The organism is Enterobacter sp. 18A13 (assembly GCF_007035975.1).
Taxonomy (GTDB): Bacteria; Pseudomonadota; Gammaproteobacteria; order Enterobacterales; family Enterobacteriaceae; genus Enterobacter; species Enterobacter vonholyi.
The window spans coordinates 1,377,166-1,832,085 of sequence record NZ_AP019634.1 but is presented as its reverse complement, the minus strand read 5'-3'; the positions used below and the strand labels follow the sequence as shown (position 1 = coordinate 1,832,085).

The 454,920-nt window shown below is 55.9% G+C and carries 446 protein-coding genes, 9 tRNA genes, 1 other RNA gene, 1 pseudogene and 2 riboswitches (1 of these 459 only partly in view); of the genes and pseudogenes, 203 read left to right on the top strand and 254 right to left on the bottom strand.

From position 1 onward, the window contains the following. The 7 genes from FOY93_RS09000 to FOY93_RS08970 all read right to left on the bottom strand — a co-directional run. Positions 1–43, bottom strand: partial view of a phage portal protein gene (locus FOY93_RS09000; RefSeq protein WP_137464218.1) — the start only. It extends 1,232 nt beyond the left edge of the window; the window shows 43 of its 1,275 coding nt (coding positions 1–43); the start codon lies at positions 41–43; the stop codon falls past the left edge of the window. After that, a complete protein-coding gene (locus tag FOY93_RS08995) occupies positions 43–1,557 on the bottom strand; it encodes a terminase large subunit (RefSeq protein WP_143344973.1) in 1,515 nt (504 codons plus the stop codon). The genes FOY93_RS09000 and FOY93_RS08995 overlap by 1 nt, the downstream gene beginning before the upstream one ends. Positions 1,558–1,563: 6 nt before the next feature. After that, positions 1,564–2,049, bottom strand: a complete 486-nt coding sequence (locus tag FOY93_RS08990) for a terminase (RefSeq protein ID WP_143344972.1) — start codon at positions 2,047–2,049, stop codon at positions 1,564–1,566. Between the two features lie 179 nt (positions 2,050–2,228). Further along, positions 2,229–2,432 carry a hypothetical protein gene (locus FOY93_RS08985; RefSeq protein WP_047362834.1) on the bottom strand — a complete coding sequence of 68 codons (204 nt, stop codon included), beginning with the start codon at positions 2,430–2,432 and terminating at the stop codon, positions 2,229–2,231. Then, positions 2,432–2,773: an HNH endonuclease signature motif containing protein gene (locus FOY93_RS08980; protein WP_143344971.1), complete on the bottom strand. Its 342-nt coding sequence runs from the start codon at positions 2,771–2,773 to the stop codon at positions 2,432–2,434. Before FOY93_RS08980 ends, FOY93_RS08985 begins: the two co-directional genes overlap by 1 nt. Then, positions 2,770–3,360 carry a hypothetical protein gene (locus FOY93_RS08975; protein WP_143344970.1) on the bottom strand — a complete coding sequence of 197 codons (591 nt, stop codon included), beginning with the start codon at positions 3,358–3,360 and terminating at the stop codon, positions 2,770–2,772. Before FOY93_RS08975 ends, FOY93_RS08980 begins: the two co-directional genes overlap by 4 nt. After that, a complete protein-coding gene (locus FOY93_RS08970) occupies positions 3,342–4,799 on the bottom strand; it encodes a glycosyltransferase family 2 protein (protein WP_143344969.1) in 1,458 nt (485 codons plus the stop codon). Before FOY93_RS08970 ends, FOY93_RS08975 begins: the two co-directional genes overlap by 19 nt. Before the next feature lie 139 nt (positions 4,800–4,938). Between FOY93_RS08970 and FOY93_RS08965 the strand changes: the two genes are divergently transcribed. Then, a complete protein-coding gene (locus FOY93_RS08965) occupies positions 4,939–5,202 on the top strand; it encodes a hypothetical protein (RefSeq protein WP_143344968.1) in 264 nt (87 codons plus the stop codon). Between the two features lie 338 nt (positions 5,203–5,540). Here the strand turns inward: FOY93_RS08965 and FOY93_RS08955 are convergent, their stop codons facing one another. From FOY93_RS08955 to FOY93_RS08940, 4 genes are read right to left on the bottom strand one after another with little or no spacing between them, the layout of a single operon-like run. Further along, positions 5,541–5,810, bottom strand: a complete 270-nt coding sequence (locus FOY93_RS08955; RefSeq protein ID WP_143344966.1) for a hypothetical protein — start codon at positions 5,808–5,810, stop codon at positions 5,541–5,543. A gap of 7 nt (positions 5,811–5,817) precedes the next feature. Next, positions 5,818–6,444: a glycoside hydrolase family 19 protein gene (locus FOY93_RS08950; protein ID WP_143344965.1), complete on the bottom strand. Its 627-nt coding sequence runs from the start codon at positions 6,442–6,444 to the stop codon at positions 5,818–5,820. Further along, positions 6,444–6,725 carry a phage holin family protein gene (locus tag FOY93_RS08945; protein WP_028019551.1) on the bottom strand — a complete coding sequence of 94 codons (282 nt, stop codon included), beginning with the start codon at positions 6,723–6,725 and terminating at the stop codon, positions 6,444–6,446. Before FOY93_RS08945 ends, FOY93_RS08950 begins: the two co-directional genes overlap by 1 nt. Beyond that, entirely contained in the window at positions 6,712–7,107 is a 396-nt protein-coding gene (locus tag FOY93_RS08940; RefSeq protein ID WP_022648767.1) for a phage holin family protein, read from the bottom strand. The genes FOY93_RS08945 and FOY93_RS08940 overlap by 14 nt, the downstream gene beginning before the upstream one ends. A 249-nt stretch (positions 7,108–7,356) precedes the next feature. Here FOY93_RS08940 and FOY93_RS08935 point away from each other — a divergent pair, with 249 nt between their 5' ends. Then, on the top strand, positions 7,357–8,298 hold the full coding sequence (locus tag FOY93_RS08935; protein WP_232057380.1) for a DUF6731 family protein: 942 nt from the start codon (positions 7,357–7,359) through the stop codon (positions 8,296–8,298). A 21-nt stretch (positions 8,299–8,319) separates the two neighbouring features. Continuing rightward, the gene (locus tag FOY93_RS08930) at positions 8,320–8,745 is read left to right on the top strand and encodes a hypothetical protein (RefSeq protein ID WP_172621895.1); all 426 of its coding nucleotides are present in this window, start codon (positions 8,320–8,322) and stop codon (positions 8,743–8,745) included. 23 nt (positions 8,746–8,768) lie between these two features. Here the strand turns inward: FOY93_RS08930 and FOY93_RS08925 are convergent, their stop codons facing one another. The 11 genes from FOY93_RS08925 to FOY93_RS08875 all read right to left on the bottom strand — a co-directional run bounded on the left by FOY93_RS08925 (position 8,769) and on the right by FOY93_RS08875 (position 14,297). Continuing rightward, positions 8,769–9,131 carry an antiterminator Q family protein gene (locus FOY93_RS08925; protein WP_143344963.1) on the bottom strand — a complete coding sequence of 121 codons (363 nt, stop codon included), beginning with the start codon at positions 9,129–9,131 and terminating at the stop codon, positions 8,769–8,771. 14 nt (positions 9,132–9,145) lie between these two features. Next, positions 9,146–10,135, bottom strand: coding sequence for a DUF968 domain-containing protein (locus tag FOY93_RS08920; RefSeq protein WP_143344962.1), 990 nt, complete (start codon positions 10,133–10,135; stop codon positions 9,146–9,148). Continuing rightward, complete coding sequence (locus FOY93_RS08915; RefSeq protein WP_143344961.1) at positions 10,132–10,521, bottom strand: RusA family crossover junction endodeoxyribonuclease; 390 nt, start codon at positions 10,519–10,521, stop codon at positions 10,132–10,134. The genes FOY93_RS08920 and FOY93_RS08915 overlap by 4 nt, the downstream gene beginning before the upstream one ends. Continuing rightward, entirely contained in the window at positions 10,518–10,838 is a 321-nt protein-coding gene (locus FOY93_RS08910; RefSeq protein WP_143344960.1) for a LexA family protein, read from the bottom strand. Before FOY93_RS08910 ends, FOY93_RS08915 begins: the two co-directional genes overlap by 4 nt. Further along, positions 10,835–11,083, bottom strand: a complete 249-nt coding sequence (locus FOY93_RS08905; protein ID WP_143344959.1) for a hypothetical protein — start codon at positions 11,081–11,083, stop codon at positions 10,835–10,837. Before FOY93_RS08905 ends, FOY93_RS08910 begins: the two co-directional genes overlap by 4 nt. Next, a complete protein-coding gene (locus FOY93_RS08900; protein WP_143344958.1) occupies positions 11,080–11,739 on the bottom strand; it encodes an MT-A70 family methyltransferase in 660 nt (219 codons plus the stop codon). Before FOY93_RS08900 ends, FOY93_RS08905 begins: the two co-directional genes overlap by 4 nt. Then, a complete protein-coding gene (locus FOY93_RS08895; RefSeq protein ID WP_143344957.1) occupies positions 11,739–12,233 on the bottom strand; it encodes a hypothetical protein in 495 nt (164 codons plus the stop codon). The genes FOY93_RS08900 and FOY93_RS08895 overlap by 1 nt, the downstream gene beginning before the upstream one ends. Further along, entirely contained in the window at positions 12,230–13,156 is a 927-nt protein-coding gene (locus FOY93_RS08890; protein ID WP_143344956.1) for a conserved phage C-terminal domain-containing protein, read from the bottom strand. The genes FOY93_RS08895 and FOY93_RS08890 overlap by 4 nt, the downstream gene beginning before the upstream one ends. Then, a complete protein-coding gene (locus tag FOY93_RS08885) occupies positions 13,113–13,325 on the bottom strand; it encodes a DUF4222 domain-containing protein (protein ID WP_071993458.1) in 213 nt (70 codons plus the stop codon). The genes FOY93_RS08890 and FOY93_RS08885 overlap by 44 nt, the downstream gene beginning before the upstream one ends. A gap of 241 nt (positions 13,326–13,566) precedes the next feature. Next, positions 13,567–14,037, bottom strand: a complete 471-nt coding sequence (locus FOY93_RS08880) for a YmfL family putative regulatory protein (protein ID WP_143344955.1) — start codon at positions 14,035–14,037, stop codon at positions 13,567–13,569. 41 nt (positions 14,038–14,078) lie between these two features. Then, positions 14,079–14,297, bottom strand: coding sequence for a Cro/CI family transcriptional regulator (locus FOY93_RS08875; protein ID WP_023305900.1), 219 nt, complete (start codon positions 14,295–14,297; stop codon positions 14,079–14,081). Between the two features lie 98 nt (positions 14,298–14,395). Between FOY93_RS08875 and FOY93_RS08870 the strand changes: the two genes are divergently transcribed. From FOY93_RS08870 to FOY93_RS08825, 9 genes are all read left to right on the top strand, one after another. Further along, positions 14,396–15,115, top strand: a complete 720-nt coding sequence (locus tag FOY93_RS08870) for a LexA family protein (RefSeq protein ID WP_143344954.1) — start codon at positions 14,396–14,398, stop codon at positions 15,113–15,115. 764 nt (positions 15,116–15,879) lie between these two features. Next, on the top strand, positions 15,880–16,239 hold the full coding sequence (locus FOY93_RS08865) for a hypothetical protein (RefSeq protein ID WP_172621912.1): 360 nt from the start codon (positions 15,880–15,882) through the stop codon (positions 16,237–16,239). Then, entirely contained in the window at positions 16,239–17,261 is a 1,023-nt protein-coding gene (locus FOY93_RS08860) for a chromosome partitioning protein ParB (RefSeq protein WP_172621911.1), read from the top strand. The genes FOY93_RS08865 and FOY93_RS08860 overlap by 1 nt, the downstream gene beginning before the upstream one ends. After that, on the top strand, positions 17,248–17,721 hold the full coding sequence (locus FOY93_RS08855; RefSeq protein ID WP_197737689.1) for a hypothetical protein: 474 nt from the start codon (positions 17,248–17,250) through the stop codon (positions 17,719–17,721). The genes FOY93_RS08860 and FOY93_RS08855 overlap by 14 nt, the downstream gene beginning before the upstream one ends. Beyond that, positions 17,718–18,062, top strand: coding sequence for a hypothetical protein (locus tag FOY93_RS08850; RefSeq protein ID WP_143344951.1), 345 nt, complete (start codon positions 17,718–17,720; stop codon positions 18,060–18,062). The genes FOY93_RS08855 and FOY93_RS08850 overlap by 4 nt, the downstream gene beginning before the upstream one ends. Beyond that, positions 18,055–18,360, top strand: coding sequence for an ASCH domain-containing protein (locus FOY93_RS08845; RefSeq protein ID WP_046091666.1), 306 nt, complete (start codon positions 18,055–18,057; stop codon positions 18,358–18,360). The genes FOY93_RS08850 and FOY93_RS08845 overlap by 8 nt, the downstream gene beginning before the upstream one ends. A gap of 291 nt (positions 18,361–18,651) precedes the next feature. Then, entirely contained in the window at positions 18,652–18,915 is a 264-nt protein-coding gene (locus FOY93_RS08835) for an excisionase (protein ID WP_008500733.1), read from the top strand. Continuing rightward, positions 18,890–20,032, top strand: a complete 1,143-nt coding sequence (locus FOY93_RS08830) for a phage integrase Arm DNA-binding domain-containing protein (RefSeq protein WP_143344949.1) — start codon at positions 18,890–18,892, stop codon at positions 20,030–20,032. The genes FOY93_RS08835 and FOY93_RS08830 overlap by 26 nt, the downstream gene beginning before the upstream one ends. A gap of 262 nt (positions 20,033–20,294) precedes the next feature. Further along, a complete protein-coding gene (locus FOY93_RS08825; RefSeq protein ID WP_133294189.1) occupies positions 20,295–20,795 on the top strand; it encodes a YbaK/prolyl-tRNA synthetase associated domain-containing protein in 501 nt (166 codons plus the stop codon). Between the two features lie 20 nt (positions 20,796–20,815). Here the strand turns inward: FOY93_RS08825 and yoaI are convergent, their stop codons facing one another. Next, on the bottom strand, positions 20,816–20,920 hold the full coding sequence (yoaI, locus tag FOY93_RS08820; RefSeq protein WP_010430055.1) for a small membrane protein YoaI: 105 nt from the start codon (positions 20,918–20,920) through the stop codon (positions 20,816–20,818). Between the two features lie 144 nt (positions 20,921–21,064). Here yoaI and FOY93_RS08815 point away from each other — a divergent pair, with 144 nt between their 5' ends. Beyond that, positions 21,065–21,511: a DUF441 domain-containing protein gene (locus tag FOY93_RS08815; protein WP_024908579.1), complete on the top strand. Its 447-nt coding sequence runs from the start codon at positions 21,065–21,067 to the stop codon at positions 21,509–21,511. Here FOY93_RS08815 and FOY93_RS08810 read toward each other — a convergent pair. Then, the gene (locus FOY93_RS08810; RefSeq protein WP_143344948.1) at positions 21,495–22,286 is read right to left on the bottom strand and encodes an AraC family transcriptional regulator; all 792 of its coding nucleotides are present in this window, start codon (positions 22,284–22,286) and stop codon (positions 21,495–21,497) included. The genes FOY93_RS08815 and FOY93_RS08810 overlap by 17 nt on opposite strands. 99 nt (positions 22,287–22,385) lie before the next feature. Between FOY93_RS08810 and FOY93_RS08805 the strand changes: the two genes are divergently transcribed. After that, positions 22,386–23,573: a CynX/NimT family MFS transporter gene (locus tag FOY93_RS08805; RefSeq protein WP_143344947.1), complete on the top strand. Its 1,188-nt coding sequence runs from the start codon at positions 22,386–22,388 to the stop codon at positions 23,571–23,573. Between the two features lie 31 nt (positions 23,574–23,604). Here FOY93_RS08805 and FOY93_RS08800 read toward each other — a convergent pair whose 3' ends face one another. Beyond that, positions 23,605–24,312: a CTP synthase C-terminal region-related (seleno)protein gene (locus FOY93_RS08800; protein ID WP_133294187.1), complete on the bottom strand. Its 708-nt coding sequence runs from the start codon at positions 24,310–24,312 to the stop codon at positions 23,605–23,607. Between the two features lie 101 nt (positions 24,313–24,413). Between FOY93_RS08800 and FOY93_RS08795 the strand changes: the two genes are divergently transcribed. Beyond that, positions 24,414–24,758 (top strand): DUF488 domain-containing protein, encoded by a 345-nt coding sequence (locus FOY93_RS08795; RefSeq protein WP_133294186.1) that lies wholly within the window; start codon positions 24,414–24,416, stop codon positions 24,756–24,758. Here FOY93_RS08795 and FOY93_RS08790 read toward each other — a convergent pair whose 3' ends face one another. Together FOY93_RS08790 and FOY93_RS08785 are read right to left on the bottom strand one after the other, a co-directional pair. Further along, entirely contained in the window at positions 24,759–25,064 is a 306-nt protein-coding gene (locus tag FOY93_RS08790) for a nuclear transport factor 2 family protein (RefSeq protein WP_045401563.1), read from the bottom strand. Positions 25,065–25,144: 80 nt separating this feature from the next. After that, entirely contained in the window at positions 25,145–25,399 is a 255-nt protein-coding gene (locus FOY93_RS08785) for a putative hemolysin (RefSeq protein ID WP_143344946.1), read from the bottom strand. Positions 25,400–25,708: 309 nt separating this feature from the next. On the opposite strand from FOY93_RS08785, the gene FOY93_RS08780 reads away from it, so the two are divergent. After that, positions 25,709–26,737, top strand: a complete 1,029-nt coding sequence (locus tag FOY93_RS08780) for a sensor domain-containing diguanylate cyclase (RefSeq protein ID WP_143345715.1) — start codon at positions 25,709–25,711, stop codon at positions 26,735–26,737. A 45-nt stretch (positions 26,738–26,782) separates the two neighbouring features. Further along, complete coding sequence (locus FOY93_RS08775; RefSeq protein ID WP_029739841.1) at positions 26,783–26,881, top strand: YoaK family small membrane protein; 99 nt, start codon at positions 26,783–26,785, stop codon at positions 26,879–26,881. A gap of 131 nt (positions 26,882–27,012) precedes the next feature. On the opposite strand, the gene FOY93_RS08770 is transcribed toward FOY93_RS08775, so the two are convergent. From FOY93_RS08770 to FOY93_RS08760, 3 genes are all read right to left on the bottom strand, one after another. Next, the gene (locus tag FOY93_RS08770; RefSeq protein WP_008500746.1) at positions 27,013–27,261 is read right to left on the bottom strand and encodes a GlsB/YeaQ/YmgE family stress response membrane protein; all 249 of its coding nucleotides are present in this window, start codon (positions 27,259–27,261) and stop codon (positions 27,013–27,015) included. Between the two features lie 285 nt (positions 27,262–27,546). Next, complete coding sequence (locus tag FOY93_RS08765; RefSeq protein WP_442876334.1) at positions 27,547–29,031, bottom strand: sensor domain-containing diguanylate cyclase; 1,485 nt, start codon at positions 29,029–29,031, stop codon at positions 27,547–27,549. Positions 29,032–29,144: 113 nt separating this feature from the next. Continuing rightward, positions 29,145–30,665 carry an EAL domain-containing protein gene (locus tag FOY93_RS08760; RefSeq protein WP_143344945.1) on the bottom strand — a complete coding sequence of 507 codons (1,521 nt, stop codon included), beginning with the start codon at positions 30,663–30,665 and terminating at the stop codon, positions 29,145–29,147. Positions 30,666–30,900: 235 nt separating this feature from the next. On the opposite strand from FOY93_RS08760, the gene FOY93_RS08755 reads away from it, so the two are divergent. Further along, positions 30,901–32,400, top strand: a complete 1,500-nt coding sequence (locus FOY93_RS08755; RefSeq protein WP_143344944.1) for an EAL domain-containing protein — start codon at positions 30,901–30,903, stop codon at positions 32,398–32,400. Positions 32,401–32,688: 288 nt separating this feature from the next. On the opposite strand, the gene FOY93_RS08750 is transcribed toward FOY93_RS08755, so the two are convergent. The 3 genes from FOY93_RS08750 to icd all read right to left on the bottom strand — a co-directional run bounded on the left by FOY93_RS08750 (position 32,689) and on the right by icd (position 34,684). Continuing rightward, positions 32,689–32,934, bottom strand: coding sequence for a DUF2543 family protein (locus FOY93_RS08750; RefSeq protein ID WP_111965567.1), 246 nt, complete (start codon positions 32,932–32,934; stop codon positions 32,689–32,691). A 74-nt stretch (positions 32,935–33,008) separates the two neighbouring features. Then, positions 33,009–33,356, bottom strand: coding sequence for a DUF1304 domain-containing protein (locus tag FOY93_RS08745; RefSeq protein ID WP_133294182.1), 348 nt, complete (start codon positions 33,354–33,356; stop codon positions 33,009–33,011). A 77-nt stretch (positions 33,357–33,433) separates the two neighbouring features. Continuing rightward, the gene (icd, locus tag FOY93_RS08740) at positions 33,434–34,684 is read right to left on the bottom strand and encodes an NADP-dependent isocitrate dehydrogenase (protein WP_023292761.1); all 1,251 of its coding nucleotides are present in this window, start codon (positions 34,682–34,684) and stop codon (positions 33,434–33,436) included. 117 nt (positions 34,685–34,801) lie between these two features. On the opposite strand from icd, the gene rluE reads away from it, so the two are divergent. The 8 genes from rluE (at position 34,802) to FOY93_RS08700 (ending at position 42,611) form a co-directional block, all read left to right on the top strand. Beyond that, positions 34,802–35,455, top strand: a complete 654-nt coding sequence (gene rluE / locus FOY93_RS08735) for a 23S rRNA pseudouridine(2457) synthase RluE (protein ID WP_143344943.1) — start codon at positions 34,802–34,804, stop codon at positions 35,453–35,455. A gap of 9 nt (positions 35,456–35,464) precedes the next feature. After that, positions 35,465–35,938 (top strand): NUDIX hydrolase, encoded by a 474-nt coding sequence (locus tag FOY93_RS08730; RefSeq protein WP_133295416.1) that lies wholly within the window; start codon positions 35,465–35,467, stop codon positions 35,936–35,938. 40 nt (positions 35,939–35,978) lie between these two features. Further along, on the top strand, positions 35,979–37,091 hold the full coding sequence (mnmA, locus tag FOY93_RS08725) for a tRNA 2-thiouridine(34) synthase MnmA (protein WP_021241033.1): 1,113 nt from the start codon (positions 35,979–35,981) through the stop codon (positions 37,089–37,091). Positions 37,092–37,118: 27 nt separating this feature from the next. Further along, positions 37,119–37,748, top strand: a complete 630-nt coding sequence (gene hflD, locus FOY93_RS08720) for a high frequency lysogenization protein HflD (protein ID WP_013097081.1) — start codon at positions 37,119–37,121, stop codon at positions 37,746–37,748. Positions 37,749–37,767: 19 nt separating this feature from the next. Continuing rightward, complete coding sequence (purB, locus tag FOY93_RS08715) at positions 37,768–39,138, top strand: adenylosuccinate lyase (RefSeq protein ID WP_008500757.1); 1,371 nt, start codon at positions 37,768–37,770, stop codon at positions 39,136–39,138. A 123-nt stretch (positions 39,139–39,261) separates the two neighbouring features. After that, positions 39,262–39,933 (top strand): two-component system response regulator PhoP, encoded by a 672-nt coding sequence (phoP, locus tag FOY93_RS08710; RefSeq protein ID WP_024908594.1) that lies wholly within the window; start codon positions 39,262–39,264, stop codon positions 39,931–39,933. Continuing rightward, entirely contained in the window at positions 39,934–41,397 is a 1,464-nt protein-coding gene (gene phoQ / locus FOY93_RS08705) for a two-component system sensor histidine kinase PhoQ (protein ID WP_133294180.1), read from the top strand. Positions 41,398–41,489: 92 nt separating this feature from the next. Next, positions 41,490–42,611, top strand: a complete 1,122-nt coding sequence (locus FOY93_RS08700) for a ribosomal protein uL16 3-hydroxylase (RefSeq protein ID WP_111965561.1) — start codon at positions 41,490–41,492, stop codon at positions 42,609–42,611. Positions 42,612–42,652: 41 nt separating this feature from the next. Here the strand turns inward: FOY93_RS08700 and pepT are convergent, their stop codons facing one another. Continuing rightward, positions 42,653–43,876 (bottom strand): peptidase T, encoded by a 1,224-nt coding sequence (gene pepT, locus FOY93_RS08695; protein WP_133294179.1) that lies wholly within the window; start codon positions 43,874–43,876, stop codon positions 42,653–42,655. Between the two features lie 237 nt (positions 43,877–44,113). Between pepT and potA the strand changes: the two genes are divergently transcribed. The 4 genes from potA to potD are packed head-to-tail and all read left to right on the top strand — an operon-like array spanning position 44,114 to position 47,916. After that, positions 44,114–45,256 (top strand): spermidine/putrescine ABC transporter ATP-binding protein PotA, encoded by a 1,143-nt coding sequence (potA, locus tag FOY93_RS08690; RefSeq protein WP_172621931.1) that lies wholly within the window; start codon positions 44,114–44,116, stop codon positions 45,254–45,256. Then, a complete protein-coding gene (gene potB, locus FOY93_RS08685; protein ID WP_143344941.1) occupies positions 45,240–46,097 on the top strand; it encodes a spermidine/putrescine ABC transporter permease PotB in 858 nt (285 codons plus the stop codon). The genes potA and potB overlap by 17 nt, the downstream gene beginning before the upstream one ends. Beyond that, positions 46,094–46,885: a spermidine/putrescine ABC transporter permease PotC gene (potC, locus tag FOY93_RS08680; RefSeq protein ID WP_033145228.1), complete on the top strand. Its 792-nt coding sequence runs from the start codon at positions 46,094–46,096 to the stop codon at positions 46,883–46,885. Before potB ends, potC begins: the two co-directional genes overlap by 4 nt. Beyond that, a complete protein-coding gene (gene potD / locus FOY93_RS08675; RefSeq protein WP_143344940.1) occupies positions 46,882–47,916 on the top strand; it encodes a spermidine/putrescine ABC transporter substrate-binding protein PotD in 1,035 nt (344 codons plus the stop codon). The genes potC and potD overlap by 4 nt, the downstream gene beginning before the upstream one ends. A gap of 46 nt (positions 47,917–47,962) precedes the next feature. Here the strand turns inward: potD and FOY93_RS08670 are convergent, their stop codons facing one another. Then, positions 47,963–49,192, bottom strand: a complete 1,230-nt coding sequence (locus FOY93_RS08670; protein ID WP_115874747.1) for an EAL and HDOD domain-containing protein — start codon at positions 49,190–49,192, stop codon at positions 47,963–47,965. Between the two features lie 237 nt (positions 49,193–49,429). Here FOY93_RS08670 and FOY93_RS08665 point away from each other — a divergent pair, with 237 nt between their 5' ends. After that, positions 49,430–51,361 carry a methyl-accepting chemotaxis protein gene (locus tag FOY93_RS08665; RefSeq protein WP_115874746.1) on the top strand — a complete coding sequence of 644 codons (1,932 nt, stop codon included), beginning with the start codon at positions 49,430–49,432 and terminating at the stop codon, positions 51,359–51,361. Positions 51,362–51,406: 45 nt separating this feature from the next. Here FOY93_RS08665 and cobB read toward each other — a convergent pair whose 3' ends face one another. The 5 genes from cobB to lolC are packed head-to-tail and all read right to left on the bottom strand — an operon-like array spanning position 51,407 to position 56,345. Then, positions 51,407–52,228, bottom strand: a complete 822-nt coding sequence (gene cobB / locus FOY93_RS08660; protein ID WP_021240739.1) for a Sir2 family NAD+-dependent deacetylase — start codon at positions 52,226–52,228, stop codon at positions 51,407–51,409. Positions 52,229–52,242: 14 nt separating this feature from the next. Beyond that, complete coding sequence (nagK, locus tag FOY93_RS08655) at positions 52,243–53,154, bottom strand: N-acetylglucosamine kinase (RefSeq protein WP_143344939.1); 912 nt, start codon at positions 53,152–53,154, stop codon at positions 52,243–52,245. A 53-nt stretch (positions 53,155–53,207) separates the two neighbouring features. Next, positions 53,208–54,452, bottom strand: coding sequence for a lipoprotein-releasing ABC transporter permease subunit LolE (gene lolE / locus FOY93_RS08650; protein WP_111965554.1), 1,245 nt, complete (start codon positions 54,450–54,452; stop codon positions 53,208–53,210). Next, positions 54,452–55,153: a lipoprotein-releasing ABC transporter ATP-binding protein LolD gene (gene lolD / locus FOY93_RS08645; RefSeq protein ID WP_008500772.1), complete on the bottom strand. Its 702-nt coding sequence runs from the start codon at positions 55,151–55,153 to the stop codon at positions 54,452–54,454. The genes lolE and lolD overlap by 1 nt, the downstream gene beginning before the upstream one ends. After that, positions 55,146–56,345 carry a lipoprotein-releasing ABC transporter permease subunit LolC gene (gene lolC / locus FOY93_RS08640; RefSeq protein WP_024908607.1) on the bottom strand — a complete coding sequence of 400 codons (1,200 nt, stop codon included), beginning with the start codon at positions 56,343–56,345 and terminating at the stop codon, positions 55,146–55,148. Before lolC ends, lolD begins: the two co-directional genes overlap by 8 nt. A gap of 256 nt (positions 56,346–56,601) precedes the next feature. Between lolC and FOY93_RS08635 the strand changes: the two genes are divergently transcribed. From FOY93_RS08635 to ldtC, 3 genes are all read left to right on the top strand, one after another. Beyond that, entirely contained in the window at positions 56,602–57,675 is a 1,074-nt protein-coding gene (locus tag FOY93_RS08635) for an acyltransferase family protein (RefSeq protein ID WP_143344938.1), read from the top strand. Positions 57,676–57,824: 149 nt separating this feature from the next. Continuing rightward, positions 57,825–61,271, top strand: a complete 3,447-nt coding sequence (gene mfd / locus FOY93_RS08630) for a transcription-repair coupling factor (RefSeq protein WP_111965551.1) — start codon at positions 57,825–57,827, stop codon at positions 61,269–61,271. Between the two features lie 146 nt (positions 61,272–61,417). Then, positions 61,418–62,383 (top strand): L,D-transpeptidase LdtC, encoded by a 966-nt coding sequence (gene ldtC, locus FOY93_RS08625; RefSeq protein WP_111965550.1) that lies wholly within the window; start codon positions 61,418–61,420, stop codon positions 62,381–62,383. Positions 62,384–62,458: 75 nt separating this feature from the next. Here ldtC and bhsA read toward each other — a convergent pair whose 3' ends face one another. Next, the gene (bhsA, locus tag FOY93_RS08620) at positions 62,459–62,716 is read right to left on the bottom strand and encodes a multiple stress resistance protein BhsA (protein WP_023616599.1); all 258 of its coding nucleotides are present in this window, start codon (positions 62,714–62,716) and stop codon (positions 62,459–62,461) included. Between the two features lie 244 nt (positions 62,717–62,960). Between bhsA and FOY93_RS08615 the strand changes: the two genes are divergently transcribed. Beyond that, positions 62,961–63,596 (top strand): TetR/AcrR family transcriptional regulator, encoded by a 636-nt coding sequence (locus FOY93_RS08615; protein ID WP_024909039.1) that lies wholly within the window; start codon positions 62,961–62,963, stop codon positions 63,594–63,596. 59 nt (positions 63,597–63,655) lie between these two features. Here FOY93_RS08615 and FOY93_RS08610 read toward each other — a convergent pair whose 3' ends face one another. The 22 genes from FOY93_RS08610 to yceD form a co-directional block, all read right to left on the bottom strand. Then, on the bottom strand, positions 63,656–64,195 hold the full coding sequence (locus FOY93_RS08610; protein WP_008500779.1) for a glycine zipper 2TM domain-containing protein: 540 nt from the start codon (positions 64,193–64,195) through the stop codon (positions 63,656–63,658). Between the two features lie 193 nt (positions 64,196–64,388). After that, positions 64,389–65,693, bottom strand: coding sequence for an NAD(P)/FAD-dependent oxidoreductase (locus FOY93_RS08605; RefSeq protein ID WP_008500780.1), 1,305 nt, complete (start codon positions 65,691–65,693; stop codon positions 64,389–64,391). Positions 65,694–65,931: 238 nt separating this feature from the next. Continuing rightward, positions 65,932–66,474 (bottom strand): alpha/beta hydrolase YcfP, encoded by a 543-nt coding sequence (gene ycfP / locus FOY93_RS08600; protein WP_008500781.1) that lies wholly within the window; start codon positions 66,472–66,474, stop codon positions 65,932–65,934. A gap of 34 nt (positions 66,475–66,508) precedes the next feature. Then, positions 66,509–67,534, bottom strand: coding sequence for a beta-N-acetylhexosaminidase (gene nagZ, locus FOY93_RS08595; protein WP_143345713.1), 1,026 nt, complete (start codon positions 67,532–67,534; stop codon positions 66,509–66,511). Positions 67,535–67,545: 11 nt separating this feature from the next. Continuing rightward, positions 67,546–68,370: a thiamine kinase gene (gene thiK, locus FOY93_RS08590; RefSeq protein ID WP_143344937.1), complete on the bottom strand. Its 825-nt coding sequence runs from the start codon at positions 68,368–68,370 to the stop codon at positions 67,546–67,548. Continuing rightward, positions 68,351–68,995 carry a penicillin-binding protein activator LpoB gene (gene lpoB, locus FOY93_RS08585; RefSeq protein WP_197737691.1) on the bottom strand — a complete coding sequence of 215 codons (645 nt, stop codon included), beginning with the start codon at positions 68,993–68,995 and terminating at the stop codon, positions 68,351–68,353. Before lpoB ends, thiK begins: the two co-directional genes overlap by 20 nt. Positions 68,996–69,008: 13 nt before the next feature. Beyond that, positions 69,009–69,383, bottom strand: coding sequence for a YcfL family putative periplasmic lipoprotein (locus FOY93_RS08580; protein ID WP_111965547.1), 375 nt, complete (start codon positions 69,381–69,383; stop codon positions 69,009–69,011). 1 nt (position 69,384) lies between these two features. Next, positions 69,385–69,744, bottom strand: coding sequence for a purine nucleoside phosphoramidase (gene hinT / locus FOY93_RS08575; RefSeq protein WP_014069796.1), 360 nt, complete (start codon positions 69,742–69,744; stop codon positions 69,385–69,387). Between the two features lie 247 nt (positions 69,745–69,991). Then, complete coding sequence (ptsG, locus tag FOY93_RS08570; protein WP_023311158.1) at positions 69,992–71,425, bottom strand: PTS glucose transporter subunit IIBC; 1,434 nt, start codon at positions 71,423–71,425, stop codon at positions 69,992–69,994. Between the two features lie 297 nt (positions 71,426–71,722). Continuing rightward, the gene (locus tag FOY93_RS08565; protein ID WP_133294169.1) at positions 71,723–72,517 is read right to left on the bottom strand and encodes a metal-dependent hydrolase; all 795 of its coding nucleotides are present in this window, start codon (positions 72,515–72,517) and stop codon (positions 71,723–71,725) included. 10 nt (positions 72,518–72,527) lie between these two features. After that, complete coding sequence (gene holB / locus FOY93_RS08560) at positions 72,528–73,532, bottom strand: DNA polymerase III subunit delta' (protein ID WP_133294168.1); 1,005 nt, start codon at positions 73,530–73,532, stop codon at positions 72,528–72,530. Continuing rightward, the gene (gene tmk / locus FOY93_RS08555; protein ID WP_133294167.1) at positions 73,529–74,170 is read right to left on the bottom strand and encodes a dTMP kinase; all 642 of its coding nucleotides are present in this window, start codon (positions 74,168–74,170) and stop codon (positions 73,529–73,531) included. The genes holB and tmk overlap by 4 nt, the downstream gene beginning before the upstream one ends. Beyond that, positions 74,160–75,182, bottom strand: a complete 1,023-nt coding sequence (gene yceG / locus FOY93_RS08550; RefSeq protein ID WP_143344936.1) for a cell division protein YceG — start codon at positions 75,180–75,182, stop codon at positions 74,160–74,162. Before yceG ends, tmk begins: the two co-directional genes overlap by 11 nt. A 2-nt stretch (positions 75,183–75,184) precedes the next feature. Continuing rightward, positions 75,185–75,994, bottom strand: coding sequence for an aminodeoxychorismate lyase (pabC, locus tag FOY93_RS08545; protein WP_143344935.1), 810 nt, complete (start codon positions 75,992–75,994; stop codon positions 75,185–75,187). A gap of 120 nt (positions 75,995–76,114) precedes the next feature. Then, positions 76,115–77,356 (bottom strand): beta-ketoacyl-ACP synthase II, encoded by a 1,242-nt coding sequence (gene fabF / locus FOY93_RS08540; protein WP_032639670.1) that lies wholly within the window; start codon positions 77,354–77,356, stop codon positions 76,115–76,117. 91 nt (positions 77,357–77,447) lie between these two features. Then, entirely contained in the window at positions 77,448–77,684 is a 237-nt protein-coding gene (acpP, locus tag FOY93_RS08535) for an acyl carrier protein (RefSeq protein ID WP_003857954.1), read from the bottom strand. Positions 77,685–77,837: 153 nt separating this feature from the next. Then, positions 77,838–78,572: a 3-oxoacyl-ACP reductase FabG gene (gene fabG / locus FOY93_RS08530; RefSeq protein WP_008500795.1), complete on the bottom strand. Its 735-nt coding sequence runs from the start codon at positions 78,570–78,572 to the stop codon at positions 77,838–77,840. A 12-nt stretch (positions 78,573–78,584) separates the two neighbouring features. Then, positions 78,585–79,514, bottom strand: a complete 930-nt coding sequence (gene fabD / locus FOY93_RS08525) for an ACP S-malonyltransferase (protein ID WP_111965541.1) — start codon at positions 79,512–79,514, stop codon at positions 78,585–78,587. A 15-nt stretch (positions 79,515–79,529) separates the two neighbouring features. After that, positions 79,530–80,483 carry a beta-ketoacyl-ACP synthase III gene (locus FOY93_RS08520; RefSeq protein WP_115874729.1) on the bottom strand — a complete coding sequence of 318 codons (954 nt, stop codon included), beginning with the start codon at positions 80,481–80,483 and terminating at the stop codon, positions 79,530–79,532. A 6-nt stretch (positions 80,484–80,489) separates the two neighbouring features. Further along, a complete protein-coding gene (gene plsX / locus FOY93_RS08515) occupies positions 80,490–81,524 on the bottom strand; it encodes a phosphate acyltransferase PlsX (protein WP_060568787.1) in 1,035 nt (344 codons plus the stop codon). Between the two features lie 80 nt (positions 81,525–81,604). Beyond that, positions 81,605–81,778 (bottom strand): 50S ribosomal protein L32, encoded by a 174-nt coding sequence (gene rpmF, locus FOY93_RS08510; protein ID WP_003857964.1) that lies wholly within the window; start codon positions 81,776–81,778, stop codon positions 81,605–81,607. 16 nt (positions 81,779–81,794) lie between these two features. After that, positions 81,795–82,316 carry a 23S rRNA accumulation protein YceD gene (gene yceD / locus FOY93_RS08505; RefSeq protein WP_014883375.1) on the bottom strand — a complete coding sequence of 174 codons (522 nt, stop codon included), beginning with the start codon at positions 82,314–82,316 and terminating at the stop codon, positions 81,795–81,797. Between the two features lie 140 nt (positions 82,317–82,456). Between yceD and FOY93_RS08500 the strand changes: the two genes are divergently transcribed. Beyond that, positions 82,457–83,041: a Maf family protein gene (locus tag FOY93_RS08500; RefSeq protein ID WP_115874728.1), complete on the top strand. Its 585-nt coding sequence runs from the start codon at positions 82,457–82,459 to the stop codon at positions 83,039–83,041. Between the two features lie 65 nt (positions 83,042–83,106). Here FOY93_RS08500 and rluC read toward each other — a convergent pair whose 3' ends face one another. Continuing rightward, the gene (gene rluC, locus FOY93_RS08495) at positions 83,107–84,054 is read right to left on the bottom strand and encodes a 23S rRNA pseudouridine(955/2504/2580) synthase RluC (RefSeq protein ID WP_021240761.1); all 948 of its coding nucleotides are present in this window, start codon (positions 84,052–84,054) and stop codon (positions 83,107–83,109) included. Positions 84,055–84,626: 572 nt separating this feature from the next. Between rluC and rne the strand changes: the two genes are divergently transcribed. Further along, positions 84,627–87,746, top strand: coding sequence for a ribonuclease E (rne, locus tag FOY93_RS08490; protein WP_133294164.1), 3,120 nt, complete (start codon positions 84,627–84,629; stop codon positions 87,744–87,746). Between the two features lie 48 nt (positions 87,747–87,794). Here rne and FOY93_RS08485 read toward each other — a convergent pair whose 3' ends face one another. Beyond that, the gene (locus FOY93_RS08485; protein ID WP_143344934.1) at positions 87,795–88,733 is read right to left on the bottom strand and encodes a LysR family transcriptional regulator; all 939 of its coding nucleotides are present in this window, start codon (positions 88,731–88,733) and stop codon (positions 87,795–87,797) included. Between the two features lie 109 nt (positions 88,734–88,842). On the opposite strand from FOY93_RS08485, the gene FOY93_RS08480 reads away from it, so the two are divergent. Further along, on the top strand, positions 88,843–90,057 hold the full coding sequence (locus FOY93_RS08480; RefSeq protein WP_115874725.1) for an MFS transporter: 1,215 nt from the start codon (positions 88,843–88,845) through the stop codon (positions 90,055–90,057). A 75-nt stretch (positions 90,058–90,132) separates the two neighbouring features. Here FOY93_RS08480 and flgL read toward each other — a convergent pair whose 3' ends face one another. The 11 genes from flgL to flgB form a co-directional block, all read right to left on the bottom strand. Further along, the gene (gene flgL / locus FOY93_RS08475) at positions 90,133–91,086 is read right to left on the bottom strand and encodes a flagellar hook-associated protein FlgL (protein WP_136194682.1); all 954 of its coding nucleotides are present in this window, start codon (positions 91,084–91,086) and stop codon (positions 90,133–90,135) included. 14 nt (positions 91,087–91,100) lie between these two features. Continuing rightward, positions 91,101–92,741, bottom strand: a complete 1,641-nt coding sequence (gene flgK / locus FOY93_RS08470) for a flagellar hook-associated protein FlgK (RefSeq protein ID WP_143344933.1) — start codon at positions 92,739–92,741, stop codon at positions 91,101–91,103. Positions 92,742–92,816: 75 nt separating this feature from the next. Beyond that, the gene (gene flgJ, locus FOY93_RS08465; RefSeq protein WP_023311141.1) at positions 92,817–93,770 is read right to left on the bottom strand and encodes a flagellar assembly peptidoglycan hydrolase FlgJ; all 954 of its coding nucleotides are present in this window, start codon (positions 93,768–93,770) and stop codon (positions 92,817–92,819) included. Further along, positions 93,770–94,867 (bottom strand): flagellar basal body P-ring protein FlgI, encoded by a 1,098-nt coding sequence (locus FOY93_RS08460; protein ID WP_029740346.1) that lies wholly within the window; start codon positions 94,865–94,867, stop codon positions 93,770–93,772. Before FOY93_RS08460 ends, flgJ begins: the two co-directional genes overlap by 1 nt. 12 nt (positions 94,868–94,879) lie before the next feature. Further along, positions 94,880–95,578, bottom strand: a complete 699-nt coding sequence (flgH, locus tag FOY93_RS08455; RefSeq protein WP_023311139.1) for a flagellar basal body L-ring protein FlgH — start codon at positions 95,576–95,578, stop codon at positions 94,880–94,882. A gap of 57 nt (positions 95,579–95,635) precedes the next feature. Next, complete coding sequence (gene flgG / locus FOY93_RS08450) at positions 95,636–96,418, bottom strand: flagellar basal-body rod protein FlgG (RefSeq protein ID WP_008500810.1); 783 nt, start codon at positions 96,416–96,418, stop codon at positions 95,636–95,638. 11 nt (positions 96,419–96,429) lie between these two features. After that, positions 96,430–97,185 carry a flagellar basal body rod protein FlgF gene (locus tag FOY93_RS08445; protein ID WP_033145205.1) on the bottom strand — a complete coding sequence of 252 codons (756 nt, stop codon included), beginning with the start codon at positions 97,183–97,185 and terminating at the stop codon, positions 96,430–96,432. Between the two features lie 20 nt (positions 97,186–97,205). Then, the gene (gene flgE / locus FOY93_RS08440; protein ID WP_111965534.1) at positions 97,206–98,456 is read right to left on the bottom strand and encodes a flagellar hook protein FlgE; all 1,251 of its coding nucleotides are present in this window, start codon (positions 98,454–98,456) and stop codon (positions 97,206–97,208) included. 26 nt (positions 98,457–98,482) lie between these two features. Further along, positions 98,483–99,193 carry a flagellar hook assembly protein FlgD gene (gene flgD / locus FOY93_RS08435; RefSeq protein WP_111965533.1) on the bottom strand — a complete coding sequence of 237 codons (711 nt, stop codon included), beginning with the start codon at positions 99,191–99,193 and terminating at the stop codon, positions 98,483–98,485. A gap of 11 nt (positions 99,194–99,204) precedes the next feature. Further along, entirely contained in the window at positions 99,205–99,609 is a 405-nt protein-coding gene (flgC, locus tag FOY93_RS08430) for a flagellar basal body rod protein FlgC (RefSeq protein ID WP_008500814.1), read from the bottom strand. A 3-nt stretch (positions 99,610–99,612) separates the two neighbouring features. After that, on the bottom strand, positions 99,613–100,029 hold the full coding sequence (gene flgB / locus FOY93_RS08425; RefSeq protein WP_023311135.1) for a flagellar basal body rod protein FlgB: 417 nt from the start codon (positions 100,027–100,029) through the stop codon (positions 99,613–99,615). Positions 100,030–100,186: 157 nt separating this feature from the next. Here flgB and flgA point away from each other — a divergent pair, with 157 nt between their 5' ends. The 3 genes from flgA to flgN all read left to right on the top strand — a co-directional run bounded on the left by flgA (position 100,187) and on the right by flgN (position 101,663). Then, the gene (gene flgA / locus FOY93_RS08420) at positions 100,187–100,846 is read left to right on the top strand and encodes a flagellar basal body P-ring formation chaperone FlgA (RefSeq protein WP_143344932.1); all 660 of its coding nucleotides are present in this window, start codon (positions 100,187–100,189) and stop codon (positions 100,844–100,846) included. Between the two features lie 93 nt (positions 100,847–100,939). After that, positions 100,940–101,233 carry a flagellar biosynthesis anti-sigma factor FlgM gene (flgM, locus tag FOY93_RS08415; RefSeq protein ID WP_023311133.1) on the top strand — a complete coding sequence of 98 codons (294 nt, stop codon included), beginning with the start codon at positions 100,940–100,942 and terminating at the stop codon, positions 101,231–101,233. A gap of 4 nt (positions 101,234–101,237) precedes the next feature. Beyond that, complete coding sequence (flgN, locus tag FOY93_RS08410) at positions 101,238–101,663, top strand: flagella biosynthesis chaperone FlgN (protein ID WP_008500818.1); 426 nt, start codon at positions 101,238–101,240, stop codon at positions 101,661–101,663. Positions 101,664–101,722: 59 nt separating this feature from the next. Here the strand turns inward: flgN and murJ are convergent, their stop codons facing one another. The 4 genes from murJ to rimJ all read right to left on the bottom strand — a co-directional run bounded on the left by murJ (position 101,723) and on the right by rimJ (position 105,558). Further along, a complete protein-coding gene (gene murJ, locus FOY93_RS08405; RefSeq protein WP_023311131.1) occupies positions 101,723–103,258 on the bottom strand; it encodes a murein biosynthesis integral membrane protein MurJ in 1,536 nt (511 codons plus the stop codon). A 129-nt stretch (positions 103,259–103,387) separates the two neighbouring features. Further along, on the bottom strand, positions 103,388–104,311 hold the full coding sequence (locus FOY93_RS08400; RefSeq protein WP_143344931.1) for a Gfo/Idh/MocA family protein: 924 nt from the start codon (positions 104,309–104,311) through the stop codon (positions 103,388–103,390). A 2-nt stretch (positions 104,312–104,313) separates the two neighbouring features. Continuing rightward, the gene (locus FOY93_RS08395; RefSeq protein ID WP_111965528.1) at positions 104,314–104,964 is read right to left on the bottom strand and encodes a YceH family protein; all 651 of its coding nucleotides are present in this window, start codon (positions 104,962–104,964) and stop codon (positions 104,314–104,316) included. 9 nt (positions 104,965–104,973) lie between these two features. Further along, a complete protein-coding gene (gene rimJ, locus FOY93_RS08390) occupies positions 104,974–105,558 on the bottom strand; it encodes a ribosomal protein S5-alanine N-acetyltransferase (RefSeq protein ID WP_008500822.1) in 585 nt (194 codons plus the stop codon). Between the two features lie 236 nt (positions 105,559–105,794). On the opposite strand from rimJ, the gene mdtH reads away from it, so the two are divergent. From mdtH to FOY93_RS08345, 9 genes are all read left to right on the top strand, one after another. Beyond that, positions 105,795–107,003 (top strand): multidrug efflux MFS transporter MdtH, encoded by a 1,209-nt coding sequence (gene mdtH, locus FOY93_RS08385; protein ID WP_136194677.1) that lies wholly within the window; start codon positions 105,795–105,797, stop codon positions 107,001–107,003. A gap of 123 nt (positions 107,004–107,126) precedes the next feature. After that, positions 107,127–107,687 (top strand): lipoprotein, encoded by a 561-nt coding sequence (locus FOY93_RS08380; RefSeq protein WP_127730376.1) that lies wholly within the window; start codon positions 107,127–107,129, stop codon positions 107,685–107,687. Between the two features lie 127 nt (positions 107,688–107,814). Then, on the top strand, positions 107,815–108,861 hold the full coding sequence (gene pyrC / locus FOY93_RS08375) for a dihydroorotase (protein ID WP_143344930.1): 1,047 nt from the start codon (positions 107,815–107,817) through the stop codon (positions 108,859–108,861). Positions 108,862–108,935: 74 nt separating this feature from the next. Further along, the gene (dinI, locus tag FOY93_RS08370) at positions 108,936–109,181 is read left to right on the top strand and encodes a DNA damage-inducible protein I (RefSeq protein WP_008500826.1); all 246 of its coding nucleotides are present in this window, start codon (positions 108,936–108,938) and stop codon (positions 109,179–109,181) included. Between the two features lie 273 nt (positions 109,182–109,454). Continuing rightward, positions 109,455–109,709: a biofilm formation regulator BssS gene (gene bssS, locus FOY93_RS08365; RefSeq protein ID WP_008500827.1), complete on the top strand. Its 255-nt coding sequence runs from the start codon at positions 109,455–109,457 to the stop codon at positions 109,707–109,709. A 116-nt stretch (positions 109,710–109,825) separates the two neighbouring features. Next, entirely contained in the window at positions 109,826–110,944 is a 1,119-nt protein-coding gene (gene solA, locus FOY93_RS08360) for an N-methyl-L-tryptophan oxidase (protein WP_143344929.1), read from the top strand. Positions 110,945–111,004: 60 nt separating this feature from the next. Next, positions 111,005–111,118 carry a YceO family protein gene (locus FOY93_RS08355; protein WP_032639612.1) on the top strand — a complete coding sequence of 38 codons (114 nt, stop codon included), beginning with the start codon at positions 111,005–111,007 and terminating at the stop codon, positions 111,116–111,118. Positions 111,119–111,326: 208 nt separating this feature from the next. After that, positions 111,327–111,893: a cytochrome b gene (locus FOY93_RS08350; protein WP_111965848.1), complete on the top strand. Its 567-nt coding sequence runs from the start codon at positions 111,327–111,329 to the stop codon at positions 111,891–111,893. Between the two features lies 1 nt (position 111,894). Next, entirely contained in the window at positions 111,895–112,473 is a 579-nt protein-coding gene (locus tag FOY93_RS08345; RefSeq protein ID WP_133294157.1) for a YceI family protein, read from the top strand. Between the two features lie 41 nt (positions 112,474–112,514). On the opposite strand, the gene trhO is transcribed toward FOY93_RS08345, so the two are convergent. Continuing rightward, entirely contained in the window at positions 112,515–113,564 is a 1,050-nt protein-coding gene (gene trhO, locus FOY93_RS08340; protein ID WP_111965842.1) for an oxygen-dependent tRNA uridine(34) hydroxylase TrhO, read from the bottom strand. A 221-nt stretch (positions 113,565–113,785) separates the two neighbouring features. On the opposite strand from trhO, the gene FOY93_RS08335 reads away from it, so the two are divergent. The 3 genes from FOY93_RS08335 to FOY93_RS08325 all read left to right on the top strand — a co-directional run bounded on the left by FOY93_RS08335 (position 113,786) and on the right by FOY93_RS08325 (position 116,542). After that, positions 113,786–114,712 carry a Kdo(2)-lipid IV(A) acyltransferase gene (locus FOY93_RS08335; RefSeq protein ID WP_143344928.1) on the top strand — a complete coding sequence of 309 codons (927 nt, stop codon included), beginning with the start codon at positions 113,786–113,788 and terminating at the stop codon, positions 114,710–114,712. A 140-nt stretch (positions 114,713–114,852) separates the two neighbouring features. Continuing rightward, positions 114,853–116,070: a multidrug efflux MFS transporter MdtG gene (mdtG, locus tag FOY93_RS08330; RefSeq protein WP_115874715.1), complete on the top strand. Its 1,218-nt coding sequence runs from the start codon at positions 114,853–114,855 to the stop codon at positions 116,068–116,070. Positions 116,071–116,167: 97 nt separating this feature from the next. Beyond that, on the top strand, positions 116,168–116,542 hold the full coding sequence (locus tag FOY93_RS08325) for a MysB family protein (protein ID WP_115874714.1): 375 nt from the start codon (positions 116,168–116,170) through the stop codon (positions 116,540–116,542). A 6-nt stretch (positions 116,543–116,548) separates the two neighbouring features. Here the strand turns inward: FOY93_RS08325 and FOY93_RS08320 are convergent, their stop codons facing one another. From FOY93_RS08320 to mdoG, 3 genes are all read right to left on the bottom strand, one after another. Next, positions 116,549–116,776 (bottom strand): YceK/YidQ family lipoprotein, encoded by a 228-nt coding sequence (locus tag FOY93_RS08320; protein WP_143344927.1) that lies wholly within the window; start codon positions 116,774–116,776, stop codon positions 116,549–116,551. 84 nt (positions 116,777–116,860) lie between these two features. Then, a complete protein-coding gene (gene mdoH / locus FOY93_RS08315) occupies positions 116,861–119,389 on the bottom strand; it encodes a glucans biosynthesis glucosyltransferase MdoH (protein ID WP_115874713.1) in 2,529 nt (842 codons plus the stop codon). Next, positions 119,382–120,935, bottom strand: a complete 1,554-nt coding sequence (gene mdoG, locus FOY93_RS08310; RefSeq protein WP_111966168.1) for a glucans biosynthesis protein MdoG — start codon at positions 120,933–120,935, stop codon at positions 119,382–119,384. Before mdoG ends, mdoH begins: the two co-directional genes overlap by 8 nt. A gap of 254 nt (positions 120,936–121,189) precedes the next feature. On the opposite strand from mdoG, the gene mdoC reads away from it, so the two are divergent. Next, positions 121,190–122,329, top strand: coding sequence for a glucans biosynthesis protein MdoC (mdoC, locus tag FOY93_RS08305; RefSeq protein ID WP_133294155.1), 1,140 nt, complete (start codon positions 121,190–121,192; stop codon positions 122,327–122,329). Between the two features lie 33 nt (positions 122,330–122,362). Here mdoC and ymdB read toward each other — a convergent pair whose 3' ends face one another. The 5 genes from ymdB to csgB form a co-directional block, all read right to left on the bottom strand. Continuing rightward, a complete protein-coding gene (gene ymdB / locus FOY93_RS08300) occupies positions 122,363–122,905 on the bottom strand; it encodes an O-acetyl-ADP-ribose deacetylase (protein ID WP_133294154.1) in 543 nt (180 codons plus the stop codon). Positions 122,906–123,012: 107 nt separating this feature from the next. Beyond that, complete coding sequence (locus FOY93_RS08295) at positions 123,013–123,333, bottom strand: YmdA family protein (protein WP_047742227.1); 321 nt, start codon at positions 123,331–123,333, stop codon at positions 123,013–123,015. A 164-nt stretch (positions 123,334–123,497) separates the two neighbouring features. Then, positions 123,498–123,830: a curli assembly chaperone CsgC gene (csgC, locus tag FOY93_RS08290; RefSeq protein ID WP_133294153.1), complete on the bottom strand. Its 333-nt coding sequence runs from the start codon at positions 123,828–123,830 to the stop codon at positions 123,498–123,500. A 61-nt stretch (positions 123,831–123,891) separates the two neighbouring features. Then, a complete protein-coding gene (csgA, locus tag FOY93_RS08285; RefSeq protein WP_008500842.1) occupies positions 123,892–124,344 on the bottom strand; it encodes a curli major subunit CsgA in 453 nt (150 codons plus the stop codon). A 41-nt stretch (positions 124,345–124,385) separates the two neighbouring features. Continuing rightward, a complete protein-coding gene (gene csgB / locus FOY93_RS08280; RefSeq protein ID WP_111966173.1) occupies positions 124,386–124,841 on the bottom strand; it encodes a curli minor subunit CsgB in 456 nt (151 codons plus the stop codon). Between the two features lie 764 nt (positions 124,842–125,605). Between csgB and csgD the strand changes: the two genes are divergently transcribed. The 4 genes from csgD to csgG are packed head-to-tail and all read left to right on the top strand — an operon-like array spanning position 125,606 to position 127,947. Further along, positions 125,606–126,256, top strand: coding sequence for a biofilm master transcriptional regulator CsgD (gene csgD / locus FOY93_RS08275; RefSeq protein ID WP_021240790.1), 651 nt, complete (start codon positions 125,606–125,608; stop codon positions 126,254–126,256). Between the two features lie 4 nt (positions 126,257–126,260). After that, positions 126,261–126,650: a curli production assembly/transport protein CsgE gene (csgE, locus tag FOY93_RS08270; RefSeq protein WP_008500845.1), complete on the top strand. Its 390-nt coding sequence runs from the start codon at positions 126,261–126,263 to the stop codon at positions 126,648–126,650. Between the two features lie 23 nt (positions 126,651–126,673). Further along, positions 126,674–127,087, top strand: a complete 414-nt coding sequence (csgF, locus tag FOY93_RS08265) for a curli production assembly/transport protein CsgF (RefSeq protein ID WP_023311106.1) — start codon at positions 126,674–126,676, stop codon at positions 127,085–127,087. Positions 127,088–127,113: 26 nt separating this feature from the next. Further along, positions 127,114–127,947, top strand: a complete 834-nt coding sequence (gene csgG / locus FOY93_RS08260; RefSeq protein WP_021240792.1) for a curli production assembly/transport protein CsgG — start codon at positions 127,114–127,116, stop codon at positions 127,945–127,947. Positions 127,948–127,990: 43 nt separating this feature from the next. Here the strand turns inward: csgG and FOY93_RS08255 are convergent, their stop codons facing one another. From FOY93_RS08255 to ghrA, 4 genes are all read right to left on the bottom strand, one after another. Then, positions 127,991–128,473: a DUF1097 domain-containing protein gene (locus tag FOY93_RS08255; protein ID WP_127730361.1), complete on the bottom strand. Its 483-nt coding sequence runs from the start codon at positions 128,471–128,473 to the stop codon at positions 127,991–127,993. Between the two features lie 96 nt (positions 128,474–128,569). Further along, positions 128,570–129,124, bottom strand: coding sequence for a TorD/DmsD family molecular chaperone (locus FOY93_RS08250; protein WP_033145180.1), 555 nt, complete (start codon positions 129,122–129,124; stop codon positions 128,570–128,572). A 21-nt stretch (positions 129,125–129,145) separates the two neighbouring features. After that, the gene (locus FOY93_RS08245; protein WP_143344926.1) at positions 129,146–129,883 is read right to left on the bottom strand and encodes a phosphatase; all 738 of its coding nucleotides are present in this window, start codon (positions 129,881–129,883) and stop codon (positions 129,146–129,148) included. Between the two features lie 84 nt (positions 129,884–129,967). After that, the gene (gene ghrA, locus FOY93_RS08240; protein ID WP_143344925.1) at positions 129,968–130,906 is read right to left on the bottom strand and encodes a glyoxylate/hydroxypyruvate reductase GhrA; all 939 of its coding nucleotides are present in this window, start codon (positions 130,904–130,906) and stop codon (positions 129,968–129,970) included. A gap of 232 nt (positions 130,907–131,138) precedes the next feature. Between ghrA and FOY93_RS08235 the strand changes: the two genes are divergently transcribed. Next, positions 131,139–131,226, top strand: a tRNA-Ser gene (locus tag FOY93_RS08235). 134 nt (positions 131,227–131,360) lie between these two features. Here FOY93_RS08235 and FOY93_RS08230 read toward each other — a convergent pair. Further along, positions 131,361–132,266, bottom strand: coding sequence for a LysR family transcriptional regulator (locus FOY93_RS08230; RefSeq protein ID WP_136194671.1), 906 nt, complete (start codon positions 132,264–132,266; stop codon positions 131,361–131,363). Between the two features lie 109 nt (positions 132,267–132,375). On the opposite strand from FOY93_RS08230, the gene FOY93_RS08225 reads away from it, so the two are divergent. From FOY93_RS08225 to FOY93_RS08215, 3 genes are all read left to right on the top strand, one after another. Next, complete coding sequence (locus FOY93_RS08225) at positions 132,376–133,236, top strand: pirin family protein (protein WP_143344924.1); 861 nt, start codon at positions 132,376–132,378, stop codon at positions 133,234–133,236. Positions 133,237–133,464: 228 nt separating this feature from the next. Next, a tRNA-Ser gene (locus tag FOY93_RS08220) sits at positions 133,465–133,552 on the top strand. A 45-nt stretch (positions 133,553–133,597) separates the two neighbouring features. Further along, positions 133,598–133,732: non-coding RNA, RtT sRNA (locus FOY93_RS08215), on the top strand. 191 nt (positions 133,733–133,923) lie between these two features. On the opposite strand, the gene phoH is transcribed toward FOY93_RS08215, so the two are convergent. The 4 genes from phoH to efeU form a co-directional block, all read right to left on the bottom strand. Next, a complete protein-coding gene (gene phoH, locus FOY93_RS08210) occupies positions 133,924–134,712 on the bottom strand; it encodes a phosphate starvation-inducible protein PhoH (RefSeq protein WP_024908976.1) in 789 nt (262 codons plus the stop codon). Positions 134,713–135,212: 500 nt separating this feature from the next. Further along, positions 135,213–136,496: an iron uptake transporter deferrochelatase/peroxidase subunit gene (gene efeB, locus FOY93_RS08205; protein ID WP_143344922.1), complete on the bottom strand. Its 1,284-nt coding sequence runs from the start codon at positions 136,494–136,496 to the stop codon at positions 135,213–135,215. A gap of 5 nt (positions 136,497–136,501) precedes the next feature. Continuing rightward, on the bottom strand, positions 136,502–137,629 hold the full coding sequence (gene efeO / locus FOY93_RS08200) for an iron uptake system protein EfeO (protein WP_111964488.1): 1,128 nt from the start codon (positions 137,627–137,629) through the stop codon (positions 136,502–136,504). A 41-nt stretch (positions 137,630–137,670) separates the two neighbouring features. Next, the gene (efeU, locus tag FOY93_RS08195) at positions 137,671–138,504 is read right to left on the bottom strand and encodes an iron uptake transporter permease EfeU (protein ID WP_111964489.1); all 834 of its coding nucleotides are present in this window, start codon (positions 138,502–138,504) and stop codon (positions 137,671–137,673) included. A 251-nt stretch (positions 138,505–138,755) separates the two neighbouring features. On the opposite strand from efeU, the gene FOY93_RS08185 reads away from it, so the two are divergent. Continuing rightward, positions 138,756–139,940: a NupC/NupG family nucleoside CNT transporter gene (locus FOY93_RS08185; RefSeq protein ID WP_127730349.1), complete on the top strand. Its 1,185-nt coding sequence runs from the start codon at positions 138,756–138,758 to the stop codon at positions 139,938–139,940. 73 nt (positions 139,941–140,013) lie between these two features. Here FOY93_RS08185 and FOY93_RS08180 read toward each other — a convergent pair whose 3' ends face one another. Together FOY93_RS08180 and putP are read right to left on the bottom strand one after the other, a co-directional pair. Beyond that, entirely contained in the window at positions 140,014–140,433 is a 420-nt protein-coding gene (locus FOY93_RS08180; protein ID WP_143344921.1) for a DUF3574 domain-containing protein, read from the bottom strand. Positions 140,434–140,550: 117 nt separating this feature from the next. Continuing rightward, positions 140,551–142,059 carry a sodium/proline symporter PutP gene (gene putP / locus FOY93_RS08175; protein ID WP_111964491.1) on the bottom strand — a complete coding sequence of 503 codons (1,509 nt, stop codon included), beginning with the start codon at positions 142,057–142,059 and terminating at the stop codon, positions 140,551–140,553. A 423-nt stretch (positions 142,060–142,482) separates the two neighbouring features. Here putP and putA point away from each other — a divergent pair, with 423 nt between their 5' ends. Together putA and FOY93_RS08165 are read left to right on the top strand one after the other, a co-directional pair. Next, positions 142,483–146,445, top strand: a complete 3,963-nt coding sequence (gene putA, locus FOY93_RS08170) for a trifunctional transcriptional regulator/proline dehydrogenase/L-glutamate gamma-semialdehyde dehydrogenase (RefSeq protein WP_143344920.1) — start codon at positions 142,483–142,485, stop codon at positions 146,443–146,445. Between the two features lie 51 nt (positions 146,446–146,496). Next, positions 146,497–146,892, top strand: a complete 396-nt coding sequence (locus tag FOY93_RS08165; protein WP_143344919.1) for a lysozyme inhibitor LprI family protein — start codon at positions 146,497–146,499, stop codon at positions 146,890–146,892. Here FOY93_RS08165 and rutR read toward each other — a convergent pair. Then, positions 146,889–147,527, bottom strand: a complete 639-nt coding sequence (rutR, locus tag FOY93_RS08160; RefSeq protein ID WP_008499819.1) for an HTH-type transcriptional regulator RutR — start codon at positions 147,525–147,527, stop codon at positions 146,889–146,891. The genes FOY93_RS08165 and rutR overlap by 4 nt on opposite strands. A gap of 245 nt (positions 147,528–147,772) precedes the next feature. Here rutR and rutA point away from each other — a divergent pair, with 245 nt between their 5' ends. From rutA to rutG, 7 genes are read left to right on the top strand one after another with little or no spacing between them, the layout of a single operon-like run. Beyond that, positions 147,773–148,864, top strand: coding sequence for a pyrimidine utilization protein A (gene rutA, locus FOY93_RS08155; protein ID WP_136194664.1), 1,092 nt, complete (start codon positions 147,773–147,775; stop codon positions 148,862–148,864). Further along, positions 148,864–149,553, top strand: a complete 690-nt coding sequence (gene rutB, locus FOY93_RS08150) for a pyrimidine utilization protein B (protein ID WP_133294144.1) — start codon at positions 148,864–148,866, stop codon at positions 149,551–149,553. Before rutA ends, rutB begins: the two co-directional genes overlap by 1 nt. Before the next feature lie 11 nt (positions 149,554–149,564). After that, on the top strand, positions 149,565–149,951 hold the full coding sequence (gene rutC / locus FOY93_RS08145; protein ID WP_010429508.1) for a pyrimidine utilization protein C: 387 nt from the start codon (positions 149,565–149,567) through the stop codon (positions 149,949–149,951). A 7-nt stretch (positions 149,952–149,958) separates the two neighbouring features. Further along, a complete protein-coding gene (rutD, locus tag FOY93_RS08140; RefSeq protein ID WP_143344918.1) occupies positions 149,959–150,759 on the top strand; it encodes a pyrimidine utilization protein D in 801 nt (266 codons plus the stop codon). 9 nt (positions 150,760–150,768) lie between these two features. Further along, a complete protein-coding gene (locus FOY93_RS08135; RefSeq protein ID WP_111964497.1) occupies positions 150,769–151,359 on the top strand; it encodes a malonic semialdehyde reductase in 591 nt (196 codons plus the stop codon). Between the two features lie 9 nt (positions 151,360–151,368). Continuing rightward, entirely contained in the window at positions 151,369–151,863 is a 495-nt protein-coding gene (gene rutF, locus FOY93_RS08130; RefSeq protein ID WP_143345712.1) for an NADH-dependent FMN reductase RutF, read from the top strand. A 21-nt stretch (positions 151,864–151,884) separates the two neighbouring features. Then, the gene (rutG, locus tag FOY93_RS08125) at positions 151,885–153,207 is read left to right on the top strand and encodes a pyrimidine utilization transport protein G (protein WP_136194663.1); all 1,323 of its coding nucleotides are present in this window, start codon (positions 151,885–151,887) and stop codon (positions 153,205–153,207) included. On the opposite strand, the gene FOY93_RS08120 is transcribed toward rutG, so the two are convergent. Further along, a complete protein-coding gene (locus FOY93_RS08120) occupies positions 153,195–154,118 on the bottom strand; it encodes a DMT family transporter (protein WP_136194662.1) in 924 nt (307 codons plus the stop codon). The genes rutG and FOY93_RS08120 overlap by 13 nt on opposite strands. 117 nt (positions 154,119–154,235) lie before the next feature. After that, on the bottom strand, positions 154,236–154,406 hold the full coding sequence (locus tag FOY93_RS08115; RefSeq protein ID WP_023311077.1) for a con-10 family general stress protein: 171 nt from the start codon (positions 154,404–154,406) through the stop codon (positions 154,236–154,238). 391 nt (positions 154,407–154,797) lie between these two features. Here FOY93_RS08115 and wrbA point away from each other — a divergent pair, with 391 nt between their 5' ends. After that, positions 154,798–155,394: an NAD(P)H:quinone oxidoreductase gene (gene wrbA / locus FOY93_RS08110; RefSeq protein ID WP_023311076.1), complete on the top strand. Its 597-nt coding sequence runs from the start codon at positions 154,798–154,800 to the stop codon at positions 155,392–155,394. A 20-nt stretch (positions 155,395–155,414) separates the two neighbouring features. Further along, positions 155,415–155,642 (top strand): YccJ family protein, encoded by a 228-nt coding sequence (locus FOY93_RS08105; protein WP_008499832.1) that lies wholly within the window; start codon positions 155,415–155,417, stop codon positions 155,640–155,642. Between the two features lie 33 nt (positions 155,643–155,675). Here FOY93_RS08105 and agp read toward each other — a convergent pair whose 3' ends face one another. After that, on the bottom strand, positions 155,676–156,917 hold the full coding sequence (agp, locus tag FOY93_RS08100) for a bifunctional glucose-1-phosphatase/inositol phosphatase (RefSeq protein WP_127730335.1): 1,242 nt from the start codon (positions 156,915–156,917) through the stop codon (positions 155,676–155,678). 152 nt (positions 156,918–157,069) lie between these two features. Here agp and FOY93_RS08095 point away from each other — a divergent pair, with 152 nt between their 5' ends. Next, positions 157,070–157,513: a winged helix-turn-helix transcriptional regulator gene (locus tag FOY93_RS08095; RefSeq protein WP_143344917.1), complete on the top strand. Its 444-nt coding sequence runs from the start codon at positions 157,070–157,072 to the stop codon at positions 157,511–157,513. A gap of 125 nt (positions 157,514–157,638) precedes the next feature. Beyond that, positions 157,639–158,433, top strand: a complete 795-nt coding sequence (locus tag FOY93_RS08090) for an SDR family NAD(P)-dependent oxidoreductase (RefSeq protein WP_133294139.1) — start codon at positions 157,639–157,641, stop codon at positions 158,431–158,433. Position 158,434: 1 nt separating this feature from the next. Here the strand turns inward: FOY93_RS08090 and FOY93_RS08085 are convergent, their stop codons facing one another. Then, the gene (locus FOY93_RS08085; RefSeq protein ID WP_023335206.1) at positions 158,435–158,794 is read right to left on the bottom strand and encodes a winged helix-turn-helix transcriptional regulator; all 360 of its coding nucleotides are present in this window, start codon (positions 158,792–158,794) and stop codon (positions 158,435–158,437) included. 100 nt (positions 158,795–158,894) lie between these two features. Between FOY93_RS08085 and FOY93_RS08080 the strand changes: the two genes are divergently transcribed. After that, entirely contained in the window at positions 158,895–159,644 is a 750-nt protein-coding gene (locus FOY93_RS08080) for an SDR family oxidoreductase (protein ID WP_111964504.1), read from the top strand. A gap of 1 nt (position 159,645) precedes the next feature. Here the strand turns inward: FOY93_RS08080 and FOY93_RS08075 are convergent, their stop codons facing one another. Beyond that, complete coding sequence (locus FOY93_RS08075; RefSeq protein WP_133294137.1) at positions 159,646–160,149, bottom strand: DedA family protein; 504 nt, start codon at positions 160,147–160,149, stop codon at positions 159,646–159,648. Positions 160,150–160,307: 158 nt separating this feature from the next. Continuing rightward, positions 160,308–160,477: riboswitch (M-box (ykoK) riboswitch) on the top strand. Between the two features lie 60 nt (positions 160,478–160,537). Here FOY93_RS08075 and FOY93_RS08070 point away from each other — a divergent pair. Beyond that, positions 160,538–161,539, top strand: coding sequence for a magnesium transporter (locus tag FOY93_RS08070; protein ID WP_133294136.1), 1,002 nt, complete (start codon positions 160,538–160,540; stop codon positions 161,537–161,539). Here the strand turns inward: FOY93_RS08070 and hpxK are convergent. The 7 genes from hpxK to hpxU all read right to left on the bottom strand — a co-directional run bounded on the left by hpxK (position 161,505) and on the right by hpxU (position 167,876). Continuing rightward, on the bottom strand, positions 161,505–162,767 hold the full coding sequence (gene hpxK, locus FOY93_RS08065) for an allantoate amidohydrolase (RefSeq protein WP_133294135.1): 1,263 nt from the start codon (positions 162,765–162,767) through the stop codon (positions 161,505–161,507). The genes FOY93_RS08070 and hpxK overlap by 35 nt on opposite strands. After that, positions 162,764–164,005, bottom strand: a complete 1,242-nt coding sequence (locus FOY93_RS08060) for a pyridoxal-phosphate-dependent aminotransferase family protein (protein ID WP_143344916.1) — start codon at positions 164,003–164,005, stop codon at positions 162,764–162,766. Before FOY93_RS08060 ends, hpxK begins: the two co-directional genes overlap by 4 nt. A 13-nt stretch (positions 164,006–164,018) precedes the next feature. Continuing rightward, complete coding sequence (locus tag FOY93_RS08055) at positions 164,019–164,756, bottom strand: amino acid ABC transporter ATP-binding protein (RefSeq protein WP_008499843.1); 738 nt, start codon at positions 164,754–164,756, stop codon at positions 164,019–164,021. After that, positions 164,737–165,393 carry an amino acid ABC transporter permease gene (locus FOY93_RS08050; protein ID WP_164850651.1) on the bottom strand — a complete coding sequence of 219 codons (657 nt, stop codon included), beginning with the start codon at positions 165,391–165,393 and terminating at the stop codon, positions 164,737–164,739. Before FOY93_RS08050 ends, FOY93_RS08055 begins: the two co-directional genes overlap by 20 nt. Next, positions 165,393–166,058: an amino acid ABC transporter permease gene (locus tag FOY93_RS08045; RefSeq protein ID WP_111964571.1), complete on the bottom strand. Its 666-nt coding sequence runs from the start codon at positions 166,056–166,058 to the stop codon at positions 165,393–165,395. The genes FOY93_RS08050 and FOY93_RS08045 overlap by 1 nt, the downstream gene beginning before the upstream one ends. Before the next feature lie 4 nt (positions 166,059–166,062). Next, positions 166,063–166,845 (bottom strand): transporter substrate-binding domain-containing protein, encoded by a 783-nt coding sequence (locus FOY93_RS08040; RefSeq protein WP_023311064.1) that lies wholly within the window; start codon positions 166,843–166,845, stop codon positions 166,063–166,065. Positions 166,846–167,036: 191 nt separating this feature from the next. Next, a complete protein-coding gene (gene hpxU / locus FOY93_RS08035; RefSeq protein WP_143344915.1) occupies positions 167,037–167,876 on the bottom strand; it encodes a MurR/RpiR family transcriptional regulator HpxU in 840 nt (279 codons plus the stop codon). A 142-nt stretch (positions 167,877–168,018) separates the two neighbouring features. Between hpxU and hpxW the strand changes: the two genes are divergently transcribed. From hpxW to hpxZ, 4 genes are read left to right on the top strand one after another with little or no spacing between them, the layout of a single operon-like run. After that, positions 168,019–169,602 (top strand): oxamate amidohydrolase, encoded by a 1,584-nt coding sequence (gene hpxW / locus FOY93_RS08030; protein WP_143344914.1) that lies wholly within the window; start codon positions 168,019–168,021, stop codon positions 169,600–169,602. An 11-nt stretch (positions 169,603–169,613) separates the two neighbouring features. Next, complete coding sequence (gene hpxX / locus FOY93_RS08025) at positions 169,614–169,802, top strand: oxalurate catabolism protein HpxX (RefSeq protein ID WP_045334723.1); 189 nt, start codon at positions 169,614–169,616, stop codon at positions 169,800–169,802. Beyond that, positions 169,799–171,196: an AtzE family amidohydrolase gene (locus FOY93_RS08020; RefSeq protein WP_143344913.1), complete on the top strand. Its 1,398-nt coding sequence runs from the start codon at positions 169,799–169,801 to the stop codon at positions 171,194–171,196. Before hpxX ends, FOY93_RS08020 begins: the two co-directional genes overlap by 4 nt. Next, positions 171,193–171,579 carry an oxalurate catabolism protein HpxZ gene (gene hpxZ / locus FOY93_RS08015; protein WP_133294131.1) on the top strand — a complete coding sequence of 129 codons (387 nt, stop codon included), beginning with the start codon at positions 171,193–171,195 and terminating at the stop codon, positions 171,577–171,579. Before FOY93_RS08020 ends, hpxZ begins: the two co-directional genes overlap by 4 nt. Before the next feature lie 48 nt (positions 171,580–171,627). Here the strand turns inward: hpxZ and puuE are convergent, their stop codons facing one another. The 3 genes and pseudogenes from puuE to FOY93_RS08000 form a co-directional block, all read right to left on the bottom strand. Then, positions 171,628–172,527: an allantoinase PuuE gene (puuE, locus tag FOY93_RS08010; RefSeq protein WP_232057393.1), complete on the bottom strand. Its 900-nt coding sequence runs from the start codon at positions 172,525–172,527 to the stop codon at positions 171,628–171,630. Then, positions 172,445–173,316 (bottom strand): annotated as a pseudogene (gene hpxA / locus FOY93_RS08005) (allantoin racemase). Before hpxA ends, puuE begins: the two are co-directional and overlap by 83 nt. Then, the gene (locus tag FOY93_RS08000; RefSeq protein ID WP_143344911.1) at positions 173,316–174,032 is read right to left on the bottom strand and encodes a GntR family transcriptional regulator; all 717 of its coding nucleotides are present in this window, start codon (positions 174,030–174,032) and stop codon (positions 173,316–173,318) included. The pseudogene hpxA and the gene FOY93_RS08000 overlap by 1 nt, the downstream one beginning before the upstream one ends. 144 nt (positions 174,033–174,176) lie before the next feature. On the opposite strand from FOY93_RS08000, the gene FOY93_RS07995 reads away from it, so the two are divergent. Both FOY93_RS07995 and guaD read left to right on the top strand, forming a co-directional pair. Further along, the gene (locus tag FOY93_RS07995; RefSeq protein ID WP_143344910.1) at positions 174,177–175,673 is read left to right on the top strand and encodes an NCS1 family nucleobase:cation symporter-1; all 1,497 of its coding nucleotides are present in this window, start codon (positions 174,177–174,179) and stop codon (positions 175,671–175,673) included. Between the two features lie 100 nt (positions 175,674–175,773). After that, a complete protein-coding gene (gene guaD, locus FOY93_RS07990) occupies positions 175,774–177,093 on the top strand; it encodes a guanine deaminase (protein ID WP_133294127.1) in 1,320 nt (439 codons plus the stop codon). Here the strand turns inward: guaD and uraH are convergent. Together uraH and uraD are read right to left on the bottom strand one after the other, a co-directional pair. After that, on the bottom strand, positions 177,073–177,396 hold the full coding sequence (uraH, locus tag FOY93_RS07985; RefSeq protein ID WP_133294126.1) for a hydroxyisourate hydrolase: 324 nt from the start codon (positions 177,394–177,396) through the stop codon (positions 177,073–177,075). The genes guaD and uraH overlap by 21 nt on opposite strands. Then, on the bottom strand, positions 177,393–177,893 hold the full coding sequence (uraD, locus tag FOY93_RS07980; RefSeq protein WP_143344909.1) for a 2-oxo-4-hydroxy-4-carboxy-5-ureidoimidazoline decarboxylase: 501 nt from the start codon (positions 177,891–177,893) through the stop codon (positions 177,393–177,395). The genes uraH and uraD overlap by 4 nt, the downstream gene beginning before the upstream one ends. 239 nt (positions 177,894–178,132) lie before the next feature. Here uraD and hpxO point away from each other — a divergent pair, with 239 nt between their 5' ends. From hpxO to FOY93_RS07965, 3 genes are read left to right on the top strand one after another with little or no spacing between them, the layout of a single operon-like run. After that, the gene (gene hpxO, locus FOY93_RS07975; RefSeq protein WP_143344908.1) at positions 178,133–179,287 is read left to right on the top strand and encodes an FAD-dependent urate hydroxylase HpxO; all 1,155 of its coding nucleotides are present in this window, start codon (positions 178,133–178,135) and stop codon (positions 179,285–179,287) included. 14 nt (positions 179,288–179,301) lie between these two features. Beyond that, positions 179,302–180,339, top strand: coding sequence for a molybdenum cofactor-independent xanthine hydroxylase subunit HpxD (gene hpxD / locus FOY93_RS07970; RefSeq protein WP_143344907.1), 1,038 nt, complete (start codon positions 179,302–179,304; stop codon positions 180,337–180,339). An 11-nt stretch (positions 180,340–180,350) separates the two neighbouring features. After that, positions 180,351–181,286, top strand: coding sequence for a PDR/VanB family oxidoreductase (locus FOY93_RS07965; protein WP_143344906.1), 936 nt, complete (start codon positions 180,351–180,353; stop codon positions 181,284–181,286). A gap of 44 nt (positions 181,287–181,330) precedes the next feature. Here the strand turns inward: FOY93_RS07965 and FOY93_RS07960 are convergent. Next, a tRNA-Ser gene (locus FOY93_RS07960) sits at positions 181,331–181,418 on the bottom strand. A 277-nt stretch (positions 181,419–181,695) separates the two neighbouring features. Between FOY93_RS07960 and FOY93_RS07955 the strand changes: the two genes are divergently transcribed. The 6 genes from FOY93_RS07955 to FOY93_RS07935 all read left to right on the top strand — a co-directional run bounded on the left by FOY93_RS07955 (position 181,696) and on the right by FOY93_RS07935 (position 186,834). Beyond that, complete coding sequence (locus tag FOY93_RS07955; RefSeq protein WP_143345711.1) at positions 181,696–182,832, top strand: D-alanyl-lipoteichoic acid biosynthesis protein DltD; 1,137 nt, start codon at positions 181,696–181,698, stop codon at positions 182,830–182,832. Further along, positions 182,829–182,951, top strand: coding sequence for a hypothetical protein (locus FOY93_RS23905; protein ID WP_256371422.1), 123 nt, complete (start codon positions 182,829–182,831; stop codon positions 182,949–182,951). Before FOY93_RS07955 ends, FOY93_RS23905 begins: the two co-directional genes overlap by 4 nt. Before the next feature lie 9 nt (positions 182,952–182,960). Then, positions 182,961–184,079, top strand: coding sequence for an MBOAT family O-acyltransferase (locus FOY93_RS07950; protein ID WP_115874669.1), 1,119 nt, complete (start codon positions 182,961–182,963; stop codon positions 184,077–184,079). Next, a complete protein-coding gene (locus tag FOY93_RS07945; RefSeq protein WP_111964523.1) occupies positions 184,076–185,509 on the top strand; it encodes an AMP-binding protein in 1,434 nt (477 codons plus the stop codon). Before FOY93_RS07950 ends, FOY93_RS07945 begins: the two co-directional genes overlap by 4 nt. Positions 185,510–185,526: 17 nt before the next feature. Next, the gene (locus FOY93_RS07940) at positions 185,527–185,745 is read left to right on the top strand and encodes an acyl carrier protein (protein WP_008499867.1); all 219 of its coding nucleotides are present in this window, start codon (positions 185,527–185,529) and stop codon (positions 185,743–185,745) included. 252 nt (positions 185,746–185,997) lie between these two features. Further along, entirely contained in the window at positions 185,998–186,834 is an 837-nt protein-coding gene (locus FOY93_RS07935) for an alpha/beta fold hydrolase (protein ID WP_115874666.1), read from the top strand. Between the two features lie 106 nt (positions 186,835–186,940). Here FOY93_RS07935 and FOY93_RS07930 read toward each other — a convergent pair whose 3' ends face one another. From FOY93_RS07930 to FOY93_RS07920, 3 genes are all read right to left on the bottom strand, one after another. After that, positions 186,941–187,198: a YjhX family toxin gene (locus FOY93_RS07930; RefSeq protein WP_063453335.1), complete on the bottom strand. Its 258-nt coding sequence runs from the start codon at positions 187,196–187,198 to the stop codon at positions 186,941–186,943. Positions 187,199–187,489: 291 nt separating this feature from the next. Next, positions 187,490–187,577: transfer RNA gene (locus FOY93_RS07925), tRNA-Ser, on the bottom strand. Between the two features lie 144 nt (positions 187,578–187,721). Further along, complete coding sequence (locus FOY93_RS07920; RefSeq protein ID WP_133294121.1) at positions 187,722–189,350, bottom strand: ABC transporter substrate-binding protein; 1,629 nt, start codon at positions 189,348–189,350, stop codon at positions 187,722–187,724. A gap of 270 nt (positions 189,351–189,620) precedes the next feature. Between FOY93_RS07920 and yccA the strand changes: the two genes are divergently transcribed. Beyond that, on the top strand, positions 189,621–190,280 hold the full coding sequence (yccA, locus tag FOY93_RS07910) for an FtsH protease modulator YccA (protein WP_047174510.1): 660 nt from the start codon (positions 189,621–189,623) through the stop codon (positions 190,278–190,280). 87 nt (positions 190,281–190,367) lie between these two features. Continuing rightward, positions 190,368–190,697, top strand: coding sequence for a sulfurtransferase TusE (gene tusE, locus FOY93_RS07905; RefSeq protein WP_032658335.1), 330 nt, complete (start codon positions 190,368–190,370; stop codon positions 190,695–190,697). Here tusE and yccX read toward each other — a convergent pair. Genes yccX through FOY93_RS07890 form a run of 3 tightly spaced genes read right to left on the bottom strand, consistent with a single transcriptional unit; the run spans position 190,694 to position 192,343 of the window. Further along, positions 190,694–190,975, bottom strand: a complete 282-nt coding sequence (gene yccX / locus FOY93_RS07900) for an acylphosphatase (protein ID WP_029739909.1) — start codon at positions 190,973–190,975, stop codon at positions 190,694–190,696. The genes tusE and yccX overlap by 4 nt on opposite strands. An 11-nt stretch (positions 190,976–190,986) precedes the next feature. After that, positions 190,987–191,775 carry an AraC family transcriptional regulator gene (locus FOY93_RS07895; protein WP_133294120.1) on the bottom strand — a complete coding sequence of 263 codons (789 nt, stop codon included), beginning with the start codon at positions 191,773–191,775 and terminating at the stop codon, positions 190,987–190,989. A gap of 10 nt (positions 191,776–191,785) precedes the next feature. Next, positions 191,786–192,343, bottom strand: a complete 558-nt coding sequence (locus FOY93_RS07890; protein WP_143344905.1) for a kinase inhibitor — start codon at positions 192,341–192,343, stop codon at positions 191,786–191,788. Between the two features lie 173 nt (positions 192,344–192,516). Here FOY93_RS07890 and rlmI point away from each other — a divergent pair, with 173 nt between their 5' ends. After that, positions 192,517–193,707, top strand: a complete 1,191-nt coding sequence (rlmI, locus tag FOY93_RS07885; RefSeq protein WP_096150520.1) for a 23S rRNA (cytosine(1962)-C(5))-methyltransferase RlmI — start codon at positions 192,517–192,519, stop codon at positions 193,705–193,707. Positions 193,708–193,767: 60 nt separating this feature from the next. Beyond that, on the top strand, positions 193,768–194,085 hold the full coding sequence (gene hspQ / locus FOY93_RS07880; RefSeq protein WP_013097248.1) for a heat shock protein HspQ: 318 nt from the start codon (positions 193,768–193,770) through the stop codon (positions 194,083–194,085). 37 nt (positions 194,086–194,122) lie between these two features. Here hspQ and FOY93_RS07875 read toward each other — a convergent pair whose 3' ends face one another. Then, positions 194,123–194,536 carry a CoA-binding protein gene (locus FOY93_RS07875; RefSeq protein WP_008499920.1) on the bottom strand — a complete coding sequence of 138 codons (414 nt, stop codon included), beginning with the start codon at positions 194,534–194,536 and terminating at the stop codon, positions 194,123–194,125. A 173-nt stretch (positions 194,537–194,709) separates the two neighbouring features. Between FOY93_RS07875 and csgI the strand changes: the two genes are divergently transcribed. Both csgI and mgsA read left to right on the top strand, forming a co-directional pair. After that, positions 194,710–195,372: a curli synthesis inhibitor gene (gene csgI / locus FOY93_RS07870; protein WP_111964538.1), complete on the top strand. Its 663-nt coding sequence runs from the start codon at positions 194,710–194,712 to the stop codon at positions 195,370–195,372. Positions 195,373–195,452: 80 nt separating this feature from the next. Then, positions 195,453–195,911 (top strand): methylglyoxal synthase, encoded by a 459-nt coding sequence (gene mgsA, locus FOY93_RS07865; RefSeq protein WP_045330803.1) that lies wholly within the window; start codon positions 195,453–195,455, stop codon positions 195,909–195,911. A 60-nt stretch (positions 195,912–195,971) separates the two neighbouring features. Here mgsA and helD read toward each other — a convergent pair whose 3' ends face one another. Continuing rightward, positions 195,972–198,026 (bottom strand): DNA helicase IV, encoded by a 2,055-nt coding sequence (gene helD, locus FOY93_RS07860; protein ID WP_143344904.1) that lies wholly within the window; start codon positions 198,024–198,026, stop codon positions 195,972–195,974. Between the two features lie 123 nt (positions 198,027–198,149). Between helD and FOY93_RS07855 the strand changes: the two genes are divergently transcribed. Further along, complete coding sequence (locus tag FOY93_RS07855) at positions 198,150–198,596, top strand: YccF domain-containing protein (protein ID WP_111964540.1); 447 nt, start codon at positions 198,150–198,152, stop codon at positions 198,594–198,596. Between the two features lie 19 nt (positions 198,597–198,615). Beyond that, positions 198,616–200,778 (top strand): YccS family putative transporter, encoded by a 2,163-nt coding sequence (gene yccS, locus FOY93_RS07850; RefSeq protein WP_143344903.1) that lies wholly within the window; start codon positions 198,616–198,618, stop codon positions 200,776–200,778. Here the strand turns inward: yccS and FOY93_RS07845 are convergent. Beyond that, positions 200,735–201,361, bottom strand: coding sequence for a TfoX/Sxy family DNA transformation protein (locus FOY93_RS07845; RefSeq protein WP_127730297.1), 627 nt, complete (start codon positions 201,359–201,361; stop codon positions 200,735–200,737). The genes yccS and FOY93_RS07845 overlap by 44 nt on opposite strands. 217 nt (positions 201,362–201,578) lie before the next feature. Here FOY93_RS07845 and sulA point away from each other — a divergent pair, with 217 nt between their 5' ends. Then, a complete protein-coding gene (sulA, locus tag FOY93_RS07840) occupies positions 201,579–202,088 on the top strand; it encodes an SOS-induced cell division inhibitor SulA (protein WP_111964573.1) in 510 nt (169 codons plus the stop codon). A 354-nt stretch (positions 202,089–202,442) separates the two neighbouring features. Next, entirely contained in the window at positions 202,443–203,498 is a 1,056-nt protein-coding gene (gene ompA, locus FOY93_RS07835; RefSeq protein WP_023311028.1) for a porin OmpA, read from the top strand. A gap of 65 nt (positions 203,499–203,563) precedes the next feature. On the opposite strand, the gene matP is transcribed toward ompA, so the two are convergent. Continuing rightward, positions 203,564–204,016 (bottom strand): macrodomain Ter protein MatP, encoded by a 453-nt coding sequence (matP, locus tag FOY93_RS07830; protein ID WP_008499929.1) that lies wholly within the window; start codon positions 204,014–204,016, stop codon positions 203,564–203,566. A 186-nt stretch (positions 204,017–204,202) separates the two neighbouring features. Between matP and FOY93_RS07825 the strand changes: the two genes are divergently transcribed. Next, entirely contained in the window at positions 204,203–205,963 is a 1,761-nt protein-coding gene (locus FOY93_RS07825) for an AAA family ATPase (protein WP_143344902.1), read from the top strand. Positions 205,964–206,031: 68 nt separating this feature from the next. Beyond that, a complete protein-coding gene (gene fabA, locus FOY93_RS07820) occupies positions 206,032–206,550 on the top strand; it encodes a 3-hydroxyacyl-[acyl-carrier-protein] dehydratase FabA (protein WP_136194633.1) in 519 nt (172 codons plus the stop codon). A 70-nt stretch (positions 206,551–206,620) separates the two neighbouring features. On the opposite strand, the gene rmf is transcribed toward fabA, so the two are convergent. From rmf to rlmKL, 6 genes are all read right to left on the bottom strand, one after another. Then, positions 206,621–206,788 (bottom strand): ribosome modulation factor, encoded by a 168-nt coding sequence (gene rmf / locus FOY93_RS07815; RefSeq protein ID WP_013097261.1) that lies wholly within the window; start codon positions 206,786–206,788, stop codon positions 206,621–206,623. A 255-nt stretch (positions 206,789–207,043) separates the two neighbouring features. Then, the gene (gene pqiC / locus FOY93_RS07810) at positions 207,044–207,610 is read right to left on the bottom strand and encodes a membrane integrity-associated transporter subunit PqiC (protein ID WP_143344901.1); all 567 of its coding nucleotides are present in this window, start codon (positions 207,608–207,610) and stop codon (positions 207,044–207,046) included. Continuing rightward, entirely contained in the window at positions 207,607–209,247 is a 1,641-nt protein-coding gene (pqiB, locus tag FOY93_RS07805; RefSeq protein ID WP_136194632.1) for an intermembrane transport protein PqiB, read from the bottom strand. The genes pqiC and pqiB overlap by 4 nt, the downstream gene beginning before the upstream one ends. A gap of 4 nt (positions 209,248–209,251) precedes the next feature. Next, positions 209,252–210,505, bottom strand: coding sequence for a membrane integrity-associated transporter subunit PqiA (gene pqiA / locus FOY93_RS07800; RefSeq protein WP_023335152.1), 1,254 nt, complete (start codon positions 210,503–210,505; stop codon positions 209,252–209,254). 13 nt (positions 210,506–210,518) lie between these two features. Beyond that, the gene (locus FOY93_RS07795; protein ID WP_127730291.1) at positions 210,519–212,426 is read right to left on the bottom strand and encodes an ABC transporter ATP-binding protein; all 1,908 of its coding nucleotides are present in this window, start codon (positions 212,424–212,426) and stop codon (positions 210,519–210,521) included. 12 nt (positions 212,427–212,438) lie between these two features. Next, complete coding sequence (rlmKL, locus tag FOY93_RS07790) at positions 212,439–214,547, bottom strand: bifunctional 23S rRNA (guanine(2069)-N(7))-methyltransferase RlmK/23S rRNA (guanine(2445)-N(2))-methyltransferase RlmL (RefSeq protein ID WP_143344900.1); 2,109 nt, start codon at positions 214,545–214,547, stop codon at positions 212,439–212,441. 98 nt (positions 214,548–214,645) lie between these two features. Here rlmKL and FOY93_RS07785 point away from each other — a divergent pair, with 98 nt between their 5' ends. Then, positions 214,646–215,755 carry a YcbX family protein gene (locus tag FOY93_RS07785; RefSeq protein WP_143344899.1) on the top strand — a complete coding sequence of 370 codons (1,110 nt, stop codon included), beginning with the start codon at positions 214,646–214,648 and terminating at the stop codon, positions 215,753–215,755. On the opposite strand, the gene zapC is transcribed toward FOY93_RS07785, so the two are convergent. Further along, a complete protein-coding gene (zapC, locus tag FOY93_RS07780; RefSeq protein ID WP_136194630.1) occupies positions 215,752–216,294 on the bottom strand; it encodes a cell division protein ZapC in 543 nt (180 codons plus the stop codon). The genes FOY93_RS07785 and zapC overlap by 4 nt on opposite strands. 165 nt (positions 216,295–216,459) lie before the next feature. After that, positions 216,460–217,470 carry a quinone-dependent dihydroorotate dehydrogenase gene (pyrD, locus tag FOY93_RS07775; RefSeq protein ID WP_143344898.1) on the bottom strand — a complete coding sequence of 337 codons (1,011 nt, stop codon included), beginning with the start codon at positions 217,468–217,470 and terminating at the stop codon, positions 216,460–216,462. 248 nt (positions 217,471–217,718) lie between these two features. Between pyrD and ssuE the strand changes: the two genes are divergently transcribed. Genes ssuE through ssuB form a run of 5 tightly spaced genes read left to right on the top strand, consistent with a single transcriptional unit; the run spans position 217,719 to position 221,959 of the window. Continuing rightward, positions 217,719–218,294, top strand: a complete 576-nt coding sequence (gene ssuE, locus FOY93_RS07770) for an NADPH-dependent FMN reductase (RefSeq protein WP_008499940.1) — start codon at positions 217,719–217,721, stop codon at positions 218,292–218,294. Beyond that, entirely contained in the window at positions 218,287–219,249 is a 963-nt protein-coding gene (locus FOY93_RS07765) for a sulfonate ABC transporter substrate-binding protein (protein ID WP_136194627.1), read from the top strand. Before ssuE ends, FOY93_RS07765 begins: the two co-directional genes overlap by 8 nt. Continuing rightward, positions 219,246–220,391, top strand: a complete 1,146-nt coding sequence (gene ssuD / locus FOY93_RS07760) for an FMNH2-dependent alkanesulfonate monooxygenase (RefSeq protein WP_133294109.1) — start codon at positions 219,246–219,248, stop codon at positions 220,389–220,391. Before FOY93_RS07765 ends, ssuD begins: the two co-directional genes overlap by 4 nt. 9 nt (positions 220,392–220,400) lie before the next feature. After that, positions 220,401–221,192 carry an aliphatic sulfonate ABC transporter permease SsuC gene (gene ssuC / locus FOY93_RS07755; RefSeq protein WP_115874645.1) on the top strand — a complete coding sequence of 264 codons (792 nt, stop codon included), beginning with the start codon at positions 220,401–220,403 and terminating at the stop codon, positions 221,190–221,192. Then, positions 221,189–221,959 carry an aliphatic sulfonates ABC transporter ATP-binding protein gene (ssuB, locus tag FOY93_RS07750; RefSeq protein WP_143344897.1) on the top strand — a complete coding sequence of 257 codons (771 nt, stop codon included), beginning with the start codon at positions 221,189–221,191 and terminating at the stop codon, positions 221,957–221,959. The genes ssuC and ssuB overlap by 4 nt, the downstream gene beginning before the upstream one ends. Positions 221,960–222,008: 49 nt before the next feature. Here the strand turns inward: ssuB and pepN are convergent, their stop codons facing one another. Continuing rightward, positions 222,009–224,621: an aminopeptidase N gene (gene pepN / locus FOY93_RS07745; RefSeq protein WP_143344896.1), complete on the bottom strand. Its 2,613-nt coding sequence runs from the start codon at positions 224,619–224,621 to the stop codon at positions 222,009–222,011. A gap of 254 nt (positions 224,622–224,875) precedes the next feature. On the opposite strand from pepN, the gene pncB reads away from it, so the two are divergent. The 4 genes from pncB to aspC all read left to right on the top strand — a co-directional run bounded on the left by pncB (position 224,876) and on the right by aspC (position 230,729). After that, positions 224,876–226,078 carry a nicotinate phosphoribosyltransferase gene (gene pncB / locus FOY93_RS07740; RefSeq protein ID WP_143344895.1) on the top strand — a complete coding sequence of 401 codons (1,203 nt, stop codon included), beginning with the start codon at positions 224,876–224,878 and terminating at the stop codon, positions 226,076–226,078. 165 nt (positions 226,079–226,243) lie between these two features. Beyond that, a complete protein-coding gene (gene asnS / locus FOY93_RS07735) occupies positions 226,244–227,644 on the top strand; it encodes an asparagine--tRNA ligase (RefSeq protein WP_111964555.1) in 1,401 nt (466 codons plus the stop codon). Between the two features lie 606 nt (positions 227,645–228,250). Further along, entirely contained in the window at positions 228,251–229,354 is a 1,104-nt protein-coding gene (locus FOY93_RS07730; protein ID WP_047651295.1) for a porin, read from the top strand. A 184-nt stretch (positions 229,355–229,538) separates the two neighbouring features. Then, positions 229,539–230,729, top strand: coding sequence for an aspartate transaminase (gene aspC / locus FOY93_RS07725; protein WP_143344894.1), 1,191 nt, complete (start codon positions 229,539–229,541; stop codon positions 230,727–230,729). A 48-nt stretch (positions 230,730–230,777) separates the two neighbouring features. Here the strand turns inward: aspC and FOY93_RS07720 are convergent, their stop codons facing one another. The 7 genes from FOY93_RS07720 to cmoM all read right to left on the bottom strand — a co-directional run bounded on the left by FOY93_RS07720 (position 230,778) and on the right by cmoM (position 241,416). Next, on the bottom strand, positions 230,778–231,425 hold the full coding sequence (locus FOY93_RS07720; RefSeq protein ID WP_008499950.1) for an MBL fold metallo-hydrolase: 648 nt from the start codon (positions 231,423–231,425) through the stop codon (positions 230,778–230,780). 20 nt (positions 231,426–231,445) lie between these two features. Further along, positions 231,446–231,997: a peptidoglycan L,D-endopeptidase MepK gene (mepK, locus tag FOY93_RS07715; protein ID WP_032639289.1), complete on the bottom strand. Its 552-nt coding sequence runs from the start codon at positions 231,995–231,997 to the stop codon at positions 231,446–231,448. A 174-nt stretch (positions 231,998–232,171) separates the two neighbouring features. After that, the gene (ldtD, locus tag FOY93_RS07710; protein ID WP_143344893.1) at positions 232,172–233,995 is read right to left on the bottom strand and encodes a L,D-transpeptidase; all 1,824 of its coding nucleotides are present in this window, start codon (positions 233,993–233,995) and stop codon (positions 232,172–232,174) included. A gap of 179 nt (positions 233,996–234,174) precedes the next feature. Next, positions 234,175–238,626 (bottom strand): chromosome partition protein MukB, encoded by a 4,452-nt coding sequence (gene mukB / locus FOY93_RS07705; protein ID WP_133294105.1) that lies wholly within the window; start codon positions 238,624–238,626, stop codon positions 234,175–234,177. Next, positions 238,626–239,330 (bottom strand): chromosome partition protein MukE, encoded by a 705-nt coding sequence (gene mukE, locus FOY93_RS07700; RefSeq protein WP_008499954.1) that lies wholly within the window; start codon positions 239,328–239,330, stop codon positions 238,626–238,628. The genes mukB and mukE overlap by 1 nt, the downstream gene beginning before the upstream one ends. Beyond that, positions 239,311–240,633 (bottom strand): chromosome partition protein MukF, encoded by a 1,323-nt coding sequence (gene mukF, locus FOY93_RS07695; RefSeq protein WP_041910621.1) that lies wholly within the window; start codon positions 240,631–240,633, stop codon positions 239,311–239,313. The genes mukE and mukF overlap by 20 nt, the downstream gene beginning before the upstream one ends. A 3-nt stretch (positions 240,634–240,636) precedes the next feature. Further along, positions 240,637–241,416, bottom strand: a complete 780-nt coding sequence (gene cmoM / locus FOY93_RS07690) for a tRNA uridine 5-oxyacetic acid(34) methyltransferase CmoM (protein ID WP_023311004.1) — start codon at positions 241,414–241,416, stop codon at positions 240,637–240,639. Positions 241,417–241,540: 124 nt separating this feature from the next. Here cmoM and elyC point away from each other — a divergent pair, with 124 nt between their 5' ends. Next, complete coding sequence (gene elyC / locus FOY93_RS07685) at positions 241,541–242,320, top strand: envelope biogenesis factor ElyC (RefSeq protein WP_063408037.1); 780 nt, start codon at positions 241,541–241,543, stop codon at positions 242,318–242,320. Here elyC and FOY93_RS07680 read toward each other — a convergent pair. The 13 genes from FOY93_RS07680 to FOY93_RS07620 all read right to left on the bottom strand — a co-directional run bounded on the left by FOY93_RS07680 (position 242,297) and on the right by FOY93_RS07620 (position 257,224). After that, positions 242,297–243,190: a YcbJ family phosphotransferase gene (locus FOY93_RS07680; RefSeq protein WP_111964561.1), complete on the bottom strand. Its 894-nt coding sequence runs from the start codon at positions 243,188–243,190 to the stop codon at positions 242,297–242,299. The genes elyC and FOY93_RS07680 overlap by 24 nt on opposite strands. A gap of 142 nt (positions 243,191–243,332) precedes the next feature. Next, positions 243,333–244,079: a 3-deoxy-manno-octulosonate cytidylyltransferase gene (gene kdsB, locus FOY93_RS07675; protein ID WP_136194625.1), complete on the bottom strand. Its 747-nt coding sequence runs from the start codon at positions 244,077–244,079 to the stop codon at positions 243,333–243,335. Further along, positions 244,076–244,258: a protein YcaR gene (gene ycaR / locus FOY93_RS07670; RefSeq protein ID WP_006174474.1), complete on the bottom strand. Its 183-nt coding sequence runs from the start codon at positions 244,256–244,258 to the stop codon at positions 244,076–244,078. The genes kdsB and ycaR overlap by 4 nt, the downstream gene beginning before the upstream one ends. A gap of 45 nt (positions 244,259–244,303) precedes the next feature. Continuing rightward, positions 244,304–245,533 (bottom strand): winged helix-turn-helix domain-containing protein, encoded by a 1,230-nt coding sequence (locus FOY93_RS07665; RefSeq protein WP_136194624.1) that lies wholly within the window; start codon positions 245,531–245,533, stop codon positions 244,304–244,306. 44 nt (positions 245,534–245,577) lie between these two features. Continuing rightward, positions 245,578–246,555: a tetraacyldisaccharide 4'-kinase gene (gene lpxK / locus FOY93_RS07660; protein WP_143344892.1), complete on the bottom strand. Its 978-nt coding sequence runs from the start codon at positions 246,553–246,555 to the stop codon at positions 245,578–245,580. After that, a complete protein-coding gene (gene msbA / locus FOY93_RS07655) occupies positions 246,552–248,300 on the bottom strand; it encodes a lipid A ABC transporter ATP-binding protein/permease MsbA (RefSeq protein WP_111964565.1) in 1,749 nt (582 codons plus the stop codon). Before msbA ends, lpxK begins: the two co-directional genes overlap by 4 nt. Positions 248,301–248,336: 36 nt before the next feature. Continuing rightward, positions 248,337–250,601 (bottom strand): ComEC family protein, encoded by a 2,265-nt coding sequence (locus FOY93_RS07650; protein WP_143344891.1) that lies wholly within the window; start codon positions 250,599–250,601, stop codon positions 248,337–248,339. Between the two features lie 214 nt (positions 250,602–250,815). After that, positions 250,816–251,103, bottom strand: coding sequence for an integration host factor subunit beta (ihfB, locus tag FOY93_RS07645; protein WP_008499965.1), 288 nt, complete (start codon positions 251,101–251,103; stop codon positions 250,816–250,818). 170 nt (positions 251,104–251,273) lie between these two features. Continuing rightward, positions 251,274–252,947: a 30S ribosomal protein S1 gene (gene rpsA, locus FOY93_RS07640; protein WP_008499966.1), complete on the bottom strand. Its 1,674-nt coding sequence runs from the start codon at positions 252,945–252,947 to the stop codon at positions 251,274–251,276. A gap of 111 nt (positions 252,948–253,058) precedes the next feature. After that, positions 253,059–253,742: a (d)CMP kinase gene (cmk, locus tag FOY93_RS07635; RefSeq protein WP_024907794.1), complete on the bottom strand. Its 684-nt coding sequence runs from the start codon at positions 253,740–253,742 to the stop codon at positions 253,059–253,061. 185 nt (positions 253,743–253,927) lie between these two features. Continuing rightward, complete coding sequence (aroA, locus tag FOY93_RS07630; protein WP_127730265.1) at positions 253,928–255,211, bottom strand: 3-phosphoshikimate 1-carboxyvinyltransferase; 1,284 nt, start codon at positions 255,209–255,211, stop codon at positions 253,928–253,930. A 69-nt stretch (positions 255,212–255,280) separates the two neighbouring features. Continuing rightward, positions 255,281–256,369 carry a 3-phosphoserine/phosphohydroxythreonine transaminase gene (gene serC / locus FOY93_RS07625; RefSeq protein WP_143344890.1) on the bottom strand — a complete coding sequence of 363 codons (1,089 nt, stop codon included), beginning with the start codon at positions 256,367–256,369 and terminating at the stop codon, positions 255,281–255,283. 162 nt (positions 256,370–256,531) lie between these two features. Next, positions 256,532–257,224 carry a DUF421 domain-containing protein gene (locus FOY93_RS07620; RefSeq protein WP_111964569.1) on the bottom strand — a complete coding sequence of 231 codons (693 nt, stop codon included), beginning with the start codon at positions 257,222–257,224 and terminating at the stop codon, positions 256,532–256,534. A 127-nt stretch (positions 257,225–257,351) separates the two neighbouring features. Here FOY93_RS07620 and ycaO point away from each other — a divergent pair, with 127 nt between their 5' ends. The 4 genes from ycaO (at position 257,352) to pflA (ending at position 263,654) form a co-directional block, all read left to right on the top strand. Further along, the gene (gene ycaO, locus FOY93_RS07615; RefSeq protein WP_172621909.1) at positions 257,352–259,112 is read left to right on the top strand and encodes a 30S ribosomal protein S12 methylthiotransferase accessory factor YcaO; all 1,761 of its coding nucleotides are present in this window, start codon (positions 257,352–257,354) and stop codon (positions 259,110–259,112) included. A gap of 406 nt (positions 259,113–259,518) precedes the next feature. Then, on the top strand, positions 259,519–260,376 hold the full coding sequence (gene focA / locus FOY93_RS07610; RefSeq protein ID WP_008499974.1) for a formate transporter FocA: 858 nt from the start codon (positions 259,519–259,521) through the stop codon (positions 260,374–260,376). A gap of 51 nt (positions 260,377–260,427) precedes the next feature. Continuing rightward, positions 260,428–262,710, top strand: coding sequence for a formate C-acetyltransferase (gene pflB / locus FOY93_RS07605; RefSeq protein ID WP_023310992.1), 2,283 nt, complete (start codon positions 260,428–260,430; stop codon positions 262,708–262,710). Between the two features lie 203 nt (positions 262,711–262,913). Beyond that, the gene (pflA, locus tag FOY93_RS07600) at positions 262,914–263,654 is read left to right on the top strand and encodes a pyruvate formate lyase 1-activating protein (RefSeq protein WP_045630022.1); all 741 of its coding nucleotides are present in this window, start codon (positions 262,914–262,916) and stop codon (positions 263,652–263,654) included. A 36-nt stretch (positions 263,655–263,690) separates the two neighbouring features. Here the strand turns inward: pflA and FOY93_RS07595 are convergent, their stop codons facing one another. The 10 genes from FOY93_RS07595 to lrp form a co-directional block, all read right to left on the bottom strand. Beyond that, on the bottom strand, positions 263,691–264,221 hold the full coding sequence (locus FOY93_RS07595) for an anti-virulence regulator CigR family protein (protein ID WP_111963925.1): 531 nt from the start codon (positions 264,219–264,221) through the stop codon (positions 263,691–263,693). A gap of 123 nt (positions 264,222–264,344) precedes the next feature. Further along, positions 264,345–265,493: an MFS transporter gene (locus tag FOY93_RS07590; protein ID WP_111963924.1), complete on the bottom strand. Its 1,149-nt coding sequence runs from the start codon at positions 265,491–265,493 to the stop codon at positions 264,345–264,347. Between the two features lie 276 nt (positions 265,494–265,769). Further along, entirely contained in the window at positions 265,770–266,633 is an 864-nt protein-coding gene (locus FOY93_RS07585) for a dimethyl sulfoxide reductase anchor subunit family protein (protein WP_111963923.1), read from the bottom strand. A gap of 1 nt (position 266,634) precedes the next feature. Next, positions 266,635–267,252, bottom strand: a complete 618-nt coding sequence (locus FOY93_RS07580) for a DMSO/selenate family reductase complex B subunit (RefSeq protein WP_021240882.1) — start codon at positions 267,250–267,252, stop codon at positions 266,635–266,637. Positions 267,253–267,262: 10 nt separating this feature from the next. Continuing rightward, positions 267,263–269,707 (bottom strand): dimethylsulfoxide reductase subunit A, encoded by a 2,445-nt coding sequence (dmsA, locus tag FOY93_RS07575; RefSeq protein WP_143344888.1) that lies wholly within the window; start codon positions 269,705–269,707, stop codon positions 267,263–267,265. Between the two features lie 210 nt (positions 269,708–269,917). Further along, positions 269,918–271,210: a serine--tRNA ligase gene (serS, locus tag FOY93_RS07570; RefSeq protein ID WP_008499983.1), complete on the bottom strand. Its 1,293-nt coding sequence runs from the start codon at positions 271,208–271,210 to the stop codon at positions 269,918–269,920. 92 nt (positions 271,211–271,302) lie between these two features. Beyond that, positions 271,303–272,646, bottom strand: a complete 1,344-nt coding sequence (rarA, locus tag FOY93_RS07565; RefSeq protein ID WP_111963921.1) for a replication-associated recombination protein RarA — start codon at positions 272,644–272,646, stop codon at positions 271,303–271,305. Positions 272,647–272,655: 9 nt separating this feature from the next. Then, complete coding sequence (gene lolA, locus FOY93_RS07560) at positions 272,656–273,270, bottom strand: outer membrane lipoprotein periplasmic chaperone LolA (protein WP_021240884.1); 615 nt, start codon at positions 273,268–273,270, stop codon at positions 272,656–272,658. A 128-nt stretch (positions 273,271–273,398) separates the two neighbouring features. Further along, positions 273,399–277,130, bottom strand: coding sequence for a DNA translocase FtsK (ftsK, locus tag FOY93_RS07555; protein ID WP_143344887.1), 3,732 nt, complete (start codon positions 277,128–277,130; stop codon positions 273,399–273,401). A 135-nt stretch (positions 277,131–277,265) separates the two neighbouring features. Further along, on the bottom strand, positions 277,266–277,760 hold the full coding sequence (gene lrp / locus FOY93_RS07550) for a leucine-responsive transcriptional regulator Lrp (RefSeq protein WP_000228469.1): 495 nt from the start codon (positions 277,758–277,760) through the stop codon (positions 277,266–277,268). Between the two features lie 544 nt (positions 277,761–278,304). Here lrp and trxB point away from each other — a divergent pair. From trxB to infA, 5 genes are all read left to right on the top strand, one after another. Continuing rightward, positions 278,305–279,273, top strand: coding sequence for a thioredoxin-disulfide reductase (trxB, locus tag FOY93_RS07545; RefSeq protein ID WP_032638969.1), 969 nt, complete (start codon positions 278,305–278,307; stop codon positions 279,271–279,273). Between the two features lie 114 nt (positions 279,274–279,387). Beyond that, entirely contained in the window at positions 279,388–281,154 is a 1,767-nt protein-coding gene (gene cydD / locus FOY93_RS07540) for a heme ABC transporter permease/ATP-binding protein CydD (protein WP_143344886.1), read from the top strand. Then, positions 281,154–282,875, top strand: a complete 1,722-nt coding sequence (gene cydC / locus FOY93_RS07535) for a heme ABC transporter ATP-binding protein/permease CydC (protein ID WP_143344885.1) — start codon at positions 281,154–281,156, stop codon at positions 282,873–282,875. Before cydD ends, cydC begins: the two co-directional genes overlap by 1 nt. Positions 282,876–282,920: 45 nt before the next feature. Then, on the top strand, positions 282,921–283,625 hold the full coding sequence (gene aat / locus FOY93_RS07530) for a leucyl/phenylalanyl-tRNA--protein transferase (RefSeq protein WP_143344884.1): 705 nt from the start codon (positions 282,921–282,923) through the stop codon (positions 283,623–283,625). 284 nt (positions 283,626–283,909) lie between these two features. Beyond that, entirely contained in the window at positions 283,910–284,128 is a 219-nt protein-coding gene (gene infA / locus FOY93_RS07525; protein ID WP_002211347.1) for a translation initiation factor IF-1, read from the top strand. Positions 284,129–284,323: 195 nt separating this feature from the next. Here the strand turns inward: infA and FOY93_RS07520 are convergent, their stop codons facing one another. Together FOY93_RS07520 and FOY93_RS07515 are read right to left on the bottom strand one after the other, a co-directional pair. Further along, entirely contained in the window at positions 284,324–285,850 is a 1,527-nt protein-coding gene (locus FOY93_RS07520) for an aryl-sulfate sulfotransferase (RefSeq protein WP_143344883.1), read from the bottom strand. A 22-nt stretch (positions 285,851–285,872) separates the two neighbouring features. Beyond that, positions 285,873–287,426, bottom strand: coding sequence for a bifunctional metallophosphatase/5'-nucleotidase (locus tag FOY93_RS07515; RefSeq protein WP_143344882.1), 1,554 nt, complete (start codon positions 287,424–287,426; stop codon positions 285,873–285,875). A gap of 92 nt (positions 287,427–287,518) precedes the next feature. Between FOY93_RS07515 and FOY93_RS07510 the strand changes: the two genes are divergently transcribed. Further along, positions 287,519–288,811: a hypothetical protein gene (locus FOY93_RS07510; RefSeq protein ID WP_133294086.1), complete on the top strand. Its 1,293-nt coding sequence runs from the start codon at positions 287,519–287,521 to the stop codon at positions 288,809–288,811. Between the two features lie 302 nt (positions 288,812–289,113). Here the strand turns inward: FOY93_RS07510 and clpA are convergent, their stop codons facing one another. Then, positions 289,114–291,393 (bottom strand): ATP-dependent Clp protease ATP-binding subunit ClpA, encoded by a 2,280-nt coding sequence (gene clpA / locus FOY93_RS07505; protein ID WP_014831269.1) that lies wholly within the window; start codon positions 291,391–291,393, stop codon positions 289,114–289,116. Between the two features lie 27 nt (positions 291,394–291,420). Then, positions 291,421–291,741 carry an ATP-dependent Clp protease adapter ClpS gene (gene clpS / locus FOY93_RS07500; RefSeq protein WP_006174393.1) on the bottom strand — a complete coding sequence of 107 codons (321 nt, stop codon included), beginning with the start codon at positions 291,739–291,741 and terminating at the stop codon, positions 291,421–291,423. A gap of 267 nt (positions 291,742–292,008) precedes the next feature. Here clpS and cspD point away from each other — a divergent pair, with 267 nt between their 5' ends. After that, positions 292,009–292,230 (top strand): cold shock-like protein CspD, encoded by a 222-nt coding sequence (gene cspD / locus FOY93_RS07495; protein ID WP_008499993.1) that lies wholly within the window; start codon positions 292,009–292,011, stop codon positions 292,228–292,230. Positions 292,231–292,300: 70 nt separating this feature from the next. Here the strand turns inward: cspD and macB are convergent, their stop codons facing one another. Together macB and macA are read right to left on the bottom strand one after the other, a co-directional pair. After that, positions 292,301–294,241, bottom strand: a complete 1,941-nt coding sequence (gene macB, locus FOY93_RS07490; protein ID WP_133294085.1) for a macrolide ABC transporter ATP-binding protein/permease MacB — start codon at positions 294,239–294,241, stop codon at positions 292,301–292,303. Further along, a complete protein-coding gene (gene macA, locus FOY93_RS07485) occupies positions 294,238–295,353 on the bottom strand; it encodes a macrolide transporter subunit MacA (RefSeq protein WP_127730241.1) in 1,116 nt (371 codons plus the stop codon). Before macA ends, macB begins: the two co-directional genes overlap by 4 nt. 159 nt (positions 295,354–295,512) lie before the next feature. On the opposite strand from macA, the gene FOY93_RS07480 reads away from it, so the two are divergent. Beyond that, positions 295,513–296,469 carry a VirK/YbjX family protein gene (locus FOY93_RS07480; RefSeq protein ID WP_111963909.1) on the top strand — a complete coding sequence of 319 codons (957 nt, stop codon included), beginning with the start codon at positions 295,513–295,515 and terminating at the stop codon, positions 296,467–296,469. Here FOY93_RS07480 and FOY93_RS07475 read toward each other — a convergent pair. Then, on the bottom strand, positions 296,466–298,124 hold the full coding sequence (locus FOY93_RS07475; RefSeq protein ID WP_115874620.1) for an ATP-dependent endonuclease: 1,659 nt from the start codon (positions 298,122–298,124) through the stop codon (positions 296,466–296,468). The genes FOY93_RS07480 and FOY93_RS07475 overlap by 4 nt on opposite strands. A gap of 289 nt (positions 298,125–298,413) precedes the next feature. Between FOY93_RS07475 and aqpZ the strand changes: the two genes are divergently transcribed. The 4 genes from aqpZ to hcr all read left to right on the top strand — a co-directional run bounded on the left by aqpZ (position 298,414) and on the right by hcr (position 302,955). Continuing rightward, positions 298,414–299,109, top strand: a complete 696-nt coding sequence (aqpZ, locus tag FOY93_RS07470) for an aquaporin Z (protein ID WP_133294083.1) — start codon at positions 298,414–298,416, stop codon at positions 299,107–299,109. Positions 299,110–299,279: 170 nt separating this feature from the next. Further along, the gene (locus tag FOY93_RS07465) at positions 299,280–300,179 is read left to right on the top strand and encodes a LysO family transporter (protein ID WP_111963907.1); all 900 of its coding nucleotides are present in this window, start codon (positions 299,280–299,282) and stop codon (positions 300,177–300,179) included. A 144-nt stretch (positions 300,180–300,323) separates the two neighbouring features. Continuing rightward, positions 300,324–301,976, top strand: coding sequence for a hydroxylamine reductase (gene hcp, locus FOY93_RS07460; RefSeq protein ID WP_033145071.1), 1,653 nt, complete (start codon positions 300,324–300,326; stop codon positions 301,974–301,976). A 10-nt stretch (positions 301,977–301,986) separates the two neighbouring features. Next, the gene (gene hcr / locus FOY93_RS07455; protein ID WP_133294081.1) at positions 301,987–302,955 is read left to right on the top strand and encodes an NADH oxidoreductase; all 969 of its coding nucleotides are present in this window, start codon (positions 301,987–301,989) and stop codon (positions 302,953–302,955) included. Between the two features lie 88 nt (positions 302,956–303,043). Here hcr and FOY93_RS07450 read toward each other — a convergent pair whose 3' ends face one another. Beyond that, complete coding sequence (locus FOY93_RS07450) at positions 303,044–303,478, bottom strand: DoxX family protein (RefSeq protein WP_115874615.1); 435 nt, start codon at positions 303,476–303,478, stop codon at positions 303,044–303,046. Positions 303,479–303,629: 151 nt separating this feature from the next. Between FOY93_RS07450 and poxB the strand changes: the two genes are divergently transcribed. From poxB to FOY93_RS07430, 4 genes are all read left to right on the top strand, one after another. Next, positions 303,630–305,348 (top strand): ubiquinone-dependent pyruvate dehydrogenase, encoded by a 1,719-nt coding sequence (gene poxB, locus FOY93_RS07445; RefSeq protein WP_126302814.1) that lies wholly within the window; start codon positions 303,630–303,632, stop codon positions 305,346–305,348. 38 nt (positions 305,349–305,386) lie between these two features. Next, positions 305,387–306,388: a low-specificity L-threonine aldolase gene (gene ltaE, locus FOY93_RS07440; RefSeq protein ID WP_143344881.1), complete on the top strand. Its 1,002-nt coding sequence runs from the start codon at positions 305,387–305,389 to the stop codon at positions 306,386–306,388. A 10-nt stretch (positions 306,389–306,398) separates the two neighbouring features. Continuing rightward, entirely contained in the window at positions 306,399–307,835 is a 1,437-nt protein-coding gene (locus FOY93_RS07435; protein ID WP_143344880.1) for an SDR family oxidoreductase, read from the top strand. Positions 307,836–307,927: 92 nt separating this feature from the next. Further along, on the top strand, positions 307,928–308,941 hold the full coding sequence (locus FOY93_RS07430; protein ID WP_143344879.1) for a 3-beta-hydroxysteroid dehydrogenase: 1,014 nt from the start codon (positions 307,928–307,930) through the stop codon (positions 308,939–308,941). A gap of 228 nt (positions 308,942–309,169) precedes the next feature. Here FOY93_RS07430 and FOY93_RS07425 read toward each other — a convergent pair whose 3' ends face one another. Together FOY93_RS07425 and FOY93_RS07420 are read right to left on the bottom strand one after the other, a co-directional pair. Further along, positions 309,170–310,000, bottom strand: a complete 831-nt coding sequence (locus FOY93_RS07425; protein ID WP_143344878.1) for an N-acetylmuramoyl-L-alanine amidase — start codon at positions 309,998–310,000, stop codon at positions 309,170–309,172. Continuing rightward, on the bottom strand, positions 309,997–310,320 hold the full coding sequence (locus FOY93_RS07420; protein ID WP_008500028.1) for a heavy metal-binding domain-containing protein: 324 nt from the start codon (positions 310,318–310,320) through the stop codon (positions 309,997–309,999). Before FOY93_RS07420 ends, FOY93_RS07425 begins: the two co-directional genes overlap by 4 nt. Positions 310,321–310,417: 97 nt before the next feature. On the opposite strand from FOY93_RS07420, the gene FOY93_RS07415 reads away from it, so the two are divergent. From FOY93_RS07415 to artJ, 6 genes are all read left to right on the top strand, one after another. Then, complete coding sequence (locus tag FOY93_RS07415) at positions 310,418–310,936, top strand: lipoprotein (RefSeq protein ID WP_059445567.1); 519 nt, start codon at positions 310,418–310,420, stop codon at positions 310,934–310,936. Positions 310,937–311,162: 226 nt separating this feature from the next. Beyond that, positions 311,163–311,891, top strand: a complete 729-nt coding sequence (artP, locus tag FOY93_RS07410; RefSeq protein ID WP_023310942.1) for an arginine ABC transporter ATP-binding protein ArtP — start codon at positions 311,163–311,165, stop codon at positions 311,889–311,891. Between the two features lie 19 nt (positions 311,892–311,910). Next, a complete protein-coding gene (gene artI, locus FOY93_RS07405; RefSeq protein WP_044596922.1) occupies positions 311,911–312,642 on the top strand; it encodes an arginine ABC transporter substrate-binding protein ArtI in 732 nt (243 codons plus the stop codon). Positions 312,643–312,648: 6 nt separating this feature from the next. Then, positions 312,649–313,365: an arginine ABC transporter permease ArtQ gene (gene artQ, locus FOY93_RS07400; RefSeq protein WP_025756069.1), complete on the top strand. Its 717-nt coding sequence runs from the start codon at positions 312,649–312,651 to the stop codon at positions 313,363–313,365. Continuing rightward, positions 313,365–314,033, top strand: a complete 669-nt coding sequence (artM, locus tag FOY93_RS07395; RefSeq protein WP_023310940.1) for an arginine ABC transporter permease ArtM — start codon at positions 313,365–313,367, stop codon at positions 314,031–314,033. Before artQ ends, artM begins: the two co-directional genes overlap by 1 nt. Before the next feature lie 173 nt (positions 314,034–314,206). Then, on the top strand, positions 314,207–314,938 hold the full coding sequence (gene artJ, locus FOY93_RS07390; RefSeq protein WP_021240923.1) for an arginine ABC transporter substrate-binding protein ArtJ: 732 nt from the start codon (positions 314,207–314,209) through the stop codon (positions 314,936–314,938). An 80-nt stretch (positions 314,939–315,018) separates the two neighbouring features. Here artJ and FOY93_RS07385 read toward each other — a convergent pair whose 3' ends face one another. The 11 genes from FOY93_RS07385 to nfsA form a co-directional block, all read right to left on the bottom strand. Continuing rightward, a complete protein-coding gene (locus FOY93_RS07385) occupies positions 315,019–316,488 on the bottom strand; it encodes a sensor histidine kinase (RefSeq protein ID WP_143344877.1) in 1,470 nt (489 codons plus the stop codon). Next, the gene (locus tag FOY93_RS07380; RefSeq protein WP_115874592.1) at positions 316,472–317,179 is read right to left on the bottom strand and encodes a response regulator transcription factor; all 708 of its coding nucleotides are present in this window, start codon (positions 317,177–317,179) and stop codon (positions 316,472–316,474) included. The genes FOY93_RS07385 and FOY93_RS07380 overlap by 17 nt, the downstream gene beginning before the upstream one ends. A gap of 72 nt (positions 317,180–317,251) precedes the next feature. Beyond that, complete coding sequence (gene rlmC / locus FOY93_RS07375; protein WP_136194592.1) at positions 317,252–318,379, bottom strand: 23S rRNA (uracil(747)-C(5))-methyltransferase RlmC; 1,128 nt, start codon at positions 318,377–318,379, stop codon at positions 317,252–317,254. A gap of 40 nt (positions 318,380–318,419) precedes the next feature. Beyond that, a complete protein-coding gene (locus FOY93_RS07370; RefSeq protein ID WP_024907853.1) occupies positions 318,420–318,893 on the bottom strand; it encodes a YbjO family protein in 474 nt (157 codons plus the stop codon). A 65-nt stretch (positions 318,894–318,958) separates the two neighbouring features. Then, the gene (gene potI / locus FOY93_RS07365) at positions 318,959–319,804 is read right to left on the bottom strand and encodes a putrescine ABC transporter permease PotI (RefSeq protein WP_100122374.1); all 846 of its coding nucleotides are present in this window, start codon (positions 319,802–319,804) and stop codon (positions 318,959–318,961) included. After that, positions 319,801–320,754: a putrescine ABC transporter permease PotH gene (gene potH / locus FOY93_RS07360; RefSeq protein WP_133294074.1), complete on the bottom strand. Its 954-nt coding sequence runs from the start codon at positions 320,752–320,754 to the stop codon at positions 319,801–319,803. The genes potI and potH overlap by 4 nt, the downstream gene beginning before the upstream one ends. 10 nt (positions 320,755–320,764) lie before the next feature. Then, the gene (potG, locus tag FOY93_RS07355) at positions 320,765–321,898 is read right to left on the bottom strand and encodes a putrescine ABC transporter ATP-binding subunit PotG (protein WP_024907855.1); all 1,134 of its coding nucleotides are present in this window, start codon (positions 321,896–321,898) and stop codon (positions 320,765–320,767) included. A 98-nt stretch (positions 321,899–321,996) separates the two neighbouring features. Continuing rightward, entirely contained in the window at positions 321,997–323,109 is a 1,113-nt protein-coding gene (potF, locus tag FOY93_RS07350) for a spermidine/putrescine ABC transporter substrate-binding protein PotF (RefSeq protein WP_143344876.1), read from the bottom strand. Positions 323,110–323,460: 351 nt separating this feature from the next. Next, positions 323,461–323,937: a YbjN domain-containing protein gene (locus FOY93_RS07345; protein ID WP_014169308.1), complete on the bottom strand. Its 477-nt coding sequence runs from the start codon at positions 323,935–323,937 to the stop codon at positions 323,461–323,463. Positions 323,938–324,000: 63 nt separating this feature from the next. Next, positions 324,001–324,903: a 30S ribosomal protein S6--L-glutamate ligase gene (gene rimK / locus FOY93_RS07340; protein ID WP_111963877.1), complete on the bottom strand. Its 903-nt coding sequence runs from the start codon at positions 324,901–324,903 to the stop codon at positions 324,001–324,003. 69 nt (positions 324,904–324,972) lie between these two features. Further along, entirely contained in the window at positions 324,973–325,695 is a 723-nt protein-coding gene (gene nfsA / locus FOY93_RS07335) for a nitroreductase NfsA (RefSeq protein ID WP_111963876.1), read from the bottom strand. 184 nt (positions 325,696–325,879) lie between these two features. On the opposite strand from nfsA, the gene FOY93_RS07330 reads away from it, so the two are divergent. Beyond that, the gene (locus tag FOY93_RS07330; RefSeq protein WP_006809455.1) at positions 325,880–326,149 is read left to right on the top strand and encodes a GrxA family glutaredoxin; all 270 of its coding nucleotides are present in this window, start codon (positions 325,880–325,882) and stop codon (positions 326,147–326,149) included. Positions 326,150–326,179: 30 nt separating this feature from the next. Here FOY93_RS07330 and FOY93_RS07325 read toward each other — a convergent pair whose 3' ends face one another. Further along, on the bottom strand, positions 326,180–326,554 hold the full coding sequence (locus tag FOY93_RS07325) for an inner membrane protein YbjM (protein ID WP_111963875.1): 375 nt from the start codon (positions 326,552–326,554) through the stop codon (positions 326,180–326,182). Positions 326,555–326,827: 273 nt separating this feature from the next. On the opposite strand from FOY93_RS07325, the gene FOY93_RS07320 reads away from it, so the two are divergent. The 4 genes from FOY93_RS07320 to arsC all read left to right on the top strand — a co-directional run bounded on the left by FOY93_RS07320 (position 326,828) and on the right by arsC (position 330,860). After that, positions 326,828–328,513, top strand: coding sequence for an aspartate:alanine antiporter (locus FOY93_RS07320; protein WP_111963874.1), 1,686 nt, complete (start codon positions 326,828–326,830; stop codon positions 328,511–328,513). Between the two features lie 252 nt (positions 328,514–328,765). Further along, positions 328,766–329,086 carry a metalloregulator ArsR/SmtB family transcription factor gene (locus FOY93_RS07315; RefSeq protein WP_111963873.1) on the top strand — a complete coding sequence of 107 codons (321 nt, stop codon included), beginning with the start codon at positions 328,766–328,768 and terminating at the stop codon, positions 329,084–329,086. Positions 329,087–329,126: 40 nt separating this feature from the next. Continuing rightward, the gene (locus FOY93_RS07310; protein WP_143344875.1) at positions 329,127–330,416 is read left to right on the top strand and encodes an arsenic transporter; all 1,290 of its coding nucleotides are present in this window, start codon (positions 329,127–329,129) and stop codon (positions 330,414–330,416) included. A 12-nt stretch (positions 330,417–330,428) separates the two neighbouring features. Continuing rightward, positions 330,429–330,860, top strand: coding sequence for a glutaredoxin-dependent arsenate reductase (arsC, locus tag FOY93_RS07305; RefSeq protein ID WP_143344874.1), 432 nt, complete (start codon positions 330,429–330,431; stop codon positions 330,858–330,860). Between the two features lie 21 nt (positions 330,861–330,881). Here arsC and FOY93_RS07300 read toward each other — a convergent pair whose 3' ends face one another. Beyond that, entirely contained in the window at positions 330,882–331,433 is a 552-nt protein-coding gene (locus FOY93_RS07300; RefSeq protein ID WP_111963929.1) for a TetR/AcrR family transcriptional regulator, read from the bottom strand. Positions 331,434–331,514: 81 nt separating this feature from the next. On the opposite strand from FOY93_RS07300, the gene FOY93_RS07295 reads away from it, so the two are divergent. Both FOY93_RS07295 and FOY93_RS07290 read left to right on the top strand, forming a co-directional pair. Beyond that, the gene (locus tag FOY93_RS07295; RefSeq protein WP_143344873.1) at positions 331,515–332,729 is read left to right on the top strand and encodes an MFS transporter; all 1,215 of its coding nucleotides are present in this window, start codon (positions 331,515–331,517) and stop codon (positions 332,727–332,729) included. Beyond that, on the top strand, positions 332,719–333,531 hold the full coding sequence (locus FOY93_RS07290) for a Cof-type HAD-IIB family hydrolase (protein WP_127730186.1): 813 nt from the start codon (positions 332,719–332,721) through the stop codon (positions 333,529–333,531). The genes FOY93_RS07295 and FOY93_RS07290 overlap by 11 nt, the downstream gene beginning before the upstream one ends. Positions 333,532–333,590: 59 nt before the next feature. Here the strand turns inward: FOY93_RS07290 and FOY93_RS07285 are convergent, their stop codons facing one another. Then, positions 333,591–334,823: an MFS transporter gene (locus tag FOY93_RS07285; RefSeq protein ID WP_021240942.1), complete on the bottom strand. Its 1,233-nt coding sequence runs from the start codon at positions 334,821–334,823 to the stop codon at positions 333,591–333,593. 168 nt (positions 334,824–334,991) lie between these two features. On the opposite strand from FOY93_RS07285, the gene FOY93_RS07280 reads away from it, so the two are divergent. The 3 genes from FOY93_RS07280 (at position 334,992) to deoR (ending at position 337,162) form a co-directional block, all read left to right on the top strand. Further along, the gene (locus FOY93_RS07280; protein ID WP_143344872.1) at positions 334,992–335,720 is read left to right on the top strand and encodes a phosphatase PAP2 family protein; all 729 of its coding nucleotides are present in this window, start codon (positions 334,992–334,994) and stop codon (positions 335,718–335,720) included. A 7-nt stretch (positions 335,721–335,727) separates the two neighbouring features. Next, positions 335,728–336,336 carry an undecaprenyl-diphosphate phosphatase gene (gene ybjG, locus FOY93_RS07275; protein ID WP_143344871.1) on the top strand — a complete coding sequence of 203 codons (609 nt, stop codon included), beginning with the start codon at positions 335,728–335,730 and terminating at the stop codon, positions 336,334–336,336. 67 nt (positions 336,337–336,403) lie between these two features. After that, complete coding sequence (deoR, locus tag FOY93_RS07270) at positions 336,404–337,162, top strand: DNA-binding transcriptional repressor DeoR (protein ID WP_008503427.1); 759 nt, start codon at positions 336,404–336,406, stop codon at positions 337,160–337,162. 66 nt (positions 337,163–337,228) lie between these two features. Here the strand turns inward: deoR and dacC are convergent, their stop codons facing one another. Next, positions 337,229–338,434 (bottom strand): serine-type D-Ala-D-Ala carboxypeptidase, encoded by a 1,206-nt coding sequence (gene dacC, locus FOY93_RS07265; protein ID WP_143344870.1) that lies wholly within the window; start codon positions 338,432–338,434, stop codon positions 337,229–337,231. Positions 338,435–338,674: 240 nt separating this feature from the next. Between dacC and FOY93_RS07260 the strand changes: the two genes are divergently transcribed. Then, the gene (locus FOY93_RS07260) at positions 338,675–339,301 is read left to right on the top strand and encodes a glutathione S-transferase family protein (RefSeq protein WP_111963865.1); all 627 of its coding nucleotides are present in this window, start codon (positions 338,675–338,677) and stop codon (positions 339,299–339,301) included. Here the strand turns inward: FOY93_RS07260 and FOY93_RS07255 are convergent, their stop codons facing one another. Both FOY93_RS07255 and bssR read right to left on the bottom strand, forming a co-directional pair. Further along, positions 339,302–340,420: a PQQ-dependent sugar dehydrogenase gene (locus tag FOY93_RS07255; protein ID WP_143344869.1), complete on the bottom strand. Its 1,119-nt coding sequence runs from the start codon at positions 340,418–340,420 to the stop codon at positions 339,302–339,304. 106 nt (positions 340,421–340,526) lie between these two features. Beyond that, a complete protein-coding gene (bssR, locus tag FOY93_RS07250) occupies positions 340,527–340,910 on the bottom strand; it encodes a biofilm formation regulator BssR (protein ID WP_111963863.1) in 384 nt (127 codons plus the stop codon). A gap of 216 nt (positions 340,911–341,126) precedes the next feature. On the opposite strand from bssR, the gene rimO reads away from it, so the two are divergent. Next, positions 341,127–342,452 (top strand): 30S ribosomal protein S12 methylthiotransferase RimO, encoded by a 1,326-nt coding sequence (rimO, locus tag FOY93_RS07245; protein ID WP_143344868.1) that lies wholly within the window; start codon positions 341,127–341,129, stop codon positions 342,450–342,452. Positions 342,453–342,515: 63 nt separating this feature from the next. On the opposite strand, the gene gsiD is transcribed toward rimO, so the two are convergent. The 5 genes from gsiD to iaaA are packed head-to-tail and all read right to left on the bottom strand — an operon-like array spanning position 342,516 to position 348,738. After that, entirely contained in the window at positions 342,516–343,427 is a 912-nt protein-coding gene (gene gsiD, locus FOY93_RS07240; RefSeq protein ID WP_115874579.1) for a glutathione ABC transporter permease GsiD, read from the bottom strand. Between the two features lies 1 nt (position 343,428). After that, positions 343,429–344,349 carry a glutathione ABC transporter permease GsiC gene (gene gsiC, locus FOY93_RS07235; protein WP_111963862.1) on the bottom strand — a complete coding sequence of 307 codons (921 nt, stop codon included), beginning with the start codon at positions 344,347–344,349 and terminating at the stop codon, positions 343,429–343,431. A 5-nt stretch (positions 344,350–344,354) separates the two neighbouring features. Continuing rightward, positions 344,355–345,893 (bottom strand): glutathione ABC transporter substrate-binding protein GsiB, encoded by a 1,539-nt coding sequence (gsiB, locus tag FOY93_RS07230; protein ID WP_143344867.1) that lies wholly within the window; start codon positions 345,891–345,893, stop codon positions 344,355–344,357. Positions 345,894–345,916: 23 nt separating this feature from the next. Further along, positions 345,917–347,788, bottom strand: a complete 1,872-nt coding sequence (gene gsiA, locus FOY93_RS07225) for a glutathione ABC transporter ATP-binding protein GsiA (RefSeq protein ID WP_115874576.1) — start codon at positions 347,786–347,788, stop codon at positions 345,917–345,919. Between the two features lie 11 nt (positions 347,789–347,799). Continuing rightward, the gene (gene iaaA, locus FOY93_RS07220; RefSeq protein WP_115876043.1) at positions 347,800–348,738 is read right to left on the bottom strand and encodes a beta-aspartyl-peptidase; all 939 of its coding nucleotides are present in this window, start codon (positions 348,736–348,738) and stop codon (positions 347,800–347,802) included. A 187-nt stretch (positions 348,739–348,925) separates the two neighbouring features. Between iaaA and moeA the strand changes: the two genes are divergently transcribed. Continuing rightward, entirely contained in the window at positions 348,926–350,158 is a 1,233-nt protein-coding gene (gene moeA / locus FOY93_RS07215; protein ID WP_143344866.1) for a molybdopterin molybdotransferase MoeA, read from the top strand. A 1-nt stretch (position 350,159) separates the two neighbouring features. Then, the gene (moeB, locus tag FOY93_RS07210; RefSeq protein ID WP_143344865.1) at positions 350,160–350,912 is read left to right on the top strand and encodes a molybdopterin-synthase adenylyltransferase MoeB; all 753 of its coding nucleotides are present in this window, start codon (positions 350,160–350,162) and stop codon (positions 350,910–350,912) included. An 89-nt stretch (positions 350,913–351,001) separates the two neighbouring features. On the opposite strand, the gene fsa is transcribed toward moeB, so the two are convergent. Then, a complete protein-coding gene (gene fsa / locus FOY93_RS07205; protein ID WP_143344864.1) occupies positions 351,002–351,664 on the bottom strand; it encodes a fructose-6-phosphate aldolase in 663 nt (220 codons plus the stop codon). 128 nt (positions 351,665–351,792) lie between these two features. On the opposite strand from fsa, the gene FOY93_RS07200 reads away from it, so the two are divergent. The 4 genes from FOY93_RS07200 to FOY93_RS07185 all read left to right on the top strand — a co-directional run bounded on the left by FOY93_RS07200 (position 351,793) and on the right by FOY93_RS07185 (position 357,545). Next, a complete protein-coding gene (locus FOY93_RS07200) occupies positions 351,793–352,692 on the top strand; it encodes a glycyl-radical enzyme activating protein (RefSeq protein WP_143344863.1) in 900 nt (299 codons plus the stop codon). 4 nt (positions 352,693–352,696) lie between these two features. Next, entirely contained in the window at positions 352,697–355,129 is a 2,433-nt protein-coding gene (locus FOY93_RS07195) for a formate C-acetyltransferase/glycerol dehydratase family glycyl radical enzyme (RefSeq protein ID WP_143344862.1), read from the top strand. 193 nt (positions 355,130–355,322) lie between these two features. Further along, the gene (locus tag FOY93_RS07190) at positions 355,323–356,138 is read left to right on the top strand and encodes a Cof-type HAD-IIB family hydrolase (RefSeq protein WP_143344861.1); all 816 of its coding nucleotides are present in this window, start codon (positions 355,323–355,325) and stop codon (positions 356,136–356,138) included. 150 nt (positions 356,139–356,288) lie between these two features. Further along, positions 356,289–357,545: a DUF1479 domain-containing protein gene (locus tag FOY93_RS07185; RefSeq protein WP_143344860.1), complete on the top strand. Its 1,257-nt coding sequence runs from the start codon at positions 356,289–356,291 to the stop codon at positions 357,543–357,545. Here the strand turns inward: FOY93_RS07185 and FOY93_RS07180 are convergent. Further along, positions 357,542–358,615, bottom strand: coding sequence for a LacI family DNA-binding transcriptional regulator (locus FOY93_RS07180; RefSeq protein ID WP_143344859.1), 1,074 nt, complete (start codon positions 358,613–358,615; stop codon positions 357,542–357,544). The genes FOY93_RS07185 and FOY93_RS07180 overlap by 4 nt on opposite strands. A 288-nt stretch (positions 358,616–358,903) precedes the next feature. Here FOY93_RS07180 and FOY93_RS07175 point away from each other — a divergent pair, with 288 nt between their 5' ends. After that, positions 358,904–360,205 carry an MFS transporter gene (locus FOY93_RS07175; RefSeq protein WP_143344858.1) on the top strand — a complete coding sequence of 434 codons (1,302 nt, stop codon included), beginning with the start codon at positions 358,904–358,906 and terminating at the stop codon, positions 360,203–360,205. Between the two features lie 17 nt (positions 360,206–360,222). Further along, positions 360,223–362,586, top strand: coding sequence for a glycoside hydrolase family 31 protein (locus FOY93_RS07170; RefSeq protein WP_143344857.1), 2,364 nt, complete (start codon positions 360,223–360,225; stop codon positions 362,584–362,586). An 83-nt stretch (positions 362,587–362,669) separates the two neighbouring features. Here FOY93_RS07170 and FOY93_RS07165 read toward each other — a convergent pair whose 3' ends face one another. Continuing rightward, on the bottom strand, positions 362,670–364,265 hold the full coding sequence (locus FOY93_RS07165; protein WP_008501187.1) for an ABC-F family ATPase: 1,596 nt from the start codon (positions 364,263–364,265) through the stop codon (positions 362,670–362,672). A gap of 222 nt (positions 364,266–364,487) precedes the next feature. On the opposite strand from FOY93_RS07165, the gene ldtB reads away from it, so the two are divergent. After that, complete coding sequence (ldtB, locus tag FOY93_RS07160) at positions 364,488–365,408, top strand: L,D-transpeptidase (protein ID WP_023335026.1); 921 nt, start codon at positions 364,488–364,490, stop codon at positions 365,406–365,408. A gap of 42 nt (positions 365,409–365,450) precedes the next feature. Here ldtB and FOY93_RS07155 read toward each other — a convergent pair whose 3' ends face one another. The 3 genes from FOY93_RS07155 to FOY93_RS07145 are packed head-to-tail and all read right to left on the bottom strand — an operon-like array spanning position 365,451 to position 368,933. Continuing rightward, complete coding sequence (locus FOY93_RS07155) at positions 365,451–366,167, bottom strand: GntR family transcriptional regulator (RefSeq protein WP_115874566.1); 717 nt, start codon at positions 366,165–366,167, stop codon at positions 365,451–365,453. A gap of 15 nt (positions 366,168–366,182) precedes the next feature. Next, the gene (locus tag FOY93_RS07150) at positions 366,183–367,505 is read right to left on the bottom strand and encodes a PTS sugar transporter subunit IIC (RefSeq protein ID WP_133294051.1); all 1,323 of its coding nucleotides are present in this window, start codon (positions 367,503–367,505) and stop codon (positions 366,183–366,185) included. 51 nt (positions 367,506–367,556) lie between these two features. Continuing rightward, the gene (locus FOY93_RS07145; RefSeq protein ID WP_133294050.1) at positions 367,557–368,933 is read right to left on the bottom strand and encodes a glycoside hydrolase family 1 protein; all 1,377 of its coding nucleotides are present in this window, start codon (positions 368,931–368,933) and stop codon (positions 367,557–367,559) included. A gap of 298 nt (positions 368,934–369,231) precedes the next feature. Here FOY93_RS07145 and FOY93_RS07140 point away from each other — a divergent pair, with 298 nt between their 5' ends. Beyond that, entirely contained in the window at positions 369,232–370,335 is a 1,104-nt protein-coding gene (locus FOY93_RS07140; protein ID WP_111963927.1) for a M14 family metallopeptidase, read from the top strand. A gap of 113 nt (positions 370,336–370,448) precedes the next feature. Here FOY93_RS07140 and FOY93_RS07135 read toward each other — a convergent pair whose 3' ends face one another. The 6 genes from FOY93_RS07135 to mntR form a co-directional block, all read right to left on the bottom strand. Next, on the bottom strand, positions 370,449–371,489 hold the full coding sequence (locus FOY93_RS07135; RefSeq protein ID WP_133294049.1) for an aldo/keto reductase: 1,041 nt from the start codon (positions 371,487–371,489) through the stop codon (positions 370,449–370,451). A 107-nt stretch (positions 371,490–371,596) separates the two neighbouring features. Beyond that, positions 371,597–373,120, bottom strand: coding sequence for an efflux transporter outer membrane subunit (locus FOY93_RS07130; protein WP_136195382.1), 1,524 nt, complete (start codon positions 373,118–373,120; stop codon positions 371,597–371,599). After that, positions 373,120–374,691, bottom strand: coding sequence for a DHA2 family efflux MFS transporter permease subunit (locus tag FOY93_RS07125; RefSeq protein ID WP_133294047.1), 1,572 nt, complete (start codon positions 374,689–374,691; stop codon positions 373,120–373,122). The genes FOY93_RS07130 and FOY93_RS07125 overlap by 1 nt, the downstream gene beginning before the upstream one ends. Next, on the bottom strand, positions 374,688–375,782 hold the full coding sequence (locus tag FOY93_RS07120; RefSeq protein ID WP_047742414.1) for an HlyD family secretion protein: 1,095 nt from the start codon (positions 375,780–375,782) through the stop codon (positions 374,688–374,690). The genes FOY93_RS07125 and FOY93_RS07120 overlap by 4 nt, the downstream gene beginning before the upstream one ends. A 101-nt stretch (positions 375,783–375,883) precedes the next feature. Then, positions 375,884–376,993: an anion transporter gene (locus FOY93_RS07115; protein WP_111963844.1), complete on the bottom strand. Its 1,110-nt coding sequence runs from the start codon at positions 376,991–376,993 to the stop codon at positions 375,884–375,886. Continuing rightward, a complete protein-coding gene (gene mntR, locus FOY93_RS07110; RefSeq protein ID WP_023310887.1) occupies positions 376,990–377,463 on the bottom strand; it encodes a manganese-binding transcriptional regulator MntR in 474 nt (157 codons plus the stop codon). The genes FOY93_RS07115 and mntR overlap by 4 nt, the downstream gene beginning before the upstream one ends. Before the next feature lie 183 nt (positions 377,464–377,646). On the opposite strand from mntR, the gene mntS reads away from it, so the two are divergent. Next, on the top strand, positions 377,647–377,775 hold the full coding sequence (mntS, locus tag FOY93_RS07105) for a manganase accumulation protein MntS (RefSeq protein ID WP_136195380.1): 129 nt from the start codon (positions 377,647–377,649) through the stop codon (positions 377,773–377,775). 283 nt (positions 377,776–378,058) lie between these two features. Next, on the top strand, positions 378,059–379,642 hold the full coding sequence (locus FOY93_RS07100; RefSeq protein ID WP_133294045.1) for a phosphoethanolamine transferase: 1,584 nt from the start codon (positions 378,059–378,061) through the stop codon (positions 379,640–379,642). A 94-nt stretch (positions 379,643–379,736) separates the two neighbouring features. Here the strand turns inward: FOY93_RS07100 and ompX are convergent, their stop codons facing one another. Further along, entirely contained in the window at positions 379,737–380,255 is a 519-nt protein-coding gene (gene ompX, locus FOY93_RS07095) for an outer membrane protein OmpX (RefSeq protein ID WP_023310884.1), read from the bottom strand. A gap of 354 nt (positions 380,256–380,609) precedes the next feature. On the opposite strand from ompX, the gene rhtA reads away from it, so the two are divergent. The 6 genes from rhtA (at position 380,610) to ybiO (ending at position 387,208) form a co-directional block, all read left to right on the top strand. Beyond that, a complete protein-coding gene (rhtA, locus tag FOY93_RS07090; protein ID WP_133294044.1) occupies positions 380,610–381,497 on the top strand; it encodes a threonine/homoserine exporter RhtA in 888 nt (295 codons plus the stop codon). A 299-nt stretch (positions 381,498–381,796) separates the two neighbouring features. Continuing rightward, positions 381,797–382,300 (top strand): DNA starvation/stationary phase protection protein Dps, encoded by a 504-nt coding sequence (gene dps, locus FOY93_RS07085; RefSeq protein ID WP_063408106.1) that lies wholly within the window; start codon positions 381,797–381,799, stop codon positions 382,298–382,300. A gap of 362 nt (positions 382,301–382,662) precedes the next feature. After that, on the top strand, positions 382,663–383,406 hold the full coding sequence (gene glnH / locus FOY93_RS07075) for a glutamine ABC transporter substrate-binding protein GlnH (protein ID WP_133294043.1): 744 nt from the start codon (positions 382,663–382,665) through the stop codon (positions 383,404–383,406). Between the two features lie 84 nt (positions 383,407–383,490). Then, complete coding sequence (glnP, locus tag FOY93_RS07070; RefSeq protein ID WP_014169254.1) at positions 383,491–384,150, top strand: glutamine ABC transporter permease GlnP; 660 nt, start codon at positions 383,491–383,493, stop codon at positions 384,148–384,150. Further along, entirely contained in the window at positions 384,147–384,869 is a 723-nt protein-coding gene (glnQ, locus tag FOY93_RS07065) for a glutamine ABC transporter ATP-binding protein GlnQ (protein WP_028012446.1), read from the top strand. Before glnP ends, glnQ begins: the two co-directional genes overlap by 4 nt. Before the next feature lie 125 nt (positions 384,870–384,994). Beyond that, positions 384,995–387,208: a mechanosensitive channel protein gene (ybiO, locus tag FOY93_RS07060; protein ID WP_143344856.1), complete on the top strand. Its 2,214-nt coding sequence runs from the start codon at positions 384,995–384,997 to the stop codon at positions 387,206–387,208. Between the two features lie 48 nt (positions 387,209–387,256). Here the strand turns inward: ybiO and rlmF are convergent, their stop codons facing one another. Continuing rightward, positions 387,257–388,168, bottom strand: coding sequence for a 23S rRNA (adenine(1618)-N(6))-methyltransferase RlmF (gene rlmF / locus FOY93_RS07055; RefSeq protein WP_172621908.1), 912 nt, complete (start codon positions 388,166–388,168; stop codon positions 387,257–387,259). Between the two features lie 243 nt (positions 388,169–388,411). Between rlmF and mcbA the strand changes: the two genes are divergently transcribed. The 3 genes from mcbA (at position 388,412) to ybiJ (ending at position 389,613) form a co-directional block, all read left to right on the top strand. Then, the gene (gene mcbA, locus FOY93_RS07045; RefSeq protein WP_111963837.1) at positions 388,412–388,678 is read left to right on the top strand and encodes a DUF1471 family periplasmic protein McbA; all 267 of its coding nucleotides are present in this window, start codon (positions 388,412–388,414) and stop codon (positions 388,676–388,678) included. A 122-nt stretch (positions 388,679–388,800) separates the two neighbouring features. After that, positions 388,801–389,067 carry a DksA/TraR family C4-type zinc finger protein gene (locus tag FOY93_RS07040; RefSeq protein WP_115874557.1) on the top strand — a complete coding sequence of 89 codons (267 nt, stop codon included), beginning with the start codon at positions 388,801–388,803 and terminating at the stop codon, positions 389,065–389,067. Positions 389,068–389,352: 285 nt separating this feature from the next. Further along, positions 389,353–389,613 (top strand): DUF1471 family protein YbiJ, encoded by a 261-nt coding sequence (ybiJ, locus tag FOY93_RS07035; protein WP_013097471.1) that lies wholly within the window; start codon positions 389,353–389,355, stop codon positions 389,611–389,613. A 116-nt stretch (positions 389,614–389,729) separates the two neighbouring features. Here ybiJ and ybiB read toward each other — a convergent pair whose 3' ends face one another. Next, positions 389,730–390,692 carry a DNA-binding protein YbiB gene (gene ybiB, locus FOY93_RS07030; RefSeq protein ID WP_143344854.1) on the bottom strand — a complete coding sequence of 321 codons (963 nt, stop codon included), beginning with the start codon at positions 390,690–390,692 and terminating at the stop codon, positions 389,730–389,732. 266 nt (positions 390,693–390,958) lie between these two features. On the opposite strand from ybiB, the gene FOY93_RS07025 reads away from it, so the two are divergent. From FOY93_RS07025 to FOY93_RS07005, 5 genes are all read left to right on the top strand, one after another. Next, positions 390,959–391,495, top strand: coding sequence for a fimbrial protein (locus tag FOY93_RS07025; RefSeq protein ID WP_143344853.1), 537 nt, complete (start codon positions 390,959–390,961; stop codon positions 391,493–391,495). Between the two features lie 68 nt (positions 391,496–391,563). After that, the gene (locus tag FOY93_RS07020) at positions 391,564–392,238 is read left to right on the top strand and encodes a fimbrial biogenesis chaperone (RefSeq protein ID WP_111963833.1); all 675 of its coding nucleotides are present in this window, start codon (positions 391,564–391,566) and stop codon (positions 392,236–392,238) included. Between the two features lie 23 nt (positions 392,239–392,261). Then, positions 392,262–394,805: a fimbria/pilus outer membrane usher protein gene (locus FOY93_RS07015; RefSeq protein ID WP_143344852.1), complete on the top strand. Its 2,544-nt coding sequence runs from the start codon at positions 392,262–392,264 to the stop codon at positions 394,803–394,805. A gap of 20 nt (positions 394,806–394,825) precedes the next feature. Beyond that, positions 394,826–395,818, top strand: a complete 993-nt coding sequence (locus FOY93_RS07010) for a fimbrial protein (protein WP_143345709.1) — start codon at positions 394,826–394,828, stop codon at positions 395,816–395,818. After that, positions 395,815–396,318 carry a fimbrial protein gene (locus FOY93_RS07005; protein WP_133294035.1) on the top strand — a complete coding sequence of 168 codons (504 nt, stop codon included), beginning with the start codon at positions 395,815–395,817 and terminating at the stop codon, positions 396,316–396,318. The genes FOY93_RS07010 and FOY93_RS07005 overlap by 4 nt, the downstream gene beginning before the upstream one ends. Here FOY93_RS07005 and dinG read toward each other — a convergent pair. After that, positions 396,305–398,482 carry an ATP-dependent DNA helicase DinG gene (gene dinG, locus FOY93_RS07000; protein ID WP_143344851.1) on the bottom strand — a complete coding sequence of 726 codons (2,178 nt, stop codon included), beginning with the start codon at positions 398,480–398,482 and terminating at the stop codon, positions 396,305–396,307. The genes FOY93_RS07005 and dinG overlap by 14 nt on opposite strands. Before the next feature lie 97 nt (positions 398,483–398,579). Beyond that, positions 398,580–399,959, bottom strand: a complete 1,380-nt coding sequence (gene rhlE / locus FOY93_RS06995; RefSeq protein ID WP_133294033.1) for an ATP-dependent RNA helicase RhlE — start codon at positions 399,957–399,959, stop codon at positions 398,580–398,582. 205 nt (positions 399,960–400,164) lie between these two features. Between rhlE and cecR the strand changes: the two genes are divergently transcribed. Genes cecR through FOY93_RS06970 form a run of 5 tightly spaced genes read left to right on the top strand, consistent with a single transcriptional unit; the run spans position 400,165 to position 405,805 of the window. Beyond that, on the top strand, positions 400,165–400,842 hold the full coding sequence (gene cecR, locus FOY93_RS06990) for a transcriptional regulator CecR (protein WP_133294032.1): 678 nt from the start codon (positions 400,165–400,167) through the stop codon (positions 400,840–400,842). Beyond that, complete coding sequence (gene hlyD / locus FOY93_RS06985; protein ID WP_143344850.1) at positions 400,839–401,834, top strand: secretion protein HlyD; 996 nt, start codon at positions 400,839–400,841, stop codon at positions 401,832–401,834. Before cecR ends, hlyD begins: the two co-directional genes overlap by 4 nt. Next, complete coding sequence (locus FOY93_RS06980; protein ID WP_143344849.1) at positions 401,827–403,566, top strand: ATP-binding cassette domain-containing protein; 1,740 nt, start codon at positions 401,827–401,829, stop codon at positions 403,564–403,566. The genes hlyD and FOY93_RS06980 overlap by 8 nt, the downstream gene beginning before the upstream one ends. Next, a complete protein-coding gene (locus FOY93_RS06975) occupies positions 403,556–404,689 on the top strand; it encodes an ABC transporter permease (RefSeq protein WP_133294029.1) in 1,134 nt (377 codons plus the stop codon). The genes FOY93_RS06980 and FOY93_RS06975 overlap by 11 nt, the downstream gene beginning before the upstream one ends. 9 nt (positions 404,690–404,698) lie before the next feature. Next, a complete protein-coding gene (locus tag FOY93_RS06970; RefSeq protein WP_133294028.1) occupies positions 404,699–405,805 on the top strand; it encodes an ABC transporter permease in 1,107 nt (368 codons plus the stop codon). Here FOY93_RS06970 and FOY93_RS06965 read toward each other — a convergent pair. Further along, a complete protein-coding gene (locus FOY93_RS06965; protein WP_023334980.1) occupies positions 405,767–406,177 on the bottom strand; it encodes a YbhQ family protein in 411 nt (136 codons plus the stop codon). The two genes, FOY93_RS06970 and FOY93_RS06965, sit on opposite strands and share 39 nt — an antisense overlap. A 133-nt stretch (positions 406,178–406,310) precedes the next feature. Here FOY93_RS06965 and FOY93_RS06960 point away from each other — a divergent pair, with 133 nt between their 5' ends. Genes FOY93_RS06960 through FOY93_RS06950 form a run of 3 tightly spaced genes read left to right on the top strand, consistent with a single transcriptional unit; the run spans position 406,311 to position 409,269 of the window. Continuing rightward, positions 406,311–407,072 carry an endonuclease/exonuclease/phosphatase family protein gene (locus tag FOY93_RS06960; protein ID WP_115874543.1) on the top strand — a complete coding sequence of 254 codons (762 nt, stop codon included), beginning with the start codon at positions 406,311–406,313 and terminating at the stop codon, positions 407,070–407,072. Continuing rightward, complete coding sequence (gene clsB, locus FOY93_RS06955; RefSeq protein WP_111963823.1) at positions 407,069–408,307, top strand: cardiolipin synthase ClsB; 1,239 nt, start codon at positions 407,069–407,071, stop codon at positions 408,305–408,307. The genes FOY93_RS06960 and clsB overlap by 4 nt, the downstream gene beginning before the upstream one ends. After that, positions 408,307–409,269, top strand: a complete 963-nt coding sequence (locus FOY93_RS06950) for a lysylphosphatidylglycerol synthase domain-containing protein (protein ID WP_136195374.1) — start codon at positions 408,307–408,309, stop codon at positions 409,267–409,269. Before clsB ends, FOY93_RS06950 begins: the two co-directional genes overlap by 1 nt. A 105-nt stretch (positions 409,270–409,374) precedes the next feature. On the opposite strand, the gene FOY93_RS06945 is transcribed toward FOY93_RS06950, so the two are convergent. From FOY93_RS06945 to moaA, 6 genes are all read right to left on the bottom strand, one after another. Continuing rightward, positions 409,375–410,082 (bottom strand): Bax inhibitor-1/YccA family protein, encoded by a 708-nt coding sequence (locus tag FOY93_RS06945; protein ID WP_069719576.1) that lies wholly within the window; start codon positions 410,080–410,082, stop codon positions 409,375–409,377. A gap of 64 nt (positions 410,083–410,146) precedes the next feature. Beyond that, complete coding sequence (moaE, locus tag FOY93_RS06940; protein ID WP_133294026.1) at positions 410,147–410,599, bottom strand: molybdopterin synthase catalytic subunit MoaE; 453 nt, start codon at positions 410,597–410,599, stop codon at positions 410,147–410,149. Between the two features lies 1 nt (position 410,600). Further along, positions 410,601–410,846, bottom strand: a complete 246-nt coding sequence (gene moaD / locus FOY93_RS06935; protein WP_111963820.1) for a molybdopterin synthase sulfur carrier subunit — start codon at positions 410,844–410,846, stop codon at positions 410,601–410,603. Continuing rightward, entirely contained in the window at positions 410,839–411,324 is a 486-nt protein-coding gene (gene moaC, locus FOY93_RS06930; RefSeq protein ID WP_111963819.1) for a cyclic pyranopterin monophosphate synthase MoaC, read from the bottom strand. The genes moaD and moaC overlap by 8 nt, the downstream gene beginning before the upstream one ends. A 3-nt stretch (positions 411,325–411,327) precedes the next feature. Beyond that, positions 411,328–411,840, bottom strand: a complete 513-nt coding sequence (moaB, locus tag FOY93_RS06925) for a molybdenum cofactor biosynthesis protein B (RefSeq protein WP_115874539.1) — start codon at positions 411,838–411,840, stop codon at positions 411,328–411,330. 24 nt (positions 411,841–411,864) lie between these two features. Then, entirely contained in the window at positions 411,865–412,854 is a 990-nt protein-coding gene (gene moaA, locus FOY93_RS06920) for a GTP 3',8-cyclase MoaA (protein ID WP_133294025.1), read from the bottom strand. Then, positions 412,842–412,975, bottom strand: a riboswitch (molybdenum cofactor riboswitch). (Overlaps the previous gene by 13 nt.) A gap of 225 nt (positions 412,976–413,200) precedes the next feature. Between moaA and yvcK the strand changes: the two genes are divergently transcribed. Continuing rightward, positions 413,201–414,109 carry a uridine diphosphate-N-acetylglucosamine-binding protein YvcK gene (gene yvcK / locus FOY93_RS06915; RefSeq protein WP_127730109.1) on the top strand — a complete coding sequence of 303 codons (909 nt, stop codon included), beginning with the start codon at positions 413,201–413,203 and terminating at the stop codon, positions 414,107–414,109. Between the two features lie 41 nt (positions 414,110–414,150). Here yvcK and uvrB read toward each other — a convergent pair whose 3' ends face one another. Then, the gene (gene uvrB, locus FOY93_RS06910) at positions 414,151–416,166 is read right to left on the bottom strand and encodes an excinuclease ABC subunit UvrB (protein ID WP_008501138.1); all 2,016 of its coding nucleotides are present in this window, start codon (positions 416,164–416,166) and stop codon (positions 414,151–414,153) included. Positions 416,167–416,918: 752 nt separating this feature from the next. On the opposite strand from uvrB, the gene FOY93_RS06905 reads away from it, so the two are divergent. Continuing rightward, positions 416,919–417,641 carry an ABC transporter ATP-binding protein gene (locus tag FOY93_RS06905; protein WP_143344848.1) on the top strand — a complete coding sequence of 241 codons (723 nt, stop codon included), beginning with the start codon at positions 416,919–416,921 and terminating at the stop codon, positions 417,639–417,641. Here FOY93_RS06905 and bioD read toward each other — a convergent pair. Genes bioD through bioB form a run of 4 tightly spaced genes read right to left on the bottom strand, consistent with a single transcriptional unit; the run spans position 417,604 to position 421,231 of the window. Continuing rightward, the gene (gene bioD, locus FOY93_RS06900) at positions 417,604–418,305 is read right to left on the bottom strand and encodes a dethiobiotin synthase (RefSeq protein WP_143344847.1); all 702 of its coding nucleotides are present in this window, start codon (positions 418,303–418,305) and stop codon (positions 417,604–417,606) included. The two genes, FOY93_RS06905 and bioD, sit on opposite strands and share 38 nt — an antisense overlap. Next, positions 418,298–419,053 (bottom strand): malonyl-ACP O-methyltransferase BioC, encoded by a 756-nt coding sequence (gene bioC, locus FOY93_RS06895; RefSeq protein ID WP_133294022.1) that lies wholly within the window; start codon positions 419,051–419,053, stop codon positions 418,298–418,300. The genes bioD and bioC overlap by 8 nt, the downstream gene beginning before the upstream one ends. Further along, positions 419,037–420,194, bottom strand: a complete 1,158-nt coding sequence (gene bioF, locus FOY93_RS06890) for an 8-amino-7-oxononanoate synthase (protein WP_133294021.1) — start codon at positions 420,192–420,194, stop codon at positions 419,037–419,039. The genes bioC and bioF overlap by 17 nt, the downstream gene beginning before the upstream one ends. After that, on the bottom strand, positions 420,191–421,231 hold the full coding sequence (bioB, locus tag FOY93_RS06885) for a biotin synthase BioB (RefSeq protein ID WP_133294020.1): 1,041 nt from the start codon (positions 421,229–421,231) through the stop codon (positions 420,191–420,193). Before bioB ends, bioF begins: the two co-directional genes overlap by 4 nt. A gap of 86 nt (positions 421,232–421,317) precedes the next feature. On the opposite strand from bioB, the gene bioA reads away from it, so the two are divergent. Both bioA and FOY93_RS06875 read left to right on the top strand, forming a co-directional pair. Then, a complete protein-coding gene (gene bioA / locus FOY93_RS06880) occupies positions 421,318–422,607 on the top strand; it encodes an adenosylmethionine--8-amino-7-oxononanoate transaminase (RefSeq protein ID WP_411800864.1) in 1,290 nt (429 codons plus the stop codon). 48 nt (positions 422,608–422,655) lie between these two features. After that, on the top strand, positions 422,656–423,132 hold the full coding sequence (locus tag FOY93_RS06875; protein WP_032674406.1) for a kinase inhibitor: 477 nt from the start codon (positions 422,656–422,658) through the stop codon (positions 423,130–423,132). An 85-nt stretch (positions 423,133–423,217) separates the two neighbouring features. On the opposite strand, the gene hutH is transcribed toward FOY93_RS06875, so the two are convergent. From hutH to hutI, 5 genes are all read right to left on the bottom strand, one after another. Next, complete coding sequence (hutH, locus tag FOY93_RS06870; protein WP_136195370.1) at positions 423,218–424,738, bottom strand: histidine ammonia-lyase; 1,521 nt, start codon at positions 424,736–424,738, stop codon at positions 423,218–423,220. After that, positions 424,738–426,423, bottom strand: a complete 1,686-nt coding sequence (gene hutU, locus FOY93_RS06865) for a urocanate hydratase (protein WP_136195369.1) — start codon at positions 426,421–426,423, stop codon at positions 424,738–424,740. The genes hutH and hutU overlap by 1 nt, the downstream gene beginning before the upstream one ends. Before the next feature lie 127 nt (positions 426,424–426,550). Further along, the gene (locus tag FOY93_RS06860; RefSeq protein ID WP_104949081.1) at positions 426,551–427,285 is read right to left on the bottom strand and encodes a histidine utilization repressor; all 735 of its coding nucleotides are present in this window, start codon (positions 427,283–427,285) and stop codon (positions 426,551–426,553) included. A gap of 19 nt (positions 427,286–427,304) precedes the next feature. Next, the gene (gene hutG, locus FOY93_RS06855) at positions 427,305–428,243 is read right to left on the bottom strand and encodes a formimidoylglutamase (protein WP_143344846.1); all 939 of its coding nucleotides are present in this window, start codon (positions 428,241–428,243) and stop codon (positions 427,305–427,307) included. After that, positions 428,240–429,463 (bottom strand): imidazolonepropionase, encoded by a 1,224-nt coding sequence (gene hutI, locus FOY93_RS06850; RefSeq protein ID WP_143344845.1) that lies wholly within the window; start codon positions 429,461–429,463, stop codon positions 428,240–428,242. Before hutI ends, hutG begins: the two co-directional genes overlap by 4 nt. A 224-nt stretch (positions 429,464–429,687) precedes the next feature. Between hutI and FOY93_RS06845 the strand changes: the two genes are divergently transcribed. Beyond that, positions 429,688–430,971: a putative acyl-CoA thioester hydrolase gene (locus FOY93_RS06845; protein WP_143344844.1), complete on the top strand. Its 1,284-nt coding sequence runs from the start codon at positions 429,688–429,690 to the stop codon at positions 430,969–430,971. An 87-nt stretch (positions 430,972–431,058) separates the two neighbouring features. Here FOY93_RS06845 and pgl read toward each other — a convergent pair whose 3' ends face one another. Then, complete coding sequence (gene pgl / locus FOY93_RS06840; RefSeq protein ID WP_045909472.1) at positions 431,059–432,054, bottom strand: 6-phosphogluconolactonase; 996 nt, start codon at positions 432,052–432,054, stop codon at positions 431,059–431,061. Between the two features lie 140 nt (positions 432,055–432,194). On the opposite strand from pgl, the gene FOY93_RS06835 reads away from it, so the two are divergent. Next, positions 432,195–433,013, top strand: coding sequence for a pyridoxal phosphatase (locus FOY93_RS06835; protein WP_127730091.1), 819 nt, complete (start codon positions 432,195–432,197; stop codon positions 433,011–433,013). On the opposite strand, the gene modC is transcribed toward FOY93_RS06835, so the two are convergent. The 4 genes from modC to FOY93_RS06815 all read right to left on the bottom strand — a co-directional run bounded on the left by modC (position 433,014) and on the right by FOY93_RS06815 (position 435,865). Then, positions 433,014–434,072 carry a molybdenum ABC transporter ATP-binding protein ModC gene (gene modC / locus FOY93_RS06830; protein WP_032661184.1) on the bottom strand — a complete coding sequence of 353 codons (1,059 nt, stop codon included), beginning with the start codon at positions 434,070–434,072 and terminating at the stop codon, positions 433,014–433,016. A 2-nt stretch (positions 434,073–434,074) separates the two neighbouring features. Continuing rightward, positions 434,075–434,764: a molybdate ABC transporter permease subunit gene (gene modB, locus FOY93_RS06825; protein WP_032641645.1), complete on the bottom strand. Its 690-nt coding sequence runs from the start codon at positions 434,762–434,764 to the stop codon at positions 434,075–434,077. Further along, positions 434,764–435,537, bottom strand: a complete 774-nt coding sequence (gene modA / locus FOY93_RS06820) for a molybdate ABC transporter substrate-binding protein (protein ID WP_133294013.1) — start codon at positions 435,535–435,537, stop codon at positions 434,764–434,766. Before modA ends, modB begins: the two co-directional genes overlap by 1 nt. Positions 435,538–435,715: 178 nt before the next feature. After that, positions 435,716–435,865, bottom strand: a complete 150-nt coding sequence (locus FOY93_RS06815) for an AcrZ family multidrug efflux pump-associated protein (RefSeq protein WP_008501118.1) — start codon at positions 435,863–435,865, stop codon at positions 435,716–435,718. Between the two features lie 127 nt (positions 435,866–435,992). On the opposite strand from FOY93_RS06815, the gene modE reads away from it, so the two are divergent. From modE to gpmA, 7 genes are all read left to right on the top strand, one after another. Continuing rightward, a complete protein-coding gene (modE, locus tag FOY93_RS06810; RefSeq protein ID WP_136195365.1) occupies positions 435,993–436,781 on the top strand; it encodes a molybdenum-dependent transcriptional regulator in 789 nt (262 codons plus the stop codon). Between the two features lie 67 nt (positions 436,782–436,848). Then, on the top strand, positions 436,849–438,321 hold the full coding sequence (gene modF / locus FOY93_RS06805; protein ID WP_136195364.1) for a molybdate ABC transporter ATP-binding protein ModF: 1,473 nt from the start codon (positions 436,849–436,851) through the stop codon (positions 438,319–438,321). A 201-nt stretch (positions 438,322–438,522) separates the two neighbouring features. Beyond that, positions 438,523–439,539, top strand: a complete 1,017-nt coding sequence (gene galE / locus FOY93_RS06800; RefSeq protein ID WP_048026980.1) for a UDP-glucose 4-epimerase GalE — start codon at positions 438,523–438,525, stop codon at positions 439,537–439,539. Positions 439,540–439,548: 9 nt separating this feature from the next. Then, the gene (galT, locus tag FOY93_RS06795) at positions 439,549–440,595 is read left to right on the top strand and encodes a galactose-1-phosphate uridylyltransferase (protein WP_111963799.1); all 1,047 of its coding nucleotides are present in this window, start codon (positions 439,549–439,551) and stop codon (positions 440,593–440,595) included. 3 nt (positions 440,596–440,598) lie between these two features. Continuing rightward, positions 440,599–441,747, top strand: coding sequence for a galactokinase (gene galK / locus FOY93_RS06790; protein ID WP_136195363.1), 1,149 nt, complete (start codon positions 440,599–440,601; stop codon positions 441,745–441,747). After that, positions 441,741–442,781, top strand: coding sequence for a galactose-1-epimerase (gene galM / locus FOY93_RS06785; RefSeq protein WP_143344843.1), 1,041 nt, complete (start codon positions 441,741–441,743; stop codon positions 442,779–442,781). The genes galK and galM overlap by 7 nt, the downstream gene beginning before the upstream one ends. A gap of 206 nt (positions 442,782–442,987) precedes the next feature. Then, complete coding sequence (gene gpmA, locus FOY93_RS06780) at positions 442,988–443,740, top strand: 2,3-diphosphoglycerate-dependent phosphoglycerate mutase (RefSeq protein WP_023310804.1); 753 nt, start codon at positions 442,988–442,990, stop codon at positions 443,738–443,740. Positions 443,741–443,801: 61 nt separating this feature from the next. Here the strand turns inward: gpmA and aroG are convergent, their stop codons facing one another. Next, positions 443,802–444,854: a 3-deoxy-7-phosphoheptulonate synthase AroG gene (gene aroG / locus FOY93_RS06775; protein ID WP_008501110.1), complete on the bottom strand. Its 1,053-nt coding sequence runs from the start codon at positions 444,852–444,854 to the stop codon at positions 443,802–443,804. 304 nt (positions 444,855–445,158) lie between these two features. Between aroG and FOY93_RS06770 the strand changes: the two genes are divergently transcribed. Next, on the top strand, positions 445,159–445,539 hold the full coding sequence (locus tag FOY93_RS06770) for a protein YbgS (protein WP_133295411.1): 381 nt from the start codon (positions 445,159–445,161) through the stop codon (positions 445,537–445,539). 106 nt (positions 445,540–445,645) lie between these two features. Beyond that, positions 445,646–446,584 carry a CDF family zinc transporter ZitB gene (zitB, locus tag FOY93_RS06765; RefSeq protein ID WP_143344842.1) on the top strand — a complete coding sequence of 313 codons (939 nt, stop codon included), beginning with the start codon at positions 445,646–445,648 and terminating at the stop codon, positions 446,582–446,584. Here the strand turns inward: zitB and pnuC are convergent. The 14 genes from pnuC to ybgC all read right to left on the bottom strand — a co-directional run bounded on the left by pnuC (position 446,581) and on the right by ybgC (position 454,911). Next, positions 446,581–447,300 carry a nicotinamide riboside transporter PnuC gene (gene pnuC / locus FOY93_RS06760; RefSeq protein WP_127730077.1) on the bottom strand — a complete coding sequence of 240 codons (720 nt, stop codon included), beginning with the start codon at positions 447,298–447,300 and terminating at the stop codon, positions 446,581–446,583. The two genes, zitB and pnuC, sit on opposite strands and share 4 nt — an antisense overlap. A gap of 22 nt (positions 447,301–447,322) precedes the next feature. Continuing rightward, positions 447,323–448,366: a quinolinate synthase NadA gene (gene nadA, locus FOY93_RS06755; RefSeq protein WP_008501105.1), complete on the bottom strand. Its 1,044-nt coding sequence runs from the start codon at positions 448,364–448,366 to the stop codon at positions 447,323–447,325. 191 nt (positions 448,367–448,557) lie between these two features. Beyond that, positions 448,558–448,633 (bottom strand) — tRNA-Lys (locus tag FOY93_RS06750). Positions 448,634–448,664: 31 nt separating this feature from the next. Continuing rightward, positions 448,665–448,740, bottom strand: a tRNA-Lys gene (locus FOY93_RS06745). A 41-nt stretch (positions 448,741–448,781) separates the two neighbouring features. Further along, positions 448,782–448,857: transfer RNA gene (locus tag FOY93_RS06740), tRNA-Lys, on the bottom strand. Between the two features lie 3 nt (positions 448,858–448,860). Further along, positions 448,861–448,936, bottom strand: a tRNA-Val gene (locus tag FOY93_RS06735). A 127-nt stretch (positions 448,937–449,063) separates the two neighbouring features. Further along, positions 449,064–449,139, bottom strand: a tRNA-Lys gene (locus tag FOY93_RS06730). Between the two features lie 161 nt (positions 449,140–449,300). Further along, on the bottom strand, positions 449,301–450,095 hold the full coding sequence (gene cpoB / locus FOY93_RS06725; RefSeq protein ID WP_143344841.1) for a cell division protein CpoB: 795 nt from the start codon (positions 450,093–450,095) through the stop codon (positions 449,301–449,303). Between the two features lie 9 nt (positions 450,096–450,104). Then, positions 450,105–450,626, bottom strand: a complete 522-nt coding sequence (pal, locus tag FOY93_RS06720; RefSeq protein WP_003858578.1) for a peptidoglycan-associated lipoprotein Pal — start codon at positions 450,624–450,626, stop codon at positions 450,105–450,107. Between the two features lie 35 nt (positions 450,627–450,661). After that, positions 450,662–451,954: a Tol-Pal system beta propeller repeat protein TolB gene (gene tolB / locus FOY93_RS06715; protein ID WP_008501103.1), complete on the bottom strand. Its 1,293-nt coding sequence runs from the start codon at positions 451,952–451,954 to the stop codon at positions 450,662–450,664. Positions 451,955–452,088: 134 nt separating this feature from the next. Then, positions 452,089–453,357 carry a cell envelope integrity protein TolA gene (gene tolA, locus FOY93_RS06710; protein ID WP_111964367.1) on the bottom strand — a complete coding sequence of 423 codons (1,269 nt, stop codon included), beginning with the start codon at positions 453,355–453,357 and terminating at the stop codon, positions 452,089–452,091. A 28-nt stretch (positions 453,358–453,385) separates the two neighbouring features. Beyond that, entirely contained in the window at positions 453,386–453,814 is a 429-nt protein-coding gene (gene tolR, locus FOY93_RS06705; protein WP_003858589.1) for a colicin uptake protein TolR, read from the bottom strand. Between the two features lie 3 nt (positions 453,815–453,817). Beyond that, positions 453,818–454,510, bottom strand: coding sequence for a Tol-Pal system protein TolQ (tolQ, locus tag FOY93_RS06700; protein WP_008501101.1), 693 nt, complete (start codon positions 454,508–454,510; stop codon positions 453,818–453,820). Next, entirely contained in the window at positions 454,507–454,911 is a 405-nt protein-coding gene (gene ybgC / locus FOY93_RS06695; protein ID WP_003858593.1) for a tol-pal system-associated acyl-CoA thioesterase, read from the bottom strand. The genes tolQ and ybgC overlap by 4 nt, the downstream gene beginning before the upstream one ends. Positions 454,912–454,920: the final 9 nt, after the last annotated feature.

Below are 454,920 nucleotides of genomic sequence, written 5' to 3'. Positions count from 1 at the left end.
CGTTATTGGTTCGCAGGTCAATCGTGTATTTAGGTTCTTCCATCACATGCTCAGCGGTCGGAAAATGAAATCGTCGAAGTCACCACCCTGTTCGGTAACTTCCCCATTAGCAGCACCAACGGACATTGTCATTGCGACCATGCCATCAATACGGCCCGTTGCTTTGGATTTATCCAGCTTACGGTTGCCAGCAGCATCTTTTACGATCACCGCGTTCCAGGCACACATGGTTAACACCGGGTGCATACCATGCCTCACGCGCCCGTTAAGCATCAGTGACTCAAGGGTGTCTACAGCCGGGCCCATATCCTTAAAGCCCTGTCCGAACTCGACCAGCGGAAGGCTCAGACCGATGTCGTCAGCTTCTTTCCTGAACTGGTCAATGCGCCATCGGTCGAAGGCCATTGAGGTAAGATCGAAATCACCGATTATTTCAGCGATATCGGCAACCACGAATGAGTAATCGACCGATGCGCCGGGTGTGGTACGCAAAAGCCCCTCTCTGGCCCATACGTCATATGGCGCGCGGTCTGTTTTGGACCGTGCCTCCAGCGTTTTTTGAGGCGTCCAGAAGAACGGGAAGATATCCCAGATGCCATCCTCTGCTTCACCGGCGATAACCAGCGCCGTTAAGTCATTCCTGGCTGACAGATCCAGCCCCGCGTACCACTTCCTCGGCGTATTAACCGGCATGCCACCGCACAACTCCCACACGCTGCGGGAGATAAACGGTGATACGGTGGAAACGCGCTGGTTCAGGTTGAGGTTGCGGAATGTGTTCTCGAAGCTCGGCATTCGCGAGGCCATTTCTGCCTGGCGCGCCATGTCTTTTTCGGAACGGAAGGTTCCGAGCGCCGGGTTCGCGGCAAGCCAGGATTCCCGCTTACCGATATCAGCGTCTTTTGGCGCTTCGTAAACGTGGCAGACAATGTGCGGATCTTTCGATTTGACCGCATCATCAATCCAGATGCTCAACAGGTCGGCATCGTTCGCCGCCTGGGTGCTGATAACGATAAGAAGCGGATTCTCATGCGCACCCTGGGCTGTAGTAATCGCGTCGATAAAATCATCCTGCGGCCCCCTTACCTGTCCGGTTTCGTCCAGAATCGCCAGAATCGGGGAAAGGCCGTGTGTGGTTTTACCCTCAGCAGATAGCGCCTTGTATTCGACATTACACGGCAACCCTATTAGCTTTTTGCCACTGGGAATTATATGCACTAACACCTGCAGGTCCGGGTTCAGGTTCACCATCTTCACCGCGAGGTTGAAAACGATGGATGCCTGCTCGCGACTAAGAGCGCCACTTACGATCTGGGTATTCTGTACCGCCTCTGGCCCCACCAGATGCGCCAGCAGGATACCGGCTATCAGCCCTGTCTTTCCGTTTTTGCGCGCGATGCTCAGTATCGCTTTATCGGTTCCGACTGGATTGTCGTAAACCGCCAGGATGAATTCTTTCTGGAAGGGATCAAGCCTCATAGGCTTACCCAGAAGCTTGCCTTCCGGCACGATGCAATAGCGCTCAATGAACGCTATTACACGCTCACCTCGCGTCATAGTCTTTTATCCGTGCTTGGGAAAGGCGATCAGGTTGTCGTCCTGGCCCTGATGCTCGTTTTTCGTGTTTCGTGCATCACGATCATTCTGATTGCGTTTCTTCTGGTCGCGGCTTTCACCGTTGGTTGCGTGGGAATGGATCTGCAGGTCACGGCGCTGAGCCAGGATAGTTCGCTGCAAATCAGGAATTTGTTTGCGGAGGTTTTTAATCAGCCCCTCATTTCTCGCTTCACCGCGCGCGCGTTCTTCTTTACGCAAATCTCTGCGTAAAACGGTTAGATAGAGCTGGTTATTTGCCAGTTCTACAGCGGCCAGAAGGTCGGCTGGCGTCCAGCTGTCCAGAGCTTTCGATCTGATATTGTCATGCCAGAATGGTTCGGCTTTTTTTTCCAAACCTGCATGGGACGGAGGATCGATGGTGTCCACTGCTGCATTTTTCATGGCCTGAACCGCTGCTGCCGAACTGTCAGAACGGGTTCGTTTATCTGCCATATGTCAACACCTTAAAACTAAAAAAATCGGGTTAGCGTTAAAATCAAACTTTGGCGGCGGTCATTTGGGGCAAAGGTTTTGAAGATTTGATCCCCCCCTGCCCTGATGCGATTCATTCTCACTTGATATCATTGCATTTGAAATGATTTCACATGATAGGTAATCGACTTGCCGCCGCGCTATGCCGAATGTTTGTCTACCTGTTCGAGTTTCTGAGTGCCTTTCCCACGCCCGGAGACAACATGCCCTGAGACAGTCACTGTCGGCACCTCCTGCCCTACAGCGTGCGAGAACTGAATGGATGTCACGTTCTTCATCTCCACGCCATCAATCGCCAGCTGAACAAACTTACCGTCTCGGTATTCAATGATGAGGTCTTTCATTACGTGCTCCAGTGAGACGCAGGATCGAGCGGGTAGCCGTTGGTATCACAGCCTATTACCGCGCCGCTCTTCTCCATTCTCTGTTTCGTTGAGTCATGATGCGCTTTGCACAGAGGCTGCCAGTTCTCTTTACTCCAGAACAGGAGCTGTGCTTTCGATATGGCCAGCGGGTTACCTGACTTAAGCGCATCTTTGAGTTTGTGGGGCTCGATATGGTCAACCACCGTTGCTGGGGTAATTCGCCCCTGCTGCTCGCACATCACACATAGTGGGTGCTGCTGCAGGAAACGCAGACGGGCCTTATCCCATCGGCTGCCATATACGCGGGGATCTTTGTTCATGCCAGTCTCCATGCGCGGCGGCGTTCCGTCCTCGGCTCGTTGTCAGGGTGACGCTCAACCGTCGGGAGGTCAGCGTGATCCACCAGCGAGTAACACGGATAAATCACCCGGCCACCGAATGCCTCACCGACGGCGTAATCAGCTGCCAGCGTTTTGTTCCATGTGCTGAGCATGCGCGCCAAACTTCCCCGAGGAGGGCTATAACATACGCCGTGAATCAGCTTGCTTAATACGATGTGGTCACCACAGACGCGATCCGCATCCACCAGCATTCCGGCAATCTCTTTCTGACACTGCGGCGGTCGGCCGGTACCGAGATAAAAGCTCAGCATGTCGTCAGGGAAGCGCACCAGCCATTCAGTTACCTTATCGGTGAAGCCCTGCACAGGAAGCGCGTCGTCTTCCAACACCACTACCCGGCAAGGTTGCTCAGCAGCCCATTCGATAGCGCGACGATGATTCCAGTTCGCGCCGCGGTTACCGTCATCAATAAGCAGATGGGCATCCAGCAGCGCGACAAGTCGTTGCGCATGACCTATGCGAGAGTGATGGCCAACCACAACAAACTTCACTTGTGTTTCCACCATGCGGCCTCCTTACCGATACCATCAGTTTTGAAAACGGTATGTACCAGAGGGCCGGTGACCAGCCTGTCAGCGAATGACTGCGCGACAATACCGAACGCCAGCATGTCACCCACCGCGGCGCCAGCCTGCTCTTTCTTCCAGAAGCGATAACTCTCGATCCGGTAATAAAGACGGATGATGCCGTGAGCGAACGCCATTACATCAGCGCGGGTGCCACCCAGCAGACCAGCGTTAAGCATCACATCGTTGCGGTGCGCTTCAATGAATTCCTGATAGATGCGCTCAGGATGATTCTGCTTTGCCCAGGTGTCGGCGTAGGTCTTCGGTTCAGAACCGACGTAAACATTCCCGGGTTGCATCTCTTCCCACGGTGTGTGGAGCATTTCTACATCTGTACCATCAGTACACCAGACGAACCGGTATTCAGGGTGATCTCGCAGGTGCTGCCAGATGTGCAGCCAGCGCCGGAAGTAGACATTCATCTTCACGTCAGGAACGCGATACAGCTCAACGTCTGCAGGTGCCGTCTGCAGCTCATCCACCAGCGCGATACGGCCACAATTCCGAAGTGATGAGGCCCATTTAGCCAGCATGTCAGGTGCGGCCGCCATTTTCGTACCGCGCTGCGGGTCTGGTTGGCTGGTAAGTAGCGTTGTTATTACCACGTCGCGCTGAGATCGATACTCGGCATAGCCTGTATATCCTGAATCCCGGCGCTGCCCGTAAATCACAGCGTTCTTTTTATCGAGCGCTTCACGTTCAGGCCTCGGTATGCTGCGCGCACCCTCTTCGTACTCGTCCATTGAGTGAATCAGCTTTTCAGAGCCAACCACATCAGCAAACGCCCAGGACGTTAAGCCAGCGTTATAAATCCGAAGCGCCAGATCAGGATGCTCATACATGCCCCGGCCATACACCGGATCGAACCCGCCAACCTTCTCTATAGCGCTGTGGTGGTAGTACAACATCACGCCACGCTGCCCGGTGTAAGCAATATGCTTATCATCCCGGTACAGAACGGTCATATCGTTAATCTTTCGCGGACCAGCCAGATCAAGAAACTGATAAGCCAGGTGCGGCTCGGGTGATTCTATGTAGGGAAGATGCCAGTTATCGGCGATAGGCCAGGCATCATCATCCCACAGGAAAAGATGCTCACACCCGGCATCCATCAGGACTGACAGGCTGGCGTTCTTCGAAGCAACAATGCCGAGTGATGTTTCATGGCGAAGCAGCTGCACGCCGTGAGGAACTACCGCTGCAGGCTTTGAACCGTCATCGACAACCACCACCAGCGCACCCGCGGGAAGATGATTCATGTGCTGTTCGAGCGCTCGTTTCAGAACGTCAGCCCGCTGGTGTGTCGTTATTGCAATGCCAATCTGCGATGAAGTTGCGCAGGCGGGTGCATACGGGACACCGTCTATTGTGACCTGCATATTTTATCCTTTTGTTCACAAGCTTTAAATCAGATGAACTAATCAAAATCAATTAAAATGAATTTCTGCTATTGCATTTATTTAATAAACCCCAATATCTAATAACCCACAAATAGTGGGTAACTCAATGGGATACATTATGAAAATAGAAACACAAAAATTAAAAATTATTTTAAATGCATTAGCTGATGTCTATCCGTACTACCTTGAACCTGAGAAATTCTTAGCGGTCGGAGATGACGTTGGTGGAGAAGCTGAATATGATGGTCATCTCCTTTATTTGGCAGAAAAAGGGCTAATTATTACAGATATGGAATGGGACATTGATGAAAAAGCGTATCGATTAACAGCGGGAAAAACGCGTATCTCCAGCAATGGTCTTGACTATCTCGCAGGTAAGTAATCTCCATGGCGGGCTTAAACGCTCGCCTTATGAAGCCCACCAGCAGGTGGGCTTTGAATGACTAACGCTCGGTTTCACTTCGGCCAACTGATAAAAAACATAAACCCGATGAAAGCGAATAGCAGTCCAGAAGCTCCGGCAATAACGATCAGAGCCCAAACAAGAATTGTTCCGATGGTTGCGATCACTTGGACCTCACTTCTTTTGGTTGCTGGCAGTTCGCCTGCCACGCTTTGTTATGCGCCAGGATGTCTTTCTTCGTCTGGCGGTCCATAACATCGATGTCGTGATCCGTTCCGTATATGGGTTTAACCCAGTCGCAAGCCGTGTCCACTACCTCAACCTTTACGGGTCCAGTTTGTGCGCAGCTCACGATCAACATCGTCGCCAGGCATATGGTTAACAGTCTGCTGTACATTACTGGCCTCTTTCGTTGCTTCTACCCGGCGTTCGGCTACTGCTTCAGTGGCTGCGGCCTTTTCTTCGGTGCGCTGCTGGTCTGCTTTCGCTTCCGCTTTGCTGGTGCCGCGTGAATGACCAATGCCAAAAGCACCAGCGATAGCCGCCATTATCAGTGCAGCAATACCGATAATCGTTTCTAAACCCATATCAACCTCACACCAGTACTGTTTTGGCCTGACCGAAGCGAGCGCGACGATCTTCAAGTCCATTCGTGCCGCCGTTGATAATCTTCGTCACCTGCATCAGATCGCCGGAATACTTCAGGCATCCCTTAGTGGCGAAGAACCACGCCGCGCTTCTGGCTGCATAAACATCTTCGGCCAATAGCTCAGGCTGCTTAACCAGATCAACCCTCAGGCCGTTACCGCAGTCACGGTAGTTGTTGAGGCCAGTAATCTGGATAAGCCCTCGTCCACGGTATAACCAGCCGTCGCCGGGAGCGTTGTTCCCCATGCGTTTGCTGTATACCAGGTTAGCAATGGCGCGCTGGCGCTCAAGCGGTAATGTCCGCTCTTCAGGACGGCGGCCAAGCGTGTTTGCCTGGTCTGCTGTGAGACGTCCGGCACGAATGAAATTAGCCAGTGCCGCAATCCGATAGTTAAAACTCTCCACCATCAGCGTGAAGCCAGCTGACTCATGCCCTGCCTGAGCAATGAACATCGCCTGGTCTACCGGTTTGGTTATGTCGAACTCTTTCATCGCATCACTGACTGGCTGAAACCAGCGCGCAGCTAACTCGGCGCTTAACCCAGCCGCCTTATGAAATTGTGATTGGTTCATTAGTGCCTCAGTGCATCAACCAGGCGCGCTACATTTCCCCGAGCCCATAGAACGGCAGCGCATATCAGGACGTTCACCAGTACCACGAACCAGTGTGATTCATGGTACAGGCCGAACAGGTAACGGAAAGGAACGCTGGCGTATACCAGCACCGTGAAATAAGCCATCAGCGATATCAGAGGGCGATGTCTCGCCCCGCCGCGCTGGTAGAACATCAGAGCAAGGACGATCACCCCACAGATGAGGGCATTCACCATCGCACTCGGATCACTTGTTACCATTGCTGGCCCCTCCACCACGTAAACGTGAGAGAATTCCAAACAGGCTACCCAAATCCTGACTGTTGACGAACGTCAGCAGCTTAATAGCAATAGCGGCGACGATTACCGCGCCTAGCGCATCAAGTGGCCTGTCGCTATACCCCGTCCATTTGGAGAAGTAAGAGCCAAGCAGTGGAGCGCCGATAACGCCGAAGATGAATGAGGTGATGAAGTAGCCCACCAGCTTAAGGCGGCTGATATTAACCGCCGTAGCGACGTAGAACACCGCACCAGCGAATGCGCCAAACACCACTCCGTAATCTATGCCGGTTGCCAGGCCGAACATGCTGGCCCCCATCAGACCACCAGCCGCTACCGTAGTGCCAGAAACAGGATCGGACATTTAGCCCCCTCTTATTGCCGTGGGTCCTCTCAGAACGAGGGGAAACAAAAAAGGCCGCCCGTAGGCAGCCCTTAAATGCTTTAAGCCTCTACAAAGTGAGGCTTAGATATCGTTTTAAGTCCGTGGCGTAGAAACCACTCTTAACATGCTACATAATAAAATGCGGACCGCGCAAAAGTTTTTTGGTAAATTAATGGTCCACAGCATAATAAAGTTCAGTTGTTAACTATTAGATTTCTAAGGAATGTTATGACGAGTGCAGTTGCCGTAAAAAAACCAAAAAAACTACGTATTGGCTTCTATACAAGCAGTTCTGGAACCATTCGAAGCGATTCTGTTGCCAAAGCTGCGATCGATAGCCTTTACAGCACTTGCGTTAATGTAACTAATAATCATTTCGATACTATTTATAAAAATAAAAAATTAAAAATCGCATTCATAAATAAAGACACAAATGCCAAATATTATTTTGGATATATGTCTTGTTCAAGAGAAGAGTACCTACTTCCTTATATAGGAGATGAGCACTGGAAAGAACACAACATTCCATTGGATGATAAAAAATACATTGTCGAGCGTACTTATTTTTTATACTACTATGAAAGCGACATTTTGGTCCTTACGCAAAACCATCTTGGTCCAAAGGAATCGGATCTTGCATACCTTCTATATAGTCAAAGCGGACAGCCAGCAAACAACTTTTCTTTTCAGGCCATTTGGAAGCAAGAAAGTATCAAAGAACTTCTCGAAACAGGAAGTACACTAAGAAGCTGCGATCTTATTCTTGCTGCTCCACGAAATTTTGACGCAACTAGTTATAATTTAGAAAGTTCTTTTTCGAAAGAACTCTTACATATGATGGTTGGTCTAGGTGGTACACATTTAAAAATCAATCTTAGAGGAAGAGCCTCTGGAAGAGTTAAAGTCAAAGGATATCTTTCTGATGTGGTAAAAGATGGTATTAAAGAATTATTGGAAAAAATACCAGGCATTGTCAAAAAAGCAGCAGTAACACAGCCAAAAAACACAGCCGAGCAGAGTCTTCTTGAGCAGGTGCTCATATCGGAAAAAAACATCTATACCGTTAACGGCTATGGCACAGATAGCGATGTGCTCCAAGCGATGATTTCTGCTAAGATTGATAATAAAGGATATCTTATCCAGTATGACATAAGCACTAAGAAGGTATAGTTTATGCTATTGAGATATATAGTGAATATAATAGGTAGCATTTTTGTGACATACTTTTTAATGAAGTATGTTCCTCAAATGCAACATAATGACATCCTTACATCAGCAGGGGTTATCTCTACTGTGTCGGGAATATTATTTGGTTTTGTGCTAGCCACCATTTCTATTTTCAGTGCAGCTAGCGCTAATTCAAATGGTGTATTGAAGGCTCTAAAAAACAACAATATACTTCAAGGTATAATAACGAATTTATTAGCTGCTGGAGCGACTTTAATTACAGCGTGCTTGATTTCACTTGTAGCAATGTTTGCCAGCGAACAATTAATATTTAATGAGAAAAAAATAGAGTTCATACTCATAATTCAATCACTATCATTATTGGCAGTGGCAATTATAATGTTTGGATTTACTTGGCGTAAGATTAATTTGATTTTACCATATATTTAAAAGGGCTTCCGTGCCCTTTTTTCTCAATCCATATCTAACCGTACGTCTATCATAGACAAACAACCATCTATGAACCCCTCTGCCATCTGTATCTCAATGCGTATCAATTTCTCGTCCTTCTTTCGCGATTTAGCTATTTTTCGCTTTGAGATGCCATACAAATAATGTGCAACCAAGAGCGAATGCTCATACGGTTTACGTTTTTGAAGCCGAGCTAAACACCCCTCGATAATTAGGGCATCGTCATCAGTACATGACAGGCGGGATTTGCTTGTTGAGGGAAGAAGTCCTTTGAAACCAGCGGCTATTGATGAGTAATCAACACCGGAACTATCACTCGCAGCCCAACCCCCCCAACGCTCTAAAACCATCTGAATGTCACGCATGTTTTCTCCACTATTCATACCAGTACGCCGATTTCAAGCGCACGATCTAAAAACCGAAACAACAGTACCAATTGGTCGCCGTATTTCGCTTCAAATGCCACAGGATCAGCGTGCAACTCATCGTGATGCGCTCTGCACAGCGGTATCACAAACAGGTCGTGCGCTTTGGTACCCATTCCACCCTGCCCGTGGCCTATCAGGTGGTGGGGGTCGTCTGCTGGGTTATTGCAGCAACTGCACTGCTGCGACTTCACCCAGCGGGTGTACTTATCATTCTCCCAGCGGCGGCGCTTTGGCCTCAGCATGAAAGATTCCGGTGATTCAGGATCGACCTTCACCGTGACTATCTTCTTAACTTTCTCCTGGAGGATTTCAGTAGCCGGTAATGACGGCACAATGTCGCTTTCCCGCATCACTGAGCTGTGAGATTCAGGCTTAATCCTGAGTGCCTGGTTAGCCAGTGGTTCAGGAATAAGGTCAGCCAGATCGTTACGTACCATCCACCAGCAGAACTCCGGAAGCGTCAGGGTGTGGTCAGCACTGAAACCCAGCATAATATTCACCCTTTCGAGCAGCCATTTTACCAGGTTCTGCATGGCAATTCCTGCCAGTCTTTCAGTGGTTTGTTCACGCAACTGGTTATCGCAGCCCCAGCAAAGGCGAATGCTTCCAGGTGCGTGCCGCATTACAGTAAAGTCCTTTGAATGCCAGTCATTATGGGGCCACTGACATTCGAATTTACGCTCCAGCCAGGCATCAAGACTGCTAAGCCCACCAGCACGCTGAATAACCCGCTCGTTCAGGAAAAGCTCCTTCATACTGACATCATCTATCAGTGGCTGGTGGGCTTCAGGAATCAGGCCAGATGGCAGGTGCTGGATTGCTTCGGAAGGCGTTTCAATCACTACCCTTCCGCGACGAAACAGCCACAGCAGCTCGTTTCCTGGGCGGAACAGCACAACTCCCGACATTGGTGCTACTTCAGGTGTCAGTATTGCTCTCACCTTATTACTCCTACGGCTGGTTGATGTTTAGTGATCGATATTTCAACCCTGCCACCCGGAACTTTAGGGCCCCACTCCACCAGCATTCGCTGTACCTGGCTGTCATCCTCCCAGATGCCAGCATGTGTAAGCGCGTCAAATAGAGCCTTGTTGTAATTGTCGATGTCCCGGCAGCGTGCATCTGGCGGAAAGAGAAGGATCTCCACCGCTGCTGGCGATGATGATGGTTTTGGAAGGCAACGCAGCTGCTCAATAATCGCTGCGCATGCCGCACTCTGATATGCCCTGCCTTTCTCACTGATAAGATGGCGGCCTTTTAACGGTCCCTTGTTAGGGGCTCGCCAGTAGGTATTTACGCTCGGCGGGAACGGGAGCACCAGTTTCATACAGTCACTCCCTGCTTTTTCAGCCATTCAACAGCGTTAACTCTTGCCTTGTCTCCACCGGATAACAGTCCTTTAATGATCGCTACCGGATCAGCATCCAATTCTGTTTTGACGACGGTAATGCCCCTGGCAACGCCAGGAGCAATGGAGATGTAACCTTTTTTCTTTAGCGCCTTCACATGCTCAGCAGCAGCGTTCTGCGATGAGCAACCAATCAGTTCAGCAAGCTCTATCAACGTTGGAGGGAAGCCAATCTTTTCAATGTGAACCTTGATAGCTTCATACACTTCACTTTGACGCGGCGTTAATTCGATCATGACTCCTCCCCAATTCGGCCTTTGTAGCGACCAAAGCGACCGTTAAGCCGCCCGATGATGCTGTAGAACATCATAAGGCTCACCCCCATAGGCTTAACCTTCTCGTGATATTCCTTCAGGATCGGCGTTGCTATTGAGTTCCACCCTGCTGAGGGGTTCTCTGTGATGGCTTTCTTAAGCGCGGTGCTGCATTGACGAGCAACATCACGAACCGCGTTATCCTGCTCGGTTGATAGCTTCTTCATGCTGCATGCTCCCGGTTATTTGCCACCGGAACAGCAACGCCGGGAATCAATTCAACTGCAGCTGACTCAGCCTGATTACCCCAGTGGTCCCAGCCAGGCGCACCACAGCGGCTGAAGAGTTCAATGCGCGGAACGTCACCGTAAAGCTTCTCCAGCCTGAAACGGGCCTCTGCTGGTTTCTGGCTGTGCTCACCAAGCGGGCTGTAGATAACCTGTTTGATGCTGGCGCACTGGCGTTCAAGTCCATTCCCCCTGGTTGCGATCAGCATGTCTTCGGTATTGGCTCGGGTGTAGTTTCCGCCGTTCATGCGGGTTTGCTCGTTAAGCAGCTCGAGGAAGTCGTAAAAGTCCTCTACTCCACCAGCCTGAAGAGCTTTGTTGATGTGCTGCTCTGCCAGCGTGTTGAACTTAACCCAGGTGAAGCCCTTCATCGTGCGGACCTTGAAGCCCCATGCTTCAGCCAGTTCAATCGCTTCTTTGGTGTGCGTGCCGGTGAACCACATAGCCAGAACAGCATCATCGGCAGCCAGGTCCCAGACCGGAAGACGCTTCATGTCGATAAGCTTCATCGTACCGTAGTGATTATTAGCCGCGCCGTTGCTGACGGTGTTGCCGTATTCCCAGGCTGGGTCAGCGTAAATCAGAGAGTATTTCATCAGACGTTCCTCGCTCGGCCAGCCAGACACCAGCCATCACCGGTGGTTTTAACCCTCGGCGCCATGCTCAGGCAGCGCTTACGCTCTTTGAGAATTTTGGCTCGCATGGTTTCGTTCTTTGAGCGATTGAATGCCTCCATCAGAACGGTCGCAGCACGCAGATAAAGTCCCTTGTCAGATAACTCTTTAGCCTTGTCCATCATCGCATTGACAGCTTGGTTTGGTGCTGTTTCCTGTTTTGGCTCAGGGATTACTTTAGCTTTTTCGATCGGCGTACGTGGGATGATCGGCCCAATAGGTCCTGTCGGAGCTTTTGCGTAGTAACGGAAGTTAGGACGCACACCTTTGCGCTCAGCGCGGTTAAGCATGACCAGGCGGCATACCGCACGCTGAACGCTATGCAACTCGTAATCAGGTAGCGCAGCGGCAATCTGCTTGTTCGTCAGTCCAGGGTTATTGGCAACGAACAGCTGGATTGTTTTGAGAAAGCTCATGAGTTCGCTCCTCTGAAACCGTTGGGGACTTTGCTGTAATCAGTGTTCTGGAAGCTGGAACGGAAAACACCATCTTCTCGGGCCCACTCTCCGTTGATGCGAGGTGGACGCCCAGCTTTGGCCCAGCTGTTAGCCGATTTCAGGTAGCCAGGAAACTTTGTTGGCTGGAAAAGAGTCTGTGGGCGAAGGTAAGCCGACATCGTGAGGTCTTCGCTCCACTTGGCGTTGCAGTAATCCACCACCAGCGATAACTCTTCAACGGTGTAACCTTCCACGATTCGGGCACGAATGTTTTGCAGGGAGGTTGTTGAAACCTGATAACGCGAACTTGTCACCTGGTTCAGATGGGTTAAAACCTGTTTAGCCTGATCGGTGATCAACACATCACCGTCTGGTTGCGGCGCAACCGGACAAATAGGGTTTTTAATATCTGTAGTATTCTCTGTTGTATTCTCTGTAAGAACATCAGTGCAATTTGACCTGATGAGAGCGGTTCGTTTTGACCCGTTGGAGCGTTCCACTTTGACCTCTTCCATCGGTTCATTTTGACATGATGGAAGAGTGCATTTTGAACTCTTCGATTTGGTCACTTTGACCTCATCTAAAAGCGGGCTTTCGTAGTTGATCGTGTAATAGTTCGTCATGTCGCGCTGAGACTTGTTCAGTTGCTCAACTTTGAGCACGCCGAGGTTCTTCAGGCGGGTGAATGTGCGCTTCAGCGTAGACTCAGACCAGAACGGGAACTGCTCAAGCCACTGCTCGTTGGTGTTGTAAATCCAGCGCACGCCGTCACGCTCCAGTCCGGAGGTGGTTTCTTTAAGCCAGTAGTTAACCTGCTGCAACGCAATAGCCTCGTTAAGGCCAATGCTGTATGCAAGGTCAGGGTTTATCACTATCGGCCGGGATGGCATCAACAGGCTCATGGTCGTCCTTTAACTCTGTAAATTTACGCTGGAATTGCTCAAGAGGGCTGAAGCACTCATGATCGTACCCTTCGCGAAGGTATATAACGCGTCGAGTCTGTGGCTCCCACCTGATGACACGGACCGGGACGCCGTAGTGGTCTTTGAATCGCCGGTTAACTTCAGCCATTCCTCACGCCCCTTCTCATTCATCTGAGCAAAAGCCTCTACCATCGCGTTCTCAGGCTGGTAGTTGTTCTCACCAGGCTGGTCGTTTAATCTCTCCACATAGCCGAACGGGGAGTCTTTTCCCACCAGTGGAAGGCATCTGAATTGCTTCGCTGGTCTTAATCGGTTTAAACTGTTCATGCGTTAGTTTCTCCACTGAATACGACACGCCAAGACGCCAGGGGCCTGCACGCCCGCTGGCGTCACTTTTTTGGGGATTTATTCCGGCTAAACAGCGCGACAATCGCGCGGATTTCTTCTTCACGCGCAGCCAGGTGACGGCGGTGATGTTCGTGAATCTCTTCAGCTTCATGCGGCTCAATCACTCCATCTTCCAGGGCTTTCTGGATAATCTGATCAACCTGTCCGCGTGCTGCTGCAGTTCTCATAGCGCGGGTAAACAGGTCTACGCGATCGAGGTCTTCCAGCTGCGGAACGTCCACCAGCAGAGCGCCGCGACGTTGCGCGAAGTAATCAGCCAGGAGAGACGTGTTTGAAATGTCTTCCATCGCCTCCAGCTCGTTCACTTCAAAGAAGCGGCAACCGTTCTTCTCGTACAGGTTGTTGTTGAACTGCGTTACTGACATGCCAAGAGCACCGGCCATAGCCTCACGGCCACCGGGGTACGATTTGCACATCGCTTTAACTACTTCTTTCAGGCTTGGCTCTACCATGTTGTTTTTCCTTTGGTAGTTACGTAATGCTGAATGCTGGGTTACGGTGTTACTGCAACGTCAGGATCAGCAGGTTTGTTTTTGTTAGGGAATGGTCGTACTTCCTCGGCTTCAATTTTCCCGTCTTCGTTAACCAGGATATTTACCCGGCGATTACGCTTGAGGGCTTTACTGATGGCGCTTTGGTATACCCCAAGAGCCTCAGCTGTTTTGGCCTGACCGTTTTCCAAAACATATTCAGAGAGCGGAATAATCTTCATTGGTTTTCCTCGTGGTTTGCACATAAGGAGTATCACTGTTAGTGATAAATAAGTCAACACTAGCGGTGATTGGTGATTATGCCGTGCGGTGATAAATTATGAGAATGAAAAAGAAACCATTGACCGCCGAACAAATTGCCGACGCCAGCAGGCTGAAAGCTATCTTTGAGTCCAAGAAAAAAGCGCTGGGGCTCTCACAGGAGACTTTGGCTGAACAAATGGGTATGGGGCAAAGTGGTGTCGCTCAGTTACTGAATGGCACCAACGCTATCAACGCTACTCATGCTGCACAGTTCGCTAAAATTCTCGGGGTAAAAGTCGATGATTTCAGTCCATCCCTTGCAGCTGAGATATCAGCTATGTTTGAGGCGATTGCTAACGGAAGAAATCAATCCTCTGTGTATGAGTACCCGCTATTAACCGAAGTGCAAGCGGGATCATTTTGCCCAGTTAATTCATACACAGAACGCGATGCGAAGGAGTGGGTTTCAACCACTGTTAAAGCCAGCGATTCTGCATTTTGGCTTGAGGTATCAGGCCATTCAATGACTGCTCCTCCAGGAGTAAAGCCGAGCTTTCCTGAGGGAATGCTCATACTCATAGATCCAGAACAAGACGTTGAGCCCGGTGATTTCTGTGTTGCTGGTATATTCAACGATTCAGAGGTCACTTTTAAAAAATTTGTTCGTGAAGACGGGAAACCCTGGCTCGAACCTCTAAACCCTAGCCCTCGCTATCAGGCCATTGAATGTAATGAGAATTGCAGGATAATAGGCAAAGTTGTTAAGGCCCAATGGCCTGAAACTATCTTCGAATAAGGAGCCAATCGGCTCTTTTTTTTTGCATCTTTTTTCACCTTACTAATCATCAAGTTAACACTAGGCGTGATATTTTTATCACTACAGGTGTTGACCATTTAATCACTATTGGTGATACTCATTGTGCGCCGGGGTGATGATGTTTAAGACCATCGGTAGGTTAGCGGTACGGTATATGGCACATGTGCCGCAGCGGTCCGGGGATTCCTTAGGCAGTATCCCGATCCAGCGGGTAGCCGGAATGTGCAAGCCAGTTGTGTACGACAGCCAGAGACGTTTCACCAGCGTGGCGATCAGGTGACAGCCCAGACGATATCTGAGTGGCTTAAAAAACAGATGGGAGCCGGTGGAATCCCGGCACACAACATGAAAGCGCATTCCATCAACTATCGGTTGTGGATGACAGGTAAGTAAACGAACGGAGTGCGCTCCCAGTTGTGTAAACCGTAGTCGCTGTACCAGATGCTGTGTGTAGTCTTGGCGGTCGGCAGTTTGAATCCCTTAATGTCGACCGCCCCTTTTCACAATTGAAAGCGCGTTCAGCCGGTTACTTGAGAGGCCTCAGTCGTTAAATCAACCTCAGGGGAACGCGCTCCCAATTGTGGAGAAGCTAACTGGCGGTGGCAGCCGCCCGTTTCACTAAGTGCCCTGGTTGGGTGCTTACTAAAACGAAACCCCTTTATTTTTTGTCGCCATCTGGCGAGGGATTCGTGCAACCAAAAATCAGCGCTGTGCAGAGCGCTTATAATACGGAGAAACTATCCATGACGAACACACAGAACGTCGCCGAGTTACAACCACGTATGACCCGCGAGCAACTGGTAGATGCAGCTCGTACCGCAGCAAAGTTCCTACCTGTTGCGTCAGCTCAGCTGATGAACGAACTGGCTACACGCCTGGACTATACCAGCGTCGCGCTGTGTGAAGCGATGGCGCAACGTAAGGAACTGGCTGAGCAGAACGCCACCCTTCGTGAAGATGTTGCCAGTTGGGCCAAAGAGTGCGACCGCATCGAAGAGCGCCACACCAAAACGCCTACCAACATGCACCTGCTGGAAGCTCAGCGAGAACTCCGTGAGCTGCCTCGTGTCGTCATTTCCCTGAATAACGAGGTTTCTCTCTGATGGCTAACTCATTCAAGCAAATGACCAAGGCAGGTGTGATTAAGCGCACCGACACCGGGATGTTCATCGCTCTTTCCGATATCCATGTTCGTGAAGGTTTCAACAAGCGTGAAGACGATGATCGCACCCGCCAGGCTGATGATGACCTGTTCAACTATCTGATGAACGGCGGATCAGTTCCACCGCTGGAAGTTATCGCCCGTGATGAAGGTGGTGTGTGGGTTGTGGAAGGTCACCGTCGCCGTCGTTGCTACGCGCGCTGTGCTGAAGCTGGCAAGCCAGTAGACCGCATCCACATCATGCCGTTCAACGGTAACGATGTGCAGCGCCTGGCGCGCATCATGACCAGTAACAACCAGCTGCCGCTCTCCGATATGGAACAGGCAGCTGTTATTCAGGAGCTTCATAACGCTTTCAACCAGACCACCAGCGAGATCGCAAAACTGGTCAATAAGTCAGTGGCCACGGTAGAGAAGTTGCTGCTCCTGAGCAAGGCGAACCATGACGTTCAGCAGGAAGTTAAATCCGGTGCGGTGTCAGTCGATGTCGCGGTTGATCGCGTTATGGAGTATGGCGAACAGGCCGGAAAAGTTCTTCAGCACGATAAGGCTGTAGCGGCTGCCCAGGGGAAAACGAAAGTTACCCGCAGTTCTATCGCTCCGGAACTCAGCGTAAAGAACGCGCGCCGTTTCGTTGAGCTTATGGCACAGGCAACCATCAGTGATGAGGGTGTATTCACTCTTGAAGGCGCTGCCCTTGCTGAAGCGCTGGCCATTATGGACGAGCACAAAGCGATTGCGGAAGCGCGTGAAACATACCGCCTTTCACAGCCAGTGCCTGAAACAGAGGTAGTAGGCAAAACGCTCTACGTGAAACTGGAAGGCATTGAGATCGGTACCGCTCAAATCTATCGCGGCAAAAACGTCATCCTAAATGGGATCGTCACCAGCCAGTCAAAAGCTGTGGCCCACTTCGTTAAACAACACAAACTGCAGCAGGAAAATAATCATGACAGCCAATAAACCAATGACCGGCGAACAGCTGGATGAACTTATGACTGTTGCAGTCAACATGCAGCGCGATGCTGAGACCGATTGTAACCGCCCTTCCGCTATGTTCGCTTATGCAGTTCAGGTTGCTGTTCTGGAACTGCGTAAGGTTCGCAATGATGCTTCTGCGCTGGCTGCGGAGAATGCGGGGCTGAAGCAGTTCCCTGACCAAATTGTTGGCTTCATCGGAAAGCTGGGCTCAAGCGAAATTGGTAGCGAAACGAAAGAAAAAATTGAGGCCGCAGCGAAGAAAATCAAAACCCCGGCCACCGACGCTTTCCTAGCTGAAGTACGTGCTCAGGGCGCGGAAATGTTTGCTGCCTATTGCGGTGAAGAAAACTCGGTATTTGTTGAGGCTAAGGCTTATTACCGTTCTCTGCCGGATGCCGCCTATGAGTTCGCCGCCCAGCTTCGCAAAGGAGTACAGTCATGAGCAAATCACTTAATTCTCGTTGCATTCGTCGCTGGGAAGTTGAGTTTAAGGGCGTCTGCGATTCAAAGTTAAGTCCATGGTGGCGCAAGCGTGACCTGCGCGGTTATATCCGCGATGCTGCGCTGACAACCGCTGACTGCATGGTTCAGAGCATGGCCGAAAGAAATGCCAGGGTTGATTTTTGTGGTGTCGATAACGGATGGTCTCCGGAGTTCTCTGCCTGGTATGGCGAACGTCGCGAACAATACCTCAAAGAGGCGCGAGACTACCTCAACGAAGAAGCCAGCAACGATGAAATCGACGAAGAGATTCAGAACGAGCTGGAGGCCTGGAATGACTAACCTGCAGTTAGCTGTTAACGGTGAATACTTCGACCAGATGAAGTCTGGTGAGAAAACCGAAGAGTATCGCCTGGTAAATCCATACTGGTGCCGAAGGCTCTCACATGGCCATAACCAGCAATTACCTCGACGCTTCGACCGCCTGATTATCACCCGAGGCTATCCTAAGCGCGACGACGAGAGCAAACGCATCGACGTTCCGTATGCTGGTTACGAAGTGAAGATGATAACTCATCCGCACTTCGGGCCCGACCCGGTTAAGGTCTTTGCTATCAAGATCAATATCGATGGCCAGTAAACTCAAACATCGGCGCATGCGCCGCCTTAAAGCAGACGTGGCCTGGTGGCGAGAGGAGGCAGAGGATTGCCGCTCCCGTCTGCTGGAACTGACCGGAGAAATCGACAGGCTCAAAAAGCTGGTTATCCGCGTGCCGATGCCGGTCCTAATGCCAAAGGAGATGGTCCACCAGCTCTATTACACCGAAACAAAAAGATGTCGTACCTGCAATGATGGGCTCCGAGGTGGTTGCTCAACTTGCATTTTCTATAAGAGATAGCCGGGTGCAGCCGGTTAAGTGGAGATCAACGTATGGGGCAGTTAGTAACACTTCATGAGTGGGCGTCGGGTCCTAATGGCTTCAAATATCCATTAAGCAACTCAGCACTGAACAAAATAGCCAAGACCAAGCAAACTTTCCCACCAGCTTTAAAGCAAGGTCGCCGCTGGGTTATAGATGAGGACGCTCGTTTTATTGGCATGGTAAGCAATGTTGATATTTCATCATCATTATCAGACAAGGCTCGCCAGTTAGTGGAGAAAGCAATAAATGGCAGCTCGCCCCAGAAAGCATAACGTTAAAATACCTAACCTGTATTGCAAGTTGGATAAACGTACATCAAAAATCTACTGGCAATATCGCCACCCTGTCACTGGAACATTTGTTGGTTTTGGAACAGATGAAGAGGCAGCCAAAGCTGCTGCTACGGAGTTAAATCGGATAACATCTGAGCAGGAAACACGCCAATCCTTCGCTCTTATCGATATGGCCATTAAGAAGACAGATAAGAAAGAGAAAGGAATTCGAGTCGCAGACTGGATAAAAAGGTACGTAGATATTCAGATGGAAAGGATGCGTGACGGAGAAATAAAAAAACCGACCGTAAAATCCAGGAGGTTATGTGCTCAAGTTCTGGCTGACAGAGCTCCTAACGTTCGCCTAAAAGATGTTGACACGAAGTTAATCGCAAAAATTATTGATGAATATAAGTCTGAAGGTAAACATCGAATGGGTCAGCTGATTAGGAGCGTGCTTAACGACGTATTTAAAGAGGCTCAACATGCTGGTGAGGTTGAGCCCGGCTACAATCCTGCTTTAGCAGTTAAAAATCCGATAGCAAAGGTCAAGCGAAGCAGGCTCAGTATCGAACAATGGAAGCTAATCTATGAAAGTGCGGGAACATTGCCACCATGCGCTCAGAATTCCATGCTATTGGCTTTGGTGACGGGTCAACGTATTGGCGACATAGTGGCGATGAAGTTTAGCGATATATGGGATAATCATCTTCATATAACCCAAAGTAAAACAGGAATGAAGTTAGCTATTCCTTTAAATTTACGGTGTGATGCTATTGGCATGACGCTTGCAGAAGTAATAAGTAAGTGTCGAGACAGAGTTGTGAGCCCGTATCTGATACACCACGTGAAACATCATGCTTACGGTAAAGCTGGTTCTCACGTTCCTGAAAAAACAATATCTAAGTATTTCAAAGAAGCGAGAGATAAAGCAAATATTGACTGGCCAAAGGATTGTATTGCCCTGCCCCCATTTCATGAGCAGCGTTCGCTTTCATCTAGAATCTATAAAGCACAGGGTATTGATGTCAAAACTTTGCTTGGGCATAAAACTGAAGCGATGAGCACAATGTACGGAGATGATCGTGGTCTGGAGTGGAACAAACTTGTGATTTAGCGAGATAGATAACTTTTAGAAAGTGCCAAATGATAAGCTGGCGTTATATGAGTTTTGGGGATTTGTTTTGGGGATGATTTGGGGAAGAAAAATTAACCTTATATAACAATAAAATAAAAATCATCGAATTGTTCCACAAACAGTCTGCTACCAGCAACGCATAACCCAACAGCCAGCGAGCCCGCTGGCTGTTTTCTTTCGACCCCGCTCATCCCGTGCTAATGTAGAATGCTGCATACTGGATTATCACCGGGAAATCGTTATGACTGACGACGTTATTGAGGCAGGAACCCACCAGCAACTGATTACCTTACTCACCGAGCAGGGCGCGCGGTTTCGCGTCATGGAGCACGAGGCTGTCGGGAAATGTGAAGCGGTAAGTGAAATTCGCGGGACCGACCTGCGGCAAGGCGCAAAAGCCCTGGTCTGCAAGGTGAAGGGAAACGGCGTAAAAAAACACGTTCTGGCGATCCTCGCCGCCGATCTGCAGGCTGACCTGAGCCAGCTTGCCAGCCATTTTGGCGGGCTAAAAGCCTCCCTCGCCAGCCCGGCGGAAGTCGATGCTCTGACCGCCTGCGTTTTCGGCGCAATCCCGCCCTTTAGCTTCCATCCTGATTTGGCGCTGGTTGCCGACCCGCTGCTGTTCGAGCGCTTTGACGAAATCGCGTTTAACGCCGGCCTGCTGGAGAAATCCGTGATTATGGATACCCAGGATTACCTGCGCATCGCCCGTCCTGAGCTCGTCACCTTCCATAAAGCGTAACTGCGATGGCTGACGCCCTGTCAGCCTTTTCGTTCCAGAAACAGCACGGAGGCGACGAGAATAACGGCAATAGCGAAAAACGATGAGGAGATAATCAGCGTTTCAACAAACATGTGATCGTTCATGATGGCGACCCTTTTGCGATATCTGCTTTCGTTTTAATCCGCGTAAATGACAAGGTTATGACAACGACAAAATCTTTTTAAAACTGTTCTCTGCCGCGTTTGCGCTTACAGTAAACAGAACAATTTTTCTGGCAAGGATTCCCTATGTTTGACCCTACTCTGCTCATACTTCTGGCACTGGCCGCGCTCGGCTTTGTCAGCCATAACACCACCGTCGCCATCTCGATTCTGGTGCTGATCATTGTGCGCGTGACCCCGTTAAATACCTTTTTCCCGTGGATAGAAAAACAAGGCCTCACCATCGGGATTATCATCTTAACCATTGGGGTGATGGCGCCGATTGCCAGCGGCACCCTTCCCGCATCAACCCTGCTGCACTCGTTTGTAAACTGGAAATCGCTGGTGGCGATCGCGGTGGGGATTTTTGTTTCGTGGCTGGGGGGACGCGGCGTTACGCTGATGAGCAGCCAGCCCTCGCTGGTGGCGGGTCTGCTGGTGGGCACCGTGCTGGGCGTGGCGCTCTTTCGTGGCGTACCGGTCGGCCCGCTCATTGCGGCAGGCCTTGTCTCTCTGTTTATCGGGAAGTCGTAGTCAGGCTGGCCATATAACGCGCTGGCGTCTGGCCCAGTCCCTTTCTGAACATGGTGATAAACGCGGTGGTAGAGTCATAGCCCAGTGACTGGGCCACCTGCTGTACCGATTTCCCGACGATCAGGTGCTGTAATGCCACAATCAGCTGCAGCTGGTGACGCCAGCGGCGAAAGCTTAAACCGGTCTCTTTCACCACCAGCCGCGCCAGGCTGCGTTCGCTCATGGCGAAGTGGCTCGCCCACTGCGCCAGCGTCTGCCAGGCGGCAGGCTCTTCCGCCATCTTCTCGCTCATCAGCCGAATTTTAGGATGGGGCGAGACGGGCAGCTGCAGATGCTCCTGCCGCTGGAGCGGCAGCTCGTCAAACAGAACGTCCACCAGACGCGAGGTGGCCGCGAGCTGCAGCTGTTCACGAGATTTTTCCGCGAGCGATAAAATCAGCTCCCGCACCAGGGGGGAGATTTTCAGGGTACAGCAGCGCTCGGGCAGGCTGACGGCCCCCGGCTCAATAAACAAAAAGCAGAGCTGCGCGCCCGGCGTGGCCCTGTTGCTGTGCGGCATCTGGCCGGGGATCCAGACGGCATACTGAGGTGGAACCATCAGCATCGCATTTTCCACTTCACAGGTGATTGCGCCGCCGAGGGCAAGAATCAGCTGCCCCTTACGGTGATGATGCCGGGGAATATACTGTTCCTCCGCCACTACCTGAATGCGAAATGCGACGGCCGCATCGTACTGGCTATCAGGATCGTAGCCTTCCAGTCCCAGACCAATCATCAGTTTGTCCGATATTAGCGATAAACTGTCATTTTAGCCTGATTTCAACCGCTGATAAAATGGGTATTGTGTGCGCTCGCTTGAACGTATGAGACCATAATGACTACTGCTATTCGCACCTCAGGAAAACACGGCGCGCTGTTGATTGCAGGCATCCTGATGATTGCCACTACGCTTCGCGTCACCTTTACCGGCGCAGCGCCGCTGCTCGATACAATTCGTCTTGATTATGGCTTAAGTACGGCGCAAACCGGTCTGCTGACCACCCTGCCCCTGCTGGCTTTCGCCCTCGTCTCGCCGCTCGCCGCGGGCGTTGCCCGGCGTATCGGCATGGAGCGCAGCCTGTTTATCGCCCTGCTGCTGATTTGCGTCGGGATTGCCGTTCGCTCCCTGCCTTCCGCCGCTTTGCTTTTCACCGGAACGGCGATCGTCGGCTGCGGTATTGCGCTCGGGAACGTGCTGTTACCCGGATTAATTAAGCGTGATTTTCCCGGCCAGGTGGCGAAGCTCACCGGCGCCTATTCCCTGACGATGGGCGTCTCGGCGGCGTTCGGTTCGGCAATGATCGTTCCCCTGGCACAGGGTAGCGCCGGCTGGCATGGCGCGCTGCTGATGCTGATGGCGTTTCCGCTGGTCGCGCTGCTGCTCTGGCTGCCCCAGTGGCGTCAGAAACACGTCGCAACGGTAACAGCCGCAGGCGCGCTGCATAACCGCGCGATCTGGCGCTCGGCCCTCGCCTGGCAGGTCACGCTCTTTTTGGGGATAAACTCGCTGATTTACTACGTCATCATCGGCTGGCTGCCGGCGATACTGCTGAGCCACGGCTACAGCGAAGCGCAGGCTGGCTCGGTGCACGGTCTGTTGCAGCTGGCTACGGCCGTGCCGGGACTCGCCGTTCCGCTGATCCTCCACCGTCTGAAAGACCAGCGGGCGATCGCAGGCGCGGTGGCGCTGATGTGCGCGATAAGCGCGGCGGGATTATGGTTTATGCCGGGTATGGCGGTGATGTGGACGCTGGTGTTTGGCTTTGGCACAGGGGCAACGATGATCCTCGGCCTGACGTTCATCGGTCTGCGCGCCAGTTCTGCACACCAGGCGGCGGCGTTGTCCGGCATGGCGCAGTCGATTGGCTATCTGCTCGCCGCCTGCGGTCCCCCGCTGATGGGGAAAATTCACGATAGCGCGGGAAACTGGCAAATCCCGCTTCTGGGCTGCGCCCTGGCCGCCGTGATAATGGCCCTCTGCGGCATCTTAGCCGGGCGAGACCGGGAGATCGCGCCCCGTTAAACAGTGTGGCAGACCCTCGGGTCTGCCTTTTTTACCCGCGAGCGGCACGCAGCATCGCCTGCACCAGCACGACCGGACGCCCTTCGAGCGCGGCACGCTCGTGCTGGAATAAGGTAATCACGAAGAACGGGTGCGTAACCAGCTCCGCGGCGCGAATTTCCCCCTGATCGTCCCAGCCCGTAACATGCATATCACCGCTTTCCAGCGCCTGTGCAAACGCCGGCGACACACCATAGTTACAGTGATACCCCTCTTCAATTTCCGGCTTGCCGTATGCTTTGGCGATCAGCGTATTTTTGCGCAGTTCAATCGCATCGGTTTTTTCCACCAGCGAGCAGGTCAGCGGCGCAATCACCATGGTGCCTTCGGTATCCGTCTCAGCGTGTGCCGCATCGGCCCAGCCCAGCACGTTTCGGGCATACTCAATCAGCGCATGCTGGAATCCGCCGCAGGTGCCCAGGAACGGGATGCTGTTTTCACGGGCGTAGCGCGCGGCAATAAAAGCGGCCTCGGTGTTTTTGTAGGGGCTGGCAGGAACCAGCCAGATGGCATCGTAGCCCACCAGATCTTCAGGGCTAGTCAGCTCCGTGGTGGCCAGCCAGTCGTAATCGGCGGTGAGGTCAAGGACTGCGGCGGCGTCGTCAATGGCCAACGGGATCGCCTGATGCGCAATAACATTGGGATTGTAATCGCCAACCAGCGCAATGCGCAGCGTCGTTTTAACCGGGAGGTGTTCCATGAAAGGTTCCTTATGCCAGAGTATTATCAGATAACATAAGGAACCTCAGACTACCGATCTTTTGCAGTTATCACAATACCTTAAATTGGGAGGGTGGAATCATGATTCAGTGCAAACGCGTTTACGAACAGGCAGGTCCGGACGACGGCTATCGGGTGCTGGTGGACAAGCTCTGGCCTCGCGGGCTTAAAAAAACGGACCTCGTCTATGATGAATGGTGTAAAGCGCTCACGCCCTCGAATGAACTACGCAAGGCCTTTCATAGCGAAACCATTGATTTCACCGCCTTCAGTCAGGCCTATCGGGAAGAGCTTGCGAAACATGCTGACGAGGGAGTGCGTCTGGCGACGCTGGCGCGCAGGCAGACCGTCACCCTGCTCTTTGCTGCCAAAAACGCGGAGCAAAATCACGCCCTGATCTTAGCCGACTGGCTGCGTCATCTGTGATCAGCCGATCGTCAGTTCATCCAGAATTTGCGGCGCTTCATCCGGGGTGAGCGGCATCAGATGTTCGGCGCGTACAAACGCAAAGCCGTGCTGGTTGTCAAAGGCGTAGACATCACCCGTCACCAGCCAAAGCGCGCGATCTGCGGTGGCCGGTAATTGCGTCATCACGCCGTTGACCGGGTTAACAAAACGCAGGCCAGGCTGGCAGAGGCCAAATAGCTCAACAGATTTACCAATATTGCGACGGCCTGACGCCGTGCGGGCACCCACGATCATCGCCATGCTGCCCGGTTTTAGCTGAAACATACTTCTCTCGCGGAAACGAATGCCAGAAACTGGCTAAGATTAATCCTAAAGAAAAGTGTATCGCAGGCGGTATCCGTCTGTCACCTGGTGGGTTGCGGACGATCGCGACGATAGAGCGTCCATTCATCGATCACTTCCCCGCCCGGTAATTTGCACTCGGTGCGAACGCCCTGCGGGCTTTGAACCGGGATCTGTTCCCCGCCTTTCTCCAGGCAGTAGACGGAGGCCGGGTTCGCCATACCAATAGCGTGCGGCGGTTTTGGCGCATCGGGTGGCGTGGGTTTTGCGGTACAGGCGGTCAGGGGAAGCGCCAGCGCCAGAAGCAGAAATCTCATCTCATTGATCCTTTTGACGTCATTACACCCTAAGGGTAACGGGTCATCGCCGCGTTCTCCATGATTTCTCCATTTTAACTGCACTTTTCAGCACTATAGTGTGGCATGTTCTCGATTTGACCAGAGAACATCATTCCGTAATCAAGATGTCTTTGCCCCGGTCTCAACAACGGGGCTTTTTTTCTCGCCTGCTCCCCGCTTCCTGCATATATTAAATTTTCTGTATTCATGTTTTACTATGCCTGAAGCTTAAAAACTCAGCATAACATGCAGATGCAGACGTCTTCTGCCTGGGAGTCATTCTACGTCATGTCGGATCTTATCCTCGCTCGCGTTTCAGAAACCCTTGCCACCGAGCAGTCCCTTGAAAGCCTCGTTCGCCAGCTGCTGGAGATGCTGGAGATTGTCACCGACATGGAGTCGACCTACCTGACGAAGGTCGATATCGAGGCGCGGCTGCAGCACATCCTCTACGCCCGCAACAGCAAGCAGATGACGATCCCGGAGGGTCTGAGCGTCCCATGGGACGAGACGCTGTGCAAGCGTGCGCTGGACAGTGACACGTTATTCAGCAATGACGTACCCGAACGTTGGCCCGAGTGTGAAGCCGCAAAAGCGCTTGGCATTACGACCTACATGAGTATACCTGTCCATCTTGCGGATGGTTCACTCTACGGTACGCTCTGCGCCACCAGCACGGCCAGAAAGCCGCTTAGCGAGCGCGGGGAACAGGTTCTGAAGCTCTTCGCCGGGCTGATCGCCCAGTCCATTCAGAAAGAGTCGCTGGTAACCCAGCTTCGCGAAGCCAATGCGGCCCTCATCGCGCACTCCTACACGGATGCCCTTACCGGTTTACCCAACCGTCGCGCCATTTTTGAAGATCTGACCACGCTGTTTTCTCTGGCCCGGCACCTTAAGCGTAACGCCATCATCGCGTTCATCGATCTGAATGATTTCAAACTGATTAACGATCGTTACGGCCATGAGGCTGGCGACCAGTTCCTGATAGAAGTGGGCAAGCGTTTGACGGAAGAGAAACAGGAGGACGATATTATCGGCCGACTGGGCGGTGATGAATTTCTGGTCGCATCGCTGAGCCAGCTCCACGAGGACGGAGATAACGCGCAGGTTACGCTGCTCAAAACGCGCCTCAGCGCCTGTATCGCAGGCGAATACTGGCTGGGCAGCGTTCATATTATTTATCCGGGCGCCAGCCTCGGCGTTATCGAAGTGGACCCTGCCGCAACCGATCCTGACAGCGCATTACGCGGCGCGGATGTCGCGATGTATCAGGATAAGAAAGGAAAAAGCAAAACACGCTTTCTCACTATGGATTAACCCCGTACACTCTACGGCGTTACAAAAACCGAAACAGGTGATGATATGAGAATAGGGATCCTCTTCCCGGTCGTTATTTTTATAACGGCGGTGATTTTTTTAGCGTGGTTTTTTGTCGGTGGTTACGCGGCGCCTGGGGCATAAATGAGAAAAACGACCCTCATTATGCTGATCGTTGCCATCGCGGCGTTTGCCGGCACCCAGCTTGGCTGGTGGTAAACGCCAATACGTAAAAAGGCCGCCATCTGGCAGCCTTTTTTCAACGCTTTTAAGCCTTAGCTTTTGATTTTTCTGTAGATAAACAGAACAACCAGCGCACCAATCACCGCGACGGCGAAACTGCCGAAGTTAAAGCCATCGACTTTGCCAAAACCGAACAGCGTACTGATCCAGCCGCCGACTACTGCGCCGACAATACCCAGTATTACGGTGACGATAAACCCACCGCCATCTTTGCCCGGCATGATCCACTTCGCCAGAATACCCGCAATAAGCCCAAAGATAATCCAGGATAAAATTCCCATAACTTTCCTCTCTGTATGGTTTTTGTCATTAAATCAACGACACAAAAAAGAATAGCACAGGATTTCAGAAAGGAAATTTGTGATAGGCGTCACAATGAGAGAGTGAGTGATTATTCATCAACAAAAAGAGCGTGCCACATAAACTGTGGGGTTGCATCTTTTGTTGAGAAAGATTATCTTTCTCAACACTGAATAGTTGAGCGAAATACTCAGGTATTCAGTACGACATTGCTCACATTGCTTCCAGTTTTTCTTGCCCACTCCTGAGTGGGCTTTTTTTTCTGCTCATACCCCAACAAACGCGTAACGGTTACGTCCTGCGCGCTTTGCCTGATAGAGCGCCTGGTCAGCGGCAATAATGATATTTTGCTGGCTGCCAGCGATGTCGACAGCACGTGCGGTAGAAATCCCGACGCTGACCGTTACCCGTCCGAAGGGGCTAAAAGCATGCGCAATTTGCAGGGAAAAGACATTGCGAATAATCGTCTGCGCCAGTCGGAGCGCATCCTGAATATCCGTATCCGGCAATATCAGCGCAAACTCTTCTCCGCCGTATCGCGCCACAATCTGATTATCACGCGTAAGGCTCTCCCTGAGGCTGTTTCCGAGGATTGCCAGACACCGGTCCCCTTCCGGATGACCATAGTTATCGTTGTATTTTTTGAAGTAATCCACGTCCACGATCAGTATCGAAATCGGTGCGTCATGCTCAGCACACATAGTGATTTCCGAGAGGATTTTTTCATCAAAGAAGCGGCGGTTGTACAGCCCGGTCAACGCATCTTCTGAGGCAATAATCTTCAGCGCTTTGTTATCCCTTGTTTTTCGGGACAGGTCGGAATACAGGAAGTATGACGCCACGATGAGGATCGCCGTGAACACGAAAATGAGCACCGCCAGCTGAATGGCCTGTTTGCGCCAGGGTGCAAGTGCTTCATCAATGCTAACGGCCACGGTGGTGACCAGTCCGTAGCGTCTGTTTTTCTCGTAGGCATAAATGCGCTCGATTTTATCAAACCGGGAGATGGAGCTGGCTATCCCCGAATTTTGTACCTTGAGATATTTCCTGAATAGCGGTGAATCAGAAACAATCGTGCCGATATAAGTATTTTTAAAGGGATAACGGACCAGCAGCACGCCTGATTGCGTCGTTAAGCCGATGACGCCCGAGTGACCGATATTAATCTGCCCGTAGAGTGCCAGAAAATTTTCGATACCCAGCGTCACCACCACCACTCCGTTAAATGCCCCGCTCTCGGTTTCAAGGCGTCGACTGATGGTGATAACCCATTTGCCATTGGTTCTGCTTACCACCGGCTCCCCAATAAAAATCTGCTGAGTTTTATTTTCTTTGTGATAGATAAAAAACTCTCTGTCCGAGCCTTTGCGTGACCCGGTAAAACTTTCATGCAGTGCGGTGAAGATATCGCCCTGAGCGTTGTAAACAACCACATTATTAATCTGGGTAAGAAGGTTATCCTGATTATTGATCATGTGCTGAATATTGGTCGCCTGCTGCGGGGTCATACCATAAATTTCGATTATGTCGGAAACGGTAGTAATTAACATCTCACTCTGGCGCATGATCCCCTCGGTGTAGACATCAAGGGTATGGCTCAGGTTAGCAACGCTGGTATTAATTTGCTGGATTGACTGCTGTCTGGACGTGGCTATTTGGACGGCGAGCGACAGCGAGAGGATCAATGAAACAATGATGACGGTAATGGTTGTTGTGTAAAAAGTATTTTTCACATGCACGAGCTTTTCCACCTTATCACGCCTGACATCCCTGGCTGACAACTCTTGTCACTGTAACAAAGCTCGGGATAAGAGGAAAATGAATTGCACTTAAGCAGACAACGGAAGCTTGCCTTTATTTTGATTTACAAACTTACGATCTCCCTGGGTTTAGATAAAATGACTTTAATAAAATCGATATAGGAGACGGGCTTACCAAAATAATATCCCTGTAACAGGGTTATCTCATTACGGTTGAGATACTCCAGTTGCTCTTTTGTTTCTACTCCTTCAGCTACAATGCGCAATGAGAGTTTTTTCGCCAGATCAATGACGCAGTCCAGCAGGATCGTTGAGTCCTTTTCCTCTGAAACCCGGTTCACAAAGCTTTTATCAATTTTAATATAATCAATGGCAAGCGCATTAAGGCATGACAGCCCGGAATAACCCGTACCAAAATCATCAAGGGCAATAACAAAACCGGCGTTATGCAGCATGTTGAGGTTTTCCACCAGGTGAGGATTATCGATCAGCGGTTCACGCTCGGTCACCTCGAGAACCAGTTTGACCTCTTTACCCTGAAACCCCTTCCCGAAGACGCGACAGTCCCCGATAAAGGAAGGTGCATTAATGTGTCTGGCGCTGATGTTCACCCCGATATGAAACCCGTCCGGTAGCTTAGGCAACAGTGGTTTAAGCTGTGCGACCACTTTCGCCATCAACCCTTTGGTTAACGGGATAATTAAACCGCTACGTTCGGCAATCGGAATAAAGACATCCGGCGGGATAAAGCCTGACTTTGGATGTTTCCATCTCGCCAGGACCTCAACGCCGTACAACCCGCCGGTATCCCCGTTCACGATCGGCTGATAATAAGGCTCGATCTCCCCCTGCAAAATGGCTTTGCGCAAATCGTCTTCGAATGAGGTGCTTTTCCCCTTGTAACGGCGGATCAAAATGCCCACCGCCACGGATAATGCAAGAATAAGCAGTGTCAGGCTCCATCCCTGCTGCAGTAGCCGCGTCAGGCTAAAAAAGGCAGGAGGCTGCCAGGCCAGGCTAAAGGGGAACTGCGAAGATGTCGTAAGTGACCCCGCCCACGAGGCCGCTTTCCAGCCGGTCACATCACCGCTGCGGGTAAACATTCTTTCGCCGACAACCAGTCCCAGGCCAACGCTATTTGATGCGCTCGTAATGGCATCCTGCAAATGCGCGTCGCTGATGCTGACCATGACGCGCCCTCCCGCAACGGGCATCTGAAAGACAAGCACCGGCATGCCGTTCACCAGCCGATTGCCGGGTAGCAGCATCAACTTTTCGGCAGGTAAGGTCTCAGGGTGAATAATCAATACGCCATTCCCGGGAAGGGAAGTACAGATGATTCTGCCCTGCTGCTGGATCATGATGGCGCGCAGATGCGGTTTTAGCGCGGCTTCCGTCCCCAACGCCAGCTGTCCGCGACTGGTACACCCCTGCTCCGCAACGCGCTTCGCCGTGCTGGCCGCACTGACTGCTTCAGCCAGAATACTTTCTATTTTTTGGGTGCTTGCCGTCGCGGCATGACTATTACTCAGCTTCGCCATCTGCCATAGCTGCCAGTTAATAATCAGAATGCCGCTCAGAAAAAGAAACAGGGCACTCATAATAGGGATCATCACGTTGCGCATGATGTTTTCCTTAATAGAAAAAACAAGCATGGATGTACTAGAAGAAAAGCCTGTGCTAATCCGGCGTTGCTTATGACAATGAAAATAGCTTAGCTGAGAATTGTCTTAAAAAACTGATGCTTTCGTATGAGTTCACCTGCCTGAATTTGCTCACATGACGTGACTATCAGGCTTGTTCCTTGCCCAGGCTGTGTTAAGCTTTGTGAAATCAGGGAGCGGACTGGATATCTGGAAAATGAAAAAGCGCATTGCCGTTGCTATCGTTTCAACGCTTCTGGTCTTCCTGTCTCTTTATGCCGTCAATGCTGTCATCACAGGACAGCAGAAGAGCAAACAGCTCGAAATATCCCGAACCCTTTTACATTATTCAGAAGACCTGTCCCAAAACGTTGCGCTGGGCCTAAAAAGCATAACGACGCAGGGATGTGATAAAGCCAGCCTTGATAACTACAGACAAATCAAGCTTAATAATCTTTATTTTGGCGATATTGGTTTTATCGAAAAGGGAAAAATAGTCTGTACCGCTTTTTGGGGGAAACTCGCAACGCCCGTTGCACTTCCTGCAGAACTGCATAAAACGCCGAGAGGCTTTCTCCTGGCCCAGTTTTCGCGAAAAGACTTTTTCACGGGCAACGCGGCAATTTATAACAATATTATTATCTTCACCTCCCGCTATGCTTACGATAAATTCAGCCCGGTTACCGCAAGTTATTCGCTAAGTGCTACCACGAAAGACTTCGGCAGAGTCTTTTTTTCGGCCGCTCCGGAGCTAAATCAGCAGAGCTGGCTGCATTCGACGTTGTTTACCCTGACCCTGACGCAGTGCAGCGCCTTCTGGGACCTGTGCGTCATCGTGAAGCATCATGACGCTGGGCTGGCCTCGTTACCTCCGTTTATCTTTGCGCTTCTTGCGGTCATTCTCTGTTTGATCTGGATCGCGATTACGTTGTTTATCTTCCGAATCTATGAAGATCGTTTTTCTCTGGAACGCACGCTGATCAAAGCCGTCATCACGAATACCATCTGCGTTAACTATCAGCCCATTATCCGCATTCACGATAAAAAAATCGTGGGTGTTGAAGTTCTGTCGAGATGGCGCGATCAAAAGCACGGGGACGTCTCTCCGGAGCTGTTTATTCCATTAATTAAGAAGATTGGTCTGTATAAAAAATATTATAGTAATATTATCGAAAAATCCCTTTCCGAAATTGCCCCACTGGCGATAAAACACCAGCTGATAGTCTCAATCAACGTTGGGCGGAAGGAAATTGAAGATGGACAGTTCATTACCATTTTGCGTCGTGCGTGTTTTGCCAATCACCTACCCCTTTCCCTGATGAAGGTCGAGCTCTCTGAGAAAGCCGTTTCAACGGCAGATATCCTCGAGGGATTCTGTCGGGAGCTCAAATCGCTCGGCGTTAAAATATCAATAGATGATTTTGGCGTGCAAAACTCGAACCTCGCCCGCCTGTCGCTGCTTGAATATGATGAAATCAAAATTGATAAGTCGCTGGTGGACGGCATCAGCGAGCATTATAAGCAAAACATCTTCGCTATCTTCAGCGATGCTCTTGCAAGATTGAATAAAACGCTTGTATTCGAGGGCGTGGAAAATGAAATTCAATATCGCTTTATTGCGGACAGATATCCCGATGCCCTGATCCAGGGATGGTATTTTTCAAAAGCACTCACCCGCAGCGAACTGGCGAAGCAACTCACCGGCGTCACACCGTAATCCAAAACTGGCGTGCCCGTTTTTTCCAGTCGGGCATTTCAATTTTTTACGCAAAAACATATAGTCGTCACAATCAGACGGTAGATTACCCTGAAGCACACTCATATTTTGGTTAAAAACGTGAAATTATCCTTACTATTCCCAGTGGTACTCTTTTGCCTGACCGTTATTTTCGCGCTGTTTATCGACGCCCCCGCTTCGCATATTCTGCGGAAAAAGTGCATGTGGTCCGATAGCGTGATGCTTAGCTGTATCGCAAAGCATCAGCATAACGGTTTTTGAAGCAGGCTATTCATTTCCCCACTGATTGAGGAAGTTCGCAATATCATCAATGCGCCCCGCACGGATCCCGGCCTCAGCGGCCATCTCCTGCTGGGCTTCCTCGCTAATCTCCTCGTTATTCGATAAACGGGTAAGCAGCAGCTGGAAATAATGTGCCAGCGCGTCGAGCTCTGACTCAGCGACGGACTCTGCGGCTTCCGTCGCGTACTCATCGGCAATGTCATAATATTTCAGTGGGATATCGTTGTTCATAACTGTCTCGTCGCTAACCTGTAAGGGTGAAGCCATCAGTATATCGGACGCCTTATCTCAACCAAAGCATTGCTTCAGATGAGCAACGCAAGCAGCGCCGCGAGAGCGGGTACGGCCTGTACATACAAAATTTTCCGGCTGGCGGTGGCTGCGCCAAAGAGCCCGGCGATCAGCACGCAGGCCAGGAAGAAGATGGCCACCTGAATACCCTTTTCGCCGAGCCAGAGGCTCCAGAGCAGACCTGCCGCCAGAAAACCGTTATACAGCCCCTGATTCGCGGCCAGTACGCGGGTATCGCGCGCAAAATCAGGACGCAGATTAAAGGCCTTGTGCCCTGTTTTGGTATTCCACAGGAACATTTCCAGCACAAGAATGTAGAGATGGATGAGTGCAACGACAGCGATAAGAAGAGTAGCTAGCATCGTGTTGTCTCCCGCAGGCAGAGGCAAAAAAAACGGGAACCCTCAGGCCCCCGCTCTTGTTTAACCCAGAATCTGGATTACATGTTCGCGATAATCGCGTCGCCAAACTCTGAGCATTTCAGCAGCTTAGCGCCTTCCATCAGACGTTCGAAATCGTAAGTTACGGTTTTCGCGTTGATCGCGCCTTCCATACCTTTAACGATCAGGTCTGCGGCTTCGAACCATTCCATATGACGCAGCATCATCTCTGCAGACAGGATGATAGAGCCTGGGTTCACTTTGTCCTGACCCGCGTATTTTGGTGCAGTACCGTGTGTCGCTTCGAACAGGGCGCATTCATCACCGATGTTCGCGCCAGGGGCGATACCGATACCGCCAACCTGCGCTGCCAGGGCGTCAGAAATGTAGTCACCGTTCAGGTTCATACAGGCAATCACGTCGTATTCTGCAGGACGCAGCAGGATCTGCTGCAGGAACGCATCGGCGATCACATCTTTAATGACGATCTCTTTGCCGGTGTTCGGGTTCTTGATCTTCTGCCATGGGCCGCCGTCGATCAGCTCACCGCCGAACTCTTCTTTCGCCAACTGGTAGCCCCAGTCTTTGAACGCGCCTTCGGTGAACTTCATGATGTTGCCTTTGTGAACCAGGGTCACAGAGTCCCGGTCGTTGGTGATAGCGTATTCAATCGCCGCACGCACCAGACGCTTGGTCCCTTCTTCGGAACATGGCTTGATGCCGATACCACAATGCTCAGGGAAGCGAATTTTCTTCACGCCCATCTCTTCGCGCAGGAATTTAATCACTTTTTCTGCGTCAGCAGAGTCCGCTTTCCATTCGATACCCGCGTAGATGTCTTCTGAGTTTTCGCGGAAGATAACCATATCGGTCAGTTCAGGGTGCTTAACCGGGCTTGGGGTGCCCTGATAGTAACGAACCGGACGCAGACACACGTACAGGTCCAGCTCCTGACGCAGTGCCACGTTCAGGGAACGGATACCGCCGCCAACTGGCGTCGTCAGTGGGCCTTTAATAGCAACGCGGTAGTCGCGGATCAGGTCCAGCGTTTCTGCTGGCAGCCAGACGTCCTGGCCATAAACTTGAGTAGATTTCTCACCGGTGTAAATTTCCATCCAGGAAATTTTACGCTCGCCTTTGTAGGCTTTCTCAACAGCGGCATCAACCACTTTCAGCATCGCCGGGGTAACGTCTACACCGATTCCGTCACCTTCAATGAACGGGATAATCGGATTGTGAGGAACGTTAATCTTGCCGTTTTGCAGGGTGATCTTTTTACCTTCCGCCGGAACAACTACTTTGCTTTCCATTAACCTCTCCTTCGAGCGCTTCTGGTTGTTACTGATCTTATGTTAATAAATTGTAATGAGCCCTTCGATAGTACCTGATTGTCCTGCGCCATGAAAGGTCTTCGTTATTAGGCTATAATGCGGCAATTGATAACGCCTGAAAATACCATGAAGAAAACTTCTTTTACAAAACACCGGGTTGAGCGATTCAGCTCACGACAAGCCGCCAGAAGACCGCAAGAAAACCAGCCAAAGCGGGTTATTTTGTTCAATAAACCCTACGATGTTTTGCCGCAGTTTACCGATGAAGCCGGGCGCAGCACGCTGAAGGATTTTATTCCCGTTCATGGCGTCTACGCAGCCGGGCGTCTGGACCGCGACAGCGAAGGCCTGCTGGTCTTAACCAACGACGGCGCGCTGCAGGCGAGGCTCACGCAGCCGGGCAAACGCACCGGCAAAATTTACTTCGTCCAGGTCGAAGGCGAGCCGGACGAACAAACGCTGGAAAAATTGCGCAAAGGCGTCACGCTGAACGACGGCCCAACCCTGCCCGCAGGTATTGAACGCGTGAATGAACCGGAGTGGCTGTGGCCGCGCAATCCGCCGATTCGTGAACGCAAATCCATCCCGACAAGCTGGCTCAAAATCACCCTTTATGAAGGCCGCAACCGTCAGGTTCGCCGCATGACCGCACATGTCGGCTTCCCTACCCTGCGTCTGATTCGCTACGCCATGGGCAGCTACACCCTGGATACGCTGGCAAACGGCGAATGGCGCGACGCTGCCCCTTAAGGAGAAATGATGTTTAAACCTCATGTTACGGTTGCCTGCGTGGTCCACGCCCGGGGTAAATTCCTGGTTGTCGAAGAGAGCATTAACGGCAAAGCGCTGTGGAACCAGCCTGCCGGACACCTTGAAGCCAATGAAACCCTGCTGGAGGCAGCAAAACGCGAGCTGTGGGAAGAGACAGGCATTCACGCTGAACCCCAGCACTTCATCCGTATGCACCAGTGGATTGCGCCCGACAGCACCCCGTTCCTGCGCTTTTTATTCGCCGTTGAGCTTAGCGAAACGTGCGCCACTGAGCCGCAGGATGACGATATAGACCGCTGTCTGTGGGTCACCGCCGACGAGATCCTGAACGCGCCAAACCTGCGCTCCCCGCTGGTTGCGGAAAGCATTCGCTGCTGGCAGTCAAGCGCACGCCTGCCGCTGGATGTCATCGGCGCATTTAACTGGCCGTTTACAGAGGGTGCCAATGGTGGGGGGGCGTGATAGAATACGCCGCCTTGAAGTTCAATGTCGTGAGTATTCCATGTCAGATAACAGCCAGAAAAAAGTGATCGTCGGCATGTCCGGCGGTGTCGATTCCTCCGTTTCCGCCTACCTGTTACAGCAACAGGGCTATAAGGTGGAGGGCCTGTTCATGAAGAACTGGGAGGAAGATGATGGCGAGGAATACTGCACTGCCGCAGCGGATCTTGCCGACGCGCAGGCCGTATGCGATAAGCTCGGCATTGAACTGCACACCGTTAACTTTGCTGCAGAATATTGGGACAACGTTTTTGAACTGTTCCTGGAAGAGTACAAAGCGGGCCGCACGCCGAACCCGGATATTCTGTGCAACAAAGAGATCAAATTTAAGGCCTTCCTGGAATTCGCCGCGGAAGATTTGGGCGCTGACTACATCGCGACCGGCCACTATGTGCGTCGTGCAGACGTGAATGGTAAAAGCCAGCTGCTGCGCGGTCTGGACGGCAACAAAGATCAAAGCTATTTCCTCTATACGCTGAGCCACGAGCAGATCGCCCAGAGCCTGTTCCCGGTCGGCGAGCTGGAAAAGCCGCAGGTGCGTAAAATCGCCGAAGAGCTGGACCTGATCACCGCGAAGAAAAAAGACTCTACCGGCATCTGCTTCATTGGCGAGCGTAAATTCCGCGATTTCCTGGGGCGCTACCTGCCCGCACAGCCGGGTAAGATCGTCACCGTCGACGGTGAAGAGATTGGCCAGCATCAGGGGCTGATGTACCACACGCTCGGCCAGCGTAAAGGCCTGGGTATCGGCGGAACGAAAGAAGGTAGCGAAGATCCGTGGTACGTAGTCGACAAAGATGTCGAAAACAATATTCTGGTTGTTGCTCAGGGTCACGACCATCCGCGTCTGATGTCCGTTGGCCTGATCGCGCAACAGCTGCACTGGGTCGATCGTGAGCCGCTGAAAGGCACGCTGCGCTGCACGGTGAAAACACGCTACCGTCAGACCGATATTCCTTGCACCGTTACCGCGCTCGATGACGATCGCATTGACGTGCGCTTCGACGAGCCGGTTGCCGCCGTCACCCCAGGTCAGTCTGCTGTCTTCTACAGCGGTGAGATCTGCCTGGGCGGCGGGATCATTGAACAGCGCCTGCCGCTGCCTGCTGTTTAATACGATTTCACACATAAAGGAGACCGTGTGGCGAAGAACTATTATGACATCACCCTGGCGCTGGCGGGAATTTGCCAGTCAGCCCGTCTGGTGCAACAGCTCGCGCATCAGGGTCATTGCGACGCTGATGCCCTGCACGTTTCACTGAACAGCGTTATCGATCTTAACCCCGGCTCGACCCTGGGTGTGTTCGGCGGCAGTGAAACCAATCTTCGTCTCGGTCTTGAAACCCTGCTTGGCGTGCTTAACGCCAGCAGCCGTCAGGGATTAAACGCAGAGCTGACCCGCTACACGTTGAGCCTGATGGTGCTGGAGCGTAAGCTGAGCGCAGCAAAAGGCGCGCTTAATACCCTGGGCGATCGCATTGCCGGGTTACAGCGTCAGCTCGACCATTTTGATCTGCAGTCCGAAACGCTGCTCAGCGCGATGGCCGGCATTTATGTTGACGTCATCAGCCCGCTGGGCCCGCGTATTCAGGTCACCGGGTCTCCTGCCGTGCTGCAAAGCCCGCAGGTACAGGCAAAAGTGCGCGCGTCCCTGCTGGCAGGTATCCGCGCTGCAGTGCTGTGGCACCAGGTCGGTGGTGGCCGCCTGCAGTTAATGTTTTCTCGTAATCGCCTGACCACTCAGGCAAAACAAATTCTTGCTCATTGTTAACCTCCCGGAGTTGCGAATTATGGAATTATCCTCACTGACCGCCGTATCCCCTGTCGATGGACGCTACGGCGATAAAGTCAGCGCGCTGCGCGGGATCTTCAGCGAATATGGTTTGCTGAAGTTCCGTGTTCAGGTTGAAGTACGCTGGCTGCAAAAGCTGGCCGCCCAGGCAGCAATCAAGGAAGTTCCTGCTTTTGACGAAAAGGCAAACGATTACCTTGATAAAATCGTTGCTGAGTTTAGCGAACAAGACGCCGCGCGCATTAAAACCATTGAACGCACTACCAACCACGACGTGAAGGCGGTTGAGTACTTCCTGAAAGAGAAAGTGGAAAGCGTTCCTGCGCTGCACGCCGTGTCTGAGTTCATCCACTTCGCCTGTACCTCTGAAGACATCAACAACCTGTCCCATGCGCTTATGCTCTCCACCGCGCGCAAAGAGGTGGTGCTGCCTTACTGGCGTAAAATCATCGACGCGGTGAAAGCGCTGTCCGTGGAATACCGCGACATTCCGCTGCTCTCCCGTACCCACGGCCAGCCAGCCACCCCGTCCACGATGGGTAAAGAGATGGCCAACGTAGCGTATCGTATGGAACGCCAGTATCGTCAGTTGGAACAGGTTGAAATCCTCGGCAAAATCAACGGCGCGGTCGGTAACTATAACGCCCACATCGCCGCTTATCCGGAAGTGGACTGGCACCAGTTCAGCGAAGAGTTCGTGACCTCTCTGGGCATTCAGTGGAACCCGTACACCACCCAGATTGAGCCGCACGACTATATCGCCGAACTGTTTGACTGCATCGCGCGCTTCAACACCATCCTGATCGACTTCGATCGTGACGTGTGGGGCTACATCGCCCTGAACCACTTCAAGCAGAAAACCATCGCCGGTGAAATCGGCTCTTCCACCATGCCGCACAAAGTAAACCCTATCGACTTCGAAAACTCAGAAGGCAACCTGGGCCTGGCGAACGCCGTGCTGCAGCATATGGCGAGCAAACTGCCGGTATCCCGCTGGCAGCGCGACCTGACCGACTCCACCGTACTGCGTAACCTGGGCGTGGGTATTGGCTATGCGCTGATCGCGTATCAGTCCACCCTGAAAGGCGTGAGCAAGCTGGAAGTGAACCGTGACCGTCTGCTGGACGAGCTGGATCACAACTGGGAAGTTCTGGCGGAGCCAATCCAGACCGTGATGCGCCGTTACGGTATCGAAAAACCGTATGAGAAGCTGAAAGAGCTGACCCGCGGCAAACGCGTTGACGCCGAAGGCATGAAGCAGTTTATCGACGGTCTGGCGCTGCCGGAAGAAGAGAAAACGCGCCTGAAGGCGATGACCCCTGCGAACTACATTGGCCGCGCCATCACCATGGTTGACGAGCTAAAGTAACGCCCCTCTCCCCCTTTTCGCCCGAAAAGGGGGATGCTTTTCCCCGGTTTACTCAATGTTTATCCCCAAAACAACATAATCAGCGTTAAACTATTCATACCAATTATTTAGGGAGAAGAGATGATGCGCGTACTGGTTGTTGAGGATAACGCATTGCTACGTCATCACCTGAAGGTTCAGCTTCAGGAGATGGGACATCAGGTGGACGATGCTGAAGACGCAAAAGAAGCCGATTATTATCTCAATGAACACCTGCCGGATATCGCCATTGTCGATTTAGGGCTGCCTGACGAAGACGGTCTGTCGTTGATTCGCCGCTGGCGCAGCCATGATGTCTCCCTACCGGTTCTGGTTCTGACCGCCCGTGAAGGCTGGCAGGATAAGGTCGAAGTGCTGAGCGCGGGTGCGGATGATTACGTCACCAAGCCGTTTCATATTGAAGAGGTGGCGGCGCGCATGCAGGCGCTGTTACGCCGCAACAGCGGTCTGGCGTCTCAGGTTATCTCCATCCCGCCTTTCCAGGTCGATCTCTCCCGCCGGGAATTATCCATCAATGATGAAGTGATCAAGCTCACCGCCTTCGAATACACCATTATGGAAACGCTGATCCGTAACAACGGCAAAGTGGTAAGCAAAGATTCCTTAATGCTCCAGCTTTACCCTGATGCTGAACTGCGCGAGAGCCATACCATTGACGTGCTGATGGGCCGTTTGCGCAAGAAAATTCAGGCGCAGTATCCGCAGGATGTGATCACCACCGTCCGTGGTCAGGGCTACCTGTTCGAATTACGCTAAATGAGAGTGATTTTGCGCCACATTCTGCCCCTCTCGCTGCGGGTTCGTTTCTTACTGGCAACGGCCGCCGTCGTGCTGGTGCTGTCACTCTCCTACGGCATGGTCGCCCTGGTGGGCTATAGCGTCAGCTTTGATAAAACCACCTTTCGGCTGCTGCGTGGCGAAAGCAATCTTTTTTATACCCTGGCGAAGTGGGAAAACAATCAAATCACCGTCGAAATGCCGGAAAACCTCAACCAGCAGAGTCCAACGCTGGCCCTGATTTATGACGAAAAGGGCAAGCTACTGTGGGCGCAGCGTGACATCCCATGGCTGGTCAAAAGCATTCGTCCGGACTGGCTCAGAACCAACGGGTTTCATGAAATTGAAGCCGATCTCAACACCACCAGCTCGCTGATCCGTGAAGATCGCTCCCTGCAGCAAAAGCTGAACGAGATCCGCGCCGACAATGCCGAAACGGAGATGACGCACTCCGTCGCGATTAACCTCTATCCGGCGACGCTAAACATGCCGCAGCTGACCATTGTGGTGATCGACACCATTCCGGTCGAGCTGAAGCGTTCTTATATGGTCTGGAGCTGGTTCATCTATGTTCTGGCTGCGAATCTCCTGCTGGTGATCCCGCTGCTGTGGGTGGCGGCATGGTGGAGCTTGCGCCCCATTGAATCACTGGCGAAAGAGGTTCGCGAGCTGGAGGAACATCATCGCGAGAAGCTGAACCCGGAAACCACGCGCGAGCTCACCAGCCTAGTGCGAAACCTCAACCGCCTGCTGAAAAGCGAACGCGAACGCTATGATAAATACCGTACGACGCTTACCGACCTGACCCACAGCCTGAAAACCCCGCTCGCGGTCATGCAAAGTACCCTCCGTTCAATGCGCAGTTCGAAGCTGAGCGTCGACGATGCTGAGCCGGTGATGCTGGAACAGATCAGCCGTATTTCACAGCAAATTGGCTATTACCTGCATCGCGCCAGCATGCGTTCCGGCAGCGCGCTGCTGAGCCGCGAGCTGCACCCGGTTGCCCCGCTTCTGGATAACCTCACGTCCGCCCTCAACAAGGTGTATCAGCGTAAAGGGGTGAATATCAGCCTCGATATCTCGCCAGAGATAAGCTTTGTGGGTGAAAAAAATGACTTCATGGAAGTGATGGGTAACCTGCTGGATAACGCCTGCAAATACTGCCTGGAGTTCGTGGAAGTATCTGCGCGCCAGACGGAAACCGAGCTGCATATTATCGTTGAGGATGATGGTCCGGGGATCCCGCGCAATAAGCGTGACGTGGTGTTCGATCGCGGTCAGCGCGCCGATACGCTACGTCCTGGCCAGGGCGTAGGATTAGCCGTCGCGCGCGAGATTGTCGACCAGTACGACGGGAAAATCGAAACCAGCGAGAGCCTGCTGGGCGGCGCCAGAATGGAGGTCATTTTTGGTCGCCAGCAGCCCACATTGAGCGATAGTTAACCCGTTATGTGAAAAATGCGAGGATCTCGCAGCCGGGGGGCTGAGCTTCCGTTATAATCCGAGTCAGTAAGAGCCTGCGGAATAAAAAAATTATGGATTATCACTTAACGCTTAACTGGCCCGAGTTTATTGAACGTTACTGGCAAAAACGCCCGGTGGTTCTGAAACGCGGATTCAGCAATTTTGTCGACCCTATCTCGCCTGACGAGCTGGCAGGTCTGGCCATGGAAAACGAAGTCGACAGCCGTCTGGTCAGCCACCAGGACGGGAAATGGCAGGTTAGCCACGGTCCTTTCGAAAGCTACGATCACCTCGGTGAAAACAACTGGTCGCTGCTGGTGCAGGCGGTCAACCACTGGCACGAGCCGACTGCCGCCTTAATGCGTCCGTTCCGCGCCCTGCCCGACTGGCGCATGGACGATCTGATGATCTCCTTCTCCGTGCCTGGCGGCGGCGTGGGTCCGCATCTGGACCAGTACGACGTATTCATCATTCAGGGTACGGGCCGCCGCCGCTGGCGCGTGGGCGAAAAAGTGCCGATGAAGCAGCACTGCCCGCATCCGGACCTGCTGCAGGTTGATCCGTTTGAAGGGATTATCGACGAAGAGCTGGAGCCGGGCGATATTCTCTACATTCCGCCTGGATTCCCTCACGAGGGTTACTCCCTGGAAAACTCCCTCAACTACTCCGTGGGGTTCCGCGCGCCAAGCGGCCGCGAGATGATCAGCGGATTTGCCGACTACGTTCTGCAACGCGAGCTGGGCAGCTATCGTTACAGCGACCCCGATGTGCCTGCACGCGAGCATCCGGCCGATATCCTGCCCGCAGAGCTGGATAAGCTGCGCGGCATGATGCTGGATTTGATCAACGAACCGGAACATTTCCGTCAGTGGTTTGGCGAGTTTATCAGCCAGTCTCGTCATGAGCTGGACGTTGCGCCACCGGAGCCGCCTTATCAGGCTGACGAGATTTATGATGCGCTCCAGCAGGGCGACAAGCTGGTACGTCTGGGCGGGTTGCGCGTGCTGCGCATTGGCGAGGAGGTATTCGTCAACGGCGAGAAGCTGGACTCTCCGCACCGTCCAGCGCTCGAATCCATTGCCAGCCATCTGGTGCTGACTGCCGATACCTTTGGCGATGCGCTGGAAGACCCGTCTTTCCTCGCGATGCTTGCCGCGCTGGTTAACAGCGGGTACTGGTTCTTTGAGGACTGAGTCGCCTTAATGCCCGGTGGCGCTTCGCCACCGGGCTTTTCTTACCGCTTAGCGGTCAACTCCGCTATCCGCACTATCACCTTCACCGCTTTTTCCATTCCTTCCAGCGTCACAAACTCATGCTTGCCATGGTAGTTGTAGCCACCGGTAAACAGGTTCGGGCACGGTAGCCCCATGAATGACAGCTGAGAGCCGTCGGTGCCGCCACGAATCGGTTTTAATGTCGGTTCAATATCGCAGTCGCGCATCGCCTGCTGGGCGATATCGAGAATATGCGGATGCGCCATCACCTTCTCGCGCATATTGTAATAGCTGTCTTCGATGATGAGCTCAATGTAGCAATCGGGATGCAGGCCCTTACCCACCTTCTTGGCGATCTCCATCATCTTACGCTTGCGTGCCTCAAAGGCTTTACGGTCGAAATCGCGGATGATGTAGTGCATCTGCGCGCTGTCCACGGTGCCTTTGATGCTGGTCAGGTGATAGAAACCTTCATACCCCTCGGTCTGTTCGGGGCTCTCTTCCGCCGGGACTTCCGCATGAATTCGCGACGCCAGCGACAGCGCGTTCACCATGACGCCTTTCGCCGAACCGGGATGAACGTTGTTGCCGACAATTTTGATCGTGACGGACGCGGCATTGAAGTTTTCATATTCCAGCTCACCGACGCCGCCACCGTCGACGGTGTAGGCCCACTGGGCGTTAAAGGCGTCCACGTCGAAGTGCTTCGCGCCCTTGCCGACCTCTTCATCCGGCGTAAAGGCCACGCGGATGTCGCCGTGCGGAATATCTTTGCCCTTCAGCACCGCCAGCGCCGTCATGATTTCCGCGATCCCCGCTTTGTCATCCGCCCCCAGCAGGGTTTTCCCGTCGGTGGTGATCAGCGTCTGGCCCAGCAGCTGATGCAGCACCGGGAACATCACGGGCGAGAGCACTTCGTCGCCAATGCCCAGCGCAATGTCGCCGCCGCGGTAATTTTCCACAATCTGCGGGTTCACATTTTTACCGCTAAAATCAGGAGAGGTGTCGACATGGGAGATAAAGCCAATCGCCGGAATGTCACCCGGGACATTCGCCGGCAGCGTTCCCATCACAGTGCCTTTCTCGCTTAACGTGACGTTGACAAGCCCCATGGCGTCAAGCTGCTCTTTCAGCAGGTTTAATAGCTTCCACTGGCCTTCGGTGCTCGGCACCTGGCGAACACCCGGCTTAGATTGGGTATCCAGCGAAACGTACTGTAAAAAACGCTCAAGTAATTTATCCATGCAGTCACCCTCACTTTTTGTGACAACATTATCAATAAGCATCAAAACGCAAATATTGCGTCAGGTCACTTTTATCCCGCAAACGAGAATATTTTCCGTTTATATCGTTATGCGTTAGTAAATGTAGCTTATGAATCAGTGACAAGGATTGGCGATTACCGGGGATTGCCGTAGAATGTCCGCCCTCATTACGAGTCACCAAGGTGGTTACACACAAACCCCGCTTCAGTCTGCTGCCTGAGGCGTCTATATGGGACAGCGCAAAAATTGAATACACAAACCCGTTCACCGCTGGTGAAACTGGAACGAATTCGTAAAAGTTTTGATGGCAAAGACGTTATTTCCGACCTCACTCTCACCATCAATGACGGTGAGTTTCTGACGCTGCTTGGCCCCTCCGGCTGCGGCAAAACAACCGTACTGCGCCTTATCGCCGGGCTGGAAAGCGTCGATAACGGCCATATCCATCTAGAGAACCAGGACATTACCCGGGTTCCTGCCGAAGATCGCCACGTTAATACCGTCTTTCAGAGCTATGCCCTGTTCCCGCACATGACCGTTTTTGAAAACGTGGCGTTTGGCCTGCGGATGCAAAAAACCCCGGCGCATGAGATCGAACCGCGCGTCACCGACGCCCTGCGCATGGTACAGCTTGAGACGTTTGCCCAGCGTAAACCCCATCAGCTTTCCGGTGGCCAGCAGCAGCGCGTGGCCATCGCCCGCGCCGTGGTTAACAAGCCGCGTCTGCTCCTGCTGGATGAATCCCTCTCCGCGCTGGATTACAAGCTGCGCAAGCAGATGCAGAACGAGCTCAAAGCCCTGCAGCGCAAGCTCGGCATTACCTTTGTCTTCGTCACCCACGATCAGGAAGAAGCCCTGACCATGTCAGACCGCATCGTGGTGATGCGCGACGGCAAAATCGAGCAGGACGGCACGCCGCGCGAAATCTACGAAGAGCCGAAGAACCTGTTTGTCGCCAGCTTCATTGGCGAGATCAATATCTTTGACGCCACGGTGATTGATCGTCTGGACGACCAGCGCGTGCTCGCCAGCGTCGAAGGACGCGAATGCAATATCACGGTGAATTTCCCCGTCGAGAAGGGACAAAAGCTCAACGTTCTGCTGCGCCCGGAAGATCTGCGCGTCGATGAAATCCACGGCAATACCGAGGCCGAAGGGTTAATCGGCTATATCCGCGAGCGCAACTACAAAGGGATGACCCTGGAGTCTGTCGTCGAGCTGGAGAACGGTAAAATGGTGATGGTCAGCGAGTTCTTTAACGAGGACGACCCTGACTTCGACCACTCGCTCGACCAGAAAATGGTTGTCAACTGGGTAGAAAGCTGGGAGGTTGTGCTGGCTGATGAAGAACACAAGTAAGTTCCAGAATGTGGTGATTGCCACGATCGTCGGTTGGCTTGTGTTGTTTGTCTTTTTACCCAACCTGATGATCATCGCCACCAGCTTCCTGACCCGCGACGACGCAAACTTCGTTTCGCTGGTCTTTACGCTGGATAACTACGCGCGCCTGCTCGATCCGCTCTATTTTGACGTGCTGCTGCACTCGCTCAATATGGCGCTAATTGCCACCGTTGCCTGCCTGGTGCTCGGGTATCCCTTCGCATGGTTCCTCGCGGGCCTGCCGCAAAAGGTGCGGCCCCTGCTGCTGTTTTTACTGATTGTTCCATTCTGGACCAACTCGTTAATCCGCATCTACGGGCTGAAAATCTTCCTCAGCACCAAAGGCTACCTCAATGAGTTTCTACTGTGGCTGGGGGTGATTGATACGCCGATCCGCATCATGTTTACCCCGAGCGCGGTCATTATCGGCCTGGTCTATATCCTGCTGCCGTTTATGGTGATGCCGCTCTACTCCAGCATAGAGAAGCTGGATAAACCGCTGCTGGAAGCGGCAAGAGATCTGGGTGCCAACAAGCTCCAGACCTTTACCCGCATTATCATCCCGTTGACCATGCCCGGCATTATCGCGGGCTGTTTGCTGGTAATGCTTCCGGCCATGGGTCTGTTCTACGTTTCTGACCTGATGGGTGGCGCGAAAAACCTGCTGATTGGGAATGTGATCAAGAGTCAGTTCCTGAACATTCGTGACTGGCCGTTCGGGTCCGCCACCAGCATCACGCTGACGGTGGTGATGGGTCTGATGCTGCTGGTCTACTGGCGCGCTTCACGGCTGCTGAACAAGAAGGTGGAACTCGAATGATCGGTCGACTGCTTCGCGGCGGTTTTATGACCGCCATTTACGCTTACCTGTATATCCCGATCGTTATTTTGATCGTGAACTCGTTTAACAGCTCACGCTTCGGGATTAACTGGCAGGGCTTTACCACCAGCTGGTACAGCCTGCTGATGAACAACGACAGCCTGCTGCAGGCCGCTCAGCACTCGCTGACGATGGCGATCTTCTCCGCCACCTTTGCCACGCTAATTGGTTCTCTGACCGCCGTGGCGCTCTACCGCTACCGCTTTCGCGGTAAACCGTTCGTCAGCGGCATGCTGTTTGTGGTGATGATGTCGCCGGATATCGTGATGGCGATTTCGCTGCTGGTGCTGTTTATGCTGCTGGGCGTACAGCTTGGCTTCTGGTCGCTGCTGTTTTCCCATATCACCTTCTGCCTGCCGTTTGTGGTGGTGACCGTCTTTGCGCGCCTGAAAGGGTTCGACGTGCGCATGCTAGAGGCGGCGAAAGATCTGGGCGCCAGCGAGATGACAATCCTGCGCAAAATCATCCTGCCGCTGGCGATGCCCGCCGTGGCGGCCGGATGGCTGCTGAGCTTTACCCTGTCGATGGATGACGTGGTGGTCTCCTCCTTCGTGACCGGGCCGAGCTATGAAATTCTGCCGTTGAAAATCTATTCGATGGTGAAAGTCGGCGTTTCACCCGAGGTGAACGCGCTGGCGACCATTCTGCTGGTATTTTCGCTGGTTCTGGTGATCGCCAGCCAGGTTATTGCTCGTGATAAAACAAAATCTCAGGGGACAATGAAATGAAAAAAATGCTCGCCGCTGCGGCGCTGGTGCTCGGCATGGGTGCCGCGCACGCTGATGACAGCAAAACGCTCTACTTCTACAACTGGACCGAGTACGTGCCGCCGGGCCTGCTGGAACAGTTCACAAAGGAGACGGGCATCAAGGTGATCTACTCGACCTACGAGTCGAATGAAACCATGTACGCCAAGCTGAAAACTTACAAAGATGGCGCGTACGATCTGGTGGTTCCTTCCACCTACTTTGTCGACAAAATGCGCAAAGAGGGCATGATCCAGAAGATCGACAAAACGAAGCTTACCCATTTTTCAAACCTCGATCCTGAGATGCTCAACAAGCCGTTCGACCCGAATAACGACTACTCCATTCCGTATATCTGGGGGGCAACCGCGATTGGCGTTAACAGCGAGGCCGTCGATCCGAAATCGGTGACAAGCTGGGCCGATCTGTGGAAACCGGAATACAAGGGCAGCCTGCTGTTGACCGACGACGCACGCGAAGTGTTCCAGGTGGCACTGCGCAAGCTGGGCTACTCGGGCAATACGACGGATCCTAAAGAGATTGAAGCGGCGTATGCCGAGCTGAAAAAGCTGATGCCTAACGTGGCGGCATTCAACTCTGATAACCCGGCAAACCCGTATATGGAAGGCGAAGTGAATCTGGGGATGGTCTGGAACGGCTCCGCGTATGTTGCCCGTCAGGCCGGTACGCCGCTTGAGGTGGTCTGGCCGAAAGAAGGTGGGATTTTCTGGATGGACAGCCTGTCTATTCCGGCCAATGCGAAAAACGTTGAAGGGGCGCATAAGCTGATTAACTTCCTGCTGCGCCCGGACGTGGCGAAACAGGTTGCCGAGACGATTGGCTACCCGACGCCAAACCTCGCCGCACGCAAGCTGCTGAAGCCTGACGTGGCTAACGATAAATCGCTCTATCCGGATGTCGAAACCATCAGCAAAGGCGAATGGCAGAACGATGTCGGCGACGCCAGCCGCCTCTACGAAGAGTATTACCAGAAGTTAAAAGCGGGCCGGTAACGGTATCGCGTTCTTCCTCACGCCGCCTGTACGGCGTGAGGAAGGATTAACTGACCGCATTCTCTCCTGCCCAGATCGTCGCCTTTCGCATCGCCTCAACCACTTCTTCATCCGACAGCCCCAGCCTCTGACGTACTCTGGTCGCTTCGTCCCACTGCTGCTGTTCATAGTAACGGCAAAGGTTAATCATATCGGCTAACCGTCCTTCCTGATGACAAAGCGCGTTGCTCACGCTCTGCGGGACCGCAATTTGCTTCATCAACTCTGCCATCGGCAGCTCAAGGAGGGTATCCAGAAGAGAAAACAGGCCGCACATGAACGCATTTTCAGCCAGAATCGGTTCGTTCATCGTCTCTGCGATCAGCTCGCAGAACTTGCCGCGCATCATGCTCAGCGGATAAAGCTCGCTGACGGTATCATTGCCCGCACTGGCGAGGACCACGACGGCAACAAACCGTCGGAGCTGATTTTCGCCAAGATACCTGAGCACCTCGCTCAGGGTTAACTTGCTGAAATTACAGGCGCCGACATGCTTAAACGCCGTATGCTTCATATAGCGCATGATTTTATAAGAGAGCGTGAGATCGGTTTTTATCAACGACTCGATAATTCGAAAATCAGGCTTATTGCGTCCGACCTCCATTTGCAGTCGAAAAATCGCCAGCTGATTTTGCGACAGCCGTTTATATTTAATGACCTCCGGGCGGCAGAAAAAATAGCCCTGAAAAAGGGAAAACCCTTCGTCCCTGTATTGGTTGAATTCCTCTTTAGTCTCAATTTTTTCAGCGAGATATTTAATATGACCGGTCAGATGTTTACGCGTTTTCAGATACTGTTTAATTTGCGCTAAGGTGTAATTTCTGACGTCAAATTTCAGTATTGAAATATAGGGTAAAAAAGCATCCCATTCTGGTGCAAGGGTGAAATCATCAAGCGCAAACTGATAACCATGCGCATTCATCTCCCTGACGGCCTGCAGCAGTTCCGCTCCCGGCACAGCATCTTCAAGGATCTCAATGACCACGCTCTCTTTATCCAGCGCTTCTCCACTGCGGTCTATGACCATTCGCGAAGGGAAATTAATAAACGACGTATGAGCCCCGGCGATGCGCTGGGACGGCACGCATAAAAACTGATCGGATATCATTCTGGAGGTGGCATATTCCGCCGACACATCCGGAAAACGGTTTGTCATCCCGTCTCTGAAGAGCAGCTCATAGGCCACCGTCTTCATCTCAGGGTTAAAAATGGGTTGTCGCGCAATAAATCCGTACATATCCCATCCTCCTTTACCACTTAATATTTATTAGCATCCTCTTTCTACACGATGATAACGAGCATTATCGAGCGCTATTTTGATTGAATGCACAAAATAAAAGCATCCACACTAATTAACGGGATTAAATATTCTGGAATTTAAATTAAATATATCCGGCGCTCTACAGAAAGAGGATGAAATATCCGATAAGTACTGTGTGCCTGCCCGACATGCACAACATTACGGGAGATGAGAATGAAAGACGCCATGGTCCGAAAACAAAAAATAAGAGTCAAGACGTTGATGCTATTGTCCATTTTCCTCACCGTGACGGTGGGCTTTACGGCAACGATCGGGTTTATGATGTGGCAGTGGATGGCGCAGCAGGAGGTGCTGGCCAAAAAACATATCCGCCAGATAGCCGAGGTACAGGCTTTACAGGTCAGCAAACAGCTGGATTCCGCCCTGACTGCCGCCCGGGATATGGGCAACAGCGCCCTGGCACTGCGCGAGGCGGGCGTATCCGACCGCCAGAGCCTGAACCAGCTGCTTATCCACTACCTCTCGGCTCACCCACAGTTTCTCTCCATGTCGATGGCCTTTGAGCCCAACGCGTTCGACGATAAAGATGCCGCCTTTGCCGGTCAGAGCGGTGAAGATCCTGCCGGACGCTACGCCCGCTACGTCGACCGCGATGCCACCGGCAAACCGGCATTACACCTGCTGACTGACATCGAAACACCCGGCAGTGGTGATTATTATTTGCTGCCGAAACAGCGGCATAAAGATGTGATCATCGAGCCCTATATTTACCCCTACAACGGCGTGGACGTGATGCTCACCTCGATTGCCGCACCCATCATGCGTGACGGACAGTTTCTGGGTTCGGTCACCTCTGACTTCTCCCTCGCCACGCTGCAGTCCACGATCGGCGCGATTAAACCGTGGAACGGCACAGGCTACGCCCTGCTCCTCTCAGCGGGTAATAACGTGGTGTCCAGCCCGGACAAACAGGCGGCAGGCAAGCCATACGCGGGTCAGATTGCCGGTCATGACGTCACCCGGGTAAACGATCCGCTGCTGATGGAAGAGGTGTTCATCACCTGGCAGGACATCGCCGTCGGTAACAGCCAGACGCCGTGGAAGCTGGCCATTATTACTCCGGTTAGCGAAGTGATGGCCGAAGCGCGGGCATTTTTACTGAAAGCCATCATCATGATGATGTTAAGCATCGTTGCGGTCAGCCTGGTGATGGCCCAGATCTTTACCCGCAAGGTTGACCGTCCGGTTGGAGGGGAACCTTCGGAGGCCGCCGGGATCGCCCTGGCCGTTGCCCGGGGAGAGCTGAACAACACCATCCCGGTTCGTTCCGGGGATACCCACAGCATTTTTTATGCCCTGCACACCATGCAGACGCAGCTCAAGCGCATCGTCGACAACATCAGCGAAGCCAGCCACTCCGTGCACGGCGGCACCAGCGAAATTTCGGCGGGCAACCTTGACCTCGCCTCACGTACCGAAGAACAGGCGGCGGCGATTGTTGAAACAGCAGCCAGCATGGAAGAGATTTCGGTCACGGTTAAAAATAATGCCGACAACGCCCACAAGGCGACCACGCTGACCGATCGCGCCGCGAGCCTCGCCGGGCATGGCGAAACGCTGGTAAACGACGTGGTGATGGTGATCGGAGAGATTGACGAGAGCGCGCGTAAGATCGGTGAGATTAACAGCATCGTCGACGGCATCGCCTTCCAGACCAATATCCTGGCGCTGAATGCGGCCGTTGAAGCGGCGCGCGCGGGCGAACAGGGGCGCGGTTTCGCAGTGGTCGCAGGTGAAGTGCGCAACCTGGCCCAGCGAAGCGCTAACGCGGCTAAAGAAATTTCCCAGCTGATTGCCGAGTCCTCAGGCCGCGTCAGCAAAGGCGTTGAGCTGGTCAATGAAACCGGCGTAATGATGAAACAGGTGATTGAGGCGGTGTCGCACGTACATCTGGTCATCAACGACATTGTCCAGGCGCTGGACGAGCAGAACCGCGGGATAAGCCAGGTCAGTACCGCCGTTAACCAGATGGACAGCACCACCCAGCAGAACGCCTCTCTGGTTCAGCAGATCTCCGCTGCGGCGCTCTCGCTGGACGAGCAGGCTAAATCGCTGGAGAAGACGCTGGCGTTCTTTCATTCTTAAATAAAAAGGCACCCGCTGGGCGGGTGCCTTTTCAGGCGATTGCCGTTACAGCCCTTTCAGCAGCTTATCGACAAACTCCGGGACGACCGTGCTTGCCAGGCCATAGTGTTTCTCTTCAAACTCGCTGCCCACCTGGCTTGGCTCAAGGTTGAGCTCTACCGTATGCGCACCGTGCAGTCGCGCTTCGTGGACAAACCCTGCCGCAGGGTAAACGTGGCCGGATGTTCCTATGGCGATAAACACGTCTGCCATCGCCAGCGCGCTGTAGATCTCATCCATTCCCAGCGGCATTTCGCCAAACCAGACCACGTGAGGACGCAGGCGCGACGGGAACTGACAGCAGTGGCACTTATCCTCTGGCAGCACGTCCTCTTTCCAGTCCAGCACCTGACCGCTCCAGGCGCAGCGAACCTTGAGCAGCTCGCCGTGCATGTGGATGATGTTCTTGTTACCGGCCCGTTCGTGGAGGTTGTCGATATTCTGCGTCACCAGCAGAAAACGATCGCCCAGCGCCTCTTCCAGCTTCGCCAGCGCCAGATGCGCCGCATTCGGCGCGACGTCAGGCTGCTGAAGCTGACGACGGCGTGCGTTGTAAAACGCCTGCACGAGATCCGGGTCGCGGGCAAAGCCTTCCGGCGTGGCGACATCCTCCACGCGGTGCTCTTCCCACAGTCCGTCCGCCGCGCGGAAGGTTCGAATTCCTGACTCGGCCGAGATCCCCGCTCCGGTCAGCACCACCACTCTGGGTTTATCCATCGCTTCTGGCATCATTCTGTCTCTGAAAAAGATCCGCTGGCGCAAGCGCTCACGCAAGCGGCGTTTGTTTTTGCGAAAACGGCTGAGTCGACCCTGGCGACGCGACAGCATAGAAACCTCGTAAACTAATCGGTGAGATGAAGGAATGCGGCTCCGCGCATGCCTCCTGCGTCCCCGTGTCGCGCGCATTCAATACGCGGCACGCGGGCAACCGGCAATAAATGTCGGGGCAAACGCCCGGACAACCGTTCCGTAATCGCGGTAAAGTTTGAAAGCCCTCCCCCGATCACCAGCAGGTCCGGGTCGACGATGGTGAGAATATTTCCCAGACACACCGCCAGCAGATCCAGATAGCGCTCGACGTGCTCACGCGCCTGCGCATCCCCTTGCTCCCACAGGGTAATGATTTGAGGGGCCTCAAGTTTCTGATGATAGAAGTGTTCGTAAAGCCATGCAAACCCGCGGCCTGACAGGTAGTTCTCAATACAGCCGTGCTGCCCACAGCCGCAGCGTGTCAGCGGGAAATCACGCCCCACCACTTCCAGCGCGTCCACCGGCAGGCGGATATGGCCATACTCGCCGGTAATGTAGCTGCGGCCGGTGATGGGCTTACCGTTGATGACGATTCCTCCGCCGACGCCGGTACCGAGGATCAGCCCCATCACCAGAGAATATTGACGGAATTCATCATCCCAGGCTTCAGAGAGCGCGAAGCAGTTGGCATCGTTGTCTAAACGCACGTCGCGTTCAAGGAGCACGGAGAGATCGGCGCGCAGCGGTTTACCGCTAGCGGCAGGCACGTTGGCCGCATACAGCGTGCCGTCGTCGGTTTCGGGCATGCCCGGAATACCAATGCCGACGCTGCCTTTGACCCCAAAGCGTTCATCCGCCTGAGCCACCAGCGCGGCAATGGCGGTTAAAAATTCGTCATAACTTTCGCGCGGCGTGGGAACGCGGGTTTCCCACTGCAGTTTGAGGTTTTTATCAAACACGCCGAGCGCAATCTTGGTGCCGCCAATATCAAATCCGTAATACATAACGCATTCCTCTTTTAACCTGGCGGCCCGAAAGCCGCTAGATCATGACGTAATTACTGGCCACTTAATACCCTCGCCGGATCAATTCGGCTTGCGCGACGCGCCGGATACCAGCTTGCCAGCAGACTCAGTAAAAGTGCTGTAAGCAGCACATAAAAAACATCCAGCCAGTGCAGTTCAGACGGCAGGAAGTCAATAAAATAGATGTCACCCGACAGGAACTGGTGGCCAATAAGCTTTTCAATCCCGTTGATAATCGGCGTCAGCTGCAGGGAAACCACCACGCCAATCACTACGCCGCACAGGCTGCCAAACAGCCCTGCCAGCAAACCGTACCAGACGAAGATGGCGCGAATAAGACCGTCTTTCGCCCCCAGCGTACGCAGCACGGCGATGTCGCCGCTCTTGTCCTTGACCGCCATCACCAGCGTCGAAACGATATTAAAGCACGCCACGCCAATCACCAGCACCATCGCCAGATACATGATGGCGCGGATCATCTGGATATCACGGTACATATACCCGTAAGTACCGATCCAGCTTTTGATGTAGACATAGTTATTGGTCACGCTGCCCGCGTCACGCACCAGTTTGTTGGCGTTAAAGACGTCGTTCACCTTGATGGCAATGCCCGTCACGCTGTCGCCCATGTCGAGATACTGCCGCGCATCCTCCATCGGCACCATCGCAAAGCTGTGGTCAAGCTGACCGCTCAGCTGAAGAATACCGGTAACGTGCAGGCGCACGCGTTTTGGCTGCTGCAGTTTGTGGTCGGTGCTGGCGTTCGGGATCATGATTGACACCCAGTCGCCCTGCTTCACCTTCAGAGCATCGGCAACGCCTTTACCCATGATGATCTGCTGCTCGCCAGCCTTAAAGTTGGCCCACGCGCCGTTCTGCACATAGTTTGGCAGCGCGCTGAGACGCGCTTCCTGCGCCGGGTTCACCCCTTTCACCTGAATGGCGCGCAGGTTTACCCCGCTTTCCACCAGCCCGGTAAAGTTAATGTAGGGCGCGGCCGCGGCGATGCCCGGCACTTTTTCAACTTTGGCGAGCGCATCGCTCCAGTTCGTCCACGGCTGGTTAACCGGCTCGATCTCCCCGTGCGGCACCACCGCCAGAATGCGGTTATTCAGCTCACGCTCGAAGCCGTTCATGGCGCTTAAGCCCACAATCAGCACCGCCACACCCAGCGCAATACCGATGGTCGAGATAACGGAGATCAGCGACACCATGCCGCCGCGACGGCGGCCGCGGCTAAAACGTAAACCGATGAGTAACGATAACGGTGACGCCATTACTCTGCTCCCATCAGGGTCAGTTCCGCGTTCAGATGGCCGTCGCGCATCTCAAGCTGACGTCCCATGCGTTTTGCCAGCTGCAGATCGTGGGTTACGACCAGAAACGCGGTGCCCTGCGAGGCGTTCAGCTCGCCCAGAAGCTGGAAAATACTGTCCGCATTACGGGCGTCCAGGTTCCCGGTGGGCTCATCCGCCAGTACCAGACGCGGGTTGTTGACCAGCGCACGGGCAATCGCCACGCGCTGGCGCTCGCCGCCGGAGAGCTCCGACGGACGGTGGTTACCGCGATGACCCAGCCCTACCGCCTTCAGCATGTCGCTGGCGCGAGCGTTAATCTCTGCCGGTTTCTTTTTGCCAATCAGCAGCGGCATCGCGACGTTTTCCAGCGCCGTGAAGTCCGGCAGCAGATGGTGGAACTGGTAGATAAAGCCCAGCTCGCGGTTGCGCAGCTCGGCCTTCGCCGCCGAGGACATTTTGCTCATCGGCTGGCCGGAGAAAATCACGTCGCCGTTGGTTGGCGTATCCAGCCCGCCCAGCAGATGCAGCAACGTACTTTTGCCCGAGCCGGAGCTGCCGACAATCGCCATCATCTCGCCTTCGCCCACGCTGAAGCTCACATTGTGCAGCACGTCGGTTTGCACAGTGCCTTCCTGATAGCGTTTGGACAGGTTGTCGCATTGCAACAGGATCTTATTCATAACGTAAAGCCTCAGCGGGTTGAGTGGCGGCGGCGCGCCAGGAAGGATAAAGCGTAGAAAGCAGCGCAATGGCCATCGCGGCCAGCGCAATACCGACCACCTGCAGCGGCTCGATAGCCACCGGCAGCGCCGCGCCGTCGAGCAGGGCGCCGATGATCGGCATTAAGTTATTAAGCTGACTGGCAAGCAGCGCACCCAGCACCGCCCCGAGCAGCGCGCCGATGATACCGGCGCTGGCGCCCTGCACCATAAACACCGCCATGATCTGGCGCGGCGTGAGCCCCTGGGTTTGCAGGATAGCAACCTCGCCCTGCTTCTCCATCACCATCAGACCCAGCGAGGTGATGATGTTAAATGCCGCCACGGCGACGATCAGGCTCAGCAGCAGCCCCATCATGTTTTTCTCCATCCGCACAGCCTGGAACAGCTCGCCTTTACGCTCGCGCCAGTCCTGCCATTTGGTGCCGTCCGGCAGTTTTTGCTGGCTGAGAGTATCGACCTTCAGCGGCGCGTCGAGCCACAGGCGCCAGCCGGTGATATTTCCTGCCGGGTAGCGCATCAGGCGTGACGCGTCCTGAATGTTAACCAGCATCTGGTAGCCATCGACTTCGCTGTTGGCGGCAAAGGTACCAATCACGTTGAACAGGCGCTGGCTTGGCAGGCGCCCCATCGGCGTAAACTGGCTGGCAGAAGGGACCATTACGCGCAGCTGATCGCCACGGTTAACGCCAAGCTGTCCGGCAAGCTGCTCGCCCAGAATCACGTTATATTTCCCGGCTTCCAGGTCGGTCTGCTTCACGTTAACGAGATACGGCGTCAGCGGATCGTTTTGCGCCGGGTCGATACCCAGCATCACGCCGACCGCCACGCTGCGGGCGCTTTGCAGCACCACGTCGCCGGTGGTCAACGGCGCTACGCGCGTGACGCCCTGTAACTTCGCCGCGCTTTCCGGCAGCTGCTGCGGGTTAACCGAGCCGTTAGTGGATGAGAGTACGGCCTGCGGCATCAGCCCCAGGATGTTGTTTTGCAGCTCGCGCTCAAAGCCATTCATGACGGAAAGCACCGTCACCAGAGCCATCACGCCAAGCGTAATGCCAATAGTCGATAGCCAGGAGACAAAGCGACCGAAGCGGTCCGCGGCGCGCCCACGCATGTAGCGTAAGCCTATGAAGAGTGCGACAGGTTGATACATGAAGTCCGTCTGTTTGCTGATAGCAGACCCACGAGTATATAAGCGAATCCGTTAAGCGTAAATGACTGAAACCGTAAGCTTTGGTAATCATTTTTCCAAAAAACTCAGATAAATCAGGATACTAATATCTGAAACCGCTCCTCGCAACCTCCACCTTTTCCGAAAAACCTCCTGATACAGACTGTTACCCATTACAGCACGGTTTCGTTTAACAACAATTGCTCGTTCGTCTATGGCAATAAGGTAGTTGCGAACAATGAAGCAAAAAGCATTATGGATTAACCAGATAAAAGGGCTGTGTATCTGCCTGGTGGTTATCTATCATTCGGTTATCACGTTTTATCCGCATCTGATCGGGCTGCAACACCCGCTCTCCGGCCTTCTCGCCAAATGCTGGGTCTATTTTAATCTCTATCTTGCCCCCTTCCGTATGCCGGTCTTTTTCTTTATCTCCGGCTATCTGATCCGTCGTTATATTGACGAAGTGGACTGGCGAACCAGTCTCGACAAGCGAATCTGGAGCATTGTCTGGGTGCTGGCGCTGTGGGGGATTCTGCAATGGCAGGCGCTGACCCACCTGAATGCCTGGCTGGCGCCCGATCGCGAGCTTGGCACCTCGTCGAACGCGGCCTACGCCGACTCGCTCTCGGGATTTGTGCAAGGCATGCTCACTGCCAGTACCAGCCTGTGGTATCTGTATGCCCTGGTCGTGTACTTCACGCTGTGTAAACTGCTGAGCCGCTGGAAGCTGCCGATGCTGGGACTGCTGGCGCTGGCAAGCATCGCGATCAACTTCCTGCCGCTACCGTGGTGGGGAATGAACAGCGTGGTCCGCAACATGATCTACTACAGCCTCGGGGCGTGGTATGGCGCGACGCTGATGGCGTGGATGAAAAGCGTCAGCCTGCGCCGCCTCTGGCTGGCAACCGTCGCTTTCGCCGCCGTCTCCGTGGTGCTGTGGTTTGCTAACGTTCCGCTGCTGCTCTCATTGCTGTCGATTGTGCTGATTATGAAGCTATTCTACAGCTTTGAGCAGCGCTATGCCGTTCACCCTGACAACCTGTTGAACGTGATTGGCTCCAATACCATTGCGATTTATACCACCCACCGCATCTTAATTGAGGCCTTCAGCCTGTTCCTGATTGGCGAGATGAATGCCGCTTACTGGCCGGTCTGGGCTGAACTCACCTTAATTCTGGTCTACCCGTTTGCCAGCCTGCTGATCTGTACCCTGGCCGGGCTCGGGGTGCGTAAAATTTCCACCGCGCTGTTTGGCGACGTTTTCTTCTCTCCTCCGTCTACGCTGACCCTGTCCCCCTCAACGCGTTAATGCCCTCTCCGCCCCCGTTTCGGGGGCGTTTAGCCCTGCCGTGCGGTTGCGATTTGCTTATGCAAAACGATCGAGGATAATAAAGACATTGCGTATCAGTGATATGCCCCAATACTGTTGGTATATCCATAAGAGACTCTGACATAGCCATGCCTGAACACTATCGTTATTCCTTGCCTGTCAAAGCGGGCGACCAGCGCCAGCTGGGTGAACTCACGGGCGCGGCGTGCGCCACGCTGGTGGCGGAAATCGCCGAGCGTCATCAAGGGCCGGTGATCCTGGTTGCCCCGGATATGCAAAACGCCCTGCGCCTGCACGATGAAATTCGCCAGTTCACCGATAATCTGGTGTTCAGCCTGGCCGACTGGGAAACGCTGCCGTACGACAGCTTCTCTCCGCACCAGGAGATCATCTCCTCGCGCCTGTCGACGCTCTACCAGCTTCCGACCATGCAGCGCGGCGTGCTGATTGTACCGGTGAACACCCTGATGCAGCGCGTCTGTCCGCACAGCTACCTGCACGGCCACGCGCTGGTGATGAAAAAAGGCCAGCGCCTGTCCCGTGATGCCCTGCGGGCGCAGCTTGACGGGGCCGGCTATCGCCACGTCGATCAGGTCATGGAACATGGGGAATACGCGACCCGCGGCGCGCTGCTCGACCTTTACCCGATGGGCAGCGACCAGCCGTATCGTCTGGACTTCTTTGATGATGAAATCGACAGCCTGCGCGTCTTTGACGCCGACACGCAGCGCACGCTGGAGGAAGTGGAGTCCATCAATTTACTGCCCGCGCATGAGTTCCCCACGGACAAAACCGCTATCGAACTGTTCCGCAGCCAGTGGCGCGATAGGTTCGAGGTGAAGCGCGACGCGGAACATATTTATCAGCAGGTCAGCAAAGGCACGCTGCCTGCCGGGATCGAATACTGGCAGCCGCTATTCTTTAACGAGCCGCTGCCTGCCCTGTTCAGCTACTTCCCAGCGAATACGCTGATTGTTAACACCGGCGATATCGACGCCAGCGCCAGCCGCTTTGAAAGCGAAACCCGCGCCCGCTTTGAAAACCGGGGCGTTGACCCGATGCGTCCGCTGCTGCCGCCGGAAGCGCTGTGGCTGCGTACCGACGAGCTCAACGCCGAGCTGAAGCGCTGGCCGCGCATGCAGCTGAAAACCGATTCGCTTGCCGACAAGGCCGCCAACACCAACCTCGCCTTCCGGACGCTGCCGGACCTGGCCGTCCAGGCGCAGCAGAAATCCCCGCTGGATAATCTGCGCAAGTTCCTGGAGTCCTTTACCGGCCCGGTGGTGTTCTCCGTTGAGAGTGAAGGCCGCCGCGAAGCTTTGGGTGAGCTGCTGGGACGCATTAAGGTGGCGCCGAAGCGCATCCTGCGCCTGAGCGAAGCGACCGGAAACGGCCGTTACCTGATGATTGGCGCCGCCGAGCACGGTTTTATCGACACGCTCAACAACCTGGCGCTGATTTGCGAAAGCGACCTGCTGGGCGAGCGCGTCGCGCGCCGCCGTCAGGACAGCCGTCGAACCATCAACCCGGACACGCTGATCCGTAACCTGGCCGAGCTGCATCCGGGCCAGCCGATTGTTCACCTGGAGCATGGCGTTGGACGCTATCAGGGGATGACCACGCTGGAAGCGGGCGGTATTAAAGGTGAATACCTGATGCTCACCTACGCGAACGACGCCAAACTGTATGTTCCGGTGTCGTCCCTGCATCTGATCAGCCGCTACGCGGGCGGTGCCGAAGAGAACGCGCCGCTGCATAAGCTGGGCGGCGACGCCTGGGCGCGCGCGCGCCAGAAGGCCGCGGAAAAAGTGCGCGACGTGGCCGCCGAGCTGCTGGATATCTACGCCCAGCGCGCGGCCAAAGAGGGATTCGCCTTTAAGCATGATAAGGAACAGTATCAGCTGTTCTGCGACAGCTTCCCGTTTGAAACCACGCCGGATCAGGCTCAGGCTATTAACGCCGTGCTGAGCGATATGTGCCAGCCGCTGGCAATGGACCGTTTAGTGTGCGGCGACGTCGGCTTCGGTAAAACCGAAGTGGCGATGCGCGCCGCCTTCCTTGCGGTGGAAAACAACAAGCAGGTGGCGGTGCTGGTGCCGACCACCCTGCTCGCTCAGCAGCACTTCGACAACTTCCGCGACCGCTTCGCCAACTGGCCGGTACGCATCGAGATGCTGTCGCGTTTTCGCAGCACCAAAGAACAGACGCAGATCCTCGAACAGGCAAGCGAAGGCAAAATCGATATTCTGATCGGCACCCACAAGCTGCTGCAAAGCGACGTGAAGTGGAAAGATCTGGGGCTGCTGATCGTCGACGAAGAGCACCGCTTCGGGGTGCGCCATAAAGAGCGCATCAAAGCGATGCGCGCCGACGTCGACATCCTGACCCTGACCGCAACGCCGATCCCGAGAACCCTGAACATGGCGATGAGCGGCATGCGCGATCTGTCGATTATTGCCACGCCGCCGGCGCGCCGTCTGGCGGTAAAAACCTTCGTCCGCGAGTACGATAATCTGGTGGTGCGTGAGGCAATACTGCGTGAAGTCCTGCGCGGGGGTCAGGTCTATTACCTGTACAACGACGTGGAAAACATCCAGAAAGCGGCCGACAGGCTGGCGGAGCTGGTGCCGGAAGCGCGCATTGCTATCGGTCACGGGCAGATGCGCGAGCGCGAGCTGGAACGGGTGATGAACGACTTCCACCACCAGCGCTTTAACGTGCTGGTGTGCACCACTATCATCGAAACGGGGATCGACATTCCGACGGCGAACACCATCATTATTGAACGCGCGGATCACTTTGGTCTGGCGCAGCTTCACCAGCTGCGCGGCCGCGTCGGGCGTTCGCACCATCAGGCTTACGCCTGGCTGCTGACGCCGCATCCGAAAGCGATGACCACCGACGCGCAAAAGCGTCTGGAAGCCATCGCCTCGCTGGAAGACCTCGGCGCAGGCTTCGCGCTGGCCACGCACGATCTCGAGATCCGCGGCGCCGGCGAGCTGCTGGGTGAGGACCAGAGCGGCTCCATGGAGACCATCGGCTTCTCGCTCTATATGGAGCTGCTTGAGAACGCGGTTGATGCCCTGAAGGCCGGTCGCGAGCCGTCGCTGGAAGATCTCACCAGCCAGCAGACCGAGGTCGAGTTGCGTATGCCTTCCCTGCTGCCGGACGATTTCATTCCGGACGTGAATACCCGACTGTCGTTCTACAAGCGCATCGCCAGTGCGAAGACGGAAAACGAGCTGGAAGAGATTAAGGTTGAGCTGATCGACCGCTTTGGTCTGCTGCCCGATGCGGCGCGAAATCTGCTGGATATCGCGCGCCTGCGCCAGCAGGCGCAGAAGCTGGGCATTCGTAAGCTCGAAGGCAACGAAAAAGGCGGCGTGATTGAGTTCGCGGAGAAGAACCACGTCAACCCGATGTGGCTGATCGGCCTGCTGCAAAAACAGCCGCAGCATTTCCGTCTGGATGGCCCAACGCGTCTGAAATTTACCCAGGAGCTGACGGAGCGCAAAACCCGCATGGACTGGGTGCGTAACTTTATGCGCCAGCTGGAAGAGAACGCGATCGCCTGACCTCCCTTCCCCCGTTAGCCCAGCGCTAACGGGGGACAATTTACAAACTCTTTGCACTTCACCCGATCTTCCCGACACACCCATTCGCCATAATTATCGTAACGCCTTATAAAACAATAACCTTATCATTTGCATGGATTATGGTGATGATGACCTCTTCGCGTTTTACTCGCTGGTTAACCCTGATTGCGCTGGCAGCCACCGTCGCGGTGGCGCTTCCCGCTCGCGCAAATACCTGGCCCCTCCCTCCGCCCGGCAGCAAGGTGGTGGGGGAAAACCGCTTTCATGTGGTTGAAAATAATGGCGGTTCGCTGGAAGCCATTGCCAAAAAATATAATGTCGGTTTTCTGGCTCTGCTGCAGGCGAACCCCGGCGTCGACCCGTACGTCCCACGCGCGGGCAGCGTATTGACAATCCCGTTACAGACTATCCTTCCGGACGCCCCGCGCGAGGGGATCGTGATAAACCTGGCGGAGCTACGCCTGTACTATTATCCGCCGGGTAAAAATGAGGTGACCGTCTACCCGATTGGTATTGGTCAGCTGGGCGGCGACACCCTGACGCCGACGATGGTCACCACCGTCTCGGATAAACGCGCGAATCCAACCTGGACCCCGACGGCCAATATTCGTGCCCGTTATAAAGCTCAGGGCATCGATCTTCCGGCCGTGGTGCCAGCAGGCCCGGATAACCCGATGGGTCACCACGCAATCCGTCTGGCGGCCTACGGCGGCGTTTACCTGCTGCACGGAACGAATGCGGACTTTGGCATCGGCATGCGCGTCAGCTCCGGCTGCATTCGTCTGCGCGATGACGATATCAAAACGCTGTTTAACGTCGTTACGCCGGGTACCAAAGTGAATATTATCAATACGCCGATTAAGGTTTCTGAGGAGCCGGGCGGCGTGCGGCTGGTTGAAATTCATCAGCCGCTATCGAAAAACATTGGCGACGATCCGCAGACGCTGCCCATTAACCTGAATGCCGCGATGGTAAGCTTCAAAACGAATGCGAATACCAACAGCGAGGTGATGGAGCGCGCAATGGAGGCCCGCTCAGGCATGCCGACCGATGTCACCCGGCATCACGATGTTGCCCAGCAGTCGATGTAAATCAGAAATAAAAAAACGCCCTGCTCAGCAGGGCGTTTTCTATTGCAGTGGCATAAATGAGGGTTTATGCCCGGCTTATTTGTAGATGACGGCGGTGCCGTGCAGGGTGTTAGGACCGGTCACAGAGGTGATGCGGTAAGATTTTGCGCCCATCTCTTGCGCTTTTTGCGCCAGCTGATCTTCCAGGGAACCCAGGTTAGTCCCGGCAGAGGCAGAGATCGTCCCGACTTTATGCTGGTCAGCAGGGGTGGATTGCACCTGTACAGCAGCAAAGCTTGCGAAAGAGAGTGAACTCAGAACAGCGGCAGCGATGAGGGTTTTTACGTTTTTCATGATGTTTACCTTTAGCAGATGAATTTGGAGGTCGTTAATCATTTAGTTAACGATCGATAGGTAAATCATAAATGTGATCCATATCACGCGTCAACATAATTTTATAATGACCATTAACTTAATTTTAAAGTCGTTATTTTTCATACTCATATGATTAATTTATTTTTAAGCATTCAGCGCTGGTGGTGACTTGCGTTTATTTTTATAATGGTCATTCAACAAACCAACAGAGGACCAACGGCACATGACAACCGACGTCACGAGTTGTGCGAAGAAAAGCCGTGGCCGACCAAAAGTGTTTGACAGGGATGCAGCGCTTGATAAGGCCATGACTCTCTTCTGGCAACATGGGTATGAAGCAACCTCGCTTTCCGATCTGGTAGAAGCTACCGGAGCAAAAGCGCCGACGCTGTATGCCGAATTTACCAATAAAGAGGGGCTGTTCAGGGCGGTGCTGGACAGATACATTTCGCGATTTGCGGCGAAACACGAAGCCCAGCTGTTTTGTGAAGAGAAAAGCGTCGAACAGGCGCTTCGGGATTATTTCACCGCCGTCGCGACCTGCTTCACCAGTAAAGAGACGCCTGCGGGCTGCTTTATGATTAATACCTCTGCCACCCTGGCGGCGTCCTCTAAAGAGATTGCCAATACGGTGAAATCGCGGCATGCCATGCAGGAGGAGACGCTTAGCGCATTTCTGGCTCAGCGCCAGCAGCGCGGTGAAATCCCTGCCCAGTGCAACCCACAGCTGCTGGCGCAATACCTGAGCTGTATTTTGCAGGGGATGTCGATCAGCGCCCGTGAAGGGGCTACGCTGGAAAAACTGCAGAATATAAGCGAAACCACGCTGCGGCTGTGGCCTGAGCTACTGAAAATCTGAAGCAAAAAAAAGCTCCTCAGCCTGAGCGCATGAGGAGCTAAATTCAGAGAACATCTTTTTTACACTTTGTTATTCAGAACCAGCTGGCCATTTCCATCCAGTGGAATTTGCGTGCCCGGGTCTTTATCCATGCGGATTTTGCCCTGCTGATCGCCAATTTTGTACGTCACGTCATAGCCCAGCATTTTTTCCGACTTGTCATAGACGGTTTTGCAGCGCTGCTGAGTCGTGGTGTAGGTATCGTTATCCTGCATCGCGCCCTGAACCTGGTTACCGGCATAGCCGCCACCCAGCGCGCCGACCACGGTCGCCACATCTTTACCCCGGCCGCCGCCGAACTGGTGACCAATCACGCCACCCGCTACCGCGCCCAGAACAGAACCGGCGATACGGTTTTCATCCTGCACCGGACGACGATGCGTCACGGAGACGTTACGGCACTCCTGACGAGGCGTTTTTACCGTTTCTTTAATCGGTGTAGCAGAAACCACCTGCGCATACTGCGGGCCGCGATCTAATACGTTGAGACTGGCAACGGCAGCCACACCTAACGCAGCCGCGACGCCAATCCCTATACCCGCCAACATTGATTTATTCACGGGACTTCCTCCTTTGTTGCTATTGGTAACAATTTTGCAATGGAGGCACGGCTTCGCCAATCAGATAAAGGATCAAAAAAGGGGCGTTCAGAGGAGATATATTGTATTTAGGAGAACTCTTAAGCACTCAATCTGTGATCTACAGCATGAAATGCTAAAAACTCCCTCCGGAGAGCCCGGAGGGAGTGAAAGATTAGTGCAGCTTCAAGCGCGGACGGATCACGCGGTTGATTCTGCCGACCAGCATCATCAGCCCGGTTTTGAAATAGCCGTGCAGCGCAATCTGGTGCATACGGTAGAGGGAGATATACACGAAGCGGGCAATGCGCCCTTCTACCATCATCGAGCCGCGCATCAGGTTACCCATCAGGCTGCCGACGGTAGAGAAGTTTGACAGAGACACCAGAGAACCATGGTCTTTGTAGACATAGGCTTTCATTGGCTTGCCTTTGTACTGCGCCAGAATGTTGTGCAGGACCAGGCTTGCCATCTGGTGAGCGGCCTGCGCGCGCGGCGGCACAAATCCACCTTCAGGACGCGCGCAGGAGGCGCAGTCACCGATAGCAAAGATTTCAGGGTCACGCGTGGTTTGCAGCGTCGGCTCCGTCACCAGCTGATTGATGCGGTTGGTTTCCAGGCCGCCGATATCTTTCATAAAGTCAGGCGCTTTGATGCCGGCCGCCCAGACCATCAGATCCGCTTTGATATACTCGCCGTCTTTGGTGTGCAGGCCGCCTTCGTCGGCGCTGGTCACCATGGTCTGCGTCAACACCCGCACGCCCAGCTTGGTGAGTTCATTGTGCGCCGCACCGGAAATACGCGGAGGCAGCGCGGGCAGAATGCGTTCACCGGCTTCGACCAGCGTGACGTTCAGCGCTTCATTCGTTAATCCTTTATAACCGTAGCTGTGCAGCTGCTTCACCGCATTGTGCAGCTCCGCAGACAGCTCAACGCCCGTCGCACCGCCGCCGACAATGGCGATATTCACCTTACCGTTCGCACCCATATTGCTGGTGTACTTCAGGAACAGGTTCAGCATTTCCTGATGGAAACGACGCGCCTGGTGCGGGTTATCGAGGAAGATACAGTGTTCTTTCACGCCCGGCGTGTTGAAGTCGTTAGAGGTACTGCCCAGCGCCATGACCAGCGTGTCATACGGCAGTTTGCGCTCAGGAACCAGCAGCTCCCCTTTTTCATCGCGCAGCTCTGCCAGGGTGATGGTTTTGCTTTCACGGTTGATGTCAACCACCGAGCCCAGCTGGAACTGGAAATGGTGGTTGCGCGCGTGCGCCAGATAGCTGAGCGCGTCCACGCCCTCGTCCAGAGAGCCGGTCGCCACTTCGTGCAGCAGCGGTTTCCACAGGTGGCTGTGGTTACGATCCACGAGCGTGATTTTGGCTTTTTTACCGCGACCCAGCTTCTTACCCAACTGTGTCGCCAGCTCCAGCCCGCCAGCACCACCGCCTACAATCACTATCTTTTTCAATGGCGTAGTCAACGTGACCCCCTCAAATTATTAACCAATTGTTAATTAAAAGTTATAAAAATAACCCTTAATTAACAACAGGTTACAGCACTGAAACCATTCAGGTGCATTGAGAATACCACGTCAGGCGCATTGGTCATACCAAAATTGATATGCATCAAGTTTTGATGGCTTAAAAGTAGACAATTTTGGTCAAAAAGAAAGCCCGGCACGCTTTCACGGCCGGGCTTCGACGCCTGCAGGTAAGGAATTAACCCAGCGTTTTAAATGCTTTGATACGCTGCAGGTGCGGGGAGATGTTTTTGAACTTGTGGGTCTGTTCTTCGTCCCAGACAATTTCGTAATAATGATGCAGCAGCTCTGCCGCCCGGTGGCTGTTGAGCGCCTCATCGTTACGCGACAGGATCACCAGACAGCGGTCACGGTTTTTCTCACGAAAATTACTCACGCACTTGGTTGCAATATCGACATACTCTTCCGGGCGGTCAATTTTGCCTTCCATGTTCTCGTTCGGGAACAGGTTAGGATTGAATACCACCTGACGGATGTCGCACAGGAAGCCAATGCGCTCCGCCCAGTAGCCGCCCAGCCCCACGCCGCAGATCAACGGGCGATCGTCGACGTTGAGCTGCAACATCTTGTCCACCTCTTTGAGCAGATGCTGCATATCGTGCTTCGGATGGCGCGTGCTGTAGCTGATCAACCGTACATCCGGATCGATAAACTGCAGCTGCAGCACCTTCTCATGATTACCAGGGCTGTTTGAGTCAAAACCGTGTAAATAGATGATCATCGTCTTCTCACCACGCTACGCCTTCCGGGAGGGTTTACAGGCTGGCTTTATGTGCCTGCCAGCGCTCATTCAGGTCTTCAAGCCGGGCGTTGACCGTCTTCCAGCGCGCCGAATCCATCAGCTCCTGACGGCTAAATGAACCTTTATGATACAATTGTGTAACACGCTCAGCTTTGATCGGCGACAGGTTATCCAGCACGCTAACGGCACCTTTACGATTATTGCAGACCAGGATCATATCGCAACCTGCATCCAGCGACGCCTGACCACGTTCAGCGTAGCTGCCCATAATCGCCGCCCCTTCCATCGATAAATCGTCAGAGAAGATCACGCCATTGAAGCCCAGTTCCTGACGCAAAACGGTTTTCAGCCAGTGCGGAGAGCCGCTGGCAGGACGCGGGTCAACGTCGCTATAAATCACGTGCGCAGGCATGATGGCATCAAGCTTGTTGTCGGTGATAAGCGACCTGAACACCGACATATCTTTGGCGCGGATCTCCGCTTCCGGGCGCGGATCGCGCGGGGTCTCTTTATGCGAGTCCGCCGTGACCGCCCCGTGGCCCGGGAAGTGTTTCCCGGTGGTTTTCATCCCGGCATCGTGCATTCCGTCGATGAACCAGGTCGCCATGGCAAGCGCAATGCGCGGATCGTCATGGTACGAGCGCTCGCCAATGGCGGCACTGATATGCCCCACGTCCAGAACCGGGGCAAAACTGATGTCGATATCCATGGCAATCATTTCGCTAGCCATCAGCCAGCCGGCCTCCTGCGCCAGTTTCCCGCCCTCTTCCGTGCCGAGCAGCGCGGCAAAAGACTGGGCTGCCGGCAGGCGGGTAAACCCTTCGCGAAAACGCTGCACGCGTCCGCCTTCCTGATCGACGGCCACAACCAGATGGTTGCGCGACGCGGCGCGGATCTGACGCACCAGCTCACGCAGCTGCGCCGGATCGTGATAGTTGCGGGTAAACAGGATAAGCCCCCCCACCAGCGGATGCGCCAGAATTTCACGCTCCTCCGCATCCAGCTCAAACCCTTCTACATCCAACATGACTGGACCCACATCCACCTCTCTTATCCTTTAGTTTGTAACTGACGCCAGGCATCGTCTGCCAGCGCAATAAATTGTTTGTCTCTGGACTGCCGATAGCGGATTTCAAACCAGCCAGCCATTAACATGACGACCCAGGGCCGCCAGCGTTTGACCTGACGCTTCAGCGCGTCGGCGTTAATGTGTGCCACCTGGGCGTAATCCATGATGAGCATTTGCCGCGCGGCTTCACTCTCCGTCCAGACGGCCGCCAGCTCCAGCGCCACATCGCCATCTCCGGCATATTCCCAGTCGATAAGCCTGATGCCCGCTGACGTATGCACAATATTTCCGGCATGAACATCCATGTGCAGCGGCGAGAGCCGTATCGGCTGCGGCTCGCCCGTTTTATGCAGCCGCTTGAGATGCGCCAGCCACATTGGGGTGCGCCTGTCAGGCAGGGCCTGCTGCCAGTAGTGTTCAAGCAGCGGGAATAACGTAATTCGCCATCCCAGACGTGGCTGCTGGTGCAGATGATACAGCATCGCCGTGAGCACAGGCGTGTCCGGCAGCGCGCTTTTAACATCACCTTCCAGATAGTCGACGGCCATCCAGCCCTGTCTGAAAAAACGAGGGGCAGGCACGAGATCTGACGGTAGACGCCTCAGGGCGCGAAACTGACGACGGAAATGGGAGGCAGGCGCATCGGGGTCATGGTTTTGCCGCAAGACCAGACGTTGTTCGCCCTGCGCTATAATGCAACTCGCGCCGCCAAGCCCGGAATGGGCCTGCGGCGCGATAAGGCGGTACTGAGGAAAATAGCGCGTCAGAATCTCTTCACGCGTGCTGTCATTGTTGCGTAACCGCACCTTTACCTGACCAGATAATTTCGCCTGTCTGAACCAGCATCAGCTGCATCTGCAGGGCTGGTGTATTCACGTTACCGGTGGCGTTAGAGTAAAGCACATACTGTGCGCCAACGTTACGGGCAATACCGATCGCCTTGCTGCGGGTACCGAGGCTATCCTGCGGCGAAAGGCCCAGCTGCTGTTTGGCTACCGCGAGCTGTTGAGCTGAGACCAGCGTAAACTTACCGTTGTTTGCCAGGGCATTGCGCAGAGTTTCCGTCGCTTCACCCGCATTCAGCGAACCGTTGGTACGGTTGTTCACGCTATCAACCAGCAACACGCTACCTGCCGTCACGCCCTGTGCCTGCAGCATTTTGCCGACCATGGGCTGCATTGCGCCGTTCCAGTCGTAATGACGCACGCGCGGCGTGGGTTGTGACGTCTGGTCCGGATGTTCAATCGGGCCTGGCTGTGACGGAATAGACGGCACAGACGGCACGGTTGGCTGCTGCTGCGTTGGCGGCGTCGGCTGTTCAGTGCCCGGTTTCGCCTCTTCCACAGGCGCTGGCTGTTCAGTTCGGGTCACACACCCTGCCAGGAACAGAGCGAAAGCTGTCACGAGCGCATAGCGGCTCAAATTTTTAATCAAGGTTCACCCCTCAGAGATAAAGATAAAGTCTCACCTTATGTGCACCCAGATAGTTGGCGCTGCCATAGAGCGTTACCGACGACCTGGCCGGAATGGTGACGCTGCGAGGCGCCTCCAGCGGATGCATTTCAAGACCTCTTACGTCATACCAGAAAAAACGGTAGTGGACCGTCACGGGCTCATGTCTTTCATTAAAGAGCGTAGAGGAGGCAGATGAGTTGATTTCACTGATAGTCAACGCGGGCTGTTGCGCCGTGATGCCCGCGGCAAGCACGGAGGATTCCATGACCAGCGTCTGTTCATCATTCACGGGGATCGCCGGGCGCGAGCTGCACCCCACAATCATCATCGTCATTATCAGCGCTGCAATACGCCCTTTAAGCATGTCAAAGACCTTTATGTGCCAGCATCGGTCCCAGAGGACGACCACCCAGCAGATGCATGTGAATATGATAAACTTCCTGGCCACCGTGACGGTTGCAGTTCATGATCAGACGATAACCGTCTTGTGCAATGCCTTCCTGTTCAGCGATTTTCGCGGCCACCGTCAGCATACGACCTAACGCCACTTCATGCTCGGTTTTTACGTCGTTTACAGTCGGAATCAGAATATTGGGAATAATAAGGATGTGCGTCGGGGCCTGAGGGGAAATGTCCCGGAAAGCCGTCACTAGTTCATCCTGATAGACGATATCCGACGGAATTTCGCGGCGGATAATTTTACTGAAAATCGTTTCTTCAGCCATGACCTTTTCCTTTTTTGTTTAATCTGGCGCAATGCGTCCGCTGTAAACACACTCCCGGGATCGGTGTGTGACACAATGCAAGAGTATGAGCGAGTTTCTCCTGTCCTTTCAACCTCCTCCCTCGATTTCTTTCCTGAATGTTCATCAGCTGACTGAAGAGTGACCGCTCTTGTGCCTCAGTGGCGTTTTTTAAGACACAAATAAAAAAGGCAGCCATTCGGCTGCCTTAGTCTCCCCAGGTCACAACTTAGTTGCTGCGGATGTACTCATCCATTTCGGTTTTCAGGTTATCGGATTTGGTACCGAAGATTGCCTGTACACCAGAACCTGCAACAACTACGCCCGCTGCGCCCAGTTTTTTCAGACCCGGCTGGTCTACTTTCGCTACGTCGGCAACGCTCACACGCAGACGAGTGATGCACGCGTCCAGGTTAGTGATGTTCTCTTTACCGCCGAACGCTGCGACCAGTGCCGGAGCCATTTCGCTGGTAGCGCCAGCTTTGCTGTCTTCTGTCGCATCTTCACGACCCGGAGTTTTCAGGTCCAGTGCTTTAATCAGCACGCGGAAGATGGTGTAGTAAACAACGGCATAGCACGCACCCACGATAGGGAACAGCCACAGTTTGCTGCTGTTACCGGACAGAACGATGAAGTCGATCAGGCCGTGAGAGAAGGACGTACCGTCACGCATACCCAGCAGGATACAGATTGGGAACGCCAGGCCCGCCAGAATCGCGTGGATAACGTACAGGATCGGCGCAACGAACATGAAGGAGAACTCGATCGGCTCGGTGATACCGGTCAGGAACGAGGTCAGCGCTGCGGAGATCATAATACCGCCCACTTTTGCACGGTTCTCTGGCTTAGCAGAGTGCCAGATAGCAATCGCCGCTGCTGGCAGACCGTACATTTTGAACAGGAAGCCACCAGACAGTTTACCTGCAGTTGGGTCGCCCGCCATGTAACGTGGGATATCGCCGTGGAATACCTGGCCTGCCGCGTTGGTGAATTCACCAATCTGCATCTGGAAAGGAACGTTCCAGATGTGGTGCAGACCGAATGGCACCAGACAACGCTCGATGAAGCCGTAGATACCAAACGCCACAACCGGGTTCTGGTAAGCAGCCCACTGAGAGAAGGTCTGGATAGCAGAGCCGATTGGTGGCCAGATGAAGGACAGGATCACGCCAGTGAAAATCGCTGCCAGACCAGAAATGATCGGAACGAAACGCTTGCCCGCAAAGAAGCCCAGATACTCAGGCAGCTTGATGCGATAGAAGCGGTTAAACATATACGCTGCAATCGCACCGGAGATGATACCGCCCAGAACACCGGTGTCTGCCAGGTGTTTCGCGGCGATCTCTTCTGCCGGTAAATGCAGAACCAGCGGCGCAACAACAGCCATGGTTTTCACCATGATGCCGTAGGCAACCACTGCAGCCAGCGCAGAAACGCCGTCGTTATTGGTGAAGCCCAGAGCCACACCGATCGCGAAGATCAGTGGCATGTTAGCAAAGACAGAACCGCCTGCTTCGGCCATCACGTGGGACACTACGGCTGGCAGCCAGCTGAAGTTAGCAGAACCGACACCCAGCAGGATACCTGCGATAGGCAGTACGGATACTGGCAGCATCAGCGATTTACCGACCTTTTGCAGGTTAGCAAATGCATTCTTAAACATAATTGAGAGTGCTCCTGAGTATTTGTGCTTTTTTTACGCTTTCACGCATTGGCCCGGGGGGAGTACCGTGCCGTGGACAGGACATCTAAGCGCCCTTTATTTATTACACAGAGTAAAATAATTCCCTCTGAGTTTGTTTGACGGCTATCACGTTTCAGCTTAAGGCGGTCGAAAAACTTTCAGTTATTTACAAAAAGCATGTCCGGATGTGTCTAAAAACACCCTCACCGCCCCAAATGAGGCGGTGAACTTTACTCGCTTTACTTATTAATTACGAGCCTAAAAAAAACAGGCGTATCAGACAGATTGCAGGCGGGCGGGGTCAATATGGAACAGCGCGGAGAAGTTTTCCGTCGTCACGCGGGCCAGCTCATCGATACTGACGCCCTTCAGAACGGCCATGTACTCAGCCACATCTCTGGTCATTGCGGGCTGGTTCTCTTTACCGCGATGCGGTACCGGTGCCAGGTACGGAGAATCTGTCTCCACCAGAATGCGATCGAGCGGAACATAACGTGCAGCATCACGCAGCTGCTCAGCGTTACGGAACGTCACGATCCCCGAAAACGAGATATAAAAGCCTAAATCAAGCAGCTTACCCGCCGTTTCTCTGTCTTCTGTGAAACAGTGTAGTACGCCACCGCAATCCGTCACGTTTTCTTCCCGGAGGATCGCCAGCGTATCCGCACGTGCATCGCGGGTGTGGACGATAACCGGCTTATTCAGTTCACGGCCAATGCGAATATGGTTGCGGAAGGACTCCTGCTGGCGAGATTTGGTTTCCGGCGTGTAAAAATAGTCCAGCCCGGTTTCGCCCATCGCCACCACGCCCTCTTCTGCTGCCAGGCGGCGAAGATCCTCAACGTCGTAGGCCTCGTCCTGATTCAGCGGGTGCACGCCGCAGGAGAACACCACGTTATCGCGAACGCCCACCAGCTCACGCATGGAGCGATAGCCCGGCAGCGTCGTCGCCACCGCAAGGCAAAATTTCACATCGCGGGCAGCGGCTTTTGCCAGCACGTCATCCACGTTTTCATGCAGGGATTGATAATCCAGGCCATCAAGATGGCAGTGTGAGTCGACTAAAAACATAATGTCTCTCTCAGAGATGGGAAACAGGCGGTGTGACGCCGGGTTGCAGGTAATGTTCGATACGCAGTAACTGGTCGGTCAGTAAAAGCTCGCGATTAAGCCCCGTTACGGTTAAAAGCTGTTCACGGCTTTGGCAAATTTCATGAAGCATAGCGTGAAGAACCGTCCCTGAGAGGCGGTTCGCCAGCGTATTCACAAGCGGCCACGCATCCGGGTTGGTCAAAAGCGTTGCCCCTTGCTGGATTTTGAGCGCATCCAGCAGCAAGGAGGCCAGCCAGTGCAGCCGATCAACGGCCCGATCGCTGTTAAGCGCAGGCAGTAAACTTAGCCAGTCGTGGTTATTCAGTGCCGTTTCGATGGCACGGCAGAGCGTTTCTCGCTCTGACCAGACGTCAGGCTGCAGTAATGCCAGCGCCGCCGCAGGCGCGCCGCTGCTCAGGCGCAAGGCGGACAGCGCGCTCTCAGGTGACGTTGTCACCTCTCGTTCCAGCCAGCTCAGCGCCCACGATTCCTGAGGAACCGCAAGGTGATGAAGACGACAGCGGCTACGCAGCGTCGCCAGTAATCGTCCCGGATCGCGGCACGAGAGGAAAAACCACGTTTTCACCGGTGGCTCTTCCAGGGTTTTCAGCAGGGCATTAGCGGCCGCCTCGGTCAGCTGCGTGGCGTCTTTAAGCCAGACCACTTTAGCGCCGCCCAGCCGCGCGTGTTCATACAATTTTTCACTGACTTCCCGCACGGCATCGATACCCAGCGCGCTTTTACCCTTCTCAGGCTCAAGGGTGTAGTAGTCAGGATGTGTACCCGCCTGCATCAGCTGGCAGCCGCGGCATTTGCCGCAGCTCTTATGCCCTTCCGGCTGCTGGCACATCAGAAAACGGGTGATGGCATAAATCAACGCGTCATCGCCCATTCCCGGCAATGCCTGAATCAGTAACGCATGATGCCCCCGCCCCGCCTGATAGCTGCCGATCAGCTGTTCAAAGTGCGGGCGCAACCATGGATACCATTTCATGCCTGCTGCTCCTGCACCCACTGCGTCACGGTTTGCTGAATGTCACGCGTGACGTCGTCCAGGGATTGCGTCGCATCGATGGTACAAATTGAGCTGTCCTGTGCGGCCAGTTCAAGATAGCGCGCACGGGTGCGGTTAAAGAAATCAAACGACTCTTGTTCTATGCGGTCCAGCTCGCCGCGCGCGCGGGCACGCTTGAGGCCCACTTCCGGGGTTACATCCAGATAGAGCGTCAGGTCGGGGCGAAAATCTCCCAGTACGGCATTACGCAGCGTTGCCAGCATGGTCTGGTCGATGCCGCGTCCGCCGCCCTGATACGCCTGAGTCGACAGATCGTGACGGTCACCGATCACCCACTTACCCTCGGCCAGGGCGGGTTTGATCACCGTCTCAACCAGCTGCACGCGCGCCGCGTAGAACATCAGCACTTCGGCTTTGTCAGTGATAACTTCGTCGCCGACGGATTTAATATCCAGCACCAGGCTGCGCAGCTTTTCAGCCAGCTGCGTGCCGCCCGGCTCACGGGTAAACACCATGTCCGCCACGCCAAGTGATTTGAGCGTATCCACTACCACGTTGCGGGCAGTGGTTTTACCCGCCCCTTCAAGTCCCTCAATGACAATGTATTTACTGCGCATTTTTTTCCTTAAGTGCCTTCAGATAGTCCTGAACAGAGCGGTTGTGGCTGGCAAGGTTGGTGTTAAAGGTGTGCCCCCCTTTTCCATCAGCCACAAAATAGAGATACGGTGTTTTAGCCGGATGCGCGGCTGCTTTTAGCGACGCCTCGCTCGGCGTGGCAATCGGGCCTGGCGGTAAACCGCTAATCACGTAGGTATTATACGCCGTTGGCGTCTCCAGATCTTTTCGTGAGATCTTGCCGGCGTAGCTCTCGCCCATGCCGTAGATAACGGTAGGATCGGTTTGCAGACGCATGCCGATACGCAGACGGTTGATAAACACCGACGCCACCCGATCGCGCTCGGCGGCAACGGCGGTCTCTTTCTCAATGATCGAGGCCATGGTTACGAACTGGTTCTGATCGCTGTAAGGCAATCCTTCCATTCGCCCCTGCCAGGCGGCATCCACTGCGGCGACCATTTTTTTGTGCGCCCGCTTAAGGATGGCCACATCGGTCGTGCCTGCCGTGTACATCCAGGTGTCTGGCCAGAACCAGCCTTCCACCCATTCCGGATGCTCAAGCTTCAGCGCTTCTGCTACCGTCTGATAGCTATCGTCTTTTAACGTATGTTTGATATACGGCGCATCGCGCAGCTGTTTAAGGTAATCGCTCAGGCGCATCCCTTCCACAAACCGCAGAGGGAACTGGGCTTCTTTGCCGCTTTCGAGCAGCTGCAGCATCTCTCTGACGGTCATTCCAGGCGTAAAGCGATAGGTCCCGGCTTTGAAATGTGACAGCTCAGGCTCCACGCGCAATAACCACGGGAAGACCCGTGGACGATTAATAATCTTGTCGCCATAGAGCTGTTCCCCAAGCGCCTGACGGCCGGTTCCCGCTTTCAGGGTAAAGATCGTTTCGTCTTTAACCAGGATCTTGCTGTCAGCCAGCTGGCGAACTTTCCATACGCCTGCTCCGCCAGCGATGCCCAGCGCGACGATGAGGATAAGGACAAAGCGCAACATTTTTTTCATGACTATCTGATTTGCTCACATATCGGGGCTAAAAACTGAAACAGCTCGCGCGAGGACCAGCGTTGTTGGCCATACGCACGGACGGGTACAACAGGCATCAGCGCGTTGCAGATGATGACTTCATCTGCGGCCTTTAGCGCGGTTTCTCCTGCACTAACTTCGACAACGCGAAAGCCAGAGCGTGCCAGCTGTTCCAGACAAAACTGACGCATTAACCCATTTACGCCAGCGTGTTCCAGCGACGGAGTGAACACCTCTCCTCCCTGCCGCCAGAGTAAATTAGCCGCACAGCATTCCGTAATGAACCCTTCGCTGTCAAGAACCAGCGCCTCATCGGCGTCCGTCTGTTCAAGATGAGTACGAATGAGCACCTGCTCCAGGCGATTGAGATGCTTAAGCCCGGCCAGCATCGGGTTTCGTCCCAGTCGCACCGGGCTCAGCGTCAGCGTGACGCCGTCTTCTCGCCAGCGAGAGTAATGCGCGGGATAAGCAGATACGGAGAGGATTCGCGTTGGGTTGAGACATGATGCAGCGCTATACCCCCGGCCACCACTGCCGCGGCTGATGATAACCTTGAGTACGCCGCTGTGCTTCTTTGACGCGAGCTGGCACATTTCCTGACGCAGCATGTCCCAGTGCGTAAAAGGGATCATTAGCTTTTCACAGCCATGCTGCAGGCGTCGAATATGCGCCTCCAGCAGGCAGACATCGCCATCCAGAATGCGCGCCGTCGTAAAGCAACCATCACCGAACTGTATCGCCCTGTCGCTGGCAGGCAGCGTGTCCTGCTCAAGGCCATTGATTAAAAACATGGTGGCTCCTTATGCGTGGGCGTTTAGTCTGGCAGGATGTCATGCAGCCGACAAGAAGATTAGCCTTAATAAAAAAGGCCCGGCAAGCGGACCTTTTTAAAAGCTATCGGGAGGTCAGGATCAGATCTTTTTGAAGATCAGAGAACCGTTGGTGCCGCCGAAGCCGAAGGAGTTACACAGGGTGTACTCCATACCGCTAACCTGACGCGCTTCGTGAGGAACGAAGTCCAGATCGCAACCTTCATCCGGGTTATCCAGGTTGATGGTTGGCGGAACAGCCTGATCGCGCAGCGCAAGGATGGAGTAGATTGACTCTACTGCACCCGCCGCGCCCAGCAGGTGACCGGTCATGGACTTCGTGGAGCTCACCAGTACGCGGCTGGCAGACTCGCCGAAGATAGATTTAACCGCCTGAGCTTCAGCTTTATCGCCTGCAGGAGTAGACGTGCCGTGCGCGTTAACATAGCCAATCTGAGCCGGGGTAATACCCGCATCACGGATTGCGTTTTCCATCGCCAGCGCAGCACCTGCACCGTTCTCCGGAGGAGACGTCATGTGGTACGCATCGCTGCTCATACCAAAGCCAACGACTTCAGCATAAATTTTCGCACCGCGTTTTTTCGCGTGTTCGTACTCTTCCAGTACGATCATGCCCGCCCCGTCGCCCAGCACGAAGCCGTCACGGTCTTTATCCCACGGACGGCTTGCCGCCTGCGGGTTATCATTACGGGTAGACAGCGCACGGGCTGCGCCGAAACCGCCAACACCCAGCGGGGTACTGGCTTTTTCAGCACCGCCGGCAACCATAGCATCTGCATCGCCGTACGCAATAATGCGCGCGGCCTGGCCGATGTTATGTACGCCAGACGTACAGGCGGTCGCGATAGAAATGCTTGGCCCACGCAGGCCGAACATGATGGTCAGGTGACCCGCCACCATATTAACAATCGTGGACGGAACGAAGAACGGGCTGATCTTACGCGGGCCGCCATTCATCAGAGATGTATGGTTTTCCTCGATCAGGCCAAGACCGCCAATCCCGGAGCCGATAGCGGCGCCGATACGGGTTGCGTTCTCTTCCGTAATCTCAAGGCCAGAATCCTGCATGGCCTGAACGCCAGCGACAATTCCATATTGAATGAAGGCATCCATCTTGCGCTGTTCTTTGCGCGAGATGATCTCTTCACAGTTAAAATCCTTTACTAAGCCAGCAAATTTCGTTGCATAGGCGCTAGTATCGAAATGGTCGATTAGGCTGATGCCGCTCTGACCGGCAAGGAGAGCTTTCCAGGTGGACTCTACGGTATTGCCGACAGGAGACAACATGCCAAGTCCGGTCACAACTACACGACGCTTAGACACGTTTGTCCTCCAGGGAGGGATAAAAAAAGAGATTCGTGGGACTAAAAAAGATAAAACTCAGGCGGTCGAATGACCGCCTGGAGATGTTCACTTACGCCTGGTGACCGTTGATGTAATCAATGGCAGCCTGAACGGTGGTGATCTTCTCAGCTTCTTCGTCCGGAATCTCAGTATCAAACTCTTCTTCCAGAGCCATTACCAGCTCAACGGTGTCAAGAGAATCTGCGCCCAGGTCTTCAACGAAGGAAGCGGAGTTCACAACTTCTTCCTGCTTAACGCCCAGCTGTTCGCCGATAATTTTCTTAACGCGTTCTTCGATAGTGCTCATACTCTTAAATTTCCTATCAAAACTCGCTTTCGCGATGGTTTTCGTAGTGTATAAAATGTTGAAAAATTTGCAACTAAATCCCGGCAGTTCTTACCACGATTTTACGTTATTTTGAGGCCTTTTACCCAAATAACGCAAATTTTTTTATCGTGGTTAAACCATATACATCCCGCCGTTGACGTGGAGGGTCTCACCAGTGATGTAACCCGCTTCGTCAGAGGCTAAAAATGCAACCGCACTGGCGATTTCTTTAGGGTCGCCAAGACGACCCGCCGGAACTGCCGCCAGCGTACCCGCACGCTGCTCATCAGTCAGCGCACGCGTCATGTCCGTTTCAATAAAGCCCGGAGCAACAACGTTTACCGTAATACCGCGGGACGCAACTTCACGCGCCAGCGACTTACTGAAACCAATCAGACCTGCTTTCGCCGCAGCGTAGTTAGCCTGACCAGCATTTCCCATGGTACCTACCACAGAACCGACAGTGATAATACGACCATGACGCTTTTTCATCATAGCGCGCATTACCGCTTTTGACAGACGGAATACAGATGACAGGTTGGTTTCGATGATATCGTTCCACTCGTCGTCTTTCATTCGCATTAACAGGTTATCGCGAGTGATCCCGGCATTGTTTACCAGAATATCCACTTCGCCAAACTCTGCGCGAATATTTTCCAGAACAGATTCGATAGATGCAGGTTCAGTCACATTCAGTACCAGACCTTTACCGTTTGCACCCAGATACTCGCTGATGGCCTGAGCGCCATTCTCGCTGGTTGCTGTACCAATCACCTTCGCGCCGCGCGCAACCAGTGTTTCAGCAATTGCACGCCCGATACCGCGGCTTGCGCCAGTGACCAGGGCGATTTTTCCTTCAAAACTCATGGTATTCCTCTTTTATTGCGAGAGTGCCGCTGACATCGCTTCCGGCTCGTTAATCGCCGAGGCTGTCAGGGTGTCAACAATACGTTTTGTCAGACCGGTGAGGACTTTACCTGGGCCGACTTCATACAGATGCTCAACGCCCTGTGCGGCCATAAACTCAACGGTTTTGGTCCACTGTACCGGGCTATAGAGCTGGCGAACCAGCGCGTCACGGATAGCTTCCGGCGCGGTTTCGCATTTCACATCGACGTTGTTCACGACAGAAATCGTCGGTGCGTTAAAGGTAATTTTTTCCAGCTCAACCGCCAGCTTCTCGGCAGCAGGCTTCATCAGCGCGCAGTGAGACGGCACGCTGACAGGCAGCGGCAGCGCACGCTTAGCGCCCGCTGCTTTACAGGCCGCACCGGCACGTTCAACCGCTTCTTTATGACCTGCGATAACCACCTGACCGGGCGAGTTGAAGTTCACCGGCGAGACAACCTGGCCTTCAGCAGATTCTTCACACGCTTTTGCAATTGCAGCATCATCCAGACCGATAATGGCAGACATGCCGCCCGTGCCTTCCGGCACCGCTTCCTGCATGAATTTACCACGCAGTTCCACCAGACGTACCGCGTCAGCAAACGCGATCACGCCGGCGCACACCAGCGCAGAGTATTCACCCAGGCTATGGCCTGCGAGCAGCGCTGGCGCTTTACCGCCCTGCTGCTGCCAGACGCGCCACAGCGCAACAGATGCGGTCAGCAGCGCTGGCTGGGTCTGCCAGGTTTTGTTCAGCTCTTCGGCCGGCCCCTGCTGGGTCAGTGCCCATAAATCATAACCCAGTGCATCAGAAGCTTCACGGAAAGTCTCTTCAATGACCGGATAGTTTGCTGCCATTTCAGACAACATCCCAACGGTTTGAGAGCCCTGGCCCGGGAACACAAAAGCAAATTGCGTCATTTTTTATTCCTTATCCTAGAAACGAACCAGCGCGGAACCCCAGGTGAACCCGCCACCGAAGGCTTCAAGCAAGACCAGCTGGCCCCGTTTGATTCGTCCATCGCGTACCGCTTCATCAAATGCGCACGGTACCGACGCCGCAGAAGTGTTGCCGTGACGATCCAGGGTCACAACAACGTTATCCATCGACATGCCCAGCTTTTTCGCGGTCGCGCTGATGATGCGCAGGTTCGCCTGATGCGGCACCAGCCAGTCGAGCGAGGAACGCTCAAGGTTATTCGCTTCCAGCGTTTCATCAACGATGTGTGCCAGCTCAGTCACCGCCACCTTGAACACCTCGTTCCCTGCCATGGTCAGGTAAATCGAGTTGTCCGGATTAACGCGATCGGCGTTAGGCAGAGTCAACAGCTCGCCGTAGCTGCCATCAGCATGCAGATGCGTAGAGATGATACCCGGCTCTTCGGACTGCCCCAGCAGCACCGCGCCTGCGCCATCACCAAAAATAATGATCGTTCCGCGATCGGTTGGATCGCAGGTGCGCGCCAGCACGTCAGCACCGATCACCAGCGCATATTTAACGGCACCGGATTTCACGTACTGATCGGCAACGCTCAGCGCATAGGTGAAGCCTGCGCACGCTGCAGCGACGTCAAACGCCGGACAGCCTTTAATGCCGAGCATGTTTTGCACCTGGCACGCTGCACTTGGGAATGCATGCGTGGCAGACGTCGTGGCGACCACGATCAAACCAATCTGTTCTTTATCAATGCCCGCCATTTCGATAGCACGCTGTGCGGCTTCGTAACCCATGGTCGACACGGTTTCGTCTGGCGCGGCAATACGACGTTCACGGATACCTGTGCGCGTGACAATCCACTCGTCAGACGTATCTACCATTTTTTCCAGATCGGCGTTGGTACGCACTTGTTTTGGCAGGTAGCTGCCGGTACCTAAAATCTTCGTATACATGTACGCTCAGTCACTTTTAGCTAATACAGATTCCAGGCGAGCGGCAATCCGTTGAGGGACTTGTCGCTGCACCGCCTGCACTGCCTGTTCAATCGCGACAGCAAATGCTCGCTGATTGGCGGCGCCATGACTCTTAATCACGATGCCGCGCAATCCTAACAGACAGGCGCCATTATACTGGTCGGGGTTGAGGTGACTGAATCGCCGCGTCAGGCTCTTTTGTAGCCAACGCTTCAATAAAATGAGCCACCAGGCGCTTTTTTTGCCTTCTCCCTGAGATTTCAGCAGAGAAAGAAACATGCGCACGACCCCTTCCATGGTCTTCAACGTGACGTTTCCGGTGAAGCCATCGCACACCAGAACATCCGTTTTCCCCGTCAACAACTCATTGGCTTCGAGATAACCAATATAGTTGATGGAGGGAACCTGTTTGAGCAATTCAGCCGCTTCGCGAATGCTGTCCAGGCCTTTGGTCTCTTCTTCACCAATGTTCAGTAACGCAACACGGGGAGTGTTGATCCCGACAACTTCTTCTGCCAGCACCGATCCCATCACGGCAAACTGTGCCAGCATAGTACTATCACAGTCGACGTTAGCGCCTAAATCGAGCACCACCGTCTTGCCCTTCTGCTGATGCGGTAATACCGTCACCAGCGCCGGGCGCTCAATACCTTCAATAGGTTTGAGCAGTAATTTCGACAGCCCCATCAGCGCGCCGGTATTCCCCGCGCTAACGCAAGCCTGGGCTCGCCCTTCTTTCACCAACTCCAGCGCTATCCGCATAGAGCTGCCACGACTATTGCGAATAGCCTGCGAGGGTCGGGCATCACTGGCAATAACTGACTGCGCAGGAATAATCTGCAGACGCGAACGTTGTTCAAAGTCAGCTTTTGCGAGTAATGGCGTGATTGCGTCGGGATTGCCGACTAAAAGAAGTGTGAGTTGCGAATTAGAATTCAGTGCCTGCAATGCTGCAGGCACTGTCACGGAAGGGCCAAAATCTCCCCCCATGACATCTAACGCCAGGGTTAGACGTGTCAAGGTATCGTCGCAGCCTGGTTCGGTAAATTCCCCGTTTACACGGGGAAATCCTCACTAAGCCTAATCACGCTTGCGCGTGATTACTTAGTGATAACCTTGCGGCCGCGGTAGAAACCGTCAGCGGTGATGTGGTGACGCAGGTGTTTCTCACCAGAAGTCTTGTCTACAGACAGGCTGGTAACTGCGGTCAGCGCGTCATGGGAACGACGCATGCCACGTTTGGAACGGGTTGGTTTATTCTGTTGTACGGCCATGGACCTTACTCCTCAATTACTTACGCTTTAAGCTGGCTAATACGGCAAATGGGTTTGGTTTTTGCGCTTCATCAGGCAGTTCCCCAAAGACCATGTCCGCCTCGGACACTTCACAGTGTTCAGAATCATGCACCGGAACTACTGGCAAGGTGAGGATGATTTCATCTTCAACCAGAGCCAGAAGATCGATTTCACCGAATTCGTTAACCTCAATCGGCTCATACGCTTCCGGGAGTGCTTCAGCCTGTTCGTCAGAACGGACCGGACTGAAACAATACGTTGTGTGAACATGCTGTACAAACGGTTTCCCGCAACGCTGACACTCGAGCGTTACCGTTACCTTCGCATCACCGGTTAAAACGGCGAGACGCTGGTTGTCGATAGCGAACGACATGGAGCATTCTACATCACTGTCCACACTGACTACGGATTCGGCAATACGCTCAGCCTGATCGGAAGTATAGATACCTTCATAATCGAGGCGTTTTTGAGCCGTACGAACCGGATCAAGAGTCAGGGGTAATTTTACCTTTTGCATAGGGCGCGCATATTAACTTTGTAACGTCATAGAGTCAAAGAAAAAGGCAACCAGAGCTGCCTTTTGCCAATTATTCGCACACATTGCGGCCTGTAGTTTAAAATGGCTGGCATCGATACGCTATATCTGGTGATAAAAATATGCCAAATCTCGTCCTTGCTTCCACGTCTCCCTATCGCCGAATGCTGCTGGAAAAGCTCGGGATCCCGTTTGAATGCGCCGCGCCAGAGGTTGATGAGACGCCACAGCCGGGTGAATCACCGCGTCATCTGGTGACGCGTCTCGCTAAAGAGAAAGCGCAGTCGCTGGCAGCACGTTATCCCGCACATTTGATTATAGGCTCCGATCAGGTTTGCGTACTGGACGGCGAAATCACCGGCAAGCCCCATACGGAGGAGAACGCCTGCCAGCAGCTTCTGCGTGCACGAGGCAGTATCGTGACCTTTTATACCGGCCTGGCGCTTTACAACTCCGCTTCCGGTCATCTGCAAACTGAATGCGAACCGTTCGACGTGCACTTCCGCCATCTCAGCGAGCAGGAGATTATGGATTATGTGCGCCGTGAGCGACCGCTGAACTGCGCGGGGAGCTTTAAAAGTGAAGGATTGGGGATTGCACTTTTCGACAAGCTGGACGGTCGGGATCCCAACACCCTGGTGGGGTTACCGCTAATTGCCCTGTGTCAGATGTTAAGACGAGAAGAGTGTAATCCGCTGACGATGTGACTGGGACGTTGCGGCCTGATGCCCTCACCCGCCCCTCTCCCACAGGGAGAGGGAGGAAGGCAAAATCAGCCGCGCAAAACCTTAAGACAGCGTTTCAGCTGCTCATCCAGCGGCGCTTCAATACGGATCACTTCACCGGTATTCGGATGGGTAAACTTCAGCGCTGCCGCATGCAGGAACAGACGCGACAGCCCCGTTCCCGCCAGCTGCTTATCAAACTCGCGGTCGCCATAGCGGTCATCAAACGCGATGGGATGCCCTGCAAACTGCGTATGCACGCGGATCTGGTGGGTGCGACCAGTGACCGGACTGCAGCGCACCAGCGTGGCAAACTCATAGCGCTCTTCAACCTTAAAGCGCGTCTCAGACGGTTTCCCTTCCTGGCTCACGCGGACAATACGCTCACCGCTTTGCAGAATATTTTTCAGCAGCGGCGCCTGCACCACTTTAACATGGGACTGCCACTGGCCGCGCACCAGCGCCAGATAGTCTTTCTGCATCCCTTTTTCACGCAGCTGTTCATGCAGAGAACGCAGCGCGGAACGCTTTTTCGCCACCAGCAGAACGCCAGAGGTGTCGCGGTCAAGACGATGCACCAGTTCAAGGAAGCGCGCTTCCGGGCGCAGGGCTCGCAGCCCTTCAATCACCCCGAAGCTCAGACCGCTACCGCCATGAACAGCCGTCCCTGACGGTTTGTTCAGCACCAGAATGTGGTCGTCTTCATAAAGGATCACATCACTCAGGGCCGCCACTTTCTGTAGCTTCGGTGATACGGTCTCTTCTTCACGCTCTGCCACGCGCACCGGTGGAATACGCACTTCGTCACCGGCTTCGAGTTTGTACTCGGGCTTCACGCGTTTTTTGTTAACCCGCACCTCGCCCTTACGCAGAATGCGGTAAATCATGCTCTTTGGCACCCCTTTTAGCTGGGTGCGCAAAAAGTTATCGATACGCTGCCCCGCTTCATCTTCGGCGATGGCAACCATTTTTACGGCTGGAGTCTCTGTTTTCATGGTTGGCGATTCTAAATATCGCCAGCCATTAGCGCCACTCATTTTTCTATGCTTATATTTACTTTTATCCGGCCTGCTACCCGTTTCGCGCAACCGATTTGGTGGTTATTAAACCAATCGCCATTCTGAAGTGAAGAAACTGTGAGTAACCGGGTGATAATTGGTAAAAGTCATCTTGCTATAACCCGGCGAGCAGTGGAATAATGAGGCTGTTTTCCGTGTTAAATCCTGGTTAAGTAAGGATGTTGACGGAATGACCAATTTTGTCTGACCGATCATCCACGCAGCAATGGCGTAAGACGTATTGATCTTTCAGGCAGTTAGCGGGCTGCGGGTTGCAGTACTTCCCGGTATAAGGATTGTTCTCTGGAGAGTTCTACCCAGGCAATTCCCCTGATAATTGCGCTGTGTTTCCGTATGAAATACAGGCAACCGACACTCTGCGCCTCTTAAGCGAGCGACAACCGTGAGGTTGGCGACGTGAACAGACACGAGGCCATCGGTTCATACCCCGGAAAGCGTCACCTTGCCCGCAGCTTTGTCGTCAATGTAAGAATAACGAGTAAGTTACGATGAAAAGAATGTTAATCAACGCAACTCAGCAAGAAGAGTTGCGTGTCGCCCTTGTGGATGGGCAGCGCCTGTACGATCTGGATATCGAAAGTCCTGGACACGAACAGAAAAAAGCGAACATTTACAAAGGTAAAATCACCCGCATTGAACCAAGCCTTGAAGCTGCATTTGTCGATTACGGTGCTGAGCGTCATGGTTTCCTCCCTCTGAAAGAAATTGCCCGCGAATATTTCCCTGCAAACTACAACGCCCATGGCCGCCCAAACATCAAAGATGTGCTGCGTGAAGGTCAGGAAGTTATCGTTCAGATTGATAAAGAAGAGCGCGGCAACAAAGGTGCCGCACTAACAACCTTTATCAGCCTGGCAGGGAGCTATCTGGTTCTGATGCCAAACAACCCGCGTGCGGGTGGCATCTCTCGCCGTATCGAAGGTGATGACCGTACCGAGCTGAAAGAAGCGCTGGCAAGCCTCGAGCTGCCTGATGGCATGGGGCTTATCGTGCGTACCGCAGGCGTTGGCAAATCCGCCGAAGCGCTGCAGTGGGACCTGAGCTTCCGTCTGAAGCACTGGGAAGCCATCCAGAAAGCAGCGGAAAGCCGCCCTGCTCCGTTCCTGATCCACCAGGAAAGCAACGTTATCGTGCGTGCCTTCCGTGACTACCTGCGTCAGGACATCGGTGAGATTCTGATCGATAACCCGAAAGTGCTTGAGCTGGCGCGCCAGCACATTGCCGCGCTGGGTCGTCCGGATTTCACCAGCAAAATTAAACTGTACACCGGCGAAATCCCGCTGTTCAGCCACTATCAGATCGAATCCCAGATTGAGTCCGCCTTCCAGCGCGAAGTACGTCTGCCATCCGGCGGTTCTATCGTTATCGATACCACTGAAGCGCTGACCGCTATCGACATCAACTCCGCGCGTGCAACTCGCGGTGGCGATATCGAAGAGACTGCTTTCAACACTAACCTCGAAGCCGCTGATGAAATCGCCCGCCAGCTCCGCCTGCGCGACCTGGGTGGTCTGATTGTTATCGACTTCATCGACATGACCCCTGTTCGCCACCAGCGTGCGGTTGAAAACCGTCTGCGCGAAGCGGTGCGTCAGGACAGAGCGCGTATTCAGATTAGCCATATCTCACGCTTTGGCCTGCTGGAGATGTCCCGTCAGCGTCTGAGCCCGTCGCTGGGTGAGTCCAGCCATCACGTCTGCCCACGCTGCTCCGGCACCGGTACCGTGCGTGATAACGAATCGCTGTCCCTCTCGATTCTGCGTCTGATTGAAGAAGAAGCGCTGAAAGAGAATACCAAAGAGGTTCACGCGATTGTCCCTGTGCCAATTGCCTCTTACCTGCTGAACGAAAAACGTGCTGCGGTCAGTGCCATTGAAGCGCGTCAGGGTGGCGTTCGCTGCATCATCGTGCCAAACGATCAGATGGAAACCCCGCACTATCACGTGCTGCGTGTCCGTAAAGGCGAAGAGACGTCAACGCTCAGCTACCTGCTGCCGAAGCTGCACGAAGAAGAGATGGCCCTGCCTTCAGATGAAGAGCCAGCCGAGCGCAAGCTGCCTGAGCAGCCTGCGTTAGCGACCTTCATTATGCCTGAAGCACCGCCTGAAGCAGCCCTGGAAAAACCGGCGGCCAAACCTGCGGCGCAGAAACCTGAAGCAACGGCAGCGAAAGCCCAGCCGGCGCAGCCTGGTCTGCTGAGCCGCTTCTTCGGCGCGCTTAAGAAGATGTTTGCCGGTGAGGAAGTTCAGCCAGAGCAGCCGAAAGAAGAGCCAAAAGCGGCCAAGCCTGAGCGTCAGCAGGACCGCCGTAAGCGTCAGAACAACCGCCGCGACCGTAACGACCGTAGCGAGCGCAATGACCGCAGCGAGCGTCGTGACAACCGTGATAACCGCTCTGAGAATAACGAAGGCCGTGAGCAACGCGAAGACAACCGTCGCAACCGTCGCGAGAAACAACAGCAGAATGTTGAAGATCGTGAAATTCGCCAGCAGGCGGGCGATGAGTCTGAGAAGAGCAAACAGCGTGACGACCAGCAGCCGCGCCGTGAACGCAACCGTCGCCGTAACGACGAGAAGCGTCAGGCACAGCAGGAAGTCAAAAACCTGAACCGCGAAGAGCCTGTTGAACAGCAGGACGGCGAGCAGGAAGAACGTACTCAGGTCATGCCGCGTCGTAAGCAGCGCCAGCTTGCTCAGAAAGTTCGTTTCGCCTCCGAAGCAACCGAAGAGTCAGCAATTGTCCCGGTTGAAACCCGCGAGAGCGCAGCCGGTACTCAGCTTGCAAAAGTTGACCTGCCAGCGGTCGTTGATAACAACGTTGAGCAGGATGATAACGGTGAAAACCGTGATAACGCCGGCATGCCGCGCCGTTCACGTCGTTCCCCACGTCATCTGCGCGTCAGCGGCCAGCGCCGTCGTCGCTATCGTGACGAGCGTTACCCAACTCAGTCGCCAATGCCGCTGACCATTGCCTGTGCTTCACCAGAAATGGCCTCCGGCAAAGTCTGGATCCGCTACCCGGTAGCGCGTCCGGAGCAGGTTGTTGAAGAACAGCCAGTAACCGAAGAGGTTATTGCACCTGCGGCAGCGGTAGAAGAGGTCGTGACTGAAGCGGCAACCGTGGTAGAACCTCAGGTTGTTGAAACTGCAGCCCCTCAGGCAGCTGAAGTCGAAACCACGCATCCGGAAGTGATTGCCGCGCCGGTTGATGCCGCACCGCAGCTTATTGCTGAAGAAGATGTCGTGGTGGCTGAGGAAATCGCTGAAGAAGCTGAACCTGTAGCCGCAGTGGAAGACACCGCTGAAGCCATCGTCGAAACGACCGCTGAAGAAATCGTTCAGGACGTTGAGATTGAGGTTGAACCGGTTGTTGAAGAACCGAAAGCGCCTGAAGTGAAACCTGAGCCGGTTGTTTCTGCGCCAGCCGCTGCCCACGTGGCGACAGCACCAATGACGCGCGCTCCGGCGCCGGATTACGTGCCTGAAGCACCGCGTCACAGCGACTGGGTTCGCCCGGCATTCAGCTTCGAAGGTAAAGGCGCAGCCGGTGGCCACAGTGCAACGCATCAGGCGACTGCACCGGCAACGCGTCCACAGTCTGTCGAATAACGACAAACAACGCTGAAAGTAAAAAGCCGACCTGAGGGTCGGCTTTTTTTATGGCTGCTGCACGGGCTTCCTCATCCCGGTCACCTCCGGCATGACCTGCCGCATCAACTCCAGAAAACGCCGCAAGCGTGCCGGATAATAACGGGACCAGGGATAAACCAGATGCACCGGTAACGCCGCTGGCTGCCACTCCGGCAGCAAATGCACCAGCCGCCCTTCCTGAATATCGTCCTGTACCGTCCAGCTGGAAACCACCGCCACGCCAAGCCCGGTGAGTGCAGTGTTACGTGCGACATACAGGCTGTCGGTGCTTAGCCGTGGCGTAATAGCAATCCGCGCGGTGGCGGGCGAAGCATCGTGAAATAGCTCCACGTGGCGCTGGTAGAAAGAGCTGATGGCTATCCAGGGAAACTGCTGCAAATCCTCCGGCGTGGTAACCGCTGGAAAACGGGCCAGCAGTGCCGGAGAAGCGACCACCGAGCGCGGCACTTCCGCCAGCAGCACGGATACGGTCGCCGGATCGACCTCCACGCCTACCCGAATAGCACAGTCCAGGTTGTCACCGAGGAAATCCGCCGACCTGTCGTTGAGCATCCACTCAATCGAAAGCTGCGGATAGCGTTGCAAAAATTCGGTTACGGGTTTAAGAAGCTGATCCTGACCAAACGCGTGGGGAGCTCGCACCCGCAGCACGCCTACCGGCTCATCTTCCGTCTGCCCCACCTCATCTTCCAGCGCCAGCCAGCTGTCAATCACCCGACGGGCGTGCTGATAGCAGCGCTCGCCGTCATCCGTCAGCCGCGTCGTGTGGGTGGTGCGCAATATCAGGCGTACGCCCAGCATGGTCTCAAGCGACTGTAACCGTCTGCTCACAGTGGCCTGGGTGGTGGCCAGCTGCCGTGCCGCCGCAGAGAGGGAACCCGCCTCCACGATGCGAACAAACGTCCGCATTAGCTCCACCCTGTCTATACGTTCAGATCTTTTCATCGCCTTTTCATTTATACGTTCAACGTATAAGCGTTTTACCACCGGGCCCGCTACCGTCGCAAGGCGTACTGATAAAAAATAGCCTCACACGACGAATGAGGAACTTCTTATGAACACAACAACCGCCGCCCATGCCGTGAGCCGCTGGGTGATTTTAATGCTGGCGATCGGTGCAGGTTTCAGCGTGGCATCAATCTATTATGCCCAGCCTCTGCTGCCGCTGATGGGCGCAGACCTTCATCTGAGTATCGAAGGAATGGGCATGGTCCCGACGCTCACCCAGGCGGGATATGCCCTGGGGATCCTGTTCCTGCTTCCGCTCGGCGATCGCCACGACCGCAGGACGTTAATCCTGATAAAGAGTGCGGCGCTGGCGCTGTTTCTTCTCGGCTGTAGCCTGACCGGGCAGATCCACTCTCTGCTGCTGGCAAGCCTGCTCATCGGCATGGCCGCCACCATGGCACAGGATATCGTCCCTGCCGCGGCCATCCTTGCGCCGGAAGGTAAACAGGGGAAAACCGTGGGCACGGTAATGACCGGGCTGCTGATGGGTATCTTATTATCAAGAACCGTGAGCGGCGTGGTGGGTGAAGCGTTTGGCTGGCGCGTCATGTACCAGCTGGCGGCGGCGAGCATTGCGTTCATCGGCGTGATGATGTGGTTTGTGCTTCCCCGTTTTGCCATTCACTCCACGCTGAGCTACCCCGCGCTGATGCGCTCAATGGAACACCTGTGGCGTCGCTATCCGGCGCTGCGCCGTGCGGCGCTGGCTCAGGGCTTTCTGTCGATTGCCTTTAGCGCCTTCTGGTCTACGCTTGCGGTCATGCTGCTTGAGCACTATCACCTGGGCAGTGCCGTAGCGGGTGGTTTTGGTATTGCAGGTGCCGCCGGTGCGTTAGCTGCCCCGCTGGCAGGGGGTCTGGCGGATAAACTGGGCGCAGGAAAAGTCACGCAGCTTGGTGCCGTTCTGGTGACCGTCTCATTTGCCCTGATGTTCCTGATGCCCGCGCTGGGCGTTCATGGACAGCTGATTCTGATCGCCATCTCTGCCGTCGGGTTCGACCTGGGTCTGCAGTCAAGCCTGGTCGCTCACCAGAACCTGGTATACAGCCTTGAACCGCAGGCTCGGGGTCGTCTCAACGCCCTGCTCTTTACGGTGGTCTTTATCGGAATGGCGCTGGGTTCCGCGTTAGGCAGCAATATCTACTCGCTGGCTGGCTGGACGGGTGTGGTCGCGCTGGCGACAGTCTGTGGCGTCATTGCACTGGCAATTCGTCTGATTGAAAGCGCACGTGTCGCCTCCGCATCAGCAGAAGTTGCATAAAAAAAATGCCCAATCCAGGCGGATTGGGCAGTAAAACATGCCCAGTTTCAAGACATGTTCCAAGAGGTCAAGATGTTATTTGTTCAGCTGGAACAGAGACATGCCCTGCATATCGCTAAACGCTTTATAAGACGCCTGCAAGGCCGCCTGCTGCATGGTGTAAGAGGAAATCGCTTCGTTCCAGTCGACATCCACCAGGTCACTCATCTGCTTGGTCTGACCCAGCGCGCGGTCATCACCCAGCGTATCGAGTTTTTCCAGCTCATTCATCTTGGTTCCCACATCCGCAACGACCGTCAGGACATTGTTCTGGGAGTTTTTGATGCCGATTTGCGCATTGGCAATCACCTGGCTTTGCGCCGTTGCAGCAGCCGGATCGTTTTCAATCGGCGTCTTCAGCGAGGCAATGGCAGAATCCAGGATTTTGAACATGTTCGTCTGGCCATATCCACCGCCCGGCAGCTGTTCTGCATTACTGGTAATGCTTTCGAAAATTTGCTGGCCGGTATGACTAATGGTCATATTTCGCGCCGTATCAACCTGCTGCGTGATGGCCTCTGCGCCGCCCTTGTAATCCCCGGTCGCGGCATCAAACGGTGCGCTCTCGGTTTTGTATCCCGCAAAGATAAAGCGACCATTACCATCCGTCGTGTTGGCCAGGTTCATAAGCTGATCGCGGATCCCCTGAATATCGGTCGCCAGAGAAAGACGGTCGTCATCGCTTAACGTGCCGTTCGACGCATAAACGAGCTTCTCGCGCACGCTCGAGATCGCGGTGTTGACCTGGGTTAACACGTTATCTTCCAGCGAGACCTTCTGTGTAGCAAAGGTGCGCGCGAGCGCAAACTGGCTGTTTTGCGACTGAGACTGTGACAGAACGATGGCCTGCGACGCGGCGATAGGATCGTCCGAAGGACGATTGACGCGCTTGCCGGTGGACATCTGCTCACCGTAGCTCAGCCATCTGCTCTGGGAATCGGTGATCCCACGCATGTTCTGCTCGTACATCATCTGGGTGCTAATACGCATTGTTCACCTCAACCTTAACGAATGTTGATAATTGCATCGAAGAGCGTACTGGCAGTCTGGAGAACCTGGGCGTTCGCCAGGTAATACTGCTGATAACGCTGCAAATTGCCATACTCTTCGTCGAGGTTTACCCCAGAGATGGTCTGCTGCTGCTTGATTAACTGCGTCTCCACGTTGGCTTTCGTCTGGCTGCTCACCTTCAGTGACGCCGTTGAGCTACCGACGGTACTGACGAGAGAGGCATACGCATCGTTGAAGGTTTTGTTTCCCCCCACCACTTTGCCGTTTTGCAGATCGAGCAGTTTTTGGCCGTTACGGTTATCACTCTCGCCGCCGTTCTGCACCGATGCCATCGCCAGCTTGGACTCGTCGCTGATCGCGAGTTCCATGTTCATGATGACGTTGGAAACAGGCTTCACGGTAAAGCTGTCTTTGGTGTTTGCCGTACCGCTCACGTTGACGTTAAGGCCATCAAACGACAGATTGCCGCTGGCATCCGGGCTCATCGTAAAGCTGGTTTTGTCTGAAGTACGGGTAACCGTCCAGTCAGTGCCGTTAAACTGCAGCTTATAGTCTGTCGCCTGGACCTGCTTGCTGTCCGCTACAGAAGCCGTAACAACCGCCGAACCGCCGTTCTTGCTGCTGGACAGGACCGCCGGAGAACCGAAGTTGAACAGCTTACCGCCCGCATCACCGTTCGCATCAAAGCCGGCTTCATGCTGCGTGTTCATTGAATCTGCAAAGGCCAGCGCCATCTGGTTCAGGGTGTTACGAGCTTTATCAAGATCTTCCGTGCGGAAGGTCAGTAAACCGCCCAAAGAACCGGTGGTAATCATCTTCTCCGGGATCTCGACATTACCCGCTACGTCGTCGACATAGGCCACGGTGGTACGAGCCGGATCTGCACTCGACTTCACGGCAGCCAGCTGGTTAGCTTTGCTGCCCTGAACCAGGCTGTAACCGTTGCCGAAAGAGATGTTAAACGTACCGCTATCCTGAACAGACACTTCCACGCCGACGATTTTGTTCAGCTCGTTGACGAGCTGATCGCGCTGGTCGAGCAGATCGTTAGGCGATGCGCCCGCGCCGACGCCGGTCAGACGAGAGATCTGATCGTTCAGGTTCGCAATCTGTTTGGCATAGTTGTTGATCTGAGACACGCTGGTCCCAATGGCGGTATTGACCTGCGTATCCTGATCGCGCAGATACTGATCGTTGGTTTTGAACTGATTGACCAGACCACCCGCTTTACCCAGCACCGTCTGACGTGCAGCCGGGTCTTCCGCGTTGCTCACCAGCGTTTGCAGGCTTTTGAAGAAATCCTGCAGGGTGGTGGAGAGCGAGTTGGTGGTATCAGAGAGCACATCGTCGATTCTTGACATCTGCTGGTAGCGCGTCGTCAGACCGCTGCTCTGCGTCTGCGCGGCGCGCAGCTGGTTGGTGATGAAGGCGTCATACTCACGCTGGACACCGGAGACATAAACCCCGTTACCCACCCAGCCACCGCCGGTCAGCGTGCTGTTAGATGCGCCCAGCACCGTGGTCTGGCGGGTGTAACCTGCCACGTTATAGCTTGAAATATTATTACTGACGGTATTGAGTGCCGACTGCGCAGCACTGAGGCCACTCATGGCGCTGTTAATCAAACTGGACATGGGGGTTCCTTTTATACGTTCAGACACGAGTCCTGATGAAGGTTATCGGCAACCTCCACCGGGACTTGAGAACTTTCAGAACAGATTTTCAATATCTGTGCTATAGGCTTTGCTGACCTTCTCGCCCATGGATTTCAGCTGCTGGATCATGCTGGTGAGCTTGCGTGCATAGTTCGGGTCAGTCGCGTAGCCCGCGTTTTGTAAGGCCTGAGCGCCCTGCTCCGCCGTCGCCGCCTGCGTAACGGCGGTATAACGCGGATTTCGGCTCAGCAGGCCAACGTAGTCGGACAATGCTTCCAGATAAGAGCTGTAGACGCGGAATTTTGCTTTGACCTTCACCGCCGCACCGTTCTCGTATTCGGTGGTCGTGATCTCCGTTGTTGGCCCCTTCCAGCTGGAGGTGGCCTTCACGCCGAAGATGTTGAAGCTCGGATCGCCGTTTTCCTTGCGGATCTGGCGCTGGCCCCAGCCCGACTCCAGCGCGGCCTGCGCCAGAATCAGGTGATGCGGCACGCCGCTCTGTTCGCTGGCAAGACGCGCAGGCAGAGAAAGCTGCGCCAGGAAGTCTTTGCTGTCACCGGAGAGCGGCTCATCGCCGCTGCCCGTGGCTTTTGGCATCGCTTTACGCACCATTTGCGTCAGAGCCTGGTTCTGATAACTGGTCACCGTTTCCAGGTCGAACTTCATCGGCACCTGCTGCGTCTGTTCCTGAGGCTGAATGCCCTGCGCGGCTTCGGTCTGTTTCACAATCATGTCAGCCAGGCCGAGGCCTTTACCGGCGGTCATCTGCTGCGCAATCTGCTGGTCATACATGCTGGTGTAGAGACGCGTTGAATCACTGCTGAACATCCCGTCTTTCGGCAGGGTTTCACGCATGCTTTTCAGCATCATCTGTACAAACATCCCTTCCACCTGGCGGGCGACCGGGCGGATGTTCGCCGCCGGGTCTTTTCCTGCTTTGGTTTTCAGTTCGTTGAGCGACTGGGCATCCCAGGCTGCACTGGTCAACAGTTTGCTATCGGTCAGCATTAGATGATTTCCAGTTTGGCGCGCAGGCAGCCCGCGCTTTGCATGGATTGCAGAATGGACATCAGGTCCATCGGCGTTGCACCCAGGGCGTTCAGGGCTCGCACCACGCTGTTCAGGTTGGCACTGGAGCGAACGCTCTGCAGCGACCCGCCGCTCTGACGCATATCAATCTGCGTTTGCGGCGTCACCACCGTCTGACCGCCACCAAATGGCGTATTCGGCTGGCTCACGTTCGCGGAGCGGTTTACCGTTACGGAGAGGTTGCCCTGCGCTACGGCACAGCTGTCCAGCGACACTTCCCGGTTCATGACCACCGAGCCGGTACGGGAGTTGATGATCACCTTGGCATCCTGAACCGGAACGTTCACTTCCATATTCTGGATATCTGCCAGCATGCGCACCTGGTTGCTGCTGCCGGTAGAGGTACGGATCTGCACGGTGCGCGCATCGAGTGCCGTTGCATTACCGTAGCCGCGGCTGCGGTTGATGGTATCGGCAATTTGCTGCGCCATGGTGAAGTCTTCATTATTGAGCTGCAGGTTGATGGTGTTGCCCGCGCCAAACTGGGTCGGCAGTTCACGCTCAATGATCGCCCCGTTGGTGATACGTCCACCGTTAAGCTGGTTCACCTGCACGCTGCTCCCGCCTGCGGAAGCGCCCGCACCGCCAACCAGAATGTTCCCCTGCGCCAGTGCATAGACCTGGCTGTCGACGCCTTTCAGCGGGGTCATCAGCAGCGTACCGCCGCGCAGGCTTTTGGCATTACCCATTGAGGAGACCACCACGTCAATGGTTTGCCCCTGACGAGCAAACGCCGGGTAGGACGCGGTGACCATTACCGCGGCCACGTTTTTCAGCTGCATGTTAGTTCCCGCCGGCACGGTAATGCCTAGCTGGGAAAGCATGTTGTTCAGACTTTGGGTAGTGAACGGCGTCTGGGTGGTCTGGTCACCGGTACCATCCAGACCAACCACCAGGCCATAGCCAATCAGGGAGTTTTCACGTACTCCCTGAACGCTGGTGAGGTCGCGAATACGGTCAGCCTGGGCAAATGTTGCCACCAGCGCGAGCGCCACGGCGAAGATCGATTTAAACATGGGTCACCTCGCTTACATTGGCGATAAATTAAGGAAGAAGCGCTGCAGCCAACCCATATTTTGCGCTTCATTGATATAGCCGTTCCCGACGTACTCAATGCGCGCATCCGCCACCTGGGTAGATGGAACGGTGTTGGTGCCGCTGATGGTGCGAGGGTTAACCACGCCCGAGAAGCGAATGAATTCAGTGCCCTGGTTGATGGCGATCTGTTTTTCACCCACAACGTGTAGGTTGCCGTTAACCAGTACCTGGTCAACCGTGACCGTCAGCGTGCCGCTGAAGGTGTTGCTGGCGTTGGCACCGCCTTTACCGTTAAAGGTGTTGCCGCCGGAGGCCTCAACATCCGCACGGGCATTGCCGAACAGGCCCTGCAGATAGCGTGGCACGGTATCGAAGCCAAAATTGGTTTTGCCATCGCGGCTGGCGTTCGCCGACGAGCTCTTGCTCGCGCTGACGTTTTCCTGCAGCACAATGGTCAATGTATCGCCGACGTTACGCGGGCGGCGATCTTCAAACAGCGGCTGATAGCCGTAATTAATCGGCTGCGCGGTCTGGAAAATGGAGCCGTTTACCACTGGCGCGGGGCCAGGAACGGGTTGGGCAGTCGTCGCACCCTGGACCAATGGTTTAGACGGGATCAAAGCACACCCGCTAAGGGTGACAGCCAGAACAGTCAGTATCGGATAACGAAACGCCGCGTTTTTTTGCATTGCCTTCATCTTCGAAAACAGGGAGCCGGCGCGGCGTTTACCGCACCGGGCTACACCTTAGAGTTGCGTCAGTTTCTGCAGCATCTGGTCGGTCGTCGACACTGCTTTACTGTTAATTTCATACGCGCGCTGGACCTGGATCATATTCACCAGCTCTTCCGCCACGTTCACGTTGGACGTTTCAACATAACCCTGGTACAGCAGACCCGCGCCGTTCAGGCCCGGGGTGCTCTCATTCGGCGTACCGGAGGATTGCGTTTCGGTGTAGAGGTTCTCACCAATGCTTTCCAGGCCGGTATCGTTCATGAAGGTGGTCAGGTTGAGCTGCCCGACCTGAACCGGCGCGGCCTGTCCCTGCTGGGTCACGCTGACCACACCGTCACGTCCGATGGTGATGCTCAGGGCGTTCGCCGGGATGGTAATCGCAGGCTGAACCTGGAAACCGCCCGCCGTCACCAGCTGGCCGTTCTGATCGACCTGGAACGAACCGTCGCGGGTATAGGCAGAGGTCCCGTCAGGCAGCTGCACCTGGAAGAAGCCCTGGCCTTTGATTGCCACGTCTTTACTGTTGTTGGTCTGAGACAGGTTGCCCTGGCTGTGCAGACGCTCGGTAGCCACCGGACGAACACCGGTACCGATCTGCAGACCCGATGGCAGCGTCGTCTGTTCAGAAGACTGCGCCCCCGGCTGGCGGATGGTTTGATAAAGCAAATCTTCGAAAACGGCGCGCTGGCGCTTGAAACCATTGGTGCTCACGTTTGCCAGGTTGTTGGCAATCACGTCCATATTGGTTTGCTGGGCGTCCAGGCCAGTTTTCGCGATCCATAAAGAACTGATCATAAGGAGTCCTGTTAACTCATAGCCAGAAGTTGGTTAGCCTTGCCCGCGTTTTCATCCACGCTGCTGATGATCTTCATCTGCATTTCAAAACGACGGGCGCTGGCGATCATGTCGGTCATGGCTTCGACCGGCTTGACGTTACTGCCTTCCAGAACGCCGGACATCACGCGGATGCTCGGATCGGCCTGTAACGTGGCGCCACGCGTCGCCTGAGCCGCCTGGGTCAGGCGGAACATGCCGTCGTCGCCACGCTGCACGTCTTTGGCTTCCGCCTTCACCAGCTTCAGACGTCCGACGGGCGCAACGGTGTTGGCCGGGTCGCCCGGATTCAGCGCCGAAATGGTGCCGTCCGCAGCGATAGTGAGCTCAGAGCCTTCCGGCACGGTCAGCGGACCTGCTTCCCCCATCACCGGATGCCCCTGAATCGTCAGCTGGCCCGTCGCGCTCACCTGGATGTTGCCGTTACGGGTATAGCCTTCGCTGCCGTCCGCCGTTTGCACCGCCAGCCAGCCGTCCTGCTGCAAGGCAACGTCCAGCGGGCGTGAGGTGTAATCCATCTGCCCTGGCGTCATATCGGCGCCAGGGGTTGATGCTGTCACCAGCGTACGGGTCGGCAGGGAAAGCCCTTCTACCGGCACCGCGCGAAGCGCATTAAGCTGGGCGCGAAAGCCCGGCGTTGAGGCGTTTGCCAGGTTGCTGGCGGTAACGGCCTGCTGATTGAGCGTCTGACTTGCCGCGCCCATCGCGGTATATATTGCGTGATCCATTGCGCTTTCCTGTTAGCCGCTTAACGCAGGTTAACCAGCGTGTTGAGGATCTGGTCCTGGGTTTTGATGGTCTGCGCGTTCGACTGATAGTTACGCTGCGCGACGATCATGTTCACCAGTTCTTTACTCATATCCACGTTGGAGGCTTCCAGCGCGCCGTTGGTCAGCTTGCCGAAGTTACCGGTGCCTGCGGTGCCCAGCAGCGCCACGCCGGAAGACTGTGTGGCAGACCAGACGTTGTCGCCTTCAGACTTCAGGCCTTCGTTGTTGGCGAAGTTTGCCAGCACGATCTGACCCAGAACCTGAGACTGTTCGTTAGAGTAGCTTCCCACCACGGTGCCATCGTCGTTGATCTGGTAGCTCACCAGGTCGCCAGGCTTGTAGCCGTTCTGATTGGTTGCCACCACGCTGTTTGCACCGGTGTTCTGCTGCATGGAGTTCTGGAAACTCAGGGAGAAGGTCGCCGCCGTCGCACCGCTGACAGAACCCGTGGTGATGTTAATGGCCGGCGTGGCGTTTGGCGCTGCGCTCAGCACGCCCGCTGCGTCGTAGTTATACACACCCGCCAGGTTACCGTTCGCATCAAAGTTCATCTGCGCCGCTTTCGTCGCAGCAGAACCCGCAACGCTGCCGTCCTGAGTGTAAAGATCCCATTTATTGTTGGCCGTCTTAACGTAGTAGACGTACATGTTATGGGCGTTACCCTGGCTGTCGAATACGGTCACGGTACCTTTTTTGTTATAGGTATCCGGGTTGGTCGCATCGAAGGGGGCGGTTTGAACAGGATCGGTTGAGTTCAGGTTGATCTGCTGCGTGGCGGTGGTGGTTGATTTCGCCGCCATCAGGGTATTCGGGATAGTAATCGCCTGAGGATTCGCACCGGTCTGAACGGTTGGAGGCGTTCCTGCTGCCGGGTAGCCCGTCAGCTGCATGCCCTGCATGTTAACCAGCGTACGGTTTTCATCCAGTTTGAACTGGCCGTTACGGCTGTAGAACACAGAACCGTTAGAATCGACCATACGGAAGAACCCGTTCTGGCTGATGGCAACGTCCAGGCCACGGCCGGTGTTGGTGGTGGTGCCGTCGCTAAAGTCCTGAGTGATGCCTGCAACTTTTACGCCCAGACCCACTTTGGAACCGGCAAACATGTCTGCAAAAGAAGCAGAACCGGATTTAAAACCATAGGTCGCGGAGTTGGCGATGTTGTTGCCAATGACGTCCAGGTTGGTGGCCGCAGCATTCAGGCCGCTGACCGCTTGAGAAAAGGCCATGACTTACTCCTGATAAGTGTTAAGGCTTAGATAATCTGCCGAACTTCGTCGAGTGTGGTGGAACCAGAGGTTCCCAAATCCAGTTTGTTGCCGTCGCTTCCTTTAATCACGCCCTGGACCAGCGCGAACTGCAGCGGCTGCGCCACCAGCTGGGTCGTCCCGTTGCTGGCGCTGATCGCTACTTTGTAAGAACCGTTTGGTGCTTTAGTGCCGTCGGTCAGGCTGCCATCCCACGTAAAGGTGTGAACGCCCGCCTTCAGCTCACCGATATCAATGGTGCGCACGACCGTGCCGTTGCTGTCGGTGATGGTTGCGGTAACTTTCTCCGCCGCCTGCTGCAGCTCAACGCCAAACGGCGTGGTGGTCGTTGTGGTGTTCCCTTCAGTGGTGCTGGTGCCCGCCAGAATCGTGGTTCCCGGGATCATCACCCCGTGACCAATCAGGCTCGCTGCCTGCAGAGACTGGCTGCTGCCAATCTGGCCGGAAACGGCACCGAGGGTAGTGTTGAGCTTCTCAATGCCGCTCACGGTGCTGATCTGCGCAAGCTGCGTGGTCAGTTCGTTATTCTGCATTGGGTTGGTGGGATCCTGGTTCTTAAGCTGCGCCACCAGCAGCGTCAGAAAGCTGCCCTGAAGATCGGAGGCATTGCTCCCGGTCAGGGAGTTAGAACCCGTCGTACTCTTCGTGTTATTAACACCCGAGTTCGTAGGATCATTCACATTTACGGCGATGGACATGCATGTCTCCTTTACTGGCCGAGAGTGAGTGTTTTGAGCATCATGCTCTTCACGGTATTAAGCACTTCGACGTTGGCCTGGTAGCTACGGGAAGCCGACATGGAGTTCACCATCTCACCCACCACATCCACGTTTGGCATTTTCACGTATCCGCTGGCATCCGCGAGCGGGTTACCCGGCTCATACACCAGCCTGTCCGGCGCCTGGCTCTCTACCACATCAGACACCTTCACACCGCCCGTCGCCGCGCCTGGCGCCGCATCGACCTGAAAGACAACCTGTTTGGCACGATAAGGCTGGCCGTCGGGTCCGGTTACGCTGTCGGCGTTCGCCAGGTTACTGGCGGCCACGTTCAGGCGTTTGGACTGCGCGGTTAACGCCGAACCGGCAATATCAAAAATATTCAACAAGGCCATCTATCAGTTCCCCCCCTGCAGGACGTTCATCATGCCTTTGATTTGTCCGCCGAGTACGGTCAGGCCCGTCTGGTATTTCAGGCTGTTATCGGCAAACTGCGTACGCTCCCGGTCCATATCCACGGTGTTACCGTCGAGTGAGGGCTGATCGGGAATGCGGTAAAGTAAATCGGTCGCTGGCGCGGTCATCGCCTGAGCAGGAATATGGCGAGAGGATGTCATGGCGAGTGCAACACCCGTTCCTTCGGCACGTCCACGCTCCATCACCTTTTTGAGTTCACTGGAAAAATCAATATCGCGCGCCTGAAACCCTGGGGTATCGGCGTTAGCGATGTTGGCGGCTAAAATCTCCTGCCGCTGGGCGCGTAAGTTGAGCGCTTCCTGCTGAAAACGTAACGCGGCGTCGAGTTTATCGAGCATGTCTCCTCCGCTGATGGCAAAATTTCAGTTCACAGCTTAAATCTCACCCGGTCTCCCCTATCGACGGAATAAGCGCAAAATGCGTCGCTATTTATTGCGTTGATGCAAAACCACTGCAGGTAAAATTCATTCAACTCTGGAAACGGTGGAACTTGCGATGCAAACGTTAAAACGTGGCCTGGTGGCAGCTTTCTTGCTGTTTAGTCCTCTGGTGCAGGCTGATGGCTTACAGGATCGGCTGACGGCTTTTTTTGCTGAAAAACTGGCAGGCTTTAGCGATGACGTGACCGTTGCCGTGCGCACGCCACCGAATCTGTACCCGACGTGTGACCAGCCGTCCTTCAGCGTGGTAGGGTTCACAAAACTCTGGGGGAATGTGAACGTGCTGGCACGCTGCGCCAACGAAAAACGCTATTTACAGGTTGCAGTTCAGGCGACGGGCAATTATGTTGTCGCCGCCGTGCCCATTGCGCGCGGCAGCGTGCTGCAGACGAACAGCGTGACGTTAAAACGCGGGCGTCTGGATCAGCTGCCGCCACGCACCATGCTCGATATGAACCAGGCACAGGACGCCGTCAGCCTGCGTGATGTCGCCCCCGGCCAGCCGATACAGCTCTCAATGCTGCGTCAGGCATGGCGGGTAAAAGCGGGTCAACAGGTGATGGTGGTGGCCAACGGAGATGGCTTTAGCATCAACAGTGAAGGGAAAGCGTTAAACAATGCCGCGGTGGCGCAAAACGCCCGCGTCAGAATGTCCTCAGGCCAGGTGGTGAGCGGAACCGTCGATGCTGATGGGAATATTCTGATTAACCTATAATCTTTTTAAAGATTTCGCTGCGCGTGCCGATAAATATTCCACTAATGATGATATCAGGCGCAAACGCCGCGAACCCTCGATGAGGACAACACTATGAGCATTGATCGTACATCAGCCCTGAAGCCGGTAAGCGCTGTACAACCTCGCGAAACGAATGACGCTCCTGCGCAGAAAACGCGTCTGGAAAAACCGTCAACGTCCAACAGCACCAGCGTTACCCTGAGCGACGCGCAGGCAAAACTGATGCAGCCAGGCAGCAACGATATCAATATGGAACGTGTTGAAGCGCTGAAAACGGCTATTCGTAACGGTGAGCTGAAAATGGACACCAGCAAAATCGCTGACGCCCTGATTCAGGAAGCACAGAGTTTCTTACAGAGTAACTAACCGTATGAGTCGACTGTCAGAAATACTGGATCAAATGACGGTTGTTCTTAACGACCTGAAAACGGTAATGGACGCTGAACAACAGCATCTCTCTTCCGGTCACATCAACGGCAGTGCGCTGCAGCGTATTACTGAAGATAAGAGTTCACTCCTGGCGACGCTGGATTATCTGGAGCAGCAGCGCCGCGCTGAGCAGGATCCTAAGCGTAGCGCCAATGACGATATTATTGAGCGCTGGCAAACCATTACCGAAAAAACCCAGCATCTGCGCGATCTTAATCAGCACAACGGCTGGCTACTGGAAGGTCAGATTGAGCGTAACCAGCAGGCGCTTGAGGTATTGAAACCGCATAAAGAAACCGGACTGTACGGTGCGGATGGTCAGACAGCGACTGCGCGTATTGCGGGAGTTAAAAAGATTTCGATTTGACGCCTGAGCGACAAATCATGCAGCGGGGAGCACCATAAGGTGAACTCCCCTTTTGGCGTTTATGCCGTACGGCGGGCAAACTCTTTCACTTTGAACCCCAGCACCGCGAGCGTGGCAAAATAAGCCACCACCCCAACGCCTACCACGGCCATCAGCCGCATCAAACGGTATGGCATGGTGCCCAAGGACCATTCCGGCATCACGTACATCATGCCAAGCAGCGCGGCAGACATCACCAGTACCGCAACGATCAGACGCACCAGGAAACTCCCCCAGCCCGGCTGCGGCGTGAAAATATCCTGCTTGCGCAGCTGCCAGTATAACAGCCCGGCATTCAGACAGGCCGCCAGACCAATCGATAATGACAGGCCCGCATGCTTCAGCGGCCCAATAAACGCCAGGTTCATCAGCTGCGTCATAATCAGCGTCACGATAGCAATTTTCACCGGCGTTTTGATGTCCTGACGCGAGTAGAACCCTGGCGCCAGCACCTTGACGACGATCAGCCCCATCAATCCGACCGAGTAGGCAATCAGCGCGCGCTGGGTCATGGCAGCATCAAAAGCGGTGAATTTTCCGTACTGGAAGAGCGACACCGTTAACGGTTTAGCCAGAATACCCAGCGCCACCGCGCTTGGCAGGGCCAGCAGGAAACAGAGACGTAATCCCCAGTCCATCAGGCGGCAATATTCATCATGGTTGCCGCTGGCAAAACTTTTCGACAGCGACGGCAGCAGAATGGTCCCCAGCGCCACGCCCAGCACCCCGGACGGAAATTCCATGAGGCGGTCGGCGTAGTACATCCAGGAAACCGAACCGGACACGAGGAAAGAGGCAAAGATGGTGTTGATGATAAGCGAGATCTGGCTGACTGAGACGCCGAGAATGGCGGGCCCCATCTGCTTGATCACGCGCATCGCCCCGGCATCTTTGAGATTGATGCGCGGCAGCACCAGCATGCCGATTTTTTTCAGATGCGGCAGCTGATACGCCAGCTGCAGCACGCCGCCGACGGTGACCGCCCAGGCCAGCGCCAGCACCGGCGGGTTGAAGTGCGGCGCGGCGAACAGGGCAAAACCGATCATGCTGACGTTAAGAAACGTCGGCGCAAACGCCGGTACAGAGAAGCGGTTCCAGGTATTCAGGATCGCCCCCACCAGCGAAGCCAGCGAGATGAGCAGAATATAGGGGAAAGTAATGCGCAAAAGCTGCGAGGTCAGGGCAAATTTGTCAGCCGTATCGGCAAACCCGGGTGCGGTCACCATAATTACCCAGGGCGCGGCCAGCATCCCGAGTACGGTCACCACAGCTAAAGCCAGCGTCAGCAACCCGGAGACATAAGAAACAAAGACGCGCGTCGCGTCTTCACCCTGCTTGCTTTTATATTCCGCCAGAATGGGCACGAATGCCTGGGAAAACGCCCCTTCAGCAAAAATACGACGCAGCAGGTTCGGCAATTTGAAGGCGACGAAAAAGGCGTCCGTGGCCATCCCTGCACCAAATACCCTTGCCACAATGGCGTCGCGTGCAAAACCCAGCACGCGGGAAAACATGGTCATCGAGCTGACGGCCGCCAGCGATTTTAATAAGTTCATTAACGTGAATTTCCAGAACCATACGGATTTCCAGGACGGGCAAGCGTAAGCGCCACCCGGCAAAGCCTACAAGCGGCGCTTAGTCTACCCGGATTTCAACGAATTACTATCCGCAGATGTTACAGCGAGTTATTCACTCATGGCATCGCGCCAGAGCCTTTCTACAATGCGCTGCGCCATAATGGCCTGCTCGCCGGACGTTTCAGGAACCGTCTGATTTTGCACGCAGGTGATAAAGTGGCGGGCGCATCCTGCGAAACCGCGCTGCTCGAGGGTGCTCTGCCAGCCTGGCGCCGGGAGCGTCACCACGCCGTTGCCCTTCTCTTCCCGCCACTCGCGCATGTCCGTAATGTCGTACAGCGCGCCGTCGGTCACCGCCTGCACGGATTCACGCTGGCTACCCGCCCGACGGTGCATGCTGGTGGTAATCTGAAGATGCTCAACGGAAAAGTGGTGTTCAGCGTAGACCATTTGCCCCTGATCGTTTGTCACGAGGGTGCCGCTTTTCAGCTGCGCATTACCGTTGGTCAGCCACAGCGCCGTATCCACCACATGCAGGTAATCATCCAGAAGGGTGAACCGCAGATCGTTTGGCCCAATGCTGTCGGTACGGTGCTTATCCATTCGCAGCGAGGCAAGCGTGCCCGACTGCGCCTTAAGCTGCTGGTAAAGCGGCGCGAAGCGGCGGTTGAAGCCCACCATCAGCGTCAGTTTTTTGCGCGCCGCCAGTTCGATCAGACGTTCCGCGTCCGGAACATTTTCCGCCAGCGGTTTATCCACGCAGACGTGAACCCCCGCATTGAGCAGCTCGCTCACCACCTGATAGTGAGTTGCCGTTGAGGTATGCACAAAAACCGCATTACACTCGCGGGCCAGATCCTGCAGGGAGGCAGCGTACGGAATGCGCCAGGTTTCGCAGATACGTTCTGCCTTTTCTCGCGTGGGTGACCATGCCCCTTGCAGGGTCCAGTCCGTCGCCGCACCTAAAACAGGCAGCCAGGCTTTTTGCGCAATGCCGCCCAGCCCCACCACGCCTACGCGTAATTTTTTCACCGTCAGTCTCCCAGATGTGCCAGCAAGGCATCCAGACGCTGTTTCAGCCCGGCGACCTCTTCTTCCAGCGCTTCTACGCGCGCGACAAGAGTGTCAGTGCCTGCTGAGGATACCGCGTCGCTCTCCACGGTAGCGACATCGACGTCGCCGCTGAACAGATGCATATAGCGGCTTTCACGTTTGCCCGGCTCGCGCGCCAGACGCACCACGTACGGGCCGTCTTCGCGAGAAGCCAGCCCTTCCAGGGTCTGCTCGACCTCCTGCATATCGCTGAACTCATGCATACGGGAAGCGCGCGTGCGCAGTTCTCCCGGCGTCTGCGCCCCGCGCAGCAGCAGCGTGGTGATGACCGCCACTTCCGCGCTGCTCAACTTCAGGTCACCGAATTCGGAGTTACAAAAGCGCTGTTCGTACTTGGTCACGCGGTTGCCGAAGCCGCTGACGGTGCGCAAATAGTGGCGTTTTACCAGCGCATCCAGCACGTCCTGAACGTCATGCTCGCTGAGGTTCATCACCGGCTCGCGGTTGGTTTTCTGGTTGCAGGCCATGGTCACGGCGTTGACGGAGAGCGGATACTGCTCCGGCGTGGTGACCTGTTTTTCGAGTAAGCACCCAATCACGCGCGCTTCTGTACCGTTTAGCTGATACTTCATCTTTTCTCCTTAACGACCTGCGGTCCAGTCCCGGGTGGTTAACGCCGTCAGAACGTGGTCGCGCCACTCTCCGTCTATCAACAGATAGTCTTTGGCGTAACCCTCTTTCTCGAACCCTAAACGCGCCAGCAAATTGCCGCTGCGCTGATTATGCGGCATATAGTTCGCCATGATGCGATGGATATGCTGCGTGCGTTGCATATAGCGGATCGCCACCGTTAACGCCTCGTACATCAGCCCCTGTCCCTGCCATTTCTGGCCGATGGAGTAGCCAAGGTAGCAGGCGTGAAACGACCCGCGCACCACGTTTGAAAAATTGGCGATCCCGATAATCTCTTTCTCTTCGGGATCCAGCAGCGCGAAATAAAACGCGCTGCCCTGCTTGTGAAATTCCGTAATCATGCTGAGGCGCGCCTGCCAGCCGGAAGGGTAACAATGGCTCTCATCCCGAACGGGTTCCCATGGTTTTAAAAACTGGCGATTCTCGGCGTAATAATCCGCCAGACGCCAGGCATCACGCTCATGCACCAGACGAACGACCAGCCTGTCCGTTGTCAGACGCACTTTTGGCACATTACTGCGATAGCCAAACATCGATCCCACTCCTTCCCGTCACTTCTGCTTACCCATTAGCTTTACTATACCTGCGCCTGCGCCGTCTGTGAAAACAGTGACATACCATTTTTCTCGCTTTTCACTATTTTCGATGAGAACTCTCTATCAAAGCAGCCTTTTGATAAAAAAATATTGTCACGCCCGGGGGTGGGAAAAAACGCGGCGACAACGCAGAATGTTAGCGTGCTCACCATCTTATTTTCCCTGGAGGGAAAATGTCCCGCGTATCACAGGCCAGGAGCCTGGGTAAATATTTCCTGCTCGTCGATAACATGCTGGTCGTGCTCGGCTTTTTTGTCGTTTTTCCCCTTATATCGATCCGCTTTGTCGATCAAATGGGCTGGGCGGCATTAATGGTCGGCATTGCCCTGGGGCTACGCCAGTTTGTCCAGCAGGGTCTGGGCGTCTTTGGCGGGGCCATTGCCGACCGCTTTGGCGCTAAACCGATGATCGTTACCGGTATGCTGCTGCGCGCGGCAGGGTTTGCCACGATGGCGGTCGCCCAGGAGCCCTGGCTGCTCTGGTTCTCCTGCTTTCTCTCCGGCATCGGGGGCACGCTGTTCGATCCGCCACGTACCGCGCTGGTGGTGAAGCTGATTCGCCCTCAGCACCGCGGCCGTTTCTTCTCGATTCTGATGATGCAGGACAGTGCCGGGGCGGTTATCGGCGCCCTGCTGGGAAGCTGGCTGCTGCAGTATGACTTCCGTCTGGTCTGTGCGGCTGGGGCGGTGCTCTTTATTCTGTGCGCGCTGTTTAATGGCCTGTTCCTGCCCGCCTGGAAGCTGTCGACGGTCAAAGCGCCGGTCCGGGAAGGGCTTGGCCGGGTCCTGCGCGACAGGCGTTTTGTCACCTATGTGTTGACCCTGACGGGCTACTACATGCTGGCCGTACAGGTCATGCTGATGCTGCCGATCATGGTTAACGATATTGCGGGCACGCCTGCAGCCGTAAAATGGATGTACGCCATTGAAGCCTGCCTGTCGTTAACGCTGCTTTATCCGATTGCCCGCTGGAGCGAACGGCATTTTCGTCTGGAGCATCGCCTGATGGCCGGGCTGCTCCTGATGACGCTGAGCATGATGCCGATCGGTCTGGTGAACTCTCTCCAGCAGCTGTTTACGCTGATTTGCACGTTCTATATTGGCTCAATCATCGCCGAGCCTGCCCGCGAAACGCTGAGCGCCTCGCTTGCGGATGCGCGTGCGCGCGGCAGCTATATGGGGTTCAGCCGCCTGGGGCTGGCGCTCGGCGGGGCATTAGGTTACGCCGGGGGCGGCTGGTTGTTTGATGCCGGCAAAGCGTTAAATCAACCTGAACTCCCGTGGATGATGCTGGGCGCGGTGGGCTTTATGACGCTACTCGCCCTGTGGTGGCAGTTCAGCCAGAAACGCAGTGCGAGCGGCATGCTCGAGCCTGGCGCGTAGCCTTTCCCTCGGGCGGGAGCCTCTCCCGCCCCACTTCTCAGTTTTTTCTGCTGGTTTCTGCCAATTCACGCTGACATACTGGCGTAACAGGACAGAAGCGCCGATTTTTCGTTGAGGAACACTATGAAGAAAATTGTCTTTGCCGCTGCATTAGTTGTCAGCGGCCTGCTGGTTGGCTGTAACCAGCTCACGCAATATACCGTCAGTGAACAGGAAATTAATCAGGCGCTGGAAAAGCATAACAATTTCTCGAAAGACATTGGCGTGCCGGGGCTGGCAGACGCGCATATCGTGCTCACAAACCTGAGTAGCCAGATCGGACGTGAAGAGCCAAACAAAGTCACACTGGCCGGTGATGCGGACCTCGATATGTCCTCCCTGTTTGGCAATCAGAAAGCCAACATTAAGCTCAAGCTGAAGGCACTCCCTGTTTTCAACAAAGAGAAAGGGGCGATTTTCCTGCAGGAGATGGAAGTGGTCGATGCGCAGGTGTCTCCGGATAAGATGGCACCGGTTCTGCAAACCCTGATGCCCTATCTGAACCAGTCGCTGCGTAATTATTTTAACCAGCAGCCCGCGTACGTCTTAAGTGAAGACAAAAGCAAGGGTGAAGCCCTGGCGAAAAAATACGCAAAGGGCATAGAGGTGAAACCGGGCGAAATTATCATTCCTTTCACCGATTAACCTGAAGGGCGCTGCGGCGCCCTTTTTTTTCACGGAAAAGTGTGCAAACGAAAACGTTTCCGCTTATGATTTGTGTCCGGCAAAAACAGCCATCCTTATGACTGATTCCTGACAAGCCGGAGCTTCCATGACTGCACAACCCCAGGTTCTTAAAATCCGCCGCCCTGACGACTGGCATATCCATCTGCGCGATGGCGATATGCTGAAAACCGTCGTGCCTTATACCAGCGAAATTTATGGCCGCGCGATTGTCATGCCTAACCTGGTTCCACCAGTCACCACCGTAGATGCCGCGATAGCCTATCGCCAGCGCATCCTGGATGCCGTGCCTGCGGGACACGATTTTACCCCGCTGATGACCTGCTATCTGACCGACTCGCTGGACCCGAACGAAGTGGAGCGTGGGTTTAACGAAGGCGTCTTTACGGCAGCGAAACTCTACCCGGCGAATGCCACCACCAACTCCAGCCACGGCGTCACCAGCATTGATGCCATCATGCCGGTTCTGGAACGCATGCAGAAACTGGGTATGCCGCTGCTGGTCCATGGTGAAGTCACGCACGCGGAGATTGATATCTTCGACCGTGAAGCCCGTTTTATCGAGACCGTGATGGAGCCTTTGCGCCAGCGCCTGCCCGCGCTAAAGGTGGTATTTGAGCATATCACCACCAAAGACGCGGCAGAGTACGTGCGTGACGGCAACGATCTTATCGCTGCCACCATTACGCCTCAGCACCTGATGTTTAACCGTAACCACATGCTGGTGGGCGGGGTGCGCCCTCACCTCTACTGTCTGCCTATCCTCAAACGCAACATCCACCAGCAGGCGCTGCGCGAGCTGGTCGCCAGCGGGTTCTCCCGCGCGTTCCTCGGTACCGACTCCGCACCTCACGCCCGCCATCGTAAAGAGGCGAGCTGCGGCTGCGCAGGCTGCTTCAACGCCCCAACGGCGCTTGCCAGCTACGCAACCGTATTTGAAGAGATGAACGCGCTGGAACATTTCGAAGCATTCTGCTCCCTTTACGGCCCGCGCTTCTACGGCCTGCCGGTCAACAACACCTTCATCGAGCTGGAGCGGAAAGCGAGCCACGTTGAGGAGTCCATTGCCCTGACGGATGACACGCTGATCCCATTCCTGGCGGGCGAAACCGTTAACTGGACGGTAAAACGTTAAAAAATCAATCCCCCTTGTTGTCAAACAGATAATATGCCTGTATAAATAAACAGTATATTACACAGGGGGCATTTATGCGTATTGAAGTCACCATAGCCAAAACTACCGTTCTGCCTGCCGGCGCGCTTGATGCACTGGCAGGCGAATTATCCCGCCGTATTAACAACACCTTTCCCGATAACGCGGGTGCCGTAACGGTGCGTTACGCCGCGGCGAACAACCTCTCCGTCATTGGTGCTGCGAAAGAAGATAAAGATCGCATCAGCGAAATCCTGCAGGAAACGTGGGAAAGCGCTGACGACTGGTTTATCACAGATTAACACTGCTCCCTCATTGTGTTTTTTGCCGGGTCGCCCCGGCTTTTTTTTGTCTGTAAATCCTGCAAGTTCAAATTAATTCGGCATCTTCTTTAAGAATCGTGAACAAGATGGTGTTTTATTGTTCGAACAATCCTAAAAAGCAGAAAAATGTGTTGCCAGCTGTTTATTTTTCCCGTCGGAACCCTTATTACTTGGTATACTGAAGATGCTTTCAGAAAAACATGCATTGAACCTCAAAGCCGTTGTCTTCTAACACGCATTAAGGGGGTTATAATGGAAAAGAATAGTGAAGTGATCCAGACCCATCCACTGGTTGGCTGGGATATCAGTACCGTAGATAGCTACGATGCGCTGATGCTGCGTTTGCACTACCAGACCCCGAATCAACTCAACCGTGAAGAAGCGGAAGTTGGACAGACGCTGTGGCTAACAACAGACGTCGCCCGTCAGTTTATTTCTATTTTAGAAGCAGGTATTGCAAAAATAGAATCTGGCGACTATCAGGAAAATGAGTATAAACGGCACTAAGCTTATGCCCACTTTTCTCTCTACAGGCACCCTCGCGGTGCCTTATTTATTTCTCCCTTGTCTAACCCCGCGTTGTTAATTACTCTGCTAACAAAACATCAGTTTACGAGATGCATATGAGATACGACTTAATCATTATTGGTAGCGGCTCCGTGGGTTCCGCCGCCGGTTATTACGCAACACAGGCAGGCCTGAAGGTCCTGATGATCGATGCCCATCTTCCTCCTCATTCGGAGGGCAGCCATCATGGCGATACCCGCCTCATGCGCCATGCGTATGGAGAAGGCGAGCGCTATGTACCGCTGGTGCTTCGCGCCCAGACGCTGTGGGACGAGCTGGCGAAGCAGACCGAAGAGCGTATTTTCGAGCGTACCGGCGTTATCAACCTTGGCCCTTCCCATTCTGATTTTCTCGCCAGCGTCGAGCGCAGCGCAAAAGCCTTTAATCTTGATGTCGAGAAGCTGGACGCGACGGGCATTACCGCGCGCTGGCCTGAAATTACCGTCCCCGACGATTACATTGGCCTCTTTGAAGCCCACTCCGGCGTGCTGCACTGTGAAACAGCGATCAAAACCTGGATCGATCTTGCCGCGAAAGCCGGCTGCGCGCAGCTGTTTAACTGTCCGGTAGAGGCTATCACCCATGACGAGAATGGCGTCACGGTAACGACTATTGACGGCGACTATTCAGCGTCCCGCCTGCTCGTCAGCGCAGGAACCTGGGTCACGCGCCTGCTGCCGGAACTGCCTGTCCAGCCGGTGCGTAAGGTCTTCTCCTGGTTCCAGTCGGATGGGCGCTACAGCGCGCAGAATAAATTCCCGGCCTTTACCGGCGAATTGCCGAATGGCGATCAGTTCTACGGTTTCCCTTCCGAGAAAGACGCGCTGAAAATCGGTAAACACAACGGGGGCCAGGCTATCGCCTCTCCTGACGAGCGTAAGCCCTTCGGCGCCTTCCCACAGGATGGTTCAGAGGCCTTCTCGTTCCTGCGCAATATTCTTCCAGGCGTCGGTGGCTTGCTGTATGGCGCGGCCTGTACCTACGACAACACGCCGGATGAAGACTTTATCATTGACACCCTGCCGGGGCATGACAACGTCCTGCTGATTACCGGGCTGAGCGGCCATGGCTTTAAGTTCGCGTCCGTGCTGGGCGAGATCGCCGCACAGTTTGCCCAGGGCATCACGCCGCAGTTTGATCTGACGCCCTTCTCCCTCTCGCGATTTAACGGATAATCCGCCACGGGCTCCGGACGTCCCGGAGCCCGTTTCATTTACACTGCATGTTGGGGCGTTATGCGCAGGATCGTTAACTTTCTTATGAATAATATTCGCGAGCATTTTATGCTCTATATCTTACTGTGGGCGCTGCTGGCCATTATTGATTTTGTTTACATCGTATTTTATTGAAAACCATGATTGACAATAATTGACGTTTATTTAGCTTTGCTGAAACTCTCAATTTCATCTTGCACGAAGACATTGAATTACATTTATTGATCCTGTTCAAAAACGCTGAAATAAATAAAATAAAAATCAATAGACAATTATTTCAGTTGCAATATCACCTCTTCCCGTTCATTTTTACCTTTCGGTTAATATGAAAATGGACATTCTGATGCAATTGCGTAACTCCTCCCGGCGCTACGGAATAATATCCATAAGTTTGCACTGGATATTTGCTCTTGCCGTCTACGGTATGTTTGGACTTGGGCTCTGGATGGTCACGCTCAGCTATTACGATGGCTGGTATCACCAGGCGCCAGAGTTGCATAAAAGTATTGGTGTCCTGCTGATGCTGGGGCTGGTCTTCCGCGTGATCTGGCGACATATCTCCCCGCCGCCCGCCGCGCCAACGTCACACAGCAAATTTACCCGCGTTAGTGCAGTCGCCGCGCATATTGCCCTCTATGCGCTGCTGTTTGCCATCCTGATTAGCGGCTATCTCATTTCGACGGCTGACGGTAAGCCGATTAACGTTTTTGGCCTGTTCGAGGTTCCGGCAACGCTTAGCGATGCCGGGGCGCAGGCCGATACGGCGGGGGTAGTTCACCTCTGGCTTGCCTGGAGCGTGGTGATCCTCTCCGTGCTGCACGGGCTTGCCGCCCTCAAGCACCATTTTATTGATAAAGACGATACGCTAAAGCGCATGCTTGGCCGCTCGTCAGTTGACTCTGGAGCATAAAATGAAAAAACACCTGCTGGGTATCGCCCTGGGTTCTCTGTTATTCACCGCCGGTAATGCCGTGGCGGCGGATTATAAAATTGATAAAGAGGGCCAGCACGCTTTCGTCAATTTCCGTATTCAGCACCTGGGCTACAGCTGGCTGTACGGCACCTTTAAGGATTTTGACGGCACGTTCACTTTTGACGAGAAAAATCCCGCGGCCGATAAAGTCAATGTGACGATTAATACGAACAGCGTCGACACGAACCACGCAGAGCGCGATAAACACCTGCGCAGTGGGGAGTTCCTCAACGTCGCGAAATTCCCGCAGGCGACCTTCACTTCTACTGAGGTGAAGAAAGACGGTGATAAGCTGAATATTACCGGCAACCTGACGCTTAACGGCGTAACCAAACCGGTCACGCTTGATGCTAAATTACTGGGCCAGGGTGACGATCCGTGGGGCGGTAAACGCGCAGGCTTTGAAGCGGCAGGGAAAATTCACCTGAAAGATTTTAATATCACAACGGATTTAGGCCCGGCGTCTCAGGACGTGGAGCTGATTATTTCCGTTGAAGGGGTACAGCAGAAATCATAATAACTTCGCCCGGCAGGTTTTCACCGTGCCGGGCGTTATTATCATTCCGGGTCAGGGATACCCAGTTTGGTATTCAGACGACCGCGTGATTTATTAAAAATCTTGTTGCCGTTTTCACGTCCTGCGCGACGGCGACGCTGCTCTTCTTCCGGCAGGATGCTCTCTTCACTGCACAGCTCGCTACAGCAGCCGTTAAACTTCTCGGCACAGGCCGGGCACTGAATGAACAGCAGATGGCAGCCGTCGTTTTTGCAGTTGGTGTGGGTATCGCACGGCGCGCCGCACTGATGGCACTGGGCAATAACGTCTTCAGAGATACGCTCACCCATCCGCTCGTCAAAGACAAAGTTTTTCCCGATAAAGCGTACCGGCAACCCCTGCTCGCGGGCGCGGCGGGCGTACTCGATAATGCCGCCTTCAATGTGCCAGACCTTATTGAAGCCGTTGTGCTTCATCCACGCGCTGGCTTTCTCACAGCGGATACCGCCGGTGCAGTACATAACGATCTTTTTATCTTTATGCTCCTGCATCATCTCAACCGCTTTGGGCAATTGCTCGCGGAAGGTATCAGCCGGAATTTCCATCGCGTTCTCGAAATGTCCCACTTCGTACTCATAGTGGTTACGCATATCAATGAATACGGCATCCGGATCGTCCAGCATCGCATTCACTTCCGCCGCCTTGAGGTATTCACCGACGTCCGACGGGTTAAACTCAGGATCGTCGATACCGTCCGCCACGATGCGTTCACGCACCTTCATTCGCAGCACCCAGAAGGATTTCCCGTCATCATCCAGGGCAATGTTCAGGCGTAAGCCGTCGAGTGCAGGGTCAAACTGATAAAGTACGTCACGGAAGGCGCTGACTTTGCTTTCCGGTACGCTAATCTGCGCGTTGATGCCTTCACGGGCAAGGTAGACGCGGCCGAAGACGTTAAGCGCCGTGAACGCCTGATAAAGCGCATCGCGGGTCGCCTGCGGATCGTCGATCGTGAAGTATTTATAGAATGAGATGGTTGTGCGCGGTTCGGTTTCAGCCAACATACGCGCTTTTAACATCTCATTCGAAACGCGGTTATGTAACACTGGCATGGTGTACAGTCCTGGATTCGTTAGAGAGAATGAAAAATCGGTCGGCATCATATAGCAAACAAAACCAATTTACATCCACACAATTTACGCTACATTTCACACACCCTGATTAATCAGGCTTAACAATTGCTGTATTCGTGCACGCTTCGAAAGCAGATATTTTGGCTACGTCTCAAAAAATGAGACACTAGCAAAACAGGACGTTTGAACACAGGAAAGACATGACCCAGTTACCAAAATTTACTGCCGCCCTTTTGCATCCCCGCTATTGGTTGACCTGGCTTGGCATCGGCTTTTTATGGCTTCTGGTACAGCTTCCCTACCCTGTTATTTTTCGGTTGGGTAAATTTCTGGGCCGCTTCGCGCAACTGTTTATGAAACGTCGAGCCAGAATCGCGTACCGCAATCTTGAGCTGTGTTTTCCGCAGATGAGCGAGTCAGAGCGTCACGATATGGTCGCGAAGAATTTCGAATCCGTCGGGATGGGCCTTATGGAAACCGGCATGGCGTGGTTCTGGCCGGACAAACGCATGGCTCGCTGGAGCGAGGTGACGGGCACCGGCATGGATCCGGTGCATACGCTTCAGGCCAACCAGACGGGCGTTCTGCTGATTGGCGTCCATTTCCTGACGCTCGAAATCGGGGCGCGCATGTTCGGCATGCAGGCGCCGGGCATTGGCGTTTATCGCCCTAACGATAACCCGGTCATCGATTTAATCCAGACCAACGGCCGCATGCGCTCCAACAAAAGCATGATCGACCGTAAAGATCTGAAGGGAATGATCCGCGCGCTGAAATCCGGTGAAGTGGTCTGGTACGCCCCCGACCACGACTATGGCCCGCAGGCCAGCGTATTTGTCCCCTTCTTCGCCGTTGAAGAGGCCGCCACAACGACCGGAACCTGGATGCTGGCGCGGATGTCCAAAGCCGCCATCGTGCCTTTTGTTCCCCGCCGTAAGCCGGATGGTTCAGGCTACGAGCTGATGATGCTGGAGCCGGAACTCGCGCCGCCGCTCGACGATGCGGAAACTACCGCGCGCTGGATGAACTGCGTTGTGGAGAAGTGCATTATGCTGGCGCCCGAGCAGTACATGTGGTTGCACCGCCGCTTTAAAACGCGGCCACAAGGCACGCCGTCTCGCTATTAATCCTCATGCGGCCCTCAGGGCCGCATGCTGTTTTAGCTTTAAAAGCTCCCTCTCATTGCGGCATTCATAACCCAGGCGCATAATTAGCAGGCTTATTACTTCATGCTTCAGGTGCTCAGCACCTCATTATGCGGATTGTTATGTCACCCTCAGATGCCCCCATAAACTGGAAGCGTAACCTCACGGTTGCGTGGCTTGGCTGTTTCCTCACCGGCGCGGCGTTTAGCCTGGTTATGCCTTTCCTGCCGCTCTACGTCGAACAGCTGGGCGTGACGGGCCACAGTGCGCTCAATATGTGGTCCGGCCTGGTATTCAGCATCACGTTCCTGTTTTCCGCGATAGCCTCACCCTTCTGGGGCGGCCTTGCCGACCGCAAGGGGCGAAAAATCATGCTGCTGCGTTCGGCGCTGGGGATGGCCATCATCATGGCGCTGATGGGCGTGGCGCAAAACGTCTGGCAGTTCCTGATTTTGCGCGCGCTGCTGGGCCTGCTGGGAGGATTTATTCCCAACGCGAACGCCCTGATTGCCACACAAATTCCCCGCCATAAAAGCGGCTGGGCGCTGGGCACGCTCTCAACCGGCGGCGTGAGCGGTGCCCTGCTGGGGCCACTGGCCGGCGGACTCCTGGCCGATAGCTATGGACTGCGGCCGGTTTTCTTTATCACCGCCAGCGTGTTGTTCCTGTGCTTCATCGTCACCTTGCTCTGTATTCGTGAAAACTTCACGCCAGTCGCCAAAAAAGAGATGCTCCACGCCAGGGAAGTGCTGACCTCGCTCAAAAATCCCAGACTGGTGCTGAGCCTGTTCGTGACGACAATGATTATCCAGGTGGCTACCGGGTCGATTGCCCCTATTCTGACGCTTTACGTTCGCGATCTGGCGGGTAACGTCAGCAACATTGCATTCATCAGCGGACTCATTGCATCCGTGCCCGGCGTAGCGGCGCTGCTGAGCGCCCCGAGGCTCGGAAAACTGGGGGACCGGGTGGGTCCGGAAAAAATACTGATCTGCGCGCTGGTGATTTCCGTCCTGCTGCTTATCCCGATGTCGATGGTGCAAACGCCATGGCAGCTGGGCGTCCTGCGCTTTTTACTGGGAGCCGCCGACGGCGCGTTACTGCCCGCCGTACAGACCCTGCTGGTTTACAACTCCACGAACCAGATTGCCGGGCGTATTTTCAGCTATAACCAGTCGTTCCGGGACATCGGTAACGTCACCGGACCGCTGCTCGGGGCTGGGGTCTCCGCCAGCTTCGGTTTTCGCGCCGTCTTTATCGTGACGGCGGGCGTCGTGTTGTTCAATGCCATTTATTCATGGTTTAGTTTATCCCGCGCGTTACGGCCGGTGACGGAATAAGACGAACGCCTGACAGCTTATTTTCGTATTCATACTTGCAGAATCGGATATTCAGCTATTCTTTCCCTGAAACCTTCTGGAAAACAGGGAGACACCAATGACCATGTACGCCACGCTGGAAGAAGCTATTGATGCCGCTCGTGAAGAGTTCCTCGCCGACAACCCCGGCGTTGAAGAAGAAGATGCTGACGTGCAACAGCTTAATATCCAGAAATACGTTCTGCAGGATGGGGATATTATGTGGCAGGCCGAATTCTTTGCCGATGAAGGTGAAGAAGGGGAATGTTTGCCGATATTAAGTGGTGAAGGTGCGCAGGCCGTCTTTGACGGCGACTATGAAGAAATCGAACTTCGGCAGGAATGGCTGGAAGAGAACACCCTGCACGAGTGGGATGAGGGTGAGTTTCAGCTCGAGCCGCCGCTTGATACGGAAGAAGGTCAAACCGCAGCCGATGAGTGGGACGAACGTTAATGTAGGTTATTCGTAAGGGCCGTGGCCGGCATCAATCGGCAGCAGCAGCGTGTCGAAAATCAGCGAGAATGGCAGATCGAGCACGGTCAGGTAGCGCCATGCGGAATCACGGAGATCCCATTTCACGCCAGGGTAATACTGATTCCCGTGGCCTTGCCCTGGAATGGTGCGACTGATGATACTGCCGCAGCCGCTGAGCAGGCATGCCATCAGTACGACGATGATTATTTTCATGAGTAACCTCTAAAAAAATACCGGCGATTAAGCCGGTATTTTATTTGGCGGGAGGCGCTTCGCTTACCCGCCCTACTTAACAACTTACTTCGCCTTCAACGCCAGCGGGTTAAGTTTCAGTTCCTTATAGTAGTTTACCCACGAAGAGTATCTCTCCGGAGCGGACCACACGCGGTAGTGAAGACGCGCCATCGTGACCGGGTCGCTCAGCAGGACCAGACGACGGTCGCGGTTGAGTTTTTCCGGAGTCTCGTTAAGCGCCTGCTCTACGTGACGATCGCGGGCAATCTCCAGCACCTGGCTTGCGCGGTGACGCGCCGTCGCCATAGCCGTTGCCAGGGCGTTGAATGACGGGTTAAACACGGCGTGCATGAAGCCGTCATCCAGCGTGCGATTTCGGTTCTGCTCCAGGTAACGATCGGTATCCACCAGCACCTGCGGCGGGGAATACTCTTCCGGGATCAGGAACAGCTTCCAGCGTTTGGTCCGCAGCCCCACCGTCGAACGGCTGGAGATCACGGAGACAAACGGCGACAGGATTAGCGAGAAGACAATCGGCGCCAGCCAGAACAGGAAACGCAGATCCAGCCACGCCATCCCGGCCGCCCACACCAGACCCAGCAGCAGCTGAGAACCATGGCGCATAAAGGCTTCGCTCCACGGCGTGGAGTCGTCATCACGCTGCGGTGAGTTCCAGACCACCTCCCAGCCCAGGAATGCGCTGACCACGAACACGGTGTGGAACAGCATACGCACCGGCGCCAGCAGCACGGAGAACAGGACTTCCAGCAGCAGTGAAAGGGTCACGCGGAAGAAACCGCCGTACTCTTTCGAGCCTTTGCACCAGATCAGGATGATGCTGAGCAGCTTAGGCAAGAACAGCAGCACCATGGTCGAGGCAAACAGCGCGATCGCCAGCTCCGGACGCCACTGCGGCCAAACCGGGAACAGCTGCCGCGGTTGCAGGAAGTATTGCGGCTCCGTCAGGGCATGGACAACCTGCAGCGCGGTGGAGAGCGCAAGGAACATAAACCACAGCGGTGCGGAGAGATACGACATCACGCCGGTCAGGAACACCGCACGGTGAACCGGGTGCATCCCTTTAACAAGGAACAGGCGGAAGTTCATCAGGTTACCATGACACCAGCGGCGGTCACGCTTGAGCTCGTCCAGCAGGTTCGGCGGCAGCTCTTCGTACGATCCCGGCAGGTCGTAGGCAATCCAGACGCCCCAGCCAGCACGACGCATCAGCGCCGCTTCTACGAAGTCGTGCGACAGAATAGAGCCGGCAAACGACCCCTCGCCCGGCAGCGGCGCCAGCGCACAGTGCTCAATGAACGGCTTCACGCGGATAATCGCGTTGTGACCCCAGTAGTGCGATTCACCCAGTTGCCAGAAGTGCAGACCCGCCGTAAACAGCGGCCCGTAAACACGGGTTGCGAACTGCTGGCAGCGTGCATAAAGGGTGTCCATTCCGGACGCTTTTGGGGAGGACTGGATAATACCCGCGTTCGGGTTGGCTTCCATCAGACGCACCAGACCACTCAGGCAATCTCCGCTCATGACGGAGTCAGCATCCAGCACCACCATGTAGCTGTACTGGTTACCCCAGCGACGGCAGAAGTCATCAATGTTACCGCTTTTACGCTTCACACGACGACGACGGCGGCGGTAGAAGATCTGGCCTTCGCCCTGCACTTCCGCAATCAGCTCCATCCAGGCTTTTTGCTCTGCAACGCAGATATCCGGGTTGTAGCTGTCGCTCAGGATGTAAACGTCGAAATGCTCCGCGTTGCCGGTGGCCTTTACGGACTCCCAGGTTGCGCGCAGCCCCGCGAATACGCGGTCAACGTCTTCGTTACAGATAGGCATAATCAGCGCGGTACGGTGCTCAGGATTGAGGGGTTCATTCCCGACCGTTGATGCTGAAATGCTGTATTTGTCACGCCCCATCAGCAGCTGCAGGAAGCCCATCAGCGCGGTCCAGAAGCCGGCTGAGACCCAGCAGAAGAGAACCGCGAACAGCAGAAGGATGCCGCTCTGCAGGATGTACGGCAGCAGCTGCATGAAGGAGACCCAGAGATCCTGGCCCATCATGTCCGTCGGGTTTATGAATGCCCAGCCCTGATACGGCAGGATGGTTTTCATATACCAGGTCGCGACGACCGTCTGCGCAAGCGTTAGAAGCAGCAGGATATAGCGACGGATTGTCCCCACGGTACGCCATTTCTGTTCAGACGCCTGCTCTTCTTTCGTCAGGCGTGACAGATAGCGCGGCGTCACATCACGTCCACGCAGGCGATCCCAGAAGCGACCCACCGGGTTGGTGCGCCACGGATCGGGGAACATAGAGGAACGCGTGGCCTTCGGCATCGCCTGAAGCTGATCGCGTCCTTCATCGTCTTTAATCAACTGCCCTTCCGCCAGCGAGTCCGGCCAGGCCTGCTCCAGACGCGCCTTGACTGACCCAAGCGGCGTATCATCATCACGGGAAAACTGACGATGTTCACCATCCAGCGCGGTGTGAACCGCGCGGATGTCGCTCTTAGGCAGTGCCGCTTTTTCGATATCCGTCAGCGGCATGGCATCAATATATTCAGATGTATTATTCATTGGCAGGTAGCTGATAGCTCCAGGTTTCACTCAGCGGCTGATCGTTACTGACCAGCGCAGCACGCATTTCAGTGGTCTGTTTCGGATCTTTCACTTTCACGCGCAGGGTCAGACGCCAGCCTTTGGTTACCGGGTTGTAACGCACGGTATTCTCAACGATTTCACCGTTATCACCGATGCTGGCCTGAGCGGCAACGGCGGTATCCGGTGCCAGTTTCTTCATATCCTGGCCCGTGAAGTCCACGACAAACGCCACGGTGCCGTCAGGCTGACGAATCAGATTAGACTGCTTCACATCACCCGTTGAGCGGCGAGTCTGCATCACATACGCGTTATCCGGCGCATGCAGCTTATCTTCGTCGCGGCTGAAGGTAATGGTGTACTTGAAGTTCATCTCTTTACCGGCTTCCGGCAGCTGATCCGGCGTCCAGTAAGCAACGATGTTATCGTTGGTTTCGTCGTTGGTTGGAATTTCTACCAGTTCGACCTTACCTTTACCCCAGTCACCGTTTGGCGTGACCCAGGCGCTTGGACGCTGGTCATAGCGATCGTCCAAATCTTCAAAACGGGAGAACTGACGACCACGCTGCAGCAGGCCAAAACCTTGTGGGTTTTCCATCGCGAAGCTGCTCACCGCCAGATGTTTCGGGTTATTCAGCGGACGCCAGATCCACTCACCGTTACCGGCATGAATCGACAGACCGTTGGAGTCGTGCAGTTCCGGGCGGAAGTTGGTTGCCGGTGACGGCTGGTTCGGCCCAAACAGGAACATGCTGGTCAGCGGCGCAACGCCCAGTTTGCCCACTTTATCACGCAGGTAAACCTTAGACTGTACGTCAACCACCGTGTCGCGGCCCGGCATAATCACAAAGCGATAGGCCCCGGTCGCACGCGGCGAATCCAGCAGCGCGTAAATAGTCAGACGTTTATCCGTTGGTTTTGGACGTTCAATCCAGAACTCACGGAAACGTGGGAACTCTTCACCTGATGGTAGCGCGGTATCAATAGCCAGTCCGCGCGCAGAAAGCCCGTATACCTGCCCCGCGCCAATCACGCGGAAGTAGCTGGCACCAAGCATACTGACGATTTCGTCGTTTTTATCTTTGCTGTTGATCGGGTAAAGCACCTTAAAGCCTGCGAAGCCCAGGTCTTTCACCGTATCTTTGTCGTGTTGCACATTGCCAAAATTAAAGTAATCCGGGCTGTATTTGATCTTACGTACCGCTGTTGCCGTCACTTCATTGATGGCAACAGGCGTGTCGAAGTACATACCCTGATGATAAAACTCAAGCTTGAACGGGGTTTTAATATTGCTCCAGTACGCTTTGTCGTGATTGAACTGGATCTGCTGATAGTCCGCATACTTCATGTCGCGGAAAACGGAGGGCAAGTTACTTTTCGGCGCTTCGTAGCTCTTGCCTGCCATCGATTTTGCCTGTTTTGCGACATCGTCGATGTTAAAGGCCAGTGCCGATGAGGTATACAGTGATAACACCACTGCAGCACCCAACCAACGCATTTTCATCATCTGTGGTTTATGTTTCATAATAAGTAAGCACTTCCCCCTTTGTGTGCTTATATCGATCCGATCCATTTTAATGGAAACTCAGGCAATCCGACAACATTATCACTGCTTTGTTCAGCTGCTGGCTCATGGATTAAGCAAATGAAAGAACCCGCTATTCACTTTGCGTGCTTATCCTGGAGACAGGGTGTCGGTCTTGGTGTAGGGTTGGCTTCGAATGTAACCATTATGAGTCTTAGGGATAAGACGAAAAGTCTGAGAATGCACAACGTTATATGAGCACAACACCAACAGAACGTGAATATTTCCTCGACTCGATCAGGGCCTGGCTGATGCTATTGGGGATCCCCTTTCACATTTCACTGATTTACTCCAGCCATACCTGGCACGTGAATAGCCAGATGCCCTCCTGGTGGCTGACGCTGTTTAACGACTTTATTCACGCCTTTCGTATGCAGGTTTTCTTCGTCATATCCGGCTATTTTTCTTACATGCTGTTTCTGCGATACCCGCTTAAGCGATGGTGGAAAGTACGCGTGGAGCGCGTGGGCATCCCCATGCTCACCGCAATTCCGCTGCTGACGCTGCCTCAGTTCATTATGCTGCAATACGTCAAAGGCAAAGCGGAGAACTGGCCGAATCTGACGCTGTATGAAAAGTACAATACGCTGGTCTGGGAGTTGGTGTCTCACCTGTGGTTCCTGCTGGTCCTTGTGGTGCTCACAACGGTAAGTCTGTTGATTTTTAGCCGCCTGCGCCACCATCTGAGCGCAAAAGCCGACACCTTCTTCGCCAACGTTACGATGGGCAAACTGTCAGTGCTATTCTTGCTGTTGGGGATCGCTTATGCCGCCGTGCGACGGACGCTGCTTATCGTCTATCCGCCTATTTTGAGCGACGGGTTATTTAATTTCGTGGTGATGCAGTCACTGTTCTACATTCCGTTCTTTTTAATCGGCGCGCTGGCTTTTATTCATCCAAAGCTTAAATCGCTGTTTGTCACCCCGTCACCGTGGTGCGCGCTGGGGGCAACCTTCGCGTTCGCTGCATATCTGCTGAATCAGCGCTACGGCAGCGGCGACGCCTGGATGTATGAAACGGAAAGCGTGATCACGATGCTGCTGGGCCTGTGGATGGTGAACGTGGTATTCGCGCTGGGCCATCGTTTGCTGAACTTTAAGTCCAGCCGCGTGACTTACTTCGTTAATGCATCACTGTTTATCTATCTGGTGCATCATCCGTTGACGCTTTTCTTCGGGGCTTACATCACACCGCACATCGCCTCCAACACGCTGGGCTTCTTTACCGGGCTGGTTTTTGTGGTAGGGGTGGCGATCGTACTTTACGAAATCCATCTGCGGATCCCGCTCCTGCGTTTCCTCTTTTCAGGAAAACCGCAGGCAAAAGCCTCATAAACCACGCGGCGCACCAGATGCGCCGCGTTTGCTTCAGCTTTCCAGCTCTTGTTTGCGCTGAGTCAGAAGCCGCTGATAAAGATGCGTGGTGTCGTCGTCAAAACAGACAAAAATCACCTTCTCTGGCAGCGGTTTTAACGACAGATAGCGGTAAACGGTTTCTACAGCGATCGTTGCGGCTGCCGCCTTAGGATAACCATACACGCCGGTGCTGATAGCCGGGAACGCCATCGTTTTATAACCGTTGTCGGCGGCCAGTCGCAGACAGTTCCGGTAAGCCTCTTCCAGAATACTCGCCTCGTGCCGATCGCCACCGTGCCAGACGGGCCCAACGGCATGAATAACCGCTCTGGCGGGCAGATTGCCCGCCAGCGTAATTACCGCATGACCGGGAGGACATTCGCCCTGCTGTTGCCGCACGGTTTTACAGGCTTCGAGCAGCTGCGGTCCGGCAGCACGGTGAATAGCCCCGTCCACACCGCCTCCCCCCATCAGGGAAGGATTGGCCGCATTGACGATGACGTCGACGTGCATTGTCGTAATATCGCCTTGAATAATTTCAATTTGCGGTTTCATAAAGCCCCTCTGCAATCCGCCTTTTTCTTAAGTGTATCGCAGAGGTGACCGGGAGAAAAAACTATCAGAAAAAATCCTCTTCCACCGCAGAGCGGAGAGAACGCGCATTAGCGATACTGGATTTCAATAACTGCAAGCGTTTTTTCAGGATTAAGGTATTTCATATTGAGCGTTGCCAGGTTTGAGTCGCTCACTTTCCCGTTAAGCGCCTCTTCATAGCTGACCATACGCGTTTGCATACGGTTATTATTTGGACATGACATTGCAAATTGTTGCTTCTGCGGAGTGACTTCACAAGGGTCGGCGACGATAGCACCGCGAAAATGTATGACACCGCCGTCAACAACTGTGGCCGAATAAGCCGGGATACTCAAAGCAGAAACGACCAGACCCAGACCTGCTACGAGTCGAGCAAAATAGTTGTTCATTATAGGTACTCCTCAATGAAAATCGTCCATGAGGGGTAAACGCGCTTCATTTATTACGGCAAACGAAGTTTCACGTTACGGAACATAACGACCTGGTCCCTGATATCAGCATAGCTCAACGGCACAGACCCGCCACATTCACAACATATTGATTTAATACATTTTTATAGCGGGCGTTCCGCTGGCGACCACTGTTGTGATAAATGAAGCGATTTTCCATCTGTAACGGTGACAACGATTTTTACCGTGTCTCCTGCATTAATATTTAAACTCAGGCGCATTAAATCAATCGTCTGATTAGCGGGTATAAAAAGTGTGTTTTGCTGCCGGGAAGAACTTTGCCCCCCCTGCCCTTCTCGTAAAGAAACAATCTGAACCTGACAATCACACGACTGCGTAAGAGTGACCTGAGGAATAATGGTGGTCATATTTTCCTGCTGCGACGTTTTGAAGGTGATCTGACTGGAAAGCGCGGCCAGGAGAATTAAGGTATTCATGATGAACTCCCGAAAAAAAACAGGGCTGATGCCCTGTTTTTTTGTAGCACAGATTTCAGTATCAGTACTGATGAGCTGTCGCGTGGTTACCAAAACCGATCTGGGTAACGTTGACAGTAGAGTTAGAGGCAGTCTGGTCAACGAGTGCGCCGTTAAAGCCGCCGGACTGGCTAACGTTCATAACAGATTTTTTACTGTTCCACTGATCAAGTGTTGCACTGTTGCCGAATCCTTTCTGGGTCAGGTTGATTTTACTGTCATCAGAACCCTGACCAACGTCAGCGCCGTTACCGCCACCTTTCTGGGTAATATTCAGCACGGAATTTCTGGCGTCTGTCTGCAGAGCAACCGCGGAGTTACCGCCACCGTCCTGATAAATATTCAGGGTTGAATTTGGACCACTGTATCCGCCATGACCATGCCCATGACCCCAGCCGCCCTGATTAATAGAACCCGCCATAGCACTACCAGAAACTACGATTGCTGCAAGCGCTGCCACTTTGAGAAATTTCATGGTAAACCCCCATCGGATTGATTAAAGTCGTCGCGAAAGCGCTAATGTTGAATAACGTTAATCGCCATTTGCGACTGTTTCTGCACTACAACTGCGGTTTTCTGCGTACCGTACTGCGTAATATTTGCTCTATTACCCGACCCTTTCTGGATAATTTTCGCGCTATTACCGTATCCATCTTGCGTAATACCTGCATCATTCGCGTTTCCGCTCTGATCGATCCAGGCTATATTGTAACTCCCTGATTGATCAACTCTCGCTCTGTTGCCTGCCCCATCCTGGGAAACAATGGACAATAGTTTCGAACCTTCCTGGCGAACCTGAGCGTCATTGAAAACACCCTGTTGACCAATAATGGCTGCCTGATTGAGTGATGAAAGACTTAATTCGTTAACCGCAAAGTTATATTCAGCATTTGCTAAATCTGAATTCGCTGCGGTTACAAATCCAGGCGCACCCAGTAATGTAAACATCATAAATAACGATGTGTATTTCATGTTGTCACCCTGGACCTGGTTATTGAATAACTCCATAACTCTATAACAGTGTCACATGTAAAAACGATTCGTTTTGTGTTAACGCGTCGTTACGGTGAAGAGTATGTCCGCTGAAACATTTTAAATATCTCACCCGCGCGGCTTATTTTTATTTTTCAGATCACCACAAAGTCGTAATTTACATCAAAAACCACTTTATTCAGGCCAGCTTATATTTTTTATTAAATGCATTTTTCGAAAGGGTTGTACAGCAAGATAAAAGCTGTCCAAGCCTCCTCCCGGGGTGTTTAAACGTAACGGCATGAGAACATTTTTTCTCAGCACGTGACACGAGGTCTCTTTTCTTAAGCCAGACTGCTGCTCATTCGAGGGCTTAGTAAAAACCTGTAACTCATACAAAATTATTGCTTTATAAAAATAATAAATATCCATTTAAATCATGCAATTAAAAATATTTGTATGATTTTTAAAATCTGTGCAGCTCTATTTATGTGTACAACTTTCTCATCAATTCTCGCCATTCAAAACAACTCAATTTCACAAATTAATATTGATTTTTACATTATGTTACATGTTTAACACTTGCTTTAAACTTCGTAAAAGCTAGATTGAAATTAGATGTACGAAATTGGTTTTATATTTACCTCCCTGTGGAGGTTATGGTCTGATTCTACACACAGCAGTGCAACATCTGTCAGTACTTCTGGTGTCCTCTTTTAAACAGGAGGACAGCTGCCAGGTGCCAATTAAAGTGGGGTTTCATCATGTATAATGAAGTCCATAGTTTACATGGTCATACATTACTGTTGATCACAAAACCTTCTCTGCAAGCGACAGCATTATTACAACATTTAAAGCAATCTTTATCACTGAACGGGAAATTGCATAATATTCAACGTTCTTTTGATGATATTGCACCTGGCAGCATCATTCTTTTCGATATGATGGAAGCGGATAAAAAACTTATCCATTACTGGCAAGATATTTTAAGCAGGAAAAACAACAATATCCGTGTGCTATTGTTGAATACGCCTGATGAATATCCTTTCAGAGATATTGAAAGCTGGCCGCATATCAATGGCGTGTTCTACGTCACAGAAGAAGAAGACCGGGTAGTTGAGGGTCTGCAAGGTATATTGCGCGGAGAGTGTTATTTTTCGCAAAAGCTTGCCAGTTATCTCATCACGCACTCGGGAAATTATCGTTATAACAGCTCAGAGTCAGCACTGCTCACGCACCGTGAGAAAGAGATCCTGAATAAGTTACGCATTGGTGCTTCAAATATTGAAATCGCCCGTTCGTTATTTATCAGCGAAAATACGGTAAAGACGCACCTTTATAATCTTTTCAAGAAGATAGCTGTGAAAAACAGAACTCAGGCTGTTTCGTGGGCAAACGATAACCTCAGGCGTTAATCACATGAAGCGCACGTTGAGTTGGATCGCCGCAGCGAGTTTCCTGCTCGCTGCCGGGAATCTGAAGGCCGTCGAGGTCGAAGTTCCCGGATTGTTAACAGACCACACTGTTTCATCGGTCGGGCACAGTTTTTACCGTGCCTTTAGTGATAAATGGGACAGTACTTATACCGGAAATATAACGATCAACGAGCGGCCCAGTGCACGATGGGGAAGTTGGATAACAATAACGGCTAATCAGTACGTTATTTATCAAACGTTTTTATTCCCCACAAAAATGGACTTCGATAAAAACGTAGCCCTGGCACTGGCACAATCAGAAGACGCTATTAATCGCCTGCAAATAGATAAAGCCCTATTAAGCACTAGCGATTTAGCAAAAGACGAGTTCTAGCGAACCGATATGCGGAGGCTGTCATGCGTATTGCATATGCAGTTGTTTCGATAATGCTAATAACACCCATAAGCTGGGCCGGAAACATGACGTTTCAGTTCCGTAACCCTAACTTTGGCGGTAACCCTAACAACGGCGCGTTCCTGCTGAATGAAGCTCAGGCGCAAAACTCCTATAAGGATCCCAGCTTAAAGGATTTTAGCATTGATACCCCGTCCGCACTGGACAACTTCACTCAAGCTATTCAGTCGCAGATTTTAGGTGGGTTACTGACCAACATTAATACCGGTAAACCCGGCCGGATGGTGACCAACGACTTTATCGTTGATATCGCCAACACTGACGGACAGCTTCAGTTGAACGTGACCGATCGTAAAACCGGAAGAATCTCCACCATTCAGGTTTCCGGTCTACAAAGTAATTCAACTGACTTTTAAACAATAGCTAAATAAGGACAACGATCATGCAGCGCTTCCTGATTTTTGTTGCAGTGTGCTTATTGAGCGGTTGTTTAACTGCTCCACCTAAAGAAGCTGCAAAACCTACGTTAATGCCTCGGGCCCAGAGTTATCGTGATTTAACGCATTTACCTGCTCCAACGGGGAAAATATTTGTCTCCGTATACAACATTCAGGATGAAACCGGGCAATTCAAACCTTACCCGGCAAGTAACTTCTCCACGGCCGTGCCGCAAAGCGCCACCGCGATGCTGGTTACCGCGCTCAAGGATTCGCACTGGTTTATTCCCCTGGAACGTCAGGGTCTCCAGAACCTGTTGAATGAACGTAAAATCATTCGTGCAGCACAGGAAAATGGTACCGTCGCGGCCAATAACCGTACGCCTCTGGAATCTCTGGCGGCAGCGAACGTGATGATTGAAGGATCGATTATTGGCTACGAAAGTAACGTTAAATCGGGTGGAGCGGGCGCGCGGTATTTCGGTATCGGCGCGGATACCCAATACCAGCTCGACCAAATTGCCGTTAACCTGCGTGTGGTCAACGTCAGTACAGGCGAAGTGCTCTCTTCGGTGAACACCAGCAAAACCATACTGTCCTATGAAGTTCAGGCAGGGGTATTCCGCTTCATCGATTACCAGCGTTTGCTGGAGGGTGAAATTGGCTACACCTCCAACGAGCCGGTCATGATGTGTCTGATGTCAGCCATTGAAACCGGCGTGATCTTCTTAATCAACGACGGTATTGACCGCGGGCTGTGGGATCTGCAAAACAAAGCAGACGTGCAGAACCCCATACTGGTGAAATACCGCGATATGTCAGTCCCTCCGGAATCCTGACAGGAAGCGCATAAAAAAGGCGAGATGATTATCTCGCCTTTTTTTATTCGCTCACTGCCGTGACGTTTTGCGCTTTTTCCCGCCGCGACGCCAGCCAAAGACCGCTGTTTTTCATGGCATAGCCAAACAGCAACCCCAGCGCCAGGGAGGGGACCACCAGCTTCCAGTCACCCTGCCCTGCAAAGGTCGCACACGCCCCCATAAAGGTTCCAGGAACAAATGAAAGCAGCAGATGCTTAGCCTGGATGCACATTAAAAAGGCAACAACGCCCGTCATCACGTATCCCAGCATCTCCAGATGCGGCGCCAGCGCGCTGCCTTTCATGATCACCAGCGCCCAGATAACACCGCTCATCAGGGTGCAGCCAGAGATAAAGAGCCCTTTGACGCCCCCCTGCGGGCAGGCGAAATATGCCGTACAGCCAAGGAATCCGGCCCAGCTGAGTAATCCGAGAGACACGGCCACCCATCCCCAAAGTCCGGAGAGAATGCCCGTCGTTATTGCGATACAAAGTAATATGTTCATGGCGCGCATCTTAGCAGAAGCGCACCATAGAAATGCGATCAGAAGTACATTATGTGCAATTTGAAATGCAAGATTGCAGAATTTATGTGACCTATATCACTCTTCATTCTCTTCTTCGAGCTCATCCCACATCGCCGCGATCGCGTCGCGCGTGAGCGGTGCCAGCGTTCTCCAGAATGGCGAGGTAGCATGCGCTTCGACTTTACCAAGGAATGTTCCGACCCACGGCAGCAGGTACGTTTCGAACAGGGTTTCAATAGCTTCGTTCTCATCATCCCCGGCGTTGTCTTCGATCCAGGAGGCAGCAAGCAGCAGCGTACCGATATGATCCGCCGGCGTATCGCTCAGCGGCATACCGCGGGTGGAGAGGAAAGCGCGGACTTCGGCTTCCGTCGCCCCGTCCTGCCAGGCTGAGCGGTATGGCGAAACGCGGCACTCATCGCCGACAAACAGCGCATTGTAGTCCGTCGCAATCTGCTGCATGTCGCAGCTTTTTTGCAGACGTTCCAGTAAATCATCCTGTTCCAGCGGCCAGTTCTGCGCCAGTTTGCCTTCACGAATCAACGTAAAAAGCGGAACCAACAGCGGGTCTTGCGGCTGGCGATAATAGAGCGTACCCAGCACGCGGCAGAGGATGGAAAACTCGTTCATTTTTATTATTCCATTACACAATTAAAGATCGGCAAATTCGGCAATCGGCTCCATTCCGCGGGACTCAAGGAAATCTAGCATGCGGCGTGGGGTCACGTTCAGGATTTGCGCTTCCGGGAAGTTAACATCATTCAGCACTTTCAGGCACTCGCTGAAATCACCCAGCGTGAACGCGGTATGGGAATCTGAGCCCAACGCCACCATGCCGCCCGCATCACGCACGGCGGCCGCCACGGCGCGACAGTTGGCTTCACTGCCCTTACGCGAGTGAACAAAAGAGGAGTTATTAATCTCCAGCGCCACGCGGTGCTTCGCTGCCGCCTGCGCGACAGCCTGAATATCAATCGGATATTTTGGGTTACCGGGATGGCTGATAATGTGCACATTGCCGCTGGCAATGGTGGCAATCATCGCCGCGGTATTGGTCTCTTTCTCCTGAGGAGCAAAAACCGGCTCATGGAAGCCGGCGAGGATAAGGTCAAGAGACGTCAGCATCGGGCCGGTGCAGTCGATCTCACCGTCGGTATTTTTGATGTTTGCCTCAATGCCGCGCAGTATCCCAATGCCGTCCACCAGACGTGGCCAGATCCGCATATTCACAAAATGCCAGTAGTGCGGCGCATCAGCCATATCCGGGCCATGATCGGTGATCGCGAACAGCTTGATGCCTTTAAGCTTCGCCTGGGCGATATAATCATGGAGGTTGCTATAAGCGTGGGTACTGGCGACGGTGTGCATATGCAGGTCAACGGGATACATCTCTCTCTCCTCTGCGGTTTTTCCAAAGGATAGCAGTTATCAGCGGCGAATATTAGCAAAAACCCGGCGAACGCCGGGTTTATCTCAGTAGCCGCGCTGTCTGTCGACCTGGCCGGTGACCGGGTTACCCTTTTCCAGTTCGCTGATGGTATGTGATATATACGCCACCGCTTCTGCCGGACGCGTCACGGCGGCCACGTGCGGGGTCATCGCGACGCGCGGGTGCGCCCACAGCGGGCTTTCCGCGGGTAGCGGCTCACGGCTATAGACATCCAGCATGGCGCCTTTTAGCTTTCCGCTGTCCAGCGCCTTCAGCAGATCGAGCTCGACCAGATGCACCCCGCGCGCCAGGTTCATCAGGTAGCTCCGATCGACGAGCTGATTGAGCAACGCTTCATTGATGATACCGACCGTTTCCGCCGTATTGGGCAGCAGGTTGATGAGCACGCGCGTCCCGTTCAGAAAGGCCGGGAGTTCATCCGTCCCGGCAAAGCTCTCTACGCCCGGATAATCTTTGCGGCTGCGACTCCAGCAGCGCAGCGGAAAGCCCCACGGAGCAAGGGCTTCAGCCACTTTTGAGCCCAGCACGCCCGCGCCGAGGATGCCGATGGTAAAGTCTTCACGACGGTAATCCGGCAGCGGCTCCCAGCGGGCCTGCTGCTTAAATGCCTGATAGTCATCAAAGCGGCGGAACCAGTGCAGAACCTGGCTCACGGCATATTCCTGCATCTGCTGGCCCATTCCGGTATCTTCCAGGCGAAACAGTGGAACGTCTTCCGGCAGCATTTCAGGGTGTGCCTTAAGTTTGCTCAGAATGGAATCCACGCCGGCTCCCAGGGCAAAAACGGCCTTCAGCTTGCGGCCCTGGAGCATTTCTACCGGAGGATGCCAAACCAGCGCATAGTCAGCATGTTCATTATCGCCGCGCTTCCACTCGCGTACGCGTGCGCCGGGCAGCGCCGCCGAAAGTGCGTCAATCCAGTAAGCGTTATCAAATGTAGGGTGATAGAAGAGAATATCCATGGTCATTCCTGCCTTTTATTGCGCTGTTTTGCTTTCATTTTCAAGTGGATTGTCAGCATAACAAATTTATCAGGAAACCGCGTTGCTGATAAAAGAGGCATTTTATGCACATTTAAGAATCATGTTGCCTGAAGTTTGTCTAAACGCGCTAAATTACTGAAAAAGTGAGTTGACGGCAGTTCGGCTTTTCCTTACATTAGCGCCCGTCCCGTCAACAACGGGATGACAATATGGTGAGGTGTCCGAGTGGCTGAAGGAGCACGCCTGGAAAGTGTGTATACGGCAACGTATCGGGGGTTCGAATCCCCCCCTCACCGCCATATTTAAAGAAGAGCTCGCATGAAAATGCGGGCTTTTTTTTCGCATATTGTACGCATGCAGGGGGGATTCGGACCTTGTGGCTCTGTGCGAAACTCATGTCGAGTGGCGCTGCGCTTACCCGACCTGGAAAAAACTAGTCTTCCACCATCTTCGCATACTCTTCGGTCAGAAAATCTACCAGCGCCCTAACGGAGGGCAGCAAACCGCGTCTTGAAGGATAAACGGCATGAATCACTTCCCGTCTGGGTTCCCATGCCTCAAGCACCCGAACCAGCTCACCGGACGCAAGCTGATCCTTCACCATCAAAATCGGCAACTGCACCACGCCAATGCCTGCCATGGCGGCTTCACGCAGCGCGAGCATATCCGTACTGATCAAACGGGGATGGTAATGGATCTCCGCTTTCGCCCCGTCGGGTCCGGAAAGTGCCCACTTATGGTTGTGCTTTCCCTCCCCCATACTTAATCCAGGCCAGGCGCTGAGTTCAGACGGCATTGACGGTTCCCCCAGACGGGCAATCAACGCCGGGCTTGCCACCAGGCAATGCCCCCTGTCAGCCAGCACCCTTAGCACCAGGTCACTGTCATCAAACGGACGCGGGCGTACGCGGATCGCGATATCCACGCCCTCTCCCACCAGATCTACACGCCGGTTAGTCGCCTCAAGCTGAAGATTGATCCCGGGGTAGCGCGCCATAAATCTTGCCAGCATCGGACCAACGTGGACATGCAGTAAGGTTATCGGGCACGTGATCCTGACGATACCGCGCGGTTCGGCCTGCAGTGCCGCCACGGCTTCCTCGGCAGCCTCGGCCTCCACCATCATCGCTTTGCAGTGCTGATAGAACGTCTGGCCGACCTCGGTCACCGTAAAATGCCGGGTTGTTCTATGGATGAGTCGCACGCCGAGACGCTCTTCCAGCTGCCCTATCCGGCGGCTTAGCCTGGACTTTGGCAGGTCAAGCGCCCTTCCCGCCGCAGCAAAGCCACCGTAGTCCACCACCTTCACAAACCAGACAAAGTCATTGAGATCCTGCATAAAACCTCATCGTTCTATTTTCAGAACAGTGAATGCCATTTTCACTATCTACCGGGATATTGACCCTGAATATAAGCTAATTACATCAACAGAACATCAGGAGTTAATCATGAAAAACGTAACAGGCGTTTATACCGCTCCCCGTCAGCACTGGGTTGGAGATGGTTTCCCAGTCCGTTCAATGTTTTCTTATCAGACGCACGGCAAGCCTCTCAGCCCATTCCTGCTGCTGGACTACGCGGGCCCGTATACCTTTCCGGCTGACGGAGCGAAACGTGGGGTGGGTCAACACCCTCACCGGGGTTTTGAAACGGTCACTATCGTCTATGCCGGTGAAGTGGAGCATCGCGACTCCACGGGTAAAGGCGGCGTCATTGGCCCTGGCGACGTGCAGTGGATGACCGCAGGGGCAGGCATTTTGCACGAGGAGTTCCACTCCAGCGCGTTCTCGCAGAAAGGCGGGGAACTGAAAATGATGCAGCTTTGGGTCAATCTGCCGGCGAAAGACAAGATGGCGGCCCCGGGCTACCAGAGCATCACGAAAGCCGACATCCCGGTGGTGACGCTGCCGGATAACAGCGGTTCGCTGCGAGTTATTGCCGGTCGCTACGACACGGTGACAGGCCCGGCGCACACCTTCTCGCCGCTTAACGTCTGGGACATCGCGCTGAACCAGGGAAGCCATCTGACGCTCAATCAGCCTGAAGGCTGGAGCACGGCGCTGGTCGTGCTTGAAGGCAACATCACGGTGAACGGTGCAACTCAGGCGGGTGAAGCCCAGCTGGTCGTATTGAGTCAGGAAGGTGACAAACTGCACCTGGAGGCGAACAGCGATGCAAAAGTGCTGCTGATGGCCGGCGAGCCGCTGAATGAACCGATCGTGGGCTATGGCCCGTTTGTGATGAACACTAAGAGTGAAATCAATGAAGCCATTCGTGATTTCAATTCCGGCCACTTCGGCCAGATCTGAACGTAATAAAGGAGGACTGCCGCTGCGATCTCCAAGATCCAGCGCCCCCTTGAACCGTCAAGTTCTCGATTCACAGCGTTATCCCCTGCTCCACGGCGTAAAAACCGTGGAGCTGATTATTGCTTAACCGAACAGGCACTAAAGCTGAAAATCTGCTTGACCGTGTCAGCGCAACTCCCTATAGTAGCGCCCCGTTGCCCCCCAAGCGGTCAGGCAGCAAAACAATATGGTGAGGTGTCCGAGTGGCTGAAGGAGCACGCCTGGAAAGTGTGTATACGGCAACGTATCGGGGGTTCGAATCCCCCCCTCACCGCCATATTTGAGATGAGAGCTCGTACGAAAGTACGGGTTTTTTTCTTTTATATTCTCCGAAAAGGGGGGATGAGAATCCCCGACCGGGGTTCGACAACTGGCGCAGCCAGTTGGACAGACTGTGAGTGCAGCGAACAGGCTGCCCGCAGGGCGAGCAAAGCGAGTCAATCCCCCCTCACCGCCATATTTGAGATAAGAGCTCGTACGAAAGTACGGGCTTTTTTCTTTTATATTCTCCGAAAAGGGGGGGATGAGAATCCCCGACCGGGGTTCGACAACTGGCGCAGCCAGTTGGACAGACCGTGAGCGCAGCGAACAGGCTGCCCGCACAAAAAACAAAGCCCGGTTTCCCGGGCCTTGAACGCAACAGCAAACTCAGTAATACGCTTGCAGCGTGCGCTGGCAGAGCGCCGATCGCACGCAGTCCTCTTTGGTGAAACGTACCACCCCAATCATCTCATCTTCCTCAAAACGTGACATGGCGTCGCTCAGTCCGGATTTCACGCCGGACGGCAGGTCACACTGGGTAATATCGCCGTTAACGATAACCGTCACGTTCTCCCCGAGGCGCGTTAAAAACATCTTCATTTGCGCAGCGGTCACGTTCTGAGCCTCGTCAAGAATGACGACCGCATTTTCAAATGTACGTCCGCGCATATAGGCGAACGGCGCGATTTCCACCTTGCCAATCTCTGGCCGCAGGCAGTACTGCATGAAGGATGCACCCAGCCGCTTCACCAGCACGTCATAGACGGGCCTGAAGTACGGGGCAAACTTCTCCGAAATATCACCGGGCAAGAAGCCGAGATCTTCATCAGCCTGCAGTACCGGACGGGTAACAATGATTCTTTCCACGTCCTTATGGATCAGCGCTTCCGCCGCTTTGGCTGCACTGATCCAGGTTTTCCCGCATCCGGCTTCACCGGTTGCAAAGATGAGCTGTTTACTCTCGATAGCATTCAGGTAGTGCGCCTGAGCCTCATTGCGCGCCACAATTGGAGAATTATCACGGCTGTCTCGGGCCATGCCAATTGCTTCTACGCCACTCATCTGCACAAGCGAGGTGACCGATTCTTCTTCACGCTGTTTATGGCTACGTGAATCCCGTCTCAGCACACGTTTTGCTTCGCGACGAGCTTTGATCACTGCTTTTTGTCTTCCCATGGATAGCACCTTGAGTTGTTGGTATTCATCACACGCGCCAGCGTCGGCACGATTATGCGCACGAACATCAGAGGGTTGGCTTCCTTGTAAGCCATTGCTTGCTCTATCGGATGACGATACGGAACAGCTACGCGCACCGTTCTGCACGTCGGTCGAATCAGATTCTTGAGGGAGGGGGGAAAATTTAGTGGTGAGGAAATCGCTGCCGGAGTCTGAGCCTCCGCGCCGGGTGCTGCGGTTGTTATGTTTACCTTGTCCAGTACAGGACGCAACCATTCGCGATCTCCATAGTGATTCAGCGTCACTGCCGGGAACTACCGCTGTCTTATCTTAAGTACATCAGGAGTTATCATAAATGCAACATTTATTTTACCTGAATGCAACTTTTAGGACTGTCCCTACAGTTGAAATCAGTCTCATATAGAAATATTACAGAAATATAACAGGAGGATAGTCATATGAAAAAATAATGTCCCTGCGAATCGTCGCAGGGACAATTATCAGGCTTCAATAAGACCCTGCGCGAGATACACGTTGCTGTCGCGCACGCCCGGCAGGGCAAAGAAATAGCCGCCGCCGATGGGTTTAATGTACTCTTCCAGCGCCTCTCCGTTTAAGCGCTTCTGCACGGTGAGGAAGCCCTTTTCCAGATCGTGCTGGTAGCAGACGAACAGCAGCCCCATATCGAGCTGACCGGAGTTAGTCACGCCGAGCGAGTAGCTGTATCCCCGACGCATCATCAGGCTGGACTGCGTCTCTTTGGTGCGCGGATTGGCCAGACGAATGTGGCTGTCCAGCGCAATCACATCGCCATTCGGATCGCTGGCGTAGTCGGGCACGTCATGCTCGTTCTTCATGCCGAGCGGCGCGCCGCTTTGCTTATCGCGGCCGAAGATCGTCTGCTGCTCTTTGAGCGGCGTGCGGTCCCAGAACTCCACGTGGAACTGGATAATCCTCACCGCCTGGTAGCTGCCGCCCACCGCCCATGCCGGTTCGCCCTGATCGGCAGTGACCCACACCACCTCCTTCATGAGCGCACCATCGTGGCTGTTCGGATTGGCAGTGCCGTCCTTGAAGCCCAGCAGGTTCACCGGAGTCTCTTTCCCCTTGCTGCGGGCGGCGTGGTCCGAGATAAACCCTTCCCGCTTCCAGCGCACGCTCAGCAGATCCGGCGTGTGCTTGATGATGTCGCGCAGGGCGTGGATCACCGTGTCCTGCGTATTGGCGCAAATCTGCAGAAGCAGATCGCCGTGGCAGAGGGCGGCATCCAGGGAATCATTCGGGAAACGCGTCATTTTCTGCAGTGCTTTCGGCTTCTGTTTTGCCAGCCCATAGCGTGTATCAAACAGCGATTCCCCCAGCGAAACGGTAATGGTCAGGTTGTCAGGGGCGATAAACGGCCCCAGAATGCCGGAGTCCATTGGCGGCAGACGCGGGTTCGGCGTATCGGGCGCCGGTCCACCGGCAGTGAGAAACGCGATGCGCGTCGTCAGCAGGCGGAACAGGCGCTCCAGATCGGCTTTATCGCTGGCCAGCGAATCAAAGGCCACCAGCATCATGGACGCCTGCTGCGGCGTCAGGATGCCCGACTGATGCTCGCCATAAAACGGCTGCGTCTCCATGCGGGCATTGGGTGACAGCGTGCCGGGCGCGCTTTGCGGTTTTGCCGCATGCGCTACCGGACACCCGCCAGCCAGAGCAAGCGCCCCCCCCAGCGCCCCTACCCCTTTTAACAACCGACGACGTGAAGGCTCAACCACGTCGTTCTCGCTATGCTTATTCATCGTGCTTAGTCCAGACCCAGTACGCCACGCAGCAGGGAGAGATCTTCCGCCAGGGCGGTAATCGGGCCTTTCAGCGCGTTACGGTCGGCGTCGGTCAGCTTGTCGTAGGTCTCAAACCCGTCTTTGGTGCGGTACTTCGCCAGGATGGTGTCGACTTTTTTGAAGTTGGCATCCACCTTGCCCAGCAGCTCGCCGTTCTCTTTCTGCAGCTGAGGACGCAGCAGGTTAACGATTTTCTGCGCGCCGTCGACGTTGGCCTGGAAGTCCCACAGATCGGTATGGCTATAGCGATCTTCTTCGCCGCTGATTTTGCTCGCGGCCACTTCTTCAATCAGGCCGGCCGCGCCGCCCACCACTTTTGACGGCGGGAAGGCCAGCTCGCTGATGCGCTTTTGCAGCTCCAGCACGTCGCCGTTCAGCTGCTCAGCGTATTTCTCCATCCCTTTGGTGGAATTGTCGCCAAACAGGGCTTTCTCCAGACGGTGGAAACCGGTGAATTTCGGATCGGCGGCCTTCTGCTCGAAATCATCTTCGCGGGCGTCGATGCTGCCATCAAGGTCAGAGAACAGCTCGGCGATCGGCTCGATACGCTCGTAGTGCTGACGGGTTGGCGCATAGAGGGATTTCGCTTTTTCGATGTCACCGGCCTTCACCGCATCGGTAAAGGCTTTGGTTGCCGCCGCCAGGTCCGCCGTCTCTTTCGTGACATAGGCTTTATACGCCGTAATCGCGTCGCCCAGGCTCAGCACCGCAGCGCCTTTCGCTGCATCGGCCGTCGCTTCACCTTTGACGATCAGCTTCCCTTTAGGGTTGGTCAGCAGGCCGCAGGTCATCTCATACTCGCCCGGCTGCAGGTTGGCGGTCATCTTCTGGCTGAAGCCAGGAGCGATATTTTCACGCTCTTCCACCACCAGAACGCCTTTAAGGATCTCCCACTCCAGCGCCTTCTGGCTGTGGTTCTGAATAATAAACTGGGTTTTTCCGCTGTTCACCGTGAGGGTCATCGGCTCACACTGCTTGTCGTTGACGGTGACCTTAACCTGTGGAACATCCGCGCCCCAGGCGGAGAATGCAGAAGCGAACAGCGCGGCAATGCCTGCGCATAACGCACTACGACGGAACTGAATTGCCATGACTCTTCCCTTTAAAAAGTATGTTGTAACTAAATCAACTATTATGGCGTAACGCGAGACGCCTGCGTGCCGGTACGCGGCGGCATTGCGAACAGCACCAGCGCCGGAACCAGATAGATAAAGTAAATCGCCACTTCGCTGACGCTCGGCGTTTCCTGATAGCCGAAGATACCTTCGAGCAGAGTGCCGGTCAGAGAGTGCGTGGAGAGCACGTTGCTAAGGTCGAACGCGACGTCCTGGAAGTGGTTCCACAGGCCCGCTTCATGGAAGGCGCGAATCGCCCCTGCCGCCAGCCCTGCCGCCACCAGCAGAATAAACAGGCTGGTCCACTTGAAGAAAGCGCCCAGGTTCAGGCGGATACCGCCCCAGTACAGCAGGAAACCAAGCACCACGGCCGTGGCGAGACCCAGCATGGCCCCGAGCGGCGGCCAGATCCCCACATCCTGCTGAAACGCCGCCAGCAGGAAGAAAACGGACTCCAGGCCTTCACGCGCGACGGCGAAAAAGACCATCATAATGAGCGCCCAGCCGTGGTTATTCCCCTTTTGCAGCGCGTTATCCACCGCCTGCTCCAGCTGCACCTTCACGTTACGCGAGACTTTACGCATCCAGAACACCATCCAGGTGAGGATCACCACCGCAATCACGGCGACGATACCTTCAAACAGCTCCTGCTCTTTCTGCGGGAACTCGCCGGTGGTTTCGTTGATGAGGACACCTAAGCCCAGGCAGAGCGCCGCGGCAAGGAATACCCCGACCCACATGACGCCAATCCAGCGTCCGCGCTGGGTTCGCTTCAGATAACTGGCGATGAGGCTCACGATGAGGGCGGCTTCGAGCCCTTCACGTAACATAATGAGAAATGGAACAAACATGCCGACACCTTAAATGTTTATCGCGGTCAACTGATGCAAAGAAAGGTAAATTCTTGTGATAGTGATTATCATTACGGCGAAAAGAAAAACAAGCGAAATGTGCGGTGTTTTGATAACGAGTTGTAAACGCCCAGCCTGATAATAGTTACATACGTTATCGTTAAGTTTATAAGTTATAACGAAAATGCCCATTTACGCTGATTCAGGGCTGTGGCTAAATATCCGCCTCAAACACCTGGTGAAAATAAATTATGTTTAAAATTGTCCATTTCCTGCTGGCGCTGGTGATTATTCTCGCGCTCGCCTGGCTGGTAAGTTTCGACCGCCGAAAAATTCGCATTCGTTTTGTTTTACAGCTGATTGTCATTGAAATTGCCCTGGCGTTCTTTTTCCTGCACGCCGAAAGCGGGTTATTCCTGATTAAATACGTCTCGGGATTTTTTGAGTCACTGCTCAAATTTGCTGGCGAAGGCACCAATTTCGTCTTTGGCGGTATGGGTGAAAAAGGGCTGGCGTTCATTTTCCTCGGCGTGCTTTGCCCAATTATTTTTATTTCCGCGCTGATTGGTATTCTTCAGCACTGGCGGATCCTGCCGATTTTTATTCGGGTGATCGGTACGCTGCTGTCGAAACTGAACGGCATGGGTAAGCTGGAATCCTTTAACGCGGTTAGCTCGCTGATTCTCGGCCAGTCGGAAAACTTCATTGCCTACAAGGGCGTGCTGGGGGACCTCTCTTCCCGTCGTCTCTTCACCATGGCAGCCACGGCGATGTCGACGGTCTCCCTGTCGATTGTCGGCGCGTATATGACCATGCTCGACGCTAAATTTGTCGTCGCCGCGCTGATTCTGAACATGTTTAGCACCTTTATTATTCTTTCGGTCATCAACCCGGCACGCCCGGAAGCGGAGCCGGATATCAAGCTGGAAAAACTGCATGAATCGCAGAGCTTCTTCGAAATGCTCGGCGAGTATATTCTGGCCGGTTTTAAAGTGGCGATGATTATTCTGGCCATGCTGATTGGCTTTATCGCGCTTATTAGCGCCGTTAACGCCCTCTTCTCCAGCGTATTTGGCATGAGCTTCCAGCAGATCCTGGGCTATGTATTTTATCCCCTGGCATGGCTGGTGGGTATTCCGCTGGGTGACGCCCTGAACGCGGGCAGTATTATGGCGACCAAGCTGGTGGCGAATGAATTTGTGGCGATGATTGAGCTGCAAAAAATCGCTCATCAAATGTCCCCGCGCGGGCTGGGGATTTTATCCGTCTTCCTGGTGTCGTTCGCGAACTTCGCATCCATCGGCATTGTGGCCGGAGCGATTAAGGGTCTTAACGAGCAGCAGGGGAACGTGGTGTCGCGTTTCGGTCTGCGTCTGGTGTATGGAGCAACGCTGGTAAGTTTACTGTCGGCGAGCTTTGCGGGGCTGGTGTTGTAAGTGTTTTTGCCCGGCGGCGCTTCGCTTGCACGGGCCTACGATACAGCAACGGCGGGATTTCCCGCCGTTTTTATTAGAACTGCACGCACACCGGCTGGTCGACGCGCATCACCGACTCCTGCGCGAAGCGTGATTTATAAATCCCGCGCAACGCTTCGATGTTCTTCTCGCTCTGCGCATCTTTTCCATGGATCAGCATCAGCGCCTTGCTCAGTTCGCGCGCCACTTTCCCGTCGTTCCCCAGCCACTGCCCGCGCGCGTCAAACACCGTTAAGCCGTCGCGAAAGCGTGGCGTCACGTCCTGGTCAACAAACTGCTGCCACTCGTTGCTGGTAATCTGCGCCCCGGCAGGACGGTTTAAGCCGAAATAGAGCGTGGTTTGCTGCATCTGGTTATCCGCTTTGCAGGTCTCCACCGCAGCATGCTGCGATGGCGCGTTGCAGCCCGCCAGCATCAATAATGCCGCCGCCATTAACCCTGTTTTGATTGTCATGCTTCGCTATCCTCATTGTTATAAGCACATGGATATCACAGGAAATTACGGATTTTGGCAAGAAAAAAGCCGGGTGGTGCTTGCGCTCACCCGGCCTGTATTGTGCAGCGAGAAAAATTATTCTGCCTGAAGCTTAGACGGCGGCGCAGTGTGGTAATGCGCGTCGGCTTCCGCAAAGCGTTTCTGCATGGAGGCAGACGGCGCTTTACCCAGCAGGCTAAACACCACGATACCGATGCTGCCGAAGATGAAGCCAGGAATGATTTCGTACAGGCCCAGCCAGGCGAACTGTTTCCAGACGATAACGGTCACCGCACCGATAATCATCCCCGCCAGCGCGCCGTTACGGGTCATACGGGACCACATGACGGAGAACAGGACGACCGGACCAAATGCCGCACCGAAGCCCGCCCACGCGTAGCTAACAAGACCCAGCACGCGGTTCTCCGGGTTAGCCGCCAGCGCAATCGCCACCAGCGCAACCGCCAGCACCATGAAGCGCCCGACCCACACCAGCTCTTTCTGGCTTGCGTTTTTACGCAGGAAGGCCTTATAGAGGTCTTCGGTGATCGCACTGGAGCAGACCAGCAGCTGGCAGCTCAGGGTGGACATCACCGCCGCCAGGATCGCGGAGAGCAGAATACCGGCAATCCACGGGTTAAACAGAATTTGCGCCAGCTCGATAAACACGCGTTCGGCGTTCTGGTTCACCGCACCCGCCTGCGCCGGGTTGTTGCTGAAGTAGGCGATACCGAAGAAGCCAACAGCGCACGCACCCGCCAGACACAGGATCATCCACGTCATACTGATGCGACGGGCATGTACGATGGTGTGGTGAGAATCCGCCGCCATAAAGCGCGCCAGAATGTGCGGCTGACCGAAGTAGCCTAGACCCCAGCCCATCAGAGAGACGATGGCCACGAAGTTCAGCCCTTTCAGCATGTCGACGTTTTCAATGCTCTTCTGCTTGATCACTTCCAGCGATTCGCCAAAGCCGCCAACGGTGAAAATCACAATCACCGGGGTCAGGATCAGGGCGAAGATCATCAGGCTCGCCTGCACGGTGTCGGTCCAGCTTACCGCCAGGAAACCGCCCACGAAGGTATAGAGAATGGTCGCAGCGGCACCGGCCCACAGAGCGGTTTCGTAGCTCATGCCGAAGGTGCTTTCGAACAGGCGCGCGCCGGCCACGATGCCGGAGGCGCAGTAGATGGTGAAGAACAGCAGGATAACCACCGCAGAGATAATACGCAGGATGCGGCTGTTATCTTCAAAACGTCCGGTGAAGTAGTCCGGCAGCGTCAGGGCGTTGTTATTGGCTTCGGTATGCACGCGCAGACGGCCTGCCACCAGCTTCCAGTTGATCCACGCGCCCACGGTCAGACCGATGGCGATCCAGCTTTCCGAGATACCGGAGATAAAAATCGCACCCGGCAGACCCATCAGCAGCCATCCGCTCATGTCCGATGCGCCCGCAGAGAGTGCGGTCACCATCGGGCCTAAACTGCGTCCGCCCAGAATGTAGTCGTCAAAGTTTTTCGTGGAACGCCACGCCAAAAACCCTATCAGGATCATGCCAAAAATATAAACGAGAAATGTCACCAGCATCGGTGTGCTAATAGCCATTCAAATTCTCCAAAAGTGTCGAGCGACAACCGTCCGGGTTGCCTTGTTATATGATCACCGGAACGAGGTGACGGTATCTTGTGTTTCGGTTGGGCGCGCTATCCTGCCGTATGCGCCCTCCGCTGACAAACGATTTAACACTGCATTTACATCAATTTCATCCCCGGTTTGATACGAGTTTCCTATAGGTTGCACTCGCTCACGCTTTTACGGGTTGCACCTTTGAAAAGTGTTAACTTCCGCATAAAAACAGGCTTTCCGCGACAAAGCCAGCACGTTTTTCCAGCTAACCATTCGTTAACAATCCATTCATTTTCTGGGTTGCAAACCAGGTCACATTTAACACGGTTGCACAAAGTTGCAACATGGAGGATATTTCACGCTATCTACAGAACGCTATTACAGAACAACAGGAGCTTTGGCATGGGTATGACCACCATGGGGGTTAAGCTGGATGACGCGACCCGCGAACGGATTAAGACCGCAGCAACCCGCATTGACCGCACGCCGCACTGGTTAATTAAGCAGGCGATTTTTAACTATCTCGAAAGACTCGAGAGCGATGAGGGCCTGCCGGAGCTGCCTGCCCTGCTCGCCGGTGCCGCCAATGAAAGCGAAGAGGCGCCGGCCGCTGGCGACGAAAGCCATCAGCCGTTCCTTGAATTCGCCGAGCAGATCCTGCCGCAGTCCGTCAGCCGCGCCGCCATTACCGGCGCCTACCGCCGCGCCGAAACCGACGCCGTGCCGATGCTGCTGGAGCAGGCTCGCCTGCCTGACGCCATTGCCGCACAGGCGCACAGCCTGGCGTATCAGTTAGCCGACAAGCTGCGTAACCAGAAAACCGCCACCGGCCGCGCCGGAATGGTTCAGGGTTTGCTGCAGGAGTTCTCCCTCTCCTCTCAGGAAGGCGTGGCGCTGATGTGCCTGGCGGAAGCACTGCTGCGTATTCCGGATAAAGCCACCCGCGACGCGCTGATCCGCGACAAGATCAGCAACGGCAACTGGCATTCGCACATTGGCCGCAGCCCGTCGCTGTTCGTTAACGCGGCAACCTGGGGCCTGCTGTTTACCGGCAAACTGGTTTCGACCCATAACGAAGCCAACCTGTCACGCTCCCTGAACCGCATCATCGGCAAGAGCGGCGAGCCGCTGATCCGCAAAGGCGTGGACATGGCGATGCGTCTGATGGGCGAACAGTTTGTGACCGGAGAAACCATTGCCGAAGCGCTGGCGAACGCCCGCAAGCTGGAAGACAAAGGTTTCCGCTATTCGTACGACATGCTCGGTGAAGCGGCCCTGACCGCCGCCGACGCGCAGGCCTACATGGTCTCTTACCAGCAGGCGATCCACGCCATCGGTAAAGCGTCCAACGGTCGCGGTATTTATGAAGGCCCGGGCATCTCGATAAAGCTCTCCGCCCTGCACCCGCGCTACAGCCGCGCGCAGTATGACCGGGTGATGGAAGAGCTCTACCCGCGCCTGAAATCCCTGACCCTGCTGGCGCGCCAGTATGACATCGGCATTAACATCGACGCCGAAGAGGCCGACCGTCTGGAGATCTCCCTCGACCTGCTGGAAAAACTGTGCTTCGAGCCGGAGCTGGCGGGCTGGAACGGGATTGGCTTCGTTATCCAGGCCTACCAGAAGCGCTGCCCGTTCGTCATTGATTACCTGATTGACCTTGCCACCCGCAGCCGCCGTCGCCTGATGATCCGTCTGGTGAAAGGCGCCTACTGGGACAGCGAAATCAAACGCGCCCAGATGGAAGGTCTGGAAGGCTACCCGGTCTATACCCGCAAGGTTTACACCGACGTCTCTTACCTCGCCTGTGCGAAAAAGCTGCTCGGCGTGCCAAACCTGATCTATCCGCAGTTCGCTACCCATAACGCCCACACCCTGGCGGCGATCTACAGTCTGGCCGGGCAAAACTACTATCCAGGCCAGTACGAGTTCCAGTGCCTGCACGGCATGGGTGAACCGCTTTACGAGCAGGTCACAGGTAAAGTGGCGGACGGCAAGCTAAACCGCCCGTGCCGTATCTATGCTCCGGTGGGCACGCACGAAACCCTGCTGGCGTACCTGGTTCGTCGTCTGCTGGAAAACGGCGCGAACACCTCCTTCGTTAACCGCATCGCCGACACCACGCTGCCGCTGGACGAGCTGGTGGCCGACCCGGTACAGGCCGTTGAGAAGATGGCAGCGCAGGAAGGCCAGATTGGTCTGCCGCATCCAAAAATTGCCCTGCCGCGCGAGCTGTACGGCAAAGGTCGCGTCAACTCGGCGGGTCTGGATCTCGCCAACGAACACCGTCTGGCGTCCCTCTCCTCTGCCCTGCTCAACAGCGCGCTGCAGAAGTGGCAGGCCAAACCGATGCTGGAGCAGCCCGTTGATGACGGCGACATGCAGCCGGTCATCAACCCGGCAGAGCCAAAAGATATCGTCGGTTACGTGCGTGAAGCGACAGAAGCGGAAGTGGATCAGGCGCTGGACAGCGCGGTGAATAACGCCCCTATCTGGTTCGCCACGCCGCCGCAGGAGCGCGCCGCCATTCTGGAACGCGCGGCGGTGCTGATGGAAGATCAGATGCAGTCGCTCATCGGCATTCTGGTACGCGAAGCGGGTAAAACCTTCAGCAACGCCATCGCCGAAGTACGCGAGGCCGTCGACTTCCTGCACTACTATGCCGGTCAGGTGCGCGATGATTTCGATAACGAAACCCACCGTCCGCTGGGTCCGGTCGTCTGTATCAGCCCGTGGAACTTCCCGCTGGCGATCTTCACCGGCCAGATTGCCGCCGCCCTGGCCGCAGGCAACAGCGTGCTGGCAAAACCGGCAGAGCAGACCCCGCTGATTGCCGCGCAGGGCATCAATATTCTTCTGGAAGCCGGCGTACCGGCGGGCGTGGTTCAGCTGCTGCCGGGCCGCGGTGAAACGGTCGGAGCCAAACTGACTTCCGATAACCGCGTGCGCGGCGTGATGTTTACCGGCTCGACCGAAGTGGCCTCGCTGCTGCAGCGCAACATTGCCACCCGTCTGGATGCGCAGGGTCGTCCTACGCCGCTCATCGCGGAAACCGGCGGCATGAACGCCATGATCGTTGACTCCTCCGCCCTCACCGAGCAGGTGGTGGTTGACGTACTGGCCTCCGCCTTCGACAGCGCCGGTCAGCGCTGCTCCGCCCTGCGCGTGCTGTGCCTGCAGGATGACGTGGCAGACCACACGCTGAAGATGCTGCGCGGCGCGATGGCCGAATGCCGCATGGGTAACCCGGGCCGTCTCACCACCGACATCGGGCCGGTGATCGACGCGGAAGCCAAAGCCAACATCGAAAACCACATTCAGACCATGCGCGCGAAAGGCCGCCCGGTGTTCCAGGCGGTGCGAGACAACAGCGAAGACGCCCGCGAGTGGCGGACCGGCACCTTTGTGCCACCTACGCTTATCGAGCTGGCAAGCTTCGACGAGCTGAAAAAAGAGGTCTTCGGTCCGGTACTGCACGTGGTGCGCTACAACCGTAACAACCTCAACGAGCTGGTTGAGCAGATCAACGCCTCCGGCTATGGCCTGACGCTCGGCGTGCATACCCGTATCGACGAGACCATCGCGCAGGTGACCGGCAGCGCCAAAGTGGGCAACCTGTACGTTAACCGCAACATGGTGGGTGCGGTCGTGGGCGTGCAGCCGTTCGGCGGTGAAGGCCTCTCCGGCACCGGTCCGAAAGCGGGCGGTCCGCTCTACCTGTACCGTCTGCTGGCGAACCGTCCGGAGAACGCGCTGGGCGTCACCCTGGCGCGTCAGGATGCGGAGTATCCGGTGGATGCGCAGCTGAAAGCCGTGCTGACCCAGCCGCTGGAGGCGCTGATCGCCTGGGCGGAAAAACGTCCTGAACTGCGTGCTGTCGCACAGCAGTACGGCGAGCTGGCGCAGGCCGGTACGCAGCGTCTGCTTCCGGGACCAACCGGCGAGCGCAACACCTGGACGCTGATGCCGCGCGAGCGCGTGCTGTGCGTGGCGGATAACGAGCAGGACGCGCTGGTACAGCTGGCCGCCGCCATGGCCACCGGCTGTGAAGTGCTGTGGCCGGAAGATGCTCTGCATCGCGATCTCGCCAAACAGCTGCCGAAGGTGGTCTCGGCCCGCATTCGCTTTGCGAAAGCCGATATCCTGCTGACCCAGCCGTTTGATGCGGTGATCTACCACGGTGATTCCGATCAGCTGCGCGAGCTGTGCGAGCAGGTTGCGGCCCGCAGCGGGGCGATTGTTTCGGTGCAGGGCTTTGCGCGCGGGGAAACCAACCTGCTGCTGGAGCGTCTGTACGTGGAGCGCTCGCTCAGCGTCAACACCGCGGCGGCGGGCGGTAACGCCAGTCTGATGACAATAGGTTAACGCTGTGCTAATAAGGCTCCGGAGACGGAGCCTTATTTTATTGGGGAATATATGAAACGATATCTTATCGCCAGTGCAGCGCTGCTGCTGAGCGCCAGCGCGCTGGCCGACGAGTGCGACAAAGCGACCACCCAGCTTGAACTGAATACCTGTAGCGCGCAGCAGTACCAGGCTGCCGATAAAAAGCTCAACCAGACGTACCAGGCGGCCGTTAAGCGTGCGGCAGACCCTCAGCGAGATCTACTGAAAAAAGCGCAGCAGGCGTGGATTACCCTGCGCGATGCGGACTGCGCGTTTATCGGTTCGGGTACGGAAGGCGGGAGCGTTCAGCCAATGATTGTTAACCAGTGCCTGGCGGAAAAAACCGTGGAGCGCGAAGCGTTTCTGGCCTCGCTGATGCAGTGTGAAGAGGGCGACTTAAGCTGCCCTCTCCCACCGGGGAACTAGCGCAAGCGGATCCCTTCGATAATCATCCGCTGCACGTTTTCCAGGGTGCTGTGGAAAAACGCTTCGTCCTGGAGCGTTTTTCCGGTCACCGCCTCGACCTGGGCCGCAAAGTCAGCGTAATGCTGGGTGGAGGCCCAAATCATAAAGATCAAATGATGCGGATCGACCGGGGCCAGCTTTCCGCTGGCAACCCATCCGGCAATAATGGCCGACTTGTCGTCCACCAGCTGTTTTAAATCTCCGGTCAGCTCCGCCTGCAACAGCGGCGCGCCCTGCAGCATCTCAAGACAAAACAGCCTTGATGCCTGCGGGTAATCGCGCGACACCTCCAGCTTCAGGCGAATGTACTCCTTGATCGCTACCAGCGGGGCCAGCTCTTCGCGAAACGCTTTCAGCGGCGCCAGCCAGATATCGAGGATCTGCTGCATCACCGCGACATACAGCGCCTCTTTCGATGGGTAATAGTAGAGCAGATTGGTTTTGGATACCCCGGACTGCTCCGCCACCTGCTCCAGGCGCGTGCCGTGAATGCCAAACTGCGAAAACGTCTCCAGCGCCGCGCTGAGGATCGCCTGCTTCTTGGCGCTCACCGCCTGCGAACGTTTACCTGGTGTTTTCACTGCGCCTTGTGTCATTCCCGCTCTCCTTATTCTGCGTTGCCCTCAGCATAGCAAAACCCCCGTCTCACCACGACATCCTGCACTCCGATCGCGCATGAATGCCTGTTTTCTGTGCAATGTTTTTGACCAGTTAGTCCACATTTAGCTGCATCAATCCACCAACTTCTGATTAACACATTAATAACACAGCCATTTTCAAAACTGGCACTGCCTTTGCAAAAACACCGTTACACCTGCGACGTAATGAAGAGAGGTTCGTGATGAAAATTGGCGTATTTGTACCCATCGGCAACAACGGCTGGCTTATCTCGACCACTGCACCGCAATACATGCCGACCTTTGAGCTCAATAAAGCCATCGTGCAGAAAGCGGAGCACTACCATTTCGACTTTGCGCTTTCGATGATCAAGCTGCGCGGCTTTGGCGGCAAAACCGAATTCTGGGATCACAACCTGGAGTCCTTCACCCTGATGGCCGGACTGGCCGCGGTCACCTCGCGGATCCAGATCTACGCCACCGCCGCCACGCTTACCCTGCCCCCGGCGATCGTCGCGCGCATGGCCTCCACCATTGACTCCATCTCAGGCGGACGCTTTGGCGTCAACCTGGTTACCGGCTGGCAAAAACCCGAGTACGAGCAGATGGGGCTCTGGCCGGGTGACGATTACTTCTCGCGTCGCTACGACTACCTGACCGAATACGTACAGGTTCTGCGCGATCTGTGGGGTACCGGCAAAAGCGATTTTAAGGGTGACTTCTTCTCCATGAACGACTGTCGCGTCAGCCCGCAGCCGTCGGTGCCGATGAAGGTGATTTGCGCCGGACAGAGCGACGCGGGGATGGAATTCTCCGCCAAATACGCCGACTTCAACTTCTGCTTCGGTAAAGGCGTTAACACGCCTGCCGCCTTCGCCCCGACCGCCGCTCGCATGAAAGAGGCCGCCGACAAAACCGGGCGCGACGTGGGCTCCTACGTGCTGTTCATGGTGATAGCAGACGAAACCGACGACGCCGCGCGCGCGAAATGGGAGCGCTATAAGGACGGCGCCGACGAGGAGGCCCTGAGCTGGCTTACCGAGCAGAGCCAGAAGGATACCCGCTCCGGCGCGGATACCAACGTTCGTCAGATGGCCGACCCGACCTCCGCCGTCAATATCAACATGGGCACGCTGGTCGGCTCGTACGCCAGCGTTGCCAGAATGCTCGACGAAGTGGCGGCCGTCCCCGGCGCGGAAGGCGTCCTGCTGACCTTCGATGACTTCCTCACCGGCGTGGAAACCTTCGGCGAGCGCATCCAGCCGCTGATGCAGTGCCGCGCCCACGTTCCTGCCGTCACGAAGGAGGTGGCGTAATGACGACCCTTAACGCACGCCCGGAAGCCATTACCTTCGCGCCACAGCAGAGCGCGCTGATCGTGGTGGACATGCAAAACGCCTACGCCAGCCCCGGTGGTTATCTTGATCTGGCGGGCTTCGACGTCTCCGCGACCAGACCGGTTATCGAGAACATTAAAACCGCCGTCGCCGCCGCGCGCGCCGCGGGCATGCTCATCATCTGGTTCCAGAACGGCTGGGACGAGCAGTACGTCGAGGCCGGCGGCCCCGGCTCGCCCAACTTCCACAAGTCGAACGCCCTGAAAACCATGCGTAAACGGCCCGAACTGCAGGGCAAGCTGCTGGCGAAAGGCGGCTGGGACTATCAGCTGGTGGATGAGCTGGTCCCGCTGGCGGGTGATATCGTCCTGCCCAAACCGCGCTACAGCGGCTTTTTCAACACGCCGCTCGACAGCCTGCTGCGCAGCCGGGGCATTCGCCACCTGGTCTTCACCGGCATTGCCACCAACGTCTGCGTGGAGTCGACCCTGCGCGACGGCTTTTTCCTCGAGTATTTTGGCGTGGTGCTGGAAGACGCGACCCATCAGGCCGGGCCGGAATTCGCCCAGAAGGCGGCCCTGTTCAATATCGAAACCTTTTTTGGCTGGGTCAGCAGCGTCGCCGAGTTCTGCGACGCCCTGAATCCCCCGCTCGCCCGTATCGCCTGAGGAGACATCTGATGCCGAAATCCGTAATCATCCCGCCGGGCACCAGCACGCCCATCGCCCCGTTTGTCCCCGGCACCCTTGCCGACGGCGTGGTGTACGTCTCCGGCACGCTGCCGTTTGATAAAGACAACAACGTGGTATTTATCAACGACCCAAAGGCGCAAACCCGCCACGTGCTGGAGACGATCAAAACCGTGATCGAAACGGCCGGTGGCACGATGGAGGACGTGACCTTCAACAGCATCTTTATCACCGACTGGAAAAACTACGCCGCGATTAACGAAATCTACGCCGAGTTCTTCCCCGGCGATAAGCCGGCCCGGTTCTGCATTCAGTGCGGTCTGGTGAAGCCGGAGGCGCTGGTTGAGATCGCCACCGTTGCGCACATCGCGAAGTGAGGCAGGCATGAAACTTTCCGTCTCACCGTCCCCGTATGAGGGTGCGCCCGTGGTGGTCCTTATTGCCGGGCTCGGCGGCAGCGGCAGCTACTGGCTGCCACAGCTGGCCGCGCTGGAGCCGGAATATCAGGTGGTGTGCTATGACCAGCGTGGAACGGGCAATAACCCCGACGTCCTGCCGGAAGGGTACAGCCTTGCAGAGATGGCGGACGAACTGGACCAGGCGCTGGCTGAGGCCGGAATTGCACGCTACAGCGTCGTCGGCCACGCGCTGGGGGCCCTGGTCGGCCTGCAGCTGGCCCTCGACAGGCCCGACGCCCTCACCGCGCTGGTGTGCGTCAACGGCTGGCTGACCCTCAACGCCCACACCCGCCGCTGCTTTCAGATCCGCGAGCGCCTGCTGCATTACGGTGGCCCACAGGCGTGGGTTGAGGCGCAGCCGCTGTTTCTCTACCCGGCAGACTGGATGGCCGCTCGCGCGCCCCGCCTGGAGGCCGAAGAAGCGCTGGCGCTGGCCCATTTTCAGGGAAAAGCCAACCTGCTGCGCCGGCTCAGCGCCCTGAAAAAGGCCGACTTCAGGCGCCATGCGGCGCGCATCCGCTGCCCGGTCCAGATCATCTGTTCCGCCGACGACATGCTGGTGCCCTCTGTCTGCTCGTCTGAACTGCAGGCTGCGATCCCGCACGGCCACAGCGCGGTGATGCGCCAGGGCGGGCATGCCTGCAACGTCACCGAGCCGGACACCTTTAACACCCTGCTGCTCAACGGGCTGGCCAGCCTGCTGCACAGCCCTGAACCCGCTTTATAAGGAGCTTTAATGAGCGAAGCCATTACCCCCGCCGCGCTGGAAACGCTGTTCACCGGCGCCCGCACCCATAACGGCTGGCAGGATATTGCCGTCAGCGACGAGACGCTGCGCGAAATCTACGACCTGATGAAATGGGGGCCCACGTCCGCCAACTGCTCCCCGGCGCGGATTGTGTTTGTGCGAAGCGCTGAGGGAAAAGAGAAGCTGCGCCCGGCGCTCTCCAGCGGCAACCTGGAGAAAACGCTTACCGCTCCGGTCACGGCGATTGTCGCCTGGGACGGTGAATTCTACGAGCGCCTGCCTGAACTGTTCCCGCACGGCGATGCCCGAAGCTGGTTTACCGCAAGCCCCGCGCTGGCGGAAGAGACCGCCTTTCGCAACAGCTCGCTGCAGGCCGCCTACATGATTTTCGCCTGTCGCGCGCTGGGGCTGGATACCGGCCCGATGTCGGGCTTTGACCGCCAAAAGGTCGACGAGGCTTTTTTCACCGGCACGACGCTTAAAAGCAACCTGCTGATCAACATTGGCTACGGCGACCCGGGCAAACTTTACGGGCGCCTGCCGCGCCTGACCTTCGACGATGCCTGCGGGCTGGCGTAAGGAGCGATGATGATGACACCGGATAAACAAACCTTTCGCGATGCTATGGCCTGCGTTGGCGCGGCGGTGAATATCATCACCACCGACGGCCCGGCGGGGATGGCAGGCTTCACCGCCAGCGCGGTGTGCAGCGTCACGGATTCACCGCCCACCCTGCTGGTGTGCCTGAACCGCGGCGCGTCCGTCTGGCCGACGTTCAGCGAAAACCGCACCCTGTGCGTCAATACCCTCAGCGCCGGACAGGAGCCGCTCTCAAACCTGTTTGGCGGCAAAACGCCGATGGAAGAACGCTTCGCCGCCGCCCGCTGGCAAACGGGCGACACGGGCTGTCCGCGCCTGGAGGAGGCGCTGGCCTCGTTTGACTGCCGGATCAGCAAGGTGGTGAGCGTCGGTACGCACGACATTCTTTTTTGCGACATCGTTTCGATTATTCGCCACCCCGCGCCGCAAGGCCTGGTGTGGTTTGACCGCGGCTACCACGCGCTTATGCGACCCGCCTGTTAACCCGCTTTAAGGAGACAGATCATGTTCGGATTTCCCCACTGGCAGTTGAAATCGACCTCCACAGAAGCTGGCGTGGTCGCGCCGGATGAACGACTCCCGCTCGGGCAGACGATGGTGATGGGCGTCCAGCACGCGGTCGCCATGTTTGGCGCCACGGTATTGATGCCGATGCTGATGGGACTGGATCCCAACCTCTCTATTCTGATGTCGGGTATCGGTACCCTGCTGTTCTTTTTTGTCACCGGCGGGCGCGTGCCCAGCTATCTGGGATCAAGCGCCGCCTTTGTCGGCGTGGTGATCGCCACCACCGGGTTTAACGGCCAGGGAATCAACCCCAACCTGAGCGTGGCCCTCGGCGGCATCATCGCCTGCGGTCTGGTATATACCCTGATAGGTCTGGTGGTAATGAAGATCGGCACGCGGTGGATCGAACGCATGATGCCTCCAGTTGTCACCGGCGCGGTGGTGATGGCGATTGGCCTGAACCTTGCGCCGATTGCGGTGAAAAGCGTCTCCGCCTCGCCGTTTGAAAGCTGGATGGCGGTTGTGACCGTGCTGTGCATCGGCCTGGTGGCGGTGTTTACGCGAGGCATGATCCAGCGGCTGCTGATCCTGGTAGGTTTGATTTTCGCCTGTCTGGTCTACGCCGTGCTGGCGAACGTTTTTGGTCTGGGCAAGCCTGTTGACTTTACGCTGCTTCACCAGGCCGCCTGGTTCGGCCTGCCGAAAATCACCTCGCCCACCTTTAACACCCAGGCGATGATGCTTATCGCACCGGTGGCGGTGATCCTGGTGGCGGAAAACCTGGGTCACCTGAAGGCGGTCGCGGGGATGACCGGGCGCAGTATGGACCCGTACATGGGCCGCGCTTTCGTCGGCGACGGGCTGGCGACCATGCTCTCCGGTTCCGTGGGCGGCAGCGGCGTCACCACCTATGCCGAAAACATCGGCGTGATGGCGGTAACCAAAGTCTACTCGACGCTGGTCTTTGTCGCGGCGGCGGTGATGGCGATGCTGCTCGGCTTCTCGCCGAAGTTCGGCGCGCTGATCCACACCATTCCGTCACCGGTCATCGGCGGGGCCTCAATCGTGGTGTTTGGGCTGATCGCCGTGGCCGGCGCGCGTATCTGGGTGCAGCATCGGGTCGATCTCAGCCAGAACGGCAACCTGATTATGGTGGCCGTCACGCTGGTGCTGGGCGCGGGCGATTTTGCCCTGACGCTGGGTGGGTTTACGATCGGCGGAATTGGTACGGCCACCTTCGGCGCGATCCTGCTTAACGCCCTGCTGAGCCGCCGGATGGCCGCTGCGCCGCAGGGCGAGGTGGTACATCAGGATTCGTGATTTAACGTCGCGCTGTCATCTTCTGGCAGCGCGTTTTTCTTCCGCTTGAGCTTCAGCTCGCTCACCAGCACCCCGGCGACAATAAACGCCGCGCCCACCAGGGCCAGCAGCGGCAAACGCTCGCCGGCGAGTCGCCCGAAAATGCCTGCCCAGACCGGCTCACCGGTGTAGATCACCGTTGCCCGCGTCGGCGACACGCTGCGCTGCGCCCAGTTCATGGTGACCTGGATAATGGCGCTGAAGATACCCAGCCCCAGTGCGACCACTACCAGACCGGTGGACATCTGCGGCACGGACTCCCCTGCAGGAACCATCGCCGCAAAGGCCACCAGAGACGCCGTCGCGAGCTGCACCACCGTTACGCGTTTGACGTCGACCTTGCCCGCCCAGGCGCTAATCAGAATAATTTCCGCCGCAATGGCGATCGCCCCAATCAGGGTAATGATTTCGCCCGGCCCCAGCGCCAGAAGATTGTTTTCCGGCCCGGCCAGCAAAATCAGACCGATAAACGCCAGCACGATGCCAATACAGGACATCATCCCCGGCAGCCGACCCAGGCACAGCCACTGCAGCAGCGGCACCAGGGGCACATACATGGCGGTGATAAATGCGGATTTGCTGCTGGAGATGGTCTGCAATCCCCACGTCTGGAGGCTGTAGCCCATCGCTATCGCCACCCCAATCGCCACGCCGGCCTTAAGCTCTTTCAGCGTCAGCCCCCTCAGCGTTTTAAGCGAAATTAGCCCCACGGCAAGCGCCGCCGTCGCAAAGCGCAGGCCAACAAAAAAGAACGGATCGCTGAGGGTCACCGCGTACTGAACGGCCAGAAACGTCCCGCCCCAGAACATGGTGATGAGAATGAGGATGGCTTCCTGCGGTTTAACGGAGAATTTGAAGCGTGAGACAGACATGCGGCACCAGAAAGAGAAAACAATTCTGTAGTGTGCGTTGCCTTTGGTTACAGTTCAATGTTGCAGAAATAAAAAAACCGCCGGGAGATCCCGGCGGCAGAGGTTCAACCCGGCGTATTACTTACTGCTGCCGTGGCTGTTTTTCCCCCCTTTTTTACCAGCTTCTGATGCGCGCTGAGGGTCATTTTTAAAATTGCCCCCGCTGTGCTGGCCACCTTTACGACCTGCTTCTGATGCTCTTTCACGGTCTTCAGCGAAATTACCTGAACCACCACGATGGTTTGCCATCTCTAACCTCCAGAGTGTGAAACATTAGACATCATATTGCATTCAGTAAAAGAGGATTCTTTCACCTCGCGGCGCAAGGACGACGCCTCAATCTGTGCCGCGTGAAACTAAGCTTAGTGGACTGAGGCTGTCCGGCAAGCCACAGGTAATATCCTGCAACATGATCTCAGTCTTTCAGGTGAGATGACGCGGCGGGGATGCATAAGCCTTTCTTATCATTTTAAAAATCCGCACCGGGAAAGTTGTATCATTTTGCTACAAAGCCATTTTTCTACTCATGTTGTTATAAATCAAATAAATGGCGTTCATTTTTGCAGTCTGGCCGTGATGGCATATCTTTAAAAGAGCGCAGCGATCCGCTGTCAGAGAAACCAACGAGGAGTGAAGCAAAATGGCAAAAGTTCTGGTGCTCTATTATTCCATGTATGGACACATTGAAACCATGGCTCACGCGGTAGCAGAAGGTGCAAACAGGGTTGACGGCGTTGAGGTTGTGGTGAAACGCGTACCGGAAACCATGCAGGCGGAAGCCTTCCTGAAAGCCGGGGGGAAAACGCAAAACGCCCCGGTCGCCACCCCGCAGGAGCTGGCGGATTATGATGCCATTATCTTCGGCACCCCGACCCGCTTCGGCAATATGTCAGGCCAGATGCGCACCTTCCTCGATCAAACCGGCGGGCTTTGGGCATCCGGCGCGCTCTACGGCAAACTCGCCAGCGTATTCAGCTCAACCGGCACCGGCGGCGGTCAGGAGCAGACGATTACCTCAACCTGGACTACCCTTGCTCATCACGGGATGGTGATTGTGCCGATTGGCTACGGCGCGCAGGAGCTGTTTGACATTTCCCAGGTGCGTGGCGGTACGCCGTACGGCGCAACCACCATTGCCGGTGGTGATGGCTCACGTCAGCCAAGCAATGAAGAACTGTCTATCGCCCGCTATCAGGGTGAATACGTCGCGGGTCTGGCCAAAAAACTGAACGGCTAACACCCAACAGGAGGACAAGCATGCCAACTCAAGAATCCAAAGCTCACCACGTGGGCGAATGGGCAAGTTTACGCAACACCTCTCCGGAGATTGCCGAAGCTATCTTTGAAGTCGCGAAATACGATGAAAAGCTGGCCGAGCAGATTTGGGAGGAAGGTAACGATGAGGTGCTGGTGCGCGCCTTCGAAAAAACGGATAAAGACTCGCTCTTCTGGGGCGAGCAAACCATCGAACGTAAAAACGTCTAAGCGTTTCCCCCCGCCGCAGCGGGGGGTTCTCTTTTACTTCGCCGCGTTATTCATCACCGCATTGAATTTGTCGACAGGACAGAAGCCATTCGCATCTACCGGGCAGCCTTTCAGCTCCAGCGTCACGCGCTGTGCAGGCGACTGCAGCGACAGCACGCTGGCGTTGCGCAGCTGCTCTGAGCTCTGATAGACATACTCAATTTTCATCAGCTCCTGGTTGGCATTTTTGTCATGCCAGCGCTGGAAGACAATCTTGCCGCCAATCGGGGTGCGTTCCTGCTGGTCGTGCAGCTGATACGGTTTGAAATCCAGGGCCGTCAGCAGGGAAGCAATGTTCGAGTCATGTCCCACCAGCAGGGTGATCTTAGGCGCTTTAGCCTGGTCGGTGACCAGCGTTTTATCGATATATTTCACCAGCGGCTTCGCTACGTTTTGCGCCACCTCGGTTGAGGTAAACAGCGAGTCCTGATAGCCGTTCTTCAGCTTCGACAGCACGCGCCACTGCTGGTCGGTTTTGATTTCTCCCCAGGCCACCTGGTCGGCCGGGAAGCCTTCGTAATACTGCAGCGTAAACGCGTCCACCAGCGAGTTACCCACCTTCAGCGGCCCGGATACGCCAGGCTCTTTTTCATAGTCGGCGCTGAAGGTATCTTTTGCGTCCGCCAGAGAGCAGACTTTTTTCTCTTTGCAGGACGGCGAATCGGCGTAGTTAGTCATCTGCTCAAGCAGCTTATAGCTTTCGCCAAGCTGCATTTTCTGCCGCTCGGTCTCCATCGCCTTGAGCGCTTTTTCGCGGAATTCCGGCGAGTTATCGGTAATCACCGGGTTGAACGTCGGGTCCATGGTGCCCATTTTTTCCTGATGGTGCACGGGCACATCGCAGCCCGGGAACGCGCCGGTAATGAAGAACTGCGCGGTGGCGACGGTACGCTGCAGGCTGTTGGCGTAAGCATAAACGCTATCCGCCGCTGGACATTCTCCCGTCTTCACCATCCCCTGCTGCGCCAGCCACTCGCGCATGTAATGGCCCATATAGACTTCCAGCACGCCACCTTTGGTGGTGAGCTGACCGCCCGGCACCTCCCACTCCGGCCACTGCTTCGGCGTGGACTGCTCCAGCACGCTGCCGTTATTAGCGAGCGGCGCGCGCAGGTTATGGCGACTCATGATTAAAACTTGCTCCAGCTGATACCCTTCCGGCGTCTCTTGCGCCTGCACGCCAAACGTTGCTGAAATGGAACCGGCGACTGCCAGCGCGAGTAGTGCTTTTCTCATCCCTAATTCCTCACTCGTTTTAAAATGTCGCGTTCAGTGTGACAGATTCGTGACAATTTTCCGGGAAGCATTTCTCAAACTGATGATTAACATGCTTACGACGCGTGCAGATTAGTTTTATAATAAAACCACACCCCACCGGAGAATTCGCTGTGAAACGTACCCGCCTTGAAGAGAGCACCTGCCCCGTCGCCCGTTCGCTGGATATTATAGGCGACTGGTGGTCGCTGCTGATTGTTCGCGACGCGCTACGCGGGATTAAACGCTTCGGCGAGTTCCAGAAAAGCCTCGGTATCGCAAAAAATATGCTGACTACGCGGCTAAAACTGCTGGTCGACGAGGGCATCCTCCGGCTTCAGCCCGCGTCTGACGGCAGCGCCTGGCAGGAGTATGTCCTGACCGATAAAGGGCGCGCCCTGCAAACGGTGCTGGTTGCCCTCTCCCAGTGGGGCAACGAGTTTTTGTTCGCGGAAAACGAATGCGGCAGCGTGCTGGTCGATACCGAACAGCGCAAACCTCTGCGTAAACTGGCGCTTATCGCCGACGACGGGCGCGAACTGACGCCTGAAGAGATCGTGGCTAAACTCCCCTCCTGACCGTTCCCGACGGCAAAAGCACAAAATGCTCGCAAATATGGTTGCATTATAGAACCAAATAGCAGAGAGTTTATTCAGTTTCATATTGAAACCAAATAACCCACTTTGCTTTGAGGTAACACACGATGACTACGCAAATCACCACAGCCCTGATTACGGGTGCCTCTTCCGGGATCGGTGCCGTCTATGCTGACCGCCTTGCCGCGCGCGGCGCTAACCTGGTGCTGGTCGCCCGTCGCGAGGATCGCCTGAAAATCCTCGCCGCCGACCTGCGCGCGCGCTATGGCGTGGCCGTCGATATTCTGGTTGCCGATCTCACCGATGAAGCCGGGATCCGCGCCGTGGAAGAAGAGCTGCGCAGCAATACCGCCATTGATACGCTCGTTAACAACGCGGGCACCGCGCAGATGGCACCGTTCCTCGCGGGCGAGGTGGCGCAGCATCAGGCCATCAATACCCTGAACACCACGGCGCTGATGCGTCTGACCTACGCCATCCTGCCGCGCCTGGCGCAGAACAATCGCGGCACGCTGATCAATATCGCGTCCGTGCTGGCCCTGCACGTCCGGGCGGGCAGCGCGCTTTACAGCGCCACCAAGGCGTGGGTGTTGAGCTTTACACGTGGGTTACAGGAAGAATTTGCCGACAGCAACGTGCGCATTCAGGCCGTACTGCCTGCCGCCACGGCGACTGAAATCTGGAGCCATTCAGGCGTCACGGTGGACGATCTGCCGGAAGGATCGGTGATGACCACCGACAACATGGTGGATGCGTCGCTGGCGGGTCTGGATCAGGGTGAACCGATCACCATCCCGCCGATGCATGACGCTGGCCTGTGGGACCGCTACGAAGCGGCGCGCCTTGAGCTGTTCAACAGCGCGCGCACCGGCATTCCGGCACCGCGCTACGTAAAACAGTAGCCTAACGCTCAAGCTGGTCGCCGTACTCGCTCATCCAGGCGGCCAGCGGGGAGAGTGCGTCCTGCAGGGTTAACCCCAGCTCGGTTATCTGATACTCCACGCGCGGCGGGATCTCCGGGTAGACCGTCCGCGTCACCAGCCCGCGCTGCTCAAACAGGCGCAGCTGCTTCGTCAGCTCTTTCTGGGTGATGGGGGCTGCGGCCCGCAGCAGATCGCCAAAGCGTACGGGCGTATTAAAGACAATCAGGCGATAGAGAATGGGGATCGCCCATTTACCGGAAATCAGGTTCACAAACTGCGTCATCGGGCAGGTATAGGCCTCAGATTTTTTTTCACAGCACACCTCCAGCATTTCTGCCATAGCACACCTCTTGCCTCTTTAGTATCCATTTGGTACCTGGTTTCCTTTCGATACTAACGTTTCTATAGTGCTTTCTCCAGTGACATTTCAGGAGAAGAATATGGGTCGTTTAACAGATAAATATACGCTGATTACCGGCGGCACCAGTGGCATCGGTCTCGCCACCGCGCAGGCGTTTATCGCCGAAGGCGCGCGCGTCGCCGTGACCGGGCGTAACCCGGACACCCTCGCCGAAGCAGAACGCATTCTTGGCGATAAGGCCTGGGTAATCCCAACCGATGCGGGCGATATCTCGTCGCAAAAAGCCCTGGCGGAAACCCTCGCCGCCCGCTGGCCGCGCCTGGACGCGGTGTTTCTCAACGCCGGCGACGTAACGCACGCGCCGCTGGAAGAGTGGCGGGAAGAGACCTGGGATCGCCTGATGGGCATCAACCTGAAGGGACCGTTCTTTTTGATTCAGGCGCTGCTACCGCTGCTGAATAACCCGTCGTCGGTGATCCTCTGCGGCTCCGTGAGCGCGCGCATCGGCCTGCCCACCAGCAGCGTGTATGCCGCGAGCAAGGCCGCCCTGCTGTCGCTGGCGCGCACGCTCTCGGCGGAACTGCTGCCGCGCGGGATACGCGTCAACGGCCTGAGCCCCGGTCCGGTGGAGACCCCGGCGTTTACCAAAACGGGCTTAAGCGACGAGGCGCTTAACGCGATGATGGCGGAAATCATCAAGCTGGTGCCGCTCGGCAGAATGGGCTCAACGGCGGAGCTGGCAAAAGCCGCGCTCTATCTGGCGTCCGACGAGTCGAGCTACACGGTGGGAACCGAGCTGCTGGTGGACGGCGGAATGGGGAGCCTGTAACTCAAAAGGCGCTGATGCCGGTGACCGCGCCGACATACAGCGCCGCCCACGCGCAGGCGGAAAGCAGGCTGACGAGGTAGACCTTAACTGCGTTCAGCCTGAGCATACCCGCTGCCAGCGGCACGATGTAACGCAGCACCGCCAGAAAGCGCGACGTAAACAGTGCGATGACGCCGTTCTTTTGCAGCTGATGCTGTACCCGAAAAAACGTAGCGGCATGCTTCGACGTAAAGCGCGCGACCAGCCGGGTGTGCCCCATCAGCTGCCCTAAGTGGTAGTTCAGCACCGATCCCGCCGTTGCCCCCATCACTACGGCCAGCCATGCCAACGCAGGATGCATGCTTCCCTGGCTGACGGTAATGCCCGCCAGCAGCATCACCGAGGCGGGCGGCAGCACGGAGGAGATCAGCACAGTCGATTTACTCAGCGCCATCACAAATAACAGCGCGAAAAGATGTGCCGGATACAGCGCAAAATGATTCAGCAGATTATCAAGCCACGCCATTCTCTCTCCTCCGTTAATTATTTAATCCTCCATTTAAAATGAATAAACCTAAATAAACCCTCAACGCTTTATTAATAATATTTATCTAAACCGTTCTTAAACATTATTTAATTTCCTGAGCGGTAAATTTAAACAGGCGTATTATTTTCCTCGTTTTACAACGATCTCGTTATGGCGAGGCTCCTGTACAAATACACGTTATCGCTCTGGTAGGTTCGAGAGAACCGGCACAGGGTAAAACAGGCACTGTCGAATCAAGGCTTTGTCAGTATAACTTCCCTCACGGGATACGGTGTACAGTGCTGAACCCAGGACGTGGGGATCTCCTCTTCGACATGCCCTGTCTTGCTCGCCCCTGAGAGATGTTATTATTCAAAGGGAATTCACTATGTCTTACGCTATTCACAACCAAAACCTGGCATTCAATGACAGCGCTGTCGCGCAATATATGAATACCGATTTTATTGTCCTCGATATTTCATTATGCGTGGCGCTGGCGCGCGAGCAATTCTTCGAAAAATTAAAAGACGACGATATTCCGTCTTATATTTTTATTGAAGACAATGGTCGCCTGGCGGGCATGATTGCCGTGCGTAAATTGCTGCAAACCGCCGACACGGTCCAGCCGGTGAAATCGCTGATGATTTCGCAGTTTTTGCAGGTCAAACCGGAGGATGAACGTGCCGACGTTGCCGGACTGCTGGCGCACGGCGGGGCGGATGTGGTGCCTGTGGTCACCCACGGCAAGCTCGTCGGCTGCCTGACGGAGCGCGAAATCGCCCATCTGCTGGAAGATGACGTCACTGAAGACGCCCAGCTTCAGGGGGCGACGCTACCGCTGGAGAAGCCCTATCTGGATACCAGTCCGTATAGCCTGTGGAAGAAACGCTCCGTCTGGCTGCTGCTGCTTTTTGTCGCAGAAGCCTACACCAGCTCGGTGATCCAGCATTTCGAAGAGGCGCTGGAGTCCGCCATCGCGCTGGCGTTCTTTATTCCGCTGCTGATCGGCACGGGCGGCAACAGCGGGACGCAGATCACCTCCACGCTGGTGCGCGCCATGGCGCTGGGAGAAGTCCGTCTGCGCGACGTTGGCCGCGTGCTGCGTAAAGAGATGACCACCTCGCTGATGATTGCCGCCACGCTCGGTATCGCAGGGTGTATCCGCGCCTGGATGATGGGGATTGGGCTGGAGATTACGCTCATCGTCAGCCTGACGCTGGTGTGCATTACGCTCTGGAGTGCGATTGTGTCGTCCGTCATTCCGATGGTGCTCAAGCGCTGCGGCATTGACCCGGCTGTCGTCTCCGCGCCGTTTATTGCGACGCTTATCGACGGTACCGGGCTGATTATCTACTTTAAGATCGCGCAATATACGCTGGGGCTGGAGTAACGCGGTCCGCCAGCTGGATCACCGCTCGCGAAAACGCCTCAATCGCCAGGGCGACATCTTCAGCCATCACCGATTCCGCCGGATGGTGGCTGACGCCCCCTTTGCAGCGCACAAACAGCATGCCGACCGGCCAGCGTTCCGCGATGGCAATCGCATCGTGGCCCGCACCGCTGGGTAGCGATAGCGAGCGACCCTGTACCGATTTGACCGCCTCCTCCAGCACGTTTTGCAGGTGGGTATCGCACGGCGTGGCGGCAATGCGGTAAAACTCCTCGGCGCTGAAGTCCAGATTGCGGCGCGATGCGATCGCCTGCGCATGCTCCAGCAGCTCGTTAAGCAACCGATCCAGCGGCGCATCCTGCGGGCCGCGAATATCCAGCGAGAGCTGAACCTCGCCGGGGATCACATTCACCGCCCCCGGCAGGCAGCGCAGTTCGCCAACCGTCGCCACCAGGTTGCCGCCCTGCTGTCGGGTAGCGTTTTCAATGATGACCATCCACTCGGCGGCGGCGGCCAGCGCATCCCTGCGGTGGTGCATCGGCACGGTTCCCGCGTGCCCGGCCTCGCCGGTAAAGCGACAGTTCAGACGACGCGCGCCGTTAATGGCTTGCACCACGCCCAGGGCGAGCGTCTCCTGCTCGAGGCACGGCCCCTGCTCAATATGCAGTTCCAGATAGGCGCTGAAATCCTCCTGACGGCGCGCGGCATGCAACACGCGGGCAGGATCGAGCCCCACCAGGGTCATCGCCTGCGCCACGCTGATTCCGCTGGCGTCGGCTTTCTCCAGCCAGCCCTGCGGCCAGGTGCCGGTGATGCCCCGGCTGCCTAACAGCGTAATGCCGAAGCGGGTCCCCTCTTCGTCGCAAAAGCCGACAATCTCGATGGCCTGCGCCAGATGCACACCCTGCTGGTGCAGGCTGTCCACCACCTCAATGGCGGCAAGCACGCCGAGCATACCGTCGTAGCGCCCGGCATTGCGCACGGTATCAAGATGCGAGCCGAGCAGCACCGCCTGCGCCCCTTCCTGCGCGCCCTCATAGCGTCCACAGATGTTGCCCACGCTGTCCTGCCAGACGGTCATGCCCGCCTGGCGCATCCACTCTCCGACCAGCTGGTTAGCCTGCAGATGCTGCGTGGAGAGATAGACCCGCGTCAGGCCGTCCGGGGTTTCGCTGATGGCGGCCAGCGCGTCGGCGCGCGCCATCACCCGCTCTGCCGCCGGGCTCATTGCGGCGTCTCGCGGCGATAGTGGTCCCACGCGGCCTGCATGGCGGCCCCCTGCGTGGTGGAGAATTTCAGGTAGTTGAGCACCGACTCCAGCGCGCTCAGGGTGGTCATCACGCAGTCCTTGCGTGCGTTGTAGCCCATGGTGCCAATGCGCCAAACTTTGCCGTGCAGCGGGCCAAACGAGGTGCCGATTTCAATCCCGAAATCCTCCAGCATCAGCTTACGCACCTGGTCACCGTTGACGCCCTGCGGTATCACCACGCCCAGCACGTTGTTCATCTTGTGCTTCAGGTCGCCGAAGGTCTCCAGCCCCATCGCCTGAATGCCCTTCAGCAGCGCATCGCCGTGCAGCCTGTGGCGAGCGATGCCGTTATCCAGCCCCTCCTGCAGGATCAGACACGCGCACTCGCGGGCGCCAAACAGCGCGGTGGTGGCTTCGGTGTGGTGGTTAAGACGTTCCGGCCCCCAGTAGTCCATCACCATGCCGAGATCGAAGTAGTTGGAGTAGATCATCTCCTCGTCGCCGTCGCGGTGGGCGTCGGTGCGTATGCCTTCCTCAACGCATTTGCGGCGGCGGATCGCCTCCTCCATGCGCGCGCTCAGGGTGATCGGCGAGGTGCCAGACGGGCCGCCGAGGCATTTCTGCATCCCGGCCGAGACGGCATCCAGCCCCCAGGCATCGGTCTCCAGCGCGTTACCGCCGAGCGACGCGGTGGCATCGGTGTAAAACAGCACGTCGTAGCGGCGGCAGATCGCGCCCAGCTCGGCGAGCGGCTGCAGCATGGTGGTGGAGGTGTCGCCCTGCACGGTCAGCAGCAGGCGCGGACGAATACGCTTAATCGCATCCTCGACCTGGTCCGGGGTAAACACCTCGCCCCACGGCACCTCGATGGTATGCACCTCCGCGCGGCAGCGGCGGGCAATTTCGCACAGCAGGTGGCCAAAGCGGCCAAAGACCGGCACCAGCACCTTATCTCCCGGGCGGATGGCGGAGACCAGAATGGCTTCAATTCCCGCGCGGGAGGTGCCGTCCACCAGCATCGTCCAGCGGTTTTCGGTGCGGAATACGCCGCGATAGAGCGCCATCACCTCGTTCATGTAGTGGGTCATGGCCGGATCGTACTGCCCGATCAGCTGGCTCGACATGGCGCGCAGCACGCGCGGGTCGGCGTTGATCGGGCCCGGCCCCATCAGCAGGCGCTGCGGCGGGTTGATTTGCGGAAAGTGTGCGATATCCATTGTTAAGTCCTTATCAGTTGAGGCCGCGCACGGAGGAGATGAACTGCTTCAGTTCCGTGGTCTGCGGGTTGGCGAACAGCGTTTTGCTGTCGCCCTGCTCCCAGACTTTCCCCTGGTGCATAAACACCACGCGGTCGCCCACTTCGCGGGCAAAATTCATTTCATGGGTAACCAGTATGAGCGTCATCCCCTCGGCCGCCAGCTGCTCCAGCACTTTGAGCACTTCGCCCACCAGCTCCGGGTCGAGCGCGGAGGTGATCTCGTCGCAGAGCAATACTTTCGGCGACATGGCCAGCGCGCGGGCAATCGCCACGCGCTGCTGCTGGCCGCCGGAGAGGCTCGACGGGTAGTAATCCAGACGATCGCCGAGGCCAACCTTCTCCAGCATGCGCTGCGCCAGCTCGCGGCATTCGGCGGCGCTTTTCTTCAGCACCCGACGCGGGGCGAGCATCACGTTTTCCAGCGCCGTCATGTGCGGGAACAGGTTGAAGCTCTGGAACACCATCCCCACCGAGCGGCTGATTTCACGCGCCTGGGAATCCCGGTCGGTAATGGTCATGCCGCCCAGCTTGATGCTGCCGTCCTGATAGCCTTCCAGACCGTTAATGCAGCGCAGCAGCGTGCTTTTGCCCGATCCGCTGCGCCCGATAATGGAGATCACCTGGCCCATGTCGATATCCAGATCGACGCCCTTGAGCACGTGGTTATCGCCGTAGTACTTCTGCACCTGATTAATGGTGATGAGAGGCATTGAATTTCGTCTCCAGATAGCGGCTGTAGCGCGACAGCGGATAACACAGAATAAAGTAGCCGAGCGCCACCAGCGCAAAGACCTTAAACGGCTGATACGTCACGTTGGTCAGCATCGTCCCGGCCTTGGTAAGCTCGATAAAGCCGATAATCGACGCCAGCGCGGTGCCTTTGATCACCTGCACGGCAAAGCCGACCGTCGGCGCGATGCCGATGCGCAGCGCCTGCGGGGCAACGACGCGAAACAGGGTCTGGCCGAAGGTCAGCCCCAGGCAGCGCGACGCTTCCCACTGCCCCTTCGGTAAAGCGCGAATGCAGCCGTTCCAGATATCGAGCAGAAACGCGCTGGTGTAAAACGTCAGCGCCAGCGAGGCGGCGGTCCACGGCGAGACGTCGATGCCGAACAGCGCCACGCCGAAGAAGGCCAGGAACAGCTGCATCAGCAGCGGCGTGCCCTGAAACAGCTCAATATAGCCGCGGATAATGCGCTTCACCGTGCGCCCGCCCGTCAGGCGCAGCAGCAGGAGCGGCAGCGTTACCACCGCCCCGCCGACGAACGCCACCAGCGACAGCAGCACCGTCCAGCGTCCGGCCAGCAGCAGGTTGCGAATAATGTCCCAGTCGGTAAAGGTGGTCATCATGCCTGCACCCCCAGCCATTTGCGTCCTGCCGCCATCATCAGCTGGCGCAGGGTAATCGACAGCGCCAGGTAAATCCCGGTTGTCACCAGATAAACCTCAAAGCTCAAAAACGTTCTGGACTGGATCAGGTTGGCGGCGAAGGTCAGCTCTTCATAGGAGACCTGCGACACCACCGAGGAGCCGAGCATCACGATGATGCACTGGCTCACCAGCGCCGGGTAAATGCGCTGCAGCGCGGGCGGCAGCACCACGCGAATAAAGGTCTGCAGGCGGGTGAGCCCCAGCACGCGTCCGGCTTCCCACTGCCCTTTCGGCGTGACCTGAATGCCCGCGCGGATAATCTCGGTGCTGTAGGCGCCCAGGTTTACCACCATGGCCAGCAGCGCCGCTTCACCCGCCGTCATCTTCAGGCCAAGATTTGGCAGGCCGAAGACAATGAAAAACAGCTGTACCACAAACGGCGTGTTGCGGATGATCTCCACGTAGCCGCCCCAGATCCGGCTGAACCAGGTCGTGCGTCCGCTGCGGATCGCCGCCCCGAAAATCCCTATCGCCAGCCCGCCGACGGTCGCCATCACCGTCAGCTGAACGGTGACCCACAGCCCTGCAAGCAGCTCTGGCCAGTGCGGCCAGAGCGCGGAGAAATCAAGTTGCTCAGTCATCGGCTCAGGCGCCAAGGTTTGCCGGCAGCGGGGCCTTCAGCCATTGCTCAGACAGGCCGTTTAGCGTGCCGTCCTTGATGCCCTGCTCAATCAGCGCATCCACTTTTGCCTTCAGGGCCGGTTCGTTTTTCTTCAGGCCAATAAAGCACGGCGAATCTTTCAGCATAAAGCTCGGCACCGGGGCTTTATCCGCGTTCTGGCGCGAAATGGCCGCCACCACGAGGTTACCGGTTGCCACGTACTGCACCTGCCCCGACAGGTAAGCGGAGAGCGTGGTGTTATTGTCTTCGTAGCGCTTCACGTCCGCGTCTTTCGGCGCCAGTCCAGTCAGCACCATGTCCTCCACCGCCCCGCGCGTCACGCCGATGGTTTTTCCGCTCAGCGCGGCGGCGTCCTTCAGCTCGGCCCCTTTTGGACCAAACACGCCAAGGAAGAACGGCGCGTAGGCGCGGCTGAAGTCGATCACCTTCTCGCGCTCCGGGTTTTTACCGAGGCTGGAAATGACCAGGTCCACCTTATCGGTTTGCAGGTACGGCACGCGGTTGGCGCTGGTCACCGGCACCAGCTGCAGTTTGAGCTTCATCTGTTTGGCGAGATAGCGCGCCATATCGATGTCGTACCCCTGGGGCTGCAGATCGGTCCCCACCGAGCCAAACGGCGGGAAGTCCTGCGGAACGGCAATACGGATAGTACCGCGCTTCTCGATATCCTGTAGCTGGTCAGCCTTTGCCGGCAGCTGCGTGAAGAGGCATGCTGCCCCGGCCAGTGCAATCAACAATTTTTTCATGGTGCTTCCCCGTAACGTTAACATGAAACAAAAGATTCTTTGAATGTGATTTTGCAACTAATGTGCCAGATAAGGCGAAGCGGGAAATATTCTTGTAAAGCCTGATAAAATGCGGACGGGGCGGAAATGCTCTCCATTTTCGCCCCGCCATTACGCACCATTTTAATGCAAAGCACCAGCCTGATGCCCCATTATCGTTGTTCGAGCTCGTCCAGCTGCTGATAGAGGGAGGCAATCTCGTGAATGCGCGGACGGCCTTTATCGAGGATCTCATGCAGGAAGGCGTTCGCCAGCAGGTTGATCAGACTGTTAACCGAGGAATAGCTGTCATAGGCCGAGACGCTATCCAGCGGGGCGCAGAGCTGCCAGCTGGCGAACGGAAACAGGCTGTGGGCCTGCGGCTCGCACATCAGCAGCACCGGAATACCGCTGCTCTGAAGCTGCTGCATCAGAGGGCGGATAATGCGCGGACGGCGGCGGAAGGCCATCATGACCACCAGATCGTCCGGCGTTAAGTCCACCAGCTCCTCGCTCAGGCTCTGCCCCGGCTGCGGCAGCACCAGCACCTGACCGCGCGCCTGCAGCAGCTGCTGGCGCAGGTGCAGCGCCGCCGGATAGGCGTTACGCATGCCGATAATGACAATGCGGCGCGCCCTGACCATGCAGGCCATGGCGTCGGCAAACTGCTGCGCATCGAGGGCATTGACCCACTGGGTCAGGTTTGCCATCTCCTGCTTATAGTGGCGCGCCAGCAGCGTATTGCCCTGCACCGCATCGCGATTGTCGGTGAGCGGCATCCCGCTCTGGCGCAGGGTGCGCAGCTCTTCACGCATATCCTTATATTTCTCATAGCCCAGACGCTTAAACAGACGGCTCACCGTGGCTTTCGACACCCCGCTCAGCTGCGCCAGCTCGGCGCTGTTGTAGCTAATGAGATCGTCAAAATGATCAAAAATAAAGTCCGCCACCCGCTGCTCCTGCGGCGACAGCGACGGGTATTGTGCTTTCAGACGTTCATCCAGTTGTTCCATAGCGCCTCTGTAACTTTTGTTTCATCACATTTTGGTTTTCATTCTACCTTTCATTATACGTGCCAGTTTACTGAAACTTTTCTTTCAGAACTGGAACAGCTTTTGCAGCGCCTTGTGACTTTCAGGGTTACGAGGACTCTTCATGCAAAGTAATGTCTCCACACACGGTATGGCGGTTGCGCCCCACCACCTCGCCAGCCAGAGCGCGCTGGCGGTGCTACGCGAAGGCGGCAGCGCGATAGAAGCGATGGTCGCGGCGGCGGCCACCATCGCCGTGGTCTACCCGCATATGAACGGGCTGGGCGGCGATGGCTTTTGGCTTATCGTACCGCCGGAAGGCGACCCCATCGCCATTGACGCCAGCGGCGCGGCGGGATCGCACGCGACGCTGGCCGCCTACGACGGGCTCACGCAGATCCCCCATCGCGGACCGCAGGCGGCGCTAACCGTCGCCGGCACGGTCAGCGGCTGGGACGAGGCGCTGAAGGTTTCCCGTGAGATGACCGGCAAGTCGCTGCCGCTGGCCCGCCTGCTGGCCGACGCCATTGACTACGCGCAGAACGGCACGCCGGTCACGGCCTCTCAGGCTCACGCCGCCGCCAGCAAGTTCGACGAGCTGAAGGATGTGCCGGGCTTCGCGGAAACCTGGCTGGTCGACGGCAAGCCGCCGCAGGCCGGGAGCCGCTTTTACCAGCCCGCCATGGCTACAACCCTGAGGCGCCTGGCGGAAGACGGTCTGGACAGTTTTTATCGCGGCCCGCTGGCGGACGTGCTGGCGCACGGCATGGAGACGCTGGGCCTGCCTGTTACGCTGGACGATTTACACGCCCACGCAGCCCGACGCACCGCGCCGCTGAAGCTGCAGCATCAGCAGGGAGAAATCTTTAACCACGCTCCGCCGACGCAGGGGCTGGTCTCGCTGGCGATACTCGGCATCACCGACCGCCTGAACATGGCGGAGGCCGACGACGCCGAAACCCTTCACCGCATCGTTGAAGCCACCAAGCTGGCCTTTGGCCTGCGTGATGCCCACATCACCGACCCGCGCGAGCTGAAAACCGATATTCAGGATCTGCTGGATCCCGCCGCTCTGCAGGCGCTAGCTAACAGGGTTGACGACGGCCACGCCGCACCGTGGGGAACCGGAAAAGGCCCCGGCGATACGGTGTGGATGGGGGTGATGGACAGCAGCGGGCTTGCCGTGTCGTTTATCCAGAGCATCTATCACGAGTTCGGCAGCGGCGTTGTCCTGCCCGATACCGGCATCGTCTGGCAGAACCGGGGCGCATCCTTCAGCCTCGATCCCGCCCATCTTCTGGCCCTCGCGCCGGGCAAACAGCCGTTCCACACCCTGAACCCGGCGGCGGCGCGTCTGAAGGACGGGCGCGTGATGGTCTACGGATCGATGGGCGGCGACGGACAGCCGCAGACCCAGGCCGCGCTCTTTACCCGCTACGCGATTCAGGGCGTGCCTTTACAGGAGAGCATTTCCCGCCCGCGCTGGCTGCTGGGGCGCACCTGGGGACAAACCTCGGACACCTTAAAGCTTGAAGGACGTTTTTCACCCGAGACGGTCGTGCGCCTGCGGGCACTCGGTCACGAGGTGGAGCTTTTCCCTGACTTTAGTGAAGCCATGGGCCACGCGGGCGCGATTGTCCGCCACCCCAACGGGCTGTTCGAAGGGGCATTTGACCCGCGCAGCAACGGCGCGGCCGCCGGATTCTGAGGAGAAAAAAAATGACGACACACCAACCCGACTGGCAGGCATACCTGGCGCAAATGGAAACTGTACTCGGCGTGACGCTGGATGACGCCCGCCGCGCCGAGCTGCAGCTGCAGTTCAGCCGCATAGCCACCATGGCCGCCCCGCTGATGGCGCTGCCGCTCGACGACCGTCTTGAGATTGCAGGAGTGTATAAAGCATGACGCTACACGAGATGAGTATCAGCGCGATCCAGCAGGCGCTAAGCGCTGGGGAGCTGAGCGCTCGCGAGATCGCCCGACAGACGCTGGAGGGGATTGCGCGCGTTAACCCGCAGATCGGCGCCTGGACCGCCGTGACGGAAGCACGCATGCTCGCCGAGGCCGACAATATCGATACCCTGCGACGGGAAAAGCGCCCCCTGCCGCCGCTGGCGGGCGTGCCCTACGCGGTAAAAAATCTGTTCGACGTTGCCGGTCACACCACCCTCGCAGGAGCCGAATTGTTCAGCCAGCGCCCTGCCGCCGCCGCTGACAGTTTTGCGGTGCGCCAGCTGCGCAGCGCGGGCGGGCTGCTGACCGGGATGGTCAATATGGACGCCTACGCCTACGGCTTTACCACCGAGAACAGTCACTACGGCACGACGCGTAACCCGCACGACCTGACGCGCATTGCGGGCGGGTCGTCCGGCGGTTCAGCCGCCGCGGTGGCCGCCGGGCTGGTGCACTTTTCGCTCGGCACCGACACCAACGGCTCGATTCGCGTTCCGGCCTCCCTGTGCGGTATCTATGGCCTGAAGCCCACCTTTGGCCGCCTGTCGCGATCCGGCAGCCATCCGTTTGTCGCGAGCCTGGATCATATCGGGCCCTTTGCGCGCCGCGTGTGCGACCTGGCGTCCGTGTACGACGCGCTGCAGGGACGGGATACCAGCGACGGTTTTCAGGCCGAGTGCTCCCGGGAACAGACGCGCCCCCTGCTCGATCGCGGGCTTGATGGCCTGCGCTGCGCGGTGCTCGGCGGCTATTTCACCACCTGGTGTGACACGGACGCCAGAGCCGCCGTGGCGCGGGTAGCGAAAGCGCTCGGCGTGCAGGATGAGCTGCAGTTCCCTGACGCCGAGCTGGCGCGTTCCGCTGCGTTTATCATCAGCGCATCCGAAGGGGGAAATCAGTACCTGCCCGCGCTTCGCCATGAACCGGCGCGTTTTGAGCCGCACTCTCGCGAACGGCTGCTCGCCGGGGCGATGATCCCCTCAGCCTGGTATATTCAGGCCCAGCGGTTTCGCGCGCACGCCCGGCAGGCGTTCAAAACCTTATTTGCGCAGGCGGACGTGCTGATCGCCCCGGCCACTCCGCGCAGCGCCACGCTGGCGGGCGCGCAAACCATGGAAATCAACGGTCAGCCGCTCCCCATTCGCGCCAGCATGGGGATGCTGACCCAGCCGATTTCGTTTTTGGGCCTGCCGGTGACCACCGTTCCCCTGCGCACCGCGCAGGGTGCGCCCATCGGCCTGCAGCTGATTGCCGCGCCGTTTAACGAGCAGGCCTGCCTGCGCGTCGCGCGGGTTCTGGAAGAGAGCGGCATCACCGATGCCCGTCCGGCGGAGATAGCAGCATGATGAATCACGATGACATTAACCTCCCGTGGGTGGTTGCCGAGGTGACCGCCGCGTTTTACCGCTATGAGGACGCGCTGGTAAGCAACAACGTTGCGGTGCTGGACGAGCTGTTCTGGCACGACAAAAACACGGTGCGTCTCGGAGCGGGTGAAAACCTGTACGGGATTGATGAAATCCGCGCCTTTCGGGCGGCGCGCCCGTCCGCCGGATTGCAGCGGACGCTGCGCCACACAGTGATTACCACCTTTGGGGAGGATTATGCCGTGTGCAGCACCGAGTTTACCCGCGCGGGGACGGAACGCATTGGCCGCCAGCAGCAGACGTGGGTACGGTTTGCCTACGGGTGGCGGATCGTGGCGGCGCAGGTGAGTTTGATGTCGTAGCCGTAGGCCGGGTAAGGCGCAGCCGCCACCCGGCTAAAGACGGCTCAGTTATTTCTGAAACGGATGCACCTCCCGCCAGTGGTCGGCAATCTGCTGGCGGGTACAGACCCACACCCGCTCGTGCTGCTGCACATAATCCAGGAACTTCTGCAGCGCGCGAAAACGCCCCGGTCTGCCCAGCAGGCGACAGTGCATGCCGATGGACATCATCTTCGGCGCGCTTTCCCCCTCTTCGTACAGCACGTCAAAACTGTCCTTCAGGTAGGTATAGAACTGCTCGGCCGTGTTAAACCCCTGCGCGGTCGCGAAGCGCATGTCGTTCGCATCCAGCGTATACGGCACAATCAGGTGCGGCTTGCGGGTGCCGTCGCTGCAGGCCACTTCCGTCCAGAAGGGCAAATCGTCGCCGTAGTAGTCGCTGTCGTAGTCAAAACCGCCGTGCTCCACCACCAGCTGGCGCGTGTTGGGGCTGTCGCGCCCGGTGTACCAGCCCGCTGGCGGCTTGCCGAACAGGTCGGTCAGAACGTGCACCGCCTTATGCAGGTGTTCGCGCTCCTGACTGATGTCCATGTTTTGATAATGGATCCAGCGCCAGCCGTGGCTGACCACGTCGTAATCCGCGGCTTTGATCGCCTCAACGATCTCCGGGTGTCGCGCCAGCGCCATCGCCACGCCAAAGACCGTCAGCGGCAGGCCGCGCTTTTGAAATTCATTGTGGATCCGCCAGAACCCGGCGCGGCTGCCGTATTCGTAGAGGGAGTCCATCGACATGTGCTTATCCGGGTAGCTGGCCGCGCCGATAATGTCCGACAGGAACTGCTCGGATCCGGCATCGCCGTGCAGAACGTGGTTTTCCGCCCCTTCCTCATAGTTGAGCACAAACTGCACGGCGATGCGCGCCTGATTCGGCCACCGCGCGTGCGGCGGGTTGCCCGCGTAGCCGCGCAAATCCCGCGGATAATCCTGTTCAAAAAGCCCCATTGCCACCCCCAAAAATTAAAATGGATTCAATGCCTGAAAATGCCCGCTTAACGGTTTGTTCTCCGGGAATGCCAGATCCCCGTGCTTGCTGGTCGACAGCCCCAGCGCCACCAGCGATTCCACCATCTTCACCGCCGCGCTGACGCCGTCGATCACCGGCACGCGCAGCTCGCGGGTCAGCTCCTGCGCCAGCGTCGCCATGCCGCCGCAGCCCAGCACGATGGCGCCACAGCCATCCTCTTTCAGCGCCTGTATACAACGCGCGCGCACTTTTTCCTGCGCCAGACCGCTGCCATCCTCCAGCGCGAGCACCGGAAGGTCGATGGCGTGCAGCTCCGCGCAATGGTCCTGAAAGCCATACTGGTGCAACAGATGACGGGCAATAATCAGCGTGCGCGGCAGCGTGGTAACCACCGAAAAACGCGTCGCCACCAGCGTCGCCATGTGCATCGCGGCTTCGGCAATGCCGATAACCGGCCCCTGGGCCAGCTCGCGCGCCGCCAGCAGGCCCGGATCGCCAAAGCAGGCAATCACGTGACCCGACACGCCCTGTTCCCTGCCTTTTTTGATCTGTTCCAGCACACCGACGGCGGCGATGGCCTCATCAAAGTGGCCTTCTATGGACGGTACGCCCGCGCACGGGCAGACCGCGAGGATCTCCGTCCCCGGCGCCGCCACCGCGCGGGCCGCCGCGCCGATGGTTTCCGTCATGGCGAGGCTGGTGTTGGGGTTGATCACTTGTATACAGACAGACATTACGACTCCTTGTGGCCGGCAAACAGCCGGGCAAAATCAGGCAGGCACTCGCCCGCCCGCTCGAAGCAGAGGCTGGCGACGATATGTTCAAAATGGAGCATGAGGGCATCGCTTAATGGCTCAAGCGCCTTCTGGCGCAGCAGATCCACAAGCTGTTCGTGATCGTTGCAGCGGCAGCCCTGACGCCACGGCGCGCCCCAGGTGGCAATCACCAGCGAAGAACGCTGGCTCAGGCTGGTCACCATCTCAGTGAGCACCTGGTTGCCGGAGATGGCCTGCAGCTGAATGTGGAAATTGGCGGAGTGGCGAATCGCCGCCGGGCCGTCATAGGCCTCGTGCGCCTGCTGCTCCTGGCGAATAATGGTCTCCAGCGCGGCAAGGTGCGGCGGCTGGCAGTGCGCCAGCACGTCCGGAAGGTTAGCGACCTCCAGCAGCGCGCGGGTGCGAAAGATGTGTCGCGCCTCTTCCACCGTCGGGCTGGCGACGTGTGCACCACGCTTGGGCGTCAGGGTGACCATTTGCACAGCGGCGAGTCGTTGAAGCACCTTGCGGATGCCCGTGCGGCTTACGCCAAACACCTCGGCCAGCGCCTCTTCCGGCAATTTGCTCCCCGGCAGCAGCTGATGTTCGACAATCGCGGTCATCAGCGCCTGAAAGATCGATTCGTCTTTGTCATGCAGGTCTGGCGCGGTCTGCAGGGCGTTTATGTTGTTCATTCACCACTCCGTCTTTTACTCTTCGTTATCGAATCGTATACATAAAAATAAAATATTGCATACAAGATTTATTATTTTGGCCTGGATCCTGCAACACCGTTTGCACTCCCGCTTAACGGGTTTTCATTCACAGGAGCAGGTTTCATGCCAAACAGTCAAAACGCACAGCAAGGTACGGCCGCTGATTCCGGTGCGGTTTACAGCCCACGTCTTTGCAATGAGGATCTGGCACCGACGCGTGACCAGAACTGGAGCTGGTACAACATCTTTTCGTTCTGGATGTCGGACGTTCACAGCATGGGGGGTTATGTTGTCGCCGCGAGCTTCTTTACGCTCGGGCTGGCAAGCTGGCAGGTGCTGCTCTGCCTGCTGGTCGGGATTTGCATCGTGCAGCTGTGTGCCAACCTGGTGGCCAAACCGAGCCAGATGGCGGGCGTGCCCTACGCGGTGATCAGCCGTCAGGCGTTCGGCGTCTTCGGAGCCAATATTCCGGCGGTGATCCGCGGGCTGATCGCTTTTGCGTGGTACGGGATTCAGACCTATCTGGCCGCCAACGCCCTGATGCTGGTGGCGCTGAAGTTCTGGCCATCGCTCTCTTCGCTCACCGCCGGCGCGTTCCTGGGCCTGTCTCATCTGGGCTGGATCTGCTTCGCTATTATGTGGGTCCTGCAGGCGATGGTCTTCTGGCACGGCATGACCGCCATCAAGCGCTTTATTGATATCGCCGGTCCGGCGGTCTACGTGGTGATGCTTGCCCTCGCAGGCTGGATTGTATACAAGACCGGTTTTGACGGGATATCCTTTACCCTCGCCAGCAAATCCCTGAGCGCGGGCGAGCAGACCTGGCAGATGATCACCGCCACCGCGCTGGTAGTCTCCTACTTCTCCGGCCCGCTGCTCAACTTTGGCGACTTCTCCCGCTACGGTAAAAGCATGGGCGAGATCCGCCGCGGCAACCGCTGGGGCCTGCCGTTTAACTTCCTGCTGTTCTCCATCGTCACCGTAGTCATTGTCTCCGGCACCCAGTCGCTGTTTGGCCGCATGATCACCGACCCGATTGAGACCGTCAGCCGCGTGGGCAACGATCTGGCCGTGGCGATTGGCCTGCTGACGATGATCACCGCCACCATAGGGATCAACATCGTGGCAAACTTCGTCTCGCCGGCGTTTGATTTCTCTAACTGCTCGCCGCAGAAAATCAGCTTCCGCACCGGAGGGATGATTGCCGCCGTCGGCTCGATCCTGCTCACCCCGTGGAACCTGTTCAACTCGCCGGAGCTTATCCACTACACCCTGGACGTGCTCGGGGCGTTCATCGGCCCGCTGTTCGGCATTCTGATTGCCGACTTCTACCTGATTAAGCGCGGCAAGGTGTCGGTTGACGATCTGTTCGACGACACGCCAAAGGGTAAATACTGGTACCGCAACGGCTTTAACCCGAAGGCTATTGGCGCGCTGATCCCATCCGTTGCCGTGGGCCTGGTGATTAGCTTTATCCCGGCCCTGCATGAGGTGGCGAACTTCAGCTGGTTTATCGGCGTCTTCCTCGGCGGCGTGACCTACCGCTGGCTGGCGCGGGAAGATCGTGAGACGGCGGACGCGACGTCGTTCAGCTCCCGCGTGGCAACGCAAAAAGAGTAACCCTCGTCCTCCGGCCGCAGCTTATCTGCGGCCCTTTCATTCTGGCACCGTTCTTGCTGAGCCTTCTCACCCCCGCTACGCAAACACGAAGGCAGGAACCATGATGGAATACCAGACTGCGATACGCGGTGCATTTTTTGATATTGCCCGGGTCTGCGACGGCGCAGACGCCATTGCTCAACACGCGCGCTACCTTGAGGACGGGCTGCTGTTTATACAGAGCGGAAAAATTCTGGCGCAGATGCCGTGGCAGGAGGGCGAGCAGTATCTTGACCCCCACAAGGGCTACACCGACCTGCGCGGCAGGCTGCTGCTGCCCGGTTTTGTCGACACCCACGTCCATTACCCGCAAACGGAGATGATCGGCGCCTTTGGCGAACAGCTGCTGGAGTGGCTGACCACCTACACCTTCCCGGTGGAAAGCCAGTTTGCCGATGAGGCCTACGCGAAAGAGATCGCCGAATTTTTCATACAGCAGCTGGTCAGCAACGGCACCACCACCGCGCTGGTGTTTTGCACGCTGCATCCGGAATCGGTCGAAGCGCTGTTTACCGAGGCCCTGCGCCTGAACATGCGCCTTATCGCCGGAAAGGTGATGATGGACAGACACGTGCCGGACTACCTGAGCGAAGACGCGAAGCAGAGCTACCGGCAGACGCGGGCGCTAATCCAGCGCTGGCACCACCGGGGACGGCTGGGCTATGCCATTACGCCGCGCTTTGCCCCGACGTCATCCCCCGAGCTGCTTGCGGCGGTCAGCCTGCTCAGAGAGGAGTTCCCGGACGCCTGGCTGCAGACCCACCTGAGCGAAAACCCCAACGAAGTGGCCTGGGTAAGCGACCTCTGGCCGGAGCACGAGCGCTATCTGGACGTGTATCACCACTACGGCCTGACCGGCGAGCGCAGCGTGTTTGCCCACGCGATCCATTTGCACCACAGCGAGTGGCAGTGCCTGCATGACACCGGCTCGGCGGTGGCGTTTTGCCCCACCTCTAACCTGTTTCTCGGCAGCGGGCTGTTTCGCCTGCCCGCCTGCTGGCAGCACAGGGTGCGGATGGGCATCGGCACCGACGTTGGGGCGGGCACGACCTTCAGCATGCTGCGCACGCTGGGGGAAGCCTACAAGGTCGGCCAGCTTCAGAGCTACCGCCTGCGCGCCAGCGAGGCGTTTTACCACGCCACGCTGGGCGGCGCGCACGCCCTCCGGCTGGACGATAAGATTGGCAACTTCACACCCGGCAAAGAGGCGGATTTTGTGGTCATCGATCCCGACGTGACGCCGCTGCAGCGCCTGCGCAATCGCCGCTGTCAGGATATCTACGAGCAGCTTTTTGTGCTGATGACCCTCGGAGACGAGCGCAACATCAGCGAGACCTGGGTCAACGGCGAGCGGGTGTGGTCAACTGCCCCGGTAGGTTGACCATCCGCCGGGGGCAACCACAAACGGCAGATGGAAATGCTCGTCTGCCGTTTCTCCCGTCACAAAATCAATTTGCGCACTGGGATAGAGCGTGTCGCGACCGGTTTCGCTAAACCACGCCCCGATCTCCGCCACCAGCCGATAGCGGCCCGCGGGCAGAGAGGCAACGAACGCGGCGATGCGCCCCTGGGCGTTGGTCACGCCCGTGGCCAGCGTCTTCCCGTCCTGTTGCAGATGAACCGTTACGCCCTCCGCGGGCTTGCCCGTTGAGATATCGAGAATATGGGTGCTGAGTGTGCTCATTCGCTAATAACTCCTTCCAGCCGAAGCAGCGTAATTTCCCACAGCTGTTCCAGCGCGGCGCGGACTTCCTGCGCGTCGCTGTTCTCCAGCCGCGCGTGCAGGGCCTGTAATATCTCCTCGCCGCTGCGGCCCTTCGCGCGGATCAGAAACACGCGTCCGAAGCGGGCCTCGTAGCGGGCATTCCCCTCGCGCAGCGCCTGGGCAAGGGCGCCATCGCGATCGTTCACAGCGCCCTGCTCCTGACGCGACAGCGCCGCCTCCGCCGCTGAACCCGCGGGCTTTTCCCCGATGCGCGGATGGGCGCTCAGGGCCTGCGCCAGCGCCGCTTCGTCCCAGTTTTGCGTCAGCGCGTTTGCCGTACTGAGTAATTCGTCCCGGCTGGCGTATGGCCGCCCCAGAGCCAGCGCGTCGGCCCAGCCGGGTATCGCCACGCAGGGCTGAAGCAGCGTAAGAGCATCTTTCTCAGGAAGCTGATTGAAGTCGTGCAGTGCGATCATAGTGTCTCCTTTATTATCCTTCTCCAGACTATTGCACAAACCACGCCACCCTGAACGCGGGCGTGAAACAGTCGATTCCGTATAGCTCAACTGGAAATTTTTGATTCATAAAAAGGCACGCCCACCGCGTTTACGCACCTTAGCAGTGCAAACGTCTCCCTTACAACGCCGTTTTCGCCACTCTGCAGCCTGGTACGCAAATTGCTGAATGTCTTTACACCCTGCAAAAGGAGAGAAGCATGAAAGCAATCGTGATTGGCGCGGGTATTGGCGGCCTGAGCGCTGCCGTGGCGCTGAAGAAAGCGGGCATCGACTGTACCGTGTTTGAAGCCGTAAAGGAGATAAGGCCCGTCGGGGCGGCCATCTCCATCTGGCCTAACGGCGTGAAATGCATGCAGCACCTCGGCATGGGCGACATCATCGAGACCTGGGGCGGGCCGATGCGTTTTATGGCCTACAAGGATTACCGGCGCGGCGAGACTCTGACCCGCTTTAGCCTTGCCCCGCTGGTTGAGCGTACCGGCGGGCGTCCCTGCCCCGTCTCGCGCGCTGAACTCCAGCGCGAAATGCTGGACTTCTGGGGGCGCGACAGGGTGCAGTTCGGCAAGCGCGTGGAACACGTCCATGAAGACGACGCGGGCGTGAACGTCACCTTCACCGATGGCACCACGGCAACCGGCGATTTTCTGATTGCCGCCGACGGCAGCCACTCGGCGGTTCGCCCGTATGTGCTGGGGTTTACCCCGGAGCGCCGATACGCCGGGTACGTAAACTGGAACGGGCTGGTGAAGATTGACGAAGAGATTGCCCCGGCGCACCAGTGGACCACCTTCGTTGGCGAAGGCAAACGCGTGTCGCTGATGCCCGTCTCCGGCGGACGCTTCTACTTCTTTTTTGACGTGCCGCTGCCCGCAAGCCTGGCGGAAGATCGCACCACCCTGCGCGCCGATCTCACGGGCTACTTCCGCGGCTGGGCGCCGCCGGTGCAGAAGCTTATCGCGGCGCTGGATCCTGAAACCACCAACCGCATTGAAATCCACGACATTGAGCCGTTCGACAGCCTGGTGCGCGGCAACGTCGCGCTGCTCGGCGACGCCGCGCACAGCACCACGCCGGATATCGGCCAGGGCGGCTGTGCGGCGATGGAAGACGCCGTCGTGCTGGGGGAGTGCCTGCGTGAAAACCATAATATTACGCTGGCGCTGCGGCAGTACGAGGCGCTGCGCTGCGACCGGGTGCGCGACCTGGTCCTGAAGGCGCGTAAACGCTGCGACGTCACCCACGGGAAAGACATGGCGCTGACGCAGGCCTGGTATCAGGAGCTTAGCGAAGAGACCGGAGAGCGCATCATCAACGGTCTGTGCGAGACCATTCAGGGCGGCCCGTTAGGCTGAACGCAAGAGGGATAATGATGAAAAGAGAACCAACTCCACCCGCCCACTGTACGTTTGAGCCAGAGGACTGGCTGCGTCTGGCGAAATGCTGGCATCCGGTCGCGCGCGCCTGCGACGTCGGCCCGGCGCCGGTCAAGGCGACCCTGCTGGATGAACAGCTGGTGATTTACCGGATCCACGACCAGGTCGTGGTCGCCCGTGACGTCTGCCCGCACCGCGGCGTGCCGCTGACGCTCGGCTTTCACGACGAGCACGGGATTATCTGCCCCTATCACGGCCTCCGCTTTGGGGAGGACGGGCGCTGCAACCGTATTCCCTCCAGCCCCGACCAGCCCGTTCCGGCGAAGCTGAACCTGATTAACTACGCCGTGGAGGAGCGGTTCGGGCTGATCTGGACCTGCCTGGCGTTTGATCCGGAAAACCCCGCGCCGCTGCCAACCATGCCGCACTGGGATGACGCCGGATTTCAGCAGATTAACTGCCCGGCGTTTGAGGTCAACGGCTTTGCCGGACGTCAGGTAGAGGGTTTTCTGGACGTGGCGCACTTTGCCTGGATCCACACCGAAACCTTTGCCGACCCCAATAACCCGCTGGTGCCCCACTATCAGCCGCAGGAGACGCCGTTTGGCTTCGTGGCGGATTACTGGAGCTCCGTGAGCAACTATCCCGCCAGTTCCCCCGTGCAGGCTCCGGAAGGGTTCCAGTGGTTGCGCCATTTTGAGATGCACCTGCCGTTCACCGCCACCCTGACGATTCATTTTCCGGGTGAATCGAGACTGGTCATTATGAACGCCGCGTCGCCGGTGTCATCGCGCGTGACCCGCATGTTCGCCCCTATCGCCCGCAACTTTGACCTGCATATTCCGGTGGAGGATGTGCATGCCTTTAACCTGCGCATTTTTGAAGAGGATCGCCTGATGGTCGAAACCCAGCGCCCGGAAAGCCTGCCGCTGGATCTGACGCTGGAAGCCCATATTCCCGCAGATAAAAGCTCTATTGCCTACCGTCGGGGGCTGAAGAAGATGGGCTTTGGCGAATTTTTCCTGGTATGACGGAGGCCGATATGCTGAGCGTGATTGTTGACGGGCTGTGGCGCGAGGGCGACAAGAGCCTCGCCGTCCGGCTGGTGGCTGAAAACGGCGAAGCGCTGCCGGCGTGGCAGGCCGGCGCGCACGTTGATGTCCACCTGCCCTGCGGCGTGGTGCGCCAGTATTCACTGACCGGAGCATGTGGGGACGAGAGCTATCTTATTTGCGTGGGGCGTGAAACCGCCTCGCGCGGCGGGTCGCGCTACGTTCACGAGACGCTGCGTCCCGGGCAGAAGCTGATAATATCGGCCCCGCGCAACCTGTTTCCGCTTCAGCAGGCAGAGCGGGTTTTGCTGCTGGCGGCGGGCATTGGCATTACGCCGCTGTATGCGATGGCCCTGCAGCTGAAGGCAACCGGAACGCCGTTCACGCTGCACTACTACGTCAGAAACCGCGAAAGCGCGGCGTTTACGCGTGAACTCTCCCGGTTCGACGAGTGCCTCATTCATACCGCCAGCCCGCGCATAACGCTGGCAGAGCATCTCCCCGCGCCCGAGGCGGGGCTTCACGCCTGGATATGCGGACCGGCAGGATTTATGGAAAAAGTGTGTGAGGTCGCCACTGCAAAGGGATGGGATGACGCCCAACTTCACAGCGAGGCGTTTCAACCCGTTGCGCCCGCCGCAGGCGGTGAAACCGGGGAGATTTTCACGGTCAAACTGGCCTCCACCGGTGAGCGCTGGCCGGTGCCTGCGGATAAGACCATCGCCCAGGTATTACAGGAAAACGGGGTAGACATTCCGCTGTCATGCGAAATGGGGATCTGCGGCGCGTGCCTGACGCCGGTGATTGACGGCGTGGTGGATCACCGGGATAGCGTGCAGTCGGAGGCGGAAAAAAGCGCGACGAACCAGCAGGTGGCGCTGTGCTGTTCGCGAAGCCATTCCGGGGAGCTGGTGATTGGGCTGTAAAACGAAAAAACCCTGCGATATTGCTATCGCAGGGTTTTCGAATTTGGCGGAAGCGTAGAGATTCGAACTCTAGAACCCTTTCGGGTCGCCGGTTTTCAAGACCGGTGCCTTCAACCGCTCGGCCACGCTTCCAAAGTGAGGCGCACTATAAACATCTATTAGCGCCTTGTAAAGCAGGAATTTTTCTATTTTTCCCCACAGGCGTTTGACTGCGCAAAAAGTCACCCAAACGCTGACTTCACATCATTCTCCGCGACCTTGTACATACCGTAACATAGCAACGCTCATCGTTTTAAAACCCTCTGGTATAGAATGCCACAAAAATAAACGGTCATTTGTTGTGTAATTGTTATAAATCTGAGTAGCCACAGATTTAGAAATTACTGCCATGCAGTGTTACTGGTTGATGATGAAAATCAAAAATTCGCTTTGCTTACATATCCTGATGGCGACGCTGGCCATTTTGTTTCTCTGTGTTCACCCGCTGGTGACGAGTTTCGATCCACCGCTCACCTTCCAGCCGCTGATTAAATCAATGGCGGGTACGCCTAAAGAACAGGCGGAAAAAATTGCCACTATTTCTCATGCCTTAGAAGGGAATGCTATTTTCTTCATTGGCGCGTCTGAGGTTGCCACCTCAGAAGATGAACATTACGCTGTATATAATTACTTTAATAAGCAATTACACAAACCCGTCGTGGCGTATGGCGATGCGTTTGTCGATGATGAAACGCAATTTTTACTATTCTCACGCTTTAAAAATAGCCTTAACGCAAACAGTAAAGTTGTTTTGCTGCTGGCGCCTGACAGCTTTTACTCAAAAGGGCTGCCACCGGCTATTTATGCCGATAATTTCCCCGGCTCTATTTTTAATCCACTGATGAAGGATCCGCAGGCGCGCCCGCTGCTGGTTAATTATTTAAAGCATATTGATAGTAAAGAAATAAGCCATTTAACCTTTGGCCAAATGCACGTCTTTGGCTGGCATCCCGATCTGATCTGGGAGGAGCTGAGCTTCCAGTTTGCGAACGTCTGTACCATGATAAAAAACGACTGGCTGTCGCTGCTCAACATTAGGCCCCAGACGGTTCAGACCTGGCCGCCGCAGCCAGCCACCCGCATTATCCCTGACTGGGATAAAGAGCTGGCGAATGCCCGCGAGTTAAATAAAAAACGCCAGCAGAGCGCGGCCACCCTGTGGATGGACAAAACGATTTACGAAGAGGACGGTACGCGGCAACAGTGGGACGACACGCCGGTCGTGCCTGCGCAAATCGCCGCTTTCAGTAAAACCGTCCAGCTGCTGAAAGAACATCACGTGCAGGTGATTGCTATCGTCGACCCGGTTAACCCCTGGGCGCTTTACAACACCGATACCTTCCGCCCGGTTGATAAGCAAATTAAAACCATTCTGGAAAAGAACCAGATCCCCTATTTAGATATGTACGCCATGCCTTATCAGAATGGCTGGAACTGGGATCGTTTGCACCCTTCCGAACTGGCCTGGGTTCCTATGATTCGCTTTATTGCACAGAGTTTTAAATGATGAAAATTGCGATCCGTCTTTTTTTCCTTTATCTCCTGCTGGCGATTACCGTCGTCGCGTGGACCTCTGTCGATGACAGCATGAGTATGCAGCTGCATTTTGAATATCAAAAGTTCTGAGGCCGAATGATGTATAGCTCAGGAATGTTTTTTGTCTATTTGTTTTCATCCGCCCTGGCGTTTGCGCTGGTCAATCGCGTATTACGCCATCGCCTGACGTATTTATCGGCCTTATCCGTCCTGGCCGCATTAGGCTGGGGCTATATTTTTCAGGGTGATTACCGTGTTCCCGCGGTCGTTTTTTTTAGTTTTTACCTTGTCGCCGCGTTAAAAGAAAAAGGATGGTTAAAAACCTGGCAGGCGATTGTGTTAACGCTGCTTCCTTTATTTTTGGTGAAACTGCACGTTAATCATCATCTCGGCATGATCGGCCTCTCTTTTATGACGTTCCGCGCGGTAGACGTACTGCTCTATCGCAGTAAAAAAGAAGGGCAGAATTTCCTGCACTATTTCTGCTATCTGTTTATGCCCTTTATTATTCTGGCGGGCCCAATGTACCGCTGGCGGACATGGATGAGCGACGTCAGCAAGCCCGTCTTTGCCCTTACTCGCGAACAGTTTTTAGTGGCGCTGGAGCAAATCATTACCGGCATTGTCCAGAAGTTCCTGTTTGCGATGCTGGTTGATTCACTCGTCGTGCAGCCCTGGAGCCATAAGCCGTTTACGCTGACCGTGGGCGTGGTGATGTCGATTGCCTATAGCGCCTATCTGTACTTTGATTTTGCGGGCTACAGCAATATGGCCATCGGCGCAGGCCGCCTGTTTGGACTCAACATTCCGGCAAACTTCAATATGCCGCTTCTGGCAAAGAACCCGCAGGATTTCTGGCGCCGCTTCCACATCAGCCTGTCTGAATGGCTGCGCGATGTGGTCTTTATGCCCGTTTATATGAACCTGATGAAGTTCAACTTTTTCCGTCAGAACAAAACGCTGGCGCAAAATATCGGTATTTTTTGCACCCTGTTCTGCATGGGGGCATGGAATGGCCTGGAACGCCATTACGTCATCAGCGGCGCGCTGTTTGGCGGCATTTCTGTCGCTCATAACATGCTGCTGTGGTCAGCCAAACGCAGCCCGACGTTACACCGCGGCTTGCAGTATCCGGCCGTTGCATTTTTGGGACGCATTCTGACGCTGGGAAGCGCCGCGGGCTCCCTTTACATCTTTAGTGGAATGTCACCTCTATGAAAAATCACTCCGATCTTCAGGAAATGCACGATTTCTTGCGTGCGGCATTATGCGATCCCGCCTCCCCGCAGCAGCTGGCCATCAGCGGCAGCGACGAAGCCTTAAGCTGGCTGCAGCTTTCCGCGGCCGTGACGGACTGGGCGCAGCGCTATCAGCGTTGCCAGCCTGTTGCCGGTACGCCGGTCGTCTTGTACGGACACCAGCAGGCCGAGTTCGCCGTGGCGATTTATAGCTGCCTGCTGCACAACATTCCGTACATTCCGGTGGACTGCATTTACCCGCAGGAGCGCCTGCGGGAGATCTGCCATCTGGCCAGCGCCCCTTACTATTACGACGTCGCGACCCGGCAGTTTATCGCCACCGGTGAACCGGGCAAGGTGCTGGAGGAGCAGGATTTGGCCTATATCATGTTTACCTCAGGCAGCACCGGCAAGCCTAAAGGGGTGCAGATTGGACGTGAAAGCGTATGGCACTTCATGAAATGGGTCAGCCAGGACTTTTCGCTGCCGGAAAAACCAGTGCTGATGAACCACGCGGTGTTCAGTTTTGACCTCTCCCTGATCCCTTTGCTGGCGAATCTGGCGATGGGTGGACACATCGTGCTGAACGCCAAAGAAGACATTCAAAAAGAGAACTGGCTGGAACGACTGAAAAGCAATGCCGTCTCCGCCTGGATTTCCACCCCCTCTTTTGCTTACCAGCAGCTGCTTTCCCCGCAGTTTAACAGCGAGTATTTACCTGAACTCAACGTCTTTATCTTCATTGGTGAAGTGTTGAATAAAGCGCTGGTTAAACAGCTTCGCCGCCGCTTCCCGCAGGCAAAAATCATTAACTCCTATGGTCCAACGGAAGCGACCATCGCGACCACCGTGGTTGAAATCACGGATGAGATCCTGAACAGCGACAGCGCCGTGCTGCCGGTGGGGGTCATGATGCCAGAGAGCAGAATGGAAATTTCCGCTGAAGGCGAGCTGATTATCTGGGGTAAAAACGTCATGCGCGGCTACCTGGGCCTACCGCAGGAGAACGCAGAAAAATTACTCCGTCGGGAAAATGAAGCATTTCGCGGCTACCGGACCGGCGATCTGGGCTATGAAGCGGGACTTATCTACTGCCAGGGCCGCAACGATAGCCAGGTCAAACTGAATGGCTACCGTATTGAAATTAACGAGATTGAAAACCGCCTGCTGGCCATGTCCGGCATCAACGAAGCGGTGGTTCTGCCGCTGATGAAATCCTGCGGCAGCGTGCTGCGCATTGCCGCGTTCTGCGTGACCGATATGGCGCCGGATACCATCAAAACGTCGCTTTCTAAGGTGGTTCCGCACTATATGGTGCCTTCACAAATTATCGTAAAAGACGCTTTGCCGCTGAATCCCAACGGCAAAATTGACCGCAAGCTGCTGGACGCTTACGCCCGCACAAATTAATGACTCCAGGAAAAATTATGGAACAAGAAATTCTCGCCCTGTTCGAAAAAGTGTTATCCCGTAAGGTGGGCTTTCACGATGAACTGATTGAATCCGACATTCTCGACTCCATCCTGGCGGTCGATATGGTGCTGGAAGTGCAGGACGTTTACGGCTGTATGATCCCGCCAACTGACGTAGCGACGGTGCTGAAAACCCCGGCTGACCTGGCCCGCTATATTGAAGAAAACCGCTAAACGCCCCTGCAGTTAATGCTGCCCTGAAGGCTCTGGAGGATCTCCCCAGAGCCTTTTTCCATTCCCCCCTCCCGCCTGAAAGCAAAACGCTGCCTTTCACAGGAATGAAACCCACTGCTTTTACTATTTCACCTACACTTTAGGGGTACTGTCGGTACGGGAAATAGAAAAAAGCCAACTTAATTAAGGCATTAATGATTCGCTCTCCACCCGGGTTGCGATCGTTTTGCCTTTAACAAAGGAGTCTGCAGTATGGCATTCGTAACCACGAAAGACGGCGTCAACATTTACTACAAAGACTGGGGCCCCAAAGAGGCCCAGCCCATTGTCTTCCACCACGGTTGGCCGTTGAGTGCCGATGACTGGGATAACCAGATGCTCTTCTTCCTCGCTGAAGGCTATCGCGTTATCGCTATCGATCGCCGCGGTCACGGGCGTTCGGACCAGGTGAGTGAAGGGCACGATATGGATCATTATGCGGCCGATGCGTCAGCCGTGGTTGAAAGCCTGGATCTGCGTAATGCCGTGCACGTCGGTCACTCCACCGGCGGCGGCCAGGTCGCCCGCTATGTTGCCCGGTACGGCCAACCGCAGGGGCGCGTTGCCAAAGCGGTGCTCGTCAGCTCTGTTCCGCCTCTCATGGTCAAAACGGAGACTAACCCCGGCGGAACGCCGATCGAGGTTTTCGATGGCTTCCGCAAAGCGCTGGCGGCTAACCGCGCCCAGTTTTATCTCGACGTCGCCAGCGGTCCTTTCTACGGTTTTAACCGTGAGGGAGCCGAGGTTTCACAGGGTACGATTCAGAACTGGTGGCGTCAGGGCATGATCGGCAGCGCCAAGGCCCACTATGAGGGGATTAAGGCGTTTTCTGAAACCGATCAGACGGAAGATTTAAAAACCATCACGGTTCCCGTTCTGGTGATGCAGGGCGACGACGATCAGGTCGTGCCGTATAAGAATGCCGCCCTGCTGCAGGACAAGCTGCTGGCGAACAGCGTACTGAAAATTTATCCGGGCTTCCCACACGGGATGCATACCACCCATGCGGATACTATCAATGCGGACATTCTGGCCTTTATCCGCTCATAACGCCGCGTTTATTGCCGGGTGGCGCTACGCTTATCCGGCCTACATTCCGCCACGATATTCCATTCAATGCATGAACGCCACCCGAGGGTGGCGTTGTTTATTCCGCTTAACGATTATCCAGCTGGGCGCGAACGTTGTTCAGCCCGGTGGTGTTGATCCGGTACGGCTGCCCGTTCACGGAGCGGATTAGCTTTTTGGTGCGGAGTTTTTTGAAGACGCTGAGCGTGCAGTCGCTCAGTATCAGCCCTTCACGGGTATAGCACTCTACGGACGTAACGCGGCCGGAACTGTCGCGGACGTGCACAATACGCCCACCTTTGGCGAGAACGTGTAAGGTACGTTGTTCCTGACGGGATAAATTCATACTGGAAAACCTGTGTAATCATCATGCGTAAAAACGAGCCCACACCCGCAGGTGCGTGCGTAAGGTTTAAGCGCAGCGATAACCAGTCCGTCCTGAAAAGGTCGGGAAACTGATTATCTGATGAAAACATTCTCCAGCATCAAAGCCTCGATGAGAGATGAAAAGGTATTTACGGGGGTGAATAATAGCGCCTGATTTTTGCGGGGAAATAACGGGGTCTTGAAAGTGTGAGGCGGATCGGTGAATCCAAAACAAAAACCCCAGGTTCACAAGTAACCTGGGGTTTATATCTGGCGGAAGCGCAGAGATTCGAACTCTGGAACCCTTTCGGGTCGCCGGTTTTCAAGACCGGTGCCTTCAACCGCTCGGCCACACTTCCTAAGTGAGGCGAACTATAAACACCTCACCGCGTGCTGTAAAGAGTGGCTGCACTCGTTCGCTGTAAAAATAGTCAAAACGTGTTTAATCGGTTGAACTGACGACACATCGACGATTTTATCAGCACAGTCTCCCGCGCTCAGGCTTAGTGTTTTTTGATGTACATGTCTTTGGTGTAATAGTACCCCAGCTTATCCGGCGTAAACCCACCCACCCACGGTTTCACCAGGTGCGTGCGAACGTAGTGATAAACCGGAATGGCCGGCACATCACGACCCAGCAGATCTTCCGCCTGCTGGTAGAACTTACCCCGCTCTTCCGTTGTTTTGGCTTTTGCGGCATTCACCAGCGCCTGGTCGTATTCCGGATTGCTGTACTGGCTGGTGTTTTCGCTGTCGCCGGTGCGGAAGGTGTTCAGGAAGGTCGCCGCATCGTCGTAATCGGCAATCCACGCGTACCGCACCGCGTCAAAGTTGTGGGTGTGCATGGTATCCAGCATGGTTTTCCACTCCTGATTTTGCAGCTTCGCCTCCACGCCGAGGTTCTTTTTCCACATGGAACTGGCCGCAATCGCGATACGCTGGTGCGATTCAGAGGTGTTATAGAGCAGGTTGAAGCTCAGAGGGTGGCTTTCGTTGTACCCGGCCTCGTTGAGCAGTTTTTTCGCCTCAGCGATGCGCTTGTCCTGCGGCCAGCTGGCGTAGTCCGGATTCTGAAGCTTAACGCCGCCGATATCCGGCTGGCTGATGAGCCACGCCGGGCGCTGCCCCTGCCCTAACACTTTCCCGGCAATGATGTCTTTATCGAGCGCCATGTTCAGCGCCTTGCGCACCCGGGCGTCGTTGAACGGCGGTCGGGTGGTATTGAATTCGTAGTAATAGGTCGCCAGCTGCGGAGAGACATCCAGTTGGCTGCCCAGAGTCTTCTTAAGCTGGGCAAACTGGTTGATCGGCACCGTGTACACGATATCAATTTCACCCGCTTTATAGCGGTTCACATCCGCGGCTTCGGAGGTGATAGGCAGATACGTCACCTTGTTGATCACGGTATGAGCATTATCCCAGTAGCGCGGGTTGCGCTCCGCCACAATGCGTTCGTTGACCACCCACTGTGAAAGCTTATACGCCCCACTGGTGACGATATGTTCAGGCTTGGTCCACTTGTCGCCAAAGCGGCCAATCAGCACTTTATCCACAGGCACCAGTGACGGGTGCGCCAGCATTGCCAGGAATGCCGCATTAGGCTGAGTCAATGTCACTTCCAGCGTGGTGTCGTTAATGGCTTTCACGCCCAGCGTATCGGGGGCTTTTTTCCCTTGAGCGATATCCGCACCATTTACGATGTGCATGTTGCCTGGATAGCTGGCATACGGTGAAGCGGTTTTAGGATCAACCAGACGCTGCCAGCTCCAGACCACATCTTCCGCGGTGATGGCAGTGCCGTCGCTCCAGGTGATGCCCGGGCGCAGATGGAACGTCCAGACGGTGTTGTCCTTGTTCTCCCATTTTTCCGCCAGCCGGGGCTGAACTTCACCCGACGGGGAAACGCTGACCAGCCCGTCGAATAAATCACTGATAATATTGAATTCGACGTCGCTTTCGACTTTATGCGGGTCGAGCGAAGCGGGCTCATTACCGTTGTTCCTGACCAGTTCCTGCTTATCGGCCAGCTGCGTTCCTGCCGGCACGTTAGCCGCCCAGGTAGCCGTGCTGGCGCACAGGATCCCTGCGGTAAGTAAAGAGAGCGTAAAGCGCGTGCGTGTTTGTGGTTTCATTTCCTTCGCCTTATTGTCTGTTTTTGTGACGATCCGGAAATAACTCTTAGCGGCCTTATGGTAATAACGCAATAATTTTCAGTAACCTATAAGAGGTTGATCTGATTAATCGCGCCAAACCGCTGTTCATACTGGTGAAATGTATTTATGCAGAAGAAACAACCAGCTCCAGCGCTAACCTGCTGAGTAAAGATGGGTAAAACCACTTTGAGACTGGCGCCCCGTTTCCTATTCTTTCCGTTAATTACATCTGTCATAAGAGAGTGACTCATGGATCGTATAATTACTTCCTCACGCGACCGCACATCGCTACTCAGCACCCACAAGGTGCTGCGCAATACCTATTTCATGCTCAGCCTGACGCTGGCGTTTTCGGCGATCACCGCCACCGCCAGCACCCTGCTGATGCTGCCGTCTCCGGGGCTGATCCTGACGCTTGTGGGTATGTATGGTCTGATGTTCCTGACCTACAAAACCGCTGACAAACCGGTCGGTATTCTGTCGGCCTTTGCCTTCACCGGCTTCCTGGGCTACATCCTGGGACCGATGCTGAACGCGTATCTGTCTGCCGGTATGGGCGACCTTATCGGCATGGCGCTGGGCGGTACCGCGCTGGTATTCTTCTGCTGCTCGGCCTACGTGCTGACCACCCGTAAGGACATGTCCTTCCTCGGCGGTATGCTGATGGCGGGTGTTGTTGTGGTGCTGGTGGGCATGGTGGCTAACATCTTCCTGCAGCTGCCTGCCCTGCACCTGGCGATCAGCGCCGTGTTTATTCTGATTTCTTCCGGCGCGATCCTGTTTGAAACCAGCAACATCATTCGCGGCGGTGAGACGAACTATATCCGCGCCACCGTGAGCCTGTACGTGTCGCTGTATAACATCTTCGTCAGCCTGTTGAGCATCCTGGGCTTCGCCAGTCGGGATTAAACCGCAGCGCTGTGAACCTGGCCCCGCTTATGCGGGGCTTTGTTTTTTGGTACACTGCTGCGGTTTTTGACTGACGCGTGAATGACTATGTTGAGTTTTGAAGGCAAAGAGATCGAGACCGATAACGACGGTTATCTGAAAGAGAGTGGCCAGTGGAGCGAACCGCTGGCGGAGAAAATTGCGGAAAACGAAGGGATAACCCTCTCTCCAGAACACTGGGAAGTGGTGCGTTTTGTTCGCGAGTTCTATCTTGAATTCAACACCTCTCCGGCCATTCGCATGCTGGTCAAGGCGATGGCCAATAAGTTCGGTGAAGAGAAAGGCAACAGCCGCTATCTGTATCGTCTGTTCCCGAAAGGCCCGGCAAAACAGGCCACCAAAATTGCCGGCCTGCCTAAGCCAGTGAAGTGTATTTAATACCGAATACCGAAATTTACGTATTCGCGCCCCGGTTGATGGGGTTCCGTTAAGACCTTATCAACCCGCGCGCTGCGCGGCCCACCCGCTTTCAGCCACGCCACCAGCTTGTCGACCTGCTCCGCTTCGCCGCAGGCGACCACTTCGACGCTTCCGTCGTCCATGTTGCGCGCGTATCCCGTTAGCCCAAGCTCAACAGCTTCGCGCTGGGTGCTGTAGCGGAACCCGACGCCCTGAACAACGCCGTGAACCCAGGCAATAGTGCAGACTTTAGACATTCTTCTTCTCCTTAACGTAGCGTTTTCGGTAAGCAGCCGTAGTGTTGCCGGAAACGGGCGGTGAAACGAGAGCTGGAAAGATAACCACATTGTAATGCGATTTCGCCGATCGGTAATCGTGTTGACTGTAGCTGCGACAAAGCCACGGCCATCCTCACCTCCTCCACAATCTGGCGAAAACTCTGCGACTCTTCACGCAACCGCCTGCGCAGCGTCGGCACGCTTAATGCGAGACGGCTGGCAACGTCCTGCGCAGTCCAGTCTCTGGCGGGCGACAGCATAATGAACTGCCGCACCTGCTCGGTCAGGTTACTGTTTCGCTCAACAAGCAGCGGACCCGCCACACCGTCATGCAGCAGGGCCAGCAACAGACCGAAGGCCTGATGCTTTTGTAGCGCTTCCGGTAACTCCTGACGCACGGCGTGCAGCAGGTTGTACCACATAAATGCCAGCCCCTCGCTCAGCGGAGCACAGAGCGAATGCAGCGTCGTGCGCGGCCAGGATTTCAGGTAATGCGCTTTAAACTCGGCAACAATTTCCGGCGATAACATTAGCAAATCCGAGTGAAACAGCCCGTTTACAGGCTGATTGATAATTTCCATCGACGTATTGGCAGGGATAATAATGAGCTCATCCCGTGTCGCCTCCAGGCGGTTATCATCCTGAACAATCACCTTACTGCCGTGAGTGATATGACAAATAGCCGGAAAAAAAAGTTTAACCTGGTGCAGGCGATGCATTTTGCTGGCAGTCACTTCACCCGCCGTAAGATGTTTATGTCGAAAATGAAACTCCTGCACCCTGCCATCCTTATCTGCTGTAGGTTGCCGTTAACTGAGCCTTTGCCAGAACGTGACTATTGAGCATAAAACCGACCAGCGCGCCGCTGGCATTGTTGTCGACGGGCAGTTTATCCACGTCGAGCGCCCAGACGGTAATCTGATAGCGGTGAGGCTTATCCCCGGCGGGTGGACATACGCCGCCGAATCCAGAATAGCCGAAATCATTACGCCCCTGCACAGCGCCGGCAGGTAATTTCTCGCCGTTCGGATTACCGGCATCAGCGGGCAGCGTCATTGTCTTCGCCGGGATATTGGCTACTGTCCAGTGCCACCAGCCGCTGCCGGTAGGTGCATCCGGGTCATATACCGTAACGGCAAAACTTTTCGTACCGGCAGGGGGATTCTTCCATGCCAGCCGTGGTGAAGTATTTCCACCGTGGCAGCCGAACCCCTCAAACACCTGCTGTGTCGCTAACCGCCGTTCGCCGGAAATATCCCGGCTGGTGATGCCGAAAGGCGTTGCCGCTAAAACCTGAGAACTCATTGCCGCCAGAGCGGCTATGGCTATTACACTGTGCTTTTTCATGGGTATTTCCTTTGCTGAACCGGAAGCCCTAAGATAAAGCACGCAACAATGCCCCAATGTGCCTAAGCGATTTGATTTTGTGCCGAAACGCTCAACGGCATCCGCAGATGATTGCGCCTTGCTGAATGTGGTAATCTACGCGCCATTTCCTGAAATCGACAGAACAGCAAATTATGAGTGTACGTTTAGTGTTAGCCAAAGGGCGCGAGAAATCATTACTGCGCCGTCATCCCTGGGTCTTTTCCGGCGCGGTTGCCCGTATGGAAGGCAAAGCCAGCCTCGGTGAAACCATTGATATCGTTGACCATCAGGGTAAATGGTTAGCGCGAGGCGCCTACTCGCCAGCGTCCCAGATCCGTGCTCGCGTCTGGACGTTTGATAAAGATGAAACCATTGACATCGACTTCTTCGTTCGCCGCCTGCAGCAGGCGCAGCAGTGGCGCGACTGGCTGGCAAAACGTGACGGGCTGGACAGCTACCGCCTGATCGCCGGTGAGTCCGACGGCCTGCCGGGCGTGACCATCGATCGCTTCGGTGACTTCCTGGTACTGCAGCTCCTGAGCGCCGGAGCGGAATACCAGCGTGCCGCGCTGATCAGCGCGCTGCAAACGCTGTTCCCGGAATGCGCCATTTACGACCGCAGCGATGTGGCGGTGCGCAAAAAAGAAGGCATGGAGCTGACTCAGGGGCCCGTAACGGGCGAACTACCACCGGCCCTGCTGCCGATTGAAGAGCACGGCATGAAGCTGCTGGTGGATATTCAGGGCGGGCACAAAACCGGTTACTACCTCGACCAGCGCGACAGCCGTCTGGCTACGCGTCAGTACGTTGCCGACAAACGCGTGCTGAACTGCTTCTCCTATACCGGCGGTTTTGCCGTTTCAGCTCTGATGGGCGGCTGTGCCCAGGTTGTCAGCGTGGATACCTCGCAGGAAGCGCTGGACGTGGCAAAACAGAACGTCGAGCTGAACAAGCTGGATCTGAGCAAAGCGGAATTTGTACGCGATGACGTGTTCAAGCTGCTGCGTAAATATCGCGATCAGGGCGAGAAGTTCGACGTCATCGTGATGGATCCACCAAAGTTTGTGGAAAACAAAAGCCAGCTGATGGGCGCGTGCCGTGGGTATAAAGATATCAACATGCTGGCCATCCAGCTGCTGAACCCGGGCGGGGTTCTGCTCACCTTCTCCTGCTCCGGCCTGATGACCACAGATTTATTTCAGAAAATCATCGCCGATGCCGCAATAGATGCTGGCCGTGATGTACAATTTATAGAGCAGTTCCGTCAGGCAGCCGATCATCCCGTGATTGCTACCTACCCGGAAGGACTGTATCTGAAAGGGTTTGCCTGTCGCGTCATGTAACTTGAAAAGAGAAATATTGCCCGCACATAACGTGTAAGTCGTATTTCCCGGGAGGTGACTATGATTGCCAGCAAATTCGGTATCGGCCAGCAGGTCCGCCACACTTTGCTCGGGTATTTGGGTGTGGTCGTGGATATCGACCCGGAGTATTCCCTTGATGAACCGTCAGCAGACGAGCTGGCGGTCAACGCAGAGCTTCGCGCCGCGCCCTGGTACCATGTGGTGATGGAAGGTGATGACGGGCAACCCGTCCACACCTACCTCGCCGAAGCGCAGCTGAGTAGCGAGCTGCAGGATGAGCATCCGGAGCAACCCACTATGGATGAACTTGCTCAGACTATCCGCAAACAGTTACAGGCTCCGCGCCTGCGGAACTAAGCGTGTAAAAAAAGCCCGATGAACGGGCTTTTTTTTATTACTTCGCCAGCCCCAGACGGGGGATATCGATCGCCGGACAGCGGTCCATGACGACGTTCAGCCCCGCATCCCGCGCCAGTACCGCAGCCTGCTCGTTAATCACACCCAGCTGCATCCACAGCGTTTTCGCCCCTACGGCGATAGCGTCCTGCGCCACTTCCCACGCTGCCTCGGAGTTTCGGAAGACATCAACCATATCAATTTTTTCCGGCACGTCAGCGAGCGTGGCATACCCCTGCTGACCCAGTAAGGTTTTCCCCGCCACTTTTGGCGAGACCGGGATAACGTGATAGCCCTGATCGAGAAGGTATTTCATCACCCGATAGCTTGGGCGATCGGGTTTATCGCTCGCGCCCACCAGCGCAATGGTACGCGTAGATGTCAGAATCTCGGCAATATCGTTCTCTTTCATGGTTTTTCTCCTGGCTTTTTTAAAAGTGTACGCCAAACCGCACATCTCAACCATCCATCCCATACAGATGCATGAGGGCAAAACGGCGAAATATGTCTATATGTTAGTAAACGTGATTATCGAAAAATTTAGATACATTAATGCGGCGACAGGATTTCTGACGGGAGCCTTCTATGAAAACCGGTATTGCCACGGCTCTGATTGCGTTAGTGATGCCGGTCTGGGTTTTTGCTACCACGCTCCGGCTCTCTACCGACATTGATCTCCTTGTTCTGGACGGAAAAAAGGTCTCCAGCTCGTTATTGCGGGGTGCGGACAGCATCGAATTGGATAACGGGCCGCATCAGCTGGTCTTCCGGGTGGAAAAATCGATCGGGCTTGCGAATCACGAGCAAAGGATGTACATCTCGCCGCCGCTGATCGTCAGCTTTAACACCCGGCAAATCAGTCAGGTGAACATCACTCTGCCTCGCCTTGAAACGGAGAAAGAGTCTGCGGCCTTCGACGCTTCACCCCGCGTTGAACTGCTGGACGGGGATGCGATGCCGATTCCGGTGAAGCTGGATATTCTGGCGTTGACGACCTCACCGAAAGGCCCGGATTACGAGGCAGCGACCCAGACCTATAACAAAGCGGGTAAACGCGCCTCTCTTCCGCAGTTTGCGACCATGATGGCGGACGACAGTACGCTTTTGTCCGGCGTCTCCGAACTGGACGTTATTCCTCCCCAGTCCCAGACCCTGACGGAACAACGCCTTAAATTCTGGTTCCAGCAGGCTGATGCCGACACGCGGGCCCGTTTTTTACAGTGGGCAAAACAACAACCTTCATCATAAGCCACATTTTTTACGCCTTTCTCTTGCAGCGTCAGACGGTTCCCGTCATCGTGTAGTCAGTTAACCTGATGGATATGATTATGGAACTGACAACACGCACGCTGCCTGAGCGCAAACACATTGCTCTCGTGGCGCACGATCACTGTAAACAAATGCTGCTTAACTGGGTTCGCCGCCATCAGTCTTTGCTGGAAAAACACGCCCTGTCGGCGACCGGTACAACCGGTAACCTGATCCAGCGCGAAACGGGTCTACAGGTGAATGCGATGCTGAGCGGCCCGATGGGCGGCGATCAGCAGGTCGGCGCGCAGATTTCCGAAGGGAAAATTGATGTGCTGATCTTCTTCTGGGACCCGCTGAACGCGGTTCCGCACGATCCGGATGTCAAAGCGCTGCTGCGCCTGGCGACGGTGTGGAATATTCCAGTGGCGACAAACCTCTCGACGGCGGATTTCATCATCGAATCGCCGCAGTTTAACTCACCGGTAGATATCCTTATTCCGGACTATCAGCGTTATCTTTCAGAGAGATTGAAGTAGCTTTTTTTTGCCGGGTGGCGGCTACGCCTTACCCGGCCTACCCACCCTTGCCCGGCGGCGTTATGGCTTCCGCGCCACCGGCACATCTATACTCTTCAATATATCGACAAACACGGATGGCTCCTCTTTATTGAACAGCAGCCACACGCGATGGCGCGCGCGGGTCATTGCCACATACAGCAAACGCCGCTCTTCGGCATCCGGGAAATCTTCCGGCTCCGGCAGCAGGGCCTGTTCCATCACCGACTCGCGGGCCGGGGCCGGGAAACCGTCGCTCCCCTCTTTCAGCCCCACCACGATCACATAATCGGCCTGCTGCCCTTTGCTGGCATGAATCGTCATAAATTCAAGCTGCAGTTTCGGCCAGCGGGTGGCGGCTTTTTCCAGCGCCTCAGGTTTAATGTGATGGTAGCGTGCCAGCACCAGGATACGCTCATCGGGCTTAGCGTAGCCGCTGAGCTTGTCCAGCAGCGGTTCCAGCTGATCGTCCGCCAGCAGGGTCACTGCTTTTTTATCCCCAGGCCGCAGGCTATTGAGCGGTTTTGCCAGCTGATGCGGGTTCTGCTGGATAAAGCGGTTGGCGATTTCACCAATCCGTGAATTGAAGCGGTAGGTCGTATCCAGATCGCTGCGATCGCCTTCGCCAAAATAGTGGTGGAATGCGGTCGTCAGCGAAAGCTGTGCCCCGCTGAAGCGATAGATGGCCTGCCAGTCATCCCCCACCGCAAACAGAGAGGTATGTTTATTTTGTGCCCGCAGCGCCGAGAGCAGAGCCGCACGCTGTGGAGAAATATCCTGGAACTCATCCACCAGAATATGTTTCCACGGGCTGACAAAACGTCCCTTTTCAAGAATGATGATGGCTTGATGGATCAAACCGGAGAAATCGACCGCATTTTCTTCTTTCAATGCTGTTTTCCAGGCCTTCAGCAGCGGCGCCATCAGCTTGACCCGCTTCGAAAACAGCTCGCGGATTGCCTCCGGCGCGCTTTCAATCATCTCTGCCTGCGATCCACCGTGCATTCGCATCAGGCTGACCCAACGGTCAAGTCGCGAACCCAGCCGACGCGCCAGTTTGTCATCCTGCCAGAAGCTGCCCTCAGGCACCTCCCAGTTGAGTTCCTCTTCCAGCCACTGACGCCACCCTTTCGCCTGCGCCTTTTTCTCACTGCACTGCTGGCGCCACGTTTTGATGAACAGCGCCTGACGCGCCTGCGCGTCGTTTTCCAGCTTACTGATGGAAGGCACTTTTTTACTGCCCTGCTGAATAATATGCAGCGCAAGAGCATGGAATGTTCTGGCCGTGATATCCCGGGTGTGCAGGCGCTCCTGGATCCGTTCGTCCATTTCCTGCGCGGCCTTACGGCCAAAGGCCAGAAGCAGAATTTGATCGGCGACCGCTTCCCCGGTCGTCAGCAGCCAGCCGGCACGCGCGACCAGCACCGACGTTTTACCGCTACCGGCTCCCGCCAGCACCAGCAGCGACTGCTCGCCGTTGACCACCGCTCGCGCCTGAGCCGGATTGAGCGGTGAAGATTCCACCGTACTGAAAAAATCGGCGTATTGGGTAAGCATGGCATCCGTCCAGGCCTGGTTATGGGCGAGACGGCTTTTATCCTTTTCATTCAGCCAGGCCTGACACTGGCGCCAGGCGTCGCGACAGTTGTCAAACTCGTCGAGACGCGTCACGGAGAGCGGCAGCGCCGAGAGTGCCTGCCGGATCTTTTGCTGCAGGCCGGCAGTCTGCTGACGGGTCAGCCACGCGTGCTGCGCGTTGCTCTGGGCGATATCGTCCAGCACCTGCTGCAGCACCTGGGCGGCAATCACGCTCATATCCTGGCTCCACTGCTGCCAGAGTGCGTTCAGGTGATGATGGAAACGCTGGGTTTCCGCCCACTCGGTGCCATGAAGGCGCACGACTTTATCGTCAGGCAGAACGAACTCCAGCTCGCCCCACACCAGACCGCGTTTGCAATGAATAGCCAGAAGCTGATTAAACGGAATAAGGTATTCGTGGCGTTCCCCGGAGACTTTCACCCCGGCATTGAGGAGAACAACCCTGTCGTAAGGGTGTTGTGCCAGGCGTTTGCCCAGCGACGTTGCTTTCAGTTCCATGTTCCGCCAAATCCACGAAGAGATAATTTACCTGACAGTTTAACTGCCAGTTTTAAGGTGCTCCAGCCTAAAAAAACGTTACAATCATTGGGCGTTAATTATATCGAAAGGAAGTGAGCGTTTATGCGTACCGTTCTGAATGTGTTGAATTTTGTGCTGGGCGGTTTTGCCACCACCCTTTCCTGGCTTTTTGCCACGCTGGTGAGCATCGTCCTGATTTTCACGCTTCCCCTGACCCGTTCCTGCTGGGAAATCACAAAACTCTCCTTAATCCCCTACGGGAATGAAGCCATCCACGTTGACGAGCTGAATCCGGAGAGCAAAAACGCCCTGATGAATACGGGCGGAACCCTGCTTAACATTCTGTGGCTGATTTTCTTTGGCTGGTGGCTGTGCATCATGCATATTTTTGCCGGTATTGCACAGTGCATCACGATTATTGGTATTCCTGTGGGGATCGCAAACTTTAAGATCGCCGCTATCGCCCTTTGGCCCGTTGGTCGCAGGGTTGTTCCGGTAGAAGTGGCCAGAGCGGCGCGCGAAGCAAACGCTCGCCGTCGTTTTCAGTAAATAAGGACTGGCCGCGTTTATGCTAAGCCCACTGCTTCGCCGTTATACCTGGAACAGCACCTGGCTTTATAACGTCAGGATATTTATCGCGCTTTGCGGCACGGTTGCCCTGCCCTGGTGGCTGAATGATGTCAAGCTCACCATTCCGCTCACGCTGGGGGTGGTCGCCGGGGCGCTGGCGGATCTGGACGACCGTCTGGCCGGGCGCTTACGTAACCTGGTCATTACGCTTGTCTGCTTTTTTATTGCGTCAGCTTCCGTTGAGCTGCTTTTCCCGTGGCCCTGGCTGTTTGCCCTGGGCCTTACGCTCTCAACCAGCGGGTTTATTTTGCTGGGCGGGCTTGGGCAGCGCTATGCCACCATCGCGTTTGGTGCATTGCTGATCGCTATCTACACCATGCTGGGCGTTTCCCTGTACGACCAGTGGTACCAGCAGCCGGTTCTGCTGTTGCTCGGTGCCATCTGGTATAACCTGCTGACGCTAACCGGTCATCTGATTTTCCCGGTTCGCCCGCTGCAGGATAACCTTGCCCGCAGCTTTGAGCAGCTAGCCCGCTATCTGGAACTGAAATCCCGGCTGTTCGACCCGGACATCGAGGAAGAAAGCCAGGCGCCGCTCTACGATCTGGCCCTGGCAAATGGCCAGCTGGTCGCCACTCTTAATCAGACAAAAGCTTCCCTGCTTACCCGTCTGCGCGGCGATCGCGGTCAGCGCGGAACACGACGGACGCTTCACTACTATTTTGCAGCCCAGGACATTCATGAACGCGCCAGCTCCTCGCACGTTCAGTATGCCGCCCTGCGCGAGAAGTTCCGCTACAGCGACGTGATGTTCCGCTTCCAGCGTCTGCTGTCCATGCAATCCCAGGCGTGCCAACAGCTCTCGCACTCCATTCTGCTGCGCACGCCCTATCAGCATGACCCCCGCTTTGAACGCGTATTCAGCCATCTTGATGCGGCACTCGACCGCGTTCAGGCCAGCGGAACGTCACCGGAACACATCAAAGCGCTGGGTTTTCTGCTTAACAACCTGCGTGCGATTGATGCCCAGCTGGCAACCATTGAGTCCGAACAAGCGATGGCGCTGCCAGGCAGTGAGGTGGAAAACCAGCTTGCTGATGACAGCGTACACAGCGTTAGCGATATGTGGCTACGGCTGAGCCGCAACTTTACGCCGGAGTCGGCTCTCTTTCGGCACGCCGTGCGAATGTCGCTGGTGCTGTGTGTGGGGTATGCCTTTATCCAGATTACCGGACTGCATCACGGCTACTGGATCCTGCTGACCAGCCTGTTCGTCTGCCAGCCGAACTATAATGCCACCCGACATCGTCTTGCGCTGCGTATTATCGGCACGCTGGTTGGCGTCGCGATTGGCCTTCCGGTGCTCTATTTCGTGCCCTCCGTTGAAGGTCAATTGATCCTGATCGTGATCACCGGCGTGTTGTTCTTCGCGTTTCGCAACGTGCAGTACGCCCATGCCACCATGTTCATCACGCTGCTGGTGCTGCTCTGCTTTAACCTGCTGGGTGAAGGGTTAGAAGTCGCCCTGCCCCGAGTGATCGATACCCTGATTGGCTGTGCGATTGCCTGGGCCGCGGTCAGCTTTATCTGGCCGGACTGGCGTTTCCGAAATTTGCCGCGCGTGGTAGACAGGGCGATGAACGCCAACTGTCGATACCTTGACGCGATCCTGGAGCAGTATCATCAGGGCCGCGATAACCGCCTGGCTTACCGGATAGCCCGCCGCGACGCGCACAACAGTGATGCGGAACTGGCCTCCGTAGTCTCTAACATGTCGACGGAGCCTCGCGCCACGGCGGATATTCGTGAGACCGCGTTCCGCCTGCTCTGCCTGAACCATACGTTCACCAGCTATATTTCGACGCTGGGCGCTCACCGTGAGAAACTCACCAACCCGGGTATTCTCAACCTGCTCGATGACGCCGTCTGTTATGTCGATGACGCGCTTCATCATCGACCAGCCGATGAGCCGCGCGTTGAACAGGCGCTGGATGAACTGGCTCAACGCATTGCGCATCTAGACCCGGGAAACGACAGTAAAGCACCTCTGGTGCTTCAGCAGATAGGCCTGCTTATCGCTCTGCTGCCTGAAATTTGCCGGCTGCAACAGCACATCGCTACCTGGAGGAGTGATTCTCCTGTGGCTCAGTCAACGCATTAAACCACTCCGTGAGCTCCCGGCGAATGTCTGCCGGGAGTGCCGCTTCATGCAGCCCCTCGATAGCCCCTTCCAGCGCGAAGAGAACTTTAATACTCAGCGCTTTATTTTTTGCCCGCATCTTTAGCCAGCACGCCCTTGCACCAAGCTCCCGCAACATTTCCTCATTGGTGATGCCAGCTTCAAAGAGCAAGACTTCAAGCTGAAAGGTCAGGTTTGGCAGATCCTTGAGTCGGTTTCGTTGATGGCGCTGATAACGCTCTTTTCTTGCCGCACTGAGCGCAAACGAGGAGAGCTGAAGTAACCGCTCCCTGTCCTGCCATAATCCGTCATCAACACGATAATAGTTGAGCAGCACCGGACGGCCTCGCTTCATCAACGTCAAAAAAGAGGAGGCATTTTTTACACAGTATTTGGCACTCTCCTCACAGGCGCGAAGGTAAAGCTCGCCATCTGAGACCATGGCAAAAACAGCATCATCCACCGCAAGGGTATAGCCGCCAAACAACGCGCGGTGATGAATCTCGCCCAACGGGGAGAGGTATTCCTGAGATTTATAAATCCGTTCATAAGATATCTTTTTCATGATATTTCCCTTCAAAATCATAAAGTAACAACTAAATTTCTTACTAGCGGATCCGTTAGCAGGAAAATAGGCAACTTAACGTCGTTGAGCAAGATGATTTTTCGAGGAGCATCAAGATTGAATGAATTTTGCGAGTCGCTTTCCGAAAATGAGGTTGATCTTTGGGCATACAGGGGTTACTGTATATCCATACAGTAACTACAGGGCTGGAATGAATATGCACACTTCAGGCTATGCAAATCGCGCTACCTCTCTCTCTTCTGCTGCAGGCAATGTCTCGCAGAATTCCATCGAGCGTGTTTCCACGGGGCTTATCAGTGAAGTGGTTTATCGTGAAGACCAGCCCTTGTTAACGCAACTTCTGTTACTGCCGTTATTACAACAGCTCGGTCAGCAATCGCGCTGGCAGCTTTGGCTCACGCCTCAGCAAAAGCTGAGCCGTGAGTGGGTTCAGTCCGCCGGCCTGCCGCTGACGAAAGTCATGCAAATTAATCAACTCTCGCCTTGCGATACCGTTGAGTCGATGATCCGCGCGTTACGCACAGGGAATTACAGCGTGGTGATTGGATGGTTACCGGAAGAATTGACTGAAGAAGAACATTTCCGTCTGACTGAAGCCGCTGAAGAAGGGAATGCGATCGGGTTCATTATGCGTCCGGTTCGATCGGATTCTTACCGCAGAGGACAACTTTCTGGGCTAAAAATTCACTCAAATTTGTATCATTGAGCGAAATTAAGATTTTTCCTGGAATTTTTTTTGACCGCAAGATGGGATTTAAGTTCCCGACCTAAAAATTGCGGCAAGGCTTGTCTGGTGCGGTTCTCCTTAATTTTATTGCACAAAATTCGTTCGAAAAATGTTAAATAATCGGTATACGGAACTTTTTTTTTCATATGCCTGACGGACTTCACACTTGTAAGTTTTCAGCTACGTTGTAGACTTTACATCGCCAGGGGTGCTCGGCCTAAGCCGAAGATATCGGTAGATTTATATTTGACCACGCCCCCCGGTGAAGGATTTAACCGTGATTCTCTCTTGAGACTTTCATGGCGAATTTTGGATGATAACGAGGCGCAAAAAATGAAAAAGACAGCTATCGCGATTGCAGTGGCACTGGCTGGCTTCGCTACCGTAGCGCAGGCCGCTCCGAAAGATAATACCTGGTATGCAGGTGGTAAACTGGGCTGGTCTCAGTTCCACGACACTGGCTGGTACAACAGCAGCCTGAACAATGATGGCCCAACTCACGAGAGCCAGCTTGGTGCAGGTGCGTTCGGTGGCTATCAGGTTAACCCGTATGTTGGTTTTGAAATGGGTTACGACTGGTTAGGTCGTATGCCATACAAAGGCGACACCATCAACGGCGCTTTCAAAGCACAGGGCGTTCAACTGACCGCTAAACTGGGCTACCCAATCACTGACGATCTGGACGTGTACACCCGTCTGGGCGGCATGGTATGGCGTGCTGACTCCAGCAACAACATTTCTGGCGACAACCATGACACCGGTGTTTCCCCAGTATTCGCTGGTGGCGTTGAGTGGGCTATGACCCGTGACATCGCTACCCGTCTGGAATACCAGTGGGTTAACAACATCGGCGACGGCAACACCGTTGGTGTTCGTCCAGACAACGGCATGCTGAGCGTAGGTGTTTCCTACCGTTTCGGCCAGCAGGAAGAAGCAGCACCAGTTGTTGCTCCAGCGCCGGCTCCAGCTCCAGAAGTACAGACCAAGCACTTCACTCTGAAGTCTGACGTTCTGTTCAACTTCAACAAAGCGACTCTGAAACCAGAAGGTCAGCAGGCACTGGATCAGCTGTACACCCAGCTGAGCAACCTGGATCCTAAAGACGGTTCTGTAGTGGTTCTGGGCTTCACCGACCGTATCGGTTCTGACGCTTACAACCAGAAACTGTCTGAGAAACGTGCTCAGTCTGTTGTTGATTACCTGATCTCTAAAGGTATCCCAGCTAACAAGATCTCCCCACGTGGTATGGGCGAATCTAACCCAGTTACTGGCAACACCTGTGACAACGTGAAAGCTCGCGCTGCACTGATCGACTGCCTGGCTCCAGATCGTCGCGTAGAGATCGAAGTTAAAGGCATCAAAGACGTTGTAACTCAGCCAGCGGCATAAGTTATCGTCTTATAAAAAAACCCCGCCATGCGGGGTTTTTTATTGTCTGAAGAAAAGTAAAAAATCTACTTTTTACCCAACAGAGCCTGAAGGTCGTTCTTCAGCGTCGACATTTGGTTGGCGTACTTCTCTTTATGTTCTGCATCCTCAATCAGCTGCACGATGGTTTCCGACAGCGTTTTTCCCCGTCGTTGTGCCAGCCCGGCCAGGCGCTGCCAGACAACGAACTCAAGGTCGATTGATTTTTTGCGAGTGTGCTGATGCTCAGCATTAAAATGCCGTTTGCGTCGCGCGCGGATAGTTTGCTTCATCCGGTTTAACAACGCAGGATTGATGTGTTTCTCAATCCACCCGTTAACCTGTACCGGTTCATTTTCGAGGGTCAGCAAAATATCCACGGCTTCTTGCGCAGCGCTGGCTTCGATGTAGCAGGTGATCAGCTCCCCTTCACGGTGCTTTTTGACCAGGTATTTCCATTTCCAGCCGCTTTCGAGATTTTCCAGTTGTTGATATTTCATTGCGATCTCAGTGTTACCACGTAACTCTGTTCAGAATATCAGTTTTTTAGCAATCTGCTGAAAAGAAATCATATCCTGTGAGTGAATGCAGCCATTCGCCCTGTCGAAATCCCCAATCCTGCTTGGGTACAGCCCCCCGCTTACGGTATACTCCACGCTTTTACATCTGACTAAAAAACATCAACTTTGACCATTACGAAACTTGCATGGCGTGACCTTGTTCCGGATACCGAAAGTTATCAGGAACTGTTTGCACAGCCAGATCTCGCAAAAGAACACGAATTCATCCTTAGCGATACGCAGCCCCGTTTGCATTACGCGCTGGAGCAGGTGTTAAGCCCCTGGGCAACTGCGCCCTTCATGCTGCTCAAAGCCCCGGAAGAAGCGGAATACCTGACGCTGCTCGGTGATGCTGTGCGTCAGCTGAAGCCGGAAGCGAACGCCGTTTTTGGCGGGCAGTATCGTATTGCGGGACATGATGTCACTTTCGAACCTGCGGCGCAGGCCGATGGCGCTTTTGCCGCTAAGGGCGAAGTGGTTACCGCTAACTGGGTCGAGGCGGAACAACTCTTTGGTTGTCTGCGCCAGTTTAACGGCGAACTTTCGCTGCAGCCGGGGCTGGTACATCGCGCAAATGGCGGTGTTCTCATCATCTCACTGCGTACCCTGCTCTCGCAGCCGCTGCTGTGGATGCGTCTGAAAACCATCGTGCATCAGCAGCGTTTCGACTGGGTCGGCTACGATGAGTCTCGTCCCCTGCCTGTCTCGATTCCGTCTATGCCGCTGTCGTTAACCGTCGTGCTGACGGGCGACCGTGAGTCGCTGGCGGACTTCCAGGAAATGGAGCCCGAACTGGCTGAGCAGGCGGTATATAGCGAATACGAAGATAATATCCAGATTGCCGATGCCGACGATATGGCGCAGTGGTGCCAGTGGGTGATGACCGTTGCAGAACGTTTTGCGCTGCCAACGCCTGCGGCTGACGCGTGGCCAGGCCTGATACGCGAAGCGGTGCGCTATACCGGTGACCAGGAAACGCTGCCACTCTGCCCGCTCTGGATAGGTAAACAGCTGCGTGAAGTGGGTGTGATTAGCGGTAACGGTGCGTTCACCGGAGAGCAGCTCACCCAGATGCTGGCTCAGCGAGAATGGCGAGAAGGCTATCTTGCTGACCGTATGCAGGATGAAATTCTGCTGGAACAAATTCTGGTGGAAACCGAAGGCGAACGCGTCGGGCAGATCAACGCCCTGTCGGTGATTGAATTTCCTGGCCATCCGCGCGCATTCGGGGAACCGTCCCGTATCAGCTGCGTTGTGCATATTGGCGATGGCGAATTTACCGACATCGAACGCAAAGCCGAGCTGGGCGGCAACATTCACGCCAAAGGCATGATGATCATGCAGGCGTTTTTGATGTCTGAGCTGCAGCTTGAGCAGCAGATCCCCTTCTCGGCCTCGCTGACGTTTGAACAGTCCTACAGCGAAGTGGATGGCGATAGCGCCTCTATGGCTGAACTGTGCGCCTTAATCAGCGCCCTGGCGGAAGTGCCCATCAATCAGAACATCGCGATCACCGGCTCGGTGGACCAATTCGGTCGTGCTCAGCCTGTCGGCGGCCTCAACGAAAAAATTGAAGGCTTCTTCTCTATCTGCCAGCAGCGCGGTTTAAATGGCAAGCAGGGTGTGATTATTCCTGCTCCCAACGCACGCCATTTAAGCCTCAGCCAGGAGATTCTGGATGCGGTTGAACAAGAGCAGTTCGCCATCTGGGCCATCGAAGGGATTGAGGATGCACTACCCTTACTGACAAACCTGGTATGGGATGGCGAAGGGCAAACCACCCTGATGCAGACTATCCAGGAGCGCATTGCTCAGGCAACACAGCAGGATGCTCGTCACCGTTATCCATGGCCGTTACGCTGGCTGGGCTGGTTTAGTTCGAACTGATCGGACTTGTTCAGCGTACACGTGTTAGCTATCCTGCGTCCTTCACTAAAATAAGGCTTACTGAGAACATGGTAGATAAACGCGAATCCTATACAAAAGAAGATCTTCTTGCCTCTGGTCGCGGCGAACTGTTTGGCGCAAAAGGCCCACAGTTGCCGTCCCCGAACATGCTGATGATGGACCGTGTCGTGAAAATGACCGAAACCGGCGGCAACTTCGATAAGGGTTACGTAGAAGCAGAACTCGATATCAACCCGGACCTGTGGTTCTTCGGTTGCCACTTTATTGGCGATCCGGTAATGCCTGGCTGTTTGGGCCTGGATGCCATGTGGCAGCTGGTTGGCTTCTATCTGGGCTGGCTGGGTGGCGAAGGTAAAGGCCGCGCACTGGGCGTGGGCGAAGTGAAATTCACTGGCCAGGTTCTGCCTACAGCGAAGAAAGTGACCTATCGTATTCACTTCAAGCGCATCGTAAACCGCCGCCTGATTATGGGCCTGGCAGATGGTGAAGTACTGGTCGACGGTCGTCTGATCTATAGCGCAAGCGACCTGAAGGTTGGCCTGTTCCAGGACACTTCTGCGTTCTGATCGTGCTTTTCGAACCCCGGAAAGGCGAAACCTCCGCAATGCGGAGGTTTCTTTTTTGAAAGAGACGTTATCAGGCTATGAGTGCCCTGTCGCCGATGGCTTCTCGCCAGCCTCCAAGCCATTGTGACCTTTGATTTATCGTCTGATAAGGACACATTTCTTTAGAACGTCCAGCGATGCCGGCCTGATAACCACGTTGATGAGCCCGTTCCAGGCGATCTCGTTTCTGTCTCTTCATGCCTCGTTTCCCTCATTCTTTTGTCTGGTGGAAAGAAAACAGTGTCTGCACTATCTGCACAGGCACAGATAACGAATACCCCGAATTAGTCGCATCGTCAATGTTCAAAATTCATACGGGTGTCATATCTGTGAGCTACATGGAAGTTCATTTGTACAAAAATTGTGACGTGGCACAAGTAACAACCTGAGTTGAAAACGAAAAAAAAACCGCAATCAGCGACAGGCCAACTGCGGTTTTAATGATGAATTTTACTTATGGCAGCCGGGAAATCTCCCTCGCGATACTGGCCGACTCCTGCGCCCAACCCTGAGCCAGGACTTTCACCATTTCGTCATAGCCATCCTTCTGCTGCTTCAGCTCCAGATGGAAAGGACGCTTAATCAGCTGCCCCTGATGGTTCAGCAACCACTCCCCGCTGATCACCACCGCACCGTCATAGCGGCCGTGGAAGCCCGTTACTGTGACGTTCAGCATATCCTGATCGTTACCCAGCGGCTGCGACGCGACTACCCAGCCCGGAAGCTGGCTGCCCAGGTTAGCCACCAGCGTGTTGCGCAGCTGCTGATCCAGCGGGCTGGCCCACAGGTTGTTGGTCGCAATCACGTATTTAACGTCGCTGGTCTGATAGACCACGCCGTTTCCTGCCAGATAATCCGGCACGGCGACCTGCTCAACCCACAGCTGGCGGTTTCCCTGACTCGCCGTGCTTTGCCCACCGCTGTGGGTTGCCACAGGCAGCTGATAATAACTTTTATTATCTCCCCCTGAACTGCACGCCGTTAACAGCAGAGCGCCAACCATCAATAGCCATTTTTTCATTCTTTTGCCCTCTTCGGCTCAGGATCCTTTTTATCTTTCGCTTCGAACACCAGCGCATTGCTCTTCTCGTTGAGCGTTTTCAGCACCGGCTGCAGTTCACGCAGGACCTGATCAAGACGCTGCATATCTGCCACCATCTTGTTATAGGCCGCAGATCCCGGCTGGAAGCCCTGCATACTGCGGTTCAGCTCACGCAGCGTTTTCTGCATGTCCTGCGGCAGCTGCTGCATGCTCTGGCTCGCCGTGATCTTGTTGATGTTATCCAGCGTGGTTTGCAGACGGCGCATCGTTGCCTGGCTTTCGCTTAGCGAGTTTGTCGCCGCTTCAATCATCGGATTCAGTGGCAGATTGTTGATCTTGTCCAGCGTCTCCATCAGACGCTGCTGGATCTGCGCCAGACCGCTGCTCACCGTTGGGATGATCTTGTAGCCGCCGAATTCACGGATACCGGTAATCGGCGGTGCTTTCGGGTAGAAGTCCATATCCACATACAGCGCGCCGGTTACCAGGTTGCCGGTTTTCAGCGACCCGCGAAGACCGCGTTCCATCAGTTGGGTGATGTGGGTAGCGATATCCTGGTTTTCACCAATCTGGTTAAGCAGACGCTCTGGTTCAATGCGGATCAGCACCGGAATGCGATAGTCATCATCCAGCATCTGGCTCAGACCCGGGACGAAGAACGGCACTTGCCCAACCGTACCGAGGCGAATACCGCGGAACTCAACGGGCGCCCCCGGCTGCAGGCCGCGAACGGAGTCTTTGAAGAACATCAGGAAGTCAACGTGATCGGTATAGAGTGCATCCTGAATGCTTTTTTGATCGTCAAAGAGGCGGAAAGCGGTGTTCTCTGCAACCGGCTGCCCCAAATCCAGGCCTTCCGGCACGTCAAAACTCACGCCGCCGCCAAACAGCGTGGTCAGCGAACCCATTTCAACGCGCATGCCTGCCGAGGTCAGATCCACCGCGATCCCGCTGTCTTTCCAGAAACGGACGTTGCTGGTGACCAGGCGATCGTTTGGCGCATTGATGAAGAGCTGATAGCTAATTGCGCGTTTCTGCGGATCGAACGTGCTTTTCTCAACCGACCCGACGCGGTAGCCGCGGAACAGGACCGGGTCGCCGGCCGTGAGCTGACCTGCTTTTTTGCTGTCGAGGATCACGCGGATGCCCTTGGCATCAGGCGGCGCAAGCGGCGGTGAATCCAGAAGCTGGTATTTGGCAGGCTGGTTACCCTTAGCGCCGGGCTGCAGCTCTATGTAGGCGCCCGAAAGCAGCGTTCCTAAGCCGCTGATCCCTTCACGCCCTACCTGCGGTTTAACGACCCAGAAAACGGAATCGTCGTGCAGCAGTTTCTCCATGCCGGCATTAAGGCGCGCCTTAATCTCCACATGGGTTAAATCGTCGGTCAGGGTTGCGCTTTCGACCACGCCCACATCCACGCTACGGCTTTTGATGGTCGTTTTACCGCCCTCAATCCCCTCGGCATTGGTGGTTATCAGCGTGACTTCCGGTCCCTGATGGCTGTAATGATAAAACAGGATCCATGCACCGATCAGCGCGGTCACGATGGGAAAAATCCACACCGGTGACCAGTTTTTGACCTTCTGCACTTTCGCCTCTCCACTCTTATTTTCCATGCTCTTACTCTTCCTCATGGCTTGATTCAGGCTCACGATCCCACGATAAACGAGGGTCGAAGGTCATGGCCGCAAACATGGTCATGATCACGACCAGTGCAAACATTAAAGCCCCCATCGCGGGATAAATACTCATCAAACCGCCCATCCGCACCAGCGCAGAGAGAACGGCGATGACAAACACGTCTATCATTGACCAGCGTCCAACAAACTCGACCACTTCATAAATCAGGTGCATGCGTTCGCTGTCGCGCTTCCCATGGCCCTTCGCATCCCAACAGAGCCAGGCGATGGCGATCATTTTTAAGGTTGGCACCATAATACTGGCGATAAAGATAACGCCAGCGACCGGATAGGAACCCTCGCCCCAAAGCAGTATCACCCCGGCCAGGATCGTTGAGGGCATTTTGTCACCGAGCAAATCGGTGATCATGATTGGCAGAATGTTAGCAGGCAGATACAGCATGATGGACGTGACCAGCAGCGCCATCGTCCACTGAAGACTATTTTTACGCCGCACGTGCCCTTTCGTTTCGCAGCGCGGACAAACGTCGAGATCGGCGGGCAGCACGGCGGTACAGCATGGGCAGGAACGCAGCCCCTGACGAATGCCGGGCACGCCGACCTTCACCGTCTGCGCAAGCGTCGGTGCCGGGGCGATATCATCCCACGCCCAGCGCCTGTCAACGCACTGGAATGCACGCAGCTGGAGGACGCAGTACAGACACCACGGAATAAAGCTGCTGCCGATCCCCACGTCGCCGTACGCCATCAGCTTCACGAAACTGACCAGAATGCCCGCCAGAAAGATCTCGGCCATGCCCCAGCTTTTGAGCTGAAAAAGGATACGCGCAAGCCGGATTTTCAGTGATGCGGGCATCCTGACGCGGTTGACCAGTAAAAGGATTACGACCAGGCAAAAAGCCGGGACTATCTGGACAAACAGGAGAAAAAAGGTGCCGAGGCTAGCGTAATCTTCTGAGAACATCACGCCCGGGATCTCAAGCAAATCCACCTGGCTGGTTATCCCACCCACCTTCATATAGATGAAGGGGAAGAGATTAGAGAGCAGCAGCATAAAAAGTGCTGCAAGAGCGTAAGCAGTGGGACGCTGCCGCGGCGCGTCCCACTCGGTTGTCAACGTCGCACCGCAACGTGGACACAGGGCTTTATGTCCGTGACCAAGCTCTGGCAACGCCACGAGCATATCGCATTGCGAGCATAAAATATGCCTGTCGGCATGGTGCTGGTCACACATATGTTATCCCTGTTTATGCGCCGTTTTTCAGAGACTCAAGGTACTCCCAGCGCTCAAATGCTTCTTCCAGGGCTTTTTCAGCCGCGGACAGTTCTGACAGTACTTTCTGAGTATAGTCATGCGATTGGGTAAAGAATGACGCATCAGCAACCTGTTTTTGCAGATCCTCAAGCGCGGCCTCCAGCTCTTCAAGACGCTGCGGCAGTCCCTCTAGTTCGCGCTGCAGGTTATAGCTTAGTTTAGCCGAGGTTTTCTTGACAGTTTCTGCTTTTGTTACAGTAGCTTCAGGACCAATTTTGGACTTTGACTGCTTCGTCGCCAGCGACTGTGCCTGCTGCCCTTTTGCGTCGTGATAACCGCCTACGTATTGACCAATTCGCCCTTCACCTTCGAAGATCCAGCACTCGGTCACGGTGTTGTCAACGAACTGACGATCGTGGCTAACCAGCATCACGGTACCCTGATAGCCGTCGATCAGCTCTTCGAGTAGTTCCAGCGTTTCGACATCCAGGTCATTCGTTGGTTCATCGAGAATCAGCAGGTTACTTGGCTTCAGGAACAGGCGCGCCAGCAGAAGACGGTTGCGCTCACCGCCTGACAGCGCGCGCACCGGCGTCATGGCGCGTTTCGGATGGAACAGGAAGTCCTGCAGGTAGCCCAGCACGTGGCGCGGCTTGCCGTTTACCATCACCTCCTGCTTACCTTCAGCGAGGTTATCCATCACCGTACGGTCCGGATCCAGCTCCGCGCGGTGCTGGTCGAAGTAGGCGACCTCCAGCTTGGTCCCACAGTGAATGCGGCCGCTGTCGGCCTGCAGCTGGCCCAGCATCAGCTTCAGCAGCGTGGTTTTACCGCAGCCGTTCGGGCCAATCAGGGCGATTTTGTCGCCGCGCTGGACCTGTGCGGAGAAGTCTTTCACCAGCACTTTACCGTCAACCTGGTAGTTGACGTTTTCCATTTCGAAGACAATCTTGCCGGAGCGAGACGCCTCTTCCACCTGCATTTTGGCGCTGCCCATCACTTCACGGCGTTCGCTGCGCTCGCGACGCATCGCCTTCAGGGCGCGCACGCGGCCTTCGTTACGGGTACGGCGGGCTTTGATGCCCTGGCGGATCCAGACCTCTTCCTGCGCCAGCTTGCGGTCGAACTCGGCATTCTGCAGCTCTTCCACGCGCAGGTTTTCTTCTTTCTCCAGCAGATAGGTGTCGTAATCGCCGGGATAGGTGACCAGCTTGCCGCGGTCGAGATCGACAATACGCGTCGCCATATTGCGGATAAACGAACGGTCGTGTGAGATGAAAATAATGGTGCCGCTGAAGGTTTTCAGGAAGCCTTCCAGCCAGTCGATCGCTTCGATATCCAGGTGGTTAGTCGGTTCGTCCAGCAGCAGCACCTTCGGCCCGCTAACAAGCGCGCGGCCCAGGGCCGCCTTACGCAGCCAGCCGCCGGAGAGCGCCGACAGCTCCATATCGGGTTCCAGACCGAGCTGTGCCAGCACTTCATTAATACGGTTTTCAAGCTGCCACAGACCGTGGTGATCGAGCATCTCCTGCACTTTTGCAAGTTCGTTGAGGTTTTTGTCGCTCGGATCGGTCATCACCAGATGCGAAATCTCGTGATAGCGCTTCAGGTATTCGGCCTGTTCGGAGATCCCTTCCGCAACGAAATCGTAAACGCTGCCGGTCACGTGACGCGGCGGGTCCTGCTGGAGGCGGGAGACGATCAGATCCTGTTCGTAAACAATGCGTCCGTCATCCAGGCCCTGTTCACGGTTAAGGATTTTCATCAGCGTGGATTTACCCGCGCCGTTACGGCCCACCAGACAGACGCGCTCGTTATCTTCGATGTGCAGCTCTGCATTATCGAGAAGCGGTGAGTCGCTGAAAGAGAGCCACGCGCCGTGCATACTAATTAAAGACATTTATTTTTCCTTTCAGACCGCGGTAATAAACCAGCAGTTATGGATTTGACGGTTACGGGCAAAGTCCTGAGACAGCGTTTTTTGGCTGATTTCTTGTGCTTTCAGTCCCAGGGCTGCTAAGCCGTCATGATCCATACGGAAGCCGCGTTTGTTGTTCGAGAACATAATGGAGCCGCCTTTGCGCAGCAGGCGCTTCAGGTCGGTCATCAGGCGCAGGTGATCGCGTTGAACGTCAAAGCTATCTTCCATACGCTTGGAGTTGGAGAAGGTCGGAGGATCGATAAAGATCAGGTCGAACTGCTCATCGGTATCGCGCAGCCAGCCCAGCACGTCGGCCTGCATCAGGCGATGCTGACGTCCGGTTAAGCCGTTAAGGCGCAGGTTGCGCTCCGCCCACTCCAGATAGGTGCGGGACATATCTACCGTGGTAGTGCTGCGCGCGCCGCCCAGACCGGCATGCACGCTGGCGCTGCCGGTGTAGGAGAAGAGATTCAGGAAGTCCTTGCCTTTACTCATCTGGCCCAGCATGCGGCGGGCGATACGGTGATCGAGGAACAGACCGGTATCCAGATAGTCGGTCAGGTTGACCCACAGGCGCGCGTTGTATTCGCCCACTTCGATAAAGTCGCCCTTCTCGCCCATCTTCTGATACTGGTTTTTGCCTTTCTGACGTTCACGCGTTTTCAGCACCAGCTTGTTTGGCGCAATACCCAGCACGGCGATGGTGGCGGCAATGACGTCCAGCATGCGCTGACGCGCTTTTTGCGCATCAATGGTTTTCGGCGGCGCATATTCCTGAATCACCACCCAGTCCGCGTAGCGGTCAACCGCCACGTTGTACTCCGGCAGGTCGGCATCATACAGGCGGTAGCATTCAATGCCCTCCTGCTTCGCCCACTTCTCAAATTTCTTCAGATTCTTGCGCAGACGGTTAGCGTAATCTTCCGCCACGCCGGACGGCTTGCTGTCGGCCGCCTTCTCCGCCAGATGGTAGTTTTTCTGCACGCAGTCCAGCGGGCCGTTTTTCGCCTTAAACTGGCGATCGGCACGCAGCTGCAGGCAGCTCAGCAGCTCCGGCGAGGCGCTAAACAGAGACAGGTTCCAGCCGCCGAAGTGGTCCTTCATATTAAGGCCCAGCAGGCTGTGCAGGGCAATCAGCGCCGGTTCACTGTCGAGACGTTCGCCATATGGCGGGTTGCTGATCACGGTACCGTACGGGCCTTTTGGCAGCGGGTTGGTCAGGTTTGCCACGTCTTTTACTTCGAAGGTGACCAGCTCGCCGATACCGGCACGGCGGGCGTTGCTGCGCGCGCGCTCAATGACGCGCGGGTCGCTATCGGAGCCGTAGAAATGAGAGGTATATTCCGCCAGCCCCTTACGTGCGCGGGTCTGCGCGTCGTCTTTGACCTCTTTCCAGAGCGCTTCATCGTGCTGCGCCCAGCCTTTGAAGCCCCACTGGCCGCGGTGCAGTCCCGGCGCGCGGTCGGTGGCCAGCATGGCCGCTTCAATCAGCAACGTACCGGAACCGCACATCGGATCGAGCAGCGGCGTGCCCGGCTGCCAGCCGGAGCGCATCACAATCGCGGCCGCCAGGGTCTCTTTGATGGGTGCCATGCCGGTACGATCGCGGTAGCCGCGCAGGTGCAGGCCCGCGCCGCTCAGATCGAGGGAGATACTCGCCGTGTCGCCGTTCAGCCAGACGTTAATACGCAGATCGGGGTTTTCACGATCGACGTTAGGACGTTCCTTATTTTTACGGGTAAAGCAGTCCACAATGGCGTCTTTTACGCGCAGGGCACCGTACTGGCTGTTGCGGATCTCGTCGTTCACGCCGTTGAAATGTACCGCAAAGGTAGCATTCGGGGTGAAGATCTCTGTCCAGTCGATCATCTGTACGCCGGTATAGAGATCAAGGTCGCTATAGACCTTGCACTCCTTCATCGGCAGCATGATGCGCGACGCCAGGCGGCTCCACATCAGGCTCTGGTAAATAAGCCGCGTGTCACCCTCAAAATGGACACCACCCTGAACCACCTGGCACTCTTGCGCGCCCAGGCTTTCCAGTTCAGTTTTTAACAGCTCTTCCAGCCCACGGGCCGTACTGGCAAACAGAGAATTCATATCGTCACTTTTACTCTTAGAAAATTGTCGCGCATTATAGCTAATATGGCGTGTATGTCATAAAGTTGAAGGCTTATTTTCATTCGAGGGAGTGTGCAGTGGCGACGTTATCCAGGCTTTTTATTCATCCGGTGAAATCCATGCGCGGCATCGGCGTCTCTCACGCGCTGGCCGATATGAGCGGATTTGCCTTCGATCGTATTTTTATGGTCACCGAGCCTGACGGAACGTTCATTACCGCACGCCAGTTCCCTCAGATGGTTCGCTTTACCCCTTCCCCGCTTCATGACGGTTTGCACCTTACCGCGCCGGACGGTTCCAGCGCGGTGATTCGCTTTGCTGATTTTGCGCCCGTCGATGCGCCGACGGAAGTGTGGGGCAATCATTTTACCGCGCGCATCGCACCGGATGAGATTAACCGCTGGCTGAGCGGCTTCTTCTCCCGCGACGTGCAGCTGCGCTGGGTTGGGCCTGAACTGACGCGTCGCGTGAAGCGCCACGACGCCGTTCCCCTCTCCTTCGCCGATGGCTTCCCGTTCCTGCTGACTAACGAAGCTTCACTGCGTGATTTGCAAGGCCGCTGCAAAGCCAGCGTTCAGATGGAACAGTTCCGTCCGAACCTGGTAGTAACGGGCGCAGACGCCTGGGATGAAGACACCTGGAAAGTGATCCGCATTGGCAGCGTCATTTTTGACGTGGTGAAGCCGTGCAGCCGCTGCATTTTCACGACGGTAAGCCCGGAGAAAGGCCAGAAGCACCCTTCCGGCGAACCGTTGAAGACATTGCAGTCATTCCGCACCGCGCAGGACAACGGCGATGTCGATTTTGGCCAGAACCTGATCCCGCGCTCCAGCGGCGCGATCCGCGTCGGTGATGAGGTAGAAGTGCTCGCCCGTGGGCCAGCAAGGGTTTACGGCTCGGGTCAGGAAGAGGAGTTTGTCGACGTTGAGACAAACGTCGCCGCTGCGGTAGAGATTCACTGGCAGGGCAACGTGATCCGGGGTAATAACCAACAGGTTTTGCTTGAACAGCTGGAACAAGCAGGGATCCGCATCCCCTATTCCTGTCGCGCAGGCATTTGCGGATGCTGCCGCATCAGGCTGGTGGATGGAGAGGTCAGTGCGCTGAAAAAATCAGCAATTGGAAGTGACGGCACAATTCTCTGCTGTAGCTGCATACCGAAAACGTCCGTACAGCTGGAAGCTTAAACCGCCTGCTCGAGGCTGAAGGCATCCACGCGAAGCTGGGGCTTCAGCCTGTCGTTCATGACCTTAATAGCATCCCCAAGCTGCATCGTCCGCCCGGCAATCGTTACGCCGGGCTGCGCCAGCAGACAGAGTGCAGCATTTTCGCCAGGCTCAACCACCAGCAGGCTCACCTCTTCTGTAGTGTCGCTCAGATTTACGCTCGCCGCATCGCCCGTTGCCGGGGTCCAGTTCATGCCGTGGGGCAGAAAATGCCAGCTCTTTGGCATTTGCGGTTTCAGGAAACGGATAGCCACCAGCGCATTTAATACCAGCTCGGCGCGCTGCTCTTTAGAGAGCACCAGATCGCGGCATTTTTCCTCAAAGGAGAAATAAAGCGCTGCATCGTCAACGCAAAAGCCCGACGGGGAAAACGCATCCGGGGTTAACATTCGGCGGGCAAAACGAGAACGAAACAACATGCCATTGGCTAAGTCGAGCATCATTCGGTCATGCTCGTCGCAAAAATACCAGCGCCAGTTATCGTCAGGTTTAATTCGCATGTGTCTCTCCCGTCCCCAAACGTCCTGTACTAAAAATGTCCTGTTTGCCGCCTCGTTTATAACACCATTAATAAAAGACTATAATGACTAAATAAGCAACAGTGACGGAATATAAAACAACCAGGGCTGGAAATAAAGCCCTGGTTGTCTGATTAAGAGAAAAGATTAGATATGAGTAACGATTTCTTTAATCAGCGGCGGTCCTTTAAAAATAAAGCCGGAATAGATCTGCACCAGCGACGCACCCGCCGCCATTTTCTCGCGCGCAGCAATCACGGAGTCAATGCCGCCGACGCCAATAATCGGCAGACCACCTTTTAATTCCGCAGACAGGGCGCGAATAATTTCGGTGCTTTTTAATTGTACCGGACGGCCACTTAACCCACCCGCTTCGTCACAGTTTTTCATTCCCTGCACGAGGGAACGATCGAGAGTGGTATTGGTTGCAATCACACCATCAATATTATGGCGAACCAAACTGTCGGCAACCTGGATCAATTCTTCGGGAGAAAGATCCGGGGCGATCTTAACCGCGACCGGAACATATTTATGGTGGATCGACTGAAGTTCATTTTGTTTATTTTTAATGGCACTCAGAAGATCGTCCAGCGCTTCGCCATATTGTAAAGAGCGCAGCCCCGGGGTATTGGGTGAAGAAATATTCACCGCAATATAACCGGCATAGGCGTAGACTTTTTCCATACAAATCAGATAGTCATCTTTACCCTGCTCTACCGGCGTGTCTTTATTTTTGCCGATATTGATGCCTAATATCCCGTCAAAATGGGCTTTTTTTACATTCTCAACCAGGTGATCAACACCGAGGTTATTAAAGCCCATGCGGTTGATCAGCCCTTCGGCTTCCACCAGTCGGAACAGGCGCGGCTTGTCATTTCCCGGCTGCGGGCGCGGGGTGACGGTACCGATTTCAATGGAGCCAAAGCCCATCGCGCCCAGGGCATCAATGCACTCGCCATTTTTGTCCAGACCGGCCGCCAGACCTAGCGGATTTTTAAAGGTCAGCCCCATGCACTGCACAGGTTTTACCGGCACATTCTGACGCACCAGAGCGGCCAGCGGCGTTCCGGTAATACGACGTAATTGCTGGAATGTAAATTCATGAGCGCGCTCAGGGTCGAGCTGGAAAAGGGCTTTACGAACGAAGGGGTAGTACATGAACTCTCCTGGATTCCCGGTGTGCAAACCGGGAGGGGATTATGGGCGATCCAGGCGCGAAAGGGAATTGACCTGCGGCAAAAAATCAGCGCAAAACGCAATCGTTTACCTTCCCGTCTATTTCTTATGCACTTTTTCGCATTTTAATTGCAGATAAATCATTTAGTGGAATAACCGTGCGGTGTCACACTCCTGAAAATTGTTATGAATGTTAGATAAAAGCAAACAATTAGTTATAAGGAGGAAGTATGCGCGTCATTACCCTGGCCGGAAGTCCACGATTCCCATCGCGCTCCAGCGCCCTGCTGGAATATGCCCGCGAAAAACTCAATGCTCTGGATGTGGAAGTGTGCCACTGGAACCTGCATAACTTCGAACCTGAAGATCTGCTTTATGCCCGTTTTGACAGCCCTGCGCTGAAAACGCTCATCGAGCAGCTTAACGGCGCTGACGGCTTAATAGTGGCAACGCCCATTTATAAAGCCTCTTTTTCCGGCGCGCTGAAAACCCTGCTCGATCTGCTTCCGGAACGCGCCCTGGACGGCAAAGTCGTGCTGCCGCTGGCAACGGGCGGTACGGTTGCCCATTTACTGGCCGTGGATTACGCCCTGAAGCCGGTACTGAACGCGCTGAAAGCGCAGGAGATCCTCCACGGGGTTTTCGCCGATGACTCGCAGGTCATTGACTATCAACACAAACCACACTTTACGCCCAACCTGCAAACCCGCCTCGATAACGCTCTGGAAACGTTCTGGCATGCCCTTCACCGCAGAGATATCCAGGCCCCGGCGTTTGGTCAGCCTCAAGGAGTCGCACATGTTTAAAACGTTCACCCGTATCGGTCTGGCAGGTCTGATGGCCCTTACCTCGCTGGCCCATGCCGCAGAAACAGCTCCGGAAAGTTTACGCATCGGGTATCAGAAAGGCAGCGTCAGCATGGTGCTGGCGAAAAGCCACCAGCTTCTGGAAAAACGCTTCCCGGATACTAAATTCTCCTGGGTGGAGTTCCCTGCCGGCCCGCAGATGCTGGAGGCCCTGAACGTCGGCAGTATCGATCTCGGCAGCACTGGCGATATTCCGCCCATTTTCGCCCAGGCCGCGGGAGCGGACCTCGTCTATGTAGGCGTTGAGCCGCCCAAGCCGAAGGCCGAGGTGATCCTGGTGCCTGAAAACAGCGACATTAAAAGCGTCGCCGACCTTAGAGGACATAAAGTTGCTTTCCAGAAAGGTTCCAGCTCACACAACCTTTTGCTGCGAGCTCTGCAAGAGGCCGGACTCAAGTTCACCGACATTCAGCCCGTCTACCTGACTCCCGCTGACGCGCGCGCCGCGTTCCAGCAGAAGAACGTTGATGCCTGGGCCATCTGGGACCCGTACTACTCCGCCGCATTGCTGCAGGGCGGCGTTCGCGTGCTGAAAGACGGTACCACGCTGAAGCAGACCGGCTCGTTCTATCTGGCCGCGCGTCCTTATGCGGAAAAGAACGGCGCATTTATTCAGGGCGTGCTGGATACCTTTACCCAGGCCGATGCCCTGACCCAGACCCAGCGTCAGGAGAGCATTTCCCTGCTGGCGAAAACCATGGGCTTACCTGAGCCGGTGATCGCGAGCTATCTCAACCACCGTCCGCCGACCACCATTACCCCGGTGGACGCACACGTCGCCGCACTTCAGCAACAAACGGCTGACCTTTTCTATCAAAACCACCTCGTGCCAAAACAGGTCACTATTCGCGAACGCATCTGGCAGCCTGCAGGCAAAGAAGGAGCTAAATCATGAGTCTGAATCTTTTCTGGTTTTTACCCACCCACGGTGATGGACACTATCTTGGTACAGAAGAGGGCTCGCGCCCGGTTGACCACGGCTACCTGCAGCAGATTGCGCAGGCGGCGGACCGAATCGGTTTCACTGGGGTGCTCATCCCGACCGGACGTTCATGTGAAGATGCCTGGCTGGTCGCCGCATCAATGATTCCGGTCACCCAGCGTCTGAAGTTCCTGGTTGCGTTACGTCCTAGCGTCGTCTCCCCTACCGTGGCGGCACGTCAGGCGGCAACGCTGGACAGACTATCCAACGGCCGCGCCCTGTTTAACCTGGTGACGGGCAGCGATCCGCAGGAGCTGGCAGGCGATGGGGTGTTCCTTGACCATACCGAACGCTATGAAGCTTCCGCCGAGTTCACCCGCGTCTGGCGACGCCTGCTGGAAGGTGAAACCGTTACCTTCAAAGGCAAGCATATCCACGTTCGTGACGCGAAACTCTACTTCCCGCCGGTGCAGCAGCCGCGCCCGCCGCTCTATTTTGGCGGATCGTCGGATGTGGCTCAGGATCTGGCGGCAGAACAGGTCGATCTCTATCTGACCTGGGGCGAACCGCCTGCGCTGGTGAAAGAAAAAATTGCCCAGGTCCGCGCTAAGGCGGCCGCCCATGGCCGCAAGGTGCGCTTCGGCATTCGCCTGCATGTGATTGTGCGCGAAACCAGTGAAGAAGCCTGGCAGGCGGCGGACCGCCTGATCTCGCATCTGGATGATGAAACGATCGCCAGAGCCCAGGCCGCATTTGCCAAAACCGACTCCGTCGGGCAGCACCGGATGGCATCCCTGCACAACGGCAAGCGCGAGAATCTGGAGATCAGCCCGAACCTGTGGGCGGGCGTTGGTCTGGTGCGCGGCGGTGCGGGCACGGCGCTGGTCGGCGACGGACCGACCGTGGCCGCGCGCATCAACGAATACGCCGAGCTGGGTATCGACAGCTTCATTCTCTCCGGTTATCCGCACCTGGAAGAGGCCTACAAGGTGGGCGAGCTGTTATTCCCGCACCTGGATGTCGCCATTCCGGAAATTCCGCAGCCGCAGCAGCTCCAGCTGCAGGGCGAAGCCGTGGCGAACGAATTCATTCCACGTAAAGCCGCACAGAGCTAAGGAGCGACCATGTCTGCCACCTCACAAAAATGGCTGCTGCGCGCCGCGCCGTGGTTTTTACCCGTCGGCATTGTGGCTCTCTGGCAGCTCGCGTCGTCCACCGGCTGGCTGTCGAGCCGCATTCTGCCCTCTCCGGAGGGTGTTGTAGAAGCGTTCTGGTCGCTGAGCGTCAGCGGTGAGCTGTGGCAGCACCTGGCGATCAGCTCCTGGCGCGCGGCGATCGGGTTTTCCATCGGCGGCAGCATCGGTCTGGTTCTGGGCCTGATCAGCGGTCTTTCACGCTGGGGCGAGCGGCTGCTGGACACCTCCATCCAGATGCTGCGCAACGTGCCGCATCTGGCGCTGATCCCGCTGGTCATCCTGTGGTTTGGGATTGATGAGAGCGCCAAGATTTTCCTCGTGGCGCTGGGCACGCTTTTCCCCATTTACATCAACACCTGGCACGGCATCCGCAATATCGATCGCGGTCTGGTCGAGATGGCACGCAGCTACGGCTTGTCCGGTTTTTCCCTGTTTATTCACGTGATCCTGCCGGGCGCCCTGCCCTCCATTATGGTCGGGGTGCGTTTCGCGCTCGGCCTGATGTGGCTAACGCTGATTGTGGCGGAAACCATCTCGGCCAACTCCGGGATTGGCTACCTGGCGATGAACGCCCGCGAATTCCTGCAAACGGACGTGGTGGTGGTTGCCATTATCCTTTATGCCCTGCTCGGCAAACTCGCTGACGTTAGCGCCCAGTGGCTGGAGCGCAGCTGGCTGCGCTGGAACCCGGCCTATACCCTTCAGGAGGCGAAAGCATGAATACTGCACGACTGAATCAGGGGACACCGCTACTGCTGAACGGCGTCACCAAACGCTACGGCGATAACACCATTCTTAACGGGCTGGATCTGCATATTCCCGCCGGACAGTTTGTGGCAGTTGTCGGGCGCAGCGGCGGCGGAAAGAGTACCCTGCTACGGCTTCTGGCCGGACTGGAAGCCCCCAACGGCGGCGACATTCTGGCAGGGACAACGCCGCTTTCGAATATCCAGGACGATACCCGCATGATGTTTCAGGATGCGCGCCTGCTGCCGTGGAAATCGGTTATCGATAATGTCGGACTCGGTCTTAAGGGCAACTGGCGGGATGAAGCCCGCCAGGCGCTGGCCGCCGTTGGGCTGGAAAATCGCGCCGATGAATGGCCTGCCGCACTCTCTGGTGGGCAGAAGCAGCGCGTGGCGCTGGCGCGCGCGTTAATTCATCGTCCGGGCCTGCTGTTGCTTGATGAACCGCTGGGCGCGCTCGACGCCCTGACGCGAATCGAAATGCAGGATTTGATTGGATCTCTCTGGCAGGCACACGGCTTTACGGTACTGCTGGTGACGCATGACGTGAGCGAAGCCGTCGCAATGGCCGACCGGGTGCTGTTAATAGAAGATGGTAAAATAGGTCTGGATCTGGCGGTAGATCTTCCGCGGCCTCGTCGCGTGGGCTCGGCAAGACTGGCGGAGCTGGAAGCGGAAGTGCTGGATCGGGTGATGAAGCGTGGAGGTACGGAGTTACAGCGAGCTAAGGCTAATGCCTGATGCCCTCACCCCGGCCCTCTCCCACAGGGAGAGGGAGGGTTAACTTTTATTACGCTAAGGCTTTAGCAATCTTCTCGTACAGATCGCCAGACAGGTTTTCCAGCCCTTTCAGCTGCTCAAGCGCGGCACGCATTTTCGCCTGACGCTTCGCATCGTAGCGTTTCAGACGGATCAGCGGCTCAATCAGGCGCGACGCCACCTGCGGGTTACGGCTGTTCAGCTCGGTCAGCATTTCCACCATGAACTGATAACCGCTGCCGTCTTCGGCGTGGAACGCGGCCGGGTTGCTGCTGGCAAACGCGCCAATCAGCGAACGCACGCGGTTTGGGTTGCTCAGTGTAAAGGAACGATGCTTCAGAAGGCTGCGCACGTTGCTGAGCGCATCGGCCGCCGGGCTGGTCGCCTGCAGGATGAACCACTTGTCCATCACCAGGCCATCCTGATGCCACTTGTCGTCGTACTCCTGCATCAGCGCATCACGACACGGCAGCTCAGCGGCAACGCTTGCACCCAGCGCGGCCAGCGCGTCGGTCATGTTATCCGCTTCATGATACTGCTTGCTCACAAGGGTGTTCGCCAGCTCGGTTTCACCAAACGCCAGGTAGCGCAGACAGGTATTACGCAGAGAACGTTTACCAATGTCCGCGTGCTCAACGCGATAAGCATCAAGCTTGTTGGCGTTATAAATGGCGAGGAACTCGTCCGCCAGCTCAGCAGCCAGCGTACGGGTCAGCGCTTCACGCACCGCCACGATCGCGATCGGATCGATAATCTCGAACAACTCGGCGATTTCCGTTGCTGACGGCAGGGTCAGAATTTCAGCGGCGAGCGCCGGGTCAATCTTCTCATCCAGCAGGATCGCGCGGAACGCGTCAGCCACGTGCACAGGCAGCGACAGCGGCTGGCCCTGCTGGTGACGGTTTACGTTGATCTTGATGTAGGTCGCCAGCAGGCTTTGCGCCGCATCCCAGCGGGAGAAATCGTTGCGCGCGTGACGCATCAGGAACGTCAGCTGCTGATCGCTCCACTTGTACTCCAGCTTCACCGGCGCGGAGAATTCGCACAGCAGAGCAGGCACCGGCTGGAAGTAGACGTTATCAAAGATAAAGGTCTGCTCGGCCTGGGTCACGTTCAATACGTGGTGTACCGGGTGGCCGCACTTCTGCAGTGGGATGACTTTGCCTTCGTTATCGTACAGCTCAATGCTGAACGGAATATGCAGCGGGTATTTCTCTTCCTGCTCTGCCGTCGGCGGCGTGCGCTGACTGATGGTCAGCGTGTACTGCTCGGTTTCCGGATTGTAGTCGTCTTTGACGGTAACAATTGGCGTACCGGCCTGGCTGTACCAGCGGCGGAAGTGGGAAAGATCGACATTAGAGGCATCTTCCATCGCCTGCACGAAATCGTCGCAGGTGGCCGCGCTGCCGTCATGACGCTCGAAGTAGAGCTGCATCCCTTTCTGGAAGTTCTCTTCCCCCAGCAGGGTGTGGATCATGCGGATAATTTCTGCGCCTTTTTCGTACACCGTCAGGGTGTAGAAGTTGTTCATCTCAATGACTTTATCCGGGCGGATCGGATGCGCCATTGGGCTGGCATCTTCTGCAAACTGCAGGCCGCGCATGGTTCGCACGTTGTTGATGCGGTTCACCGCGCGTGACCCCAGATCGGAGCTGAACTCCTGATCGCGGAAGACGGTCAGGCCCTCTTTCAGGCTCAGCTGGAACCAGTCGCGACAGGTGACGCGGTTACCGGTCCAGTTGTGGAAATATTCGTGGCCGATGACGCGTTCGATATCGAGATAATCTTTATCGGTAGCGGTATCGGTGCGCGCCAGCACGTATTTGGAGTTAAAGACGTTGAGGCCTTTATTCTCCATTGCGCCCATGTTGAAGAAATCAACGGCGACGATCATATAGATGTCGAGGTCATATTCGAGGCCGAAGCGCTCTTCGTCCCACTTCATGGAGTTGATGAGCGAGGTCATCGCCCACGGCGCGCGGTCAAGGTTACCGCGGTCTACGAACAGCTCCAGCGCCACCTCGCGGCCTGAGCGCGTTTTGAAGGTGTCACGCAGCACGTCGAAGTCCCCCGCCACCAGCGCAAACAGGTAGCACGGTTTCGGGAACGGATCCTGCCACTGAACCCAGTGACGGCCATTCTCCAGCTCGCCTTCACCTACGCGGTTGCCGTTGGAGAGCAGGAAGGGATACAGGGTTTTATCGGCGATGATTTTGGTGGTGAAGCGCGCCAGGACGTCCGGGCGATCGAGATACCAGGTAATGTGGCGGAACCCTTCCGCTTCACACTGGGTACACAGCGCCACGCCAGACTGGTAAAGCCCTTCCAGCGCGGTATTGGCGGCCGGGCTGATTTCATTCACGATGCGCAGCGTAAACTGTTCCGGCAGGTTGTCGATGACCAGTTGGTTGTTTTCTTCTTTATAGTCCGACCAGGCTTCATCATTGATATGCAGGGAGACCAGCGTCAGGTCTTCGCCATCCAGACGCAGCGGAACGGCGGTTGCGCTGTGGCGCGTCACTTGACTCACCGCCGTGACAACGGTTTTTGTGGCATCCAGGTCAAAAGTCAGATCGATTTCGCTAATCAGGTAATCCGGCGCACGGTAGTCGTGGCGGTATTTGGCTTGTGGCTGTTGTGTCATAGAAAACCTTATGCATCGTTTGTCGAGTAACGTTTCAATATATTCCTGTTGCGCAAATCGCGCTATGCAGAATGTTCATCTTTTCAGGGGCAAAACCTTTTTTTGCTACATTTGTATAACACGGGGCACAAAATGCCCTCGACCATAAAACGCGCTTATGTTGTGATCGGGGTTCAATAAATCACTAAACAAGGTATACTCCGGAGTTGTTTATTGTACTAAACGCTCCTGTGAGAGGATGCTACTGCGCACCTATGACTCAATTCGCTTCTCCAGTTCTGCATACGTTGCTGGATACCGACGCGTATAAACTGCATATGCAGCAAGCCGTTTTCCACCACTACTATGACGTTCACGTCGCGGCGGAATTCCGCTGTCGTGGCGACGACTTGCTCGGTATCTGCGCAGACGCCATTCGTGAACAGGTCGATGCTATGCAGCATCTGACGCTGCAGGACGAGGAATATCAGTGGCTTTCTGGCCTGCCTTTCTTCAAAGCCGACTACCTGAACTGGCTGCGCGATTTCCGCTATAAGCCGGAGCAGGTCACCGTGCTTAACGATAACGGCAAGCTGGATATTCGCCTTGAAGGTCCGTGGCGGGAAGTGATCATGTGGGAAGTGCCGCTTCTGGCGGTGATCAGTGAACTGGCTCACCGCTACCGTTCGCCGGAAAAAGGCGTCGAGCAGGCGGTCGCCGCGCTGGAAAACAAACTCGCAGCCTTCTCCACGCTGACCGCAGGGCTGGACATGTCCCGCTTCCGCCTGATGGACTTTGGTACGCGGCGCCGTTTTTCGCGCGACGTACAGGAGGCCATCGTTAAACGTCTGCAGCAGGAGCCGTGGTTCGTGGGCACCAGTAACTACGATCTGGCCCGTCGCCTCAACCTGACGCCAATGGGTACCCAGGCGCACGAGTGGTTCCAGGCGCATCAGCAGATCAGCCCTGACCTGGCCAACAGCCAGCGCGCGGCGCTGGCCGCATGGCTTGAGGAGTACCCGAATCAACTCGGGATCGCCCTCACCGACTGCATTACGATGGATGCCTTCCTTCGCGACTTTGGACCTGAATTTGCAGAGCGATATCAGGGGTTACGCCACGATTCAGGGGATCCGATCGAGTGGGGCGAGAAAGCGATTGCCCATTACGAGAAACTTGGCATTGACCCGATGAGCAAAGTGCTCGTCTTCTCGGATAATCTCGACCTGGCGAAAGCGGTCGAACTCTATCGTCATTTCAACACCAGAGTGAACCTGAGTTTCGGGATTGGTACCCGGTTGACCTGCGACATTCCTCAGGTAAAACCTCTGAATATCGTGATAAAGCTGGTGGAATGTAACGGCAAGCCGGTGGCGAAACTCTCCGACAGTCCGGGTAAAACCATCTGCCATGACAAAGCGTTTGTCCGCGCATTGCGCAAAGCGTTCGATCTCCCCTTGATTAAAAAAGCCAGTTAAGCGCTTATGGGAGCCTTTATGGCTCCCTTCCCTTATTTATTTCTCAATTCTTCTCTTTTGACTGCGAAATTTACTTGTCTGATAGCGGATGGCAGGTAACATAGATATCCCCCCATAAGGGTGGACAAGTGTTTATTTTTTCCGACTATTAACAGAGAGAATATTATGAGCGTTGTGCCTGTAGCCGACGTACTCCAGGGCCGTGTCGCCGTTGACCAGGAAGTCACCGTGCGCGGATGGGTGCGTACCCGCCGAGATTCTAAAGCTGGCATCTCCTTCCTCGCCGTCTATGACGGTTCCTGCTTTGATCCTGTACAGGCCGTCATTAATAATTCTCTGCCCAATTACAATGATGACGTTCTGCACCTGACAACGGGCTGTTCCGTTATTGTCACCGGCGTGGTTGTAGCATCACCGGGTCAGGGCCAGAGCTTCGAAATTCAGGCTTCTGCCATTGAAGTCACCGGCTGGGTTGAAGATCCGGATACCTATCCGATGGCGGCTAAACGTCACAGCATCGAATATCTGCGTGAAGTGGCCCACCTGCGTCCGCGTACCAACCTGATTGGTGCGGTGGCGCGCGTGCGTCATACGCTGGCGCAGGCGCTGCATCGTTTCTTCGATGAACAGGGTTACTTCTGGGTGTCGACCCCGCTGATTACCGCGTCCGACACAGAAGGTGCCGGTGAGATGTTCCGTGTCTCAACGCTGGATCTCGAAAACCTGCCGCGCACGCCGGAAGGTAAAGTGGACTATGACAAAGACTTCTTTGGTAAAGAGGCCTTCCTGACCGTTTCCGGTCAGCTCAACGGCGAAACGTACGCCTGTGCGCTGTCTAAGATCTACACCTTCGGCCCTACCTTCCGCGCAGAAAACTCCAACACCAGCCGTCACCTGGCGGAATTCTGGATGCTGGAGCCGGAAGTGGCGTTCGCCGACCTGGACGATGTTGCGGGCCTGGCGGAAGCGATGCTCAAGTACGTCTTCAAAGCGGTGCTGGAAGAGCGTCCTGACGACATGAAATTCTTTGCAGAACGCGTAGACAGCGATGCAGTAGCGCGTCTGGAGCGTTTTGTCTCAGCCGACTTTGCGCAGGTGGACTACACCGACGCGGTGGCGATCCTCGAGAAATGCGGTGAGAAGTTCGAGAACCCGGTTTACTGGGGCGTAGACCTGGCGTCTGAGCACGAGCGCTATCTGGCCGAGAAGCATTTCAAAGCGCCGGTTGTCGTTAAAAACTACCCGAAAGACATTAAGGCCTTCTATATGCGCCTTAACGAAGACGGTAAAACCGTGGCAGCGATGGACGTCCTGGCGCCGGGCATTGGTGAAATCATCGGTGGCTCTCAGCGTGAAGAGCGTCTTGACGTGCTGGACGCGCGTATGGAAGAGATGGGGCTCAACCCAGCTGATTACAGCTGGTACCGCGATCTACGCCGTTACGGTACCGTACCGCACGCCGGTTTTGGTCTGGGCTTCGAGCGTCTGATTGCCTACGTGACCGGTGTTCAGAACGTACGCGACGTGATTCCGTTCCCACGTACTCCACGTAACGCCAGCTTCTAATCGCTAAAAGACTAAAATGGCCAGCAGATGCTGGCCATTATTTTATTCTGTATTGTCAGTTTTCGTCAGCTTAAAGTCAGCGTCTTTAAACCTTCGCCCCGTCACAACCACTACCTGTTACGTTTTGTTTCCGCGAAACATCCAGCCACAAAAAATAAACCCTATTCTTATTGCGATTATTTCACCATCGGGCAATAGCACAAATTTCAACCATTTTCACAGCCATCCAGAAGGCTTTCAGGAGTCATAAGAAAAAACGGGTCGTTTAGCGTCTGTTTATATGAATTGCCTTTATCCAAATTAATCATAAGGAATTCATATATATAGGATATGCTCTGTTGTTTAATTCGCCAGGGCACTCTGAAGTTTGAGGTGGTTCACAAAGTTCCCAAAAATAAATATTTAGTTACACATATTTTCTTTCTGTTACTCAATCTTGAGAATTGTAGCACTTTCAGGCTAGCGAAACGCTTCGGCGAATGGAAAGATGCCTGTTAGATACATAAAGACACCTAACTCTCATCAATAGTTCCGGAAATATTCATTGACAGAATTTATTGACGGCAGTGGCGAGTGTCATAAAAAAACCAATGAGGGTAATAAATAATGATGAAGCGCAATATTCTGGCAGTGGTAATCCCTGCCCTGCTGGTAGCCGGTGCAGCTAACGCTGCAGAAATCTATAACAAGAACGGCAACAAGCTGGACTTCTACGGTAAAGTTGTGGGTGAACACGGCTTCACCACTTCTGGCGTACACAAAAACGCTGACTCCTCTTATGGCCAGATCGGCTTCAAAGGCGAAACTCAGATCAATGATCAGCTGACCGGTTACGGCCAGTGGGAATACCGTGCACGCGCCGGTGCAGCTGAAGGTGACCAGACTAACGTAACTCGTCTGGCTTTCGCTGGCCTGAAAATCGCTGACGCGGGTTCTCTGGACTACGGTCGTAACTACGGTATCGTGTATGACGTAGAATCCTACACCGATATGGCTCCATCCTTCTCTGGCGAAACCTGGGGTGGCGGTTATGTTGATAACTACATGACCAGCCGTTCTACTGGACTGCTGACCTACCGTAACAACAACTTCTTCGGTCTGGTTGATGGTCTGAACTTTGGCGTTCAATACCAGGGTAAAAACGATCGTAAAAACCTGAATGAAGCAAACGGCGACGGCGTTGGCCTGTCACTGGGTTACGAGTTCGGTGAAGGCTTCGGTCTGATCGGTGCCTACAGCACCGCTAACCGTACGCTTGAGCAGAAAAAAGATGGTAAAGGCGATAAAGCTGAATCCTGGGCTGTTGGCGCGAAATACGACGCAAACAACATCTACCTCGCGACCGTTTATGCAGAGACTCGCAACATGAGCCGCCTGGGTAACAGCGGCGAAAACTATGTTCCGAATGATGATGGTAATGTTTATAACATTGCTAACAAGACTCAGAACTTCGAAGTTATCGCTCAGTACCAGTTCGACTTCGGCCTGCGTCCTTCCGTTTCTTACGTTCAGTCCAAAGGTAAAGACCTGAACGGCATCGGCGACCGTGACCTGGCGAAATACATCACCACTGGTGCGACTTACTACTTCAACAAGAACTTCAACGTGTACGGTGACTACCGCTTCAACCTGCTGGACGACAAAGATGCGTCCACCAGCTGGGTTGGCTCTGACAACCAGGCTACCGTTGGCGTAACCTACCAGTTCTAATCAGTACACCACTTTGTTATATGTTTAATGAACAGGGCTTCGGCCCTGTTTTTTTATGCCTGACAGAAAATAATGGCGACTTTTGAAAAGCCGCACGCTTTTCGTCGCAAACGGTTGGCATTTTGTAAATCTACCGTTAACCTGATAGCGGATTTCACTTCTGTAATCACAATGGAACTTCGTCATGTTTGAGAACATTACCGCCGCTCCTGCCGACCCGATTCTGGGCCTGGCCGATCTGTTTCGTGCCGACGACCGCCCTGGCAAAATCAACCTGGGTATTGGTGTATATAAAGATGAAACCGGCAAAACTCCGGTACTGACCAGCGTTAAGAAAGCTGAGCAGTATCTGCTGGAAAACGAAACCACCAAAAACTACCTCGGTATTGATGGTATCCCTGAATTTGGTCGCTGCACCCAGGAGCTGCTGTTCGGTAAAGGCAGTACAATTGTGAGTGACAAACGTGCCCGCACAGCACAGACCCCAGGCGGTACCGGTGCGCTGCGCGTGGCGGCGGATTTCCTTGCGAAAAACACTTCTGTTAAGCGCGTTTGGGTAAGCAACCCAAGCTGGCCTAACCACAAGAGCGTGTTTAACTCTGCGGGTCTGGAAGTGCGTGAATACGCCTACTACGACGCGGCAAACCACTCTCTCGACTTTGACGGCCTGCTGGCGAGCCTGAGCGAGGCGCAGGCAGGTGACGTGGTGCTGTTCCACGGCTGCTGCCACAACCCAACCGGTATCGACCCGACGCTTGAGCAGTGGCAACACCTGGCGAAGCTGTCCGTAGAGAAAGGCTGGCTGCCGCTGTTTGATTTTGCCTACCAGGGCTTCGCCCGTGGTCTGGAAGAAGATGCCGAAGGCCTGCGCGCGTTCGCAGCCGTGCACCAGGAGCTGATTGTCGCAAGCTCATATTCCAAGAACTTCGGTCTGTACAATGAGCGCGTGGGTGCCTGTACGCTGGTTGCCGCTAACGAAGAGACCGTCGATCGTGCGTTCAGCCAGATGAAATCGGTTATCCGCGCTAACTACTCTAACCCACCGGCACACGGTGCGTCTGTCGTTGCGACTATCCTGAGCAACGATGCGCTGCGCGCTATCTGGGAACAAGAGCTGAACGATATGCGTCAGCGCATCCAGCGCATGCGCCTGCTGTTTGTGAACACCCTGGCTGAGAAAGGCGCGGATCGCGACTTCAGCTTTATCATCAAACAGAACGGCATGTTCTCATTCAGCGGCCTGACCAAAGAGCAGGTTCTGCGTCTGCGTGAAGAGTTCGGCGTGTACGCCGTGGCCTCTGGCCGCGTGAACGTTGCAGGCATGACGCCTGACAACATGGCGCCACTGTGCGAAGCGATTGTCGCCGTACTGTAATTTGCGCCCATAAAAAAGCCTGCGTTATGCAGGCTTTTTTTATTCGGGTTACCAGACAGGCATTTCATCCTGAAGGAACGGGTTATGGAGCCGTTCATAGCCCAGCGTCGACATCGGACCGTGTCCAGGGATAAACGTTACATCATCACCAAGCGGCAATAACTTCTGTTTAATCGACTGAATCAGTTGACCGTGGTCACCGCGCGGAAAATCGCTGCGTCCTACGCCACCTTTGAAAATCACATCGCCGGAAATCAGCAGACGGGACTGGTCATCAAAGAAGACGATATGGCCCGGCGTATGCCCAGGACAATGCAACACCTGTAAAGTCACATTCCCTATGCTAACGCGCTCTCCTTCGTTCAGCCAGCGATCGGGCGTCAGTGGTTGACACTCATCCAGGCCAAACATGCGGCTTTGGGCGGGTAACCCCTGCAGCCAGAACTCATCTTCTTTTTCCGGACCGACTATCGGCACGCCGTAGTGTTCAGCCAGTTCAGCCGCTGCACCCACATGGTCGAGGTGACCATGCGTCAGTAAAATCTGCATGAGCGTCACGCCGCTGTCGGCGACTTCCTGCTTGATCTTCTCAGCGTCACCGCCGGGATCGACAAGCGCGGCCAGTTTAGTCTGTTCGCACCAGATGAGAGAACAATTCTGGGAGAACGCGGTAACCGGAATAATACGATAGTTCATACTGCTCCTGTGTTTCGTTATTACCAGTGCCGAACCGGACCGGTATCAATATGCACAAAGTTGCTGCTGGGGTAATATCCTACACCACCTGCGCGCATAGATAACGCAGCTTTGCGAATATTGGCTAACGAAACGCCTTCAATATGGAAATCCATTGCCTGTCCCTTCGTGTGATAGCTTTTTTTCGCTACCCCGCGACTGTGGGCGCGAAGTTCATTATTGGTATCAATCGAGCGATAGCCAGAAATGAGCTGAACCGGCTTGCTGGTGCCCAGCAGGCCCTGAAGGCGGAAAAGCTGATCAAACAGTCCTGGATCGATGGCTTTTATTTTATTCGCGCGGAAATCACGGAAAAAATGGTTAAGTCTTGCTAATTCATCCTGAATATAGCCTCTGCCATCGAAAAACTCCGCTTTTAGCGACTCACCGGTATGCAGGTTGTTGAGCGTTAAAACTCGCGGACGAGGTGTCGAGAGGGTGGCAAATGCTGGCGTCGGCAAGATGGCCGCTGCGCCAAGCGCAACACCACCTAACGCCAGCAGTTTGCGGCGATTAGCGTCAAATTTGTCCATGATAATCAGGTCTACAGGTAAAAGAAATCGTAATATGCTTAGCGCACGAAGGGCACCTTAACTGGCAAAACCGGGTACGTCAAGGCGCCCAACCCCAGTGAATACGCGGCTTACAGCGATATTGCCCCTTATTCACCCTAACTTACGACAATCATTTTTCCCGAACTGCTTCATTTACCTGATTAATTGTTCCGCTTTTGGCAAAATTTGTGCGCCGGATCGCGCGGTGAGATCATAATTGTAAATATCTGTACGGTACTGAGTACGCCCGTCTTCGCCAACAAACGCCGTCAGATAGTAGAGATTGACCGGAATGTTGTGTCGAATATTAACGTAACGCGTATCCCCCTGCTTCAGGGCATCGGAAATGCGCGTATCGTTCCAGCCCGCATCCTGCAATAGCATATTGGCCAGCTCCGAGGCTTTGTTCACGCGTACGCAGCCAGAACTCAGCGCGCGAGTATCTTTCTGGAACAGGTTGTGGTTCGGCGTATCGTGCAGATAGATAGCGTCTGAACTCGGCATATTGAATTTGTAGCGCCCTAAAGAGTTATGCGCCCCGGGTGCCTGCTGGAAACGGAACGGCAGATTAGAAGCCGTAATTGTCGACCAGTCGACCATATAAGGATCGATGGCCTCTTTACTGTTCCATCCGCGCATCACCGTATAGCCATGACGTTCCAGATACCCCGGATCGTTCCAGACCTTCGGCAGAATGTCTTTTCTCGCCAGCGTCGGCGGCACGTTCCACGGTGGGTTAACCACCACGTTATTCAGCGCGCTGCTCATCATCGGTGTTTTACGATCCGGACGTCCGACAATCACGCGCGACGCCAGTTTTTCGCTACCGTCCTGATAATAGACCAGGGAATAAGCCGGAATGTTAACCATAATTCCGGTAGAGAGTGTTCCCGGCAGCAGGCGCAAACGCTGGATATTGAGCGCCAGCACCCCTGCCCGCTGCGCAGGCGATACGTTCAGCCAGTCTCGCGTCGTCTGGCCAATGACGCCATCGGCCCCCAGCCCCTGTGCGGTCTGGAATTGCTTCACTGCCGCAACCAGCTCGCGATCGTATGCTGCGGGTTTATTGCTGACGGCAATCGCTTTTTTCTCCTTCACGGGAGCTGACGGGCTGACCGCCGCATTTTGCGGATCGTCGCCTGGCAACGCAATATGTGGCCCGCCATCAAGAAGACCGGAGCGAGTCAGGATCTCGCGCAGAGCAGGCACATCGCTGCTCCACTGCCCCGGACGCAGCGTCGCGGTGCCGCGCATCTGAGGCCATGGGCGCGAGTCACCCACCAGCGCGAGGAGCGACTGGTGCAGAGTGGCATATTGTGGGTGCGCCGGTGCGAGGCTGGCGATAAAGCGCGGCAGTTCGCCGTTATCCAGCGCTAACTGCCATTGGTTAATCACCGACAGTGCCGGCGTCGCCAGCTTGTACGGCTTATCGCTGTAAAGCCAACGGTTGCCGTTGACCGGAATACCCGCCACGAACTGCAGGTAGCCCATCATGGCATCGGAAAGCACCACGTCCCGCGCCTGCCCGGTGACGGCAGGATCGGTTAACAGCTCAACCCATTTTGTAAACTGCGGCTGAAACCCTGCAATCGCAACCTCCGCCAGCTGCTGCTGGAAGGCGCGAACGGCATCGCGGTTTTCCCACATCGGTTTCATATCGCGGGCAGCATAAAGGAGCGTGAGCTGATTGAGATAGACAGGCGCGTACCCGGACGGCAGCCCCGACTGCAGCTGCTGGCTGAGCGATTCGGCGTCGATGCCTTCCGGCAGCGGCTTAATACCGGCCATGATAGCCGTTGCCGGAGACTGGTCCAGAGGCTGGGACAACGACGTTGGCTGCGCGCCCGTCGTTGCCGAGCTGTCAGTCGGCACAATTTCAGGCTCGTCGGCCTGGGCGGTTAACAGCGGAGCAAACATCACTGCCAGGCATAAACTTAGCGCCGACAGCTGACGACCACATTCTTTCTTAAGCAACATCCCTTGCCCCCTGTTTTCACGACATGCCCATCACGTTGGGGCTTTCTTTCATTATAGGTAGACGGCTAAGCTGTTGCCTTACCTTATGTAAAGAAGTTTAAAGATAACGCAGCCCTAAGCACAAGTTAAGTTTAAAAAAAAAAGCGGCGCCAGGGCGCCGCTTCGGGTCAGAAGACGCTTCAGGAAGCGTCCGCCGTGGTTTCAGGCAATGATTCTGGCGGCTGCGGCGCAAAGCCACGCAGCCCAACAACGTGAACGTGTTCGCTGTTCTGGAACACTTTACGCACCAGCTTGTAGGTTGTCCCTTTTTCGGGACTGATGTTCTCAGGTGCCGCAATGATGAGCTGCATATCGAGACGTTCGCAAAGCTCAAAAAGCGTGGCAATGGAGCGCGCATCAAGACGCGCAGCCTCATCAAGGAACAGCAGTCGGCATGGGGAGATGTCTTTGCCGCGCAGGCGGCGCGCTTCGTCTTCCCAGCTCTGTACCACCATCACCAGAATTGACATACCGGTACCGATCGCTTCACCGGTAGAGAGCGCTCCGGATTCCGCACGCAGCCAGCCGTCTGAGCCACGGTTTACCTCAACTTCCATTTCCAGATAGTTACGGTAGTCCAGCAGCTCTTCACCGATGGTTTGCGGCGTACGCTGCCCCATATCAATCTGCGGGTTCAGGCGCTGATAGAGCTTCGCCAGCGCTTCGGAGAAGGTCAGACGGTTACTGTTAAACAGATCCTGATGCTGCTCGTGCTGCTCAGAAAGCACTTCCAGCAGGGTGGCATGCGCTTCACGCACGTTAACGTTGAGGCGCACGCTGTTCACCTGACCAAACGACACGCTCTGCAGCCCCTGGTTGAGCTGGCGGATACGGTTCTGCTCGCGCTGAATGGTTTTACGAATAATGTTCGCCACGCTGCGGGAGCTGATTGCCAGCTTCTGCTCGCGGGAGGTCAGCTCTTCCGTCAGACGGCCCAGCTCGATTTCCATCTGTTCGATGGCTTCGACCGGATCGTCAGTACGGATGATGTCCTGGCGAATACGCTCGCGCAGGTGCTGGTAAACCGCCACGAAGAACTGGATTTTACGTTCAGGACGTTTCGGATCCTCTGACATGCGCAGGACATCGCGCAGGTGTTCGTTATCCGCCACCGCCAGACGCAGGGCACCCAACGCCTTATCCGACATGGAACGCAGCTCATCGGCGGAGAGATATGCCAGCTCACGACGGTGCAGACGACGCTCAACGTTATTATCTTTCACCATGCGCATCACCGCGCACCAGCCCGCCTTGGCGGTCACGACCTGCTCACGCATTTCGTGATAATCGCGTTCCAGCTTGCGCAGGCGACGGGTCAGGTTATCCATTTCGGCTTCGCAGAAGGTCAGCGCTTTTTCCAGCTGATTACGACGCGCACGGTTATTGCTGAGCTGCGAATGCAGTTCGTCACGACGGATACGCGCACGCTCTTCTGCCCCGCTGTCGGCACGAACGCCGATGTCCTGAAGCTCTTTCTGCAGATCGTTTAACAGCTCTTTCTTGGTGTCGAAGGAGCTTTTCAGCGAGGCCAGCACCTGGTTGTACTGGTTCAGCTGAGCGGAGTGGCTGCGCATTGCTTCGCGGGCGCGAGTACGTTCCGCTTCAGCCTGCTCAAGACGCTGACGCAGCTTTTCGTTCAGGTCACTGTTACCGCTCAGCATTTCCGCCGAATCGGAGTAGCCGAAGTGGGCGCGACGCTGCACCACCTCCGTCAGGGCAAACGCCTGCTGACGCGCCTCGCGCTGCACCTGCTGTGACCAGGCATAATCTTCTTTTAACTGCTCAAACTGCTCCGGGTCGCTCTGCAGGACAGAGACTACCGGCTCGAGCTTCGCCAGCTGATTGCCGTGCTGCTGCACGAAGCGCGCGGCTTCCTGCGCTTCATCCAGACGCTCCTGGATCTCGTCCACGCGATCGGCCAGCGTGTCATCCGCCAGCAGATTCAGACGCGGCAGAATGCGGTTAAGGGCAGCAACCCCCTCTTTGGCCTGTTCAAACTGAACGCGACTCTGCTGGTTATCACTTTCATGGCTGGCAATCGCACGTTCAAGCTCGCCACGGCGGGTATTGAGCTTGCGGATTTCGGCTTCCGGATCCGCGTCAAATGCCACGGCGAGATGGCTGCCGATAAAGCGGCTGAACGCCTGGTGCAGGCGCTGGGTTTTCTGCACGTCAAACGATAGAGTCGCAAAACGTTCAGACAGCGTTTCACGCTCGGCGTGCAGGCTTTCGATGCGGCTTTCGCGCGCGGCGCGGCCAAACAGCGGCAGCTCAGGGAAGCGGGAATAGCGCCACTGACGGTCGGCGATTTTCACCACCACCGCTTTTTCCAGCTCGTCGACGCTGAATACGCTGTCATCGAACGACTGCGGATCCCCTTCGATCAGGTAGAGATCTTCCGGACAATCTTCCAGTCCGGCAAGCTGCTCAGAAATCAGCGACAGATCCGGGACCACTATCGCGTTGCGGGATGGACCGTACAGCGCGGAGAAGTACGGGGCATCATCAAGACCTACATCATCATAAATCTCGGACAGCAGCACGCCGCCAAAACGCTCGGCGAGTGCATTCAGGCGCGGATCTTCTGACCCGCCCGGCTGGCTTAAGCGCTCAATTTCTTCGTCGACGTCACGCTTGCGCGCGCCCACTTCATCACGCTCAACAATAGCTTCGCGCTCGCGCTCCAGCAGCTGCTGCAGGTATTCTGTCACTTCCTGGCTGGATTCGAACTGCTCGCCGCACTGTTCGCTGAGCTGGTTCAGGCTGCTTTGAGCCGCCAGCCAGACCGGCGCCCGCTCCAGGAGCGTCTTCGAACGGGACTGAAGCTGCTCCAGCTCCTGACGCAGAGTCATACGCTGTTCGCTGGCGCTGGAGACCGTGTCTGAAAGCGCAGCGATACGCGCCTCAAGTTCCTGATGCAGGGCCTCAAGCTCGTCAAAATCGTAATTTTTTCCCTGACGCTTGCAGAATTCCGCCAGCAGACGCTCGGCTTCCTGCTGCTCGCGCAGGCGCTGCTCCAGCTCGTTCAGACGCATACGCAGCGGCTGAACCTGCTCGGCCAGATGGCGCTGGTTCACGCCGTCGCGCAGCAGCTCACGGGCAACGTCCCAGGCTTCGCTACGCGCCAGCGGGCCGTTAATCGCAACGACTAACTGATAAGCCTGCTCAAACTGGCTGTGCGCCGTTTGCGCGACGCTCATTTTTTGTTCGAGGGACAGCAGTTTTTCGGTGGCTTCCTGCTCTTTGGCCTGGAAGGTATCCAGCCACTCGTCGGCGCTTTCCGGCGTCAGGTCAGGCAGATGGCACAGCTCTTTCGCGCGCTGCAATGCCTGCAGTGCCTGGGTGTACTGAATCGCGCGCGTCTGCTGCACGTCCAGCGCCTGCTGGTAATCGGCAAGCTGGCTTTTCAGCTCATCCACTTCCAGCTCGGCGGCTTCGGCGCGGGCTTCGTTCTCTTCCTGCATGTCGGCGGCTTCGGCCACCACTTCATTTTGCTCTTCGAGACGGATCTGCAGCTCGTCGAGGTCCGCTTCATAGCGCTCGATTTTTTCCTGCTGACGCAGCGCAGTTTGCACCAGGTTCAGGTGATCGCTGGCGGCCTGGTAGTCGGCTTCCAGGTCGCCCTCGGCACCGTTGTGCTCACCGAGTTCGCGCGCCATTTCGACGTGCTTGTACTGCTCGGCCACCAGCTGTTTACGGGAGGTAAACAGCTCGCGACGGTATTCTAATGCCTGATCGAGATGGACGCGGCGCTCGTTGGCGTGGCGCATGTAGTCCGCCGCCACGTAGTTGGTGGCTTCGCTGATCAGGTGTTTAAACAGGTCACGATCGGACTGGGTAACGCGAATCGCTTCCAGCGTCATGCGGTTTTCACGCAGCGCCGCTTCCATATCCTGGAAGGCCTTACGCACCCCGCTGTTTTCCGGCAGCAGGTAGTCGCGCAGGGAGCGGGTAATCGCGCTGGAGATACCGCCGTACAGAGATGCTTCAATCAGGCGGTAGTATTTGCTACGGTCTGATGCGGTACGCAGACGACGCGCCACCACGCCCAGATCGAACATGAGCGAGTGGTAGTCGGTAATCGAGTTGAACTGCTTGAACTGCACGCCTTCGATCGCTTCAAGCTTATCTTTCAGCTCCTGCAGCGTCAGCACGCGCGCCTGGCGTTCGTTCAGTGTTTCCGTCAGCAGCGCCGTCGGCTGCACGGAGGTCGGCAAGCCCTGAATCGCAAACGGCTTGATATCCACTTTACGGTCGCGGCCGGCGACCTGCTGCAGGCGCACGCCCACGACTACACGCTGATGGCGGGAGTTAATGACGTCCAGAACCGAATAACAGACGCCGGCCTTCAGCTTACCGTGCAGACCTTTATCACGGGAGCCGCTTGTTGCCCCCGCTTCGGTGGTGTTACGGAAGTGAAGCAGCGTCAGGTCAGGGATCAGCGCCGTGACAAAGGCCGCCATGGTGGTGGATTTACCCGCCCCGTTACCGCCGGAGAGCGTCGTGACCAGCTCATCCAGATCGAACGTTCGGGCAAAGAAGCCGTTCCAGTTAATCAGCGTCAGTGAGCGAAATTTACCGCGTTCAATCATTACTCTTCCTCCCCGCTATCCGGCAGATTCTCTTCATGCTCATCATTGAGCTGCAAATGGTTTTCCACCGGCATCGCTTCACCGTCACGGATCATGCGAAGCTGCGCTTCACGCGCGTCATCGCCCGCACGCACGTCGGCGCCGAAGCGGAAGACAGATTCCGTAATGCGGAATTTGCTGCTGTCATGGCCCATAAACCAGACCATTCCCAGACGACGCAGACGGTTCAGGGAAGAGCGAACCTTTTCCTGTAATTTCTGACGGTCAAGATCCGAACCCGTGGAACGGTTGTTCACCAGCTTGAGCAGCTTGCTCTCATCTGCCAGCGTCAACAGCTCGTCGTAAAGTTCCTGCTGGGTGAAGATCCCTTCATTCGCCAGACGTTCCGGGCTGAGGTAGAGGTAGCAAAGAATTTTGCCGACCATCATATCCAGCTCGGAAAGCACGGAACGCGGAATCAGCGTCGTGGAGCGCGGGCGCAGGTAGAAAAACCCTTCCGGCGCGCGGATAAGCTCCACGTTGTAGCGCGCGTAAAACTCTTCCAGGTACTCCTGAAAGTCCATCAAAAAGGCGTGATTATCCAGCTCGTCTAAGCCAATGTGACGACCGGCACGCAGCTGGCTGTCCAGCGCCGGAAATAACGGATTCGCCAGCGCCTGTGCCAGCTTAACCGGCATCACTTGTTCAATATTTGTCAATGACATGCGCCTGTACCTTGGCTCCGTAATCGTTAATTGGCTGCCACTTCGGCGGCAGTCCGGTGAAATCTGCTTGCGCGATACCCAGGCGCACCGCCTGGTCTACCACAATGCGGGCAACGTCGAAGTGGCGCGCACGAGGATATTGCGCCAGATAGTCGCGCACCACGAGTCCAAGATCCAGCGGAGCTTGTCTGGTTTTGTAGACCGCGAGCTGTTCTTCGATCATCGCCGCAAGCTGCTCGCGAATTTCGTTAAATTCTTCGTATTCCAGATCCGGCGGCAGTTCACCGGTCACCTCTTCATCGCGCAGCGCCATCTCTTCGTCACGCATATCCAGCAGACGATCGGCATTGGCGTAGGTCAACGCCCACGGCGCATCGAAATAGGTCTGTACCGACTGACGCAGACGCTGAGCAAACACGCGGTTTTTATCCATATCGATCGCGGTACGGATAAATTTATGCACGTGTCGGTCATAGCCGATCCACAGGTCGATCGACTGCTGGCCCCAGCTGATAATACGGTCGAGTTTGCTCTGCAGGTCGAACACCAGACGGTCAATAAAGTGCAGATCGTCGTGCGCCAGGGTCGCATCCTGGATGCGCAGAAGGTTCGCCTGAAGCTTATCCCCTGCGGCTTCCAGCGTATCCTGGAGCTCACGCAGCGTGCCGGAAGTTTCTGACAGCAGAAGTTCACAGCTGGAGATGGCCGCTCGCCAGTCTTTATTCAGCAGCTGTGCGATATCGTCTTTCACCTGCTGCTGCTGCTCGTCCATCAGGCGCTGGGTGAGATCGATACTGTCGAAAATCTCGGCCACCGAATATTTCAGCGGCGCGTAGACGTTACGGTGCCAGTGGAATTCGTCACCGTTTTCATCCGCTGCGTCGGCGGCGCGCTTAAGCTCACCCGCCACGATCGAGAGCTGCATGGAAAGACGCAGCGTGGAAAATTCACGCTGGCGGATATAATAATCGGTGATGCCGATGCCCAGTGGCGTCAGACGATAGATGGCGTTTCCTTCCGCCTGCTCGCTGGTAAAGCGGTTCAGCAGACGTTGACGCACCATATCGTTGATTGCGTTGTTGGCACGCACGCTAATGGTTTCGCTGGTTTGCTCAAACGCATCACTGACATGGCGGAACGCATCCACCAGTTCACCCTCGCTCATTTCACCATCCAGCCGTTCGCCGTTCAGCGTGGCAACCGCCAGCAGGAAAGAGAGTCTGTCTACCGGCAGCGAGATGGAGAAATCGTTTTTCCTGGCCCAGGCAACCAGTTCGGGGACTGTCTGGGAAAATTCACTCATAGGTTATCCTTGCATCTGCGGCTTGTGCGCGGTGACGTGAATATAGCGGCCAAGGCTGATAAAAGGCTCCTGACGGCAATACCGCGTTTCTAATTCTGTTAAGGTGTCAAAACAGTCACGCTGTTTGTGTTTTTCACGCAGATAATCATGAAACACCCTGACGCCCGTCTTCCCGACTATCTGCCAGCCAATCGCTTCCAGCCAGCCATAAACCTGCTGTGGATCGCGCGGATAGTCCGGGGAAAGCGTGCGCTTTTTCTTTTTGGGCATCCCGACCTGAACATAGTCGAAGTTTCCTGCAACCATGTTGTGCATCAGAAAGCCGTTAGCATTGTAGAACATCAGCGACAGCGTGCCGCCCGGGCGCAACATCGACCACAGGGTTTGTAACACGCTTTGCGGATCGGCAACCCACTCCAGCACCGCATGAAACAATATCAGATCAACCTGGGTTTCCAAATGCTGTGCGATATCCTGAGCGGCGCATTGTATGAAATGCATGTTGTCGCTCACACCTTTCTCTTCTGCCGCACGCGTCGCCCGGGCGACCATTTCAGCAGAAAGATCGCAAAGCGTGACGTGATGACCGCGTTCAGCCATTTTTATGGCCGTCTGGCCTTCACCGCCACCGGCGTCCAGCACGCGCAACGTTTGACCACCGAACGTAGCCAGAATGGTGTCCAGATCCTGCCAGAGGATCGTCTGACGGAGCTGCCCTTTCGTGGTGCCATAAATGTTGCGCGAAAACTTTTCCGCGATGTCATCAAAATTGCGATCCCGCATTGGGAGAGTTCCACTCGCTAACTGCAAAACCGCTATTTTGTCACACCCGCGCGGAGAATGAACCTCTCTGGTGTAATATCACGGGTAATCACCTGCTATATGGTCAAAAAAGGAACCAAAAAGGATGCTTTTTACCCTTAAGAAATACATTGGAGGGATGATGCTTCCCCTTCCGCTGCTGCTCATCATCATCGCGCTGGGGCTGGCGCTGGTGTGGTTCAGTCGCTTTCAGAAAAGTGGCAAAACGCTTATCACGCTCGGCTGGTTAGTCTTGCTGCTGCTAAGCCTGCAACCGGTCGCGGATGGTCTGCTACGCCCCATCGAAAACAAGTACCCGACATGGCAGGGAAAGCAGAAAGTGGCGTACATCGTGGTGCTGGGCGGCGGATATACCTGGGATCCTGACTGGGCCCCCAGTTCAAACCTGATCAACAACAGCCTGCCGCGGCTGAACGAAGGTATTCGCCTCTGGCTGGCGAATCCGGGATCAAGAATGATCTTCACCGGCGCGGCGGCCAAAACGAACCCGGTGAGCACGGCTGAAGCGGGCGCCAGGGTCGCGGAATCGCTCGGCGTACCGCGTTCTTCAATAATCACTCTCGACAGCCCAAAAGATACCGAAGAAGAGGCTGCCGCTGTGAAGCAGGCAATTGGCGATGCCCCGTTCTTACTGGTGACCTCCGCCTCACACCTGCCGCGCGCGATGATTTTCTTTGAGAAGCAAGGCCTGCACCCGCTTCCCGCGCCGGCAAACCAGATGGCAGTCGACGCGCCGCTCAACCCGTGGGAGCGGGCTATCCCCTCCCCGGCGTGGCTGATGCATAGCGACCGCGTCGGCTATGAGACGCTTGGACGCCTCTGGCAGTGGCTGAAAGGATCGTCAGGCGAGCCAGGGCAACAGTGATTTTGTTGCCAGATCGAAGTTTGCGCGATTAAAACGTCCGGTGTTCACCAGCTGCGCGACTTCGTCCCAGAGCAGGTAGAGCCAGCGCCGCCAGAGAAATGCTTCCGCAACAGGGGCGCGCTGAAGGTAATGCCACAGTAAACCTTCCGCCGCCCCGCTGTCGCTGAGCCTGAAGAGCTCATATTCACGCGGAGCCCAGAGCATGATCCCCGGCCCGAGCATCGCCAGAAGCTGATCGCTGCGGGCATCTTTGAGCATGCTGCGCAGGGTGAAATTACCGTGGATCAAAACGCAGTTGTCATTAAAACCGTCGAACAGTGCCGGTAGGCACTCGCGGGTGCGAAACAGAATGCGTTTGTCCTGCATGGTTAAACCGGTATTGTTGAACTGGTTAAGCGTCCCCCAGAGCACTTCCACCCGCTGGCGGTACCACTGCGGCCACAGGTTTTCCTGAGTGCTGTCGACCGGACCAACAAGCCCGCGGCTATCCTGACGGTGCCAGGCCAGCAGCGCCTCGACAATCTGGTCTTTTAACTGCTCCCAGCGTTCCGGCGTGCGCGCAGGCGCTTCAACGGACACACCGCGTAAACGCTCAATCAGCAGCACGTCCGGGCCGGGGTGTTCCTCGTGGGTCATCACGCCGTACACCGTCGGCATACGGACGGTCCCCTCCCGCGCCAGCATCGACATTTTCCATGCAAGCTGCCTGGCTACTCCCGGCGAGGTGAAACTTCTGGCCATCAGCGGCATTGGGTTGCCCTGACTGTCATACAATGACCAAAGCGCGGTATCGGCCTTTTCACTCACGCATTCTACCCGGCTTAATTTCTCACCCAGCAGATGGCTAAGTTCGGCACGCAGCTGTTCCATATGAGATTACCCCCATTAAGACTACTGCTTTTATAATGAGCGTCCTTAATGAAGATGTCACCCGGAAGAGATCAATCAGGAAAAAGAAAGTGAAAAATAAAGCGGAGAGTGCATCCCTCACTGCGGAGAGATGCCGGTAAGATTAACGCAATTCGGCTCGAACGCGCTCAAGATCTTCAGGGGTGTCTACGCCCGTGCCGGGAACTTCCTCAGCAACGGCAACGTGAATTTTCTCGCCGTACCAGAGCACGCGAAGCTGCTCCAGCATTTCGATATGCTCCAGCGGGCTCGGCGCCCAGGCCACATAGCGGCGAATAAAGCCGGAGCGATAGCCGTAGATCCCAATATGACGCAGGAAGGTATCACCGATGGTCTCTTTAGAAAGCGCAAAGCGATCGCGATCCCACGGAATCGTAGCTCGGGAGAAATAGAGCGCATAGCCTTCCGCATCCATGACGACCTTCACCGCATTCGGATTGAATGCCTCTTCAGCGTGGTGAATGGGTACCGCCAGCGTGGCCATTCCGACCTGACGCTGGGCCAGGTTTTCGGCCACCTGACGGATAATGACAGCGGGGATCATCGGCTCGTCACCCTGCACGTTTACGATGACCGTATCATCACTGAAACCACATTTCTCAACCACTTCCGCCAGACGTTCGGTGCCGGACTGGTGATCGGCGCGGGTCATGCATACCTCACCGCCTGCTGCCTCAACCGCACGGGCGACGTCAGGATGGTCGGTAGCAACAATCACGCGATCGGCACCGGATTCACGCGCGCGTTCAAGAACATGCACAATCATCGGCTTGCCGTTGATATCCACCAGCGGTTTACCCGGCAGACGCGTTGAGGCATAACGCGCAGGGATAATGACAACAAAACTCATGGTTTGCTCTCTTCTGCTACCAGGGAGCGGGCTTCATTTTCCAGCAGTACCGGAATGCCGTCACGCAGCGGGAAAGCCAGGCTGTCCAGCTTGCAGATCAGCTCCTGTTTGTCCTGGCTGTAGTAGAGTTTGCCGTTGCATACCGGGCAGGCAATAATTTCAAGTAAACGGTGATCCATAGTTCCTCCGTATGGGTAATCGCTAAAGCTTAACACATTCCCTTTTCAGGGCGTGCCTGTTTCCCAGCCACTTCGACAGGATGTAAACAATCCATCAGGTACCCGGCCCAGCGTCACGTCGCGGGCACCCTGCCAGCGCGCGAATTCGCTAATGGCGGACGTTAACCCTTTTTCCAGGCTCGCCGTCACCCTTACGCCTTCTTGCAGATAAAGCGCAATGATTTCAAGCGTTCCGGTCTTGCGGTGCATTTTGGCATCCATACGCCCGACCAGTTGCTCCTTGTGCAGCAGCGGTAAAACAAAATAGCCGTACTGGCGCTTTGGAGCCGGGGTATAACATTCCAGCCGGTAGCTAAAATCGAACAGCTGCTCGGCGCGTTTTCTGTCCCAGACGACCGGGTCGAAAGGCGACAGCACCGCACTGTGGGTTGCCTGAAGTTTCCCCTCCTGGGCCAGAGGCAGTAGCGGGAGGAGATCCGCATGCAGCCACATTTCGCCAAGCGTATCCGCCGTGACGGGGATGATGCGCTGTTCGCGTTGCCAGATGTCCAGCAGCGGTTTCAGCGCGGGCTGGCGAAGGCGGTAATAGTCTGCCAGCCATTGGGGGCGGAAAATCCCCAGGCTGCGGGCGCTGTTCTCCAGCATGATGGCCTCGGCAGTCTCCTGGGTAAGCAGGTCACGCTCGTCGTCCCAGTGCGGCATCACGCGATGCGTCAGGTCGTAGACGCGCTGAAAATTACGCCGCTCAATCACCATGACTTTACCTGAGGTGAACAGCCCTTCGAGATGACGTTTGTGCGGCTTCCACTCCCACCAGCCGCTGGTGCCCTTGCGAGGGTGTTCAAAATCGGCAGAGCGGACGGGACCGTTTTCCTGAATATGCGCGATGAGCTGCTCAATTTCAGCCGCATGTTCCTGCATCCACGCCTGTCGGTATTTCCAGCCCATCTTTTCCGGCGCGAGCATGCGGTGACGAACCAGGGCAAAATCGCTGCGGGGCAGAAAACAGGCTTCGTGCGCCCAGTACTCCATTAACTCCCCCTTGCTTAGCGCTTCATCCAGCCACTGCGAAGGATAATTCCCCAGTCGACTAAACAGGACCAGGTAAGGGCTACGGGCCACAATGTTAATGGTGTCGATTTGAAGCAGCGACATGCGCTGGACGGTAGAGAGAATATCGGCAGGCTGTGCGCGGCGGCGGGGCTTTTTGAGCAGCCCCTGCGCGGCAAGGTGTAAATGACGTGCGGCTGAAAGCGAGAGTTGCGGTAATGACATGCGTTTTCCTGTCAGTCTAAGCGCCACCGGAACCGCGTAAGCCTTTACTGCACCAACGCAATCAGTTCCTGGAGCAAGTGTTCCGGCTGCTCGCCGCTGAGTTCAGCGTCAACCGGCAGATACCACCAGTTATCTTTCGCAAAGGCACGGCATTTTACCGCATCTTTTTCGGTCATGATCAGCGACTGTCCGGGCACAGTCAGGGCGTCAACCTGCCCTTCCACCAGCGCCTGGTGGTCGGCCAGCGGAACGCGTTTTTCAAGCCGGGCACCACACTGCTCCAGCGTCGCGAAGAAGCGCGGGGGATGACCAATTCCCGCCATCGCCACCGGTGAAGGTAGCTCAGCAACCGACCGGCGTTCACCCGTCGCCAGGTTGACCGCCAGACCCGGCTGCAGGTGCATGGGGATTTCACCCGCGTTTGCCTCACCGCCGTTCACAATCACCGCATCAACGGACTTAAGACGCGAAGCACGTTCGCGCATGGGCCCGGCCGGCAGCCACCAGCCGTTACCGAAGCGGCGAACCCCGTCGATGACCACAATCTCTTTATCACGCGCCAGGGCGTAATGTTGCAGACCATCATCCGTAATGATGATTTGCACCGCGTGTTCGTCAACCAGAGCCTGCACGGCGTCGCTGCGTACCGGGGAGACCGCAACTGGCGCGCCGGTACGCTGGAAAATCAATACTGGCTCATCACCCGCTTCTGCGGTCGTGGTTTCCGCCGACAGCAGCAATGGGTAGTGCGCCGCTTTACCACCATACCCACGCGACACCACGCCGGGGCGGATGCCGCGTTTTTGCAATTGCTCCACCAGCCAGATCACCACCGGCGTTTTACCGTTGCCGCCTGCCGTAAGATTACCGACAACCACAACCGGCACCGGCGCGCGCCAGGCACGCTTCAGCCCCAGACGGTAAAGCAGACGGATAATGCCGCTTACCAGGCCGTATAGCCAGGATAGCGGCAAAAGCAGCAGCCACAGCGGGTTCTCACCGGACCAAATGCGTGCAATCATTCGCCAAACTGCATCTTATGAAGCTGGGCGTAAACGCCGCGGTGCTCCAGCAGGTCAGCATGGCTTCCGCGTTCAACAATGATACCGTCCTCAACCACGACGATTTCGTCAGCCTGCTCGATAGTCGACAGACGGTGTGCAATCACCAGCGAGGTACGGTTCTTTTGCAGCTCATCCAGCGCAGACTGAATAGCACGTTCAGATTCCGTATCCAGCGCAGAGGTCGCTTCGTCCAGAATCAGAATCGGGCTATCGCGCAGTAGAGCACGCGCAATGGCAATACGCTGACGCTGACCACCGGAGAGCAGTACCCCGTTCTCGCCGATGATGGTATCCAGGCCGTTATCCATCTTATTGATAAAGTCCATTGCGTAGGCCATACGCGCGGCGTTCTCAATCTGCTCGCGGCTGTACTCATCAGTGCGCGCGTAAGCGATGTTGTTGGCGACCGTATCGTTAAACAGATGCACGTTCTGAGAAACCAGAGCAACCTGGTTACGCAGCGACTGAAGGGTATACTCCCGCAGGTCATGCCCGTCTAACAGGATCTCACCTTCGTTAATATCGTAAAAGCGGGTGATCAGACTGGCAATGGTCGATTTACCCGAGCCGGAACGGCCTACCAGAGCCACGGTTTTACCCGCGGGAATGGAGAGGTTGATATTACGCAGGGCCGGTGTTTCGCGGCCAGGGTAGGTAAAGGTCACATTACGAAACTCAACGTCGCCGTTTGCACGCTCAATGACGCGCTTACCTTCATCTTTTTCCTGCTCGGAATCCAGAATGCTGAACAGGGTCTGACAGGCCGCCATCCCACGCTGGAACTGGGCGTTGACGTTTGTCAGGGATTTCAGCGGACGCATCAGGGCAATCATTGAGGAGAAGACCACGGTGATGGTACCCGCCGTCAGCGTCTCCATGACGCTTGGGAAGCTTGCCGCATACAGGACGAATGCCAGCGCCAGTGACGCAATCAGCTGAATAATCGGGTCAGAGATGGAAGAGGCTGAGACCATTTTCATCCCCTGAAGACGCATTTTGTTGCTGACTTTATCAAAGCGTTTTGTTTCGACTTCCTGACCGCCGAAGATCAACACTTCCTTATGCCCTTTCAGCATCTGTTCCGCGCTAGTGGTCACCTGCCCCATCGTGTTCTGCATATTCTTACTAATATTGCGGAAGCGCTTTGAGACGACGCGGATGGCAATAGAAACTACCGGCGCCAGAACGATAAGGATGAGCGACAGCTGCCAGCTGTAATAGAACATCATCACGAACAGGCCGATGATTGACGCGCCCTCACGCACAACGGTGATCAGTGCGCTTGAGGACGAGGAGGCAACCTGCTCGGAGTCGTAGGTAATACGCGACAGCAGCGTCCCGGTAGACTGCTTGTCAAAGAACGAGACCGGCATGCCCATCATGTGGCTGAACAGGCGACGGCGCATGGTCATCACCACTTTCCCGGATACCCAGGAAATGCAGTAGCTGGAGATGTAGCTGGTGATACCGCGTAAGATCATCAGTCCGATAACCACCAGAGGCATCCACAGCAGCACTGAGCGATCCGTTTTACCAAAACCGTCGTCCAGTAACGGTTTGAGAAGCGATAGCATAAAAGTATCGCTGGCTGCGTTGAGGATTAACGCTACTCCCGCCACGATCAGGCCTGTTTTAAAGGGCGCAATCATCGGCCAGAGACGGCGGAAGGTTTGCCACGTGGAGAGATCTTTGTCGTTATGCATTCAAAAAACCAGCATTCGTTGAAATAGCCGCATATTCTACCCGTTATCGACGGGCGCGCCAAACCACTGATGATACCAAACGGGTAAAAATTGCTCTCGCAAGCGCCGGATTTGCCAGTGATGTTGCGAGAATGTCACCGATATTTGTCCAGAATGAGGGGTATCGTGCCAGATATACCCCTCTTTTCGATAGCGTCGGACAACTTTTGCTGACGGGAATCGCCATGCGTTATAGCGGGCCGCTGAATCCAGGGCGATTCTACCTTCCACCCGCTGTACCAGCGGCAAGGAAGAAGAAGTAATGCTGCCATGATGGGGCACCTGTATGAGGGTAGAGGTCAGATAACGCCAGTAATGGCTAAGCATAGCCTGTTCCGCCTGCGCTTCAATATCTCCTGTTAGCAGAACACTCTGCTCACCGTCGTCGATTTTTACCACGCAGGAATGGTTGTTTCCCTGAGCCGGGTAATTTTCAGTGGGCCAGTGTACGGTGAAGGAGAGTCCCTGCCACCTCCATCTCTCCCCGCGAAAACAGGGGTGATGCCCCGCCAGGCGCAATGGGCTTCTTACCCACAGGTCAGGCCATGCTTTTTGCAACGATGCGAGGCCTCCCGCATGGTCGAGGTGCTCATGACTGAGAATAACGCCTTCAGGCCGCAGGTGATGCCAGCGAAGCCACGGGATAATTAACCGCTGTCCGCTGTCCCCGCCCGGCCAGGCGAGCCCGGTATCATAGAGAATGGCTTTCCCCTGCCGTTCAATGACTATTGCCAGCCCCTGCCCCACATCCAGCATATGTACCGTCCAGCTCTCGCTTTTTTCCGTTCTCCAGAGAGGAAATGTCAGTAAGACACTTCCTGCAAAAATAACGGCGGGAAGGGTTTTCCAGGCACGAAAACGCCAGCCAATGATGATAAGCCAGGGCAGTAGTGTCATGTACTGCCAGCGTTGATCTACACTCTGCCAGCCATCAGGCAGGCGCATGAGGAGCCAGAATAGCCCCGCAAGTGACTTATCGGCTGCAAACCAGACAACGCTTTCCAGTGCTTCCAGCGGCAGCAGATGAAGCAGCATGCCGAGCAGGATCAGCGGTACGGAGACAAACGTCACCAGAGGAACGGCAAAGAGATTCGCGACCAGTGAGGTGAAGCTGAAGCCATGGAAAATCAGAACCTGTAACGGCATCAGCAGCATCAGCATACCGACCTGCAGAGAGAGCAGGTTCAGCAGCGGCCGTATACGTCGAGCCCGTTGCCAGTCAGGAAGAGGCAGCCACTGAAACCAGAAAATCAGCGCGGCGACGGCAAATGCAGACAGGGCAAGACTCTGCGAAAGTACGGCTAAGGGATCGCTTATCAGGATCGCTGCGATACAGCATCCCCATACCTGCCAGGGAGACCATTGGCGGGCAGCGATCCGCAACATTGCAAGCACAGCAAGCGCGATGACCGTTCGTAGCGCAGGAGGTTGCAGACCGGTAAGCCAGGCATAGAAGGCGGCAAAGCATAACCCAGCCAGGAGAGGCATTTGCCAGTAGACCCGATGGCTGGGTAATAAAAACTGGAGTCCACGTGCAAGTAACCAGACGAGGGATGCCGCCAGCGCGATATGCAGGCCCGAAATCGCCATCAAATGCAGCGTCCCGGTTTCACGCATCAGGTCTTTTATTTCCCGGGGAACATCCAGACGTTCACCCATCCCAAGTCCGAGGATAACCGCACCCCAGCGGTAAGCAGAAAGTCGGTTTTGCAGTGACATCAGGTATTGCGCTCGCAGGCTGCAGCGCCCATCGACGAGTTCAGCACGGGTGAAGCGCCCACTCAGCGTTTGATGTTGGGCAAAGGCGCTGCGCTGAGAATCATAACCGCCGTCGTTCAGTTCGCCATGGGCAGGCCTGAGCCTGAGCGTCATGGTCCAGCGCTGACCGGCACACGCTTTCTGTGGCAGATAGTTGCCATACAGCGTTACGCCGGTTGAAGCCCACCAGCGCTTGCCATCAATGCTGCGAATGTTTCCCTGATGCAGAGTAGCGCCGTCGGTCGATGTGAGTTCTACCTCAGCCTGCACAGCCCCCGTGGTTAAATGCTGCATCGGCCAGACGCTCTCCTGCGCGGCCAGAATGCCCCACGCACAAAATAACAGCGTAATACCAGCATACTTCACTCGATGGTTTTGCCATGCAGCAAGCACTATCCCGCCAGCCACCATGACCCACACGGTGTAAGGTGATGGCAGTTCAGGTAACCAGAGTAACGGGGCTATCGCCAGAATGGCGCAGATACTAAGCGTGGGAACTCCCATTGCTACCTCCCTGTTTCAGAGCGGCAGTATGTATGCAAGCAGTGCGAAATGTCAGATGAGAAAAATGCGTTTTGCAGCGCGCGCTGTGTTGTTTTTATCGGCTTACAGAAAACGAAACTGAAAATGCGGGACATCTTCAGAATAAAAGCGACAGACACAAAAAAAGCACCCGCAGGTGCTTTCTTTCGAACCCAGTTTAACCGGCTGGCTAAACTCAGTTACCGTAAATATTGGCGCGATCGCGCAGTTCTTTACCCGGCTTAAAGTGTGGAACGTACTTACCTTCCAGCTCGACTTTATCGCCAGTTTTCGGGTTACGCCCGGTACGTGGAGCACGATAGTGCAGAGAAAAACTACCGAAACCGCGGATTTCAATGCGCTCGCCCTGGGCAAGAGTGGAGGCCATATGCTCCAGCATCTCTTTTACGGCATCTTCCACTGCCTTGGCAGGGATATGCGGTTGCTGACTGGCAAGTCTTTCAATCAATTCTGACTTGGTCATGATTCCTCCGGTTCCTTTCAAACCAATTAGCTGAACAGCTCATTAAACAAGGGCGGCCGTAGCCGCCCTTTGTTATTGATTACAGGACGAATCCTGCAATCTGTCAAGTTTGCTCCTCATCCTTCACGCTGTAAATGCGTTACAGCGCAAATGATGCTGAGAACCTGATATTACTCGCCTTTAGCTGCTTTGAAAGCTTCAGCCATTGCGTTGTTAGAGAAGTTTGCATCTTCCTGTTTGTTAACAGTTGCGATTGCATCTTTCTCATCAGCTTCGTCTTTAGCACGAACAGACAGGCTGATTGCACGGTTCTTACGGTCAACACCGGTGAACTTAGCTTCAACGTCGTCGCCTACGTTCAGAACCAGAGTGGCATCTTCAACGCGGTCACGGGAAGCTTCAGAAGCGCGCAGGTAACCCTCAACGCCGTCAGCCAGTTCTACGGTTGCGCCTTTAGCGTCAACTGCAGTTACTTTACCGTTTACGATTGCGCCTTTCTTGTTCAGTGCAACCCAGTTGTTGAACGGATCTTCTGCGAGCTGTTTAACGCCCAGGGAGATACGCTCACGCTCTGCGTCAACCTGCAGAACAACTGCAGCGATTTCGTCGCCTTTTTTGTATTCACGAACTGCTTCTTCGCCTGCAACGTTCCAGGAGATGTCAGACAGGTGAACCAGGCCATCGATGCCGCCGTCCAGGCCGATGAAGATACCGAAGTCAGTGATAGACTTGATTTTACCTTCAACACGGTCGCCTTTGTTGTGGGTTTCCGCGAACTGCTGCCATGGGTTGTTTTTGCACTGTTTCAGGCCCAGGGAGATACGACGACGTTCTTCGTCGATATCCAGAACCATCACTTCCACTACGTCACCAACGTTAACAACTTTGGATGGGTGGATGTTTTTGTTGGTCCAGTCCATTTCGGAAACGTGCACCAGACCTTCAACGCCTTCTTCGATTTCAACGAAGCAGCCGTAGTCAGTCAGGTTGGTTACGCGACCAGTCAGTTTAGTACCTTCTGGGTAACGCTTAGCGATAGCTACCCATGGATCTTCGCCCAGCTGTTTCAGGCCGAGGGATACACGAGTACGCTCGCGGTCGAACTTCAGCACTTTAACAGTGATTTCGTCGCCCACGTTCACGATTTCGCTTGGGTGCTTAACGCGTTTCCACGCCATGTCGGTGATGTGCAGCAGGCCATCAACGCCGCCCAGGTCAACGAATGCGCCGTAGTCAGTGAGGTTCTTAACGATACCTTTGACTTCCATGCCTTCCTGCAGGTTTTCCAGCAGCTGATCGCGTTCTGCGCTGTTTTCAGATTCGATAACGGCACGACGGGAAACAACAACGTTGTTACGCTTCTGGTCCAGCTTGATTACTTTGAACTCAAGCTCTTTGCCTTCCAGGTGCAGGGTGTCACGGACTGGACGAACGTCTACCAGAGAACCTGGCAGGAACGCACGAATACCATTCAGCTCAACAGTGAAGCCACCTTTAACTTTGCCGTTGATAACACCGACCACAGTTTCAGCTTCTTCGTAAGCTTTTTCCAGCGTGATCCAAGCTTCGTGACGTTTCGCTTTCTCACGAGAAAGCAGGGTTTCACCGAAGCCGTCTTCTACTGCGTCCAGAGCAACGTCAACTTCGTCGCCAACCTGGATTTCCAGCTCGCCCTGGGCGTTTTTGAACTGCTCTGCCGGAATGGCGGACTCAGATTTCAGACCGGCGTCAACCAGTACTACGTCTTTGTCGATAGCAACAACAACACCGCGAACGATGGAACCCGGGCGGGTTTCGATTTCTTTTAAGGATTCTTCAAACAGTTGAGCAAAAGATTCAGTCATGTTTAATCTTCAGGTTAATATTAACGTCCACCTGGCTCCGTGCCGGATGGGGTTGTTTCACATACCCGCCGTCAATCCATTGCAGCGGGGGTACTGCTAAATCGGTCGCGATTACGCGAGTGCCAGTTTTTGGCGCGCATATTGTAGCGCTTTTTCAATCACTTGCTCAATAGTTAAACTGGTTGAATCCAGAACTAATGCATCTTCTGCTGGAACAAGTGGAGCGACGGCGCGGTTACGATCGCGGTCATCGCGCTCTTTTATCTCGGATAAAAGGCGATCAAAGTTAACACTAAACCCCTTTTCCTGCAACTGAAGCATGCGGCGCTGAGCGCGTTCTTCCGAAGAGGCGTCAAGGAAAATTTTCACAGGTGCATCAGGGAATACCACGGTTCCCATATCGCGTCCGTCCGCGATCAAACCCGGGGCTTCACGAAACGCGCGCTGACGACGTAACAACGCCTCACGAACGCGCGGGAAGGCCGCTACCTGAGAGGCCGCATTCGCCACTTCCTGAGTACGGATTTCCCCGCTCACGTCTTCCCCTTCAAGGATCACTTCCAGGTTGCCATCGGTCGACACGAAACGCACATCAAGATGCGCGGCCAGCGGAACCAGCGCTTCTTCTGACGCCACGTCCACGTGATGATGTAGCGCAGCCAGAGCCAGCACGCGATAGATTGCTCCCGAATCTAAAAGATGCCATTGCAATGCTTCCGCCATCGCTTTGCACAGAGTCCCTTTCCCTGCGCCACTCGGCCCATCAATGGTGATTACCGGGGCAATTGCCGTCATCTTTTTCTCCTTAAATAAGGCATACCGTTTACATGAACGCCGCGCATTATACGCGTCAACGTGCGCAACTGTTACCTTTGCGTGCAAATTACGGATTGATTGAAGCAGAGTGTAGAAGAAATGAACGGAAGTGTTCGTCAGGAAGCGTAAGGAAATGCCGCATCAGGCGATGCGGCAAGGTGTTATCAGGCCAGCGTGCTAATGCGTGCCAGCTGTTCGAAGTAGTCCGGGAACGTTTTCGCCGTACATTTCGGGTCAAGGATGGTCACAGGCGTGTCTGACAACGCCACCAGCGAGAAGCACATCGCCATACGGTGATCGTTGTAGGTTCCGATCTCGGCAACCTGCAGTTTTGCAGGAGGCGTGATGCGAATGTAGTCTTCGCCCTCTTCCACCTCAGCGCCGACCTTACGCAGCTCGGTCGCCATCGCGAACAGACGGTCAGTCTCTTTTACGCGCCAGTTGTAGATATTACGCAGCGTGGTGGTGCCTTTTGCAAACAGCGCCGCAGTGGCAATGGTCATCGCCGCATCCGGAATATGGTTCATGTCCATATCGATGGCATTCAGATCGCCATGCGTACAGGCGATGAAGTCATCACCCCAGGTCACAACCGCGCCCATTTTTTCCAGCACGTCCGCAAAACGTATGTCGCCCTGCACGCTATTGCGACCAATACCGGTGACCTTCACGGTACCGCCTTTGATCGCACCCGCAGCCAGGAAGTAAGAAGCCGAAGAAGCGTCGCCTTCAACCAGATAGCTGCCCGGAGACTGGTACTGCTGCGCCCCACGCACCACGAAGCGCTGATAAGACTGGTTTTCAACCTCGACACCGAAGGTTTTCATCAGGTGCAGCGTGATATCAATATAAGGTTTGGAGACCAGCTCGCCTTTAATCGTAATAACCGTATCCTGCGGCGCCAGCGGCGCGGTCATCAGCAGTGCCGTCAGGAACTGGCTGGAGACGCTGCCGTCAACCTCGACGTGACCGCCGTTAAAACCACCGCGCAGACGCAGTGGCGGATAGTTTTCCTGCTCCAGATACTCAACCTGCGCGCCGCCCTGACGCAGGGCATCCACCAGATGGCCAATCGGACGCTCTTTCATGCGAGGTTCGCCGGTCAGCACAATGTTGTTGCGCCCAAGACACAGGGCCGCCGCCAGCGGACGCATCGCGGTACCCGCATTGCCCAGAAACAGCTCAAGCTCTTCATCCGTCTGCAGCGCGCCGCCGCTGCCGGTCACTTCGCAGCGGGTACGATCGTCGGAGAGAATGTAATGAACACCCAACGCTTTCAGCGCATTGAGCATATGGCGTACGTCATCGCTGTCCAGCAGGTTTGTAAGGACGGTGGTGCCGTTTGCCAGTGCTGCCAGCAGCAGAGCGCGGTTCGAGACACTTTTTGAACCAGGCAGATTAATGGTGCCATCTACCCGCGCGATAGGTTGTAACGTCAGGGATTCCATGAAAACTTAACTCTCAACTCAACATAATAAAAACCCCGCAGCAGGGCTACGGGGGTGAAAACAGCGCTATTAACCGTGGCGACGTTCGAAGTCGATCATGAAATCCGTCAGAGCTTTAACGCCTTCCAGCGGCATCGCGTTATAGATGGAGGCACGCATGCCGCCAACGACACGGTGACCTTTGAGCGAATGCAGGCCTGCCGCGAAGGACTCTTCAAGGAACACTTTATCCAGGCTGCTGTCCGCCAGCTGGAACGGCACGTTCATGCGGGAACGGTTAGCTTTCGCCACATCGTTGCGATAGAAATCGCTTTTGTCGATCACGCCATACAGCAGTTCAGCTTTCTGCTGATTCACCTTGTCCATCTGCGCCACGCCGCCGTTTTGCTTCAGCCATTTGAAGACCAGGCCTGAAAGATACCAGGCAAACGTTGGTGGGGTGTTGAACATAGAATCGTTATCGTTCAGCACGGTGTAATCTAGAATCGACGGGCAGGATTTATGCGCTTTACCCAGCAGGTCTTCACGCACGACGACGATAGTCAAACCGGCCGGACCGATATTTTTCTGCGCGCCCGCATAGATAACGCCGTAGCGGCTGACATCAATTGGCGCAGACAGAATGGTGGAGGAGAAGTCGGCGGCAACCACGACATCGCTGCCGAAGTTTGGCGTCTCGTCGATGGCAATCCCGTCAATGGTTTCGTTCGGGCAGTAGTGCAGATACGCTGCGTTATCAGAAAGCTGCCACTCGCTCATTGGCTTCACGGCGCGCAGGCCATCAACGGTCACTTTGGCGTCGATAACATTCGGCGTGCAGTATTTATGCGCTTCTTTAACGGCGCTCGCAGCCCAGTAGCCCGCGTCAACGTAGTCAGCCGTCGTTTTGTCACCGAGGATATTCAGCGGAACGCCTGCAAACTGGCCGCGTCCACCGCCGTGGCAGAACAATACTTTGTAGTTCGAGGGAATATTCAGCAGATCGCGAAAATCCTTTTCTGCCTCTTCGGCCACCTGAATAAACTCTTTACCACGGTGGCTGATTTCCATCACCGACGTACCGAGACCGTTCCAGTCACAGAGTTCCTGTTGAGCCTGTTTAAGCACGTCTGCCGGTAACATTGCCGGACCTGAACTGAAATTAAAGACTTGAGCCATTTCCCTTCACCACGCTAAAAGCCATAAGTTATAACTGTGGATATCGGTTTTATCATTCAGTGACACGCGCCGCAATGTCTAAAACTTATGACCCGTGAAATGTGCCCCGCGTCACACAAAACAATCTGCCGCCTCGCCATCACAAAACCGACAAAATGGCTGTCAGGTGATGCGTTTGGCCCGGCTAACCTTCGTCCATTCCGGATTTGCACAGCGGGGGCATAATTGACGATCCCCCGGCTGCATCGCGAGCACGTGGCTACATCTCACGCAGGCATACTCGCCTGACTCAGGTACGGTTCTGAAACGCTCGATCAGCATATCCGGCAGGATACACAGTCCCGGCTTCACCTCGTCGTCAGAATAGTAATAGACGCTGATCTGCCCGTTGGTCTCCATGATCGCCAGACGCACCTGCCCGAGCTGTTCAACGCTATTCAGTCGTAGCTCCATAAAGAACTCGAACTCGGTCATATTGGCGCTTTGTACATTTTCCCAGGCCAACTGCCCGTCCTCGACGATAACGACCGGCTTCCCCTCAAGCAGATCTTCCAGCTTTTCGCTTTTCGACATCAGCCACATGACAAGGCGATAAAGAAGCGCCAGTGAAACAAAAACGATAAACACCGGCACCATCGGCACATCATCATAGAAGGCGACATCCCCCGCCGCTGAACCCAGCGTCAGGATGATCAACACCTCAAAGAGCGACATCTGCCTTACGCCGCGACGGCCGGTGATTTTAAGAAACAGGAAGACAAGTACGAAGGTATACAGGCTGCGGAGCGCCACTTCGCCCAGAAATTCAGGAGGAACTTTATCAAACGCCATCCGCTGGAGATCAAATGCTTTCATTTTTCTATGCCTTAACAGTCAGTTACTGCCACTAAGCATAGCCCAGCCATTTATTTTCGCCGAAGATAGCACCCGTCACTCAAAACCCGTATCATTGCGCGCTTTACGTACGATAAAAGTGAACGCCATGACTCAAACGTTTATCCCCGGCAAAGATGCCGCTCTGGAAGATTCCATCGCTCGCTTCCAGCAGAAACTGACCGACCTGGGTTTTAACATCGAAGAAGCCTCCTGGCTCAATCCGGTGCCTCACGTCTGGTCCGTGCATATTCGCGATAAAGACTGTGCCCTGTGCTTTACCAACGGTAAAGGCGCGACAAAAAAAGCGGCACTGGCCTCTGCGCTGGGTGAGTATTTTGAGCGTCTGTCCACCAACTATTTCTTCGCTGACTTCTGGCTGGGCGAGACCATCGCTAACGGCCCGTTCGTTCACTATCCAAATGAAAAATGGTTCCCGCTGACCGAAGACGACGAACTACCGGAAGGTATTCTCGACGCACGCCTGCGTGCCTTCTACGATCCAGACAACGAACTGACCGCCAGCATGCTGATCGATCTGCAGTCTGGCAATGAGGATCGTGGGATCTGCGCCCTGCCGTTTACCCGTCAGTCTGACGAGCAGACCGTCTATATCCCGATGAACATCGTCGGCAACCTGTATGTGTCCAACGGTATGTCCGCGGGTAACACCCGCAATGAAGCGCGCGTGCAGGGCCTTTCCGAAGTCTTTGAACGCCACATTAAAAACCGCATCATTGCCGAATCCATTAGCCTGCCTGAAATTCCGGCCGACGTGCTGGCGCGCTACCCGGGCGTGGTGGAATCCATCGCTAAGCTGGAAGCAGAAGGTTTCCCAATCTTTGCCTATGACGGCTCGCTGGGCGGCAAGTACCCGGTTATCTGCGTCGTGCTGTTCAACCCGACAAACGGCACCTGTTTCGCCTCCTTTGGCGCGCACCCTGACTTCGGCGTGGCGCTGGAACGCACCGTCACCGAGCTGCTGCAGGGCCGTAGCCTGAAAGATCTCGACGTGTTCACACCGCCAACGTTTGACGATGAAGAAGTGGCTGAACATACGAACCTCGAAACCCACTTCATTGACTCCAGCGGTTTGATCTCCTGGGATATGTTCAAACAGGACGCAGACTATCCGTTCGTGGACTGGAGCTTTGCAGGAACAACGGAAGAAGAGTTCGCAACGCTGATGGCGATTTTCAAAGCCGAAGACCAGGAAGTTTACATTGCCGACTACGAGCACCTGGGCGTCTATGCATGCCGCATTATTGTTCCCGGCATGTCCGACATCTACCCTGCAGAAGATCTGTGGCTGGCGAATAACAGCATGGGCGCACATCTGCGCGAAACGCTGCTGGCTCTTCCGGGCAGCGAGTGGGAGAAAGAAGATTATCTGAACCTGATCGCCCAACTGGACGAGGAAGGCCACGACGACTTCACCCGCGTACGCGAACTGCTGGGTCTGGCGACCGGTAAAGACAACGGCTGGTACACCCTGCGTATTGGTGAGCTGAAAGCGATGCTGGCCCTGGCGGGTGGCGACCTGGATCAGGCCCTGGCCTGGACCGAGTGGACCATGGAATTCAACCAGTCGGTCTTCTCTGCCGAGCGCACCAACTATTACCGTTGCCTGCAAACCCTGCTGCTGCTTGCACAGGAAGAGGATCGCGAACCGCTGCAATACCTGAACGCTTTCGTGCGCATGTACGGTGCTGAGGCTGTAGAAGCAGCCAGCGCGGCCCTGAGCGCTGAAGCGCCGTTCTATGGCCTGCAGGCTGTTGATAGCGATCTGCAAGCCTTCCCGGCGCACCAGTCGCTGCTGAAGGCCTACGAAAAACTGCAGAAAGCAAAAGCCGCTTACTGGTCAAAATAAGCGCACATAACATTACCAGCAGTAGGCGTATTCAATCGTCTGGGCTATATTACGGGGCAATTTCATTGCCCCGTTTTTTATTTTCTTCGGCAATGACTGTTGATTGTAATAATAAAGTTAAACATGGGTAAATATAATAATATTTACCTGGGCTTTACTGTTACTTTTTATGGTAAATACTCCATATTAATTAACTGTATCCGAGGTGGCTGAACGAAAAAATTCAACTCTTTTCATAACTTTTAAAATTTATTTTTATACGGATAATCAAACACTTACTCCGCATTTGCTGTAAATCCATACACACTGCGGGCCTATAAGCCAGGCGAGATATGATCTATATCAATTTCTCTTCTATAATGCTTTGTTAGTATCTCGTCGCCGACTTAATAAAGAGAGAGTTAGTGTGAAAGCTGACAACCCTTTTGATCTTTTACTCCCTGCTGCGATGGCCAAAGTTGCCGAAGAAGCGGGTGTCTATAAAGCAACGAAACACCCGATGAAGACGTTCTATCTGGCGATCACGGCTGGTGTATTCATCTCTATCGCTTTCGTCTTCTACATCACCGCCACCACCGGTACTGCCGGAATGCCTTTCGGTATGGCCAAACTGATTGGCGGCATTTGTTTCTCACTGGGTCTGATTCTCTGCGTCATCTGCGGCGCCGACCTCTTCACCTCAACGGTGCTGATTGTCGTGGCAAAGGCCAGCGGAAGAATTACCTGGGGTCAGCTGGCACGTAACTGGCTTAACGTCTACGTGGGTAACCTGGTTGGCTGTCTGCTCTTTGTTTTGTTGATGTGGCTTTCTGGCGAGTACATGACCGCCAACGGTGGCTGGGGCCTTAACGTCCTGCAAACCGCCGACCACAAAATGCACCACACATTTATCGAAGCCGTTGCTCTCGGCATCCTCGCTAACCTGATGGTCTGCCTGGCTGTATGGATGAGCTACTCGGGTCGTAGCCTGATGGACAAAGCCTTAATTATGGTTCTGCCGGTTGCGATGTTTGTTGCCAGCGGCTTTGAGCACAGTATCGCGAATATGTTCATGATCCCAATGGGCATTGTCATCCGCGACTTTGCGAGCCCGGAGTTCTGGACCGCAGTTGGTTCATCCCCGGAAAGTTTCTCACACCTGACTATTATGAATTTCATTACTGATAACCTGATCCCTGTCACTATCGGGAACATTATCGGTGGGGGTCTGTTAGTTGGGTTGACATACTGGGTCATTTACCTGCGTGGCGACGATCATCATTGATGGTTTTCTCAGGCAGTAAATAAAAAATCCACTTAAGAAGGTAGGTGTTACATGTCCGAGCTTAATGAAAAGTTAGCCACAGCCTGGGAAGGTTTTGCGAAAGGTGACTGGCAGAATGAAGTAAACGTACGTGACTTCATTCAGAAAAACTATACCCCGTATGAAGGTGACGAATCCTTCCTGGCTGGCGCAACTGACGCGACCACCAAGCTGTGGGACAGCGTAATGGAAGGCGTTAAACTGGAAAACCGCACTCACGCGCCAGTTGATTTTGACACCTCCGTTGCTTCCACCATCACTTCTCACGATGCTGGCTACATCAACAAAGCCCTTGAGAAAATCGTTGGTCTGCAGACTGAAGCACCACTGAAACGCGCAATCATCCCGTTCGGTGGTATCAAAATGGTTGAAGGTTCCTGCAAAGCGTATAACCGCGAGCTGGATCCAATGCTGAAAAAAATCTTCACCGAATACCGTAAAACCCACAACCAGGGTGTATTCGATGTTTACACCAAAGACATTCTGAACTGCCGTAAATCTGGCGTTCTGACTGGTCTGCCAGATGCGTATGGCCGTGGCCGTATCATCGGTGACTACCGTCGCGTTGCGCTGTACGGTATCGACTTCCTGATGAAAGACAAGTACGCGCAGTTTGTTTCCCTGCAGTCTGACCTGGAAAATGGCGTAAACCTGGAAGCGACTATTCGTCTGCGTGAAGAAATCGCTGAACAGCACCGCGCGCTGGGTCAGATCAAAGAGATGGCGGCGAAATATGGCTGCGATATCTCTGGTCCTGCTACCAACGCTCAGGAAGCTATCCAGTGGACCTACTTCGGCTACCTGGCCGCAGTTAAGTCTCAGAACGGTGCAGCAATGTCCTTCGGTCGCGTATCCACCTTCCTGGATGCCTACATCGAACGTGACCTGAAAGCAGGCAAAATCACCGAGCAAGACGCTCAGGAAATGATTGACCACCTGGTCATGAAACTGCGTATGGTTCGCTTCCTGCGTACCCCTGAATACGATGAGCTGTTCTCCGGTGACCCAATCTGGGCAACTGAATCCATCGGCGGTATGGGCGTTGACGGCCGTACTCTGGTAACCAAAAACAGCTTCCGCTTCCTGAACACCCTGTACACCATGGGTCCTTCTCCGGAGCCGAACATCACCGTTCTGTGGTCTGAAAAACTGCCTCTGAACTTCAAGAAATTCGCGGCTAAAGTGTCCATCGATACCTCTTCTCTGCAGTACGAGAACGATGACCTGATGCGTCCGGACTTCAACAACGACGATTACGCTATCGCTTGCTGCGTAAGCCCAATGGTTGTTGGTAAACAAATGCAGTTCTTCGGTGCGCGTGCAAACCTGGCGAAAACCATGCTGTACGCTATCAACGGCGGCGTTGATGAAAAACTGAAAATGCAGGTTGGTCCTAAATCTGAGCCGATCAAAGGCGACGTTCTGAACTTCGACGAAGTCATGGACCGCATGGATCACTTCATGGACTGGCTGGCTAAGCAGTACGTCACTGCACTGAACGTTATCCACTACATGCACGACAAGTACAGCTACGAAGCCTCTCTGATGGCGCTGCACGACCGTGACGTTATCCGCACCATGGCGTGTGGTATCGCTGGTCTGTCCGTTGCTGCTGACTCCCTGTCTGCAATCAAATATGCGAAAGTTAAACCAATTCGTGACGAAGACGGTCTGGCTATCGACTTCGAAATCGAAGGCGAATATCCGCAGTTTGGTAATAACGACTCTCGCGTTGATGACATGGCGGTTGACCTGGTAGAACGTTTCATGAAGAAAATTCAGAAACTGACTACCTACCGTAACGCTATCCCGACTCAGTCTGTTCTGACCATCACCTCTAACGTTGTGTATGGTAAGAAAACCGGTAACACCCCAGACGGTCGTCGTGCTGGCGCGCCATTCGGCCCAGGTGCTAACCCAATGCACGGTCGTGACCAGAAAGGTGCTGTTGCCTCTCTGACTTCCGTAGCTAAACTGCCGTTTGCTTACGCGAAAGATGGTATCTCTTACACCTTCTCTATCGTGCCAAACGCGCTGGGTAAAGACGACGAAGTGCGTAAAACCAACCTCGCGGGTCTGATGGATGGTTACTTCCACCACGAAGCGTCCATCGAAGGTGGTCAGCACCTGAACGTGAACGTAATGAACCGTGAAATGCTGCTCGACGCGATGGAACACCCTGAGAAATATCCTCAGCTGACCATCCGCGTATCTGGCTACGCAGTACGTTTTAACTCCCTGACTAAAGAACAGCAGCAGGACGTTATCACCCGTACTTTCACTCAGTCCATGTAAGTGGAATTGACTGAAATCACGCGTTAACAAGCGTACAATAAAGGCTCCACGTCAGTGGGGCCTTTTTAGCACCCTCTCCACCTCAGTCTCTTTTGTCCGCTATCTATACTTAATGGATAACAGCCAAAACAGACTTAACACAGCCGGCTTTGAGCTGTGCATACACAGGCCCGGGACGGGCCGATGATGGAGATATCACCGCAATGTCAACTATTGGTCGTATTCACTCCTTTGAATCCTGTGGCACCGTTGATGGCCCGGGTATCCGCTTTATCACCTTTTTCCAGGGCTGCCTGATGCGCTGCCTGTACTGCCATAACCGCGATACCTGGGACACGCACGGCGGCAAAGAAGTGACCGTTGAAGACTTGATGAAAGAGGTGGTGACCTACCGCCACTTTATGAACGCGTCCGGTGGCGGCGTCACCGCATCCGGCGGTGAAGCCATTCTTCAGGCTGAATTTGTCCGTGACTGGTTCCGCGCCTGCCACAAAGAAGGCATACATACCTGCCTGGATACCAATGGCTTTGTACGTCGCTACGATCCGGTGATTGATGAACTGCTTGAAGTGACCGATCTGGTGATGCTCGATCTCAAACAGATGAACGATGAGATCCACCAGAACCTCGTTGGTGTCTCAAACCACCGCACGCTGGAGTTTGCCAAATACATAGCCGACAAAGGCATCAAAACCTGGATCCGCTACGTGGTTGTTCCTGGCTGGTCAGACGACGACGACTCCGCGCACCGCCTGGGGGAATTCACCCGTGACATGGGCAACGTCGAGAAAATCGAGCTTCTGCCCTATCACGAGCTGGGTAAACATAAATGGGTGGCCATGGGCGAAGAGTACAAACTCGATGGCGTGAAGCCGCCGAAAAAAGAGACGATGGAACGCGTGAAAGGTATTCTCGAGCAGTATGGCCACAAGGTCATGTATTAAAGAAAAGGCCCGGTAAAACCGGGCCTTTTTTATATTCTATTTAAATACACCGTTAATAACGGACGTCACAATGGCTGTGCTCAGCGCAATTAAGACCAGGTCGTCCCCGACCACGCGCCATTCATAGCCTGGGTAGGAAGGAAGCTGGTCCAGCATAGAGGCTGGCACGGTTTTCTTCGCAATGCCAGGAGGAAGCGGCTTACCGCGCGCCAGGTTTTTCGCGATGCCCGGAGGCAGAGAGTCATAACCCGTTAAGCCATAATTCAGCGCCAGGTGACGCGCATGATCGAAGCTCACGCGAGCATCAACATCATTACCGACGTCTTTGCTATTTTTGAAGCTCTTATTCGATTTTCCAGGGTTATCCTGTCCGCTATTTTGCTTATTTCCATGGTTGCCGGAGTTACCTGAATTCCCGTTACCATGATTACCGCCATTACCTTGTCCGCCACCGTTTCCGTGACCACCGCCATTCCCGTTTCCAGGATTAGCCATGACCGGAGCCGTTGCAAACGTTAAAGACAACACTACGGCAAGTGCGGTAGTGGAAAAACGACGAATAGACATGATTGCTGCCTTATAGTGGTAGGACTCACATGAATTATCGCCTGGCGCAATAAACAAACAATAAGTAAAACTCTTAGTTGTGACAGGGACAAAAAAGCCTGTCATCGACAGGCTTTAATTTAATCAGGCATGTGCCACAGGCGTTGGATGCTCACCTGCTTTACGCAGCAGCATTAAGAGATATATAAACGACACGCTGGCAATCATGATAAACAGTAAATTGTCGGAGTAATTCTGCATCAGCATCGCGGTAAACGTCGGCCCTAATAAGCTGCCGATGGTATAGCTCAGTAACAGCGCCTGGTTCATTGCCACCAGCTGGTGGTGCTCAACTTTCTCACAGGCCCAGGCCATTGCCACCGGATAGAGCGTAAAGCCGGCGGCCCCGAGAATAAACAGCGCAGGCGCCATTGCGGCGTTGCTGAGCATGGCAAGACATCCCATGATGACCACGAAAACCTGAACGCGCAGCACCAGCAGACGACCGAAGCGGTCCGCCAGTCGGCCAATCGGCCACTGCCCGACGATCCCGGCACTCACCATCACCGCCATCCAGAAGCCAATTCCGGAATCGCTGACGCCCTGATGATTCAGATAGAGCGGCATCAGACCATAGAGCGAGCCCAGTACAATCCCCGATATAATGCAGCCGTTAACGCCCAGACGCGCATGACGCAGTCTGAGCATTGGCCAGACGTGGGTTGCTTCCTGGTGTTCGCTGTTCTGGTTCACGATGCGCGTGAAGAGCAAAGGCAAGATCGCGGCCAGCACCATACCCGTTACCCACGGCAGAACGCTCATGAGGTCGGTTGGCAGCTTGCTGACCATCAGTTGCCCCAGCACGGTGCCGACGTAATAAACCATCATATAGGCTGCCAGCAGGCGTCCACGATTACGGGAGGTGCCGCTGCACATCAGCGCACTTTCAACGACTACCCAAATCATCGCGCAGCCTACACCGGCGATAAAGCGCCATGCCATCCAGCTCCAAAAGCCGACCATCAGGCCCAGCCCCGCACACCCGGCAGCGAAAATCAGCGAAGCCAGATAATAGCTGCGGTTAAAGCCAAAGCGCTTAATCAGGCTCCCGGTCACCAAGGTTCCAAGAAGGTTGCCGGTAAAAAAGGACGAGCTGACCATACCCACCTGCCAGGTCGGTAAGTTTTCATGGGCAAGCCACAGCGGGACGAGCGTATTTAACACTGCGATCGCCAGGGTCAACAGAAGCAAGCCACAGAGCAACAGCAGCACTGGCCGGGTATAGGTGGTCATGGATTAAAAAGCCGTGAGGAAGTTCAGATTTCGTGCGCATCATGCCACTGGCAAAAACAAAGTCAATCCACTGATTTAGCCGCCTCGCACAATATGTTCCCTGTCGATTTAAAAAACTTATCCTGCTAATGCCACGCCTGCTATAGATATTAATTATGTCTCTGTTTTCATTTATTAATGGGCAAAATTAAAACAAAACGACAGTCGAAAAATTTCATGATCGAAAAAAGAAAAAGCCGGGCACTCAGGCCCGGCTTGATATAACCAAATACAACGTTAACTGGCGATAGCCATACCTACAGTCATATGCAACCCGTAGAACACGCCGCGACCAATCAGTTCACCCGCCAGTACCAGCACAAAGGCCAGTGACAGCAGCGGCAGCGCGGGCTGATAACCTTTGAGCTGAGGAGCAATCCAGAATACCAACGCGGCGACCAGCAGAACGATGCGCCAGGCCATCAGAGCACCGTAGTCCGGTACCAGGGCAGAAGCCTGCTGGATAGAGCTGTGAATGGTTGCCAGTTCTGCACCCTGCATCAGGGCGACTATCGAACTCACTACCAGCGCCAGCAGAGAAACTGCGGGCAGCAAACGCATTGCCCACCCGTCTACGCCCGCCACGCGCAGCAGCAGGTAGCCCAGCAGCGGTCCGCCGATCAACATCGTCAGGAAGAAGCTCATTGGCGTCCAGACGCTGTACCATGTTGGAACGGTATCGATGGTGTTATAGACGCGCACCATCATCCACACGAACACCACGCCTAACACCATGGTCACGATTAGCCACAGGCTGCGCAGACCCGCAGGCAATTTTTTCATGGCGGCCAACAGCCAGCCCAGCCCACCGACGGCAAAGAAAATTGCTCCGCTGGCAATCTCGTTACTGAGGGATGAGGCCCCCACGCGGTTCAGGGAGTTAAACGCGCGCATAGGCGACCCCAGGTGAAGCGTAGAGGCGATAAACCCAATCCCCATCAGCACCCACAGGCCAAACATGCTCAACACTAAACGCTGCTGCTGTTCAGCATTAAGGCGACCTTTCAACAGCGCCAGCGCGAGCACAATGAAACCGCCCGCCACGCACTGACCAAAGACCGTGAAGATCATCAGCGGCCATTCATGCCATCCACTTCCCATCTCACACCTCCTTCGGATTTGCCAGGTAGCCGGTAGTGTCACCTGTAGGACGGCTGTTGGCGTTAGGTTTAATCACAATGCTCGGCTTCGTGAAGTGCGCAGACGGCAGCGGTGCCACTGCGGCAAGCTGACCGTGTTTTTGACGCAGCTCTTCAATCGGGCCGAAGTCCAGCGCGCGCAGCGGGCAGGACTCAACGCAAATCGGCTTTTTGCCATCCGCCACGCGGGTGTGGCAACCGTCGCATTTGGTCATATGACCTTTGGCGGCGTTGTACTGCGGCGCACCGTACGGGCACGCCATGTGGCAGTACCGGCAGCCGATACAGACATCTTCATCCACCACCACAAAGCCGTCTTCACGCTTGTGCATTGCCCCGCTCGGGCAGACCTTGGTGCAGGCCGGATCTTCACAGTGGTTGCAGGCAATCGACAGGTAATAGGCAAAGACGTTCTGATGCCAGACGCCGTTATCTTCCTGCCAGTCGCCCCCGGCGTATTCGTAGATGCGGCGGAAGCTGACGTCAGGAGTCAGGTCTTTGTAATCTTTACAGGCCAGCTCGCAGGTTTTGCACCCGGTGCAACGGCTGGAATCAATAAAAAATCCATACTGGGTTGTCATCGGCTACTCCTTAAACCTTTTCAACCTGGACAAGGTTTGTGTGGGATGGGTTGCCCTTCGCCAGCGGCGACGGACGCTGCGTGGTCAGTACGTTAATACTGCCCGCCTGGTCGATGCGGTTGGCATCAGGGCTGTACCAGGCCCCTTCTCCCAGCGCCACTACGCCTGGCATCATGCGCGGCGTCACCTTAGCTTCAATGTGCACCTCGCCGCGACCGTTGAAGATACGCACGCGATCGCCATTGCTGATGCCTCGCGCTTTGGCATCCATCGGGTTGATCCACATCTCCTGACGGCAGGCAGCCTTGAGTACGTCGACGTTACCGTAGGTGGAGTGCACGCGCGCTTTGTAGTGGAAACCGGTCAGCTGCAGCGGGAATTTCGCCGTCAGCGGATCGTTGTAGTTTTCGAAACCCGGCGTGTAGATCGGCAGCGGATCGATAACATCCCCTTCCGGCAGCTCCCAGGTCGACGCGATTTTTGCCAGCTCTTCGGAGTAGATTTCGATTTTGCCCGACGGCGTGGTCAGCGGATTCGCCTGCGGATCTTCACGGAACGCTTTGTACGCCACGTGGTGCCCTTCCGGATCGCGCTGTTTGTACATACCCTGCTTACGGAAGGTATCGAAATCAGGCAGGTCAGGGACCGCCTTACGGGAGAGTTCATGCAGATGGCGCATCCACCCTTCCTGTGTACGTCCCTCGGTAAACTGCTGCTCAACGCCAAGACGTTTCGCCAGCTCAGAGGTCATCTCATAAATGGTTTTGCACTCGAAGCGCGGTTTGATCGCCTGATCGGTGAAGATCACGTAGGACATGTTGCCGCAGGAGGCGTCCAGTGCGAAATCCATCTGCTCAGAGGCGGTGCAGTCCGGCAGCAGGATATCGGCATATTTCGCCGAGGAGGTCATGTGGCAGTCGATCACCACAATCATCTCGCACTTCTTATCATCCTGCAGGATTTCATGGGTACGGTTGATTTCGGAGTGTTGGTTGATGAGACAGTTACCGGCATAGTTCCAGATCATCTTGATCGGCACGTCCAGCTTGTCCTTGCCGCGCACGCCGTCGCGCAGGGCGGTCATTTCCGGGCCGCGTTCAATCGCATCGGTCCACATAAACATGGAGATGCTGGTCTGAACCGGGTTATCCAGCGTCGGCATACGTTCGAACGGCACTTCATATGAACCTTCACGCGCGCCGGTGTTACCGCCGTGAATGCCGACGTTGCCGGTCAGAATGGAGAGCATGGAGATGGCACGGGTCGCGATTTCGCCGTTCGCATGACGCTGCGGACCCCAGCCCTGGCTGATATAGGCCGGTTTGGCTGAACCAATTTCACGCGCCAGCTGAACGATACGCTCAGCCGGGATGCCGGTGATGGTGGACGCCCACTCCGGCGTTTTCGCCACGCCGTCGCTGCCCTGTCCGAGAATATACGCCTTGTAGTGACCGTTTGCCGGCGCGCTGGCTGGCAGAGTTTTCTCGTCATAGCCGACGCAGTATTTATCCAGGAAAGGCTGATCGACAAGATTCTCAGTGATCATCACCCACGCCAGGGCGGAGACCAGCGCCGCGTCGGTCCCCGGACGAATGGGAATCCACTCGTCTTCACGTCCGGCGCCGGTGTCGGTGTAGCGTGGGTCGATGATGATCATGCGGGCATTGGATTTGGCGCGGGCCTGTTCGAGGTAGTAGGTTACCCCACCGCCGCTCATGCGGGTTTCACCCGGGTTATTGCCGAACAGCACCACCAGCTTACTATTTTCGATATCAGACGGGCTGTTTCCGTCCGCCCAGCCGCCATAGGTGTAGTTCAGGCCAGCAGCAATCTGCGCCGATGAGTAGTCACCATAGTGATTGAGATAACCGCCGCAGCAGTTCATCAGGCGCGCCACCAGCGTTTTACCCGGTGGCCAGGAACGGGTCAGCGTGCCGCCAAGCGTCCCGGTACCGTAGTTCAGGTAGATGGATTCGTTGCCGTACTCTTTAATCAAACGCTGCATGTTAGTGGCAATGATATCGTAGGCTTCATCCCAGCTAATCCGCTCGAACTTCCCTTCCCCACGCTTACCGACGCGCTTCATCGGGTATTTCAGGCGGTCAGGATTATAGACGCGACGACGCATGGAGCGACCGCGCAGGCAGGCACGGACCTGATGTAACCCTTCGTAGTTATCGTCCCCGGTATTGTCGGTTTCGACATATTTAATTTCACCATCCACCACATGCATACGCAGCGGACAACGGCTACCGCAGTTGACGGTACAGGCACTCCACACCACTTTTTCCGGGGAAGTGGCCGGAGACAGAGCATCAGCCGCCGACGCCAGTCGGGTAAAGGGGAGCGTGAAGGCACTGCTGGCTACGGCCAGGCCGCCTATGGCCGTGGTTTTCATCAAACCACGGCGAGTGACCTCGGCAGCCATTAATGCTTCAGGCGCGTTGATTTTCATAGAGACTCACTTTGGTTGCTCACAAAGAAAAGAGAGGCGGCGCAAACCGCTATGTAGTTTTATATATAACGAATATTTTCGTTATCAGCGTTTTATGCTGACTTTCATTCGGAGGAGTATTACTACTTTAGAGGGAGGGGGTATTGCGTCGTATCAATTCATAAGCATAAAAAAAGCGCCCTGAGGCGCTTTTTTGTTTTGAGACAAATATTAACCGATGTACTGCTGGCCTTTCATGTATGGACGCAGCACTTCAGGGATCTCGATACGACCGTCTGCCTGCTGATAGTTTTCCAGCACGGCAACCAGGGTACGACCCACAGCCAGACCAGAACCGTTCAGGGTATGTACCAGACGGGTTTTCTTGTCAGATTTGCTGCGGCAGCGTGCCTGCATGCGGCGCGCCTGGAAATCCCAGACGTTAGAGCAGGAGGAGATTTCACGGTAGGTGTTCTGCGCAGGCACCCACACTTCCAGATCGAAGGTTTTGCAGGCGCCAAAGCCCATATCACCGGTACACAGAGCCATACGACGGTACGGCAGACCCAGCAGCTCCAGCACCTTCTCCGCGTGGCCGGTCATCTCTTCCAGCGCGTCCATGGATTCTTCTGGACGAACGATCTGCACCATCTCAACTTTGTCGAACTGGTGCATACGGATCAGACCGCGCGTGTCGCGACCGTAAGAACCGGCTTCAGAACGGAAGCACGGTGAATGTGCCGTCAGTTTGATCGGCAGATCGTCTTCGTCGATGATCTCATCACGCACGAGGTTAGTCAGCGGCACTTCCGCGGTTGGGATCAGCGCGTAGTTGCTGCTGTCTGCTTCTTCGTCCAGCGGGCGGGTATGGAACAGGTCGCCGGCAAATTTCGGCAGCTGGCCCGTACCGTACAGCGTATCGTGGTTGACCAGATACGGCACGTAGGTTTCGCTGTAGCCATGCTGCTCTGTGTGCAGATCCAGCATGAACTGCGCCAGCGCGCGGTGCAGATGGGCAATCTGGCCTTTCATCACCACGAAGCGAGAACCTGTCAGCTTAACCGCTGCCGCAAAGTCCAGGCCCGCGTGCATTTCGCCCAGCGTCACGTGATCGCGTACTTCGAAGTCAAACTCACGAGGCGTACCCCAGCGCTTCACTTCAACGTTGTCGTTTTCATCTTTGCCGACAGGCACGCTGTCGTCAGGAATATTCGGGATAGCCAGGGCAATATCACGAATCTCGGCCTGAAGAACGTCCAGCTCAGCTTTCGCCTGATCCAGTTCTTCGCCCAGTTTGTTCACTTCCAGGCGTAATGGCTCAATATCTTCCCCGCGCGCTTTCGCCTGGCCGATGGATTTCGATCGAGAGTTACGCTCTGCCTGCAGATTTTCAGTTTGTACCTGCAGTACTTTACGACGCTCTTCAAGAGCGCGTAGCTTATCTACATCCAGCTTAAAGCCCCGGCGTGCCAGTTTTTCAGCGACTGCGTCTGGCTCATTACGCAGCAGATTGGGATCGAGCATGCTTATCCTGTGCTTATCGAATTAAAATAGGAAAATGTGACCACAGCCTGCGGCCACAAGGATACTACGCCAACATTACCGCAACGATTGAACTAACGGTAGCGTTTTATAGGGCTATTTTGATCCTGTCCGGCGAGCCAGGTGAGCTTTTCACCAATCTTGCCTTCAAGACCTCTGTTTGTGGGGCGATAATAGCGCGTTTGTGCCATCTCCTGCGGGAAATATTCCTCCCCTGCGGCGTAGGCATTGGGTTCATCATGAGCGTAGCGGTACTCCTGCCCATACCCCATCTCTTTCATCAGTTTGGTCGGTGCATTACGCAAATGAACCGGAACATCGTAGTCCGGACGTTCACGCGCATCCGACATCGCCGCTTTAAACGCGGTATAAACCGCGTTGCTTTTCGGCGCGCAGGCCAGATAAACAATCGCCTGCGCGATGGCACGTTCGCCCTCCGCTGGTCCAACGCGGGTGAAGCAGTCCCAGGCCGACAGCGCAACCTGCATAGCGCGAGGATCGGCATTGCCAACATCTTCAGACGCAATCGCCAGACAGCGGCGCGCGACATATAGCGGATCGCCGCCCGCAGTGATAATGCGCGCGTACCAGTAAAGCGCCGCATCCGGCGCGCTGCCGCGTACCGACTTATGCAGCGCCGAGATCAGGTCGTAAAAACGGTCGCCTTTATTGTCGAAACGGGCGCTGCGTTCCCCGGCAATTTCGGTGAGCAATTCCGGTTTAAGCACCCGCTTCCCGGCATCGTCGACTTCGGCCATATCGGCCATCATTTCCAGCGTATTCAGCGCCCGACGCGCATCGCCGTTGACCAGCTCCGCGATCGCACGACGCGTGTCGTCGGGCAGAACGATATCCTGCCCGCCGTAGCCGCGCGCTTTGTCGTCCATCGCCTGGGTGAGAACCTTTTCAATATCCTCGGTAGTCAGCGATTTGAGCAGATAAACGCGCGCGCGGGAGAGTAGCGCCGAGTTCAGTTCAAACGACGGATTCTCGGTGGTCGCGCCGATGAAGAAGATCGTGCCGTCTTCAATATGCGGCAGGAAGGCATCCTGCTGGCTTTTGTTGAAGCGGTGGACTTCGTCCACGAAGAGGATGGTGCGCCGCCCGGCATTGCGGTTCTGCCGCGCACGCTCGATCGCCTCACGGATCTCCTTCACGCCGGAGGTCACCGCCGAGATGCGTTCAACGTCCGCGTTGGCATAGCGGGCGATCACTTCTGCAAGCGTGGTCTTGCCGGTGCCAGGGGGCCCCCAGAGAATCATGGAGTGAAGATGCCCGGCCTCAATGGCGCGTGGCAATGGCTTACCGGCAGCCAGCAGGTGCTGCTGGCCGATGTACTGCGCTAAATTTTCTGGCCGCATACGGGCGGCCAGAGGTTGAAACGCGTTATCTGAAAAATCGAGCGACAGATTGCCCACTCACGCCTCTTACTTATTGCGTTGGTCGTCCACCGTCACGCCCTTCGGCGGGGTAAAGGTGAATTTCGATGCATCAACGGCACCGTTCTGCTGAGATTTAAGCTGGTAGCTGCTGCGCTGATCGTCCTGCTCAACCGCGCCGAACTGATTAATGGTACCGTTGGTGCTCACGTTAATGGTGAACTGCTTCAGGTTGCCGTTGCTGCCTTTCGGCGTCAGGACAAACTCGTCACCCGTCTGTTTAATATTGTACTGCTGCCAGTCGCTGGCCTGGTTACGGGCAATCAGCATAAACGGCGTATTGCTGGTGGCATCTTTCAGCCAGGTCGCAGTAGCCTGCTCAACGAACGGGTTGTAGAACCATAAGGTTTTACCGTCAGACACCAGGATGCTCTCATCCGGCTGGGTCATGTGCCAGTTGAACAGATTTGGGCGTTTTACCCACAAATCTCCCTGGCCTTCCTGCACCGCGTTGCCGCTGCCGTCCGTCACTTTTTGCGTGAAGCTGGCGTGGAAGCTGCTTACTTTATCCAGTCGGCTTTTAAGGTCGCTGGCTGCATCAGCCCAGACGCTGCTGGCAACAAAACTGGTGAGTAATGCACAGGCGATGGCGATTTTTTTCATTGTTATTCCTTAAAATACGTCTTCCCGATATGGGATTTCCGTCTTCTATTCTGGACCTGCCCGAAGGCAGGCGACAGAAGAAAATGCTTAATTTTGGCTGATTTACCCTTCTTTGCATACGCTGAAGGTTAATCAAACGGCGGCGGCGCCAGCACCTCGCGGTTACCGTTATGCCCCTGCTCGCTCACAATGCCCTGCGCTTCCATCTGCTCGATGATACGCGCTGCGCGGTTATAGCCGATGCGGAATTGACGCTGCACGCCTGAGATGGACGCTTTGCGTTTTTCGGTAACGAAGTTAACCGCCTGATCGAATAGCGGATCCAGCTCTTCACCACCGTCGAAGCCACCGCCGCCGCCTTCGCTTTCCGTATCGCTGGTAATGCCGTCAATATATTGTGGACGACCGCGCGCTTTCCAGTCCTGCACGACAGCGTGAACTTCCTCGTCGCGGACAAACGCACCGTGAACACGCACCGGAGAAGTGGAGTTCGGGCCGGAATAGAGCATGTCCCCCATTCCCAGCAGCGACTCTGCGCCGCCCTGATCAAGAATGGTACGGGAATCAATTTTACTTGATACGGTAAAGGCGATACGCGTCGGAATGTTCGCTTTGATAAGACCAGTGATAACGTCCACGGAAGGACGCTGGGTCGCCAGCACAAGGTGAATACCAGCCGCACGCGCTTTCTGCGCCAGACGGGCAATCAACTCTTCCACTTTCTTACCAACGGTCATCATCAGGTCAGCGAATTCATCGACCAGCACGACGATATAAGGCAGTTTTTCCAGCACCGGATGCTGGGCATCCATGCTGTCACCCGGCTTCCAGTAAGGATCCGGGATCGGACGTCCCATACGCACAGCCTGGGCGATTTTCTCGTTATAACCGGCCAGATTACGTACGCCCAACGCCGACATCAGCTTATAGCGACGCTCCATCTCATTGACGCTCCAGCGCAGGGCGTTGGCGGCGTCTTTCATGTCGGTGACCACTTCGGTCAGCAGATGAGGAATACCTTCATAGACCGACAGTTCGAGCATTTTCGGGTCGATCATGATGAAACGCACATCTTCCGGCTGCGCTTTATAGAGCATGCTGAGGATCATGGCGTTCACACCGACAGACTTACCGGAACCGGTAGTACCCGCGACCAGCAGGTGAGGCATTTTTGCGAGGTCTGCCACCACCGGATCGCCAGCGATATCTTTACCCAGCACCACGGTCAGCGGGGATGGGTTATCGCGGAATTTGGTGTTATCCAGCACTTCACGCAGGTAGACGGTCTGACGTTTCTTGTTCGGCAGCTCAAGACCAACGTAAGGTTTGCCCGGTATCACTTCCACCACACGTACCGCAACGGTCGACAAGGAACGCGCCAGGTCGCGGGACAGGTTAGAAATACGCGCGGCTTTAACGCCTGGCGCCAGGTTCAGTTCAAAACGGGTGATAACAGGGCCCGGCGAGTAGTTCACCACGTCAGCCTTGATACGGAAGTCGGCCAGACGGGCTTCCACCAGACGCGCCATCTGCTCCAGCGCGAAGGTATCGACGGGTTCCACTTCCGACGGCGGCGGCGTTAACAGATCCAGAGAAGGCAGCGGCGTGCTTGGACGCTGCAGCGGACGGCTGTCACCGTTACGCATCAGCAGCGGGTGAATCAGGCTCTCTTGCTGCTGAGGCGCAGGCTGCTGGAACTGCGGCGGCTGCGGTTGCTGAACTGGTTGTTGCGGTTGCGCATATGGCTGCTGAACGGGCTGCTGCGGCTGCGCATACGGCTGATGAACAGGTTGTTGCGGCTGTGCATAGGCCTGTGGTGCTGGCTGCTGGCGCACAGGCTCAACTTCCGGCATCACGCTCGGGGTAAATAAAGGCTCGCTCGGGCCATCATCCACCAGATCCTTCATCGGCGAGAATTCAAAATCAGACAGTGAGAACGGATTTGCACCAGCCGGTTGTTCACCGGAATAACGCTGCTGCTGGGTGGCGGCGAACTGGCGCGCTAATTCCGCTTCTGCAGCGTCATCTTCGTCTTCAGGCACAGGTTCATCGTGCTGATATTCTTCACCGTAGCGTTGATTCTGCTGCGCGGCGAACTGGCGGGCCAGCTCGTCCTGCTGCATCTCATCGGCGTCATCCTCGTACTCAGGCTCGCGCGCTTTCTCTTCCGCCATGCGCTGGGAAGGCAGCTTGATACCATAAGAGGCAAGTTCACGACGGGTTGGTACGCGAACGCGGTTAGGACGAGGCAGTTGCGGACCAATCCCCTCCTTCACCTGAGGACGTGGCGCGCCCCCTGTTGCCAGGCTAAAGACAGGTGCAGCCACGGCAGCGGCCTCGGTAGCCTGCTTCACGCTTTCCGCTACGGGTGCAACTACAGGTGTCGAGTCGACCGGTGGAACTGGGACAGAAGGCGCTTTCGTCACCGGCTCCTGCACCGGTTCAGGCACAGGCTGATACCAGGCGGCCAACTGTTCGCGTTCACGCGCGCGGCGCTCTTCGACTTCTTCAAAATAGTACAGCGGTGGACGGGCTGGCTTCACCTCTTCCACGATTTCAGGTTCAGGCTGCGGCGCTACATGAGGCTGCACAGGTTCAACCGGTTCAGGCACATACTCCTGATACGGTTGGGCCACAGGCTGTTCAAAGTGAGGGTAATCTTGCGGTTCATACGCAGGCTGCGGCGGCTGATATGGCTGCTGCCACTGCTCCTGCTGCACAGGGACATAGCTCTCTGGTTCAGGCGCGATAACGGGCTCCGGCGTGTGAACACCGGGAGCAGTCTGCCAGTCAACCTGAGGTTGCTGAATAACGGATTCCGGCGGCGAAACCGGCGCGGATGGCATCACGGCGTCGACAGGCGCGGCATACGCCTGCGCTGCGGTTGTCGCGGCTGCGGCTGCCGCAACCGGTTCAGTGACCGAATGACCGTTTAACAGCGGGTCGTATTCGTCAAAGTCCCCGGGTGTGGCCCGGCTGCCAGAGAAGAGCACATCGTCAGGATCGACTGCGACACCCGCAGCGCGATACGCCACCTGCTCGTCTTCATCCATGCGTTTACCGGAGAAGAGCGCCGCATCGGTTTTACGACCTAGCGGGTTGGCAAATTTCTCAGCAACACGCTGACGACGCGCCAGCGCGCCGCGCAGAATACGCGCACGACGAGATTCGCGACGCTGCACAGGCGCGTCATCTTCCTCTTCATCTTCGTACTCGTCTTCATCAACCCACGTATCGTCACGGCGGGTACGGTTGCTGGCGAAGGTCAGAATGGTGAGGATAAAACTACCAATTTTCTCGGCAATGCTCACCCATGACCAGCCGGTAAACAGCGTTAGCCCGGCCGCCCAAATGCACAGCAGCGCCAGCGTGCCGCCGCTGCTGTGCAGCATCGGCTGTAGCGCAGAACTGAGTAAGCTGCCGATTACACCACCAGAGGCGAAGTACCAGATATCATCCGCATTGATTGCCGCTAGCCCGCACGAAGTAAGGATCAGCGCCAGCGCGCCAATCAGGCGCAGCGACACGGCGAAATAGTCGATGTAATCATCGTTCTGACGATGACGCCACGCAAACCAGCAGCCGCCAATGATAATAACGGGGAGGGTGTAGGCCATCACACCGAAAATGAAAAGCAGCGTATCCGCCAGCCAGGCACCGGGGACACCGCCTAAATTATGGATAGGCTCATGCCATGCAGTTTGTGACCAGCTGGGATCTGAAGGATTGAAACTGAATAAGGCTGCCATCAGCCAGACGGCAAAAAGGGCGATAACAATCAGCAAAGCCTCGAGGAGACGACGTCCGCTGCTTAGCTTCGATAGTGTGACTTCTTTGTCTTCAGTGTATTCCTGGCTCAAAAAAGGCTCTCCAGGTATCAGGCATATCCTGCCTTTTTGCTAAAACGGACAACAGCGCCGGGACTCCCCGGCACTGTTGCTGTATGGATTAACAGGAGTGTAATCAAACTAAGCTGATTTTGCACCTGTTCCGTGTTAGCGCGTCTTAATAACCAGACGATTGCTCTGTTTGACCTCTTCCATCACCACATATGTACGGGTGTCGTTCACGCCTGGCAGACGCAGCAGGGTTTCCCCCAGCAGCTTACGGTAGGCGGACATATCAGGCACTCGGGTTTTCAACAGGTAGTCGAAATCACCAGACACCAGATGACACTCTTGAATTTCTTCAAGTTTTTGTACAGCGGCGTTGAATTGTTCAAACACATCCGGCGCACCACGATTCAGAGTAATCTCAACAAATACCAGAAGTGAGGCATCCAGATAATGCGGGTTCAACAGAGCAGTGTAGCCCTGAATGAAACCCTGTCTTTCCAGTCGGCGCACACGCTCAAGGCACGGCGTCGGGGAAAGTCCCACACGTTTTGAAAGCTCGACGTTGGAAATACGCCCATCCTTTTGCAATTCATTAAGAATGTTACGATCGATACGGTCGAGATCTTTGCCAGGGCGCTTCTTGCTATCTACCATTATTATTGTCTCTCTGTATTCCTTCCCTACTCCTGCCTGGACCCTGTGCACATCACTGTTCAGAGCCTGTACCCGTTAGTCATCACATCGCCTGATTATGTAATAGACGCGATGCGGATTCGGGTTCTGTTGGTAAGAAGACCGTTGCCCGAAGGCTGTCACCGACATCACGTATGGCGTCTGTCCACGCCATGCGTAGATTTCACTGACCCGGTAAAAATGGCATTTACGTGCATGCCTATGCGGCATACGGTTAACGCGGTTTTTTTTCTTCCTTGAATGTTTTCGCAAAAGCGCAGGGGATTGTCAAAGCAAAACATCGTTTTTTAGTACAACATGCCGGATATTCATTACGGCAGGGTATTAATCCTCATTTTATTGCCTTAGAAACGACCGCTTTTATCGAGAAAGCGTGAGGTTATCGCGCGCTATTCATCGTCCATGGCTATTACACAGATTGATATCAAAATTGCTGCGCTCTTTTTTTACGGCAACAAATTCCCTACAATCCAGCCAAATGTCTGCCAACAACAATGGGGATCTCATGGGCACGGCCAAACACAGTAAGCTGCTAATCCTTGGTTCTGGACCTGCGGGATATACCGCAGCGGTCTATGCTGCACGCGCTAACCTGCACCCGGTACTCATTACCGGTATGGAAAAAGGCGGTCAGCTGACCACCACCACCGAAGTGGAAAACTGGCCAGGGGACCCGAACGACCTGACCGGGCCGCTGCTGATGGAACGTATGCACGAGCATGCCGCTAAATTCGAAACCGAAATTCTGTTCGACCACATCAATAAGGTCGATCTGCAGAACCGTCCGTTCCGCCTGACGGGCGACAGCGGCGAATACACCTGCGACGCGCTGATCATCGCCACGGGTGCTTCTGCCCGTTACCTCGGTCTGCCATCCGAAGAAGCGTTCAAAGGCCGCGGCGTCTCTGCCTGCGCAACCTGCGACGGTTTCTTCTACCGTAATCAGAAAGTCGCGGTCATCGGCGGCGGCAACACCGCAGTGGAAGAAGCGCTCTATCTGGCAAACATTGCCTCTGAGGTGCACCTGATCCACCGTCGCGAAACCTTCCGCGCGGAGAAGATCCTGATCAAACGTCTGATGGATAAAGTAGCAAGTGGCAACATCGTGCTGCATACCAACCGTACCCTGGAAGAGGTGACGGGAGACCAGATGGGCGTTGCCGGTCTGCGTATCCGTGATACCCAGAACACTGATAACGTTGAAACGCTGGAAGTGGCGGGCCTGTTTGTGGCGATCGGTCACAGTCCGAACACCGCGATCTTCGACGGTCAGCTGGAGCTGGAAAACGGCTACATCAAAGTGCAGTCCGGCATTCACGGTAATGCGACCCAGACCAGCATCCCGGGTGTGTTCGCGGCCGGCGACGTGATGGACCATATTTATCGTCAGGCGATTACTTCTGCGGGCACCGGCTGTATGGCCGCGCTGGACGCTGAACGCTACCTCGATGGACTGGCTGAACAAGGTAAATAATCTTTACAAGTCAGTAACAAACGTAAATAAAGGCGGCGATAAGTCGCCTTTATTGTCTCCCCGTTGTAACATTGCGCTGCCCAACTTCTAATAACGTCACCTGCAAAGTACGCAATGGAAAAAACCCGTCAACAAGAGTTAACACGCTGGCTGAAACAGCAAAGCGTTATTTCCCGCCGCTGGCTTACGATTTCCCGCCTTTTGGGGTTCGTTAGCGGTCTGTTGATTGTTGCCCAGGCATGGCTGCTGGCCCGCATTCTTAATCACATGATCATGGAGAACATCCCGCGCGAAGCGCTCCTGCTGCCCTTTATTGTCCTGATCCTGATTTTTGTTCTGCGCGCCTGGGTGGTATGGCTGCGTGAGCGCGTCGGTTTTCACGCCGGACAGCACATCCGTTACGAGATCCGCCGTCAGGTGCTCGATCGTCTTCAGGAAGCCGGGCCCGCCTGGATCCAGGGTAAACCGGCCGGTAGCTGGGCGACGCTGATCCTTGAGCAGATTGACGATATGCATGACTACTACGCGCGCTATCTGCCGCAGATGGCCCTTGCCGTCTTCGTTCCGCTGCTGATCGTTATCGCTATCTTCCCGGTGAACTGGATGGCGGCGCTGATTCTGATGGGAACCGCCCCGCTGATCCCACTGTTTATGGCGCTGGTCGGGATGGGGGCAGCGGATGCCAACCGCCGTAACTTCCTGGCATTGGGTCGCCTGAGCGGCCATTTCCTCGATCGTCTTCGCGGCATGGAGACATTGCGCATTTTTGGCCGCGGTGAAGCGGAAACCGAAAATATTCGCCTGGCGTCACAGGACTTCCGTCAGCGCACCATGGAAGTCTTACGCCTCGCCTTCTTATCTTCCGGCGTACTGGAATTCTTCACCTCGCTGTCGATTGCCCTCGTGGCGGTCTACTTCGGCTTCTCTTACCTCGGCGCGCTGGATTTCGGCCATTACGGCACGGCGGTGACCCTTTCTGCCGGTTTCCTGGCGCTGATCCTGGCGCCGGAATTTTTCCAGCCGCTTCGCGATCTGGGAACCTTCTATCACGCCAAAGCGCAGGCGGTTGGCGCCGCCGATAGCCTGAAAACGTTTCTGGAAACGCCGCTGGCCCACCCGGAGCGGGGTGACGTAACGCTGAATGCTAAAGATCCGGTGACGATTGAAGCGCAGGACTTTTCCATTCTGTCGCCCGAAGGCAAAGTCCTCGCCGGTCCGCTGAACTTTACCTTACCTGCCGGACAACGCGTGGTGCTCGTCGGCACCAGCGGTTCCGGGAAAAGCTCTCTGCTGAACGCGCTATCCGGTTTTATGGCCTACACGGGTTCACTGCGGATCAACAAAACCGAACTGCGCAACCTCGAGCCTGACGCCTGGCGTAAACAGCTCAGTTGGGTAGGACAAAACCCGCAGCTCCCGGCTTCTACGCTGCGTGAAAACGTGCTTCTGGCCCGCCCGGACGCGCGTGAAGATGAGCTGCAATCGGTTCTCGACCGCGCCTGGGTCAGCGAATTTCTGCCTCTGCTGCCGAAAGGGGTGGATACCGTGGTCGGCGATCAGTCCGCCGGGCTGTCGGTCGGGCAGGCGCAGCGCGTGGCCGTTGCCCGAGCGCTGCTTAACCCATGCCAGCTGATGCTGCTGGACGAGCCCGCAGCAAGCCTGGATGCCCACAGCGAGCAGCGCGTAATGGAGGCCCTGAACGCTGCCTCCCGGCAGCAAACCACGCTGATGGTTACCCACCAGCTGGAAGGCATTGCCGACTGGGACCAGATCTGGGTCATGGAGAACGGTCGTATTGTTGAGCAAGGCGATTACGCCTCTCTCGTTGCCGCCCAGGGACCATTTGCCGCCCTGCTGGCGAACCGTCAGGAGGATATCTGATGCGCGCTCTGCTGCCTTATCTTGCGCTCTATAAACGCCATAAATGGATGCTGACGCTGGGGATTGTGCTGGCGATTGTCACGCTGCTCGCCAGCATTGGCCTGCTCACGCTTTCTGGCTGGTTTCTGTCGGCCTCGGCCGTCGCGGGGTTCGCCGGATTATACAGCTTCAACTATATGCTTCCGGCGGCAGGGGTTCGCGGTACCGCCATCACCCGTACTGCCGGACGCTATTTCGAACGCCTGGTGAGCCACGACGCCACCTTCCGCGTGCTGCAGCACCTGCGTATCTACACCTTCAGCAAACTGCTGCCCCTCTCCCCTGCCGGGCTGGCGCGTTTTCGTCAGGGCGAGTTGCTTAACCGCGTGGTGGCGGATGTCGACACGCTGGATCACCTTTATCTGCGCGTAATTTCCCCCATCGTGGGCGCGTTTGTGGTGATTGTGGTGGTTACGCTGGGGCTGTCTGTTCTGGATGTTCCCGTTGCGCTGACGCTGGGCGGGATAATGCTGTTAACGCTTATCGTTCTGCCGCCGCTGTTTTACCGCGCCGGGAAATCCACCGGGGAAAACCTGACTCGTCTGCGTGGGGACTATCGTCAGCAGCTGACCTCCTGGCTTCAGGGCCAGGCAGAGCTGACCATTTTTGGTGCCAGCAAGCGCTACCGCGCCCGCATGGAAAGTACGGAGCTAAACTGGCATGAAGCCCAGCGCCGCCAGTCGGAACTGACGGCCTTTTCTCAGGCGCTAATGATGCTAATCGGCGGTGTGGCGGTGATTGCCATGCTGTGGCTGGCTTCCGGCGATATCGGGGGAAATACACAGCCGGGTCCTCTTATTGCCCTTTTCGTTTTCTGTGCGCTGGCCGCATTTGAAGCGCTGGCCCCGGTGACGGGCGCCTTCCAGCACCTGGGTCAGGTAATCGCCTCTGCCCTGCGCATCACCCAGATCGCCGAGCAGGAACCGGAAGTTACGTTCAGTGCCGGGCAGACCGCGGTACCTGAGCAAGTTGCGCTGACGCTTGACGATGTCACCTTCAGCTATGACAAACAGGCACAGAACGCGCTGGAGGGTATCACCCTTTCTGTTAATGCCGGACAGCGGATTGCGATCCTCGGCCGTACCGGCTGCGGTAAATCGACGCTGCTGCAGCTGCTGACCCGCGCCTGGGATCCGCAGCGCGGTCAGATTCGTTTTAATAACACGTCGCTGATCGATTATAGCGAGCAAGCCCTGCGCAAAACCGTCAGCGTCGTTCCGCAGCGCGTGCATCTGTTTAGCGCCACCCTGCGCGATAACCTGCTGCTGGCAGCCCCAGAGGCCACTGATGATACGCTTCGCGCCGTGCTGGAGCAGGTCGGGCTGCAAAAACTGCTTGAGGACGACGGGCTGAACAGCTGGCTGGGCGAAGGCGGCCGTCAGCTCTCCGGCGGTGAACTGCGCCGTCTGGCAATTGCGCGCGCGCTGCTGCACAATGCGCCGCTGATGCTGCTTGACGAGCCCACCGAAGGGCTTGACGCCACGACCGAGAGCCAAATCCTTGATTTGCTGGCCAATGTCATGACCGGTAAAACCGTCCTGATGGTCACGCATCGCCTGCGCGGACTGGCGAGTTTTGATCGGATAATTGTGATGGACAACGGACACATTATTGAGCAAGGTAGTCACGCAGAGCTGTTGGCGAAACAGGGTCGCTACTACCAGTTTAAACAGCGTCTGTAGACTATATTTGTAGCGTCCTCACTCGCGTACTGGAGTTTTGCTGTCATGCGCCTGGTCCAGCTTTCTCGTCATAACATCGCGTTCCCTTCTCCGGAAGGGGCGCTGCGTGAGCCCAATGGGCTGTTGGCCCTTGGCGGTGACCTCAGTCCTGCTCGACTATTGATGGCATACCAGCGCGGTATCTTCCCCTGGTTTTCTCCCGGCGATCCGATTTTATGGTGGTCTCCCGATCCGCGCGCCGTGCTGTGGCCAGATCAGTTTCACCTGAGCCGCAGCATGAAGCGTTTCCATGCAAAATCACCGTACCGCGTCACCCTTAATCACGCCTTTGGTCAGGTCATTGAAGGCTGTGCCGAAGACCGCTTTGAGGGAACATGGATAACCCGCGATATTATTACCGCCTACCACCAGCTTCATGAGCTTGGCTACGCCCACTCAATCGAGGTGTGGGACGGCGGAGCACTCGTCGGCGGCATGTATGGCGTGGCGCAGGGCACGCTGTTTTGCGGTGAGTCGATGTTCTCCCGCGCGGTTAACGCCTCGAAAACGGCGCTGCTTGTCTTCTGCCAGGCATTTGCCCAGCGCGGCGGACGCCTGATCGATTGTCAGGTGCTCAACGAGCACACGGCCTCTCTCGGTGCCGTTGAGATCCCGCGACGCCAGTACATTGAGCATCTGGATGTCAGCCGTCAGGAGAAGCTCCCCCGCGACTTCTGGATACCGAGAACGCTCTTTATGCCCAATGCCTAAATGTTTTCCGCATATTTTTTGTGAGGGTGTTATAATTATGCCGCAGAGTAGCTTCTGCCTGTTGCCCCGCCGCCGTTTGGGACCCTCGCTTCAGATAACGTCCTGACGTTTATCCTGTTGTCTCCCCTTTACGAATGCGCTTCCTGTTCGGTTGTACCGTGACGCTTGGGCAATGCGCCGAAACTGTTTTGCTGCGTTTTAATCGCGCAATTCTTTACTTAATTGATGAATTTCGGCATTATCTTGCCGGTTCAAAACTTGGTAGTGATACCCCAGAGGATTAGATGGCCAAAGAAGACAATATTGAAATGCAGGGTACCGTACTTGATACGTTGCCTAATACCATGTTTCGCGTAGAGCTGGAAAACGGTCACGTGGTAACTGCGCACATCTCCGGTAAAATGCGCAAAAACTACATCCGCATTTTGACGGGCGACAAAGTGACTGTTGAACTGACCCCGTACGACCTGAGCAAAGGCCGCATTGTCTTCCGTAGTCGCTAATTGTTTTCGCCTGTAATGGCAGATGAATATTAAATAAGGCCGGGATTTTCCCGGCCTTACTTTTTTGTGCTGCAGGCGATTATTTGACCATTCGATTCAGCCTCAGGGCTGTCTGTTCGACAGCAATGCCAGCCACTGAAAGTGACCGACATTAGCAGCCGCAATGTCCTTAAATGGCTGTGTCTCGCTATGCTTTCAGCCGTTTGCCACCTGGTAACCTATATTTATCAAAGCATCAAGCTCGTCTTTCGCAAACAACCTTGCCCGATAGCACTCTCCTGGGAACTCGGGATAGCCATCCAGAGTACAAATCAGATCGTAGATTGTGGCAATAATATGGCCTGTCGCATCACTGATAAAGAAAGAGCGAGCGTGGTTGGTGTAGATGCCATAGTAGTCACCATAATCGATTGCAGCCCCCATAAAATCAGTGATTTGAGGAACGCGAGAGGAAGGTAACTGGATAATGCTACCTGTCTGAGTTGCTGTTTTGGCAACCAGATCAACAGCATAGAACATGACCCTTGCAGGATCGGTTTTGTAAACATCAGCCGTTGGATCAAGAGTAATATCACGAGTAACCGCGTTTCCTTCATTATCAACGCAGGAGCGATTATCAAATAGCGAAAGAACGAATTTGCCTTCGGCCTCATTGTTTAACCCAGCAAAAGCGCTATTTTTAGTGACGAATACGGTATGAGCACCATTTTCAAAATTCGTAATACCGGAAGTTTCTATCTGCGTAACGCCCTGCCCCGCTGCGAAACCAGGGTTAAATCCACCGGTATTAATACTCCATAATATCGTACCATCGGCAGGAGAAATACCAAACGTCAGGCCTGCAGAGCGAGTATGGACAACAATCGCTTCAGAGTTTGCTTCACCCTCGGGGATCCAGGAAAGCGAGTTAAGGTGAGCATCGTTTGTCGGGCTATTATTCAGGATCTGCGTATTATCGAATGCACGCGTATAATTTTTTGCCCACAGCATCATGCCTGTCTTTTCATCAAATTTTAGAATTGATGCATCCTGCCTCATCGTATTGGTCGAACGATCCGGGTTATCATTACCAATCATGAAGAGATTACCGGCTGAATCCCAGATCAGATCGTGGGTATTAGCATAGCGGTTGCCATCGCGGTCACGTAAATCAAATTCCAGAATCTCATTGCCTAAAATATCAATTTTAAAAAAACGTCGGCCATACCAGTGTTCATCTTCATCACTGCCGATATAGAAATAACCATTATGCGTTTTTAACATCTGATTACGATAGGGCTGAGCATAATAGCAACGAAGATCGCCATTTTGGTCGTAACCATCACAATTGGTGGTCATTAACCAACTGTTTCCCCATACGGCCGCAAACTTAGTGGGATCCATTTGCTCAATATCGATATGGAATATTGTCGCATCGCGATAGACTTGTTCCTGTGTGCTTACCTGAATGGTTTGATTAAAAATTTCCACTCCGCTAAGGTTTTTAAAAACAACCTGCACTTGATTAAGATAGTTTGCGTACAGTCCAATAACCGGAATTTTTACCTCAGATAGAGAGATAATGTCATTTGATGAATACGTAAAATCTAAACTTGATGCGCTAGTTAATCTTCCCAGAACTGTATAGGAATATGTTACCGCTTCATCAATTCTAAACTTCAGATATACTGCAAGCTGGTTATTTGCAGGCGCGAGATCCATTCCAAGATAGGTAATTGCCATGTTGTTCACCTGTTATTAAGTATTACTGTTCAACTTCTTTTACACGCATTTCTTTCACCTGTTGGGGAATGATCTTATTTCCTTTTACCAGATAATCAATAACCGCATCAGAAAGGTTATACCCACCTTTTACCTGTTTGTTCTGACCATCGATAAATGCGGTAAAACCATCGCCCCCAGGGGCAAGGAAACTATTTGTCGCTACGCGATAGGTATCAGTATCTACAATAGGCTTGCCATTAAGCGTAAATAGCACAACGCGGTGCCCAACAGGTTTATGTTGGTCGTATCGCATTTCCAGTCCTTTCGACATCTGCAAAACACCATTTGTAAGTGACGCTCCGTGTTCCATAAGATTGCGTAAGGATTTCCCTTTCAAATCCATGACAGTTAGCTCATTTGGAAACGGAAAAGCGCTGATAACATCGCCAAGGGTTATCGGACCGGCATTCAAGTCTGCGCGAAGACCACCTGAATTAGTGAGCGCCAGCTGCGCATCAGGCGCTGCAGCAAGCATTGCATCGGTAAATAAATTTCCAAGTGAAGATGACTCACCATAGGCGCGCGTAAGCGTAACAGGCGTCTCACCAACTTTTTGGCGAACCGTTTCGGACAGTTTTTTATTCCAGGTATCAATAACGCTCTGAGTTGCCGGATCGGGTTTCCATTCATCGGCATACAGGGTTTTAAGTTCGAAGCTTTTTATTTTATGGTGATGCGTTTTTAGATCCACATCGAGAACCAGCTTACCGATATCAATCCCCCCACTGTCAGTCGAAAGTACCAACGTGTTGCCTACTTTGAGCGGCTCCACTGTTCCAACATGCGCATGTCCGGTAATCAGAATATCCAGGCCCTTCACCTGCTTCGCCGTCTGAATATCCTTATCAAGGGCGCGCTTCACGTCTGTATTGCCGATACTGGACTGGCGTGCAGGGAAACCTTCATGCATAAGTGCAACGGTAATATCCACTTTTCCACGGAGTTCATCCAGATAATGCTGGAGATATTTCACCTCGTCACGCGCTTCAATCCCCTGACGCATTGACGAAGAAACGGTATCATCGAATGCAAACACGCCGTGCAACCCAATAACCCCAATTTTAATGCCATCCTTTTCGATGATGGTATAAGGATTATTCCAGAAGAGGACATTACTGTTTTTATAAAAGACGTTCCCTAACAGTATCGGGAATTTAGCCTGACTGAGCTGTATAAGCGTATTATCCCAACCATGATCGAACTCATGATTGCCGACAGACGCAGCATCAAATGACATTGTATTCATAATATCTATGATTGCCTTCCCTTTTGTCAGGCTACTGATATACGGGCCGGCAAAATAATCCCCAGCATCGAAATAAAAAGTAGCCTTATTGTTTTTCTTTTCTTGCTTAACGTATGTTGCAATATTTGCAAAGCCACCCACAGCTCTTTTTCCCTCTGCAACATAGGGGAGTTTATAAGGCTCAACATGGGCATGTAGATCATTAGTATAAATGACGGTAACGTCCTGCGCTGGACTTAGCGAAGCATATCCCGACAATAATAAAACTGCGATTACTGTTTTTTTCATATTTCAACTCTCTAATTAAAAGAAGAGTTTCATTATCGATTAGCAAAAAACAGATTTTGTGAACTTTCTCACGGCATATCAAAAAGAGAGGCGTGAAAATCATCGACTCACAAAATCAGTTGGTGATATGCATGGAATGCGCTCCAAAAATAGACCTGAATGTTTGTAAAAGCTGGTCATGCCCTAATCTTGGAATACCCGATGCGAGTGATTATGTTGTTCCTGTTTATCGTCTCGGCTACGCTGCTCTTGAATGTCAAAAATGTGGCAGCCTTCCGCCCTTGTTTAATAAAAAAGAATGTGACGAGTGGTTCAGACACTTCATGCAACAAAAATTGGGAAATACAGGACAAGGTTGTCCTCGCTGTTTTACAACTCGCATCATTCACTATGGATACACAAAAGCCAGAACCCCACGCCTTCAATGTTGTACCTGCCGCTATGTGTTTACTCCACACTATGACAATGCTCAATGCCAGGATAAAAATATCACCCTTCTTTCCCGGCTCGAACAAGGGGTGCACTCTGGTGAAACGACAAATCAAAGGGTCCTTGCGCAAGCGGTTAACGGGTTCGAGCACGATCTGCATGTTTCATTCCCTGCGCTAACAAGGGTGTCAACGACCACAATGGTTCTACCGTTTCAGGGTCATTCTGCGAGGCAAAAACTGTATGTTGTGATCAGTGCCGATGCTGACTCCGGCAAAATAATTCAAATAACAACCAACTATTGCGACTGGAAGGCAGGCGATTCGTTGCTCTATAAAAGCTCACAGCCCAACCCTTCTGCGATATTACCGTCGAGCGATGTTGATCTTATTCGTGAACAAGAGAAGCAATTTCTGACGCGGAGTCAGTTTGATGAAATTCAGTACGGTAGCGCCGAACTTAAGCGAAACGACCGGGGAAGCATAGTCCGTCCTGTCATAACCATACACAGTCATTTTCAGCGATTAAAACGACGGTTCCCGGGTGTAACCGATCATTATCTCGCGCATGAGTGCGTCTTGCGTGGCGGTGCAATTACGGCCTGGTCAACAGAGGTTCGCCGCGGAAAAACCAATCTGTGGTTTGTGTCTGAAAAGCCTGAAAACGCCATGCTCTCTGAAAAGTCATTTTACCTGACTGGCAGCTGGAAAATGGGATGGTGGAAGAATGTATGGGAGCGCTGGGATAATGGCAAGAGATGCAAGATGATTGGCCTACTAACCGGACAGCAAAGTACAGCGGAACCTGCTTTGATTACGCTTGCACCCTGCACTGCATTTGGTGCCTGGCTGAAAGCCCATCCATGGTCATTACAGTGTCATAACTATGGAGCCCGGGTTGTGAGCCAGCATTTAGTGGGTCTTGGCTGTATTTATAACCAAAAATTGATTCTGTGAGCCCGTATTTTACGTCTTATAGACCGGCTCCAGGCAATAACATACGTTTAGGTGTGCACGTAAGATTGTCAATTCATACACTTACAGGATGCCAGTCCTGACACCTGATTTGCAGGTTCGCCGCCATTTTATTACTGTGGATTTATCCAGAAACCAACGTCGAACAAAAGTGGAAAGCGCCTCGCAAAATTCCTCTGCGGCCTGATGCCGTCATCCCGACCCTCTCCCACTGGGAGAGGGAGAAAAGCAGGAATAAAAAAACCGGGCAAATGCCCGGTTTCTAACATTAGCCTTCCACTCACTCAGTGAGCCGCTTCCGGCTTGTGCTTCGCCGCACTCTGGAAATCGTACGTCAGTTCGTTCTTCGCCTGATCCAGCGCCACGGTCACCTGGCCGCCGTCCACCAGCGAGCCAAACAACAGCTCGTTCGCCAGCGGTTTCTTCAGGTTGTCCTGAATTACACGCGCCATTGGACGGGCGCCCATCGCACGGTCGTAGCCTTTCTCGGCCAGCCAGTTTCGAGCCTCCTGGCTCACTTCCAGCGACACGCCTTTCTGATCCAGCTGTACCTGCAGCTCGACGATGAACTTATCCACGACCTGATGGATCACCTCGGTAGACAGGTGATCGAACCAGATAATGTTGTCCAGACGGTTACGGAACTCCGGCGTGAAGATCTTCTTGATCTCCTCCATCGCATCGGTGCTGTTATCCTGGTGGATCAGGCCGATGGACTTACGCTCGGTTTCTCGCACCCCGGCGTTAGTGGTCATTACCAGCACCACGTTGCGGAAGTCAGCTTTGCGCCCGTTGTTGTCGGTCAGCGTCCCGTTGTCCATCACCTGCAGCAGGATGTTGAACACGTCCGGGTGCGCTTTCTCGATTTCATCGAGCAGCAGTACCGCGTGCGGGTGCTTGATCACCGCGTCGGTGAGCAGGCCGCCCTGGTCAAAGCCCACGTAGCCCGGAGGCGCACCAATCAAACGGCTGACGGTGTGACGCTCCATATACTCGGACATATCAAAGCGCAGCAGCTCAATGCCCAGCGCTTTGGAAAGCTGAACCGTTACCTCGGTTTTCCCCACGCCGGTCGGGCCGGCAAACAGGAAGGAACCGACAGGCTTGTGCTCATGCCCCAGTCCGGCACGGGCCATCTTGATCGCTTCGGTTAAGGCCTCAATGGCTTTATCCTGACCAAAGACCAGCATTTTCAGGCGATTACCGAGGGTGCGCAGCGTGTCGCGATCGCTCTGAGAGACGCTCTTCTCAGGGATACGCGCGATGCGGGCCACCACGGACTCAATATCCGCCACGTTAACGGTTTTCTTACGCTTGCTGGCCGGCATCAGGCGCGCACGCGCCCCGGCCTCATCAATCACGTCAATCGCCTTATCCGGCAGATGACGGTCGTTGATGTATTTCACCGCCAGCTCCACCGCCGCACGCACCGCTTTCGCGGTATAACGCACGTCGTGGTGCGCTTCGTACTTCGGCTTCAGGCCGTTGATGATCTGCACCGTTTCCTCGACGGACGGTTCGGTCACGTCGATTTTCTGGAAGCGGCGCGCCAGCGCACGGTCTTTCTCAAAGATGTTGCTGAACTCCTGGTAGGTGGTGGAGCCAATCACGCGGATCTTGCCGCTGGAGAGCAGCGGTTTGATCAGGTTAGCCGCATCCACCTGGCCACCGGAGGCCGCACCTGCCCCGATGATGGTGTGAATTTCATCGATAAACAGGATGCTGTTGGTGTCCTGCTCCAGCTGTTTCAACAGCGCCTTGAAGCGTTTTTCAAAATCACCGCGGTATTTCGTACCCGCCAGCAGCGAGCCGATATCCAACGAGTAGATGGTGCAGTCGGCAATCACTTCCGGCACGTCGCCCTGCACAATGCGCCAGGCAAGCCCTTCGGCAATCGCGGTTTTACCCACGCCTGACTCCCCCACCAGCAGCGGGTTGTTCTTGCGGCGACGGCACAGCACCTGGATCGCGCGCTCCAGCTCTTTATCGCGACCAATCAGCGGGTCGATACCGCCAACGCGAGCAAGCTGGTTAAGGTTGGTGGTGAAGTTTTCCATACGATCCTCCCCGCCTGCTTGCTCTTCATTGTTATTGACCTGATTGCTGGAATCCGATGCCTGGTTAGGCTCGTCTTTGCGCGTTCCGTGAGAAATAAAGTTAACCACGTCGAGGCGGCTGACTTCGTGTTTGCGCAGCAGATAGGCAGCCTGTGACTCCTGCTCGCTGAAGATGGCGACTAAGACGTTTGCGCCAGTCACTTCGCTACGCCCGGAAGACTGGACGTGGAATACCGCGCGCTGCAGCACGCGCTGGAAGCTGAGCGTCGGCTGCGTGTCGCGCTCTTCTTCACTGGCTGGCAGCACCGGTGTGGTTTGTTCGATGAAGGCTTCGAGTTCCTGACGTAGCGCCACCAGATCCACGGAGCAGGCTTCCAGCGCTTCGCGGGCAGATGGGTTGCTAAGCAGTGCGAGCAGTAAATGCTCGACGGTCATAAACTCATGTCGGTGCTCACGCGCTCTGGCGAAAGCCATGTTTAAACTGAGTTCCAGTTCTTGATTGAGCATAGGCACCTCCCCCAATTTTATGCCTTATCAGGCCTTTTCCAGCGTACACAGCAACGGATGCTCGTTCTCCCTCGCATAGTCGTTCACCATCGCCACTTTGGTTTCCGCCACTTCGGCTGTGAAGATGCCGCAGATAGCTTTGCCACGATAATGAACGGTAAGCATCAGTTGCGTTGCACGTTCTACATCATAAGAAAAGAACTTTTGTAGCACGTCAATAACAAATTCCATCGGCGTGTAATCATCGTTCATTAACATAACTTTATACATAGATGGCGGTTTTAGCGCGTCGCGCACTTTGTCTTCCGCCAGCTGGTCAAAATCCAGCCAATCGTTGGTCTTACCCATTATGCATAACCACTTTGAATCTACCTCAGATGTTAGATAACAATCATCTATTACTGTCATCCGCGATGTCTGTCACAAACTGTTGCAATAGCGTTAACTGCTTCAAACTTTGGTTGATTATTGTCCCATCTCCAGCGCCAAACGCTTGACGACTTCTTTCGTTTCTCTAAATTGTACAAGCGTGAGATGGCGAGGTTTTGAACAGCCCCCACTCCACCACCGGTTCATTCCATCTTAACTTATAAGATTTACGAAGGATGTCGAAGCATGGAAATGGGTACTGTTAAGTGGTTCAACAACGCCAAAGGGTTTGGCTTCATCTGCCCCGAAGGCGGCGGCGAGGATATCTTCGCTCACTATTCCACCATTCAGATGGATGGTTACAGAACGCTCAAAGCCGGGCAGTCCGTCCGGTTCGATGTTCACCAGGGACCAAAAGGCAATCATGCCAGCCTTATCGTCCCCATTGAAGCTGAGACGGTTGCATAGCTCTCTGTTTTATTGTGTACATCCCGCAGTCAAAATGCCAGCCCGATCGGCTGGCATTTTTATTTTCGGGTTATTCCCGAGCCAGCGCGTCCACCGGATCCAGCCGCGCCGCGTTGCGGGCGGGCAACCAGCCAAACAAAATGCCGGTAAAGGTTGAACACAAGAATGCGGTAATAATGGCCACCGGCGAGAAGCCAATCTCCCAGCCGGGTAAAAAGAGCTGAAGCGCGAAGGCGATCATCATCGAGAGCGCAATCCCCATCGCACCGCCGACCAGACACACCAGCACGGCTTCAATCAAAAACTGCTGCAGCACGTCGCTGGCCCGGGCCCCGACCGCCATGCGGATGCCAATCTCCCGGGTACGTTCGGTTACCGACACCAGCATGATGTTCATCACCCCGATACCGCCGACGACCAGCGAAATCACCGCCACCAGCGTGAGGAACAGCTGAAGAGTACGTGTGGTCTTTTCCGCCGTTTTCAAGAGGCCGTCCATATTCCAGGTGAAGAAATCTTTCTTCCCGTGGCGCAGGGTTAACAGCCGCTCAAGCTGCTGTTCGGCCAGCGCGCTGTCGTAGCCCTCCTTCACGCGCACGGTGATGGAGTTGAGCCAGGACTGCCCCATAATCCGCCCGGAGATGGTGGTATAGGGCAGCCAGACGCGCAGGATCTTGCTGCTGCCAAACATCGACTGCTTCTCTTCCGCCACGCCGATAACCGTGGCAGGCATGTTGCCGACCAGGATCACTTCGCCCACCACGTTGGCTTTATTGGGGAAGAGCTGTCTGCGCGAATTCGCGTCCAGCACCACCACCTGCGCCCTGCCCGCCAGCTGCTCGGCGTTGAAGGTGGCGCCTTCGCTGAAGGTCATACCGTAGACGTTGAAGTAGTCTCCGCTCACGCCGTTCGCGTTGGCTGCCACGTCAACATTGCCCACGCGCAGGCGCAGGTTCTGCGACACCGCAGGCGTGGCGGAGTTGACCCATGGCTGCTTCTGAATGGCCGCCAGGTCGTCGTATTTCAGCGCCTGCTGATACTGCGGCTCGTCGTCCCCGAAGTCTTTGCCGGGATAGACGTCAATGGTATTGGTGCCAATAGCGCGGATATCTGCCAGCACCAGCTGCTTGGCCGCGTCGCCCACCACCACAATCGACACCACCGAGGCAATACCGATGATGATGCCGAGCATCGTCAGCAGGGTACGCATTTTATTGGCCGCCATCGCCAGCCAGGCCATGGTCAGCGCTTCACGAAAGCCGCTGGAAAATTGTCCCCAGCCGGTTGATGCTGGCAACGCTTCTTTAGATGCCGCTGCTCTGGACTCACGCGGCGGCGGGTTGCTGACCAGCTCGCCGTCGCGGATCTCAATTATGCGCTCCGCCTGCGCCGCCACCTGCGGATCGTGGGTCACGATGATGACGGTGTGCCCCCGATCGCGAAGCTGGTGCAGGATCGCCATCACCTCTTCGCCGGAATGGCTGTCGAGCGCCCCGGTCGGCTCATCCGCGAGGATCACCTGCCCGCCGTTCATCAGGGCACGGGCAATACTCACGCGCTGCTGCTGCCCGCCGGACAGCTGCGAGGGCTGGTATTCAACCCGCTCCGCCAGCCCCAGACGCGTCAGCAGCATCTGCGCGCGTTCGAGCCGTTTTTTCCGCTCGACGCCCGCATAGACCGCCGGAACTTCAACGTTCTGCGCCGCATTAAGATGAGAAAGCAGATGGTAACGCTGGAAGATAAAGCCGAAATGTTCCCGGCGCAGCTTCGCCAGCGCGTCACCGTTCAGCGTGGAGACATCCGTTCCGGCCACGCGGTACGTGCCGCTGGTGGGTTTATCCAGACAGCCGAGAATGTTCATCAGCGTCGATTTACCGGAACCCGATGCCCCGACAATCGCCACCATCTCGCCCGCCTCCACGCGCAGGGAGATGCCCTTCAGCACCTCCACCGGGCCGTCGCCCGACGGATAGCTGCGACGAATGTCCTTCAGCTCAAGCAGCGCCGTCATTTGGCGGCTCCGGGCAGGCTTTCGCTGACAACAACCTCCTCGCCCTCTTCCAGTCCTTTCACCACCACCACGTCGGTGTCGTTGCGCGCGCCTATCACAACCTCACGCTCGCGCGTTTCGCCGTTGCGCAGCACTTTCACTTTATAACGGCTATCCCCGGCGGATTCGCCGAGCGCGGAGAGCGGAATGGTCAGCACGTTCTTCACGCCGGTCAGCTGGATATGCACCTGTGCGGTCATGTCCAGACGCAGCACGCCCTGCGGGTTTGGCACCTCAAAGCGGGCATAGTAAAAAATAGCGTCGTTAACTTTTTCCGGCGTCGGCAGAATGTCTTTCAGCACGCCTTCGTAGCGCGTCTGCGGATCACCCAGCACCGTAAACCAGGCGTTCTGTCCCGGCTTAAGATGGATAACATCCGCCTCTGAAACCTGGGCTTTGACCAGCATAGTGCTCATGTCCGCCAGCGTCAGAATGTTTGGCGCCTGCTGCGCGGCAATCACCGTCTGGCCCTGCAGCGTAGTGATCTGGGTCACTTCACCCGCCATGGGCGCGACGATTTTGGTGTAGTCGAGGTTGGTTTTTGCCGTATCCAGCGAGGCCTGATTGCGCTTGATTTGCGCGTCAATCGTGCCAATCTGCGCCTGTTTCACCGCCAGTTCCGTGGTGGCCGTGTCTAAATCCTGCTTCGAAATCGCCTGGGTTTTGGCCAGCGCCTGCTGTCGGGTCAGCGTCACCTGCGCCAGGTTACGTTCTGCCAGCGCCTGCGCACGCTGCGCGCGCAGCTCCATCAGCGTGGCTTCCACCTCGCGGATCTGGTTCTCAGCCTGCTCAGGGTCGATAACGCCGAGCAGCTGGCCTTTTTTCACCTTATCGCCAATCTCAACCGACAGCGTTTTCAGCTGGCCGCTAACCTGCGCGCCGACGTCAACCTTGCGCAAAGCGTCAAGCTTGCCCGTCGCAAGGACGTTTTGCTGCAGTTCGCCCGGGCGAACAATCAGTGTCTGATACTGCGGCACCGGCGCATTCAGCACCTGCCATAGCCAGTACCCACCGACTAAAACCACGACCGCCAGCAGCAGAAACAGCGTTCTGCGTTTTCCCTTGAGATTCATAAATATTCCAAATAAATGTTCTGGCAATTATAAATGTTGATTCTATCTAAACGACTCCTCAACGAAACCCCTGTTCTCTGAAATCGCCCTAATTTGTTTACGAGACGTTGACATTTCTCCTGTTGAAATAGCGATATTCCAAAAGGATCAGGATCTACCATGTCTTCTATCGTCGACACATCACTTTCAAACCTGCCGCAGCCTAAATCCGGCTGGCAGCTCTTCAAAAAACTGGCTTTCGGTGAGATCGCGCCCGGGCTGGCATGGGAAAAAACCGCCTACAGACGTAAGTTCATGCTGCGTTCACTGGCGACACCGCTCAGCACCGCTCGCCTGCTGTCTGACCTTGCAGAACATCCGCACCTGATGCAAATGCTCCAGGTTCAGCCGGGACTGCCCTGCCGCCTTCATCGTCCGTGGTTGACGGTCAATATGGATAGACAGCGTACGCTGGAATCGCTGTCATGGCACTATCAGATGATGTGTCGCCAGCTGCCGGCAAAGCTGACCAGTGGTTACCTTTCAAAGCAGGGCGTGACTCTGCTGACCTTAACCGGAAAAGATGAACAGCAATTTACCGTCCGTCTGTGTGCCGATGCGTTTATGGATAAAGAGGGAGAAGCTACCCTCGTTTTCTGTGACGGTCAAAATACGGCGCTGGCGGAGATGACCTTTACCCTCTGCCAGTTTGAGGGAAAATCGACGCTGTTCATTGGCGGTTTGCAGGGCGCAAAAGCGCATGTTCCGCATGAGCTGATCCAGGGTGCGACGAAAGCCTGCCATGGCCTGTTCCCGAAACGTCTGCTGGTCGAGGCCGCCATGACCCTCGGCGCCGCGTTCCCGGTAGAGCAAATTGTCGCGGTCAGTAACGATACGCACATTTACCGCAGCTGGCGCTACCGCAAGAAAAAAGAGGGGAAACTGTTGGCCGATTACGACAGTTTCTGGATCTCCATCGGCGGTGAAAAGCAGGACAGCGGTAACTTTATGCTGCCGCTCGTCATGCCGCGTAAACCGATGGAAGAGATCGCCAGCAAAAAGCGTTCCGAATATCGCCGCCGCTACGAGCTGCTGGATAGCCTGATTCAGCAGGTGAAACAGGCGACCCAACGTTAATCCGCTCTCCCGCGAGCCAGCCACAGCACGCGGGAGAACATCTTCCGCAACAGGGTCGGTACCGCCTCCACGCCCCGCCTCCCCGCCTCCGTCGCCACTTCAATGGCTAAATCCGGTTTTGAGGAACGATGAATAGCTTTGGCGATCACGCGCCGCATATTCATCGGGACATCGACCGGCACCATGGCAATTCGGTGGAATACGTCGTCAAACCCCTGACGATACATAAAGTGTTCCATGTCCATGGCGGGCAGCATAGTTAAATGGTCGCGCTCTTCCTCTCGCTCGTTACTCAGCAGGCTTCGCACGGTCGAGGCATATTTTTTGCCCGCCTCATCGCCGTCGACCAGAACGTGCCACTCGATACCCATCCGGCGGGCAAATTTTATCAGCGGCTTTAATCCCGACTGGGCGAACTCGATTACCTTGATGCCTTCCGCATCAAAATGGTGGCCGCACTGGCGCGCCAGTTCGTTGATGACCCAGGTTTCCGTTTCCCCCTCAACCAGCAGCCAGCAGCGGGCAAAGAGCGACGACGCCCGGTTAAAGCGAATATGGAACGCGATGCGCCGCCCGTCTTCCGCGTTCAAACCGCCCGGCCCAAGCCGGAAAGCAGAGACGCGGGAGGATTCACGCACCAGGCGACAGACGTGTTCTACCGGCGTCAGCGATAATAGCTCCCCGGAATTGGTGGTCGTAATACGCTGGAGCGGCAGCAGATTCAGCAGATGCCATGCCACGGAGAGCATGATGGGATGGAGGCGCGTTTCCGGGTCTTCCACCAGCAGCAGCGGTCGGGCGTCCCGGTCAAGACGAACGGTGCCTTTGGCCTGCAGAAGCGTTGAAAACAGCCCCAGCAGAATCACCCGATGGGTACGACCTCCGGGCCGGTCGATCATCCGGTTAATGATGTCGAGATAACGCCAGCTTCGCTGCTCATCATGAGAGCGGCGGCGCATCAGGCGATGGCGCGACTCAGACGTTCCCTGTTCGGAAAAATAGTGCTCCAGAAGCTGTACCATTGCGGACAACCCCTGACGAATTTGACCATCAGTAAGATTCTGCGGACGCGACACCAGCTCTCTTGCCAGAAAATCCAGCTCGCGGGCGGTGACTTCCACTTCCGGCATATTGGGTACGGTACCGTTACGAATACGCCGCATAAAACGCGCATCGCGCAGGCGTAACACAGGCGTCAGACGGATCAGGTGACGGGCCAGATCGTCGATATTGTCCAGCGGGATGGGGTTAGCTTTCTCATCGAGAAAATCACGCAGGGTGAGTACCCCCTCGTTCTCCGCCATCTCACCTTCCAGCCGGTAGAAAATCCGTTGAAAACCGTCATCGCACGGCACCCAACAGGGTGACAGCGGGCGGAAGCGACGCACGCGGTGACGTCCGGGCTCGGATTCGCGGAACGTCAGGATGATGTGCAGGTGCTTCTCGCGCCCCGTCACGTCGCCGGGGGGAAACCAGAAATCGTCGCGAACAAAGTGATACAGATCGTCCTCGGGCGAAAGCAGTAGCGTCAATGCATCCAGCAGGCTGGACTTGCCCCACGCGTTCTCGCCGATCAGGACGTTGTTTTGCTCCAGCTGCAGTGACAGGCGGTTAATACCGCGAAACCCGACAATTTCCACACGTTCGAGAAGCATAAATCCCCCGACAAATGATCACTTTTTCCTTCAAGTTATCAGCAGTATAGCGGGAGGTGCTCTGTCACGACAGCATAACATTCACCCTTACAAGAATTGGTCTATGCTCTATTTACCGCTGATTTGAACAAGGATTGACATCACATTGCCTTAAATCAAATTAATCGAATTTATTTAAGTGGCGAAGGGATGTTGTTGGTTTCTAAAATACGGGCTCTTCGAGTCGTCATCCCTTTATGGCGATATATCCCGCGCGCGGGAAAGCGTGCGGAAAATTTTTGAGGTGGTTATGTTTAGAAAATTGGCAGCAGAATGCTTTGGTACATTCTGGCTGGTATTTGGTGGCTGCGGTAGTGCCGTTCTGGCAGCAGCATTCCCGGAATTAGGCATTGGTTTTGTCGGCGTCGCGCTGGCTTTTGGTTTAACCGTATTAACCATGGCGTTTGCCGTCGGGCATATTTCCGGCGGTCATTTTAACCCGGCCGTGACGTTAGGTTTATGGGCCGGCGGTCGTTTTTCGGCGAAAGAGGTAATTGGTTATATTGTGGCGCAGGTGGTTGGCGGTATTATTGCGGCTGGCGTTCTGTACGTGATTGCCAGCGGTAAAGCCGGGTTCGACGCGGCGGCCAGCGGCTTTGCCTCTAACGGCTTCGGCGAGCATTCTCCGGGCGGCTACTCCATGTTGTCTGCCATCGTGATTGAAATTGTGCTGACCGCCGGCTTCCTGCTGGTGATCCACGGCGCAACCGACAAACATGCGCCGGCTGGTTTTGCCCCGATTGCCATTGGTCTGGCGCTGACGCTTATCCACCTGATTTCTATTCCGGTCACCAACACCTCCGTTAACCCGGCACGCAGTACCGCCGTCGCCATCTTCCAGGGCGGCTGGGCGCTCGAGCAGCTGTGGCTGTTCTGGGTGATGCCAATTATCGGTGGTATCCTGGGCGGCGTGCTGTACCGCACCCTGCTGGAAAAACGCGATTAATTGCTCGCGGTGTCGGGTGGCGCTAACGCTTACCCGACCTACGTGAGAGTGCAATTGTAGGCCGGGTAAGGCGTAGCCGCTACCCGGCTTTCTTTTGTCGCTTTACTGAACAGCCTTTATTGGGTAGTGTCACTGGCGCTTAACCGATACTCAAAAAGGACCGGCTGTTCATGTTTTCAGGACTCCTCATCATTTTGTTGCCCTTGATCGTGGGCTATCTTATTCCGCTCCATCGTGAATCCGCATTAAGGCTCATTAATCGATTCCTCAGCTGGATTGTCTACGTGATTCTTTTCTTTATGGGGATTAGCCTGGCATTTCTGGACAACCTGTCAGCGAATTTACTCTCAATTCTCCATTATTCTGTCGTCACCGTAGTCGTTATTTTGCTGTGCAATATTGCCGCACTGCTGTGGCTGGAACGCACTATTCCATGGAAAAATCACCATCATCAGGAAAAGCTTCCTTCACGAATTGCAATGGCGCTTGAATCATTAAAATTATGCGGCGTCGTGGTGCTCGGCTTTCTTCTTGGGCTGACCGGTTGGGCTTTTTTACAGCACGCGACAGAGGCCAGTGAATATACGCTGATCTTCCTGCTGTTCCTGATTGGTATTCAGCTGCGAAATAATGGCATGACCCTGAGGCAAATTGTCCTGAACCGTCGGGGAATGATGGTTGCCGTCATTGTTGTCGCCAGTTCCATGGTGGCGGGCGTCATTAATGCCTTTGTGCTCGATCTGCCGCTGAAAACCGGCCTGGCGATGGCGTCAGGTTTTGGCTGGTACTCCCTCTCCGGTATTCTGCTTACTGAATCATTCGGCCCGGTGATCGGTAGCGCCGCCTTCTTTAACGATCTGGCGCGAGAGCTGATCGCCATCATGCTGATCCCGAGCCTGGTTCGCCGCAGTCGTTCTACCGCGCTGGGCCTGTGCGGTGCGACGTCGATGGACTTTACCCTGCCGGTATTACAACGCTCCGGGGGGCTGGAGATGGTGCCCGCGGCTATCGTTCACGGCTTCATTTTAAGCCTGCTGGTTCCGGTTCTGATGGCCTTTTTCTCAGCCTGATACTTCTTTGGCGGTAGGTTTCCTGCCGCCAAAATTGCGCTAAATCAATCTCCCTCTATTTTGTAGCAGAAAGCCCTTTTCACCGTTCCGGCACGAGCATAACCTTAAACATGTATATCAAATATAACTTTAACAGGTGTGATTATGTTTTGTGTGCAATGTGAACAAACCATCCGTACCCCGGCAGGCAACGGCTGCTCCTACGCACAGGGTATGTGCGGCAAAACCGCAGAAACATCTGACCTGCAGGACCTGCTGATTGCGGCTCTGCAAGGACTTTCCGCCTGGGCGTTCAAAGCCCGCGAATACGGCATAGTCGACCACTACGTCGACAGCTTCGCCCCGCGCGCGTTTTTCTCCACGCTGACCAACGTTAACTTCGACTCTCCGCGCATTGTCGGCTACGCCCGCGAAGCGATTGCCCTGCGTGAAGCGCTGAAGGCACAGTGTCTGAAGGCGGATGCCAGCGCCCGCGTGGAAAACCCGATGTCAGAACTTCAGCTGGTCAGCGACGATCTCGGCGACCTCCAGCGCCAGGCGGCAGAATTCACCCCGAACAAAGACAAAGCGGCGATTGGGGAGAACATTCTCGGCCTGCGCCTGCTGTGCCTGTACGGCCTGAAAGGCGCTGCGGCGTATATGGAGCACGCGCACGTTCTGGGTCAGTACGACAATGAGATTTATGCGCAGTACCACAAAATCATGGCGTGGCTGGGCACCTGGCCTGCCGATATGAATGCCCTGCTTGAGTGCTCAATGGAAATCGGCCAGATGAACTTCAGGGTGATGAGCATTCTGGACGCCGGTGAAACCAGCACCTACGGCCACCCGACGCCAACGCAGGTCAACGTCAAGGCTACCGAAGGCAAGTGCATCCTGATTTCCGGTCACGACCTGAAAGATCTCTACAACCTGCTGAAGCAAACCGAAGGCACCGGCGTTAACGTTTATACCCACGGTGAAATGCTGCCCGCGCACGGCTACCCGGAGCTGCGTAAATTTAAGCATCTCATCGGTAACTACGGCAGCGGCTGGCAGAACCAGCAGGTGGAGTTCGCCCGCTTCCCTGGCCCTATCGTGATGACCTCTAACTGCATCATCGACCCGACCGTCGGCGCGTACGATGACCGCATCTGGACCCGCAGCATCGTCGGCTGGCCGGGCGTGAGCCATCTTGAAGGTGACGATTTCGGTCCGGTTATCGCCCAGGCGCAGCAGATGGCGGGCTTCCCGTACAGCGAAATTCCGCACCTTATTACCGTCGGCTTCGGTCGTGAAACCCTGCTGGGTGCCGCTGATTCGCTGATCGATCTCGTCAGCCGTGAAAAGCTGCGCCACATCTTCCTCGTCGGCGGCTGCGACGGCGCGCGCGGCGAGCGTAACTACTTCACCGATTTCGCCACCAGCGTGCCGGAAGACTGCCTGATCCTGACCCTGGCATGCGGCAAATACCGTTTCAACAAGCTGGACTTCGGCGACATCGAAGGTCTGCCGCGCCTGATCGATGCGGGCCAGTGTAACGATGCTTACTCGGCCATCATTCTGGCGGTCACCCTGGCGGAGAAACTGGGCTGCGGCGTGAACGACCTGCCGCTGTCGCTAGTGCTCTCGTGGTTCGAGCAGAAAGCGATTGTCATCCTGCTGACCCTGCTCTCTCTTGGCGTCACCAACATCGTGACCGGACCGACCGCGCCAGGCTTCCTGACGCCGGACCTGCTGGCCGTGCTGAACGAGAAATTCGGTCTGCGTTCCGTGACCAACGTTGAAGACGATATGAAGCAGCTGCTGAGCGCGTAAGGAGGGATTCATGACCATGCCAACCTCACAATGCCCGTGGCGGATGCAGGTTCATCACATCCATCAGGAGACGCCGGATGTGTGGACGCTGTCGCTGTTGTGCCATGACTACTATCCATATCGTGCAGGCCAGTATGCGCTGGTCAGCATTCGCAATTCGGCGGACACCCTGCGCGCCTACACGATCTCCTCGACGCCGGGCGTGAGCGAATACATTACGCTCACCGTCCGCCGCATTGACGACGGCGCGGGCTCCCAGTGGCTGACGCAGGACGTGAAGCGCGGGGATTACATCTGGCTGTCCGACGCGCAGGGGGAATTCACCTGTGACGACAAAGCTGACGATAAATTCCTGCTGCTGGCGGCGGGCTGTGGCGTAACGCCGATTATGTCAATGCGCCGCTGGCTGGCGAAGAACCGCCCGCAGGCCGACGTGCAGGCGATCTTCAGCGTCCGTTCCCCGGAAGATGTGATTTTCGCCGAGGAGTGGCGTGAATATCCGGTGACGCTGGTGGCTGAGCACAACGCAACTCACGGTTTTGTGCCCGGTCGCCTGAGCCGCGAGCTGCTGCAAAGCGTGCCGGATGTTGCGAACCGAACGGTGATGACCTGCGGCCCGGCGCCGTACATGGCTATCGTGGAAGAAGAAGTGAAAGCGCTTGGCGTAACCCGCTTCTTCAAAGAGCAGTTCTTCACGCCGGTGGCGGAAGCGGCAAGCAGCGGCGTTAGGTTCACCAAACTGCAGCCTGCCCAGACCTTCTTTGGCCGCGTGGGGACCACGCTGCTGGAGGCGCTGGAAAGCAACAAGGTGCCGGTAGCGGCTGCCTGTCGTGCTGGCGTGTGTGGCTGCTGTAAAACCAAAGTGGTTTCCGGTGAGTACACCGTCACCAGCACCATGACGCTGTCCGACGCGGAAATTGCCGAGGGTTACGTGCTGGCGTGCTCGTGCCATCCGCAGGGGGATTTGGTCCTTGCATAAACGATAAACGTTCGTTCGTAGGCCCGGTAAGCGTCAGCGCTACCGGGCTTTTTTGCCGGGCGGTACTGCGTTTACCCGACCTGCAATTTTACCGCCACGCGGGCGCTTTACCCAGCGCAAACCGCCCTGCCCCTAAAAACGCGACAGCCAGCGAGCCGATAAAGAAGTACACCAGGCTTTCAATCGCCCATGCCCCAACCTTATCAAGGGCGAACGTTTCACCCATTCCCACCATCAGCCACGCCACAATCATCGTAAACGCCAGCACCAGCGCGGCCGGGCGCGTAAACAGCCCGACAATAATCAGGATCGGTGCCACGACTTCGCCAACCAACACGCCGTAGGCGATAAATCCCGGCAGCCCTTTTTCCACCAGCATGCCGCTGATAAACCCCACGCCGCCAAAAAGCTTGTGCAAACCATGAAAAAGCATCAGCCCGCCGACGGCAAGTCGTAACAAGAGTTTGCCAAGATCGTCGCATGATAGCTTTTCATTAACAGCAATTAACAATGATTTAACCATTTGAAATTATTCCTGTTTTAACTGAGACACTCCCAGATTATGCCGAATAATTGCGCGTGAAAAGCACCTTTTAATTGTGGGGATGCGACGGGCAATACGGAGACTTTCTTCTAAGCTTGTAAGCGTTATCACAAAAAGGAGACGGACAACCATGAAACAAACCGTGGCTGCATATATAGCGAAAACGCTCGAACAGGCTGGCGTAAAACGTATCTGGGGCGTCACCGGCGACTCCCTGAACGGACTCAGCGACAGCCTCAACAAGATGAAGACCATCGAATGGATGCCGACCCGCCATGAAGAGGTTGCCGCCTTCGCCGCAGGCGCTGAAGCGCAGCTTACGGGTGAACTGGCCGTCTGCGCCGGATCCTGCGGGCCGGGTAACCTGCACCTGATCAACGGCCTCTTCGACTGCCACCGCAATCACGTGCCGGTGCTGGCGATTGCCGCCCACATCCCCTCGTCCGAAATCGGCAGCGGCTATTTTCAGGAGACGCATCCGCAGGAGCTGTTCCGTGAATGCAGCCACTATTGCGAACTGGTTTCATCCCCGGAGCAGATCCCTCAGGTGCTGGCGATCGCCATGCGTAAAGCCGTGCTGAATCGCGGCGTTTCTGTGGTCGTTATTCCGGGCGATGTGGCCCTCAAGGCTGCGCCAGAAGGGGCAAGCACTCACTGGTATCACGCCCCGCAGCCCGTCGTCACGCCAGCAGAAGAGGAGCTGAAAAAGCTGGCGCAGCTGCTGCGTTACTCCAGCAATATCGCCCTGATGTGCGGCAGCGGCTGCGCTGGCGCGCACAAGGAGCTGCTGGAATTTGCCGGAAAGCTGAAAGCGCCGATTGTCCACGCCCTGCGCGGCAAAGAGCACGTCGAGTACGACAACCCCTACGATGTTGGCATGACCGGACTGATCGGTTTTTCTTCAGGCTTCCACACCATGATGAACGCCGACACGCTGATCCTGCTTGGTACCCAGTTCCCGTATCGCGCGTTCTACCCGACGGATGCCAAAATCATTCAGATTGATATCAACCCGGCCAGCATCGGCGCGCACAGCAAGGTCGATATGGCGCTGGTGGGCGATATCAAATCCACCCTTTCCGCCCTGCTGCCGCTGCTGGAAGAGAAAACCGACCGCAAGTTCCTTGATAAGGCGCTAAGCGACTATCGCGATGCCCGCAAGGGGCTGGACGACCTCGCAAAACCAAGCGACAAAGCCATTCACCCGCAGTACCTGGCGCAGCAAATCAGCCATTTCGCGGACGACGACGCCATTTTTACCTGCGACGTGGGCACGCCAACCGTCTGGGCGGCACGCTATCTGAAGATGAACGGCAAGCGTCGCCTGCTCGGCTCGTTTAACCACGGCTCGATGGCCAACGCCATGCCGCAGGCGCTGGGCGCAAAAGCCACGGCGCCGGAGCGTCAGGTGGTGGCGATGTGCGGCGACGGCGGGTTTAGCATGCTGATGGGGGATTTCCTGTCGGTAGTACAGATGAAGCTCCCGCTAAAAATCGTGGTATTTAACAACAGCGTGCTGGGCTTCGTAGCGATGGAGATGAAGGCCGGAGGCTATCTCACGGACGGTACCGAGCTGCACGACACCAACTTCGCGCGCATCGCCGAGGCCTGCGGCATCACCGGTATTCGCGTGGAGAAAGCCTCCGAGGTGGATGAAGCCCTGCAGCGCGCCTTCTCCATAGACGGCCCGGTGCTGGTGGATGTCGTCGTCGCCAAAGAAGAGCTGGCGATCCCGCCGCAGATCAAGCTTGAGCAGGCCAAAGGCTTTAGCCTGTACATGCTGCGCGCAATCATCAGCGGCCGAGGCGACGAGGTGATCGAACTGGCAAAAACCAACTGGCTCAGGTAAAACATTTCGCATGACCTCTTAAATTAAAGGGATGTGAAATGATTGATTTACGCAGTGATACCGTTACCCGCCCGAGTCGGGCCATGCTCGAAGAGATGATGACCGCTCCGGTCGGGGACGACGTCTACGGTGACGATCCAACGGTAAACGAACTGCAGCGCTATGCGGCAGAACTGAGCGGCAAGGAGGCCGCCCTGTTTATGCCGACAGGCACACAGGCGAACCTGGTCGCGCTGCTCAGCCACTGCGAGCGAGGTGAAGAGTATATCGTCGGCCAGGGCGCGCATAACTATCTCTACGAAGCCGGCGGTGCGGCCGTGCTCGGCAGCATTCAGCCGCAGCCGATTGACGCCGCGCCGGACGGCTCCCTGCCGCTCGATAAAGTCGCGGCGAAAATCAAAGCCGACGATATTCACTTCGCCCGCACCAAACTGCTCAGCCTCGAAAACACCCACAACGGCAAAGTGCTGCCGCGCGAGTACCTGAAGGCGGCGTGGGAATTTACCCGCGAGCGTAAACTCGGCCTGCACGTGGACGGCGCGCGTATCTTTAACGCCGTAGTGGAGTATGGCTGCGAGCTGAAAGAGATTACGCAATACTGCGACTCGTTCACTATCTGCCTGTCAAAAGGACTGGGCACGCCTGTAGGTTCACTGCTGGTTGGCAATACGGACTACATCAAGCGCGCCAACCGCTGGCGCAAAATGACCGGCGGCGGGATGCGTCAGGCGGGTATTCTGGCGGCTGCTGGGCTGTATGCCCTGAAAAACAACGTGGCGCGTCTGAAGGACGATCACGACAACGCCGCGTGGATGGCGGCGCAGCTGCGCGAGATTGGCGCCGACGTGATGCGCCACGACACCAACATGCTGTTCGTCCGCGTGGGCGAGGATCGCGCCGCTGCGCTTGGCGAATTTATGAAATCACGTGGCGTGCTGATCAACGCCTCACCTGTCGTGCGCCTGGTCATGCATCTCGACGTGAGCCGCGAACAGCTGGCGGACGTGGTTAAACACTGGCAGGCGTTTTTACAGCGATAAGGAGCATCACGTGCCGCAACGCATTCTGGTGCTCGGCGCCAGCGGGTACATCGGTCAGCATCTCACCGCGGCGTTAAGCCAGCAGGGACACCAGGTGCTGGCTGCGGCACGCAACACCGAACGCCTGCAAAAACTCGGTTTGCCTGGCGTCACCTGCCACAACGTTGACCTCAACTGGCCGAAGGAACTTCCCGCCCTGCTGGAAGGGGTCGATACGCTTTACTACCTGGTGCACAGCATGGGCGAAGGCGGGGATTTCATCGCCCACGAGCGGCAGGTGGCGATGAACGTTCGCGATGCGCTGCTGCAAAACCCGGTTAAGCAGGTCATTTTTTTAAGCTCGCTCCAGGCGCCTGAACGCGAGCAGTCCGATCACCTGCGCGCCCGCCAGCTGACGGCTGAAACCCTGCGCGGGGCGAATATCCCCGTCACCGAACTGCGCGCCGGGATCATCGTCGGCGCAGGCTCCGCCGCCTTCGAAGTGATGCGCGATATGGTCTACAACCTGCCGGTACTCACGCCGCCGCGCTGGGTGCGTTCGCGCACCACGCCGATTGCGCTGGAGAACCTGCTGCATTATCTGATAGCCCTGCTGGATCGCCCGGCGGAGCAACACCGCGTGCTGGAGGCGGCAGGCCCGGAAGTCCTGAGCTATCAGGAGCAGTTCGAACATTTCATGCACGTCAGCGGACGCCGCCGCTGGCTGATCCCCATCCCCTTCCCGACCCGCTGGATTTCGGTGTGGTTTTTGAATGTGATCACCTCCGTGCCGCCGACGACCGCCAAAGCGCTTATACAGGGGCTGAAGCACGATTTACTGGCGGACGATCGCGAGCTGCGCGCCTTAATTCCCCAGGAGCTGAGCCGCTTTGACGATGCCGTGCGCAAAACGCTCAAGGAAGAAGAACAGCTGGTGAACTCCAGCGACTGGGGTTACGACGCTCAGGCGTTTGCCCGCTGGCGCCCGGAGTACGGCTATTACCCGAAACAGGCGGGCTGCACGGTGAAAACCAACGCCAGCCTGGCCGCTCTGTGGGAAGTGGTGAACCAGATTGGCGGCAAAGAACGGTATTTCTTCGGTAATATCCTCTGGCAAACGCGCGGGGCGATGGACCAGCTGGTGGGCCACCGGCTGGCAAAAGGCCGTCCGGCACGCCCGTATCTTGCGGTGGGCGACGCGGTCGACAGCTGGAAGGCGATCATCGTCGAGCCGGAAAAACAGCTGGCGCTGCTGTTCGGTATGAAGGCCCCGGGGCTGGGCCGGCTCTGCTTTACCCTGAAAGACAAAGGGGATTATCGTGAACTGGACGTGCGCGCCTGGTGGCATCCGCACGGAATGCCGGGTCTGTTCTACTGGCTGTTGATGATCCCTGCCCACCTGTTTATCTTCCGGGGGATGGCGAAACGCATTGCGCAACTGGCAGAACAAAAGACGGAAAAGATCTAAATAAAACTCTCTTTCTTTCACCTTTCCCATTGCATAGCGCCGTAATTCACGAAAGAATGCGCACGAAATTCTTTTCAACACAGTGGATTGATATGAAGGTACTGGTTACCGGGGCGACCAGCGGCTTAGGCCGAAATGCGGTCGAATTTCTGCGCAACAAGGGCATCAGCGTCAGGGCTACCGGTCGCAACGAAGCGATGGGTAAACTGCTGCAAAAAATGGGCGCAGAGTTCGTCCATGCCGACCTGACGGAGCTCGTCTCCTCGCAGGCGAAGGTGATGCTCGCCGGTATCGACACGCTGTGGCACTGTTCCAGTTTTACCTCCCCGTGGGGGACCCAGGAAGCCTTCGATCTCGCCAACGTGCGGGCTACCCGCCGTCTGGGTGAATGGGCCGTTGCCTGGGGCGTGCGTAACTTTATTCATATCTCGTCACCGTCACTCTATTTCGACTATCACCACCATCGTGACGTGCAGGAAGATTTCCGCCCTGCTCGCTTTGCCTGCGAGTTTGCCCGCAGCAAGGCGGCCAGCGAAGAGGTCATCGACCTGCTGGCGCAGTCAAACCCGCATACCCGCTTTACGGTCCTGCGTCCGCAGAGCCTGTTCGGGCCGCACGACAAGGTGTTTATTCCGCGTCTGGCGCAGATGATGCACCACTACGGCAGCGTGCTGCTGCCGCGCGGCGGCGATGCGCTGGTCGATATGACCTATTACGAAAATGCCGTTCACGCCATGTGGCTGGCCAGCCAGCCGAACTGCGATAAGCTTACCTCCGGTCGCGCCTACAACATCACCAACGGCGAACCGTGCACGCTGCGCAGCATTGTGCAGCGCTTAATTGACGAGTTGCAGATCGACTGCCGTATCCGTTCTGTTCCCTATCCAATGCTGGATATGATTGCCCGCAGCATGGAGCGCTTTGGCAGTAAATCAGCCAAAGAGCCTGCGCTGACGCATTACGGCGTCTCTAAACTTAACTTTGACTTCACGCTGGATATTTCGCGTGCGGAGAATGAGCTAGGGTATAAACCGATTGTGACGCTGGATGAGGGGATTATGCGCACCGCGGCGTGGCTGCGGGACCACGGGAAGCTTCATCGGTAGATCGGGCCCGATATTTTTACGATGAAAAAAAGCGGCAACCCGAAGGTTGCCGTTTGTCATTTTGCTGATTACAGCGCAGTCCACGTGTCCTGCCATGCAATTAGATTGTCAACCACGTTTGCGAGTAATTTCGACTGAGGAAACTATAAAACATTTACGCCGCGAATGTGATTAGAAAATTAGTCCAAAAGGAGACCGTGTAAAAGTGGAGTCGGGTAACCCGAGGGATTACCCCTGCCCGTAGCGCTCTAACAGCGCCTCCGCGATTGCCAGCGTTTCGCGATCGGTTACGCCGTCCCAGCGCGCCGGGCGAAAATGCATCTGAAACGCGACGATCACGCGCTTCTGCTGTGCGTTCGTCATGTTATCGGTCACCTCATAGCCGTAGCGCGCCAGCAGATCGAGCAGCACCTTCGGCTCAACAAGCTCATCTCGCGGCTTGCCGTTCAGGTAAAACGCCACCCGCGCCGGGTCGGGCCATGCGCCAATCCCCTGCAGCGCCAGCTGACGCCATGGGAACAGCGGGCCGGGATCGTCTTTGCGCTGCGGGGCGATATCAGAATGGGCCACCACATTTTCAGGTTTGATGTTGTAGCGGGTGATAATGTCTTTGGCGAGCGGCACCAGCGCCGCAATCTGCGCTGGCTCAAAAGGGGTAAAGTGCTTAACGCCCGACGTCTTTTGCCAGCCACGGTTCTCCAGCTCAATGCCGACAGACGTATCATTGATGCGGTTGGTGCCGCGCCAGAAGCTGATGCCCGCATGCCAGGCCAGTTCGCTCTCGGGTACCAGCTGCCAGATGCGCGGCTTGCCGTCCGGTGCGGGAGGCTTGGCAGGGATCAAATAGTGAGAGCTGACGTTTTTATCCGTCAGCGTGGCCAGCGAGCTGTCAAAATCATCCGCGGTGTAGTGGATCACCAGCACCTTGATGCGCGGATAAGCCGCCTGAGCCTGATGACGCGTATCCAGCTCGTAGGCGCCTTTGTCGATAACCCCTTTTTCCGAGGCACATCCTGCCAGCAGCAGCGCCAGCAGGAGCGCGGCAAACGAACGCCTCATCTCAGGGTTTTCACCGCCGTACCGCTTACGCTCACCATCAGCATGCTGCCATCTTTCCCGACCGTCTCGTAGTCGATATCAATCCCCACGACCGCATCAGCGCCGAGGGCTTCCGCCTGCTCGCCAAGCTCTTTAAAGGCGATTTCACGCGCTTTACGCAGCTCTTTTTCATATGCGCCCGAGCGGCCGCCAACGATATCGCGGATGCCGGCAAAAAAGTCACGGAAGATATTGGCGCCGAGAATCGCTTCACCGGTGACCACGCCGCAGTACTCGGTGATGGTCTGCCCTTCCAGGGTTGGCGTTGTTGAAAACTGCATGGTTTCTCTCCTTCTTTAGCGTTCAATGCCTTAGGCACAGCATTATCGGTTCGTTACGCTATGATTGAAAGGATAGTTAATAAATAAGGAAATCAACATGCGCTATTCAGCTTTAACACTTTTAGTGCCCTGCGCGCTGGTGCTCAGCGCCTGTACCACCACGGTCACGCCAGCCTTTAAGGATATCGGTACCCGCAGCGGCCCCTGCATTGAGGGCGGTCCGGACACCGTGGCGCAGCAGTTCTATGATTATCGCATTCAGCACCGCAGCAACGATCTCACCGGCCTGCGCCCGTATCTGAGCGATGGTCTGGCAAAACTGCTTAACGATGCCACCCGCGATCCGCAGCATAACGCCCTGCTGAAATCCGATCCGTTCTCCAGCCGCGCCACGCTGCCGGACAGCGCCGAAGTGGCGAGCGCGTCAACCATTCCGAACACGGATGCCCGCAATATTCCGCTGCGCGTGAAGCTGACGCAGGGAACCCAAACCTGGCAGGATGAAGTGCTGATGATCCGTGAAGGACAGTGCTGGGCGGTAGACGACGTGCGCTACGTGGGCGGTAGCGTTCATGCCCCGGCAGGCACGCTGCGCCAGTCGATTGAAAATCGCTAAACCCGCCGATATAACCTGGTAACCCCCGTAAAATGTGCGGCATTTCTTGCGGAATGCCGACATTTATACTCGCCGACCTTGCCGTTCGCTATTTTGTGCTATGTTTAAGAGGAAACACGGGTTATATTTAACTTTTAACGCAGAAATATTGCATAACTATTCTGTCAACGGTACTATCTGCGGCCTCAATTGCTATAGATTGCCTGGATGAGTAAAGACTGCCCCGATGAGTATTAAACTAAACGGCATTAACTGCTTCTACGGCGCACACCAGGCGCTGTTTGACATCACGCTGAACTGCCCGGAAGGCGAAACGCTGGTTTTGCTTGGCCCAAGCGGTGCAGGCAAAAGCTCCCTTCTGCGCGTCCTTAATCTGCTTGAAATGCCCCGTTCAGGTACGCTGGCGATTGCCGGTAACCACTTTGATTTCGCGAAGACGCCGTCTGATAAAGCGATTCGCGAGCTGCGTCAAAACGTCGGCATGGTCTTCCAGCAATACAATCTCTGGCCGCACCTGACCGTGCTGCAGAATCTGATTGAAGCCCCGTGCCGCGTGCTGGGGTTAAGCAAGGATCAGGCGATCGCCCGTGCTGAAAAGCTGCTGGATCGTCTACGCCTTAAGCCCTACAGCGACCGCTACCCGCTGCACCTGTCCGGTGGTCAGCAGCAGCGTGTGGCCATTGCCCGTGCGCTGATGATGGAGCCCGCGGTACTGCTGTTTGATGAACCGACCGCGGCGCTGGATCCGGAAATCACCGCCCAGATCGTCAGCATCATTCGCGAGCTGGCGGAAACCAACATTACGCAGGTTATCGTCACCCACGAAGTAGAAGTGGCTCGCAAAACCGCCAGCCGTGTGGTCTACATGGAAAACGGGTATATCGTTGAGCAAGGTGATGCGAGCTGCTTCGCTAACCCGCAAACCGATGCCTTCAAAAACTATTTATCTCATTGATTGTGTCAGGGGAAATATAATGAAAAAAGTATTACTTGCCGTGCTGCTTGCTGGCGTTACCCTTTCCGCTTCCGCAGCTCAGACCATTCGTTTTGCCACGGAAGCCTCTTACCCTCCGTTTGAATCCATTGATGCGAACAACAAAATTGTGGGCTTCGACGTAGACCTGGCAAACGCCCTGTGTAAAGAGATCGATGCTACCTGTACCTTCAGCAACCAGGCGTTCGACAGCCTGATCCCAAGCCTGAAGTTCCGCCGTATCGATGCCGTGATGGCCGGTATGGACATCACCCCTGAGCGTGAAAAGCAGGTGCTGTTCACCACCCCTTACTACGACAACTCCGCCCTGTTCATTGGTCAGAAAGGTAAATTCACCTCTGTCGATCAGTTGAAAGGCAAAAAAGTGGGCGTGCAGAACGGCACCACGCACCAGAAATTCATCATGGATAAGCATCCGGAAATCACCACCGTTCCGTATGACAGCTACCAGAACGCGAAGCTGGATCTGCAAAATGGCCGTATCGACGGCGTATTTGGCGATACCGCTGTCGTGACCGAGTGGCTGAAAGCCAACGACAAGCTGGCGCCAGTGGGCGACAAAGTGACCGATAAGGATTACTTCGGTACCGGTCTGGGGATTGCCGTTCGTCAGGGCAACACTGAGCTGCAGCAGAAATTCAACGCTGCGCTGGAAAAAGTGAAGAAAGACGGCACCTACGAAACCATCTACAAAAAATGGTTCCAGAAGTAATTCCTGATGAATGAAATTTTTCCTTTAGCAAGCGCCGCCGGGATGACCGTCGGCCTTGCCGTTTGCGCACTGATTATCGGCCTCGTGCTGGCGATGTTCTTTGCGGTGTGGGAATCCGCGAAATGGTTCCCCGTCGCCTGGACAGGCTCCGCGCTGGTCACCGTGCTGCGTGGGCTACCGGAAATTCTGGTAGTCCTGTTTATCTATTTCGGTTCCTCACAGCTGCTGCTCACGCTGTCGGACGGCTTCACCCTTAATCTCGGCTTTGCGCAGATCCCGGTGCAGATGCAGATCGAAAACTTCGACGTCAGCCCGTTCCTGTGCGGCGTGATTGCCCTCTCCCTGCTCTACTCCGCATACGCGTCGCAAACCCTCCGCGGTGCGCTGAAGGCCGTGCCGCAGGGTCAATGGGAGTCGGGTCAGGCGTTAGGTCTGTCGAAATCAGCCATCTTCTTCCGTCTGGTGATGCCGCAGATGTGGCGTCATGCCCTGCCGGGTCTCGGCAACCAGTGGCTGGTGCTGCTGAAGGATACCGCGCTGGTGAGCCTGATTAGCGTCAATGATTTAATGCTGCAAACCAAAAGCATCGCCACCCGTACTCAGGAGCCCTTTACCTGGTACATTGTGGCGGCGGCGATCTACCTGGTGATCACGTTGCTCAGTCAGTACATTCTCAAGCGTATTGACCTGCGAGCGACGCGCTTTGAACGGAGACCAGGCTGATGCTTGAATATTTCCCCGAGTTGATGAAAGGGCTGCATACCAGCCTGACGCTGACCGTGGCGTCCATTATCGTGGCGCTGATCCTGGCCCTTATCTTCACCATCATCCTGACGCTGAAAACGCCGGTGCTGGTGTGGATTGTGCGCGGCTACATCACCCTGTTTACCGGTACGCCGCTGCTGGTGCAGATCTTCCTGATTTACTACGGCCCGGGCCAGTTCCCGTCGCTGCAGGAGTATCCGGTTATCTGGCATCTGCTTTCTGAGCCGTGGCTGTGTGCCCTGATTGCCCTTTCGCTGAACAGCGCGGCCTATACCACCCAGCTGTTCTACGGAGCGATCCGCGCCATCCCGGAAGGCCAGTGGCAGTCCTGCGGGGCGCTGGGCATGAGCAAGAAAGACACGCTGGCGATCCTGCTGCCGTACGCCTTTAAGCGCGCCCTCTCCTCCTATTCCAACGAAGTGGTGCTGGTATTCAAGAGTACCTCGCTGGCCTACACCATCACCCTGATGGAAGTGATGGGTCACGGACAGCTGCTGTACGGGCGCACCTATGACGTGATGGTGTTCGGCGCGGCGGGCGTGGTCTATCTGGTGGTGAACGGTCTGCTGACGCTGATGATGCGCCTGATCGAGCGTAAAGCGCTGGCGTTTGAGCGCAGAAATTAACCACGAAAATGCATAAAACGGTATTCATGAAGCGGGTAACCTGATGGGTTATCCGTTTTTTTTTGCGATAAAGATAATACTTAATCATTTTTATTGCATATAAATTCATTAACTGGCATTGTACATCCAGGCCGCAGACACGGCGCATCAATAAGACAGACGGGAGCATTACAATGAAAAAGTTAGTTCTGGCCGCATTACTCGCCACCTTCGCCGCTGGCGCATCCGCAGCTGATAAAATCAATTTCGGCGTGTCCGCCACCTATCCGCCGTTTGAGTCGCTGGATGCCAGCAACCAGATCGTCGGTTTCGATATCGATCTGGCGAAAGCGCTGTGCAAACAAATGCAGGCCGACTGCACCTTTACTAACCATGCTTTTGACAGCCTGATCCCGTCGCTGAAGTTCAAAAAATACGACGCGGTGATCTCCGGGATGGACATCACGCCTGAGCGCAGCAAGCAGGTCGCGTTCACCGACCCGTACTACGCCAACTCGGCGGTGGTGATTGCGAAGAAAGGCGCTTATACCTCATTCGATCAGCTGAAAGGCAAACGCATCGGGATGGAAAACGGCACCACGCATCAGAAATACCTCCAGGACAAACATCCGGAAGTGAAGACCGTGGCCTATGACAGCTACCAGAACGCGATTATCGACCTGAAAAATGGCCGTATCGACGGCGTCTTCGGCGATACCGCCGTGGTGAACGAGTGGCTGAAAACCAATCCGCAGCTGGGCACCGCAACCGAGAAAGTGACCGATCCGCAGTACTTCGGCACGGGTCTGGGTATCGCGGTACGTCCGGATAACAAAGCCCTGCTGGAAAAACTGAACGGCGCGCTGAAGGCGATTAAAGCAGACGGTACGTACCAGAAAATTAGCGAGCAGTGGTTCCCGCAGTAAGATTTTTTTGCCGGGTGGCTCGGCCTACGGGGGTGGTAGTCTGTAGGCCGGGTCAGGCGAAGCCGCCACCCGGGAATTTCTCAGAGTGGCACAAAGAACCTGAACCGTGCTCCGCTCGCCGACTCCATCAGCCTGATCCCACCCCCGTGCAGCTCCAGCATCCGTTTCACAATCAGCAGCCCCAACCCGCCGCGATTCTCTCTCGACGCCTGAGTATTGAGCGCCGACGGCCGCTGGAACAAATCGTCGCGCAGCGAGGCATCCACGCCCGCTCCGCTGTCGGAGACTTCAACCTGCAGCCGTTCATTTTCCTGCCACACCGCCAGGCGAATCTCCCCGCCGCCAGGCGTATGGCGCATCGCGTTATCCAGCAGGTTGGTCACCACGCGTTCAATCATCGACACATCGGCGTTTATCAGCGGCAGCGGCCCCGGCACGTCAATATGCAGATTGACCTCGCGCGTGCGGGCGGTGAGCTCAAACTTCTGCGCCACGTCGGAAATCAGCTCTCCCATCGCGAACCGCTCGCGCTGGGGTTTAATACCGCCGTACTCCAGGCGCGCCAGCTCAAACAGCTGCTGAGAAAGATGACGGACCTTTTGTCCCTGGCGCAGCGCGGTGGCGAGATACTGCTGGTGCTCCTGCGGCGTCAGCGTGGCGGATTTGAGCGACAGGGTTTCGAGATAGCCCAGCAGCGAGGTCAGCGGCGTACGGAGATCGTGCGAAATATTGGCGATAAACTCCCGGCGCTGGCGATCGCTGTCGGCCAGCCGATCCCACTGCTGGGTGATTTTGCGCGCCAGCTCGATAAAACTGTTGCGCAGGATCGCCACCTCATCTTTTGCCGCCGCGTCCGGCGTCTGTGCCGCCAGCTGTCTGATAGCGCTTATGCTGTCTTGCTCCAGCCCGGCGACTTCCACCGTCAGCTGTTTGACCGGACGCGTGACCCAATACCAGACCAGTAAACCGGCCAGCAGGCCAAACAGCGCGACCCACAGCAATGACCACAGCACCGTGCTCCACAGCGCCTTATGCCAGGCCATCTCCGCAAGAGCATTTGACTCCTCGCCCTGCAAAATAATGTACAGATAGCCTTTTAGCTCGCCATCCTGCCGCAGCGGCGTGGCGCTAAAGACTTTTTGATTTTGACTGCGCGGATCGTCGCCCAGCACCGGCATGGCGGTGCCGCTGAGGAAGCTCTGCACCGGAGCCAGATCGATTTTTTGCCGCTGAATATGGCCCGGCGGTGCGGCATCGGCGAGGATATCACCGTCAGGAGAGATAACGTACAGCTCAACGCTCGGATTAAAGGTCATCAGCCGGCCAAACAGCGGTTTCAGCGCGCTGCGGTCAACCCTGCCCTGCGCATCCAGAATTGGTTCGCGCTGAACGATCTGCTGCGCCAGCCCGCCAGACAAACGCTGCACCATCGCATTACCGTACTGCATGCTGCTGTAGAGCTGTACCGCACAGGCAACGGCGGCGCAGAGCATCATCAGCAGGATGAACAGCAGCGTCAGGCGCTGGCTCAGGCTAAAGCGGCGCATCATGATTTGGCTCCGCAAATTTATAGCCCTTGCCCCAGACGGTGCGAATAATCTCCGGCTCGGCGGCGTCCTTCTCAATCTTGATGCGCAGGCGGTTGATATGGGTGTTGACGGTGTGCTCATAGCCTTCGTGCTGGTAGCCCCAGACCTGCTCCAGCAGCGCCAGACGGGAGAACACCTCGCCGGGATGACGGGCAAAGAAGTAGAGCAGTTCGAACTCGCGCGGGGTGAGATCCACCACCTGGCCGTGAAGCAGCACGCTGCGCGCCAGCGGATCGATGGTCAGTCCGTGAGCCTGAATTTGACCGTCGGTTTGCGCCTGCCCCATCGCCTGCTGGCGACGGAACAGCGCTTTGATGCGCGCAATCAGCTCCTGCACGGAGAACGGTTTTGCCAGATAGTCATCGGCGCCGGTTTCCAGCCCGGTGATGCGGTCGGTTTCACTGCTGCGGGCGCTAATGATGATCACCGGCAGGTAGCGCGTCATCTGACGGATGCGGCGGCAAATCTCCAGGCCGTCAACGCTGGGCAGCATCAGGTCGAGGATCACCGCGTCCCACGTCTGAGCTTCAAGACGCTGCAGGGCTTTGCCCCCGTCGGGTTCGTGGGTGATGGCGTAGCCTTCGTCTTCTAAATTGAGTCGCAGAAGCGCCGCGATATCGTGGTCGTCTTCCACCAGCAGGATCTGCTTCATGGGTAAGCCTTCATTCATTTCTTATGACGTAAGCTTACCTGATTTCGCCGGGATGAAGAGTTCACATTTTGTTTAAGATTTTACGAGCAACGTCAGCACTTCATAGTGTGCGGTGTGCGGGAACATATCAAAAAGCTGAACGCGTTCAACGCGATAGCCCGGTAGTTGCGCAATGTCTTTTGCCATGGTCTGCGCGTTGCAGCTGGAATAGATGATGTATTCCGGCGCCATCTGGCTCAGGTAGTCGCACAGCGCATTGCCGATGCCGCGGCGCGGCGGGTTGACCAGCACCAGCTCAGGCACGTTGCCCTGGCCGGTGGCGAACTGCGTGGAGTCGAGCGCCTGGAAGCGCAGATTCGTTAACCCCAGCTCAGACGCAGACTGCTTCGCGCAGGCAATCGCTTCGGCAGAGATCTCAATGCCGGTGAGCTGCATCTCCGGCGTGGCGCAGTGCAGGCCAAACCCGCCCACGCCGCAGAAGAGATCCCACATGTGGTGAACGTTTAACGCACGAACCCAGTCGCGGGCGGCGGCGTACAGGCTGCTTGCTACGGTCGGGTTGGTCTGGAAGAAGCTTTGCGGGCGGATCCACAGCGGCACCCCGTTGAAGCTTTCGGCCAGCGCGTGCTGGTCGGTGAAGAAAATCTCTTTCTCCCCTTCCATGATTGCCATATGCACGGGCTGAATGTTTGCCGTAATGACCTTCAGCTGCGGAAGCTGCGCCTGCAGCCACGGCAGCGCCGCGCGCAGCTGCTCCAGCTTGGTTTCAGAGCGCAGCACGAAGCGCAGCATCATGCCGCCGTCTTTCTGGCTTTCCGTCAGCAGAAGGTATTTCAGCTCGCCGCGCTTGCGGGCCACGCTGTAGGGCGTTAAGCCCGCCCGCGCGATAAACGGTTTCAGTGCGGCAAAGACAGGCTCAAACGAGTCGGGATACAGCGGGCAGTCGGTTAAGTCTTCCGGCGTGCCGTCGCGGTGCAGCATCCCAAGCAGCGGTTTTTCTACGCTGCCGCTGACCACCATTTTGGCTTTATTGCGAAAACCCTGTTCAGGGCCGCTGACGGGTGCGCACCACTCGCCCACCGCGTGTTCTGCCAGCAGCTGTTGCAGGTCAGCCATTTTGGCGGTGAGCTGTTGAGGGACCGGCTGTTCTATCCACTGACAGGAGCGGCAGCGTCCGGCGTCATAGAGTGCGCACTGCATATGAAAACCTTAAAAATCACGAGGGCTGCGATTATACACATTATTGCAGGCGGAAGAATCTCCGACTGGAAGCCGGAACGAAGAGTAGAAAGAGCACCAGCATGTCCGGCAGTTTTTGCATAAATAGCGCGCGCAGGATCTCGCGTTTGGATTCACCGGCGATGCTGAACAGCTCCGGGTAGCCATACCCCAGCGAGGCGGCCCACAGATAGCTTGCGGCGGTAATTTGCGTCAGCAGATAGACCCATCGCGCCCAGTTGCGCCCTTTAACCAGCGAAAACGCGCAGTAGATCTCGATAAACACCAGCACCAGGCTGCTCAAAAAGACCAGCGTCAGATTCCACGTCTGCACGCTGCGGTGAATGAATTCACCGATGCCGCGCACGCCCAGGGTGTTGAGAATCATCAGCACATCCAGGCAGCGGATCATAATAATGGCGAGCGCCGCCACCTGAACCAGCGCAGGTACGTTAGGACGCGCGTGCGTAATACGTGATTTTTTTAATAATCCCAATGTTTTACTTCCCTGAAAAACAGTGCCGCGTCATGCGCGGCACATCACTGGAAATTTTAAATCCTTCAGCCGCGTCTTGCACGCTGGATATCGCGCACGCGCTGTTTTTCCGCGCGCGCCATCAAATACCAGGCGATAAATCCGACAATTCCGACCACGCCGAGGATGATAGAGGCCAGGGCGTTGATCTCCGGGTTGACCCCCATACGCACGCTGGAGAAGACCAGCATCGGCAGCGTGGTCGCCCCCGGGCCGGAAACAAAGCTGGCGATCACCAGATCGTCGAGCGACAGGGTAAACGCCAGCAGCCAGCCGGAGATCACCGCCGGCATAATCATCGGCAGGGTGATGATGAAAAAGACCTTCAGCGGCGTCGCGCCAAGATCCATCGCCGCCTCTTCAATGGAGCGATCCAGCTCGCGCAAGCGCGAGGAGATCACTACCGCTACGTAGGCCGTACAGAAAGTGACGTGCGCCAGCCAGATTGTGAGCATGCCGCGATCTGCCGGCCAGCCGATGGCGTGCGCCATGGCCACGAACAGAAGCAGCAGCGCGAGACCGGTGATCACGTCCGGCATGACCAGCGGGGCGGTAATCATAAAGGCGAAGCCGTTCGAACCGCGAAAACGCCCGAAACGCACCATCACCAGCGCGGCGATCGTGCCCAGCACTGACGCCATGGTCGCCGCCAGCGCCGCAATGGTCAGGCTTAGCCCCACCGCGCTCATCATTGCATCATCGTGGAACAGCTCGCTGTACCAGCGCGTCGACCAGCCTGCCCAGACCGTCACCAGCTTGGAGCTGTTAAACGAATAGATCACCAGCATCAGCATCGGCGCATACAGGAAGGTAAAGCCGATGACCAGGATCGCGATTCGCCACGGGGAGCGCACTACCGGTAAGTTGTTCATCCGCGATCTCCCATCTGTTTCTGCTGATGCTTGTGGAACCACATGATCGGCACGATCAGCAGCAGTAACATGATAATCGCCACCGCTGACGCCACCGGCCAGTCGCGGTTATTGAAGAACTCCTGCCACAGCACGCGACCAATCATGATGCTGTCAGGCCCGCCGAGCAATTCCGGGATCACAAACTCCCCCACCGCCGGGATAAAGACCAGCATCGACCCGGCGATAATGCCGCCTTTGGTCAGCGGGACGATGACGCTGAAGAAGGTTTTTAACGGACGGGCGCCGAGATCGAGCGACGCTTCCACCAGCGAGTAGTCGATACGGGTCAGCGCCGTGTAGATCGGCAGCACCATAAACGGCAGATAGGCGTACACAATACCGATATAGACCGCGAGGTTGGTGTGCAGGATCGTCAGGGGCTGATCGATAACCCCGAGCCACATCAGGAAGTTGTTCAGCACGCCGTTGTTTTTCAGGATCCCCATCCAGGCGTAAACGCGGATCAGGAACGAGGTCCACGACGGTAAGATTACCAGCAGCAGCAGGATGTTGCGGGTCGACGGCTTACTGTGCGCCACCGCCCACGCCAGCGGGTAGCCCATCACCAGACAGCAGAGCGTCGAGATGGCCGCCACCTGCAGCGACTGCAGATAGGCTTCGAAATAGAGCGGGTCGTCGGTGAGCTGCAGGAAGTTACCCAGGTTTAAGGTCAGCGTCAGCTGCCCGTCGGCCCAGTCCAGCAGGTTGGTGTAAGGCGGGATCGCCCGCGCCATTTCCGCCAGGCTTATCTTGAAAACAATCAGGAACGGCAGCAGGAACAGCAGGATCAGCCACACGTACGGCATGGCGATCACCAGCTTGCGGCCGTGGTTCATCTGCATTCGCGTCAGCCACTGGGCAAAACCGCCCGGTTTGCCTGCGCGGGCTGGAGGTTCAAGTGTACTCATTGGCCGCTCCTTATACCGTCAGCACAACGCAACTGTCTGCATCCCAACACAGGCGCACTTCGTCGCCCCAGGTCGGCTGCCCCTTGCGGTAGCGATGTTCGTTCTGTAACTGCGCGCTGAGCATCTGCCCGCTTTTCAGGCGCACGTGATAGATGGAGAGGTCGCCAAGATAGGCAATGTGCACCACTTCACCGACGGCAAAGTTATAGCCATCGGCAGGCGGATCCTCACAGAGCATGATCTTCTCCGGACGCAGCGCGACGTAGACCGGCACGTTATCCACCACGGAGTTATCCGGATCGACCTTCAGCGGATGCTGCAGCCCCGGCGATTCGATGACCAGACCATCTTCCTGACGATCTTTCAGCAGCCCTTCGAAGACGTTGACCGAGCCGATGAACTCCGCGCTGTAGCGGGTGGTTGGATGCTCATAAATCTCTTCCGGCTCGCCAATCTGCACGAACTTCCCGCGGTTCATGATCGCGATACGTCCGGCCATGGTCATGGCCTCTTCCTGGTCGTGGGTGACCATCACGCAGGTCACGCCCACGCGCTCGAGGATATCGACCACTTCAAGCTGCATACGGTCGCGCAGCTTTTTATCCAGCGCGCCCATCGGCTCATCGAGCAGCAGCAGTTTCGGGCGTTTTGCCAGGCTGCGGGCCAGGGCCACGCGCTGGCGCTGGCCGCCGGAGAGCTGGTGCGGCTTACGCTTGGCGAACTCCTGCATGTGTACCAGGCTCAGCATCTCGGCCACGCGCGCGGTAATTTCGGCCTTCGGCAGCTTGTCCTGCTTCAGGCCAAAGGCGATGTTCTGCTCCACCGTCATGTGCGGGAACAGCGCGTAGGACTGGAACATCATGTTAATCGGGCGCTGATACGGCGGTACGCTGGAGAGATCCACCCCATCGAGCATGATCTGCCCGGCGGTGGGCTGTTCAAAACCGGCCAGCATACGCAGCAGGGTCGATTTACCGCAGCCAGAAGCTCCCAGAAGAGCAAAAATCTCGCCTTTATAAATCGTCAGGCTGACGTCGTCCACGGCATGCTGGCCATCGAAAGATTTAGTGAGGTTACGAATTTCAAGAAGCGGGGTCAGCGCTTTACGGACTTTCGCCTGCGGGCGGGGGATCGCGTCATTCACGGGGTGCTCTCCGGCAGAAATCAAATCATGGTGCAGGCGCACCAGAACGGTGCACCTGTTGCCGGGGGCACTTCGCTTGCCCGGCCTGTAACAAAGGGTTATTTACCGCTTTTCACCTTGGTCCACGCACGGGTACGCACGCGGTCAATTTTTGGATCCTGGACTTTCAGGGTGAAGAGCTTGGCGAACACATCCGCTGGCGGATAGATTGCCGGGTTATTACGGATTTCTTGGCTCACCAGCGGCACGGAGGCCTTGTTACCGTTCGCATAGTAAACGTGGTCGCTGATGTGGGCGATAACCTCAGGACGCATCAGGTAGTTGAGGAACTGATACGCTTCGTCTTTGTTTTTGGCGTCAGCCGGCATCGCGAAGACGTCGAAGAAGGCCAGCGCCCCCTCTTTCGGAATGAAGTAGGAGACGTTCACGCCGTTTTTCGCCTCTTTCGCGCGGTTCGCCGCCTGCCATACGTCCCCTGCCCAGCCAATCGCGACGCAGATGTCGCCGTTCGCCAGGTCGTTGATGTACTGAGATGAGTGGAAGTAACGAATGTTTGGACGCAGCTTCAGCAGCAGATCGGTCGCCGGGCCAGTGTAATCATCGGCTTTATTGCTGTTCGGATCTTTGCCCAGGTAGTTCAGCACGGTTGCGAAAATCTCTTCCGGCGCATCGAGGAAGGAGACGCCGCAGCTTTTCAGCTTCTCAAGGTTTTCCGGCTTCAGCACCACGTCCCAGCTGTCCAGCTTCACGTCCGGGCCCAGCGCGGCTTTGACTTTATCGACGTTGTAGCCGATACCGGTAGTCGCCCACAGGTAAGGCATGGCGTATTTGTTGTCCGGATCATGCTTGGCCACCAGCTTCAGCACTTCCGGATCGAGATTTTTCCAGTTTGGTAACTTGCTCTTATCCAGCGGCTGGAAGACGCCTGCCGTCAGCTGACGCTCGAGGAAGCTTGCGGAAGGCACCACGAGGTCAAACCCGGTGCTGCCCGCCATCAGTTTTCCTTCCAGCACTTCGTTGGAATCGAACACGTCGTAGACGACTTTAATGCCGGTCTCTTTTTCAAAATTCGCCACCGTGTCCGGCGCAATATAGTCAGACCAGTTATAAACGTGCAGCGTTTTTTGTTCCGCAGCGAGCGTGCCGGCAGAGACGGCCATCAGAGCACCCGCAACCAGACCCGATAACCATTTTTTATTCAAGGCGATCATAGTGTTATTCCTTCTGAAAGCTCGTTAACAAACGAACTAAAACTGTGCAATCTGAATGTATGCAAAAATCATGCATAGTTTGTCGCTCTGCTCAAAATAAAAAGAAACCTCTTTACCCGGCAGCTTCCGCTCGCTTTTTGAAGCATCGCAAGAATAACTGTAGCCCGTGTCCCCGGCTATAGCCCAGACGAAAAAACGCCTTTTATCAATTTTTTATGCAGGTTAAGTCTACGTGATAAGCCGAAACGGCCTTCAGGGAGGTGAATAATTCTTTAAGGAAAGGTTAAAAGCAGCAGAAAAAATGGCCTTCTGCAGCCGCTATGGCAGCGACTGCGCAAAAGTCAGACAGGCTTAGTGAAGAAAATTGGGAGATGCATCATTATTCTCTGCATCATCTTCCGCGCTATACAGCAGATGGTGTGCATTGGCTTCCATCATGACCATCGAAATTTGCTCTTCGCTCAGGCGCATAAACCATGAGAACTGCTTGAATGACAGCCCGGCTCCGGAGAATAAAGACTGGCAAACGACCAGTTTTGGCAGATTATCATCCTGTATGTCGAGAAATGCTTTCACCGTCAAAGAACTGGCGTTAATCGCTGACAGGTCGGAAGCCAGCGCCAGCAGCGCAGAGGGCTTCACTTCGGCCAGCGCGGAGAAAAGGATCACGTCGTTAATCAGATCGATTTTGGCATCGAAAATGCCGTCGAAATTCTGCATATGAGGCAGATGCAGCGCCTGGCAGGAATCGCATTCGAAAAACGTAATTCCGGCATCATCAAGCCATTGACGTAACGTATCCAGTGTAGGTACGACCTGTAAATCCATCGCGTTGCAGCCTCTTTAATAAAAACTTCGCATAGGGTACTTAAAAAGCGCGCGGTAATCCATTTAACCACCCGTTTTCAGACAGTAGCCCGGCGTCGCATGACGCTCGATCCATAAGATCATTTTACCCGCAATATCGACCCCTGTGGTTTTTTCCACGCCTTCAAGCCCCGGCGAGGCGTTCACTTCCATAACCAGTGGCCCTCGCGTCGCCCGTAGCAGGTCTACGCCTGCCACGTCCAGCCCCAAAGTCTGCGCCGCTTTGACGGCAATTTCCCGCTCCTGGTCGCTGATATCGGCGATTCTGGCAATGCCGCCGCGGTGAAGGTTAGAGCGGAAATCGCCCTCTTTGGCCTGGCGCTCGATGGCCGCCACCACCTCGTTTCCCACCACGAAACACCGGATGTCGCGCCCTTTGGCCTCTTCAATGTACTCCTGCACCAGAATATGGGCATTCAGCCCGCGGAAGGCGTCAATCACGCTCTCCGCTGCCTGACGCGTCTCCGCCAGCACCACGCCAATGCCCTGTGTGCCTTCCACCAGCTTGATCACCAAAGGGGCACCGCCCACCATGTCGATCAGATCGCTGGTGTCGTCCGGTGAATGGGCAATCCCGGTGACGGGAAGATCGATCCCCTGGCGCGCGAGCAGCTGCAGCGAGCGCAGCTTGTCGCGGGCGCGTGAAATGGCGACGGATTCGTTGAGCGGATAGCTGCCCAGCATCTCGAACTGGCGCAATGCAGCGGTGCCGTAAAAGGTTATCTGGGAGCCGATGCGGGGGATCACCGCATCAAAGTGCGGCAGCTTGCGGCCTTTGTAGTGAATCGACGAGGCGGCAGGGTCAATGTTCATATAGCAGGACATCGGGTCGAGGATCTCAACCTGATGTCCACGTTTCGCCGCCGCTTCTCGAAGACGCTTACATGAATAGAGCGTTCCATCCCGGGACAATATGGCAATTTTCACCCTGCACCTCTCTGAAGACATGGAAAAAGCCTGCGTATCATATACGCAGGCAGGCGCAGGATAAATGGACTATCGCGTAGCCCAGCCCTGTTTGTGCAGATAATCAAGAATAAACGGGCGATTTTCTTTAATGATGGTGCGGCGAATATGGTCAGTCCAGGTGTCGCGACGGTTATTGCTGCCGCGCGTCAGGTAGTAGTTCGCCAGCTCTTCATCGTATTGATTCAGGACGTCCTGATCGACCGGCTGGTAGTGGTTTTCATGCACCAGCATCGCCGCAGGAATGCGCGGCTTCAAATCCGGGTTATCCGCCGGCCAGCCCAGGCACAGGCCAAACAGCGGCAGCACGTGTTTTGGCAGCTTCAGCAGGTCGGTCACGCTTTGAATGTTGTTACGCAGGCCTCCGATGTAGACGCCGCCTAATCCCAGCGACTCCGCCGCCGTAAAGGCGTTTTGCGCCATCAGCGCGGTATCCACCACGCCCAACAGCAGCTGTTCGGCCAGCCCGAGCTCGGCCTCAGGGCAGATCTGCAGGTGGCGGTTAAAGTCGGCGCAGAATACCCAGAACTCGGCTGCCTGAGCCACATGCTTCTGCCCGCCGGTCAGCGTCACCAGCTGTTCACGCATGGCCGGGTCGGTAATGCGGATAATGGAGCTGCACTGCAGGAAGCTGGAACTTGAAGTCGCCCTTGCGCTGTTAATAATCGCTTCGCGCTGCGCATCGGTAATCGGCTCATCGGTGAAGTGGCGAATGGAACGATGGGAAAGGAGCAGGTCTATGGTTGGCGTCATCTTGTCTCTCTTTGTCTTGCTTAATACGTATGGCAGCCAGTATAGGCAATGATATGCGCGGTGTAATTGGCGAAACATAGCTCATAGATATTATAACGACAGGCGAAACCTTCTTTTATGACGACAGGTTATGGGGCACTATACGTGTCATTCGCCGTCAGGCTTGTTTTTTGAGGAGAGAGAAATGTTTGCAGTAATTTTTGGTCGTCCAGGGTGCCCATACTGTGTACGCGCGAAAGAGCTGGCTGAGAAACTGACCGAAGAGCGCGATGACTTCAACTTCCGCTACGTGGATATCCACGCGGAAGGCATCACGAAAGCGGATCTCGAAAAAACCGTCGGTAAGCCGGTTGAAACCGTACCGCAGATCTTCCTCGATCAGAAACACATCGGCGGCTGCACGGACTTCGAAGCTTACGCCAAAGAGCACCTGGGCCTGTTTGCTGCCCAGTAATGAAAGGACGCCCTCACCGAGAGGGCGTTTTTATTTGTGGTGCCGTCGGCGTTGAAGCAGACTGCGCACAAATAAGTAGCAGAGCGCGCCAAGGGCGCACCAGAATACGGCGCTCATCAACCACGCCAGCTCCTGCCAGAAACTTCGCGTTGAAACATACAGCATACGCATCAGCAGCAGACACAGCGGTGCCGCCAGCATGGCGCCAATTAGCGGCTTGACCACTTCCCCTTTACGGGAAAGAAAACTGGCTGCCGCTCCCGGCAGGGTAAAAAAGAGCAGCCCCAGCTCCGGGTGTCCGGCAGCCCTGAATGCCCCTTTCAGATTAAAAGCGAGCGACATACACACGACGGTAAACAGCAAAAAGCAGCTGATCACCCCCGCCCAGTTTCGTTTAATGTTCAAACTATCCTCCTGACTTATCTCTATCAAATACAGCTTCGTCGGGTAGACGCCCGGTCAGATAAAGCAATGCGGCAATCCTTGCCAAAGTACGCACAGGGTGATGCGATAATAGGTAGCTGTCAGTAGCTAATGCGATTAAACTACACGCCAGCTAATGTTTTAGGGAATAAAGCAGGAAACAGGGAGTGTTAACGCCTTTCCCTGACCCAGAAAACAGTAGCCCAAATAGTCCTTTCATTCAACAACTTACTGGTAAACAAGAAGTTAGCCTCCGTGAATATAAACGTCGCAGACTTGTTAAATGGGAATTACATCCTGTTATTATTTGTGGTACTGGCGCTGGGCCTTTGCCTGGGTAAATTGCGCCTGGGTTCAGTTCAACTTGGTAATTCCATTGGCGTTTTAGTCGTCTCCTTATTATTAGGTCAGCAGCACTTCAGCATTAACACGGACGCGCTCAACTTAGGTTTTATGCTGTTTATTTTTTGTGTTGGCGTGGAAGCGGGACCGAACTTTTTTTCAATTTTCTTCCGCGACGGCAAAAATTATCTGATGCTGGCGCTGGTGATGGTCGGCAGCGCGCTGCTGATCGCGTTAGGACTGGGTAAACTGTTTGGCTGGGATATCGGGTTAACGGCCGGTATGCTGGCAGGCTCCATGACCTCCACTCCCGTGCTCGTGGGTGCCGGTGATACCCTGCGTCATTCCGGCATGGCCGGCGCACAGCTTTCTGCCGCACTCGACCACCTGAGCCTGGGCTATGCCCTGACCTATCTGATTGGTCTGGTGAGCCTGATCGTTGGCGCACGCTATCTGCCAAAACTGCAGCACCAGGATCTACAGACCAGCGCCCAGCAAATCGCCCGCGAGCGCGGTCTGGATACCGATTCCAAACGTAAAGTCTATCTCCCGGTGATCCGCGCCTATCGCGTCGGGCCAGAGCTGGTGGCATGGGCAGACGGCAAAAATCTGCGCGAGCTGGGGATTTATCGCCAGACGGGCTGCTATATCGAACGTATCCGCCGCAACGGCATTCTGGCGAACCCGGACGGCGACGCGGTGCTGCAGATGGGCGACGACATCGCGCTGGTGGGTTACCCGGACGCCCACGCCCGTCTCGACCCGAGCTTCCGTAACGGCAAAGAGGTGTTCGACCGCGACCTGCTCGACATGCGTATCGTCACCGAAGAGATCGTGGTGAAAAACCATAACGCCGTTGGCCGCCGCCTGGCGCAGCTGAAGCTGACGGACCACGGCTGCTTCCTCAACCGCGTGATCCGCAGCCAGATTGAGATGCCTATCGACGACAACGTGGTGCTCAACAAAGGCGACGTGCTGCAGGTCAGCGGCGACGCCCGACGCGTGAAAACCGTGGCCGACCGCATCGGCTTTATCTCCATTCACAGCCAGGTCACCGACCTGCTGGCCTTCTGCGCCTTCTTTATCGTTGGTCTGATGATCGGGATGATCACCTTCCAGTTCAGCAACTTTAGCTTCGGCATCGGTAACGCCGCCGGGCTGCTGTTCGCCGGGATCATGCTGGGCTTCCTGCGAGCGAACCATCCGACCTTTGGCTACATTCCGCAGGGCGCGCTGAACATGGTGAAAGAGTTCGGTCTGATGGTGTTTATGGCAGGCGTGGGCTTAAGCGCGGGCAGCGGGATTGGTCACAGCCTCGGCGCCGTCGGCTGGCAGATGTTGGTTTCCGGACTTATCGTCAGCCTGGTACCGGTGGTGATCTGCTTCCTGTTCGGCGCCTACGTGCTGCGCATGAACCGCGCCCTGCTCTTCGGGGCGATGATGGGAGCGCGTACCTGTGCGCCTGCTATGGAAATCATCAGCGATACCGCGCGCAGCAACATCCCGGCGCTGGGCTATGCGGGCACGTATGCTATCGCTAACGTGCTGCTGACGCTGGCGGGTACGCTGATTATCATCATCTGGCCCGGACTCGGATAACTCCTAAGAATGCGCGTGGTGGAAAATATTTTTGTTACGCGCAGAACTTTTTTATCAGGGGGCAGTCATAACTAGTGCCACTGCTTTTCTTTGATGTCCCCAATTTGTGGAGCCCATCAACCCCGCCGTTTTGGTTCAAGGTTGATGGGTTTTTTGTTGCCTGAAATTCCCCTTACTCAATTTCACCTTCTCTCCAGCCATTAAAACATATATGATTAAACGCATATAAAAGCCACGCCGACAGGAACCCTCATGCTCCACCCGCTCCAGCTCTTCAAAACCCTCTCTGACGAAACGCGGCTCGCCATCGCCATGCTGCTCCGCGAAGCGGGCGAGCTGTGCGTCTGCGATCTCTGCGCCGCGACCGCCGAATCGCAGCCGAAGGTCTCCCGCCATATGGCGCTGCTGCGCGAGTCCGGGCTGGTGATCGACCGTCGCGAGGGTAAGTGGGTTTATTACCGTCTCTCTCCCAACATGCCCGCGTGGGCGGCAACGATTATCGACAACAGCTGGAACTGCCTGCGGGAAGAGACGCGCATGAAGCTGAAAAACCGACTTCCGGGCTTGTGCTAAGCAAAACATATTCACAAAAACAGATACAACGGAGTAACAGATGTTTCTGGCAGGGGCTATTTTTCTGTTTACGCTGGTACTGGTCATCTGGCAGCCCAAAGGGCTCAGCATCGGCTGGAGTGCGACTATTGGTGCCGTACTGGCGCTCGCCAGCGGCGTGATTCACGTAAACGATATTCCGGTTGTGTGGAATATCGTCTGGAACGCCACGGCAACGTTTATCGCCGTCATCATTATCAGCCTGCTGCTGGATGAGTCCGGCTTTTTCGAGTGGGCGGCACTGCACGTTGCCCGCTGGGGGAACGGCCGCGGACGATTGCTGTTTACGTATATCGTGCTGCTGGGCGCAGCCGTGGCGGCGCTGTTTGCCAATGACGGTGCGGCGCTGATCCTGACCCCTATCGTTATCGCCATGCTGCTGGCCCTGGGGTTCAGCAAGCGGGCCACGCTGGCGTTTGTGATGGCGGCAGGTTTTATCGCCGATACCGCCAGCCTGCCGCTGATTGTGTCGAACCTGGTCAACATTGTCTCCGCAGACTTCTTCACGCTGGGGTTCAGCGAATACGCTTCGGTAATGATTCCCGTTGATATCGCCGCGATTGCCGCAACGCTGGCCATGCTCCATCTGTTCTTCCGCAAGGAAATTCCGCCGGAATATGACCTGGCGAAACTGCGTGAGCCCGCGCGGGCCATTCACGACCTCCCGACCTTCAGAACGGGCTGGATCGTGCTGCTCCTTCTTCTCGTCGGTTTCTTTGTGCTGGAGCCGCTGGGTATTCCGGTCAGCGCCATTGCGACTGCGGGCGCGCTGATTTTATTCGCTGTCGCAAAACGCGGACATGCAATTAATACCGGAAAAGTGCTGCGCGGCGCACCGTGGCAGATCGTCATCTTCTCGCTGGGGATGTATCTGGTGGTGTATGGCCTGCGCAATGCCGGGCTGACGGAATATCTCTCAGGCGTACTGAATAGCCTGGCCGGGCAAGGGCTGTGGGCCACCACGCTGGGAACCGGATTCATCACCGCGTTTCTGTCATCCATAATGAACAATATGCCCACGGTGCTGATTGGCGCGCTCTCCATTGAGGGCAGTACGGCGACAGGACTGATCAAAGAAGCAATGATTTACGCCAACGTGATTGGCTGCGATCTGGGGCCGAAAATCACGCCTATCGGCAGCCTTGCCACCCTGCTCTGGCTTCACGTGCTGGCGCAGAAAAACATGACGATTAGCTGGGGCTACTATTTCCGGACGGGCATCATCATGACGCTGCCGGTCCTGTTTGTGACGCTCGCCGCGCTGGCGCTACGTCTCTCCTTCACACTGTAATGAGCCACTGATATGAGCCACATCACTATCTATCACAACCCCGCCTGCGGCACGTCGCGCAACACGCTGGAGATGATCCGCAACAGCGGCGCGGAGCCAGAGATTATCCTCTATCTGGAAACCCCGCCGTCGCGCATTAAGCTGACAACCCTGATTGCCGATATGGGGATCTCGGTGCGGGATCTGCTGCGTAAAAACGTGGAGCCCTACGAACAGGTCGGCCTTGCCGATGATAACTTCACCGACGACCAGCTTATCGATTTTATGCTGCAACACCCGATTCTGATTAACCGTCCAATCGTGGTCACGCCCTTGGGCACTCGCCTGTGCCGCCCGTCTGAAGTCGTCCTCGACATCCTGCCGGACGCACAGAAAGGGGCATTTACGAAGGAAGATGGCGAAGCGGTGGTGGACGCCAGCGGAAATAAAATCGAGCGCAGGTAAAACTGGCAGGGCGAGTGATACCTAAGGGTTCCCCTCGCCCGCAATTCTCCCCACCATCGCCCGGATCTCTTCGCGGGATAGTGGCGCCCGGTCAGTCACGTAGTGCAGCGTCATTCCTTCAATAAAGGCATCCAGCGCGCGGGTGGTGACCGGGTCGAACCACTGCTCGAGCGTTGTCTGGCTCATCTTCATCCAGTCCTGCATCACCGTTTTGAGCGCCGCGCTACGGTGCATAAAAGCGTAAAGCTGATACATCAGCGCCATGTTGTGCGGCGTCGTCACCTGCGAGCTGTGGATCAGGGTGGTAATGGATTCGCACGCCATTTCCGGCCCGGTGACGCCCGCGAAGAAATCCCGGTACTGCTGCGACATCTGGCGGGTAAACCACGTGAAGGCCTCCTCCAGCAGCGGCTCCATACCGTCGAAATAGTAGGTCATCGACCCCAGCGGCACGCCCGCGCAGGTGGCGATTTTCCGGTGCGTGACGGCGTGAATACCGTGTTCAGCAATGGTGTCGAGGGTCGCCTGCAGGATTTTCTCCCGGCGATGCGGATCGTTGGGTGGTCTGCTCATCATTTCCTCACCTGGTTTGTGTACAAATGTACACAAACTTGCTAGTGTTGTCGCTATTGTTGTACTTCTGGTGCTACCCCAATGACGCTGACCTCTTCCCGCAAAGCCCTGCAGCTCCGCATGTGGGCGCTGTTTATGTTCTTCTTTATTCCCGGTCTGCTGATGGCCTCCTGGGCCACGCGCACCCCCGCCATTCGCGACATTTTGTCCGTCTCTACAGCTGAGATGGGTATCGTGCTGTTTGGCCTGTCGATAGGCTCCATGAGCGGCATCCTCTGCTCCGCGTGGCTGGTGAAGCGCTTCGGTACGCGGGCGGTGATCCGCACCACCATGTGCTTCGCGGTATTCGGGATGATCGTGCTCAGCGTCGCGCTGTGGTTTGCCTCACCGGTGCTGTTTGCGCTGGGGCTGACGGTATTTGGCGGCAGCTTCGGTTCGGCGGAAGTGGCGATAAACGTTGAAGGGGCGGCGGTCGAGCGCGAGATGAACAAAACCGTGCTGCCGATGATGCACGGCTTTTATAGCCTCGGCACGCTGGCCGGTGCGGGCGTGGGGATGGCGCTGACGGCCTTCGGCATGACCGCGAATCTGCATATCCTGCTGGCGGCGCTGGTGTGCATTATTCCGATTCTGACCGGCATCCGGGCGATCCCGGACGGCACCGGCAAGAACGCCTCAGATGAACAGCATTCGGCCGAAAAAGGACTGCCCTTCTACCGCGATTATCAGCTGATGCTGATTGGCGTGGTGGTGCTGGCGATGGCGTTCGCGGAAGGGTCCGCCAACGACTGGCTGCCGCTGCTGATGGTGGACGGTCACGGCTTTAGCCCAACCTCCGGCTCGCTGATCTACGCCGGGTTTACGCTGGGGATGACCGTCGGGCGCTTCACCGGCGGCTGGTTTATCGACCGCTACAGCCGCGTGGCGGTGGTGCGCGCCAGCGCCCTGCTGGGCGGCCTGGGTATCGCGATGATCATATTTGTCGATGTGGACTGGATTGCCGGGGTATCGGTGATCCTCTGGGGACTGGGCGCGTCGCTCGGCTTTCCGCTTACCATTTCAGCCGCCAGCGATACCGGCCCGGATGCCCCGACGCGCGTCAGCGTGGTGGCAACCACGGGCTATCTCGCCTTCCTGGTCGGGCCGCCGCTGCTTGGCTTCCTCGGCGAGCACTACGGGCTGCGCAGCGCCATGCTGGTGGTGTTAGGGTTGGTCATCATCGCGGCGCTGGTGGCGCGCTCGGTAGCAAAGCCGGAAACGAATCAAACGACACTGGAGAAGGGATATGAGCGTTAAACTGATCGCCGTCGACATGGATGGCACATTCCTGAGCGATGCCAAGACCTACAATCGCCCGCGCTTTCTGGCGCAGTACGCCCGCATGAAGGCGCAAGGCATTCGCTTCGTGGTCGCCAGCGGCAACCAGTTCTACCAGCTGATCTCCTTTTTCCCGGAGATTGCGCATGAAATTTCATTCGTCGCCGAAAACGGCGGCTGGGTCGTAAGTGAGGGTGAAGACGTCTTTAACGGTGAGCTGTCGAAAGCCCATTTCGAGACCGTTGCGAACGTGTTAAGCGACGTTCCCGGCATTGAGATTATCGCCTGCGGGAAGAGCAGCGCCTACACGCTGAAGTGCTATGACGAAGGCTTTAAGGGTATCGCGGCGAAGTACTATCACCGTCTCGAAATGGTCAGCGATTTCGACAACCTGAACGATATTTTCTTCAAGTTCGGGCTCAACGTGTCTGACGATGAAATTCCGCGTATTCAGGCGCTGCTGCATGAAAAGCTGAGCGACATCATGGTGCCCGTCACCACCGGTCACGGCAGTATCGACCTGATCATACCCGGCGTGCACAAAGCTAACGGCCTGCGGATCCTGCAAAAGCGCTGGGGCATAGACGATAGCGAAGTGGTGGCCTTCGGCGACAGCGGCAACGACGTGGAGATGCTGCGCCAGTCCGGATTCAGCTTTGCGATGGCGAATGCCAGACCGCATATCAAAGCGGCGGCGCGTTTTGAAGCGCCGCACAATAACGATGAAGGCGTGTTGGATGTGATTGATAAGGTGCTGGATGGAGAGGCACCGTTTAATTAACACCGTGCGGTCTGGTGCCCTCACCCTACCCCTCTCCCACAGGGAGAGGGAATAAACAGTTAAGGTTGCAGGGCGTTTCCGACGCGCTTGTCTTTCAGGAACACCACCATCAGGCCAACCCACAGCACGCCGTTGGCGAGGTTAAACAGGCTGAACAGCCCGTTGCCGCCCATCGCGTAGGCATGCTTGCTCACCTCGATACCGACGGTAAAAATCAGCATCTGCAGCATCCCCATCGCCGCGGAGACCGTGCCTTTACTCATCTCGCTGGCAAACAGCGTCAGGCGCACCAGACCGGCGTTGGCCACGCCAATCCCGAAGGCGTAGATGCTCAGTCCCGCCGTCATCCACAGATAAGCGTGTGATGACGCGACGGTCGCCACCGCCGCCAGAATCAACCCTGCCGCAATCGGCCAGCCGCCCATGATAATAAGCGAACGCACTGTGCGGCGTGACGTCAAACGTGCCAGCACCAGGTTCCCGATAATCAGCGCGCCAAAGATCGGCACCTGCAGCAGACCATACTCATAGCTGCTGAGCTTTTCACCGCTGATGATAATAACCGGAGACTGGGCGATCCACGCCAGCAGCGGCAGGCTAACGAACCCGGTCGCCAGCGCGCCCGCCACAAAGCGGCCATTCTTCAGCACTTCTTTATAGTCCCGACCCAGCTCTTTCAGCGAGAGTTTCTCGCCGATGCGGGTGGCCGTTTCCGGCATCGCCCGGTGCAGACCAAAGAACGCGATGGCGGCGAGAACGGCAAACAGCACAAACATCCCTTCCCATGGCGCCATATGCACCCACGCGGCACCCACCAGCGGCCCGAGTAAGGGGGCAATGAGCGCCACGTTCGCCATCAGCGCGGTAATTTTGATACACACCGCCTCTTCAAACGATTCCTGAATGGCGGCATACCCCACGGCGCCGATAAAGCACAGGCTCACCCCCTGCAGGAAGCGCAGCAAGGTAAATTGTTCAATGTTTTGCGCCAGCAGCGTGGCAAGACAGGTGACGATAAACCACACCACGCCCGTCAGCATCACCGGACGGCGGCCAATGCGATCCGACAGCGGGCCTAACAGCCACTGCAAAAACATGCCGCCGGCCAGATAGGCGGTCATGGAGGTCGGTACCCACTCGATTCCGGCGTTGTACTGCGCCACCACCGCCAGCATACCGGGCTGGATCATATCGTTGCCGATATAGGTAGAAAATTCGTAGAGCACCAGACACAGAGGGAAAAGCAACGCCTGACGACCCAGACGTGAACCAGAAGAAGAACGGTTTAACATGCAATCTCTTTATAATGACAAAATCGCGACGAGTGTAATGAAATGCCGCAGCCCGAGATAGTGATTTATCGAGGATAAACAGAAATAAAGCACATATCGTCTTCGTTTAAGGTTTCCTTAAGTTGACACTTTTATGATAGCCCCATTACTCGTCAACGACCCCAAATCATGGCACTTACCTCCAGCCGTTCAGAATTGTCTAAGTTACAGACAAATAAGACAAAACGCCTTTACCGCTTACCGTCCCGCTTTTATGGTTATCAGCTTTTCATACTGATTGCCCTTGCCGTGGTATTTACGTGGCTATCGCGCAATGAAGCGCTCGACAGATGGATTACCGGCTTTTGGTATGACGCGGCGACGCAGAGCTTTCCGCTGCAGAAAGACCACCTGCTGGATCTGCTCAACCACCGACTGGCGAAGTACATTGCCATCGCCTTTGGCGCCGTGGCGCTGGTTTACGGCGCCTACAAGCGTAACGCAAGGCTGGTTACGGCAGCGCTGCTGATGGGCGTTGGCGCGCTGGTGGTGGGCCTGCTGAAAAGCATGAGCCATCACAGCTGTCCGTGGGATCTGGTGGAATATGGCGGGAAGGCCGTGTCCTACCCCCTGTTCAGCTCCATTCCTGCTGACAGCGGTCCGGGGCGCTGTTTCCCCGGCGGTCATGCCTCCAGCGGCTTTATGGTGATGGGGCTGTTTTTTGCCTTCTGGCGCGAACGTCCGCGTCTCGCCTGGTGCTTCGTCGCGCTGGGCGTGGTGTTAGGTCTGGCGATGGGCTTCGGTCAGGTCATGCGCGGGGCGCATTTTTTCTCTCACAACCTGTGGGCCGGGTGGTGGGTCTGGTTTTCCCAGGTGGTGGTCTACGGGCTGATTTCCACCCGGTTTGCTAAAGAGTGATAACGCTATGCTAGAGAATCTGAATTATCAGCTGTTTTATCTGATCAACGCCACACCGGCCTCGCCCGAGTGGATGATCGACTTTGCCACCTTTCTGGCAAAAGACCTGATCGGTATCGTGCCCGCGCTGGCAGCCATTCTCTGGCTGTGGGGGCCTCGTAGCCAGGTAAAAGCACAGCGCAAGCTGGTAATCAAAGTGGCGATGGCTCTCGGCGTAAGCGTCCTGGTGAGCTACATTCTGGGCCACGCGTTCCCGCACGATCGTCCGTTTGTCGATCACGTCGGCTATACCTTCCTGCATCATGCGCCGGATGACTCGTTCCCGAGCGATCACGGTACGGTGATCTTCACCTTTGCGCTGGCCTTCCTGTTCTGGCATCGCCTGTGGTCTGGTGCGGTGCTGATGCTGGTCGCTGTGGCCATCGCCTGGTCTCGCGTTTACCTGGGCGTCCACTGGCCGCTGGATATGGTGGGCGGCTTCCTGGTCGGGCTGATTGGCTGCGTGAGCGCGGCTATCCTGTGGAGCCTCTTCGGTGAAGCGCTCTACCGCACGCTGTCATCACTCTATCGCGCCATTTTCGCTATCCCGATCCGCAAAGGCTGGATACGTGACTAACCCCAACCTGTCAGGTTACACTTGAACCCCCGCCCTGCGGGGGTTCACTTTTTTATCCCGAGGAACTATGGAAACACGTCGCGATGACCGCATTGCTCAGCTGCTACAGGCGCTGAAGCGCAGCGATAAGCTGCATCTTAAGGAAGCCGCCAACCTCCTCGGCGTCTCAGAGATGACCATTCGTCGGGATCTTAACAGCGAAAGCGCGCCCGTCGTGCTGCTGGGCGGGTATATTGTGCTTGAGCCGCGTAGCGCCAGCCATTATCTGATCAGCGACCAGAAGACGCGCCTGGTGGAAGAGAAACGCAAAGCCGCCCGGCTTGCAGCCTCGCTGGTACAGCCGCACCAGACGCTATTTTTTGACTGCGGCACCACCACGCCGTGGATTATCGAGGCCATCGACAGCAGCATTCCTTTTACTGCCGTGTGCTACTCCCTGAACACCTTTCTGGCGCTTCAGGAGAAACCCGAGTGCCGGGTGATCCTGTGCGGCGGCGAGTTTCACGCCAGCAACGCCATCTTTAAGCCGCTCAACCTGCAGGACACGCTCAGCAATCTCTGCCCGGATATCGCGTTTTATTCCGCGGCGGGCGTCAACGTGCGCCAGGGCGCAACCTGCTTTAACCTGGAAGAGCTGCCGGTGAAGCACTGGGCATTAAGCGCCGCGCAGTACCATGTTCTGGTGGTCGATCACAGCAAGTTTGGTAAGGTCCGTTCGGCAAGAATGGGCGAGCTGGCGCAGTTCGACGCCATCGTCAGCGACTGCCGCCCGGACGACGAGATTGTGGCCCACGCGAAGGCGCAGCAGGTGAAATTGATGTATTAAGAGGGTGCGGTCTGATGCCCGCACCCCAGCCCTCTCCCACAGGGAGAGGGAGAAAACCCATCAGGTTTAGCTGAACCAGCTGCCGAACCACCCGTGAAATTTCATCATCACGAAATCCCACATCCGGCTGAAGAAGCCGCCCTCTTCGACCGCTTCCATTACAATTAACGGACGCTGTTCAATTGATTTACCGTTTAGCTGGAAATCAATCGTCCCGACTACCTGGCCTTTTTTCAGTGGCGCGGTGAGCTGCGGATCGGTCAGGGTGTAGCTGGCCTTCAGGTTTTTCAGCTGACCGCGCGGAATGGTCACCGAGCCCGCCTCACCCGCGCCCAGGTTCACTTCGCTCTTGTCACCAAACCAGACGCGCTGGCTGACGAACGTGGCATCCGGTTTAATCGGCGTCACGGTTTCATAGAAGCGGAAGCCCCACGTCAGCAGTTTTTCTGACTCATTAAAGCGAATACGGTCGGTTTTGGTGCCCAGCACTACCGAAATCAGGCGCATGTCGCCCTGGGTCGCGGAGGCCACCAGGTTATAGCCCGCGCCCGCCGTGGTGCCGGTTTTCATTCCGTCCACGTTAACGTTGCTGCTCCACAGCAGGCGGTTGCGGTTCGGCTGACGGATTTTATTGAAGGTAAACTCTTTCTCTTTATGGATGGCGTATTCATCCGGCACGTCGTGGATCAGCGCTTTCCCCAGCAGCGCCATGTCGCGCGCGGTACTGAACTGTCCCGGCGAATCCAGACCGTGAACTGTTTTGAACGTGGTGTTGGTTAAGCCCAGTTTCTGCGCGTAGCCATTCATCAAGCCAATGAAAGAATCCTGGCTGCCGGCAACATAATCGGCCAGCGCAATGCACGCATCATTTCCCGACTGAATAATTACCCCTTTGTTCAGATCGGAAACGGAGACCTGATCCCCAGGCTTCAGGAACATCACGGAAGATCCCCGCAGCTCCGGGTTGCCGGTCGCCCAGGCATCCTTCCCGATGGTGACCATATCGTCCAGCTTGATCTTGCCCGCTTTCAGCGCCTGGCCGACCACATAGCTGGTCATGATTTTGGTCAGGCTTGCCGGATCGAGTTTCTCATCCGCATTCCCTTCCGCCAGCACTTTACCGCTGGAATAATCCATCAGGATCCAGGCGCGCGCGTCCACAGGCGGCGCTTCGGGCGCAGCCTGCTCAGCTGCGTAGAGAGTTGGTGCAAACAGGAAAAGGAGCGCAGAGCCTGTCGCAAGGCTGCGCAGAGAAGTCATTTTACGCGTCATAAATGCCACCCGAGTGTCCATTCAAAAATTACGTCACATCACCGTGTCGCAAGAAGCGATGAGTAATAGCGCACTAAAACGGTTAAAGAAACCCAACGAGGGTAAAGTTATTAAAGTTTATGCAATAACATTCAGATACGCTTTGATTCAGACGATTTTTTTGTCTTCTGTTGCGTAATTGTTAGGTTTATCTCACCATGGCGAAAGCTGACACGGATTCACATCTCATCAGGAGTAAATATGATTACGCTTTGGGGCAGGAACAACTCGACCAACGTTAAGAAAGTGCTCTGGACGCTCGAGGAGCTGGATTTACCGTTCAATCAAATCATGGCCGGCATGTCGTTCGGCGTAAACAAAGAGGCCGACTATCTGGCCATGAACCCGAACGGCCTGGTGCCGCTGCTGCGCGATGATGAAACAGACGCGACGCTTTGGGAGTCCAACACCATTGTGCGTTACCTCGCCGCGCAGTACGGTCAGGGCCGCCTGTGGGTTGAGAATCCCGCCCGGCGCGCTCAGGGCGAAAAGTGGATGGACTGGGCGAACCAGACGCTGTCCCCGACCCACCGCGTGATCCTGATGGGGCTTATCCGCACGCCGGAAGCCGAACGCGATTATCCCGCAATTCACGCCGCCCAGGATGCCTGCGAAAATCTGTTTGCGATGATGGATGACGAGCTGGCGAAGCACGCCTGGTTCTCCGGCGAGGCGTTCGGCGTGGGCGATATTGCCGTGGCGCCGTTCGTCTGGAACCTGACCAATATGGGCCTGAAGTGGACGCCGCGCCCTCACTTGGAGCGCTGGCTTAAACAGCTGAGCGATCGCCCGGCTTACCGCAACGTGGTAATGATCCCGGTCACCTGATTACGCGCCGGACGGGCTGACTTTCAACAGTTGCCCGTCCGTCTCGTCGGTCAGGACATACAGATACCCATCCGGCCCCACCCGCACGTCGCGAATACGCTGGTCCCGGTCGCCCAGAATGCGCCCGTCCTCCGTCACCTTATTGCCGTCCACGCTCAGCACGATCACGTCCTTCTCCTTCAGCGCGCCGATAAACAGCTTGTTTTTCGACTGCGGGAAAACGTCGCTGTTGTAAAACGCCATGCCGCTCACCGCGGGTGAGACTTTCCAGAAGAACAGCGGTTTTTCGGTTCCCTCAACGTGCTCGCCTTTAGCTTCCGGGATTTTCAGGCCGCTGTAGTTAATGCCGTGCGTCGCAAGCGGCCAGCCGTAGTTTTTTCCTTTCTCCGGAATGTTGATCTCATCCCCGCCGCGCGGGCCGTGCTCGTTCAGCCACAGCGCGTCGCTCCAGGGATTCATCGCCATCCCCTGCGGGTTGCGAATGCCGTAAGACCAGATTTCGGGTCGCACGCCGGGGGTATTCACAAACGGGTTATCCGGCGGCACTTTTCCGTCTTCGGTGAGGCGCACCACTTTACCCTGCAATTTATCCAGATCCTGCGCCGTCGGACGCTGGTTGTTCTCGCCGAGTCCGATGAAGAGCGAGCCTTTGCCGTCGAATACCAGCCGCCCGCCAAAATGGTTACCGGTGGAGAGTTTCGGCATCTGGCGGAACACCACCTGGAATCCCTCGATGCGGGAATAGTCGTCGCTCAGGCGGCCATAGCCTACCGCCGTGCCGGCTTTGCCGTCATGCCCGGCCTCGGCGTAGCTCAGCCAGACGCGGCGCGACTTCTCAAAATCCGGGGCAAGCACCACGTCCAGCAACCCTCCCTGACCGTTTGCCCAGACCTTCGGCACGCCGACAATCGGATCGGAGAGCCCTTTTCCGGTCTGCCAGCGTTTGAGCTGACCACCCTTCAGGGTCACCAGCAGCCCGTCATTATCCGGCAGGAACGCCAAGGACCAGGGGTGATCGAGTCTGTTTTGCAGCACCTCGACCTTCACCGCCTCTGGCGCAGCAAGAAGTGAAAACGGAATGAATAATACAGGCAGGGAAATCAGCGAGGATCGAGGCATAACGCACTCCTTTATCGGCATATGGCATAAAGATTAGCCACTGCGTCCGGGCGCGTTAGCACTTTTACAAAAGCTTAAGCAGAAGGGGGAGTCGCCTCCCCCTGGATCAGTGCTGTTCAAGCTTCTCGTGCTCGTTCAGGCACATGATGCATAGAGAGAGCGTTGTCAGGCAGTTTTCAAGCTTCTCCGCGTTTACGGCGATAAAGTTCGGGCAGTCGTGGCGTCCGTTCATCAGACATACCCCGGCGATGGAGAGCACCTCAGCGGCGCGGCGCAGCGCGATCAGCTCACTTTCGCCGTAATTCGCCTTCAGGGTCGGTGCTTTTTCACGCATGAAATTACACAGTTCAAACAGGTTATCACGCAGATGTTCGCTTTCGCTGACTGACATATACCCTTTTGCCTTCCTCAACTGCAGGTACGCGGCCAGGTCGATTCGGGCGTTGATCAGCTTGTTCAGCAGATCGCGTTTTAGTCTGTCAACGGTCATGCTCTTTCCTCCTCTGTCAGCCATGGTGCATAGTCAGGATAAGTACATTTTTTGTACAGTTTAATGCCTGGGATCAATTTTTATTAACTGATTAACATTATTTACAATGTTACAACGTCAGCCCGACGCATCCACCTTGCAAAGAGTGTATAAATCCCCCGCGATACGCTGTAAAATCCCGCCCTGATAACTCCATAATTGATGAATTTTTAACCTATGAGCAATGTTACGCACCAGCCGAAAATCGGCTTCGTCTCCCTGGGCTGCCCGAAAAACCTGGTGGATTCAGAACGCATCCTGACCGAACTGCGCACCGAGGGCTATGACGTGGTGCCAAGCTACGACAACGCCGATATGGTGATCGTTAACACCTGCGGGTTTATCGACAGCGCGGTCCAGGAATCACTGGAAGCCATCGGTGAAGCCCTGACCGAAAACGGCAAAGTGATCGTGACCGGCTGTCTGGGCGCGAAAGAAGACCAGATCCGCGAAGTGCACCCGAAGGTGCTGGAGATCACCGGCCCGCACAGCTACGAGCAGGTGCTGCAACATGTTCATCACTACGTGCCAAAACCAAAGCATAACCCGTTCCTGAGCCTGGTGCCGGAACAGGGCGTGAAGCTGACGCCGCGCCACTACGCGTACCTGAAAATTTCCGAAGGCTGCAACCATCGCTGCACCTTCTGCATCATCCCGTCCATGCGTGGCGATCTGGTGAGCCGTCCGATTGGCGAAGTGCTGGCTGAAGCCAAACGTCTGGCCGACGCGGGCGTGAAGGAGCTGCTGGTCATCTCCCAGGACACCTCTGCCTACGGCGTGGACGTAAAGCACCGCTCCGGTTTCCACAACGGCGAGCCGGTGAAAACCAGCATGGTTGGCCTGTGCGAGCAGCTGTCCAAACTCGGTATCTGGACGCGCCTGCACTACGTCTACCCGTACCCGCACGTTGACGATGTCATCCCACTGATGGCGGAAGGCAAAATTCTGCCGTACCTGGACATCCCGCTGCAGCACGCGAGCCCGCGTATCCTGAAGCTGATGAAACGTCCTGGCTCCGTTGACCGCCAGCTGGCCCGCATCAAGCAGTGGCGTGAGATCTGCCCGGATCTGACGCTGCGCTCCACCTTTATCGTCGGCTTCCCGAGTGAAACCGAAGAAGACTTCCAGATGCTGCTCGACTTCCTGAAAGAAGCGCGTCTGGACCGCGTCGGCTGCTTCAAGTACAGCCCGGTAGAAGGCGCAACCGCCAACGAGCTGGCGGACCAGGTGCCGGAAGAGGTGAAAGAAGAACGCTGGAACCGCTTCATGCAGCTGCAGCAGCAGATTTCTGCCGAGCGTCTGCAGGAAAAAGTGGGCCGCGAGATCATGGTTATTATCGACGAAGTTGACGAAGAAGGCGCGATTGGCCGCAGCAAGGCGGACGCCCCTGAAATCGACGGTGCGGTGTACCTGAACGGCGAAACCAGCGTTAAGCCGGGTGATATTATTCGCGTGAAGGTTGAAAACGCGGACGAGTATGACCTGTGGGGTAGCCGGGTTTAATCTTCCTGCTCCTCTTTTGTAGGCCGGGTAAGGCGTAGCCGCCACCCGGCATATTTCACTGCACTACCCCTTTATCCTCGGATCCAGCGCGTCGCGCAGCCCGTCACCTAACAGGTTAAACGCCAGCACGGTCAGGAAAATCGCCAGGCTCGGGAAGATCGCCACGTGCGGTGCAATCACCATATCCGCCCTCGCCTCGTTCAGCATCGCGCCCCACTCCGGCGTTGGAGGCTGAGCACCCAACCCTAAAAACGACAGGCTGGCCGCCGAGATAATCGACACGCCGATACGCATGGTGAAATAGACCACGATGGACGACACCGTACCCGGCAGAATATGGCTGAACAGGATGGTGGCGTCGCTGGCCCCCATGCTGCGGGCAGATTCTATAAAGGTCTGCTGTTTCAGCACCAGCGTGTTGCCGCGCACCAGGCGCGCAAACGCCGGAATCGAAAACACCGCGACCGCAATGATGACGTTGGCCATGCCGCTGCCCATGATCGCCACCACCGCAATCGCCAGCAGAATGCCGGGAAAAGCAAACAGCACGTCGCAGATGCGCATGATGATGCGGTCCCACCAGCCTTCGTAATATCCGGCAACGAGCCCCAGCACGGTACCGATGGCCGCGCCGATCAGCACCGCGAACACCCCGGCGGCAAGCGAGATTTGCGCCCCGACCAGCACGCGGCTAAAGATATCGCGCCCGAGGGAGTCCACGCCGAACCAGTGCAGCATCGACGGTCCGTCGTTCAGACGGTCATAGTCAAAATAGTTTTCCGCATCAAATGGCGCCACCCACGGCGCAATCACCGCCACTGCAATAAGCAGCAGCACAAACAGCCCCGCGGTCATCGCGACCGGCTGACGGCGAAAACGCCGCCAGAATTCAGACCACGGGGTGTGGACGTGGTCCGGTTTTAGCCCCGGCATCGCGTTTAAAACGGCCTGACGTCGCCAGTTCAATAATCGCATCTTACTTATACCTGATGGCCGGGTTAATGGCGGCGTAGAGCACGTCCACCACTAAGTTGATAAGAATAAATTCCAGCGAGAAAAGCAGCACTTCCGCCTGAATCACCGGGTAGTCGCGCATCTCGACGGAATCGACCAGCAGGCGTCCCAGCCCCGGCCAGTTGAAGACTTTTTCCACCACGATAGAGCCGCCCAGCAGGAAGCCAAACTGCAGCCCCATCATCGTCACCACCGGGATCATCGCGTTGCGGAACCCGTGCTTGAGAATGACCCACTTCTCGCTGACCCCTTTCGCCCGCGCGGTGCGAATATAATCTTCGCTCAGCACGTCAACGAACGAGGCGCGGGTAAAGCGGGCCATCACGGCCGACACGGCAGCCCCAAGCGTCATGGAAGGCAGGATGTAATGCTTCCAGGTATCGGCCCCGACGGTGGGCAGCCAGCCCAGCTCAACGGAGAAGATCTGCATCAGCAGCATCCCCAGCGCGAACGCCGGGAAGGAGATGCCGGTCACCGCCAGCGCCATGCCGAGCTTGTCCGGCCAGCGGTTGCGCCAGACGGCTGCGACAATACCGGCGCCAAGCCCAAACACGACTGCCCAGCTCATGCTGGCAATCGTCAACCAGAACGTCGGCATAAAGCGGGTGGCGATCTCCTCCGACACCGGACGACGCGACACCATCGAAATACCAAAGTCACCCTGAAGAACGTTGCCAATATAGTGCAGAAACTGCATATACAGAGGCTGGTCAAGACCCAGCTGTTTACGCACCAGCTCAATGACCGTGGCATCCGCTTCGGGCCCGGCAACCAGACGCGCCGGATCGCCCGGCAGCATATGGACAAACAAAAACACCAGCACCGCCACAATCAGCAGCGTCGGAATAAGCCCCAGCAGGCGTTTACAAACATAATTCAGCATGAGGTTTATTTTAAATCCGCATCGTCAAAGCTAAAGCCGGTGTCCGGCATGATGTAGAACCCGGTCAACGCTTTGTTATGGGCTGATACCAGTTTCTCCACCACCAGCGGCACCCACGGTGACTCTTTCCAGATGATGTCCTGCGCGTCTTTGTAGAGGCGCGCCTTCTCCTCCGGTTTAGTGGTTTTCAGCGCATCGGCCAGGTCTTTGTCCACCTGCGGGTTGCTGTAGAACGCAGTGTTGAACAGGGTTGGCGGCCAGTTCTGCGAGGCAAACAGCGGCGACAGCGCCCAGTCGGCTTCACCAGTCGATGCCGACCAGCCGGTGTAGAACATCCGCACGCCGCTCTCTTTCTGCCCTTTCCCCTCCACTTCTGCCGCACGCTGTCCGGCATCCATTGCCGTGACCTGTACCTTGATACCCACCTGCGCCAGCTGCTGCTGGGTAAACTGCAGCACCTTCTGGGCGGTGCTGTGATTATGCGACGACCACAGCGTGGTGCTAAAACCGTTCGGGAAGCCCGCCTCTTTCAGCAGCTCGCGCGCTTTAGCCGGATCGTACGGCCACGGCTGATAGCTTTGCGCATAGGCGATAGCCGGCGGCAGCACGCCGGTGGCCGGGGTGGCATAGCCCGCAAAAGCGACCTTCACCAGCGCCTGACGGTTAATGGCATAGTTAATAGCTTCGCGCACCTTCGGGTTATCGAACGGCTTTTGCGTGACGTTCATGCTGATGTAGCGCTGCATGATCGACGGGCTGGCGACCAGCTCCAGCTTGCTGTTTTTCTGCAAAATAGCGGCCTGCTCATACGGGATCGGGAAGGCAAACTGCGCCTCGCCGGTTTGCAGCATCGCCGCGCGGGTGTTGTTGTCCACCACCGGACGCCAGGTGATGGTGTCCAGCTTCGGCAGCCCCTGCTGCCAGTATCCGGCGAATTTCTTCACCTTCACAAAATCGGTCTGGTTCCAGGTGAGCAGTTCGTAAGGGCCGGTGCCAACAGGGTGGAAACCGATCTCTTTGCCGTATTTCTGCAGCGCAGCAGGGGAAATCATCGCCGTTGCCGGATGCGCCAGAATATTGATAAACGCGGAGAACGGCTCTTTCAGGGTGATTTTTACCGTCGCCGGGTCGACCACCTCGGTTTTGGCGATGTTTTTATAAAGGTTATAGCGCTTGAGGCTGTTTTCAGGATTGCTGGCGCGATCGAGGTTAATCTTCACCGCCTCCGCATTGAAGTCTGTCCCATCCTGGAACTTCACGCCGGTTCTGAGCTTGATGGTGTAGACCAGCCCGTTGTCGGACACGGTGTACCCCTCCGCCAGCATGTTTTTGAGCTTCATCTCTTTATCCAGGCCGAACAGGCCCTGGTAGAACGATTTCGCCACCGCCTGAGAGAGCGTGTCGTTGGCGTCATACGGATCGAGCGTGGTGAAATTGGAGCCGACGGCAACCACCACATCTTTGGCAGCGAACGCGGGGGCAGCGGCCAGGGCTGCCGTCACGCTCGCGGCTAACAACCATCTACGCGCTACAAATGTAACCATTGTGTTCTCCTGCCTGTTGTAAGTTATAACCGCGAAAAAGCATTGTCCTGACGCGGGGGAGCGACGAAATGACCCGGCTCGACCTCGCGAAGCGTCACGCGCTCCACGGCCTCGCCGAGTTTATGAATATTGCCCGGCATATCATCCTGCAGCAGCACGCGCTGGCCGTGACGATGTGCGGGATCGGCAACCGGAACCGCCGCGATAAGCTTGCGGGTGTACGGGTGCTGCGGGTTCTCGAACACTGCCCTTCGCGGCCCAATCTCCACGATCTGCCCCATAAACATTACCGCCACGCGATGGCTGATGCGCTCGACCACCGCCATGTCGTGCGAGATAAACAGGAAGGCGATACCCATATCCCGCTGTAAATCAAGCAGCAGGTTGATGATTTGCGCCCGGATAGAGACATCCAGCGCCGAGACGGATTCATCCGCAATCACCACTTTCGGGTTCAGCGCCAGCGCGCGGGCGATGCAGATACGCTGCCGCTGCCCGCCGGAAAACTCGTGCGGATAACGCCAGGCGTGTTCCGGCTTCAGGCCAACGCGCTCCAGCAGCCAGGCCACGCGACGCTGCGCCGCCTCGCCGTCGAGCAGGTTATGCACCCGCAGCGGCTCCATGATCGAATACCCCACCGTATGGCGCGGATCGAGGGAGGCATACGGATCCTGAAAAATAAACTGAATATCCCGCCGCACCGCCTGCAGCCTGCTGTCCGGAAGGGTATCAATGCGCTCGCCGTTAAAGGTAATGCTGCCCTCCTGAGATTCCACCAGACGGAGCAGCGCGCGCCCGGTCGTGGATTTACCGCAGCCGGACTCCCCCACCAGCGCCAGCGTTTCGCCCGGCCAGAGGTCGAAGCTGACGTTTTCCACCGCGTGCACTTCGCGCTTCACCCGGTTCAGTACGCCGCTGCGCAGCGGAAACCGGGTGACCAGATTTCGTACTTCCAGAATGGGCTTGCCCGGCACCACGGTGTCCTGCTCGCGCTCATCCTCCTGCAGCTCAGACGCCTCGAGGGAAAGCAGCGGAAAACGGCGCGGCAGATCGCTGCCGTTCATCGCCCCCAGTCGCGGGACCGCCGCCAGCAATGCTTTGGTGTAAGGATGCGCGGGCGCGTGAAAAATCTGCTCGACCGGGCCGGTTTCTACCGCGCAGCCCTTATGCATCACCAGTACGCGATCGGCGATATCGGCAACCACGCCCATATCGTGGGTGATAAAGATCACCCCCATCTCCATCTCCTGCTGCAGCACGTTGATGAGCTGCAGGATCTGCGCCTGAATGGTCACGTCCAGCGCCGTTGTCGGCTCGTCGGCAATGAGCACCGCCGGACGGCAGGAGAGCGCCATGGCAATCATTACCCGCTGGCGCATGCCGCCGGAAAGCTGATGCGGATAGCGGCCCAGAATGGCCTGCGCCTCCGGAATGCGCACCAGCTCAAGCATCCGTCGGGCCTCTTTGAGCGCTTCATCGCCGCTCAGCCCCTGATGCAGGCGGATGGACTCGGCAATTTGCTCCCCGACCGGGAACACCGGGTTCAGAGAGGTCATCGGTTCCTGGAAAATCATGGCAATATCCGCCCCGCGCACGCCCTGCATCTGCGCACCGCTCAGCTCATTTAAATCAATGACCTGCCGGTTACGGCGGCGCAGGAGCATTTTCTCGCTGCTGATTTGCCCGCCCGTCTGTTCCAGCAGGCGCATCAGCGCCAGCGCGGTAACCGATTTCCCGGAACCGGATTCGCCAACAATCGCCAGCGTCTCGCCGCGCCTGAGCGTGAACGATAAATTCTGTACTGCGGGGAAGAACTGCCGCTCTTCCTGAAACGCAATATTCAGCTGATGGACAGCCAATACTTCGCGGTTGTCCAGCTCTTCACTGTGCGGCACGCGCTGCCCCCTTATTCACGATAAATCCCCGTGCTCGGCTCATCGCCGGCATAGCCCCAGGCGCGATACATGCCTTCGCTGTTGAACGGCAGGGCCACGTTGCCCTCACGATCCACCGCAATGAGTCCGCCGACGCCGCCCAGGGCAGGCAGTTTTTCCATCACCACGCGCTCGCAGGCCTCGCTCAGGCTTAAGCCGCCGTAATCCATCAGCGCGGTAATGTCGTAGGCCGCGAGGGCGCGAATAAAAACTTCCCCGGTGCCGGTACACGACACCGCCGCCGTCGCGTTATTGGCATAGCAGCCGGCGCCCGGCAGCGGGCTGTCGCCGACGCGTCCAGGCAGCTTGTTGGTCATCCCACCCGTTGACGTCGCCGCCGCGAGGTTGCCGGCTTTATCGAGCGCCACCGCGCCGACCGTGCCCATTTTGCTGCGCTCATCCAGCGGCGCAGTATGGTCAAGCTGCGTCATGCCCGCCGAACGAGCTTCCAGTAACTGCTGATAGCGCGCTTCCGTGGAAAACAGATCGGGCGATACCGGCTCCATCCCGTGTTCGAAGGCAAAGGTCTCCGCCCCGGCCCCCGTCAGCAGCACGTGCGGACTCTCTTCCATCACCAGACGCGCCGCCAGCACCGGATTACGCAGGTGACTGACGCCCGCCACGGCGCCCGCTTTCAGGGTAATACCGTCCATCACGCAGGCATCCAGCTCGTGCGTTTCATTCCGGGTAAAGACCGAACCGATCCCCGCATTAAATAACGGGCACTCTTCCAGCAGGCGCACCGCCTCGGTGACCACGTCCAGCGCGCTTTCGCCCGCTTCCAGCATTCTCTGGCCCGTTTCCACAATGGCGTACAGCGCGTCGATGTAGCGCTTTTCCTGCTCGGGACTGAGCTGTGCTCGGGTGATTGCCCCGGCGCCACCATGAATTGCGATTACCGCATTAACCATTCGCATCACCCGTTAGCCTGTTTTGCGGCTTTTTCTATAAATATCATTATCGTCGACGAAACTTCAGATGATTTTTGAATATAGAAAGACGTAACAGTGATGTAAAGCGTGCACCCTTCGGTCATACAGTTAGCCGCACTTTTCTGCCATAATGGACGCTTTCGTTGTTACTCCGCAGGAGCCCACCATGGATTTTACCGCCGGACTGATGCCGCTTGAGACGGCACTCACGCAGATGCTTGACCGAGTTTCCCCGCTGCATGACGTAGAGACGCTGCCCCTCGTGCGCTGTTTTGGCCGTATTGCCGCGCGCGATATCGTCTCTCCACTTAACGTGCCGGGGTTTGATAACTCAGCGATGGACGGTTACGCGGTACGCCTGGCGGATCTCCAGACGGGTAATGCCCTGCCGGTGGCGGGCAAAGCCTTTGCGGGTCAGCCGTTTAGCGGTGAATGGCCTGCGGGCACCTGCGTGCGCATCATGACCGGCGCGCCGGTTCCGGCCGCCTGCGACGCCGTGGTAATGCAGGAAGAGACCGAACAGACCGACGAAGGCGTGCGTTTTACCGCCAACGTTAAAGCGGGCCAGAACATCCGCCGTACCGGCGAGGACATTACCCTCGGCGCGACCGTTTTTGCCGCCGGGCAAAGGCTGACGGTGGCAGAGCTGCCGGTGCTGGCCTCGCTCGGCATCGCGGAAGTCGACGTTATCCGCAAAGTGCGCGTCGCCGTCTTCTCCACCGGCGACGAGCTGCAGCTTCCGGGCCAGCCGCTGCAGGACGGCCAGATTTACGACACCAACCGCCTGGCGGTACACCTGATGCTGGAGCAACTGGGCTGCGAGGTGATTAACCTCGGCATCATTCCAGACGACCCGGAAAAACTGCGCGCGGCGTTTATCGAGGCGGATAAATCCGCCGACGTGGTCATCAGCTCCGGCGGCGTCTCCGTGGGCGAAGCGGATTACACCAAAACCCTTCTTGAAGAGCTGGGCGAAATCGCCTTCTGGAAGCTGGCGATCAAGCCGGGCAAGCCGTTCGCGTTTGGCAAGCTTCCACACAGCTGGTTCTGTGGCCTGCCGGGTAATCCGGTCTCGGCGGCACTCACCTTCTACCAGCTGGCGATCCCGCTGCTGGCGAAGCTTTCCGGCAACAGCGCCAGCCCGCTGCCTGAACGCCAGCGCGTGCGTGCCGCCACGTGCCTGAAAAAATCACCGGGCCGCCTCGATTTCCAGCGCGGTATTCTGGCGCGCAGCGCGGACGGCGAGCTCGAAGTGAGTACAACCGGGCACCAGGGCTCACACATTTTCAGCTCCTTCAGCCAGGGCAACTGCTTTATCGTGCTGGAGCGCGAGCGCGGCAACGTGGAAGCCGGCGAATGGGTTGAGATAGAGCGCTTTAACCACCTGTTCGGAGGCTGATATGACGGTGGAGCTGAGCGACCCGGAGATGATGCGCTACAACCGCCAGATTGTGCTGCGCGGGTTTGACTTCGAAGGCCAGGAAGCGCTCAAGGCGGCAAACGTGCTGGTCGTCGGGCTGGGCGGGCTGGGCTGCGCCGCCGCGCAATACCTTGCCGCGGCGGGCGTGGGCAGGATGACGCTGCTGGATTTCGATACCGTGTCGGTGTCCAACCTGCAGCGCCAGACGCTGCACAGCGACGCGACGGTGGGCCAGCCGAAAGTGGAATCCGCAAGGGCTGCGCTGGCGCGCATCAACCCCCACGTTCGGTTCACGCTGATTGACGCAATGCTGGATGACGACGCGCTCTCCGCGCAGATTTCCCGGCACGATCTGGTCCTGGACTGCACCGATAACGTCACCGTCCGTAACCAGCTCAACGCGGGCTGTTTTGCCCATAAAACGCCGCTGGTTTCCGGCGCGGCTATCCGCATGGAGGGGCAAATCAGCGTCTTCACGTACGCCGAGGGTGAACCCTGCTACCGCTGCCTGAGCCGTCTGTTTGGCGAGAATGCGCTGACCTGCGTTGAGGCGGGCGTGATGGCGCCGCTCGTCGGCGTGATTGGCTCATTGCAGGCAATGGAAGCGATCAAGGTGCTGGCGAATTACGGCACGCCGGCAGCGGGGAAAATCGTGATGTATGACGCGATAACCTGCCAGTTCCGCGAGATGAAGCTGATGCGTAACCCGGGGTGTGAGGTGTGCGGAGGTTAAAGCAAACGGCAACCTTCAGGTTGCCGTTTTAGTGTTTGCTCCCTCTCCCTGTGGGAGAGGGTTGGGGTGAGGGCATCAGGCCGCCCCCGTCAAATCGACGTCCTGCCAAACGCCCCCAGCCAGTCCTGCTCAAACTTCACAATTGCCGCATCTACCGCAGGAGAGGCAATAAACTGCTGCGCCACGTCCAGCGGCAGCGTGATGGACTTGCACCCTGCCAGCAGGCAGTCCAGCGCCTGACGCGGGGTTTTAAAGCTCGCGGCCAGCACCTTTGACTGCGGTGCGTGCAGCGTCAGCAGCTGTTGCAGCTCAATTACGGTCTGGATCCCGTCCCCGCCCTGCGCGTCCACGCGGTTAACGTAAGGGGCCACATACTCCGCCCCCGCCAGCGCGGACAACATCCCCTGCGCAGCACCGTATACCGCCGTGCCCAGCGTCGGGATCCCTTCCGCTTTTAGCATCTTGATCGCCGCCAGCCCTTCTGCGGTTACCGGCACTTTCACCACCAGATCGTTAATGATGGCGCGAAGCTTACGCGCGTCTTCCACCATCCCTTCGGCGGAGGTCGTCATTACCTGTGCGAACAGACGGCCTTTGCCGCCCATCGCGTCGTGCAGCGCGGGCAGCAGTTCATCGAGCGGCGTTTTACCGGCAGCTACGATGCTTGGATTGGTGGTCACGCCCGCCAGCGGGAAGATACGCGCCAGCTTTTTGACTGCCGCAACGTCAGATGTGTCGAGATAAAGTTCCATGATGTCACCCTCAAAATTAGCCTGCACTTACCCTATCACGACAAAACCTGCTGAAGAGTTGACCCGTATCAAGATAACTTTCATTCGAAAGTAATTTAATCTTCATATGCAATATGAGAGGCAAAAACATGATCTTCAATATTCAGCGTTACTCCACCCACGACGGCCCCGGTATTCGTACTGTGGTGTTCCTGAAAGGCTGCTCGCTGGGCTGTCGCTGGTGCCAGAACCCGGAAAGCCGCTCCCGCAGCCGGGACGTGCTGTTTGATGCACGTCTGTGCCTGGACGGCTGCGACCTGTGCCAGCAGGCAGCGCCGGGCTGCATCGAACGCGCGCTGAATGGCCCGATCATCCACCGCGAAAAGCTGAGTGAAGAGACGCTTAACGCTCTCACCGACTGCTGCCCGACGCAGGCGCTGACCGTCTGTGGCGAAGAACGGCAGGTCGAGGAGATCATGGCGACCGTACTGCGCGACAAGCCCTTCTACGACCGTAGCGGTGGCGGGATCACCCTCTCCGGCGGCGAGCCGTTTATGAACCCGGATCTGGCGCACGCCCTGTTTAAAGCCAGCCATGACCAGGGGATCCACACCGCCGTCGAAACCTGCCTTCACGTGCCGTGGCACTATATCGAGCCGTCATTACCGTACGTCGATCTGTTCCTCGCCGACCTGAAGCATGTCGACGGTGACCTTTTCAAGCAGTGGACGGACGGTTCGGCTAAGCGCATCCTGGATAACCTGAAACGCCTGGCCGCCGCAGGGAAGAACATCACCATCCGCGTACCGCTCATCCAGGGCTTCAACGCAGATGAAGCCTCCATAACCGCCATTACCAACTTCGCTGCCGATGAACTCGGCGTCGACGATATTCATTTTCTGCCGTATCACACGCTGGGCATGAACAAATACACCCTGCTCGGCCAACCCTACTCTGCCCCTGACAAACCGCTGGATAACCCTGCTCTGCTGGACTTTGCGCAGCAGTACGCCCGCCAGAAAGGGTTAACCGCGACCTTACGAGGATAAACTTATGACCACCCTGAATCTCAATACCCTCAGCGAACGCATTAAGGCGCACAAAACGGCCCTGGTGCATATCGTCAAGCCGCCGGTCTGTACCGAGCGCGCGCAGCATTACACCGAAATGTACCAGCAGCACATGGACAAGCCGATCCCGGTGCGTCGCGCTCTGGCGCTGGCGCATCACCTGGCCGAACGTACCATCTGGATCAAACACGACGAGCTGATTATCGGTAACCAGGCAAGCGAGGTGCGCGCCGCGCCGATCTTCCCGGAATACACCGTCTCCTGGATTGAGAAAGAGATCGACGACCTGGCAGACCGCCCGGGCGCGGGCTTTGCGGTGAGCGAACAGAACAAGCGTGTGCTGCACGAGATCTGCCCTTGGTGGCGCGGCCAGACGGTGCAGGATCGCTGCTACGGCATGTTCACCGACGAGCAGAAAGGCCTGCTGGAAACCGGCATTATCAAAGCCGAAGGCAACATGACCTCAGGCGACGCGCACCTGGCGGTGAACTTCCCGCTGGTGCTGGAGAAAGGTCTCGACGGCCTGCGCGCCAAAGTGGCCGAACGCCGCTCGCGCATCAACCTGACGGTGCTGGAAGACCTGCACGGCGATCAGTTCCTGAAGGCGATCGATATCGTGCTGGAAGCGGTAAGCCTGCACATCAAACGTTTTGCCGACCTGGCGCGCGAAATGGCCGCGACCGAAACCCGCGTAAGCCGCCGCGACGAGCTGCTGGCAATGGCGGAAAACTGCGACGTGATTGCCCACGAGCCGCCGAAAACCTTCTGGCAGGCGCTGCAGCTGTGCTACTTCATTCAGCTGATCCTGCAGATTGAGTCCAACGGCCACTCCGTTTCCTTTGCGCGTATGGACCAGTATCTCTATCCGTACTACCGCCGTGACGTGGAGCTGAACCAGAGCCTCGACCGCGAACACGCCATTGAACTGCTGCACAGCTGCTGGCTGAAATTGCTTGAAGTGAACAAGATCCGCTCTGGCTCGCACTCCAAAGCCTCTGCCGGTAGCCCGCTGTACCAGAACGTCACCATCGGCGGCCAGAAGCTGGTCAACGGTGAGCCGATGGACGCGGTGAACCCGCTCTCCTACGCAATTCTGGAATCCTGCGGCCGTCTGCGCTCCACCCAGCCGAACCTGAGCGTGCGCTATCACGCGGGCATGAGCAACGACTTCCTTGATGCGTGCGTGCAGGTGATCCGCTGCGGCTTCGGGATGCCGGCGTTCAACAACGATGAAATCGTCATTCCGGAATTCATCAAGCTCGGCGTTGAGCGCGACGACGCCTACGACTACGCGGCCATTGGCTGTATCGAAACCGCAGTTGGCGGCAAGTGGGGCTATCGCTGCACCGGCATGAGCTTCATCAACTTCGCCCGCGTGATGCTGGCCGCGCTGGAAGGCGGCCGCGACGCCACCAGCGGCAAGGTATTCCTGCCGCAGGAGAAAGCGCTCTCTGCAGGTAACTTCGATAATTTCGAGGAGGTGATGGCAGCCTGGGATAGCCAGATCCGCTACTACACCCGCAAATCCATTGAGATTGAGTACGTGGTGGACACCATGCTGGAAGAGAACGTCCACGATATTCTCTGCTCGGCGCTGGTGGACGACTGCATCGAGCGCGCGAAAAGCATCAAGCAGGGCGGCGCGAAGTATGACTGGGTCTCCGGCCTGCAGGTGGGTATCGCCAACCTCGGCAACAGCCTGGCAGCGGTGAAAAAGCTGGTGTTCGAACAGGGCACTATCGGCCAACAGCAGCTGGCGGCGGCGCTGGCGGATGGCTTCGACGGGCTGACTCACGAGCAGCTGCGTCAACGTCTGATTAACGGCGCGCCGAAGTACGGTAACGACGATGACAGCGTGGATATGCTGCTGACCCGTGCTTATCAGACCTACATTGAAGAGCTTAAGCAGTACCACAACCCTCGCTACGGCCGCGGCCCGATTGGCGGTAACTACTACGCGGGCACGTCGTCCATCTCCGCAAACGTGCCGTTTGGCGCGGCGACGATGGCAACGCCGGACGGACGTAAGGCACACACGCCGCTGGCGGAAGGGGCTAGCCCGGCTTCCGGTACCGACCACCTTGGCCCGACGGCGGTAATTGGCTCGGTGGGCAAACTGCCGACGGAAGCGATTCTCGGCGGCGTGCTGCTGAACCAGAAGCTGAATCCGTCAACGCTGGAAAACGACAGCGATCGCCAGAAGCTGATGGTGCTGCTGCGGACCTTCTTCGAGGTGCATAAGGGCTGGCATATTCAGTACAACATTGTCTCCCGCGAAACGCTGCTGGAGGCGAAGAAACACCCTGACCAGTATCGTGACCTGGTGGTGCGCGTCGCGGGTTACTCGGCGTTCTTCACCGCCCTGTCGCCGGATGCGCAGGACGATATTATCGCCCGTACTGAGCATACGCTGTAACGGTGTATCCCCTCAGGGGAAATGCGCACGCTGATGCCCTCACCCCGACCCTCTCCCACGGGGTGAGGGAGAAAACACTAAAAACGGCAACCTCGGTTGCCGTTTTGCTTTTACTTTCGAATGAAATTAAATTTGTGCTCCCCGTCACCTTGTTATTAGAATGTTTCAAAACGCAGTGACCCAGGAGCACAGTATGACCGTTAAAGTTATCGTCACCGATATGGACGGAACTTTCCTTGATGATGCCAAGCAGTACGATCGTGACCGTTTCCAGGCACAGTTTGAACAGCTTAAAGCCCGCGATATTGAATTCGTTGTCGCCAGCGGCAACCAGTATTACCAGCTCCTCTCCTTCTTTCCAGAGCTAAAAGATCGGATCTCCTTCGTGGCGGAAAACGGCGCGCTGGTGTTCGACCGCGGAGAACAGATTTTTCACGGCGAGCTGACGCGCCATGAATCGCAGATCGTGATTGGCGAACTGCTGAAAGACAAAGGGCTGAACTTCGTGGCCTGCGGGCTGGAGAGCGCCTACGTCAGCGACAAAGCCCCGGACGCCTTCGTGGCGCTGATGTCAAAGCACTACCACCGCTTAAAGCGCATCAGCGATTACCGCGACATTGACGACGTGCTGTTCAAGTTCTCCCTGAACCTGCCGGATAGCGATATCCCGAATCTGGTGGATAAGCTGCACGTCTCCCTGGACGGCATCATGAAGCCGGTCACCAGCGGCTTTGGGTTTGTCGATTTGATTATCCCCGGCCTGCACAAAGCCAACGGCATCAGCCGTCTGCTGAAGCGCTGGAAAATCTCCCCTCAGGAGTGCGTGGCCATTGGCGACAGCGGCAATGATGCCGAGATGCTGAAGCTGGTAAAATATTCCTTTGCGATGGGTAACGCGGCGGAAAGCATCAAAGAAATCAGCCGCTACAGCACCGACGACAACAACCATCAGGGCGCGCTGAACGTCATTCAGGCCGTGCTCGACAACCATTCCCCGTTCGACGCCTGATCTTCTCCTCGCCGGAGCCTTGCTCCGGCAGCCTGACTCTTTTCCCGTCCTGTGGCTTGCGTCAAGTTTTTAAACTTGCATTAACTTAATTTTAACTTAAAGTATCACTTGTAGACACTTTGACTTTCGAATGAAAGATGCGAGGCAGTTATGACCTTTACCAGTGAAACTTTGCCGGCGGATCACAAAGCGGCAATCCGTCAGTTGAAACGTGAGCTACGCGCGCAGATCGGCGACGTGCAGGCGGTGTTCAATAAGCTCAGCGATAAAATTGCCACCCGCGTGGCGGAAATCAACGCTCTTAAGAACAAAGGCGAATCCATCTGGCCGGTGATTCCGTTTGCGGATGTGAAAAACGGCACGATTACCAACGCACAGCGCGAAGCCGTTAAACGCCGCGGCTGCGCGGTGATTAAAGGTCACTTCCCCCGCGAGCAGGCGCTGGCGTGGGATCAGTCGATGCTCGACTACCTCGATCTGAACAAGTTTGACGAAGTGTACAAAGGGCCTGGCGATAACTTCTTCGGCACCTTAACGGCCTCCCGTCCGGAGATTTACCCGATCTACTGGTCGCAGGCGCAAATGCAGGCGCGTCAGAGCGAAGAGATGGCGCAGGTGCAGTCGTTCCTGAACCGTTTATGGACGTTCGAGAGCAACGGCAAGCAGTGGTTCGACCCGGATGTGAGCGTGATTTACCCGGACCGTATCCGCCGCCGTCCGCCGGGAACCACCTCGAAAGGACTCGGCGCCCATACCGACTCCGGCGCGCTGGAGCGCTGGCTGCTGCCGGCTTACCAGCAGGTCTTTGCCCACGTGTTTGACGGCAACGTCGATAAGTACGATCCGTGGAACGCCGCGCACCGTACCGAAGTGGAAGAGTACACCGTCGATAACACCACCAAATGCTCGGTGTTCCGCACCTTCCAGGGCTGGACGGCGCTGTCGGACATGATCCCCGGTCAGGGGCTGCTGCACGTGGTGCCAATCCCGGAAGCGATGGCGTACATTCTGCTGCGCCCGCTGCTGGACGACGTGCCGGAAGACGAGCTGTGCGGCGTAGCGCCGGGGCGCGTGCTGCCGGTTTCCGAGAAGTGGCACCCGCTGCTCATCGAAGCATTAAGCAGTATTCCGGCACTCGACGCGGGCGATTCCGTGTGGTGGCACTGCGATGTGATCCACTCCGTCGCGCCGGTGGAAAATCAGCAGGGCTGGGGCAACGTGATGTACATTCCTGCTGCGCCGATGTGCGAAAAGAACCTCGCCTACGCCAAAAAGGTCAAGGAAGCGCTCGAAACCGGCGCGTCACCGGGAGATTTCCCGCGCGAAGATTATGAAAAGAGCTGGCAGGACCGCTTTACCGTTAACGATCTCAACATCCACGGCAAGCGCGCGCTGGGCATGGTTTAACTGTCATACAGACCTTCCCGCTCAACGGCGGTGCGTCGTTTCCCCTGACGTATCCGCCGTACCGATTCCCGCACGGCCAGCGTGCCGTTAAGCAGTAACGTCCCCACCGGCGCGTCCGGGCGCATGAGCCGCTGCTGGAGCATATAAACCGCTTCCGTTCCCAGCTCATCGCGGGGAACGTGCACGGCCGTTAATGGAACATCCTGGATTGCCGCCAGGTTAAACCCGTCAATGCTCATCACCGACACGTCCTGCGGCACGCGCAATCCTCTTTTTTGCAATGCGCTGATGGTGCCCGCCGCCATAAAATCGCCGCCAACCAAAAATGCGGTTGGCAAATCCTTGCCCTGCATTTCACTGAGCCAGCTGCTGACTACCTGTTCACTTTCGCGTGCGCTGAAGCTGGGCACCACCAGCAGATCGCGCTTGTCGCTGAATTTCAGGTTGTGAGACTGCCACGCGTCGCGGATCCCCGCCAGGCGAAGCTCCATGGTATAGCGGCGCAGGCACAGCACGCTCATTACCTCACGGTGTCCCATCTCAAACAGATATTCCGCCGCCCGCTCGCCAATGGCGCGATGATCCGGCGCGACGGCAGGCAGGCGCATGTGGCGGTCACGGCAGTTAATCAGCATGCAGGGTTTGCCGACATCCACAGCCAGATCGTGGATATGCGGGTCGTCGATGCCAAGAAGGATTGCCGCCTGGGTATCCGCCTCGTTCATGCGCGCCAGAAACAGCTGGGCATCGCTATCGTTCTCTTCCAGCGCGCAGTAGCGCAGGCGCACATCGTGGGATGCAAGGCCTTTACTCACGCTCTGGATCACACGGTAGTAAAAGATGTCGGACCGCTCGTCGAACGCACGCTGAGGGGCAAAAACCACCAGGCTATTGAGCAGCAGCCGTCCCGCCGCCATACCCTCCATCACCCCCAGCTCCCGCGCGCACGCCAGCACCTTTGCGCGCGCCTTTTCGCTGGTATTCGCTTTTCCCGCCAGCACCCGCGACACGGTGCTGATCGAGAGCTGCGTGCGGGCCGCGATTTCGGTGATTTTTAGCCTTTTGTCCATTTTGTGATCTGGCTCCATTTGCGAAATGAAAAAATTTTCATAGCGTATTCGTCAGGCAATAACTGACATAAATACCATCTTGCCAGAGGCTTTTCGTCAGTTATGAGAAATTTTGCACAAAATCCACTTTTGCCCACTCATTTTCTTCCTTAAGGTGAACTTGTCACACAACTTCCATACTAGTTGTATACCAGATTAAGAATTTTAAACGGATAAAAATCAAAGTCATAAAAATCCGTGTGACACCTGAACCTCCGTCCCCTTACAGTCCGTCTTGTGGAGAGTAAAATGAGTCAGGACATCAATAACACCGTTGCGACAAGCAAAACCCGTCGCGTCATCAAGAACCTGCGCTGGTACGTGCTGGTGCTGTTCTTACTTGGCGTTACCGTTAACTACATCACCCGAAACTCGCTCGGGATCCTCGCCCCGGAACTGAAAGAGAGCCTCGGGATCACCACCGAGCAGTACTCCTGGATCGTCGGCGCGTTCCAGATCGCCTACACCATTTTCCAGCCCCTGTGCGGCTGGCTGATTGACGTCATTGGCCTGAAGATTGGCTTTATGGTTTGCGCCGGGATCTGGGCGCTGATGTGTATTTTCCACGCGGGTGCCGGAAGCTGGCTGCACCTGGCCATTCTGCGCTTCTTTATGGGTGCCTCTGAGGCCGCCGCTACCCCGGCGAACGCCAAAACCATCGGCGAATGGTTCCCGAAATCAGAGCGACCCGTTGCCGCCGGCTGGGCGGGCGTGGGCTTCTCCATCGGCGCGATGCTGGCCCCGCCTATCATCTACTTTGCTCACGCCTCGTTCGGCTGGCAGGGCGCGTTTATGTTTACCGGCGTGCTGGCGCTGCTGTGGGTGATCCTGTGGTGGGCGTTCTACCACAACCCGGAGCAGCACCCGAACCTGAGCAAGGACGAGCTGGCGTTTATCAAGCAGGACAACGAACCGCCTGCGGTGAAGCTGCCCTTCCTGACCGCGCTGAAAACCGTTTCAAAAAACAAACGCTTCTACGGTATCGCCATCCCCGCCTTTATGGCGGAACCGGCCTGGGCGGTGCTGAGCTTCTGGGTACCGCTGTACCTCGCCAAAGAGCACGGCATGGACCTGAAGCAGATTGCGATGTTTGCCTGGCTGCCGTTCCTCGCCGCCGACCTCGGCAGCGTGGCGAGCGGCTACCTGACGCGTCTGTACACCCGCATGTTCGGCTGCTCACGCGTTAACTCGGTCGTCGCCAGCTCCGTGACGGGCGCGTTCCTGATGATCTCGCTGGGCATCGTGGCCATTACCCGCGACCCGTATATCACCATCGTGCTGATCTCCATCGGCGGTTTCGGGCACCAGATTATTTCCTGCATGCTGAGCGCCCTGGTCGTGGAGTCGTTCGACAAAGGTCAGATGGCGACCGTCAACGGCATGCGCGGCTCGGCGGCGTGGATCGCCAGCTTCCTGTTCTCCCTGTTAATCGGTGTGACCGCCGACAAAATCGGCTTTAACCCGCTCTTTATCGCCATGGGCTTCTTTGACCTGATTGGCGCCGTCTTCCTGGTAGCATTTATTGCTGAACGTCGCGCCAAGCGCGCCTGATAGTGGATGTATTGCATATGAAAACCCTGAAAAACTGGACCGTTGATACGCAGTCGGCAAACCATCTGGAACTGCTGGTCGATAACCAGCACCGCCTGTGCCTGTATGTGCTGGAAGAGAACCTGTTCCGCGTGCTGATCAAACGCAAAGGCGAGCTGGCGCTGGACCGCACCTGGAGCATCGCGCCGGAAAAAGACGTGCCGTGGGAAGGGCGCCGTCGTGACGATATCAGCGGCTTCACCTGCCCGACCTGGGCGCTGACGCAGCAGGACGACACGTTAACCGTGGCAACCGAACAGCTGCGCGTCACCGTGCACCAGCCGCTGTGGCTGGAGTGGCACTATCGCAATGACGCGGGCGAGTGGCAGCCGCTGGTCAACGACCGCCCCACCAGCGCCTACCTGCTGAACGCCCACGGCGACGGCGTGGCGCACTATCTGAGCCGCCGTAAGGACGAGCGCTTCTACGGACTGGGCGAGAAAGCGGGCGATCTGCAGCGCAACGGTAAACGCTATGAGATGCGCAACCTCGACGCCATGGGCTATAACGCCGCCAGCACCGACCCGCTCTACAAGCATATTCCTTTCACTATAACCCGCCGCGACGACGTGAGCTACGGCCTGTTCTACGACAACCTGAGCAGCTGCTGGCTGGATTTGGGCAACGAGATCGACAACTACCATACCGCCTATCGCCGCTGGCAGGCGGAAGCGGGCGATATCGACTACTACATTTTTACCGGCAAACGCGTGCTGGACGTTACCAAAGCCTTTGTTCGCCTCACCGGGAAAACGCTGTTCGGACCGAAATGGAGCCTGGGTTACAGCGGTTCGACCATGCACTACACCGACGCGCCGGACGCGCAAAACCAGCTGATGAACTTCATCCGCCTGTGCGAAGAGCACGCCATTCCGTGCGACTCGTTCCAGCTCTCCTCCGGCTATACCTCCATCAACGGCAAGCGCTACGTCTTCAACTGGAACTACGACAAGGTGCCGCAGCCGAAGGTAATGAGCCAGGCGTTCCACGACGCGGGACTGAAGCTTGCGGCTAACATCAAGCCGTGCCTGCTGCAGGACCATCCGCGCTACAGCGAAGTGGCGGAGAGCGGCCTGTTCATTCGCGATTCGGAAACCGATGCACCCGAACGCTCCAGCTTCTGGGATGACGAAGGCTCGCACCTCGACTTTACCAACCCGCAGACGGTGCAGTGGTGGCAGAACGGCGTCACTACGCAGCTGCTGGAGATGGGCATCGACTCTACCTGGAACGACAACAACGAATATGAAGTGTGGGACGGAGAAGCCCGCTGCTTTGGATTCGGCAAGGAGATCGCCATCAAGCATATTCGCCCGGTCATGCCGCTGCTGATGATGCGCGCCTCGCTGGAAGCGCAGCAGCGCTTTGCGCCAGAAAAACGTCCGTATCTCATCTCCCGCTCCGGATGCGCCGGGATGCAGCGCTACGTTCAGACCTGGAGCGGCGACAACCGCACCAGCTGGGACACGCTGCGCTATAACATCCGCATGGGGCTGGGCATGAGCCTGTCCGGGCTGTTCAACGTCGGCCACGACGTCGGCGGTTTCTCCGGCGACAAGCCGGACGCAGAGCTGTTCGTGCGCTGGGTGCAGAACGGCGTGATGCACCCGCGCTTTACCATTCACTCGTGGAACGATGACCACACCGTCAACGAGCCGTGGATGTATCCGGGCGTCACGCCTGCCATTCGCGGCGCGATTGAGCTGCGCTACCGCCTGCTGCCGTATCTCTACACCCTGCTCTGGCAGGCGCACGCCGACGACGAGCCGATGCTGCGCCCGACCTTCCTCGACCACGAGCGCGATGCGCAGACCTTCGAAGAGTGCGACGACTTCCTGCTTGGCCGCGACCTGCTGGTCGCCAGCGTCGTCGAAGCCGGGCAGCGCGAGCGCCGGGTCTGGCTGCCGGATAACGAAACGGGCTGGTACGATTTTTACACCCACGCGTGGTATGCGGGCGGACAATCCATCGTTCTCGATGCGCCGCTGGAAAAACTGCCGCTGCTGGTGCGCGCCGGGGCCGGTTTGCCGCTGAGCGAGCGCATCACGCATGTGAGTGCCGAAAAAGATACGACCCGCGAGCTTAAGCTGTTCCCGATTAAAGGCGTCGGCACAAGCTCGGGGCTGCTGTTTGAAGACGACGGTGAAAGCTGGGGCTACCAGAACGGCAATGCGCTGTGGGTGGATTGGGAGATGGTGTGCGACGGCGCAACCATCAACCTGAAGGTGAACGCGCGCGGGGATTATCGTCCAGCGTGGAAAGCGCTGAAAGTGTCGTTACCGGCGGGGGAGAAACGTACGCTGCGGGTGAACGGGGTTGAAAGGAGTGAGTGGGTGCTCTGAAGATTGCCGGGTGGCGGCTTCGCCTTACCCGGCCTACAAAGTCACCCGTCGGCCCGGTAAGCGAAGCGCCACCGGGCTTTTTTTTAGCCGTCGATACCTTTGCTGCGCAGGTAATCTTCGTAGTTACCGGTGAAGTCCACCACGCGCTCTGGCGTAATTTCGATCACGCGGGTCGCCAGGGAGCTGACGAACTCACGGTCGTGAGAGACGAAGATCAGGGTGCCCTGATACATCTCCAGCGCCATGTTCAGGGATTCGATCGATTCCATATCCAGGTGGTTAGTCGGTTCGTCCATCACCAGGATGTTTGGTTTTTCCATCATCAGCTTGCCGAACAGCATGCGTCCCTTCTCGCCACCGGAAAGCACTTTAGCCGGCTTCTTGATGTCGTCCTGGCTGAACAGCAGACGACCCAGAATGCTGCGCACCGCCTGCTCGTCGTCGCCTTCCTGCTTCCACTGGCTCATCCAGTCGAAGACGGTCAGGTCATTCTCGAACTCATATTCATGGTCCTGCGCGTAGTAACCAATCTGCGCGTTTTCGGACCATTTCACGGTGCCGTTGTCCGGCTGCAGTTCGCCGACCAGGGTTTTCAGCATGGTGGATTTACCCACGCCGTTGGCGCCCAGAATGGCAATCTTCTCGCCCACTTCCAGCAGCAGGTTGAAGTTTTTAAACAGCGGGCCTTCATCGAAGCCTTTGGTAAGAGCTTCCACTTCCAGCGCGTTACGGAACAGCTTCTTGTCCTGCTCGAAGCGGATGAACGGGTTCTGACGGCTGGAGGCTTTAACCTCTTCCAGCTTGATTTTATCAATCTGACGCGCACGCGAGGTTGCCTGACGCGATTTAGAGGCGTTAGCGCTGAAGCGGCTGACGAAGGACTGCAGGTCGGCAATCTGCGCTTTCTTCTTGGCGTTGTCCGCCAGCAGACGTTCACGCGCCTGGGTGGCCGCCGTCATGTACTCGTCGTAGTTGCCCGGATACACGCGCAGCTCGCCGTAGTCCAGATCCGCCATGTGCGTACAGACCATATTCAGGAAGTGACGGTCGTGCGAGATGATGATCATGGTGCTGTCGCGATCGTTCAGCGTCTGCTCCAGCCAGCGGATGGTGTCGATGTCCAGGTTGTTCGTCGGTTCGTCGAGCAGCAGGATGTCCGGGTTAGAGAACAGCGCCTGTGCCAGCAGCACACGCAGCTTCCAGCCTGGCGCGACTTCGCTCATCGGGCCGTAATGTTGTTCAACAGGGATCCCCACGCCCAGCAGCAGCTCGCCCGCGCGCGCTTCCGCAGAGTAACCGTCCATCTCGCCGTACTGCGTTTCCAGATCGGCCACCTTATAGCCATCTTCTTCGCTCATTTCGGCCAGCGCGTAAATGCGATCGCGCTCCTGCTTCACTTCCCACAGCTCCGCGTGCCCCATGATCACGGTGTCGAGCACGGTGAACTCTTCGAAGGCGAACTGATCCTGACGCAGCTTACCGATACGCTCGTTAGGGTCGAGCGAGACGTTGCCGAGGGTCGGCTCCAGATCGCCGCCGAGGATCTTCATAAAGGTGGATTTTCCGCTACCGTTGGCACCAATCAGGCCGTAACGGTTGCCGCCGCCAAATTTGACGGAAATGTTTTCGAACAGCGGCTTACTGCCAAACTGCATAGTGACGTTGCTGGTAACTAACACGGGGAGATTCCTGCGAAAAGTGTGATAAACACGGCATTATGCCACAATTCCGAATTGAGATCCCGTGTTGCGGCAATCCACTAAACTTTAACAAAATCGAAAAAAATGTGATTTCGTACACATCTGAATTCCCTGTTAGCGGGAATGCACATATAATGCGCTCCCATCACAGATTCAGACTTATCAACTCATCGCCAGAATGGCTTAGATACCTCGCACAACATGAACATGAAATTAACAACGCTTTTTGCGGCGGCGTTAGCCGTAGTAGGTTTTTGTAAGACCGCGTCTGCGGTGACGTATCCCCTGCCAACAGACGGTAGCCGTCTGGTAGGCCAGAACCAGGTTGTGACGGTACCAGAAGGTAACTCTCAGCCGCTGGAGTATTTCGCGGCGCAGTACCAGCTGGGCCTGTCTAACATGCTGGAAGCAAACCCGGGCGTTGACCCGTATCTGCCAAAAGCGGGTACCGTGTTGAATATTCCTCAGCAGCTGATCCTGCCGGATACCGTTCATGAAGGTATCGTGATTAACAGTGCCGAAATGCGTCTGTATTACTACCCGAAAGGCACCAACACCGTTATCGTGCTGCCAATCGGTATCGGCCAGCTGGGTAAAGACACCCCGATGAACTGGACCACGAAAGTCGAGCGTAAGAAAGCGGGCCCAACTTGGACGCCGACTGCCAAAATGCACGCGGAATACATCGCTGCGGGCGAACCGCTGCCAGCCGTAGTACCGGCAGGCCCGGATAACCCGATGGGTCTGTATGCCCTGTACATTGGTCGCCTGTACGCTATCCACGGTACTAACGCCAACTTCGGTATCGGCCTGCGCGTGAGCCACGGCTGCGTGCGCCTGCGTAACGATGACATTAAATTCCTGTTCGAAAACGTGCCGGTCGGTACGCGCGTGCAGTTCATCAACGAACCGGTGAAAGCGACCTCTGAGCCAGACGGCAGCCGCTACATCGAAGTGCACAACCCGCTGTCCACCAGCGAAGACCAGATCAACAACAACGAAGTCGTCCCTGTTACGCTGAACAGCGCGGTACAGGCGGTGACTTCTCAGCCTGACGTAGAAACGGCGATTGTTGACCAGGCCGTGCAGAACCGCTCCGGTATGCCGGTGCGTTTGAACTGATAGAGAAGCATTAAAAAAGCGGGCCTCGTTGCCCGCTTTTTTTTACCCGTTATTCACGATCACAATCCCGCCGTGGTCGTACCGATAGTGACAGTGGGCATACTCCAGCGCTGTGCCATCTTCCAGATAAATGACCTGCTCCACCTCCAGAACCGGATCGGTTTCCTCGCAGACCAGATGCTCCCTGTCCAGCGCGCTGGGCTTAAGCGCCCGCACCACCCGATACGACCCCATAATTTTCAGCCCCAGCGTCTCCTGCACGTACTGGAACACTGAACCTTCAAGATGATTTTTCGTCAGGCCCGGCACCAGATTCATCGGCATCACCGTGGAATCCAGCGACATAGGTTCACCGTTCAGCAAACGCAGGCGAATGAAGTCATAGATCGGCGCATCGGCATTGATCATCAGCGACGCCTGCTCTTTCTCGTTCGGGAAGCGCAGCTCAAAATGCACCACCTGGCTGGTTACCTTGCCCAGGTGTTCCCAGGTTTTAGTCGCGCCGAAGTAGTCGCTGCCGGAGAGATCCCACTGCGAGAGCTGGAGGAAGTTTTTGCGGATAAACGTGCCCTGGCCCTGACGGGTATAGACCAGACCTTCGACGATCAGCTGGCGCATCGCCTGCTGAATGGTCATCCGGCTGGTGCTGAACTCCGCCGCCAGCGCAAACTGGTCCGGGAGCGGTTCATTGGCGGCGTACTGCTGGCTGATAATGCGTTTCTTGATTTCCCGCGCTATGGTGATGTACTTCGCCGCCATCGTCCTTCCTTTCAGTTAGTTTTCTATCCCGCTGTTTTTCAAGGCCACTCGCTCGGCAATTTTGAGGAAAGGCAGGTAGAAGAATACACCAAATACGATGATTGCCAACTGCACCACTACCGCCCGCCAGTCCCCTGCCGTCGCCAGCCAGGCGCTGAGAATCGGGGGCGTGGTCCACGGGATCATCACCACGCAGCGCGACATTAACCCCAGCGTGGTACAGAGCCAGGCGAAGTAAATGCCGATGGCGGGCAGCAGCACAAACGGGATCATCAGCGGCAGGTTAAACACAATCGGCAGGCCAAAAATCACCGGTTCGTTGATGTTAAACAGGCCCGGCGCCAGCGACAGACGCGCCACCTGCTTCGCCGACTTTTGTCGGGAGAAGATAAAGATGGCAATCAGGAGCGAGATGGTGCTGCCCGTCCCGCCCACCATGCCAAAGGTCGGCACGAAGATGTTGTTGATGATGTGCGGGATCGGCTGGCCGTTGGCGAAGGCCAGCATGTTCTCGTTGGTGTTGATCAGCAGGAACGGCTCCAGCACCACGCTGTTAACGACTGACTGATGAATGCCGAGCGTGAACAGGAAGTTACCGAAGCTGTAGATAAAAATCGTCCCCGGCAGGCTGGTGTTGATCAGCCGCAGCGGCTGCTGGATAAAGGTCGTAATGAGATGGATCAGGTCCGTATGCAGCACGTTTGCCAGTATCGCCGCCAGCACCGCGAACAGGGAGAGCGTGAGGATCGTCGGGATCAGCGCGGTAAAGGATTTGCTCACCGCCGGGGGCACATTTTCCCCGAGCGATATGTGCAGCGCCTTCAGGCGCGAAATAGCGATAAACACTTCCGTTGAGAGCAGCCCAATCAGCACCCCGGCGAAAATGCCGGTGGAGCCGATATTGGCGAACGTCAGCACCTGCGTGACGTTCACCGCAGCGTCGCTGCCAACGGGCGTAACCTGTAAGCGCATCGGCATCATGATGATAAAACTGCTGACGGCGATAACCACTGCCGAGATCGGATTGTCGAAATCTTTGTTGCGCGCCAGCGACAAGGCAATCATCGGGGCTAGCAGCAGCGCGGCGATGTTCAGCGTGCCGTTGATAATCGCCTCGCCCCACACCTTACACTGCGCGAGCGTGTCGCCGTGAAAAATCCACGGAAACACCACGTTGTTCACCAGCACCGCCAGACCGGCGAGGATGAAAATGGGCATCACCGTGGCGAAGGCGTCGCGCAGGGAGCGAAGGTGCACCTGGTTTGCCAGGCGCGCCGAGAACTCTACAAATTTATCGACAAAAGACTGCATGTGCGGTGTTATTTTTGTTTCAGACATAGCGGATATTTCCCATCAATCAGTCACAAAAACGGCCCGGCAGCGTACGGCTTACATCTCGCGTCCGTTGGTATGGATAACCTGTTTTAACCACGCGTAGCTCTTCTTCGGCACGCGCTTCAGGTCTTTCAGGTCGTGGTTTTCACGGTTGACATAGACCACGCCGTAGCGCTTACGCATATCACCCTGAGAGCTGAGAATGTCGATCAGGCCCCAGCCGAGGTAGCCGAGAACTTCTGCTCCGTCTTCGAACATCGCCTCTTTCATGGCATTGATATGCGCCCGGTGGTAGTCAATGCGGTAGGTGTCCTCAATCGGGTTCACGCCGTCCCAGGACTCAATCACCCCAATGCCGTTCTCGATCGGGAATACCGGCAGGCGCCAGTCGTTATAATAACGGGTAATGATGGTGCGAAAACCGAGCGGGTCGATCTGCCAGTTCCACTCGGTGGCTTTCAGGTACGGATTGTTTTTCTCGCCGTGCAGCAGGTAATAGTTCACGGGAGTGCCTTCCGGGATCGCATCGCTGTCCAGCGTTTTACTGGCATAGTAGCTGAAGGCCATATAGTCGTTTTTGGTGCGCGCCAGCAGCGCTAAATCTTCAGCGCGGTAGATATCGCCAAAGCCCTCCTGCTCCACCACCGCCATCACCGCCGGGCTGTAGCCCTGCCCGGCAAAGACGCGCAGCAGGTTCTGGTTGAGGAACTCGTCGTACTGCTGGGCGCAGAAAATATCGCGCGGTTTGCAGGTGGCCGGGTAGATCAGCTGGTGCGCCAGCATGCCACCCATCAGCTGGCCCGGTTTGGTCTGGTGCAGGTACTCGGTCAGCGACATGTGCGCCACCATGGTGTGGTGCTGCAGCTCGTACAGCTCGCGCAGGGTTTTCTCCCCTTTCATGTAGCCGGATATGCGAAACGCTTCCGGCATATGGAAGATGTTCTGCTCGTTGAAGGTCAGCCAGTACTTTACGCGATCGCCATAGCAGTCAATCATCTTTTTGCCGTAGCGGATAAAGGCGTCCATCACGCGGCGGTCGTTGAAGCCGTTGTACTCCTGCGCCAGCGCCAGCGGCATATCGAAGTGGTACAGGCAGATCATCGGCTCGATGCCGCGGGCGATGAGATCGTCGATAAAGCGGTCGTAAAACGCGATGCCTTCGTCGTTGAACGGGCCGTCACCCAGCGGGCAGACGCGGCTCCATGAGATCTGGAAGCGGTAGCAGTTCATCCCCAGATCCTGCATCAGGTCGAAATCCTCCCGGTAGCGGTGATAGGAGTCGGTCGCCACTTTCCAGTCGGAGACATTCTCCCCGGCTTCACGAATGTCGTACACAGACATCCCCTTTCCGCCCTCATTCCAGGCACCTTCCGTCTGCATGCTCGATACCGAGTTGCCCCATAAAAAGTTTGCCGGCAGCTGATTGTTCATGGTCTCCCCCTATATGACTAGTCATTTAAAAATTCATGACTAGTCATATAGGTGAAGATGGAATGTCGATCAAAGCGGAGGATCGTTTTTTGTGAGACATGTCGGAAAGAAAACGTCGGGCAGGAAATGAATCGCGCAAACCCTGTTATTGAAGCCGGTGCCTTAGCCTATGCAAAATCACATTTCCCGCTCGTGCCGCTGGCTGGCCTCATAAAATCACTATTAACTTAATGAGCACGAACCACGGCCCAGGCCGGAAAATAAAAATCTTAACTCTATCAAATGGAAAATGACGCTCATGAAGATATCTACTGGCCGTATCGCATTCGCTCTCAGCTTAGCGCTGCCATGCTCAATGACTTACGCGGCAACGGTGTATACGGGTGATAAGGTACAGGGAGTGCCGGTCATCTCGACTCTGGATGTATCAGACCTGACAGCAGGACAACATCGCTTCATGTTCGAGGGGGTTGAGACAGGAACGGGACAGCGCTGGTATGTACCCATCATGGTGGCAAAAGGGAAAACGGACGGGAAGAAAGTTCTGCTGCAGGCGGGCGTCCACGGGGATGAGCTAAACGGAGTGCGCATCGTACAAAAAGTAATGGAACAACTGGACCCCGCAAAAATGAACGGCAGCGTTATTGGCATTATTGGTCCAAACCGTTCTGGACTTGAAAGGGTCTCCCGGACATGGTCCGTTTCAACCGATGGGGGTGAGACGATCGACTACAACCGCGTGCATCCGGGAAAAGAAACGGGTAACCCTGCCGAGCGTCAGGCATGGATGATGTGGAATAACGTTTACAAGGGAAATGTCGACCTGGCGATTGACTATCACACCCAGTCTACCGGAACGGCTTATCCGCTGTTCATTTATGCTGACTACCGCAATGCGGATGCCCGGACTATTGCAGAACTTTTTCCGGCAGATCAAATTAAGAAAGATCCCGGTGAAGCCGGCTCAATGGAAACTACCTTTATTCAAAATGGTATCCCGGCTATAACGGCCGAGACGGGAGAGCCGAGGATTTACCAGCAGGATATGATTGCCCGGGGTGTAGAAGGTGCCCGCAATGTACTGATCCATTATAAGGTGATTGAAGGCAAAATCGGCGCAACCGCCAGCAGCAATAAAACGTATATTGGTAATGCTATCAGTTCAATACGAGCGACCACGGGTGGGTTTGCGGAAGTATTCGTTAAGCCCGGCGATACGGTAAAAGCAGGGCAAGAAGTCGCCCTGCAGCGAAATGCATTCGGTGATGTTGTCGCGAAGTATTCAGCAGAGCGGGACGGCAAAGTACTGTCAGTTGGAACGGATGTAGTAAGAGAACCCCGAGCCCTGCTGGTAAGAGTTCTTGAGCAAAATCCAGCGGCAACCTGCAAAGACGGTTGCTGATTTCCGCCAGAGCCCATCGTTGAATCGGCAAAAGCATGCTCAGTGAAATAAGCCGCTTTCGCCGATTGCTGTAACGATGGGCAAAGAAATTTAAAATCTCCTGATGAAAAAGGTTACTGTTGCGCTAGCTGATTGCTGCGATATTCCCCCTGACGCTCCAGCATCCAGCCAGGGTATTCCCGCGGCAGCGCGCTCACCGCATCCAGCTGTTTGAGCTCGTCTTCGCTTAAGCGGATCCCGGTGGCGGCAATGTTGTCGTCCAGCTGTTCGACGCGTTTGGCCCCGATAATCACGCTGGTCACGGCTTTTTGATGCAGCAGCCAGGCCAGCGCGATTTGCGCGACGGAGACGCCCTTGCTTTCGGCAATCACGCGCATCACGTCCACGCAGTCAAAGGCGCGCTCTTTGTTCACCGGCGGGAAGTCAAACTCCAGACGGCGGCTACCGGCTTCGCTCTGCCCGTCGCGGCCATATTTTCCGCTCAGCAGGCCGCCTGCCAGCGGGCTCCAGACCATTAGCCCGACGCCTTCGCTCTGCATCATCGGCACCAGCTCGCGCTCAAGATCGCGTCCGGCGATGGTGTAATACGCCTGGAGGGATGCGAAACGCGCCAGCCCGAGACGCTCGGAAATGCCCAGCGCTTTGGCAATCTGCCACGCCGCCCAGTTCGAGACGCCGATATAGCGCACGTGGCCGTGCTGCACCAGGTTATCCAGCGCATACAGTGTCTCTTCAATCGGCGTGGCCGGGTCGAAGCCGTGCAGCTGATAGAGATCGATATGATCGAGCTGCAGGCGGCGCAGGCTCTCCTTCACGCTGCTGATGATGTGATAGCGCGAGCTGCCGCGCGAGTTCACCCCTGCCGTTCCGGTTTCGCCGAACACTTTGGTCGCGACCACCACGTTCTCGCGAGGGATTTTCAGGTTTTTCAGCGCCTGGCCGACGATCTCCTCCGAACGCCCTTCCGAGTAAACGTCCGCGGTATCGATAAAGTTGATCCCGGCATCCAGCGCGCGGCCCACCAGCTGTTCTGCTTCGCTTTGCTGGAGCTGTCCAATCTTGCCCCACATGCCGCCTTCACCGCCGAAGGTCATGGTGCCGAGGCAGAGTTCAGAAACGAACAGTCCAGTATTGCCCAGTTTTTGATAACGCATAAGATAATCCTCGCATGTCGTTTAAGGGGTACACGATAGTTATACCCGCCCCTCAGCCATCGCGAATGTGGTGTTCCTGTCCGTTTCTTGCCCAATCCTCTGAATATTTATCCGCGCGGGGCGTCGCCAAAGACGCTGTAGTCCGGTAATTGCACCTGCTGATACGGCTCCCAGCCGCCGCCGAGCGCCTTGTAGAGCGCCACCAGATCGAGGGCGCTTTGCACCTGCGCCTGCGCGCGCTGCTGCTGGGCCTGCGCCAGCTGACGCTGGGCGTCCAGCACGTCGATAAAGCTGGCGATCCCCTGGCGGTAGCTGTCGCTGGCTAAATCGAAGGCGTTTTGCAGGGCATCAATGGTTTTCGCCAGGCCCGCCTCACGCTGCTGGTCGGTGCGATAGCTCACCAGCGCATTTTCGACATCGCCAAGCGCGGTGAGCACCGTCTGACGATAGTCCAGCACCGCCGCCCCCTGCTGCGCGCGCGCCACCTTGACGCTGGAGACCAGCCGCCCGCCCTGGAATATGGGAATGGAGACCTGCGGGCCAAAGCTGTAGAAGTGGCTGCTCCAGTCGGTCAGCCAGTTGGTTTCGCTGTTGCGCAGGCCAAACTGCCCGGAGAGGGTAAAGCTCGGGAACAGCTCCGCCACCGAGACGCCAATTTGCGCCGTGGCAGCATGGAGGTTCGCCTCAGCTTCGCGCACGTCCGGACGGCGTCGCGCGAGCGTAGACGGAATGCCGGTCTGCACGATATCCGGCAATGCGGGCATCGGCTGCACGCTTTGTAACTCCGCATCGAGCGCACCCGGCGGCTTGCCGAGGAGGATCGCCAGACCGTTCATCGCCTGCCGCTCCTGCGCCTGGTACTGCGGCAGCTGCGCCTCCAGGTTGCCCAGTTGCGCCCGCGCATTTTCTACATCCATCTGCGGCGACAGCCCGCCCCGCTGGCGGCTTTCGGTCAGATCCAGCGTCTGCTGCGCGCTTTTAATCTGGGTGTTCAGCGTGGCGATAATGCTCTGCGCCCCGCGCAGCTGGAGCCACGCGCGCGCCACTTCCGCCTCCAGCGACACCAGCGCGTCGTTACGCTGCTCGATAGCGGCTTTCTGCTGCGCTTCGGCGGCTTCCACCTGCCGGCGTACCTTGCCCCACAGGTCAATTTCCCACTGAGCGTCGAAGCTGCCCTGGTAGAGGTTGATCGGCTGCGTCAGGGGGCCTAACGCGCCCCGCAGCTCAGGATCGACATTATCCAGCTGGTCGTACACGCCGTGGGACTTCAGCTCCCCTTCCAGCCCGAGCTGCTGGCGCGTCGCCTGCAGATTGCCGTTCACCGACGGGTAAAACGCCCCGCCCGCCTGGTTAATCTGCTCACGCGCTCCGGCGATGCGCAGCACCGTCTGCTGCAGCGTCAGGTTCCCGGCGATGGCGCGCTCAACCAGGCTATTTAACTGCGGCGAACCGAAGGTTTTCCACCAGCGCGGGTTTGTCGCGGCGGAGGTAGTTTGCGATTTCACCGTGCTGTCGACCTTATCGTTCCAGTGCGTGACGGCAGGCGGCGCGGGCGGCTGATAGTCCGGCCCGACGGCGCAGCCTGCCAGCATCATCATTATCATCAGGGGGTGTAAACGTCTGTGTATCATCAATGTGCTCCTGCACTCCCCTCGCTCTTAACCGGCGAGAGCAACAAACAAAACGGAATCAGTAACAAGGCCACGGCGCTCAGGATGGTAAAGACGTCGATGTAGGCCAAAAAGCGCGACTGCTCAATCATGGTCTGGTACATGCGTCCGGTGGCAATCCCGATGGGGTCCCCTACCTGGGTGGTGAAGTTCTGGATTGCCTGGGCGCTTTCGCGTATTGCCAGCTGGAACTGCTCGTTAAAGGGTGAGGCGTGGTACGCAAGATGCGCACTGTGCGCCTGAGACCGTTCGGTGATGGCCGCCGTCGACAGCGAGATCCCAACCGAGCCCGCCACGTTGCGGAACATGGTGAACAGCGCCGCCGCGTCGGCATTCAGCCGTCTTGGGATCGAAATAAAGGCAATGGTGGTCAGGGGCACAAACAGGAATCCCAGCCCCAGCGACTGGGCGCTGCGGAACAGCACCAGCGTCTCGAAGTCGATATCCGGGGTCAGCGTGCGCGACCAGAAGAACGACACCGCCAGACAGGTAAAGCCAAAGGCGATAATCCAGCGCGTCTGTACAACCGGCATCAGCTTCAGCACCAGCGGAATAGTCAGCACAATCAGCACCGCCCCGGGCGACAGCACCAGCCCGGACCAGGTGGCGGTATAGCCCAGGTCCTGCTGCGCCAGCTGCGGGATCACCACGGAACTGCCGTACAAAATCATCGCCATCCCCGCCATCAGCAGGCTGGAGATGGCAAAGTTGCGGTCCTTCATGCAGTGCAGATCTACCACCGGCTTTTTGGCATACACCAGCCAGTAAATGGCACCGATAATGCCGATAAGCGTTAACACCGCGAAGGTACGAATAAAGTTCGAGTAGAACCAGTCCTCATCTTCCCCCCGGTCAAGCATCACCTGCAGGCAGCCCAGCCCCAGGGCGATCAGGCCGATCCCCGTCCAGTCGATAGTCAGCTTCTCTTTTGATTTGCTCTCCCACGGCGGATCTTCCAGCAGCTGGTAGATCGCCAGCACCGTGACAATCCCCACCGGAATATTGATAAAGAACACCCAGCGCCAGGAGTAGTTGTCGGTGATCCAGCCGCCCAGCGTCGGGCCGAGGACCGGTGCAACGATAATCGCGATGGATGAGAGCCCAAACGCTTTGCCCCTGTCCTCCGGCTTGAAGTAGTCGAGCAGCACCGACTGCTGCGTGGGCTGCAGCCCGCCGCCAAAAAAGCCCTGCATCACGCGGAACAGGATGATCTGCCACAGCTCGGTGGCAATCCCGCACAGAAACGAGCAGACGGTAAACATGACGATGCAGATCAGGAAGAACTGTTTGCGGCCGAATACCCGGCTCAGAAACGCCGAGATGGGCAGCACGATGCCGTTCGCGACCAGGTAGCTGGTTAACACCCAGGTGGATTCGTCATAGCTGGACGAGAGCGAACCCGCCACGTGGGGCAGCGCCACGTTGACGATGGTGGTGTCCAGAATTTCCATAAACACCGCCAGGGTGACGACAATCGCCACCGCCCACGGATTGCTGGCGGGCTTCCAGCTGTCGTGGCTGTGATCCGTCATTCCACCGTCACCTTCGGTGCAACCGACAGCCCCAGCGGCAGCGGTTTGTTCGGATCGAGGCCTTTATCAATCACGATTTTGACCGGCACGCGCTGCACAATTTTGACGAAGTTACCGGTAGCATTTTCTGCCGGGAAGGCGGAGAAGCGCGAGCCGCTGCCCTGCTGGATACTGTCTACGTGCCCCTCAAGCTCCATATCCGGCCACGCGTCGACGGACACGGTGACCTTATCGCCCGGCTTCATGCGCTCAAGCTGGGACTCTTTGAAGTTCGCCACCACCCACACGTTCGGCGAAACCAGTGAGAACAGCGCCGTTCCCGCCTGCACCAGCGTGCCGGGCTGCACGTTGCGTTTGGTGACAAATCCGTCGAACGGGGCGCGGACTTCGGTGTAAGAGAGATTCAGATTGGCCGTTTCAAGCTGCGCTTTCGCCTGATCGACCTGACGCTCGCGCGCTTCAACGTTGGTTTCCTGCTGGCGGATTTGCAGCTGTACCTGCTCTGCCACTTCCAGCTGCGCCTGGGCGCTGGCCAGCCCTGCCTGGGCGCTACGCAGCTGAGCGTTCGCGGAATCAATGCTTTGCTGGGTGGTTGCCCGCGGGTCGACGCCGCGCTGGCGACGGTACTCCGCCTGTGCGTTAGCCAGATCGGCCTGCGCTTTCAGCACCTGCGCTTTGGCTTCGTCACGCTGGGCGGGATACTGGACTTTTGAAAGCGCCAGCTGCGCCTGGGCCTGATGCAGCTGCGCGATAGCCAGCCCAAGCTGGGCCTGGGCCTGATCGCGCTGCGCGGTGGTATCTCGCGGATCTATGACCACCAGCAGATCGCCCTTTTTCACGCGCTGGTTATCACGTACGCGCAGCTCGGTGACGTAGCCCGCCGTTTTCGGGGCAATCGTCACCACGTCGCCGTCGGTAAAGGCGTCGTCGGTCGTCTCTTCGTTACGGGTTAAAAACCACCAGACCAGCGCCACGACGACCATTACCACGACGACAATGCCGAGGATAATTAACGGTTTCTTGCCCGGGCGCTTACGCTCATTATTGTTTTTGTCCTGCTCGTCAGCAGGCGGGTTTTGATCTTCAGCCATAGTTCAGCAACGGTCCTGTCAGTGAGCGGCATCACACTATGCCGTTCACTAAAGCTAGGACGTTGCTATACGTTTGCCAGGAAAAACTGACAAATTGCGCACTATATGAGAAGGAATATTCCGAAACCGATCGCCGCGGCCCAAACCAGCATCGGGATTGACCAGAGATGGAAGCGCCACCAGATACGACGATCGTTGGCCATACGCAGGGCAATGAGGTTTGCCAGCGAGCCGGGCAGCAGCCCAAACCCGCCGATGTTCACCGCCCAGGCCAGCAGCGTGTCCGGCGGAACATAGTTGAGCAGCAGAATGGTGGAAGGCACGTTGCTGATAAACTGCGACAGGCCAATCGCCGTCAGCCACAGCCCTGCCTGCGGCAGACTGCTGACGCTGTGCAGAACGGTTTGCAGCACCGGGAGCTGAATAAGCAGATGCACGTCGATGAACATCGCCATAAAGACCAGCAGCAGCGTCCAGTCCACGCTGACCAGAACGCGACGCGCCAGGACGACAAAGCCTGCGGCAACGAGCAGGACGCCCGCCAGCTCATACTTCAGCTCCAGCGCAAAGAGAAAGACAATGTATAACCCGAGGCAGCTCCACACCAGACGCGGCTGCCACTGCGGGCCCGTTGTGCCGCTGTGGTACTGCAGTTTTTTATCAGGAAACGCAAACCAGCATACCGCCAGCAGCGACAACATCATCACCAGCGCCAGAGGGGCCATCTGCCAGGTAAAGGCGGCGAACGACAGCCCGGAACGTCCCCAGAGAAGGATATTTTGCGGATTGCCGATAGGCGTCAGAAGTGAGCCTGCATTGACGGCGAGCGCTTCAAAGATGATCAACCGGCTGACCGGGATCTCGCACAGCTTACGCAGCGTAAGCGTGAGGGGCACGATGATAAACAGCGCCACATCGTTGGTCAGAAACGTCGACAGCACCGCGGCAGAAAACACCATAAACAGGGACAGCCTGCGTTCGGTGGCAAAGCGGCGCACCATTTTACGGCCAAGAACGTCAAAGTAGCCGCTCAGCTCAACCCCTTTGGTGAGCATCATCAGGCCGCTCAGGGTAATGATGGTGCGCCAGTCAATCGCGGCGGGCCAGGCCTGCGGCGTAAACGGCACAAAGAGGCTTAACCCTGCGCCAATGAGTAATAAGAGATGGAAGAAACGATCGCGTGCCAGGGCCTGCAGTCCAGGGATTTTCATTCAGCGGAGGGACCATATTTAAGGGTAAATTCGCGAAACTTCACCAGCGTCTCTTCGCTGACGTGGTGTTCCATGCCTTCCGCATCCCGGCGGGCAATCTCCGGGCTGACGCCCAGCACCAGTAAAAAATTCTCGACAAGCTGATGGCGCTCGCGGCTCTCCTGCGCGAGTTTCTCCCCCTCCGGCGTCAGAAAAACACCGCGCCAGGGAATCATTTCAATTAAGCCCACGGAGGCCAGGCGTTTTAACATTTTAGCGACAGTTGGCTGTGAAACCCCCAGCCTGGCGGCCATATCGACCTGGCGCGCTTCACCAACCTCACGAATCAGATCGGAAATGAGTTCAACATAATCATCAATCAGTTCACGCCGGTGCGCTTCACGGACCTGGCGAAAACCTTCGACATGTTCTTCAACATTCACCAGTTGCGTCGTTTTCCTCATTGTCGGATGACCTGCGCGACGGTTCATTGTACTTCCTCAGTGGGGTGACGCTTCCAGCGCCCGGTTTCGAGAGCGCACATTGTAAACCATAGCTCTGCAAGCACAAAAAATTAACGAAATAGCCATAGCTATACAATATAGCCTGTGCTATATCTGTATGTAATGCAGTCACCCTTCATGGATCGAAGGGATCAAAACTCAGGAGGTCTTATGAATGAATTCAAGAGGTGCATGACCGTGTTTACCCACTCCCCCTTTAAAGTGCGCTTAATGCTGCTGAACATGCTGTGCGATATGTTTAACAACAAACCGCATCAGGACGATAAAACTTCCAACTAAGCGGCGTTGCGGTACGCCGCTTCATTTTCCCGTCACATTCTCGCTGTAAACTGGCTTTCAGCCGCCTTATTCCCGATCTTTTTTACGGATTTGCAATCCCCTTCGCAAAACATCTGCTTAGCAACTGTTGATATTATTTAGCGCTCGCACTATCTTCTTGCAGCCCTGCACAATTTGCGGCTCGCTGAAGCGGACCCTCATTCCCTCTCCACGCACTGTCAGGCAGGTTATGACCCTTGACGCCAGGGTGAGCACATGGCGTTTTCATCCATGATAGTGACCTATGAATGTAACCCTGATAGATACCGTTGTTACCCGCAGCCGGGCCTTAAGCCCGTGGACGGGTTTTTACTTTTTGCAGTCATTACTGATTAACTTTGCGCTGGGTTATCCCTTTAGTCTGCTCTACGCGGTAGCCTTCACCTGCATTCTGCATGTGCTGTGGCGAGCCGCCCCGCGCGTGCAAAAAACAGTAATCGGGATCTGTTCGCTGGTTGCTGCACTCTATTTCCCGTTCGGTCAGGCTTACGGCTCGCCAAACTTTAATACCCTGCTGGCGCTGCACTCGACCAATATGGAAGAGTCGACCGAGATCCTGACGATCTTCCCGTGGTACAGCTATGTGGTCGGGCTTTTTATCTTCGCGTTGGGCGTTATTGCCATCCGCCGTCAGTCGGGCGAGAAAAAATCCTGGGGTAAGATCGAAATACTCTGTCTGGTGTTCAGCATTGCCGTGGCGTTTGTCGCCCCCATCCAGAATATTCCCTGGGACGGTAAGTTAAGGCTCATCAATATCGGCTATCCGGTTTTCCGCTTCGTTAAAGACGTTGTTGTAAATAATAAAGAGGTTCTCGACGAACAGGCGCGCATGGCTGAGCTTTCCAATATGAAAGACACCTGGAACGTGCTGGCCGTTAAGCCGAAATATCACACCTATGTGGTGGTGATTGGCGAAAGCGCGCGTCGCGATGCAATGGGGGCGTTTGGCGGCCACTGGGACAACACCCCGTTTGCGAGTTCGGTCAAAGGCACTCTGTTTACCGATTATGTCGCGGCCAGCGGCTCAACGCAGAAATCGCTCGGTCTGACCCTTAACCGAGTGGTAGATGGTAAACCGCAGTATCAGGATAATTTTGTCACTCTGGCAAACCGCGCAGGTTATCAGACCTGGTGGTTCTCCAATCAGGGGCAAATTGGCGAATACGATACGGCCATCGCCAGCATCGCCAAACGGGCTGACGAAGTGCAGTTCCTGAAAAACGGCGATTTTGAAGCCGACAAAAACACCAAAGACGAAGCGCTGCTGAAAATGACGGCACAGGTCTTCGCCACCCCGCGCACGCAGCCTCAGCTGATCGTCCTGCACCTGATGGGGTCGCATCCGCAGGCCTGCGATCGGACTGGCGGGAAGTACGCGGAGTTCGTGCAGTCCAAAGAGACCTCGTGCTACCTCTACACCATGACGCAAACCGACGATCTGCTGAGCAAGCTGTACGATCAGCTACGCAATACGGGCGACAGCTTCTCTATGGTCTATTTCTCGGATCACGGGCTGGCGTTTAAAGAGCGTGGTAAAGAGGTGCAGTATCTGGCGCACGATGACAAGTTCCAGCAGAACTTCCAGGTGCCGTTTATGGTGCTGTCGAGTGATGATAAAACGCATCGCGTTATTAAAGCGCGCCGTTCGGCAAATGATTTCCTGCAGTTCTTCTCGCAGTGGACGGGGATTACGGCCGAACAGATAAAAACGGCTTACCCGTTTGTCTCTAACAAGAAAGCTCCCCCAGTGTACGTTACCAACTTCAAGTTACAGAAAGTTGACTACAACCATCTGGGTACGGATATTTTTGATATTAAGAATAAGTAGCGGTTCGATGCTCTCACCTTGGCCTACGGGGGGAGAGAAAAGACAAAAAAAATCCGCCACAGTGGGCGGATTTTTTATTTAATCACCGAAGTGATTAGAAGCGGTAACCTACGCCCGCGATCCAGGTGCCAACGTCAACGTTGCGGATACGGCTCTGCTCATAGGAGAAGTCCAGAGCAACGTCCTGGATTGGGTTGAACTGCAGGCCTGCGCCATAGGAGAAACCGTAGTCGCTGTTGCTTGCAGTGCGGCTTTCGCTCTGGTTTTCAGTCTGCTGGAATTTACCGTAGCCAACACCTACAACACCGTAGATGCTCGCCCAGTCATTCAGACGGTAAGCTGGACCAGCGGTGATACCGTAGTACTGGCCTTTGTTGTATGCGCCGTTTTCAGAACGATCTTTCTCGGTGTAGGTGAAAGAACCGATCACGCCCAGTGGGTTGTTATCCTGCTCGTAGCGATACTTCAGGTTGAAGCCGTTAGCTTTGTTCATCACGCCCTGATAGTCGCTCTGAGCGTAACCACCAGTAACAGTAGAAGTAGCAGCTACAGCGGTACCTGCGGAAACAGCCAGTACAGCGGCCAGTGCTGAAAGACATGCAATTTTTTTCATAACCACCTCAAATGTGCTTCAAGTAAGTCCGTAAGTTTTAAATATATCAAAAAAATTTGCGAAACTCTTTGTGATTCGTGATGTCTAATGAAACCTTTCCTGTAACAGAACGTTTCCAGCCTAAGCTATCTCTTTCAAATCACATGCAATTTTCACTACTAAATGCGCATAGTGCGCGTCTGCGCCGTTACATTCATCCAGATTATTCCTAATCTGACAGGCGATAAATCCACCAGCGCTTAACCATTTTACGGATTTCACGTGGTTTTTTTTCAACAGCGCCTCAACCGTTGCCGCATATTTCCTTTACACTGCAACCTTTACCTCATTTGACATAAGCTGACAGGAGAAAGGATGCCTGGGTTATCCCGCACATCGTCGGTCTGGTTGCCGGTCGCAGTGATACTCATTGCCATGTTGTCCATTCAAAGCGGTGCTTCGCTTGCAAAATCACTTTTTCCGCTGGTCGGTGCGCCCGGGGTAACAGCCCTGCGTATCGTGCTGGGCACTGCGATACTGGTGGTCATTTTCAAACCCTGGCGTCTGCGCTTCAAAAAGGAGCAGCGTTTACCCCTGCTGTTTTATGGACTCTCCCTGGGAGCAATGAACTATCTGTTCTACCTCTCTATTCAGACGATACCGCTGGGGATCGCCGTCGCGCTGGAGTTTACCGGTCCGCTGGCGGTGGCGCTTTTCTCCTCGCGACGTCCGGTCGATTTTATCTGGGTAGTGCTAGCCGTTCTGGGCTTATGGTTCCTGCTTCCCCTGGGCCAGAGTGTCGCTGAGATTGATCTGACGGGCGCCGCGCTGGCGCTGGGTGCAGGCGCCTGCTGGGCTGTCTATATTCTCACGGGACAGCGTGCAGGCGAAGAGCACGGTCCGGCAACGGTGGCGTTGGGTTCTCTGATTGCGGCCATCGTATTTGTGCCCATCGGCATGGCGCAGGCAACAGTATCTATCTGGCAATGGTCCGTCATGCCCATCGGGCTGGCAGTCGCGATTCTCTCTACCGCACTCCCCTATTCTCTGGAGATGATTGCCCTTACGCGTCTGCCGACACGCATATTTGGCACCCTGATGAGCATGGAGCCTGCCCTTGCCGCCATTTCCGGAATGGTGTTTCTCGGCGAAACCCTCACGTTGACCCAGACGCTGGCGCTCTGCTCGATTATCGCGGCTTCAATGGGCTCTACGCTCACTATGCGCCCGGAACCTAAAGTTGAAAAGGTGGATATCAGCTAAGGCCATATATTCTGCATGGCTTCCACGCCATGCAGAATAAAGGCCAGAAAGACAGACGTTATAATTTCTTACACACTTTGCGCTATTTTCGAAATATCCCTCTACGTTTGCGTCCCCATCCAGCAATTAAGATTGATCTGTATAAATTTAAAAATTAGTCATTAATTTCAATAAATTAAATTCTCAACCCACTTCTCGCTATTAAACCGATAGGCACAGCCAAACCGCAGAGAAAAAATCCGGTGCTATACTTAGTTCCGTAATTACCTGGGACATAAACATCAAGAGGATATGAGATTATGAGTACCGCTAAACTGGTGAAAACGAAAGCGTCTAATCTGCTTTATACCCGTAACGATGTACCGGACAGCGACAAAAAAGCGACCATTGAGTTGCTGAATCGCCAGGTGATCCAGTTCATCGATCTTTCGCTGATCACCAAACAGGCCCACTGGAATATGCGCGGTGCAAACTTTATTGCCGTTCATGAAATGCTGGATGGCTTCCGCACAGCACTGGTTACCCACCTCGATACGATGGCTGAGCGTGCCGTTCAGCTAGGCGGCGTGGCGCTGGGAACCACACAGGTGATCAACAGCAAAACGCCTCTGAAGAGTTATCCGCTCGATATCCATACCGTTCAGGATCACCTGAAAGAGCTGGCGGACCGCTACGCAATTGTGGCAAACGATGTACGCAAAGCGATTGGCGAAGCCAAAGATGAAGATACTGCAGATATCTTTACCGCCGCGTCCCGCGACCTGGATCAATTCCTGTGGTTCATCGAATCTAACATCGAATAATTCATACGAAATTTCTATCCAACCCTCGCCTTCCGGTGAGGGTTTTGCACATCTATGGTGCACGTTTTTTGCCTGAGACAGTGCAAAAGTGAAAAAATTGTAATAATCACCTCACACAACCGTTAACGGAAGATTGTTTTTTCGTCAGAATTTACGCTAAATATCTCCCCGTCAGTTGAGCCAAACGAAGCGCACCAAAACAGTGCTCCACTTTGGTGCAATAAAACCTCATTGCCCCATTAATTGTGCAATGCATGACATCATCCCCTTTGCAAAACAATAGCTTGTAAAGTTGGCACGATTTTTTCATTGTGCCAGCTGTTCTCGCAGGGGATCGCCCCGTGGATATAAAAGGAAATGCTATGAAGTCTGTATTAAAAGTTTCACTGGCTGCACTTACCCTGGCTTTTGCAGTGTCCTCTCAGGCTGCCGACAAACTGGTTGTGGCGACCGACACGGCGTTCGTTCCGTTTGAATTCAAACAGGGTGATAAATACGTTGGTTTTGATGTGGATCTGTGGGCCGCTATCGCAAAAGAACTCAAACTGGATTACACCCTGAAGCCTATGGACTTCAGCGGCATTATCCCGGCACTGCAAACCAAGAACGTTGATCTGGCGCTGGCAGGTATCACCATTACCGATGAACGTAAAAAAGCGATCGACTTCTCTGACGGCTACTACAAAAGCGGCCTGCTGGTCATGGTCAAAGCCGATAATAACGACGTAAAAAGCGTGAAAGATCTCGACGGCAAAGTAGTTGCGGTGAAGAGCGGCACCGGTTCTGTTGATTACGCGAAAGCAAATATCAAAACCAAAGACCTGCGCCAGTTCCCGAACATCGACAACGCGTACATGGAACTCGGCACCAACCGTGCTGACGCTGTTCTGCACGACACGCCTAACATCCTGTATTTCATCAAAACAGCCGGTAACGGTAAGTTCAAAGCCGTTGGCGAGTCTCTGGAAGCACAGCAGTACGGTATCGCGTTCCCGAAAGGCAGCGACGACCTGCGCTCGAAAGTTAACGGCGCGTTGAAAACGCTGAAAGAGAACGGCACCTATAACGAAATCTACAAAAAATGGTTCGGTACCGAGCCTAAATAATAAGACGTAAAAATGACGTTCACTCGGGGGCGACCTTTCGCCCCTGCTATTTTTGAAACACGGTAACAGTAACAGGAAATTATCATGCAGTTTGACTGGAGCGCCATCTGGCCTGCCATTCCTATCTTGCTTGAAGGCGCTAAAATGACCCTCTGGATTTCGGTCCTGGGTCTGGTTGGTGGGTTGATTATCGGTCTTGTCGCCGGTTTCGCTCGCACCTACGGCGGCTGGATCGCAAACCACATCGCACTGGTTTTCATCGAAGTGATCCGCGGCACACCTATTGTTGTGCAGGTCATGTTCATCTACTTCGCCCTGCCAATGGCATTCACCGACCTGCGCATCGACCCGTTCAGCGCAGCCGTTGTCACCATTATGATCAACTCAGGTGCCTATATTGCGGAAATCACCCGCGGTGCGGTGCTGTCGATTCATAAAGGTTTCAGTGAAGCCGGTCTGGCGTTAGGTCTTTCTCGTCGCGAAACGATCCGCCACGTTATTCTGCCGCTGGCGCTGCGTCGCATGCTGCCACCGCTCGGCAACCAGTGGATCATCAGCATTAAAGATACGTCGCTGTTCATTGTTATCGGCGTGGCCGAGCTGACCCGTCAGGGTCAGGAGATCATTGCTGGCAACTTCCGCGCGCTGGAAATCTGGAGTGCGGTAGCCGTTGTCTACCTGATCATTACTCTGGTTCTGAGCTTCGTTCTGCGTCGTCTTGAAAGAAGGATGAAAATCCTGTGATTGAATTTAAAAACGTTTCCAAGCACTTTGGTCCAACCCAGGTGCTGCACAATATCGATCTGAACATTAAACAGGGTGAAGTGGTGGTGATTATTGGGCCATCCGGCTCCGGTAAATCCACCCTGCTGCGCTGCATCAACAAGCTGGAAGAGATCACCAGCGGCGATCTGATCGTCGACGGCCTGAAAGTGAACGACCCGAAAGTCGACGAGCGCTTGATTCGTCAGGAAGCGGGCATGGTGTTCCAGCAGTTCTACCTGTTCCCGCACCTGACGGCGCTGGAGAACGTGATGTTTGGCCCACTGCGCGTGCGCGGTGCCAACAAAGCGGCGGCGGAAGCGCTGGCAAAAGATCTGCTGGCGAAAGTCGGCCTGGCTGAACGCGCGCACCACTACCCTTCCGAGCTGTCCGGTGGTCAACAGCAGCGCGTGGCGATTGCCCGCGCCCTGGCGGTCAAACCGAAAATGATGCTGTTTGATGAGCCTACGTCCGCACTCGACCCGGAGCTGCGCCACGAGGTGCTGAAAGTCATGCAGGATCTGGCGGAAGAAGGGATGACGATGGTTATCGTGACCCACGAAATCGGCTTCGCTGAGAAAGTGGCGTCCCGCCTGATCTTTATTGATAAAGGCCGTATCGCGGAAGACGGTAACCCGCAGGAATTGATTGCGAACCCGCCGAGTCAGCGTTTGCAGGAGTTCCTGCAGCACGTATCCTGATCTCTCGCTTTACACGTAAGCCGGGCATGCCCGGCTTTTTTACGCCAGATTGTTCCCAAAAATCCCCCTCCGCGTCCCGACTTCTATACTTATCATTTTGTTCGACATTTTCACCGGAGGACGCCGTGCCGTGGATCCTGTTACTGTTGATTAGCCTGTTTAGTGCGTCATCGTTCGCCGTCGCGATCCCCGGCGTGACCACCGGAACAACCGCCAGCCAGCAAAATACTCCCCCGCCGGAACCGGATGTCGAACAGAAAAAAGCCGCCTACAGCGCCCTCGCCGACGTCCTTGAGAACGACACTTCCCGGCAGGAACTCATCAGCCAGCTGAGGAAAGTGGCCGCCACGCCGCCGCAGGAGCCGGTGCCTGTCATCACCCCTCCCCAGGTGGAGGAGCAAAAAACGGTGCTGGAAAATGTCACCGACGTAAGCCGCCACTATGGGGAAGCCCTCTCCTCGCGCTTTGCTCAGCTCTACCGCAACCTGATTGGATCGCCGCATAAGCCGTTTAACCCACACACGTTTACCGCCGCGGCCACGCAGTTCCTGATGCTGGCCGGTGCGGTATTTCTTTTTTACTGGCTGGTGCGCCTGTGCGCGTGGCCGCTGTACCGCAAAATGGGACAATGGGGACGAAGGAAGAATCAGCATAAAAGCAGCTGGCTGCACCTGCCGTTGATGATAGCCTCAGCGTTTATCATCGATTTACTGCTGCTGGCCTTGACGCTGTTTTTAGGCCAGATGCTCGCCGACAGGCTGAACGCGGGCAATAAAACCATCGCCTTTCAGCAGTCGCTTTTCCTGAATGCCTTTGCCCTAATCGAGTTCTTCAAGGCGCTGCTGCGGTTACTCTTTTGTCCGCACGTACCGGAGCTACGTCCCTTCTCAATTCGCGATGCGAGCGCCAGGTACTGGGCGCTGCGTCTGAGCGTGCTCAGCGGGCTGATTGGCTATGGTCTGCTGGTTGCCGTGCCGATCATCTCCAACCAGGTAAACGTCCAGTTTGGCGCGCTGGCAAACGTCATTATCATGATCTGCATTACCGTCTGGTCGCTGTATCTTATCTTCCACAATAAAAAAACCATTACCCAAAGCCTGCTGAATCTGGCCGATCGCTCCCTTTCGTTCTTTAGCCTCTTTATCCGCGCTTTCGCCCTGGTGTGGCACTGGCTGGCAAGCGCCTACTTCATCGTATTGTGCTTCTTCTCGCTGTTCGACCCAGGCAATAGCCTGAAATTTATGATGGGGGCGACGTTCAAAAGCCTGGCCATTATCGGGATCGCGGCGTTTGTGTCGGGGCTGCTCTCGCGATGGATCTCGAAAACCATCACCCTGTCGCCGCAGGTACAGCGTAATTACCCGGAACTGCAAAAACGGGTAAACGGCTGGATGTCGGTATCGCTGAAGGTGGCGCGCATCCTCACCGTCTGCGTGGCGATCATGCTGCTCCTGAATGCCTGGAGCCTGTTTGATTTCTGGAACTGGCTGCACAACGGTGCGGGTGAGAAAACGGTCGACATCCTGATTCGCATCGCGTTGATTTTGTTCTTCTCTGCCGTCGGCTGGACGCTGCTGGCGAGCCTTATCGAGAACCGTCTGGTGTCGGATATTCACGGCCGTCCCCTGCCCAGCGCTCGGGCAAGAACGCTGTTAACGTTGTTCCGTAACGCGCTGGCGGTCATTATCAGTACCATCACCATCATGATTGTGCTGTCGGAAATCGGGGTGAATATCGCCCCGCTGCTGGCCGGTGCCGGTGCCCTGGGCCTGGCGATCTCCTTCGGGTCGCAAACGCTGGTGAAGGATATTATTACCGGCATCTTTATCCAGTTTGAGAACGGGATGAACACGGGCGATCTGGTAACCATCGGGCCGTTAACCGGCACCGTTGAGAGGATGTCCATCCGTTCAGTTGGCGTGCGCCAGGACACCGGGGCGTACCACATCATTCCCTGGTCCTCGATAACCACCTTCGCCAACTTTGTGCGCGGCATTGGTTCCGTGGTGGCGAACTACGATGTGGATCGTCATGAGGATGCCGATAAAGCGAAACAGGCGCTGCGCGATGCGGTAGAAGAGCTGATGCAGATGGAGGATATTCGCGGACTGGTGATTGGCGAGCCGTCATTTGCCGGCATTGTCGGGCTGACGAACACGGCGTTTACCCTGCGCGTGTCGTTCACCACCCAGCCGCTGAAGCAGTGGACGGTGCGCTTTGCCCTCGACAGCATGGTGAAAAAACACTTCGATCTGGCGAACGTGCGGATGCCCGTGCAGACGTATCAGGTATTGCCGCCGCCCGCATCGCCGCTCCCTCCGCAGGAGCCGACGCTGTAGCCTGGTTGCCGGGTGGCGGCTTCGCCTTACCCGGCCTACGACGGAGTGCTATTTGCGACGTTTGTTATTGTCCATAAACGACCAGGCGATAAAGCGGCTTTGCTTCTGACCCTGCGCCATCTCTTTTTTCACCACTTTTACGGCGCCCGCCTCGGTCAGGGCGCGGTAAAGTGGCGGCAGGTTATCTCCGCGGGATACCAGCGTCGTGAACCACTTCACCTGACGCCCAAACTGTTTGCTTTCCGCAATCATGCGCAGGATGAACGCCACTTCGCCCCCTTCACACCAGAGCTCCTGCTGCTGACCACCGAAATTCAGCGCGGCATCCTCAGCCTGACCCAGGTTGCGGCGCTTGCGCTCGCTGCCCGCACGGGCCGATGCCGCCGAATCATGGAAAGGTGGATTGCACATCGTGGCGTCATAGCTTTCGTTTTTGTGAATAATGCCGTTGAAGATCGAAGCCGTATCTTTCTGTCGACGCAGGCGAATGGCGCGGCTTAATCCCGGGTTAGCGTTGATAATCGCCTGGGCGCTGGCAAAGGCCTCGTCACCGATTTCGCTTCCGGTAAAGCGCCACTGGTATTCATGCGCGCCAATCAGCGGGTAAATCAGGTTTGCCCCGGTGCCAATATCCAGAATGGTGGCCTGCTGTGGAACAACACCCTCATTACCTTCGGCAAGAAGGTCAGCAAGGTGGTGAATGTAATCAGCCCGGCCCGGTACGGGTGGACAGAGAAAGCCTTCCGGAATATCCCATTGAGCCACACCGTAAAAATGCGCCAGCAGGGCTTTGTTCAGCATTTTCACCGCCTGCGGGTCAGCAAAGTTGACCGAGGGCTCACCCGCTGGGGTCTGAACAAGGTAGTCCTGCAGCGGCGGGCAGCTCAGGCATAACGCGTTCATGTCGTAGCGGCTGCGGTGGCGATTTCGCGGGTGTAATCCCGGCTTTTGGACAGTCATGGCATTCTCCTTTAAACAGCGGCGTAAGATAACCTGTGCTGGCTCAACGGTAAATCTTTCTCTGCAGCGCTTAGAAACTCGCCATAAATCAAGCACCTTTATGTCTATGATCCGTCAGCGAATTGTCAACTTATATCGTTCAAAAAATAAGCAGATCATCATCAAATATTTGCGCTAAGTCACACTCGTCAGGCTTCTAAACTTAAGGGGAATCACCTGTTGTTTCCTCATGAGGATGTGATTATGAAAAAGTACCTGACCCTTGCTGTTATCGCAGCCGCCCTGACGACCGCGTCATTTTCTGCCATGGCCGTTCAGTCGCTGACCCAGAGTACCGACACCAGCCAGCTTCGTCCTGCGGGCACCGTTTCGGTTAGCCGCGCCAGTAACCTTGACGATCTACAGGCTAAACTTGCTGAAAAAGCCCGCCAGGAGGGTGCAAAAGGATTCGTGGTGAACTCCGCTGGCGGTGACAACCATATGTACGGCACCGCGACCATCTATAAATAATCTTTCTCTTCCACAAGACTGCATCTGCCCAACGGGTGCAGTTCTCTTCTCCCTTCACCTTGATTGTTCATTTTTTAACGTCATAGTGAACGTATAGCTTAAACCGATTTCAGGAGGGCGCTATGGCTTCCGGCTGGGCAAATGACGACGCTGTTAACGAACAGATCAACAGTACTATTGAAGATGCGGTTGCGCGTGCCCGCGGTGAAATTCCGCGCGGCGAAAGCCTAACTGAATGTGAAGAATGCGGAGACCCCATTCCGGAAGCGCGCCGAAAAGCCATTCCCGGAGTAAGGCTTTGCATTACCTGCCAGCAGCATAAAGATTCAAAAAACTCATCTCACTCGGGATATAATCGCAGAGGTTCAAAAGACAGCCAGCTACGTTGACTTTCCTTTACCTAAGTTAACCGCGCCGGCCCTTAGCTTTACGCTCACGATTTTTAGCGAACCGCGTAGCAAAATGTGCCCTTCATTTCGCGTCTGTAAAGCGTATCCACAAGAAGTGTAAAGCGGTGCTTTGAATTTATTAATATTCAATAAGTTATTTGTCATTCAATTTTTTTGAGCAACGACGTCAATTCTCTTCGATTTTATCTCTCGAGAAAAACCGTGATACTTATCACATCGACGGAACATCGTCCCCTTAACAGAAACACCTGCGAGAGATTAATTATGAAAACCATCAAATATGCTGTAGCTGCTGTTGCCCTGTCCGCTCTGTCTTTCGGCGCTTTTGCTGTCGAGCCTGTCTCTTCTGCTCAGGCACAGAACATGAATAAAGTCGGTGTGGTCAGTGCTGATGGCGCCACCACGCTGGACGGCCTGGAAGCCAAACTGGCTGAAAAAGCCGCTGCTGCTGGTGCAAGTGGATACACCATTACTTCCGCTAACGGTAATAACAAGCTGAGCGGTACCGCGGTTATCTACAAGTAATCGACTGAATGAATGCTGTCCCCTCGCCATACCCTCTGGTGAGCTGCTCCACCCTCATTGACCCTGTTGTTGTTACCCTTGCTTGCCCGTCCGCCACTGGACGGGCTTTTTTTTGTCTAAAACGCCTGCGCCACACGTTCAAGCCCGGCCTGGACAGATTCCACTTCGCCGGTTGTCAGCAAACAGCAGGCCATTTGCAGCTTAATCGAATGCGGAACAGGAACATTTCCGGCAAGGCACTGCTCAATCCAGTGGGCTGTAGTATGGGGATCTTTTGCCTCAGGCAATATCACACCGGTATTCTCTTCCCCACGCTCAAGAATGGCGCGCGTACCTGAAGAATCAATCAGCATGATCTGCGGGCAGCGCTGCGGGTTCGCATAAACCTCGCCTTCCGTGCCGTGCATCAACAGCGCCCTTGCGCCAATTGCCTCAAAGAATTGCCCCACGCGTGCCACGTATTCCGGGTGCGAGACGCTGGAGAGACGCAGGGCGACATCTTCGCCAAACGGCGTGGCCAGTTTTGCCAGCGTATGCGCGCTGTTGCGCACGCCCATGCGCCAGCGCATATCAAGCTGCTTCTCCAGCGGCGGGCAGAGCGTGCCGACCGGGATATAAACAGGCTGGTGGCCATCCAGCTTAGCCTGCGCCTGACCGGCATGACGCGTTGGTTCAATCCCCAACATCCCGAAAATGGTCTCCGTCAGCACGCGGGTGGGATCTTCGCTTACGCCGTGCACCACCACCGGGAATCCCAGCTTGTGTAATAAGATAGCGAGCAGCGGAGTTAAATTTGCCTGCTTGCGCGCACCGTTGTAGCTCGGGATCACGATCGGCATAGGTTTTGCCACCGGCGGCGTTAAGCGCAGCGTTTGTGCCTGCATGGCTTCATAGAAGCCATGCATCTCCGCTTCACCTTCGCCTTTAATACGCAGCGCAATAAGGATACCGCCCAACTCAAGCTCCGGAACCTCGCCGTTAAGCATACGGGTGTAAAGCGCGCGAGCAGTTTCATGGTCCAGGTCGCGGGCATGATGCTTCCCACGCCCTACCTCTTTGATAATTTTACGATAATCCACGACATTTCTCCTTACAGCAGGTTATCAACAATATAGCCCTGATAATGACTCCGCCGTTAGTTTTTTTGGCCGCCCTGCTGATTTTTATAATTAATTGTTTTATTGAGAAAAATTATTTTGCAAGAATTAATTGAATTATTTGGAAGCCGCGCAGGACCTTTCCCGACCCGAGTTTTCTGATTAAATAACCAGCGGTGAGTAGTTGAGACAAAACTTCGAATAATGCGGGATGCAGATGTTGAAAGGAGAAACATACAGGTTTAAATATGAAAAAAGTCACTTTAGGTTTATTCATTGCTGCCGCTCTGGGATGCTCTGCATCTTCGTTCGCAGCATCCACCGGTGAAGGGCAAATTAACTTCACAGGTGAAATTATCGATTCCGCCTGTCAGGTCGTTAACGGCTTAAGCAGTCCGCTGAATGTTACTCTGGGCAAAGTATCCAAAACAACATTTAATGGTGTAGGCTCTACCAGCACCTTAACGAAATTTGATATTCAGTTAAAAGACTGCCCGGAAACGGTCACGTCTGCAGCCATTAATTTCGGTGGTACGCCAGATGCGGACAATAACACCACGCTGTCCTTGACCCCGGGTGCGACGACTGCAGCTGGCGTGGCGATTCAGCTGGTTGATTCTTCCGAACAGCCTGTCAGTTTATATACGCCTTCCAAGCAGTACCCTTTAGCTGCTGGAACGACGGTAAATAATCTGGAGTTTGGCGCGCGTTATATTCAGACTCAGGCATCGATCACTGCCGGCCAGGCTAACTCAGCCTCTACTTTTACAGTTATTTATAACTGATACGATCAATGAGGAGATATTCGTCTTCACGCGAAGGCTAATATTTCCTCTTTCATTGAGACAGATTTATGCGACACAGTTATTTATTAAGCGCACTTTTACTGACCGCAGTAACAGCCCATGCAGGTGTGATTATTAATGGCACTCGACTGGTTTATCAGGGAGAGAAAAAAGAGTCTTCGATTGGGATTTCCAATCCGGATGAGATTAACTATCTGGTACAGTCCTGGGTGGATACCGGTTTGAAAAAAGGCGGTAAAGCGCCATTTCTGATTACTCCACCGCTGTTCCGTCTGAACGCTAAAGAAGATAACGTGTTGCGTGTGGTTCGTACCGGCGGAAATATGCCAGAAGACCGCGAGTCGTTGTACTGGTTAAATATTAAAGCCATTCCTTCTTCAAGCCATGAAGAGGGCATTAATACATTACAAATAGCCATTAACACCCGAATTAAATTGCTGTATCGCCCTGCATCGATTAAAGGCAAACCCGAAGAAGTTGCTGACAAACTGGAATGGCACCGCGAAGGCAATGCTCTGGTAGTAAACAACCCCACGCCTTTCTATATGAATTTCCAGAGCGTTACGCTGAACGGCCAAAAAGTGGCAAAAGCGACCTGGGCTGTGCCAAATACCTCTACCCGCTTTGCTCTTCCGACAAATATGAGCGGTAACACCGTAAGCTGGTCGGTCATTACCGATTACGGAAGCATCAGTAAAACCTGGTCTGCATCCGTTCGTTAATATCTGTTGACGCCTGAATAATCATGTACAGCACAAATAAGCCGCTATTACGTCGACTGCGTGAAATGCTGCCCACTTTTTTTGGAATAGCGGTGACATGCTGCGCGCTGCAGGCCCACGCTGATGATTATTTTAACCCTGCCCTGCTGGATATTGATAATCCAGAACAGGCAAAGACCGATCTCTCTGTTTATGAAAAAGGTCCCGGTCAGGCGCCAGGTAAATACCAGGTCACGGTGTTCGTCAATAACAATAAAATCGACACACGTGACGTCCTTTTTACATTACAAAAAGATGCCCAGGGAGATGATTCCCTGCAGCCTTGCCTGAGTCTGGATGAATTAACGCGTCTGGGCATCAAAACCAAAGATTATCCAAAGCTGGCGGCAAAAGGGGAATGCGCGGACCTCAGCGCCATTCCTTCGGCCTCGGCAACTTTCCGCATCAAAAACCAGCAACTACTGCTGAGTATTCCCCAGTCGGCTCTGGGCCAGGTGCCTCGCGGCTACATCGATCCGAAAGAGTATGACGAAGGGATCACCGCGGGCATCCTGAACTATAGCGTTAACGCCAGCCAAAGCCGCGCTCGCCAGCAAGGGGAAGCGGACAACAGCAGCCAGTTTATTAACCTGCGCCCCGGTTTTAACATTGGTGCCTGGCGCGTGCGTAATTACAGCACCTGGAACCACAATTCGGATGGCGGTCAGGACGACGGCAAGCTGAACACGGTCTATACCTATGCCCAGCGCGATATCGTGGGGCTGAAGAGCGAGCTGACCGTGGGACAGAGCAGCACCCAGGCCGACGTTTTCGACAGTGTCTCTTACACTGGCGCACAGCTGGCTACCGAAAGCGACATGCTGCCGGACAGCGAGCGCGGGTATGCCCCGGTGGTACGCGGTACGGCGCACAGTAACGCCCAGGTGGTGGTTCGCCAGAATGGCTACGTTATCTACCAAAACACCGTCGCCCCAGGCGCGTTTGAGATTAACGATCTCTACCCTACCGGCAGCAGCGGCGATCTGAACGTCACGGTAAAAGAGACCGACGGCAGCGAGAGTCATTTCGTGGTGCCGTTTGCCTCCGTGCCTGTGCTGCAGCGGGAAAAACACCTGAAGTACAGCGTCGCTGCGGGGCGCTACCGTTCATACGATAAAGAGGTTGAGAAGACCCCTTTCACCCAGGGCAGCGCCATCTATGGCCTGTCACACGGCGTCACCGTTTACGGCGGTACGCAACAGAGTTCGCATTACCACTCCGCCGCGCTCGGCGCAGGGAAAAACTTTGGCGACCTCGGAGCGTTCTCCCTGGACGTTACCCGCGCCAAAGCGTTACTGAAAAAGCGCAAAACCAGCAAAGGGCAATCCCTTCGTCTGCGCTATAGCAAAAATTTTACCTCGACCGGCACTAACTTTTCGCTGGCGGGTTATCGCTACAACAGCAAAGGCTTTTATACCCTGCAGGACACCATGGAGTCCTGGACCAGTGCAAACGACTGGTCCGCTCCACAGCAGCGCCGCTCGCGGGCGGAGGCCACCATCGACCAGACCCTGGGCGACAAGCGGGGTTCGGTGACGCTAAGCCTGGTGAAAGAGCGTTACTGGAGCCAGAGTCAGGATATGACCTCCCTGAGCGTTAACTACAACAACAGCTGGCACGGCGTGAGCTATAGCCTGAGCTACAGCGTCAATAAAAACAGCAACGACACGGACGAGGACGGTAAATCCATCAGCTATGACCGACAAATCGGCCTCAACGTGTCGGTTCCACTCGACCGCTGGCTGCCTAATACCTGGGCAAACTACAGCCTGAACAACAGTAAAGACGGCACCACCCACAACCTGGGGCTGAATGGTACCGCGCTGGAGGGAGACAAGCTGAGCTGGAACGTGCAGCAGGGGCTGGACAGCGCCAATAACAACACCGCCACCAGTATGAATGCGGATTACAAAGGCACCTACGGTGAAGTGCACGGCGGCGTAAGCCAGGACAGCCATCAGCACACCGTGAACGCCGGGATCCAGGGCGGCATTGTCGCCCACTCTGACGGCATCACCTTCGGTCAGACCCTGGGAGAAACCGTGGTGCTGATTAAAGCGCCGGGCACGCATGGCACACACGTTGCCAACCAGACGGGCGTGGAAACGGACTATCGCGGCTATACGCTGGTGCCGTTTGTCACTCCGTGGCGTCACACCCCAATTTCGCTGGACACGGAGACACTGCCAGAAGATGCCGACGTGACGCACGCCTCGCAGACGGTTACACCAACACGCGGCGCGATAGTTCGTGCCAGCTTCGATACACGCGTGGGCAACCGCGTCTTAATGACGCTGGCCTGGAAAGACAAACCGCTGCCCTTCGGCGCAACGGTTACCACGGAAGATAAGAGCAGTGAATTTATCGTCGGTAACGACGGCCTGGTGTATCTCACCGGACTGCCGCAGCATGGACGCCTTTTCGTTTCCTGGGGCAAGGAGGGGAGCGAGCATTGCGTCGCCGATTACGCCCTGATGCAAGAGAAAGATAACACCAACATTATTAACGCTGCGGCGCAGTGTCACTGATTAACACCGGACCGATCATGATGCAGATAGCAAAATCATTTTTCTTACTTTTAGTTCTGGCGACGGCAGCACTCTTTATGCCGCACGCGAAAGCTTCTTGCCAATCGCCGAGCCTGCCCGCGCTACTATCATTAACGTCGATTTCGGTCTCCACCAGCCTGCCCGTAGGTTCGACCATTCCGGGAACTGAACGCACCGTGCACATATCGGGAAACTGTTACTACGCGCCGGATGCGGGTCAGCCAATCATCGCGTGCTATAACGGATTCGGCAAAGAGATCCCCGGGCTTCCGGGCGTCTATGAAACAGGCGTTGCTGGTATCGGCATCTCGCTAAGAAATGATAAAGGACAGCGCGTGACTGGCGCAGCGGACCAGATTTGTTCGGCGAATATGCCCGTAGGCCAGGTCTCCGGTACGATAAACAGCGACTCTACCATCCCCTTTAGCTTTGACGTGATGCTGGAACTGGTAAAAACCAGCGAAACCGTGGCTTCGGGCGCACTGACAATGAGCAATACGCAATTCAACCTTGCAGTGGGACGCGTTGAGGCCCTGGGTGACCCTAATACCCTCTCTTACTCAGGCAATGTTCAGGTAAAAGCAGTGACCTGTTCGGTGTCACCTAAATCCCTGACCGTCACGCTGGGTGATTTTCCGGTGAGCCGTTTTACCGGTCCGGGAACACTGGTCTCCCAGTCGGTATTCAATATCGGCATGCTCTGCGATCGGGATGTACAGCCGGAAATGATGATCACCAGCGCTAATGGCTATGAAACGAATTTTCCCGGCGTGATCAAATTAACGCCGGAAAGCGGCGTCGCCACCGGCGTGGGGGTGAAAATGCTCTTTAACGGCCAGATATCTGTTTTCGGGCAATATATGAATACCTTTACCGCCTATGCCAATATCCAGTCGCAATATCCCTTCAGCGTCTCTTACGAACAAACCAGTTCGGAGGTGACGCCCGGAACGGCGAATGCCGTCGCAACCATTACGGTAGCCTACAAATGAAAACGTTATTAACCCTTTTACTGCTTGGAGTGGCCAGCCAGAGCCTGGCGGAAGAAATTCAACTCGATGTTCGCGGAAACATTTATGCCAACGCCTGCCAGGTGGACAGCGCCAGCCAGAACCTGACGGTCAATCTGGGCAAAGCGAATACCGGCGATTTTAAGGATGTGGGCGATACCGGACAATGGAAATCATTCGACTTAACCCTGTCGAAATGCCCAACCACTTCCGTGCTGGCCACGGCCACCTTTCACGGTCAGCCAGACAGCCTTCATCCGACTAAATTCGCCAGCACCGGAACCGCGAAAGGACTGGCGCTGGAGCTTGCCGACCCGCAGGACCAGATCTCGCTTGCCCCGGACGCCAGCTTCAGCGTGCTGATCAACCAGAACAATCACACGGCGGATTTCCCGCTGGCCGCCCGCTATTACGCCACCTCATTGCCGGTCACGGCAGGAACGTTCAGCAGCGTGGTGCAGGTGACCTTCATTTACCAGTAGGACCGCGCCCCTTAGCACGGATGCTTTTCTTGCGCCCGGCGGCTGGTTTTGCCGGGCGTTTTTTTACCTCGGGCACCTCTGGCTGTTCGATCGGGAAGATCGGCAGCGCGTTCAGTAGCCGTTGGCCGTAATTTTTGGTGAGCAGGCGTTTATCATAAATCACCACCTCCCCCCAGCAGCCGTGGCTACGGATCAGACGCCCGACCTGCTGAATGAGGTTAAACGATGCCGCAGGTAAACTCTGCACCTCAAACGGATAGCGATTGAGGCTTTTCAGCCACTCCCCTTCGGTGATCACCACCGGGCTATCGATAGGCGGGAAGGCGATTTTATGTATATGCACCTGCGTCAGGTAATCGCCCTTCAAATCCAGACCTTCCGCGAAGGACTGTAATCCCACCAGCACGCTGCGCTCGCCGTTATCAATGCGTTTGCGGTGCGTTTCCACCAGCCGGTAGCGCGGCTGATCGCCCTGCACCAGCAGCAATAAACGCAGATCGGTGACGTGTTCGAGGAAGCGCTGCATCGCGCGTCCGCTGGCAAACAGCACCAGCATGCCGGGGTATTTCCTGCTCTCAACCTGTTCACGGAAGTAGGCCGCCATTTCCGCAATGTGCTGCTCTTCGTTGTCGATGAGCGGCTCGTAATTCATGCGCGGGATCACCAGCTTCCCCTGCTCGCAGTGGTTAAACGGCGAGTCCAGCGCGACAAAACGATCGCCCGCTTTCTCTTTAAGCCCGCTCATTTCCTGCAAACGAGAAAAACTGTTCAGGGAGCGCAGCGTGGCGGAGGTGACCACCACGTGCGGCACGCTGCGCCAGATGAGCTTTTCCAGCTGATCGGCCACGCGGATGCCCACGCAGTGGAAAAAGAGATGCACCTGGCCGTCCCGCACTTCACGGGTGGCCCATTTGGTGACCGGCGCGCCCGACGCCTGCGCCATCGAGGCCAGCCGCCAGAGCTTGCTCTGTGCTTCGAACATCCCCAGCGCACGGTTCATTTGCAGAAGGATACGGTGAAGGCGAACAACGTCATGGGTGCCGGTTTTCTCGCTGAGATCGTTCAGGAACATCTCCGCCAGCCCGCGCAGCTTTTCCAGATGCTTCGCCAGCTGCTGGCAGATCTCCATCACCTCGTCCGGCAGTTCGCCCATGGCAAAACGGTGTTCGGCCTCCTGGGTTGCCGGAAGATAAAGATTCAGGATGTTGTTCAGCGACGAGATAAGGCTGTAAACCTCTTCACAGTGGTCGCTCAGACGCTCCGGTACCGCCAGCGGCGGCGTGGTTTTCGGGCGGAACTGCTCCATGCAGGTGGCGACAAGCTTGCAGAAGAGATCCAGCTGCAGGCGGAACCAGGGCGCGGTAATTTCCGCGCTCATCTCCAGCGCGTCGCGCGCCACGTCGGGCAGATGGTGTCCTTCGTCGAGTACCAGCAGCAGGTTTTTCGGCTCCGGCAGCACCGCTTCGCTCTCCAGCGCCGCCATCACCAGGGCGTGGTTAGCCACCACCACTTCGGCTTCCTGAATTTCGCGCCGCGCGACGAAGAACGGGCATTCGCGGTAGTAGTGACAGTTGCGGTTCAGACAGCTGGCTTTGTCGGTGCTGAGCCTGCACCACAGATCGTCGCTGATGGCTTTATCGGTGTGATCGCGCAGGCCGTCCCACTTATAGCCATCAAGATCGCCTTTCAGCGTTGCGCAGAGCTCCTGCTCGGCTTTGTTGTTTGGCGTGAGATCGTCGTCGAGGAACGCCAACAAATCCTGTTGCGACGCCTCGCTGCTGGCAAGCCCTGCCAGGTTACGCGGGCAGACGTAGCGCCCGCGGCCGAAGGCGGCCGTAAACCGCAGGTCGGGGATGATTTTGCGCAGCAGCGGTAAATCTTTACTAAAGATCTGGTCCTGCAAGGCCACGTTGGCGGTGCTGACCACCAGCGTTTTGTCCTCTTCCCGCGCAATCGCGATGCCGGGAATGAGATACGACAGGGTTTTCCCGACGCCGGTCGGGGCTTCAATCGCCAGATGTCGCCCGTCGTCCCCGGCGAGCGTTTTTGCCACGTCGGCAATCATCTGCCGCTGCGGCGCTCGGGGGATAAAGTCGGGGATCTGCTGTTGTAGCGCCTTATACCATGCGCCAATTTGCGCTTTCAGCGCAGCGGTTAAAGCCATCGGAAAACCTGAAACACTGTATAAACAGCCACTATTGTGGCACTTTCTCTTCTCTGCCGCAAAAAGAAAAGCCCGGCTTTACGACCGGGCTTCCATATTACTGCGGGTTAGCAGGTTTACGCGGGCGGCGTCGACGCTGCCCTTCCCCTGCCGGCTTGCCTTCGCCGCTGCGCCACGGGTTTTCGCCGGCCGGTTTGCCGTCGTTGCTACGACGCGGCGGTTTGCCGGATGACTTCGGCGCGCCACCTTCGGCACGACGCGGCTGCTGGCCGCGACCGCCGCCGCCCTGACCGCGACCGCCCTGACGACCGTTCTGAATCGGCTCGGCTTTGATTGACGGGTCCACTTCATAGCCCGGGGTTTCGATGCGCGGGATCTCTTTCTTCAGCAGGCGTTCGATGTCACGCAGCAGCTTGTGCTCGTCCACGCAAACCAGAGAGAGCGCTTCACCGGTGGCCGCCGCACGGCCGGTACGACCGATACGGTGCACGTAATCTTCCGGCACGTTTGGCAGCTCGTAGTTCACCACGTGCGGCAGCTCTTCAATGTCGAGGCCACGGGCAGCGATGTCGGTGGCCACCAGCACGCGGATGTCGCCGGACTTGAAGTCCGCCAGCGCACGGGTACGCGCGCCCTGGCTTTTGTTACCGTGGATCGCCGCACTGCGGATGCCGTCTTTGTTCAGCTGTTCAGCCAGGTGGTTGGCACCGTGCTTGGTGCGGGTAAAGACCAGCACCTGCTGCCAGTTGCCCTGGCCTATCATCTGGGAGAGCAGTTCCCGCTTGCGCTTTTTATCCACAAAGTGAACGTGCTGCGTCACCTGCTCGGAGGCGGTGTTGCGGCGCGCCACTTCCACTTCCAGCGGGTTATGCAGCAGCTTTTCCGCCAGCGCCTTGATCTCGTCGGAGAAGGTCGCAGAGAAGAGCAGGTTCTGACGACGCGCAGGCAGCTTGGCCAGCACGCGACGAATATCATGGATGAAGCCCATGTCGAGCATGCGGTCGGCTTCGTCCAGCACCAGAATTTCAATGCTATCGAGCTTCACCGCGTTCTGGTGTTCGAGATCCAGCAGACGACCCGGTGTTGCTATGAGCACGTCCACGCCGCCGCGCAGCTTCATCATCTGCGGGTTGATGCTGACGCCACCGAAAACCACCAGCGAGCGAATGTTGAGATAGCGGCTATAGTCACGCACGTTCTCGCCAATCTGCGCGGCCAGCTCGCGGGTTGGGGTGAGGATCAGGGCACGAACCGGACGACGGCCTTTGGCGTGCGGCTGGTTTTTTACCAGCAGCTCTAACAGCGGCAGGGTAAAGCCCGCGGTTTTACCGGTGCCGGTCTGGGCGCTGGCCATCAGGTCACGTCCCTGAAGAACGGCGGGGATCGCCTGCTGCTGGATTGGGGTTGGCTCAACGTAGCCCTGCTCTGCGATCGCGCGCAGAATTTCCGGGTTCAGGCCAAGGGAATCAAAAGACATAAAAACTCCGAACCGCCCCGACCATCACAGGTGTAGTTTTCAGGGAGATATAACAATTGAGAGGACAAAAACCACAATGTCGCGAAGGAGCGGAGTGTAGCAGCTTTTGTGACGTGGCGCATAAAATATCCCTCCGCATTCCCTCGACGTTAGCGGGAATCAGGCATAATCTTAATCAATCGATTGATTAATTCTTAATGCCGCCATGAATACGACACCCACAACAACCAAAGGTGAACAGGCCAAAAACCAGCTTATCGCCGCCGCGCTGGCGCAGTTTGGTGAGTACGGCCTGCATGCAACCACGCGCGATATCGCCGCGCTGGCCGGGCAGAACATTGCGGCGATTACCTACTATTTTGGCTCAAAAGAAGATTTATATCTCGCCTGCGCCGAGTGGATTGCCGATTTTATCGGCACGCAGTTTCACCCACACGTAGAGGAAGCCACCGCGCTGCTCGGCCAGCCGTCGCCCGATCGCGAGGCCATCCGCCAGCTGATCCTCAATGCCTGTAACAACATGATCCGCCTGCTGACGCACGACGATACGCTCAACCTGAGCAAGTTTATCTCCCGCGAGCAGCTCTCCCCCACTGCCGCCTACCAGCGGGTACACGATCGGGTCATTGCTCCGATGCATACCCACCTGACCCGGCTGATCGCCGCCTATACCGGGCGGGACGCCAGTGATACCGAGACAATTTTGCATACCCACGCCCTGTTGGGTGAAATTCTGGCCTTCCGTCTGGGCAGGGAAACCATCCTGTTACGCACCGGCTGGACACAATTTGATGAGGATAAAGCCGCGCAGATAGGCGAGGTGATCGCCTGTCATCTCGATCTGATCCTGCAAGGCTTAACGCAAAGGAGCCCGAAGTCATGAAAAAACCTGTCGCCATCATTCTGGTGGTCGTTGTTTTGCTTGCCGCAGGCGTCGGTGGATGGCTGTGGTATCAAGGCCATCAGGATAAAGGCCTGACGCTGTACGGTAACGTGGATATTCGCACGGTGAACATGAGCTTCCGCGTAGGCGGTCGTCTCGCCTCGCTGAGCGTGGACGAAGGCGATGCCATTAAAAGCGGGCAGACGCTGGGGATGCTGGACAAAGCGCCCTATGAGAATGCGCTGCTGCAGGCCAAAGCAGGCGTGTCCGTCGCCCAGGCACAGTATGACCTGATGCTGGCCGGCTATCGCGACGAAGAGATTGCCCAGGCCGCCGCCGCCGTTAAGCAGGCGCAGGCCGCCTATGACTACGCGCAGAACTTCTACGCGCGCCAGCAGGGGCTGTGGAAAAGCCGCACCATTTCCGCCAACGATCTGGAAAATGCGCGTTCGTCCCGCGACCAGGCGCAGGCAACGCTAAAATCCGCGCAGGATAAGTTAAGCCAGTACCACACCGGTAACCGCCCGCAGGATATCGCCCAGGCGAAAGCCAGCCTTGAACAGGCGCAGGCGCAGCTGGCGCAGGCAGAGCTCGATCTGCACGACACCACCTTAATCGCACCGTCTGACGGTACGCTGATGACCCGCGCCGTGGAGCCCGGCAGCATGCTCAGCGCGGGCAGCACCGTCTTAACGCTCTCCCTGACCCGCCCGGTCTGGGTGCGCGCCTACATTGATGAACCGAATCTCGGCCAGATGCAGCCGGGCCGCGAGCTGCTGCTCTATACCGACGGTCGCCCGGACAAGCCGTATCACGGCAAAGTGGGCTTTGTCTCCCCTACCGCCGAATTCACGCCGAAAACCGTTGAAACACCGGACCTGCGTACCGACCTGGTGTATCGCCTGCGCATCATCGTGACCGATGCGGACGACGCGCTGCGCCAGGGCATGCCCGTCACCGTAAAAGTAGACAACGGGGAACGACATGAATGACGCGGTTATTCAGCTCAACAATCTGGTTAAACGCTTCGCGGGAATGGACAAACCGGCCGTCGCGCCGCTGAACTGCACTATCCAGAAGGGCTATGTGACCGGGCTGGTCGGCCCGGACGGCGCGGGGAAAACCACGCTGATGCGGATGCTGGCCGGACTGCTGAAGCCGGATGAAGGCTCGGCCAGCGTGCTGGGCCTGGATCCGATTAAAGACGACGGCGCGCTCCACGCCATGCTCGGCTATATGCCGCAGAAGTTTGGCCTGTATGAAGATCTGACGGTGATGGAAAACCTGAACCTGTACGCCGACCTGCGCAGCGTCACCGGCGAAACCCGGGAGAAAACCTTCGCCCGCCTGCTGGAGTTTACCTCCCTCGGCCCGTTCACCGACCGGCTGGCGGGCAAGCTGTCCGGTGGGATGAAGCAGAAGCTGGGGCTGGCCTGCACGCTGGTCGGCGAGCCAAAGGTGCTGCTGCTGGACGAGCCCGGCGTTGGCGTGGACCCGATTTCGCGACGAGAACTGTGGCAGATGGTGCACGAGCTGGCCGGCGACGGGATGCTGATCCTCTGGAGCACCTCCTACCTCGACGAAGCGGAGCAGTGCCGTGACGTGCTGCTGATGAACGAAGGCGAACTGCTTTATCAGGGCGAGCCGACGACGCTGACGCAGAGCATGGCCGGGCGCAGCTTTCTGCTGCACAGTCCGCAGGAGTCCAACCGCAGGCTGCTGCAGCGGGTGCTCAAACTGCCGCAGGTCAGCGACGGGATGATTCAGGGCCGCTCGGTACGGGTGATCCTCAAAAAAGAGGTCACAGTCGACGATATTCGCCATGCGCCCGGCATGCCGACGATTGAGATGGAAGAGACCGCGCCGCGCTTTGAGGACGCGTTTATCGACCTGCTGGGCGGCGCGGGCACGTCAGAATCGCCGCTTGGGGCGATTCTGCACACGGTGGAAGGCACGCCGGGCGAAACGGTGATCGAAGCCAAATCCCTCACCAAAAAGTTCGGGGATTTCGCCGCCACCGACAACGTGAATTTTGCCGTGAAGCGCGGTGAGATTTTTGGCCTGCTCGGGCCTAACGGCGCGGGAAAATCGACCACCTTTAAGATGATGTGTGGCCTGCTGGTGCCGACGTCCGGCAAGGCGCTGGTGCTGGATATGGACCTGAAGGTCAGCTCCGGCAAGGCGCGCCAGCACCTGGGCTACATGGCGCAGAAGTTCTCCCTGTATGGCAACCTGACGGTCGAGCAGAATCTGCGCTTTTTCTCCGGCGTGTATGGCCTGCGCGGGCGGGCGCAGAACGACAAAATCCGCCGCATGAGCGATGCCTTCGGGTTAACCAACATTGCTTCACACGCCACCGACGAGCTGCCGCTCGGCTTTAAGCAGCGGCTGGCGCTGGCCTGCTCGCTGATGCACGAGCCGGATATTCTGTTTCTGGATGAACCCACGTCTGGCGTTGATCCCATTACCCGCCGCGAGTTCTGGCTGCATATCAACAGCATGGTGGAAAAAGGCGTGACCGTGATGGTGACCACCCACTTCATGGACGAGGCGGAGTACTGCGACCGCATCGGGCTGGTGTATCGCGGCAAGCTGATTGCCCACGGCACGCCGGACGACCTGAAAAACCAGGCCGCCGACGATGAGGTGCCGGACCCGACCATGGAGCAGGCGTTCATCACCCTCATCCACGACTGGGATAAGGAGAATGCCCATGCGCAGTAAGGCCATTTCCTGGCGCAGGGTGCGCGCGCTGTGCATTAAAGAGACGCGGCAGATCGTGCGTGACCCCAGCAGCTGGCTGATTGCGGTAGTGATCCCCCTGCTGCTGCTGTTTATCTTTGGCTACGGCATTAACCTGGATTCCAGCAAGCTGCGGGTCGGGATTTTGCTGGAGCAGCAGAGCAAAGAGGCGCTGGACTTTACCCACGCTATGACCGGCTCTCCCTACATTGATGCCACCATCAGCGACAGCCGCCAGGAACTGATCCAGAAGATGCAGGCCGGGAAGATTCGCGGTCTGATCGTCATTCCGGTGAATTTTGCCGCCAACATGGCGCGGGCAAATACCGATGCGCCGATCCAGGTGATTACCGACGGCAGCGAGCCAAACACCGCGAACTTCGTGCAGGGCTACGCGGAGGGGATCTGGCAGCTGTGGCAAATGCAGCGGGCGGAAGATCGGGGTGAAGAATTTAAACCGCTGATCGACGTACAGACCCGCTACTGGTTTAACCCCGCCGCCATCAGCCAGCACTTTATTATTCCGGGCGCGGTGACGATTATCATGACGGTGATTGGCGCGATCCTAACCTCGCTGGTGATCGCCCGCGAGTGGGAGCGCGGCACCATGGAGGCGCTGCTTTCAACCGAAGTGACGCGCGTCGAGCTGCTGCTGTGCAAGCTCATTCCCTACTACTTCCTCGGCATGCTGGCAATGCTGCTCTGTATGCTGGTGTCAGTCTTTATCCTCGGCGTGCCGTATCGCGGCTCGCTGGTCGTGCTGTTCTTTATCACCAGCCTGTTTTTACTCAGCACGCTTGGCATGGGGCTACTCATCTCCACCATCACCCGCAACCAGTTTAACGCCGCGCAGGTAGCGCTGAATGCCGCTTTCCTGCCGTCAATAATGCTCTCAGGGTTTATCTTCCAGATAGACAGTATGCCTGCCGTCATCCGCGCCGTGACCTACATTATCCCGGCGCGCTACTTCGTGAGCACGCTGCAAAGCCTGTTCCTGGCGGGGAATATTCCGGTAGTGCTGATTATCAACACGCTGTTTTTAATGGCTTCGGCGGTGATGTTTATCGGTTTGACGTGGATGAAAACCAAACGGCGGTTAGATTAAGGAGCGCGCATGTTTCACCGTTTATGGACGTTAATACGCAAAGAGCTGCAATCCCTGCTGCGCGAGCCGCAAACCCGCGCCATTCTGGTGTTGCCGGTGCTGATCCAGGTTTTACTGTTCCCGTTTGCCGCCACGCTGGAGGTGACCAACGCCACCATTGCCATTTACAACGAAGACAACGGCAAACACTCCGTCGAGCTAACGCAGCGCTTTGCGCGTGCGAAAGCCTTTACCCACATCCTGCTGCTGAAAAGCCCGAAGGAGATCCAGCCCACCATCGACACGCAAAAAGCGCTGCTGCTGGTGCGGTTCCCGGCGGATTTTTCCCGTAATCTGGATACCTTCCAGACCGCGCCGATGCAGCTGATCCTCGACGGGCGTAACTCCAACAGCGCCCAGATAGCCGCCAACTATCTGCAGCAGGTGGTGAAGGATTACCAGCAGGAGCTGATGGACGGCAAACCGAAGCTCAACAACAGCGAGCTGGTGGTGCGCAACTGGTATAACCCTAATCTGGACTACAAGTGGTTCGTGGTGCCGTCGCTAATCGCCATGATCACCACCATCGGGGTGATGATTGTGACCTCTCTCTCCGTCGCCCGCGAGCGTGAACAGGGCACGCTGGATCAGCTGCTGGTCTCCCCGCTCGCCACCTGGCAAATTTTCGTCGGCAAAGCGGTGCCGGCGCTGATCGTCGCGACGTTCCAGGCCACCATCGTGCTGGGAGTCGGTATTTGGGCCTATCAGATCCCGTTCGCCGGTTCGCTGGCGCTGTTTTACTTCACGATGGTGATTTACGGGCTGTCGCTGGTGGGGTTTGGGCTGCTGATCTCGGCGCTCTGCTCGACGCAGCAGCAGGCGTTTATCGGGGTATTCGTCTTTATGATGCCCGCGATTTTGCTCTCGGGCTATGTTTCTCCCGTCGAGAACATGCCGGTATGGCTACAGGATCTGACATGGGTAAATCCGATTCGACACTTTACGGACATCACCAAGCAAATCTATCTGAAGGATGCGAGTCTGGATATCGTCTGGGGAAGTTTGTGGCCGCTACTGGTCATAGCGGCCACGACGGGCTCAGTGGCGTACGCGATGTTTAGACGCAACATCGCGTAGCTTTTTCTCTTTGGTCAGCAACGAGACCACCGCAGGCCCTGCGAGGATAGCCAGACCCGCCAGGGCCAGCAGCAGGTTGTTTTGCAGCACGCGTGACAGCAGCCACAGAACAATCATCGCCGCACCAAAGTACCAGGTGGTGGTGAGCTCTTCGAGCACGTCACCTACCTCGCGCCAGCGCGCTTCATGGTGGCGCTGTAAGAACAGCATCGACAGCACGGTGACGCCGTAAAGGACGCATAGCCCCAGGCCAACGCGCACCAGCGTGCCGCTCATCCAGCCCATCACCAGTACGGCCACGACCAGTAAATGCAACATTATCTGCCAGCAACTCAGGCCAGTTGCGACACGAACACGTTGTTGCCACTTCATGGCTTCTCTCCTGAAGGATTTTTCTCTGCTTAATCAGACTACCGCACTTTACGGAAAATTCCGTAACACCGCATCTTTTTGTGACGCCGACTACACTTTATTTTCATTGGGATAGTCACTCAGGAAGGAGCTTATGACGAAAAAAATGCAGCATTTCTCGCTTAAGGTGCTGACGATAAACATTCATAAGGGCTTCACAGCATTTAACCGCCGCTTCATTTTACCGGAGCTGCGCGACGCGGTGCGCACCGTCAGCGCGGATATTGTCTGCCTGCAGGAGGTGATGGGCGCACATGAAGTGCATCCGCTTCACTTTGAGAACTGGCCCGACACGCCGCACTATGAATTTCTGGCCGACACCATGTGGAGTGATTACGCCTACGGCCGCAACGCGGTCTATCCGGAAGGGCATCACGGCAACGCGGTGCTGTCGCGTTATCCCATTGAACATTATGAAAATCGCGACGTTTCCGTCGGGGAGAGCGAAAAACGCGGCCTGCTCTACTGCCGCATTACCCCGCCCGACCTTGAGCTGCCCATCCACGTGGGCTGTGTTCATCTTGGCCTGCGCGAAGCCCATCGTCAGGCGCAGCTGAAAATGCTGGCCGAATGGACCAATGCGCTTCCCGAAGGTGAACCGGTGGTGGTTGCGGGCGACTTCAACGACTGGCGACAGCGGGCAAACCATCCGCTGAAGGTGGAGGCCGGACTGGAGGAGGTTTTTACGCGCGCCAACGGCAGGCCTGCGCGCACGTTTCCGGTCCGTTTCCCGCTTCTGCGGCTTGACCGCATCTATGTGAAAAATGCCCACGCCAGCAGCCCAACCGCCCTGGCGCTCCTTAACTGGCGGCATCTTTCCGACCATGCGCCGCTCAGCGCGGAGATCCACCTATGAAATGTTCCTGGCAGGAAGGCAACCGGATCACGCTGCTGGTCAACGGGGACGAGTATTACCCGGCCGTGTTTAAGGCGATTGATAACGCTCAGCAGAAGGTGATCCTCGAAACCTTTATCTGGTTCGAAGACAACGTCGGCAAGCAGCTGCACAGCGTGCTGCTGCGCGCCGCCCAGCGCGGCGTCAAAATTGAAGTGCTGCTGGATGGCTATGGCTCGCCGGACCTCAGCGATGCGTTCGTCAACGAACTGACCACCGCGGGGGTGGTGTTCCGCTACTACGATCCCGGCCCTCGCCTTTTCGGCATGCGGACCAACCTTTTCCGCAGGATGCACCGCAAAATTGTGGTGGTGGATGAGACGGTGGCGTTTGTTGGCGGCATTAACTACTCCGCGGAGCATATGTCCGACTACGGTCCGGAAGCGAAGCAGGATTACGCCATTCGCATTGAAGGCCCGGTGGTGCAGGACATTTTGCTGTTTGAGCTGGAGAACCTGCCGGGGAAAGAGGCCGTTCGCCGCTGGTGGCGACGACGTCATCGCCCGGAAGAGAACCGGAAGCCAGGCGAAGCGCAGGCCCTTTTCGTCTGGCGGGATAACGGCGAGCACCGGGACGATATCGAACGTCATTATCTCAAGATGCTCGCCAACGCGAAGCGCGAAGTGATTATTGCTAACGCCTACTTTTTCCCGGGCTATCGCCTGCTGCACGCCATGCGCAATGCGGCCCGGCGCGGGGTACGCGTGAAGCTGATTGTGCAGGGCGAACCGGATATGCCGATCGTCAAAGTCGGGGCGCGGCTGCTTTATAACTATCTGGTGAAGGGCGGCGTACAGATCTACGAATACCGCCGTCGGCCGCTGCACGGCAAAGTCGCGCTGATGGACGATCACTGGGCCACCGTGGGCTCCAGTAACCTCGATCCGCTGAGCCTGTCGCTGAATCTTGAAGCCAACCTGATCATTCACGATCGTCAGTTTAATCAGACCCTGCGGGATAACCTGCAGGCGCTAATCGTCAATGACTGCGTGCGTGTGGATGAGTCCATGGTTCCCAAACGCACCTGGTGGAACCTGGGCATCAGCGTGGTGGTGTTCCACTTCCTGCGGCATTTCCCGGCGATGGTCGGCTGGCTGCCGGCGCATACGCCTAAGCTGGCGCAGGTGGACCCGCCGGTACAACCCGAAATGGAAACCCAGGACCGCATAGAAGCGGAAGATGGAGGCAAACCCTGATGTCGAAATCGCATCCACGCTGGCGGCTGGCAAAAAAGATCCTGACATGGCTGTTTTTTATTGCGGTCGCGGTTCTGCTGGTGGTCTACGCGCAGAAAGTTGACTGGGAAGAGGTGTGGAAGGTTATCCGCAACTATAACCGGATGGTGCTGCTGGGCGCTGCAGGGTTGGTCATTGTGAGCTACCTGATGTACGGCTGCTATGACCTTCTGGGTCGCGCCTACTGCGGCCACAAGCTGGCCAAACGTCAGGTGATGCTGGTGTCGATTATCTGCTACGCCTTTAACCTGACGCTGAGCACCTGGGTTGGGGGGATTGGCATGCGCTATCGCCTTTACTCGCGGCTCGGCCTGCCGGGCGGGACCATCACACGCATTTTCTCGTTAAGCATCACCACCAACTGGCTGGGCTATATTCTGCTCGGCGGGGTGATCTTCACCATCGGCGTGGTGCAGCTGCCCGCGCACTGGTATATCGATGAGGCCACGCTGCGCATTCTGGGCATCGTACTGCTGCTGATCATCGCCGTGTATCTATGGGCCTGCGCGTTTGCCAGACGCCGCCATATGACCATCAAGGGGCAAAAGCTGGTGCTGCCCTCGTGGAAGTTTGCGGTGCTGCAGATGGCGGTCTCCAGCGCCAACTGGATGGCGATGGGGGCTATTATCTGGCTGCTGATTGGCGAGGACGTAAATTATTTCTTCGTGCTGGGCGTGCTGCTGGTGAGCAGCATTGCCGGGGTGATTGTGCATATTCCGGCGGGGATCGGCGTGCTGGAAGCGGTGTTTATTGCCCTGCTGGCCGGGGAGCATGTCTCTCAGGGAACGATTATTGCGGCCCTGCTGGCGTACCGCATGCTGTATTACTTCCTGCCGCTGGCGCTGGCAACGGTCTGCTATCTGGTTCTGGAGAGCCGGGCGAAGAAGTTACGGGCGAAGAATGAGAAGGCGCTGGCGAAATAAAAGCAAAACGGCAACCTTGTTGCCGTTTTTAGTGTTTGTTCCCTCTCCCGTGGGAGAGGGTCAGGGTGAGGGCACCAGACAGCACCGCCACCCGGCAAAGCAATCTTAACGACGGTTGCCAAGAATTCGCAGCAGCATCAGGAACAGGTTGATGAAGTCCAGATACAGCGTCAGCGCCCCCAGAATCGAGTATTTGCGCAGGTTGGAACTGTCGCGCACGTCAATCTGCTCACCGATGTTTTTCAGCTTCTGGGTGTCATAGGCCGTTAACCCCACGAAGAGTACCACCCCGATATAGGTCACAGCCCACATCAGCGCTTCGCTCTTCAGCCACAGGTTCACCAGCGACGCCAGCACAATCCCGATCAGCCCCATAAACAGCATGCTGCCGAAGCCGCTCAGATCGCGCTTCGTGGTGTAACCGTACAGGCTCATCGCACCAAACATCCCGCCGGTCACCACGAAGGTGCTGGCGATGGATGAATAGGTGTAAACGATGAAAATACTGGAAAGCGTCAGGCCCGTTAGCGCCGAATAGAGCATAAACAGGGTCGTTGCCATGCCGGCACTCAGCTTGTGCACCAGACCAGAAAGCACAAACACCAGCGCCAACTGCGCGATAATCAGCCCAAAGAAGGTGATTTTGCTGGAGAAGATAAACATCATCAGCTCCGGCGTGTTCGCTGCATACCACGCGATAAACGCGGTAAGCAGCAGGCCAACCGTCATCCAGCCATACACCTGAGCCATATACGTCTGCAGGCCGCTACGGGTCTGCTGTACTATTGAATCGGAACGCGGAAATCGGTCCATGATTCACTCCTGATTAAGATTAAGTAGACACACTCGTTAAGAGTAACACATCCACGTAAACCAACTACCAACGGCTGGCGGCCTGCTTATCGCTGTCGCGAGATTCTACCCAGCGATCCCCTTCCGGCGTGGCTTCGCGCTTCCAGAACGGGGCTTTGGTTTTGAGGAAATCCATAATGAACTCCCCTGCCGCAAACGCGCTGCCGCGGTGGGCGCTGGTCACGCCGACGAAGACAATCTCCTCGCCGGGCCACATCTCGCCGATGCGGTGAATTACCGTGACGCGCCCGAGCGGCCAGCGGCCTCGCGCCTCGTCGACAATCTCCGCCAGCGATTTCTCCGTCATGCCGGGATAGTGCTCCAGCGTCAGCGCCTTCACGCTATCACCGAGGTTGTGATTGCGCACTTTGCCGGTAAAGGTCACGACCGCACCGTCTTCGTCGCGTTCCGCCAGCCAGCTGTATTCTGTCCCTACGCTAAAACGCTCATGACTCACCAGAATTCGGGTTTCAGCCATCTTAGCCCCCTGTCACCGGCGGGAAGAAGGCCACTTCATCCCCTGCGTTCAGCGGATGGGTGAATTCCACCAGCGTCTGGTTAACGGCGGCCAGCAGCTTGCCTTCGTCGAGCGCCAGCGCCCAGCGGTCGCTTTGTGCCGCCAGATGCGCGCGCAGGGCAGCAACGTTATCAAAAGACGCATCCAGCGTCAGGCTATCGGTATTCACCAGCTCGCGCACCTGCGCAAAAAAGAGCACCTTAATCATGGCTGTCCACCTTAAAATCACCGGATTTGCCGCCGCTTTTCGCCAGCAGACGCACCGGGCCAATCACCATATCTTTCTGCACCGCTTTGCACATGTCGTAGATGGTCAGCGCGGCAACGGAGGCCGCCGTCAGCGCCTCCATCTCCACGCCGGTTTTGCCGGTTAAGCGGCAGAGTGACTCAATGCGCACGCGATTGTGCTCCGGCTGCGCCTGCAGGTTCACTTCCACCTTGCTCAGCATCAGCGGATGGCACAGCGGAATGAGATCCCAGGTGCGTTTAGCGGCCTGAATTCCCGCGATGCGCGCGGTTGCAAACACGTCACCCTTATGATGGCTGCCGTCGATAATCATCGTCAGGGTTTCCGGCAACATAGTGACGAACGCTTCCGCGCGCGCCTCGCGCACCGTTTCCGCTTTGGCGGAGACGTCCACCATATGCGCTTCGCCAGCGGCGTTAATGTGGGTCAGTTGTGACATAGCTTATTTCTTTAAATGGGGATGGAAATTACACGGACGGGTACGGGCATCCAGCTGCGGGGCGATGATGTTTTCCCACGCGGTGCGGCAGGCTTTGGTCGAGCCCGGCATGGCGAAAATCAGGGTTTTGTTAGCCACGCCCGCCACGGCGCGCGACTGAAGCGTGGAGGTACCAATCTCTTCAAAGGAGAGCATGCGGAACACTTCGCCGAAGCCTTCCACCTCGCGGTCGAACAGCGGGATTAGCGCTTCGGGGGCCTGATCGCCTGCGGTAAAGCCGGTGCCGCCGGTGATCAGCACCACCTGAACTTCATCGCTGGCGATCCACTGAGAGACCTGCGCGCGAATGGCGTAGCGGTTCTCCTTCACGATCGCTTTATCAACGATGTTATGTCCTGCGTCATGGGCCGCATCGCGCAGCCAGTGGCCGGAGGTATCATCCTCTTCGCCACGGCGGTCGGAAACGGTAAGAATAGCAATGCGTGTCGGGATAAATTCTGCGCTTACCTGACTCATCTTCTGATTCCTTCTTAAGCCTGATTACCCGCCGATGTAGGACAGGTTCTGAGTAATACCGGTATTGCCCTGATGCAGGAAGTGGGTCTGTTTTTTATGCGTCAGCGCTTCAGAAATGCGTGCTTCAAGCGCGTCCTGCTGCGCATCGTCTTCCAGCAGATCGCGAAGGTCCACGCCGCCGTCGCCGAACAGGCAGAGATGGAGCTTGCCCACGGAGGAGACGCGCAGGCGGTTGCAGCTGGCACAGAAGTCTTTCTCGTAAGGCATGATAAGCCCAATTTCGCCTTCGTAATCAGGATGGCAGAAGACCTGCGCCGGACCGTCGCTGCGCTGGCGGATCTGGTGGATCCAGCCGCGTTTCAGCAGCTCGTCGCGCAGCACCATGCCGGAGATGTGATGGCGGCGAAACAGCTCGCTGCCCTCGCCGGTTTCCATCAGTTCAATAAAACGCAGCTGAATGGGGCGGGTTTTGATCCACGCCAGGAAGGTATCGAGCTGGTGATGATTTACATCACGCATCAGCACCGTGTTGACTTTGACTTTTTCGAAGCCGGCCGCAAATGCCGCATCGATACCGTCCATGACCTGCTGGAATTTATCCTGGCCGGTAATGGCGTGGAACTGGCGGGCATCCAGACTGTCCACGCTGACGTTAATGGCGGTTAAGCCCGCATCGCGCCAGGTGGCCACGTCGCGCGCCATACGGTAACCGTTGGTGGTCACCGCAATCTGGCGGATACGTTCGTTTTCACGCACGGCGGCAATGATGTCGGGGAAATCGCGGCGCAGCGAGGGTTCACCGCCGGTAAGGCGAACTTTTTCGGTGCCGAGCTCAGAGAAGGCGCGCGTAACGCGGCGCACTTCATCCACGGAGAGAAAGCCGTTATTGGTAACGCTGCCCGGTTTGTAGCCGTCGGGCAGGCAGTAGGTGCAACGGAAGTTGCACACATCGGTAATCGACAGACGTAAGTAATAAAACTTACGCGCGAAAGCATCAGTAAGTTGTGAAGCCATGTACACCTTTCCAGATCGGGAGGCACAGTCATTTCTTTCTGTACCCTGGTGGCAAATTCGCCACGGCCAGAGCGCCATATCTTTCGACACAGGCACAAGGGCTAGAGTGTATGTTTTCATTTTTGAAAACGTGGTTAGGGCGATAGTAGCGCGGAAATTCTCACGGCGCCATTGTCGCTTCTCGCTATATAATTACGTATATAGCGAATCAATCCTGCATTTTCGCTACAGAATACCTAAAAACCGCATTTTCACATTGATATACGTCATTTTGCATCGGGTGAGGCATCGTCTTTTAGGGGTAGTTAGGTTACTGTTACGCGATCGAACGTGATAAGGAATACGTATGCGCAATCGCACTTTTGCGGATCTTGACCGAGTGGTCGCTCTTGGCGGAGGACACGGCTTAGGCCGGGTTATGTCCTCTTTATCGTCACTCGGCTCAAGGCTGACAGGGATAGTGACTACCACCGATAACGGCGGCTCAACCGGGCGCATTCGTCGTGCCGAAGGCGGCATTGCCTGGGGAGATATGCGCAACTGCCTGAACCAGTTAATTACCGAGCCGAGCGTCGCATCGGCGATGTTTGAGTACCGTTTTGGCGGCAATGGCGAACTTTCCGGGCATAACCTTGGAAATCTGATGTTAAAGGCATTGGATCACCTGAGCGTACGGCCTCTGGAAGCCATTAACTTGATCCGTAATCTGCTGAAAGTGGACGCATTCCTGATCCCCATGTCTGAACAACCGGTTGACTTAATGGCCATCGACGCCGAAGGGCATGAAGTTTACGGCGAGGTGAATATCGACCAGCTCCTCCTGCCGCCAGCGGAGTTGATGACCTATCCGAGCGTGCCCGCCACGCGAGAAGCGGTGGAGGCCATCGGGGAAGCGGATCTTATCCTGATCGGTCCGGGCAGTTTTTACACCAGCCTGATGCCCATTCTGCTGGTGAAAGAGCTGGCACAGGCGCTGCGCCGCACTCCTGCCCCGATGGTTTACATCGGCAATTTAGGCCGTGAGCTGAGTCCGGCAGCCGCAAGCCTGTCGCTGGCGGATAAACTCAGCTTGATGGAGCATTACGTCGGTAAGAAGATCATTGACGGCGTGGTGGTTGGGCCGAAGGTGGATGTGTCCGGCATCGGCGATCGTGTAGTGATTCAGGAGCCGCTGGAGGCTTCAGATATCAAATATCGCCACGATCGCCATCTGCTGCGCGAGGCGTTGGAGAAGGCGATTCAGGCGCTGGGCTGACAATAAAACCCGGTGGCGCTGCGCCACCGGGCAAAACCAACCTACGATGCCGCGATAAACAGATCCCGCAGCTGATGAAGCTGGTCGCGGATCTGCGCCGCCTCTTCGAACTCCAGGTTCTGCGCGTGCTGCATCATCTGCCCTTCCAGCTCGTGGATTTTCTGCTGCAGCGCTTTCGGCGTCAGCACGACGGTATCTTCTTCCACCACTGAACGCGCCTTGCCGCGGCCTTTCGCTTTGGTTTTGGCAATGTTCTGACCCAACGCCAGAATATCCACCACCTTCTTGTTCAGCCCCTGCGGCGTAATGCCGTGTTCTTCGTTGTAGCGCTGCTGTTTCTCGCGGCGTCGTTCCGTCTCGCCAATCGCTTTCGCCATCGACGGGGTAATTTTGTCACCGTACAGAATCGCTTTACCGTTGACGTTACGCGCGGCGCGGCCAATGGTCTGAATCAGCGAACGCTCGGAACGCAGGAAGCCCTCTTTATCCGCGTCCAGAATCGCCACCAGCGAGACCTCCGGCATATCCAGACCTTCTCGCAGCAGGTTGATCCCTACCAGCACGTCAAACTCGCCCAGACGCAGATCGCGGATGATCTCCATGCGCTCCACGGTATCGATATCCGAGTGAAGATAACGCACCTTCTCGCCGTGCTCTTCGAGATACTCGGTGAGGTCTTCCGCCATACGCTTGGTGAGCGTGGTCACCAGCACGCGCTCGTTAATGGCGGAACGGGCGCGGATCTCAGAGAGCAGGTCGTCCACCTGCGTTGCCACCGGACGCACCTCGATAATCGGGTCCAGCAATCCAGTCGGACGCACCACCTGGTCCACCACCTCATCGCCGGATTTTTCCAGCTCGTAGTTGCCCGGCGTGGCCGAGACGTAGATGGTTTGCGGCGCCAACGCCTCAAATTCTTCAAACTTCATCGGACGGTTATCCAGCGCTGACGGCAGGCGGAAACCATACTCCACCAGCGTCTCTTTACGCGCCCGGTCGCCGCGGTACATCCCGCCGATCTGCGGGATCGTGACGTGGGATTCGTCGATCACCAGCAAACCGTCGGCCGGAAGGTAATCAAACAGCGTCGGCGGCGGCTCGCCGGGCCCGCGCCCGGAGAGGAAGCGCGAGTAGTTTTCAATGCCGGAGCAGTAGCCCAGCTCGTTCATCATCTCAAGGTCAAACTGGGTACGCTGGCTCAGGCGCTGCTCTTCGAGCAGCTTATTGTTCGCCAGCAGAACCTTACGGCGTTCCGCCAGCTCCACTTTGATCTCTTCCATCGCCTGTACGATACGCTCGCGCGGCGTCACGTAGTGCGTTTTCGGGTAGATGGTGAAGCGCTGGATCACTGACTCAACGTGTCCGGTCAGCGGGTCGAAGAGCGACAGGCGCTCGACCTCCTCGTCAAACAGCTCGACGCGTAACGCCATATCGTCCGATTCTGCCGGGAAGATGTCGATCACTTCGCCGCGCACGCGGAAGGTGCCGCGCTGGAAGGCCTGATCGTTGCGGGTGTACTGCAGCTCCGCCAGACGACGCAAAATCGCACGCTGGTCGATGATCATCCCCTGCGTCAGGTGCAGCATCATCTTGAGATAGAGATCCGGATCGCCCAGACCGTAGATCGCGGAAACCGAGGCGACGACCACCACATCACGACGCTCAAGAAGCGCCTTAGTGGCCGACAGTCGCATCTGCTCGATGTGTTCGTTCACCGAGGCATCTTTCTCAATGAAGGTGTCAGAGCTCGGCACATAGGCTTCAGGCTGGTAGTAATCGTAGTAGGAGACGAAATACTCCACCGCGTTTTCCGGGAAGAACTCTTTCATTTCGCCGTATAGCTGCGCCGCCAGGGTTTTATTGGGTGCCAGCACCATTGTTGGGCGCTGGAGATCCGCAATCACGTTGGCGATGGTGAACGTTTTACCCGAGCCGGTTACCCCCAGCAGCGTCTGGTGCGCCAGCCCATCTTCCAGCCCCTCTTCCAGACGACGGATCGCCTCAGGCTGATCGCCTGATGGACGGAAAGCAGAATTCAATTTGAACGGTTTACTCATGGGCGACAACCTGATGACGTTATAAGCGGCAGGTGTGTAATTTTACTCCTTGTTGCCAGGAATGCCAGTAAAAAACACTGGATGAAAAACCAGTAGCATGTCAGGATATTTAGCATAGCGCCTGAATGATTAGCGCGATAGCGGCCAAAATTTGGACAGTGGCAACATAAAACACCAGTCAGGTCAGGTTATCCCCAGAACTTTTTCTTTTTTAACATTTGTCAAGCCAGGTAATGATAGTTTTGTGGCAAGGGGTGACACTTTCATGACGGGAATTGCTTTTATCTAAGCAATTAAAAAATAAACGATATTTTCTAAAGCCGCGTTTCGCGCCAATTTGGGCGTAAGCCGCGTCTTCTCTCGCTTATCGCGTGTTTTCTAACTCTAATGCACATGGTTATCCACAGGAATAGTGGATAACTGCTTCCAGCCCATACAGACTGGCGCTCTGCAAATTCCCGGATTTTCCCACGAGACGGCGACAAAAAATTTTTATAGCTATTTTTTGCTGATTAACAGTTGCGTCATTCATAACCAACCGATGGGATCTTGCTCACATTTTCATCATTTCGGGTTCTGCACCACAACTCATCACCGGCGGCACCGTCAATGTGCAATCCGGTTTTTTATAAACCGCTTTCCGGTGACTTATTCCTAAAAAAGTCGCTTTTTTAATCACTTTCCGCTTTATGGCAGGGGTTTTGCAGAATCAACAGCGAGCCTCACCTACACACATTTTTAAGGAGAGAAAGATGTTGAGTCTGCGTGCTGTGAATCAGTTTTACGGAAGTCAACATACGCTATGGAATGTGGATTTAGATTTTCCGCAAGGGATGTGTACAGGCGTCGTTGGCCTGCCGGGCATGGGGAAAACCACCCTAATGAATTGCATCGCCGGGAAGGTGCCTGTCGAAAGCGGCAGCATCATCTGGTATGAGGCGGGCGCGCCGCCGCGTGATTTGCTAAACCCGCCGCCAGAACAGCGTTCCGGCCCGGAGATTGGCTATGTCTCGCAGGACAGGCGGATCTTCTCCCAGCTAACGATTGAGGAGAACCTGCATATCGCCATGCGCGCGACGGGGAAACCTAACCCGAACGCAAAAAATGACGTTTACGACCTGTTTCCGGCGCTCTATGGGGTGCGACAAACCCGTGCCAACACGCTCTCTCCGGACGACCAGTATCAGCTGGCGCTGGCTAATGCGCTGGTGAACCGCCCTCACCTGCTGATCCTGGATGAACCCCTGCACGGCGCGGGGCACAGCGTTGCCCAGAAGCTGGGGCAGCTGCTGGTGCGCTTAAATCGGGAGCTGGGTATGACGGTGCTATTAGCGGAGCAGCAGCTGTCGTTTATCCGCCGGGTGGCGGACCGTTTCTGTATGCTCTATCGCGGGCGTAACGTGGCGCAGGGCCACGTTAACGAACTGGATGACGAGCTTATTGCTCACTGGATGTCGCGGGAAGCAAGACGCTGAGATCGAGATAACGCCCGGTTTCGCCATTTTCCGCGCCGTCAGCAAGCCAGGGGATTTCCCCGAGGCACGGCGCGGGCAGGACGCGCCTGAGCGTCGCCAGATACTCCAGGTGTCGTTTACCCGGCGCAACCACGTCGTTGGCTATCCAACCCGCCAGACGCAGTCCGGCCTGCTGTATGGCCTGCGCGGTCAACATGGCGTGATTGATGCATCCCAGCTTGACGCCGACGACCAGAATGACCGGAAGCTGCTCGGCCTGCACCCAGTCGGCAAACGTCTGCGTGTCCGAAAGCGGCGTAAACCAGCCGCCAGCCCCTTCCACCAGCACCCAGTCGGCCTGATTTTCCAGCGTCCACAATCCGGCGGACAGCACGGCGAAATCAATCGGACGACCTTCATCGGCGCTGATAATGTGCGGCGAGGTCGGCTCGGCAAAGGTGTACGGATTCACCGCGGAATAGGCGAGTTCAAGGGTGCTGTTACGCTGGAGCGCCAGCGCGTCGGTGTTGCGTAACCCTTCCGCCGTCATCTCGCTGCCGGACGCCACTGGCTTATATCCGGCGGTGTTTTTCCCGAGCATCCGTGCCGCCTGCAGCAGCGCCGAGCTGGCCACCGTTTTACCCACTTCTGTGTCCGTGCCGGTGACAAAATAACGTTCAGTCACGTTCGATAATCCCATGAAAAAGTTGATAGGAGAGCGGGAATTGACCCCGCTGCTGCGGCCAGGCCAGCTCAAGGCGCTGCAGCTGACCGCGGGTGAGCGGTTTTTTCTCGCGTCCGGTATGCAGGTGCGTGGCGCCTATGCCCTTCAGCGAACGCATGGCGCTGAACGCATCGCTAAAATTGAGCGTGATGGTCTGCACTACGCTGCGAGCGCGCCAGCCTGCCAGCGCCTGCGTCACCTGCTCATGCGATAAAAACCGGTTAGCGTGCGGCTGTTCATCGACTGCCTGCCAGGCCTGATTCAGCTCCGGCAGCGAACTTTCCAGCAGGGTGGTAAACGCCACCTTCCCGCCCGGTCGCGCGACGCGATAAAGCTCGCGCAAGGCCTGCGGCAGGCTGCTGCACCACTGAACCGCCAGATGGCTCCAGACCAGATCAAACTGCGCGTCCGCCAGCGGGATCGCCTCGATATCGGCCAGCAGATAGCGATGCGCCGCCTGCTGCTGGCGCGCCTCTTCAAGCATCTGGGCTGAGAGATCGATAGCCGTCACCTGGCTTCCCGCCCCGCGCCAGTAGCGGCTGTTGCTGCCGGGACCACAGCCGGCGTCCAGCACCTGTGGAAAACGGTTCTCGCCAAGCGCGGCCAGAAGCCCCTGCGCGCTCAGACGCTGCAGCTCATCGTGCTGCGAATAGCTCTGCGCGGCGCGGCCAAATGCCGCCGCGATGGCCTGCTTATTCACCGGCATCATGGAGCGCCTCCAGCAACGTCTCAATATCCTGTCGTTCATGCGCCGCCGTCAGGGTTAAGCGCAGACGCGCCGTGCCCGGTGGGACGGTTGGCGGGCGGATGGCGGTGACCCACATGCCGCGCTGGCGCAGCGCCTGTGCCAGCGCCAGCGCGCGGCCGTTTTCTCCGACAATCACCGGCTGGATAGCGCTCTGCGAATCGGGACTGTGGAAAGGCAGCGCCGCTAATCCCTGACGGAAGCGGGCAACATGCTCTGCCAGCCGCTGGCGACATTCATCCCCTTCCGCGCCGCGTATCACAGCCAGCGACGCAGACAGCGCAACGGCCTGCGCCGGGGGCATGCTGGTGCTGTAGATCAGGTGTCGGGCAAACTGCAGCAGATAGTCGGCGACGGATTCGCTGCACAGCACGGCGGCACCGCTAACGCCAAAGCCCTTGCCAAAGGTGACAATCAGCAGTTCAGGCTTCACGTTTTGCTGATACGCGCTTCCACGCCCTTCGTCGCCCATCACGCCGGTGCCGTGGGCATCGTCCACCAGCAGCCAGGCATTCTGTCGCTTTGCGGCCTCGTGCAGCGCGGCAAGCGGCGCGCTGTCGCCGTCCATGCTGAACACTCCTTCGGTGACAGCCAGCTGTTGTCCTTCGCAGGGTTTATCCAGCAGCGCTGCGAGCTGTCCCGCATCGTTATGGGCAAAACGCCGCAGCTGAGCCGGGCTTAAATTTGCCGCCTCCAGCAGGGACGCATGGCTTAAGCGATCGGCAACAATGCGATCGTCCTTCCCCATCAGGGCCGTAATAACCGCCTGATTGGCGGCAAAGCCGGAGATAAACAGCAGCGCGCGCGGGTAGCCCAGCCAGTCGGCAAGCGCCTCTTCCAGCGCATGATGCGCCGTGGTGTACCCGCTGACGTGCCCCGATCCGCCGCTGCCCACGCCAAACCGCTCCGCGCCCTTCTGCCAGGCGCGGATAATGGCCGGATGCTGGCTCAGCCCGAGATAGTCGTTGCTGGAGAAATTGCAGAACCGCTGGCCTTCACGGGTAAGAAAACGGCCCGCGCCGTTTTCCACCACCCTGCGAACGCGAAATGCCTCTGCCGCCCGACGGTCGTCGAGCGCAGAGTTGATACGTGCCTGCCAGGTCATACGGCTGCCGCGTTGTAGAACTGTTCGGTGTCGGCGTTGAAAATCTGCTGCTCCAGCTGCTGCTGTTGCTCGTTATCGCCCGTCAGCACTTCGGTCTGATGCGGGTTCAACCCCAGCTTGCGGAACAGCTGAACGTCTTTATCCTCTTCCGGGTTCGGCGTGGTCAGCAGCTTGCAGCCGTAGAAGATGGAGTTGGCTCCGGCCATAAAGCACATGGCCTGGGTCTGCTCGTTCATCTGCTCGCGACCCGCTGAGAGGCGAACGTAAGACGTTGGCATCATGATGCGCGCCACCGCGATGGTGCGGATAAAATCAAACGCATCCACGTCCTCGTTATCCGCCAGCGGCGTGCCCTTGACCTTCACCAGCATGTTGATCGGCACGCTTTCCGGCGGGGTCGGCAGGTTCGCCAGCTGCAGCAGCAGGCCCGCGCGGTCTTTCACGGTTTCGCCTAAGCCCACGATGCCGCCGGAGCAGACCTTAATCCCCGCGTCACGCACTTTATCCAGCGTATCCAGACGCTCCTGGTAGGTACGCGTGGTGATGATGTTGCCGTAAAATTCCGGCGAGGTGTCGAGGTTGTGGTTGTAGTAATCCAGCCCCGCTGCCGAGAGGCGCTGCGCCTGCTCCTCGTTGAGCGTACCGAGCGTCATACAGGCTTCGAGGCCCATCTCCTTCACGCCCTTCACCATCTGCTCCAGATACGGCATGTCGCGATCGTGCGGGTTCTTCCACGCCGCGCCCATGCAGAAGCGGGTCGAGCCGGCGTTTTTCGCCTTGCGCGCGGAGTCGAGGACCTGCTCGACTTCCATCAGGCGCTCTGACTCCAGACCGGTTTTGTAGCGCGCGCTCTGCGGGCAATATTTGCAGTCTTCGGGGCAGGCGCCGGTCTTGATCGACAGCAGCGTGCTGACCTGAACATTGCGGGGATCGAAGTGCTGACGATGCACCTGTTGGGCTTCGAACATCAGCTCAAGGAAAGGTTTGTTGAATAATTCAGTAACTTGCGACATCGTCCAGCGTGCGTGGTGAGCCATCGGGCTTCTCCAAAGGGTTTTGTTAATTTTCGGTTCGGTTTATACTCGTAAACCTAAAACTTTTCAAAATGGTTTACAAGTCGATTATGACCCAGGACGATCTCGCCTTCGACAAGCAGCATATCTGGCACCCTTACACCTCCACCACCCGCCCCCTTCCCGTCTATCCGGTTGCCTCCGCCCACGGCTGCGAGCTGCACCTCGCCAGCGGCGAGCGGCTCGTTGACGGCATGTCTTCGTGGTGGGCGGCGATTCACGGGTACAACCACCCGCGCCTGAATGCGGCGATGAAGGCCCAGATTGACCAGATGTCGCACGTGATGTTTGGCGGGATCACCCATCAGCCCGCGGTGGATTTATGCCGCCGTCTGGTAGCGATGACGCCTGACTCGCTGGAGTGCGTCTTCCTGGCCGATTCCGGCTCCGTGGCGGTGGAAGTGGCGATGAAAATGGCGCTGCAGTACTGGCACGCCAGAGGCGAAACGCGCCAGCGGTTACTCACCTTCCGCAACGGCTATCACGGGGATACCTTCGGGGCGATGTCGGTTTGCGATCCGGAGAACTCCATGCACAGCCTGTGGAAAGGGTATCTGCCGGAAAACCTGTTTGCCCCTGCGCCGCAGAGCCGCTTCGACGGCGAGTGGAACGAGATGGACATGGTCGGCTTCGCGCGGCTGATGGCGGCGCATCGTCATGAGATTGCCGCCGTGATCCTTGAGCCTATTGTGCAAGGCGCGGGCGGAATGCGGATGTACCATCCGGAATGGCTGAGGCGTATTCGCAGGATGTGCGACCGCGAGGGCATTCTGCTGATTGCCGATGAGATTGCCACCGGCTTTGGCCGCACCGGCAAGCTGTTTGCCTGCGAGCATGCGGGTATCGCCCCGGATATTCTGTGCCTCGGCAAAGCGCTGACGGGCGGCACCATGACGCTCTCCGCCACGCTCACGACCCGCCAGGTGGCCGACACCATCAGCGACGGTGAAGCGGGCTGCTTTATGCACGGTCCGACGTTTATGGGTAACCCGCTGGCCTGTGCCGTGGCGAGTGAAAGCCTTGCGATTCTGGAGAGCGGCGAGTGGCAGACGCAGGTTGCGGCGATAGAAGCGCAGCTGAAAGCGGAGCTGAGCGCCGCCTCGGGCGCGAATTTCGTGGCGGACGTGCGCGTGCTGGGCGCCATCGGGGTGATTGAAACCACCCATCCGGTGAATATGGCGGCGCTGCAGCGCTTCTTTGTGGACCAGGGCGTGTGGGTGCGGCCTTTCGGCAAGCTTATCTACCTGATGCCGCCGTACAGCATCACGCCAGAGCAGCTTCGAAAATTAACCGACGCGGTTGTAACAGCCGTTAACATTCCCGCGCATTTCATGATTTAACCCAATGCATTACACTTGCTGAACGAGCGATCAACAAGGGTAAACCGTATGAAAATCATCAGTAAAGATCTGCGCGACGGAGAAAAACTCCCGGAACGGCACGTTTTCAACGGCATGGGGTATCAGGGAGATAATATCTCCCCGCACCTGGCGTGGGACGAGGTTCCGGCAGGCACCAAAAGCTTTGTCGTGACCTGCTACGACCCGGATGCGCCAACCGGTTCCGGATGGTGGCACTGGATCGTGGCGAACCTGCCTGCCGACACGCGCGTCCTGCCGCAGGGTTCCGGCTCTGACCTGGTTGCCCTGCCTGAGGGCGCGATTCAGACGCGCACCGATTTTGGTAAAGCGGGCTACGGCGGCGCGGCGCCACCAAAAGGGGAAACCCACCGCTACATCTTCACGGTGCACGCGCTGGACGTGGAGAAGATTGACGTCGATGAAGGCGCGAGCGGCGCGATGGTCGGGTTTAACGTGCATTTCCATTCCCTGGGGAGCGCGTCGATTACGGCGATGTATTCGTAAAAAAAGCCGGGTGGCGGCTACGCCTTACCCGGCCTGGATTTCGCATTCGTAGGCCCGGTAAGCGCAGCGCCACCGGGCAAAAAAATCACAGCACCGAAGGTAGCAGACCCACCAGCCGCCCTTCTTCCAGAAGCTGCATCGCCTTATCAATATCCGGCGCAAAGAAGCGGTCGTCGTCGTAATGCGATACGTGCTCGCGCAGCACCTGGCGCGCCTGCTCCAGCAGCGGGCTGGATTTGAGCCCTTCACGCAGATCGATACCCTGACTTGCCGCCAGCCATTCCACCGCCAGCACGCCGCGGGTGTTGGAGGCCATTTCCCAGAGACGACGCCCGGCAGCCGGTGCCATCGAAACGTGATCTTCCTGGTTTGCAGACGTTGGCAGGCTATCCACGCTGTGCGGATGCGACAGGGCTTTGTTCTCGCTTGCCAGCGCTGCGGCCGTCACCTGAGCAATCATAAAGCCCGAGTTGACCCCGCCGTTACGCACCAGGAACGGTGGCAACTGGGACATGTGTTTATCCATCATCAGCGCGATGCGGCGCTCGGACAACGCGCCGACTTCGGCAATCGCCAGCGCGATGTTGTCCGCAGCCATTGCCACCGGCTCGGCGTGGAAGTTACCGCCTGAGACCACCTCGTTTTCCTGGGCGAACACCAGCGGGTTATCGGACACCGCGTTGGCCTCCACCAGCAGCACCTCCGCCGCCTGGCGCAGCTGCGTCAGGCACGCGCCCATCACCTGCGGCTGGCAGCGCAGGGAATAGGGATCCTGCACCTTTTCACAGTTGTGGTGTGAATCCGCGATCTCGCTGGTGTCGGTAAGCACTTGACGGTACATCGCGGCGGCATCGATCTGCCCGCGCTGACCGCGCACCTCGTGGATGCGGGCATCGAACGGGCGACGCGAGCCCAGCACCGCTTCGGTGGTCAGCGCACCGCACACCACCGCCGAGGCAAACAGATCTTCCGCTTCAAACAGGCCGCGCAGCGCGAAAGCTGTCGATGCCTGCGTGCCGTTCAGCAGCGCCAGCCCCTCTTTCGCCGCCAGCGTGATCGGCGTTAAGCCGGCTTTTTTCAGCGCCTCTTTCGCCGGAAGCCACTCGCCCTGCCAGCGCGCTTTGCCTTCACCCAGCAGCAGCAGCGACATGTGCGCCAGCGGCGCGAGATCGCCGGAGGCCCCGACGGAGCCCTTCGCCGGGATCCACGGATAGACCTCTGCATTAACCAGCGCCATCAGCGCCTGGATCACGCTCAGGCGAATGCCGGAGAAACCGCGCGCCAGGCTGTTGATTTTGAGCACCATCATCAGACGGACAATCTCATCATCCAGCGGCTGACCCACGCCCGCCGCGTGTGACAGCACCAGCGAACGCTGTAAGTTTTCCAGATCGTGTGTCGCGATGCGGGTCTGCGCCAGCAGGCCAAAGCCGGTGTTAATCCCGTAGGCGGTGCGCCCTTCGGCAACGATGGCTTCGACGCAGGCGACGCTGTCGTTAATGGCGGCATGGGCACTTGCATCCAGCGAAAGGGTGACCGGCTTGCGCCAGACGTTACGCAGCTGCTTGAGCGTCAGCGAGCCGGGAGTGAGTGTTAATGCGTTCATTAATTCTTTCCTTGTGTGGCAGGGATCATCGGCAGGTTAAGGCCCTGCTCTTTGGCACAGTCAATGGCAATTTCGTAACCCGCATCCGCGTGACGCATCACGCCGGTTGCCGGGTCGTTGTGCAGTACGCGAGCGATACGCGCGGCGGCTTCATCGGTTCCGTCGCAGACGATGACCATCCCGGAATGCTGGGAGAAGCCCATCCCCACGCCGCCGCCGTGGTGCAGCGACACCCAGGTCGCGCCGCTGGCGGTATTCAGCAGAGCGTTCAGCAACGGCCAGTCGGAGACCGCATCCGAGCCGTCGCGCATGGCTTCGGTTTCGCGGTTCGGGCTGGCGACGGAGCCGGAGTCCAGGTGGTCGCGGCCGATGACGATCGGCGCGGAGACTTCACCGCTGCGCACCATTTCGTTGAAGGCGAGGCCGAGTTTTTGACGCCACTCCAGCCCTACCCAGCAGATACGCGCCGGCAGGCCCTGGAAGTTAATGCGCTCGCGGGCCATGTCCAGCCAGTGGTGAAGATGTTCGTCATCAGCGACGATCTCCTTCACTTTGGCGTCGGTTTTGTAGATATCCTCCGGGTCACCGGACAGGGCAACCCAGCGGAACGGACCGATGCCGCGGCAGAACAGCGGACGAATATAGGCAGGAACGAAGCCCGGGAAGTCAAAGGCGTTATTCACGCCCATCTCTTTCGCCATCTGGCGGATGTTGTTGCCGTAGTCAAAGGTCGGAATGCCCATCTGGCTGAAGGCCAGCATGGCGTAGACGTGCTCGGCCATGGAGCGTTTCGCGGCAAGCACCGTGCCTTCCGGGTCGGTTTCCGCTTTTTGCTGATATTCTTCCCACGTCCAGCCTTTTGGCAGATAGCCGTGCAGCGGGTCATGGGCGCTGGTCTGGTCGGTGACCAGATCCGGGCGCACGCCGCGGGCGACGAGTTCAGGAAGAATGTCCGCCGCGTTGCCGCACAGGGCAATCGACACCGCTTTGCCTTCAGAGGTGTATTTTTTGATGCGCGCCAGCGCATCGTCCAGATCGGTTGCCTGCTCATCGACGTAGCGGGTGCGCAGACGGAAATCAATGCGGCTCTGCTGGCACTCAATGTTGAGCGAGCATGCGCCGGCAAGCGTGGCGGCCAGCGGCTGCGCGCCGCCCATGCCGCCGAGACCCGCGGTCAATACCCAGCGGCCTTTCAGTGAGCCGTTGTAGTGCTGGCGACCGGCTTCCACGAAGGTTTCGTAGGTGCCCTGCACGATCCCCTGGCTGCCGATGTAGATCCAGCTCCCCGCGGTCATCTGGCCATACATCGCCAGTCCTTTTGCGTCCAGTTCGTTGAAGTGTTCCCAGGTGGCCCAGTGCGGCACGAGGTTAGAGTTAGCGATCAGCACGCGCGGCGCGTTTTTATGCGTTTTGAACACGCCAACCGGCTTGCCGGACTGTACCAGCAGGGTTTCGTCGTGTTCGAGTTCGGTCAGGGATTTTACAATTGCGTCATAGCATTCCCAGTTGCGCGCGGCGCGGCCTATGCCGCCGTAGACCACCAGCTCGTGGGGGTTCTCCGCCACCTCAGGGTCGAGGTTGTTCATCAACATGCGCAGCGGGGCTTCGGTGAGCCAGCTTTTGGCGGTAAGCGTGGTGCCGCGCGCGGCGCGGACGTCCTGCTGGCGGTATTTACCTGACGACATTGTGTGCTCCTCATAGGGGACAGATGATGCATTTAGATATACTTGTATAGACAAGCACACACAAGGTCAGATTTAACAAAAAAGATACAATTTTGTTATATTGCGTTAGCGATCACGCTTATAAAACTTATGACATGAAGTGGCCCTGCAGCCGGTAGCGATTACCCGGGAAAAGCAGCCGGGCATGCGACACGATGTGCGACGAGGACCAGGTACGGCGGCGGATCAGCAGGCACGGATCGTGCTCTTTAATGCGCAGCCTTTCGCACTCCTGCGGCGTGGCGCGCACGGCCTCCACAATGTGCTCCCCTTCCGTCAGCGGTGCGACGAGCGAGAGATAGGCATGCGGCGTGGTCTGGGTGTAATCCTGGTTCAGATAGTCCGGTATCCGCTCAGCGTTAACGCAGCGATCTTCAATCTGCACCGGAATGTCGTTTTCGAAATGCACCATCACGGAGTGGAAGATGCGGCTTCCCTCTTTGACATTCAGCTCTACCGCCTGCTCGGCGCTGGCCTGGGTCTCTTCGAGCACCAGCACCTCACAGCGGTGCTGATGATTACGCGCGGCAATTTCGTCTGCAATACTGCGGATTTCAAACAGGGCGGATTGCCCTTTCGGTTCCGCCACAAACGTCCCCACGCCCTGCAGGCGCACCAGAAGCCCTTCGTCGGTCAGCTCGCGCAGCGCGCGGTTGACGGTCATCCGGCTAAAGCCAAACTGCGCCACCAGATCGGCCTCCGAGGGAATGCGGTCGTGCGGCCGCCAGACGCCGGTGGCGATTTTTTCGCTGATCGCCTGCTTCACCTTTTCGTAGAAAGGTGCGGGAGAGCTCGACTGCGGCAGGGGTGAGCGTGAAAACATCGTGACTCCTTGAATAGTGTTATGCCCACCAGTGAGCAATTTGCCAGGCCAGACGGGCGGCAAGCTTTGCGCCCTGCCCGTCCCGATCGTACTGCGGGTTAAACTCTACCAGATCGGCGGCCTGGAGCTTACCGCTACGGCAGATTTGTTCGATAACCGGGAGAAGATCCAGCGCCGGTATGCCTAACGCGGCCGGCGCGGACACGGCAGGCATTTCGCTGGCGGGCAGGACGTCCAGATCGATTGTCAGATAGATACGATCGGCCTGCGCCAGCACCTTTTCCAGCGCGGATAGCGCATCGCGCCTGAAATGGAGATCTTCCACCAGCGTGACGTTCAGGCGTTCGGCCTCATCCCACAGCGCCAGCGTGTTCGCCGCCCGGCTCACGCCAAAGCAGGCGTACTGAAATTCCCGCCCGCGCTCATCGCAGTAGTGCGCCAGCTGGCGAAACGGCGTGCCGGACGTCGCCCGGTCGGCCTTGCGCAGATCGAGATGGGCATCAAGATTGATAATGACAACCCGCTCGTCCGGGAAGGCGTCCAGCACGCCGCGACCGTGCGCCCACGCGGTTTCGTGTCCGCCGCCAAAGACCAGCGTACGCATCCCGGACTGCTGACAGGCCGTGACGGCATCGCTTAACGCCTGCTGTGCCGCCTCAAGCTCGTCACCTTCAATGTAAACCGAGCCCATATCCGCCAGCCGATCGTGTCCCTGATGGCTGGCCATATTCGCCAGCGCTTTTCGCAGTATATCCGGCGCCTGCACGGCGCCGGGCCTGCCCTGATTGCGTTTTACGCCTGCATCACATTCAAAGCCTATCAGCGCAATGCCGGATGCCAGCGGCGTGAACGCTCCCTGCTGCCGTATCGTCTGGAAAATACGCGTTGCGTTGCTGGCCTCGGCGCTGTCGTCGCGCCCCTGCCAGACCGTTTCGGCTACGGGCCGCCATAGCTTCATACTGCCTCCCCACGAAAAATACGTTGATACAGCGGGTTGCGTCCCGGCTCGTAGACCATCTCTACCGGATGATGAGCATCCCAGACGATAAAATCAGCGACAAACCCGGCCCGCAGCTGTCCGTGGGTTGCGCCACGACCCAGCGCCTGCGCGGCATGCCGCGTGACGCCAGCCCAGGCTTCTTCAGGGGTCAGGCCAAACTGGACGCAGGCCATGTTCATCGCCAGGTGCAGGCTGGCAAACGGGCTGGTGCCGGGGTTGTAGTCGGTGGCGACCGCCATCGGCACACCGTGTTTTCTGAGCTGTTCCACCGGCGGACGCTGGCGCTCCTGCAGAAAATAGAACGCGCCGGGGAGCAGTACCGCAACCGTACCGCTTTGCGCCATCGCCTGAACGCCTGCGTCGTCGAGATATTCGATATGATCGGCGGAGAGTCCTTTATACCGGCTGACCAGCGCCGCACCGCCCTGATTTGAAAGCTGCTCAACATGCCCTTTCACCGGGATACCGAGCGCGGTTGCCGCCTTAAAGAGACGCTCGGTTTGCGACGAGGTAAAGCCGACGTTTTCGCAGAACACGTCTACTGCTTCGTATAACTCTTTTTGCCACAGCGTGGGCAATATCTGCTCACAGACCAGCGTGAGGTACGCGTCCGGATCCTGTCGGTATTCCGGCGGAACCGCATGAGCCGCCAGCAGCGTTGGGCTGATATCGATCGGATTATTGAGGCCCAGCTGGCGCGCGACCAGCAGTATCTTCTCTTCGGCCTCGGGGTTTAGACCGTATCCCGACTTGATTTCAACCGTAGTGACGCCTTCATTCATCAGTCGCTGAAGCCGCTGCTGCGCCAGCTTAAGCAGGGTTTCGGGCGAGCTGCTGCGGGTCGCCGTCACGGTAGCGTTAATCCCGCCCCCCTGGGCGCTGATGGTTTGATAAGAGACGCCGTTAAGACGCTGCTCCCACTCCGCCGCGCGATCGCCGCCAAATACAAGGTGGGTATGGCAGTCAATCAGGCCAGGCGTGACCAGACGCCCCTGGAGATCGACGCAGTGACGGTGTCCGGCCGGAATGTCAGATTCAGGGATCACGGCCAGGATAGTTTGACCCCGTACGACCAGGGCATGTTGCTCTTTCAGTCCATAGGGCGCAGATACGTCCGGCACCATCGTAGCCAGTCGCGCATTTCGCCATATCACATCGTCGGGATGAATCTGCTGCATGGGCATTCCACTTGTCATGGGTTGTATAGACATTTATTTGCATCCACCGTCTACTGTCAACCGCCTTGAAGGAAAATGTTAGTTATTTGTGATCACTTACTTGCCGCTCTCGGGCTAAAAATGGAACTTTTACCCTTTTTATCTTCCCGTTTCGCTCAACTTAGTATAAAAAAGCAGGCTATTTCGTCTGTCCCGTAAAGACTTGCATACCCAGGAGCTCTACCTTGAACATTTCCAGGATTTCCCGTCTGGCGTTAGCACTCGCCTTTGGCGTGACCTTATCCGCTTGCAGTTCAACACCACCGGATCAGCGACCTTCTGAGCAGGTTGCGCCCGGTACCGCCTCCCGCCCGATTTTGTCCACTGATGAAGCGAAGAACTTCGACCGTGCACACTACTTCTCAGCGATGGATCCTAACGCTGCGCCGTGGACCCCGTCGTCTATTAATCTGCCGAAACAGCCTGACTTCGTGGTTGGCCCGGCGAGTGCGCAGGGCGTAACGCATACCTCAATTCAGGCTGCGGTTGATGCTGCCATCACTAAACACAGCGCGTCTCGCCAGTACATCGCGATCCTGCCTGGTGAATATGAAGGCACCGTGTATGTTCCGGCGGCACCAGGCAGCATTACGCTTTACGGTCTGGGCGAAAAGGCGATTGACGTAAAAATTGGTCTGGCGATTGATTCCGAAATCGACAGCAACACCTGGCGTCACCTGGTGAACCCGGCCGGTAAATATATGCCGGGCAAACCGGCGTGGTATATGTTTGATAACTGCCAGAGCAAGCGTTCCGCCACCATTGGCGTAATGTGCTCGGCGGTATTCTGGTCTCAGAATAACGGTCTGCAGCTGCAGAACCTGACCATTCAGAATACCCTGGGTGACAGCGTTGACGCCGGTAACCACCAGGCCGTTGCGCTGCGTAGCGATGGCGATAAGGTGCAGATTAACAACGTCAACATTCTGGGCCGTCAGAACACCTTCTTCGTGACCAACAGCGGCGTGCAGAACACCCTGCAGAATAACCGTCTGACCCGTACCCTTGTGACCAACAGCTACGTTGAAGGTGACGTGGATCTGGTGTCTGGTCGCGGCGCGGTGGTGTTTGATAATACCGATTTCCGCGTGGTGAACTCACGTACTCAGCAGGAAGGTTACGTGTTTGCTCCGGCAACCCAGTCGAACCTCTTCTTCGGCTTCCTGGCCGTGAACAGCCGCTTTAATGCTGCCGGTGACGGCGTGGCGCAGCTGGGACGCTCCCTGGACGTGGACTCAGCCACCAACGGTCAGGTTGTGATCCGCGACAGCGTGATCAACGAAGGCTTCAACATGGCGAAACCGTGGGCGGATGCCGCGATCTCCAAACGTCCGTTCTCCGGCAACACCGGTGCGGTGGATGATAAAGGGAACGTGCAGCGCAACCTGAACGACGCTAACTTCAACCGCATGTGGGAATACAACAACCGCGGTCTGGGTAGCAAAGTGGTTGCTGAGCCGAAGCAGTAAGCTGTTTTGCCGGGTGGCGGCTTCGCCTTACCCGGCACACAGAGATAAAAAAACCTCGCATTCGCGAGGTTTTTTGTTTTCAGCCGCTTAGTGAGCGTTTACCACCACCCACATTGGCCCCTGGCCTACGGCATAACGCCCTTTCTCTTCCAGCAGCCCCTGCTCGCCTTTAATTTCATACAGCGCGATATGGTGGGATTTCTGCCCCGCCGCAATCAGGTATTTGCCGCTGTGATCGATATTAAAGCCGCGCGGCTGGGTTTCCGTCGGCTGGAAGCCTTCAACCGCCAGCACGCTGCCATCTTCGGAAACGCTAAACACGGTAATCAGGCTGGAGGTACGGTCGCAGGCGTACAGATGGCGGCCATCTGGCGTAATGTGGATATCCGCCGCCCAGCGGGTGTCGGAGAAATCAGACGGCATCATGTCCAGCGTCTGCACGCACTCAATCTGACCGTTTGGATCTTTCAGTTCCCATACGTCCACTGAGCTGTTCAGTTCGTTGACCACGTAGGCATACTGCTGGTTCGGGTGGAAGACCATATGACGCGGACCAGCGCCTTCTACCGTCGTAACTTCAGCTGGATTCTGCGCCACCAGGTGACCATCGTCGCTCAGGGTGAACAGGCAGATACGATCCTGCTTCAGGGCAGGCACCCACAGCGTGCGGTTATCCGGAGAGATATTCGCCGAGTGGCAGCCTTCCAGCCCTTCCACCACATCCACGGTTTCGACCGGAATGCCGTCTTCCAGACGCGTTACGCTGACGCAGCCCGCGTTATACGAGCCGCTGAAGACAAAGTTGCCTTTGCGATCGGTAGAGATATGGGTTGGGCTGCCCGGCAACGGGGCTTCAGCAGTGTACGTCAGCGCACCGTCGTCCGGAGAAATGCGATAGGCCAGCACGCGAAACTCCGGGCGCACACCCACGTACAAGAAACGTTTATCCGGACTGATGACCATCGGTTGCACCTGGCCTGGCACATCAACAACCTGAACCAGCGTGAGTGTCCCTTCGGTATTTAAGCGCCAGACGTGGATCTGCTGGCTTTCAGGACTGGCGGTATAAACGGTTTGTTTCATGAATATTCACTCCTCACTGCGCATGAAAGTAGTTAACTTTTGACGGTGAATGCTGAATTGTCGACAGGAATTTTGAAGCGTTCACCTCTCGGTGTACCATCCCATCAAAACGTAAATTCAATATTAACCCGGAAAAACAGATGACCTCGCGTGTGATTGCTCTGGATTTAGACGGTACCTTACTGACGCCGCAAAAAACCCTTCTCCCCTCTTCTCTGGAAGCGCTTAAACGCGCGCAGGAAGCGGGATATCAACTCCTTATCGTAACGGGTCGACATCACGTTGCCATTCACCCTTTTTATCAGGCACTGGCGTTAGATACACCTGCAATTTGTTGTAATGGCACTTATTTGTATGATTATCAGGCAAAAAAGGTTTTAGAATCCGACCCGCTGCCGGTTCCCCAGGCGCTGCAACTGATTGATCTGCTGGATGAGCATGCCGTTCACGGCCTGATGTATGTGGATAACGCAATGGTCTACGAGCGCCCTACCGGCCACGTGGTGCGCACCAGCAACTGGGCGTTGTCCCTGCCTGAAGCGCAGCGTCCCGTCTTTACCCAGGTTTCCTCCCTGCGTCAGGCGGCCCAGGACGTTGAGGCTATCTGGAAATTCGCCCTGACGGATGAAGACACCACCAAGCTGAATGCCTTCGCGAAACACGTGGAACAGACGCTGGGTCTGGAGTGCGAGTGGTCCTGGCACGATCAGGTGGATATTGCCCGCAAAGGCAACAGCAAAGGCAAACGCCTGACGCAGTATGTGGAATCAAAAGGCTGGTCGATGCAGGACGCGATCGCCTTCGGCGACAACTACAACGACATAAGCATGCTGGAAGCCGTCGGTACGGGCGTGGCGATGGGCAATGCCGACGACGCGGTAAAAGCGCGCGCTAACGTGGTGATTGGCGACAACACCACCGACAGCATCGCGCAGTACATTTATACCCACCTGCTGTAATCAGGCGGTGATCGAGACGCTCTTAATTTGCGCGTAAAGCCACAGTCCGGGTTTGATCCCTAACTCATCCCTGGCCCACGGGCTGATGCGCGCCCAGAGCGTCCGGCTTCCCACCTCGAGCTTCACTTCCACCTGGCCGTTATCATCAAAACACTCCGCGACTTTGGCGCGCAGGATATTTCGAATACTGGTTTGCAGCGGCGGCTGCAGCACCAGCGAGACGTCCGACGCCTGGATGCGAATGCGCAGCGCGGACTGTAACGGCTTGTCGATCTTATTGACCCACAGGTGCTGATCGCCCAGCGCCAGCGCCGTCATCGCGTAGTGCGGATGATGTTCCAGGACGCTTACTTTCAGAATGCTGCTCTGCTGTTCCCGGGGCAACCAGGGGTGCATCACGCTGCTGCCCCACACCTCTTCCAGGTTGCCGAAGGCCTTGACGCTGCCCTCTTCCAGCACCAGCACTTTGTCGGCCAGATGGAGGATCTCATCCAGCGAATGGCTGACGTAGAGCATCGGAATATTAATTTCCCGCGTCAGGCGCTGTAGATAAGGCAGAAGTTCGCGTTTACGCGGAATATCGAGCGAGGCCAACGGTTCGTCGAGCAGCAGCAGTTCGGGTGCGGTCAGCAACGCGCGGCCAATGGCCACGCGCTGTTTTTCTCCACCGGAGAGTGAGGATGGCAGCCTGTCGAGCAATGGCTCTATACCTAAAAGCGTCACCAGCTTATCAAACTGCCCGGCCATGCTTTTCGCCATGCCGTAACGCAGGTTGCCGCGCACGCTGTAGTGCGGGAACAGGCGTGCATCCTGGAAAACATAGCCGATGCGGCGTTTATCCGGCGAGAGGTAAACCTTATTCTCCACGTCATTCAGGACGCGGTCATTCAGAACAATCCGGCCAGACTGCGGGCGGGTCAGGCCGCTGATGGCATTAATCAGCGACGTTTTTCCCGCCCCCGACACGCCAAAGATGGCGGTGATTCCGCTTGCAGGCAGCGTCTCGTTAAGCGTCAGGGTATGGTTTCCCAGCGTCTGGGTAAAATGGAGTTCCAGCATGCTTATTTCCCCATCCGCTCGCGGCTGAGCCGCGCCAGCCATTCAGACACCATCAGCGATGCCAGCGCCAGCACAATTGAAATAATACACAGCCGCGCCGCCGCGCCTTCACCGCCCGGCGTTTGAATCAGGGTATACATTGCCGACGGAATCGTCCGCGTCTCGCCGGGTATGTTCGACACAAAGGTGATCGTCGCGCCAAACTCGCCGAGCGAGCGGGCGAAGGCCAGCACCGTGCCGACAATAATGCCCGGCAGCGTCAGCGGAAGCGTGATGGTGAAAAAGACGCGCCAGCGCCCGGCGCCCAGCGTGCGGGCCGCCTGTTCAAGCTTCATGTCCACGCCTTCCAGAGCGAGACGTATCGCCCGCACCATCAGTGGGAATGACATCACCGCCGCAGCCAGTACCGCACCGCGCCAGCTAAAAGCGAACGTCAGCCCAAACCAGTCGTAGAGCTTCTCGCCGATAAAACCGCGTCGCCCCATCGAAATCAGCAGCAGGTAACCGACCACTACGGGCGGCAACACGAGCGGAAGATGAAGCACGCTGTCGAGCAGCGTTTTGCCGGGAAACTGACAGCGAACCAGTAGCCAGGCAAAGAAGATCCCAAAGGGCAAACTCAGCGCAACCGCCAGGGAAGAGACTTTAAGGCTCAGCAGAACAGCCTGCCATTCAGGATCGGTCAATATCATCAGTGAGTCGTAAATCCGTAACGTTTAAAGATAGCGGACGCTTCAGGCCCCTTCAGATAATCGCGGAAAGCCGTCACGGTCGCATTTTTATGTCCATCAACAATCGCAACAGGATATTCCACTTTCTTGTGGGAGTCTTCCGGGAACGTTGCCACCACTTTCACTCCCTTACTGGCTACGGCATCAGAGCCATACACAATGCCCAGCGGGGCTTCGTTGCGTTCCACCAGCGCCAGCGCGCCACGCACGTCTTCGGCCGGGGCCAGCTTCGGCGACAACGTCTCCCATGCGCCCAGCTTTTGCAGCGCTTCTTTGGCATAAATCCCGGCCGGAACGTGCGCCGGGTCGCCCACCGCCAGACGGCCACCGTTCAGCAGGCTCATCCAGTTGGTCTGTTTGTTGATAGTGATGTCCGCCTGCGCGCTGGCTTTTGGCGCCACGACAACCAGGCTATTCCCCAGCAGCGTTTCGCGGGTTGTCGCATCAATCGATTTCTTCTCCGCCGCGTAATCCATCCACTTCTGATCCGCCGAGATGAACAGATCCGCCGGTGCGCCCGCTTCTATCTGGCGCGCCAGCGTCGAGGAAGAGGCAAAAGAGGAGACCACCTCGACGTTTTTCTCTTTTTTATACGCCGCCGCAATATCCTGCAGCGCGTTAGTCAGCGACGCCGCCGCAAAGACCGTGATTTTACCCTCGTCCGCCAGCGCGTGTCCGGTAAGGGAAAGCGTCAATGTTGCCCCTGCAAAAAGGCGTACCCATGAACGTGCCATCTGTAACTCCTGTGAGTAGCGTTATATACACATTAATATAACGATAACGTCAGGGAGATCCCAGCGTTTAATCGTACCGCTGAATGGGTAAACCGGTGTGATGCGTTAAATTATATCGGCGAAAACGGGAAAATCTTGAGAGCAAAACGCCCGGACAAGCCGGGCGTTTTGAGGGGAATCAATGCTGCTTTTTAGCCTGGTCTCTGTGACCAATGTTCGAAAAGACGTTGAACACTTCACCCAGGCCGTAGATGGCACCGAGGATGATGGCCATCACTACTGGTACCATGATCACGGCGAATACCAGACTTTTCAACAACTCTAACATGGTTTTCTCCAGATATTGTGAATGACTCATTCTACCCTGAATAGTGAGAAAAACATCCCCTTTTGTGCGGTACCCTTTGCGCCCTGCACCATTTGGGTCACAATACTCTTTTTGCCAGGACACTGTTATGCAGGCCGAAATTCTCCTCACTCTACGACTTCAGCAAAAGCTTTTCGCCGATCCGCGACGTATCGCCCTGCTTAAACAAATAGAACAAACGGGCTCGATTAGCCAGGGGGCGAAAAACGCGGGAATCAGCTATAAAAGCGCCTGGGACGCCATCAACGAGATGAACACCCTGAGCGAACACCCGCTGGTGGACAGAGCCACGGGCGGCAAAGGCGGCGGCGGTGCGATCGTGACGCGTTATGGCCAGCGCCTTATTCAGCTTTACGATCTGCTGGCGCAGATCCAGCAAAAAGCGTTTGATGTGTTGAGCGATGACGATAACGTTCCGCTGGACAGTCTGCTGGCCGCCATTTCCCGCTTCTCTTTACAAACCAGCGCCCGTAACCAGTGGTTTGGTACGGTGACGGCGCGCGACAATCTGCAGATACAGCAGCATATTGAGATCCTGCTTGCCGATGGCACCACCCGTCTGAAGGCCGCCATAACGGCGCAAAGCGCGGAACGTCTTGAACTGAATGAAGGTAAAGAGGTGCTGGTGCTGCTGAAAGCGCCGTGGGTCACTATCACGCGCGATCCCGACGCGGCAATCGGAGCAGATAACCAGCTGCAGGGCACCATCAGCCTCATCAAACGCGGTGAAGCGCAGTGCGAAGTGCTGATGACCCTGGCAGATGGGCAGCCGCTTTGCGCGACCGTACCGCTCAGCGAGTCGGACAACTTAGAAGAAGGTGCTGCCGTCACCGCGTATTTCAACGCGGACCGGGTGATTATCGCCACTTTGTGCTGAGCACATTGACAATCGTACCGACAGTGCGTATCCCTGATATCTGGTGCTGCAAAAACAGGGATAAACCATGTCATCATTGCATATTTCGCAAGGCACGTTTCGTCTTAGCGATACCCGAACGCTGACAATTGCTGATTTGACGCTACGCGCGGGTGAAAGCTGGGCGTTTGTCGGCACAAACGGCAGCGGTAAATCCGCGCTGGCCCGCGCGCTGGCCGGAGAGCTCAACCTCCTCAAGGGCGAATACCAGAGCGACTTTACGCGCCTGACGCGCCTGTCGTTTGAACAACTGCAAAAGCTGGTCAGCGACGAGTGGCAGCGCAACAACACCGATTTGCTCAGCCCAGGCGAAGAAGATACCGGCCGTACGACCGCGGAAATTATTCAGGATGAAGTGAAGGATCCCGCCCGCTGCCGGCGCCTGGCAGAACGGTTCGGTATCACCCCTCTGCTGGACCGGCGCTTTAAATACCTTTCTACCGGCGAGACGCGAAAAACGCTGCTTTGTCAGGCGCTGATGAGCCAACCTGAACTGCTTATTCTGGACGAACCGTTCGACGGTCTTGACGTGCAGTCCCGTGCGCAGCTGGCGGCCCTGCTGGCGTCTCTTAATCAGCAGGGATATACCCTCGTGCTGGTGCTTAACCGCTTCGATGAAATTCCGGACTTTATCCAGCACGCGGGCGTCCTGGCCGACTGTAACCTGACCGAAACCGGAGAAAAAACAGCGCTGCTCAAGCAGGCGCTGATTGCCCAGCTCGCGCACAGTGAACAACTCGACGGAATTACCCTTCCGGAACCTGACGCTCCTTCGGCCCGCCATGCGCTCGATCCCCACCAGCCGCGCATCGTGCTGCGGGATGGCGTGGTCTCTTATGACGATCGCCCGATCCTTAACCGCCTCAGCTGGACGGTCAATCCGGGCGAGCACTGGCAGATTGTCGGCCCCAACGGCGCGGGAAAATCGACGCTGCTGAGCCTGATCACCGGCGATCATCCGCAGGGCTACAGCAACGACCTCACGCTGTTTGGTCGGCGTCGCGGCAGCGGAGAAACCATCTGGGATATCAAAAAGCATATCGGCTACGTCAGCAGCAGCCTGCATCTGGATTACCGGGTCAGTACCACGGTACGCAACGTGATCCTCTCCGGGTATTTTGATTCCATCGGAATTTATCAGGCGGTGTCGGACAAACAACATAAGCTCGCCCAGCAGTGGCTGGACATTCTGGGCATGGATAACCGGGTGGCTGACGCGCCGTTTCATAGTCTTTCGTGGGGGCAGCAGCGTCTGGCCCTGATCGTTCGCGCGCTGGTGAAACACCCTACGCTGCTGATCCTCGACGAACCGCTGCAGGGACTCGACCCGTTGAACCGCCAGCTTATCCGCCGCTTTGTGGACGTGCTGATTAGCGAAGGTGAAACGCAGCTGCTTTTCGTTTCACATCATGCCGAAGATGCCCCCGCCTGCATCACGCATCGCCTGGAGTTTGTTCCGGACGGTGAGGGTTATCGCTACCTTCTCAGCAACGTTGATTAACCGCGGAGGGCTCTGCCCTCCTCTTTTTCAGATAACTTGCATCAATACATCGCTATCTCTTTGATCTAGAATGCTCTCAGTCATGAAAAAAATGAGTGTGAAAACGAGTGTAAACGATTCCACTATTTTATCCCATGTCACACTTTTCGCGTCTCTGTTATGCTATGGTTATTACATACCATAAGCCCAATGGAGCGAAATATGCGAGTTCTGGTAACAGGTGGTAGCGGTTACATAGGTAGCCATACCTGCGTGCAGCTGCTGCAAAACGGCCATGACGTCATCATTCTCGACAACCTGTGCAACAGTAAGCGCAGCGTGCTGCCTGTGATTGAACGTCTTGGCGGTAAACAACCGACTTTTGTGGAAGGCGACATCCGCAACGAAGCGCTGATGACCGAGATCCTTCACGACCACGCCATAGAAGCGGTGATCCACTTCGCGGGTCTGAAAGCGGTCGGTGAATCCGTTGCGAAGCCGCTCGAGTATTACGACAACAACGTCAACGGCACTCTGCGTCTCATCTCCGCCATGCGCGCGGCGAACGTCAAAAACTTCATCTTTAGCTCCTCCGCCACCGTCTACGGCGATCAGCCGAAAATTCCTTACGTTGAAAGCTTCCCGACCGGTACCCCGCAAAGCCCGTACGGCAAAAGCAAGCTGATGGTGGAGCAGATCCTGACCGACCTGCAAAAAGCCCAGCCGGAGTGGAGCATCGCGCTGCTGCGCTACTTCAACCCGGTCGGCGCGCATCCGTCTGGCGATATGGGTGAAGATCCCCAGGGCATCCCAAACAACCTGATGCCGTATATCGCCCAGGTTGCCGTTGGCCGTCGCGACTCGCTGGCGATTTTTGGCAATGACTATCCGACCGAAGACGGCACCGGCGTGCGCGACTACATCCACGTAATGGATCTGGCCGACGGTCACGTTGCGGCCATGCAGCAGCTGGCTGACAAACCGGGCGTGCATATTTACAACCTCGGCGCCGGAGTCGGCAGCAGCGTGCTGGACGTGGTTAACGCCTTCAGCAAAGCCTGCGGCAAGCCGGTGAACTACCACTTCGCACCGCGTCGCGAGGGCGATCTGCCTGCTTACTGGGCCGATGCCACCAAAGCCGACAAAGAGCTTAACTGGCGTGTGACGCGCACGCTTGATGAAATGGCACAGGATACCTGGCACTGGCAGTCACGCCACCCGCAAGGCTATCCGGACTAAGGATCCGTCATGACGCAATTTAATCCCGTCGATCATCCGCATCGTCGTTTTAACCCGTTGAGCGGGCAATGGATTTTAGTTTCTCCGCATCGCGCTAAGCGCCCCTGGCAAGGTGCGCAGGAGACGCCTGCAAAACAGACCCTGCCGCAGCACGACCCGGACTGCTTCCTCTGTCCAGGCAACACGCGCGTTACCGGGGATAAAAACCCGGACTACAAAGGCACCTTCGTGTTCACAAACGATTTTGCCGCCCTGATGACCGACACGCCGGACGCGCCTGAAAGCCACGATCCGCTGATGCGCTGCGAAAGCGCGCGCGGAACCAGCCGCGTGATCTGCTTCTCGCCCGATCACAGCAAGACGCTGCCGGAGCTGAGCGTGGACGCGCTGAAAGAGGTCGTCAGCACCTGGCAGGCGCAAACCGCAGAGCTGGGGCAGAGCTATCCGTGGGTGCAGGTGTTCGAAAACAAAGGCGCGGCCATGGGCTGCTCGAATCCCCATCCGCACGGCCAGGTCTGGGCGAACAGCTTCCTGCCTAACGAAGCCGAGCGTGAAGACCGTCTGCAGAAAGCGTATTACGCGGAAAACGGCTCGCCGATGCTGGTGGATTACGCGCAGCGTGAACAGGCCGACGGCAGCCGTACCGTGGTGGAAACCGAACACTGGCTGGCCGTCGTGCCTTACTGGGCCGCGTGGCCGTTTGAGACGCTGCTGCTGCCGAAAGCACATGTTCTGCGTATTACCGATCTCAGCGACGCGCAGCGCGACGACCTTGCCCTGGCGCTGAAAAAGCTGACCAGCCGTTACGACAATCTGTTCCAGTGCTCCTTCCCGTACTCCATGGGCTGGCACGGCGCGCCGTTCAACGGGGAAGAGAATCAGCACTGGCAATTGCATGCCCATTTCTATCCGCCGCTGCTGCGCTCTGCGACGGTACGTAAATTTATGGTGGGCTACGAAATGCTGGCAGAAACCCAGCGTGACCTGACGGCGGAACAGGCGGCAGAACGTCTGCGTGCCGTTAGCGACGTCCACTATCGCGAATCAGGAGTCTAAAAAATGAGTCTGAAAGATAAAACACAATCCCTGTTTGCTGAGAAATTTGGCTACCCTGCCACCCACGTTATCCAGGCGCCAGGCCGCGTTAACCTGATCGGTGAACACACCGACTATAACGATGGTTTCGTGCTGCCGTGCGCCATCGATTACCAGACCGTTATCAGCTGTGCGAAACGCGACGACCGTAAAGTCCGCGTGATTGCGGCTGATTACGGTAATGAGACGGACGAATTTTCCCTCGATGCCCCAATTGTGACACACGACAGCCAGCAGTGGTCTAACTACGTGCGCGGGGTGGTGAAACACCTTCAGAAGCGCGACAAGAACTTTGGCGGCGCCGATTTAGTTATCAGCGGCAACGTGCCGCAGGGTGCGGGCTTAAGCTCCTCTGCGTCGCTGGAAGTCGCCGTCGGCACCGTATTCCAGCAGCTTTACCATCTGCCGCTGGACGGCGCGCAAATCGCCCTGAATGGTCAGGAAGCAGAAAACCAGTTCGTGGGCTGTAACTGCGGCATTATGGACCAGCTGATCTCCGCGCTCGGCAAAAAAGAGCATGCCCTGTTGATTGATTGCCGCTCGCTGGGTACCAAAGCCGTTCCCCTGCCAAAAGGCGCGGCTGTCGTCATCATTAACAGCAACTTTAAGCGCACGCTGGTGGGCAGCGAATACAACACCCGCCGCCAGCAGTGCGAAACCGGCGCCCGCTTCTTCCAGCAGCCTGCCCTGCGCGACGTGACGCTCAATGAATTTAACAAAGTGGCGCACGAGCTGGATCCGGTCGTCGCCAAACGCGTTCGTCACGTGCTGACGGAAAATGCCCGTACCGTTGAAGCCGCGTCCGCGCTGGCGAAAGGTGACCTGAAACGCATGGGTGAGCTGATGGCGGAATCTCACGCCTCCATGCGCGAAGATTTTGAAATCACCGTTCCGCAGATCGACACCCTGGTGGACATCGTTAAAGCCACCATTGGCGACAAAGGCGGCGTGCGCATGACGGGCGGCGGTTTTGGCGGCTGCATCGTTGCGCTGGTGCCAGAAGAGCTGGTTCCTGCCGTACAGGATGCCGTGGCGAAGCAGTACGAAGCCAAAACAGGCATCAAAGAAACCTTCTATGTTTGTAAAGCATCACAAGGAGCCGGACAGTGCTAAACGAAACACCTACACTCGCACCGGATGGTCTGCCGTATCGCCTGTTAACCCTGCGCAACAGCGCGGGAATGGTCGTTACGCTGATGGACTGGGGTGCTACCCTTCTTTCTGCCCGCGTACCGATGCCGGACGGCAGCGTGCGCGAAACCCTGCTCGGCTGCGCCTCGCCTGAGCAGTATGTCAATCAGTCCGCCTATCTGGGCGCGTCCGTTGGGCGCTATGCTAACCGCATCGCGAAGAGCCGTTTTGAACTCAACGGCGAGCAGTACACCCTGCTTCCTAGCCAGGGTGAGAACCAGCTGCACGGCGGGCCGGATGGGTTTGATAAACGCCGCTGGAAGATTGTTCGTCAAAACGACGGTGAAGTGCTGTTCTCACTGGATTCGCCTGATGGCGATCAGGGCTTCCCGGGGAACCTTACCGCGTCCGCGCGCTTTACGCTGACCGATGACAACCGTATCGCCATTGAATACCGCGCGAAGGTCGACAGGCCGTGTCCGGTCAACCTGACCAATCACGCGTACTTTAATCTGGATGGTAGCCAGTGCGACGTGCGTGAGCACAAGCTGCAGATCCTGGCGGATGCGTATCTGCCGGTTGACGAGATGGGCATTCCATATCAGGGCCTCAAAGACGTGAGCGGCACCAGCTTTGACTTCCGCAGCGCGAAAACCATCGCCCGGGATTTCCTGAGCGATGACGATCAGCGTAAGGTGAAAGGCTACGATCACGCTTTCCTGCTGCAGGCCAAAGGTGATGTGACGCAGCCTGCCGCGCAGGTCTGGTCTGCGGATGACAAGCTGCAGATGACGGTTTATACCACTGCCCCAGCCCTGCAGTTTTACTCAGGCAACTACCTCGGCGGCACGACGGCGCGCGAACACGATGAGTACAGCGACTGGCAAGGCCTGGCGCTGGAGAGCGAGTTCCTGCCGGACAGCCCGAACCATCCGGAATGGCCGCAGCCAGGCTGCGTGCTGCACCCGGGTGAAAAGTACGTGAGCGTGACGGAATACCATTTTATTCCACATTAATATTCAGCCCTCCCTCCGGAGGGCTTTTTTCTGCACGCCTTGCTGAAAATAGCGCCGATCGCAGACAAAATCATAACCCTGGATTCACAAGCATCTTACACTCAGAGACTATTTTCGCTATGGTTAGGCTTAAGCGTTGCTGCTGGCACGGCCACGGCAATATAATGAGAATTGTTATCATTCTAAAAATGCTTGAGGAGTAAGAGATGGCTATTACTAAGCTGGTCCTGGTGCGTCACGGCGAAAGCCAGTGGAACAACGAAAACCGCTTTACCGGTTGGTACGACGTTGATCTGTCCGAGAAAGGCGTAAGCGAAGCAAAAGCAGCAGGTAAACTGCTGAAGGAAGAAGGCTTCAGCTTTGATTTTGCTTACACCTCTGTGCTGAAACGTGCCATCCACACCCTGTGGAACGTGCTGGACGAACTGGATCAGGCCTGGCTGCCGGTTGAGAAGTCCTGGAAATTGAACGAACGTCACTACGGTGCGCTGCAGGGCCTGAACAAAGCGGAAACCGCTGAGAAATATGGCGACGAGCAGGTTAAACAGTGGCGTCGCGGCTTCGCAATCACCCCGCCAGAGCTGACCAAAGATGACGAGCGCTACCCGGGCCACGACCCACGTTACGCGAAGCTGACCGACGCTGAGCTGCCAACCACCGAGAGCCTGGCGCTGACCATCGACCGCGTTGTGCCTTACTGGAACGAAACCATTCTGCCACGCCTGAAGAGCGGCGAGCGCGTGATCATCGCGGCTCACGGTAACTCTCTGCGTGCGCTGGTGAAATACCTGGACAACATGGGAGAAGACGAAATCCTCGAACTGAACATCCCAACCGGCGTACCGCTGGTGTATGAGTTCGACGAAAACTTCAAGCCAATCAAACACTACTATCTGGGTAACGCAGAAGAGATCGCGGCGAAAGCAGCGGCTGTTGCGAACCAGGGTAAAGCGAAGTAATTTTCGCCAGACATAAAAAAAGCGCGGAGCCTTCCGCGCTTTTTTATTTGTGCCTGAGAATTCAGCCGCGGCGCGCTTTTACCGCATTTGCCAGCTGGCGCAGGATGGCGTCGGTATCGTCCCAGCCGATGCAGGCATCGGTCACGCTTTTGCCGTACACCAGCGGCTCGCTGCCTTCCAGGTTCTGGTTACCTTCAACCAGATGGCTTTCGATCATCACCCCAATCACCGCCTTCTCACCGCCGGCAATCTGCTGGCAGACGTCTGCACCCACTTCCATCTGCTTTTTAAACTGCTTGCTGGAGTTGGCATGGCTGAAATCGATCATCACCTGCGGCGGCAGTCCGGCTTTTTCCAGCCCGACTTTCACTTCTGCCACGTGTTTCGCGCTGTAGTTCGGCTCTTTACCGCCGCGCAGAATGATGTGGCAGTCACCGTTCCCGCTGGTGTTAACGATGGCGGAGTGACCCCATTTGGTCACGGACAGGAAGCAGTGCGGCGCACCAGCGGCGTTGATAGCATCAATAGCCACCTTAATGGTGCCGTCAGTGCCATTTTTGAAACCAACCGGGCAAGAAAGACCCGACGCCAGCTCGCGGTGGACCTGAGATTCAGTCGTGCGCGCACCAATTGCGCCCCAGCTCATCAGGTCCGCAAGGTATTGTGGCGTAATCATGTCCAGGAATTCACCGGCCGCAGGCAGGCCGCTGTCGTTGATCTCAAGCAGCAGCTTGCGCGCAATGCGCAGGCCGTCGTTGATCTGGAAGCTGTTATCCATGTGCGGGTCGTTAATCAACCCTTTCCAGCCAACGGTGGTGCGCGGTTTTTCAAAGTAGACGCGCATGACGATTTCCAGCTCGTCCTTCAGCTCTTCACGGAGGGTGAGCAGACGGGCGGCGTATTCTTTCGCGGCAGCCGGATCGTGAATGGAGCACGGACCAATCACCACCAGAAGACGATCGTCATTACCTTTCAGGATCTTATGGATCGCTTTACGAGCATGAGAAACCGTGTTTGCGGCATTTTCAGTGGCGGGGAATTTCTCAAGGAGCGCTACAGGAGGTAATAACTCATTGATCTCTTTAATGCGTAAATCGTCATTCTGATAATTCATCTTCGTTCCAGCTCTGCCATATCTTTAGTAATGAAAGCAATCCTTTCAATCTATCTTGTCGACCAGGAAGTGTAAACACGGTTTTACACTTCACGCAGATAATTCCTGGAATTCGCCTAAAAATTGCCACAAAATAGCGAAAAACGAGATCTAACCTAAGCTTTTTAACTGTAACAACCAATTTTACACCCTTAAACGCGATTCCCTACTGACGTAAGTCCGTAAGGCGGGATCTTTCGCCTCTGAAAAAGATGCACTGTTGGAGAATGTTATCCAGCGTAACGACACGAACAGGAGCACCATGATGAAAATGACAAAACTGGCAACCCTCTTCCTGACCGCCACCCTCACTCTGGCCAGCGGCAGCGTCCTGGCTGCGGAAACGGGCACCTCAGACAGCAACGGTGACGCCAATGCGGCTGCGGCAGCAGGCCAGCCCGCGCCTGATGCGAAACAGAATATCGCCCCGAATAATGTCGACAACAGCCAGATCAATACCGGCAACACCAACACCGGCGGCACCATGCTGCATCCAGACGGTAGCGGTTCCGGCACTATGAACCATGACAATATGAGTTCAGATGAAGTCCATAAGAACTCAATGTGCAAGGACGGCAAATGCCCGGACCCTAACGACAAAGTGGGTAGCGACGCCAATACCAAAACCGATGGCACTACCCAGTAATTTGTTATGAACCGTCAGAAAAAGGAGAGCTCAGGCTCTCCTTTCTTTTTGGAGTAACCTATTAAAAACGCTACACTAAAAACAATAACACATCAGGAAAGCAGACATGGCGCACTCCCATTCACACTCGCACTCATCCGGCAACGACAACGCTAAACGACTGATGCTGGCCTTTGGCGTCACGGCAACGTTTATGGTTATCGAGGTCATTGGCGGCCTGATTTCCGGCTCTCTGGCGCTTCTGGCTGATGCCGGACACATGCTGACCGATGCCGCCGCCCTGCTCTTCGCCCTGATGGCGGTGCAGTTTGCGCGTCGTCCTCCAAATGCGCGTCATACCTTCGGCTGGCTGCGACTGACCACACTGGCCGCGTTTGTTAACGCTATTGCGCTGGTGGTCATTACCATTCTTATCGTCTGGGAGGCAATACAGCGCTTCAGACACCCGCAGCCGATCGCCGGGGCAACCATGATGGTGATTGCCGTAGCAGGACTGTTGGCGAATATTCTGGCCTTCTGGATTTTGCACCGCGGCGGCGGGGAAAAGAACCTCAACGTACGCGCTGCGGCTCTGCATGTTATGGGTGATTTGCTCGGCTCAGTCGGGGCGATTGTCGCCGCGCTGGTGATCCTCTACACCGGCTGGACGCCTGTCGATCCGATTCTGTCCATACTGGTGTCGTGTCTAGTCTTGCGCAGCGCCTGGCGGCTGCTGAAGGAGAGCGTGAATGAACTGCTTGAAGGGGCGCCAGCTTCCATGGATATCGACGAGCTGAAGCGCAACCTGCGCCGTTCAGTCCCGGAAGTACGCAACGTTCATCATGTTCACGTCTGGCTGGTGGGAGAGAAACCGGTCATGACGCTGCACGTCCAGGTGATCCCCCCTCATGACCACGATGCGCTGCTCGATCGCATCCAGCACTTCCTGGAACATCACTACGACATTAGCCATGCCACCGTTCAGATGGAGTATCAGCCCTGTAGCGGACCGGACTGCCACCTTAACGAGGCGCAGTCCGGTCATTCACATCATCATGACCACTAGCCGGAAAGCGCGTGAGAGCCTCGCTCGCGCGCGCTGTTAATCCACATCCGGCTGCCGTTCAGCGCGATGAAGGTCAGCAGCAGATATTCCAGCGACATCGCATAGACGCCCTGCAGGGCGAAGATCGCCACGCTAATCACGTTGATGATGACCCACAGCAGCCAGTTCTCAACGTATTTACGGGTCATCAGAATCATCGCTGCAATCGACAGCACCATCATGCAGGAATCCCAGAACGGGAAAGCATCCGGCTGGAGTTCTGGCATCGTTACGTTCATGCCGAGGCCGGACATGACCGAAACGGCAACGCGGGTCAGGAAGGCAAACACCGGGTTGATGTAAACGGTCATTAAGCCAATGGCCACCACGCAGGCGACGAACCAGGCGATGGCTTTCGGCAGGGGCAGCCAGCGGATCTGCAGCTCGGCCTCCTGCTGGCTGTTCTGACGCGACCAGGCATACCAGCCGTAAATATTGGCAGCAAAGAAGAACAGCTGCAAAAGCAGGCTGGCGTACAGCTGGATCTGGAAGAAGATAATCGCAAACAGCGTGACGTTAATCAGCCCGAACGCGTAGTTGCTGATCTTCTCCAGGCTTGCCAGCCAGATACAGAGTAATCCCGCCAGCGTGCCAACGGCCTCGATCCATGACAGGTCATAGCCACCTGTACCAATCGGTATATGAACCAGAATGTTATGTGTGCTAAAAAAATCCATCTTTTCCCCGGGGCGTTTTGAATTAAGTACGTAGTGTAGCCGCAAAATCCAGCATGCGGTTAAGCGGAATTAACGCGCCTTCACGCAGGGCGGCATCCACATGGATTTCATGCGCCGCACCACCGGTTTCTAACCCCTCGGCAATCGCTTTCAGGCCGTTCATCGCCATCCACGGGCAATGTGCACAGCTGCGACACGTTGCGCCCTCGCCTGCCGTTGGCGCTTCAAGAAGCTCTTTCTCCGGTACGGCCTGCTGCATCTTGTAGAAGATACCGCGATCGGTCGCCACGATAAGCTGCTTGTGAGGCAACGTTCTGGCAGCGTTGATAAGCTGGCTGGTGGAACCCACGGCATCCGCCATGTCGACGATCGACTGCGGAGATTCAGGGTGAACAAGAATGGCTGCGTCAGGATAAAGCGCCTTCATGCGCGCCAGCGCCTGGGTCTTGAACTCGTCATGAACGATACAGGCGCCCTGCCAGCAGAGAACATCAGCACCCGTCTGCTTCTGGACATAATTGCCGAGATGGCGATCGGGCGCCCAGATAATTTTCTCGCCCAGGCTATCCAGATGTTCAATCAGTTCAACGGCGATACTCGATGTGACCACCCAGTCTGCACGCGCTTTTACGGCCGCAGAGGTGTTAGCGTAGACCACCACAGTCCGGTCAGGATGGGCATCACAGAAGGCCGTGAATTCGTCAATCGGACAGCCGAGATCCAGGGAACACTCCGCGTTAAGCGTGGGCATCAGAATGGTTTTTTCCGGGCTCAGGATCTTTGCCGTTTCGCCCATAAAACGCACACCGGCAACCAGCAGCGTGGAAGCGGGATGTCGTGCACCGAAGCGCGCCATCTCCAGTGAGTCAGAAATGCAGCCCCCGGTCTCTTCAGCCAGCTGTTGAATTTCCGGGTCGGTGTAGTAATGGGCCACCATTACCGCATCGCGCTCTTTAAGAAGACGTTTGATCTTCTCGCGGTAGAACTGCTTTTCGTCCTGGCTCAGCGGGACAGGCTTTGGCGGAAACGGATAGATTGCGGCTTCAGGATCAAACATCACACTCATTATGGCTTCTCGTTTTACGGGCTTAACAATATTGCCTTTCATTTGCCTGACATAGCAAAACGCGTGGCAATTGTGTTTTGTATACTAAACAAGATAGCGAATCTGGAGTGAAAAGTCACCGGGAATAGATGGGCGGAGCATTTGTTGTCCCGCAGATAGCAAAAAGGCGCCTTTAGGGCGCCTTTCTACACTGGTGGGTCGTGCAGGATTCGAACCTGCGACCAATTGATTAAAAGTCAACTGCTCTACCAACTGAGCTAACGACCCCTTGCGGGATGTACTGCAAATTTATTCAGGCTGGTGGGTCGTGCAGGATTCGAACCTGCGACCAATTGATTAAAAGTCAACTGCTCTACCAACTGAGCTAACGACCCATTCGGGTGTTGCCTGAATTATCACTCGGCACCAATAAAATTGGTGGGTCGTGCAGGATTCGAACCTGCGACCAATTGATTAAAAGTCAACTGCTCTACCAACTGAGCTAACGACCCGAGTGGTGGGTGATGACGGGCTCGAACCGCCGACCCCCTCCGTGTAAAGGAGATGCTCTACCAACTGAGCTAATCACCCACTCTGTACTGCCGGAACTGCGTTAAGTGGTGGGTCGTGCAGGATGACTCGGCTTCGCCTCGCCCTACGGGCCGTTGCTGACGCAACGTTATCCTTCACGTTTTACTACTACTTCCACCTGACTTAGTGGTGGGTCGTGCAGGATTCGAACCTGCGACCAATTGATTAAAAGTCAACTGCTCTACCAACTGAGCTAACGACCCACTTTTATGCTGTTTTCACGTTGTTTGATATCCCGTGGCAACGGCGGCATATATTACTGATTTAAGAATTCTGCGCAACAAAAATTTCGATGAAGATCACTTAACTGCTTAGTAATCATGCTGCACGACCAGAAATAACGCGATTTCTGGTCATGCGATAATCATCCCATCGAATTCAGACGTTTTTGCGCCTGCTTAGCACCTTCGGTGCCCGGGAATTTAGAGACCACCTGCTGATAAACCGCTTTGGCTTTCGCAGTGTCGCCTTTGTCCTGCATGATGACGCCCACTTTGTACATCGCATCAGGCGCTTTTGGCGATTTCGGGTAGTTTTTTACCACGGAGGCAAAATAAAACGCCGCATCGTCCTTTTTACCCTTGTTGTAATTCAACTGACCGAGCCAGTAATTGGCATTTGGCTGATAAGTGGAATCAGGGTATTTCTTAACAAAGTTCTGAAACGCAGCAATCGCGTCATCCTGACGAGATTGATCCTGCACCAGGGCAATAGCCGCATTGTAGTCAGTATTCGCGTCACCGCTCTGTACAGGCGCGCCTGTTGAGGCTGAAGCATCAGCAGATGGCGCTGGCGCAGACCTCGCAGCACCGCTCTGATCGCCTGCGGCTGGCTGTGCTGCTGCACCACCGCTGCTCAGGCTATCTATCTGCAACAAGATTTGCTTCTGACGTTCCACAACCTGGTTAAGCTGATACTGGCTTTCCTGAATCTGACCGCGGAGAGAGTCAATATCATTCTGGTTATCGGAAAGTTGTTGCTGGAGTTGGGTTAAAAGCTGGCTATGAGCGTTAGAAATACGCTCGAGTTGAGTGACCCGGTCTTCTACCGAGCCTGAGCCGACACTACTGATTGGTGCCTGAGCAAAAGCGGCCCAGGGGGCCGCTATTCCAACCAGTAACGACAGACTCAACAGATGATGTCTGAAGTTACTGCTCATGCAATTCTCTTAGTAAACCAGTACGGCACGACGGTTTTTGGAGTAAGCCGCTTCGTCGTGACCCAGTACTGCAGGTTTTTCTTTACCGTAAGAAACGATGGAGATCTGGTCAGCAGAAACGCCTTTACCCTGCAGGTACATTTTAACAGCGTTAGCACGACGTTCACCCAGGGAGATGTTGTACTCTGGGGTACCACGTTCGTCCGCATGACCTTCTACGGTGACTTTGTAAGATGGGTTGCTACGCAGGAAGTTAGCGTGCGCATCCAGCATCGCAGCGAAGTCAGAACGGATGTCGTATTTATCCAGATCGAAGTAAACGATGTTGTTCTGCTGCAGCTGCTGCATCTGAAGACGCGCTTGCTCTTCAGAAGACATGTTGCCATTGCCGTTCGCGTCCATACCGGTGCCGGCACCCATCATGCCTTCGCCGCTCTGGTCATTGCTGGCGTTCTTGTTAGAAGAACACGCTGCGATTGCCATTACAGGCAGAGCGATCATCAGCCCCTTCAGCACTTTGTTCAGTTGCATTTCTATGATTCCTTTAGTAATCAATTAATTATTATTTACAGATACGGCGACCAGGCAGGTGATTTTACCTGTCCATCAGTTGCCGGAATACGCGCTTTGAAACGCCCATCTGTAGAAACCAGATTCAGCACAGATCCCATCCCCTGAGAAGAGCTGTAGATTACCATCGTGCCGTTAGGTGCCAGACTTGGCGTTTCATCCAGGAACGTTGACGACAGAACTTGAACGCCACCCGCTACCAGATCTTGTTTGGCAATGTGCTGCTGCCCACCGTTGGAGCTCACCATTACCATAAATTTACCGTCGCTGCTCACGTCTGAGTTCTGGTTCTGCGAACCTTCCCAGGTAATACGCTGCGGAGCACCGCCGTTGATGTTGACTTTGTAGATTTGTGGACGGCCGGCCTGGTCAGAAGTAAACGCCAGGTTTTGGCTGTCCGGGAACCATGAAGGTTCAGTGTTGTTGCTGCGACCGTCGGTAACCTGACGGATCTGACCAGAGCCAATATCCATCACGTACAGGTTCAGGCTACCGGTTTTTGACAGCGCAAAGGCCAGTTTAGAGCCGTCCGGAGAGAACGAAGGCGCACCGTTGTGACGTGGGAACGACGCTACCTGACGAACAGCACCGTTTGCCAGCGTCTGGATAACCAGCGCTGAGCGGCCGCTTTCGAAGGTTACATAGGCCAGTTTAGAACCGTCCGGAGACCAGGCTGGAGACATCAGCGGCTGTGAAGAACGTTTCACCAGGAACTGGTTGTAGCCGTCGTAGTCAGATACGCGCAGTTCGTACGGGAACTGACCACCGTTGGTCTGCACCACGTACGCGATACGGGTACGGAACGCACCTTTAATGCCGGTCAGTTTTTCAAATACCGCATCGCTGGCAGCATGTGCAGCATAGCGCAGGTATTGCTTAGTGACCTTGTAAGAGTTCTGTGCCAGAACGGTACCCGGTGCACCGCCGGTATCCACCAGCTGCCAGGCAACGTTGTAAGAGCCGTCCGGGTTAGGCGTAACCTGACCCACAACCACGGCATCAATACCCAGCGCAGACCATGCTGCAGGCTGTACTTCCTGCGCGCTACCCGGCTGCTGAGGCAGACGAGAACGATCTAACGGGTTGAATTTACCGCTGTTACGCAGGTCAGCCGCCACGATGCCACCGGCATCTTCAGGCGCAGCGCCAGGACCTGCCCACTGGAACGGAACAACACCGATTGGGCGCGCCGAGTCCACCCCCTGGGTGATCTCGATACGTACTTCTGCGTGCAGTACTGCTGCCCACAGCATTAAAAAACTAAATGCTACACGTAATGCCTGCTTCATCATATCTCCCTTATCCGGGTAACCTTACCCACGATAATTTAGCAGAATGTTAACAAACTCAAATAGACAAAACTACCAGAACCCTGTGACTAAACCTGGTCTATTTTTCCCCGTTTGCACGGGGAAAATGTAACTTAAGGTTTGAAGTCCAGCGGCGCATTTTTGAAGACTTCGTAAACAGCCTGAGACGGCGGTTTAGGCATCTTCGCCTGACGCGCTGCAGCCAGGGCCGCAGTACATAAAGCCGGGTCGCCACCTTCAGACTTGATATCCAGCAGCATGCCGTCCGGAGCCAGTTTTATACGCAACGTACACGTTTTACCGGTATAGGAAGACGCATCATAGAATCGGCTTTCAATAGCGGATTTAATCTGCGCGGCATAACCGTTGATTTCAGCCCCTGTCGCACCGTTACTCTTAGTGTTACCACTTCCCGTCGGCGCTGCGTTGTTTCCTTTCGCCCCACCGCCCGTTTTCGGTGCATTCTTACCTGAGCTCAAATCGCCCAGCAGATCGTCAACCCCTGCGGCAGCAGCGGCTTTTTCAGCGGCGGCAGCCTTTTTAGCTGCCGCTTTTTCAGCAGCAGCTTTCTTATCGGCAGCGGCCTTCTCAGCTGCAGCTTTTTTGTCCGCAGCGGCTTTTTCGGCGGCTGCAGCTTTTTCTGCCGCGGCTTTTTCTGCAGCCGCTTTCTCAGCAGCAGCCGCTTTCTTCGCAGCCTCGGCAGCAGCTTTCTTCTCTGCTTCCTGAGCGGCTTTCTTCGCGGCTTCCGCTTCGGCTTTCTTCTGAGCATCGGCAGCGGCTTTCTTCGCGGCTTCCGCTTCAGCTTTCTTCTGGGCATCAGCAGCGGCTTTCTTCGCGGCTTCCGCTTCAGCTTTCTTCTGAGCATCAGCAGCGGCTTTCTTCGCCGCTTCTGCCGCTAATTTTGCCTGGGCATCAGCCTGTGCTTTCGCGTCCGCTGCGGCTTTAGCTGCCGCCTCTTCCGCCTGCTTTTGCTGTTCCTGTGCTTTCTTCGCGGCCTCTTCGGCTTGTTTCTGCTGCTCTGCCTGCGCTTTCGCGGCTTCCTGCGCCTGCAAACGTTCCTTCTCAAGCTGCTTCAGACGCTCCTGCTCTGCGGCCTGCTTTTCACGCAGTTCTTCCGCCTGCTGTTGCGCCTGTTTTTCACGCTGCTCTTCAGCCCGTTTGGCACTCGCCTTCTGCTGTTGTTCGCGATTATAGTTCTGTACTACCGCACCGGGATCCACCATCACGGCGTCAATGGAAGACCCTCCACCGCCGCCGGCTGATGCATCAATATGCTCGTCGAACGAACTCCAGATCAGCGCTGCAAAGAGAATCACGTGCAGCACTGCGGAGACGATTATCGCTCGCTTAAGCTTGTCGTTCTGTTCGGTTGCCTTTGACACTATCGGTTCCCAAAAACTACGCGGATGATCAAATAGGTTGGGTCATTAAGCCAACTGACTTAACACCCGCACTATGTAGCAAGTTCAGCGCTTTAATAATTTCATCGTAGGGTACGTCTTTTGCGCCACCGATTAAGAAGACCGTTTTCGGATTTGACTCCAGACGACGCTGCGCTTCAGCAATAACCTGCTCAGGCGGCAGCTGATCCATACGATCTTTCTCTACTACGACGCTGTATTGCCCTACGCCGGAAACCTCAATGATAACCGGAGGATCGTCATTGGTGCTCACCGCCTGTGATTCTGTCGCATCCGGCAGATCCACTTCCACGCTCTGGGTAATGATTGGCGCTGTTGCCATGAAGATCAGCAGCAGTACCAGCAGGACATCCAGCAGTGGAACGATATTGATTTCGGACTTGAGCTCGCGACGACCTCGTCCACGCGATCTGGCCATGGTTTACCCCTTGTTGCTCTCGGTGCTGGTAAACGCCTGACGGTGCAGAATCGCAGTGAACTCTTCCATAAAGTTGTCGTAGTTCAGTTCCAGTTTGTTCACGCGCTGGTTCAGACGGTTGTAAGCCATAACCGCAGGAATTGCCGCAAACAGACCGATAGCGGTCGCAATCAGTGCTTCAGCGATACCCGGTGCAACCATCTGCAACGTCGCCTGCTTCACCGCGCCCAGCGCGATAAAGGCGTGCATGATCCCCCACACGGTACCAAACAGACCGATATACGGGCTGATGGAGCCGACAGTGCCGAGGAAAGGAATGTGCGTTTCAAGGTTTTCCAGTTCACGGTTCATAGAGATACGCATCGCACGCGAGGCACCTTCCACCACCGCTTCAGGCGCATGATTGTTTGCACGATGCAGACGAGCAAACTCTTTGAAACCGCTGTAGAAAATTTGCTCGGAGCCGGTCAGGTTTTCACGGCGTCCCTGGCTCTCCTGGTACAGACGAGAAAGCTCAATACCCGACCAGAACTTATCTTCAAACGCTTCAGCTTCACGGCCGGCGGCATTGAGGATACGCGTTCTCTGGATGATGATGGCCCAGGATGCGATTGAAAAACCAATCAAAATCAACATGATAAGTTTAACCAGAAGGCTTGCCTTCAGGAACAAATCAAGGATATTCATGTCAGTCACTGCTTAAACTCCGCGACAATAGACTTAGGAAGCGCACGAGGCTTCATTATGGTTGGATCAACACAAACAATCAGTACTTCAGCTGAGTTCAGTACGGTATTCTCTGCGTTGACTATCCGCTGCGTGAAAACCAGTGAGGTCCCACGCATTGATGTAATTTCAGTTTGGACTTCGAGCATATCGTCGAGTCTGGCAGGCGCAAAATACTCAAGCGTCATCTTGCGTACCACGAAGGCAACTCGCTCAGCCAACAGAACCTGTTGACTAAAGTGATGATGGCGCAGCATCTCTGTGCGTGCCCGTTCATAAAAAGCAACGTAGCTGGCGTGGTAAACCACACCACCGGCATCGGTATCTTCGTAATAGACACGAACCGGCCATCGAAACAGCGTTGTATTCACTTTACATCC

Excerpts from the sequence above, each read along its gene's own strand:
- modE (WP_136195365.1), top strand. The coding sequence starts at position 435,993 with ATGCAGGCCGAAATTCTCCTCACTCTACGACTTCAGCAAAAGCTTTTC.
- rutR (WP_008499819.1), bottom strand. The coding sequence starts at position 147,527 with ATGACACAAGGCGCAGTGAAAACACCAGGTAAACGTTCGCAGGCGGTG.
- FOY93_RS07315 (WP_111963873.1), top strand. The coding sequence starts at position 328,766 with ATGCTCCACCCGCTCCAGCTCTTCAAAACCCTCTCTGACGAAACGCGG.
- FOY93_RS07420 (WP_008500028.1), bottom strand. The coding sequence starts at position 310,320 with ATGCAGTTTTCAACAACGCCAACCCTGGAAGGGCAGACCATCACCGAG.
- FOY93_RS08910 (WP_143344960.1), bottom strand. The coding sequence starts at position 10,838 with ATGATCGAATTAACGCCGCGTCAAAGTGAAGTGTATGAAGCTATCAAG.
- FOY93_RS07120 (WP_047742414.1), bottom strand. The coding sequence starts at position 375,782 with ATGGCTGAAGATCAAAACCCGCCTGCTGACGAGCAGGACAAAAACAAT.
- moaE (WP_133294026.1), bottom strand. The coding sequence starts at position 410,599 with ATGGCTGAAACCCGAATTCTGGTGAGTCATGAGCGTTTTAGCGTAGGG.
- lolA (WP_021240884.1), bottom strand. The coding sequence starts at position 273,270 with ATGAAAAAAATCGCCATCGCCTGTGCATTACTCACCAGTTTTGTTGCC.
- ycaR (WP_006174474.1), bottom strand. The coding sequence starts at position 244,258 with ATGGATCACCGTTTACTTGAAATTATTGCCTGCCCGGTATGCAACGGC.
- FOY93_RS08355 (WP_032639612.1), top strand. The coding sequence starts at position 111,005 with ATGCGCAGGATCGTTAACTTTCTTATGAATAATATTCGCGAGCATTTT.
- modA (WP_133294013.1), bottom strand. The coding sequence starts at position 435,537 with ATGGCACGTTCATGGGTACGCCTTTTTGCAGGGGCAACATTGACGCTT.
- ltaE (WP_143344881.1), top strand. The coding sequence starts at position 305,387 with ATGATTGATTTACGCAGTGATACCGTTACCCGCCCGAGTCGGGCCATG.
- FOY93_RS08565 (WP_133294169.1), bottom strand. The coding sequence starts at position 72,517 with ATGTTTTTAGTCGACTCACACTGCCATCTTGATGGCCTGGATTATCAA.
- aspC (WP_143344894.1), top strand. The coding sequence starts at position 229,539 with ATGTTTGAGAACATTACCGCCGCTCCTGCCGACCCGATTCTGGGCCTG.
- pgl (WP_045909472.1), bottom strand. The coding sequence starts at position 432,054 with ATGAAACAAACCGTTTATACCGCCAGTCCTGAAAGCCAGCAGATCCAC.
- ompX (WP_023310884.1), bottom strand. The coding sequence starts at position 380,255 with ATGAAAAAAATTGCATGTCTTTCAGCACTGGCCGCTGTACTGGCTGTT.
- hpxD (WP_143344907.1), top strand. The coding sequence starts at position 179,302 with ATGATGAAAAGAGAACCAACTCCACCCGCCCACTGTACGTTTGAGCCA.
- FOY93_RS08995 (WP_143344973.1), bottom strand. The coding sequence starts at position 1,557 with ATGACGCGAGGTGAGCGTGTAATAGCGTTCATTGAGCGCTATTGCATC.
- lolC (WP_024908607.1), bottom strand. The coding sequence starts at position 56,345 with ATGTATCAACCTGTCGCACTCTTCATAGGCTTACGCTACATGCGTGGG.
- FOY93_RS06960 (WP_115874543.1), top strand. The coding sequence starts at position 406,311 with ATGACGAAAAAAATGCAGCATTTCTCGCTTAAGGTGCTGACGATAAAC.
- FOY93_RS08915 (WP_143344961.1), bottom strand. The coding sequence starts at position 10,521 with ATGAAACTGGTGCTCCCGTTCCCGCCGAGCGTAAATACCTACTGGCGA.
- potB (WP_143344941.1), top strand. The coding sequence starts at position 45,240 with ATGAAGAACACAAGTAAGTTCCAGAATGTGGTGATTGCCACGATCGTC.
- FOY93_RS07130 (WP_136195382.1), bottom strand. The coding sequence starts at position 373,120 with ATGATACACAGACGTTTACACCCCCTGATGATAATGATGATGCTGGCA.
- FOY93_RS08180 (WP_143344921.1), bottom strand. The coding sequence starts at position 140,433 with ATGACAATCAAAACAGGGTTAATGGCGGCGGCATTATTGATGCTGGCG.
- FOY93_RS07285 (WP_021240942.1), bottom strand. The coding sequence starts at position 334,823 with ATGTTAAACCGTTCTTCTTCTGGTTCACGTCTGGGTCGTCAGGCGTTG.
- trxB (WP_032638969.1), top strand. The coding sequence starts at position 278,305 with ATGGGCACGGCCAAACACAGTAAGCTGCTAATCCTTGGTTCTGGACCT.
- aroA (WP_127730265.1), bottom strand. The coding sequence starts at position 255,211 with ATGGAATCCCTGACGTTACAACCTATCGCGCGGGTAGATGGCACCATT.
- FOY93_RS07195 (WP_143344862.1), top strand. The coding sequence starts at position 352,697 with ATGACCACCCTGAATCTCAATACCCTCAGCGAACGCATTAAGGCGCAC.
- mdtG (WP_115874715.1), top strand. The coding sequence starts at position 114,853 with ATGTCACCCTCAGATGCCCCCATAAACTGGAAGCGTAACCTCACGGTT.
- FOY93_RS08445 (WP_033145205.1), bottom strand. The coding sequence starts at position 97,185 with ATGGATCACGCAATATATACCGCGATGGGCGCGGCAAGTCAGACGCTC.
- mdoC (WP_133294155.1), top strand. The coding sequence starts at position 121,190 with ATGAGCACAACACCAACAGAACGTGAATATTTCCTCGACTCGATCAGG.
- flgL (WP_136194682.1), bottom strand. The coding sequence starts at position 91,086 with ATGCGTATTAGCACCCAGATGATGTACGAGCAGAACATGCGTGGGATC.
- FOY93_RS06875 (WP_032674406.1), top strand. The coding sequence starts at position 422,656 with ATGAAAATCATCAGTAAAGATCTGCGCGACGGAGAAAAACTCCCGGAA.
- hinT (WP_014069796.1), bottom strand. The coding sequence starts at position 69,744 with ATGGCTGAAGAAACGATTTTCAGTAAAATTATCCGCCGCGAAATTCCG.
- clpS (WP_006174393.1), bottom strand. The coding sequence starts at position 291,741 with ATGGGTAAGACCAACGATTGGCTGGATTTTGACCAGCTGGCGGAAGAC.
- ldtC (WP_111965550.1), top strand. The coding sequence starts at position 61,418 with ATGATGACCTCTTCGCGTTTTACTCGCTGGTTAACCCTGATTGCGCTG.
- rhtA (WP_133294044.1), top strand. The coding sequence starts at position 380,610 with ATGCCTGGGTTATCCCGCACATCGTCGGTCTGGTTGCCGGTCGCAGTG.
- FOY93_RS07100 (WP_133294045.1), top strand. The coding sequence starts at position 378,059 with ATGAATGTAACCCTGATAGATACCGTTGTTACCCGCAGCCGGGCCTTA.
- mdoH (WP_115874713.1), bottom strand. The coding sequence starts at position 119,389 with ATGAATAATACATCTGAATATATTGATGCCATGCCGCTGACGGATATC.
- FOY93_RS08500 (WP_115874728.1), top strand. The coding sequence starts at position 82,457 with ATGCCAAATCTCGTCCTTGCTTCCACGTCTCCCTATCGCCGAATGCTG.
- murJ (WP_023311131.1), bottom strand. The coding sequence starts at position 103,258 with ATGAACTTATTAAAATCGCTGGCGGCCGTCAGCTCGATGACCATGTTT.
- FOY93_RS07650 (WP_143344891.1), bottom strand. The coding sequence starts at position 250,601 with ATGGGAGTTCCCACGCTTAGTATCTGCGCCATTCTGGCGATAGCCCCG.
- yccX (WP_029739909.1), bottom strand. The coding sequence starts at position 190,975 with ATGTCTAAAGTCTGCACTATTGCCTGGGTTCACGGCGTTGTTCAGGGC.
- hpxZ (WP_133294131.1), top strand. The coding sequence starts at position 171,193 with ATGATGAATCACGATGACATTAACCTCCCGTGGGTGGTTGCCGAGGTG.
- FOY93_RS06970 (WP_133294028.1), top strand. The coding sequence starts at position 404,699 with ATGTTTCACCGTTTATGGACGTTAATACGCAAAGAGCTGCAATCCCTG.
- FOY93_RS08830 (WP_143344949.1), top strand. The coding sequence starts at position 18,890 with ATGGCAGCTCGCCCCAGAAAGCATAACGTTAAAATACCTAACCTGTAT.
- hspQ (WP_013097248.1), top strand. The coding sequence starts at position 193,768 with ATGATTGCCAGCAAATTCGGTATCGGCCAGCAGGTCCGCCACACTTTG.
- FOY93_RS08940 (WP_022648767.1), bottom strand. The coding sequence starts at position 7,107 with ATGTCCGATCCTGTTTCTGGCACTACGGTAGCGGCTGGTGGTCTGATG.
- hcr (WP_133294081.1), top strand. The coding sequence starts at position 301,987 with ATGACCATGCCAACCTCACAATGCCCGTGGCGGATGCAGGTTCATCAC.
- rutA (WP_136194664.1), top strand. The coding sequence starts at position 147,773 with ATGAAAATTGGCGTATTTGTACCCATCGGCAACAACGGCTGGCTTATC.
- ptsG (WP_023311158.1), bottom strand. The coding sequence starts at position 71,425 with ATGTTTAAGAATGCATTTGCTAACCTGCAAAAGGTCGGTAAATCGCTG.
- moaD (WP_111963820.1), bottom strand. The coding sequence starts at position 410,846 with ATGATTAAGGTGCTCTTTTTTGCGCAGGTGCGCGAGCTGGTGAATACC.
- glnH (WP_133294043.1), top strand. The coding sequence starts at position 382,663 with ATGAAGTCTGTATTAAAAGTTTCACTGGCTGCACTTACCCTGGCTTTT.
- FOY93_RS07005 (WP_133294035.1), top strand. The coding sequence starts at position 395,815 with ATGAAAACGTTATTAACCCTTTTACTGCTTGGAGTGGCCAGCCAGAGC.
- FOY93_RS08905 (WP_143344959.1), bottom strand. The coding sequence starts at position 11,083 with ATGAAGAAGCTATCAACCGAGCAGGATAACGCGGTTCGTGATGTTGCT.
- FOY93_RS08380 (WP_127730376.1), top strand. The coding sequence starts at position 107,127 with ATGAAGAAAATTGTCTTTGCCGCTGCATTAGTTGTCAGCGGCCTGCTG.
- csgB (WP_111966173.1), bottom strand. The coding sequence starts at position 124,841 with ATGAAATACACATCGTTATTTATGATGTTTACATTACTGGGTGCGCCT.
- FOY93_RS07585 (WP_111963923.1), bottom strand. The coding sequence starts at position 266,633 with ATGGGAAGTGGATGGCATGAATGGCCGCTGATGATCTTCACGGTCTTT.
- FOY93_RS08925 (WP_143344963.1), bottom strand. The coding sequence starts at position 9,131 with ATGCGTGACATTCAGATGGTTTTAGAGCGTTGGGGGGGTTGGGCTGCG.
- lolE (WP_111965554.1), bottom strand. The coding sequence starts at position 54,452 with ATGGCGTCACCGTTATCGTTACTCATCGGTTTACGTTTTAGCCGCGGC.
- FOY93_RS07255 (WP_143344869.1), bottom strand. The coding sequence starts at position 340,420 with ATGCCTCGATCCTCGCTGATTTCCCTGCCTGTATTATTCATTCCGTTT.
- nfsA (WP_111963876.1), bottom strand. The coding sequence starts at position 325,695 with ATGACGCCAACCATAGACCTGCTCCTTTCCCATCGTTCCATTCGCCAC.
- ymdB (WP_133294154.1), bottom strand. The coding sequence starts at position 122,905 with ATGAAACCGCAAATTGAAATTATTCAAGGCGATATTACGACAATGCAC.
- uraD (WP_143344909.1), bottom strand. The coding sequence starts at position 177,893 with ATGATCGCACTGCACGACTTCAATCAGCTTCCTGAGAAAGATGCTCTT.
- hpxO (WP_143344908.1), top strand. The coding sequence starts at position 178,133 with ATGAAAGCAATCGTGATTGGCGCGGGTATTGGCGGCCTGAGCGCTGCC.
- FOY93_RS08325 (WP_115874714.1), top strand. The coding sequence starts at position 116,168 with ATGACCATGTACGCCACGCTGGAAGAAGCTATTGATGCCGCTCGTGAA.
- mukE (WP_008499954.1), bottom strand. The coding sequence starts at position 239,330 with ATGTCATTGACAAATATTGAACAAGTGATGCCGGTTAAGCTGGCACAG.
- flgN (WP_008500818.1), top strand. The coding sequence starts at position 101,238 with ATGAGTCGACTGTCAGAAATACTGGATCAAATGACGGTTGTTCTTAAC.
- icd (WP_023292761.1), bottom strand. The coding sequence starts at position 34,684 with ATGGAAAGCAAAGTAGTTGTTCCGGCGGAAGGTAAAAAGATCACCCTG.
- pepN (WP_143344896.1), bottom strand. The coding sequence starts at position 224,621 with ATGACACAACAGCCACAAGCCAAATACCGCCACGACTACCGTGCGCCG.
- pflB (WP_023310992.1), top strand. The coding sequence starts at position 260,428 with ATGTCCGAGCTTAATGAAAAGTTAGCCACAGCCTGGGAAGGTTTTGCG.
- FOY93_RS06965 (WP_023334980.1), bottom strand. The coding sequence starts at position 406,177 with ATGAAGTGGCAACAACGTGTTCGTGTCGCAACTGGCCTGAGTTGCTGG.
- hutG (WP_143344846.1), bottom strand. The coding sequence starts at position 428,243 with ATGAAGCTATGGCGGCCCGTAGCCGAAACGGTCTGGCAGGGGCGCGAC.
- lrp (WP_000228469.1), bottom strand. The coding sequence starts at position 277,760 with ATGGTAGATAGCAAGAAGCGCCCTGGCAAAGATCTCGACCGTATCGAT.
- rimJ (WP_008500822.1), bottom strand. The coding sequence starts at position 105,558 with ATGTTTGGCTATCGCAGTAATGTGCCAAAAGTGCGTCTGACAACGGAC.
- flgC (WP_008500814.1), bottom strand. The coding sequence starts at position 99,609 with ATGGCCTTGTTGAATATTTTTGATATTGCCGGTTCGGCGTTAACCGCG.
- FOY93_RS07425 (WP_143344878.1), bottom strand. The coding sequence starts at position 310,000 with ATGAGGCGTTCGTTTGCCGCGCTCCTGCTGGCGCTGCTGCTGGCAGGA.
- FOY93_RS23905 (WP_256371422.1), top strand. The coding sequence starts at position 182,829 with ATGATGAAAATTGCGATCCGTCTTTTTTTCCTTTATCTCCTGCTGGCG.
- FOY93_RS06980 (WP_143344849.1), top strand. The coding sequence starts at position 401,827 with ATGAATGACGCGGTTATTCAGCTCAACAATCTGGTTAAACGCTTCGCG.
- rmf (WP_013097261.1), bottom strand. The coding sequence starts at position 206,788 with ATGAAGAGACAGAAACGAGATCGCCTGGAACGGGCTCATCAACGTGGT.
- FOY93_RS07890 (WP_143344905.1), bottom strand. The coding sequence starts at position 192,343 with ATGAAAAAGCACAGTGTAATAGCCATAGCCGCTCTGGCGGCAATGAGT.
- FOY93_RS07590 (WP_111963924.1), bottom strand. The coding sequence starts at position 265,493 with ATGACCACCTATACCCGGCCAGTGCTGCTGTTGCTCTGTGGCTTGCTT.
- sulA (WP_111964573.1), top strand. The coding sequence starts at position 201,579 with ATGCACACTTCAGGCTATGCAAATCGCGCTACCTCTCTCTCTTCTGCT.
- FOY93_RS08795 (WP_133294186.1), top strand. The coding sequence starts at position 24,414 with ATGATTCAGTGCAAACGCGTTTACGAACAGGCAGGTCCGGACGACGGC.
- FOY93_RS08750 (WP_111965567.1), bottom strand. The coding sequence starts at position 32,934 with ATGAACAACGATATCCCACTGAAATATTATGACATTGCCGATGAGTAC.
- FOY93_RS07295 (WP_143344873.1), top strand. The coding sequence starts at position 331,515 with ATGACGCTGACCTCTTCCCGCAAAGCCCTGCAGCTCCGCATGTGGGCG.
- FOY93_RS07480 (WP_111963909.1), top strand. The coding sequence starts at position 295,513 with ATGTCTTCTATCGTCGACACATCACTTTCAAACCTGCCGCAGCCTAAA.
- FOY93_RS08825 (WP_133294189.1), top strand. The coding sequence starts at position 20,295 with ATGACTGACGACGTTATTGAGGCAGGAACCCACCAGCAACTGATTACC.
- FOY93_RS08880 (WP_143344955.1), bottom strand. The coding sequence starts at position 14,037 with ATGGTAGAGCCAAGCCTGAAAGAAGTAGTTAAAGCGATGTGCAAATCG.
- FOY93_RS08000 (WP_143344911.1), bottom strand. The coding sequence starts at position 174,032 with ATGAACAACATAAACGCCCTGCAGACCGCGCCAGACCTGCATGACAAA.
- bioF (WP_133294021.1), bottom strand. The coding sequence starts at position 420,194 with ATGACCTGGCAGGCACGTATCAACTCTGCGCTCGACGACCGTCGGGCG.
- potD (WP_143344940.1), top strand. The coding sequence starts at position 46,882 with ATGAAAAAAATGCTCGCCGCTGCGGCGCTGGTGCTCGGCATGGGTGCC.
- rimO (WP_143344868.1), top strand. The coding sequence starts at position 341,127 with ATGAGCAATGTTACGCACCAGCCGAAAATCGGCTTCGTCTCCCTGGGC.
- rutF (WP_143345712.1), top strand. The coding sequence starts at position 151,369 with ATGATGACACCGGATAAACAAACCTTTCGCGATGCTATGGCCTGCGTT.
- ldtB (WP_023335026.1), top strand. The coding sequence starts at position 364,488 with ATGAACATGAAATTAACAACGCTTTTTGCGGCGGCGTTAGCCGTAGTA.
- FOY93_RS08700 (WP_111965561.1), top strand. The coding sequence starts at position 41,490 with ATGGATTATCACTTAACGCTTAACTGGCCCGAGTTTATTGAACGTTAC.
- FOY93_RS06835 (WP_127730091.1), top strand. The coding sequence starts at position 432,195 with ATGACCTCGCGTGTGATTGCTCTGGATTTAGACGGTACCTTACTGACG.
- artP (WP_023310942.1), top strand. The coding sequence starts at position 311,163 with ATGAGTATTAAACTAAACGGCATTAACTGCTTCTACGGCGCACACCAG.
- rutG (WP_136194663.1), top strand. The coding sequence starts at position 151,885 with ATGTTCGGATTTCCCCACTGGCAGTTGAAATCGACCTCCACAGAAGCT.
- holB (WP_133294168.1), bottom strand. The coding sequence starts at position 73,532 with ATGAAATGGTATCCATGGTTGCGCCCGCACTTTGAACAGCTGATCGGC.
- FOY93_RS08810 (WP_143344948.1), bottom strand. The coding sequence starts at position 22,286 with ATGATTGGTCTGGGACTGGAAGGCTACGATCCTGATAGCCAGTACGAT.
- FOY93_RS07475 (WP_115874620.1), bottom strand. The coding sequence starts at position 298,124 with ATGCTTCTCGAACGTGTGGAAATTGTCGGGTTTCGCGGTATTAACCGC.
- yceD (WP_014883375.1), bottom strand. The coding sequence starts at position 82,316 with ATGCAAAAGGTAAAATTACCCCTGACTCTTGATCCGGTTCGTACGGCT.
- FOY93_RS07175 (WP_143344858.1), top strand. The coding sequence starts at position 358,904 with ATGAGTCAGGACATCAATAACACCGTTGCGACAAGCAAAACCCGTCGC.
- FOY93_RS08485 (WP_143344934.1), bottom strand. The coding sequence starts at position 88,733 with ATGAAAAGATCTGAACGTATAGACAGGGTGGAGCTAATGCGGACGTTT.
- rluC (WP_021240761.1), bottom strand. The coding sequence starts at position 84,054 with ATGAAAACAGAGACTCCAGCCGTAAAAATGGTTGCCATCGCCGAAGAT.
- mcbA (WP_111963837.1), top strand. The coding sequence starts at position 388,412 with ATGAAAAAGTACCTGACCCTTGCTGTTATCGCAGCCGCCCTGACGACC.
- iaaA (WP_115876043.1), bottom strand. The coding sequence starts at position 348,738 with ATGGTTAATGCGGTAATCGCAATTCATGGTGGCGCCGGGGCAATCACC.
- dmsA (WP_143344888.1), bottom strand. The coding sequence starts at position 269,707 with ATGAAAATCAACGCGCCTGAAGCATTAATGGCTGCCGAGGTCACTCGC.
- artI (WP_044596922.1), top strand. The coding sequence starts at position 311,911 with ATGAAAAAAGTATTACTTGCCGTGCTGCTTGCTGGCGTTACCCTTTCC.
- FOY93_RS08295 (WP_047742227.1), bottom strand. The coding sequence starts at position 123,333 with ATGAACAACTATTTTGCTCGACTCGTAGCAGGTCTGGGTCTGGTCGTT.
- ybiJ (WP_013097471.1), top strand. The coding sequence starts at position 389,353 with ATGAAAACCATCAAATATGCTGTAGCTGCTGTTGCCCTGTCCGCTCTG.
- FOY93_RS08900 (WP_143344958.1), bottom strand. The coding sequence starts at position 11,739 with ATGAAATACTCTCTGATTTACGCTGACCCAGCCTGGGAATACGGCAAC.
- flgD (WP_111965533.1), bottom strand. The coding sequence starts at position 99,193 with ATGTCCATCGCCGTAAATGTGAATGATCCTACGAACTCGGGTGTTAAT.
- rlmKL (WP_143344900.1), bottom strand. The coding sequence starts at position 214,547 with ATGAATTCTCTGTTTGCCAGTACGGCCCGTGGGCTGGAAGAGCTGTTA.
- FOY93_RS07040 (WP_115874557.1), top strand. The coding sequence starts at position 388,801 with ATGGCTTCCGGCTGGGCAAATGACGACGCTGTTAACGAACAGATCAAC.
- FOY93_RS07415 (WP_059445567.1), top strand. The coding sequence starts at position 310,418 with ATGCGCTATTCAGCTTTAACACTTTTAGTGCCCTGCGCGCTGGTGCTC.
- FOY93_RS08615 (WP_024909039.1), top strand. The coding sequence starts at position 62,961 with ATGACAACCGACGTCACGAGTTGTGCGAAGAAAAGCCGTGGCCGACCA.
- clsB (WP_111963823.1), top strand. The coding sequence starts at position 407,069 with ATGAAATGTTCCTGGCAGGAAGGCAACCGGATCACGCTGCTGGTCAAC.
- FOY93_RS08860 (WP_172621911.1), top strand. The coding sequence starts at position 16,239 with ATGGCTAACTCATTCAAGCAAATGACCAAGGCAGGTGTGATTAAGCGC.
- FOY93_RS08045 (WP_111964571.1), bottom strand. The coding sequence starts at position 166,058 with ATGACTGAGCAACTTGATTTCTCCGCGCTCTGGCCGCACTGGCCAGAG.
- potH (WP_133294074.1), bottom strand. The coding sequence starts at position 320,754 with ATGAGTACACTTGAACCTCCAGCCCGCGCAGGCAAACCGGGCGGTTTT.
- pncB (WP_143344895.1), top strand. The coding sequence starts at position 224,876 with ATGACTCAATTCGCTTCTCCAGTTCTGCATACGTTGCTGGATACCGAC.
- uvrB (WP_008501138.1), bottom strand. The coding sequence starts at position 416,166 with ATGAGTAAACCGTTCAAATTGAATTCTGCTTTCCGTCCATCAGGCGAT.
- ihfB (WP_008499965.1), bottom strand. The coding sequence starts at position 251,103 with ATGACCAAGTCAGAATTGATTGAAAGACTTGCCAGTCAGCAACCGCAT.
- FOY93_RS08805 (WP_143344947.1), top strand. The coding sequence starts at position 22,386 with ATGACTACTGCTATTCGCACCTCAGGAAAACACGGCGCGCTGTTGATT.
- cmoM (WP_023311004.1), bottom strand. The coding sequence starts at position 241,416 with ATGCGGGATCGCAATTTTGATGACATCGCGGAAAAGTTTTCGCGCAAC.
- galK (WP_136195363.1), top strand. The coding sequence starts at position 440,599 with ATGAGTCTGAAAGATAAAACACAATCCCTGTTTGCTGAGAAATTTGGC.
- FOY93_RS07720 (WP_008499950.1), bottom strand. The coding sequence starts at position 231,425 with ATGAACTATCGTATTATTCCGGTTACCGCGTTCTCCCAGAATTGTTCT.
- FOY93_RS07185 (WP_143344860.1), top strand. The coding sequence starts at position 356,289 with ATGACCTTTACCAGTGAAACTTTGCCGGCGGATCACAAAGCGGCAATC.
- FOY93_RS06905 (WP_143344848.1), top strand. The coding sequence starts at position 416,919 with ATGTTGAGTCTGCGTGCTGTGAATCAGTTTTACGGAAGTCAACATACG.
- putP (WP_111964491.1), bottom strand. The coding sequence starts at position 142,059 with ATGGCTATTAGCACACCGATGCTGGTGACATTTCTCGTTTATATTTTT.
- efeU (WP_111964489.1), bottom strand. The coding sequence starts at position 138,504 with ATGTTTGTTCCATTTCTCATTATGTTACGTGAAGGGCTCGAAGCCGCC.
- FOY93_RS08320 (WP_143344927.1), bottom strand. The coding sequence starts at position 116,776 with ATGAAAATAATCATCGTCGTACTGATGGCATGCCTGCTCAGCGGCTGC.
- poxB (WP_126302814.1), top strand. The coding sequence starts at position 303,630 with ATGAAACAAACCGTGGCTGCATATATAGCGAAAACGCTCGAACAGGCT.
- mukB (WP_133294105.1), bottom strand. The coding sequence starts at position 238,626 with ATGATTGAACGCGGTAAATTTCGCTCACTGACGCTGATTAACTGGAAC.
- FOY93_RS07385 (WP_143344877.1), bottom strand. The coding sequence starts at position 316,488 with ATGATGCGCCGCTTTAGCCTGAGCCAGCGCCTGACGCTGCTGTTCATC.
- FOY93_RS08935 (WP_232057380.1), top strand. The coding sequence starts at position 7,357 with ATGACGAGTGCAGTTGCCGTAAAAAAACCAAAAAAACTACGTATTGGC.
- pepT (WP_133294179.1), bottom strand. The coding sequence starts at position 43,876 with ATGGATAAATTACTTGAGCGTTTTTTACAGTACGTTTCGCTGGATACC.
- csgC (WP_133294153.1), bottom strand. The coding sequence starts at position 123,830 with ATGAATACCTTAATTCTCCTGGCCGCGCTTTCCAGTCAGATCACCTTC.
- dinG (WP_143344851.1), bottom strand. The coding sequence starts at position 398,482 with ATGGCTTTAACCGCTGCGCTGAAAGCGCAAATTGGCGCATGGTATAAG.
- galE (WP_048026980.1), top strand. The coding sequence starts at position 438,523 with ATGCGAGTTCTGGTAACAGGTGGTAGCGGTTACATAGGTAGCCATACC.
- FOY93_RS08115 (WP_023311077.1), bottom strand. The coding sequence starts at position 154,406 with ATGGCAAACCATCGTGGTGGTTCAGGTAATTTCGCTGAAGACCGTGAA.
- FOY93_RS08395 (WP_111965528.1), bottom strand. The coding sequence starts at position 104,964 with ATGAAGTATCAGCTAAACGGTACAGAAGCGCGCGTGATTGGGTGCTTA.
- zitB (WP_143344842.1), top strand. The coding sequence starts at position 445,646 with ATGGCGCACTCCCATTCACACTCGCACTCATCCGGCAACGACAACGCT.
- pqiA (WP_023335152.1), bottom strand. The coding sequence starts at position 210,505 with ATGTGTGACCAGCACCATGCCGACAGGCATATTTTATGCTCGCAATGC.
- mepK (WP_032639289.1), bottom strand. The coding sequence starts at position 231,997 with ATGGACAAATTTGACGCTAATCGCCGCAAACTGCTGGCGTTAGGTGGT.
- hutI (WP_143344845.1), bottom strand. The coding sequence starts at position 429,463 with ATGCAGCAGATTCATCCCGACGATGTGATATGGCGAAATGCGCGACTG.
- flgE (WP_111965534.1), bottom strand. The coding sequence starts at position 98,456 with ATGGCCTTTTCTCAAGCGGTCAGCGGCCTGAATGCTGCGGCCACCAAC.
- FOY93_RS08255 (WP_127730361.1), bottom strand. The coding sequence starts at position 128,473 with ATGAACATATTACTTTGTATCGCAATAACGACGGGCATTCTCTCCGGA.
- FOY93_RS08890 (WP_143344956.1), bottom strand. The coding sequence starts at position 13,156 with ATGAGCCTGTTGATGCCATCCCGGCCGATAGTGATAAACCCTGACCTT.
- modB (WP_032641645.1), bottom strand. The coding sequence starts at position 434,764 with ATGATATTGACCGATCCTGAATGGCAGGCTGTTCTGCTGAGCCTTAAA.
- potF (WP_143344876.1), bottom strand. The coding sequence starts at position 323,109 with ATGATCGCCTTGAATAAAAAATGGTTATCGGGTCTGGTTGCGGGTGCT.
- FOY93_RS07950 (WP_115874669.1), top strand. The coding sequence starts at position 182,961 with ATGTATAGCTCAGGAATGTTTTTTGTCTATTTGTTTTCATCCGCCCTG.
- FOY93_RS07180 (WP_143344859.1), bottom strand. The coding sequence starts at position 358,615 with ATGGACAAAAGGCTAAAAATCACCGAAATCGCGGCCCGCACGCAGCTC.
- FOY93_RS08480 (WP_115874725.1), top strand. The coding sequence starts at position 88,843 with ATGAACACAACAACCGCCGCCCATGCCGTGAGCCGCTGGGTGATTTTA.
- hpxU (WP_143344915.1), bottom strand. The coding sequence starts at position 167,876 with ATGGAACAACTGGATGAACGTCTGAAAGCACAATACCCGTCGCTGTCG.
- cydD (WP_143344886.1), top strand. The coding sequence starts at position 279,388 with ATGGAAAAAACCCGTCAACAAGAGTTAACACGCTGGCTGAAACAGCAA.
- FOY93_RS08050 (WP_164850651.1), bottom strand. The coding sequence starts at position 165,393 with ATGACCACCTTTACCGACTGGGACATTATTCGCAACCTGCTGCTGGCC.
- FOY93_RS08335 (WP_143344928.1), top strand. The coding sequence starts at position 113,786 with ATGACCCAGTTACCAAAATTTACTGCCGCCCTTTTGCATCCCCGCTAT.
- FOY93_RS07330 (WP_006809455.1), top strand. The coding sequence starts at position 325,880 with ATGTTTGCAGTAATTTTTGGTCGTCCAGGGTGCCCATACTGTGTACGC.
- aat (WP_143344884.1), top strand. The coding sequence starts at position 282,921 with ATGCGCCTGGTCCAGCTTTCTCGTCATAACATCGCGTTCCCTTCTCCG.
- hpxX (WP_045334723.1), top strand. The coding sequence starts at position 169,614 with ATGACGACACACCAACCCGACTGGCAGGCATACCTGGCGCAAATGGAA.
- rutD (WP_143344918.1), top strand. The coding sequence starts at position 149,959 with ATGAAACTTTCCGTCTCACCGTCCCCGTATGAGGGTGCGCCCGTGGTG.
- FOY93_RS08855 (WP_197737689.1), top strand. The coding sequence starts at position 17,248 with ATGACAGCCAATAAACCAATGACCGGCGAACAGCTGGATGAACTTATG.
- mntS (WP_136195380.1), top strand. The coding sequence starts at position 377,647 with ATGAATGAATTCAAGAGGTGCATGACCGTGTTTACCCACTCCCCCTTT.
- aroG (WP_008501110.1), bottom strand. The coding sequence starts at position 444,854 with ATGAATTATCAGAATGACGATTTACGCATTAAAGAGATCAATGAGTTA.
- hutU (WP_136195369.1), bottom strand. The coding sequence starts at position 426,423 with ATGTCGTCAGGTAAATACCGCCAGCAGGACGTCCGCGCCGCGCGCGGC.
- FOY93_RS07855 (WP_111964540.1), top strand. The coding sequence starts at position 198,150 with ATGCGTACCGTTCTGAATGTGTTGAATTTTGTGCTGGGCGGTTTTGCC.
- FOY93_RS08580 (WP_111965547.1), bottom strand. The coding sequence starts at position 69,383 with ATGCTTAAAGGGCGTATTGCAGCGCTGATAATGACGATGATGATTGTG.
- ycfP (WP_008500781.1), bottom strand. The coding sequence starts at position 66,474 with ATGATCATCTATTTACACGGTTTTGACTCAAACAGCCCTGGTAATCAT.
- ghrA (WP_143344925.1), bottom strand. The coding sequence starts at position 130,906 with ATGGATATTCTCTTCTATCACCCTACATTTGATAACGCTTACTGGATT.
- FOY93_RS08250 (WP_033145180.1), bottom strand. The coding sequence starts at position 129,124 with ATGAACGAGTTTTCCATCCTCTGCCGCGTGCTGGGTACGCTCTATTAT.
- nagK (WP_143344939.1), bottom strand. The coding sequence starts at position 53,154 with ATGTATTACGGATTTGATATTGGCGGCACCAAGATTGCGCTCGGCGTG.
- artM (WP_023310940.1), top strand. The coding sequence starts at position 313,365 with ATGCTTGAATATTTCCCCGAGTTGATGAAAGGGCTGCATACCAGCCTG.
- FOY93_RS08060 (WP_143344916.1), bottom strand. The coding sequence starts at position 164,005 with ATGGATATCGCACACTTTCCGCAAATCAACCCGCCGCAGCGCCTGCTG.
- csgE (WP_008500845.1), top strand. The coding sequence starts at position 126,261 with ATGAAGCGCACGTTGAGTTGGATCGCCGCAGCGAGTTTCCTGCTCGCT.
- FOY93_RS08800 (WP_133294187.1), bottom strand. The coding sequence starts at position 24,312 with ATGGAACACCTCCCGGTTAAAACGACGCTGCGCATTGCGCTGGTTGGC.
- flgM (WP_023311133.1), top strand. The coding sequence starts at position 100,940 with ATGAGCATTGATCGTACATCAGCCCTGAAGCCGGTAAGCGCTGTACAA.
- hpxW (WP_143344914.1), top strand. The coding sequence starts at position 168,019 with ATGCAAAGTAATGTCTCCACACACGGTATGGCGGTTGCGCCCCACCAC.
- csgI (WP_111964538.1), top strand. The coding sequence starts at position 194,710 with ATGAAAACCGGTATTGCCACGGCTCTGATTGCGTTAGTGATGCCGGTC.
- FOY93_RS08085 (WP_023335206.1), bottom strand. The coding sequence starts at position 158,794 with ATGGCAGAAATGCTGGAGGTGTGCTGTGAAAAAAAATCTGAGGCCTAT.
- putA (WP_143344920.1), top strand. The coding sequence starts at position 142,483 with ATGGGTATGACCACCATGGGGGTTAAGCTGGATGACGCGACCCGCGAA.
- rlmI (WP_096150520.1), top strand. The coding sequence starts at position 192,517 with ATGAGTGTACGTTTAGTGTTAGCCAAAGGGCGCGAGAAATCATTACTG.
- FOY93_RS08165 (WP_143344919.1), top strand. The coding sequence starts at position 146,497 with ATGAAACGATATCTTATCGCCAGTGCAGCGCTGCTGCTGAGCGCCAGC.
- FOY93_RS06860 (WP_104949081.1), bottom strand. The coding sequence starts at position 427,285 with ATGTTTTCACGCTCACCCCTGCCGCAGTCGAGCTCTCCCGCACCTTTC.
- aqpZ (WP_133294083.1), top strand. The coding sequence starts at position 298,414 with ATGTTTAGAAAATTGGCAGCAGAATGCTTTGGTACATTCTGGCTGGTA.
- FOY93_RS08895 (WP_143344957.1), bottom strand. The coding sequence starts at position 12,233 with ATGAGCTTTCTCAAAACAATCCAGCTGTTCGTTGCCAATAACCCTGGA.
- FOY93_RS08460 (WP_029740346.1), bottom strand. The coding sequence starts at position 94,867 with ATGTTTAAATCGATCTTCGCCGTGGCGCTCGCGCTGGTGGCAACATTT.
- FOY93_RS08985 (WP_047362834.1), bottom strand. The coding sequence starts at position 2,432 with ATGAAAGACCTCATCATTGAATACCGAGACGGTAAGTTTGTTCAGCTG.
- bssR (WP_111963863.1), bottom strand. The coding sequence starts at position 340,910 with ATGACCGTTGACAGACTAAAACGCGATCTGCTGAACAAGCTGATCAAC.
- rlmF (WP_172621908.1), bottom strand. The coding sequence starts at position 388,168 with ATGACTGTCCAAAAGCCGGGATTACACCCGCGAAATCGCCACCGCAGC.
- FOY93_RS08670 (WP_115874747.1), bottom strand. The coding sequence starts at position 49,192 with ATGTACGGATTTATTGCGCGACAACCCATTTTTAACCCTGAGATGAAG.
- macA (WP_127730241.1), bottom strand. The coding sequence starts at position 295,353 with ATGAATCTCAAGGGAAAACGCAGAACGCTGTTTCTGCTGCTGGCGGTC.
- matP (WP_008499929.1), bottom strand. The coding sequence starts at position 204,016 with ATGAAATATCAACAACTGGAAAATCTCGAAAGCGGCTGGAAATGGAAA.
- modF (WP_136195364.1), top strand. The coding sequence starts at position 436,849 with ATGTCATCATTGCATATTTCGCAAGGCACGTTTCGTCTTAGCGATACC.
- FOY93_RS07145 (WP_133294050.1), bottom strand. The coding sequence starts at position 368,933 with ATGAACAATCAGCTGCCGGCAAACTTTTTATGGGGCAACTCGGTATCG.
- FOY93_RS07795 (WP_127730291.1), bottom strand. The coding sequence starts at position 212,426 with ATGTCTTTAATTAGTATGCACGGCGCGTGGCTCTCTTTCAGCGACTCA.
- gsiB (WP_143344867.1), bottom strand. The coding sequence starts at position 345,893 with ATGGTTACATTTGTAGCGCGTAGATGGTTGTTAGCCGCGAGCGTGACG.
- FOY93_RS06815 (WP_008501118.1), bottom strand. The coding sequence starts at position 435,865 with ATGTTAGAGTTGTTGAAAAGTCTGGTATTCGCCGTGATCATGGTACCA.
- FOY93_RS07520 (WP_143344883.1), bottom strand. The coding sequence starts at position 285,850 with ATGGCAATTACCTATCTTGGAATGGATCTCGCGCCTGCAAATAACCAG.
- FOY93_RS07935 (WP_115874666.1), top strand. The coding sequence starts at position 185,998 with ATGGCATTCGTAACCACGAAAGACGGCGTCAACATTTACTACAAAGAC.
- dinI (WP_008500826.1), top strand. The coding sequence starts at position 108,936 with ATGCGTATTGAAGTCACCATAGCCAAAACTACCGTTCTGCCTGCCGGC.
- FOY93_RS08075 (WP_133294137.1), bottom strand. The coding sequence starts at position 160,149 with ATGGCGTGGCTTGATAATCTGCTGAATCATTTTGCGCTGTATCCGGCA.
- FOY93_RS08070 (WP_133294136.1), top strand. The coding sequence starts at position 160,538 with ATGTCTTACGCTATTCACAACCAAAACCTGGCATTCAATGACAGCGCT.
- nadA (WP_008501105.1), bottom strand. The coding sequence starts at position 448,366 with ATGAGTGTGATGTTTGATCCTGAAGCCGCAATCTATCCGTTTCCGCCA.
- FOY93_RS07620 (WP_111964569.1), bottom strand. The coding sequence starts at position 257,224 with ATGAAAGCATTTGATCTCCAGCGGATGGCGTTTGATAAAGTTCCTCCT.
- modC (WP_032661184.1), bottom strand. The coding sequence starts at position 434,072 with ATGCTGGAACTCCATTTTACCCAGACGCTGGGAAACCATACCCTGACG.
- FOY93_RS08865 (WP_172621912.1), top strand. The coding sequence starts at position 15,880 with ATGACGAACACACAGAACGTCGCCGAGTTACAACCACGTATGACCCGC.
- bhsA (WP_023616599.1), bottom strand. The coding sequence starts at position 62,716 with ATGAAAAACGTAAAAACCCTCATCGCTGCCGCTGTTCTGAGTTCACTC.
- FOY93_RS08850 (WP_143344951.1), top strand. The coding sequence starts at position 17,718 with ATGAGCAAATCACTTAATTCTCGTTGCATTCGTCGCTGGGAAGTTGAG.
- hpxK (WP_133294135.1), bottom strand. The coding sequence starts at position 162,767 with ATGAGCCCGGCGGCAGAGCGGGTGATGGCGCGCGCCGACGCGCTGGCC.
- FOY93_RS08350 (WP_111965848.1), top strand. The coding sequence starts at position 111,327 with ATGCAATTGCGTAACTCCTCCCGGCGCTACGGAATAATATCCATAAGT.
- FOY93_RS08970 (WP_143344969.1), bottom strand. The coding sequence starts at position 4,799 with ATGCAGGTCACAATAGACGGTGTCCCGTATGCACCCGCCTGCGCAACT.
- FOY93_RS08520 (WP_115874729.1), bottom strand. The coding sequence starts at position 80,483 with ATGTATACGAAGATTTTAGGTACCGGCAGCTACCTGCCAAAACAAGTG.
- FOY93_RS07300 (WP_111963929.1), bottom strand. The coding sequence starts at position 331,433 with ATGAGCAGACCACCCAACGATCCGCATCGCCGGGAGAAAATCCTGCAG.
- FOY93_RS08245 (WP_143344926.1), bottom strand. The coding sequence starts at position 129,883 with ATGTATCCCGTTGACCTGCATATGCACACCGTCGCCAGTACCCACGCT.
- msbA (WP_111964565.1), bottom strand. The coding sequence starts at position 248,300 with ATGCATAACGACAAAGATCTCTCCACGTGGCAAACCTTCCGCCGTCTC.
- csgG (WP_021240792.1), top strand. The coding sequence starts at position 127,114 with ATGCAGCGCTTCCTGATTTTTGTTGCAGTGTGCTTATTGAGCGGTTGT.
- FOY93_RS07450 (WP_115874615.1), bottom strand. The coding sequence starts at position 303,478 with ATGGTTAAATCATTGTTAATTGCTGTTAATGAAAAGCTATCATGCGAC.
- asnS (WP_111964555.1), top strand. The coding sequence starts at position 226,244 with ATGAGCGTTGTGCCTGTAGCCGACGTACTCCAGGGCCGTGTCGCCGTT.
- purB (WP_008500757.1), top strand. The coding sequence starts at position 37,768 with ATGGAATTATCCTCACTGACCGCCGTATCCCCTGTCGATGGACGCTAC.
- flgA (WP_143344932.1), top strand. The coding sequence starts at position 100,187 with ATGCAAACGTTAAAACGTGGCCTGGTGGCAGCTTTCTTGCTGTTTAGT.
- rluE (WP_143344943.1), top strand. The coding sequence starts at position 34,802 with ATGCGGCAATTGATAACGCCTGAAAATACCATGAAGAAAACTTCTTTT.
- bioB (WP_133294020.1), bottom strand. The coding sequence starts at position 421,231 with ATGGCTCACCACGCACGCTGGACGATGTCGCAAGTTACTGAATTATTC.
- FOY93_RS08345 (WP_133294157.1), top strand. The coding sequence starts at position 111,895 with ATGAAAAAACACCTGCTGGGTATCGCCCTGGGTTCTCTGTTATTCACC.
- pnuC (WP_127730077.1), bottom strand. The coding sequence starts at position 447,300 with ATGGATTTTTTTAGCACACATAACATTCTGGTTCATATACCGATTGGT.
- FOY93_RS07025 (WP_143344853.1), top strand. The coding sequence starts at position 390,959 with ATGAAAAAAGTCACTTTAGGTTTATTCATTGCTGCCGCTCTGGGATGC.
- ompA (WP_023311028.1), top strand. The coding sequence starts at position 202,443 with ATGAAAAAGACAGCTATCGCGATTGCAGTGGCACTGGCTGGCTTCGCT.
- FOY93_RS08950 (WP_143344965.1), bottom strand. The coding sequence starts at position 6,444 with ATGAACCAATCACAATTTCATAAGGCGGCTGGGTTAAGCGCCGAGTTA.
- FOY93_RS07125 (WP_133294047.1), bottom strand. The coding sequence starts at position 374,691 with ATGACGGATCACAGCCACGACAGCTGGAAGCCCGCCAGCAATCCGTGG.
- helD (WP_143344904.1), bottom strand. The coding sequence starts at position 198,026 with ATGGAACTGAAAGCAACGTCGCTGGGCAAACGCCTGGCACAACACCCT.
- pqiB (WP_136194632.1), bottom strand. The coding sequence starts at position 209,247 with ATGGAAAATAAGAGTGGAGAGGCGAAAGTGCAGAAGGTCAAAAACTGG.
- rutB (WP_133294144.1), top strand. The coding sequence starts at position 148,864 with ATGACGACCCTTAACGCACGCCCGGAAGCCATTACCTTCGCGCCACAG.
- FOY93_RS07430 (WP_143344879.1), top strand. The coding sequence starts at position 307,928 with ATGAAGGTACTGGTTACCGGGGCGACCAGCGGCTTAGGCCGAAATGCG.
- trhO (WP_111965842.1), bottom strand. The coding sequence starts at position 113,564 with ATGCCAGTGTTACATAACCGCGTTTCGAATGAGATGTTAAAAGCGCGT.
- acpP (WP_003857954.1), bottom strand. The coding sequence starts at position 77,684 with ATGAGCACTATCGAAGAACGCGTTAAGAAAATTATCGGCGAACAGCTG.
- tmk (WP_133294167.1), bottom strand. The coding sequence starts at position 74,170 with ATGCGCAGTAAATACATTGTCATTGAGGGACTTGAAGGGGCGGGTAAA.
- FOY93_RS07955 (WP_143345711.1), top strand. The coding sequence starts at position 181,696 with ATGAAAATCAAAAATTCGCTTTGCTTACATATCCTGATGGCGACGCTG.
- cobB (WP_021240739.1), bottom strand. The coding sequence starts at position 52,228 with ATGCTGTCGCGTCGCCAGGGTCGACTCAGCCGTTTTCGCAAAAACAAA.
- flgJ (WP_023311141.1), bottom strand. The coding sequence starts at position 93,770 with ATGCTGACCGATAGCAAACTGTTGACCAGTGCAGCCTGGGATGCCCAG.
- yccA (WP_047174510.1), top strand. The coding sequence starts at position 189,621 with ATGGATCGTATAATTACTTCCTCACGCGACCGCACATCGCTACTCAGC.
- FOY93_RS08730 (WP_133295416.1), top strand. The coding sequence starts at position 35,465 with ATGTTTAAACCTCATGTTACGGTTGCCTGCGTGGTCCACGCCCGGGGT.
- potC (WP_033145228.1), top strand. The coding sequence starts at position 46,094 with ATGATCGGTCGACTGCTTCGCGGCGGTTTTATGACCGCCATTTACGCT.
- rhlE (WP_133294033.1), bottom strand. The coding sequence starts at position 399,959 with ATGTCTTTTGATTCCCTTGGCCTGAACCCGGAAATTCTGCGCGCGATC.
- FOY93_RS08760 (WP_143344945.1), bottom strand. The coding sequence starts at position 30,665 with ATGCGCAACGTGATGATCCCTATTATGAGTGCCCTGTTTCTTTTTCTG.
- FOY93_RS07465 (WP_111963907.1), top strand. The coding sequence starts at position 299,280 with ATGTTTTCAGGACTCCTCATCATTTTGTTGCCCTTGATCGTGGGCTAT.
- mdoG (WP_111966168.1), bottom strand. The coding sequence starts at position 120,935 with ATGAAACATAAACCACAGATGATGAAAATGCGTTGGTTGGGTGCTGCA.
- hlyD (WP_143344850.1), top strand. The coding sequence starts at position 400,839 with ATGAAAAAACCTGTCGCCATCATTCTGGTGGTCGTTGTTTTGCTTGCC.
- fabG (WP_008500795.1), bottom strand. The coding sequence starts at position 78,572 with ATGAGTTTTGAAGGAAAAATCGCCCTGGTCACTGGCGCAAGCCGCGGT.
- moaB (WP_115874539.1), bottom strand. The coding sequence starts at position 411,840 with ATGAGTCAGGTAAGCGCAGAATTTATCCCGACACGCATTGCTATTCTT.
- yccS (WP_143344903.1), top strand. The coding sequence starts at position 198,616 with ATGCTAAGCCCACTGCTTCGCCGTTATACCTGGAACAGCACCTGGCTT.
- FOY93_RS07010 (WP_143345709.1), top strand. The coding sequence starts at position 394,826 with ATGCAGATAGCAAAATCATTTTTCTTACTTTTAGTTCTGGCGACGGCA.
- FOY93_RS08040 (WP_023311064.1), bottom strand. The coding sequence starts at position 166,845 with ATGAAAAAATTGTTGATTGCACTGGCCGGGGCAGCATGCCTCTTCACG.
- yvcK (WP_127730109.1), top strand. The coding sequence starts at position 413,201 with ATGCGCAATCGCACTTTTGCGGATCTTGACCGAGTGGTCGCTCTTGGC.
- ssuC (WP_115874645.1), top strand. The coding sequence starts at position 220,401 with ATGTCTGCCACCTCACAAAAATGGCTGCTGCGCGCCGCGCCGTGGTTT.
- rpmF (WP_003857964.1), bottom strand. The coding sequence starts at position 81,778 with ATGGCCGTACAACAGAATAAACCAACCCGTTCCAAACGTGGCATGCGT.
- FOY93_RS08790 (WP_045401563.1), bottom strand. The coding sequence starts at position 25,064 with ATGTTTCAGCTAAAACCGGGCAGCATGGCGATGATCGTGGGTGCCCGC.
- potI (WP_100122374.1), bottom strand. The coding sequence starts at position 319,804 with ATGAACAACTTACCGGTAGTGCGCTCCCCGTGGCGAATCGCGATCCTG.
- pyrC (WP_143344930.1), top strand. The coding sequence starts at position 107,815 with ATGACTGCACAACCCCAGGTTCTTAAAATCCGCCGCCCTGACGACTGG.
- FOY93_RS08815 (WP_024908579.1), top strand. The coding sequence starts at position 21,065 with ATGTTTGACCCTACTCTGCTCATACTTCTGGCACTGGCCGCGCTCGGC.
- FOY93_RS08745 (WP_133294182.1), bottom strand. The coding sequence starts at position 33,356 with ATGCTAGCTACTCTTCTTATCGCTGTCGTTGCACTCATCCATCTCTAC.
- ldtD (WP_143344893.1), bottom strand. The coding sequence starts at position 233,995 with ATGTTGCTTAAGAAAGAATGTGGTCGTCAGCTGTCGGCGCTAAGTTTA.
- serC (WP_143344890.1), bottom strand. The coding sequence starts at position 256,369 with ATGGCTCAAGTCTTTAATTTCAGTTCAGGTCCGGCAATGTTACCGGCA.
- bssS (WP_008500827.1), top strand. The coding sequence starts at position 109,455 with ATGGAAAAGAATAGTGAAGTGATCCAGACCCATCCACTGGTTGGCTGG.
- FOY93_RS07200 (WP_143344863.1), top strand. The coding sequence starts at position 351,793 with ATGATCTTCAATATTCAGCGTTACTCCACCCACGACGGCCCCGGTATT.
- FOY93_RS07945 (WP_111964523.1), top strand. The coding sequence starts at position 184,076 with ATGAAAAATCACTCCGATCTTCAGGAAATGCACGATTTCTTGCGTGCG.
- mgsA (WP_045330803.1), top strand. The coding sequence starts at position 195,453 with ATGGAACTGACAACACGCACGCTGCCTGAGCGCAAACACATTGCTCTC.
- FOY93_RS08780 (WP_143345715.1), top strand. The coding sequence starts at position 25,709 with ATGTCGGATCTTATCCTCGCTCGCGTTTCAGAAACCCTTGCCACCGAG.
- FOY93_RS06975 (WP_133294029.1), top strand. The coding sequence starts at position 403,556 with ATGCGCAGTAAGGCCATTTCCTGGCGCAGGGTGCGCGCGCTGTGCATT.
- lpxK (WP_143344892.1), bottom strand. The coding sequence starts at position 246,555 with ATGATTGCACGCATTTGGTCCGGTGAGAACCCGCTGTGGCTGCTGCTT.
- FOY93_RS07190 (WP_143344861.1), top strand. The coding sequence starts at position 355,323 with ATGACCGTTAAAGTTATCGTCACCGATATGGACGGAACTTTCCTTGAT.
- moeB (WP_143344865.1), top strand. The coding sequence starts at position 350,160 with ATGACGGTGGAGCTGAGCGACCCGGAGATGATGCGCTACAACCGCCAG.
- phoH (WP_024908976.1), bottom strand. The coding sequence starts at position 134,712 with ATGGGAAGACAAAAAGCAGTGATCAAAGCTCGTCGCGAAGCAAAACGT.
- rutC (WP_010429508.1), top strand. The coding sequence starts at position 149,565 with ATGCCGAAATCCGTAATCATCCCGCCGGGCACCAGCACGCCCATCGCC.
- FOY93_RS07155 (WP_115874566.1), bottom strand. The coding sequence starts at position 366,167 with ATGGCGGCGAAGTACATCACCATAGCGCGGGAAATCAAGAAACGCATT.
- zapC (WP_136194630.1), bottom strand. The coding sequence starts at position 216,294 with ATGCGAATTAAACCTGACGATAACTGGCGCTGGTATTTTTGCGACGAG.
- flgK (WP_143344933.1), bottom strand. The coding sequence starts at position 92,741 with ATGTCCAGTTTGATTAACAGCGCCATGAGTGGCCTCAGTGCTGCGCAG.
- FOY93_RS06945 (WP_069719576.1), bottom strand. The coding sequence starts at position 410,082 with ATGGACCGATTTCCGCGTTCCGATTCAATAGTACAGCAGACCCGTAGC.
- FOY93_RS07515 (WP_143344882.1), bottom strand. The coding sequence starts at position 287,426 with ATGAAAAAAACAGTAATCGCAGTTTTATTATTGTCGGGATATGCTTCG.
- FOY93_RS08870 (WP_143344954.1), top strand. The coding sequence starts at position 14,396 with ATGAGAATGAAAAAGAAACCATTGACCGCCGAACAAATTGCCGACGCC.
- elyC (WP_063408037.1), top strand. The coding sequence starts at position 241,541 with ATGCTTTTTACCCTTAAGAAATACATTGGAGGGATGATGCTTCCCCTT.
- fabD (WP_111965541.1), bottom strand. The coding sequence starts at position 79,514 with ATGACGCAATTTGCTTTTGTGTTCCCGGGCCAGGGCTCTCAAACCGTT.
- FOY93_RS07380 (WP_115874592.1), bottom strand. The coding sequence starts at position 317,179 with ATGAAGCAGATCCTGCTGGTGGAAGACGACCACGATATCGCGGCGCTT.
- FOY93_RS08135 (WP_111964497.1), top strand. The coding sequence starts at position 150,769 with ATGAGCGAAGCCATTACCCCCGCCGCGCTGGAAACGCTGTTCACCGGC.
- FOY93_RS08975 (WP_143344970.1), bottom strand. The coding sequence starts at position 3,360 with ATGGTGGAAACACAAGTGAAGTTTGTTGTGGTTGGCCATCACTCTCGC.
- FOY93_RS07940 (WP_008499867.1), top strand. The coding sequence starts at position 185,527 with ATGGAACAAGAAATTCTCGCCCTGTTCGAAAAAGTGTTATCCCGTAAG.
- rpsA (WP_008499966.1), bottom strand. The coding sequence starts at position 252,947 with ATGACTGAATCTTTTGCTCAACTGTTTGAAGAATCCTTAAAAGAAATC.
- lolD (WP_008500772.1), bottom strand. The coding sequence starts at position 55,153 with ATGAATAAGATCCTGTTGCAATGCGACAACCTGTCCAAACGCTATCAG.
- bioC (WP_133294022.1), bottom strand. The coding sequence starts at position 419,053 with ATGATGCCGGTGAATAAGCAGGCCATCGCGGCGGCATTTGGCCGCGCC.
- mnmA (WP_021241033.1), top strand. The coding sequence starts at position 35,979 with ATGTCAGATAACAGCCAGAAAAAAGTGATCGTCGGCATGTCCGGCGGT.
- flgH (WP_023311139.1), bottom strand. The coding sequence starts at position 95,578 with ATGCAAAAAAACGCGGCGTTTCGTTATCCGATACTGACTGTTCTGGCT.
- FOY93_RS06770 (WP_133295411.1), top strand. The coding sequence starts at position 445,159 with ATGAAAATGACAAAACTGGCAACCCTCTTCCTGACCGCCACCCTCACT.
- FOY93_RS08885 (WP_071993458.1), bottom strand. The coding sequence starts at position 13,325 with ATGGCTGAAGTTAACCGGCGATTCAAAGACCACTACGGCGTCCCGGTC.
- FOY93_RS07845 (WP_127730297.1), bottom strand. The coding sequence starts at position 201,361 with ATGAAAAAGATATCTTATGAACGGATTTATAAATCTCAGGAATACCTC.
- FOY93_RS07140 (WP_111963927.1), top strand. The coding sequence starts at position 369,232 with ATGAAGATATCTACTGGCCGTATCGCATTCGCTCTCAGCTTAGCGCTG.
- FOY93_RS07015 (WP_143344852.1), top strand. The coding sequence starts at position 392,262 with ATGTACAGCACAAATAAGCCGCTATTACGTCGACTGCGTGAAATGCTG.
- FOY93_RS08965 (WP_143344968.1), top strand. The coding sequence starts at position 4,939 with ATGAAAATAGAAACACAAAAATTAAAAATTATTTTAAATGCATTAGCT.
- solA (WP_143344929.1), top strand. The coding sequence starts at position 109,826 with ATGAGATACGACTTAATCATTATTGGTAGCGGCTCCGTGGGTTCCGCC.
- FOY93_RS07150 (WP_133294051.1), bottom strand. The coding sequence starts at position 367,505 with ATGTCTGAAACAAAAATAACACCGCACATGCAGTCTTTTGTCGATAAA.
- tolB (WP_008501103.1), bottom strand. The coding sequence starts at position 451,954 with ATGAAGCAGGCATTACGTGTAGCATTTAGTTTTTTAATGCTGTGGGCA.
- FOY93_RS08955 (WP_143344966.1), bottom strand. The coding sequence starts at position 5,810 with ATGGGTTTAGAAACGATTATCGGTATTGCTGCACTGATAATGGCGGCT.
- pabC (WP_143344935.1), bottom strand. The coding sequence starts at position 75,994 with ATGTTTTTAATCAATGGCCTTGAGCAGGACACGCTGCCTGCCAGCGAC.
- FOY93_RS08020 (WP_143344913.1), top strand. The coding sequence starts at position 169,799 with ATGACGCTACACGAGATGAGTATCAGCGCGATCCAGCAGGCGCTAAGC.
- guaD (WP_133294127.1), top strand. The coding sequence starts at position 175,774 with ATGATGGAATACCAGACTGCGATACGCGGTGCATTTTTTGATATTGCC.
- arsC (WP_143344874.1), top strand. The coding sequence starts at position 330,429 with ATGAGCCACATCACTATCTATCACAACCCCGCCTGCGGCACGTCGCGC.
- FOY93_RS08090 (WP_133294139.1), top strand. The coding sequence starts at position 157,639 with ATGACTACGCAAATCACCACAGCCCTGATTACGGGTGCCTCTTCCGGG.
- FOY93_RS07290 (WP_127730186.1), top strand. The coding sequence starts at position 332,719 with ATGAGCGTTAAACTGATCGCCGTCGACATGGATGGCACATTCCTGAGC.
- FOY93_RS07170 (WP_143344857.1), top strand. The coding sequence starts at position 360,223 with ATGAAAACCCTGAAAAACTGGACCGTTGATACGCAGTCGGCAAACCAT.
- FOY93_RS08665 (WP_115874746.1), top strand. The coding sequence starts at position 49,430 with ATGAAAGACGCCATGGTCCGAAAACAAAAAATAAGAGTCAAGACGTTG.
- pqiC (WP_143344901.1), bottom strand. The coding sequence starts at position 207,610 with ATGAAAAAATGGCTATTGATGGTTGGCGCTCTGCTGTTAACGGCGTGC.
- galT (WP_111963799.1), top strand. The coding sequence starts at position 439,549 with ATGACGCAATTTAATCCCGTCGATCATCCGCATCGTCGTTTTAACCCG.
- bioA (WP_411800864.1), top strand. The coding sequence starts at position 421,318 with ATGACCCAGGACGATCTCGCCTTCGACAAGCAGCATATCTGGCACCCT.
- infA (WP_002211347.1), top strand. The coding sequence starts at position 283,910 with ATGGCCAAAGAAGACAATATTGAAATGCAGGGTACCGTACTTGATACG.
- cmk (WP_024907794.1), bottom strand. The coding sequence starts at position 253,742 with ATGACGGCAATTGCCCCGGTAATCACCATTGATGGGCCGAGTGGCGCA.
- FOY93_RS07135 (WP_133294049.1), bottom strand. The coding sequence starts at position 371,489 with ATGCGTTATCAAAAACTGGGCAATACTGGACTGTTCGTTTCTGAACTC.
- FOY93_RS08945 (WP_028019551.1), bottom strand. The coding sequence starts at position 6,725 with ATGGTAACAAGTGATCCGAGTGCGATGGTGAATGCCCTCATCTGTGGG.
- flgB (WP_023311135.1), bottom strand. The coding sequence starts at position 100,029 with ATGCTCGATAAACTCGACGCCGCGTTACGTTTTCAGCAGGAAGCGCTC.
- deoR (WP_008503427.1), top strand. The coding sequence starts at position 336,404 with ATGGAAACACGTCGCGATGACCGCATTGCTCAGCTGCTACAGGCGCTG.
- pal (WP_003858578.1), bottom strand. The coding sequence starts at position 450,626 with ATGCAACTGAACAAAGTGCTGAAGGGGCTGATGATCGCTCTGCCTGTA.
- FOY93_RS08785 (WP_143344946.1), bottom strand. The coding sequence starts at position 25,399 with ATGAGATTTCTGCTTCTGGCGCTGGCGCTTCCCCTGACCGCCTGTACC.
- tusE (WP_032658335.1), top strand. The coding sequence starts at position 190,368 with ATGTTGAGTTTTGAAGGCAAAGAGATCGAGACCGATAACGACGGTTAT.
- FOY93_RS07665 (WP_136194624.1), bottom strand. The coding sequence starts at position 245,533 with ATGTCATTACCGCAACTCTCGCTTTCAGCCGCACGTCATTTACACCTT.
- hutH (WP_136195370.1), bottom strand. The coding sequence starts at position 424,738 with ATGAACGCATTAACACTCACTCCCGGCTCGCTGACGCTCAAGCAGCTG.
- yoaI (WP_010430055.1), bottom strand. The coding sequence starts at position 20,920 with ATGAACGATCACATGTTTGTTGAAACGCTGATTATCTCCTCATCGTTT.
- FOY93_RS07765 (WP_136194627.1), top strand. The coding sequence starts at position 218,287 with ATGTTTAAAACGTTCACCCGTATCGGTCTGGCAGGTCTGATGGCCCTT.
- FOY93_RS07310 (WP_143344875.1), top strand. The coding sequence starts at position 329,127 with ATGTTTCTGGCAGGGGCTATTTTTCTGTTTACGCTGGTACTGGTCATC.
- cydC (WP_143344885.1), top strand. The coding sequence starts at position 281,154 with ATGCGCGCTCTGCTGCCTTATCTTGCGCTCTATAAACGCCATAAATGG.
- uraH (WP_133294126.1), bottom strand. The coding sequence starts at position 177,396 with ATGAGCACACTCAGCACCCATATTCTCGATATCTCAACGGGCAAGCCC.
- mfd (WP_111965551.1), top strand. The coding sequence starts at position 57,825 with ATGCCTGAACACTATCGTTATTCCTTGCCTGTCAAAGCGGGCGACCAG.
- FOY93_RS08835 (WP_008500733.1), top strand. The coding sequence starts at position 18,652 with ATGGGGCAGTTAGTAACACTTCATGAGTGGGCGTCGGGTCCTAATGGC.
- mukF (WP_041910621.1), bottom strand. The coding sequence starts at position 240,633 with ATGAGTGAATTTTCCCAGACAGTCCCCGAACTGGTTGCCTGGGCCAGG.
- FOY93_RS07930 (WP_063453335.1), bottom strand. The coding sequence starts at position 187,198 with ATGAATTTATCCCGTCAGGAACAACGTACCTTACACGTTCTCGCCAAA.
- FOY93_RS07965 (WP_143344906.1), top strand. The coding sequence starts at position 180,351 with ATGCTGAGCGTGATTGTTGACGGGCTGTGGCGCGAGGGCGACAAGAGC.
- FOY93_RS08635 (WP_143344938.1), top strand. The coding sequence starts at position 56,602 with ATGAAGCAAAAAGCATTATGGATTAACCAGATAAAAGGGCTGTGTATC.
- FOY93_RS08775 (WP_029739841.1), top strand. The coding sequence starts at position 26,783 with ATGAGAATAGGGATCCTCTTCCCGGTCGTTATTTTTATAACGGCGGTG.
- phoQ (WP_133294180.1), top strand. The coding sequence starts at position 39,934 with ATGAGAGTGATTTTGCGCCACATTCTGCCCCTCTCGCTGCGGGTTCGT.
- FOY93_RS07595 (WP_111963925.1), bottom strand. The coding sequence starts at position 264,221 with ATGTCTATTCGTCGTTTTTCCACTACCGCACTTGCCGTAGTGTTGTCT.
- yceG (WP_143344936.1), bottom strand. The coding sequence starts at position 75,182 with ATGAAAAAAATGTTGCGCTTTGTCCTTATCCTCATCGTCGCGCTGGGC.
- FOY93_RS08990 (WP_143344972.1), bottom strand. The coding sequence starts at position 2,049 with ATGGCAGATAAACGAACCCGTTCTGACAGTTCGGCAGCAGCGGTTCAG.
- ybjG (WP_143344871.1), top strand. The coding sequence starts at position 335,728 with ATGCTAGAGAATCTGAATTATCAGCTGTTTTATCTGATCAACGCCACA.
- moaC (WP_111963819.1), bottom strand. The coding sequence starts at position 411,324 with ATGTCACAACTGACCCACATTAACGCCGCTGGCGAAGCGCATATGGTG.
- kdsB (WP_136194625.1), bottom strand. The coding sequence starts at position 244,079 with ATGAGTTTTGTTGTCATTATCCCTGCGCGTTATGCCTCAACGCGTCTG.
- dacC (WP_143344870.1), bottom strand. The coding sequence starts at position 338,434 with ATGACGCGTAAAATGACTTCTCTGCGCAGCCTTGCGACAGGCTCTGCG.
- clpA (WP_014831269.1), bottom strand. The coding sequence starts at position 291,393 with ATGCTCAATCAAGAACTGGAACTCAGTTTAAACATGGCTTTCGCCAGA.
- FOY93_RS08755 (WP_143344944.1), top strand. The coding sequence starts at position 30,901 with ATGAAAAAGCGCATTGCCGTTGCTATCGTTTCAACGCTTCTGGTCTTC.
- FOY93_RS07345 (WP_014169308.1), bottom strand. The coding sequence starts at position 323,937 with ATGGATTTACAGGTCGTACCTACACTGGATACGTTACGTCAATGGCTT.
- csgA (WP_008500842.1), bottom strand. The coding sequence starts at position 124,344 with ATGAAATTTCTCAAAGTGGCAGCGCTTGCAGCAATCGTAGTTTCTGGT.
- fabA (WP_136194633.1), top strand. The coding sequence starts at position 206,032 with ATGGTAGATAAACGCGAATCCTATACAAAAGAAGATCTTCTTGCCTCT.
- moeA (WP_143344866.1), top strand. The coding sequence starts at position 348,926 with ATGGATTTTACCGCCGGACTGATGCCGCTTGAGACGGCACTCACGCAG.
- FOY93_RS07875 (WP_008499920.1), bottom strand. The coding sequence starts at position 194,536 with ATGAAAGAGAACGATATTGCCGAGATTCTGACATCTACGCGTACCATT.
- FOY93_RS07020 (WP_111963833.1), top strand. The coding sequence starts at position 391,564 with ATGCGACACAGTTATTTATTAAGCGCACTTTTACTGACCGCAGTAACA.
- FOY93_RS08055 (WP_008499843.1), bottom strand. The coding sequence starts at position 164,756 with ATGCCTCTCATCACCATTAATCAGGTGCAGAAGTACTACGGCGATAAC.
- moaA (WP_133294025.1), bottom strand. The coding sequence starts at position 412,854 with ATGGCTTCACAACTTACTGATGCTTTCGCGCGTAAGTTTTATTACTTA.
- FOY93_RS08185 (WP_127730349.1), top strand. The coding sequence starts at position 138,756 with ATGTTTAAAATTGTCCATTTCCTGCTGGCGCTGGTGATTATTCTCGCG.
- fsa (WP_143344864.1), bottom strand. The coding sequence starts at position 351,664 with ATGGAACTTTATCTCGACACATCTGACGTTGCGGCAGTCAAAAAGCTG.
- hcp (WP_033145071.1), top strand. The coding sequence starts at position 300,324 with ATGTTTTGTGTGCAATGTGAACAAACCATCCGTACCCCGGCAGGCAAC.
- glnP (WP_014169254.1), top strand. The coding sequence starts at position 383,491 with ATGCAGTTTGACTGGAGCGCCATCTGGCCTGCCATTCCTATCTTGCTT.
- FOY93_RS07115 (WP_111963844.1), bottom strand. The coding sequence starts at position 376,993 with ATGAAAATCCCTGGACTGCAGGCCCTGGCACGCGATCGTTTCTTCCAT.
- ssuB (WP_143344897.1), top strand. The coding sequence starts at position 221,189 with ATGAATACTGCACGACTGAATCAGGGGACACCGCTACTGCTGAACGGC.
- pyrD (WP_143344898.1), bottom strand. The coding sequence starts at position 217,470 with ATGTACTACCCCTTCGTTCGTAAAGCCCTTTTCCAGCTCGACCCTGAG.
- efeO (WP_111964488.1), bottom strand. The coding sequence starts at position 137,629 with ATGGCAATTCAGTTCCGTCGTAGTGCGTTATGCGCAGGCATTGCCGCG.
- FOY93_RS06950 (WP_136195374.1), top strand. The coding sequence starts at position 408,307 with ATGTCGAAATCGCATCCACGCTGGCGGCTGGCAAAAAAGATCCTGACA.
- agp (WP_127730335.1), bottom strand. The coding sequence starts at position 156,917 with ATGAGAAAAGCACTACTCGCGCTGGCAGTCGCCGGTTCCATTTCAGCA.
- FOY93_RS08770 (WP_008500746.1), bottom strand. The coding sequence starts at position 27,261 with ATGGGAATTTTATCCTGGATTATCTTTGGGCTTATTGCGGGTATTCTG.
- artJ (WP_021240923.1), top strand. The coding sequence starts at position 314,207 with ATGAAAAAGTTAGTTCTGGCCGCATTACTCGCCACCTTCGCCGCTGGC.
- gsiC (WP_111963862.1), bottom strand. The coding sequence starts at position 344,349 with ATGCTGAATTATGTTTGTAAACGCCTGCTGGGGCTTATTCCGACGCTG.
- wrbA (WP_023311076.1), top strand. The coding sequence starts at position 154,798 with ATGGCAAAAGTTCTGGTGCTCTATTATTCCATGTATGGACACATTGAA.
- FOY93_RS08225 (WP_143344924.1), top strand. The coding sequence starts at position 132,376 with ATGAAAAACGTAACAGGCGTTTATACCGCTCCCCGTCAGCACTGGGTT.
- FOY93_RS07995 (WP_143344910.1), top strand. The coding sequence starts at position 174,177 with ATGCCAAACAGTCAAAACGCACAGCAAGGTACGGCCGCTGATTCCGGT.
- FOY93_RS08875 (WP_023305900.1), bottom strand. The coding sequence starts at position 14,297 with ATGAAGATTATTCCGCTCTCTGAATATGTTTTGGAAAACGGTCAGGCC.
- ssuE (WP_008499940.1), top strand. The coding sequence starts at position 217,719 with ATGCGCGTCATTACCCTGGCCGGAAGTCCACGATTCCCATCGCGCTCC.
- gpmA (WP_023310804.1), top strand. The coding sequence starts at position 442,988 with ATGGCTATTACTAAGCTGGTCCTGGTGCGTCACGGCGAAAGCCAGTGG.
- csgF (WP_023311106.1), top strand. The coding sequence starts at position 126,674 with ATGCGTATTGCATATGCAGTTGTTTCGATAATGCTAATAACACCCATA.
- FOY93_RS08980 (WP_143344971.1), bottom strand. The coding sequence starts at position 2,773 with ATGAACAAAGATCCCCGCGTATATGGCAGCCGATGGGATAAGGCCCGT.
- FOY93_RS07260 (WP_111963865.1), top strand. The coding sequence starts at position 338,675 with ATGATTACGCTTTGGGGCAGGAACAACTCGACCAACGTTAAGAAAGTG.
- artQ (WP_025756069.1), top strand. The coding sequence starts at position 312,649 with ATGAATGAAATTTTTCCTTTAGCAAGCGCCGCCGGGATGACCGTCGGC.
- mdtH (WP_136194677.1), top strand. The coding sequence starts at position 105,795 with ATGTCCCGCGTATCACAGGCCAGGAGCCTGGGTAAATATTTCCTGCTC.
- pflA (WP_045630022.1), top strand. The coding sequence starts at position 262,914 with ATGTCAACTATTGGTCGTATTCACTCCTTTGAATCCTGTGGCACCGTT.
- FOY93_RS08120 (WP_136194662.1), bottom strand. The coding sequence starts at position 154,118 with ATGTCTGTCTCACGCTTCAAATTCTCCGTTAAACCGCAGGAAGCCATC.
- dps (WP_063408106.1), top strand. The coding sequence starts at position 381,797 with ATGAGTACCGCTAAACTGGTGAAAACGAAAGCGTCTAATCTGCTTTAT.
- ycaO (WP_172621909.1), top strand. The coding sequence starts at position 257,352 with ATGACTCAAACGTTTATCCCCGGCAAAGATGCCGCTCTGGAAGATTCC.
- FOY93_RS08845 (WP_046091666.1), top strand. The coding sequence starts at position 18,055 with ATGACTAACCTGCAGTTAGCTGTTAACGGTGAATACTTCGACCAGATG.
- FOY93_RS07580 (WP_021240882.1), bottom strand. The coding sequence starts at position 267,252 with ATGACAACCCAGTATGGATTTTTTATTGATTCCAGCCGTTGCACCGGG.
- FOY93_RS07280 (WP_143344872.1), top strand. The coding sequence starts at position 334,992 with ATGGCACTTACCTCCAGCCGTTCAGAATTGTCTAAGTTACAGACAAAT.
- phoP (WP_024908594.1), top strand. The coding sequence starts at position 39,262 with ATGCGCGTACTGGTTGTTGAGGATAACGCATTGCTACGTCATCACCTG.
- FOY93_RS07920 (WP_133294121.1), bottom strand. The coding sequence starts at position 189,350 with ATGAAACCACAAACACGCACGCGCTTTACGCTCTCTTTACTTACCGCA.
- mntR (WP_023310887.1), bottom strand. The coding sequence starts at position 377,463 with ATGAACCGTCGCGCAGGTCATCCGACAATGAGGAAAACGACGCAACTG.
- cpoB (WP_143344841.1), bottom strand. The coding sequence starts at position 450,095 with ATGAGCAGTAACTTCAGACATCATCTGTTGAGTCTGTCGTTACTGGTT.
- FOY93_RS07730 (WP_047651295.1), top strand. The coding sequence starts at position 228,251 with ATGATGAAGCGCAATATTCTGGCAGTGGTAATCCCTGCCCTGCTGGTA.
- cecR (WP_133294032.1), top strand. The coding sequence starts at position 400,165 with ATGAATACGACACCCACAACAACCAAAGGTGAACAGGCCAAAAACCAG.
- macB (WP_133294085.1), bottom strand. The coding sequence starts at position 294,241 with ATGACGGCGCTGCTTGAGCTGAAGGACATTCGTCGCAGCTATCCGTCG.
- cspD (WP_008499993.1), top strand. The coding sequence starts at position 292,009 with ATGGAAATGGGTACTGTTAAGTGGTTCAACAACGCCAAAGGGTTTGGC.
- FOY93_RS08080 (WP_111964504.1), top strand. The coding sequence starts at position 158,895 with ATGGGTCGTTTAACAGATAAATATACGCTGATTACCGGCGGCACCAGT.
- efeB (WP_143344922.1), bottom strand. The coding sequence starts at position 136,496 with ATGAATAAGCATAGCGAGAACGACGTGGTTGAGCCTTCACGTCGTCGG.
- FOY93_RS08105 (WP_008499832.1), top strand. The coding sequence starts at position 155,415 with ATGCCAACTCAAGAATCCAAAGCTCACCACGTGGGCGAATGGGCAAGT.
- csgD (WP_021240790.1), top strand. The coding sequence starts at position 125,606 with ATGTATAATGAAGTCCATAGTTTACATGGTCATACATTACTGTTGATC.
- serS (WP_008499983.1), bottom strand. The coding sequence starts at position 271,210 with ATGCTCGATCCCAATCTGCTGCGTAATGAGCCAGACGCAGTCGCTGAA.
- rlmC (WP_136194592.1), bottom strand. The coding sequence starts at position 318,379 with ATGCAGTGCGCACTCTATGACGCCGGACGCTGCCGCTCCTGTCAGTGG.
- FOY93_RS08230 (WP_136194671.1), bottom strand. The coding sequence starts at position 132,266 with ATGCAGGATCTCAATGACTTTGTCTGGTTTGTGAAGGTGGTGGACTAC.
- ssuD (WP_133294109.1), top strand. The coding sequence starts at position 219,246 with ATGAGTCTGAATCTTTTCTGGTTTTTACCCACCCACGGTGATGGACAC.
- tolR (WP_003858589.1), bottom strand. The coding sequence starts at position 453,814 with ATGGCCAGATCGCGTGGACGAGGTCGTCGCGAGCTCAAGTCCGAAATC.
- FOY93_RS07680 (WP_111964561.1), bottom strand. The coding sequence starts at position 243,190 with ATGGAACAGCTGCGTGCCGAACTTAGCCATCTGCTGGGTGAGAAATTA.
- gsiD (WP_115874579.1), bottom strand. The coding sequence starts at position 343,427 with ATGCGATTATTGAACTGGCGACGTCAGGCCGTTTTAAACGCGATGCCG.
- rne (WP_133294164.1), top strand. The coding sequence starts at position 84,627 with ATGAAAAGAATGTTAATCAACGCAACTCAGCAAGAAGAGTTGCGTGTC.
- flgG (WP_008500810.1), bottom strand. The coding sequence starts at position 96,418 with ATGATCAGTTCTTTATGGATCGCGAAAACTGGCCTGGACGCCCAGCAA.